At 69.2% G+C, this 461,373-nt stretch carries 414 protein-coding genes, 17 tRNA genes, 3 rRNA genes, 1 other RNA gene and 2 pseudogenes (2 of these 437 running past the window's edge); 183 read left to right on the forward strand and 254 right to left on the reverse strand.

What is annotated here, in order from left to right:
• Nucleotides 1–693 carry the beginning of a 4-hydroxyphenylacetate 3-hydroxylase family protein gene (locus FSW06_RS05620; protein WP_083827103.1) on the reverse strand. 831 nt of this gene lie to the left of the window's left edge, so 693 of the gene's 1,524 nt are visible here — the first part of the coding sequence; the start codon lies at nt 691–693; the stop codon falls past the left edge of the window.
• A gap of 122 nt (nt 694–815) precedes the next feature.
• Nucleotides 816–1,388 (reverse strand): flavin reductase family protein, encoded by a 573-nt coding sequence (locus tag FSW06_RS05625; protein WP_010121800.1) that lies wholly within the window; start codon nt 1,386–1,388, stop codon nt 816–818.
• Nucleotides 1,389–1,852: 464 nt separating this feature from the next.
• On the opposite strand from FSW06_RS05625, the pseudogene FSW06_RS14725 reads away from it, so the two are divergent.
• Nucleotides 1,853–2,269, forward strand: a pseudogene (locus FSW06_RS14725) (bifunctional riboflavin kinase/FAD synthetase); the annotation flags it as partial.
• A gap of 401 nt (nt 2,270–2,670) precedes the next feature.
• On the opposite strand, the gene FSW06_RS05635 reads toward FSW06_RS14725, so the two are convergent.
• Both FSW06_RS05635 and FSW06_RS05640 read right to left on the reverse strand, forming a co-directional pair.
• Nucleotides 2,671–3,318: a 3-oxoacid CoA-transferase subunit B gene (locus tag FSW06_RS05635; protein ID WP_010121803.1), complete on the reverse strand. Its 648-nt coding sequence runs from the start codon at nt 3,316–3,318 to the stop codon at nt 2,671–2,673.
• A complete protein-coding gene (locus tag FSW06_RS05640) occupies nt 3,315–4,091 on the reverse strand; it encodes a CoA transferase subunit A (RefSeq protein WP_050802023.1) in 777 nt (258 codons plus the stop codon). The genes FSW06_RS05635 and FSW06_RS05640 overlap by 4 nt, the downstream gene beginning before the upstream one ends.
• A gap of 86 nt (nt 4,092–4,177) precedes the next feature.
• Here FSW06_RS05640 and FSW06_RS05645 point away from each other — a divergent pair, with 86 nt between their 5' ends.
• From FSW06_RS05645 to pcaD, 3 genes are read left to right on the forward strand one after another with little or no spacing between them, the layout of a single operon-like run.
• The gene (locus tag FSW06_RS05645) at nt 4,178–4,954 is read left to right on the forward strand and encodes an IclR family transcriptional regulator domain-containing protein (protein WP_010121806.1); all 777 of its coding nucleotides are present in this window, start codon (nt 4,178–4,180) and stop codon (nt 4,952–4,954) included.
• Nucleotides 4,955–4,993: 39 nt separating this feature from the next.
• On the forward strand, nt 4,994–6,244 hold the full coding sequence (locus FSW06_RS05650) for an acetyl-CoA C-acetyltransferase (RefSeq protein WP_010121807.1): 1,251 nt from the start codon (nt 4,994–4,996) through the stop codon (nt 6,242–6,244).
• Between the two features lie 13 nt (nt 6,245–6,257).
• A complete protein-coding gene (pcaD, locus tag FSW06_RS05655; RefSeq protein ID WP_010121808.1) occupies nt 6,258–7,046 on the forward strand; it encodes a 3-oxoadipate enol-lactonase in 789 nt (262 codons plus the stop codon).
• 300 nt (nt 7,047–7,346) lie between these two features.
• Here the strand turns inward: pcaD and FSW06_RS05660 are convergent, their stop codons facing one another.
• The 12 genes from FSW06_RS05660 to FSW06_RS05715 all read right to left on the reverse strand — a co-directional run bounded on the left by FSW06_RS05660 (nt 7,347) and on the right by FSW06_RS05715 (nt 19,078).
• Nucleotides 7,347–8,699, reverse strand: coding sequence for an MFS transporter (locus FSW06_RS05660; RefSeq protein ID WP_010121809.1), 1,353 nt, complete (start codon nt 8,697–8,699; stop codon nt 7,347–7,349).
• Nucleotides 8,700–8,970: 271 nt separating this feature from the next.
• The gene (locus tag FSW06_RS05665; RefSeq protein ID WP_010121811.1) at nt 8,971–10,167 is read right to left on the reverse strand and encodes a 4-hydroxybenzoate 3-monooxygenase; all 1,197 of its coding nucleotides are present in this window, start codon (nt 10,165–10,167) and stop codon (nt 8,971–8,973) included.
• A complete protein-coding gene (pcaC, locus tag FSW06_RS05670) occupies nt 10,167–10,592 on the reverse strand; it encodes a 4-carboxymuconolactone decarboxylase (protein ID WP_010121812.1) in 426 nt (141 codons plus the stop codon). The genes FSW06_RS05665 and pcaC overlap by 1 nt, the downstream gene beginning before the upstream one ends.
• Nucleotides 10,585–11,880 carry a lyase family protein gene (locus FSW06_RS05675; RefSeq protein WP_010121813.1) on the reverse strand — a complete coding sequence of 432 codons (1,296 nt, stop codon included), beginning with the start codon at nt 11,878–11,880 and terminating at the stop codon, nt 10,585–10,587. The genes pcaC and FSW06_RS05675 overlap by 8 nt, the downstream gene beginning before the upstream one ends.
• A 48-nt stretch (nt 11,881–11,928) precedes the next feature.
• Complete coding sequence (gene pcaG / locus FSW06_RS05680; protein ID WP_010121814.1) at nt 11,929–12,573, reverse strand: protocatechuate 3,4-dioxygenase subunit alpha; 645 nt, start codon at nt 12,571–12,573, stop codon at nt 11,929–11,931.
• A gap of 12 nt (nt 12,574–12,585) precedes the next feature.
• Nucleotides 12,586–13,278, reverse strand: a complete 693-nt coding sequence (gene pcaH / locus FSW06_RS05685) for a protocatechuate 3,4-dioxygenase subunit beta (protein WP_010121815.1) — start codon at nt 13,276–13,278, stop codon at nt 12,586–12,588.
• 222 nt (nt 13,279–13,500) lie between these two features.
• Entirely contained in the window at nt 13,501–14,139 is a 639-nt protein-coding gene (locus tag FSW06_RS05690; RefSeq protein ID WP_083827104.1) for an ATP-dependent Clp protease proteolytic subunit, read from the reverse strand.
• 72 nt (nt 14,140–14,211) lie between these two features.
• Nucleotides 14,212–14,814, reverse strand: coding sequence for an ATP-dependent Clp protease proteolytic subunit (locus FSW06_RS05695; protein WP_010121817.1), 603 nt, complete (start codon nt 14,812–14,814; stop codon nt 14,212–14,214).
• A 245-nt stretch (nt 14,815–15,059) separates the two neighbouring features.
• Nucleotides 15,060–16,688, reverse strand: coding sequence for a trigger factor (tig, locus tag FSW06_RS05700; RefSeq protein WP_010121818.1), 1,629 nt, complete (start codon nt 16,686–16,688; stop codon nt 15,060–15,062).
• Between the two features lie 265 nt (nt 16,689–16,953).
• Nucleotides 16,954–17,027: transfer RNA gene (locus FSW06_RS05705), tRNA-Pro, on the reverse strand.
• A gap of 164 nt (nt 17,028–17,191) precedes the next feature.
• Nucleotides 17,192–17,266, reverse strand: a tRNA-Gly gene (locus tag FSW06_RS05710).
• 54 nt (nt 17,267–17,320) lie between these two features.
• Entirely contained in the window at nt 17,321–19,078 is a 1,758-nt protein-coding gene (locus FSW06_RS05715; RefSeq protein WP_010121820.1) for a pyruvate dehydrogenase, read from the reverse strand.
• A gap of 164 nt (nt 19,079–19,242) precedes the next feature.
• Here FSW06_RS05715 and FSW06_RS05720 point away from each other — a divergent pair, with 164 nt between their 5' ends.
• On the forward strand, nt 19,243–19,479 hold the full coding sequence (locus FSW06_RS05720; RefSeq protein WP_010121822.1) for a hypothetical protein: 237 nt from the start codon (nt 19,243–19,245) through the stop codon (nt 19,477–19,479).
• Between the two features lie 4 nt (nt 19,480–19,483).
• On the opposite strand, the gene FSW06_RS05725 is transcribed toward FSW06_RS05720, so the two are convergent.
• The 4 genes from FSW06_RS05725 to FSW06_RS05735 form a co-directional block, all read right to left on the reverse strand.
• A complete protein-coding gene (locus FSW06_RS05725; protein ID WP_010121823.1) occupies nt 19,484–19,960 on the reverse strand; it encodes a ribose-5-phosphate isomerase in 477 nt (158 codons plus the stop codon).
• 89 nt (nt 19,961–20,049) lie between these two features.
• Nucleotides 20,050–20,331 (reverse strand): hypothetical protein, encoded by a 282-nt coding sequence (locus tag FSW06_RS05730; protein WP_010121824.1) that lies wholly within the window; start codon nt 20,329–20,331, stop codon nt 20,050–20,052.
• A 4-nt stretch (nt 20,332–20,335) separates the two neighbouring features.
• Nucleotides 20,336–20,512, reverse strand: coding sequence for a hypothetical protein (locus FSW06_RS14475; protein ID WP_010121825.1), 177 nt, complete (start codon nt 20,510–20,512; stop codon nt 20,336–20,338).
• Between the two features lie 357 nt (nt 20,513–20,869).
• Complete coding sequence (locus FSW06_RS05735; RefSeq protein ID WP_010121826.1) at nt 20,870–21,508, reverse strand: DsbA family protein; 639 nt, start codon at nt 21,506–21,508, stop codon at nt 20,870–20,872.
• 93 nt (nt 21,509–21,601) lie between these two features.
• Between FSW06_RS05735 and pepN the strand changes: the two genes are divergently transcribed.
• From pepN to FSW06_RS05750, 3 genes are read left to right on the forward strand one after another with little or no spacing between them, the layout of a single operon-like run.
• The gene (pepN, locus tag FSW06_RS05740; RefSeq protein WP_010121827.1) at nt 21,602–24,304 is read left to right on the forward strand and encodes an aminopeptidase N; all 2,703 of its coding nucleotides are present in this window, start codon (nt 21,602–21,604) and stop codon (nt 24,302–24,304) included.
• Nucleotides 24,305–24,337: 33 nt separating this feature from the next.
• Nucleotides 24,338–24,772, forward strand: coding sequence for a globin (locus tag FSW06_RS05745; protein ID WP_010121829.1), 435 nt, complete (start codon nt 24,338–24,340; stop codon nt 24,770–24,772).
• A complete protein-coding gene (locus FSW06_RS05750) occupies nt 24,765–25,580 on the forward strand; it encodes a TSUP family transporter (protein WP_010121830.1) in 816 nt (271 codons plus the stop codon). Before FSW06_RS05745 ends, FSW06_RS05750 begins: the two co-directional genes overlap by 8 nt.
• A 16-nt stretch (nt 25,581–25,596) precedes the next feature.
• Here the strand turns inward: FSW06_RS05750 and FSW06_RS05755 are convergent, their stop codons facing one another.
• From FSW06_RS05755 to FSW06_RS05780, 6 genes are all read right to left on the reverse strand, one after another.
• Nucleotides 25,597–26,319 carry a DUF8185 domain-containing protein gene (locus FSW06_RS05755; protein ID WP_010121831.1) on the reverse strand — a complete coding sequence of 241 codons (723 nt, stop codon included), beginning with the start codon at nt 26,317–26,319 and terminating at the stop codon, nt 25,597–25,599.
• A gap of 6 nt (nt 26,320–26,325) precedes the next feature.
• Nucleotides 26,326–26,844 (reverse strand): acyl-CoA thioesterase, encoded by a 519-nt coding sequence (locus FSW06_RS05760; RefSeq protein WP_238526004.1) that lies wholly within the window; start codon nt 26,842–26,844, stop codon nt 26,326–26,328.
• Between the two features lie 53 nt (nt 26,845–26,897).
• A complete protein-coding gene (gene ettA, locus FSW06_RS05765) occupies nt 26,898–28,568 on the reverse strand; it encodes an energy-dependent translational throttle protein EttA (protein WP_010121833.1) in 1,671 nt (556 codons plus the stop codon).
• A gap of 245 nt (nt 28,569–28,813) precedes the next feature.
• On the reverse strand, nt 28,814–29,734 hold the full coding sequence (locus FSW06_RS05770) for a type IV toxin-antitoxin system AbiEi family antitoxin domain-containing protein (RefSeq protein ID WP_010121834.1): 921 nt from the start codon (nt 29,732–29,734) through the stop codon (nt 28,814–28,816).
• A gap of 84 nt (nt 29,735–29,818) precedes the next feature.
• Nucleotides 29,819–30,409: a single-stranded DNA-binding protein gene (locus FSW06_RS05775; RefSeq protein ID WP_029450022.1), complete on the reverse strand. Its 591-nt coding sequence runs from the start codon at nt 30,407–30,409 to the stop codon at nt 29,819–29,821.
• Between the two features lie 164 nt (nt 30,410–30,573).
• A complete protein-coding gene (locus FSW06_RS05780) occupies nt 30,574–32,820 on the reverse strand; it encodes a bifunctional copper resistance protein CopD/cytochrome c oxidase assembly protein (protein ID WP_010121836.1) in 2,247 nt (748 codons plus the stop codon).
• A gap of 92 nt (nt 32,821–32,912) precedes the next feature.
• Here FSW06_RS05780 and FSW06_RS05785 point away from each other — a divergent pair.
• Nucleotides 32,913–32,989: transfer RNA gene (locus FSW06_RS05785), tRNA-Arg, on the forward strand.
• 7 nt (nt 32,990–32,996) lie between these two features.
• On the opposite strand, the gene FSW06_RS05790 is transcribed toward FSW06_RS05785, so the two are convergent.
• The gene (locus FSW06_RS05790) at nt 32,997–33,599 is read right to left on the reverse strand and encodes a GNAT family N-acetyltransferase (protein ID WP_050802024.1); all 603 of its coding nucleotides are present in this window, start codon (nt 33,597–33,599) and stop codon (nt 32,997–32,999) included.
• 113 nt (nt 33,600–33,712) lie between these two features.
• Between FSW06_RS05790 and cmrA the strand changes: the two genes are divergently transcribed.
• The 5 genes from cmrA (at nt 33,713) to FSW06_RS05815 (ending at nt 37,899) form a co-directional block, all read left to right on the forward strand.
• Complete coding sequence (gene cmrA / locus FSW06_RS05795; RefSeq protein WP_010121839.1) at nt 33,713–34,540, forward strand: mycolate reductase; 828 nt, start codon at nt 33,713–33,715, stop codon at nt 34,538–34,540.
• A 15-nt stretch (nt 34,541–34,555) separates the two neighbouring features.
• Nucleotides 34,556–35,185, forward strand: a complete 630-nt coding sequence (gene orn / locus FSW06_RS05800; RefSeq protein WP_010121841.1) for an oligoribonuclease — start codon at nt 34,556–34,558, stop codon at nt 35,183–35,185.
• Nucleotides 35,186–35,261: 76 nt separating this feature from the next.
• Nucleotides 35,262–35,334: transfer RNA gene (locus FSW06_RS05805), tRNA-His, on the forward strand.
• 271 nt (nt 35,335–35,605) lie between these two features.
• Nucleotides 35,606–35,974 carry a Cd(II)/Pb(II)-sensing metalloregulatory transcriptional regulator CmtR gene (cmtR, locus tag FSW06_RS05810; RefSeq protein WP_010121842.1) on the forward strand — a complete coding sequence of 123 codons (369 nt, stop codon included), beginning with the start codon at nt 35,606–35,608 and terminating at the stop codon, nt 35,972–35,974.
• On the forward strand, nt 35,971–37,899 hold the full coding sequence (locus FSW06_RS05815) for a heavy metal translocating P-type ATPase (protein WP_040430722.1): 1,929 nt from the start codon (nt 35,971–35,973) through the stop codon (nt 37,897–37,899). The genes cmtR and FSW06_RS05815 overlap by 4 nt, the downstream gene beginning before the upstream one ends.
• Before the next feature lie 79 nt (nt 37,900–37,978).
• Here FSW06_RS05815 and FSW06_RS05820 read toward each other — a convergent pair whose 3' ends face one another.
• The 4 genes from FSW06_RS05820 to FSW06_RS05835 are packed head-to-tail and all read right to left on the reverse strand — an operon-like array spanning nt 37,979 to nt 43,177.
• Nucleotides 37,979–38,350, reverse strand: coding sequence for a CHY zinc finger protein (locus FSW06_RS05820; protein ID WP_244946815.1), 372 nt, complete (start codon nt 38,348–38,350; stop codon nt 37,979–37,981).
• Complete coding sequence (locus FSW06_RS05825) at nt 38,340–39,374, reverse strand: zinc-binding alcohol dehydrogenase family protein (RefSeq protein ID WP_029450028.1); 1,035 nt, start codon at nt 39,372–39,374, stop codon at nt 38,340–38,342. Before FSW06_RS05825 ends, FSW06_RS05820 begins: the two co-directional genes overlap by 11 nt.
• A gap of 39 nt (nt 39,375–39,413) precedes the next feature.
• Nucleotides 39,414–40,565, reverse strand: a complete 1,152-nt coding sequence (locus tag FSW06_RS05830; protein WP_010121849.1) for an NAD(P)/FAD-dependent oxidoreductase — start codon at nt 40,563–40,565, stop codon at nt 39,414–39,416.
• Complete coding sequence (locus tag FSW06_RS05835) at nt 40,511–43,177, reverse strand: cation-translocating P-type ATPase (protein ID WP_010121850.1); 2,667 nt, start codon at nt 43,175–43,177, stop codon at nt 40,511–40,513. Before FSW06_RS05835 ends, FSW06_RS05830 begins: the two co-directional genes overlap by 55 nt.
• 94 nt (nt 43,178–43,271) lie before the next feature.
• Here FSW06_RS05835 and FSW06_RS05840 point away from each other — a divergent pair, with 94 nt between their 5' ends.
• The 3 genes from FSW06_RS05840 to FSW06_RS05850 are packed head-to-tail and all read left to right on the forward strand — an operon-like array spanning nt 43,272 to nt 45,405.
• Nucleotides 43,272–44,225 carry an ornithine cyclodeaminase family protein gene (locus tag FSW06_RS05840; RefSeq protein WP_010121851.1) on the forward strand — a complete coding sequence of 318 codons (954 nt, stop codon included), beginning with the start codon at nt 43,272–43,274 and terminating at the stop codon, nt 44,223–44,225.
• 59 nt (nt 44,226–44,284) lie between these two features.
• Complete coding sequence (locus FSW06_RS05845) at nt 44,285–44,857, forward strand: hypothetical protein (protein ID WP_010121852.1); 573 nt, start codon at nt 44,285–44,287, stop codon at nt 44,855–44,857.
• Between the two features lie 17 nt (nt 44,858–44,874).
• A complete protein-coding gene (locus FSW06_RS05850) occupies nt 44,875–45,405 on the forward strand; it encodes a hypothetical protein (protein WP_010121854.1) in 531 nt (176 codons plus the stop codon).
• A gap of 10 nt (nt 45,406–45,415) precedes the next feature.
• On the opposite strand, the gene FSW06_RS05855 is transcribed toward FSW06_RS05850, so the two are convergent.
• The gene (locus FSW06_RS05855; protein ID WP_010121855.1) at nt 45,416–46,132 is read right to left on the reverse strand and encodes an O-methyltransferase; all 717 of its coding nucleotides are present in this window, start codon (nt 46,130–46,132) and stop codon (nt 45,416–45,418) included.
• 89 nt (nt 46,133–46,221) lie between these two features.
• Here FSW06_RS05855 and FSW06_RS05860 point away from each other — a divergent pair, with 89 nt between their 5' ends.
• Together FSW06_RS05860 and FSW06_RS05865 are read left to right on the forward strand one after the other, a co-directional pair.
• Complete coding sequence (locus tag FSW06_RS05860) at nt 46,222–48,336, forward strand: RecQ family ATP-dependent DNA helicase (RefSeq protein ID WP_010121857.1); 2,115 nt, start codon at nt 46,222–46,224, stop codon at nt 48,334–48,336.
• Nucleotides 48,337–48,379: 43 nt separating this feature from the next.
• Nucleotides 48,380–49,447, forward strand: a complete 1,068-nt coding sequence (locus FSW06_RS05865) for a lipoate-protein ligase small subunit (protein ID WP_010121858.1) — start codon at nt 48,380–48,382, stop codon at nt 49,445–49,447.
• Between the two features lie 280 nt (nt 49,448–49,727).
• Here FSW06_RS05865 and FSW06_RS05870 read toward each other — a convergent pair whose 3' ends face one another.
• The gene (locus tag FSW06_RS05870) at nt 49,728–51,170 is read right to left on the reverse strand and encodes a helix-turn-helix transcriptional regulator (protein ID WP_010121859.1); all 1,443 of its coding nucleotides are present in this window, start codon (nt 51,168–51,170) and stop codon (nt 49,728–49,730) included.
• Between the two features lie 86 nt (nt 51,171–51,256).
• On the opposite strand from FSW06_RS05870, the gene FSW06_RS05875 reads away from it, so the two are divergent.
• Complete coding sequence (locus FSW06_RS05875; RefSeq protein WP_010121860.1) at nt 51,257–52,225, forward strand: ABC transporter substrate-binding protein; 969 nt, start codon at nt 51,257–51,259, stop codon at nt 52,223–52,225.
• Nucleotides 52,226–52,316: 91 nt separating this feature from the next.
• On the opposite strand, the gene FSW06_RS05880 is transcribed toward FSW06_RS05875, so the two are convergent.
• Nucleotides 52,317–53,795 carry a plasmid pRiA4b ORF-3 family protein gene (locus FSW06_RS05880; protein ID WP_010121861.1) on the reverse strand — a complete coding sequence of 493 codons (1,479 nt, stop codon included), beginning with the start codon at nt 53,793–53,795 and terminating at the stop codon, nt 52,317–52,319.
• On the opposite strand from FSW06_RS05880, the gene FSW06_RS05885 reads away from it, so the two are divergent.
• Nucleotides 53,794–54,342: a nucleotidyltransferase family protein gene (locus FSW06_RS05885; RefSeq protein WP_010121863.1), complete on the forward strand. Its 549-nt coding sequence runs from the start codon at nt 53,794–53,796 to the stop codon at nt 54,340–54,342. The genes FSW06_RS05880 and FSW06_RS05885 overlap by 2 nt on opposite strands.
• Before the next feature lie 67 nt (nt 54,343–54,409).
• Here the strand turns inward: FSW06_RS05885 and FSW06_RS05890 are convergent, their stop codons facing one another.
• The 4 genes from FSW06_RS05890 to FSW06_RS05905 form a co-directional block, all read right to left on the reverse strand.
• A complete protein-coding gene (locus tag FSW06_RS05890; protein WP_010121864.1) occupies nt 54,410–55,186 on the reverse strand; it encodes an ABC transporter permease in 777 nt (258 codons plus the stop codon).
• Entirely contained in the window at nt 55,183–55,836 is a 654-nt protein-coding gene (locus FSW06_RS05895) for an ABC transporter ATP-binding protein (RefSeq protein WP_010121865.1), read from the reverse strand. Before FSW06_RS05895 ends, FSW06_RS05890 begins: the two co-directional genes overlap by 4 nt.
• Nucleotides 55,833–56,648, reverse strand: coding sequence for a MurR/RpiR family transcriptional regulator (locus FSW06_RS05900; protein ID WP_010121866.1), 816 nt, complete (start codon nt 56,646–56,648; stop codon nt 55,833–55,835). The genes FSW06_RS05895 and FSW06_RS05900 overlap by 4 nt, the downstream gene beginning before the upstream one ends.
• A 315-nt stretch (nt 56,649–56,963) precedes the next feature.
• The gene (locus FSW06_RS05905; RefSeq protein WP_010121868.1) at nt 56,964–58,283 is read right to left on the reverse strand and encodes a hypothetical protein; all 1,320 of its coding nucleotides are present in this window, start codon (nt 58,281–58,283) and stop codon (nt 56,964–56,966) included.
• A 529-nt stretch (nt 58,284–58,812) separates the two neighbouring features.
• Here FSW06_RS05905 and FSW06_RS05910 point away from each other — a divergent pair.
• From FSW06_RS05910 to FSW06_RS05940, 7 genes are all read left to right on the forward strand, one after another.
• Entirely contained in the window at nt 58,813–59,844 is a 1,032-nt protein-coding gene (locus tag FSW06_RS05910) for a siderophore ABC transporter substrate-binding protein (RefSeq protein ID WP_040430751.1), read from the forward strand.
• A 100-nt stretch (nt 59,845–59,944) separates the two neighbouring features.
• Nucleotides 59,945–60,940, forward strand: coding sequence for an ABC transporter permease (locus tag FSW06_RS05915; RefSeq protein ID WP_010121870.1), 996 nt, complete (start codon nt 59,945–59,947; stop codon nt 60,938–60,940).
• Entirely contained in the window at nt 60,933–61,943 is a 1,011-nt protein-coding gene (locus FSW06_RS05920) for an iron chelate uptake ABC transporter family permease subunit (RefSeq protein ID WP_010121872.1), read from the forward strand. The genes FSW06_RS05915 and FSW06_RS05920 overlap by 8 nt, the downstream gene beginning before the upstream one ends.
• Nucleotides 61,940–62,695 (forward strand): iron ABC transporter ATP-binding protein, encoded by a 756-nt coding sequence (locus tag FSW06_RS05925; protein ID WP_010121874.1) that lies wholly within the window; start codon nt 61,940–61,942, stop codon nt 62,693–62,695. Before FSW06_RS05920 ends, FSW06_RS05925 begins: the two co-directional genes overlap by 4 nt.
• A gap of 17 nt (nt 62,696–62,712) precedes the next feature.
• Nucleotides 62,713–63,294 carry an HdeD family acid-resistance protein gene (locus tag FSW06_RS05930; RefSeq protein ID WP_010121876.1) on the forward strand — a complete coding sequence of 194 codons (582 nt, stop codon included), beginning with the start codon at nt 62,713–62,715 and terminating at the stop codon, nt 63,292–63,294.
• Between the two features lie 42 nt (nt 63,295–63,336).
• Nucleotides 63,337–64,338 (forward strand): LLM class flavin-dependent oxidoreductase, encoded by a 1,002-nt coding sequence (locus tag FSW06_RS05935; RefSeq protein ID WP_010121878.1) that lies wholly within the window; start codon nt 63,337–63,339, stop codon nt 64,336–64,338.
• Between the two features lie 41 nt (nt 64,339–64,379).
• Complete coding sequence (locus tag FSW06_RS05940; RefSeq protein ID WP_010121880.1) at nt 64,380–64,892, forward strand: flavin reductase family protein; 513 nt, start codon at nt 64,380–64,382, stop codon at nt 64,890–64,892.
• On the opposite strand, the gene FSW06_RS05945 is transcribed toward FSW06_RS05940, so the two are convergent.
• On the reverse strand, nt 64,889–66,115 hold the full coding sequence (locus FSW06_RS05945; RefSeq protein WP_010121882.1) for a L,D-transpeptidase: 1,227 nt from the start codon (nt 66,113–66,115) through the stop codon (nt 64,889–64,891). The genes FSW06_RS05940 and FSW06_RS05945 overlap by 4 nt on opposite strands.
• Nucleotides 66,116–66,584: 469 nt before the next feature.
• On the opposite strand from FSW06_RS05945, the gene FSW06_RS05950 reads away from it, so the two are divergent.
• A tRNA-Lys gene (locus tag FSW06_RS05950) sits at nt 66,585–66,657 on the forward strand.
• Between the two features lie 321 nt (nt 66,658–66,978).
• Here FSW06_RS05950 and FSW06_RS05955 read toward each other — a convergent pair.
• The 3 genes from FSW06_RS05955 to FSW06_RS05965 are packed head-to-tail and all read right to left on the reverse strand — an operon-like array spanning nt 66,979 to nt 68,799.
• Nucleotides 66,979–67,392 (reverse strand): phage holin family protein, encoded by a 414-nt coding sequence (locus tag FSW06_RS05955; RefSeq protein WP_010121884.1) that lies wholly within the window; start codon nt 67,390–67,392, stop codon nt 66,979–66,981.
• 10 nt (nt 67,393–67,402) lie between these two features.
• Entirely contained in the window at nt 67,403–68,521 is a 1,119-nt protein-coding gene (locus FSW06_RS05960; protein ID WP_010121885.1) for an AbrB family transcriptional regulator, read from the reverse strand.
• Nucleotides 68,521–68,799, reverse strand: a complete 279-nt coding sequence (locus FSW06_RS05965) for a DUF3618 domain-containing protein (protein ID WP_010121886.1) — start codon at nt 68,797–68,799, stop codon at nt 68,521–68,523. The genes FSW06_RS05960 and FSW06_RS05965 overlap by 1 nt, the downstream gene beginning before the upstream one ends.
• Nucleotides 68,800–68,919: 120 nt before the next feature.
• On the opposite strand from FSW06_RS05965, the gene bcp reads away from it, so the two are divergent.
• Complete coding sequence (bcp, locus tag FSW06_RS05970; RefSeq protein WP_010121887.1) at nt 68,920–69,408, forward strand: thioredoxin-dependent thiol peroxidase; 489 nt, start codon at nt 68,920–68,922, stop codon at nt 69,406–69,408.
• Nucleotides 69,409–69,449: 41 nt separating this feature from the next.
• Here the strand turns inward: bcp and FSW06_RS05975 are convergent.
• Nucleotides 69,450–69,531, reverse strand: a tRNA-Leu gene (locus FSW06_RS05975).
• A gap of 77 nt (nt 69,532–69,608) precedes the next feature.
• On the opposite strand from FSW06_RS05975, the gene FSW06_RS05980 reads away from it, so the two are divergent.
• On the forward strand, nt 69,609–70,043 hold the full coding sequence (locus tag FSW06_RS05980) for a hypothetical protein (RefSeq protein ID WP_010121888.1): 435 nt from the start codon (nt 69,609–69,611) through the stop codon (nt 70,041–70,043).
• Between the two features lie 5 nt (nt 70,044–70,048).
• The gene (locus FSW06_RS05985; protein WP_010121889.1) at nt 70,049–70,441 is read left to right on the forward strand and encodes a DUF3817 domain-containing protein; all 393 of its coding nucleotides are present in this window, start codon (nt 70,049–70,051) and stop codon (nt 70,439–70,441) included.
• 18 nt (nt 70,442–70,459) lie between these two features.
• Here FSW06_RS05985 and FSW06_RS05990 read toward each other — a convergent pair whose 3' ends face one another.
• Genes FSW06_RS05990 through clpS form a run of 9 tightly spaced genes read right to left on the reverse strand, consistent with a single transcriptional unit; the run spans nt 70,460 to nt 77,663 of the window.
• Nucleotides 70,460–71,836 carry an amidohydrolase gene (locus tag FSW06_RS05990; RefSeq protein WP_010121891.1) on the reverse strand — a complete coding sequence of 459 codons (1,377 nt, stop codon included), beginning with the start codon at nt 71,834–71,836 and terminating at the stop codon, nt 70,460–70,462.
• Nucleotides 71,837–71,888: 52 nt separating this feature from the next.
• On the reverse strand, nt 71,889–72,554 hold the full coding sequence (locus FSW06_RS05995; protein ID WP_010121893.1) for a non-canonical purine NTP pyrophosphatase: 666 nt from the start codon (nt 72,552–72,554) through the stop codon (nt 71,889–71,891).
• A gap of 10 nt (nt 72,555–72,564) precedes the next feature.
• A complete protein-coding gene (rph, locus tag FSW06_RS06000; protein ID WP_010121895.1) occupies nt 72,565–73,347 on the reverse strand; it encodes a ribonuclease PH in 783 nt (260 codons plus the stop codon).
• Nucleotides 73,348–73,357: 10 nt separating this feature from the next.
• Entirely contained in the window at nt 73,358–74,185 is an 828-nt protein-coding gene (locus tag FSW06_RS06005; RefSeq protein WP_010121897.1) for an MBL fold metallo-hydrolase, read from the reverse strand.
• A gap of 17 nt (nt 74,186–74,202) precedes the next feature.
• Nucleotides 74,203–75,048: a glutamate racemase gene (murI, locus tag FSW06_RS06010; RefSeq protein WP_010121899.1), complete on the reverse strand. Its 846-nt coding sequence runs from the start codon at nt 75,046–75,048 to the stop codon at nt 74,203–74,205.
• The gene (locus FSW06_RS06015; RefSeq protein WP_010121900.1) at nt 75,026–75,616 is read right to left on the reverse strand and encodes a rhomboid family intramembrane serine protease; all 591 of its coding nucleotides are present in this window, start codon (nt 75,614–75,616) and stop codon (nt 75,026–75,028) included. The genes murI and FSW06_RS06015 overlap by 23 nt, the downstream gene beginning before the upstream one ends.
• Nucleotides 75,613–76,743 (reverse strand): P1 family peptidase, encoded by a 1,131-nt coding sequence (locus FSW06_RS06020; protein WP_010121902.1) that lies wholly within the window; start codon nt 76,741–76,743, stop codon nt 75,613–75,615. Before FSW06_RS06020 ends, FSW06_RS06015 begins: the two co-directional genes overlap by 4 nt.
• Nucleotides 76,730–77,353: a DUF2017 domain-containing protein gene (locus FSW06_RS06025; RefSeq protein WP_010121904.1), complete on the reverse strand. Its 624-nt coding sequence runs from the start codon at nt 77,351–77,353 to the stop codon at nt 76,730–76,732. Before FSW06_RS06025 ends, FSW06_RS06020 begins: the two co-directional genes overlap by 14 nt.
• 4 nt (nt 77,354–77,357) lie before the next feature.
• Nucleotides 77,358–77,663, reverse strand: a complete 306-nt coding sequence (gene clpS / locus FSW06_RS06030; RefSeq protein WP_029450043.1) for an ATP-dependent Clp protease adapter ClpS — start codon at nt 77,661–77,663, stop codon at nt 77,358–77,360.
• Between the two features lie 237 nt (nt 77,664–77,900).
• Between clpS and FSW06_RS06035 the strand changes: the two genes are divergently transcribed.
• From FSW06_RS06035 to FSW06_RS06045, 3 genes are read left to right on the forward strand one after another with little or no spacing between them, the layout of a single operon-like run.
• Entirely contained in the window at nt 77,901–79,172 is a 1,272-nt protein-coding gene (locus FSW06_RS06035; RefSeq protein WP_050802032.1) for a nicotinate phosphoribosyltransferase, read from the forward strand.
• The gene (locus tag FSW06_RS06040; RefSeq protein ID WP_238526005.1) at nt 79,169–81,226 is read left to right on the forward strand and encodes an ATP-dependent DNA helicase; all 2,058 of its coding nucleotides are present in this window, start codon (nt 79,169–79,171) and stop codon (nt 81,224–81,226) included. The genes FSW06_RS06035 and FSW06_RS06040 overlap by 4 nt, the downstream gene beginning before the upstream one ends.
• Before the next feature lie 54 nt (nt 81,227–81,280).
• Nucleotides 81,281–82,855 (forward strand): AMP-binding protein, encoded by a 1,575-nt coding sequence (locus FSW06_RS06045; protein ID WP_010121909.1) that lies wholly within the window; start codon nt 81,281–81,283, stop codon nt 82,853–82,855.
• A 48-nt stretch (nt 82,856–82,903) separates the two neighbouring features.
• Here the strand turns inward: FSW06_RS06045 and FSW06_RS06050 are convergent, their stop codons facing one another.
• The 4 genes from FSW06_RS06050 to nrdF all read right to left on the reverse strand — a co-directional run bounded on the left by FSW06_RS06050 (nt 82,904) and on the right by nrdF (nt 88,165).
• A complete protein-coding gene (locus tag FSW06_RS06050; protein ID WP_010121910.1) occupies nt 82,904–83,746 on the reverse strand; it encodes an aminoacyl-tRNA hydrolase in 843 nt (280 codons plus the stop codon).
• Between the two features lie 3 nt (nt 83,747–83,749).
• On the reverse strand, nt 83,750–85,018 hold the full coding sequence (serB, locus tag FSW06_RS06055) for a phosphoserine phosphatase SerB (protein WP_010121912.1): 1,269 nt from the start codon (nt 85,016–85,018) through the stop codon (nt 83,750–83,752).
• A 95-nt stretch (nt 85,019–85,113) separates the two neighbouring features.
• Complete coding sequence (gene ctaD, locus FSW06_RS06060) at nt 85,114–86,814, reverse strand: aa3-type cytochrome oxidase subunit I (protein ID WP_029450047.1); 1,701 nt, start codon at nt 86,812–86,814, stop codon at nt 85,114–85,116.
• A 352-nt stretch (nt 86,815–87,166) separates the two neighbouring features.
• Nucleotides 87,167–88,165 (reverse strand): class 1b ribonucleoside-diphosphate reductase subunit beta, encoded by a 999-nt coding sequence (nrdF, locus tag FSW06_RS06065; protein ID WP_010121916.1) that lies wholly within the window; start codon nt 88,163–88,165, stop codon nt 87,167–87,169.
• Between the two features lie 431 nt (nt 88,166–88,596).
• Between nrdF and FSW06_RS06070 the strand changes: the two genes are divergently transcribed.
• On the forward strand, nt 88,597–89,091 hold the full coding sequence (locus tag FSW06_RS06070; RefSeq protein ID WP_010121918.1) for a ferritin: 495 nt from the start codon (nt 88,597–88,599) through the stop codon (nt 89,089–89,091).
• A gap of 201 nt (nt 89,092–89,292) precedes the next feature.
• Here FSW06_RS06070 and nrdE read toward each other — a convergent pair whose 3' ends face one another.
• The 6 genes from nrdE to FSW06_RS06100 form a co-directional block, all read right to left on the reverse strand.
• The gene (nrdE, locus tag FSW06_RS06075) at nt 89,293–91,452 is read right to left on the reverse strand and encodes a class 1b ribonucleoside-diphosphate reductase subunit alpha (RefSeq protein ID WP_146881312.1); all 2,160 of its coding nucleotides are present in this window, start codon (nt 91,450–91,452) and stop codon (nt 89,293–89,295) included.
• 108 nt (nt 91,453–91,560) lie between these two features.
• Complete coding sequence (gene nrdI, locus FSW06_RS06080; RefSeq protein ID WP_010121922.1) at nt 91,561–92,007, reverse strand: class Ib ribonucleoside-diphosphate reductase assembly flavoprotein NrdI; 447 nt, start codon at nt 92,005–92,007, stop codon at nt 91,561–91,563.
• 3 nt (nt 92,008–92,010) lie between these two features.
• Nucleotides 92,011–93,360, reverse strand: a complete 1,350-nt coding sequence (locus FSW06_RS06085; protein WP_010121924.1) for an MFS transporter — start codon at nt 93,358–93,360, stop codon at nt 92,011–92,013.
• Nucleotides 93,361–93,492: 132 nt separating this feature from the next.
• Nucleotides 93,493–93,723: a glutaredoxin-like protein NrdH gene (gene nrdH / locus FSW06_RS06090; RefSeq protein ID WP_010121926.1), complete on the reverse strand. Its 231-nt coding sequence runs from the start codon at nt 93,721–93,723 to the stop codon at nt 93,493–93,495.
• A gap of 492 nt (nt 93,724–94,215) precedes the next feature.
• On the reverse strand, nt 94,216–94,338 hold the full coding sequence (gene ykgO / locus FSW06_RS06095) for a type B 50S ribosomal protein L36 (RefSeq protein WP_006839679.1): 123 nt from the start codon (nt 94,336–94,338) through the stop codon (nt 94,216–94,218).
• Between the two features lie 180 nt (nt 94,339–94,518).
• Nucleotides 94,519–95,178 carry a vitamin K epoxide reductase family protein gene (locus tag FSW06_RS06100; protein WP_238526006.1) on the reverse strand — a complete coding sequence of 220 codons (660 nt, stop codon included), beginning with the start codon at nt 95,176–95,178 and terminating at the stop codon, nt 94,519–94,521.
• 163 nt (nt 95,179–95,341) lie between these two features.
• On the opposite strand from FSW06_RS06100, the gene FSW06_RS06105 reads away from it, so the two are divergent.
• From FSW06_RS06105 to FSW06_RS06115, 3 genes are all read left to right on the forward strand, one after another.
• Nucleotides 95,342–95,818: a MarR family winged helix-turn-helix transcriptional regulator gene (locus FSW06_RS06105; protein ID WP_010121931.1), complete on the forward strand. Its 477-nt coding sequence runs from the start codon at nt 95,342–95,344 to the stop codon at nt 95,816–95,818.
• 71 nt (nt 95,819–95,889) lie between these two features.
• Entirely contained in the window at nt 95,890–96,750 is an 861-nt protein-coding gene (locus FSW06_RS06110; protein ID WP_139024572.1) for a hypothetical protein, read from the forward strand.
• Between the two features lie 315 nt (nt 96,751–97,065).
• Entirely contained in the window at nt 97,066–98,151 is a 1,086-nt protein-coding gene (locus FSW06_RS06115) for an FUSC family protein (RefSeq protein ID WP_010121936.1), read from the forward strand.
• A gap of 9 nt (nt 98,152–98,160) precedes the next feature.
• Here FSW06_RS06115 and FSW06_RS06120 read toward each other — a convergent pair whose 3' ends face one another.
• Complete coding sequence (locus FSW06_RS06120; RefSeq protein ID WP_010121937.1) at nt 98,161–98,592, reverse strand: hypothetical protein; 432 nt, start codon at nt 98,590–98,592, stop codon at nt 98,161–98,163.
• A gap of 212 nt (nt 98,593–98,804) precedes the next feature.
• Between FSW06_RS06120 and FSW06_RS06125 the strand changes: the two genes are divergently transcribed.
• Nucleotides 98,805–98,880 (forward strand) — tRNA-Ala (locus tag FSW06_RS06125).
• Between the two features lie 126 nt (nt 98,881–99,006).
• Here FSW06_RS06125 and FSW06_RS06130 read toward each other — a convergent pair.
• Nucleotides 99,007–100,578: a carboxylesterase/lipase family protein gene (locus FSW06_RS06130; RefSeq protein ID WP_010121939.1), complete on the reverse strand. Its 1,572-nt coding sequence runs from the start codon at nt 100,576–100,578 to the stop codon at nt 99,007–99,009.
• 203 nt (nt 100,579–100,781) lie between these two features.
• Between FSW06_RS06130 and FSW06_RS06135 the strand changes: the two genes are divergently transcribed.
• Nucleotides 100,782–100,857, forward strand: a tRNA-Ala gene (locus FSW06_RS06135).
• A 208-nt stretch (nt 100,858–101,065) separates the two neighbouring features.
• On the opposite strand, the gene FSW06_RS06140 is transcribed toward FSW06_RS06135, so the two are convergent.
• The 4 genes from FSW06_RS06140 to FSW06_RS06155 form a co-directional block, all read right to left on the reverse strand.
• Nucleotides 101,066–101,260: a CstA-like transporter-associated (seleno)protein gene (locus FSW06_RS06140; protein ID WP_010121941.1), complete on the reverse strand. Its 195-nt coding sequence runs from the start codon at nt 101,258–101,260 to the stop codon at nt 101,066–101,068.
• Between the two features lies 1 nt (nt 101,261).
• A complete protein-coding gene (locus FSW06_RS06145) occupies nt 101,262–103,517 on the reverse strand; it encodes a carbon starvation CstA family protein (protein ID WP_050802034.1) in 2,256 nt (751 codons plus the stop codon).
• Between the two features lie 541 nt (nt 103,518–104,058).
• Complete coding sequence (locus tag FSW06_RS06150; protein ID WP_139024573.1) at nt 104,059–104,283, reverse strand: hypothetical protein; 225 nt, start codon at nt 104,281–104,283, stop codon at nt 104,059–104,061.
• Between the two features lie 147 nt (nt 104,284–104,430).
• The gene (locus tag FSW06_RS06155) at nt 104,431–105,180 is read right to left on the reverse strand and encodes a DsbA family protein (RefSeq protein ID WP_010121945.1); all 750 of its coding nucleotides are present in this window, start codon (nt 105,178–105,180) and stop codon (nt 104,431–104,433) included.
• Between the two features lie 283 nt (nt 105,181–105,463).
• Between FSW06_RS06155 and paaA the strand changes: the two genes are divergently transcribed.
• From paaA to FSW06_RS06200, 9 genes are read left to right on the forward strand one after another with little or no spacing between them, the layout of a single operon-like run.
• Nucleotides 105,464–106,417: a 1,2-phenylacetyl-CoA epoxidase subunit PaaA gene (gene paaA, locus FSW06_RS06160; protein WP_010121946.1), complete on the forward strand. Its 954-nt coding sequence runs from the start codon at nt 105,464–105,466 to the stop codon at nt 106,415–106,417.
• Nucleotides 106,418–106,431: 14 nt separating this feature from the next.
• Entirely contained in the window at nt 106,432–106,716 is a 285-nt protein-coding gene (gene paaB / locus FSW06_RS06165) for a 1,2-phenylacetyl-CoA epoxidase subunit PaaB (RefSeq protein ID WP_010121948.1), read from the forward strand.
• On the forward strand, nt 106,713–107,573 hold the full coding sequence (gene paaC, locus FSW06_RS06170) for a 1,2-phenylacetyl-CoA epoxidase subunit PaaC (protein ID WP_010121950.1): 861 nt from the start codon (nt 106,713–106,715) through the stop codon (nt 107,571–107,573). Before paaB ends, paaC begins: the two co-directional genes overlap by 4 nt.
• 5 nt (nt 107,574–107,578) lie before the next feature.
• Nucleotides 107,579–108,130, forward strand: a complete 552-nt coding sequence (paaD, locus tag FSW06_RS06175) for a 1,2-phenylacetyl-CoA epoxidase subunit PaaD (RefSeq protein ID WP_050802039.1) — start codon at nt 107,579–107,581, stop codon at nt 108,128–108,130.
• Nucleotides 108,130–109,287, forward strand: a complete 1,158-nt coding sequence (gene paaE, locus FSW06_RS06180) for a 1,2-phenylacetyl-CoA epoxidase subunit PaaE (RefSeq protein ID WP_010121952.1) — start codon at nt 108,130–108,132, stop codon at nt 109,285–109,287. Before paaD ends, paaE begins: the two co-directional genes overlap by 1 nt.
• Nucleotides 109,280–110,077, forward strand: a complete 798-nt coding sequence (locus tag FSW06_RS06185; RefSeq protein WP_010121953.1) for an enoyl-CoA hydratase/isomerase family protein — start codon at nt 109,280–109,282, stop codon at nt 110,075–110,077. Before paaE ends, FSW06_RS06185 begins: the two co-directional genes overlap by 8 nt.
• On the forward strand, nt 110,074–111,303 hold the full coding sequence (locus FSW06_RS06190; protein WP_010121955.1) for a thiolase family protein: 1,230 nt from the start codon (nt 110,074–110,076) through the stop codon (nt 111,301–111,303). Before FSW06_RS06185 ends, FSW06_RS06190 begins: the two co-directional genes overlap by 4 nt.
• A 29-nt stretch (nt 111,304–111,332) precedes the next feature.
• A complete protein-coding gene (locus FSW06_RS06195) occupies nt 111,333–112,109 on the forward strand; it encodes an enoyl-CoA hydratase/isomerase family protein (RefSeq protein ID WP_010121956.1) in 777 nt (258 codons plus the stop codon).
• Between the two features lie 2 nt (nt 112,110–112,111).
• Nucleotides 112,112–112,993 (forward strand): 3-hydroxyacyl-CoA dehydrogenase family protein, encoded by an 882-nt coding sequence (locus FSW06_RS06200; protein ID WP_010121957.1) that lies wholly within the window; start codon nt 112,112–112,114, stop codon nt 112,991–112,993.
• Here the strand turns inward: FSW06_RS06200 and FSW06_RS06205 are convergent.
• The 4 genes from FSW06_RS06205 to FSW06_RS06220 form a co-directional block, all read right to left on the reverse strand.
• Entirely contained in the window at nt 112,984–113,724 is a 741-nt protein-coding gene (locus FSW06_RS06205; protein ID WP_010121958.1) for a phosphatase PAP2 family protein, read from the reverse strand. The genes FSW06_RS06200 and FSW06_RS06205 overlap by 10 nt on opposite strands.
• A 61-nt stretch (nt 113,725–113,785) precedes the next feature.
• Complete coding sequence (locus tag FSW06_RS06210) at nt 113,786–115,015, reverse strand: MFS transporter (RefSeq protein WP_010121960.1); 1,230 nt, start codon at nt 115,013–115,015, stop codon at nt 113,786–113,788.
• Nucleotides 115,012–115,677 (reverse strand): FadR/GntR family transcriptional regulator, encoded by a 666-nt coding sequence (locus FSW06_RS06215; RefSeq protein WP_029450066.1) that lies wholly within the window; start codon nt 115,675–115,677, stop codon nt 115,012–115,014. The genes FSW06_RS06210 and FSW06_RS06215 overlap by 4 nt, the downstream gene beginning before the upstream one ends.
• Before the next feature lie 278 nt (nt 115,678–115,955).
• Nucleotides 115,956–116,348, reverse strand: a complete 393-nt coding sequence (locus FSW06_RS06220) for a PaaI family thioesterase (RefSeq protein ID WP_029450068.1) — start codon at nt 116,346–116,348, stop codon at nt 115,956–115,958.
• A gap of 196 nt (nt 116,349–116,544) precedes the next feature.
• Here FSW06_RS06220 and paaZ point away from each other — a divergent pair, with 196 nt between their 5' ends.
• Both paaZ and paaI read left to right on the forward strand, forming a co-directional pair.
• The gene (gene paaZ / locus FSW06_RS06225) at nt 116,545–118,707 is read left to right on the forward strand and encodes a phenylacetic acid degradation bifunctional protein PaaZ (RefSeq protein ID WP_010121965.1); all 2,163 of its coding nucleotides are present in this window, start codon (nt 116,545–116,547) and stop codon (nt 118,705–118,707) included.
• Nucleotides 118,707–119,174 (forward strand): hydroxyphenylacetyl-CoA thioesterase PaaI, encoded by a 468-nt coding sequence (gene paaI, locus FSW06_RS06230; RefSeq protein ID WP_010121967.1) that lies wholly within the window; start codon nt 118,707–118,709, stop codon nt 119,172–119,174. Before paaZ ends, paaI begins: the two co-directional genes overlap by 1 nt.
• A 152-nt stretch (nt 119,175–119,326) precedes the next feature.
• Here the strand turns inward: paaI and FSW06_RS06235 are convergent, their stop codons facing one another.
• Together FSW06_RS06235 and FSW06_RS06240 are read right to left on the reverse strand one after the other, a co-directional pair.
• Entirely contained in the window at nt 119,327–120,640 is a 1,314-nt protein-coding gene (locus FSW06_RS06235; protein ID WP_010121969.1) for an AMP-binding protein, read from the reverse strand.
• A gap of 202 nt (nt 120,641–120,842) precedes the next feature.
• Entirely contained in the window at nt 120,843–121,481 is a 639-nt protein-coding gene (locus tag FSW06_RS06240) for a TetR/AcrR family transcriptional regulator (protein WP_202945438.1), read from the reverse strand.
• Between the two features lie 128 nt (nt 121,482–121,609).
• Between FSW06_RS06240 and FSW06_RS06245 the strand changes: the two genes are divergently transcribed.
• From FSW06_RS06245 to FSW06_RS06255, 3 genes are all read left to right on the forward strand, one after another.
• A complete protein-coding gene (locus FSW06_RS06245; protein ID WP_010121972.1) occupies nt 121,610–123,370 on the forward strand; it encodes an AMP-binding protein in 1,761 nt (586 codons plus the stop codon).
• Between the two features lie 214 nt (nt 123,371–123,584).
• The gene (locus FSW06_RS06250) at nt 123,585–125,084 is read left to right on the forward strand and encodes an MFS transporter (protein WP_010121973.1); all 1,500 of its coding nucleotides are present in this window, start codon (nt 123,585–123,587) and stop codon (nt 125,082–125,084) included.
• Nucleotides 125,085–125,382: 298 nt separating this feature from the next.
• Nucleotides 125,383–126,156, forward strand: a complete 774-nt coding sequence (locus FSW06_RS06255) for a MarR family winged helix-turn-helix transcriptional regulator (RefSeq protein WP_010121974.1) — start codon at nt 125,383–125,385, stop codon at nt 126,154–126,156.
• A 292-nt stretch (nt 126,157–126,448) separates the two neighbouring features.
• Here the strand turns inward: FSW06_RS06255 and ssrA are convergent.
• The 4 genes from ssrA to ftsE form a co-directional block, all read right to left on the reverse strand.
• Nucleotides 126,449–126,827, reverse strand: a transfer-messenger RNA (tmRNA) gene (gene ssrA / locus FSW06_RS06260).
• A gap of 127 nt (nt 126,828–126,954) precedes the next feature.
• Nucleotides 126,955–127,503: an SsrA-binding protein SmpB gene (gene smpB / locus FSW06_RS06265; protein WP_010121975.1), complete on the reverse strand. Its 549-nt coding sequence runs from the start codon at nt 127,501–127,503 to the stop codon at nt 126,955–126,957.
• Between the two features lie 21 nt (nt 127,504–127,524).
• The gene (gene ftsX / locus FSW06_RS06270; RefSeq protein ID WP_010121976.1) at nt 127,525–128,430 is read right to left on the reverse strand and encodes a permease-like cell division protein FtsX; all 906 of its coding nucleotides are present in this window, start codon (nt 128,428–128,430) and stop codon (nt 127,525–127,527) included.
• A 7-nt stretch (nt 128,431–128,437) separates the two neighbouring features.
• The gene (ftsE, locus tag FSW06_RS06275) at nt 128,438–129,127 is read right to left on the reverse strand and encodes a cell division ATP-binding protein FtsE (RefSeq protein ID WP_010121977.1); all 690 of its coding nucleotides are present in this window, start codon (nt 129,125–129,127) and stop codon (nt 128,438–128,440) included.
• Nucleotides 129,128–129,270: 143 nt separating this feature from the next.
• On the opposite strand from ftsE, the gene FSW06_RS06280 reads away from it, so the two are divergent.
• Nucleotides 129,271–130,929: an AbgT family transporter gene (locus FSW06_RS06280; RefSeq protein WP_010121978.1), complete on the forward strand. Its 1,659-nt coding sequence runs from the start codon at nt 129,271–129,273 to the stop codon at nt 130,927–130,929.
• A 31-nt stretch (nt 130,930–130,960) separates the two neighbouring features.
• Here FSW06_RS06280 and FSW06_RS06285 read toward each other — a convergent pair whose 3' ends face one another.
• From FSW06_RS06285 to prfB, 3 genes are all read right to left on the reverse strand, one after another.
• The gene (locus FSW06_RS06285) at nt 130,961–132,160 is read right to left on the reverse strand and encodes an RtcB family protein (RefSeq protein ID WP_010121980.1); all 1,200 of its coding nucleotides are present in this window, start codon (nt 132,158–132,160) and stop codon (nt 130,961–130,963) included.
• A 207-nt stretch (nt 132,161–132,367) separates the two neighbouring features.
• Nucleotides 132,368–132,508, reverse strand: a complete 141-nt coding sequence (locus tag FSW06_RS14480; RefSeq protein WP_010121981.1) for a hypothetical protein — start codon at nt 132,506–132,508, stop codon at nt 132,368–132,370.
• Nucleotides 132,509–132,871: 363 nt separating this feature from the next.
• Entirely contained in the window at nt 132,872–133,996 is a 1,125-nt protein-coding gene (gene prfB / locus FSW06_RS06290) for a peptide chain release factor 2 (protein WP_010121982.1), read from the reverse strand.
• A 63-nt stretch (nt 133,997–134,059) separates the two neighbouring features.
• On the opposite strand from prfB, the gene FSW06_RS06295 reads away from it, so the two are divergent.
• Entirely contained in the window at nt 134,060–134,917 is an 858-nt protein-coding gene (locus FSW06_RS06295; protein WP_010121983.1) for an inositol monophosphatase family protein, read from the forward strand.
• Between the two features lie 6 nt (nt 134,918–134,923).
• Here the strand turns inward: FSW06_RS06295 and FSW06_RS06300 are convergent, their stop codons facing one another.
• Nucleotides 134,924–137,455: a hypothetical protein gene (locus FSW06_RS06300; protein WP_146881314.1), complete on the reverse strand. Its 2,532-nt coding sequence runs from the start codon at nt 137,453–137,455 to the stop codon at nt 134,924–134,926.
• Nucleotides 137,456–137,519: 64 nt separating this feature from the next.
• Here FSW06_RS06300 and FSW06_RS06305 point away from each other — a divergent pair, with 64 nt between their 5' ends.
• The 3 genes from FSW06_RS06305 (at nt 137,520) to pgi (ending at nt 140,545) form a co-directional block, all read left to right on the forward strand.
• Nucleotides 137,520–137,909, forward strand: a complete 390-nt coding sequence (locus FSW06_RS06305; RefSeq protein ID WP_010121993.1) for a hypothetical protein — start codon at nt 137,520–137,522, stop codon at nt 137,907–137,909.
• 51 nt (nt 137,910–137,960) lie between these two features.
• A complete protein-coding gene (gene hisN, locus FSW06_RS06310; RefSeq protein ID WP_010121995.1) occupies nt 137,961–138,797 on the forward strand; it encodes a histidinol-phosphatase in 837 nt (278 codons plus the stop codon).
• Nucleotides 138,798–138,874: 77 nt separating this feature from the next.
• Nucleotides 138,875–140,545, forward strand: coding sequence for a glucose-6-phosphate isomerase (gene pgi, locus FSW06_RS06315; RefSeq protein WP_010121998.1), 1,671 nt, complete (start codon nt 138,875–138,877; stop codon nt 140,543–140,545).
• A gap of 97 nt (nt 140,546–140,642) precedes the next feature.
• Here the strand turns inward: pgi and FSW06_RS06320 are convergent, their stop codons facing one another.
• Nucleotides 140,643–141,719, reverse strand: coding sequence for a DUF559 domain-containing protein (locus FSW06_RS06320; protein WP_139024576.1), 1,077 nt, complete (start codon nt 141,717–141,719; stop codon nt 140,643–140,645).
• 273 nt (nt 141,720–141,992) lie between these two features.
• Here FSW06_RS06320 and FSW06_RS06325 point away from each other — a divergent pair, with 273 nt between their 5' ends.
• Nucleotides 141,993–143,216 (forward strand): IS110 family RNA-guided transposase, encoded by a 1,224-nt coding sequence (locus FSW06_RS06325; RefSeq protein ID WP_010122897.1) that lies wholly within the window; start codon nt 141,993–141,995, stop codon nt 143,214–143,216.
• Between the two features lie 390 nt (nt 143,217–143,606).
• On the opposite strand, the gene FSW06_RS06330 is transcribed toward FSW06_RS06325, so the two are convergent.
• A complete protein-coding gene (locus FSW06_RS06330; RefSeq protein WP_010122006.1) occupies nt 143,607–144,452 on the reverse strand; it encodes a DNA-formamidopyrimidine glycosylase family protein in 846 nt (281 codons plus the stop codon).
• A 176-nt stretch (nt 144,453–144,628) separates the two neighbouring features.
• Between FSW06_RS06330 and FSW06_RS06335 the strand changes: the two genes are divergently transcribed.
• The 3 genes from FSW06_RS06335 (at nt 144,629) to FSW06_RS06345 (ending at nt 147,117) form a co-directional block, all read left to right on the forward strand.
• Nucleotides 144,629–145,291, forward strand: a complete 663-nt coding sequence (locus tag FSW06_RS06335; RefSeq protein WP_010122007.1) for a TetR/AcrR family transcriptional regulator — start codon at nt 144,629–144,631, stop codon at nt 145,289–145,291.
• Nucleotides 145,292–145,363: 72 nt separating this feature from the next.
• Entirely contained in the window at nt 145,364–146,452 is a 1,089-nt protein-coding gene (locus FSW06_RS06340) for an ABC transporter permease (RefSeq protein WP_010122008.1), read from the forward strand.
• A complete protein-coding gene (locus FSW06_RS06345; RefSeq protein ID WP_010122009.1) occupies nt 146,449–147,117 on the forward strand; it encodes an ABC transporter ATP-binding protein in 669 nt (222 codons plus the stop codon). Before FSW06_RS06340 ends, FSW06_RS06345 begins: the two co-directional genes overlap by 4 nt.
• Nucleotides 147,118–147,239: 122 nt before the next feature.
• On the opposite strand, the gene FSW06_RS06350 is transcribed toward FSW06_RS06345, so the two are convergent.
• Nucleotides 147,240–152,309, reverse strand: coding sequence for a DEAD/DEAH box helicase (locus tag FSW06_RS06350; protein ID WP_010122010.1), 5,070 nt, complete (start codon nt 152,307–152,309; stop codon nt 147,240–147,242).
• Between the two features lie 138 nt (nt 152,310–152,447).
• Between FSW06_RS06350 and FSW06_RS06355 the strand changes: the two genes are divergently transcribed.
• Entirely contained in the window at nt 152,448–153,215 is a 768-nt protein-coding gene (locus tag FSW06_RS06355; RefSeq protein WP_010122012.1) for a 3'(2'),5'-bisphosphate nucleotidase CysQ, read from the forward strand.
• Between the two features lie 80 nt (nt 153,216–153,295).
• On the opposite strand, the gene FSW06_RS06360 is transcribed toward FSW06_RS06355, so the two are convergent.
• The 5 genes from FSW06_RS06360 to FSW06_RS06380 form a co-directional block, all read right to left on the reverse strand.
• Nucleotides 153,296–154,351 carry a hypothetical protein gene (locus tag FSW06_RS06360; RefSeq protein WP_010122014.1) on the reverse strand — a complete coding sequence of 352 codons (1,056 nt, stop codon included), beginning with the start codon at nt 154,349–154,351 and terminating at the stop codon, nt 153,296–153,298.
• 39 nt (nt 154,352–154,390) lie between these two features.
• On the reverse strand, nt 154,391–154,801 hold the full coding sequence (locus FSW06_RS06365) for a hypothetical protein (protein WP_010122017.1): 411 nt from the start codon (nt 154,799–154,801) through the stop codon (nt 154,391–154,393).
• 33 nt (nt 154,802–154,834) lie between these two features.
• Nucleotides 154,835–155,320 carry a hypothetical protein gene (locus FSW06_RS06370; protein WP_010122018.1) on the reverse strand — a complete coding sequence of 162 codons (486 nt, stop codon included), beginning with the start codon at nt 155,318–155,320 and terminating at the stop codon, nt 154,835–154,837.
• A 75-nt stretch (nt 155,321–155,395) separates the two neighbouring features.
• Nucleotides 155,396–157,585: a hypothetical protein gene (locus tag FSW06_RS14485; protein ID WP_010122019.1), complete on the reverse strand. Its 2,190-nt coding sequence runs from the start codon at nt 157,583–157,585 to the stop codon at nt 155,396–155,398.
• Between the two features lie 110 nt (nt 157,586–157,695).
• The gene (locus FSW06_RS06380; protein ID WP_010122020.1) at nt 157,696–158,367 is read right to left on the reverse strand and encodes a DUF3710 domain-containing protein; all 672 of its coding nucleotides are present in this window, start codon (nt 158,365–158,367) and stop codon (nt 157,696–157,698) included.
• Between the two features lie 919 nt (nt 158,368–159,286).
• On the opposite strand from FSW06_RS06380, the gene FSW06_RS06385 reads away from it, so the two are divergent.
• From FSW06_RS06385 to FSW06_RS06420, 8 genes are all read left to right on the forward strand, one after another.
• Complete coding sequence (locus FSW06_RS06385) at nt 159,287–159,985, forward strand: TetR/AcrR family transcriptional regulator (RefSeq protein ID WP_010122021.1); 699 nt, start codon at nt 159,287–159,289, stop codon at nt 159,983–159,985.
• A gap of 26 nt (nt 159,986–160,011) precedes the next feature.
• Nucleotides 160,012–160,815, forward strand: a complete 804-nt coding sequence (locus FSW06_RS06390; protein ID WP_010122022.1) for a thymidylate synthase — start codon at nt 160,012–160,014, stop codon at nt 160,813–160,815.
• Nucleotides 160,812–161,396 (forward strand): dihydrofolate reductase, encoded by a 585-nt coding sequence (locus FSW06_RS06395; RefSeq protein WP_010122023.1) that lies wholly within the window; start codon nt 160,812–160,814, stop codon nt 161,394–161,396. The genes FSW06_RS06390 and FSW06_RS06395 overlap by 4 nt, the downstream gene beginning before the upstream one ends.
• Nucleotides 161,389–161,652, forward strand: coding sequence for a mycoredoxin (locus tag FSW06_RS06400; RefSeq protein WP_010122025.1), 264 nt, complete (start codon nt 161,389–161,391; stop codon nt 161,650–161,652). Before FSW06_RS06395 ends, FSW06_RS06400 begins: the two co-directional genes overlap by 8 nt.
• Before the next feature lie 327 nt (nt 161,653–161,979).
• Complete coding sequence (locus FSW06_RS06405) at nt 161,980–162,351, forward strand: DUF485 domain-containing protein (RefSeq protein WP_010122026.1); 372 nt, start codon at nt 161,980–161,982, stop codon at nt 162,349–162,351.
• A 72-nt stretch (nt 162,352–162,423) separates the two neighbouring features.
• Nucleotides 162,424–164,073, forward strand: coding sequence for a solute symporter family protein (locus tag FSW06_RS06410; RefSeq protein ID WP_010122027.1), 1,650 nt, complete (start codon nt 162,424–162,426; stop codon nt 164,071–164,073).
• A gap of 210 nt (nt 164,074–164,283) precedes the next feature.
• Nucleotides 164,284–164,356, forward strand: a tRNA-Arg gene (locus FSW06_RS06415).
• Between the two features lie 534 nt (nt 164,357–164,890).
• Nucleotides 164,891–166,561, forward strand: coding sequence for an alkaline phosphatase D family protein (locus tag FSW06_RS06420; RefSeq protein WP_010122028.1), 1,671 nt, complete (start codon nt 164,891–164,893; stop codon nt 166,559–166,561).
• A gap of 62 nt (nt 166,562–166,623) precedes the next feature.
• Here FSW06_RS06420 and FSW06_RS06425 read toward each other — a convergent pair whose 3' ends face one another.
• From FSW06_RS06425 to FSW06_RS06445, 5 genes are all read right to left on the reverse strand, one after another.
• A complete protein-coding gene (locus FSW06_RS06425) occupies nt 166,624–167,295 on the reverse strand; it encodes a CE1759 family FMN reductase (RefSeq protein ID WP_010122029.1) in 672 nt (223 codons plus the stop codon).
• Nucleotides 167,295–168,398 carry an LLM class flavin-dependent oxidoreductase gene (locus FSW06_RS06430; RefSeq protein WP_010122030.1) on the reverse strand — a complete coding sequence of 368 codons (1,104 nt, stop codon included), beginning with the start codon at nt 168,396–168,398 and terminating at the stop codon, nt 167,295–167,297. The genes FSW06_RS06425 and FSW06_RS06430 overlap by 1 nt, the downstream gene beginning before the upstream one ends.
• 84 nt (nt 168,399–168,482) lie before the next feature.
• Entirely contained in the window at nt 168,483–170,957 is a 2,475-nt protein-coding gene (locus FSW06_RS06435; protein WP_010122032.1) for an HAD-IC family P-type ATPase, read from the reverse strand.
• 4 nt (nt 170,958–170,961) lie between these two features.
• Nucleotides 170,962–171,735, reverse strand: coding sequence for an enoyl-CoA hydratase (locus FSW06_RS06440; RefSeq protein WP_040430807.1), 774 nt, complete (start codon nt 171,733–171,735; stop codon nt 170,962–170,964).
• Between the two features lie 320 nt (nt 171,736–172,055).
• The gene (locus tag FSW06_RS06445) at nt 172,056–172,937 is read right to left on the reverse strand and encodes an aldo/keto reductase (RefSeq protein WP_010122034.1); all 882 of its coding nucleotides are present in this window, start codon (nt 172,935–172,937) and stop codon (nt 172,056–172,058) included.
• Nucleotides 172,938–173,237: 300 nt separating this feature from the next.
• Between FSW06_RS06445 and FSW06_RS14490 the strand changes: the two genes are divergently transcribed.
• The 7 genes from FSW06_RS14490 to FSW06_RS06475 all read left to right on the forward strand — a co-directional run bounded on the left by FSW06_RS14490 (nt 173,238) and on the right by FSW06_RS06475 (nt 177,952).
• Complete coding sequence (locus FSW06_RS14490; RefSeq protein ID WP_158005226.1) at nt 173,238–173,402, forward strand: hypothetical protein; 165 nt, start codon at nt 173,238–173,240, stop codon at nt 173,400–173,402.
• 36 nt (nt 173,403–173,438) lie between these two features.
• Nucleotides 173,439–174,146, forward strand: a complete 708-nt coding sequence (locus FSW06_RS06450; RefSeq protein ID WP_010122036.1) for a hypothetical protein — start codon at nt 173,439–173,441, stop codon at nt 174,144–174,146.
• 235 nt (nt 174,147–174,381) lie between these two features.
• The gene (locus FSW06_RS06455) at nt 174,382–174,663 is read left to right on the forward strand and encodes a helix-turn-helix transcriptional regulator (protein WP_010122037.1); all 282 of its coding nucleotides are present in this window, start codon (nt 174,382–174,384) and stop codon (nt 174,661–174,663) included.
• Nucleotides 174,660–175,151 carry a hypothetical protein gene (locus tag FSW06_RS06460; RefSeq protein WP_010122038.1) on the forward strand — a complete coding sequence of 164 codons (492 nt, stop codon included), beginning with the start codon at nt 174,660–174,662 and terminating at the stop codon, nt 175,149–175,151. The genes FSW06_RS06455 and FSW06_RS06460 overlap by 4 nt, the downstream gene beginning before the upstream one ends.
• A 92-nt stretch (nt 175,152–175,243) precedes the next feature.
• Nucleotides 175,244–176,134, forward strand: coding sequence for an ABC transporter ATP-binding protein (locus tag FSW06_RS06465; RefSeq protein WP_010122040.1), 891 nt, complete (start codon nt 175,244–175,246; stop codon nt 176,132–176,134).
• A complete protein-coding gene (locus tag FSW06_RS06470; RefSeq protein WP_010122041.1) occupies nt 176,131–177,309 on the forward strand; it encodes an ABC transporter permease in 1,179 nt (392 codons plus the stop codon). The genes FSW06_RS06465 and FSW06_RS06470 overlap by 4 nt, the downstream gene beginning before the upstream one ends.
• A gap of 106 nt (nt 177,310–177,415) precedes the next feature.
• Nucleotides 177,416–177,952 (forward strand): 2-oxo-4-hydroxy-4-carboxy-5-ureidoimidazoline decarboxylase, encoded by a 537-nt coding sequence (locus tag FSW06_RS06475; protein ID WP_010122042.1) that lies wholly within the window; start codon nt 177,416–177,418, stop codon nt 177,950–177,952.
• Nucleotides 177,953–177,977: 25 nt separating this feature from the next.
• On the opposite strand, the gene FSW06_RS06480 is transcribed toward FSW06_RS06475, so the two are convergent.
• Together FSW06_RS06480 and FSW06_RS06485 are read right to left on the reverse strand one after the other, a co-directional pair.
• Entirely contained in the window at nt 177,978–178,337 is a 360-nt protein-coding gene (locus FSW06_RS06480) for an FKBP-type peptidyl-prolyl cis-trans isomerase (RefSeq protein ID WP_010122043.1), read from the reverse strand.
• A 353-nt stretch (nt 178,338–178,690) separates the two neighbouring features.
• Entirely contained in the window at nt 178,691–179,986 is a 1,296-nt protein-coding gene (locus FSW06_RS06485) for a citrate synthase (RefSeq protein ID WP_010122044.1), read from the reverse strand.
• 284 nt (nt 179,987–180,270) lie between these two features.
• Here FSW06_RS06485 and serC point away from each other — a divergent pair.
• The 3 genes and pseudogenes from serC (at nt 180,271) to FSW06_RS06500 (ending at nt 183,543) form a co-directional block, all read left to right on the forward strand.
• Nucleotides 180,271–181,403: pseudogene (serC, locus tag FSW06_RS06490) on the forward strand (phosphoserine transaminase).
• Nucleotides 181,404–181,611: 208 nt separating this feature from the next.
• Nucleotides 181,612–182,631, forward strand: a complete 1,020-nt coding sequence (gene sepH, locus FSW06_RS06495; protein ID WP_010122046.1) for a septation protein SepH — start codon at nt 181,612–181,614, stop codon at nt 182,629–182,631.
• Between the two features lie 12 nt (nt 182,632–182,643).
• The gene (locus tag FSW06_RS06500) at nt 182,644–183,543 is read left to right on the forward strand and encodes a DUF6928 family protein (protein WP_010122047.1); all 900 of its coding nucleotides are present in this window, start codon (nt 182,644–182,646) and stop codon (nt 183,541–183,543) included.
• A gap of 303 nt (nt 183,544–183,846) precedes the next feature.
• Here FSW06_RS06500 and FSW06_RS06505 read toward each other — a convergent pair whose 3' ends face one another.
• Complete coding sequence (locus FSW06_RS06505) at nt 183,847–184,728, reverse strand: TrmH family RNA methyltransferase (protein WP_010122049.1); 882 nt, start codon at nt 184,726–184,728, stop codon at nt 183,847–183,849.
• Between the two features lie 14 nt (nt 184,729–184,742).
• Nucleotides 184,743–186,281, reverse strand: a complete 1,539-nt coding sequence (locus FSW06_RS06510) for an NCS2 family permease (protein WP_010122050.1) — start codon at nt 186,279–186,281, stop codon at nt 184,743–184,745.
• 139 nt (nt 186,282–186,420) lie between these two features.
• Here FSW06_RS06510 and FSW06_RS06515 point away from each other — a divergent pair, with 139 nt between their 5' ends.
• Genes FSW06_RS06515 through FSW06_RS06525 form a run of 3 tightly spaced genes read left to right on the forward strand, consistent with a single transcriptional unit; the run spans nt 186,421 to nt 189,424 of the window.
• Nucleotides 186,421–187,266: a glutaminyl-peptide cyclotransferase gene (locus FSW06_RS06515; RefSeq protein WP_010122052.1), complete on the forward strand. Its 846-nt coding sequence runs from the start codon at nt 186,421–186,423 to the stop codon at nt 187,264–187,266.
• Nucleotides 187,259–188,791, forward strand: coding sequence for an MFS transporter (locus FSW06_RS06520; protein ID WP_010122054.1), 1,533 nt, complete (start codon nt 187,259–187,261; stop codon nt 188,789–188,791). Before FSW06_RS06515 ends, FSW06_RS06520 begins: the two co-directional genes overlap by 8 nt.
• Nucleotides 188,792–188,848: 57 nt before the next feature.
• Nucleotides 188,849–189,424 carry a DUF2771 domain-containing protein gene (locus FSW06_RS06525; RefSeq protein WP_010122056.1) on the forward strand — a complete coding sequence of 192 codons (576 nt, stop codon included), beginning with the start codon at nt 188,849–188,851 and terminating at the stop codon, nt 189,422–189,424.
• Nucleotides 189,425–189,583: 159 nt separating this feature from the next.
• On the opposite strand, the gene FSW06_RS06530 is transcribed toward FSW06_RS06525, so the two are convergent.
• On the reverse strand, nt 189,584–189,967 hold the full coding sequence (locus FSW06_RS06530) for a cold-shock protein (RefSeq protein WP_010122059.1): 384 nt from the start codon (nt 189,965–189,967) through the stop codon (nt 189,584–189,586).
• A gap of 449 nt (nt 189,968–190,416) precedes the next feature.
• Between FSW06_RS06530 and FSW06_RS06535 the strand changes: the two genes are divergently transcribed.
• A complete protein-coding gene (locus FSW06_RS06535; protein ID WP_010122061.1) occupies nt 190,417–191,040 on the forward strand; it encodes a resuscitation-promoting factor Rpf1 domain-containing protein in 624 nt (207 codons plus the stop codon).
• 807 nt (nt 191,041–191,847) lie between these two features.
• Here FSW06_RS06535 and FSW06_RS06540 read toward each other — a convergent pair.
• A complete protein-coding gene (locus FSW06_RS06540; RefSeq protein ID WP_010122063.1) occupies nt 191,848–192,051 on the reverse strand; it encodes a hypothetical protein in 204 nt (67 codons plus the stop codon).
• Nucleotides 192,052–192,201: 150 nt separating this feature from the next.
• Here FSW06_RS06540 and FSW06_RS06545 point away from each other — a divergent pair, with 150 nt between their 5' ends.
• The 10 genes from FSW06_RS06545 to FSW06_RS14935 all read left to right on the forward strand — a co-directional run bounded on the left by FSW06_RS06545 (nt 192,202) and on the right by FSW06_RS14935 (nt 203,418).
• Complete coding sequence (locus FSW06_RS06545) at nt 192,202–194,574, forward strand: helicase-associated domain-containing protein (RefSeq protein ID WP_010122065.1); 2,373 nt, start codon at nt 192,202–192,204, stop codon at nt 194,572–194,574.
• A 37-nt stretch (nt 194,575–194,611) separates the two neighbouring features.
• On the forward strand, nt 194,612–196,258 hold the full coding sequence (locus tag FSW06_RS06550) for a DNA repair helicase XPB (protein WP_010122066.1): 1,647 nt from the start codon (nt 194,612–194,614) through the stop codon (nt 196,256–196,258).
• A gap of 12 nt (nt 196,259–196,270) precedes the next feature.
• Nucleotides 196,271–196,912 (forward strand): DUF3239 domain-containing protein, encoded by a 642-nt coding sequence (locus tag FSW06_RS06555; RefSeq protein WP_010122067.1) that lies wholly within the window; start codon nt 196,271–196,273, stop codon nt 196,910–196,912.
• 370 nt (nt 196,913–197,282) lie between these two features.
• On the forward strand, nt 197,283–198,041 hold the full coding sequence (locus tag FSW06_RS06560; protein ID WP_010122068.1) for a LamB/YcsF family protein: 759 nt from the start codon (nt 197,283–197,285) through the stop codon (nt 198,039–198,041).
• Nucleotides 198,038–199,618 (forward strand): 5-oxoprolinase subunit B/C family protein, encoded by a 1,581-nt coding sequence (locus FSW06_RS06565; protein ID WP_010122070.1) that lies wholly within the window; start codon nt 198,038–198,040, stop codon nt 199,616–199,618. Before FSW06_RS06560 ends, FSW06_RS06565 begins: the two co-directional genes overlap by 4 nt.
• On the forward strand, nt 199,615–201,471 hold the full coding sequence (locus tag FSW06_RS06570) for an acetyl/propionyl/methylcrotonyl-CoA carboxylase subunit alpha (protein WP_010122072.1): 1,857 nt from the start codon (nt 199,615–199,617) through the stop codon (nt 201,469–201,471). Before FSW06_RS06565 ends, FSW06_RS06570 begins: the two co-directional genes overlap by 4 nt.
• A gap of 313 nt (nt 201,472–201,784) precedes the next feature.
• Complete coding sequence (locus tag FSW06_RS06575; RefSeq protein WP_139024577.1) at nt 201,785–202,000, forward strand: hypothetical protein; 216 nt, start codon at nt 201,785–201,787, stop codon at nt 201,998–202,000.
• Between the two features lie 39 nt (nt 202,001–202,039).
• On the forward strand, nt 202,040–202,657 hold the full coding sequence (locus FSW06_RS06580; RefSeq protein WP_010122078.1) for a GntR family transcriptional regulator: 618 nt from the start codon (nt 202,040–202,042) through the stop codon (nt 202,655–202,657).
• 163 nt (nt 202,658–202,820) lie between these two features.
• A complete protein-coding gene (locus FSW06_RS14730) occupies nt 202,821–203,219 on the forward strand; it encodes a hypothetical protein (RefSeq protein WP_238526009.1) in 399 nt (132 codons plus the stop codon).
• Nucleotides 203,220–203,283: 64 nt separating this feature from the next.
• A complete protein-coding gene (locus FSW06_RS14935; RefSeq protein ID WP_274376971.1) occupies nt 203,284–203,418 on the forward strand; it encodes a hypothetical protein in 135 nt (44 codons plus the stop codon).
• A gap of 186 nt (nt 203,419–203,604) precedes the next feature.
• On the opposite strand, the gene FSW06_RS06590 is transcribed toward FSW06_RS14935, so the two are convergent.
• On the reverse strand, nt 203,605–204,657 hold the full coding sequence (locus FSW06_RS06590; RefSeq protein ID WP_010122084.1) for an alpha/beta hydrolase family protein: 1,053 nt from the start codon (nt 204,655–204,657) through the stop codon (nt 203,605–203,607).
• Nucleotides 204,658–204,676: 19 nt separating this feature from the next.
• Here FSW06_RS06590 and FSW06_RS06595 point away from each other — a divergent pair, with 19 nt between their 5' ends.
• The 3 genes from FSW06_RS06595 (at nt 204,677) to FSW06_RS06605 (ending at nt 208,310) form a co-directional block, all read left to right on the forward strand.
• The gene (locus FSW06_RS06595) at nt 204,677–205,939 is read left to right on the forward strand and encodes an aminotransferase class I/II-fold pyridoxal phosphate-dependent enzyme (RefSeq protein WP_010122086.1); all 1,263 of its coding nucleotides are present in this window, start codon (nt 204,677–204,679) and stop codon (nt 205,937–205,939) included.
• A gap of 38 nt (nt 205,940–205,977) precedes the next feature.
• On the forward strand, nt 205,978–207,189 hold the full coding sequence (locus FSW06_RS06600; RefSeq protein ID WP_010122087.1) for a cobalamin-independent methionine synthase II family protein: 1,212 nt from the start codon (nt 205,978–205,980) through the stop codon (nt 207,187–207,189).
• 83 nt (nt 207,190–207,272) lie between these two features.
• Nucleotides 207,273–208,310 carry an iron-siderophore ABC transporter substrate-binding protein gene (locus FSW06_RS06605; protein ID WP_010122088.1) on the forward strand — a complete coding sequence of 346 codons (1,038 nt, stop codon included), beginning with the start codon at nt 207,273–207,275 and terminating at the stop codon, nt 208,308–208,310.
• Nucleotides 208,311–208,380: 70 nt separating this feature from the next.
• Here the strand turns inward: FSW06_RS06605 and FSW06_RS06610 are convergent, their stop codons facing one another.
• The 8 genes from FSW06_RS06610 to FSW06_RS06645 all read right to left on the reverse strand — a co-directional run bounded on the left by FSW06_RS06610 (nt 208,381) and on the right by FSW06_RS06645 (nt 219,612).
• Entirely contained in the window at nt 208,381–209,787 is a 1,407-nt protein-coding gene (locus tag FSW06_RS06610) for an NAD-dependent succinate-semialdehyde dehydrogenase (RefSeq protein WP_010122090.1), read from the reverse strand.
• A 425-nt stretch (nt 209,788–210,212) separates the two neighbouring features.
• Nucleotides 210,213–210,329, reverse strand: a 5S ribosomal RNA gene (gene rrf, locus FSW06_RS06615).
• Between the two features lie 158 nt (nt 210,330–210,487).
• A 23S ribosomal RNA gene (locus tag FSW06_RS06620) occupies nt 210,488–213,561 on the reverse strand.
• 314 nt (nt 213,562–213,875) lie between these two features.
• Nucleotides 213,876–215,395 (reverse strand): 16S ribosomal RNA (locus FSW06_RS06625).
• Together the 16S, 23S and 5S rRNA genes form the textbook arrangement of a ribosomal RNA operon.
• 494 nt (nt 215,396–215,889) lie before the next feature.
• On the reverse strand, nt 215,890–217,149 hold the full coding sequence (gene murA / locus FSW06_RS06630) for a UDP-N-acetylglucosamine 1-carboxyvinyltransferase (protein WP_010122846.1): 1,260 nt from the start codon (nt 217,147–217,149) through the stop codon (nt 215,890–215,892).
• Nucleotides 217,150–217,203: 54 nt separating this feature from the next.
• Nucleotides 217,204–218,049 (reverse strand): acetate metabolism transcriptional regulator RamA, encoded by an 846-nt coding sequence (gene ramA, locus FSW06_RS06635; RefSeq protein WP_010122847.1) that lies wholly within the window; start codon nt 218,047–218,049, stop codon nt 217,204–217,206.
• A gap of 220 nt (nt 218,050–218,269) precedes the next feature.
• Complete coding sequence (locus FSW06_RS06640; protein ID WP_040431085.1) at nt 218,270–218,824, reverse strand: DUF2505 family protein; 555 nt, start codon at nt 218,822–218,824, stop codon at nt 218,270–218,272.
• A gap of 2 nt (nt 218,825–218,826) precedes the next feature.
• The gene (locus FSW06_RS06645) at nt 218,827–219,612 is read right to left on the reverse strand and encodes an enoyl-CoA hydratase-related protein (RefSeq protein ID WP_010122849.1); all 786 of its coding nucleotides are present in this window, start codon (nt 219,610–219,612) and stop codon (nt 218,827–218,829) included.
• A 125-nt stretch (nt 219,613–219,737) separates the two neighbouring features.
• Between FSW06_RS06645 and cysK the strand changes: the two genes are divergently transcribed.
• Both cysK and epsC read left to right on the forward strand, forming a co-directional pair.
• Entirely contained in the window at nt 219,738–220,673 is a 936-nt protein-coding gene (gene cysK, locus FSW06_RS06650) for a cysteine synthase A (protein ID WP_029450369.1), read from the forward strand.
• Nucleotides 220,674–220,855: 182 nt separating this feature from the next.
• Complete coding sequence (epsC, locus tag FSW06_RS06655) at nt 220,856–221,440, forward strand: serine O-acetyltransferase EpsC (RefSeq protein WP_010122852.1); 585 nt, start codon at nt 220,856–220,858, stop codon at nt 221,438–221,440.
• 541 nt (nt 221,441–221,981) lie between these two features.
• Here epsC and FSW06_RS06660 read toward each other — a convergent pair.
• The 6 genes from FSW06_RS06660 to moaC all read right to left on the reverse strand — a co-directional run bounded on the left by FSW06_RS06660 (nt 221,982) and on the right by moaC (nt 224,878).
• A tRNA-Phe gene (locus FSW06_RS06660) sits at nt 221,982–222,057 on the reverse strand.
• 20 nt (nt 222,058–222,077) lie between these two features.
• Nucleotides 222,078–222,151, reverse strand: a tRNA-Asp gene (locus FSW06_RS06665).
• Between the two features lie 157 nt (nt 222,152–222,308).
• Nucleotides 222,309–223,424, reverse strand: coding sequence for a ThiF family adenylyltransferase (locus FSW06_RS06670; RefSeq protein ID WP_010122854.1), 1,116 nt, complete (start codon nt 223,422–223,424; stop codon nt 222,309–222,311).
• Nucleotides 223,421–223,888, reverse strand: coding sequence for a molybdenum cofactor biosynthesis protein MoaE (locus tag FSW06_RS06675; RefSeq protein ID WP_010122856.1), 468 nt, complete (start codon nt 223,886–223,888; stop codon nt 223,421–223,423). The genes FSW06_RS06670 and FSW06_RS06675 overlap by 4 nt, the downstream gene beginning before the upstream one ends.
• Entirely contained in the window at nt 223,881–224,363 is a 483-nt protein-coding gene (locus FSW06_RS06680; RefSeq protein WP_010122858.1) for a MogA/MoaB family molybdenum cofactor biosynthesis protein, read from the reverse strand. Before FSW06_RS06680 ends, FSW06_RS06675 begins: the two co-directional genes overlap by 8 nt.
• A complete protein-coding gene (gene moaC / locus FSW06_RS06685; RefSeq protein ID WP_010122859.1) occupies nt 224,360–224,878 on the reverse strand; it encodes a cyclic pyranopterin monophosphate synthase MoaC in 519 nt (172 codons plus the stop codon). The genes FSW06_RS06680 and moaC overlap by 4 nt, the downstream gene beginning before the upstream one ends.
• Nucleotides 224,879–224,958: 80 nt before the next feature.
• Between moaC and FSW06_RS06690 the strand changes: the two genes are divergently transcribed.
• From FSW06_RS06690 to FSW06_RS06705, 4 genes are all read left to right on the forward strand, one after another.
• Nucleotides 224,959–225,237, forward strand: a complete 279-nt coding sequence (locus FSW06_RS06690; protein WP_010122860.1) for a MoaD/ThiS family protein — start codon at nt 224,959–224,961, stop codon at nt 225,235–225,237.
• Nucleotides 225,238–225,849, forward strand: a complete 612-nt coding sequence (locus FSW06_RS06695; protein WP_010122861.1) for an NTP transferase domain-containing protein — start codon at nt 225,238–225,240, stop codon at nt 225,847–225,849.
• Nucleotides 225,846–227,102: a molybdopterin molybdotransferase MoeA gene (locus FSW06_RS06700; protein ID WP_010122862.1), complete on the forward strand. Its 1,257-nt coding sequence runs from the start codon at nt 225,846–225,848 to the stop codon at nt 227,100–227,102. The genes FSW06_RS06695 and FSW06_RS06700 overlap by 4 nt, the downstream gene beginning before the upstream one ends.
• A 269-nt stretch (nt 227,103–227,371) precedes the next feature.
• A complete protein-coding gene (locus FSW06_RS06705; RefSeq protein WP_139024621.1) occupies nt 227,372–228,481 on the forward strand; it encodes an endonuclease domain-containing protein in 1,110 nt (369 codons plus the stop codon).
• Between the two features lie 240 nt (nt 228,482–228,721).
• Here FSW06_RS06705 and FSW06_RS06710 read toward each other — a convergent pair whose 3' ends face one another.
• The 6 genes from FSW06_RS06710 to modA form a co-directional block, all read right to left on the reverse strand.
• Complete coding sequence (locus FSW06_RS06710; protein ID WP_010122865.1) at nt 228,722–229,582, reverse strand: formate/nitrite transporter family protein; 861 nt, start codon at nt 229,580–229,582, stop codon at nt 228,722–228,724.
• A 266-nt stretch (nt 229,583–229,848) separates the two neighbouring features.
• On the reverse strand, nt 229,849–230,331 hold the full coding sequence (locus tag FSW06_RS06715) for an HPP family protein (RefSeq protein WP_010122867.1): 483 nt from the start codon (nt 230,329–230,331) through the stop codon (nt 229,849–229,851).
• Nucleotides 230,328–231,341, reverse strand: a complete 1,014-nt coding sequence (locus tag FSW06_RS06720) for a LysR family transcriptional regulator (RefSeq protein WP_010122869.1) — start codon at nt 231,339–231,341, stop codon at nt 230,328–230,330. Before FSW06_RS06720 ends, FSW06_RS06715 begins: the two co-directional genes overlap by 4 nt.
• A gap of 91 nt (nt 231,342–231,432) precedes the next feature.
• On the reverse strand, nt 231,433–232,662 hold the full coding sequence (locus FSW06_RS06725) for a molybdopterin molybdotransferase MoeA (RefSeq protein ID WP_010122871.1): 1,230 nt from the start codon (nt 232,660–232,662) through the stop codon (nt 231,433–231,435).
• A 15-nt stretch (nt 232,663–232,677) separates the two neighbouring features.
• Nucleotides 232,678–233,484 carry a molybdate ABC transporter permease subunit gene (locus FSW06_RS06730; protein WP_010122873.1) on the reverse strand — a complete coding sequence of 269 codons (807 nt, stop codon included), beginning with the start codon at nt 233,482–233,484 and terminating at the stop codon, nt 232,678–232,680.
• A 15-nt stretch (nt 233,485–233,499) separates the two neighbouring features.
• Nucleotides 233,500–234,306, reverse strand: a complete 807-nt coding sequence (gene modA, locus FSW06_RS06735) for a molybdate ABC transporter substrate-binding protein (protein WP_010122874.1) — start codon at nt 234,304–234,306, stop codon at nt 233,500–233,502.
• A gap of 183 nt (nt 234,307–234,489) precedes the next feature.
• Between modA and moaA the strand changes: the two genes are divergently transcribed.
• A complete protein-coding gene (gene moaA / locus FSW06_RS06740) occupies nt 234,490–235,545 on the forward strand; it encodes a GTP 3',8-cyclase MoaA (protein WP_010122881.1) in 1,056 nt (351 codons plus the stop codon).
• 190 nt (nt 235,546–235,735) lie between these two features.
• The gene (locus FSW06_RS06745) at nt 235,736–236,023 is read left to right on the forward strand and encodes a hypothetical protein (protein WP_010122884.1); all 288 of its coding nucleotides are present in this window, start codon (nt 235,736–235,738) and stop codon (nt 236,021–236,023) included.
• A 203-nt stretch (nt 236,024–236,226) separates the two neighbouring features.
• Here FSW06_RS06745 and FSW06_RS06750 read toward each other — a convergent pair whose 3' ends face one another.
• Nucleotides 236,227–236,433, reverse strand: coding sequence for a hypothetical protein (locus tag FSW06_RS06750; RefSeq protein ID WP_010122886.1), 207 nt, complete (start codon nt 236,431–236,433; stop codon nt 236,227–236,229).
• Nucleotides 236,434–237,021: 588 nt separating this feature from the next.
• Here FSW06_RS06750 and FSW06_RS06755 point away from each other — a divergent pair.
• The 3 genes from FSW06_RS06755 (at nt 237,022) to FSW06_RS06765 (ending at nt 239,540) form a co-directional block, all read left to right on the forward strand.
• Complete coding sequence (locus FSW06_RS06755) at nt 237,022–238,266, forward strand: IS256 family transposase (RefSeq protein ID WP_010122907.1); 1,245 nt, start codon at nt 237,022–237,024, stop codon at nt 238,264–238,266.
• Nucleotides 238,267–238,440: 174 nt separating this feature from the next.
• A complete protein-coding gene (locus tag FSW06_RS06760; protein WP_010122930.1) occupies nt 238,441–238,854 on the forward strand; it encodes a hypothetical protein in 414 nt (137 codons plus the stop codon).
• Between the two features lie 212 nt (nt 238,855–239,066).
• Complete coding sequence (locus FSW06_RS06765) at nt 239,067–239,540, forward strand: DDE-type integrase/transposase/recombinase (protein ID WP_146881316.1); 474 nt, start codon at nt 239,067–239,069, stop codon at nt 239,538–239,540.
• A 57-nt stretch (nt 239,541–239,597) separates the two neighbouring features.
• Here the strand turns inward: FSW06_RS06765 and FSW06_RS06770 are convergent, their stop codons facing one another.
• Nucleotides 239,598–240,842, reverse strand: coding sequence for an IS256 family transposase (locus FSW06_RS06770; protein WP_010122907.1), 1,245 nt, complete (start codon nt 240,840–240,842; stop codon nt 239,598–239,600).
• 148 nt (nt 240,843–240,990) lie between these two features.
• On the opposite strand from FSW06_RS06770, the gene FSW06_RS06775 reads away from it, so the two are divergent.
• Nucleotides 240,991–241,341, forward strand: coding sequence for an integrase core domain-containing protein (locus FSW06_RS06775; protein WP_146881318.1), 351 nt, complete (start codon nt 240,991–240,993; stop codon nt 241,339–241,341).
• Nucleotides 241,342–241,877: 536 nt separating this feature from the next.
• Here the strand turns inward: FSW06_RS06775 and rplE are convergent.
• From rplE to rplN, 3 genes are read right to left on the reverse strand one after another with little or no spacing between them, the layout of a single operon-like run.
• Nucleotides 241,878–242,447 (reverse strand): 50S ribosomal protein L5, encoded by a 570-nt coding sequence (gene rplE / locus FSW06_RS06780; protein WP_010120739.1) that lies wholly within the window; start codon nt 242,445–242,447, stop codon nt 241,878–241,880.
• Entirely contained in the window at nt 242,447–242,761 is a 315-nt protein-coding gene (gene rplX, locus FSW06_RS06785; RefSeq protein WP_010120741.1) for a 50S ribosomal protein L24, read from the reverse strand. The genes rplE and rplX overlap by 1 nt, the downstream gene beginning before the upstream one ends.
• Nucleotides 242,762–242,764: 3 nt before the next feature.
• Nucleotides 242,765–243,139: a 50S ribosomal protein L14 gene (gene rplN / locus FSW06_RS06790; RefSeq protein WP_010120742.1), complete on the reverse strand. Its 375-nt coding sequence runs from the start codon at nt 243,137–243,139 to the stop codon at nt 242,765–242,767.
• A gap of 324 nt (nt 243,140–243,463) precedes the next feature.
• On the opposite strand from rplN, the gene FSW06_RS06795 reads away from it, so the two are divergent.
• From FSW06_RS06795 to FSW06_RS06820, 6 genes are all read left to right on the forward strand, one after another.
• A complete protein-coding gene (locus FSW06_RS06795) occupies nt 243,464–243,865 on the forward strand; it encodes a hypothetical protein (RefSeq protein WP_010120743.1) in 402 nt (133 codons plus the stop codon).
• Between the two features lie 375 nt (nt 243,866–244,240).
• Nucleotides 244,241–244,609, forward strand: coding sequence for a hypothetical protein (locus FSW06_RS06800; protein WP_010120744.1), 369 nt, complete (start codon nt 244,241–244,243; stop codon nt 244,607–244,609).
• 164 nt (nt 244,610–244,773) lie between these two features.
• Nucleotides 244,774–245,934: a FecCD family ABC transporter permease gene (locus tag FSW06_RS06805; protein ID WP_010120745.1), complete on the forward strand. Its 1,161-nt coding sequence runs from the start codon at nt 244,774–244,776 to the stop codon at nt 245,932–245,934.
• Nucleotides 245,931–247,043 (forward strand): FecCD family ABC transporter permease, encoded by a 1,113-nt coding sequence (locus FSW06_RS06810; RefSeq protein ID WP_010120747.1) that lies wholly within the window; start codon nt 245,931–245,933, stop codon nt 247,041–247,043. Before FSW06_RS06805 ends, FSW06_RS06810 begins: the two co-directional genes overlap by 4 nt.
• A complete protein-coding gene (locus tag FSW06_RS06815) occupies nt 247,040–247,861 on the forward strand; it encodes an ABC transporter ATP-binding protein (RefSeq protein WP_010120750.1) in 822 nt (273 codons plus the stop codon). The genes FSW06_RS06810 and FSW06_RS06815 overlap by 4 nt, the downstream gene beginning before the upstream one ends.
• Complete coding sequence (locus FSW06_RS06820; RefSeq protein ID WP_010120751.1) at nt 247,858–248,763, forward strand: siderophore-interacting protein; 906 nt, start codon at nt 247,858–247,860, stop codon at nt 248,761–248,763. Before FSW06_RS06815 ends, FSW06_RS06820 begins: the two co-directional genes overlap by 4 nt.
• A 188-nt stretch (nt 248,764–248,951) precedes the next feature.
• On the opposite strand, the gene FSW06_RS06825 is transcribed toward FSW06_RS06820, so the two are convergent.
• The 5 genes from FSW06_RS06825 to FSW06_RS06845 form a co-directional block, all read right to left on the reverse strand.
• On the reverse strand, nt 248,952–250,151 hold the full coding sequence (locus FSW06_RS06825) for a lipase family protein (RefSeq protein WP_010120752.1): 1,200 nt from the start codon (nt 250,149–250,151) through the stop codon (nt 248,952–248,954).
• Nucleotides 250,152–250,386: 235 nt separating this feature from the next.
• Entirely contained in the window at nt 250,387–251,571 is a 1,185-nt protein-coding gene (locus FSW06_RS06830) for an LLM class flavin-dependent oxidoreductase (RefSeq protein ID WP_010120753.1), read from the reverse strand.
• Between the two features lie 75 nt (nt 251,572–251,646).
• Nucleotides 251,647–252,906 (reverse strand): MFS transporter, encoded by a 1,260-nt coding sequence (locus FSW06_RS06835; protein ID WP_010120754.1) that lies wholly within the window; start codon nt 252,904–252,906, stop codon nt 251,647–251,649.
• Between the two features lie 13 nt (nt 252,907–252,919).
• On the reverse strand, nt 252,920–254,122 hold the full coding sequence (locus FSW06_RS06840; protein ID WP_083827058.1) for an esterase-like activity of phytase family protein: 1,203 nt from the start codon (nt 254,120–254,122) through the stop codon (nt 252,920–252,922).
• Nucleotides 254,123–254,454: 332 nt separating this feature from the next.
• Nucleotides 254,455–255,642 carry a low temperature requirement protein A gene (locus tag FSW06_RS06845; protein ID WP_010120757.1) on the reverse strand — a complete coding sequence of 396 codons (1,188 nt, stop codon included), beginning with the start codon at nt 255,640–255,642 and terminating at the stop codon, nt 254,455–254,457.
• Between the two features lie 177 nt (nt 255,643–255,819).
• Between FSW06_RS06845 and FSW06_RS06850 the strand changes: the two genes are divergently transcribed.
• From FSW06_RS06850 to FSW06_RS06860, 3 genes are read left to right on the forward strand one after another with little or no spacing between them, the layout of a single operon-like run.
• Nucleotides 255,820–257,190 (forward strand): FAD-dependent oxidoreductase, encoded by a 1,371-nt coding sequence (locus FSW06_RS06850; RefSeq protein WP_010120758.1) that lies wholly within the window; start codon nt 255,820–255,822, stop codon nt 257,188–257,190.
• A complete protein-coding gene (locus FSW06_RS06855; RefSeq protein WP_010120759.1) occupies nt 257,187–258,581 on the forward strand; it encodes an LLM class flavin-dependent oxidoreductase in 1,395 nt (464 codons plus the stop codon). The genes FSW06_RS06850 and FSW06_RS06855 overlap by 4 nt, the downstream gene beginning before the upstream one ends.
• The gene (locus FSW06_RS06860) at nt 258,581–259,765 is read left to right on the forward strand and encodes an acyl-CoA dehydrogenase family protein (protein ID WP_010120760.1); all 1,185 of its coding nucleotides are present in this window, start codon (nt 258,581–258,583) and stop codon (nt 259,763–259,765) included. The genes FSW06_RS06855 and FSW06_RS06860 overlap by 1 nt, the downstream gene beginning before the upstream one ends.
• A 111-nt stretch (nt 259,766–259,876) precedes the next feature.
• Here the strand turns inward: FSW06_RS06860 and FSW06_RS06865 are convergent, their stop codons facing one another.
• Nucleotides 259,877–260,818, reverse strand: a complete 942-nt coding sequence (locus FSW06_RS06865; RefSeq protein ID WP_010120761.1) for a hypothetical protein — start codon at nt 260,816–260,818, stop codon at nt 259,877–259,879.
• A 263-nt stretch (nt 260,819–261,081) separates the two neighbouring features.
• Here FSW06_RS06865 and FSW06_RS06870 point away from each other — a divergent pair, with 263 nt between their 5' ends.
• From FSW06_RS06870 to FSW06_RS06885, 4 genes are all read left to right on the forward strand, one after another.
• A complete protein-coding gene (locus tag FSW06_RS06870; RefSeq protein ID WP_010120763.1) occupies nt 261,082–261,663 on the forward strand; it encodes a flavin reductase family protein in 582 nt (193 codons plus the stop codon).
• On the forward strand, nt 261,664–262,740 hold the full coding sequence (gene sfnG / locus FSW06_RS06875; protein WP_010120765.1) for a dimethylsulfone monooxygenase SfnG: 1,077 nt from the start codon (nt 261,664–261,666) through the stop codon (nt 262,738–262,740).
• A complete protein-coding gene (locus FSW06_RS06880; RefSeq protein ID WP_010120766.1) occupies nt 262,737–263,840 on the forward strand; it encodes an acyl-CoA dehydrogenase family protein in 1,104 nt (367 codons plus the stop codon). Before sfnG ends, FSW06_RS06880 begins: the two co-directional genes overlap by 4 nt.
• 105 nt (nt 263,841–263,945) lie before the next feature.
• On the forward strand, nt 263,946–265,472 hold the full coding sequence (locus FSW06_RS06885) for an FMN-binding glutamate synthase family protein (RefSeq protein ID WP_010120768.1): 1,527 nt from the start codon (nt 263,946–263,948) through the stop codon (nt 265,470–265,472).
• Nucleotides 265,473–265,853: 381 nt separating this feature from the next.
• Here the strand turns inward: FSW06_RS06885 and rpsQ are convergent, their stop codons facing one another.
• From rpsQ to rpsJ, 11 genes are all read right to left on the reverse strand, one after another.
• Nucleotides 265,854–266,135 carry a 30S ribosomal protein S17 gene (rpsQ, locus tag FSW06_RS06890; RefSeq protein WP_029449606.1) on the reverse strand — a complete coding sequence of 94 codons (282 nt, stop codon included), beginning with the start codon at nt 266,133–266,135 and terminating at the stop codon, nt 265,854–265,856.
• Nucleotides 266,132–266,365 (reverse strand): 50S ribosomal protein L29, encoded by a 234-nt coding sequence (gene rpmC / locus FSW06_RS06895; protein ID WP_010120772.1) that lies wholly within the window; start codon nt 266,363–266,365, stop codon nt 266,132–266,134. Before rpmC ends, rpsQ begins: the two co-directional genes overlap by 4 nt.
• A complete protein-coding gene (rplP, locus tag FSW06_RS06900; RefSeq protein WP_010120774.1) occupies nt 266,365–266,781 on the reverse strand; it encodes a 50S ribosomal protein L16 in 417 nt (138 codons plus the stop codon). Before rplP ends, rpmC begins: the two co-directional genes overlap by 1 nt.
• 3 nt (nt 266,782–266,784) lie before the next feature.
• Complete coding sequence (rpsC, locus tag FSW06_RS06905; protein ID WP_010120776.1) at nt 266,785–267,531, reverse strand: 30S ribosomal protein S3; 747 nt, start codon at nt 267,529–267,531, stop codon at nt 266,785–266,787.
• Nucleotides 267,531–267,905 (reverse strand): 50S ribosomal protein L22, encoded by a 375-nt coding sequence (gene rplV / locus FSW06_RS06910; RefSeq protein WP_010120779.1) that lies wholly within the window; start codon nt 267,903–267,905, stop codon nt 267,531–267,533. Before rplV ends, rpsC begins: the two co-directional genes overlap by 1 nt.
• 2 nt (nt 267,906–267,907) lie before the next feature.
• Entirely contained in the window at nt 267,908–268,186 is a 279-nt protein-coding gene (rpsS, locus tag FSW06_RS06915; protein WP_010120780.1) for a 30S ribosomal protein S19, read from the reverse strand.
• 15 nt (nt 268,187–268,201) lie between these two features.
• The gene (rplB, locus tag FSW06_RS06920) at nt 268,202–269,044 is read right to left on the reverse strand and encodes a 50S ribosomal protein L2 (RefSeq protein WP_010120781.1); all 843 of its coding nucleotides are present in this window, start codon (nt 269,042–269,044) and stop codon (nt 268,202–268,204) included.
• Between the two features lie 36 nt (nt 269,045–269,080).
• Nucleotides 269,081–269,383 (reverse strand): 50S ribosomal protein L23, encoded by a 303-nt coding sequence (rplW, locus tag FSW06_RS06925; RefSeq protein ID WP_010120782.1) that lies wholly within the window; start codon nt 269,381–269,383, stop codon nt 269,081–269,083.
• Nucleotides 269,380–270,033 carry a 50S ribosomal protein L4 gene (gene rplD / locus FSW06_RS06930; protein WP_010120783.1) on the reverse strand — a complete coding sequence of 218 codons (654 nt, stop codon included), beginning with the start codon at nt 270,031–270,033 and terminating at the stop codon, nt 269,380–269,382. The genes rplW and rplD overlap by 4 nt, the downstream gene beginning before the upstream one ends.
• Nucleotides 270,030–270,686, reverse strand: a complete 657-nt coding sequence (gene rplC / locus FSW06_RS06935) for a 50S ribosomal protein L3 (protein WP_010120784.1) — start codon at nt 270,684–270,686, stop codon at nt 270,030–270,032. The genes rplD and rplC overlap by 4 nt, the downstream gene beginning before the upstream one ends.
• Before the next feature lie 62 nt (nt 270,687–270,748).
• A complete protein-coding gene (rpsJ, locus tag FSW06_RS06940; protein WP_010120790.1) occupies nt 270,749–271,054 on the reverse strand; it encodes a 30S ribosomal protein S10 in 306 nt (101 codons plus the stop codon).
• 628 nt (nt 271,055–271,682) lie between these two features.
• Between rpsJ and FSW06_RS06945 the strand changes: the two genes are divergently transcribed.
• Genes FSW06_RS06945 through FSW06_RS06970 form a run of 6 tightly spaced genes read left to right on the forward strand, consistent with a single transcriptional unit; the run spans nt 271,683 to nt 275,200 of the window.
• Complete coding sequence (locus tag FSW06_RS06945) at nt 271,683–272,234, forward strand: Asp23/Gls24 family envelope stress response protein (RefSeq protein WP_010120791.1); 552 nt, start codon at nt 271,683–271,685, stop codon at nt 272,232–272,234.
• Nucleotides 272,235–272,261: 27 nt separating this feature from the next.
• On the forward strand, nt 272,262–272,666 hold the full coding sequence (locus FSW06_RS06950) for a hypothetical protein (RefSeq protein WP_010120792.1): 405 nt from the start codon (nt 272,262–272,264) through the stop codon (nt 272,664–272,666).
• Nucleotides 272,667–272,674: 8 nt separating this feature from the next.
• Nucleotides 272,675–272,863, forward strand: coding sequence for a hypothetical protein (locus tag FSW06_RS06955; RefSeq protein WP_010120793.1), 189 nt, complete (start codon nt 272,675–272,677; stop codon nt 272,861–272,863).
• Nucleotides 272,864–272,871: 8 nt separating this feature from the next.
• Nucleotides 272,872–273,981, forward strand: coding sequence for an Asp23/Gls24 family envelope stress response protein (locus FSW06_RS06960; RefSeq protein WP_010120795.1), 1,110 nt, complete (start codon nt 272,872–272,874; stop codon nt 273,979–273,981).
• Nucleotides 273,978–274,640 carry a hypothetical protein gene (locus FSW06_RS06965; RefSeq protein ID WP_010120797.1) on the forward strand — a complete coding sequence of 221 codons (663 nt, stop codon included), beginning with the start codon at nt 273,978–273,980 and terminating at the stop codon, nt 274,638–274,640. The genes FSW06_RS06960 and FSW06_RS06965 overlap by 4 nt, the downstream gene beginning before the upstream one ends.
• Nucleotides 274,637–275,200, forward strand: a complete 564-nt coding sequence (locus tag FSW06_RS06970; protein WP_010120798.1) for an Asp23/Gls24 family envelope stress response protein — start codon at nt 274,637–274,639, stop codon at nt 275,198–275,200. Before FSW06_RS06965 ends, FSW06_RS06970 begins: the two co-directional genes overlap by 4 nt.
• A 387-nt stretch (nt 275,201–275,587) precedes the next feature.
• On the opposite strand, the gene tuf is transcribed toward FSW06_RS06970, so the two are convergent.
• The 10 genes from tuf to rplJ all read right to left on the reverse strand — a co-directional run bounded on the left by tuf (nt 275,588) and on the right by rplJ (nt 290,956).
• Nucleotides 275,588–276,778, reverse strand: coding sequence for an elongation factor Tu (tuf, locus tag FSW06_RS06975; protein ID WP_010120799.1), 1,191 nt, complete (start codon nt 276,776–276,778; stop codon nt 275,588–275,590).
• 339 nt (nt 276,779–277,117) lie between these two features.
• Nucleotides 277,118–279,244 carry an elongation factor G gene (gene fusA, locus FSW06_RS06980; protein ID WP_010120800.1) on the reverse strand — a complete coding sequence of 709 codons (2,127 nt, stop codon included), beginning with the start codon at nt 279,242–279,244 and terminating at the stop codon, nt 277,118–277,120.
• A 23-nt stretch (nt 279,245–279,267) separates the two neighbouring features.
• Entirely contained in the window at nt 279,268–279,738 is a 471-nt protein-coding gene (rpsG, locus tag FSW06_RS06985) for a 30S ribosomal protein S7 (RefSeq protein ID WP_010120801.1), read from the reverse strand.
• A gap of 3 nt (nt 279,739–279,741) precedes the next feature.
• On the reverse strand, nt 279,742–280,113 hold the full coding sequence (gene rpsL, locus FSW06_RS06990; protein ID WP_010120802.1) for a 30S ribosomal protein S12: 372 nt from the start codon (nt 280,111–280,113) through the stop codon (nt 279,742–279,744).
• Between the two features lie 226 nt (nt 280,114–280,339).
• Nucleotides 280,340–280,672, reverse strand: a complete 333-nt coding sequence (locus tag FSW06_RS06995; protein WP_010120804.1) for a hypothetical protein — start codon at nt 280,670–280,672, stop codon at nt 280,340–280,342.
• 127 nt (nt 280,673–280,799) lie between these two features.
• Nucleotides 280,800–284,768, reverse strand: a complete 3,969-nt coding sequence (locus FSW06_RS07000) for a DNA-directed RNA polymerase subunit beta' (RefSeq protein WP_010120806.1) — start codon at nt 284,766–284,768, stop codon at nt 280,800–280,802.
• A gap of 90 nt (nt 284,769–284,858) precedes the next feature.
• Entirely contained in the window at nt 284,859–288,368 is a 3,510-nt protein-coding gene (gene rpoB / locus FSW06_RS07005) for a DNA-directed RNA polymerase subunit beta (protein ID WP_010120808.1), read from the reverse strand.
• A 329-nt stretch (nt 288,369–288,697) separates the two neighbouring features.
• Complete coding sequence (locus FSW06_RS07010) at nt 288,698–289,894, reverse strand: PorA family protein (RefSeq protein ID WP_158005219.1); 1,197 nt, start codon at nt 289,892–289,894, stop codon at nt 288,698–288,700.
• A gap of 117 nt (nt 289,895–290,011) precedes the next feature.
• The gene (gene rplL, locus FSW06_RS07015) at nt 290,012–290,392 is read right to left on the reverse strand and encodes a 50S ribosomal protein L7/L12 (RefSeq protein WP_010120811.1); all 381 of its coding nucleotides are present in this window, start codon (nt 290,390–290,392) and stop codon (nt 290,012–290,014) included.
• 45 nt (nt 290,393–290,437) lie between these two features.
• Complete coding sequence (rplJ, locus tag FSW06_RS07020; protein ID WP_010120813.1) at nt 290,438–290,956, reverse strand: 50S ribosomal protein L10; 519 nt, start codon at nt 290,954–290,956, stop codon at nt 290,438–290,440.
• 359 nt (nt 290,957–291,315) lie between these two features.
• Between rplJ and FSW06_RS07025 the strand changes: the two genes are divergently transcribed.
• Nucleotides 291,316–292,269 (forward strand): esterase/lipase family protein, encoded by a 954-nt coding sequence (locus FSW06_RS07025; protein WP_010120815.1) that lies wholly within the window; start codon nt 291,316–291,318, stop codon nt 292,267–292,269.
• 132 nt (nt 292,270–292,401) lie between these two features.
• Here the strand turns inward: FSW06_RS07025 and rplA are convergent, their stop codons facing one another.
• The 9 genes from rplA to FSW06_RS07070 all read right to left on the reverse strand — a co-directional run bounded on the left by rplA (nt 292,402) and on the right by FSW06_RS07070 (nt 297,806).
• A complete protein-coding gene (gene rplA, locus FSW06_RS07030) occupies nt 292,402–293,106 on the reverse strand; it encodes a 50S ribosomal protein L1 (protein WP_010120817.1) in 705 nt (234 codons plus the stop codon).
• Nucleotides 293,107–293,250: 144 nt separating this feature from the next.
• Nucleotides 293,251–293,691, reverse strand: a complete 441-nt coding sequence (gene rplK / locus FSW06_RS07035; RefSeq protein ID WP_010120819.1) for a 50S ribosomal protein L11 — start codon at nt 293,689–293,691, stop codon at nt 293,251–293,253.
• A gap of 173 nt (nt 293,692–293,864) precedes the next feature.
• Nucleotides 293,865–294,689 (reverse strand): transcription termination/antitermination protein NusG, encoded by an 825-nt coding sequence (nusG, locus tag FSW06_RS07040; RefSeq protein WP_010120820.1) that lies wholly within the window; start codon nt 294,687–294,689, stop codon nt 293,865–293,867.
• A gap of 106 nt (nt 294,690–294,795) precedes the next feature.
• Complete coding sequence (gene secE, locus FSW06_RS07045; RefSeq protein ID WP_010120822.1) at nt 294,796–295,122, reverse strand: preprotein translocase subunit SecE; 327 nt, start codon at nt 295,120–295,122, stop codon at nt 294,796–294,798.
• Between the two features lie 79 nt (nt 295,123–295,201).
• Nucleotides 295,202–295,274, reverse strand: a tRNA-Trp gene (locus FSW06_RS07050).
• A 414-nt stretch (nt 295,275–295,688) separates the two neighbouring features.
• Nucleotides 295,689–295,762 (reverse strand) — tRNA-Met (locus FSW06_RS07055).
• A 56-nt stretch (nt 295,763–295,818) separates the two neighbouring features.
• Nucleotides 295,819–295,891 (reverse strand) — tRNA-Thr (locus FSW06_RS07060).
• 612 nt (nt 295,892–296,503) lie between these two features.
• A tRNA-Tyr gene (locus FSW06_RS07065) sits at nt 296,504–296,588 on the reverse strand.
• A gap of 207 nt (nt 296,589–296,795) precedes the next feature.
• Nucleotides 296,796–297,806, reverse strand: coding sequence for a polyprenyl synthetase family protein (locus tag FSW06_RS07070; RefSeq protein WP_010120823.1), 1,011 nt, complete (start codon nt 297,804–297,806; stop codon nt 296,796–296,798).
• Between the two features lie 103 nt (nt 297,807–297,909).
• Here FSW06_RS07070 and FSW06_RS07075 point away from each other — a divergent pair, with 103 nt between their 5' ends.
• Nucleotides 297,910–299,253: a geranylgeranyl reductase family protein gene (locus tag FSW06_RS07075; protein ID WP_146881320.1), complete on the forward strand. Its 1,344-nt coding sequence runs from the start codon at nt 297,910–297,912 to the stop codon at nt 299,251–299,253.
• A gap of 34 nt (nt 299,254–299,287) precedes the next feature.
• On the opposite strand, the gene FSW06_RS07080 is transcribed toward FSW06_RS07075, so the two are convergent.
• The 8 genes from FSW06_RS07080 to FSW06_RS07115 form a co-directional block, all read right to left on the reverse strand.
• Nucleotides 299,288–299,980, reverse strand: coding sequence for a demethylmenaquinone methyltransferase (locus FSW06_RS07080; protein WP_010120824.1), 693 nt, complete (start codon nt 299,978–299,980; stop codon nt 299,288–299,290).
• Between the two features lies 1 nt (nt 299,981).
• Nucleotides 299,982–301,124, reverse strand: coding sequence for a glycosyltransferase family 4 protein (locus tag FSW06_RS07085; protein WP_010120825.1), 1,143 nt, complete (start codon nt 301,122–301,124; stop codon nt 299,982–299,984).
• 22 nt (nt 301,125–301,146) lie between these two features.
• The gene (locus FSW06_RS07090) at nt 301,147–301,647 is read right to left on the reverse strand and encodes a DUF3592 domain-containing protein (RefSeq protein WP_238525963.1); all 501 of its coding nucleotides are present in this window, start codon (nt 301,645–301,647) and stop codon (nt 301,147–301,149) included.
• A 6-nt stretch (nt 301,648–301,653) separates the two neighbouring features.
• Nucleotides 301,654–303,687 carry a 2-succinyl-5-enolpyruvyl-6-hydroxy-3-cyclohexene-1-carboxylic-acid synthase gene (gene menD, locus FSW06_RS07095; RefSeq protein ID WP_083827059.1) on the reverse strand — a complete coding sequence of 678 codons (2,034 nt, stop codon included), beginning with the start codon at nt 303,685–303,687 and terminating at the stop codon, nt 301,654–301,656.
• A 41-nt stretch (nt 303,688–303,728) separates the two neighbouring features.
• Nucleotides 303,729–303,965: a hypothetical protein gene (locus tag FSW06_RS07100; RefSeq protein ID WP_010120831.1), complete on the reverse strand. Its 237-nt coding sequence runs from the start codon at nt 303,963–303,965 to the stop codon at nt 303,729–303,731.
• 106 nt (nt 303,966–304,071) lie between these two features.
• Entirely contained in the window at nt 304,072–304,803 is a 732-nt protein-coding gene (locus FSW06_RS07105) for a hypothetical protein (protein ID WP_050801977.1), read from the reverse strand.
• Nucleotides 304,804–304,909: 106 nt separating this feature from the next.
• Entirely contained in the window at nt 304,910–306,154 is a 1,245-nt protein-coding gene (locus FSW06_RS07110) for an IS256 family transposase (RefSeq protein ID WP_010122907.1), read from the reverse strand.
• Between the two features lie 1,137 nt (nt 306,155–307,291).
• Entirely contained in the window at nt 307,292–308,356 is a 1,065-nt protein-coding gene (locus tag FSW06_RS07115) for an o-succinylbenzoate synthase (protein ID WP_010120843.1), read from the reverse strand.
• Nucleotides 308,357–308,378: 22 nt separating this feature from the next.
• On the opposite strand from FSW06_RS07115, the gene FSW06_RS07120 reads away from it, so the two are divergent.
• The 7 genes from FSW06_RS07120 (at nt 308,379) to FSW06_RS07145 (ending at nt 314,297) form a co-directional block, all read left to right on the forward strand.
• Nucleotides 308,379–309,332 carry a 1,4-dihydroxy-2-naphthoyl-CoA synthase gene (locus FSW06_RS07120; RefSeq protein WP_010120844.1) on the forward strand — a complete coding sequence of 318 codons (954 nt, stop codon included), beginning with the start codon at nt 308,379–308,381 and terminating at the stop codon, nt 309,330–309,332.
• A gap of 360 nt (nt 309,333–309,692) precedes the next feature.
• On the forward strand, nt 309,693–311,072 hold the full coding sequence (locus tag FSW06_RS07125) for an inorganic phosphate transporter (protein ID WP_029449629.1): 1,380 nt from the start codon (nt 309,693–309,695) through the stop codon (nt 311,070–311,072).
• 1 nt (nt 311,073) lies between these two features.
• A complete protein-coding gene (locus FSW06_RS07130) occupies nt 311,074–311,358 on the forward strand; it encodes a hypothetical protein (RefSeq protein WP_010120847.1) in 285 nt (94 codons plus the stop codon).
• Nucleotides 311,359–311,529: 171 nt separating this feature from the next.
• On the forward strand, nt 311,530–311,658 hold the full coding sequence (locus FSW06_RS14940) for a hypothetical protein (protein ID WP_010120849.1): 129 nt from the start codon (nt 311,530–311,532) through the stop codon (nt 311,656–311,658).
• Nucleotides 311,659–311,672: 14 nt separating this feature from the next.
• Complete coding sequence (locus FSW06_RS07135; protein ID WP_010120851.1) at nt 311,673–311,996, forward strand: hypothetical protein; 324 nt, start codon at nt 311,673–311,675, stop codon at nt 311,994–311,996.
• Between the two features lie 83 nt (nt 311,997–312,079).
• Complete coding sequence (locus tag FSW06_RS07140) at nt 312,080–313,333, forward strand: AMP-binding protein (protein ID WP_010120853.1); 1,254 nt, start codon at nt 312,080–312,082, stop codon at nt 313,331–313,333.
• Nucleotides 313,334–313,343: 10 nt separating this feature from the next.
• The gene (locus FSW06_RS07145) at nt 313,344–314,297 is read left to right on the forward strand and encodes a 1,4-dihydroxy-2-naphthoate polyprenyltransferase (protein ID WP_010120855.1); all 954 of its coding nucleotides are present in this window, start codon (nt 313,344–313,346) and stop codon (nt 314,295–314,297) included.
• A gap of 469 nt (nt 314,298–314,766) precedes the next feature.
• On the opposite strand, the gene FSW06_RS07150 is transcribed toward FSW06_RS07145, so the two are convergent.
• Nucleotides 314,767–315,162 carry a DUF4229 domain-containing protein gene (locus tag FSW06_RS07150; protein ID WP_238525964.1) on the reverse strand — a complete coding sequence of 132 codons (396 nt, stop codon included), beginning with the start codon at nt 315,160–315,162 and terminating at the stop codon, nt 314,767–314,769.
• Nucleotides 315,163–315,360: 198 nt separating this feature from the next.
• Here FSW06_RS07150 and FSW06_RS14630 point away from each other — a divergent pair, with 198 nt between their 5' ends.
• The gene (locus FSW06_RS14630; RefSeq protein ID WP_010120857.1) at nt 315,361–315,876 is read left to right on the forward strand and encodes a hypothetical protein; all 516 of its coding nucleotides are present in this window, start codon (nt 315,361–315,363) and stop codon (nt 315,874–315,876) included.
• Between the two features lie 115 nt (nt 315,877–315,991).
• On the opposite strand, the gene rfbA is transcribed toward FSW06_RS14630, so the two are convergent.
• The gene (rfbA, locus tag FSW06_RS07160) at nt 315,992–316,867 is read right to left on the reverse strand and encodes a glucose-1-phosphate thymidylyltransferase RfbA (RefSeq protein WP_010120858.1); all 876 of its coding nucleotides are present in this window, start codon (nt 316,865–316,867) and stop codon (nt 315,992–315,994) included.
• Nucleotides 316,867–317,550 (reverse strand): dTDP-4-dehydrorhamnose 3,5-epimerase family protein, encoded by a 684-nt coding sequence (locus FSW06_RS07165; RefSeq protein ID WP_010120859.1) that lies wholly within the window; start codon nt 317,548–317,550, stop codon nt 316,867–316,869. Before FSW06_RS07165 ends, rfbA begins: the two co-directional genes overlap by 1 nt.
• Before the next feature lie 96 nt (nt 317,551–317,646).
• On the opposite strand from FSW06_RS07165, the gene FSW06_RS07170 reads away from it, so the two are divergent.
• Entirely contained in the window at nt 317,647–318,771 is a 1,125-nt protein-coding gene (locus FSW06_RS07170; protein ID WP_029449633.1) for a flavin reductase family protein, read from the forward strand.
• A 14-nt stretch (nt 318,772–318,785) separates the two neighbouring features.
• A complete protein-coding gene (locus tag FSW06_RS07175) occupies nt 318,786–320,051 on the forward strand; it encodes a fatty acid desaturase family protein (protein ID WP_010120862.1) in 1,266 nt (421 codons plus the stop codon).
• A gap of 28 nt (nt 320,052–320,079) precedes the next feature.
• On the opposite strand, the gene FSW06_RS07180 is transcribed toward FSW06_RS07175, so the two are convergent.
• From FSW06_RS07180 to FSW06_RS07300, 25 genes are all read right to left on the reverse strand, one after another.
• A complete protein-coding gene (locus FSW06_RS07180; protein ID WP_010120864.1) occupies nt 320,080–320,553 on the reverse strand; it encodes a hypothetical protein in 474 nt (157 codons plus the stop codon).
• A gap of 234 nt (nt 320,554–320,787) precedes the next feature.
• Nucleotides 320,788–321,168, reverse strand: coding sequence for a hypothetical protein (locus FSW06_RS07185; protein ID WP_010120866.1), 381 nt, complete (start codon nt 321,166–321,168; stop codon nt 320,788–320,790).
• Nucleotides 321,169–321,538: 370 nt separating this feature from the next.
• Nucleotides 321,539–322,630, reverse strand: a complete 1,092-nt coding sequence (gene rfbB, locus FSW06_RS07190) for a dTDP-glucose 4,6-dehydratase (protein WP_010120868.1) — start codon at nt 322,628–322,630, stop codon at nt 321,539–321,541.
• Nucleotides 322,630–323,712: a c-type cytochrome biogenesis protein CcsB gene (ccsB, locus tag FSW06_RS07195; RefSeq protein WP_010120870.1), complete on the reverse strand. Its 1,083-nt coding sequence runs from the start codon at nt 323,710–323,712 to the stop codon at nt 322,630–322,632. The genes rfbB and ccsB overlap by 1 nt, the downstream gene beginning before the upstream one ends.
• A gap of 109 nt (nt 323,713–323,821) precedes the next feature.
• Nucleotides 323,822–325,627 (reverse strand): cytochrome c biogenesis protein ResB, encoded by a 1,806-nt coding sequence (gene resB, locus FSW06_RS07200; protein WP_083827061.1) that lies wholly within the window; start codon nt 325,625–325,627, stop codon nt 323,822–323,824.
• A gap of 96 nt (nt 325,628–325,723) precedes the next feature.
• Nucleotides 325,724–326,512: a cytochrome c biogenesis CcdA family protein gene (locus FSW06_RS07205; protein WP_029449638.1), complete on the reverse strand. Its 789-nt coding sequence runs from the start codon at nt 326,510–326,512 to the stop codon at nt 325,724–325,726.
• Nucleotides 326,513–326,514: 2 nt separating this feature from the next.
• Nucleotides 326,515–327,129, reverse strand: coding sequence for a TlpA family protein disulfide reductase (locus FSW06_RS07210; protein ID WP_010120873.1), 615 nt, complete (start codon nt 327,127–327,129; stop codon nt 326,515–326,517).
• A gap of 1 nt (nt 327,130) precedes the next feature.
• Entirely contained in the window at nt 327,131–327,760 is a 630-nt protein-coding gene (locus FSW06_RS07215; RefSeq protein WP_010120874.1) for a histidine phosphatase family protein, read from the reverse strand.
• Between the two features lie 478 nt (nt 327,761–328,238).
• On the reverse strand, nt 328,239–329,066 hold the full coding sequence (locus FSW06_RS07220; RefSeq protein ID WP_010120875.1) for an ABC transporter substrate-binding protein: 828 nt from the start codon (nt 329,064–329,066) through the stop codon (nt 328,239–328,241).
• 317 nt (nt 329,067–329,383) lie between these two features.
• Entirely contained in the window at nt 329,384–330,706 is a 1,323-nt protein-coding gene (gene hemL / locus FSW06_RS07225) for a glutamate-1-semialdehyde 2,1-aminomutase (RefSeq protein ID WP_010120876.1), read from the reverse strand.
• A 30-nt stretch (nt 330,707–330,736) separates the two neighbouring features.
• Nucleotides 330,737–333,580, reverse strand: a complete 2,844-nt coding sequence (locus FSW06_RS07230) for a heavy metal translocating P-type ATPase (protein WP_010120878.1) — start codon at nt 333,578–333,580, stop codon at nt 330,737–330,739.
• Nucleotides 333,577–334,065, reverse strand: a complete 489-nt coding sequence (locus FSW06_RS07235; protein WP_010120880.1) for a hypothetical protein — start codon at nt 334,063–334,065, stop codon at nt 333,577–333,579. Before FSW06_RS07235 ends, FSW06_RS07230 begins: the two co-directional genes overlap by 4 nt.
• 3 nt (nt 334,066–334,068) lie before the next feature.
• Nucleotides 334,069–334,755 carry a hypothetical protein gene (locus tag FSW06_RS07240; protein WP_139024498.1) on the reverse strand — a complete coding sequence of 229 codons (687 nt, stop codon included), beginning with the start codon at nt 334,753–334,755 and terminating at the stop codon, nt 334,069–334,071.
• Between the two features lie 39 nt (nt 334,756–334,794).
• Nucleotides 334,795–335,817, reverse strand: coding sequence for a porphobilinogen synthase (gene hemB / locus FSW06_RS07245; RefSeq protein WP_010120882.1), 1,023 nt, complete (start codon nt 335,815–335,817; stop codon nt 334,795–334,797).
• 22 nt (nt 335,818–335,839) lie between these two features.
• Nucleotides 335,840–337,882: a YhgE/Pip domain-containing protein gene (locus FSW06_RS07250; protein ID WP_010120883.1), complete on the reverse strand. Its 2,043-nt coding sequence runs from the start codon at nt 337,880–337,882 to the stop codon at nt 335,840–335,842.
• A gap of 4 nt (nt 337,883–337,886) precedes the next feature.
• Nucleotides 337,887–338,672 carry an ATP-binding cassette domain-containing protein gene (locus FSW06_RS07255; protein WP_010120884.1) on the reverse strand — a complete coding sequence of 262 codons (786 nt, stop codon included), beginning with the start codon at nt 338,670–338,672 and terminating at the stop codon, nt 337,887–337,889.
• A gap of 662 nt (nt 338,673–339,334) precedes the next feature.
• Nucleotides 339,335–341,167: a uroporphyrinogen-III synthase gene (locus tag FSW06_RS07260; protein WP_010120885.1), complete on the reverse strand. Its 1,833-nt coding sequence runs from the start codon at nt 341,165–341,167 to the stop codon at nt 339,335–339,337.
• A 97-nt stretch (nt 341,168–341,264) separates the two neighbouring features.
• On the reverse strand, nt 341,265–342,224 hold the full coding sequence (gene hemC, locus FSW06_RS07265) for a hydroxymethylbilane synthase (RefSeq protein ID WP_010120887.1): 960 nt from the start codon (nt 342,222–342,224) through the stop codon (nt 341,265–341,267).
• Nucleotides 342,224–343,627 carry a glutamyl-tRNA reductase gene (locus tag FSW06_RS07270; protein WP_010120889.1) on the reverse strand — a complete coding sequence of 468 codons (1,404 nt, stop codon included), beginning with the start codon at nt 343,625–343,627 and terminating at the stop codon, nt 342,224–342,226. The genes hemC and FSW06_RS07270 overlap by 1 nt, the downstream gene beginning before the upstream one ends.
• Before the next feature lie 156 nt (nt 343,628–343,783).
• On the reverse strand, nt 343,784–344,047 hold the full coding sequence (locus tag FSW06_RS07275) for a glutaredoxin family protein (RefSeq protein ID WP_010120890.1): 264 nt from the start codon (nt 344,045–344,047) through the stop codon (nt 343,784–343,786).
• A 167-nt stretch (nt 344,048–344,214) separates the two neighbouring features.
• On the reverse strand, nt 344,215–344,316 hold the full coding sequence (locus FSW06_RS07280) for a 30S ribosomal protein bS22 (RefSeq protein WP_003855542.1): 102 nt from the start codon (nt 344,314–344,316) through the stop codon (nt 344,215–344,217).
• A 192-nt stretch (nt 344,317–344,508) separates the two neighbouring features.
• Nucleotides 344,509–344,727: a helix-turn-helix domain-containing protein gene (locus FSW06_RS07285; RefSeq protein ID WP_010120926.1), complete on the reverse strand. Its 219-nt coding sequence runs from the start codon at nt 344,725–344,727 to the stop codon at nt 344,509–344,511.
• Nucleotides 344,728–344,947: 220 nt separating this feature from the next.
• Nucleotides 344,948–345,793: a pyrroline-5-carboxylate reductase gene (gene proC, locus FSW06_RS07290; protein ID WP_029449650.1), complete on the reverse strand. Its 846-nt coding sequence runs from the start codon at nt 345,791–345,793 to the stop codon at nt 344,948–344,950.
• 307 nt (nt 345,794–346,100) lie between these two features.
• Complete coding sequence (locus FSW06_RS07295; RefSeq protein WP_010120930.1) at nt 346,101–347,222, reverse strand: MerC domain-containing protein; 1,122 nt, start codon at nt 347,220–347,222, stop codon at nt 346,101–346,103.
• A 153-nt stretch (nt 347,223–347,375) separates the two neighbouring features.
• Nucleotides 347,376–348,326 carry a Ppx/GppA family phosphatase gene (locus tag FSW06_RS07300; RefSeq protein WP_029449653.1) on the reverse strand — a complete coding sequence of 317 codons (951 nt, stop codon included), beginning with the start codon at nt 348,324–348,326 and terminating at the stop codon, nt 347,376–347,378.
• Between the two features lie 32 nt (nt 348,327–348,358).
• Here FSW06_RS07300 and FSW06_RS07305 point away from each other — a divergent pair, with 32 nt between their 5' ends.
• Nucleotides 348,359–349,318: a DUF3109 family protein gene (locus tag FSW06_RS07305; RefSeq protein ID WP_010120934.1), complete on the forward strand. Its 960-nt coding sequence runs from the start codon at nt 348,359–348,361 to the stop codon at nt 349,316–349,318.
• A 98-nt stretch (nt 349,319–349,416) separates the two neighbouring features.
• On the opposite strand, the gene FSW06_RS07310 is transcribed toward FSW06_RS07305, so the two are convergent.
• The 7 genes from FSW06_RS07310 to FSW06_RS07340 form a co-directional block, all read right to left on the reverse strand.
• The gene (locus tag FSW06_RS07310; protein WP_010120936.1) at nt 349,417–350,613 is read right to left on the reverse strand and encodes an MFS transporter; all 1,197 of its coding nucleotides are present in this window, start codon (nt 350,611–350,613) and stop codon (nt 349,417–349,419) included.
• A gap of 209 nt (nt 350,614–350,822) precedes the next feature.
• On the reverse strand, nt 350,823–351,560 hold the full coding sequence (locus FSW06_RS07315) for a response regulator transcription factor (protein WP_010120937.1): 738 nt from the start codon (nt 351,558–351,560) through the stop codon (nt 350,823–350,825).
• A gap of 11 nt (nt 351,561–351,571) precedes the next feature.
• The gene (locus FSW06_RS07320) at nt 351,572–352,918 is read right to left on the reverse strand and encodes a sensor histidine kinase (protein ID WP_010120939.1); all 1,347 of its coding nucleotides are present in this window, start codon (nt 352,916–352,918) and stop codon (nt 351,572–351,574) included.
• Between the two features lie 14 nt (nt 352,919–352,932).
• Nucleotides 352,933–353,688 carry a phosphoglyceromutase gene (locus tag FSW06_RS07325; RefSeq protein ID WP_029449656.1) on the reverse strand — a complete coding sequence of 252 codons (756 nt, stop codon included), beginning with the start codon at nt 353,686–353,688 and terminating at the stop codon, nt 352,933–352,935.
• A 112-nt stretch (nt 353,689–353,800) separates the two neighbouring features.
• Nucleotides 353,801–354,340 (reverse strand): type III secretion system chaperone family protein, encoded by a 540-nt coding sequence (locus FSW06_RS07330; protein ID WP_010120943.1) that lies wholly within the window; start codon nt 354,338–354,340, stop codon nt 353,801–353,803.
• A gap of 22 nt (nt 354,341–354,362) precedes the next feature.
• On the reverse strand, nt 354,363–355,697 hold the full coding sequence (gene mshA / locus FSW06_RS07335) for a D-inositol-3-phosphate glycosyltransferase (RefSeq protein ID WP_010120945.1): 1,335 nt from the start codon (nt 355,695–355,697) through the stop codon (nt 354,363–354,365).
• Nucleotides 355,698–355,765: 68 nt separating this feature from the next.
• Complete coding sequence (locus FSW06_RS07340) at nt 355,766–356,905, reverse strand: UDP-N-acetylmuramate dehydrogenase (RefSeq protein ID WP_010120947.1); 1,140 nt, start codon at nt 356,903–356,905, stop codon at nt 355,766–355,768.
• Nucleotides 356,906–356,949: 44 nt separating this feature from the next.
• On the opposite strand from FSW06_RS07340, the gene FSW06_RS07345 reads away from it, so the two are divergent.
• Together FSW06_RS07345 and FSW06_RS07350 are read left to right on the forward strand one after the other, a co-directional pair.
• Nucleotides 356,950–357,453, forward strand: coding sequence for a DUF2505 domain-containing protein (locus FSW06_RS07345; RefSeq protein ID WP_010120948.1), 504 nt, complete (start codon nt 356,950–356,952; stop codon nt 357,451–357,453).
• Between the two features lie 148 nt (nt 357,454–357,601).
• Nucleotides 357,602–358,573: an LmeA family phospholipid-binding protein gene (locus FSW06_RS07350; protein WP_238525966.1), complete on the forward strand. Its 972-nt coding sequence runs from the start codon at nt 357,602–357,604 to the stop codon at nt 358,571–358,573.
• A gap of 234 nt (nt 358,574–358,807) precedes the next feature.
• Here the strand turns inward: FSW06_RS07350 and deoC are convergent, their stop codons facing one another.
• The 10 genes from deoC to FSW06_RS07400 form a co-directional block, all read right to left on the reverse strand.
• Nucleotides 358,808–359,485: a deoxyribose-phosphate aldolase gene (gene deoC, locus FSW06_RS07355; protein ID WP_050801980.1), complete on the reverse strand. Its 678-nt coding sequence runs from the start codon at nt 359,483–359,485 to the stop codon at nt 358,808–358,810.
• A gap of 41 nt (nt 359,486–359,526) precedes the next feature.
• On the reverse strand, nt 359,527–359,829 hold the full coding sequence (locus FSW06_RS07360; protein WP_010120953.1) for a DUF2516 family protein: 303 nt from the start codon (nt 359,827–359,829) through the stop codon (nt 359,527–359,529).
• Between the two features lie 25 nt (nt 359,830–359,854).
• Nucleotides 359,855–361,246, reverse strand: coding sequence for a DUF445 domain-containing protein (locus FSW06_RS07365; RefSeq protein ID WP_010120956.1), 1,392 nt, complete (start codon nt 361,244–361,246; stop codon nt 359,855–359,857).
• Between the two features lie 120 nt (nt 361,247–361,366).
• On the reverse strand, nt 361,367–361,708 hold the full coding sequence (locus tag FSW06_RS07370) for a hypothetical protein (protein WP_029449662.1): 342 nt from the start codon (nt 361,706–361,708) through the stop codon (nt 361,367–361,369).
• Between the two features lie 119 nt (nt 361,709–361,827).
• Nucleotides 361,828–362,580, reverse strand: coding sequence for a succinate dehydrogenase/fumarate reductase iron-sulfur subunit (locus FSW06_RS07375; protein ID WP_010120960.1), 753 nt, complete (start codon nt 362,578–362,580; stop codon nt 361,828–361,830).
• Nucleotides 362,580–364,613 carry a fumarate reductase/succinate dehydrogenase flavoprotein subunit gene (locus FSW06_RS07380; protein WP_010120961.1) on the reverse strand — a complete coding sequence of 678 codons (2,034 nt, stop codon included), beginning with the start codon at nt 364,611–364,613 and terminating at the stop codon, nt 362,580–362,582. Before FSW06_RS07380 ends, FSW06_RS07375 begins: the two co-directional genes overlap by 1 nt.
• A gap of 29 nt (nt 364,614–364,642) precedes the next feature.
• Complete coding sequence (locus FSW06_RS07385; RefSeq protein WP_029449665.1) at nt 364,643–365,383, reverse strand: succinate dehydrogenase cytochrome b subunit; 741 nt, start codon at nt 365,381–365,383, stop codon at nt 364,643–364,645.
• 175 nt (nt 365,384–365,558) lie between these two features.
• Nucleotides 365,559–368,303 carry a glycoside hydrolase family 65 protein gene (locus FSW06_RS07390; RefSeq protein WP_029449668.1) on the reverse strand — a complete coding sequence of 915 codons (2,745 nt, stop codon included), beginning with the start codon at nt 368,301–368,303 and terminating at the stop codon, nt 365,559–365,561.
• Between the two features lie 125 nt (nt 368,304–368,428).
• Nucleotides 368,429–369,205: an HAD family hydrolase gene (locus FSW06_RS07395; protein ID WP_010120964.1), complete on the reverse strand. Its 777-nt coding sequence runs from the start codon at nt 369,203–369,205 to the stop codon at nt 368,429–368,431.
• A gap of 200 nt (nt 369,206–369,405) precedes the next feature.
• Entirely contained in the window at nt 369,406–371,610 is a 2,205-nt protein-coding gene (locus tag FSW06_RS07400) for a malate synthase G (RefSeq protein ID WP_010120966.1), read from the reverse strand.
• A gap of 443 nt (nt 371,611–372,053) precedes the next feature.
• Between FSW06_RS07400 and aceA the strand changes: the two genes are divergently transcribed.
• Nucleotides 372,054–373,346 (forward strand): isocitrate lyase, encoded by a 1,293-nt coding sequence (aceA, locus tag FSW06_RS07405; protein WP_010120969.1) that lies wholly within the window; start codon nt 372,054–372,056, stop codon nt 373,344–373,346.
• 428 nt (nt 373,347–373,774) lie between these two features.
• Here aceA and FSW06_RS07410 read toward each other — a convergent pair whose 3' ends face one another.
• Together FSW06_RS07410 and lpdA are read right to left on the reverse strand one after the other, a co-directional pair.
• Nucleotides 373,775–374,995 (reverse strand): hypothetical protein, encoded by a 1,221-nt coding sequence (locus FSW06_RS07410; protein ID WP_238525968.1) that lies wholly within the window; start codon nt 374,993–374,995, stop codon nt 373,775–373,777.
• Between the two features lie 82 nt (nt 374,996–375,077).
• On the reverse strand, nt 375,078–376,502 hold the full coding sequence (gene lpdA / locus FSW06_RS07415; RefSeq protein WP_010120973.1) for a dihydrolipoyl dehydrogenase: 1,425 nt from the start codon (nt 376,500–376,502) through the stop codon (nt 375,078–375,080).
• 365 nt (nt 376,503–376,867) lie between these two features.
• Here lpdA and FSW06_RS07420 point away from each other — a divergent pair, with 365 nt between their 5' ends.
• A complete protein-coding gene (locus FSW06_RS07420) occupies nt 376,868–378,178 on the forward strand; it encodes an alpha/beta hydrolase (protein ID WP_010120975.1) in 1,311 nt (436 codons plus the stop codon).
• A gap of 161 nt (nt 378,179–378,339) precedes the next feature.
• Complete coding sequence (locus FSW06_RS14500) at nt 378,340–379,479, forward strand: hypothetical protein (protein WP_158005220.1); 1,140 nt, start codon at nt 378,340–378,342, stop codon at nt 379,477–379,479.
• Here FSW06_RS14500 and FSW06_RS07430 read toward each other — a convergent pair.
• Entirely contained in the window at nt 379,397–380,710 is a 1,314-nt protein-coding gene (locus tag FSW06_RS07430) for an MFS transporter (RefSeq protein WP_010120979.1), read from the reverse strand. The genes FSW06_RS14500 and FSW06_RS07430 overlap by 83 nt on opposite strands.
• Nucleotides 380,711–380,789: 79 nt before the next feature.
• Between FSW06_RS07430 and FSW06_RS07435 the strand changes: the two genes are divergently transcribed.
• Nucleotides 380,790–382,964 carry an acyl-CoA dehydrogenase family protein gene (locus tag FSW06_RS07435; RefSeq protein WP_010120982.1) on the forward strand — a complete coding sequence of 725 codons (2,175 nt, stop codon included), beginning with the start codon at nt 380,790–380,792 and terminating at the stop codon, nt 382,962–382,964.
• An 11-nt stretch (nt 382,965–382,975) separates the two neighbouring features.
• Nucleotides 382,976–383,383: a YccF domain-containing protein gene (locus FSW06_RS07440; RefSeq protein WP_010120983.1), complete on the forward strand. Its 408-nt coding sequence runs from the start codon at nt 382,976–382,978 to the stop codon at nt 383,381–383,383.
• A gap of 39 nt (nt 383,384–383,422) precedes the next feature.
• Here the strand turns inward: FSW06_RS07440 and FSW06_RS07445 are convergent, their stop codons facing one another.
• From FSW06_RS07445 to FSW06_RS07460, 4 genes are all read right to left on the reverse strand, one after another.
• The gene (locus FSW06_RS07445) at nt 383,423–383,998 is read right to left on the reverse strand and encodes a TIGR03086 family metal-binding protein (RefSeq protein ID WP_010120984.1); all 576 of its coding nucleotides are present in this window, start codon (nt 383,996–383,998) and stop codon (nt 383,423–383,425) included.
• Between the two features lie 64 nt (nt 383,999–384,062).
• Nucleotides 384,063–384,866: a metal-dependent hydrolase gene (locus FSW06_RS07450; RefSeq protein ID WP_146881322.1), complete on the reverse strand. Its 804-nt coding sequence runs from the start codon at nt 384,864–384,866 to the stop codon at nt 384,063–384,065.
• Nucleotides 384,867–385,243: 377 nt separating this feature from the next.
• Nucleotides 385,244–385,319, reverse strand: a tRNA-Thr gene (locus FSW06_RS07455).
• 169 nt (nt 385,320–385,488) lie between these two features.
• Nucleotides 385,489–386,883: a DNA polymerase III subunit delta' gene (locus FSW06_RS07460; RefSeq protein ID WP_010120987.1), complete on the reverse strand. Its 1,395-nt coding sequence runs from the start codon at nt 386,881–386,883 to the stop codon at nt 385,489–385,491.
• Between the two features lie 61 nt (nt 386,884–386,944).
• On the opposite strand from FSW06_RS07460, the gene FSW06_RS07465 reads away from it, so the two are divergent.
• Nucleotides 386,945–388,474 (forward strand): adenylate/guanylate cyclase domain-containing protein, encoded by a 1,530-nt coding sequence (locus FSW06_RS07465; RefSeq protein ID WP_010120989.1) that lies wholly within the window; start codon nt 386,945–386,947, stop codon nt 388,472–388,474.
• Between the two features lie 2 nt (nt 388,475–388,476).
• On the opposite strand, the gene FSW06_RS07470 is transcribed toward FSW06_RS07465, so the two are convergent.
• The 3 genes from FSW06_RS07470 to FSW06_RS07480 all read right to left on the reverse strand — a co-directional run bounded on the left by FSW06_RS07470 (nt 388,477) and on the right by FSW06_RS07480 (nt 393,936).
• Nucleotides 388,477–389,895: an Nramp family divalent metal transporter gene (locus tag FSW06_RS07470; protein ID WP_238525970.1), complete on the reverse strand. Its 1,419-nt coding sequence runs from the start codon at nt 389,893–389,895 to the stop codon at nt 388,477–388,479.
• Between the two features lie 246 nt (nt 389,896–390,141).
• A complete protein-coding gene (gene topA, locus FSW06_RS07475) occupies nt 390,142–393,162 on the reverse strand; it encodes a type I DNA topoisomerase (protein ID WP_029449676.1) in 3,021 nt (1,006 codons plus the stop codon).
• A 132-nt stretch (nt 393,163–393,294) separates the two neighbouring features.
• Nucleotides 393,295–393,936, reverse strand: coding sequence for an NAD(P)-dependent oxidoreductase (locus tag FSW06_RS07480; protein ID WP_010120995.1), 642 nt, complete (start codon nt 393,934–393,936; stop codon nt 393,295–393,297).
• A 110-nt stretch (nt 393,937–394,046) separates the two neighbouring features.
• Between FSW06_RS07480 and FSW06_RS07485 the strand changes: the two genes are divergently transcribed.
• Nucleotides 394,047–394,484, forward strand: coding sequence for a winged helix-turn-helix transcriptional regulator (locus FSW06_RS07485; RefSeq protein ID WP_010120997.1), 438 nt, complete (start codon nt 394,047–394,049; stop codon nt 394,482–394,484).
• 148 nt (nt 394,485–394,632) lie between these two features.
• Here the strand turns inward: FSW06_RS07485 and FSW06_RS07490 are convergent, their stop codons facing one another.
• On the reverse strand, nt 394,633–394,836 hold the full coding sequence (locus tag FSW06_RS07490) for a cold-shock protein (RefSeq protein WP_010120999.1): 204 nt from the start codon (nt 394,834–394,836) through the stop codon (nt 394,633–394,635).
• A gap of 259 nt (nt 394,837–395,095) precedes the next feature.
• Between FSW06_RS07490 and FSW06_RS07495 the strand changes: the two genes are divergently transcribed.
• On the forward strand, nt 395,096–397,441 hold the full coding sequence (locus FSW06_RS07495; protein WP_010121001.1) for a DEAD/DEAH box helicase: 2,346 nt from the start codon (nt 395,096–395,098) through the stop codon (nt 397,439–397,441).
• A gap of 68 nt (nt 397,442–397,509) precedes the next feature.
• On the opposite strand, the gene FSW06_RS07500 is transcribed toward FSW06_RS07495, so the two are convergent.
• From FSW06_RS07500 to FSW06_RS07525, 6 genes are all read right to left on the reverse strand, one after another.
• A complete protein-coding gene (locus FSW06_RS07500) occupies nt 397,510–397,890 on the reverse strand; it encodes an Rv3654c family TadE-like protein (protein ID WP_010121003.1) in 381 nt (126 codons plus the stop codon).
• Nucleotides 397,887–398,288 carry a hypothetical protein gene (locus tag FSW06_RS14505; RefSeq protein ID WP_010121004.1) on the reverse strand — a complete coding sequence of 134 codons (402 nt, stop codon included), beginning with the start codon at nt 398,286–398,288 and terminating at the stop codon, nt 397,887–397,889. The genes FSW06_RS07500 and FSW06_RS14505 overlap by 4 nt, the downstream gene beginning before the upstream one ends.
• 10 nt (nt 398,289–398,298) lie before the next feature.
• Nucleotides 398,299–398,433, reverse strand: a complete 135-nt coding sequence (locus FSW06_RS07510; protein ID WP_139024503.1) for a DUF4244 domain-containing protein — start codon at nt 398,431–398,433, stop codon at nt 398,299–398,301.
• A gap of 366 nt (nt 398,434–398,799) precedes the next feature.
• Entirely contained in the window at nt 398,800–399,936 is a 1,137-nt protein-coding gene (locus FSW06_RS07515) for a type II secretion system F family protein (protein ID WP_146881324.1), read from the reverse strand.
• The gene (locus FSW06_RS07520; protein WP_040430360.1) at nt 399,930–401,057 is read right to left on the reverse strand and encodes a TadA family conjugal transfer-associated ATPase; all 1,128 of its coding nucleotides are present in this window, start codon (nt 401,055–401,057) and stop codon (nt 399,930–399,932) included. The genes FSW06_RS07515 and FSW06_RS07520 overlap by 7 nt, the downstream gene beginning before the upstream one ends.
• Nucleotides 401,054–402,277 carry a CpaE-like family protein gene (locus FSW06_RS07525; RefSeq protein ID WP_010121021.1) on the reverse strand — a complete coding sequence of 408 codons (1,224 nt, stop codon included), beginning with the start codon at nt 402,275–402,277 and terminating at the stop codon, nt 401,054–401,056. The genes FSW06_RS07520 and FSW06_RS07525 overlap by 4 nt, the downstream gene beginning before the upstream one ends.
• A 377-nt stretch (nt 402,278–402,654) precedes the next feature.
• Between FSW06_RS07525 and FSW06_RS07530 the strand changes: the two genes are divergently transcribed.
• The 3 genes from FSW06_RS07530 (at nt 402,655) to FSW06_RS07540 (ending at nt 405,115) form a co-directional block, all read left to right on the forward strand.
• Complete coding sequence (locus FSW06_RS07530) at nt 402,655–403,518, forward strand: HAD family hydrolase (RefSeq protein WP_010121022.1); 864 nt, start codon at nt 402,655–402,657, stop codon at nt 403,516–403,518.
• A gap of 159 nt (nt 403,519–403,677) precedes the next feature.
• A complete protein-coding gene (locus tag FSW06_RS07535; protein ID WP_010121024.1) occupies nt 403,678–404,193 on the forward strand; it encodes a phage holin family protein in 516 nt (171 codons plus the stop codon).
• Between the two features lie 13 nt (nt 404,194–404,206).
• Nucleotides 404,207–405,115: an alpha/beta fold hydrolase gene (locus FSW06_RS07540; protein ID WP_010121026.1), complete on the forward strand. Its 909-nt coding sequence runs from the start codon at nt 404,207–404,209 to the stop codon at nt 405,113–405,115.
• An 86-nt stretch (nt 405,116–405,201) separates the two neighbouring features.
• On the opposite strand, the gene FSW06_RS15055 is transcribed toward FSW06_RS07540, so the two are convergent.
• The 5 genes from FSW06_RS15055 to nth form a co-directional block, all read right to left on the reverse strand.
• Nucleotides 405,202–407,226, reverse strand: coding sequence for an IS30 family transposase (locus FSW06_RS15055; RefSeq protein ID WP_420838747.1), 2,025 nt, complete (start codon nt 407,224–407,226; stop codon nt 405,202–405,204).
• Nucleotides 407,227–407,489: 263 nt separating this feature from the next.
• The gene (locus tag FSW06_RS07555; protein ID WP_010121033.1) at nt 407,490–408,695 is read right to left on the reverse strand and encodes a MarP family serine protease; all 1,206 of its coding nucleotides are present in this window, start codon (nt 408,693–408,695) and stop codon (nt 407,490–407,492) included.
• On the reverse strand, nt 408,692–409,519 hold the full coding sequence (locus FSW06_RS07560) for an NUDIX hydrolase (RefSeq protein ID WP_010121034.1): 828 nt from the start codon (nt 409,517–409,519) through the stop codon (nt 408,692–408,694). The genes FSW06_RS07555 and FSW06_RS07560 overlap by 4 nt, the downstream gene beginning before the upstream one ends.
• Nucleotides 409,520–409,531: 12 nt before the next feature.
• On the reverse strand, nt 409,532–410,236 hold the full coding sequence (locus tag FSW06_RS07565; protein ID WP_010121035.1) for a TlpA family protein disulfide reductase: 705 nt from the start codon (nt 410,234–410,236) through the stop codon (nt 409,532–409,534).
• Complete coding sequence (nth, locus tag FSW06_RS07570; RefSeq protein WP_139024504.1) at nt 410,233–410,976, reverse strand: endonuclease III; 744 nt, start codon at nt 410,974–410,976, stop codon at nt 410,233–410,235. The genes FSW06_RS07565 and nth overlap by 4 nt, the downstream gene beginning before the upstream one ends.
• Nucleotides 410,977–411,121: 145 nt before the next feature.
• Between nth and glxR the strand changes: the two genes are divergently transcribed.
• Nucleotides 411,122–411,805: a CRP-like cAMP-activated global transcriptional regulator GlxR gene (gene glxR, locus FSW06_RS07575; RefSeq protein WP_010121037.1), complete on the forward strand. Its 684-nt coding sequence runs from the start codon at nt 411,122–411,124 to the stop codon at nt 411,803–411,805.
• 247 nt (nt 411,806–412,052) lie between these two features.
• Here the strand turns inward: glxR and FSW06_RS07580 are convergent, their stop codons facing one another.
• The gene (locus FSW06_RS07580; protein ID WP_010121039.1) at nt 412,053–412,604 is read right to left on the reverse strand and encodes a MarR family winged helix-turn-helix transcriptional regulator; all 552 of its coding nucleotides are present in this window, start codon (nt 412,602–412,604) and stop codon (nt 412,053–412,055) included.
• A gap of 45 nt (nt 412,605–412,649) precedes the next feature.
• Between FSW06_RS07580 and FSW06_RS07585 the strand changes: the two genes are divergently transcribed.
• Nucleotides 412,650–413,933 (forward strand): multidrug effflux MFS transporter, encoded by a 1,284-nt coding sequence (locus tag FSW06_RS07585; protein WP_010121041.1) that lies wholly within the window; start codon nt 412,650–412,652, stop codon nt 413,931–413,933.
• Nucleotides 413,934–414,047: 114 nt separating this feature from the next.
• Here FSW06_RS07585 and FSW06_RS07590 read toward each other — a convergent pair whose 3' ends face one another.
• The 4 genes from FSW06_RS07590 to FSW06_RS07600 all read right to left on the reverse strand — a co-directional run bounded on the left by FSW06_RS07590 (nt 414,048) and on the right by FSW06_RS07600 (nt 416,046).
• Entirely contained in the window at nt 414,048–414,884 is an 837-nt protein-coding gene (locus FSW06_RS07590) for an MBL fold metallo-hydrolase (protein ID WP_010121042.1), read from the reverse strand.
• A 139-nt stretch (nt 414,885–415,023) separates the two neighbouring features.
• Entirely contained in the window at nt 415,024–415,497 is a 474-nt protein-coding gene (locus FSW06_RS07595; protein ID WP_010121043.1) for a RidA family protein, read from the reverse strand.
• 1 nt (nt 415,498) lies between these two features.
• A complete protein-coding gene (locus tag FSW06_RS14510; RefSeq protein WP_010121044.1) occupies nt 415,499–415,651 on the reverse strand; it encodes a Sp36 family protein in 153 nt (50 codons plus the stop codon).
• Nucleotides 415,652–415,668: 17 nt separating this feature from the next.
• Nucleotides 415,669–416,046, reverse strand: coding sequence for a WhiB family transcriptional regulator (locus FSW06_RS07600; RefSeq protein ID WP_010121045.1), 378 nt, complete (start codon nt 416,044–416,046; stop codon nt 415,669–415,671).
• 494 nt (nt 416,047–416,540) lie between these two features.
• Between FSW06_RS07600 and FSW06_RS07605 the strand changes: the two genes are divergently transcribed.
• The 3 genes from FSW06_RS07605 (at nt 416,541) to FSW06_RS07615 (ending at nt 420,012) form a co-directional block, all read left to right on the forward strand.
• A complete protein-coding gene (locus FSW06_RS07605) occupies nt 416,541–418,706 on the forward strand; it encodes a transglycosylase domain-containing protein (protein ID WP_010121046.1) in 2,166 nt (721 codons plus the stop codon).
• A 112-nt stretch (nt 418,707–418,818) separates the two neighbouring features.
• Nucleotides 418,819–419,832: a metallophosphoesterase gene (locus FSW06_RS07610; protein ID WP_010121048.1), complete on the forward strand. Its 1,014-nt coding sequence runs from the start codon at nt 418,819–418,821 to the stop codon at nt 419,830–419,832.
• A gap of 106 nt (nt 419,833–419,938) precedes the next feature.
• Nucleotides 419,939–420,012: transfer RNA gene (locus FSW06_RS07615), tRNA-Pro, on the forward strand.
• Nucleotides 420,013–420,267: 255 nt separating this feature from the next.
• On the opposite strand, the gene FSW06_RS07620 is transcribed toward FSW06_RS07615, so the two are convergent.
• Together FSW06_RS07620 and FSW06_RS07625 are read right to left on the reverse strand one after the other, a co-directional pair.
• Complete coding sequence (locus tag FSW06_RS07620) at nt 420,268–421,275, reverse strand: HtaA protein (protein WP_238525975.1); 1,008 nt, start codon at nt 421,273–421,275, stop codon at nt 420,268–420,270.
• 30 nt (nt 421,276–421,305) lie between these two features.
• Nucleotides 421,306–422,187 (reverse strand): aldo/keto reductase, encoded by an 882-nt coding sequence (locus FSW06_RS07625; protein WP_010121051.1) that lies wholly within the window; start codon nt 422,185–422,187, stop codon nt 421,306–421,308.
• Nucleotides 422,188–422,424: 237 nt separating this feature from the next.
• On the opposite strand from FSW06_RS07625, the gene FSW06_RS07630 reads away from it, so the two are divergent.
• The 7 genes from FSW06_RS07630 to FSW06_RS07660 all read left to right on the forward strand — a co-directional run bounded on the left by FSW06_RS07630 (nt 422,425) and on the right by FSW06_RS07660 (nt 430,610).
• A complete protein-coding gene (locus FSW06_RS07630) occupies nt 422,425–425,433 on the forward strand; it encodes a DUF4040 family protein (RefSeq protein ID WP_010121052.1) in 3,009 nt (1,002 codons plus the stop codon).
• Nucleotides 425,430–425,855, forward strand: a complete 426-nt coding sequence (locus FSW06_RS07635) for a cation:proton antiporter subunit C (RefSeq protein WP_010121053.1) — start codon at nt 425,430–425,432, stop codon at nt 425,853–425,855. Before FSW06_RS07630 ends, FSW06_RS07635 begins: the two co-directional genes overlap by 4 nt.
• Nucleotides 425,855–427,540 carry a monovalent cation/H+ antiporter subunit D family protein gene (locus FSW06_RS07640; protein ID WP_010121054.1) on the forward strand — a complete coding sequence of 562 codons (1,686 nt, stop codon included), beginning with the start codon at nt 425,855–425,857 and terminating at the stop codon, nt 427,538–427,540. Before FSW06_RS07635 ends, FSW06_RS07640 begins: the two co-directional genes overlap by 1 nt.
• Complete coding sequence (locus tag FSW06_RS07645; protein ID WP_010121056.1) at nt 427,537–428,637, forward strand: Na+/H+ antiporter subunit E; 1,101 nt, start codon at nt 427,537–427,539, stop codon at nt 428,635–428,637. Before FSW06_RS07640 ends, FSW06_RS07645 begins: the two co-directional genes overlap by 4 nt.
• Complete coding sequence (locus FSW06_RS07650; protein WP_010121058.1) at nt 428,634–428,912, forward strand: monovalent cation/H+ antiporter complex subunit F; 279 nt, start codon at nt 428,634–428,636, stop codon at nt 428,910–428,912. The genes FSW06_RS07645 and FSW06_RS07650 overlap by 4 nt, the downstream gene beginning before the upstream one ends.
• On the forward strand, nt 428,912–429,343 hold the full coding sequence (locus FSW06_RS07655; protein WP_010121060.1) for a Na+/H+ antiporter subunit G: 432 nt from the start codon (nt 428,912–428,914) through the stop codon (nt 429,341–429,343). The genes FSW06_RS07650 and FSW06_RS07655 overlap by 1 nt, the downstream gene beginning before the upstream one ends.
• 157 nt (nt 429,344–429,500) lie before the next feature.
• On the forward strand, nt 429,501–430,610 hold the full coding sequence (locus FSW06_RS07660; RefSeq protein ID WP_010121062.1) for a phosphatase PAP2 family protein: 1,110 nt from the start codon (nt 429,501–429,503) through the stop codon (nt 430,608–430,610).
• A 171-nt stretch (nt 430,611–430,781) separates the two neighbouring features.
• Here the strand turns inward: FSW06_RS07660 and glnA are convergent, their stop codons facing one another.
• The 3 genes from glnA to FSW06_RS07675 form a co-directional block, all read right to left on the reverse strand.
• Nucleotides 430,782–432,248 (reverse strand): type I glutamate--ammonia ligase, encoded by a 1,467-nt coding sequence (gene glnA, locus FSW06_RS07665; RefSeq protein ID WP_010121063.1) that lies wholly within the window; start codon nt 432,246–432,248, stop codon nt 430,782–430,784.
• An 86-nt stretch (nt 432,249–432,334) separates the two neighbouring features.
• Nucleotides 432,335–433,486 (reverse strand): ornithine cyclodeaminase family protein, encoded by a 1,152-nt coding sequence (locus FSW06_RS07670; protein ID WP_010121064.1) that lies wholly within the window; start codon nt 433,484–433,486, stop codon nt 432,335–432,337.
• A 296-nt stretch (nt 433,487–433,782) separates the two neighbouring features.
• Nucleotides 433,783–435,405: a catalase gene (locus FSW06_RS07675; protein WP_010121065.1), complete on the reverse strand. Its 1,623-nt coding sequence runs from the start codon at nt 435,403–435,405 to the stop codon at nt 433,783–433,785.
• 311 nt (nt 435,406–435,716) lie between these two features.
• Here FSW06_RS07675 and FSW06_RS07680 point away from each other — a divergent pair, with 311 nt between their 5' ends.
• Nucleotides 435,717–436,439 carry an RNA polymerase sigma factor gene (locus FSW06_RS07680; protein WP_010121066.1) on the forward strand — a complete coding sequence of 241 codons (723 nt, stop codon included), beginning with the start codon at nt 435,717–435,719 and terminating at the stop codon, nt 436,437–436,439.
• Between the two features lie 15 nt (nt 436,440–436,454).
• Here FSW06_RS07680 and FSW06_RS07685 read toward each other — a convergent pair whose 3' ends face one another.
• On the reverse strand, nt 436,455–436,820 hold the full coding sequence (locus tag FSW06_RS07685; protein ID WP_010121068.1) for a VOC family protein: 366 nt from the start codon (nt 436,818–436,820) through the stop codon (nt 436,455–436,457).
• A 111-nt stretch (nt 436,821–436,931) separates the two neighbouring features.
• On the opposite strand from FSW06_RS07685, the gene FSW06_RS07690 reads away from it, so the two are divergent.
• Entirely contained in the window at nt 436,932–437,927 is a 996-nt protein-coding gene (locus FSW06_RS07690; RefSeq protein ID WP_010121069.1) for a ferrochelatase, read from the forward strand.
• A gap of 153 nt (nt 437,928–438,080) precedes the next feature.
• Here the strand turns inward: FSW06_RS07690 and FSW06_RS07695 are convergent, their stop codons facing one another.
• From FSW06_RS07695 to FSW06_RS07705, 3 genes are all read right to left on the reverse strand, one after another.
• Nucleotides 438,081–439,112: an aspartate-semialdehyde dehydrogenase gene (locus FSW06_RS07695; protein ID WP_010121070.1), complete on the reverse strand. Its 1,032-nt coding sequence runs from the start codon at nt 439,110–439,112 to the stop codon at nt 438,081–438,083.
• A gap of 105 nt (nt 439,113–439,217) precedes the next feature.
• Nucleotides 439,218–440,492: an aspartate kinase gene (locus FSW06_RS07700; protein WP_010121071.1), complete on the reverse strand. Its 1,275-nt coding sequence runs from the start codon at nt 440,490–440,492 to the stop codon at nt 439,218–439,220.
• 54 nt (nt 440,493–440,546) lie between these two features.
• On the reverse strand, nt 440,547–442,556 hold the full coding sequence (locus FSW06_RS07705; RefSeq protein WP_010121072.1) for a siderophore-interacting protein: 2,010 nt from the start codon (nt 442,554–442,556) through the stop codon (nt 440,547–440,549).
• A 163-nt stretch (nt 442,557–442,719) separates the two neighbouring features.
• On the opposite strand from FSW06_RS07705, the gene fepB reads away from it, so the two are divergent.
• Entirely contained in the window at nt 442,720–443,823 is a 1,104-nt protein-coding gene (gene fepB / locus FSW06_RS07710; protein ID WP_010121074.1) for a Fe2+-enterobactin ABC transporter substrate-binding protein, read from the forward strand.
• Between the two features lie 65 nt (nt 443,824–443,888).
• The gene (locus tag FSW06_RS07715; RefSeq protein ID WP_040430414.1) at nt 443,889–444,743 is read left to right on the forward strand and encodes a DMT family transporter; all 855 of its coding nucleotides are present in this window, start codon (nt 443,889–443,891) and stop codon (nt 444,741–444,743) included.
• A gap of 24 nt (nt 444,744–444,767) precedes the next feature.
• Here FSW06_RS07715 and FSW06_RS07720 read toward each other — a convergent pair whose 3' ends face one another.
• A complete protein-coding gene (locus tag FSW06_RS07720; protein ID WP_139024505.1) occupies nt 444,768–446,045 on the reverse strand; it encodes a hypothetical protein in 1,278 nt (425 codons plus the stop codon).
• Between the two features lie 251 nt (nt 446,046–446,296).
• Between FSW06_RS07720 and leuA the strand changes: the two genes are divergently transcribed.
• The 4 genes from leuA (at nt 446,297) to FSW06_RS07740 (ending at nt 452,177) form a co-directional block, all read left to right on the forward strand.
• On the forward strand, nt 446,297–448,138 hold the full coding sequence (gene leuA / locus FSW06_RS07725) for a 2-isopropylmalate synthase (RefSeq protein WP_010121080.1): 1,842 nt from the start codon (nt 446,297–446,299) through the stop codon (nt 448,136–448,138).
• A 68-nt stretch (nt 448,139–448,206) separates the two neighbouring features.
• Nucleotides 448,207–450,069 (forward strand): DNA polymerase III subunit epsilon, encoded by a 1,863-nt coding sequence (locus tag FSW06_RS07730; RefSeq protein WP_010121081.1) that lies wholly within the window; start codon nt 448,207–448,209, stop codon nt 450,067–450,069.
• Between the two features lie 6 nt (nt 450,070–450,075).
• On the forward strand, nt 450,076–451,377 hold the full coding sequence (locus FSW06_RS07735; protein ID WP_010121082.1) for a DUF1727 domain-containing protein: 1,302 nt from the start codon (nt 450,076–450,078) through the stop codon (nt 451,375–451,377).
• Nucleotides 451,374–452,177 carry a type 1 glutamine amidotransferase gene (locus FSW06_RS07740; RefSeq protein ID WP_010121083.1) on the forward strand — a complete coding sequence of 268 codons (804 nt, stop codon included), beginning with the start codon at nt 451,374–451,376 and terminating at the stop codon, nt 452,175–452,177. Before FSW06_RS07735 ends, FSW06_RS07740 begins: the two co-directional genes overlap by 4 nt.
• A gap of 294 nt (nt 452,178–452,471) precedes the next feature.
• On the opposite strand, the gene FSW06_RS07745 is transcribed toward FSW06_RS07740, so the two are convergent.
• The gene (locus tag FSW06_RS07745; protein ID WP_010121085.1) at nt 452,472–453,527 is read right to left on the reverse strand and encodes an Ldh family oxidoreductase; all 1,056 of its coding nucleotides are present in this window, start codon (nt 453,525–453,527) and stop codon (nt 452,472–452,474) included.
• Between the two features lie 274 nt (nt 453,528–453,801).
• Between FSW06_RS07745 and FSW06_RS07750 the strand changes: the two genes are divergently transcribed.
• The 6 genes from FSW06_RS07750 to betT all read left to right on the forward strand — a co-directional run.
• On the forward strand, nt 453,802–455,343 hold the full coding sequence (locus FSW06_RS07750; protein ID WP_010121087.1) for an alanine/glycine:cation symporter family protein: 1,542 nt from the start codon (nt 453,802–453,804) through the stop codon (nt 455,341–455,343).
• Between the two features lie 59 nt (nt 455,344–455,402).
• Entirely contained in the window at nt 455,403–456,083 is a 681-nt protein-coding gene (locus tag FSW06_RS07755) for a GntR family transcriptional regulator (protein WP_029449706.1), read from the forward strand.
• A 202-nt stretch (nt 456,084–456,285) separates the two neighbouring features.
• On the forward strand, nt 456,286–457,800 hold the full coding sequence (locus FSW06_RS07760; protein ID WP_010121090.1) for a protoporphyrinogen/coproporphyrinogen oxidase: 1,515 nt from the start codon (nt 456,286–456,288) through the stop codon (nt 457,798–457,800).
• Nucleotides 457,801–457,811: 11 nt separating this feature from the next.
• Nucleotides 457,812–458,711 carry a dihydrodipicolinate synthase family protein gene (locus FSW06_RS07765; protein WP_010121092.1) on the forward strand — a complete coding sequence of 300 codons (900 nt, stop codon included), beginning with the start codon at nt 457,812–457,814 and terminating at the stop codon, nt 458,709–458,711.
• 9 nt (nt 458,712–458,720) lie between these two features.
• Nucleotides 458,721–460,205, forward strand: a complete 1,485-nt coding sequence (locus FSW06_RS07770) for an aldehyde dehydrogenase family protein (RefSeq protein ID WP_010121094.1) — start codon at nt 458,721–458,723, stop codon at nt 460,203–460,205.
• Nucleotides 460,206–460,442: 237 nt separating this feature from the next.
• Nucleotides 460,443–461,373, forward strand: partial view of a choline BCCT transporter BetT gene (gene betT, locus FSW06_RS07775; protein WP_010121095.1) — the beginning only. 1,274 nt of this gene lie beyond the right edge of the window; 931 of the gene's 2,205 nt are visible here — the first part of the coding sequence; the start codon lies at nt 460,443–460,445; its stop codon lies off the right edge, out of view.

The raw sequence follows: 461,373 nt of genomic DNA on the forward strand, positions 1-461,373 counted from the left end.
GTTCTGGGCGTAGGACGCCCGGGAGATGAGCTTCACACCCGGCTGGTCCATGGGGACGGTGCAGATGATCGCGTACTCGGACTTCTTGATCGGCAGTCCGTAGTGGGAGATGAAGTTGTAGTTGGTGATCGCGGAGCCGGTGGCGACGACCTTCGCGCCCGAGACGATCAGCCCGGCGTCGGTCTCCTTCTCCACCTTCATGAAGACGTCCTTGACCTGGTCCGGCAGGAGGTGCCGGTCGACCGGGGGGTTGATGATCGCGTGGTTCCAGTACAGGACGCGCTCCTGGGACTCCTTGTACCAGCGCCGGGCGTTCTCCTGGTACGGGGAGTAGAACTCCGGCATCGACCCGAGGGTCGCGAGGAAGGAGGCCTTGTAGTCCGGGGAGCGGCCGAACCAGCCGTAGCTCATGCGGGCCCACGTCTCGATCGCGCTGCGGGACTCGCGCAGGTCGTCGATGGACCTCGGCGCTTTGAAGAAGGCGTGGGTCTTGCCGCCGTTACCGGTGTCCGTGTCGGTGAGCAGCTTGTCGGCGTACGCCGGGTCGTGCATCCCGTCGTACATCCGGGCCACCATGCGCACCGAGTTGCGGAACGCGGGGTGGGTCGTCACGTCGTCGACCCGCTCGCCGTGGAGATAGATCTCCCGGCCGTCACGCAGCGACTCGATGTACTCGTCGCCGGTCATGGGCATCGTCGGGTTGGCGGGCTTCGTGAGCTCCTCGGTCTTGCTCACGTATTCCTTTACAGGCACAGAAACTCCTACAGTCGTCGTACGGGGTGGTGTGGATGGTGGTTACAGGTGGTTACAGGTGGTCACAGGGGCTGGAGCTCGGGGACGCCCTCGAACCAGCCGCAGGCCAGAGCGTCGGCGGAGCCTCCCCACGGCACGCCCTCACAGAACGGTCCGACCTCCCGGAACTTGCCCCGGGAGAACAGCAGCGGCGGCTTCTCGGTGAGGGTCACGTCGGTGACTTCGCCGATCACGATGAGGTGGTCGCCGCCGTCGTAGGTCCGCCAGGGGCGGCATTCGATCGTCGCGGCATTCCCGCACAGCACGGGGACGCCGTCGTCGGACCGCCACGCGGGCTCGTCCTTCATGGGTTTGCCCGCGAAGTTCAGGCAGACGTCGAGCTGGTCGGCGGCCATGATGTTGATGGCGAAGGGTTCGCCCTCCAGGTACTGCGAGGCCCGGTTGCCCCGGATGAGGGTGACCTGGGCCAGCGGCGGGTCGAGGGAGACGGCGGTGAAGGCGTTGACGGTGGCACCGTGCGGGATGCCCTCCGGTGTCCGCACGGTCACCACGGTCACTCCGGTGGCGAAGGTGCCGAAGGCATTCCGGAGTTCCCGGGGATCCACAGTCGTCACCTCAGAGTTTTCCTCGGTCATGGAATCATCGACCTCCTTTCTGTCCGTTCGGTTCCTACGGATTCATTGCAGTTGTGTCGTCGTCAATGATCGTCGTGATCGATTGACGTGACTTTTCCTACTGTGATGCCCGTCACCGGGAACGTCAACGGGTATCTTTCTGACGAATTCACATAATTTCGGCCGCCGAAACCCGCCATCACATTCTGTGCAGGTCACAGCACTGTGGCGTGCTGCAGATTTCAATAGACGAAGTGCTTTCCCCAGTGCAACCCTAGGTGTCCCCTAGGGGGTATGAGGCCCGTCCCGGGACTGTTCCGGTACCGCCCGTGCCGATCCCCGGAACCGTGTCCGAGCTGCGCCGGAATAACCGTTTCCCCACTCCGGGATACGTCGGGACACCCGGTGCAGAAACAGCCTGGAATTCTGCCGCCATTTCCCGTCTCAATAGACAGGAATGTGCCGGCATCGTAATGTCGGCGGTCATGGAGATCTGGAACGGAACAGACAGCGTCCCCGGGAATCTCACCGGAGCCTCGGTGACCGTCGGCGTCTTCGACGGCGTCCACCGGGGCCACCAGCAGCTCATCGCCACCACGGTGCGCAGGGCCCGGGAGCACGGCGTGCCGGCGGTCATGGTCACCTTCGCACCCCACCCCGTCGCACTCTTCCGGCCCGGGGCGGCCCCCGCCATGCTCGGCACCCTCGACCAGCGGGCGGCGACCGCGGCCCGGTACGGCATCGACGCGATGCTCGTCATCGACTTCGACCACGATGTCGCGGCGTGGAGCCCGGCGGACTACTTCCGGCGGATCCTCGTCGATCTCCTGCACGCCCGCGCGGTGACCATCGGCGAGAACTTCTTCTTCGGCCACCGTGCCGCCGGCACCTGCCGGACCATGCAGGAGCTCGGCGACCGGCACGGGGTCGACGTCACCGTCCACGGCCTGCTCGGCGACGAGCTGGACGGGATCCCCCACACCGTCTGCTCCACCTGGATCCGCGGCCGGATCGCCGCCGGCGACCTCCGCGCCGCGGAACGGGCGCTCGGCCACCCCTTCGAGATCCAGGGGGCGGTCCACGACGGCACCATCCTGTCGGTGCCGGCGCACCAGGCGCTGCCGCCGGCCGGTGACTATCCGGGGCTGCTCCGGTCGGCGGCGTCCGACCCGGCCGGGACGCACGCCCGTCCGGTGCAGGTCCGGATCACCCCGGCGGCGTCCGACGGCGACCGCCCCCGGCAGGTCGACGTCGTCCTCCCCGGGGGGCGACGACCTCTCCGGCCGCACCGTGGCCGTCAGCCTCAGTGGTCGGTGAGCCGGACCTCGAACGGCGCGCCGGTCAGCTCCCGCAGGTCGTCGACGGAGACACCCTCGGCGCACTCCACCAGGGTCAGACCCTTCTCCTTGTCGACCTCGAACACACCGTGGGAGGACACGATGAGGTCCACGCACTTCGCGCCGGTGAGCGGCAGCGAGCACTCCGCGACGATCTTCGGGGCGCCCTTCTTGGTGAGGTGGTCGGTCATGACGACGATGCGGCGCGCGCCGTGGACCAGGTCCATCGCCCCGCCCATCCCGCGGACCATCTTGCCGGGCACCATCCAGTTGGCGAGGTCACCGTACTGCGAGATCTCCATCGCGCCAAGCACGGCGACGTCGATGGACTTCGACCGGATCATGCCGAAGGACTCCGACGAGCTGAAGAAGCTCGCGCCCGGGCCGACGGTGATCGTCTCCTTGCCGGCGTTGATGAGTTCCGGGTCGACCTCGTCCTCGGTCGGGTACGGGCCGACCCCCAGGACGCCGTTCTCCGAGTGCAGCACCACGTCGACGCCCTCCGGCACGTAGCCGGGAACGAGGGTCGGCATACCGATGCCGAGGTTCACGTACTGGCCGGAGGACAGCTCGGCGGCGACGCGGGCCGCCATCTGGTTACGGTTCCATGTCATGACCGGGTCTCCTCCGTGGTCGTTGCGGTGACGGTCCGGGTGGTCCGGTTCTCGATGCCGGTCTCCTGCGGTCCGACGACGACCACCCGGTCGACGTAGATGCCGGGGAGGTGGACGTGTTCGGGGTCGAGTTCGTCGACGAGGTACTCGACCTGGGCGATGGAGACCTCGGCGCACTGCGCGGCCTCCGGGTTGAAGTTGCGGGCGGTCTCCCGGAAGTACAGGTTGCCCTGCCGGTCGGCGATGTGGGCGTGGACGAGGCCGAAGTCTGACCGCAGGGCGGTCTCGAGGATGTACTCGTCGCCGTCGAAGGTCCTGCTCTCTTTCGCCGGCGACATCTCCAGCGGCTGCCCGTCGGCGCCGTAGCGCACCGGCAGGCCACCGGTCTGGAGCTCAGTCCCGACCCCGGCGCGGGTGTAGAAGGCGGGGATTCCGGCGCCGCCGGCCCGCATCCGTTCCGCGAGTGTCCCCTGCGGGGTGAACTCGACCGAGATCTCGCCGGCCAGGTACTGGGCGGCGTAGATCCGGTTGGACCCGATGTAGGACCCGATGGTCCGGGAGATCAGGTGGTCCTCCAGGAGCGTGCCGAGGCCGAAGCCGTCGGTCCCGCAGTTGTTGGAGATCACCGTGAGATCCTTCGGGGCCTGCCGGCGCACCGCCTCGATGAGGACCGAGGGGATGCCGACGAGCCCGAAGCCACCGACGGACAGGGATGCCCCGTCCGCGATGTCCGACACCGCGTCATCTGCTGTTCCGATCGTTTTGTCAAGCATGGTGCGGACTGTACACTGAAGTTCACGAAACGCACAGTTGTTCATTCAGCGAACAACGGTGGCGGAGACACAGTGAGGATCGAGCCATGGCCCAACCGTCAGAAACCGGAGCCGTCCAGTCCTTCATCAGGGGCCTGGACGTCCTCCGCACCTTCTCGCCGGAACGACAACGCCAGACCCTGGCGGAGGTCGCCACCGCGTCCGGCCTCGCCCGGGCCACCGCCCGCCGGTTCCTCCACACCCTCGTCTCCATCGGCTACGCCGGCACCGACGGCCGCGAATTCTGGCTCACCCCGCGCGTCCTGGAACTCGGCTTCAGCTACCTGTCGTCCCAGCCGCTGACCTCGCTGGCCCAGCCCCGGCTCGAGGAACTGTCCCGGTCGGTCCACGAATCGAGCTCCATGTCGGTGCTCGACGGCCCCGACATCGTCTACGTCTGCCGCGTCCCGGTCCGGCGCATCATGCACGTCGACATCACCCTCGGCACCCGGTTCCCCGCCTACGCCACCTCCATGGGCCGCGTCCTGCTCGCCAGCCTCTCCCCCGCCGAACTCGCCGACTACTTCGAGCGCACCGACCTCCGCAAGATCGCCCCGGAGGGCACCGCCAGCGAGACCGAGATCCGCAGCCGGCTGGACAAGGTCCGGGAACAGGGCTGGTGCATCGTCGACCAGGAACTCGAACCCGGACTGCGGTCGGTGGCCGCACCGGTCCGCAAGGTCGACGGGACGGTCGTCGCCGCGATCAACATCTCGACCCAGACCGCGGTCCACGACACGGCCGAACTCCACAGCCAGTTCCTCCCCGCGGTCATCCGGACCGCCGACCAGATCTCCACCGACCTGGCACTCACCCTGCCCTGACGCCCTGACGCACCCGTAACCCACCCGAGAGGACCCACCATGACCACCTCAGCAGCCCTGCCCGCCGCCGCGGACACCGACATCGTCCTGTGCACCCCGCGCCGCACCCCGGTCGGTGCCTACGGCGGAGCCTTCGCCGGCGTCCCGGTGCAGGACCTCGCCAGCACCGTCGTCGCCGCCGTCGTCGCCGACGCCGGCCTGACCGCCGACGACGTCGACGACCTCATCCTCGGCCAGGCCTCCCCGGCCGGCGCCGCGCCCGCCCTCGGCCGCGTCGTCGCCCTGGACTGCGGCCTCGGCGACTCCGTCCCCGGCATGCAGCTCGACCGCCGGTGCGGCTCCGGCCTGCAGGCCATCGCCACCGCCGCCGCACACGTCGGCAGCGGTGCCGCCGACCTCATCATCGCCGGTGGCGCCGAGTCGATGAGCACCACCGAGTACACCGTCGACGGCGCGGTGCGCTGGGGTGTCAAGGGCGGCGACCTGGTCCTCCACGACCGGCTCGCCCAGGGCCGCGAGACCGCCGGCGGGAAGAACCACCCGATCCCCGGCGGCATGATCGAGACCGCCGAGAACCTGCGCCGCGAGTACGGGCTCACCCGCGAGGCGCAGGACGCCCTCGCCGCGACGTCCCAGCAGCGCGCCGTCGCCGCCCAGGAGCGCGGTGACTTCGACGCCGAGATCGTCCCGGTGACCGTCCCCGGCCGTCGGCGCAAGGATCCGGCGGTCACCGTGACCGCCGACGAGCACCCGCGCCCGGGCACCACCGCGGAGAAGCTCGCGGGACTGCGCACCGTCATGGGCCGCACCGACGACGCGGCCACGGTCACCGCCGGCAACGCCTCGGGCCAGAACGACGGTGCCGCCGCCGTCATCGTCACCACCCGGAAGAAGGCCGCCGAACTCGGCCTGGAGCCGGCGGCCCGGCTGCGCGGCTGGGCGGTGGCCGGCGTGCCGCCGGAGACGATGGGCACCGGTCCGGTGCCCGCCACCGCGAAGGTGCTCGACCGGCTCGGTCTCACCCTCGACGACCTCGACCTCATCGAACTCAACGAGGCCTTCGCCGCCCAGGTCCTCGCCGTCCTCACCGAGTGGGGTGTCGACCCCGCCGACCCGCGGCTCAACCAGTGGGGTTCCGGCATCTCGCTCGGCCACCCGGTGGGTGCCACCGGTGCCCGCATGGTCGTCACCCTCTGCCACGCCATGGCTCGCGCCGAGGCGTCCCTCGGCCTGGCCACCATGTGCATCGGCGGCGGCCAGGGCCTGGCCGCCGTCATCGACCGCCCCTGAAAGGAGCCCCACCATGACTGTCCTCCACCACGTTTCCGTCGGCCCGCGTGACGGCCGGGCCGATGCCCCGGTCATCGTCCTCACCGGGTCCATCGGCTCGACCACCGACATGTGGCTGCCCCAGCTGGACGCCCTGTCCCGCTCGGCACGGGTGATCGCCGTCGACCACCGCGGTCACGGCGGGTCCCCGCTGCCGGCGGGGTCCGCCACTGTCGCGGACCTCGCCCAGGATCTCCTCGACACCGTCGACGCGCTCGGCGTGGACACCTTCCACCTGGCGGGTCTGTCGCTGGGTGGCGCGGTCGCCCAGTACCTCGCCGCCGGGGCGGACACCCGGGACCGCGTCCTCACCCTGACCCTGCTGTGCACCGCCCCGAAGTTCGGGGAGCCGGCCGGCTGGACCGACCGGGCCGCCCTCGTGCGTGACCGCGGCACGGACGCCGTCGCCGACGGCACCGTGGAGAAGTGGTTCTCCGCCGGCTGGCGGGAGGAGCACCCGGCCAGTGCCGGCTTCTTCGCCGCCATGGTCCGGGGCATCTCCGACGAGGGCTACGCGGTGTGCTGCGAAGCGCTCGCACAGTGGGACTTCGCCGGTTCGCTCGGACAGATCCAGGCCCCGACCCTCACCATCGCGGGCTCGACCGACCCCTCCACTCCCCCGGATGTCCTGCAGTCGATCGCGGACGCCGTGCCGGGCGCCCGGGCCGTCGTGCTCGACCCGGGCGCCCATGTGCCGACCATCGAGCGGCCGGACGAGGTGACCCGCCTGCTGGCGGACCAGGTGGGTATCACCGTCGGTTGAGGGTCTTCCCGGGGCCTGCGGAACGAATCCGCAGGTCTGTTTTCGTGTCTCCGGCCGGCTCGTGAACCCGACCACAGGAGACGACCGGCCGGCAGATCCCCGCCGAGGCCGATTCTCGGATTGGGCCCCAGCCTGAGTCTCAGCCCGACCCTCCGATCATCAGCGCGATCATCTGCCCGCGCCCGGTCGGTTCCTGATGGTGCCTGTTTCACGAACCCAGGTGCGGTTTGAGGACAAGAAAAACAACCTGTCGGTTCGTTCCGCGGCCATCGGAGGCAGGCGCGCCCACGGGAGGGACGGCTAGGCGGCGTCCCGCTGGTGCGGGGCCAACGTCCGGCTGAAGGCGAAGATCACCGCGCCGATCGCGCCGACCGCCGCGAAGGCGAAGAAGCCCCAGGGGTAGGCCAGTCCGGCCGAGGCGAGCATGCCGCCCATGATCGGGCCGAAGATCGCGCCGAGGCGTCCGACGCCGGCGGAGAAGCCCATGGCGGTCGCACGGACCGACGACGGGTGGTTCTCCCCGGTGAAGGCGTAGACGAGCACCTGGGAGCTGAAGACGAAGACGCCGGTGAGGAAGATGGCGGCGTAGATCGCCAGCAGCGGCATCCGGATCGCGAGCAGCGCGAGGAAGACCGCGGAGGCCGCGAACCACAGCAGGGAGGTCCGGCGCGGCGACCACCGGTCGGAGAGCTGCCCGGCGATGACGAGGCCGACGACCGCGCCGATGTTGGCGACGAGCAGGAAGCTCAGCGAGCTGCCCAGGTCGTAGTCCGCCTGCCGCATGATCTCCGGCAGCCAGGTGTTCAGCCCGTAGACGAGCAGCAGGCCCATGAAGGACGTCCCCCAGATCGCCAGGGTGTTCCGGCGGTAGGTGGGGCCGAGCAGGGTCCGGACCGGGTTGGCGACCTCGGCGGCGGCCCCGGCAGCGTCCTCGACCGGCTCCGTCAGCGACAGCCCGTAGGACGCCGCGACGTCGGCGGCCTCGTCGGGCCGCCCGGCGGCCCGCAGGTACTGCGGGGATTCCGGCAGGAACAGCCAGAGCACCGCACCGAGCACCAGACCCGGGACCGCGCCGGCGACGAACATCCAGTGCCAGCCGGCGGCGTCGATGAGGAACATGGCCAGCAGTGCGGTGAGCACGGCGCCGACGTGGTAGCCAGTCATCACCGTGGTCGAGGCGGACCCGGCCTTGCCGGCCGGCCGGAACTCGGTGACCAGCGAGATGGCGGTCGGCAGGGCGCCACCCAGGGCGACACCGCCGAGGAAGCGGAGCAGGGCAAACACCGGCACGCTCACCGGGAGGCCGAGGCCGAGGGTGAACACCGAGAAGCCGAGCACCGAGAAGACCAGCACGCGGCGGCGGCCCAGACGGTCGGTCATCGCGCCGATCGCCACGGCGCCGATCGTCATCCCGACCAGGCCGATGGTCGAGATCATGGTGGCCTGCCCACCGGTCAACGACCAGCTGTCGTCATCGAGCATCGACGGGATCGAGGCGCCGAGGACGACCAGGTCGAAACCGTCCAGCAGCACGGCGATCCAGCACAGGACGACGACGCGCAGTGTGCTGTGGCGCCGGCCGCCGGGGCGCGCTCCTCCCGGCTGTGCGGTGGCGGGTTCCCGCCCTCCGGACCATTCGACGGTCTGGGTCATGGTTCTGCCCCTTCCTTCTCTCGCGGCGTCCCTGGTGATGTGTCACAGGACGACGGCGGACTGTGATGTGCAACTCGAAGCTTATGGGCGCGTTCGCATACTGAATAACCGTTCGCAATACGAACGTTCCCTGGGTGAACAGCGCGGTCTACCAGTGCTTTTGTGTGACAGACCTCACCGCTGACCGGCGACAGGGGTACGGGACAGGGGTAACGGAAAACCCCGCCGCCAGGGTCGACGGTGGGGGTCGGTTCCGGGGGGCTCAGGCAGCTCAGGCCATGTAGTCGGGCAGTTCCCGGCCGACGTACTGCTCGGCCAGGTAGCGGCGTCCCGCCTCCGAGCTCAGCACGGCGGACAGTTCGCCGCGGCGGCGGTGCAGCTCGAACGGGCTGGCGTCCGGCGCGACGTGGAGCATCGAGGACATCCAGTACGAGAAGTGCTGGGCCCGCCACACCCGGGGCACCGCGACCTGCGTGTAGGCCTGCAGGCGGGCGTCGTCACCCTGCAGGGCGTGCACCAGGCCCGGGACCAGGGCGCAGACGTCGGCGATGGCCAGGTTCAGGCCCTTCGCACCGGTCGGCGGGACGGTGTGGGCGGCGTCCCCGGCGAGGAACAGTCGGCCGCGCTGCATCGGGTCGGTGACCGCCGAGCGGAACCGCAGCACCGCCTTGTCGAAGATCTCACCCTCGGAGACCGTGAGGTCCTCGCTGTCGACCCGGGTGTGCAGCACCTCCCAGATCCGCTCGTCGGACCACTGGTCGACCGTGTCCTCCGGATCGCACTGCAGGTAGTAGCGCTGCACCGTCGCCGAGCGGGTGGAGATCAGCGCGAAGCCGTCCTCGTGGGTCGCGTAGATGAGTTCCTTCTGCGTCTGCGGGGCGTTCACGAGGATGCCGAACCAGGCGTAGGGGTACTCGAACTTGTAGCGCGCCCCGTTGTCCAGGGCCGTCACCGCCGCACGGTAGGGCGAGTTCGACCCGTCCGCGGCGACGACGTAGTCGGCGGTCAGCGTCGCGGACGCCCCGTTCTCGTCCGTGTAGTTGACGGTGACCATGTCCCCGTCGTAGCCGGAGACGTCGTCGACCCGGGTGTTGAACAGTACCGCGCCGTTGTCCGCCTGCCGCTGGGCGATGAGGTCGATGAGCACCTCGTGCTGCGGGTACACCGCCATGTTGTAGCCGGTGAGGTCGGTCAGCGCGATGCGGGTCCGCACCCCGTCGAGGGAGAACTCGATGCCCTCGTCGACATCGGCCTCCCGGTCCATGCGTCCGCCGATGCCGGTGTCCCGCATGAGCTTCATGGTGCCCTGCTCCAGCACACCGGCGCGCACGGTGTTCTCCACCTCCTCCTGCGACCGGGACTCGAAGACCACCGTCTCCACACCGCGCAGGTGCAGCAGGTGCGAGAGCATGAGCCCCGCCGGACCGGCCCCGATCACCGCGACCTGGGTGTGTTCTGCTGTGGCCATCAGAGTTCTCCTTCTTTCTGTTCTTCCGTTTCTTCCTGCACCGCGGCATCGAGCAGAGCGAATCCGTGGTTCGAATTCGGCACGCCCGCGTAGACCGCCGTGTGCAGCAGCACCTCACCGATCGTGTCGGCGTCCACACCGGCCCGCAGGGCGGCGCGGATGTGCATGTCCAGCTCACCGTGGTTGCCCACCGCCGTGAGGATCGCGATGGTCAGCAGGCGCCGCTGCCGGTGGTCGAGGCCGGGACGCTCCCAGATGTCCCCCCACGCGGTCCGCGTGATGAAGTCCTGGAACTTCTCGGTCGTCGGCGTCATCCGGGCCAGCGAGCGGTCGACGTGTGCGTCGCCGAGGACGGCCCGACGGTTCGCCATGCCCACCTCGTGGGCGGCACGGCGTCCCTGTCCGTAGGTGTTGTCGTCACCCATGTTCTTCTCCTTTGTGTTCTGCCACCAGGGCGTCCACCAGTTGCGGTGCCTGTCCGGTGTGGTCGGCGGGGTCGGGGCTGAAGCCCTGCTCCCGCTGTGCGTCGGCCATGAGCTCGCCGAGCCGGCCGGCGGCCACCGCCTCGTCGACGCGGGCCCGTCCGACGACGGCGGCGAGGGCCTCGGCGAGGACCGCACCGCCGGTCAGGGCGAGGTTGCGCGCCATCGCGGCCCGGTCGACGGTGATGCCGGTCAGGCTCGCCGCCAGCCGGGTGACCGCGTTGTCCGTGACGACGACGAGATCGCGCAGCGTCTGCCATTCCGCGTGCCAGGCACCGGCCGCGCGCTGCAGTTCGCCGTCCATCGCCTCGAGCAGGGTGACGGTGTAGCCGGTCGTCCGCCGCGCGTACCCCGCCGCCGCGACCGCAGCCGCCGGATTGGCCTTGTGCGGCATCGCCGATGAACCACCGGGGGCGGCCTCGCGCAGTTCGCCGACCTCGGTCGCCGAGAGCAGGACCACGTCGCCGGCGATCTTGCGGACCGCCCCGCCCACCAGGGCGAGGGACGCCGCCAGCCGGGCCACGGGGGTCCGGTCGGTGTGCCAGACCACCGGCTGCGCCTGCAGTCCGGTACGCTGCGCCAGCTCACGGTGGACCGCGGGTCCGGCCGGGCCGGCGGCCGCGAGGTTCCCCGCCGCCCCGGCGTACTGCACCGGCAGCAGGCCGACCGCCCGGTCGACCTCGGCCGCGGCGGCGTCCAGCTGCCGGAGCCAGCCGGCGGCGGTCAGCCCGAAGGTCGTCGGCACCGCCTGCTGGCCGAGGGTGCGCCCGATCACCGGGGTCTCCCGCTCGCGCACCGCCAGGTCCGCGAGGACGTCGGTCACCGTGCCCAGCGTGCCGGACATCGCGGCGGCTGCGCGGTGCACGCACCACATCAGCGCCGTGTCGATGATGTCCTGGCTGGTGGCCCCGACGTGGACGGCGGTGACCGGGTGACCGGCCGCCACGACCGCCTTCTTCAGGACCTTCACCAGCGGGATCGCCGGGTTGCCTCCGGCGACGGCAGCCTCGCTGAGGGCCACGACGTCCGGCTGCACGGCGCGGATGACCGCGGCGACCGCGGCACCGGTGGACGCGTCCACGGTCCCGGCCACGACCGCGCTCTCGGTGAGGCAGGCCTCCACCTCCACCATGGCGGCGAAGAAGGCCTCGTCGGACAGCAGCTCGGCGACGGTGGTGCTGCCGGCGGCGCGGTCGCCGTAGACGGACCGGCCGGTGTCGGTGGATTCCATGGTTCCTTCCGGGTCGTGTGTGTGGTTGTGCAGGTGGTCTTCAGCCGGTCAGAGACCGAAGAACGGGGTCTCCTGCCGGGGATCCTCGTGCTGCATGACGATGTCCATCCGGTAGGCGTCCGTACCGTCGGCCTCCGCGACGAGCAGTGCCCGCCGCTCCTCCGGCACCACGGCGAGGACCGGGTCGGCGCCGTTGGCCTCCTGCTGCTCCGGGAAGTACATCCGGGTGTACAGCCGCTCGAGCATGCCGCGGGCGAACACCCCGACCTTCAGGTGCGGGGCCTCGGTGCCGCCGTCGGGGGCGGGGACCGCACCCGGACGCACGGTCCGGAAGGTCACCTCGCCGGTCTCGCCGCACATGCCGCGGCCCAGGCCGCGGAAGCCTTCCCGGCCGGCGTCGTCACCGGCGCGGGGGTCGAGCGGTGAGGGGTACACGCCGTTCTCGTCGGCCTGCCAGATCTCCACCATGGCGTCCTTGATGAGGTGGCCGGCGCCGTCGGTGATCCGGAAGGTCACCTCGACGGCGCCGTCGGCGTCCTCCGCCACCATGTTCTCGGCACCGGGCCAGGTCAGGCCGATGTGGACGTAGGGGCCGACCGTCTGCGACGGCATGATGCCGGGCGCGGCCTCATCCTGGTCGCGGATGTCGGAGACCGGGTAGCGGTACGGGCCGTTGGGATCGCTGTCAATCACTGGTTTTCTCCTCTACTCGAAGGGGGTGGCGTTCTTGCCGCGCAGGACGATGTCGAACTTGAAGCCCATCGCGAAGTTCTCGCGGGTCTCGTCGTAGTCGAAGACGGCGATCATCCGCTCGCGGGCACCGGCGGGCACCGAGTTGTAGATCGGGTCCTGGAAGAACATCGGGTCGCCCGGGAAGTACATCTGGGTGACGAGCCGCTCGGTGAACTGCCGGCCGAACAGCGAGAAGTGGATGTGCGCCGGACGCCAGGCGTTGCGGTGGTTGCCCCACGGGTAGCAGCCGGGCTGGACGGTGTAGAAGCTGTAGTAGCCGTTCTTGTCGGTCAGCGTCCGGCCCACACCGTTGAAGTGGGGGTCCAGCGGGGCGGGCCACGAGTCGTTCTTGTGGCGGTAGCGGCCGGCCGAGTTGGCCTGCCAGACCTCGAGGAGGGTCTCGGGGACGGGGCGGCCGTCGGCACCGGTCACCCGGCCGTGCACGTAGATACGCTGGCCGATGGCCTCGCCACCGTTGACCTTGGTCAGGTCGTTGTCCTCCGACCGGAGGTCCGCGTTGCCGAAGACCGGTCCGGTGAGTTCGCCGAGGCGCTGCGGAACCATGAGCAGGTCATTGCTCGGGTTGCGCAGCACGGTCGTGCGGTACTCCGGGAAGTGGAGCGGGGCGAACGTCCCGTCGACTGTCGCGTTGGTGATAGGGATCATGCCGTAACCTTCTTCGCACCAGTAGTGGGTCAGTGATGTGACTCTCACCCTACGATTCCGTGCGCTGTACGCAAAGAGGTTCGCACAGTGAACTTCTGGTGACAGAGAAAACCCCGTACGCTGCCCGTTCCCGCCGACCGACAGGGTCAGATGGCGGAGAGGGGGTAGCGTCCGGGGTATGTGTTCCCGAAACCAACGGGAGCCGCGGGCGACCTGCCGGGGCTACTGCGCCGACAGCTTGCGGTACTCGAAGACCTGGTCGATGATGCCGTAGTCCTTGGCCTCCTCGGCCGTGAGGAACTTGTCGCGGTCCGTGTCCTCACGGACCTGCTCGGCGGTCTTGCCGGTGTGCCGCGACAGCGTCTCCTCCATGAGGCGGCGCATCCGCTCGATCTCCGCGGCCTGGATCTCCAGGTCGGAGACCTGGCCCTGGGTGCCCTGGGTGGCCGGCTGGTGGATCAGCACGCGGGCGTTGGGCAGCGCGGCGCGCTTGCCCTTGGTGCCGGCGGCGAGCAGCACCGCGGCGGCCGAGGCGGCCTGGCCGAGGCAGACGGTGACGACATCGGGGCGGACGTACTGCATCGTGTCGTAGATGGCCATCAGCGCGGTGAAGGAACCACCGGGCGAGTTGATGTACATCGTGATGTCACGGTCGGGGTCCAGCCCCTCCAGCACGAGCAGCTGGGCCATGATGTCGTTCGCCGAGGCATCGTCGACCTGGGTCCCCAGGAAGATGATGCGCTCCTCGAACAGCTTGTTGTACGGGTTCGATTCCTTCGCACCCCACGAGGAGTGCTCGACGAAGGACGGGAGGATGTAGCGCGAGGTCGGCAGCTGCAGTCCGGACGCCGTCCCCTCCATCCCGGTGCCGGTCGCGGCCGACAGCTCGGTGGCGTGGGTGAAACCTGTCATGTTCTCCATTCCCATCTTGTCCTACTTGTCCTTCAGCGAGCGGATCACGTGGTCGACCAGGCCGTACTCCTTGGCCTCCTCGGCCTTGAACCAGCGGTCGCGGTCCGAGTCCTTGCGGATGGTCTCGACGGGCTGGCCGGTGTGCTCGGCGATCAGCTCCGCCATCTCCTTCTTCACCTCACCGAACTGCTCCGCCTGGATGGCGATGTCCGCGGCCGTACCACCGACACCGGCGGACGGCTGGTGCATCATCACGCGGGCGTGCGGCAGTGCGTAGCGCTTGCCCTTGGCGCCGGCGGTGAGCAGGAACTGCCCCATCGAGGCGGCCAGGCCCATGCCGTAGGTGGCGACATCGCAGGGCGCGTACTGCATCGTGTCGTAGATCGCCATGCCGGCGGTGACCGAGCCACCCGGCGAATTGATGTACAGCGAGATGTCGCGGGTCGGGTCCTCGGCGCTCAGGAGCAGGATCTGCGCGCAGAGCTTGTTCGCGATCTCGTCGTCGACCTGGGTGCCGAGGAAGATGATCCTCTCACGCAGCAGCCGCTCGAACACCGAGTCATTGAGGTTCATCCCCGCGGCGGCGGTCATCTGCGCCTCGCGCAGTGCACCGCTGACAGGCATTCCATGTGTGCTCACTTATGCTCCTCGCTCATGGTGTGACTTCATGGGTTCTTTTTTCCGTTCCCAGCCTAGTCAACGCACGCGCACGCTGTTGTCGTCCACCTCGGTGTTCGCTGACAGCGCACGGTGGGCCGTCGGGTCACGGGTCCCGGCCGGATACGGACAGGACGCCGCCCCGCCGTGGCATCACTGCACACGGCGGGGCGGCGTCCCAGAAAACGACCCGGAAAACGGGGGCGGGAGAACTACTTCTCGTCGTCCTTCTTCGCGGCGGTCTTCTTGGCCGGGGCCTTCTTGGCCGGAGCCTTCTTCGCCGTGGTCTTCTTGGCGGTGGACTTCTTGGCCGGGGCCTTCTTCTTGGCCGGCTTGTCCTCGTCAGCGGCGGCGTCGTCCTTCTTGGCGGTGGACTTCTTCGCCGCCGCCTTCTTGGCCGGAGCCTTCTTCTTGGCGGGGGCCTTCTTGGCCGGCTTCTCCTCGGCCTTGTCGGCCTCGTCAGCCTTCTCGGCCGGAGCCTCGGTGGTCTCGGCGGCCTCCTCGGCCACCTCCTCGCCGGCCTCGTCACCGAAGAAGTCCTTCGGGTCGATTGTCGCACCCTCCGAGTCCTTGACGGAGACCTTGCAGATGTTCAGCGCGAGGGCCTTGCCGCGGCGGACGTCCGCGAACAGGTTGGCGATCTGGCCGGACTGCTGCAGCTGCATGATGAACTGGTTCGGGTCCATGCCGTAGCGCTGCGCGGTGAACAGGATGTGGTCGGTCAGCTCCTGCTGGGAGACCTCGGGCTGCTCGATGTCGGACAGCGTGTCGAGGAACAGCTGGGTGCGCACCGAATCCTCGGCGGCCTCGCGGGTGTCCTCCTCGAACTTCTCGCGGGTGATGTCCTGGGCGGCGAGGGCCTGGTTCAGGATCTCCTCGTTGCCGCCGAACTGGCTGAGCAGCTGCTGCAGCTGGGCGTCGACCTGCTCCTTGACGACCGACTCCGGCAGCGGCACCTCGGTCTTCTCGAGGGCGGCGGCGAGGACCTTGTCGCGGATCTCGGTGGCCTGCTGGCCCTTGGCCTGCTCCTCGACCTGACCCTTGACGGACTCGCGCAGCTCGTCGATCGTGTCGAACTCGCTGGCCAGCTGGGCGAAGTCGTCGTCGAGCGCCGGGAGCTCGCGCTCCTTGACGGACTTGACGGTGACGGTCACCTGGGCGTCCTCGTCGGCGTGCTCACCGGCGACGAGCTTGGTGGTGAACTCCTTGGACTCGCCCTCCTTGAGGCCGGTCAGCGCCTCGTCGAGGCCCTCGACCAGGGACTCGGAGCCGACCTCGTAGGACAGGCCCTCGGTGGTCGCCTCGTCGACGGTCTCGCCGTCGATGGTGGCCACCATGTCGATGGAGGTGAAGTCACCGTCCTGCACGGCACGGTCGACCGACTTCAGGGTGCCGAAGCGCTCCTGCAGGTGACCCAGCTCGTGGTCGACAGCGCCCTCGTCGGCGGAGACGGCCTCGACCTCGACCTCGATGGCGGAGAAGTCCGGCACCTCGATCTCGGGGCGGACGTCGACCTCGGCGGTGAAGGTGACGTGGTCGTTGTCCTCGAGCTCGGCGATGTCGATGTCGGGCTGACCCAGAACCTTCAGGTCGTGCTCCTGCACCGCGTCGCTGTAGCGGCTCGGCAGCATGTCATTGAGCACCTCGTTGAGGATCGTCGCGCGACCGAGGCGCGCCTCGAGGATCTTCGGCGGGACCTTGCCCTTGCGGAAACCGGGCAGGGTGACCTGCTGGGCGAGTGTCTTGAACGCGTTGTCGAACTCGGGCTTCAGCTCGTCGAAGGGGACCTCGACGGTGAGCTTGGCTCGGGTGGCGCTCAGCTGTTCAACGGAGCTCTTCACGGGTGCACACTCCTGTGTGTTGTTCTGGTACTTGTCGGCCGGCGGGGACGGGACACGGTAGTACTCCCGAACTCCCCTTCCCCCGACCTGCCGGACGCCGCGGGGCGCCGGACAGGCGGGGCGACCGGGCGCGGGCCCGATCTCTCCGGGAATGGTCGGTTGCGAGTTTATCGTGCGACCGATGTCGACTGTCGCCGGGGTCGGTCACCGGTCCGGCTGGACCGGTGGGTGCCGTTCACGCGGCGACGTGTCGCGACGGCGTCCGTCGGGATAGCGGGATTTGAACCCACGACCCCTCGCTCCCAAAGCGAGTGCGCTACCAAACTGCGCCATATCCCGGGGGCAGGGGGCGACCCGACCGTGCCGGTCCTCTGCTCGCAGCAGATGTTACGGGGTGACTGATCGACGCGGCAACGGCGGGTACCGGTTACGGGGCACCCCGGGCCGGATCGCGCGGCGACACGGCGGAACCCCCGTCGGCACCGGCCGGCGGGGGTTCCGTGTGGAGGGAATGACGGGAATCGAACCCGCGTCTTCAGCTTGGAAGGCTGAGGTATTAGCCACTATACGACATTCCCCTTGTTCCGCCGACGACGATACACGACCGTCCCCGGCGGCGGGAATCCGGCCCCCTACAGTTTGAAACCGGACGGCCGCGGAATGTTGCGCAGGTTCGACTTCGCCAGGTCGAACATCTTGCCCACACCACCTTCGAGCACCGTCTTCGTCGCGGCACGGGTGAACCCGGCGACCTGCTCCAGTGAGATCTCCGGCGGGATGGACAGGGCGTTGGGGTCGGTCACCACGTCGATCAGTGCCGGACCGTCGTAGGCCAGCGCCTCGGCGAGCACCGGGCGGACGTCCTTCGGGTCCTCGATGCGGAAGGCCTTGATGCCGCAGGCGGTGGCGATGTCGGCGTAGTTGACCTTCTCGTGGTCGGTGCCGAAGTCGGGCAGGCCCTTGACCAGCATCTCCAGCTTGACCATGCCGAGTGTGGAGTTGTTGTAGACCACGGCCTTCAGCGGCACCTGGTGCAGTTTGAGGGTCAGCAGTTCGCCCATGAGCATGCCGAGCCCGCCGTCGCCGCACATGGCGATCGTCTGGCGGCGGCTGCCGTTGGCCGCGGCGGCACCGATGCCCTGGGACAGGGCGTTGGCCATCGTGCCGTGGCGGAAGGACGCGAGCAGCTGCCGCTTCCCGTTCGGGTTGATGTAGCGCGCCTGCCAGACGTTGCACATCCCGGTGTCGGCGGTGAACACGGCGTCCTCGTCGGCGAGGTCGTCGAGGACGTAGCTCAGGTACTCCGGGTGGATCGGGACCTGCTTCTCGATGTTCTTCGTGTAGGCCTCGATGACGTGGTGGAGGTTGGACTCCTGCTTCCGCAGCATCTTCGCCAGGAACGTCGAGTCGGTCTTCTCCGAGATCAGCGGCAGCAGGTCGTCGATCGTCGCGGCGACGTCGCCGGTGACCGGGTACTTCACGGTGGTGCGGCGTCCGATGTTGCGGCCCTTGATGTCGATCTGGGCGGTGTCGGTGTGCCGCGGCAGGAACTCCGAGTAGGGGAAGTCGGTGCCCAGCAGGATGAGCAGGTCGGCCTCCTCGAAGGCCTCGGAGCAGGCCCCGTACCCGAGCAGGCCGGACATGCCGACGTCGTAGGGGTTGTCGTAGTGGAGGAATTCCTTGCCGCCGTAGGCGTGGCCGACCGGGGCCTTGATCTTCTCGGCGAGGGCGAAGACCTGGTCGCGGGCGTCCCGGCAGCCGGCGCCGCCGAAGATGGTGACCTTGCCGGCGTGGTTGATCGCTTCCGCCAGCGCCTTGAGCTCGGAGGTCTCCGGGTGGGCCGCCGGGCGGGACGCCGAGATCGCGGAGGCCAGCTGCGGGGAGTCCACCGCCGGGTCGGCGGCGATGTCGCCGGGGATGACGAGGACGGAGACGCCGTTGCCGGCCATCGTCGACTGGATGGCGTGGTGCAGGATGGTCGCGCCCTGGGTCGCGGAGTTCACCATCTCGCAGTAGCCGGAGCACTCCTGGAACAGGGCCTCGGGGTGGGTCTCCTGGAAGTAGTGGGAGCCGATGAACTGCGACGGGATGTGGCTGGCGATGGCCAGCACCTTCGCCCCGTTGCGGTGCGAGTCATAGAGTCCCTGCACCAGGTGGGTGTTGCCCGGGCCGCAGGAGCCGGCGCAGACGGCGAGGTTTCCGGTGACCAGTGATTCGGCACCGGCGGCGAAGGCCGCGGCCTCCTCGTTCCGGACGTGGAACCATTCGATGCTGCTGCGTTTGACGGCGTCCACGATCGGGTTGAGACTGTCGCCGACGAGCCCGAAGATGCGGCGGACGCCCTGGGCTTCCAGGGTGTTCACGATCTGTTCTGCATAGGTGCGTGCCATGCGCCCGACAATAGCCCCGAACGGGCGTGCCCGCACTGGTCCGACCACAAGCGCTGGTCAGCCCGGCCCCGACCGACCGGCCGGCGCGGGCAGGGGTGCCTTTGAGCCCGATACCACCCCCCGTTCACGGCCGAGCCGGAACAGCCAGACTATTATGTAACTCTATGCTTCCCATCATCATCGATTCCGACAGCGGCCACGAGCTGTGGACGGCCACCCAGTGTGCCGCAGCCTCCGGCACCGCCCGTGGCACCTTCACCAGCTACGCCACCCGGGGCCGCGCCCCCAGGCCGTCGACGAAACTCCACGGCCTCACCCTGTGGGACGCCGAGATCATCAAGGAATGGATCGACGGCCGCAGCGCCCGGAAATCGGACGCCACGGCCGTCGCGAACAACTAGGGGGTCAGTTGCCCTCGGGGAGGGCGGGGGCCACGCCGGTCTTCTCGTACTCGGCGAGAATGTCGATCCGGCGCTGGTGACGGGGCTCCTCCGACCAGGCCTGGCCGACGAAGGCATCGACGATGGCGAGGGCCTGCTCCGGAGTGTGCATCCGGCCACCGATGCCGATGAGCTGGGCGTTGTTGTGCTCGCGGGCCAGCTTCGCGGTCTCCTCCGACCAGGCGAGCGCGCAGCGGGCGCCGGGGACCTTGTTCGCGGCGATCTGCTCGCCGTTGCCGGAACCACCCAGCACGATGCCGAGGGAGCCCTCGTCGGCGACGGTGCGCCGGGCGGCCTCGATGCAGTAGGCGGGGTAGTCGTCCTGGGCGTCGTAGGTGTGGGCTCCGCAGTCCACGACCTCGATCCCCTTCTTCGTCAGATGATCGGCGATGAGGTTCTTGGTCTCGAAACCGGCATGGTCTGCACCGAGGTAGATTCGCATGTCACAGAGTCTATCGGAGGCGCCGTGCCGACGGGACGCCTCCCCGCATTCACGGTAGACGCCCCGTCCGACCCGACAGATTTCGAGCACTACATGTACTTGCCCACCGAGCCAATGATTCCCCACTCGTTCGTGGGGATCTGGTTGACCAAATCTTCGTCGATTCCGGCCGAACCCATCGCGGAGCCGAGAGCGCTGCCCGCAATGTCGCCGGCACCTGAACTGCCGGCCAACGACCCTTCAGAGCTGAGTTGGCCGTTCTGGCCCTGAACGACGCCGAGCAGAATTTCCTTCAGAGCCGCAAGCTCCTTACCCAGCTCACCCAGGGGCTTCAGGAGTTCCAGGAGTCCACCGATTTCATCCGATCCCATGCGTCTACTCCCCTGCCCCGGCGGCCGCGTCCGCAGTGGAGGAGCCGAGGCCCTCGCCGCCGAAGATGCCGTCGAAGGAGCCGGAGGTGCTCAGCACGGCGCCGTCGCCCTTGAGCAGACCGACGAGGATGTGGACGAGGTCGGTGAGGTCCGGCAGCAGTTCCTTGATGGTGTCGAGCATGTGTACTCCTTCGTCATGAGAATGGATGAGAGATGCAGCACCGCGCACTGTGAGTGAAACCGGACGCCGCTCAGGTTGAGCCTACGCAGGCCGCACTAATCCTGATACTGTTTCCGCAACAACCCCATCCCCCGTACCACCCCCACTCCCCCGACCCGACCGGCGTCGGTGCCCGCGCCGATGTCGGTTTTCCGTACCGAGAGGTCACCCGCCACCCGGGGATGCGGGGTTCACGAACCGAGGTGCGGTCCGTGAACGGAAAAATCGACCTGTCGGTTCGTTCCGCGCGCTTCGGGGTCAGTGCCGGTACCGGTGCCGGACCCCGGGGCGTCTCTCCGTACGCCCCGCGAACAGCGGCTAGACCGTGGCGTCCGGCGACTCGGTGCGGGAGCGCTTCAGCTCGAAGAAGTGGTCGTAGCTGCCGAGCGTGACGGCCGCGTCGAAGAGCTTCCCGGCCTCCTCACCACGCGGGATACGGGTGATGACCGGGCCGAAGAAGGCGTGCCCGCCGATCTCGACGACCGGGGTGCCGACGTCGTTGCCGACCTTCTCCATCGCGGTGGCCTGGAAGGCGCGCAGGTCAGCCTCCACCGAACCGTCCTCGTCGCCACGGTGGTGGGCGGCGTCCGCATAGGAGGCGTCCGCACCGGCGGCCTCGAGGGCGGCGGCGATCAGCGCGTCATAGGCGCCGTCGCCCTGCTTGCCGCCCTGGCCCTCGTTGTGGATCGCGGTGCCGATGGCCGTGTAGTACGCGTCGACCTTCTCCGGTTCCCGCAGCTGCAGGGCGGCGGCGACGAGGGCGGGACCCCACGCGGCGCTCATCGCCTTCCGGTAGTCCTCCGGCAGCTCGTCACGACCCTCGTTGAGCACCGCGAGGCTCATCGGCGAGTACCTGAGGTCGATGTCGCGGACCTTCTCGACCTCCTTGAGCCAGCGGCTGGTGACCCAGGCGAACGGGCAGGTGGCGTCGAAGTACATGGTCACAGGGGTGCTCATGGGTGGGATTCCTTTGTGTCAGGGAGCCGGTTACGCGACCCACGGTACGCCGGGGACGCGACGCTGTCCGGTGGGCTGACTAGGGTGGCCGGTATGACCTCAACCAACCTCACCCGCAGCGAGGCCGCTGACCGGTCCGCGCTCATCGACGGCGTCCACTACAGCATCGTCCTCGACCTCACCGCAGGCGGCGACCTGGCCCACCGCACCTTCCCCAGCACCACCACGGTCACCTTCACCGCCACGGACGGGGGATCCACCTTCATCGACCTGCGCGCTGCCACGGTCGACACGGTCACCCTCGACGGCACCGACATCACCGGCGCAGCCGTCCCGCTCACCGCGGACGGAACCTACGACGAGGAGCGCGGCATCCGACTCGCCGACCTCACCGCCGGGGAGCACACCCTCGTCGTCGCGGCGCAGGCCGTCTACTCCAGCACCGGCGAGGGCCTCCACCGCTTCCGGGACGCCGCGGACGGCGAGGTCTACATGTACACGCAGTTCGAGGCGGCGGACGCCAAGCGCGTCTTCGCCGGCTTCGACCAGCCCGACATCAAGGCCACCTACGACGTCGAGGTCCGCACCCCGCAGGCCTGGAGCATCGTCACCAACAACACCGTCGACGTCACCGTCGACGGGGACGCCGCCATCCACCGCGCCGTCGTCGACTACCCGCTGTCGACCTACCTCATCGCCTTCTGCGTGGGCCCCTGGGCCCACGTCGAGGACGCCTGGACCGGGACGGTCACCCCGCACCCGGAGACCGCCGGAGTCACCGACCCCCGGCTCGTGCCCGCCGGGGAGATCACCGTCCCGCTGGGCCTCTACGTCCGCAAGTCGCTGGCCGAGTACATGGACGCCGACGTCCTGTTCGCCACGACGAAGGCCGGCTTCGACTACTACGCGGCGAACTTCGGGGTGGCCTACCCGTTCCACAAGTACGACCAGGTCTTCTGCCCCGAATACAACATGGGGGCGATGGAGAACGCCGGCTGCGTGACCATCCGCGACGAGTACGTCTTCCGCTCCGCCGCCAGCCACTACGAGTACGAGCGCCGGGCGGACACGATCCTCCACGAACTCGCGCACATGTGGTTCGGCGACCTCGTCACCATGGAATGGTGGGACGACCTGTGGCTCAACGAGTCCTTCGCCACCTGGTCGAGTGCGATGGCCCAGACCCACGCCACCGAGTACACGACCGCCTGGGTGACCTTCAACAGCAAGGAGAAGGCCTGGGCCTACGGGCAGGACCAGCTGCCGAGCACCCACCCGATCTTCAGCGGCGCGAACGACCTGGTGGAGGTGGACGCCAACTTCGACGGCATCACCTACGCCAAGGGCGCCTCGGTGCTCAAGCAGCTCGCCGCCTACGTCGGCCTGGAACCGTTCTTCGCCGGACTGCGCGCCCACTTCGTCGCCCACGCCTGGGGCAACGCCACCTTCGCCGACCTGCTCGGCGCCCTGGAGGCCTCCTCCGGCCGCGACCTGTCCGACTGGGCGGACCAGTGGCTGCGCACCACCGGCATCAACACCCTCGGCGCCGAGTTCACGACCGAGGGCGAGGGCGGGCCCGGCTCCGTCTACACCTCCTTCGCCGTCACCCAGACCGGTGCGGAACCGGGGAAGGGCGAGACCCGCACCCACCGGCTCGCCGTCGGCCTCTACGACCTGGTCGGCGAACTCGACGATCCGGGCACCTCCCCCGCCGTCGACCTGCGCCGCCGCGTGGAGATCGACGTCGCCGGCCCCCGGACCGAGGTCCCCGACCTCGTCGGCGAGGACCCGGCCGACCTCGTCCTCGTCAACGACGACGACCTCACCTACGGCTTCACCTCCATCGACCCGGACTCGCTGGCCTTCGCGGTCGCCAACATAGCCCGCATCGCCGACCCGATGGCCCGGGTGCTGGTGTGGTCGGCCGCCTGGCAGATGACCCGCAACGCGCAGATGCGCGCCCGCGACTTCGTCTCCCTCGTGTCCCGCGGCGCCGCGACCGAGACCCAGCTGGGCGTCCTCGAGCAGATCCTGGCGCAGGCGATCAGCGCCGTGGAGAACTACGCCGACCCCGCATGGAAGGAGGAGGGACGCCGCCAGCTCACCGACGCCTTCCGCGACGGTGCCGAGCGCACCGACGGCCAGGCCCGCCTCGCCTTCGTCCGCGCCTACACCAACACCGCCCAGACCACCCGCTCCGTGGAGTGGGTCCGCGGCCTGCTCGGCCTCGGCGACGAGGAGACCACCCCCGACTCCCTGCTGCCCGGCTTCACCGTCGACCAGGACCTGCGGTGGCGGCTCATCACCGCGCTGGTGGGCACCCCGGGCGTCCTCACCCCGGAGGAGTCCGACGGGCTCATCGACATCGAGGCGGCCGGCGACCCGACCTCCTCCGGTGAGCTCCATGCCCTGCAGGCCCGCTCTGCCGTCCCCGACCCGCAGGTCAAGCGCGAGACCTGGGACGCCCTCACCCTGCACGGTGCGGAACTGTCCAACCTGGTGCTGCGGTTCCGGATGGGCGGGCTCACCCACGTCGGCCAGGACGACCTGCTGCAGCCCTTCGCCACCGAGTACGTCACCCGGGTGGTGGACATGTGGAACTCACTGTCCTCCGAGATGGCGCTGCGCAACTGTGAAGGCCTGTTCCCCAGCTGGTCCGACGACGACAACGTCACCGCCGACCTCACGGCCCTCGCCGAATCCGAGGACACCCCCGCCGGACTGCGCCGGGTGCTCTCCGAGGGCCTGTCCCGGGCCCGCCGCGCCGCCGCGGCCCGCGCCTTCGACGCCGCGTAGGTCGCGCCGCAGCCGGCGGATAGGCTGGGGAGCATGACGCTCCCCATCTCCCCGGTGCCGGGCGAACCGCGCCGCGAGCCCCAGAACCAGGCACAGAGCCTCTACGACCTGGTCGGCGAGGACACCTTCCGCTCGATCGTCCACGAGTTCTACCGACAGGTTCCCGACGACCCGGTGCTGGGACCCATGTACCCCGCCGACGACCTCGCCGGCGCCGAGGACCGGCTGCGCTGGTTCCTCGTGCAGTACTGGGGCGGGCCGCAGACCTTCAATGAGCAGCGCGGCCACCCGCGGCTGCGGATGCGGCACATGCACTTCCACATCGACGCCGATGCCCGGGAGCACTGGCTGACCATGATGTCCCGGGCCCTGTCCACCGTCGACGAGGACCGGCTGCCGGCCCCCGCCCGCGCCGCCGTCTGGGACCACATGGTGAGAGTCGCGGACATGCTGGTCAACCGTGAGTGAGGTGATCGACCTCCTCGCCCCCGGCTCCGACCTCTCCCCCACCGGACTGCTCGTCGTGCTGGTCGGGGCACTGCTCGCCGGCGGGGTGGACGCGGTCATCGGCGGTGGTGGGCTGGTGCTCATCCCGTTGATCCTCACCTGTGCTCCCGGGCTGCCCGCCCAGGTGTCGCTCGGGACCAACAAGTTCGCCGCCGTGTGGGGCACCGCCAGCGCCGGGCTGCGGATGATCAGGACCTTGCGGATCGACTGGCGCGCCGTGCGGCTCGCCGCACCTCTGGCCGGGGTGTGTTCGGCCGGCGGCGCACTCGCGGCGACCGCGGTGAACAGCGATGTCCTGCGTCCGGTGGTCATCGTGCTCATGCTGGCCGTCGGGGTGTTCGTGGCGCTGCGTCCCTCCTTCGGACGCGCCACCGGAACATCCGGGGACGCCGTGCCGCGGCCGTCGCGGGGGAAACTCGTCCTCGGACTGTGCCTCATCGCGGTGATCGGCGCCTACGACGGCTTCTTCGGACCCGGCACGGGCATGTTCCTGGTCATCGTCTTCACCGGACTGATGTCCCGCACACTCATCCAGTCGCTGGCCATGACGAAGCTCGTCAACACCGCCACGAACCTCGGCGGACTCGTCGTCTTCGCCGCCGGCGGACATGTCCTCTGGCTGCTGGGTATCGTCCTGGCGGTCTTCAACGTGCTCGGCGCCCAGATCGGGGCGAAGATCGTGCTGGACCGCGGCACCGGGTTCGTGCGGGTTGCCCTGCTGGTGCTGATCGTGATCATGTCGGTGAAGCTCATCGTCGACATGCTGTGACCGGCCGGCGGTCCGGCTACCGTGCGGTGGGGATCCGCGCCAGGCCACCGGGACGCGGCAGGTAGACGGACCCGTAGAGGGCGTCCAGCCGGATCCAGGACGCGGTGACGCTCACCCGCACCAGGTCGTACTCCTGCAGTGCGGCACGGGTCGGGGCCGTCACCAGTCCGAGTGCCCCGAGTGCGGCGATGACGCTGCCGGGGATCTCGATGATGCCGGTCTGCGTCGGGCTCGTCAGCCGCAGCAGCGGCTGGTCCAGCAGCGACGGCGGCAGACCCGCCGGCCCGCTGTGCAGGTCCGCCTCCCGCTCCATGCCGGCGAACAGGTCGCGGACGTCCCCGCCCGGCACCGTGTCGACGACCGTCCAGCCGGACGCCGGCGGTGTGGTCCCCGGCCACAGCATGTCCATCCGGGGGCCCGGCACCGGCAGGGCGGCGTCCCCCGCCACCCCGTCCGCCCCGGCGGCCGCGGTGAGCAGGCCCGGCAACGGGTCCGCGGAGACCACCGCGCCGTCGTCGGCGGGATCGGCAGGGACCGCGGGGATCCGCTCGGCGATGACGCACCCCAGCGGGGTGGAGACCAGCAGGTCCGTCTGATCCTCCCCCGCCACGGCGAGGCGCACCATCGCACCGGTGTCCATCCGCAGGGCGCGGGTGATCACCGTCGCGGTGCGTCGCAGTGCGGCGGACCGTGCGGCACCGGTGCCGGTGAGCGTGAGGGAGACAGTCGCGTCGGGCACGGCAGGTCAGAGCCCCGTGTCGGCGTCGTCGTCCTTCTTCGCCTCGGCCTCGGGGCTGCTGTCCTCGTCCTCGACGGGGATCATGAACATGTTGATGATCTTCAGGTCGCTCTCGCTCCACGGCCGGGTCTTGCCCGACATGATGTCGACCGCGACGTTGACCGTGTCGACCACCGCGACAACGCGGTGCTGGGCGTTGCGGATGATCTGCCGCATCTTGAACGACTTCTCGCCGACCTCGTACATGAAGGATTCGACGACGACCGCCACCTCACTGGAGGACAGTGACTTGCGGAAGTCGATCGACGCCCACCGGACGACGAACGCCGGGACGGCGATGTCGATCTCGGTGACGATCTCCCGGACGAACTCGATCCGCGCATCCTGGGAGAATTCCAGGTAGGCGGCGTTGTTGGCGTGCTGGAACTGGTCGAAGTCCGACCACCGCAGGTTGATCCGGGTGCTGTGGAACCGGGTCCCGGTCGCCTCGTTGTCCACCAGTGCCATGTGCGCGCTCTCCTCCATCCCGGCGACAGTCAGCCGCCGATCAACTGATTTTGTTCTACTAACACATCAGTCTATCGCGTGAGGCGACGGTGCGTTACGCGGGTCGGCCGTGCGGCGTCGGCACCGAGCCGCTCGACCTTGTTCTTCTCGTAGTCCTCGAAGTTGCCCTCGAACCAGAACCACTGCCCTTCGGCGATGTTGCCCTCCCACGCCAGGATGTGGGTACAGGTGCGGTCGAGGAACCAGCGGTCGTGCGAGATGACCACAGCGCAGCCCGGGAACTTCTGCAGCGCGTTCTCCAGGCTGGACAGCGTCTCGACGTCCAGGTCGTTGGTCGGCTCATCCAGCAGGATCAGGTTGCCGCCCTTCTTCAGGGTCAGCGCGAGGTTCAGGCGGTTGCGCTCACCGCCGGACAGCACCTTCGCCGGCTTCTGCTGGTCGCCGCCCTTGAACCCGAAGGCGGACAGGTAGGCACGCGACGGCATTTCATTCTGGCCGACGTGAATGTAGTCCAGCCCGTCGGAGACGACCTGCCACACCGTGGACTCCGGGTCGATGTTCTCGCGGTTCTGGTCGACGTAGCTGATGTCGACGGTCTTGCCGACGGTGACCTCACCGGAATCCGGCTCCTCGAGGCCGACGATGGTCTTGAACAGCGTCGACTTGCCGACACCGTTCGGGCCGATGACGCCCACGATGCCGTTGCGCGGCAGGGTGAACGACAGGTCCTTGATGAGGACGCGGCCGTCGAAGCCCTTGGTGAGGTTCTTCACCTCGACGACCTGGTTGCCCAGGCGCGGCGGGGTCGGGATCTGGATCTCCTCGAAGTCGAGCTTCTTGTACTGCTCGGCCTCCTCGACCATCTCCTCATAGCGCTGCAGGCGGGCCTTGTTCTTCGCCTGCCGGGCCTTCGCACCGGACCGGACCCACGCCAGCTCCTCCTTGAGGCGCTTCTGCAGCTTCTGGTCCTTCTTGCCGGCGACCTCGAGGCGCTCGGCCTTGGTCTCCAGGTAGGTGGAGTAGTTGCCCTCGTAGGGGTACAGCTTGCCGCGGTCGACCTCACAGATCCACTCGGCGACGTGGTCGAGGAAGTAGCGGTCGTGGGTGACGGCGAGGACGGCACCCGGGTAGTTCTTCAGGTGGTTCTCCAGCCACAGCACGCTCTCGGCGTCCAGGTGGTTGGTGGGCTCGTCGAGCAGCAGCAGGTCCGGCTCGCTGAGCAGCAGCTTGGCCATGGCCACGCGGCGACGCTCACCACCGGACAGGTGGGTGACCATCTCCTCGGACGGCGGGCAGCGCAGGGCGTCCATCGCCTGCTCGATCTTGGAGTCCAGCTCCCAGGCGTCGGCGGCGTCGATCTTCTCCTGGAGTTCGGTCATCTCCTCCATGAGCTCGTCGGTGTAGTTGGTCGCCATCTCCTCGGCGATCTCCTCGTACCGCTTCTTCACGTCCATGATCTCGCCGAGGCCTTCCTCGACGTTGCCGCGGACGGTCTTCTCCTCGTTGAGCGGCGGCTCCTGCAGCAGGATGCCGACGGTGGCACCCGGGTCGAGGAAGGCCTCACCGTTGGACGGCTGGTCGATGCCCGCCATGATCTTCAGCAGTGAGGACTTACCGGCGCCGTTGGGCCCGACGACACCGATCTTCGCCCCCGGGTAGAAGGCCATGGTGACGTTGTCGAGGACGACCTTCTCACCGTGTGCCTTGCGAACGTTCTTCATCGTGTAGATGAACTCGGCCAATGTGTTTCCTCCGGTTAGCGCGGCGCTCGTCAGCTGGTCAGCTGCGCCGGCGACGTTGACTGCGACCGGCTGTGCAATGGTCACAGCCCGTTCTGTGTACTTCTCGGTCCGGTTGACGAGCCTACCTCACCGGCGCGGTTCCGCGACCACGCAGCCGGACGCCACCACCCGGGGCCGCGCCGTACCCCGTCAACTCGAGCAGGAATCCCACGGACAGGGTGTCCCGGGACGGTCCCTGCTCGAGTTCACGGACGCCACGGCTCTTTCCGGTAGATCGGGTGCCAGGCGAAGACGGCGTCGCCTTGCGCGTCCGGCAGCGCCCCCGGGCTACGGCTGATCCGCGGCAGGACGCATCGGCGGAGGTCGGAGGTGACGTACTCCTCCGCCCGGTAGATGCAGAACTCGGTGTAGTGCCGCACCAGCCAGCCGAGATGGGTGGCCTCATTGTCCTTCCACACCTGCTTGACGAAACTCTGCGGCGTCGTCTCCGCACCACCGACGGCGTGGAAGGTGAAACTGTCGATCTCCACCGCCACCTTCGCCTCGGGGATCAGCAGGTCGTAACAGTAGTTGCCGAGCATCCTGTTGGTCAGCACGGTCACCGGAAGATCCGACAGGGCGTCCCGGACGAGGCGGAACGCCACCTGCTCAAGCCTGCTGGCGGTACCGGTCGGCGTCGACGCGAGCAGTTCCCGCGCCCGCTGCCGGCCCGTGACCAGTGCCGCCAGGTCACGTTCGAGCACATCGTGGGCTCCGATCCCGGCGTACGCCCCGGTGAGGAAGTCGCTGTGCCCGGCGGAGGACGCCGCGTCCATCACCGCCTGCAGCGGACTGACCACCGTCAGCCCGTCGCGGGCACGGAGACGCCCCGGGACGCCGGACCGGACGTGGGCCTCGGTGGTCCGCCGGCCGGGGCCGGGGTGCCGCGCCTCCACCGGCCACCCGACAGGCCGGTCCGCGTAGAGGTCCATCGCGGTCTGACCGGTGAAGACCAGGTCACGGACCTCATGCAGTGCCCGCAGTCTGAGCCGGTCGGTGGGTGCCACGGTGCTGTAGATCCCCCGCGCCACCCGGAACAGTTCGCCGCGGCGGACCGCGGTCTCCAACCGGCCGGGAGACATCCGGGCCAGAAGGTCGGCCCGCGTGAGGAACATGGGATCCGTCATGTCGCTCCGCCGTCAACTCGAGCAGGAATCCCACGGAGAGGGTGTCCCGGACCGATCCCTGCTCGAGTTCACGGACGCCACGGCTCAGAACGGTTGATCCGACCCGTCCCCGACCGAGGCGTACTCCCGCTCCGGCCCGGTACCCCCGGCAGCGTCCCCGGCCGTCTCCCGGGCCCCCTCCCCGGCGTCCCCGGTTGCCTCCCCACCACCGCTTTCGGCCACGGCGCGGAAACCGCCCAGGTTTTCCGCCTCTGCCGGCGGCTCCTCCCCGTCCGCCGTCGTGTCCTTCACCCGGCCGCGCAACGACCAGCTCGACGGTGAATGGCTCAGGTCCAGCCCGACGTTGCCGGCGGTGACCCGCCAGATCGTCTCCTTGAGCGGCTTGCCGTCCTGCCCGGTCCGCGCACCGTTCTCCGGCGTGTAGGTGTACGAGGTCATCCGACCGGCGATGACCAGCGGCGCCCCCTTCACCACCGACTGCATCACGTGGTCGCCCAGCTTCCCCCAGCACTGGACGTCGATGAACAGCGTGCCCCCGTCCCGCCATTCCCCGTTGTCGTTCCACCGCGGGGTGGACGCCATCCGGAACGTCACCAGTCTCGCGACGGACGGATGGCGGACGGGATGGGTCGCGGCGAATCCGGTCATCGTCACGGACATCTGTTGTGTGGCCATGGTCAGCCCCCTCCCCCGGGGACATCCCCGGGAATGCTCCCCCGGTGGCCGGTGAGGTCGGTCCCCACCTCGTGTCCCCGGAGTGCACACCATCGTCACCCGGTCATTTTCCCCGGTCAACAATCGCCGGGGACCCTGTGGACGACACGCCCGGAAACCGGCCGTCAGTTATCCACAGGCCCGTCGCCGCCCTGGTCACCGGGGGCATGGCGTTGGCGTCCGCGCGATTCGCGTTTCGCCTTATCGGTGTGGACATAGCCCTGCACGTCGTCGGCACGGTACTCCGAACCGTAGTAGGCCTCCGCCTGGTCGTCGTGCCCGTCGCGCAGACCGGCGAGCATGGCGTTGTAGGCGGCGAGTTCGGCGTCCCCGTCGCGCTCGGCCTTGCGGTCGAAGCGCCGCTGCTCCTTACGGTCCTGCCGGGCCCACTGGACGCCGTGCATGAGGCTGACGAGGATCAGCGGGATCTCCGACAGGCCCCAGGCGATCGCACCACCGGTGTGCTGCTGCTCCAGCAGGTCGATGTCGAACGGCAGGTGCAGCGACAGGTAGTAGTTCTCCGCCACCGGGGTGGCCATCTGCATCATCGCGATACCGAACCAGGCGTGGAAGGCCATCGCCGCCAACGTCATGAGAAGTTTCATGAACGGGCTGAGCTGGCGTGGGGCGGCGTCCACCCCGATCGCCACCCAGTAGAACAGGTAGCCGGAGATGAGGAAGTGGATGATCATGAACACGTGCCCGGCGTGCTCACTCGCCAGATCGTTGAACAGGTTGGACAGGTACAGCCCGTAGAACCCGATGACGAACTGCGCCGCGGCCACCACCGGGTTGGTGAGGAACCGGGAGACCGGGTTGTTGATGAACACCACCAGCCACTCGCGCGGCCCGGTCACCCCGTTCTTCCCCGCCGGGGGCAGTGCCCGCAGCAGCAGGGTCATCGGGCCACCGAGCACCCAGAACACCGGGATGACCATGGTCAACGCCATGTGCTGCAGCATGTGCGGGGCGAACATCGCCATCGAGTACATGCCCAGCCCGGAGCAGGTCACGAAGGCCAGGGTGAGGTTGCCCAGCGTCCACCAGATCACCCGGCTGACCGGCCACTCCACCCCACGGCGTCGCAGCACCTGCCACGCCCACAGGTACACGGCCTCGAGGAGGATCGCGCCGGTGCCGAAGATGAGGTCGAAGCGCCAGTTCGTCAGCACCGCCTTCGCCGAGAACGGTTCGGTGATGTCGAAGCCCATGATGAGTTCGGCGGGGGTGATGTCCGCGCTGAAGTTCACCGGCGGGGGGATGCGGGACAGGGAGACCGCCACGCCGACGGTCGCGGCCATGATGAGCAGTTCGACGATGGCCAGCCGCACGAACGGCCGCTTCCACCACACCGCCATCCCGGTCTCACCGTTCTCCTCCGCCTCGAGCTGGGGGATGGTGGCCCGGCGGTGGACCCAGCCGAAGGCGGCGAGCACGATCGTCAGCAGCGCCTTGAGCGCGACAATCCGGCCGTAGTCGGTGGTGAACCATTCGGAGAAGCTCAGCCGGATCGCCGCGTTGATCAGACCGGAGATCGCGACACCGGCGATGCAGATCAGGGCGAGCCACGAGTACCGGCGGACGATCTCCGCCAGGTGCGGACCGCGCCGGGCGGCGTGGGCGATGAGCGCGGCCAGTCCGCCGATCCACAGTGCGGCGAGGATGATGTGCCACAGCAGCGAGTTCACGCCGTAGTCGTGGTTGCCGCCGGACGCCGAGTGGCCTTCCAGGGCGATCGGCACCAGGGACGCGACGGCGAAAACGAGGAACACCGGCTGCCAGATCCACCGCCGGGTAAACAGGGACAGCAGGCCACCGATCCCCGCGATGATCGCCACCCACAGCACCGACTTGGCGGTGGAGACCTGGCTGATCGCGGTGCCCCACATGTCGGGGGCGAGCGTGTCCTTCAGCGGCGAGCCGGAGACGTCCGACAGGTACAGCGGGACGAGCAGCAGTGCGCACACCGCCCAGGCGAGCGTGCACCATGTGCCGGTGCGGGCGGCCCGGAACCCGTCGAGGTCGAGGTAGCCGTCCTTGCGCGCCGGAGTGCCGAAGGCGCTCATGAGGAACCCGCCGATGCCCAGACAGGCGAAGACGGTGCCCGCCGAGCGGACCAGCGGCACACCCCAGCTGGTGGCCGGCCCCGGATCGGGGATGCCGAGAGCGGCGAGGGACTTGCCCAGGAAGGAGACGCCGATGACCGAGCCGACGAGGGCGGCGACGACGGCGGCGAGGATCCAGAGGCCGACCGGATGACCGAGGGTGCGCGGGGCCGGCCGGCGGGACGCCGGATCGGGGGCGGGAGTCGGGGTCCCGTCGGGATGTGGTTGGGAATCAGATTCACCGGGTGCTGCAACAGCGTCGGACATACCCCGGACACTACTAGCGTCGTGCGCGGTCACCGATTCTCCGGACCGTCTGCGTGGCCGCTCTCACATGTGGGCTAATATGTCGCCCGTACGCCTCCGTAGCTCAGTGGATGAGAGCATCCGGTTTCTACCCGGCTGGTCGCGGGTTCGAATCCTGCCGGGGGCACCATCCGACCTCACCGTCCGGTGAGGTCCGCCAGGCGCACCGGCGGCGGCTGATGCCAGCGGTGCGCCTCGGCCACTGCCGCGCGCTGGGCCGCAGCCTTCGCTGCCGCCCTCCCGCCGGCCTCCCCGAGCTCTTTCTCGAAGGCGAGGTGGGCGATCGCCTCGGGGTCGGCGTCCAGATCGAACAATGCGGTGTACCCCAGCGACAGGTACAGCCCCACCGCCTCGGGCTGCCGCGGCCCGGTCGACAGGTAGATGCGCCGGTACCCGCGCGCGGCGGCGGCGTCCTCCAGGGCGGTCATCACCGTGCGGGACAGTCCCTGACGGCGGTGGTCCGGGGAGGTCCACACCCGCTTGATCTCGGCGGTCTCGTCGTCGAGGTACATGAAACCACCCCCGGCGATGGTCTCCCCGTCCCGCCTGACCAGCAGCAGCGTGCCGGTGGGCGCCTCGAAGACCAGGGGCGGGAACAGGTCGATCTCCTCGGGCTCCCCCTCCTGCTTCGGGAAGCCGTCATAGTCGGCGTAGCGGGTGGCGTACTCCCCGCCGAGTGCCGCGACGAGCGGCGCCGCCTCCGTGGAGTCCAGGGCGGCGACGATGATGCTGTCTGTCATGCCGGACACGATAGCGGGTACGGTCCGGCGCGCCCGGGAGGCGGTAGCCTTGGCGGATGCCGCCGGGCCGGGCCCGGTCCGCCACCCCTACCCCACCGACTCAGGAGTCCGTGTTGTTCCGACGTAAGTCCCCTGCCCTGCCCGCCCCCGGGCCCGACCGGGTCGCCGTGGTGACCGGGGCGTCCTCCGGGATCGGCCAGGCGGTCGCCCTCGAGCTGGGACGCCGCGGCCACAACCTCCTGCTCGTCGCCCGCACCACCGGGCCGATGGAGCAGCTGCGTGACCGGCTGGCGGCGGAAGGCCACCGGGTGACCGTGACGATCCGGTCGTGCGACCTCGCCGACGCGACCGCCCGCGCGGCTCTCATCGCCGAGCTGGAGACGCTGGACGTCAACATCCTCGTCAACTCCGCCGGGGTGGCGACCTTCGGCGAGTTCCGGAAGCTCGACCCGGCCTATGAGCGCACCCAGTTCGAGCTCAACGCCACCGCGGTCTTCGAGCTCACCGCCGCCGTCCTGCCCGGCATGGTCGACAGCGGGGACGCCGGGATCGTCAACGTCGGGTCCGTCGCCGGCAATGCGCCGATCCCGAACAACGCGACCTATGTCGGCACGAAGGCCATGGTGAACACCTTCACCGAGGCACTGCACTACGAGCTGAAGGGCACCGGGGTGCGCTGCACGCTGCTGGCGCCGGGTCCAGTGCGTGAGGAGGTCAAGGCGGACGCGGAGCGTACCATCGTGGACCGGGCCACCCCGGATTTCGTGTGGACGACCTATCCGGACTGCGCGACCGAGACGCTGGACGCCCTGGCGGCGAACCGGCTGCGGGTCGTCCCCGGCGGTCTGTCGAAGGTCGCCGATGTGCTGTCCACGTACCTGCCGCGACGGATCACCGCCCCGCTGATGGGGAAGGCGTACGCGCGGATGGCCGAAGACTAGAGAAAGCTGACTGCAATGACACCGAACCAGATCGCCAAGAATGACCGCCTCGTGTGGGCCGACTGTGAGATGACCGGGCTGGACACCTCCCGGCACGTCCTCGTGGAGATCGCCGTCGTCGTCACGGACGCCGACCTGAAGCCCCTCGACGAGGGCATCGACATCGTCATCCACGCCTCCGAGGCAGAGCTGGCGGAGATGGACGAGGTCGTGGTGAAGATGCACGGTTCCTCGGGGCTGACCGACGAGATCCGCGCCTCGTCGGTGACGGTCGCCGAGGCCGAGCGTCAGGTCGTGGACTACATCAAGCGGTTCGTCGAGGTCGCCGGGGCGGCGCCGCTGTGCGGCAACTCGATCGCCAGTGACCGCAAGTTCATCGCGAAGTACATGCCGGAGCTGGACAGCTACCTGCACTACCGGATGATCGACGTCTCCTCGATCAAGGAGCTGGCCCGCCGCTGGTACCCGCGGGTCTACAGCGGCCAGCCGCAGAAGGGTCTGGCGCACCGGGCGCTCGCCGACATCCGTGAGTCCATCCGGGAGCTCGACTACTACCGGCGTGCCGTGTTCGTGGCCGCCCCCGGCCCGGACGCCGACGAGGTGCAGACCGCCGCGGACGCCGCCACCGAGGCCACGCCGATTTAGCCCTGTTCAGACCGCTGTTTTGGCAGGAATGACAGGAGTGGTCTACAGTAAATCGCGCTGCATACGAGCGGCGATGGTGGCTGTAGTTCAGTTGGTAGAGCACCAGGTTGTGATCCTGGGTGTCGCGAGTTCGAGTCTCGTCAGCCACCCCGACTGAGAACCCCGGCTCCGATCTTCGATCGGCGCCGGGGTTCTCGCATGCGCGCACCGGGCACGACTGGGGGTTAATGGTCAAAATGTGTGTCTTCTACCGGCGTGTCACCGGCTGACCCGGCCGGAGTTGTCCCGAGCTGACCCGATTCTGCGTTTCCGGTCCGACGGAACTGACCGATCCGGGTCAACTCAGGGCAACTCGGGGCAACTCGGGGACATCGCGCCACGGCCCGCACAATTGGTCAGTATCTGATGTATAGTCATTGTATGCTGACCATTGAGTCCCGTCTCGACGTGATGCACCGGCTCGGCCGCGCCATGTCCGACCCCAGCCGGTCCCGCATCCTCCTCCACCTGCTCGACGGACCGGGCTACCCCGCCCAACTCGCCCGGGATCTGGACCTCTCCCGCACCAACGTCTCCAACCACCTCGCCTGCCTGCGCGGCTGCGGCATCGTCGTCGCCGTCCCGGAAGGCCGCCGCACCCGCTACGAGATCGCCGACCCGCACCTCACCAGGGCCCTGCACTCCCTGGTCGAGGTCGTCCTCGCCGTCGACGAAGGGGACGCCTGCACCAGTGAGGACTGCGACGTCCCGGGCTGCTGCGCGGACTGCGGATCGACGGACGCCTCATGAGCGACGCCTGCTGCGGCCCTGCCGTGGCGACCGACCGGTCCGACGATGACGCCGACCACGCCGACCCCACCCCCTGGTACCGCGACCGGTCCCTCGCCCTACCCGTGGCGTCCGGCGTGTTCTGGGTCGTCGGTCTCATCCTCGCCCTGACCGGCGCCGATCTCCCCGCCATCATCGTCTACGCCCTCGGCCTCGCCGCCGGTGGTGCGACCTTCGTCCCCGGGACACTGCGGCAACTCGTGCGGCAGAAAGGGCGCGACCGGCTCGGCGTCGGACTGCTGATGACGATCGCCGCCGTCGGTGCGGTCCTGCTCGGTCACGTCGGCGAAGCCGCCGCCCTGGCCTTCCTGTTCTCCATCGCCGAGGCCCTGGAGGACCGGGCGATGGACCGGGCGAGGAACAGCCTGCGCGCCCTGCTCGACCTCATGCCGGAGACCGCGCGCGTCCGCTGCCCGGACGGCTGTTTCGACCCGGTCCCCGCCGCCGACGTGCGCCGCGGCGATGTGCTGCAGCTCGGTGCCGGGGAACGTCTCGCCACCGACGGCACCGTCCTCACCGGCCACTCGTCGCTGGACACCTCGGCGGTCACCGGCGAATCCGTCCCGGTCGAGGTCGCCCCCGGCGACACGGCCCTCGCCGGATCGGTGAACACCTCCGGGACACTCACCGTCGAGGCCACCGCCGACGGCCGAGACAACTCCCTGACCCGCATCGTCAGCCTCGTCGAACAGGCGCAGGCCCGCAAGGGCGTCCGCGCCCGGCTGGCCGACCGGGTCGCCCGGCCCCTGGTCCCGGCCGTGCTCGTCGTCGCCGCACTCACCGCGGTGCTCGGCTGCCTGTTCGGCAACCCCGAGGTGTGGATCGACCGGGCACTCGTGGTCCTCGTCGCGGCGTCCCCGTGCGCGATGGCCATCGCCGTGCCGGTGACCGTGATCTCCGCGATCGGGGCGGCGAGCAGACTCGGCGTGGCGGTCACCTCCGGCGCGGCCTTCGAGGAACTGGGGACGATCCGCACCGTCTGCCTCGACAAGACCGGCACGCTGACCCGCAATGAACCCCGCGTGGTGGAAGTCCGCACAGCCCGCGGGGTCGACGGGGCGCAGGTGCTGGCGTCCGCCGCCGCACTGGAGATGTCCAGTACACACCCGCTGGCCGCCGCGGTCATCACGGCGGCCACCGACGTCCCGGACGCCACGGATGTCGCCGAAACCGCCGGTCGCGGTCTCACCGGCACCGTCGCCGGACGCCACGTCCGCGTCGGCGGTGACCGCTGGATCGACCCCGGCGACCTCGCGCAGGACGCCGCGGAGCTCGCCGGACTGGGCATGTCCCTTATCGTCGTCGAGGTCGACGGGGCGGTCACCGGGGTGATCGGGGTCCGTGACGAACTGCGTCCCGAAGCCGCCGAGGCGGTCGCTGACCTGCACGGTCAGGGTATCGCCACGGTCATGCTCACCGGGGACAACGGCCGTACCGCGGCGGCGTTGGCGGCACAGGCCGGCATCGACGAGGTGCACGCCGGGCTCAGGCCGGAGGACAAGGAACGCTACGTGCGCGACGCGGCGTCCCGCACCCCGACGGCGATGATCGGCGACGGTATCAACGACACCCCCGCCCTGGCCTCCGCCACCGTGGGTATCGCGATCGGCACGGGCGGCTCCGCGGCGGCGGTGGATTCCGCCGACGTCACCTTCACCGGAGCGGATCTGCGCCTGATCCCCGCCGCCCTGGCCCATGCCCGGCGTGGGCGCCGCATCATGACCGCCAACATGGCCCTGGCGCTGCTGATCATCGTGGTGCTGTGTCCGCTGGCGCTCACCGGAGTGCTCGGCCTGGCGGCGGTGGTGCTGGTCCATGAGTCCGCCGAGGTCGTGGTCATCGCCAACGGGCTGCGGGCCGCGCGCACCGCCGGGTTGACCGTCTGACGGTGGTTCGGACGGCGTGAACCACCCCTGGGCGGTCAACCCGGACAGGTGCCGGCGACGATGAAACCGACCGGACGCCTCACACCTGGAAGTAGACACCGGCATGCAGGGCACAGCCGGGGTTGAACGGCGCCGCACAGCGGGGACAGCACGGGCGCGCCGGGGACGCCGGGCTGGCGGACGCCGCGTAGACGTCGAGGTACTCCCCCACCGTCAGCCATACCCCGCAGGACCGGCACAGCACCGCGTCCTGCGCCCGGTCGACCACCGTCGCCGTCGGCCAGGGCGTCACGGAATGGTCCTCGGCCTCATCATGACAGTGCAGGCAGGGGTAGGTGCGTCCGCAGCAGTGGAACCGGACCACCACGACATCCAGCGGCGAATGCCAGTGCGCGCAGCCCACGCCGCCGACCAGCCCCGCGGCGTCCGGCGCGGACATGTCAGAAGTCATTGACCAGCACGGCGGCACCGTCGAAGCGTCCGGCCTTGAGGTCACGCAGGGCGTCCAGGCCCTTCGACATCGGGTAGCGGTGCGTCGTCGCGCGGACGCCGTGCTCCGCGACGAGGTCGAGGAACTCGCGGCCCTGCGCCCGCGTGTTCGAGGTGACCGAGCGGATCTCCTTCTCGTAGAACAGTTCCGTCTCGTAGTGGATCGGCGGGATGTCGGACAGGTGGATGCCGGCGATCGAGAGGATGCCGCCCCGGTCCAGGGCCCGCATCGCCGGCAGCACGATGTCGCCGACCGGGGCGAAGAGCACGGCGGCGTCCAGCGGCTCCGGCGGCATGTCGTACGCCCCGGCGGCCGAGGCGCAACCCAGCTTCAGGGCCAGCTCCTGGGCCGCCCTGTCCCTGGTCAGGACGTGGACCCGCGCGCCGTCGGCCAGGGCGAGCTGGGCGCACAGGTGCGCCGAACCGCCGAAACCGTAGAGGCCCAGGCGGGCGGGATGCTCCGGGGTGGATTCGGGCAGCCCGGCGCGCTGCAGGGCGTGGTAGCCGATGATCCCGGCGCACAGCAGCGGGGACAGGGCCACGTCGGAGGCCACGTCCTGTGCCGGCAGCCGGTAGGCGAAGTCGGCGGGGACGGTGGTGTACTCGGCGTAGCCGCCGTCGGCGTCCCAGCCGGTGTAGGTCGAGTCCGGGCAGAGGTTCTCCTTGCCCGAGCGGCACCAGCGGCACTGCCCGCAGGTCGAGCGCAGCCAGGCCACGCCGACGCGGGCGCCGGTCCAGTCGTCGGCGGGGACGCCCTCCCCGACCGCGACGACCTCGCCGACGATCTCATGGCCGGGGGTGACATGGTCGTGGTGGACGTCGAGGTCGCCTTCGGTGACGTGCAGGTCGGTGCGGCACACGCCGCAGGTGTGCACGTGGACGAGCAACTCCCCCGGCGCGGGGGCGGGGACGGGCTTCTCGACGAGTTCGACCGGCGCGGTCGCCCCGTCGACGGGGCCGGGGGTGGTGACCTGCCAGGCGTGCATGGTGGTGGGGATGGTGGAGGTGGTCATGCCCCCATTGTGCTACTGCCGGCCGATGAAGGGCGTGGCTGCCGCGGGGGTACCCCCGGCCGGGCGGTCCGGCCGGAACGGGGCGAGCAGGTCGGACGCCGTCCCGCCGATCTCTTCGGCGGCGAGCCGCCCCAGCAGGGCGGACAGGGTCATGCCGGAGTGGCTGACCAGGGCGTACACCCGGTGGGAGGCGTCGGTGAAGCCGACGAGCGGGAAGCCGTCCTCCGGCAGACTGCGGGCGGACAGGTACACGGTCGGCACGGGCACCGGGGTGCCGAACACCGTCGCCAGCTCCTCCTCCATGAGCTGCCGGACGTCGGGCAGTGCGGCCTCCCCCTCGGCGACGCGGTGCTCCACCGGGGGCAGCTGGACCCACAGTCGCCGGTCGTGGCGGGGCCGGATGTTGATGCGGTCGCTGATGATGACCCGCCCCAGGTCCACTTCGGTGGGGTCGGTGAGTCCGAGGAAACTGTGGGTCCGTGCGGTGGGGCCGCCCGGTGCCGCCGGGTCGGCGACGGGCAGTCCGAACCGGCGGGACGCCGCCCCCGCGGCGATGACCACCACGTCGGGCGTCAGGACCGTGCCGTCGTCGAGGATGACCTCGGCGGTCTCCTGCCCGGCGGCGATGTGGGTGACCCGGCCCTGCCGCACCGGCACCCCGCGGTCGGCGAGGTCGGCGACGAGGGCGGCGGCGAACAGGTCGACGTCGAGGTAGCCCTCCTCGGGGAGGTAGAGCGCCTCGCCGAGATCATCGGGCCACCGGACCGCCGGTTCCAGGTGCACCAGGTCGGCCCGGCCGACGGGTTCGGCGGGGTAGTCCTCGGCCCGCAGCCGGGCGAGGCGTCCGGCGGTGAACTCCGCACGCTGGTGCGGCGTCCCGTCGAAGGCTGCGAGGAGGCAGCCGGAGCGGTGGAACCAGTCGCCGCCGAGCTCGTCCTGCAGCCGGTCGTGCTCGGCCATGCCGGCGACGTTGAGCCGGTGGTAGGCGTGCGGCGGCTTGTTGTTCGCGTTGATCCACGCGAAGGAGCGGTGGCTCGCCCCGGCCAGGGCGCCGGCCGCATCCAGCAGGGTGACGTCGGCACCCCGCACCGCGAGTTCCCGCGCCGCGCTCAGGCCGAGCACACCCGCCCCGACGACGCAGACGTGCGCTTTTTCTTCCGCCATGTTCCGAACCTCACCACCAGTTTCTCGATTTCCACGATCACCAGCACTGTAACCCCGATGCCGGTGCACATCAGCCACTGAGACCACGTCAACGGTGCCAGACCGATGAGCTCGGCGGCGGGTGCCCAGGCGGTGCACACCCACTGCAGCAGCAGCGCCGCCAGCGCGGAGACGAGCAGAAACGGGTTTCCGAAGGGGTTGAGGGTGAACACGGAGACCCGCAGCGCACGGGCACTGAACACCTGGAAGAAGTTGAACATCACCATGGTGATCAGGGCGAGGGTGCGGCACTCCTCCACCGGCAGGCCCTGGTCGCTGGCGACCCGGTAGACCAGCAGTGTGCCGACGCCCATCCACAGGCCGGTGATGACGGTGCGCAGCCACAGCCGCGTGTCGAGCACCCCCTCGTCCCGGCGGCGGGGTTTCTGCGCGAGTTCGTCGCCCTCGCCCTTCTCGAAGGACAGGGCGATGTCCTGGATGCCGTTGGTGACGATGTTCATGAACAGCAGCATCACCGGCAGGAAGATCAGCGGCAGTTCGGTGAAGGTGTTGGCCACCACTGCGGTCATCAGGGCCAGGCCGTTGGAGATGAGGAAGAACACACCCTTGCGGATGGAGGAGAAGGTCACCCGGCCCAGGCGTACGGCGTCCACGATGGTGACGAAATTGTCGTCGGTGAGGACGATGTCGGCGGATTCGCGGGCGACGTCGGTGCCCGAGCCGCCCATCGCCACACCGATGGACGCCGCCTTGAGCGCGGGGGCGTCGTTCACCCCGTCGCCGGTGACGGCGACGGTCTCCCCGTCGGCCTTCAGCAGCTTGACGATCCGCAGTTTGTCCCGCGGACTCATCCGCGCGGCGACACTGGTGTGCTTCAGTCGTTCCTTGAGCTGTGCGTCGTCGAAGCCGGCCATGTCGCGGCCGGTCAGCGGCTCGTCGCCGGGGCGTCCCAGTCCGAGGCGCTTCCCGATCGCGACGGCGGTGACGGGGTGGTCGCCGGTGATCATCATGACGTGGATACCGGCGCTGCGGCAGTCGCGGATCGCCTCACGTACCCCGTCGCGCGGCGGGTCCATCATCCCCTGCAGCCCGGTGAACCGCAGGTCGTGTGGGGTCGGGAGGACACCGGTCTCCCCTGCCGGCGGTTCGTCGAGGACGCCGGACGCCGTGGCGATGACGCGCAGCCCGGCCTCGGCCATCGCCTGATTCGCCTCCGCCATCGCGGCGTGCCCGGCGGAGTTCTCCGCGGTCTCCGGGCAGAACGAGGCGACGACCTCGGGGGCGCCCTTGACGTGGAGGGTGAGCCGGCCGTCACCGCCACGCCGCAGGGTCTGCGAGTAGGCCATCTCGGGTTCGTAGGGCATGTCCGCGACCGGTGCCGCGGCGCGTTCCTCCGTGGTGACCGCGGACCGGTCGAGGGCGATGCGGGCCATCGCGGAATCGACCGCGTCGCCGAGCAGGTCGCCGGTCTCCGGGTGTTCCTCGGCGTCATTGGTCAGTGCCCCGTCGCGCAGGCAGGCGGTCCCGTCACCGTCGTCGGGTGTCCACACCTGCTCCACGGTCATCCGGTTGACGGTGAGGGTGCCGGTCTTGTCGGAGCCGATGACGGTGGTTGAGCCGAGGGTCTCCACGCTGGGCAGGTGCCGGACCACGGCGTTGCGCCCGGCCATGCGGGAGACACCCACCCCCATGGCGACGGAGAGCACGACCGGCAGGGCCTCCGGCATCGCCGAGACGATGAGGGCGACGGTGGAGCGGAAGGCGTCGCCCAGCCCGGTGCCGAGGATGAGGTTCACCCCGAACACGGCGACCCCGACGACGACGAGGATCACGGCGATGGTCCTCTCGAGACGGTCGGTGAGGATCTGCAGGGGCGTTTTCCCTGCGTCCTCCTGCACGAGGGAGGCGATAGCGCCGAGTTCGGTGTCGTGGCCGGTCGCCACGGCGATGCCGGTGGCCCGCCCGGAGACGACGAGGGTGCCGGAGTAGGCCATGGTCACGCGGTCTCCGACAGGGGCGTCCGCGGCGAGGTGGTCGGCCGCGTCGTCCGCCAGCGCCTTCTTCGCGGCGGGCAGGACCTCGCCGGTGAGCGTGGATTCGTCGACGCGTAGTCCGTTGGTGGAGGTGATCCGCAGGTCGGCGGGGACCATGTCGCCGGACTCCAGCCGGACCGTGTCCCCGGCGACGAGGTCGGGGGCGGGGATGTCGACGGTCACCCCGTCGCGCACGACGGTGGCGACGGGGGTGGCGAGGGTCGCCAGCGCGGCGACGTCCTGCTCCGCCCTGCGGGCCTGCCAGTAACCGATGGTGGAGTTGAGGACGACGACCAGGAAGATCACCGCCCCCTCGAACCATTCGCGCTGGATGAGGGTGACGATGCCGGCGATGAGCAGGAAGATGACCATCGGAGACGCCAGCTGACGGCCCAGCACCAGGTACCAGGGGTCGGAGGTGGTCTCCCGCAGTGCGTTGGGGCCGTCGTGCGCGAGCCGGTCGGCGGCCTCCCGGGTGGACAGGCCGTGTCCGGGGGCGTCCAGACGGTCCCGGACCTCCTCGACGGTCGCGGTGTGCCAGGCGGGATGTGTCACGGTCTGTGTCACGGTCTGTGTCACGGTCGGCTCGCTTCCCTCGGGTCCGGGTGCCGGTGCAGGTCCGGTGCGTATCCTCCGCCCAGCCTAAAGAATCCGCGGCACGTACGCTGGGACCATGAACACCGAGAAGTCCCCGACCGTCATCGACGCCCCCGCCGTCGCCGCCGCCCTGTCCCCGGTGGACGCCGTGGCCGCGGTCACCGCCGCGCTCACTGACCCACGGACCGCCTTCGACCCGGCGACGGACCTGCCACGGCGCACCGCCCACACCGACCACGGCCATTTCCTGCTCATGCCGTCGGAGGTCGGCGAGTTCGCCGGGGTGAAGGTCGCCACCGTCGCCCCGGAGAACCCGGCGCGGGGACTGCCCCGCATCCAGGGGACCTACCTGCTGCATGACGCGCGCACCCTGGCCCCGCTCGCCGTCATCGACGGTGGTGCCCTGACCACGCTGCGCACCCCGGCGGTTTCGGCGGCGGCGGTGCTGCCCACGCTGCGGCTGCTCAACCGGCCGCTGAACCTGGTGGTGTTCGGCGCGGGCCCGCAGGGGGTGGCCCATGTGGAGACGTTCGCCGCGGCCCTGGACAAGCCGTTCGCCTCGGTCCGGTTCGTGGTCCGTCACCCCGACCGGGCCGATGACTCGGCCCGGGCACTGGGCCCGGTGCTGGCCACCGATTCGCAGGAGACACTGGATGCCCTCGCCGCCGCCGACCTCATCATCTGTGCCACGACCGCGGACACGCCGCTGTTCCAGACCAACCAGGTCCGTGACGACGTGGTGGTCGTCGCCGTCGGTTCCCACGAGCCGAACACCCGCGAGCTCGACGCGGGTTTCCTCGCCGGGGCGGCGGTCATCGTGGAGGACGTGGAGACCGCCCTGGAGACCGCGGGCGACATCGTGCTGGCGAACTTCGAGGGGGCGGTCAACCGCGGCGATCTGATTGCGCTGCGTACGGCGTTGACCGGCCCGGCGGTCGCCCCGGGGCGGCGTCCTGTCGTGTTCAAGAGCGTGGGGATGTCCTGGGAGGACCTGGTCGTCGCCGAGGCGGTGTACCGCCGGTTCAGCTGAGCGGGCCGAGGTGTTGTCCCCGACTGCCGGATGGTTAACAGATCCGTACGGTGGGGACCATGAATGCTGATGCGCTTCTGGGAATCGTCACTGTCGTCCTCATGGGCGGTGGCCTCCCGATGATCGCCGCACTGGTGGGGATCATCGTGATCCACCGGCAGGAGCTGAAGGCCCCGGCGCGGGCCGGCGACCCGGCGCGCCGGACCGGGAACACCGCCACGGCCGTGGCGGGCGTCCTCGCCGGGGTCCTGCTGTGGGCGGTGTGGATCAGCTGGGGTCGTTTCGAGTACCCGACCTGGGCGATCGTGGGGTGCGTGATCACCTCGGTACTCGTCGTGGTGGCGCTCGGGCTGCTGGCACACTGGCGCTGGTCGGGCCCGTTCACGGCGGCGCTCGGCGGACTTTTCGGCTTCTCCACCGCCTGCGCGGTGCAGATGGGGCTCGACGACTACGAGGGCGGGGACGGCCTGTGGGGTGTGGGCTACATGATGATCGTCTTCTTCGGCGGCGTGGTGCTGGCGGCACTCGCACTCGGGGTGATGCTGGTGCGGACGCAGAAGCATCTACGAGACAGCACCCATGGACCGCACCACCCCGAGGACGGAACGCCCGGATCCAGGTCGATACTGTAATTCCGTACGGTGGAGCCATGGGCACCACCACGATTCTCCTGAACCTGCTCACGAGCATCGCTGTGTTCGGCATTCTTCCTCTATGTGTGGCCGCACTCTTTCTCCGTGCACTTCACCGCGCCGAATTGGCGAACCCCGATCGGTATCACGATCCGGCCGGAAGAACCGGCGATATCGTGACCGGGACATTGGGGGTCGCGGTGGGCATTGGACTCTGGTTGGTGTGGTTCAGTTGGGGGGATCCGGCCCATTACGCCTCGTGGTCAGTTACAGGGTGCGCCATCACAGCGTTCCTTGCGATTCTCCTCCTGGGTTTTGCAGCGCGTTGGCGGTACACAGGACCATTCTGCGGTGCATACGGAGGCCTGTTCGCCTTCTCAGCGAGTTATGCCGTCGACACGGCCTTCTACGACGAGTCGGGCCTGTGGGGCGTGGGGTATTTCAGCATCGTTCTCGGAGGCGGCGTTCTGGTGTCACTCATCGCACTCGGCATCATGCTGATTCGCACTCCGAAACTCCCTCACGGCACAAGGGCCGACCACCGCTGAGTGAACAGATCTACAGCTTCATCGAAATCTCAATCCCACCCTGCCCCGGGACAGTGACGGACAGGAAATCCCCGGACGACCGGACGCGCTCCAGGTAGTCGGCGTAGTCCGTCGCCCCGCTGATGACGTTGTCGCACACCACCAGTGCCCCGGGCCGCAGGTGCGGCGTGAGGATCTCCAGCGCCGGCAGGGCCATCGGGATCCAGATGTCCATGAGCACGAAATCGACCGGGCGGCCCTGCTGCTCCAGCTCCGTCAGCCGCGGCGGCAGTGTCTCCCGCAGATCGCCGGTGAGGATCTCGGCGTACTCCCCCACCCCGGCCTCCGCGAGGGTCCGCTCGGCCGCCGCGACCTTCCCCGCCTCATGTTCGGTGCCGATGACCAGGCCGCCGGTCTCCCGCACCGCGGCCGCCAGATAGATGGTGGAGACACCGTAGGAGGTGCCGATCTCCACGACGGTCCGGGCCGCGGCGCTGCGGCACAGCAGGTGGCACAGGGCCGCCTTCTCCGGGTCGATCGCGACCATCTTGTCCTGCAGCATCTCCTTTCCGGACGCCGTGGCGGTCCAGTCCCACTGCCCGGTGCCGACCTTCGCCTTCACCGCCTCCCGGAGTGCGGGGACCGCGCTGCCCAGCAGTTGGCGGCGGTTCTGCCGGTGCAGTCGGTCGGCGACCTCGCGGGCCCGGTCGTCGAGGGGTGAGGGTGCTGTCTTCTGAGTCCTCGGCATGGCAGGCAACCCTAACCAATCATGGTGCGGTGCGGTACCCCCTGCGGTGCCGGCCGTTGCTTTCCGACGGCTGTTCTAGGGTGGGGCCCATGACGGACACCAGCCCCCTGCACACCCGCGCCACCGGGATCCTCCGGGAACTCACCGGGCGGCCGGACGCCACCTTCCGCGACGGCCAGTTCGAGGCGATCGAGGCGCTGGTCAGCGACCGGAAACGCGTCCTGGTCGTGCAGCGCACCGGCTGGGGGAAGTCGGCGGTGTACTTCGTCGCCGCCCGCCTGCTGCGCGAACAGGGCGCCGGGCCGACCCTGATCATCTCCCCGCTGCTCGCCCTGATGCGCGACCAGGTCGCCGCCGCCGGCCGCGCCGGGGTGCACGCGGCGACGATCAACTCCTCCAACGTCACCGAATGGGACGAGGTGCTGGGCGCCCTGCGGCAGGGCTCCCTCGACGTCCTGCTCATCTCCCCGGAACGGCTGACCAACCCCCGGTTCCGGGAGCGCGTCCTCGACCCGCTGCTCGGCAGTGCGGCGTCCGGCGCCGGGGTGGGGATGATCGTCGTCGACGAGGCCCACTGCATCTCCGACTGGGGCCACGACTTCCGCCCGGACTACCGGCGGATCGGCGCGCTCCTGGCGTCCCTGCCCGGCGACCTGCCGGTGCTGGCCACCACGGCGACGGCCAACAGCCGGGTCGTCGAGGATGTCGCCGCCCAGCTGGGCGCGGACACGACGGTCATCCGCGGGCCGCTGTCGCGGGACTCGCTGCGGCTGGGGGTCGCCCCGACCGCCCCGCCCGGTCACCGGATCGGCTGGCTGGTCCAGCACCTCGGCGACTTCACCGGCTCCGGCATCATCTACTGCCTCACCGTCTCCGCCGCCGAGGACACGTCCCGGGCGCTGGCACAGGCCGGCTGGAACGTGGCGACCTACACCGGACGCACTGACCCGGAGGACCGCGCCCGGCTCGAACAGCAGCTCAAGGACAACGAGGTCAAGGCCCTGGTGGCGACGAGCGCGCTGGGCATGGGCTTCGACAAACCCGACCTGGGTTTCGTGGTGCACCTCGGCGCGCCGAGCTCCGCGGTCGCCTACTACCAGCAGGTCGGACGCGCCGGGCGTGCCACCGACTCGGCCGATGTGCTGCTGCTGCCCGGGCCGGAGGACCCGGACATCTGGGAGTACTTCGCGACCGCCTCCATGCCCGACGAGGCTGAGGCGGACGCCGTGCTCGCGGCGCTGGCGGGGGCGGAGGGACCACTGTCGGTCCCGGCCCTGGAGCCGATGGTCGGGGTGAAGCGCAACCGGCTGAACCTGCTGCTCAAGACCCTGCAGGTCGACGGGGCGGTCGACCGGGCCGGCTCCGGTTTCGTCACCACCGGGCAGGGGTGGACCTACGACGCGCCCCGCTACGCCGCCGTCGCCGAGGCGCGGAAACGCGAGGCGCAGGCGATGCTGGACTACGAGGCGGGCACCGAATGCCGGATGCGGTTCCTCGCCGAGGCCCTCGATGACCCGGACGCCCACGACTGCGGACGCTGCGACGTGTGCGCCGGGGTGTGGTGGGATGCCTCGGTCAGCGACACCAACGAGTCGGGCGCCCGGCAGATCCTCTCGGGCATCGGTCTGCCCGTCGACCCGCGCGGCCAGTGGCCGTCCGGGATGGACAAGGTCGGGGTGCCGCTGAAGGGGAAGATCCCGGCCGGCGAGAAGGTCGCGGAGGGTCGGGTCATCGCCCGCTACACCGATCTGGGGCCCGGCCAGGTGCTGCGCGGGTTCCTCGCCGCCGGTGCCGACGATGTCCCGGTGCCGACGAACATCGCCGACTGGTGCGTCCGGGTGCTCAGGGACTGGGACTGGGAGGAGCGTCCGACCACGGTGGTGGGGATGCCGAATGTCACGCGGCCGGTCACGGCGTCCGATCTGGCGTCCGGGCTGGCGCGCACCGGCCGGATGACGGATGCCGGGCAGCTCAGTTACCTGCACGATCCGGGGACACCGGACGTCAACAGCGCCTACCGGGTGAGGAACCTCCACGACGCGTTCGGGATCTCCCCGGAGACCGCCGCGGCCGTCGACGGGCAGGTGGTGCTGCTGGTGGACACCGAGATCGGGTCCCGCTGGGCGATGACCGTCGCAGGCCGGGAACTGCGCCGGGCCGGGGCGCGGGCCGTGCTGCCGTTCGCCCTCGCGCTGCGCGGGTAGACTCGGCCGATAAGGGTAACCACACCAGGAAAGGCCAGTTGAGGTGCACGGAGAGTACAAGGTCCCCGGAGGAAAGCTCATCGTCGTCGACCTGGAGGTCGAGACCGGAGGACCGGAGGATCCGGGCGTGCTGCGCAACGTCCAGATCGCCGGTGACTTCTTCCTCGAACCCGACGAGGTCCTCACCCGCATGACCCTCGCCCTGGAGGGTGCACCGGCGGACCTGACCGTCGACGAATTCTCGGAGCGGGTCCAGGATTCCCTGCTGCGCAGCGACGTGCTGTTCGGCATCACCGCCGACGGGGTGGGTGTCGCGGTGCGCCGCGCCCTGGGCCACGCCGTCGACTGGAGCGACATCGACTTCGACGTCATCTACGGTCCCGCCATCGACCCGATGCTCAACGTCGCGATGGACGAGACCCTCACCGCCGATGTCGCCGCCGGTCGGCGCAAGCCGTTCATGCGGCTGTGGGAGTGGAACTCCCCGCAGGTCGTCATCGGTTCGTTCCAGTCCTACGCCAACGAGATCAACCAGGCCGGCGTGGACAAGTACGGCATCACCGTCTCCCGGCGGGTCACCGGTGGTGGGGCGATGTTCATGGAGCCGGGCAACTGTGTGACCTACTCCCTGGTCGTGCCGCAGGCCCTCGTCGACGGGCTGAGTTTCGCCCAGTCCTACCCGTTCCTCGACGAGTGGACGATGGAGGCGCTGAAGAAGGTCGGCATCAACGCCCACTACATCCCGCTCAACGACATCTCCTCCGACGAGGGGAAGATCGGCGGCGCGGCGCAGAAGCGGTTCTCCAACGGCTGGATGGTGCACCACGTGACCATGTCCTACGACATCGACGCGGAGAAGATGCTCGAGGTGCTGCGCATCGGCAAGGAGAAGATGAAGGACAAGGGGCACCGGTCCGCGGTGAAGCGGGTCGACCCGATGCGGTCGCAGACGCAGCTGCCGCGCGAGGAGATCCTCAAGGTCTTCCACGACACGTTCCAGCAGAAGTACAACGCCACCGAGGGCGAGATCACCGAGCATGACCTGCAGGTCGCCCAGCAGCGGTGCGACGAGAAATTCTCCACCCCGGAGTGGACCTACCGGCTGCCCTGACCGGCCGGCCGCGCCGGAGTCTGCTCCGGCGCCCGCTCCGCCACAGCCGCCGCCGGTTCGTAGAGCAGCCACCGTTCGCCGCCTGGTACCAGGCGGCCCCGCCGACGAGTGCCGGAACGGACAGGAACAGCACGACGTAGGCGGGTGTCATCGGGATCGTCGTCGGCAGTTCCCCGCTCAGCTCCTCCGACAGGCCGAGATGCAGCACCGACGACAACCGGAAGTAGTCGAGCAGTCCGGTGGCGCCCCACCCGGTGACCGCGCCGGCGGCGAAGCGGAGTCACCTGCCGACGAACTCCCGTGGCGTTACCCCGTACCCCACAGCGAAGTCCCGGCTGAACTGCGACAGATGCCGGTAGCCGACCGCATGGGCGGACTCCGAGGGCGTCGCCCCGGCTGCGAGCAGCCGCCGGGCTGTCTGCAACCGGACCGTGGTGCGCCACTGCAGGAACGTCATCCCGGTGTCCGCCCGGAACCCGGCGTTGAGCTGTCGCGGCGTCCGCTCCACCGCCCCCGCCCACTGTGACAGGGTGCGCTGGTCACGCAGATCACCGAGCAGGGCGTCCGCCACCTGTGCCGCAGGCGAACGTTCCACCGTCGTCGCCCCATCGCGCCGGGCCACACCGGGCACCCACGGAGAGTCGACCACCGTCGTGCGCCCGTACCCCTCCGGCGCCACGCCGCACTGGTTGCCCATGACATGCTGCAGCAGTGCCCAGACCTCGTAGTCCGGCACATCGGCCGGCCCGGGATCCTCGCCGAGATCGACTTCGCCGACGGTGAACGTCAACGGCAGCACCACCGACCCCGGCTCCGTCCGCACGCCGTGACCGCGGTAGGCCGGCATCCACGCGATCTGCCCCTCACCGACACTCAGGACGCGTTCCCCGACAGTGAGCTCCATTGCCCCGCGCCAGACCCACAGCAGCAGGTGGAAACCGTGGTCCAGGTTCGGTGGGGCAGACAGCTCTCCCCAGGGCGGTGGCCCCGGGACACCGGCCGCCGGCGTCCCCGTGCCGTCCCACTCAGCCCGCCACACCTGTGGCGTCCTCCCGAACCGGTTCCGGAATGCCCGGATGAACCCCGTCGATGTACGGAACCCCACTGCCTCCGCGACCTGCGATACCGGGGTGCCGGGGGCACGCAGCAGATCCTGCGCGGCAGCGAGCCGGGTCTCCCGGCGCCACGCCGCGAAGGTCAACCCGGTCTCCGCCGGGAACACGCGGTGCAGTGTCCGCTCACCCACCCTCACCCGCGCCGCCCACTCCGCCGCCGTCAGCGACGACGCGGGATCGCGCAGCAGACCGTGGGCCACCGCCAGCGCCGCCGGCGTCCGCGGCAGCGCCGGACGCCCCTCCGGGCTACTCCCGGCCAGTGCCTCGACCAGCTCGGCCGACCGGTGGCCCGGCTCACGCAGCGGCGCGATGGACGCGGTGAAGTGGTGCAGCAGCCAGTCGTTCCACTCCTCACCGGGTGTGAACACCTGCAGGTCATCGTGCCCCTCCGGCACCTCTGCGGATGCGATGCGTACCGGTACGGGGACGGCACCCGGCGCGACGAGGAGCGTGGCGTCCTTCCCCGGTGGGACGAGGACGCCCTGCCCGGCCGCCAGTCGCACCACCTCACCACAGGTCACCGAGACTTTCCCGGTGTGGCACCACAGCAGCAGGTACCGGTCACCGGCGGTCAGGGTGATGCTGAACGGGGTCAGATCGTCAAGCACAGGGCAGTCCGGTACGACGTAAGGGCATGAAGTTAAGCATAGCCTGTCCTACTGAATATCTGACCCCCGGAACTTCAGGAGAACAAGTGAAGCTGTCCCGTACCCTCCCCGCCGCCCTGCTCGGTGCCGCCCTCGCCCTCGGCATGACCGCCTGTGGCGACGGCGATTCCTCCCGTGACGCGGCGACCGCGACCGAGGCCGAGGCCGAGGCCGCATCCTGGCCCGTCACCGTCGACCACGCCCGTGGCTCCTCCACCATCGAGGAGAAGCCCGAGCGGATTGTCGTGATGCACGAGGCCGGTGTCGACCCGGTGCTCTCCCTCGGCCTCGAACCCGTCGCCATGTTCGAGATCCAGGGCGGCGACGACAGCATGCCCTGGTTGAAGGGGAAGATCGACTGGCCGGAGGACGCTTCCCTGACCGCCGAGCGCACCGCGAACCCCGAGGCGGTGGCGAAATACGATCCCGACCTCATCATCGTCGGTGATGTCTACGCCGACAACGCGACGTGGCACGAGCTCGAGGACATCGCCCCCACGCTCGTCTACGACTGGCCGACCGACGGCCCGGCGTGGCGTCCGATCCTCGACGGCGTGGCGGAGGTGACCGGGCTGGAGGACAGGGCCGACGAAGTCACCGCCGCCTACGACGCCCGGATCTCCGGGATCCGGGCACAGTTCCCCGGCATCGACCAACTGACCTACAACTCGGCGATCCTCAACAAAGGGCAGCTGATGTACAGCACCAACTCCGTGTTCGAGGACCTCGGCATGGTGCAGACCGACCGGCAGAAGAAGGCCGGCGCCACCGGCACCGTGTCGATGGAGCGCCTCGACGAACTCGACGGTGACCTGCTGGTCATCTACGATCCCGCCGGGGAGAAGCAGAAGCTCGAGAGCAGTCGCCAGTTCCGGAGCCTGCCGTCAGTGACGAACGGGGCACTCGTCTGGCAGAACATGGCACTCGGTTACGCGGTGACGACCGCCGCCGGGCCGATGAGCCTGGACTGGGCGGTGGAGCAGATCACCCCGGAACTGACCGCCGCCGTGAGTTAGTCGCAGAACTTTTCCGCTGTCATGAGCTGACCCGATTCTGTCGATCCGACCGGACAGAATCCACAGATATGGGTCAGCTCGTGACAGACCCTCACCCACGGGACGCCAGCAACGCCTCCCGTGCCAGTGCTGCCGCGGCCGTGCTGTATATCGTCGGCTGCCAGTCCCGGGACTCCAACGGGGCGACGTATCCGAACAGGACCAGGGTGGGGGTCATCGAGATCGCGTCATATGATCTGAGGTCCTCGGTACCGTCAAGCCCGGTGCGCCACCCGGTGGCAGTGAGCAGGTCCGCCCGGGCACTGTCCGCCAGCTCCTGGTCCGGTGAAGTCGCCAGATCCAGCAGGGTCAGCGCCTCGATCTCCACGTCGATGTCCCGCTGAACTGCGGTGGTTGCAGTACTGCCCGTGGAACGCTGCTGCGCGCCCACCCGGGTCACCAGGTGTTCCCAGAGCTTCTCGGGATCCGCCATCACCCGCTTCCCCGTGGCGGTGAGCCCCAGGTAACCCCGGCACTTCCGCACCAGCCCGAGCTTGGTCAGCGCCGTGCGGATCACGGAGACCTGCGGAATATTCGACTCACTGCGGCTCTTGGTGAGACCGTCATAGCGGCTCGGGAACTCCGCCATGGCCGCCTCCACCACCTTCGGCGGAAGGTAGCCGGCGCCGGTGAGCTTCACACCGTCCGGCCCGGCGTCCGCAACGATCCGAAGGAATACGGTGATACCGCTGAGGGCTTCCGCCTTCGCCGTGGCGTCCGGCAGGTCAAAAGGCAGGTTCTCGACCTGCCCCTCGAGGATCTCAAGTTTCGTGCCGAGGAAGACCGTCCACGGCGACTGCTCCAACTGGTGGAAGATCTGCGCGAGGACCGGGAACCCCTCCAGCAGGGAGGGAATGTAGTCCGGCGACTCCGTCGTCCGCGCCCACCACTCCACGGGGAGCAGTTGACGGATGATCGCCTGGGCGTCCACGACCTCAGGATCGAAGTCGTCGAAAAGGTGCCCGGTCTCCGGGGCGGTCTTCATCGCGGCGAACTCCTCGGCGGTGCGCCGGCTGCCGCAGTCCTCCGGCGGAGCCGCACGCTCACCGGTGACGTACTCGGCGACCGGGGCATCCTCGCCACCACGGGCCAGAATCTCGACGAGCGTGACTGTCAGATCCCAGTCGTCGCCGAAGTCGTAGAGGTAGTGGAGCACCTCACCTGGCTGCTGCACCGTCTCATCGAGGCGGACCATCCGCGTCGGCGCCCCCTGCTGGTACGGGTCCGGCTCCTGCTCATCGAAGGGACACAGGAACAGTTCCACCGAGTCCTCGTACACTCCCCCACCGAGCGAGAAACGGTACAGGTGGTAGTCCCACCACAGGAAGCAGGCCTGGATCACCTGGTGCAGCACCGCCAGCTTCATGTCGGAGGGCACCAGCACCTCCCGCCAGATCTCCGGATCAGACTCGTTGAGCGAGATCCGCAGACGGAAGGTGTGCACCCCCGGCAACGGTTCCCGACGCAGATGCGGGCGCTTCGGCGGCTCCCCGAACACGGCGACGTCATCGAAAGAGGAGAAGTCGGTCATGGGCGCCAGGGTATACGAGGCCTCCCCCGCCCAGTTGACTGCTGATAGCATCTACTATATTACCACTACAGAAGCAGTTATTTCCCAGATCAGGTCCGAGGCACAGGCGGCCGATGAACTCCGCGCCCGAGCTTCCGACATGCTCGTCTCCGCGGTGCGGGCCGGATATGCGGCCGGACTCACCCAACGACAGATCGCGGACGCCATCGGACGGAGTCAACCGGAGGTCTCCAGGTTGCTCCGATTCCACGGCACGACACCACTGGGACGCCGGCTCCGGCGGTACCGACCACAGGTTCTGGAAATTCTCCGTAAAGCAGGGGTCACCAACCCCCGGGTGTTCGGCAGCGTCGCCCGCGGCGAGGACCGCGGGGATTCCGACATCGACCTGCTGGTCGATCTACCGGAAGGCTTCGGGCTCCTTTCGCTCTCCCGGCTTGAGGGGAGAGTCGCCGACACCCTCGGGACACCCGTCGATATCGTCCCCGCCAGTGCCCTGCGGGTGAATGTCAGTGAGTCCGCCCTCTCCGATGCGGTGCCGCTGTGAGCCGGACCCTCCGGGCCGAACTCGACAACCTGGGCTGAAGTCCCCCCACTAGCGCCCTATTCCCCGTTCACCCCTGCCGCGCCAGCTGCATGACGGTCTGCCGGTCCGTCGTCAACGCCCGCAGCGTCCCGAACCCGGTGACCACCGCGGCGATCACCACGCCGGCGAGGATCACGTACATCAGCGCCAGCTGGGTGGCCACCGCCTCCAACGGGTCCATGCCCGCCAGGATCAGGCCGGTCATCGCCCCGGGCAGGAACACGATCCCGAGCGCGGCGGTCTGCTCCACCTGCGGGGAGATCGCGGTGCGCAGCGCCGAGCGCATCAGCCGGGCGGCGGCCTGCCGCACACTCATCCCCAGCGCGAGGCCCGCCTCGATCTCCGCACGCTGGTCGGCGGTGAACTCGACGACCCGCGTCGCCGCGACGACCCCCACCTTCATCGAGTTGCCGATGACCATGCCGGCGACCGGCACCAGCGCCCGACTCGACAGGTCGAACATGCCGAACCCGAAGATGATCGCCAACGAGGACGCCGCCACGACCGTGTACGCCACCAGCGAGATCCCGAACAGTCCCGGGACCGCCGGAGCCCGACGTTTCACCGTCACCGACGCGAAGACGACGATGCCCACCGTCCACGCCCACGACCACCAGATCGACGTCCCCGGGTCGACCAGCAGCACCAGAGCGAAGCCGACGATGCCCATCTGCACCAGGGACCGCACCACCGCCACCACGATCGGACGGTTGAGTTTCAGGCGGAATCCGCTGGTCACCGCCATGGCTACCGCGATGAAGATCAGGGAGACCAGCAGTCCGAGCCAGCCGACGGAGCCGTTCATGCGACCACCTCCCCGGACTCGATGCGCAGTTCGTGATCGGCGATGCGGCGGACCTGCCCGGCATTGTGGGAGACCCACAGCACCGCCAGACCCCTGCCGGACGCCGGGTCCGCCAGGTGGCGTGCCAGATTCTCCAGCACCGTGGCGGCGTCCTCGTCGAGGGCGGAGGTGACCTCGTCGGCGAGCAGGACCTTCGGGCGGGTGGCCAGCGCGCGGGCGAGGCAGAGCCGCTGTGCCTCGCCGCCGGAGAAGGCGTCCGCCTCCCGGTGCAGGTAGTCGGTGGTGAGCCCGACTTCGTCGAGCAGGTCCGCGGCGGCGTCCTCGCCGAGGGTGCGGTCGGCGGCACGCAGGTTGTCGAGGGCGGTGCCGGGGAAGACCGTGGGACGCTGGAAGACCATGGCGACCTCCCGCCGCAGTCGTTGCGGGTCGACGCCGGTGAGATCCTCGCCCCGGTAGAGGATCCGCCCGGAGGTCGGCACCTCCAGCAGATTGCAGCAGCGCAGGAAGGTGGACTTTCCGGAGCCGGAGGGGCCGGTCACCGCGGTGATCCCGGACGCAGACACCTCGGCGGTGAGATGGTCGAGGATGGGGCGCCCGCCGCGCTCGACGGTGACGTCCTCGAAGCGGAACAGCGGTGCCGTACCGGTCATGACAGCATCTCCCGGAGTTCGGCGAGGTCGGCGGCGGCACGGGCGCTGCGGGCCGGATCGGTGGCGACGACCGCATCGGCGAGCGCCTCCAGGACGGCGAGCGTCGGCACATGGCTGGGACTGTAGGCCGGGTTGCCGCGCCCCACTCCGAGCGCGACCGCGGCACGGGGGTCGGCGACCAGCCTGCTTTCGGTGACCTGCACGACGGGGACGCCGAGCTGCCCGGCGCGGGTGTAGAGCGCCTCGACCTCCTCGGAGGGGTTGTCGTAGGACAGCAGGATGACGGCGTCCTCCGGGGCCAGCGCGATGACCTGGTCGGCGAAACCGCGGCCCGTCATCCCCATCGCCAGTGCCGGGACGCCGCCCCGGGCCAGGTACTGGGCGGTGTAGGACGCGATGTGGCGGGCCGGGCCGAAACCGACGATGACCACGCGCGCGGCGTGGGCCAGCACGTCGAGGGCGGCGGTGAGCCCGTCGTCGCTGAGCCGTTCGGGCAGACTGGTGAGGGCCCCGGTGCAGGCGGCGACGTGGCAGGAGACCACCCCGTCACCGAAGGCGCGCACGGTCGACTGCAGCCGGCCGGCCTGGGACAGTTCCGCGGCGAGGTGTTCCCGGAGCTCGTCGAGGCCGGCGAAGCCCAGCTTGTGGACCGTCCGGACGACGGTCGCGTCGCTGGTCCCGGATGCGGCGGCGAGTTTCAGTGCGGACAGGTGGCCGACACTGTGCGGGTTGGCCAGCAGGAAGTCCGCGACGCGGGTCTCGGCGGGTGAGAGCCCGCCGCGGTGGGCGGCGATCTGGTCCTCCAGTTTCATGGGTGCGGATACTACATGATCGGCTTGCTCCGTCGTGACTGCTACAGCGGGTCGGGGACGCCCGGTTGACCACGCCAGGGTGGTTCCGGACGCCCGGACCACCCTCACACGGTCAACGCGGGCCGACGGCACCTACCCTTCCCTCGCATACTCCCGCGGACTCATCCCCACCTGCTCCCGAAAGTCCCGGCCGGTGGAGAACGGCACCGTGTACTACGCCGACGCACAGAACCTCAACGCCATCAACGCCGCCGGCCCGCACTCGCTGCGCGGGTTTCTCGACCGGGTTATCCCACCATCGAGAAGCTGAAGTAGTCACACAAACTTCCGGAACACCGTCACTCCCCCAGCCTCCGAGAGCCACAGTTCACCGTCCACCCACTGGGCCGTGACCTCCGAGGACGCCACCGGCACCTCCAGCACCACATCGAGCTCCGCCCCGTCAGACTCCGGATCGAACAGCCGGAAGGTGCCGGGGCGGTTGTCTTCCTCCCACCACTCGTCGTCATCGGTCATCGGTCGATACTCGAACGCCCCGAACCAGGGCCCCACCACCGTCAACCAGAATCTCGACGCAGGTTCCCGGTACCTGCGTACGACCCCCAGATCAGCGTCCCGCAGCGTGAGTGTGTCATCGCTCAACGAGAAGATCCGGTCACCAATGACATACACGAACATCGGGTCCCAACTGGTCGCTTCCTCCACCCACCGGACATCGCTCTTCCCGGAGTCGTCGGCTACGTACCCCAGCCGGTACACCAGCACCCGGCGCTCATCGTCCTCTGACTCGTCGAGCACGATGTACCCGCCGTCGGGATGCCGCCACACACGGGCATGTCCCGGCAGCTCCACCGGTCCGGCCGCCTCGTCCGCCAGTTCTCCGGTCCGCCGGACCTCGTCGGCGGACGGTGTGCGCTCTGACCACGAAGGGGCCGCCGGTTCCGCGACGGGTTCCTCCTGCCTCTCCGTCGGCATGCCCGTACCTGCGTCCGTCTCCCCCTCATCAACCACGCCCGTCGGCCGCCACGGGTCCGGACGCCGCGGCGTCCCGAACCTGTCACTGTCCCACATGAATGCGTCCGCGGGCAGGACGTCCGGGTAAGAGACATCGACCAGTTCACCGCAGCCGTCACCGTTGTCGACGGCCAGCAGCACGCCGGTCCCGGCGTCCACCGTGATCCAGCGCGCCGCCGGCGACGCCTTCAGATGCTGCGCGGGAAGGCCCGGGATCCGCAGGCAGTCACGCCCGCCGCGGACAGTCTCCTCGACCGGTCCGGAAGGAAACAGCTGGTCGAGCTCCCGCAGCAGGCCCACCGGCGAGCGTAACCAGGTGGCCGACATGGTCACCGAGAGGTGCTCTGTCGCGTCCAACGGGTCACCGTCGGTCATGACGACCACCCGGTCACCGTCGTCGACCAGCCGCGGCGTGCCGTCGGCGTCCGTGATGCGGATCCGGTGCTCGTCCCCGACGATCCGGTACTCCCCTGGAGACAGGACGAGTCCGGCGATACGCTCGTTCCCCATGATCCAGCCGAACTGCGAGCCGTCCGGCTCACCCCACGGCCGCAGCGTGGCGGTGACAGGCACCGAAGCACCGTGAGTGATCAGGGAACGGATGTCGGACCAGTTGCGCATGCGGCCACGTTACCGACGGACCGGACCGCGGAGTATGCACCGACATATCCGAACTTCTCTGCCACACATTGCTCGATTTGTCGGCGCAACCTCCGGCGAGGTGACCCCGGTTGACCGCGTCACGGTGGCGGACCCCGTCACGACCACCCTCACACGGTCAACGCGCCGCCGCCGTGCCCCATATGCAGGGCTGGTCGCGACGCTGGGCCGCACAGGGGCGTCCGGTGGCCGCTACGCACGGTTGTGGCGCGCCTGGTCGGGCACCTGAGATTCTGAGTGGAACCTGTCGGAATCTCTGTAGTATCTGCACGTCACGGCACTACATTGAGCCCGATTCACCCCCTGAATCCACCCCCGTGGTGCGCTGCGACACTCCCGCCCCGGATCCGTGACGACCTGCACAGACCCACGCTGACAGGGTCAGCGACACCTGAGGTGCGTTTAGGCTGTGCTTTGTGTGGCTCGCCTCATCCTGGTTAGGCTCACTGAAGAGCAAGCCCAAACCTGACGTGAAGGAATGAACACCACCATGCGCTCCCTCTTCCGCGGCCGCCGCCGCCTCGCCCCGGTCGCCCTGGCCGCCACCGCCGTCCTGTCGATCGGCGCCGTGACCGCCTGCTCCAGCGACGACGACAGCAGCAGCTCCAGCGGAGACACCAAGACCGTCACCGACGCGCACGGTGAGGTCGAAATCCCGGCCCACCCGCAGCGGGTCGCCGCCTTCGACAACCGCATCTTCTCCATCCTCGAGGACTGGGACGTCGACCTGGTCTCCGCCCCGATCGAGATCATCCCGGACTCCATCACGAAGTACCACGACGACAAGGACATCAAGGACGTCGGAAACTTCAAGGACCCCGACCTGGAGCAGCTCGTCGCCGCGAAGCCCGACCTGGTCATCACCGGCTACCGCCTGTCCAGCTCCTACGAGAAGATGAAGGAACTGCTCCCCGACGTCCCGGTGCTGGACCTCAGCTTCGACAAGGACTTCAACAACAAGGACAAGGACGCCCCGAAGACCCAGGGCCTCGAGAAGACCCTCAAGGACATCACCTCCCTGATCGGTGAGGTCTTCGACAAGCAGGACGAGGCCGCCACCATCGAGAAGAACTTCGATGAGGCCAAGGACTCGGCCAAGGCGTCCTACAACAAGGACCAGAAGGTCATGGGTCTGGTCACCTCCGGCGGCAAGCTCGGCTACGCTGCCCCGTCGACCGGCCGCTCCGTGGGCCCGATCTTCGACATGCTGGACCTGACCCCGTCCTACAACCACGAGGGTTCCACCGACCACAAGGGCGACGACATCTCCGTCGAGGCCATCGCCGACTCCAAGCCGGACTGGATCCTCGTCCTCGACCGCGACGCCGCGATCAGCGCCGACGAGCCCGACTACAAGACCGCCACCGAGCTCATCAAGAGCTCCGAGGCCATGAAGAACGTCCCGGCCGTCCAGAAGGACAACATCATCGTCCTGCCGGCCGACTTCTACGAGACCGAGGACATCGTCGCCTACACTGATGCCCTGAAGCAGATCGGCACCGCCTTCGACGAAGCGAAGTAGTACAGCGCGTTACACACAGAATATCCCGCACCCGGCCCACTGACTGACCACCGTCATCAGCGGGTCGGGTTTCGGCACGGAAAAGGACCGCACAACCCCCATGACCGCCGCCTCCACCGCCCCACCCGGGCAGAAACCCGCCCGGAAGACCTGGCGGACAACCTGGCCGATAGCGCTCGGCATCCTGTTCACACTCGGGTTGTTCGTGCTGTCCCTGTTCACCGGTGTCTACGACATCACCGGCGGTGAGGACGGCTGGAGCATGTTCTTCATCACCCGCGTCCCCCGCACCATCGCCCTCGCCCTCGCCGGCGCCGCGATGGCCATGTGCGGGCTGGTCATGCAGCTGCTCACCCAGAACAAGTTCGTCGGCCCCACCACCACCGGCACCACCGAGTGGGCCGGGCTCGGCCTGATCACCACCATGATCATCATCCCGGGGGCCTCCCTCAACGTCCGGATGATCGGCGCGATCCTCTTCGCCTTCGTGGGCACCGGGATCTTCTTCCTCTTCCTGCAGCGGGTGAAACTGAAGTCCTCGCTCATCGTGCCCATCGTCGGCATGATGCTCGGGGCGGTCGTCAGCTCGGTCTCCACCTTCGTCGCACTGAAGACCGACATGCTCCAGCAGCTCACCGTCTGGTTCACCGGTTCCTTCACCGGCGTGGTCCGGGGACGCTACGAGCTGCTCTACATCGTCCTCGTCGTCTGCGTCCTCATCTTCATCGTCGCCGACCGGTTCACCGTCGCCGGCCTCGGCCGGGACATCGCCACCAACGTCGGACTGCACTACGGCCGGATCCAGCTGCTGGGCATCGCGATGGTCGCCGTGGCCACCGGTATCGTCACCGTCGTCGTCGGCAACCTGCCGTTCCTCGGGCTCATCGTGCCGAACATCGTCTCGATCTTCCGCGGCGACAACCTGCGCTCCAACCTGCCCTGGGTCGCCATGCTCGGCATGTGGATCCTCATCATCGCCGACATCTTCGCCCGCACCGTCATCGCCCCCTTCGAGGTGCCCGTGTCGCTCGTCCTCGGCGTCCTCGGTGCGGTGGTCTTCGTGTTCCTGCTCGTGAGAGGACGCCGCCATGCCTGATGTCCGCCGCTCCGGCCCCTTCGTCTCCACCGGCCAGCGCACCCGCTACATCGTCCTCGTCGCGGTCCTGGTCCTGGCGGCCGCGGGCCTCACCCTGACCTACATGACCTACGGCAACCCGGTCCCCTTCGGACAGTCCGGGTTCTGGGCGATCGTCAACCTGCGCAAGAACGTGCTCATCGTCGTCGCCCTCGTGGCGTGCTGCCAGGCCTTCGCCACCGTGTCCTTCCAGACCGCCACGAACAACCGCATCATCACCCCGTCGATCATGGGCTTCGAGTCCATCTACGTGGTCATGCAGACCTCGGTGATCTTCTTCTTCGGCGCCCACGGCCTCAACGCCTTCACCGGCACCAGCCAGTTCCTGGTGCAGTCGGCGCTCATGATCGTCTTCGCGGTCCTCCTGTTCACCTGGCTGCTCTCCGGCCGGTTGGGGAACATCCAGGTCATGCTGCTCGTCGGTGTGGTCCTCGGCGGTGGGCTGCAGGCGGTGTCCACCTTCATGCAGCGGCTGCTCGACCCCAACGAGTTCGATCTGCTCACCGCCCGGACCTTCGGCAACATCGGCAACGCGGAGACCGGGAACTTCCCGATCGTCATCCCCGTCGTCATCGTCGTCTGCACCGTGCTCTACCTGCGGTCCCGCCGGATGAACGTCGTCGCCCTCGGTGCTGACACGGCCAACAACCTCGGCCTCAACCACCGCCGCGAGCTCATGCTCATCCTGTTCCTCGTGTCCGTCCTCATGGCCATGACCACCTCACTGGTGGGGCCGATGACCTTCCTCGGGTTCCTCGTCGCCACCATCGCCTACCAGCTGACGGACACCTACGACCACCGGCTCATCCTGCCGGTCGCCGCCCTGGTCGGCTACGTGTTCCTCCTCGGCTCGTTCTTCATCATGCGGAACTTCTTCAACGCGGAAGGCTCTGTGACGGTCATCATCGAGCTCATCGGCGGGTCCGTGTTCCTCCTGTACATCCTGCGGAAAGGTCGCCTGTGATCATCCTCGACAACATCTCCCGGTCCTACAGCGACGAGGTCACCATCGGGCCGGTCAACCTCGAGATCCCGGCCGGCGGCATGACCGCCCTCGTGGGCCCCAACGGTGCCGGCAAGTCCACCCTGCTCACCATGATCGGACGCCTCCAGAAGCCCAACACCGGCACGATCACCGTCGGCGGTCTCGACGTCGATTCCGCCCCCTCCGGCGACGTCGCCAAGCGGCTGTCGATCCTGCGGCAGGAGAACCACTTCGTCACCCGCCTCACCGTCCGCCAGCTCGTCGGCTTCGGCCGCTACCCGTACTCCCACGGCCGGCTGACCGTCGAGGACGAGGCCTACATCACCGAGGCCATCGACTTCCTCAACCTCGCCGAACTGGAGAACCGCTTCCTCGACCAGCTCTCCGGCGGGCAGCGCCAGCGGGCCTACGTCGCCATGGTGCTCGCCCAGAACACCGAGTACGTGCTGCTCGACGAACCCCTGAACAACCTGGACATGAAGCACGCGGTCCAGATGATGAAGCAACTGCGGCGGGCCTGTGACGAACTGGGACGCACCGTCGTCATCGTGCTGCACGACGTCAACTTCGCCGCCCGCTACGCCGACCACATCTGCGCGATGAACGACGGCCGGGTGACCATCTTCGGTACGCCGCAGGAGGTCATCCGGGACGAGGTCCTCACCGACATCTTCGGCACTCCCGTGAAGGTCCTCCAGACCGAGGACGGTCCGCTCGCCAGCTATTTCTGAGGGGTAACCTGGCGGGCATGACCACTCCGGACACGTTCCCGTCCTCCCCGCTGTTCGACCAGCTGAAGAAGGACGGCTTCCAGTTCCTCCTCTGGCGCGGCATCGTCGCCGTCATCGCCGGAATCCTGTTCATCATCTGGCCGTTCGGCTCCGCGACCGTCTTCGGCATCTTCATCGGCGCCTGGCTCGTCATCGACGGGCTGGTCACCTCCGGTCTCTCCGTCGACCTCAGGCGGGCCGGCGCCCCGTGGGGCTGGACGCTCACCGACGGCATCATCGGCATCATCGCCGGTGTCCTCGTGATCCTGTTCCCCGCCTCCTTCGCGATCGTCAGCGCCTTCTTCATCCTCGGTTTCATGGCCCTCGGCCTGGTGTTCCAGGGCGTCCTGCAGCTCAGCGTCCCCGCCGGTCTGCGCAGCGGCTGGTCGGTCACCGCGGGCATCATCAACATCCTGCTGGGTGTCGTCCTCGGCGCCCTGGCCATCACCAACCCGGTGGACAACGTCTGGAGCCTCGCCTGGCTCGCCGGCATCGCCGCCCTGGTGATCGGCATCTTCCTCATCTGGCTGTCGGTCAAGGTCCGCAACGCCGGTAAGTGACCCCGGTGACCCCGCCGCACCGGGCGGGGTAGGTTCGGGGCCATGACCGATCAGCAGCTCCCTCTCTCCGTCCTCGACTTCGCGACCGTGTACCCCGGGGAATCCCCGCGGGAGGCCTTCCAGCGTTCCGATGAACTCGCACAGGAGGCGGAACGGCTCGGCTACCTGCGCATCTGGTACTCCGAGCATCACAACATGCCGTCGATCGCCTCCTCGTCCCCCGCAGTGCTCATCTCGCATGTTGCCGCGGTGACCTCCACCATCCGGCTGGGGTCCGGAGGTGTGATGCTGCCGAACCACTCCCCGCTCGTCGTCGCCGAACAGTTCGGCACCCTCGCCGAGCTCTACCCCGACCGCATCGACCTCGGTCTCGGTCGCGCCCCCGGCACCGACCAGCGCACCGTCCAGGCACTGCGCCGCAGCCCCCGCGCCGCCGAGAACTTCCCCGAGGACGTCCTCGAACTGCGCGGGTACCTGGCCGGCAGGTCCCGCGTCGCCGGTGTCCAGGCGGTTCCGGGGGCGGACACGGAAGTCCCGCTCTACATCCTCGGCTCGTCGCTGTTCGGGGCGAATCTCGCCGCACAGCTCGGACTGCCGTACTCCTTCGCCTCCCACTTCGCGCCGGACGCCCTCGTCCCGGCCGTCACCGCCTACCGGGAGAACTACCAGCCCTCCGAGGCTTTCCCGGAGCCCTACGTCATCGCCGCGGTGAACGTCACGGCGTCCGACACGGAGGAGGACGCCGCCCGGCAGAACGAGATCTGCCGACGCCGCCGGGTGGAGTCCATGGCGGTGCGGCGCAGTGCACCGCTGTCGGAGGAGGAGCTCGACCTGCTGATGTCCTCCCCGGCGGCGGACCAGGTGCTGTCGATGCTCCGGTACCACGCCGTCGGCACCGGTGAGCAGGTCGCAGACTACCTGCAGGGCTTCGCCCGCCACGCGCAGGCCGACGAGCTGATGGTCGCCCCGCAGAACACCTCCACCTCCGAGATGCTCCGTGGTCTGGAGATCACGGCGGCCGCGACGGGGCTCAGCCCGCAGTGAGGCCGCCTGGGTGATTATGAGGGCAGTGTAACCTGGCTGGCATGGCTTCACAGAGTGATGATTTCCGCACGGTATTCAGGCACCATCCGGCCGGGGTCGTCCTCATCACTGCGACGGTCGACGGGGAACCTGTCGGCCTGATCGTCTCCAGTCTGGCGTCCCTCGCCGTCGACCCCCTGGGCGTGTCCTTCTCCCTGGCCAAGCACACCGGACGGCCCGGAAAACTGCTGCGGGCGGACAGTTACCTCATCCACTTCCTCAGCGAGGACCTGATGGACACCGCCCGGGAGTTCGCCGCCACCGACGGCCGCCACTTCACCCCGGAGCAGGGCTGGACCACCGCCGAAACCGGGGAACCCCTGCTCCCGTCCGCCCCCGCCGTCTTCCGGGCGCGCACCGCGGGCACCGTCGCGCTCGGCGACGCCACCCTCATCGCCGCCGAGGTCCTCTCCGTCACCGCCTCCCCCGAGATGCTGGCCGGTACCCTCCCCCGGGTGTTCTACGTCAACCACACCTTCCGGGTCCGCCCGGCCGAAGACCCGGCCGGAAACTAGACCGCGTCGGCGTTCCCGGCGCTCCATTCGGACCACGGGATGTTCCAGTCACCGAGTCCGTCGTAGCCCTCGAGCCGCGGCGCACCGGTGTTGTCCACCGTCACGATGTCACCGCGCTTGAAGTTGTCATAGACCCACTTCGCATCCTCCATCGACAGGTTAAGGCAGCCGTGGGAGGTGTCGGTGTTGCCCTGGGCCCACACCGACCACGGCGCAGCGTGCAGGTAGATGCCGCTGTAGGACATCTGCGTGGCGTAGGAGACCCGGGTGTTGTACCCGCCGGCGTCCAGGGCGAGACCGAAGGTGGTGGAGTCCATCGTCATCGAGTCGTACTGGTCACCGATCTGGTAGATACCGGTCGGCGTCGCGTTGCCCGGCATGCCCATCGACGTGGGCATCGTGCGGATGGTCTGACCGTTCTTCGTGACGACGACCTGCTTGGTGTTGTCGTCGGCGTGGGCGCGGATGTCGTCGCCGATGGTGAACGTGGCGTCCCGGTCGTTCTGGCCGTAGGTGCCGTCACCGACATCCGTACCGACCAGGTCGGCCTTCACCGAGACCTTGGTGCCGGGCTTCCAGTAGTGCTCCGGACGCCAGCGCACCTCCTGGTCGGTGATCCAGTAGAACGCACCGTCGACGTGCGGCTCGGTGGTGATCTTGATGGCGTCCTGGACGGCCTTGCGGTCGGTGGGGACCTCATCGAAACGCAGCGCGATGGACTGGCCGACGCCCACCGTCGAGCCGTCGAGCGGAGCAAGGGAACCGTCGGTGAGTACGGCCGGGGAGAACGTCGTGAAGGTCTGCGAGAGCTTGTCCTCGCCGCCCTTCGCGGTCAGCGAGTAGGCGGAGGCGTAGTCCAGCTTCCCGTCGGAGGTCCACTCCGTCCGGTCGTCGTTGAACGACCCCTTGACCTCGGTGCCGGCCGCGTCCGTCAGGCTGACCGAGTCGATGCCGTCGGCGTCCCGGACCGTCACCGGCTTGTCGACCTTGATCCCGTCGGCATTGTCCTTGACACTGCTGGCGAGCTTCCCGGCGGTCTCTCCGTCGGTCGTGTCGGCCGCGGTGGTCTGGGACGGGTCGGCGGAATCGTCGTCGTTGTCGATCGTGCAGGCACCGACCGTCAGGAGCGATGCTGCCCCGGCGGTGGCGACGACGGCGCGCAGGGCGTGTGACGGTGAGGCCGCGGCCCACGATGAGCCGCGGCGGCCGAAAATATGGAGCATGGGTGTTGTCGATCGCTTTCCGTGACTGGTGCGCCCCCGACACCTCCAGGAGGACGCACCGGCCAGTCAGTTGTGGTGAGTCAGAAAACGGCTGTCACCCGGACCGGGTGCGCCGTACGACCATCACCCTACCCAGCAGTCGGACAGGGACGAACCGACAAGCGGGTGGCCCTCATAATTGTGTCCCAATCGTTACCGCGGTGACAGAAAACCACCGTGGTGCGACCGGGTCCGCCCGGTTCCGTCCGGAATCAGGCGGGCGCGGTCGAGTGCGCCCGGGTCCGCCCGAGCGCGACAGTGCCGTGTCGGTGGTGCGACGGTGGAGCGACAGCGGCGTGAACGGGTTCGGCAGCTTCCGGGACTGACCGGGAAGATATGAGGTCCTACCTGCGGGTTTGCGCGTATTCCGGTGACGGCCTATAGTTCTATCTCGTTGCAGGGAGCAGCCGAGAGGTTGCCGAGAGCACAAGCGCCATTAGCTCAATTGGCAGAGCAGCTGACTCTTAATCAGCGGGTTCGGGGTTCGAGTCCCTGATGGCGCACAATAACCCCGGCGGGTTCATCCCGCCGGGGTTTTTCGTGTCCCCGGCCGACCCGGTCAGAGTTGGGGGTTAATGGGGTTGTCCCGAGCTGACCCGATTCTGCGTTCCCGGCCTGACGGAATTGACCGATCCGGGTCAACTCGGGCCAACACGACGTCCCCGGGACGACCGACCGGCGGGTGGCAGCGCAACCGTCGGCACGGCAGACCAAGCACGGCCTGCGGGCAGTCCGACCCGCGGAGAATAGCCGGAGTGGCAGCGCGTCTGCCGGTCTGCCAGAACCGCTGCCGGCCGGACGCCCTACCAGGACTGCCGGGAAACCTAACGCCGCTGCAGCAGCCCGGTCAGCGGACCGATCACCCAGTTCACCACCGCCATGATGATCGCCGCCCAGAACGCCGCACCGAAGGTGTCCACCTGCAGGCCGAGACCGATCGCATCGGAGAGCGCCGCGGCGACGAGGAAGACCACCGCATTGATGACCAGGGCGAACAGCCCCAGCGTCAGGACCGTGACCGGCAGGCCGATGAGGTGCAGCACCGGGCGCACCGTCATGTTGAGCAGCAGGATCACCGCACCGCAGCCCAGGAAGACCAGCAGCCGGTCCGCCGACCCGTCACCGACGATCGGGGTCGTCGGGGTGAGCACGCGCACCCCGCTCAGCAGCCCGGTGACCACCCACAGGGCGACCGCCGTCCCGGCGGCACGGACAAGGAAGTTCCACAGTGTCGACACGCCCCCGACGCTACCGTCGGCGCCACCTGGCCACCAGCGGGGGCAGGATCCGCGGCAGGTACGACCCGACCACCACCATCACCAGGGTGCGCAGCACCTGGCCGACGGTGACGACCGGCGCGGACCCCGCGTCATGGGCGAAGGCGAGGACCGCGTAGATACCGCCGGGGACCGTGGCGAGATAGGCGTCCAGCAGGTCGACGGAGGTCGTCGACGCGATGATGACAGCGGCGGCCACCGCCCCCAGGATCATGACGCCCACCGCGGTGAGGATGAGCGGCAGACTCCGGGCGAAGGTCCGCAGCGCGGTGATCGTCAACGTGCCGCCGGCCTGCACCCCGATGACCGCGTAGCCGGCGACGAGGATGAGACCCTCCGGGCTGATCCAGGCGTCCGGCACCCCGGCAAGACCGGCGAGCCAGGTGACGAGCATCGAGATCAGCAGATACGGCGCCGGCACACTGAACCACCGGGAGGTGACCCGGATGAGCAGCCACGTGACGCCCCAGATCACCGCCGCCCCCACGACAGGACGCCACGCCGGTTCCCACCACGGCACACCCCCTCCCCCATGTCCGGCGCCACCGGAACCACCCATGAGCTGGACGAACAGCGGCAGTGTCAGCACCACCAGGGACAGCCGCAGGTACTGGGTGAGGGTGATGAAGCGGACGTCGGCGTGCAGCTCCCGGGCGAGGATGACCATCGCACTCGCCCCACCGGCCAGGGTGGACATCACCGCGGAGACGGCGTCCGTCGCCCCGACCCGCCACAGCAGCCACCCGGTGACCACGCAGACGGCGAGGGTGGCGACCACCGACAGGAGCGTCGGTACGAGGTAACCGAGGACCGTCGGCCCGTCGAGGCTGAACAGCGGGGCGGTGCACACCATCGCGATGAGCACCTGCGCCGGCTGCATCAGCCGCGTCGGCGGGGTGACCTGCCGGTTCCGCAGGATCGCGTAGCCGCCGAACACGACGAGGAAGGCGAAGATCCAGGACGCCGGGACCCCGGCGACGGTGCAGCCCCACCCGACAAGGACGGCGACAGCACAGACCCCGGCGACCTCGAGGGTCCGCCGGGGTCTGTCACCGGAGGTGCCGGGAGTCGCCCGTCGTCGGGCGGTCATCAGCGCGCGTTGGCGAGCAGGCGCTGGATCTCCTTGATCTGCTTCTTCTCGTTCCGCTTGCTGCGCACCGTCAGGCCGACGAGCAGCACGACACCCGCGGCCACGCCGCCGATGACCAGCTGGACCTTCGGGTCGGCGAGGAAGTTCTGCGCCTGGTTCCTGGCGTTGTCGGCGAGGACCTTCGGTGCGGTACGCGCGGTCAGCTCGTCGAGCGTGCCGGCGAGCTGGTTACGGGTGCGTTCAATGTCGCGCTGAATCGCGTCGATGGTGCGTGCCACGGATGATCTCCTGGTGTAGTGAGCTGCGTATCGCCACACATTGTACGACGTGCCGACCCCGGCGTGCAGGCGAACCCCGTCCGAGATCCGGCATCCGGTGTCGCGGGTACCCTGGCGGCCATGAGCGACGCAACGAACACCAGCACCGTCCGACTTGCCGAGGGCGACACGGCCCCGGCCTTCACCCTCACCGACGACACGGGCTCCCAGGTCAGCCTGTCGGACTATCAGGGCCGCAAGGTCATCGTCTACTTCTACCCGAAGGCAGACACCCCCGGCTGCACCACCGAGGCCTGCGACTTCCGGGACTCGCTGACCGAGCTCAACGACGCGGGCATCGACGTCCTCGGCATCTCCCCGGACAAGCCGGAGAAGCTCGCGAAGTTCCGGGCGAACCACGAGCTCACCTTCCCGCTGCTCTCCGACCCGTCGAAGGAGACGCTGACGGCCTACGGCGCCTTCGGCGAGAAGAAGAACTACGGGAAGGTCGTCCAGGGCGTGATCCGCTCGACCTTCCTCGTCGACGAGGAGGGGAAGATCGCCCTGGCGAAGTACAACGTCAAGGCCACCGGGCACGTCGCCCGCATCGCGAAGGACGTGCTGGCGTAACAGCTGTCCGCCGGTCCCTGTACCGGCACAGTCCCCACCGGTGCGCCCGGGGAGACTCGAACTCCCACGTCCGTAGACACCAGGACCTAAACCTGGCGCGTCTGCCAGTTCCGCCACGGGCGCGCGCAGGTCATCGTAGCAGGCACCCTGCCACCGCCGGGGATTCGAACCCGTGCTGCACCACGGGTACGCTGGGGGCCGTGTCCGAGGGCAAGAAGAACAACCCGTTTCCGCTGCGCGTCCGCATCGTGCAGCTGGTGTTCCTCGCCGCCGCCGTGATCGCCACACTCTGTCTGGCGTGGTGGCAGTGGGGCCGGTGGCAGGATTCCGACGGCAGCTTCCAGAACCTCGGCTACGCCATCCAGTGGCCGATCTTCGGCATCTTCTTCATCGTCGCGTACCGCAAGTACATGGAGTACGAGCGCGACCGACTCAACGGTGACGACGCACCCGCCGCCCCCTCATCCACGGACGAGGGGACGATGACCGAGATCCCCGAGGACTTCCTCTCCTCGGCGGTCGGCCACTCCGGCGACGGGACGCAGGACGCCGCGGCCGATCCGTTCGTCGACGACCGGCGGCGCCGCTCCCGCGCCGCACACACCACGCCCAGCACAGAGAACAGGAACCGCTGAAGTCCATGAGCACGTCCTCCCCGAAGAACCCCGCCGCCACGCCGGAACGGAAGCGTCGCGTCCGGGGCGCGCTGACGCGGTACTCGGTGATGGCCTACATCACCGGTGTCATGCTGCTCCTGCTGTGCGTGGAGATGATCATCAAGTACATCGGCTACCCGATCATCCTCGACCGGCCCGCGGCGGACGCCCCGAGCTGGTTCTTCGTCATCGCGGCCGTCCACGGCTGGATCTTCATCATCTACTGCCTCACCTGCCTCGACCTCGGCGTGAAGGCCCGCTGGGTCCCGGCAAAGTGGGTCACCACCATCCTCGCCGGTGTCATCCCGGTCCTCTCCTTCATCCTTGAACGCCGACGCCGCAACGAGGTCGTGAGGACCTTCGACCTCGACAACTGACCTGGGTCAGGCCGGGTCTCACTCCAGGCTGCGGTCCACCGCCGGCTCCCCGGCCCAGTCGGCCGCCGCCCACGGATCATCGTCCACCGGCCCCGCCGGATCCCAGTCGTGGTCCAGGCAGGCCAGCACCGCCACCGCCGCCGCGTCGGTGCACACCCCCAGGGCCGACAGGTCGGGCAGGAACCCCGGATTGTGGTTCGAGGGCACGTCGATGTCCAGCCGGCCCGCCTTCACCGCCCGGTTCCACTGCCGTCGCGGCGTGATCCCCACCGTCCAGAACAGGTAGGGGCACCCGAACGCCGTGGGGATCACCGGAAAATCCTCGGACGCCGTCCACGGCTGCATGTCCACCGAATCCGCCCCGAAGCACTCGTCGAAATGCGGCCGCACCACGGCATGCACCCCCGGATCGTTCTCCGTGGCGGCGAGCAGACCGACGAACCGGAACTCGGGTTCCCGCTCCGCCCCCATCGACGCGGCCTCCGCCCGGACGATCCGCTTGATCGCCTCCACGCACCGCACCCGCAGCGCCTCATCGTAGAACCGGCAGCTCAGCGCGATCTTCGCCGAGTCGGGGATGACATTGTTGGCCTTGCCCGCCTCCACCGAGGCGACGGTCACCACCGCGAACTCCCCCGGTGGCACCTCCCGGGAGACGACGGTCTGCAGCTTCATCACGACGGACGCCGCGAGCACCACCGGGTCCACCGACCGGTGCGGCATCGAGGCGTGCGCGCCCCGGCCGAACAGGGTGATCTCGATGGTGGTCGAACTCGTCGTCATCGGCCCCGGAGAGCAGTAGACGGTCCCCGCCGGCCCCGGCAGCACATGCTGGTCGAGGCACACGTCGGGCCGGGGGACGGCGTCCAGCAGCCCGTCGGTGACCATGCCGTGGGCGCCGATGCCGATCTCCTCGGCCGGCTGGAACAGGATGATGACCGTCCCCGACCACCGGTCACGGGTGGCGTCGAGGATCGCCAGCGCACCCAGCGCGGCGGTGGTGTGGAGGTCGTGGCCGCAGGCGTGCATCGTCGGGACGAGCTGCCCGTCGGCGTTGAGCTGGGAATGGGTGGACGCGTACGGCACCCCGGTGGCTTCGGCGACGGGCAGGCCGTCGAAGTCCGCCCGGTACAGCACGGTGGGGCCGTCACCGCCGTCGCCGCCGTCACCTCCGCCGCTGTTGCGGAGCACGGCGGTGATCCCGTGACCGCCGATCCCGGTCGTGACCTCCCAGTCGGGGTAGCGGCGCAGTTCGGCGGCGATCCGTGCGGCGGTCTCCCGCTCGGCCCCGGACAGTTCCGGGTAGCGGTGCAGGTCCCTGTAGAGCGGGTCCTGCCAGCTCAGATCCGCCCGCGATGCTCCGACGAGGGTGGTGGGGCTGCCGACGACGCTCACGGCGGTGATGCTCCTTATCTCCCGGTTCCCCGGGCGGGGCAGGTGGTGGTGGTCAGTCACCCACCCTACTGAGTGTCTGCAGCATCGGCACCAGCTGCGCGAGCGCCCGACCGCGGTGGGACAGCTCATCCTTGCGTTCCGGGGCGAGCTCGGCCGAGGACCGGCCCGGTTCCTCGGCGGGAGCGAACAGCGGGTCGTAACCGAAACCGTTGTCGCCCTGCGGCGCGGTGAGCAGTGTCCCGGCCCAGGTGCCGCGGACGGTGTTCTCGGCGTCCAGTCCGGTCCGTGCCGCCAGTTCGGCGGGCAGGACCAGGGCGCACGCGGAGACGAAGGCCGCCCCACGGCGGTCGGCGGGCACGTCGGCGGTCTGGGCGAGCAGCAGGGCGTTGTTCGCCGCGTCGACATCGTCGTGGTCGGAGAGCACCGGGGAGTTCTTCCCGCCCGACCAGCGGGCCGACAGCACCCCCGGCATGCCGTTGAGTGCGTCGACACACAGCCCGGAATCGTCGGCGACGGTCGGCAGTCCGGCGTACCGGACGCCGTCGCGGGCCTTGATCAGCGCGTTCTCCTCGAACGTGGCGCCGGTCTCCGGAGTCTCCGGATACTCCGCGACATCACGCAGGGTGAGCAGTTCGATACCCCGGACGCCGGCGGCGGCGAGGACACGTTCCAGCTCGCCGAGCTTCTTGCGGTTACGGGAGGCGACGAGAACCTGCACGGCAGACCCCCTAGTTCCAGTCGCCGAGCGTCACGGCCTCGCCGAGCTCCGCGGCGAGCGACCGGCGCTGCAGGTCCACCAGATCGTGGAGTCCACCCTCGGCGAGATCGAGCAGGTCGTTGAGCTCGGACCGGCTGAACTCGGCGTGCTCGCCGGTGCCCTGGATCTCCACGAACTTCCCCTCGGCGGTCATGACGACGTTCATGTCGACGTCCGCCCGGCTGTCCTCCGGGTACGGCAGGTCGAGGCAGGGCACCCCGTCGATGACACCGACCGACACGGCGGCGACCGGGTCGAGCAGCGGCCGGCCGGGGACCACACCGCGCTTCTGCAGTACCGCGAGGGCGTCCGCCAGGGCGACATAGGCGCCGGTGATCGAGGCGGTGCGGGTGCCGCCGTCGGCCTGGAGCACGTCGCAGTCGATGTTCACGGTGTTCTCACCGAGCCCCCGCAGGTCCACCGCGGCGCGCAGCGACCGGCCGACGAGCCGGGAGATCTCGTGGGTGCGGCCCTTGACCTTGCCCTTGAGGGACTCGCGCGGCATCCGCTCGGCGGTGGCCGACGGCAGCATCGCGTACTCGGCGGTGAGCCAGCCCTCGCCGGAGTCCCGCTTGAACCGGGGCACCCCCTCGGAGACGCTGGCGGTGCACATCACGCGCGTGTTGCCGAACTCGATGAGGACCGAGCCGGCGGGGTTGGTGGTGAATCCACGGGTGATGCGGACCGGCCGCATCTCGTCGACGGCACGGCCGTCGAAGCGGGTGAAGTCACGCTGCTGATCAGAGGAAGTCATGCGGGACAGCCTACCGGCCGACCCCCACCACCAGATCAGGGCGGGCCAGCTCCACCGGTCCGTCGAAGAACCGGCGGGCCCCGCGCAGCGCACCCTCCGGATCCCCCCACGGCGGAATGTGGGTGAGCATGAGGCGCCCCACACCGGCCTCGGCGGCAGCCCGGCCGGCCTCCTCCCCCGACAGGTGCATCTGCGGCGGATTCGAGCCGTTGTCCCGCTCCCCCCAGGTCGCCTCGCACAGCAGGACGTCCGCACCGGCGGCGATGGCCGCGAGATGCCCCGTCGCGGCCGTGTCCCCGGAGTAGACCAGGCTGGCGCCCGAGGCGTCCTCGATCCGCATGAGATAGGACTCGGTGGGGTGCACCGCCGGGGCGGCGTACAGCCGGGTCGAGCCGATGCGCAGTTCCGGGTAGACGGTGCCGGCCGAGTCCGCGGAGAACGGCACCGGGGTGGCGTCCGCCGCCGGCGCCTGCCACGAGGTCATGACGAAGATGTCGGAGAAGTCGTCCGGGATCTCGGGGACGTCGGCGGCGGCCCGGCCGAGGTGCAGCGGGGCGATCGTCGGGCCGATGAGGGTGTGGCGCCGGGTCGACGCCGCCGTGGGGTGGAACCGCTGCCAGACCGCCAGGGACGGGAAGTCCAGGCAGTGGTCGGGGTGCAGGTGGGAGAACACCATGTGCACGTCGCCGGGTCGGCCGTGGACCTCGAGGCGCGCGAGGACGCCCGGCCCGATGTCCAGGAGGATCTGTTCACCGTCGGAGGCCCGGAGGAGGTAGCCGGAGGCGGCATTGTCCGGTCCGGCCAGTGACCCTGAACACCCCAGAATCGTCATGTCCATGAGGGTATCCTCGCACATCACCGGAGGAGGTCCGGGATGTGGCTCACGCTCGTCACCGACGGACCCAGGAACCGGGAGGCCAGGTGCGCGAAACGCTGCGGGTCACCCGTGGCCTCGAAACTGTGCTCCGGGCGACGGTCCGGGTCGTCGTCGGCGAGCAGGTTGCGCTCGCTGAGTGTGCGGTACACCATCTTCGCGGTCTCCTCCGCCGAGTTCACCAGGGTGACGTCATCGCCCATCACCAGCTGGATCACACCGGTGAGCAGCGGGTAGTGGGTGCAGCCCAGCACGAGCGTGTCCACCCCCTGGTCCTTCAACGGTTCCAGGTAGCTCTCCGCCAGCCCGAGCATCTGGCGTCCCGAGGTGATGCCGCGCTCGACGAAGGGGACGAACAGCGGGCATTCCCGGGCGAAGACCTCGACGTTGGGGTTGGCCCGGAACAGGTCCTGGTAGGCCCCGGAGGTGATGGTCGCATGGGTGCCGATCACCCCGACCCGCCCGTTGCGGGTGGCGCTGACCGCGCGCCGCACCGCCGGCAGGATCACCTCGACCACCGGAACGGGGTAGCGCTCGCGGGCGTCGCGCAGGAAGGCGGCGGACGCGGTGTTGCAGGCCACGACGATCATCTTGCAGCCCCGGTCGACGATCTCGTCGGCGACGGCGGTGGCGAGCTGCCGGACCGTCGCCAGCGGCTTGTCCCCGTAGGGGGCGTTGGCCGTGTCGCCGATGTAGACCATCGACTCCCGCGGCAGCTGGTCGACGATGGCGCGGGCGACGGTCAGCCCGCCCACCCCGGAATCGAAGACTCCGATCGGGGAATTGTCGGAGGTCGCCGCCTGGTCAGCTGCCGTGTCGCCTGTCATGGGCACCGATCCTAGTCGTGCGTCCGGCCGCGACCGCGGCAAGTCCGCCGCCGACCGCGCCGAACAGGTGACCCTGCCAGCTCACCCCCGGTTCGCCGGGGAACAGGCCCCAGAACATCCCGGCGTACGCCACGGCGACGACGAGACCCAGCAGCATCTGCAGCAGCTTCCCGGCGACGAATCCGCGCAGGACGAGGAAGGCCGCCCAGCCGTAGATGAGGATGGACGCCCCGACGTGGACGGTTCCGTCCGGGGCGAACAGCCAGACCCCCAGCCCGCCGGTCACGGCGGTGACCACACTGCTCAGCCACACCGCCCGCTGCCCGGACAGGGCCACGAGGAACAGCAGGACCGCGCAGGCCGGGGTGTTCGACAGGAGGTGGTCGACGGAGACGTGGAGGAACGGGGCGGTGAGGATGCCCCACAGGCCCGCCACGTCATGCGGGCGGATGCCGTAGCCGGTCAACCGGTAGCCGGAGAGGACGTTGACGGCCATGACCGCCCAGACGACGGCGAGGAAGACCACCGTGGTGGTCAGGGCGGCGCCGATCCGGCCGGAGGTCTTCACCGCGCCACGGTCTCCCGCCAGGACGGCACCCCGAACGCACTGTCGGCGGCGAGCACGGCGTGCACCACGGCACGTTCCGCACAGGTCGCCGCTTCCGCGCTGAGGACCGCGAGTTCCGCGTCGGAGACCCCGGCGCGCGGCAGCGGCGCTCCCCCGCCGGCACCGTCGTCGGGGGTGACCGGGGAGAGTGCGAAGAACGTGTCGCCGTCCATCGGCAGGTGGGCGGGCCGCACCGCGCGGGCGAGCCCGTCGTGGGCGGCCATCGCCAACCGTTCCGCCTGGGCCTTGGTCACCGGGGCGTCCGTCGCGACGACGCCGATGGTGGTGTTCAGCCCGGTCGCCGGGCCGGGCGGGATCTTCGTCCCGCCGAGGCCGCGCGACAGCAGGGCGGACAGTCCGGCGGCCGGGGCCTGCTCCGGCACACCGTAGCGGTCGAATTCGTCGCCGAGGCCGGACCGGCGACCCCACAGTTCCCCGGTCGCGGGGTCCACGACCGAGCCGGCGGCGTTGACCACCAGGCCGACGGCCACGGTCCGGCCGGGGGCGACGACGGCGCTGGCCTCGCCGAACCCGCCCTTGAGGGCGCCGGCGGAGGCGCCGGTGCCGGCACCGACCGTGCCGGCTCTCCCGGACTGCTGTGCTGCCGGCATGTCCAGGGCGGCGTCGAGGGCGGCGTCGAGGGCGGCACGGCCGGTGGCGGCGTCCGGCCGGCTGGCGGGGTCACCGACCGGCAGGTCGAAGATGACCGCGGCGGGGACGATGGGCACGATCGGCCCGTCCTCACCGAGCACCGGCAGTCCGATGCCGCGGGCCTCGAGACCGGCCATGACCCCGCCGGCGGCGTCCAGTCCGTAGGCGGACCCGCCGCACAGGGCGACCGCATGGACCGTCTGCACCGAGTTCGAGGGTTTCAGCAGGTCGGTCTCCCGGGTTCCGGGACCGCCGCCGCGGACGTCGACGGCGCCGACCGCCCCCGCCGGGCAGGCGATGACCGTCACCCCCGAGGACACCGGGTCACCGGTCGTCGCCGACGCGTGGCCGACCGAGAGGCCGGGGACATCGGTGAGTCCGTTGTCCGGACCCGGCACGGCCCCGAACAGATCGCCGGACGGCTCAGCCCCGGCCATCGCCGGTACCGCTGTCGGGGCCGTTGTCTGAACCGTCGTCGGGGATGTCGAGCGGCCCCATCACGGCGGCCAGCAGGCTGTCCTGGTGGTAGCCGAGCCACTCCAGGTAGTCGGAGGCGGCGGCGACATCGGCGGAACCCTCCCCCGCCCGCTCCTCCATCTCCTCCAGCTGGGCGGCGTGGTAGGTCCGGATGTCGGTCAGCGCCGTGAGCCAGGGCCGGACCTCCTCGGCGGAGAGACTGACGTGGACCGAGCCGTCCGGGCCGAGGATCTCCCCGACGAGCCGGAGATTGCGCAGCTTCGCGGCGATGATGTCGGTCTCGGTGAACTGGCGGGTCACCGCGGCCTCACCCTCGACCTCCTCCGCCCCGTCCCGGAAGAACGAGGGCAGCAGGCGGGCCAGGGCCGGGTCCTCCGGCGGGGTGGAGTGGCCCGACGGCAGGCCGGTCATCTCGGCGAGCTCGTCCTTCGGTGCCGACCGGGCGCGGTCCATCAGGGCCTCGCTGACGGTGGCGGCGCTGTTCCCGAGCATCTCCCGCTCCAACGGTTCCAGCTGGGTGACGTAGCGGGTGCCCCGCATGATCCCCTTCTTCTTCGTCCACGGCTTCACGTCGCTACCCCTCACTCCGCTGCATCGTCGCCCACAGTCCGGCGGTCTGCAGCTTCTTCACGTCCGCCTCGACCTTGTCGCGGTCACCGGAGCTCACCACGGCCTTGCCCTCGGTGTGCACCTGCATCATCAGCTCCGTCGCCCGCTTGCGGGAGTAGCCGAGCACGGTCTGGAAGACATAGGTCACATAGCTCATGAGGTTGACCGGGTCATCCCAGCACAGACAGAGCCACGGGAGGTCGGGCTCCGTGAACGTGTCAGGGAGCTGCTCTTCCACGGGTTCTGCGACCGGAGCTGCGGGAGACGTCATGCCCCCACCATACCGACGCCGCCGGACGCCGTCAGCGGGGCTCCGGTGCACGACGGAACGCAGGGCACGGTACAGGGCAGCCGGCCGGGGCGGGGCGCCGGGGTTGGTCGCGGCGGTGTCCGGCCGGGCACTACACTGGCACGGGTGAGCGAAACCACACCACAGCCCCAGCCCGGACACGACGCCGAGCAGGACGTCCCCGCCACCCCCGGCCGGTCGACCGCCCTGCTCACGGACATGTACGAGTTGACCATGCTGCAGGCCGCACTGGCCGACGGCACCGCCGACCGCCGCAGCGCCTTCGAGGTCTTCACCCGGCGTCTGCCCAACGAGCGCCGCTACGGCGTCGTCGCCGGCATTCCCCGGGTCCTCGCCGCGGTCCGGGACTTCCGGTTCACCACCGAGCAGCTCGACGAGATGGACTTCCTCGACGACCGCACCCGCGAATACCTGCGTGAGTTCCGGTTCCGCGGGCAGATCGACGGGTACCGGGAGGGCGAACTCTACTTCCCCCACTCGCCGATCCTCACGGTGCGCGGCAGCTTCGCCGAGTGCGTCGTGCTGGAGACGGTGATCCTGTCGATCCTCAACGCGGATTCCGCGGTCGCCTCGGCCGCCGCCCGCATGGTCACCGCCGCCGAGGGGCGTCCCATCATCGAGATGGGGTCCCGGCGGACCCACGAGTACGCCGCGGTCACCGCCACCCGTGCCGCCTACCTGGCCGGTTTCGTCTCCACCTCGAACCTGGAGGCCGCCTACCGGTACGGCATCCCGGTCGGCGGGACCAGCGCCCACGCCTGGACGCTGCTGCACACCGACGCCGACGGCCGGCCCGACGAACAGGCCGCCTTCCGCTCGCAGATCCAGGCCCAGGGCACCGGTACCACGCTGCTGGTGGACACCTACGACATCACGCAGGGTGTCGCCAACGCCATCGAGGTCGCCGGCCCGCATCTCGGGGCGGTCCGCATCGACTCGGGTGATCTGGGCGTCCTCGCCCGCCAGGTCCGTTCCCAGCTCGACGCGCTCGGCGCCTACGACACGAAGATCGTCGTCTCCTCCGACCTCGACGAGTTCGCCATCGCCGCGCTGCGCAGTGAGCCGGTGGACACCTTCGGCGCCGGCACCTCCGTGGTCACCGGTTCCGGGGCCCCCACCGCCGGGCTGGTCTACAAGCTCACCGAGGTCGACGGGAACCACGTGCACAAGCGCAGCCGGGGCAAGGCCAGCCACGGGGGCGCCAAGCGGGCGCTGCGTGCCTGCCGCTCCACCGGCACCGCCGTCGAGGAGGTCGCCTACCCGATCGACGCCCCGGCACCCGACATGGGGATCCTCCACACCACCGACCTCACCGTCCCGCTCATCCGCGACGGTGAGATCGTCGCCGGTCAGCCGACCCTCGACGAATCCCGGGAGTACCTGGCCCGGCAGCTCGTCACCCTGCCCTGGGAGGGCCTCGCCCTGTCCCGGGACGAGCCCGCCCTCGCGGTCCGTTTCGTCGACCTGTGAGCCGCACGCCCGTGACCGACGCCCCCGCCCCCGGCGACCTCCTCGACCACGCCGTCACCGCCCTCGGCGGGGCGCGGCGGGAGAACCAGCACACCATGACGGACGCCGTCTCCCGCGCCATCAGCGAGAAGAAGCATCTCGCGGTGCAGGCGGGCACCGGCACCGGTAAATCCCTCGCCTACCTGGTCCCCTCGCTCGCCCATGCGGTGACCACCGGGGAGCGGGTGGTGGTCTCCACCGCGACGATCGCCCTGCAGCGTCAGCTCGTCGACCGGGACCTGCCCCGGCTCACCGAGGCGCTGGCGCCGCAGTTGGGGCGGCGTCCCAGTTTCGCCATCCTCAAGGGCCGCAACAACTACCTCTGCCTCAACCGGATCGGTGGTGGCGGGGCGGGTGAGGCCGCCGCCGCGGAAGAGGACGCCGCTCTGCTCGACGAGGCCGACCTCACCCGGACCGGGGCCCAGGTGCGGCGGATCCACGACTGGGCGCAGGACATCCTCAACGGCGACAGCGACGACAGCGGCGACGGGGAGCCGGTCGGGGACCGGGACAGTCTGCCCCGGGGTGTCAGTGACCAGGCCTGGCGGCAGGTCAGTGTGACCAGCCGGGAGTGCGTCGGGGCGTCCCGCTGCCCCTTCGGTGACCGGTGCTTCGCCGAAGCGGCGAAAGCCACCGCGGCCGAGGCCGATGTGGTGGTGACCAACCACGCCCTGCTCGCCATCGACGCCCTCGCCGACCAGCCGGTCCTGCCCGACCATGACGTGGTCGTCGTCGACGAGGCTCACGAGCTGGAGGGCCGGATCACCTCCGTGGCGACCGAGGAGGTCTCCGGCGCGGCGCTGGCGATCCTCGCCCGCCGCTGCAACAAGGCCGCCTCCTCCGCCGCCGACGGCTGCGCCGACGACCTGCTGGCCGCCGGTGACCGGTGGACCGCCGAGGTCGAGGCGGCCGTCACCGCCGGTACCGCAGCCGAGGGGCGGTGGGTGACCGTGCCGCCGACGCTCCACGAACCGCTCACCCAGGTCAAGGACGCCCTGTGGAAGACCCGGTCCCGGCTGCAGAAGGACACCCCGCCGGCCGGTGCGACGGGCAAGGACGCCGACCGCGGCGCCGAGGTGCACACCTGCGTCGCCGCGTGCGAGGAACTGCATGACGCGGTCGTCCGCGTGCTCGACGCCGAACCCGACGTCGATGTGGTGTGGCTCAGCGGTGACCGGTCGCACCGCAGTCTGCGGGTGGCCCCGCTGTCGGTCGGCGGGCTGCTGCACACCCGCCTGTTCGCCGACTCGACCGTCGTCCTCACCTCCGCCACCCTGGCGCTCGGCGGGAAGTTCGCCGCCATGCTGGCGGCCTGGGGCATGTCGGCGTCCCAGTGCCGCACACTCGATGTCGGGACGCCCTTCGACACCCGCACCCACGGCATCCTCTACACCGCGAAGCACCTGCCGGCCCCGGGCCGCGACGGGGCGTCCGCCGAGAGCATCGACGAACTCGCGCAGCTCATCAATGCCGCCGGCGGCCGGACCCTCGGCCTGTTCTCGTCCCGGCGGGCGGCGGAGAACGCTGCCCGCGAACTGCGGACCCTCGTGCCCTACGACATCCTGTGCCAGGGTGAGGACTCGCTCGGCACCCTCGTCGACCGGTTCCGGGCGGAGCCGGAGACGTGCCTGTTCGGCACCCTCAGCCTGTGGCAGGGGGTGGACGTGCCCGGGCCGTCGCTGTCGCTGGTGGTCATGGACCGCATCCCGTTCCCCCGACCGGACGACCCGCTGCTGCAGGCCCGGAAGGAGGCGGCGGACAAGGCGGGACGCAGCGGCTTCATGGAGGTCGCGGCCTCGCACGCCGCGCTGCTGATGGCGCAGGGAGCCGGCCGGCTGCTGCGCAGTGTCGACGACCGCGGTGTGGTGGCGGTCCTCGACCAGCGGTTCGTGACCCGCCGCTACGGCGGATTCCTCAGGGCGTCGATGCCCCCGTTCTGGACGACGACCGACGGGGGTACCACCCGAGGTGCCCTCCGACGCCTCCGGGACGCCCCCGCCCCCGGAGCCGCGTAAGATATTGTCATATGTTCTGTGAGGGAACCAGCGACCGTCGAGCAGGAGGAACAGATGCCCGTCACCAGTGAGCACAGCGAGGTCCGGGTTCCGGGGGTGGGGCTCTACGAGTACCTGTACGGCTCGCTCGCCCCGGCGGACGAGGACCGCACCGCGGTCATCGACCTGGCGGAGGGGACCGAGACCTCGTTCAGCACACTGCGGACCCACGTCGATTCCGCCGCCGGCTGGCTGGCCCGCCGCGGCATCCGCAAGGGTGACGTCATCGCCCTGCAGTGCCCCAATTCGGAGAGCTTCATCGTCGCCGCCCACGCCGTGTGGCGGCTGGGGGCCGTACTCACCCCCGTCGAACTGCTCGCCACCCCCCGGACCGTCGCCCACCAGATCACCGATTCCGGGGCGAAGCTCCTGCTCACCCTTGCGGGCCTCGGTGACGGCGGGGAGGAGGCCGCGGAGCTCGCCGGTCTCTCCGCCGACCAGGTCGTGCACCTGGACACCGGCCGTGGCCTCAATCAGATGTACGCCGAGCGCAACACCCCGCCCGTCGTCGACTTCGACCCGGCGACCCACCTCGCCGCCCTCCCCTACTCCGCCGGGACGACCGGGTTGCCGAAGGGCGTCCGTCTGACCCACCGGAACCTCGTCGCCAACATGGCGCAGATCGAGGGGACAGGCCTGGTGGGCCGCGACGACGTCATCTTCGGCGTCCTGCCGTTCTTCCACATCTACGGTCTCACCGTGCTGGCCAACCTGTCGGTCCGGTTGCGCGCCACCGTCATCGCCGCACCGCGGTTCCAGCTGCGGACGTTCCTGCGCAGCCACGAGGACTACAAGGTCACCTTCTCGTTCATCGCACCGCCGGTCGCCGTGTCGCTCGCCAAGGACGCCTCCGTCGCCGACTACGACCTCTCCGCCCTGCGCGCCGTCGTCTCCGGGGCGGCGCCGCTCGACGACCGGCTCGCCCGCGCCGTCGAAGACCGGCTGGGGATCCGCGTGTACCAGGGGTACGGGCTCACCGAGGCCAGCCCGGTCACCCACATGAACTTCGACGACGACCTCTCCCGCGGGTCCATCGGGCGCCCGGTGGCGGGCACCTCCCACCAGATCATCGACCCGGACACCCGGGCCGAGATCCTCCCGCCGACCGACGGCGGTCTCAGCGACGCCGGTGAACTCTGGGTCCGCGGCCCGCAGGTCATGGACGGCTACCTCGGTGACGACGAGGCCACGGCCGCCGCCCTGCCCGGGGACGGGTGGCTGCGCACCGGTGACATCGCCCGGCAGGACGCCGACGGTAACGCCTTCATCGTCGACCGGCTCAAGGACATCATCAAGTACAAGGGTCACCAGGTACCGCCGGCCGAACTCGAGGCCGTGCTCCTGTCCCACCCCGCGGTCGCCGATGTCGCCGTCGTCGGGGCACGCACCGGCACCGCCGACGAGATCCCCCGGGCCTTCATCGTCACCCAGCCCGACGTCACCGCCGACGATGCCCTGGCCACCGAACTCACCGACTATGTCGCCGCGCGGGTCGAGCCCTACAAGCGGATCCGGGACATCAGGTTCACCACGCAGATCCCGAAGTCCACCACCGGGAAGATTCTGCACCACGAGCTCCGCGAGGACTGACCGGCCGCGTCAGACCGGGTCAGGCCGGGTCGGGTCTGCCAGGTCGCGTCAGCGGGTGACCGCGACGACCGTCACCGACCCCGGGGCGACCTCCGTGTAGCCGGCGTCCTGCACCACCGCCGCCGTCCGACCGGACGACCGGCCGGAGCCGGCGCGCAACTGCCGCGCCCCGGCATGCACCGCGGCGAAGCGCGCGGCGTCCACCTCACAGACGTGCAGCGGGAAACCGTCGTCTGCCCAGGCGGCCGCCGCGTCGACGGTCATCGCCGCGGCGAGCAGCATCGAGCCGTGGCAGACCTGCGCCGCGGCCTTGCCCACACTCATCCCCAGTGAACCGTCGACGTAGATCACCGGATCGGCGGCACCGTCACGGTCGGCGCCGACGCCGACGCCGAGGAGTACCGCCTCCGGGTCCCCGGTCTCCACCGCATACGAGGGGTCCGGGGCCAGATCGACGCCGGAGATCTGCAGTTTGTTCACCGCGGTCGGCGTCCGGTGCACCGGGCAGGGCAGGAACGCGCGGGCGGAGGCCGTCCCCACGGACACCGTCACGCCGGGCACCTCCTGCACATCCCGCCACTTCTTGTTGCGGGCCCGGCGGGCCACCTTGCGGATCCTCGCCCCGTACCAGCGCACCAGCGCCCCGGCCCACGGGGACACGGCCGTGTCCTCGCCGGCCCGCGGGTCCAGGCAGACCGCGACGCACGCACGGGCCGCGGCCTCGAGCAGTGCACGACGGTCCGGCAACGGATCGTGCCGGATCTCCAGCACGAGCGGCATCGCCTGCACGGTCTCCGGGTCGGCGGGGTCCTCGGCGTCCTCACCGCCGCGGCCGGACCGGCCGTCGAGCACCGCGAGCCGGGCGTGCGCGGCCGCGAACAGCTCGTCCACCGGTCAGTTCTCCAGCGGGACGCGCCGGTAGGTGCCGTCCTCGAGGTCGGCGAGGTCGATCTCCTCCCGGGAGATACCGAGCATGAAGAGGACCTCATCGAGGAACGGGTGGTTCACCGTGGCATCGGCGACCTCGCGCAGTGCCGGCTTGGCGTTGAACGCGATACCGAGGCCGGCGACCGAGAGCATGGCGATGTCGTTGGCGCCGTCGCCGACGGCGACCGTCTGGTTCAGGGCGATACCGTTGGACCAGGCGAACTCCTTCAGGCTCTCCGCCTTGACCTCACGGTCGACGACCTGCCCGGTGACCCGGCCGGTGAGCACACCGTCGACGATCTCCAGGGTGTTCGCCCGGTAGAAGTCGAGCCCGAGTTCGCGTGCGAGCGGTTCGAGGACCTGGATGAAACCGCCGGAGACCGCACCGGTACGGTAGCCGAGACGCTTCAGCGTGCGGATCGTGGTCCGGGCACCGGGGGTGAGTTCGATGGCGGCGACGACCTCGTCGATGACGGAGGCATCCAGTCCGGCGAGTGCCTTGACCCGCTCGTGGAGGGACTCGGAGAAGTCCAGTTCGCCGCGCATCGCACGGGCGGTGACGGCGGCGACCTCCGCCTCGCGGCCGGCGTGGGCGGCGAGCAGCTCGATGACCTCCTGCTGGATCAGGGTCGAGTCGACGTCGAAACAGATGAGCCGCTTGGTCTTGTTGAGCAGCCCGGCACGTTGGATCGCGATGTCCACGCCGGACGAGTGCGCGACGGCAGCGAGTGCCTCGCGCAGGGCCGCGCTCCCGCCCGGGGCGGGGTTCTCCACCGTGACCTTGATCTCCAGGCCGGTGACCGGGTAGTCGGCGATTCCGCGGATCCGGTCGATGTTCGCCCCGTGCTCGGCGAGTGCCTGACCGATCGCGGAGATGTCGGCGGCCGTGACCGGGTCGCCGAGGACGACCACGGTGTGGGTCGACCGTTCGCGGCTGGACTGGACCTCCTCCGACAGGTCCATGGTCACCGACATCCCCAGGTCGGCGAGGACCCCGGTCATCTCCTTGCGGAGCGCGGCTGCGGTCTCCGGCCGGTAGCCGATGTAGGCGGCGAGGTTGAGGTTCCCGCGGAAGTTGGACTGCTCCACGTCGAGCAACTGGACGCCGTGGTCGGCGAGGATCCGGAAGACCTCCGCGGAGACGCCGGGATGGTCGGTCCCGGTGACGGTGACGACCGCCGGGCTGAGACCCGGGGTCAGGCTGACGGTGAGATGGCTGGTGTTCTGTGCATCCACACGCCCATTCTCGCACGTCGCCCGGATACGGCGACAGCCGCACCCCGCGTAGCCGGGGTGCGGCTGTCTGTCAGGCCGTGATCGTGGTGCCGGGTCTAGAAGTGGCGTCCCACGTGAGCTTCCTCGCGCATGGTCTTGACCATGTGCGGGTAGTGCAGCTCGAAGGCCGGACGCTCGGAGCGGATCTTCGGCATCGTGGTGAAGTTGTGCGCCGGCGGCGGGCAGCTGGTGGCCCACTCCAGGGAGTTTCCGTAACCCCACGGATCGTCGACGGTGACGACCTCGCCGTAGCGCCAGGAGCTGAAGATGTTCCAGAGGAACGGCAGGACCGAGACGCCCAGGATCAGGGCACCGATCGTGGAGACCTGGTTCAGCGTGGTGAAGCCGTCCGAGTCGAGGTAGTCGGCGTAGCGGCGCGGCATGCCCATGTTGCCCAGCCAGTGCTGCACCAGGAACGTGGTGTGGAAGCCGATGAAGGTCAGCCAGAAGTGGATCTTGCCCAGCTTCTCGTTGAGCATGCGGCCGGTCATCTTCGGGAACCAGAAGTACACGCCGGCGTAGGAGGCGAACACGATGGTGCCGAACAGCGTGTAGTGGAAGTGGGCGACCACGAAGTAGGTGTCCGACAGGTGGAAGTCCAGGGCCGGGGAGGCCAGCATGACGCCGGTCAGACCGCCGAACAGGAAGGTCGCGAAGAAGCCGATGGCGAAGACCATCGGGGTCTCGAAGGTGATGCGGCCCTTCCACATGGTGCCGAGCCAGTTGAAGAACTTCATGCCGGTCGGCACGGCGATGAGGAAGGTCATGAAGGAGAAGAACGGCAGCAGGACCGCACCGGTGACGAACATGTGGTGCGCCCAGACGGCCAGCGACAGGGCGGCGATCGACAGGGTCGCGAAGACCAGGCCGACGTAACCGAACATCGGCTTCCGGCTGAAGACCGGGAAGATCTCGGAGACGATGCCGAAGAACGGCAGCGCCAGGACGTAGACCTCGGGGTGGCCGAAGAACCAGAACAGGTGCTGCCAGAGGATGGCGCCACCGTTGGCCGGGTCGTAGATGTGGCCGCCGAGCAGGCGGTCGTAGAGGACGCCGAGGGCGGCGGAGGTCAGCAGCGGGAAGATCAGCAGGGCCAGCAGCGAGGTCACCAGGATGTTCCAGGTGAAGATCGGCATGCGGAACATCGTCATACCCGGGGCACGCAGGCACAGGATGGTGGTCATCATGTTGATGGCGGAGGCGATGGTACCGACACCACCGATACCGACACCGACGATCCAGAGGTTCGAGCCGACGCCCGGCGAGTGGATGGCGTCCGCCAGCGGCATGTACATCGTCCAGCCGAAGTCGGCGGCACCGCCCGGGGTGAGGAAGCCGGTGAGCATGATGATGCCGCCCCAGGTGGTCAGCCAGAAGCCGAGCGCGTTGAGGCGGGGGAAGGCGACGTCAGGCGCGCCGATCTGCAGCGGCATGACGTAGTTGGCGAAGCCCCAGACGACCGGGGTTCCGTAGAGCAGCAGCATGATGGTGCCGTGCATGGTGAACAGCTGATTGAACTGTTCGTTGGAGAGGAACTGCAGGCCCGGGTGGAACAGCTCCACGCGGATGAGCAGTGCCATGAGGCCGCCGATGAAGAAGAAGCAGAAGGCCATCACGATGTACATGATGCCGAGCTTCTTGTGGTCGGTGGTCGTCAGCATCTGCCATGCGTGACCACCCTTCTTCGACGTGCCGCCGTGGGGAGCAGGCCGTTCCGGGACGACCGTGTGGTCTTCCCTGGGCGCTACTGCGGTCATTCAATCCTCCTGACTACGCGGTACCGGTCGTCGGAGCGGTACCCAGTGAATGAGCTGCACAGTGGGAAATCCGGTGATCTTGATCGTCACTGACCACCGGACTTCCAGCACAGACTGTCACCCATAGTAATAGGTGTTGTTGTTGATTGATAGCTGGCACCCCCTCCCCTGGCCCGCCCCGCCGAATACGGGGGTGGTGCTCCGACAGCGACGCCGCTAGCACCTCAGATGTCCGTTCGGGTCACACCCGCCCCACGGGTGCGACCACCTGTCCCCCGCTCCCCCGCTGTGCCGGCCTCAGCCGGCCTCAGCCGGCCTCAGCCTGCACCACCGACCCTCCCCCAGCCGGCGACTAGAAGTCCCAGTCGTCGTCCGTGGTGTTCTCCGCCTTGCCGATGACGTAGCTGGAACCCGACCCGGAGAAGAAGTCGTGATTCTCGTCACCACCGGGGTTCAACGCGGAGATGATCGAGGGCGAGACCCGCGTCTCGTCGTCGGGGAACAGCCCCTCGTAGCCGAGGTTGTTGAGCGCCTTGTTCGCGTTGTACCGCAGGAAGCGCTTGACGTCCTCGGTCCAGCCGAGTTCGTCGTAGAGGTCCTCGGTGTACTGGCACTCGTTGTCGTAGAGCTCGAAGAGCAGGTCGAAGGTGTGCGCCTTGAGCTCCTCCTGCCGCTCCGCGGACTCGTTCTCCAGGGCCCGCTGGTACTTGTAGCCGATGTAGTAGCCGTGCACGGCCTCGTCCCGGATGATCAGCCGGATGACGTCGGCGGTGTTGGTCAGCTTGGCGTGGGAGGACCAGTACATGGGGAGGTAGAAGCCGGAGTAGAAGAGGAAGGACTCGAGGAGCGTCGAAGCGATCTTCTTCTTCAGCGGATCATCGCCCTGGTAGAAGTCGAGGACGATGTCGGCCTTGCTCTGCAGGTTCTGGTTCTCCTCCGACCAGCGGAAGGCGTCGTTGATCTGCGGGGTGGAGGCGAGCGTCATGAAGATCGACGAGTAGGACTTCGCGTGCACGGACTCCATGAAGGCGATGTTGGTGAACACCGCCTCCTCGTGAGGCGTGACCGAATCCTCGATGAGGCTGGTCGCACCGACGGTGCCCTGGATGGTGTCCAGCATCGTCAGACCGGTGAAGACCCGCATGGTGGTGGTCTTCTCCGCCTCGGTGAGAGTGCCCCAGCTCTTGATGTCGTTGGACAGCGGCACCTTCTCGGGCAGCCAGAAGTTTCCGGTCAGCCGGTCCCAGACCTCCAGGTCCTTCTCGTCCGGGATGGTGTTCCAGTTGATCGCGGACACCCGGTCACCGGAACTGTGGTGGACGGGGGTGAGCAACTGACGGGCTGTGGTCATGGACCGCTCCTGCGCGTGAAATGAGGATCTGCGTGCCTGCTCCTCCCCGGAGCCGGCACGCCGTACACCGGACAGTCTAGCCCGACTGCGGACGCCGGGCGCCATCCCCGGAAACCGTGCAGCGCCGCTTCTCCCCCGGCCCCGACGGGACGCCGTCCGCCAGTTGTCCTGACGGGAAATTACCCCCGTAATAGGGTATCTGCAGTAAGGGACGCCCACCCTCTGCTATAGAGCGGTCGGCGTCCAACACGGGCCGTGGCACCGTGAGTCTACCCTCGTAAGGCCCTCTGACCTGTGCATTACCCCCGAAAGGACACTGAGCGCAGCCAATCTACAGTAAGGGGAGACATGCCTATTGACCTGCCATTATAGGTGCTTGGTAAGCCTAACTGGTCTGGTGAAAGGAAAACTCGATCATTAGGGTTGCAGCCATGAGCATCAACGAGAAGTTCCAGGAAGCCGTCAACAAGCAGGTCGTCGCCGAGCACCAGGCGTCCCTCATCTACTCCCAGCTGTCCTACGAGATGGACCGCCTGTCCTTCCTCGGCATGCGGGACTGGTTCCGCGCCCAGGCCGACGAGGAGCGCACCCACGCCCAGAAGTTCGCCGACCACCTCCTCGACCGCGAGGCCCGCGTGGACCTCACCGACATCGAGATGCCGTCCCTGAAGATCGCCACCCCACTGGACGCCTTCGAGGCCGCCCTCGCCCACGAGGAGAAGATCTCCGAGATGATCCGCAACCTCGCCCGCACCGCGGACGAGACCGGTGATCTCGACTCCCGCCAGCTGATCAACTTCTTCCTCACCGAGCAGATCGAGGAGGAATCCACCGTCAACGACATCATCGACTGGATCAAGACCGTCGGCAACGACGGCTCCGGCCTGCTGCGCATCGACGCCAAGCTGGGTGGCCGCGCCGAGTAGCAGGGTCACCACGACCGGGTCGCCGACGGCTTCCCGGCCACCCGGACCGACAGTGAATGACAGGAAGGGCCCCGCGGGATCACATGATCCCGCGGGGCCCTTCCCGTGAACTCGAGCACCGACGGTGCCGGGCGGTGCTCTCCGCGACAGCCGTGCTCGAGTTCACGGATCAGCAGCGCACAACCGACTCCGGCCGGGGCGCTACAGCATGCAGGACACGCACCCCTCAACCTCGGTCCCGGCCAACGCCGTCTGCCGCAGGCGGATGTAGTACAGCGTCTTGATCCCCTTACGCCACGCATAGATCTGCGCCTTGTTGATGTCCCTCGTCGTCACATCCCCGGGGAAGAACAACGTCAACGACAACCCCTGATCCACATACCTCGTCGCCACCGCATACGTGTCGATGATCTTCTCGTACCCGATCTCATAGGCATCCTGGAAGTACTCCAGATTGTCGTTGTCCATGTGCGGCGCCGGGTAGTACACCCGGCCGATCTTGCCTTCCTTACGGATCTCGATCTTCGACGCGATCGGGTGGATCGACGACGTCGAATTGTTGATGTACGAAATCGACCCCGTCGGCGGCACCGCCTGCAGATTCCGGTTGTACAACCCGAACTCCATCACATCAGCGCGCAACCCCGCCCAGTCCGCGGCGGTCGGCACGTGGATCGTCGAGTTGTCGATGATCTGCCGCACCCGCGGCGTCGTCGGCGCGAAATCCGCCGGATCGTACCGGTCGAAGAACTCCCCCGACGCGTAGTCCGAGGACTCGAACCCGCCGAACCGGGTGCCCCGCTCCCGCGCGATCGCATTCGACGCCTTCAACGCCTCATACAGCACCGCGGCGAAGTACACGTTCGTGAAATCCAGGGCCTCCTGGCTGCCGTAGTAGATGTGCTCCCGGCCGAGGAAACCGTGCAGGTTCATCTGGCCCAGCCCGATCGCGTGGGAGGCGTCGTTGCCCTCCCGGATCGACGGGACCGAATCGATCTCCGTCTGATCCGACACGGCGGTCAACCCGCGGATCGCGGTCTCGATGGTCGTCGGGAAGTCCGGGGAATCCACCGCCGCCGCAATGTTCAACGAGCCCAGGTTGCAGGAGATGTCGTGGCCGACCTCCCGGTACGACAGATCATCGTTGAACGTGCTCGGCGTGGAGACCTGCAGGATCTCACTGCACAGGTTCGAGTGGGTGATCCGTCCCTCGATCGGGTTGGCACGGTTCACCGTGTCCTCGTACATGATGTACGGGTACCCGGACTCGAACTGGATCTCCGCGAGCGTCTGGAAGAACTGGCGGGCATTGATCTTCGACTTGCGGATCCGCGGGTCCTCGACCATCTCGTCATAGTGCTCGGTCACGCTCACGTCGGCGAACGGCCTGCCGTAGATCCGCTCCACATCGTAGGGGCTGAACAGGTACATGTCGTCGTTGCGCTTGGCCAGCTCGAAGGTGATGTCCGGGATCACCACACCCAGCGACAGGGTCTTGATGCGGATCTTCTCGTCGGCGTTCTCCCGCTTGGTGTCCAGGAACCGCAGGATGTCCGGGTGGTGGGCGTGCAGGTACACCGCACCCGCACCCTGCCGGGCACCGAGCTGGTTGGCGTACGAGAACGAGTCCTCCAGCAGCTTCATCACCGGGATCACCCCCGACGACTGGTTCTCGATGTGCTTGATCGGCGCACCGACCTCACGGATATTCGACAGCAGCAGGGCGACACCGCCGCCGCGCTTACTCAGCTGCAGGGCGGAGTTGATCGACCGGCCGATGGATTCCATGTTGTCCTCGATGCGCAGCAGGAAACACGACACGGGCTCACCGCGCTGCGCCTTGCCGATGTTCAAAAACGTCGGGGTGGCCGGCTGGAACCGGCCGCCGATGATCTCGTCGACCAGCCGCGACGCGATCTTCTCGTCGCCGTCGGCCAGACCGAGGGCGACCATGCACACCCGGTCCTCGTAGCGCTCGAGGTAGCGGCGTCCGTCGAAGGTCTTCAGCGTGTAGGAGGTGTAGTACTTGAACGCGCCGAGGAACGTCTTGAACCGGAACTTGTGGGCGTAGGCCTGCTTGAACAGGGCCTTGATGAACTCGAAGTCGTACTTGTCGAGCACGGCTTTGTCGTAGTACTCGTTGTCGACGAGGTAGCCGATCTTCTCTTCGAGGTCGTGGAAGTAGACCGTGTTCTGGTTGACGTGCTGCAGGAAGTACTGGTTGGCCGCTTCACGGTCCTTGTCGAACTGGATGTTGCCGTCGGCGTCGTACAGGTTCAGCATCGCATTGAGCGCATGGTAGTCCAGCTGGTCGGCCTGCTGGACCGGCTCCGCAACCGACTTACCGAGATCCGTGGTCATTGTCTCCCCTTGTACCTTCCTGGTCCCACAACCGTGGGGCCGCGTGAATCTTCATGTCTACCGTCATTCCGTGCCCGCTGCACAGTGCGCAGGTCACGCCGTCACCGTTCACGTCACAGGTTCCTCCCATGCGGCATCGGCGCGCAGGGCGTCCTCGAACTCGGCGAGGCCCTCCTGCACCCGGGCGACATCACCGGGGGTTCCCATCAGCTCGAACCGGTAGAGGTACGGCACACCGCACTTCGCGGAGATGACGTCGCCGGCCTTCCCGAAGTCCGCGCCGAAGTTGAGGTTCCCGGAGGCGATGACGCCCCGGATGAGCGACCGGTTGTGCCCGTTGTTGAGGAACCGGATCACCTGTTTCGGCACCGGCCGCGACAGGTCCCCGGAGATCGAGGCACCGCCGCCGTAGGTCGGGCAGATCAGGACGTAGGGTTCGTCGACGACGAGCGGCTCGTCGCGCCGGTGCAGCGGGATGCGGGCTGACCGCAGTCCCAGCTTGTCGACGAAACGACGGGTGTTCTGCGTTGCCGACGAGAAATAGACGACAAACACGGATCATTCCTCCTTCGCAGGAATATCGGTGGCAGCGGAGACGGTGGCGAACCGCGGCGGCTGGTACTTCAGGAATGCCGGTACGACCGCCACCGCGACCAGTGTCCCCACGATCACCAGGATGCCACCCAGGAGGGTGGCCGGGCCCGCTCCGAGCCAGGACCCCACCCATCCGTGCAGCATGTCCGCGAGCCGCGGACCGCCGGCCACGACGATGGTGAACACGCCCTGCAGCCGACCGCGCATCCGGTCGTCGGCCGCCTCCTGGAGCATCGCACCGCGCTGCACCGAGGAGAACATGTCGGCGGTGCCGCCGATGACGAAGCTGATGACCGCGATCCAGGCCCACAGGCCCGCCTTCCCGTCGGCGAGGGTCACCGCCAGACCCATGACGACGATCGCCAGGCCCCAGCAGAGCACGCTGACGACGATGCCCAGTCCCTGCCATCGGGCGCGGGTCACCGCACCGGAGAAGATGCCGCCGAGCACGGCACCGGCGGGGACGGCCGCCATGAGCAGTCCGTAGAACAGGCCGCCGTCGCCAGGCTCGCCGAGGTCGACGGTCGAGATCTCCGGGATCAGCACGCGGGGCATGCCGAAGGCCATGGCGATGATGTCGAAGAGGAAGCTCATGAGCAGCAGCGGCATCGCCCACAGGTAGACGAAGCCGTCGATGACGCTCCGGAACCCGCCCTGCGGTTTCTCCGCCACCGCCGCACCGGCCCCGGGCGCCGGTTCGAGCGGCGGCAGCGCCGGCAGGCGGACCACCGCCCACAGGGTGGTGAGCAGGCAGAGCGCGTCGATGAGGTACAGCCAGGCGTAGCCGGTGACCGGGACGAGCAGCCCGCCGAGCATCGGGCCGACGATCGCGCCGGCCTGGCTGACGGTCATGTTCAGCGAGGTGGCGGCCGCGATCGTGCCCTCCGGGACGATGCGGGCGGTCACTGCGGTGCGGGTCGGCTGGTTGACGGCGAAGAAGGCCTGTTGGACGGCGAAGACGCTGAGCAGCAGCCAGACGTTGTCCAGACCGGACGCCGCCTGGGCCCAGAAGGCCAGGGCGCTGGCGATCATGCCGATCGTGGTGATCAGCAGGAGTTTCCGCCGGTCCATCCGGTCGGACAGGGCACCGCCGTAGAGCCCGAAGATGACGAGCGGGACGAGGCCGAACGCGCCGGTGAGCCCGACATAGGCGGAGCTCCCGGTGATCGAGTAGATCTGCAGCGGGACGACGATGACGTTGAGTTGCGCCCCGATGACGGTGACGATGTTGGCCGTCCACAGTCGCCGGAAGTCCGGGGACTGCAGCGGCGCCGTGTCCGCGAGAACGGCCTTCAGGGCCGGGGGAACGCTCATGGTCCGGGGAGGTCACCACCTGTGGTCTGGATGTCGGGGTCCGGCGGTCCGGACGGCGTCAGGGAAGGTCACGCGGGCAACAGAAAAGGGAGAGGACGCAGTTGTCTGCGTCCTCCCCCTTCTGTCGCGGGATCAGGCAGCGGCGACGGCGAGCGCCTTGATCCGGTCGGGCCGGAAGCCGGACCAGTGGGAGTCACCGGCGATGACGACGGGCGCCTGGAGGTGACCGAGCGCCATGACGTAGTCACGGGCCTCGTCGTCCATGCTGATGTCCACGGTCTCGTAGCTCACGCCGGCCTTGTCGAGGGCCTTCTTCGTCGCGGTGCACTGGACGCAGGCGGGCTTGGTGTAGACGGTGATCATCGTGAGGACTCCTTGAGGGTCGTTCGTCTGAAGTGGACAGTGCGGGGGTGTTTTCCGACGGCCGTCAGCCTGTTCCGTGGCCCCCCGGACGCCGGGGCGGACACGGGGCGGACACTGGCTGACGTCGCCGTGCGATGGCGTCGACTCTACACACGCCGGCAGGGGACAGCAAGCAGGAAAACTACGAGATATTGGGGTAATGACAAAGGTTAAACACCATATCTGGGGGTTCATGAAAGTATAACCGCAGGTGGCCGATCACCCTCGGCACTACATCTAGGGGCATCACCACACGGTTGTAATTCCAGTCATGTCGAACCGGACCGCGGCCGTCCGCAGGTCGCCGACGGGGGTGACGGGGAGGAGGATGCTCCCGGGGCGGCAGGAGGGCGGCAGGAGGGCACCCGGACACAGAAAAGCACCCCGCCCCACTGCAGCAGCAGTGGGACGGGGCGCACTGGTCGCGGTACGGCGACCGGGGCCTCGCGGCGACTAGCCCTGGCGGGCCTTGAACCGGGGATCCCGCTTGTTGATCACGTAGACCTTACCGTGGCGACGAACGACCTGGGCGCCCGGCTTGTTCTTCAGCGACCGAAGGGACTTGCGGACCTTCATTCGGGCGCTCCTTTCCTCGTCAGAGTGTGTGATGATTTTCATCGACACGACCCCTGGCGGCGACGCAGGACGTCGCTGTCACAATCGGGAGGGTCGTGGCACATCGAGACAGTGTAGCGGTCCGCCGCAGCCGGAACAAAACCGGTGCCGGCGACAGCGCCGGCGACACCACCGGCACGGTCAGCTCCAGACGAACTGCTCGAAGATCAGGACCACGAAGGCGAGATACCAGACGACCAGCACGAGGACGGGCATGAGGCGGGCGGACGCCGCGACCTGAGCCTCCGGGGCCCCGTCATCCACCCCGGCGGCGGCCAGGGCGTCCCGCCGGCGTTCGCCGGTGATGTGCAGCAGCACCGTGAGGAACAGCGGGAGCGTGATCGCCCAGACCACCATGCAGTACGGGCACAGCGCCTGGATCGAGTAGACCGCCTCGTAGGCGAGCCAGTGGACGAACACCACGGCCAGCACCAGTCCGGCGAGGAAGCCGTACCAGAACCAGTTCCGGAAGGTCGCGCCGGCGAACAATGCGGCGCCGATGCACAGCACGATGCCGAAGCCGACCAGTCCGATGAACGGGTTGGGGAACCCGAAGACGGACGCCTGGTCGGAGTTCATGACATCGGTGCATGAGACGACGTCATTGATGGTGCAGGAGGGGACGAAACCCGAGTCCTGCATGAGCTGGATCTTGTCGTACATGATGAGGCCCGACATGAACAGCCCGATGACACCGGCCACCACGAACCAGCCGGCCAGGACCCGGGAACCTCCCCACTGTCCCGGCACACGTCGTCCCGCACGCCCGGTGCCGTGCGCTGATTCCTGTACTGTCTCCACGATCTCTCCTGCCTCGCTGGGTCCGGTCACTGTCGTCGATCCTGCGTGGATCCCGCGTGGATCCCGCACAGGTCCCGTGCGTCCGGTAGCTCCGATCGTCGCAGAACCGCGGCGTCCGCGCGAGAACCCGCTCCCCCTGGCACCCCCTCCTAGAATGCGGACCATGACCCCGACGACACCGTCCGCACCCCCGACCGACCCCGTCACGGCGGTCGCCCGGGCCCTCACCGACATCTCCCGCGGACGCACCTACCCGGCGCCGCGCCTGCTCAGCCCGACCGCGGCGACGGTGGTCTCCACTCTCCAGCTCACCGGACCCCGCCGAATCACGGATCTCGCGGAGATCGCGGGCGTCACCCAGCCCTCGATGACGAGTCTGGTCACCACCCTCGAAAAATCCGGCCTGGTCCGCCGCGACCACGACCCCTCCGACCGCCGGGCGGTGCTCGTCTCCGTCACCGACGAGGGTGCCGCCCGCTCCGAGGCGCACGTCGCCGGACGCACCGCCGCCCTCGCGGAGCTGGTCGCCGAACTGCCGGACACCGATCTGGGCGTCCTGCAGCGTGCCCTGCCGGCCCTGCAGCGGCTGGCGGAGCTCAACCACGGCCGGCTCAGAACCGCGGACTCCCCATCAACATAGACAGTTCTATATAAGATGCGTATTCTTCTCCGCGGCAGACACACCGGACCGGACGGAGGACAGGAACGCACGTGGGGACCAGGACAGTGCGCATCAGGCACCGGCTCATCGCCTTCGACCCCGGAATGAGCGGCGCCCTCACCGCCGTCCGCACCTTCGTCGGCATGGGGACAGCCGTCCTCGTCGCCTATGTCTGGCTGGAGATCTCCTACCGCATCTGGCCGGGGACCGCCGGCACCTCCCAGGCCCGCTACGGTCACAACGCCATGGTCATGGCCCTGGCCGGGGTATCCGGTCTCATGTGCGCCGTCCAGAACGCCGGGGAGAAGCGACGCTCCAGCTGCATCACGATGCTCTTCCAGCCCGCCCCGCTGCTCGTCGGCGTGGCCCTGTCCGTCCTCACCGTCCCCTACCACTGGCTCGGCGTGTTCGGCATGGTCTTCGCGGTCGTCCTGGGCGTCTACGCCCGCCGCCTCGTGCCGGTCATCGGGCCGCGGGCGAACATGTACGGCACCCTGTTCTTCGCCGGCTGGTTCACCGGCTTCCTGGGTCGGGGTGCCATCGCCGAGGACAGCCTGCCGGGGATCGCCCTCGCCCTCTGGATTGTCGCGGCCGCCGGCCTGGTTCTCAAGGTGACCCTGTACCCGTGGCTCGGCCGCGGGACCTTCCGCCGCACCGTCCGGACGGCCGTCGCCCGGGGACAGGACGTCCTCGCCTTCGCCGCCGACGCGGTCACCGGGGCGTCCGACCACCACGACGACGCCGACCGGGGCCGCGCGCTCGTCTCCGCCCTCAATGACGCGGCCCTCACCGTCGACGGCATGACCGCCACCGACGACGCCCCGCCGGGCTCGACGCCCACCGCATCCACCGGGGCCTGCTCGCCCTGGAGATCCCGGCACAGCACCTGGCCCGCACCGGCCTGCACATGACATGACCCCGGAGACCCTCCCGGGCCCCGTCCGGGTCCTCATCGAACAGGGGCTGCGCCTGCTCGCCACCGGCCGGGACGCCGAGGGCACCGCACTGCTCGACGATCTGCGCGACCATCCCCGCGTCACGGCCTGGGCGACTACCGGCGCCGGCTGGTCGACAACATCGCCGTCGAGGCCCACCTCTTCGCGGACGCCGCCTCCTCACTCACCGCCCTCTCCTCCCCCGGCGGCAGAGACGACAGGGACGACGGGGACGACAGCGGTAACGGGGACGACGCCTTCACCTCGCAGATCACCCTCGTCGCCGGGAAGGTGAAGGGGTCCGCGGCCGTCGCGGAGAACACCCCACGGTTCGGCGGCCACCGGCACTCCGCCACCGCCCGGCTCCGCCTCCACCCGGAGAACCAGGTCGCCACCCGGCTGGCGGCGGCCGCGGTCGTCGCCGCCGTCGTCGGCTCATTCATCAACGAATCACGGTTCTACTGGGCGCTCATCGGCGCCTTCACCGTCTTCAACTCGACGAACACCACCCGGGAACAGATCGTGAAGTCGGTGACCCGTGTGGTCGGGACCTTCGTCGGCATCATCATCGGCGCCGGTCTCGCCCACGCCATCGGCATGAGCGTGTGGGCGGTGCCCGTCATCTGCCTGGTGATGGCCGTCGGCATCAGTCTGGCGAAGGTCGACTACTTCTTCTGTGCCCTGGGCATCACGATCTCCGTGTCACTGATGTACGAGCAGCTCGGCACCTTCACGGACATGCTGCTGGTCACCCGGCTCGTCGAGACGTTGGTCGGCGTCCTGTGCGCGACCGCGGCGTCCCTGCTGATCTTCCCGGTCCGCACCGGCCGGGCGGTGACGGTCGGGTGGGACGCCTTCCTCGAATCCATGGACAACCTGCTGGACGCCACGGAACGTGCCCTGGCCGGCACCCCGGAGGAGCAGAAGGCTGCCCGGGGCGGGATCCCGCAGGAGATCCGGAACATGGAGAACGCCCGGTTCCAGGTGACCGCCGCCGCCAATGCGGTCCCCGGCTGGATGCCGGTCCCGGCGTCCCTGCGGTACCCGGCGACGACCTATGAACGCGCCTCGCAGGTGACGCGGCTCGTCGTCGTCGACATCCTCGGCCCCGGCGTGCAGCAGGACTACCGGGAGGAGGTGCTCGGTGAGCTCCGGGAGAGCCGTCACCGGCTGGAAGGGTACTTCTCCGGCCCCCGCGACGACGACGCTGCCGGCCCGGGCAGCACAGTCGGGCAGGCGTCGCCGACGGTGGACGGCTCCGCCCCCGAAGCACCCGCCGACGGCCGGACCCTCGCGACGTTCTCCCACCTCGGGATCCTGCGCACCGCCGTCGACGATCTCGGGCGCCCCCACCTCACCCCGACCCGGGCCGCCTGACCGGCGCTGCTACTCCCCCTTCGCGGCAGACTTCAGGCCGCGGCCCGCGAGCAGCGCGGTGACACCCACGCCGGCGGTGAGTCCGGACAGTCCGAAGGACAGCACGGAGGTCAGCAGCGAGGAGCGCACGTTCGCCGCCATCAGGGCGGTCTGCCGCTCCGGGGCGTCCATCGGAAGCTCTGCGAAGGGCTTGCCGCCGGTCATGGCCAGGGCGTGCTTGTTGACGATGTCCGCCTGGGCGTAGGCGGTGAACGGATCCGCGACCTTCTTCCCGGCGAGCTTCTTCACGTCGTCGTGGACGGTGATGTTCTCGGCGAGAAGCTCCTTGCGGATCAGCACCCAGCTGCCGGCGGCGGCGGTGAGGAAGCCGGCTCCGAGTGCGGAGACGGCGCGTCCGGCGCGGCGGGTGGTGCGGAGGTTACGGGTGCGGTTGGTGCTCATGGGTCCTGTCATTCCTTTACGGTCCGTTACTGTCTGTCGGTCTCCGGTGTACCACCGGCCGGGCAGATAGTCGACACGTCAACTACTTTTTGTGGTGCAACTCATAGCGGCCGGACACGACGCCCACCTGCAGGTTTGTGGAAAACATCCGGAACGGGTAGATTTTCGATCCGTTCGCAACGATGTCCGCGTGATGCGGTCGGACGGCGTACGGGGCTATGGCGCAGCTGGTAGCGCACCACACTGGCAGTGTGGGGGTCAGGGGTTCGAATCCCCTTAGCTCCACCACCCGGAAACCCCGGTCAGACGGACGTCTGGCCGGGGTTTCCTGCTGTCCCGGCGCGCAGATACTGCACTCCCTGTCACCGCCAACCGGGCGGCAGCGGTGACAGCCGGTGCAGTATCCGCCGGTCGCTACCCGCCGAAGACCGCGGCCCAGGCCGCCCGGCGCTCCCCCAGCGGATCCTGCTGCAGCACACACTCCTCATCGAGCACCTGCACGGTCCGGTCCGCCGCACGGTAGACCGGCCAGGCGGCGTCCGGAACCCCGTCCCGGGCGAAGGCGAGCCACCGGTCCATCACCTGCTCCGAGAAGGCGATGTCACGGTCGGCCTCCCCCGTGCCGCCGGCGCCTTCCGCCGCCAGCACCGCACGGATCCGGCCGAAGACGTACGGGATCTCCTGGCCGTGGGTCGCACCCAGCGCACCGAACCGCGGATCCTGCGACACATAGTCGAACCGGTAGGCCCAGGTGGGCGCCACCGCACCATGGGCGTCCGCCACGACGGTGGCCGGGTACCAGAACAACAGGTCACCACCGACGCGCGCGGCCTCCACCGGATCCGGGAAGCCCGGGTAGGTGGCCAGCAGGTCCGGCACCGCCGGCTTCTCCCCCAGGTGCCGGCGGACCGTGTCCGGATACACCGGCAGGATCTCCGCCCCGGACTTCTGCGCCCCGACGAGGAACAGCAGGCCCTCATGCTCATTCGTCCCGATGATGAGCGGCACCCGGGCCTGCCGTCCCGACGCGAAGGTCCGGAGAACCGGCTCCGGCAGGGACTCCCCGTCGATGCACGGGCCGTAGAGGACGGTCCCCGGCGCCTCGACGGCACCGACACCGGCCAGCTTCCCGACCGTGGCGAGCAGCTCGTCCTGCGTGGCCGACAGCAGTGCCCGGCCGAGATCGGCGTCGGTGGCGGCGTCCGGCGCGAGAAGTTCGGCGAACCGTCGCGCCCAGCGCTCCTGGGACGCCGCCCCGGTGCCCGCCACCGCCGGTGATTCGGCGATGACGCGGTGGAACAGTCCCCGCGCGTCAGGCATGCACATCAGCGCGAGCACCGACGAGCCGCCGGCCGACTCCCCGAACACGGTCACGTTGTCCGGATCCCCGCCGAAGGCCGCGATGTTGTCACGGATCCAGGTGAGCGCGGCGATCTGGTCGTGGAGCCCGGTGTTCGACTCGAACACCGGCCCGTCGGAGGTGGACAGCGCCGAGAAGTCGAGGAACCCCCACGGGCCGACACGGTAGTTCACCGTCACCACGACGACGTCGCCGCGCTCCGCCAGGTGGCGTCCGTCGTAGTTGCGGGACGCCCCGACCGTGAACGCCCCACCGTAGATCCACACCATGACAGGCAGACCGGACGCCGTCTCCCCGGCCTCGCCGGCCGGTCGGACAATGTTGAGGGTCAGGCAGTCCTCGTCGATGTCGGGAGTGCTCCCCGGACTGTCGCCGACCCCGCCCATGGCCTCCGACATCGGCTGCTGCATCGGCGAGTGACCCCACTGCGTGGCCGCCAGGGGTTCGCTCCGGGGCGACACGGGCTGTGGCCGACGGAACCGCAGCTCCCCGACCGGCGGGGCGGCGTAGGGCACCCCGTACCAGGCCTCCGTGCCCGTCTCGCCCGCCTGGCCTGGCGGGGCCGACTGGGCCGCGCCGGTCACCGGCCCTGCGGTCGTGCTGACGGTCAGTCGGTCATCCTGCATCCTGTGCTCCTCGAGGTCGACGGCGTACGGTAGCCGGAACCTTACTGACCCGAAACGACCTCCGCATGAATTCCGGTTCAGTTCTCGCCGGGCACCCATCGGACAGCCCACGCCACCTGCCCGTTTGTCGTCACAGCACCGGGTGTTGTACGTTATTCCCCGATCGCAGTGCGGTTCCGGAGTTCCGGGACAGTCGTGCTTTCGGGGCTATGGCGCAGCTGGTAGCGCACCACACTGGCAGTGTGGGGGTCAGGGGTTCGAATCCCCTTAGCTCCACCACTCGGAAACCCCGGTCGGACGAGAGTCCGGCCGGGGTTTTCCGCGTATACGACAAAATGTGTGTCTTTCACCGGCGCGTCACCGTGTCATCGGCCGACCCGGCCGGAGTTGTCCCGAGCCGACCCGATTCTGCACTTCCGGTCCGACGGAACTGACCGATCCGGGTCAACTCGGGTCACCACGACGTCCTCGGAATAACCGGCCGGTCTCAGCAGCAGCGGCCCTCCGGGTGGGCGTCCTCATGGGCGTAGCGGTGCCGCCAGTATTCGCGTTCGCTCATGGGGTCGCCCCCGGGCTGGGTACGCCGGTGCCAGGCGAGGTAGTTGCGGTACTGACCGCCGCCCAGCAGACCCTCGAGGTAATCGCGGACGCCGAGCAGCCGCCGCCCCGGTCCGGCGCCCATGTCAGACCCCCGCCTTCCGGGCGACGTCGGCCGTGGGACCGGATCCGCCTGCCTCGTAGTCCTCCCACTCCTTGACCAGTGCCTTCTCCGACGGGGTGGCGATGATGCCGGCCGGAGCATAGATCTTCGAGGGGACCTCGGGATCCTCGGTGGTGTCCGGACGGTGCGTGCGCACGTTCCTGATGGTCACCAGCACCGCGGCGACGACGACGATCAGCGTGAGCACCAGGAATACCACGGAGAGCGTGCCCTGCACCGCGGTGTTACGGATGACCGCCTCCATCTCGGAGACCGACTTCGATGTCCCGAAGGAGGTGGCGCCGGAGTCCAGTGCATCCCGGTAGGCACGGTTCTGCGCGAAGTACCCCACGGAGGGCACCGTGGAGAAGATCTTGTACAGCGAGGCCACGGTCGTGATGATCACGGTCGCCACGGTCGGCAGGATCACCACCCAGAGGTACCTGGGCGCGCGTTTGGCCACGATGGCCATGACCACGGACAACGCGATCGCCGCGAGCAACTGGTTAGAGATGCCGAACAGCGGGAAGAACGTGTTGATGCCGCCCAGGGGGTCAGTGACGCCGAGGACCAGGATGTATCCCCAGCCGGCCACCATGATCGCCGTCGCGATCCAGGAGCCGATCCGCCAGGAGTTGTCCTTGAACTTCGGGATGAAGTTGCCGATGGCGTCCTGGAGCATGAAGCGGGACACGCGGGTGCCGGCGTCCACGGCGGTCAGGATGAACAGTGCCTCGAACATGATGGCGAAGTGGTACCAGAAACCCATCATCGCGGTGCCGCCGAACCACTGATGCATGATGTGGGAGATGCCCACGGCCAGGGTCGGTGCGCCACCGGTACGGGAGACCACGGAATCCTCCCCCACGTTGTCGGCGATGTCGTTCAGCGTGCCCGCGTCCAGGTGGACACCGGTCAGACCCAGGGAGTTCACGAACTGGACGGCACCCTCCACGGTGCCGCCGGTCGCGCCGGCGCCGGAGTTCATGGCGAAGTACACGCCACGGTCGATGGACAGGGCGGCCACAAGTGCCATGATCGCCACGAAGGACTCCATCAGCATGCCGCCGTAGCCCAGGAAGCGGGTCTGGCGTTCCTTCTGCACCAGCTTCGGGGTGGTGCCGGAGGAGATCAGCGCGTGGAACCCGGACAAGGCGCCGCAGGCGATAGTGACGAAGAGGAACGGGAAGAGGGATCCGGCGACCACGGGGCCGTCGTCGCGCATCGCGAACTCGCCGAGCTTGGGTACCTCGAGGTCGGGGTGGACCACCAGGATCGCGATGGCCAGCAGGGCGATGACGCCGATCTTCATGAACGTGGAGAGGTAGTCACGCGGTGCCAGCAGGAACCACACCGGCAGGATCGCCGCGATGAAGCCGTAGATGATGATGCACCAGGCGAGGGTGGTCTTGTTCAGCGTGAAGAAATCGGCGCCCCAGGAGGTCTCGGCGACCCAGCGGCCGGAAATGATGGCGGCCATCAGCAGCACGAAGCCGATGATGGAGACCTCCAGGACGCGGCCCGGGCGGATGAAGCGCAGGTAAAGCCCCATCAGGATGGCGATCGGGATGGTCAGACCCACCGAGTACACTCCCCAGGCGGACTCGGCGAGGGAGTTCACGACGACCAGCGCCAGGATGGCGGTGATGATGACCATGATCAGCAGGGTCGCAATGATCGCTGCGGTGCCGCCGATCACGCCGAGCTCGTCACGGGCCATCTGCCCCAGGGAACGACCGCCGCGCCGCATGGAGAAGAACATGACCAGGTAGTCCTGGACGGCACCGGCGAGCACCACACCCGCCACGATCCAGATGGTTCCGGGCAGGTAGCCCATCTGCGCGGCGAGCACGGGACCGACCAGCGGGCCGGCTCCGGCGATGGCGGCGAAGTGGTGCCCGAAGAGCACGCGCCGGTCGGTGGGCATGTAGTCCTGGCCGTTGTCGTGGACCTCGGCCGGGGTGGCGCGCTTGTCGTCCGGCCTGGTGATGTGCCGCTCGATGTACTTCGAGTAGAACCGGTACGCGATCAGGTACGTGCACACCGAGGCGAACACGAACCAGACGGCGTTGATGCTCTCCCCTCGGGAGAGGGCCAGTACGCCCCAGGCGACGCCACCCAACAGGGCGATCAGCACCCAGATGATGATCTTGGTGGGAGTCCATTTCCTGGACTCCGCCTCAAGGACTTCCGGCTCGACGGCTGCCGGTGGGGTCCCCTCTGCGATTGCGTGAGACACGCTTCCTCCTAGGGATGCTGACTGAGAGATGATAACGCCACATGTACGGCCTGATACCGATACATATCGTTTCACCGTAACGCAGATCACTCTTGCATCGGAAACCTTTCCAGCCGGTGCAGATCACTGCGTCACAGAACCGTACCGAGATGCTGCCCCGGGTCGACGTACCCGTGCACCTGTCGGACCCCGGCCGGCGGGAAGACCCGGTCCATGTCACCGCGGGTCCACGCTCCGGGTGGCGGACGCCGTGGCAGCGCATCTGTCCGTCCGGCAGACCAAAAGTGCCCCGACAACCCAGGTGAACGACGTTTTGGTCTGCCGGACGGACAGATGCGCTGACAGCCGAGGCCCGGACCAGGAAGCCGGCGACCGGACCTGCCCCACACCCCGTCCCGGTCGCCGGATTCCCGGTCATCGACGAGGATGCGCCGACTTTTCCGCCGGACGCTGCCACGGAAGTCCGGATTTGTCGGCGCATCCTCCGGACCGCCACCCGCAGGGACCCTCCGGAGCTGCACCCGTCGGCATCCCCCGCTGCTCAGCTCTCCGGATCGTCGGGCAGGCGGACAGCAGGCCCCTCCGGCCGGCTGCGCTCCATCCACAGACGCCCGAGGCCGCGGAAGAACCGGCTGACGCGACCGGGGCGACCGGGAGCTCCGGACTGGACGGAGCCACGGCGCTGCGAGGCACCGCGGAACGGGGTGTTGGCGGAGCGTCCGGTGGATGTCGGGACGGAGGTGTCGGGAATCCAGTACTGACTCATACCCCCACGCAACCACAGGACCCGGCACGCCGCCACCGTGACAGACGACAGAGCCCCTCCCCGCGCCGGTCGTGCGGTGCGGGAAGGGGCCGGTCTCCAGGTCGCCGGTCAGTGCCGGTCAGTGCCGGTCAGCGCCGGTCAGGAACGCTAGTTCTTGACGACGTCCGGGATCCAGTTCTTGACCTTGGAAGCGTCGTTCGGGTCCTTCTGGATCGGCATCTCCTGGCCGTCGACGTAGATGGCCGGGGTGCCCTGGGCGCCCTTGTCGTTCATCGTCTTGACGTTGTCGGCGAACGTGTCGAGGTACTTGTCCTTGACCGATCCGTCGCGGATCGCGTCGACCGTGCCCTTGTCCACGCCGAGCTGGTCGGCGGCGTCGGCGTAGTCCGCGTAATCCCAGTTGCGGTAGACCTCGTTCTGGTTGCCGAAGACATAGTCGTGGATCGCCCAGAAGGCGGCGGCGTCGCCGGTCTCGGCGATGGCCAGCTGTGCCGCGCCACCCATGGTCGCCGGGCCGGGCTTGATGTTGCCCTTGCCGTCACCGTCGAGGATGTTGACGGTGTGGAGCTTGACGACGAGCTTGCCGTCGTCGAGGGCCGTCTTCATGTCCGCATGGTCGGCCTCGACGAGGTCGGCGCAGTGGGGGCACGCGTAGTCCTCGAAGATGTCGGCGACCGGGGTGCTGTCGGTGGCCTTGTCGTTCTTGAGGGTGACGACGCCGGCATCGTAGGAGATCCCGAAGTTCACGTCCTCCGAGGCGATGTCGATGCTGTCGCTGTCCTTGCGGTTGTTCACCACGATCACCGCGACCACCACGATCACGATGACGACGAGGGCGACAATGCCCCAGAGGAAGCCGTTGCCCTTCTGGTTCGGCGCCTTGATCTTCTGACTCACGTGCTTGCCCTGCCTTTTCCTCGCTGATGCACCGTGCCCGGCGCATATGCCGGATCCACTGTAACGGCAGCACCCGGGTAATTGCCAGATCATCTACCTGCCGTATCGCTGTCAGTTTCACCTCACGGCCCACACCTGTCGCTGCGTCCTGCCCCGCACGCCCCGGACCGCAGGACGCCGCGAGCGCGGGCTGCAGTTCGGTTGACAAACACTTCCCGGCGTCCCTACACTGACCGAACGATCGGTCGGTAGACGACGACCGGAACCACACACGGAGGTAACCATGGCTGCACCCACTCCGGAGCAGGACCACTTCGACCAGCTCATCGCGGAGGACGCCCGCGTCGAGCCCGCCGACTGGATGCCCGCGAAGTACCGGAAGACCCTCACCCGCCAGATCGCCCAGCACGCGCACTCCGAGATCATCGGCATGCAGCCCGAGGCGAACTGGATTTCCCGCGCCCCCAGCCTCAAGCGCAAGGCCATCCTCATGGCCAAGGTCCAGGACGAGGCCGGCCACGGCCTCTACCTCTACTCCGCCGCCGAGACCCTCGGCACCGACCGGGACACCCTCGTCGGCCAGCTGCTCGACGGCAGCGCGAAGTACTCCTCGATCTTCAACTACCCGGCGCGCACCTGGGCCGACATCGGCGCCATCGGCTGGCTCGTTGACGGCGCCGCCATCGTCAACCAGGTCCCGCTGTGCCGCTGCTCCTACGCTCCCTACGGCCGCGCCATGGTGCGGGTGTGCAAGGAGGAGTCCTTCCACCAGCGGCAGGGCTGGGAGATCCTCTACTCCCTGTCCCACGGCACGCCGGAGCAGAAGCAGATGGCGCAGGACGCGATCAACCGCTTCTACGGTCCCGCCCTGCAGATGTTCGGCCCGCCGGACGACGAGTCCCCGAACTCACAGCAGTCGATGGCGTGGAACATCAAGCGCTTCTCCAACGACGAACTGCGCCAGCGCTTCGTCGACATGCTCGTCCCCCAGGTCGAGGCGCTCGGCCTGAGCTTCGATGACCCGGACCTGCAGTGGAACGAGGAACGCGGCCACTACGACTACGGCGAGCTCGACTGGGACGAGTTCATGTCCGTCATCAAGGGCCACGGCCCCTGCAATTCCCAGCGGATGGAGCGGCGCCGTGCCGCCCACGACGACGGCACCTGGGTCCGCGAGGCCGCGGCCGCCTACGCCGCAAAGTACGAGTCCCACGATTCCGCGCTGATCAGCGCCTAGAAGGAGAAACCGACATGTCCACCAACTGGCCCCAGTGGGAAGTCTTCGTCCGGTCCAACCGCGGTCTCTCCCACGTCCACGCCGGCTCCCTGCACGCCCCCGACGAGACCATGGCGCTGCGCAACGCCCGCGACCTCTACACCCGCCGCAACGAGGGCACCTCGGTGTGGGTCGTCCCCTCCGCGGCGATCACCGCCTCCGACCCGGACTCCAAGGGCGGCTACTTCCAGTCCTCCTCCGGCAAGAACTACCGGCACGCCACCTACTACACGCAGTCCGAGGGGGTGAAGCACCTGTGAACGCCGTCAGCACCGAATCCGCCACCCACATGTCCGTCGGTGACGCGATCACCGCCGAACAGATCGCGGACGCCGTCACCGGGGCCGACGCCGCCCCGGCCTCCCCCGAGGTCGCCGAGTACGCCCTGCAGCTCGCCGACGATTCCCTCATGCTCTCCCAGCGGCTCGGCTGGTGGATCTCCCGGGCCCCGGAGATGGAGGAGGACATCGCCCTAGCGAACATCGCCCTCGACATCCTCGGCCACGCCCGGTTCCTCTACACCTACGCCGGCTCCGCCTGGGGGAAGACCGAGGACGACCTCGCCTACTTCCGCGACGAGGAGGACTTCCGCTCCGTCCGCCTCGTCGAGCAGCCCAACGGGGATTTCGGGCACACCATCGCCCGCCAGCTGATCTTCAGCTACTACGCCCACGAGCTGTACTCGCGACTGTCCGCCTCGTCGGACGCCATGCTCGCCGCCGTCGCGGACAAGGCCGTCAAGGAAGTCGACTACCACGTCGACCACGCCACCCAGTGGCTGCTGCGCCTGGGCCTGGGCACGGAGGAATCCGCCCGCCGGATGCAGGCGGGGCTCACCTCGATGTGGCCGTACGTCGAGGAACTGTTCACCGACACGGCCGTCATCGACCGGGTCGACCAGGCCGCCCCGGGTGCGGCCGTCCGGCCGTCGACGCTGCGCGACACGGTGCTGGAGAACCTCACCGCGGCGATCGGGCAGGCGGACCTGGAGGTTCCGCAGATCCCCGCCGCCGCCGATCTGGGCCACGCCCGCAGCGGCCGGTTCAGCGAGTACCGCGGCTACCTGCTCGCGGAGATGCAGTCCCTGGCCCGCCGGCACCCGGGTGCGACGTGGTGACCGCCGTGACCAGCGAACGGACCACCGACCGAGCCTCCGGGCAGACCACCCGGGACGCCGCCTGGGATGCCGCGGCAACCGTCAACGACCCGGAGATCCCGGTGCTCAGCATCGTCGACCTCGGGATCCTGCGGGACGTGACCGTCACCGGGGACGACCACCCCGCCGTCACCGTCACCATCACCCCGACCTACTCCGGCTGCCCCGCGATGTCGCAGATCGCCGCCGACGTCACCGCCGCACTCCGGCACGCCGGATTCGACGAGGTACAGGTGCTCACCAGCCTGAGCCCCGCCTGGACCACCGACTGGATGACCGACGAGGGCAAGCGGAAACTCGAGGCCTACGGCATCGCCCCGCCCACCCACCGCACCCGGCAGCGCGGGCCCGTGACACTGCAGCTCGGCGTCCGGACCACCGGGATCCCCGACGTGTCCTGCCCGCACTGCGGATCGCATCACACCCGCGAGCTCACCCGCTTCAGCTCGACCTCGTGCAAGGCGCTCTACATCTGCAACGACTGCCACGAACCATTCGACTACTTCAAGGTGCACTGATGACCGCTCAAGCTCCGGCGCGCCCCCGGGCACGCTTCAACCCGCTCACCGTCACGGCGGTGCGTCCCCTCACCGACAACGCCGTCGAGGTGACCTTCGCCGTCCCCGACGACCTCGTCGCCGACTACGACTACGTCCCCGGCCAGTACGTCGCCCTGCGCGCCACCGTCGACGGGAAGGAGGTGCGCCGCTCCTACTCCATCTGCGCCGCACCGGTGCCCGGCGAGATCCGCGTGGCGATCAAGAAGACCCTCGGCGGGGTGTTCTCCACCTGGGCCAACGAGGAACTCGCCGCCGGTGACGTCATCGAGGTCATGAACCCGCAGGGCGCGTTCACCGCCAAGGTGCGCACCACCGCGATGAACGATCCGCAGGGCATCGTCAACGACCAGCTGGAGGCCAACCCCCGCGCCCGCCTGGTCGCCTTCGCCGCCGGCTCCGGCATCACCCCGGTGATGGCCATCGCCACGACCACGCTGGCCTCCTCCCCCGACGCCACCTTCGAGCTGGTCTACTCCAACCGGTCGACCGTCGACGTGATGTTCGCCGAGGAGATCGGTGACCTGAAGGACCGCTACCCCGACCGGTTCACCGTCCACCACATCCTGTCGCGGGAGAACCGCACCAGCCCGCTGCACACCGGACGCATCGACGACGAGAAACTGTCGCTCATGCTCGACCGGATGCTCGGTGCCGGGGATGTCGAGGAATGGTTCCTCTGCGGCCCCTTCGACCTGGTGCAGACCGCCCGGGACGAGCTGAAGGACCGCGGCGTCCCGGAGGAGCGGGTGCGCTTCGAACTGTTCACCACCGGCAAACCGACCACGCCGGCCGGCCAGCAGGGCCGCGACATCGAGGTGAGGGCCGACGAGCCGACCTTCGACATCAACTTCACGCTCGACGGCTCCTCCGCCACCGTCGAGTCGCCGCGGTCGGCCCGCGAGACGGTCCTCAACGCCGCGCTGCGCAAGCGTCCGGACGTGCCCTTCGCCTGCGCCGGCGGGGTGTGCGGCACCTGCCGGGCGAAGCTCGTCAGCGGCTCCTGCGACATGGACGAGAACTTTGCCCTGGAACCCGACGAGGTCGAGGCCGGCTACATCCTGACCTGCCAGTCCCGGCCGACCAGCGATGCGGTGGAGGTCGACTTCGATGCCTGAGACCGTGCACCTCACCGTCGCCGACGGTCTCGCCGAGGTTGTGCTGGACGCCCCGGAAAAGCTCAACGCCCTCGACGCCGACGATCTGCAGCTGCTGCGGGTCCGGCTGGCGGACGCCGCGACCCGGGCGGCGTCCGGGGAGGTCCGCGCCCTGCTGCTGCGCGGTGAGGGCCGCGGTTTCTGTGCCGGTCGTGACGTCGCCGGCACCGACCCCGACCACGACGACGCCGCCGGGTACCTCGACATCCTCGGGGCCCTGCTCACCGAACTCGCCGACTTCCCCGCCCCGACCTTCGCCGCCGTCCAGGGCGCCTGCCTCGGAGTGGGGCTCGGGCTGGCGGTCGCCTGCGATGTCGTCTACCTCGCCGAGAAGGCGAAGATCGGTTCCCCGTTCGCCAACCTCGGCGCCACCCTCGACTCGGGCGGTCACGCGTTCTTCCTCGCCCGCCTCGGCCGGCACCGGACCCTCGACCTGATCTACTCCAGTGAACTCATCCGCGGCACGGAGGCCGTGGCCGCCGGACTGTTCTCCCGGGCCGTCGCCGACGATGACCTGCAGGACACGACCCGGGCCGCCGCACTCGCCGCGGCGTCCGGTCCGACGCAGGCGTTCCTGGAATCGAAGCGGCTGCTCGACCGGATCGAGAACGCGGGCCTGGGCACGCGTGAGGCCCTGACCCTCGAATCCGCCGCCCAGGTGCGGCTGTCCCACACCCCCGACTACGCCGAAGGCTTCCGGAGCTTCCAGGAGAAGCGCCGCCCCGTCTTCACCGGAAAGGCCAGTTCATGACCCTCGACCCCCGATCCGCGTACCTCGTCGCCGCCCGCCGTACCCCGGTCGGCCGCTACGGCGGGGCCCTGGCCGCGGTACGCCCCGACGATCTCGCCGCCCTCGTCATCTCCGACGTGCTGGCGGCGTCCGGTGTGGACGCCGGCACCGTCGACGAGGTCATCCTCGGCAACGCCAACGGCGCCGGTGAGGAGAACCGCAACGTCGCCCGCATGGCGTGGCTGCTCGCCGGCGGACCCGAGCACGTGCCCGGGATGACCCTGAACCGGCTGTGCGCCTCCGGCATGAGCGCGGTGGCGGACGCCTGGCACAAGATCGCCGCCGGGGTCGCCGACATCGTCGTCGCCGGCGGGGTGGAGTCCATGACCCGCGCCCCCTGGGTACAGGCCAAGCCCGACAGGGCGTGGGCGAAGCCCGGTGAGGCCTTCGACACCTCCATCGGCTGGCGCTTCACCAACCCGGCGCACCTCGCCGTCGACAAGCGGACCCTCTCCATGCCGGAGACCGCCGAGGAGGTCGCCGACGTCAAGGGGATCAACCGGGAGGATGCGGACGCCTTCGCCGTGCGCTCCCACACCCGGGCCCTCGCCGCCATCGACGCCGGCCGGTTCGCCGCCGAGATCACCCCGGTGACGGTGCGCACCGGCCGTGGCCGGAAGGCCACCGAGACCGTCGTGGACACCGACGAGGGGCCGCGACCGGGCACCACCGCCGAGGTGCTCGCGAAACTGCGCCCGGTGGTCCGCCCCGACGGGGTGGTCACCGCGGGTAACGCCTCGTCCCTCAACGACGGGGCCTCCGCGGTCATCGTCGCCTCCGGTGCGGCCTGCGAGAAGTACGGCCTCACCCCGCGTGCCCGGATCGTCACGGACGCCGCGGTCGGTCTCGCCCCCGAGATCATGGGGATGGGTCCGGTCCCCGCCACCCGCAAGGCCCTCGACCGGGCCGGCTGGACCGTCGACGACCTCGACGCCGTCGAGCTCAACGAGGCTTTCGCCACCCAGTCGCTGGCGTGCATGCGCGAGCTCGGGCTCACCGGGGAGAAGGCGGAGATCGTCAACGCCGACGGCGGCGCGATCGCCCTCGGCCACCCGCTGGGGTCCTCCGGTTCCCGGATCATCACCACCCTGCTCCACCGGCTGGAGCGCACCGGTGGCCGCCGTGGCCTGGCGACGATGTGCGTCGGCGTGGGCCAGGGCACCGCGATCCTGCTGGAAAGGGTGTGACACCGGTGACACTGCGCGATACTGGCGACATGAACCTCACCACCCTGACCTACGAGGTCCACGACACGGACGGACAGAACCACGCCCTCGTCCGGCTCAACCGGCCCGAGGTGCGCAACGCCATCGACCAGGCCATGGTCGACGATCTCCACACCGTCTGCGCCGAGCTGGAACGTGAACCCCGCACCCTCATCCTCACCGGCTGCGAGGTCGAGGGCCGTCACGGCCGGAAGGGCATCTTCGCCTCCGGGGCGGACATCACCCAGCTGCGCGAGCGGCGCCGGGACGATGCCCTCGCCGGCATCAACTCCGGCATCTTCGACCGCATCGCCCGGCTCCCCATGCCGGTCATCGCCGCGGTCGACGGTTTCGCCCTCGGCGGTGGCGCGGAGCTCGCGCTCGCCGCCGACTTCCGGCTGGGCACGCCCGCGGTGCGGTTCGGCCAGCCGGAGACGAACCTCGGCATCATCGCCGCCGCCGGTGGCTTGTGGCGGCTCAAGGAGATCACCGGCGAGCAGATCGCCAAGGAGATCCTGTTCGCCGGCCGGGTGCTCACCGGTGAGGAATGCCTCGACCACGGCGTCCTGCTCTCGGTGCACGATCCCGACCAGCTGCTGGAGGCCGCCGCCGACCTCGCCGCCCGGATCGGGGGCCAGGATCCGCTGGCGGTCCGGATCGCCAAGCGCGTCTTCGCCATGCCGCGGGCCGCGCACCCCGCCGTCGACGATCTCGCCCAGGCCGTCCTGTTCGAGTCCGAGGCGAAATTCGACCGCATGCAGGCCTTCATCGACAGAAAGAAGAAGTAGACATGACCGATTCCACTCTCCCGTCCGGCCTCCCCGCCACCGTCGGTGTGCTCGGCGGCGGCCGCATGGGCGCGGGCATCGCCCACGCCTTCCTCATCTCCGGCGCCGCCGTCACCGTCGTCGAGGCGGATCCGGACGCCGCCACCGCCGCCCGGCAGCGCGTCCTCGACCAGGTGCAGGCCTCCGCCGACCGCGGCAAGCTCGGCGGCACCGTCGACGAGGCCGCGGCCCGGCTCACGGTCTCCAGCGACAACGCCGATTTCGCCGACTGCGGCCTGGTCATCGAGGCCGTCCCCGAGGACATGGGCATCAAGACCGCCGCGCTCAAGGGCGTGGCCGAGGTCGTCGGAGACACCGCCTGGCTCGCCACGAACACCTCGTCGCTGTCGGTCGACGATCTCGCCGCGGCCGTCGGTGAGGTCACCGGCCACCCGGAGCGGCTGTGCGGCCTGCACTTCTTCAACCCGGTGCCCGCCTCGAAGCTCATCGAGGTGGTCATCGGGGCGCAGACCTCCGACGAACTGCGGGAGCTGGCCCCGGCCTGGGTGACCGCGCTGGGCAAGACGCCGGTCGTCGTCCAGAACCGTCCCGGTTTCGCCTCCTCCCGGCTGGGTGTGGCGATCGCCCTGGAGGCGATGCGGATGGTCGAGGAGGGTGTGGCCTCCGCCGAGGACATCGACAATGCGATGACCCTGGGCTACAAGCACCCGGTCGGTCCGCTCGCCCTCACCGACATCGTCGGGCTCGACGTGCGGCTGGGAATCGCCGAGTACCTGGCGGAAGAACTGGGTGAGCGCTTCGCCCCGCCGCAGATCCTGCGCGACAAGGTCGCCGCCGGGGATCTGGGACGCAAGTCCGGCCGCGGGTTCTACGACTACTCGTAGTACTGCGGCGACGTCTGTCTCCGCCGCGTCATCCGGTCCACCACCGGTGCCACACGCGGCACGAGGACGATCACCGTCAGGGTGACGACCACCAGCCCCAGCGCGAGCCCGGACAGTGCGTCATGCGCGTAGTGCACGCCCGCAGCGACCCGGCTGAACGCCTCCACCCCGGCGAGGGTGCACACCGTCGCGACGAACCACCGCTGCCACGGCAGCGCAAGGATGCAGACGGTCGCGATCGCCGCCGCGATGACCGAGTGGTTCGACGGCCACGACCAGTCGCCACCGGTCGGGCAGGCCAGCACGGTGGTCACGTCCCCGCCGGCACACGGCCGGTTCTCGGTGACCACCATCTTCACCAGTTCACTGGTCAGGTACGCGAGGACCACCCCGACCCCGCCGCAGAGCAGGCGGAGCAGTGCCGCCCGGTCCCGGCGGAACGTCCACACCGCGGTGACCGCCGCGACGGCGACGATGACGAGCAACCCCTTGTCCGCGATGAACCCGGCCGGCCCGGCCAGCGGTGAATCCGCGAAGCCTTCCGCGATCACGCGGTGCACGACGGTGCGGACCGGCCAGGCCAGCACCGCCAGGATGACGAGGATGACCGCCGTGCGCAGCAGCCGGCGGCCGAGCGCGGCCGGCGGCAGAACCGGTGTCACCGGCGTTGTCGGCAGCGCCGGGGCGGACGGCCGGACAGTCGGTGCGGCGGTACGAGTGTGATTCCCCATGACCGGACAACCTACGCCACCGGTCCCCGGGTCCGGCTCCGGCCCCGGTGTGAGGTCGCTGTCAGTCGACCGTCCGGTCGCGGCCGGCGAGGTACCCGGAGAGGACGAGCAGCACCTCGATGACCAGCAGGACGATGAGGGCAGGCGTCCAGGAGTCCGTGGCATCGTGCAGTGCGCCGACGGCGACCGGGCCCGCGGCGGCCAGCAGGTAGCCGACCGACTGGGCCATCCCGGACAGCGAGGCGGCACGGGTGTGGTCGGTGGTCCGCAGCCCGAACAGGGACAGGGCGAGCACGATGCCCGCACCGCCGCCGATCCCGGCGAAGATCGACCAGATCACGGTCACGCCCGGGGCGAGGAGGATGCCGAGCGTGGCGATCATCAGTGTCACACCGACCACCATCCCGAGGACACGCTGGTCACGGAGCCGGGCGATGAGTGCGGAACAGACGATGCTGCCCAGGATGCCGAAGCCGTTGAGGAGGAACTGGTGGGTTCCGGCGGCGGTCTCACTGATCCCGGCGTCCGTCTCGATCGTCGCGAGCCAGGTGACGAGGATGTAGAAGTTCGTCGACTGCAGACCCATGAATGCGGTGACCTGCCAGGCCAGCGCACTGCGCCACAGCGGGCGGGGCGCGGTCGGCCCGGTCGCCGGGGCAGAGACAGGGGCAGCGGCAGGGGCACTGCCGTCGGCCGGCGCCGCTCCCCGGCGCAGCTGCGGCAGCAGGACGCCCAGGGCGACCAGGGCCAGGCCCGCCCACATCCCCAGCGGCAGCCGCCAGTCCATGCCGGTCGCCCCGCCGACCGGGACGGCGATCCCGGCGGCGACGGCGGCGAAGGCGGACTGCACGGCGGAGTAGGCGCCGGTGATCTGGCCGATCTTCAGCGGAAAGTCGCGCTTCACCCACGACGGGAGCACCACATTGAGCACCGCGATCGACACACCGATGAGGACGGTGCCGACCCACAGCAGCGCCTGCGGCGGCACCGACCGCAGGACGAGACCTGCGGCGAGGATGACGAGTCCGCCGGCGATGATCCATTCGAGGCCGAGGCGTTGCGCCACCCGCGGGACGAACGGGGAGACGACGGCGAAGGTCAGCAGCGGGAGGCTGACGAGGAAGGACGCCGCCGAGGAGGTGATGCCGAGGTCGTCCTCGATGCCGGTGAGGACCGGGCCGACGGTGGTGATGGCGGCACGGAGGTTCGCCGCGACGAGCAGGATGCCGGCGACGACGAGTCCGGTGGGGACATGTCTGGTGGCCATGGCGCTGTAACCGGGGCGGGTCATGCGTCCTCCTCCGGCAGGTCGGCGCGGGCGGAGACCACGGCGACCAGGTCGGTCAGCCGGTCCGCGGCGGCGGCTGCGGCTGCTTCGTCACCGGCGGCGACCGCGGTGACGATATCGGCGTGGGCGGCAGCCATCTCGGGGCTTTCTCCGGCGGTGCCGCAGGTCTCCAGTGCCAGTTCATTGCCGCCGACACCCCGGTAGAGCTCCGCGAGCAGCGCATTGCCGGACGCCGCCATGAGTGTCCGGTGGAAGGTGATGTCCGCGGTGGCGTCGGTCCGGGCGGCCAGGGCTCCGCGCAGGGCGGTGATCTGGTCGGCGCCGGCGTGCCGGGCGGCGAGCCGGGCGCCTTCGCGTTCCAGGATCGCGCGGACCTCGGCGACATCCTGTTCCCGTTCCCGGTCGATGTGGCGGGCGAGGGTCGGGGCGAGGTCGCTGGTGTCGGTGACGTAGGTGCCGTAGCCGGCACGGGAGGCGAGCATGCCGGCGTGGACGAGGGCGTGCACCGCCTCGCGGACGCAGTTGCGGCTCACCCCGGTCTCCTCGGCGAGGTCCTTCTCGGTGGGGATGAGGGCGCCGACCGGGAATTCGCCGGCGGCGATCCGGTCTCGGAGCTGGTCGGCGACGCGTTCCGACCGGGACGGCGGGGGTTCGATCTTCGGCATGCCGGCCACCCTACGCGAGAGGTCCTAATGTCCTACATTTGGGTCGGCCGGCGCCGCTGTCCGGGGCGGACGCACCCGCCCCGTCCCTCCGCCTCACGTCCGGTCCGCCTCCGGTTCAAACATTATGCGCGCTGTAAAACAGACTACGGAACCGGAATACTTAATCTACCTGCATGTTTCGTGATGGTGGACAGCGTTGAGAACGCATAATGTTGACGCATAATGTTGCGGCGCCCCAGACCGCCGCACTAGCCGACCGGACTACCCGACCAACCGCACTACCCCGCTGACCACTCCACCACCATGTTCGTGATCCGTGCGGTGCAGAGGCGGCGTCCGGCATCGTCGGTGATGACGACCTCGTGGGAGCAGACGGTGCGTCCCAGCCGGATCGCGGACGCGGTGGCAGTGACCGACCCGGCGCGTCCGGAGGCGTGGTGGGTGGCGTTGATGTCCACCCCGACCACGGCCTTCCCCAGTGTGGAGGCGTGCTTCAGCGCCGCCCAGGACCCGACCGCCTCGGCCAGTGCGACCATCGCCCCGCCGTGGAGCAGCCCGAGTGACTGCCGGTTGCCGTCGACCGGCATCGTCGCCACGACCCGCTCCGGACTCTCCTCCAGGATCCTGACGCCCATCTTCTCGTCCAGTTCCCCCAGTTCGATCTGCCACATGGCGGTACCCTCTTCCTTTTCCTCGTTGCACACGTCGCTGTGCACGTCGCTGTGCACGTCGCCGCACACGTCGCTGTGCACGTCGTCGGGCCGCCGGATCCCCGGCAGCCTTGTCGCTGTTCTTTCTCGTGCGATACCATAGCGTAACCGACCGATCGTTCGGTCACTACAACGCAGAACCGCGAAAGGACGACCCGTGACTGCAACTGCCCCCGGGCACACCGCCCAGCACGCCGACCAGACCGACGTCACCATCCTCGCCAGCTACATCGCCGACCGGTGGACCACCCCGGACCCGACCGCCCCTGGCGCGACCGTCACCGACATCACCGACGCCTCCACCGGCGAGGTCACCGCACAGACCATCTCCGGCAGCCCCGCAGCCACCGGCTTCACCACCGCCGCCGCCGTCGACCACGCCCGCACCGTCGGCCACCGCTCCCTCGCCGCGATGACCACCCACGAGCGCGCCCTCATCCTCAAGAACCTCGCCCTGTTCCTCAACGACCACCGCGACGAACTCTACGACCTCTCCTACGCCACCGGCACCACCTCCCGCGACAACCTCATCGACATCGACGGCGGCATCGGCACCCTCTTCGCCTTCTCCTCCAAGGGACGCCGCGAGATGCCGAACGCCAACGTCATCCCCGACGGCCCCGTCGAAGTCCTCAGCAGGGACGGCAGCTTCGTCGCCCGTCATATCCGCACCGCCATCCCCGGCGTCGCCGCGCAGATCAACGCCTTCAACTTCCCCGTCTGGGGCATGCTCGAGAAGTTCGCCCCCGCCTTCGTCGCCGGCGTCCCCTCCATCGTCAAGCCCGCCACCCAGACCGCCCCGGTCGCCGTGGCCTGCGTCCGCCTCATGACCGAATCCGGCCTGCTGCCCGCCGGGTCACTGCAGATCATCGCCGGCGCCGGCCGTGACCTCATCGACCAGCTCGACGAACGCGACCACCTCGCCTTCACCGGCTCCGCCGACACCGCCCGCGGCCTGCGCGGATCCGACGCCGTCCAGGTCGAGGGCCTGCGGTTCTCCGCCGAGGCGGACTCCCTCAACGCCGCCCTCCTCGCACCGGACGCCGCCCCCGGCACCCCGGAGTTCGACGCCTACATCCGGATCCTGTTCACCGAGCTCACCGCCAAGGCCGGCCAGAAGTGCACCGCGGTCCGCCGCGCCATCGTCCCGGCGTCCCACGTCGAGGACGTGGTCGCGGCACTGACGGCGAAGATCACCGACAAGGTCACCGTCGGTGATCCCCGCACCGACGGCACCACCATGGGCCCGCTGGTCTCGAAGAACCAGCAGCGTGACGTCGCCGCCGCCGTGCAGACCCTCGTCGACGCCGGAGCGACCGTCCGGCTCGGCGGTGGTCCGCTCGACGATACCGAGCACAGCGCGGGCGCCTTCTTCGCCCCGACCGTCCTCACCGTCGACGACCCGCGCACCCCCGCCGTGCACGACACGGAGGCCTTCGGCCCGGTCGTCACCGTGCTCGGCTACGACGGCATCGACGAGGCGATCGAGCTGGCCAACCTGGGCCGCGGTTCCCTGGTGGCGTCCCTGGTCACCCACGACACGGACACGGCGTCCCGCGTGGCGACGGGCATCGCCGCCCTGCACGGTCGGCTGCACCTCGTCGACCGCGACGACGCGAAGACCTCCACCGGCCACGGCTCCCCGCTGCCCACCCTCGTCCACGGCGGACCGGGCCGCGCCGGCGGCGGGGAGGAGCTCGGCGGGGTGCGCGGCATCCACCACTACATGCAGCGCACCGCGGTCCAGGGATCCCCCGACCTGCTCACCGCCGTCACCGGCGAATGGGTCCGGGGTGCGGCGACCCGCACCGTCACCCGCGCCGATGTCGAGGCCGGCACCGGTGTGCACCCGTTCCGCAAGTCGCTGGCGGAGCTGCGCATCGGCGACCAGCTGGTCTCCGAACCGCGGGAGATCACCCTCGAGGAGATCCAGGCCTTCGCCGACTCGACCGGCGACACCTTCTACGCCCACACCGACGAGGAGGCCGCGACCGCCAACCCGTTCTTCCCGCGGCGCGTCGCCCACGGCTACCTGCTGGTCAGCTGGGCCGCCGGACTGTTCGTCGAGCCGGCGCCGGGTCCGGTGCTCGCCAACTACGGTCTGGAGAACCTGCGGTTCATCACCCCGGCGACCTACGGGGACACCATCCGGGTCACGCTCACCGCCAAGCGGATCACCCCGCGCGTCACCGACGACTACGGCGAGGTCTGCTGGGATGCGCTGATCACCAACCAGAACGACGAGACCGTGGCGTCCTACGACGTGCTCACCCTCGTCGAGAAGGAGAACACCACCTACGCGAACTGGGGTGACAGGTGATGACCGCCGCGACAGGCCTGCAGACCACCCCGGACACGATCCTGGCGCCCGGGGTGGCCATCGGTGAGGACTTCGCCTGGGTGCGCACCATGTTCCGGGAGGACGCCGCCTCCCAGTTCCTCGGAATCACCGTCACCCACGTGGAGGACGGGGTGTGCGAGGGTGAGTTCACGGTGCGTCCGGAGATGTGCAACGGACACGGCAACGCCCAGGGCGGGTTCCTCTACTCGTTCGCGGACTCCCTGTTCGCCGGTGCCTGCAACGCCGGCGGGCAGGCCGCGGTCGCCGCCTTCAACACGATGCACTACATCGCCCCCGGGCACGACGGCGACCGGGTCCACGGCCGGGCCGTGCAGTCGGACACCTGGGGCCGCAACGGCATCACCGACGTCGAGCTGAGTGTGGACGGTCAGGTCATCGCCCAGTTCCGTGGCACGTCGCGGGTCGTACGGATGCCGGAGAAGTAGGACCCGCACAGACGAAACTCTCACCTCACCGGGTACGCGCAGCTGCTCCGTGCGTACCTGGGGAGGTGAGAACTTTCGCTGTCCGGGCGCGGGAAAGCCCCCGGTCGCCTGCGCTGCAGGGCGTCCGGGGGCTGGTCCGTGGTTGCGGAGGCTCAGTCCTTCGGGCGGTTGTCGACCAGGCGCGTGGCCTTGCCGTCACCGGTGTCGAGGGTCTCGAGGACCTCGACCGCCGTGGAGATGCCGATGCGGTTCTTGATCTGCTGCGTCAGCCAGGCCGCGGCGTCCTCGCGGTGCGCGGCGGCGAGCCCCTCGACAGCCCCGACCTTCACGGTGAGGCTGTCCATGCGTCCCTTGCGGTCGAGGACGCACTGGTAGCGGGCGCGCAGGTCGTCGTGCTCGGTGATGATCTCCTCGAACTGGGAGGGGAAGCAGTTCACGCCGCGCAGGATGATCATGTCGTCGTTGCGGGCGAGGATCTTGTCGATCCGCCGCATCGACCGCGCCGTGCCCGGCAGCAGCCGGGTGAGGTCGTGGGTGCGGTACCGGATGACCGGGAACGCCTCCTTGGTCAGCGAGGTGATGACCAGTTCGCCGACCTCACCGTCGGGCATCAGGGCGCCGGTCACCGGGTCGACGATCTCCGGGTAGAAGTGGTCCTCCCAGATCGTCAGGCCGTCGCGTGTCTCCACGCACTCCTGTGCCACGCCCGGGCCCATGACCTCCGACAGTCCGTAGATGTCGGTGGCGGTGATGCCCATGGTGTTCTCGAGTTCGTCGCGCATGCCGTCGGTCCACGGCTCGGCGCCGAAGATGCCGGCCCGCAGCGAGGTCTCCCCCGGATCCATGCCCTCGGAGACCATGCGGTCGACGATGTTGAGCATGTAGGAGGGGGTGCACATGATGCCGTCCGGCCTGAAGTCCCGGATGATCTGCACCTGGCGTTCGGTCATGCCGCCGGAGGTCGGGATGGCGGTGGCGCCGAGCTTCTCCACGCCGTAGTGGACGCCGAGACCGCCGGTGAACAGGCCGTAGCCGAAGGCCACCTGGATCTTGTCGCCGGGGTGCATCCCGCCGGCGCGCAGCGAGCGGGCGACGAGTTCGGACCAGGTCTCGATGTCCCGGTGGGTGTAGCCGACGACGGTCGGCAGTCCGGTCGTGCCGGAGGAGGCGTGCACGCGGGCGACCTGCTCCTGCGGCACGGCGAACATGCCGAACGGGTAGTTGCGGCGCAGGTCCTCCTTCTCCGTCATGGGGAATTTCGCGAGGTCGGCCATCTCGTGGAAGTCGTCGGGGTGGACGCCGAGGTCGTCGAAGGCGTTCCGGTAGTGGGGCACGTTGTAGTAGACGTGCCGCAGCGTGTTCTTCGTGCGTTCGATCTGCAGTGCCGTGATCTCGTCGCGGGACGCGTACTCGATGCCGAGGGACGGGCCGCCGCCCGCTGCGCGGTTCGTCAGAAGGGCAGTCATGGAATTCACCTTCACCTTTTCTCTACTCAGTGCGCCGGTGGCGTAAAGGTCGTCGTCTCCGCCGTAACCGCCCGAACGGTCGGTCGGTTGGTGGGTAGTTTGCACTATACACACTATGTGGCTTGTGTCACGAAACTGCAGCACAGCAGGGCCACGGCCGGACACGGCAAGGCGGCCGGGGCAGCCCCCGGGCCGGCCGACGTTACCGCGCGCTGATCCCCCGGAACACCATCTCCACGACGTTGTCCTGCAGCTCCCCCACACCGACCTCGCCCTCGACGGTGAACCACTCGACCACCGAGTTCACCATGCCCAGCTGGAGGCGCGCCTGCAGCCGCGGATTGACGGCCGGGGAGAGTTCACCGGCCGCGGCGGCCTTCACCATGAGGTCCTCGGTGTAGCGGGTGAGCTCCCGGCGACGTTCCAGCGCCGCGGTCTCGACCGGCGAATTACCGCGCAGCCGCAGCAGCAGGGCGACATAGGGCCGCTCCTCGACCGCCAGCCGTACGGTCTCCCGCAGCAGGTGCTCGAGTACCGCCGACCAGACCACCTCCCCCGTGGCCTGCGCCGACATGGCCTCACACTCGGTACGGACCCCTTCGAGTGCGGCGAGGGCCCGGTCGGAGGCGACCTCGAGGATCTCCTCCTTGGAGCTGACATGGTGGTAGATCCCCGACTTCGAGATGCCGAGCACCTTCGACAGCATCCCCATGCTCGTCGCCTCGTAGCCGTGCTCGTTGAAGGCGTCCACGCACCTGCGCAGCACGGTCTCCCGGTCGTAGGCGCCACGGGCTGCCTGCCGGCCCTGCGTCGTCACCATGCGCATACTCCTCTCGGTCATCTCAGACCCTACAGGGCACGCCGGCTCCGGTAACTGAACGTCCGGTCGCGCCACCCCCGACAGTGGACGTGACGCACAGCACAGCTATGGTCACTGACATATCTTTTCCGCAACCAAGGAGATTCACGGTGCCCGACCTGTCCTCGTTCTCCCAGCCCTCCCAGCCCGCCCAGCCCGTCCAGCCCGTCCGTTCCGGTCTCGACGTCCCGCTCACCCCGCTCCGGTTCCTCGAACGCTCCGCCGACGTCCACCCCGGCCGGACCGCCTGTGTCGACGGTCCCCGGCGCGTGACCTTCGCCGCCATGCGGGCGGACGCCGTGCTCATGGCCCGTGCCCTGCGCCGGCGGGGACTGCGCCCCGGTGACCGCGTCGGGATGCTGGCCTCGAACAGCTACGAGGCCCTGCTCGCCCAGTTCGCGGTTCCGCTGGCCGGCGGCGTCCTCGTCGCGATCAACACCCGCCTCGCCCCCGCCGAGGTCCGCTACATCTGCGACCATGCCGGCATCCGCATCCTGTTCGGCGAACAGGACCTCATCCTCGCCTGCCGCCGCACCCTCGCCTCCGCAGGCCTGGTCGAGACCTTCGTGCTCATCCACGACGGTGACGGCAGCCAGCCGCAGCCCCGGCACCCCGACGGCGGTGTGGTCACCACCGTCGACGACTTCCTCGCCGAGGGCGTCCACCACGAAGGGGAGCCGGACGACGACACGACCTTCCCCTTCGCCGTCGACGACGAGACCTCCCCCATCGCCATCAACTACACCTCCGGCACCACCGGACGCCCCAAGGGCGTGGTCTACACCCACCGCGGCGCGTACCTCAACGCCCTCGGCGAGGTCACCACCCAGAACTTCAGCCGGGACACCGTCTACCTGTGGACCCTGCCGATGTTCCACTGCTCGGGCTGGTGCACCGGCTGGGCCTCGATGGCGGTCGCCGCAACCCAGATCGCGCTGCGTGCGGTACGCGGCCCGGAGATGTGGAAGCTCATCGACGACGAGGGCGTGACCTCGCTGTGCGGCGCCCCCGCCGTGCTCACCACACTCGTCGGCGACGACGCCGCCCACCGGGCCGAGGGACTGTCGGTCGTCACCGCCGGCGCCCCGCCGAGCCCGACCATCATCGAGCAGTGCGAGGAACTCGGGATCGTGGTCACGCACGTCTACGGGCTCACCGAGAGCTACGGCCCGTACACGCTGTGCGAACCGCAGCCGGAGTGGGCCGGGCTGCCGGTGGCGGCCCGGGCGAAACTCAAGGCCCGTCAGGGCGTCCCGATGATCACGAGCGCGGACGCCCGGGTCGTCGAGGCCGTCCCGGTCGGTGCGCCGGCGGACACCACCCTCGTCGACGTGCCGTCCGACGGCGAGACCATGGGCGAGATCGTGCTCGGCGGCAACGGCGTGATGAAGGAGTACTTCCATAACCCGGACGCCACGGCCGAAGCCTTCGTCGGCGGCTGGTTCCACACCGGCGACCTGGCGGTCAAGCACGCCGACGGCTACATCCAGATCCTCGACCGCTCCAAGGACGTCGTGATCTCCGGTGGCGAGAACATCTCCACCATCGAGGTCGAGCAGGCCGTCATCAGCCACCCGGCGATCGCCGATGTCGCCGTCGTCGGCGCCCCGGACGACAGGTGGGGTGAGCGGCTGCGCGCCTACGTCGTCCTCGACCCGTCGGTGGACGCCACGGCCGCCGTGCCCGGCGGCGAGGTCGAGCAGTCCGTCATCGACCACTGCCGCGGCCTCATCGCCGGATACAAGGTGCCCCGCGACTACCGCGTCATCGACGAGCTGCCCCGGACCTCGACAGGGAAGGTCCGGAAGAACGTGCTGCGCGACGAGGCCTGGGCCGAGCACGAGGAGGCGACCGGAAACCGGGTGAACTGACCCGGCCGCCACCTCGATAAACGCCGTTCACCAGCGCTGACCGGAAATTTTCCGGCTGGGACCGGGTTGGTTCTATTGATAAGTGCGTTATAATCTGGATGACGCATTTCATTATCAAGCGCCTCATCAAGGCGTACACGACCGAAAGGACCGCGGACAGGACCACCCACGCCCACCGCTCGCCCGGCACACCGGAAGGACTGCTGAACCGCACATGTTCGGATCACTGAAGAACAGCCACATCCCAGAAGGAAAGAAGTGGAAGGCCGAGGACGTCACCGTCACCGAGCCCGCCACCGTCAGAACCGCCATCAACGCCGCCGCCATCGGTAACGTCACCGAATGGTACGACTTCGGCGTCTACGGCTACCTCGCCCTCACCATCGAGGGGGTGTTCCTTCCCGAGGACTCGGGTGCCGCCGGAAAGATCATCGTGGCCGGCCTGTTCGCCGTCTCCTTCCTCGTCCGACCGATCGGCGGGCTGGTCTTCGGACCGCTCTCCGACCGCATCGGCCGTAACCGCGTCCTCGCGATCACCATGATCATGATGGCCACGGCCACCTTCCTCATCGGTGTCATCCCGGACTACGCGGCCATCGGCATGGCCGCCCCGTTCTGTCTGCTGCTCTGCCGACTGCTGCAGGGCTTCTCGACCGGCGGTGAGTACTCCAACGCGATGACCTTCATCTCCGAGTACGCCCCGGACCGCAAGCGCGGCTTCTTCGGCAGCCTGCTCGAGGTCGGCACCTTCGGCGGCTACGTCCTCGGTGCGACCGTCGCCGTGGTCATGGAGTCCCTCCTCAGCGCCGACCAGATGCAGTCCTGGGGCTGGCGTCTGCCGTTCTTCGTCGCCCTGCCGCTCGGCTTCATCGGCATCTACCTGCGGACCAAGCTGAAGGACACCCCGGCGTTCGAGGCCCAGGAGGCCGCGAAGAGCAAGCCGGAGAGCGAGACCCACGCGGCCCGCGACTTCGAGGGCAACGAGTTCAAGAAGATCCTGTCGCTCTGGCCGTCGATCCTGGTCTGCTGTGGCCTGGTCATCGCCTGGAACGTCGCCAACTACATGCTCACGTCCTACATGCCGACCTACTTCGATGAGGTCGGCGACCGGCAGAGCGGCTTCGAGATCACCAACCTCACCGCGAACGTCCTCGAGATCGTGGTCATGGCCGTCTGTCTGCTGCTCATCCCGGTCTTCGGCAAGCTGTCGGACCGGATCGGCCGCAAGCCGGTCCTGCTGGCCGGCTGCATCGGTCACATCGTCCTGTCCATCCCCGCGATCCTGCTGGTGCGGGTCGACAACATCGCCTGCGTCTTCATCGGACTGCTGATGATGGGCCTGTCGCTGATCTGCTTCAGCTCGATGGCGCCGTCCACGCTGCCGTCGCTGTTCCCGACCGTCGTCCGCGCCGGCGCCCTGGCGATCGCCTTCAACGTCTCCATCTCCCTGTTCTGCGGGACCACGTCGACGATCATGTCGGCGCTGATCTCCGCGACCGGCAACCTCATGTGGCCGGCCTACTGGCTGATGATCGCCGGCGTGATCGGCCTGATCTCGCTGCGGTTCCTGCCGGAATCCAACGGTCACCCGATGTGGGGTTCCAACCCCGCCGCCGAGAACGAGGAAGAGGCGATCGCGCACGCCGAGGAGCTCAACCGCGAGATCGAGGAGGTCGAGCGCGAGGCCAACGCCGTGAAGCTCGGGTCCCGGTAGCGTCCGGACCCCGGCCCGGTCCTCCCCGGTCATTTCCCCGGCCCTGCGCCGGGATCACCGCCCCGCCCGGCCACCGTCACCCGGTGGTCAGGCGGGGTTTTCTGCTGTCCGCTCCCCTGCCTGTTCCCTACCTGTTCCCTGTCCGTTCTCGTACGCTGCGCCTCTACCCGCTCCCGGTCGCCCGCTATCCGTACCGGATAATCTGAAGGTACCGCTTGACTTCTACAGGTACCTGCGTAGTATCTGCTTTCAACAGGTACCTGACAGACAGGTACCGTCACAGTACAGGGAGTACGACATGACCGACAACAACTTCGACAGCAGCTCCGACAGTGACTTCGACGGCAACCTGGGCGACGGCGCCACCCCGGCCCCGGACCTCACCGACCGCGTCACCCGGCTCGCCATGCTGCTGCGTCACGCCGACATGGCGTCCCACCCCGGGCACCCGTTCGGCGGCGTGCGGGCCGGCCAGGGACGCGTGCTGCACGTCCTGTCACTGCGCAGTCCCATGCCCCAGCGCGAACTGGCCTACATGCTCGGCGTCCGCCCCCAGTCCCTCAGCGAGGTACTGGGCAAGCTGGAGTCCGCCGGATTCATCACCCGTGAGCGGGACACCACCGACCGCCGTACCTTCCTCGTGGACCTCACCGACACCGGACGGGACGCCGCGGGTTCCTCCCCCGCCACCGAGGATCCCTTCGACGTCCTCGACGCCGACGAGCAGCAGGCACTGTCCGACATGCTCTCGCGGGTCACCACCGCCCTCCGTGAGAAGTTCCCCGACCTCCCCGAGCGCCCGCACGGCCGCGGACCTCACGGGCACGGCGGGCACGGCGGGCACGACCATGGCCCGCACGGCCACGGTGGGCCGGGGTTCGACGGTGCGCGCGGTGGTCACGGTGGTCGAGGCGGCCGTGGTGGGCACGGTGGGCACGGTGGCAGGGGCCACGGCCACGGTCCCGCCGGTACCGCCATGGACATGGCCGACGGGTGGGCCCGCAGGATGCGCGGCCGCGGCTTCGGTCGGGGCTTCGGGCAGGGCTTCGGTCGGGGTTTCGGCCTGGCCTGATCGGCTCCGCCGGCGTCCCCCGGTCGGCAGCGCATCCGTCCACCTGGCAGGCGAAAACGTCGTTCACCCGGGTTGTCGCGGCACTTCTGGCCTGCCGTTCCGACAGATGCGCTGCCGGACGGCGTCCCGACGCCGACGGGTGCGCTGCCGGCCGCCGGTGAACGGCAGATACTGCACTCCCCGTCACCGCTGGCGGGGTGGAAACGGTGCGGGCCGGTGCAGTATCTGCCGTTCACCGCCGTCCGCACAGCACAGAGCCCCGCTGGTCAGTGTGACCAGCGGGGCTCTGTCGCGGTGGAGCCGCCGGGAATTGAACCCGGGTCCGTCGCGACCTCGCCAGGGCTTCTCCGTGCGCAGTCCACGATCATCCCTGCTCGGCTCTCCGGATCACGCGGACACGTCCGGACGATGAGCCCAGTCACCCTTGGATGTCCCCGTCACCCCGGGTGACCCGGGTGGCGGGTGAAGTCCCCTGAACGATGCCAGTGACCGGACCGGGAACAGAATCCGGGCTGACAGACTCACTTCGCTGTATTAGGCAGCGAGAGCGAAGTCACGCTGAGAGTTCTTCTCGGCGCTTATCAGTGTGCTGCGACGCTCACGGTGGTCTCCAGCCTGCACCGGCACGCTTCCCCTGGCTCAATGCACGACGTCGAAACCTGATCGACCCCTTACATCCCCTGCCGCCGGAAAGCTCGGTCAACGGCAGGATCTACACCGTACAACGCGGCCGACCCGGGTTCAATTCCCGGGTTCAATTCCCGGGTCCGGTCCCCCGCCCCGGCCGGTGGTCCCCCGTCAGGCGTTGATGCCCTTGATGCGGCGTCCCAGTTCGCGGGTGACCTCGCGCTCCTCGGTGCGGCGCTTGATGTCCTGCCGCTTGTCGTAGTCCTGCTTACCCGTCGCCAGCGCGAGCTCGACCTTGGCCTTGCCGCCGACGAAGTAGATCTGGAGCGGCACGAGGGTGTTGTTGCCGTCGCGCACCTTACCCATGACCGAGTCGATCTCCCCGCGGTGCATGAGCAGCTTGCGGGTGCGGCGCGGCGCATGGTTGGTCCAGGTGCCGTGCGTGTACTCGGGGATGTGCAGGTTCCGCAGCCAGATCTCGCCGTCGTCGACGGTGGCGAAGGCGTCCACCAGGGAGGCCTTCCCCTCGCGCAGCGACTTCACCTCGGTACCGACCAGCGCGATCCCCGCTTCGTAGGTCTCGAGGATCCTGTAGTTGTGGCGGGCCTTGCGGTTGGTGGCGACGACGAGCGGGCCGCCCCCGGACTTCCCGCCACGGGCGCCGCCCTTCTTCTTCCCCTTTTTCAGTCCGGAATCCACCGGCGTGCTCTTCTTGGCCATAACCAGGTGAATTCTACCCGATCAGCGCTGGTCTTTCACATACCAGCGCAGCGTGACCTCGGCGGTCACCGCGGCGACGACCACGCCCGCGATGACGACGAACGGGGCGACCAGCCACACGTCCCCCACATTGATCCGGGCGATGAGGTGGGCGTCGTAGAGCGAGCGCAGGGCATGGTCGAGCAGGAACGACTTCCCGGCGAACAGTGCCCCGACAGCCACCACCGAGCCGATGAGCGCGGCGACGGCGGCCTCGAGGATGAACGGCAGCTGGGTATACCAGCGGCTCGCACCGACCATCCGCATGATGCCGACCTCCCTGCGCCGTTGGGACGCCGCGATCTGGACCATGTTCATGATGAGGAACACGGCGGCGACCGCCTGCACCGCGGCCAGGATGAAGCTGGCGTTGCGGATTCCGTCGAGGTTCTTCGTCGCGCCGCGCAGGTCATCGCCCTGGTCCACGACCGTCGCGACGCCGGGCATGTCCCGGATGTTGTCGATGGCCGAGGTGTCCAACGGGTCCGCCAGCCGGACGTGGAGGGCCGCGGGGAAGGCGTCCTGCGAGGTCTGCTGGACCAGCTGCGGGTCCGAGTCCCGGAACAGGTCCACGAAGCGCTGGTAGCTCTGGTCCTTGTTGCGGAAGGTGACGGACTCGACATTGTCGTCGTCGTCGAGCTTCTGCCTGATGGCGGAGCACTCGGCGCCGGAACAGTCGGTGTCCGTCGTCGAGGTCTGGTCGTCGAGCTGGACCATGACCTCGATGCGGTCGAGATAGATCTCCTTGGTCTCCGAGGTCATGGTGGTGATGAGCACACCGGTGGCCAGCAGTGCCAGGGAGATCGCGGTGGTGATGACCATCGCGACGGTCATGGTGAGGTTCCGGCGCAGGCCGCCGAAGGCCTCGCGGAGAACGAATCTGAGCATGACTCCCCTACCTTCCCACGCCGTAGACGCCGTGCGCGTCGTCCCGGACGAGTTTTCCGTTGGACAGTTCCAGGACGCGACGACGCATCGAGTCGACCGCGACATTGTCGTGGGTGGACATGACCACCGTCGTCCCGCCCCGGTTGATCCGGGCGAGCAGCGCCATGATCTCCGCGGACGTGTCCGGGTCGAGGTTGCCGGTCGGCTCGTCGGCCAGCAGCACCAGCGGACGGTTCACCACCGCGCGGGCGATGGCGACGCGCTGCTGCTCACCACCGGAGAGCTCGTCGGGGAGCCGGTGTTCCTTCCCCGACAGCCCGACGAGGTCGAGCGCCTCGGGGACGGCCTTGGCGATGGCGGCACGGTCCTTGCCGATGACCTCCAGGGCGAAGGCAACATTGTCGGAGACGGACTTCTTCGGCAGCAGCCGGAAGTCCTGGAAGACATAGCCGATACGTTGCCGGTACGGCGGGATCTGCCGGCTCTTCAGGGTGTTGACCTCCTGGTCGCCGACCGTGACGGTGCCACTGTCGGGTCGCTCCTCGGCCATGATGAGCTGCAGGAAGGTGGACTTGCCCGATCCCGAGGGGCCGATGAGGAAGACAAACTCCCCTTTGTCGATGTCCACCGAGATGTCCTTCAGCGCCGGGCGTCCGGCATTCCGGTACGTCTTGCTGACCTTCTCGAATGTGATCACGGCAGAACATTCTACCGGTACTGGTGTGACAGATGGAACCACTGTTACTCATGAAGTTGATGTGACTGGTGTGACTCGGCGCTGAGACAACGACAGGAACCGTCGTGCTGCGGACCGACCACTGCACTTGATAGCCTGCCGCAATGCCACAGAACATCACATCAGAACACGACGAGGTCCGACGCGGAACCACGACAGGCCTCACCCATGACGCAGGACCACCCGACGTCCCGCCCGGGACCGACGACCACGCGCATCCGCGCACCCCCGGCCTCCTCGGCGTCATCGAACGCGTCGGCAACCTCCTGCCCAACCCCTTCTGGCTCTTCGTCTGCCTCGGCGGCGTGGTCCTCCTCCTCAGCTGGCTCGGCTCCCTCATCGGCATGACGGCCACCGACCCGCAGACCGGGGACAAGGTCGAGGTCGTCAACCTGCTCAGTGCCGACGGACTCACGGAGATCGTCACCGGGGCCGTCGACAACTTCACCGGCTTCCCGCCGCTGGGCGTGATCATCACCGTCATGCTCGGCGTCGCCGTCGCCGAACACGCCGGCCTGATCTCCGCCGCCGTACGCGCCGTCGTCGCCCGCACCGGCCCGAAGACCCTCACCTTCCTCGTCGCCCTCACCGCCGTCACCGGCTCCGTCGCCTCGGACGCCATCTTCGTCATCATGATCCCGCTGGGGGCCATGGCCTTCAACGCCCTCGGCCGCTCCCCCGTCGTCGGTGCGATCGTCGCCTTCGCCGGTTCCGCCGCCGGCTTCGACGCCTCCCTCCTGCTCAACATCACCGACGTCCTGCTCTCCGGGATCTCGACCTCCGCCGCCCACATCGTGGATCCCGACTACGAGGTCAACCCGCTGTCGAACTACTACTTCGTCATCGCCTCGTCGATCGTGCTCGCACTGATCATCACCGTGGTCACCGAATTCTTCATGGACCGGAAGATCCACCAGATCGTCAACCACGCCGACGTCGACTACTCCTCCATCGCCTTCACCGACGAGGACGGCAACCAGATCGAGGACCTGTCACTCAGCACCACCGAACGGCGCGGTCTCCGGCTCGCCGGCGTCGCCTTCGCCGTCTGTCTGGCCGGCTACTTCTCGCTGCTGTTCATCTCCGGGTCCCCGCTGCAGGGCGAGGGCGGCTCCGTCATGGACAGCCCCCTGATCACCAGCATCGCGGTCCCCATCGCCGTGATCTTCTTCATCCTCGGCGTGGTCTACGGCCTGGCCGTCGGTTCCGTCCGGAAGTCCACCGACATCCCCGACTTCATGATCCGCGGCCTGGAGACCATGCTGCCGATCCTGGTGCTCTTCTTTGTCGTCTCCCAGTTCGTCGCCTGGTTCTCGGCGTCCAACATCGGTGTGTGGGTCTCCATCAAGGGCTCCGACATGCTGCAGAGCTGGAACCTGCCGACCGTCGTCCTGCTCGGCGGCTTCGTGGTGATGGTCGGCGTGCTCAACATGCTCATCACCTCCGGGTCGGCGCAGTGGGCGTTGATGGCACCGATCGTCGTGCCGATGATGATGTATCTCGGCCTCTCCCCCGAGGTCACCCAGATGCTGTACCGCATCGGCGACTCGACCACCTCGATCGTCACCCCGATGAACCCCTACTTCGCGATGGCCTTCGCCTTCGTGCTGCGCTACTACCGCAAGGCCGGACTCGGCACGGTCATGTCGATGACCATCCCCTACTGCCTCGCCCTGATGGTCGGCTGGTTCCTGTTCTTCGTCGCCTGGTGGGCGCTCGGGATCCCGCTGGGTCCGGGCGCACCGATGGAGTACCCGGGGTAGGACGCCGCGTCCCGGCCGGGCGGCGGACTGACTACGTCCCCTTGACGTTCATCACCTGCCGCAGCCGGTGCAGCACCTTCACCAGCGGCTCGGCGTCCGCCATGACGACGTCGATGTCCTTGTAGGCGTCCGGGATCTCGTCGACGAAAGCGACGCCGGGCCGGTGGACGATAGAACCCATCCGCTCCTCCAGGTCGTCGGCGGTGAATCGCTTACGGGCCTCCGTCCGGGAGAACCGGCGTCCTGCCCCGTGCGGGGCAGACCGCAGGCCGGGCGCGAAACCGCGCCCTTCCACGACGTAGGACGCCGTGCCCATCGACCCCGGGATCAGCGCTTTCACACCCTCGTCCGCCTTCACGGCACCCTTCCGGGTGAGCCACACCGTCTTACCGTAGTGCTCCTCCTTCACGGTGTAGTTGTGGTGGCAGTTGATCCGTTCGGTCTCAGTGACCGGCTCCCCGATCCACTCACCGAGCAGGGTCGAGAACCGGTCCATCATCTCCTCCCGGTTCAGCCATGCGAAACGCTGCGCCCAGGCGAGGTCCCGCAGGTAGGAGTCGAATTCCGGCGTCCCCTCCGGCAGGTACGCCAGATCCCGGTCCGGCAGCTCGATCCAGAACTTCCGCATCAGCTTCTGCGCGGTCCTGATGTGCTTCTGCGCGATCTTGTTGCCCACGCCCCGGGAGCCGGAGTGCAGGAACATCCACACGCGGTCCTCCTCGTCGAGGCTGAGCTCGATGAAGTGGTTGCCGCCGCCGAGGGAGCCCAGCTGCTGGCGCCACTTCGGCGAGTGCCCGAGGTCCACGCCGGTGCGTTCCGCCAGCTCGGAGAGCTCGCGGGTGTGTGCCTCCGCGGTACCGCCGAGGACCCGGCCGTTGTACCGGCCCGGGGACAGCGGGATGGTGCGCTCGATGGCGTCCCGCAGGTCGACGAGATCGTGGTCGACGAGGTCCGCCGCGGTGAACGACGTGCGGACGCCGATCATGCCGCAGCCGATGTCCACACCGACGGCGGCCGGGATGACGGCCTTCTCGGTGCCGAAGACGGTGCCGACGGAGGAACCCTTGCCGAAGTGGGCGTCCGGCATGAGCGCGACGTGCGGGAAGATGAACGGCAGGCCGGCGAGCTGCCGGGCCTGACCGAGGACATTGTCGTCGACCTCGGACGCGAAGCAGAGCAGGTTGTGCTCCTTGAGCGTCACGCCCGGAATGCCGACGTTGTCAGTGGCCATGATGGAACCTTTCTGCAGTTACCTGCAGTAAAGGGGCGGGTTCATCGGGGACGCCGCGGGTACCTGTCCCCTGCCCTCAGACTGACCTGTGCGCCCCGGTGTGCGGGACCGTGGTCGGGTCAGGGGTGGACCACAAGATGATCCGGAGAAGGCAGGAGATGTTCCCGGGTGCGGCACCGACGCCCCACCCGGAAACGGATTGGAGAGTCAGATGCGGTGTGCGGGGCGCTCAGGCTGATAGCCGGCGCACGGCAGATCGGCACACAGCGTGGTGCCGGCGCGACCGGTCGACAGCTGCCGCTGCTGCGCATGGCGTAGCTGGCGCTGGAACACATGGCTGGTGTTCATGCCGGTCTCCTTCCGGGAAACTCACTGTGCACACGCTGCGGACGTCATTGCCGCGGCACTGTGCCTGACTCTTCGATGAATGACTGCCCGGGTCCCCGGTCGTACACACGGGAAAACCTGAGCCGGATGATCATGGCACACGGCCCCGCCCCCTGACAAGGGCCCCGGTGCGGTCCCCGACTCACGTCCGGCCCACGCCTGTCGCCAGGTTGACCGCCCTGGGCCGGGCGCGCCGATGGAGGACCCGGGGTAGGACGCCCCTGTCCTGAGTTGACCCGGATCTGCGCGATCCGCCGGACAGAATCGTCAGATCCGGGTCAACTCGGAACACCGCCCCGGTGGTAGAGGTGCCCCGAGGGACCCCTACGCGCCCTCCCCCTGCTGCTGCGCCATACGCCAACGGATACCGGCCTCGAGGAACCCGTCGATGTCCCCGTCGAGCACCTTCTGCGGATCGTTGACCTCGTAGTTCGTCCGAAGGTCCTTGACCATCTGGTACGGATGCAGCACGTAGGACCGCATCTGGTTGCCCCAGGAGTTCGAGCCGTCGCCACGCAGGGCGTCCATCTCCGCGGCCTCCTCCTGGCGCTTGCGCTCCAGCAGCTTCGCGGCGAGGACGCGCATGGCGGACGCCTTGTTCTGGATCTGCGACTTCTCGTTCTGGCAGGTCACCACGATGCCGGTCGGGATGTGCGTCAGCCGCACCGCCGAGTCGGTCGTGTTCACCGACTGACCGCCGGGGCCGGAGGAACGGTAGACGTCCACCCGCACCTCGTTCTCGTCGATGTCGACATGGTCGGACTGCTCCACCACCGGCAGCACCTCGACCTCGGCGAAGGAGGTCTGGCGCCGGCCCTGGTTGTCGAACGGGCTGATGCGCACCAGCCGGTGCGTCCCCTGCTCCACCGAGAGGGTGCCGTACATGTAGTCGCCGTGGACGACGAAGGTCGCGGACTTGATGCCCGCCTCCTCCGCGTAGGAGATGTCGTAGACCTCGACCTTGTGGCCGTGCTTCTCCGCCCAGCGGGTGTACATGCGCATGAGCATCTCGGCCCAGTCCGCGGCGTCCACACCACCGGCGGCCGACCGGATGTTCACCACGGCCTCGCGGTCGTCGTACTCACCGGAGAGCATGGTGGTGACCTCCAGCGAGTCGACCGCCTCCTTCAGCTCCGCGAGTTCGGCGTCCGCCAGTTCCTTCGCCTCGGCGGCGTCCTCCCCCTCGGACTCCTCCGCCATCTCGTACATCACCGGCAGGTCGTCGAGCCGGGAGCGCAGCCCGCGCACCTTCTTCAGCCGGCCCTGCACATGGCTGAGCTTGCTGGTGACCTGCTGGGCGTGGTCCGGGTCGTCCCACAGGGACGGGTCGGAGGCCTGCGCCTCGAGCTCCCGGACCTGCGCGTCCAGTTCGTCCAGGTCGAGCACCTTCTCGATGGTGGTGAGGGTGCTGTCGATGTCGTCGATCGCTGCGGTCACGTCCGGTTGCATGGTCCCCGAGTCTACTCACCCCACTGCTGCGATCCGTCGGCACGGGCGGCACAATAGAAGACCATGAGTTCCCCGCTCCCCGCCGAAGCACTCCAGGCCATCACCAAGACCTTCATCATCGCCCACGACGGCGACAATGACGCCGCCCTCGCGCAGGCCCTCGTCTACAACGCCGGACGCCTCGCCTGGCGGATGCGGGAGGCGGGCCTGACCACCGAGTACAAGACCTCCGTCTCCGACGTCGTCACCGCCGCGGACACCGCCGCCGAGGAGTTCGTCGCCACCGCCCTGCGCACGCTGCGTCCCGATGACGGTCTGCTCGGCGAGGAGGGCACCGCCCACCCCTCCCTGTCCGGACGCACCTGGGTCATCGACCCGGTCGACGGCACCTACAACTTCACCACCGGCTCCGACTACTGGTGCTCGGCCCTCGCCCTCGTCGAGGGGGACCCGGACGCCCCGGATGTCCTCCACTTCGGCGCCGTGCACCGCCCGGCGATGGGCTACACCTGGTTCGGCGGGGCTGATCTGGCGACCAGCATCGACAACCGGGAGGTCGCCCGGCTCGACAGCCCGGACTACAACGTCACCCCGGAGCAGACCTGCCTTGCCGGCTACCTCCACCCCACCGACATCGCCGACCCCACCGTCGCCGCGGCCTACACCGCGGTCGTCCGGGAGTTCGCGACGGTGCGCTGGATGGGCTCCGCCTCCGTCGACCTCGGCACCGTCGCCCAGGGCAACATCGGCTGCTGGATGCAGCACAGTCTGCCCGCCTGGGACCTGCTGCCCGGCCGCGGTCTCGTCGAGGGGGCCGGCGGGAAGGTCGTGCAGGTCACGGCCACCGGGAAGCGGTGGACCATCGCCGGGGCACCGGCGAGCGTGGACCGCGCGGCGGAGATCCTCGGCGCGATCGACTGACCGGACTCAGCGCCGGAACAGTCCCCTCCCCCGGCGCGCCGCGTTCTTCGCCATCCGCCGGAACCCGGGCAGTGCCGCCCGGTCCCGGTCGTCGTCGAGCAGTGGTTCCAGCAGGCCGTACACCTCCCGGACCAGGTCGTGGTCGCGGCAGGTGAGGAAGCCGGCCGGCTCGGCGGCGAGGTCGACCAGGGCGCCGACCATGTCCGGACCACCCTCATCGACCTCGTACAACCGTGCCGCCAGGTACATCTCCGTGGCCGCGGTCGCCGCCGGCAGGTCCTCCGCCCGGAGCGTGTCACGGAGGAACAGGCGGACTTCCTCGGCGAGGATGCCGCCGCTGCCGGTGGTCAGGTCATCCTCGGACTCCGCGAGGGCGGGCAGGATGCCGGACGCCTCGGCGACGGCCTCCCGCGCCCCCGTCAGGTCATGGCCGTGGTCCGCGCGCCAGTGGTCGGCCTGTGCGGCGAACCGGTCCGCCGCCGCGGCGAAGGCACGGACCGGCGGCGTCGCGGCGTCCAGTACCGTGCCGGCGCGGGCGACGAGGGCGTCCCGTCGGGTGAGCAGCCGGCTGTCGGTCCCGGCGGGGATGACGGCGAGTTCGCGCCGCACCCGGTAGGTCAGCACGTGGAGCTGTCCGCCCGGTACCGGGTCGCTGAGCCAGGCGGCGAACACCGCGGCGGCGTGCACCATCGCCGCCGCGTCCCCGACCTGCCGGGCCTCGTCGATGACGTCGGGGGCGGTGGCGAGGATCAGCCGGCGCCAGTCGGTCTCCTCCCACTCCTCGAGCTGTTCGGCCTGCACGAGGAGGTCCAGCGCCCGGACCATCTCCGCGACCCGGTCGGGCCCCGGCGGCATGGTCGCGGCGCGTTCCCCGGTCAGGTGGGCGCGGTAGCAGACGGCGTAGTCGGCGTCGTTGCCGTCGAGGGCCGCGGCGAGGTCGGCCATCGCCCGGTCACATTCGGCCGGGTCAGGGGTGGTGTGGGCGAGTTCCCACAGTGCGATGACGCGCGCCCGCACGCAGCGTGGGGAGGTCAGCCCGGTGGTGTCGGTGAGCACCTGCCGGGTCCACCGGTCGGACTCCGCCTGCTCACCGCGGCGACTGAGGCCGCCGATCATCCGTCGGGCGAAGATCACCGACTGCTCCCGGACGATCTCCACCGGGTCGTGGACACCCCGGGTGTACATCTCGGCACAGGCGGTCAGCGCCGCGTGGAACTCCCGGTCGTCGGCGGCGAGGACGCCGGTGAACGCCCAGCCGCCGACCTCGCCGGCGAGCGCCTGCGCCCGGTCGCGGAAGTCTCCGCCGTACAGACCGGCCGGGACGCCGCGGGGTGCGCCGGGCAGCACCGACGGCGACGGCTGCGCCGGGGGTGCGGTGGCGGGGTCGGTGGGGTCGGTGGGGCCGGTGGGGTCGGTGGTCTGCTCAGCGAGGTTGCGCACCACGTCGTCGACCGAGGAGGCCACGGTGAGGTCGAGCATGTCCCGCTGCTGCGCCGCCGTGCCCCACTGACGCAGGGACTGCGACACCCGCTCCGGCGGCGTGCCGGTGGCGAGCAGCAGATTCCCGCACTCGGCGAGCGTGGCGTTCACCCCGTCGTAGCCGAGGCGGCCGACGAGGTCGAGGACCACGGTGTCGGCGACGTCGACCCAGCGGCCGGCCTCGTCATCGGTGCACAGGTCGTCGTTGCGGAGGTAGGCCAGGGCCAGCCGGAGGCGCACGGCATCAGTGGCGTCAGTGGCGTCAGTGGCGTCGGTGGCGTCGGTGGCGTCGGCGGCCTCACTGCCTGCCCCCTCGGCCGCGAGATCCAGGAGCATCTCGGCCTGCCGCCGGGTCCGGTCGGCACGCTCCCAACGGTGGTCCGCCCCGACGACGGCCGCCGCGAACCCTGCCACGAGCCGGGCGAGGTCCGCCGGGCAGTCCCCGCCGCCGACCGTGGTCCAGGTGATGAGGTGTCCGACCTCCTCCTGCCACACGTCGGGGCGTCCGGCCTCGGCGGTCCGGCGGGCCAGCGCGCCGAACGCCCACCCGGTCCACCGCCGCGGGGCGGCGTGCCGCATCCCGTCGACCGCGGCCCGCAACGACCGGCGGGACGCCGCGGAGAGCGGCTCCAGCGCGTGGGCGGCCCGCAGCGCGGCGGCTGCGGCGTCCAGTGCCCCGGTGAGCGCCGGCCCGGTACCGGACGGGACGGACGCGGTGAGTGTGGCGAGCTCGTCGGCCGCCGACACGACGTCGAGCGACGGCCGGGGCAGGGAGCCCTCCTGTGCACGGTTCCGGTTCCACGCCTCGTTGACGTGGTCGAGCAGCTGGATGTGGCCGAGGAGCAGGGCGACAGCCGTCCAGGCGTCCTCCGGGGCGGGGAACCGGACCTCGGAGACGGCGCGCTGGTCCTTGTCCGGGTCGGCGGTGTCGGCCAGCCAGTCGACGACGGAGTCGCCACCGGCCCCGGCAGCCCTGACGGCGGCGAGGGCGTCCGGCAGCCGCGCGGGGTCGACGGGGAGGGCGAGCCAGGCGAGAAGGGCTTCCGGGGTGACAGTCACACAATGATCTTATGCGGTTATACTCATCCCGTTTCTTTTTCCCGCACAGAAAGCGAGTCTCTCCATGAGCGATACCCCGGACAGTCCCGATCTGACCTTCGGCGAGGGTGCCGCAGCCCCGGCCGCCACCGGCTCCACCACCTCCACCACCACCTCCACCGCCGAGGAGGGCAAGCGCGGTGCCCGGATCCTCGCATCCGTCGGCGCCGTCCTCACCGTCATCAGCCTCATCGTCATGTTCACCGCCGGCAGTGACGCGACCGTCGGCTGGCGCCACTCCGAGTTCAGCACCTGGATCCTGCTCGTCCCCTCCCTGGTCGGCCTGTTCGGCGGCCTCTACGGCATGGTCTCCGCGCGCGCCCACGAGGAGAAGAACGCCTACAAGAGCTTCCTCACCGCATCGGTGGTCATCACCGTCGCCGTCGTCGTCATGGCCGTCAAGGCCTACTCCTGACAGCTGTACCCTCCGCTGCGCTGCCGGGACCGCCCGCCTATCCTGGGGACCATGACGACCCCGACCTCCCCCTACGCCGAGGACCTCACCCTGGCCCTCACTCTCGCCGACAGTGCGGACGCCCTCACCATGGACCGTTTCGAGGCCGCTGACCTGGAGGTCCATGCGAAACCGGACCTCTCCCCGGTCTCCGACGCGGACACCGCCACCGAACAGAAGATCCGCGATCTCCTCGCGGTGCAGCGCCCCGGCGACGCGGTCCTGGGCGAGGAGTTCGGCGGAGACGTCGAATTCAGCGGCCGGCAGTGGGTGGTCGACCCCATCGACGGCACGAAGAACTACGTCCGCGGCGTGCCGGTGTGGGCCACTCTCATCGCCCTGCTCGTCGACGGCGTCCCCGTCGTCGGTGTGGTCTCCGCGCCGGCGCTGGCACGGCGGTGGTGGGCCGCCGACGGCATGGGCGCGTGGCGCACCTTCGGGGCCGCCGGTGCCGCCGACGCCCGGCCGATGCACGTCTCCGGCGTCGCCGACATCGCGGACGCCTCGATCTCCCTGTCCTCCCTCGAAGGCTGGAAGGTCGTCGGACGCCGCGACGAACTCATCGCCCTCACCGACTCCGCCTGGCGGCTGCGCGGCTTCGGTGACTTCTGGTCCTACTGCATGGTCGCCGAGGGCGCCGTCGACGTCGCCGCCGAACCCGAGGTCAACCTGTGGGACCTCGCGGCGCTCGACATCATCGTCCGCGAGGCCGGCGGCACCTTCACCTCCCTCGACGGGACCGCCGGCCCGCACGGCGGCTCCGCGGTCGGCAGCAACGGCCGGCTGCAGGACGCGGTGCTCGCGGCCCTCCGCCCCGCCGCGCCCACTTCAGCTAGCGTGGACCAGTAGTTTCCCCGATAGTTTCAGCCTGACCCCCTCCGACTCACTCTGACTTCACCTGATCACCCGAAAGGCGGACAACCGACGTGGCGACACCCAGCATCACGACCACCCCGGAATGGGAGGCCCTGGTGACGCAGGCGCCCCGGTTCCGGGAGACCACTCTGCGGGACCTCTTCGCCGACGACCCCGGCCGGGCCGGTGACCTCACCTTCGACGTCGGCCCGCTCCACGTGGACCTCTCGAAGAACCTGGTGGACCCGGGACTGCTGCAGCGGCTCACCGCCGTCGCGCGGGCGGCCGGGGTGGAGGAGCGCCGCACCGCCATGTTCACCGGTGAGCACATCAACGTCACCGAGGACCGGGCGGTCCTGCACACCGCACTGCGTATCCCCGCCGAACAGGACCTCTCCGTCGACGGTCAGGATGTCGCCGCCGACGTCCACGAGGTTCTCGGCCGGATGCGGGACTTCGCCAGGGCACTGCGGTCGGGGACGTGGCGGGGCTCCACCGGCCACACCGTCAAAGAGGTCGTGAACATCGGCATCGGCGGTTCCGACCTGGGCCCCGATATGGCGGCACGGGCGCTGCGCCCCTACCAGACCGCCGGGATCCGGCCGCACTTCATCTCGAACGTGGATCCCAGCGATCTCCTCGAGACCCTCGAGGGGCTGGACCCGGAGTCCACCCTGTTCGTCATCTCCTCGAAGACCTTCACCACCTCGGAGACCCTGTCGAACGCGCACGCCGCCCGCCGGTGGCTGCTCCGGCAGCTCGGCACCGACACCTCCGACGAGGACGCGGTGCGTGCGGTCGTGGCGAAACACTTCGTGGCCGTGTCCACGAACGCCGACGAGGTCGCCGCGTTCGGCATCGACACCGCCAACATGTTCGGCTTCTGGGACTGGGTCGGCGGCCGCTACTCGGTGGACTCCGCCATCGGACTGTCCCTGATGGCCGCCATCGGTCCGCGGGACTTCATGGAGTTCGTCGCCGGTTTCCACGATGTCGACGACCACTTCTCCTCCGAGCCGCTCGAGATGAACGTGCCGGTCCTCATGGGTCTGCTGGGGGTCTGGTACACCGACGTCCTCGGCGCCCAGTCCCACGCGGTGCTGCCGTACGCGCAGGACCTCGGCCGGTTCCCCGCCTACCTGCAGCAGCTGACGATGGAGTCCAACGGCAAGTCCGTGCGGTTGGACGGGTCACTGGTCGACACGGAGACCGGGGAGATCTACTGGGGTGAGCCGGGCTGCAACGGACAGCACGCCTTCTTCCAGCTGCTGCACCAGGGCACCCACCTCATCCCCGCCGACTTCATCGGCTTCATCAACCCGCACGACGATCTGGTCGCCGCCGACGGGACGACGAGCATGCACGACATGCTGCTGGCGAACTTCCTCGCGCAGACGAAGGTCCTGGCCTTCGGCCGCACCGCCGAGGAGCTGCGGGAGGCCGGAGTCGACGAGGCGCTGATCCCCCACAAGGTCATGCCGGGCAACCGTCCGTCGACGACCATCCTCGCCGACAAGCTCACCCCCCGGGTGCTGGGTGCCCTCATCGCCCTCTACGAGCACATCGTGTTCGTGCAGGGTGTGGTGTGGGGCATCAACAGTTTCGACCAGTGGGGTGTCGAGCTGGGCAAGAAGAAGGCGACGGACCTGCTGCCCGTGCTCAGCGGCACCGGCCCGGTCGAGTCGGGGGACACCTCCACCGACGAGCTGGTGCAGTTCATCCGCTCCCGCCGCGTCCGGTAGTCGGCCGGGACTGGCCCCGGCGCCGGGTTGACCGCGTCCCCGCCGCCGGGCTGACCGCCTCAGGGTGGTTTCCGCACGCCAGACCACCGTGGGGCGGTCAAGCCGGGTGCCGGACGCCCGGTCGGGCCGTCCGGGCCTGCGCGCGGGCGATGGCCCTGGCGACCCGCGCACGCATGGCCTCCGGATCCCTCAGATGCTCCTTGTTGAACCGGATGACCTCCCATCCCAGGTCCCGCAGCGCATGGAACTGGTCGAAGTCCACTTCCGTCTGAGCACCCTCCGTGTGATGGCCTCCGTCGTAGTACAGTGCGATCTTCAGCTCGGGGCACCCCAGGTCAGGCAGGGTCCGCGATGTCCACCCGGTAGCTGCGTCCGGAAGAAGATCCACCCGGACCTGTGATGTCCACCGGTACGGATCCGGCAGCAGGTCCCGGACGATCAGCCGCATCGTGGTCTCCATCGGCGACTGCGCCCCGTCATCCGCCATCGCCAGCAGCCGTTCCAGGGTCGTCCGGTCCACCAGTCCCGCCGCCGCCGGACGGATCTCGTCACGCGAGACCCACGTGCACTGTGCGACAGCGTCGATGAGCTGCACCGCCATGACATCTGTCCTGGTCACACCGCGTATATCGTGGACCCACCAGCCGTAGCGTCCGGTCAGGACGGTCCAGAGACACTGCGCGAGAGCCACCGACGGGATGACCACCCGCATCTCCGGAAACTGTGGGCACGGTGTGCAGGTCTCCAGACCGTCGGGCAGCGGGCGGATGACCGGACGCAGCGGTGTGCGGACCGCCGACGACGTCCGGAGCCGACCCGAGTGTGTCGTTCCCCGGAGCAGGTGGACCGGTGCGGAATCGGCCCAGTCCTGCTTCAGCCTGTGCACCGCCAAGGCCGGCCATCCGGCGATCACGGCGTCCGGCCGGATGAGATGGTTCGCCCACGCCCTTGTCACGATGTCAGCGCCGAATCCGCCGAACGCCGACGGATCATGGTCCTTCCTGATCCCGGGGACGACGACTCCCGGCGCCACCGGAATGTACCGGGTCCGCAGCTCCCAGTCCGTCACGGTGCCGGACGCCGCCAGTTCTGCGCGGGTCACCGGCACTGTGCCCGGCATGGTCCGCCGGGTGTACGCCGGTCCCCTGCCGGTCGCGCGTCTGCTGATCCCCATGATGGGTCCCCCGTTACCTTGATCCAGTCCCCGTACCCTCGGGGACAGGTCACTGGCCTCGGTATGGCTTACTCGCCCTGTTGTTCGACATGATCCGGGGGGTGTTGCCACCGGGGAACCAGGACGCACGCCGACGGCTAATAGGGACGCGGCTCACGGCCACAGTTCCGTGAAGTCTCTTCGTAACGTGGGTGCCCGCGACGAGTGTCTGACCACCAGTGATCTTCCACCACAACCACACCGACCTCCCCAGGATCAAGGAGGGAAAACACCATGGAAGACACCACCGGCTACGACGTCTACCTCGGACTCGACGTCGGCAAGACCGCCCACCACGGCTGCGCCCTACTCGCCGACGGCACCAGGCTCTACGGCAAAGGCCTGCCGCAGGACGAAGCCCACCTCACCGCCCTGTTCAACGAGCTCAAAGAGCACGGCCGTGTGCTGCTGATCGTCGACCAGCCCAACACCATCGGCGCCCTCCCGGTCGCCGTGGCCCGTGCCACCGGGTGCGGTGTCGCCTATCTGCCAGGCCTGGCGATGCGCAAGGCAGCCGACCTGTACCCCGGTCAGGCCAAGACCGATCCCCGCGACGCGTTCATCATCGCCGACACCGCCCGCACCATGCCGCATACTCTGCGGGTCGTCGACCGCAACGACGAGGTCCTGTCAGCACTCAAGATGCTGTCCGGCCTGGACGACGACATCGCCCGCGACTGCACTCGCACCATCAACCGGCTGCGCAGCATCCTGGTGCAGATCTACCCGTCACTGGAGCGCGTGTTCGCCGGCGAAGTCCTGCAACGTGCATTCGTACTGGACCTGCTGATCCACTACGGCGGCCCCACCAAGCTGAAGAAGTCGGGTAAGGCCCGGGTTCTGGCCTGGGCACGAAATCACGCTAAGAAGGACCCGGAAGCCCTGGTCGACGACATCTTCCAGGCCCTCGGAGCCCAGACCGTCACCGTACCCGGCACCGGGGCCGCCGAAATCGCGATACCGATGCTGGCCACCAACATCAAGTCGTTGAAGGCTCAACGTGAGTCCATCGCAGGGCAGGTCGAGGAGATGCTGGACGACTTCCCTCTTGCCGAGGTCTTGATGTCGATGCCGGGAGTCGGCATCAAGACCGCCGCAAACATCCTCCTGGCCGTCGGCGACTGTTCCGACTTCCCCGATGCCGCCCACCTGGCTGCTTACGCCGGGATCGCCCCGGTGACGAGACGCTCCGGCACGTCAATCAGGGGTGAGTTCCCGGCCAGGTCAGGTAACAAGAGGCTCAAGAATGCCCTGTTCCGATCTGCGTGGGTCGCATCGAACTGCCATGAGGCGTCCAGGGCGTACTACGCGAAGAAACGGGCCGAGGGTAAGCGGCACAATGCGGCGGTGATGTGTCTGGCCCGGCGACGGTGCAACGTCATCTTCGCGATGCTGACCCGCGGTGAGTTCTTCCGTGAGCTGCCGGCCCGCACCCCGCAGGAGGTCCCGGCTGCCTAGATAGCTGAGCTGAACCACGCCGACCCCACGTCAGGCGTTCCACCGTCACGACGGGTGGAACGTCCACGTCAGCATGTTCGACAACCCTCGCCCCAGGAGGGCTACACGGGTCAGAGAAAAGACGGTTGCAGGGGTTGACAATCTACATAGGGACACCCCCCTGTTGTCTCCGGGACGCCCCGGACCCGGTACTGCGCTGATCGTTTGTCGGCGGAAGTACACCACTGGCGTGGCGATCTGTCCAGTGTCCGTCCGGAATCGTGGCAAAGCTGTGGATAAGTTGTCCACAGTGCGCAGGTCGGAGCATTGTCGCCGTCGTCGTCACGGGTTGACCGCGCCGGGGTGGATCCCGTCGGCGAAACCACCGTGGGACGGTCAACCGGCGCGGGCTCAGCACGTCTGGCAGACCGGACACCACCAGATGACGCGCTCCAGCTCCCCCGCGTCCCCGTCGGCGTCCACCCCTCCGAGGAACCCCTTCATGATCGGTGAGCCGCAGCGTCGGCAGGCCTTCTCCGCGCGGCCGAAGACGTAGTTTCCCATGCCCGGACGCCGGTCCCCCGTGAACAGCCGCCGCGGTTCCAGCCGGTTCTCCCACATCACCCGGCGCGACAGGTCCAGCAGGTGCGCCGCGGTCGCCGTGGCGTCCGCGCCCGATCCGACCGGACGCCGCGGGTCGACCCCGCCGAGGAAGCACACCTCCGCGCGGTACTCGTTACCGATCCCGGCGACATTGCGCTGGTCGAGCAGGGCGGCGCCGATACTTCGTTCCGGTCGCGCCAGGATGCGGCGCAGCGCTTCATCACGGCCGAACGCGGCGTCCAGGAAGTCGGGGGCGAGGATGTCGGGGCCGAGATGGGCGACCACCCCGCCGTAGTCCGGCCGGTCGAAGAGCCGCACGAACCCGAGACTGTGCCCGACGACCTCGATCTCCGGGCCGCCGGGATGCTGCGGGGCGAACCGGAGGACGACCCGTGCGGTGTGGCCGGGACGCCGCCACCGGGTGCCGGCGACATGGATCGACCACACGCCCTCCATCTTCAGGTGGGTGTGCAGGACGCGCCCGCCGATGTCCATGAACAGGTGCTTCCCGTAGGGCCAGACGGCGGTGACGGTCCGCCCCACGAGATTCTCGGTGGCGAAACGGGGGACGCGGATGTCGGAGCGGGTGAGGGTGCGGCCGGCCATCCACTGCATACGGTTCGACAGCTGCAGGACAGAATCGCCCTCGGGCACGGGTGGCTCCTCTCTGACATCCGTCGGCTCAGTCATCCGTCGGTTCATCCGGTGACCATGTCACCGGGGAGACTACTCCACGCAGCCGCCACCGGCGACGACTGCGGGTTATAGGCTTGACGTGGAGGAACGGTCCGGCGCATACAGCGCCGGAATGGCAGGGAAAGGCGGAGGCGATGCCGAAGATCAGCGCGGACACCCTCGAGGAGCACCGGTCGAAGGTGATGAAGGACCTGCTCGACGGCACGGAGCGGATCCTGCTCAGCCACGGCTCCCGCCGTCTCACCACCGCCGCGGTCGCCGCCGAGGCAGGCATCGCCCGCAACAGCATCTACCGCTACGTCCGCTCCATCGACGATCTCGTGGAGATGGTGCTCACCCGCGGATTCGAGGAATGGACCGCGCAGGTCCAGGCTGCCGCGGACGCCGCCCCGGACGCCCGGTCCGCGGTCATCGCCTATGTGCGCAGCAACCTGACGCAGGCGTTCTCCGGCCAGCACGAGCTCCAGCAGGCGCTGCCCGCCTCAGAGCTGACCCCTTCGGCGCGGGAACGGATCGGCATGATGCACCGGGGGATAGCGGCTGTCCTCCGCAACTCGGTCGCCGGACTGGACTCCCCCAACCCCGACCTCGTGGCGTCCGCCGTGGGTGCCCTCGTCGACCGTGCGGTGACGTCGTCGGACTCCGTGGACTCCCCGGAGGACGCCGCGCGCATCACCGCCTTCACCTGCGCAGCTGCCGCGGCAGTGGTGGACGCGGACCTGACCGGCGCCACCGCCGTCACCGACTCCTCCACCCCCGTCAGCGCTGCCCCCGACACCCCGGTCGACCCCGCCTGAGAATGGCGTACTCCGACCCGAGGGGCTACTGTGCCACACATAGCGACAGGGTGTCGCAAAAGTGAGGTGTCAATGTTCATCGCCCTACGGGAACTGCGCTCAGCCTGGGGCCGGTTCACCATGATCGGGGTCGTCGTCGCCCTCGTCGCGGCGCTGGTGGGAATGGTCTCCGGCTTCACCATCGGCCTCGGCAACGACACGGTCTCCGCCCTGAGATCCTTCAACGTACATTCCGTGGCCTTCGCCACCGGAACCTCCGACTTCAACCGGAGCACCGTGTCCGGACACGACGTGGACGCCTGGACCTCCCGTGACGACGTGACCGCCGAACCCCTCGGAGTCTCCATGGTCCGCGGTGAAGTCACCGACAGCGACAGCACCACCGTGGACATGGCCACCTTCGGCACGGACCCCTCCGGTGCCCTGACCCCGGACATCACCGACGGCGCTCCCGCCACCCGACCCGGCGAGATCGTCGTGTCCTCGAAGCTGCTCGACGAGGGACTGTCCGTCGGTGACGAGATCACGGTCGACAACACCGACCTCACGGTACGGGTGGTGGGCGTGACCGGTGTGAGCTCCTACGGTCATGTCCCCGCCGCCTACACGTCCCTCGACACGTGGCGTCAGCTGCGCTACGGCACCGTCGACCTCGACGCCCGGCAACAGGGCACTGCCTCCGCGGTGGTCATCACCGAGGGTGATGCCCCGGACACCCTCGGCGGCACGGAGGTCCTCGACAGTTCCGCAATGCTCGAGGCGGCCCCCGGCTATGCCGGTGAGAAACTGACGATGAACTCCATCCTCGCCTTCCTCTACGTCATCGCCCCGCTGATCGTCGCCGCCTTCTTCGCCGTCTGGATCCTGCAGCGTCAGAACGTCTACGCACTGCAGCGTGCCCTCGGTGTCTCCCGTCTCCGCCTGGTCGGGGCGACCCTGGCCCAGGCCGCGATCGTCGTCACCGCGTCCACCGTCGTCGGTTCGGCAGTCGCCTACGGTCTCGGCGTCCTCCTCGGAGACGCCGTGCCCTTCGATCTCACGGCGACGTCCCTCGTGGCCACCACCCTCGCCGTCACCGCCGCGTCCCTTGTCGGCGCCGCCGCTACCCTGCGCTGGGTGGTCGCCGCCGACCCCATGACCATGCTGGGAGAATCACGATGAGCACCGCAACACCCCTGACCCTGCGCGACATCACGGTGGAGTACCGCTCCGGCGGCGATCGTCTCACTGTCCTCGACCGGGTGAGCGCCACCTTCCCGCCCGGCGAGATGGCCGCTGTCGTCGGCCCGTCCGGCTCCGGCAAGTCCACCCTGCTCGGTGTCAGCGGACTGCTGCGGCAACCCACCTCCGGGACGGTCTCGCTCGGGGATGACGTCGTCTCCGACGCGCCGGTCCGTGAACGTGACAGGATCCGGCGCACCCGGCTGGGCTATGTCTTCCAGTCCGGCAACCTCTTCCCCGGACTGACCGTCACCGACCAGGTCGTCGCCATGGCGGTCATCGCCGGCGGGAAGGCCCGGCGCGCCCGACCGCTGGCTGAGGAGCTGCTCGCCGAGGTCGGCCTGGCCGATCAGCGGTCGCTGCGTCCTGACCAGCTCTCCGGTGGTCAGCGGCAACGCGTGGCCATCGCACGGGCACTGATCCACCGGCCGTCGGTGCTGCTCGTCGATGAGCCGACCGCCGCGGTGGACCGCAGCCGTGCCGGTCAGCTCGCCGACCTGCTGCACCGGGTCACCGCGGAATCAGGGTGCGTGACCGTGGTGGCCACGCACGACCCCGAGGTCGTCGCGGCCGCAGACCGGTCACTGGATCTCACCGAGCTGTAGGGGAACCGATCCGGTGGCCGGGGTTTCCGGATGCGCGGCCAGAGCCGGGTTGACCGTCTGACGGTGGTTCCCCCTCCCCCAGACCACCCCACGGCAGTCAACCTGGCGATGCTGTCGACGTCTCACCGCACCACGAGCCCCTTCGGGGTGAACCGGGCCCCCGCCTCGGTCCATGCCCGGCGGACCGCGGGCGGCAGGGACATGACGTCGGTGCCGTTGACCTTCTCCACGGCCACCGGGGACAGTCTGCCGTCCTGCACCAGGGACCGGAGCCGGCCGACCACCGCCGCGACATCCGCGGGGTCGGGGGTCCCCGGCTCCCCGGTCAGGTTCGGCCGGGAGAAAAGCTGGACCTGCCGCCCGCCCCGGGTCAGGTGTGCGAGCAGCACCCCGTCCCGGATGACGACGAGCGCCCCGGCGGCGCGGGTCGGTTGGGTCTGGCGGGTGGCGTGCCCCTGCTGATCCGGCCGATCCGGCTGCTCCGGGGAGCCGCCGTCCCCGGTCTCCGGCCACGGGACCGCCGCGCCGAACGGGTTCGCCGGGTCGGCGGCGGCGAGCACCACCGGGTCGCCCGCCTCCGCGGCGGGCGGTTCCTCCTCGAGCTGCCGCAACCGGTCGATGACCTCCCGGGACGCGAACTGTGCCCCGCCGAGTCCGTCGATGATGTAGCCGCGCAGCACGGTGCCGTTGTCCTCCCAGGCGGTGAGCATCCGGTACGCGGCGGCGAACCCGCCCTCGGTGTGCTCGGCCATCACCGACCCCCGGGTCACCACGGCGTACCGGTCGAGCCACGCTTCACCGCGGGCGATCGCCCGGTCGGTCACCGCCCCACCGGGTGCGGGGACCAGGGACCAGCGCCCGGGGACGCCGGCGTGGGCGTTCATCGCCGCCCGACGTGCCCGGACCTCCTCGGACTTCACCGTCTGGGCGAACGTGGTGCGCCCCATGCGCAGCCGCGCCGCGGACCCGCGGCCCCGGTTGCGCCGGGGTGCCTTGTGCGCCCCTTTCGCCGACGCCCCGGCACCGCCGCGGGACCCGACGGTGTCGGTGATGCCGGTGCCGGCCAGCCGAGCGCGGACGGCGGCGAAGGAATCCGGCATGAGGACGCCGGCGTCGAAGAGTTCCCGGACAGCGGCGTCCACCGCGTCATGGCTGACACCGGCTGCCGGGTCGGTACCGCCGGTACCGCCGGTGCCGCCACTGCCCTCCCCCAGCGCCCGGCCGATCTCGGCGGCGAGGAAGGCCCCGCCGCCGGCGACACGGTCGCGGACCAGCTGCGCGACCGGCCCCACCGCCGCACCGTCGACCTCCGGGCCCGTTCCGACGAGCAGCGGGGCGAGATCGGCGGGCAGCAGCATGACCAGCGGGTCGGTGGGCGAGACGGCGCCGGCGCCGACGACCACGACCTCCCCGGCGGCGATGAGGTCGTCGAGGTCGGCGGGCCGGTACGCCGGGATCCGGGCGGGCAGGACGACCGTCTCCCAGGCGCTCGCCGGCAGCGGGACCCCGGCCAGCTGCTCGATGACCGTGGTGAGGTCCTCGGGTTCCCCGTCGCCGAGGCCGTGCCAGGATTCCAGGAAGGCGGCGTAGGTCTGCCGGCTCACCGGTTCCAGGGAGCCCCTGGCCTTCGCCAGGGTGGCGGCGCGCAGTCGGCGCAGCACACCGGTGTCGACATACTGGGTGGGCCGGGCAGTGTCCGCCGTGTCCGCCGTGTCCGCCGTGTCCGCCGCGTCCGCCGTCTCAGCCAGGAATGTCCCGGACTCCAGGCGGTGTCCGCTGACCCAGCGCCGGGCCAGGGCGTCCGCGGTCGCCACCCCGAGCCCGAACTCCGTCGAGACTTCGGCGGCGGTGAACGGTCCGCGGGTCCGCGCCCAGCGCAGGACGAGCTGGTCCACGGCGTCCGGCACGGTCTCCAGCGGGGCCGCCACCCCGGGCGGGACGGGGATGCCGAGGCCGTCGCGCAGCAGCGGGGCGTCCTCCACGACAGCCCAGCGCACCGTGCCGCCGACCTTCACCTCGAAGACCCGGCGCGGCATCATCTCCCGCACCTGCGCCGTGACCGCAGGCACCCCGTCGGGCACCGCCGGGTCGATCCGGCGCGCCACCTCGTCCGGGGTGAGGGGGCCGAGCACCCGCAGCATGTCGACGACCTGCTCGGCGGAACGCGCGCGGCGACCGTCGGCGCACCACTGCAGCCCGGCGACGATGTCGGCGACCACCGCCGGGTCGAGCAGCAGGCCTTCACCCCGCTGCCCGAGCACCGCGGCGAGCAGGGCCGGGTCCACCGACAGGGCGGCGGCGCGCTCGGCCGAGTCCCCCTCGTAGAGGAACGCCCCGGTGTAGCTGAACAGCAGTGATTCGGCGAACGGCGAGGGGGCGTCCGTCGTGATCTCGGCGACGCGCAACCGCCGCGATCCGACGGCGGCGACGATCTTCTCCAACGCCGGCAGATCGTAGACGTCCCGGAGACACTCCCGCATGGTCTCGACCATGACCGGGAACTCCGGGTGCGGCCGGGCGACGTCGAGCAGCTGCGCGGCACGCTGCCGCTGCTGCCACAGCGGCTGGCGTTTGCCGGGGTTGCGCCGCGGCAGCAGCAGTGACCGGGCCGCGCACTCCCGGAACCGGCCGGCGAACAGTGCCGAGGACCCGACCGCATCCGTGACCTCGTTGACCACCGGTGCCGTACTACCGGCGTCCCCGCCAGCCCCGGGGCCGCCGTCGCCGGTGAGCAGTTCCACCCCGGGCGGATCCTCGGTGTACGGCAGGCGCAGCACCATCCCGTCGTCGCCGGCGACGGCCATCGCGTCGATACCGGACCGCCGTGACAGGGCGGTCCCGATCGCCAGTGCCCACGGGGCGTTCACCGACCGACCCCACGGTGAGTGGACGACGACCCGCCAGTCCCCGACCTCGTCGTGGAACCGTTCGACGAGGATGGTGCGCTCGTCGGGCAGCACCCCGGTCGCCTCCCGCTGGCCGGTGTAGAAGGCGTCGAGATTGGCCCGGGTGTTGTCGTCGAGGAAGGACGCCGCCCGCAGGTCACCGGTCCCGCCGGTGCCCCAGGCACGCCGTGCCGCGCCGAGGACCGGGCCGAGTTCCGCCGGACGCCCCTCCGCATCCCCCACCCAGAACGGCAGCCGCCCGGTGTGGCCGGCAGCGGGGGTGACGATGACCTGGTCGCGGGTGATCTCGGTGATGCGCCAGGAGGAGGCCCCGAGCGTGAACACGTCGCCGACCCGCGACTCGTAGACCATCTCCTCGTCGAGTTCACCGACGCGACGACCGCCCTCGTTGCCGCTGTCGGCGGGCAGGAAGACACCGAACAGTCCCCGGTCCGGGATCGTCCCGCCGCTGGTCACCGCGATCCGCTGGGCGCCGGGACGCGCCTCAAGGGTGCCGGCGGTCGCGTCGTAGACCACCCGGGGCCGCAGGTCGGCGAAGTCGGTGGAGGGGTACCGGCCGCTGACGAGTTCCACCACCCCGTCGAAGGCCTCCCGCGGCAGTGCGGCGTACGGGTGGGCGCGGCGGACGGTGCGGAACCACTCCTCCACCCCCAGCGGCTCCCCACCGGTCGCGGCGGCCTGGGCGGCGGCGGCCACGGTCTGCTGCGCCAGCACGTCGAGGGCGTTGGCGACGATGTGCAGCGGTTCGAGGTCACCGGCGAGCATCCGGTCGACGATGACGGTCGCGGCTTCGGCGTCCTGCCGGTGCAGCGGGTACACGGTCGCCCGGGAGACCGCACCGACCGAGTGCCCGGCGCGGCCGCAGCGCTGCACCGCCGAGGAGACGCTCGGTGGCGCGCCGACCTGCACCACATGGTCGACCAGGCCCATGTCGATGCCGAGTTCCAGCGAGGAGGTCGCGACCACGCACCGCAGCGAGCCCTCCTTGAGCTGCTGCTCGATGTCCGCCCGTTCGTCCTTGGACACCGACCCGTGGTGGGCCCGGGCGATGACCTGCGGGGCGGCGGCGACCGACCCGGACTGTGCCATGAGCTGTGCGGGATCGCGGCGGGTCGGGGCCGCCAGCGACTCCGGATCGTGCTCCTCGGCCCAGAGTTCGTTGAGGGCGCCGGTGAGCCGTTCGGCGGTCCGGCGGGCGTTGACGAAGACGAGCGTCGACCGGTTGTCCATGACCTGGTCGTAGATCGCCCGCTGCACGTGGGGCCAGACGGACTTCTGCTGCGGCAGGGCGGACTCGCGGTCCACCCCGGAGGCGACGCGGCGTCCCGATCCGGCGTCAGTGATCCCGCCGACGCCCTCGCCGATCAGGGAGGGGCCGACGAGCGCGTCATCGATCGGGACGCCACCGGTGCCGCCGTCCTCGTCAGCCTCCGGATCGGCGTCCGGACCGGTCACCGGCTCGATCTCGGGCGGCTCGCGGAAGTCCGGCACCACCGACCGCACGTGCACGTCCCACAGCTTGTGCGCCGGCGGGTTGACCACCGTCACCGGCCGGTCACCGCCCAGGAACGACGCCACCGTGTCCACCGGGTTCACCGTCGCCGACAGTCCGATGCGCTGCACCGACCCACCGGCGGCGGCGACCAGCGCGTCGAGCCGCTCCAGACTCAGCGCGAGGTGGGTGCCGCGCTTGGTCCCGGCGACCGCGTGGACCTCGTCGACGATGACGGTGCCGACGTTGCGCAGCGTCCCGGCGGCCTTCGAGGTGAGCATGAGGTACAGCGACTCGGGCGTGGTGATGAGCACGTCCGGCGGGGTGCGCCGGAGCTTCGCGCGCTCGGCGGGGGGTGTGTCCCCGCTGCGCACCCCGACGGTGACCGGGGCGATGTCGGTGCCGGTGGCCGCGGCGGTGCGTGCGATCCCGGCCAGGGGGACGCGCAGGTTGCGCTCCACGTCCACCCCCAGGGCCTTGAGCGGGGAGATGTAGAGGACACGGGTGCCGGACCTGTCATCGGTGCCGGCGGGGCCGTCGGCGCTGGTGCGCAGCAGCCCCTGGGCGGTCAGGGTCGACAGAGCCCACAGGAATGCGGCGAGCGTCTTGCCCGAGCCCGTCGGTGCGACGACCAGTGCGTGGTCACCCCGGCTGATGGCGTCCCACGCCTGCGACTGCACGACCGTCGGTTCCACGAACACCTCGCGGAACCACGCGGCGACCGGCGGGTAGAACCGGTCGAGCGGGTCTGCGGGGAGGTCGGTGCCACCGGGGTTGTCGGGTCGGTCGGTCATGGTCCCCAGTCAACCACGCCCACCGGACAGCAACCGGACCGCAACCGGACGCCACCCCGACACCCCGACCATGGCCCGCGCCACACACAGGGGCGCCGGAGGACGCAGCACACAGCCCGTCCGACTACACTGACCCCCATGTCATCCACTCTCGACGACGAGACCCTCGCCCGTCGGCTTGCCCAGGGCACCGGCGAGATCCTCAAGGGAGTCCGCAACGTCGGTCTGCTCCGCGACGGCGACCTCGGCGCCGCCGGCGACGCGATCGCCCAGGACTGGATCGCCCGTGCGCTGGCGATCCACCGCCCGGAGGACGCCGTCCTCTCCGAGGAGGCCGTCGACGACCTCGGCCGTCTCGACCACGAACGGGTGTGGGTCATCGACCCGCTCGACGGCACCCGCGAGTTCGCCGGTGTCCGGCAGGACTGGGCGGTGCACATCGCTCTGGCGGTCAACGGGACCGTCACCACCGCCGCGGTCGGGATGCCCGATCTCGGCCAGGTCTTCACCAGCGCCGAGTCGCGCGCGGTGATCGGCCGTCCGACGAACCGCATCGTCATCTCCCGGAGCAGCATCCCCGACGTCGCCCCGTTCATCGCCGAACGCACCGGTGCCGAGATGACCCGGATGGGGTCCTGCGGTGCGAAGGCCGTCAGTGTGCTGCTCGGCGACAACGACGCCTACGTCCACGCCGGCGGCCAGTACGAGTGGGACAACGCGGCCCCGGTCGGCGTCTGCCAGGCCGCCGGCCTGCACTGCAGCCGGCTCGACGGCTCCCCGCTGGTCTACAACCAGAAAGACACCTACCTGCCGGACGTGCTCATCTGCCGGCCGGACCGCGCCGAGGAGATCCTCACCGCGGCGGCGGAGTTCCACGCCGAACACGGCAGCTACCTGCTGGACTGACCGGCCCGGACGCCGCTGCGCCGGTCTCTGCGCCTGACCCCTGCGCCGACGCTCACGCCGACACCGGTTGTCGACTCCGGTCAGTCCCGCGCCGCCAGAGCGTCCGCCGTGGGGCGGTTCACCGCCGGCGCCGACCGCGGCAACCGGACCTGCAGTTTCGCCTCATCGTCGACCCAGCTCTGCGGATCGGCGTCCGCTGTCTCCGCTGTGTCCGCTGTCTCCGCGGTGTCCGCTGTGCCGGTCGCCTTCGCCGCGATCCCCCGGTAGACCGACACGGCGTCCCGTGCCGCCGCCGTGTCCGCGGTGACCGGGTCCGCCGGATTGTCGTCCACCCAGTGTTGCAGGATCGTCGCGGCCTCCGCGGCGGCGTCCCGCAGATCAGCGGTCATCCCACCGTGATCGGTACCGTCCTGTTCCGAGTACCGGTCGACCGTCTCCTCCCACCGCCGGTGAGCCCGGTCAGCCGCCGCGTACAGGTCCACCTGCGGCCGGTGCACCGTCGCCGGGTCGACCGGACTGTCCGCGAACAGTCCGTCGCACTCCGGTGCCGCCGCCACTGCGTCCACCGCCTTCCGGTTGGGTAGCGGGGCCGTCGTCGACAGGTCGTCGAGCACCCCGCCGGCGGCCGCCGCGGCGTCCCCGACCGTGTCGCGCAGCCGTTCGGCGGTCGACCCCTGACCGTCCGCGGCGGTGGTCCCGGCGGTGGTCCCGGCGCCGGCTGCGGCGAGTGTCCGGGACTGCCCGGCGAGCACGGTCCGGGTCGCGTCCAGCGCCGGGGTGTAGTCCACCGGGCGGACCTGCTCGACCGACGGGACCTGCGGTGCGGTCCGGGGCAGGGACGCAGCCCCCGTGCGGGCGTCCGCCGCGATCCCGTCGACGGCGGCGCGCAGGGCGTCGTCGACGGCGGAGGCGTCCTGCCCGATGCTGTCCTCCACCGCCCTGCTGTACACGTCGGGTGCGGACCGCAGGCCGAGCAGTGCCGGGCACACCTGCCGGTAGAACGTCACCGCCTCCCCGAATTCCTGCGCCGTGAACACCTGTGCGCCCTCGCTGGTCTGCATCGGCCGGCTGTCGTGCGCCGAGGTGACGACGACCGCGCCGACGAGCACCAGGCCCGCGGTGCCGAGGACCGCCACCGTGGTCCGCGGCCGGCGCCGTATCCCGGGGAACCGCACCTAGATCACGGCCCACACATAGAGCGCGGCGATGAGCATCCCGCCGACGAGCACCGCCGACAGCGTGACCGGGCCGGACACGGACCGGTGGCCCTCCTCGTCCCGACCCCCGAACAGGTGGATCGCCGTGGCGACCAGGGCGGTCAACGCGGCAAGTGCCATGGCCAGCGCCGGGGAGACCGAGACGGTCGCCCCCAGCCGCAGCACCACGGTCACCGCGCCGGCCAACGCCATCGCCCCGGCGGCGATGAGCAGCATCAGCCGTGCGACGCGGTGTCTGTCCCGGCCGGCGGCGGCGTGGGGGTGGCCGGTGGTGTTGAACGTGGCGGCGGTCTCCCGGGACGGTGCGCCGGGGACCGCCGGTGCCGGGGTCTCCTCCGGCCGGTGTCCGAAAATGGAGGGGGTACTCATCGGAATGCAGGCTCCCAGAGGTCAGGCGGGGTATCAGGCAGGGTCGGTGGCGAGGGCGGTGATCTTCTCCCACAGTTCGGCGGGCGTGGCCTCGGGGCCGACCGCCAGCGCCTTGCCGTAGAGCTGTGCCCGCACCTGGTGCTGCAGCGCGGTGGGCCCCGCGTGCTCCGCGGCGTCCCGCTCGCCGGCGGTGCCGCCGAACAGGTCCGCGAGCGTCGATCCGGCCGATGACCGGTGCCCGCCGAGCATCTCGGCGATCCTGCCGAGCTTCAGCCCGTCGGTGACGTCGGCGGGCGGGGCGATCTCCGCGACGATGTTCGCCGTCTGCCGGCGGATCTCCGCCGCCCGGGCGACGGTCACGTGTTCGTCGATGTAGGTGTCGACGGCGTCCGGCTCGCTGATCTCCGGCAGTTCGAGACCCCGGTCAGTGACCCGGGCCGCGATATCGAGGACCAGCTGCCATCGGGGGCCGAGGCGGCGGGCCGCATAGCTGACGGCATCGTTGGTGGTGGTGGGCATGGGGTTGTTCCTCCAGGACAGACAGATACGTTCAGATGGTTTCAGGGCCGGACGCCCCGGCGGGACGCCGTCCCGTCAGGCGGCGACCAGCGAGGTGACATCCACCAGGCTGCGGTCCCTGTTGTCGAGGGTTCCGGTGGCGAAGTCCGACCGGAACGCCGCGGGGACGGCCACCCGTTTGGTGGACCGGGTGGACACGACGGTCCCGGCGGCAACCGCGACGGCGGGGGCCAGCGCCACCATCGGGCCGATGTTGAGGATGCCCGCGGCCAGCACCGACACCAGCAGCTGCAGACCACCGGCCACCGGGACACCGGCACCGAGCAGGCCCAGCAGTCCGACCAGAGGCACCAGCGCACCGAGCCCCGTCAGTCCACCGGCCAGCGGCGGCAGCACCGCGAGCAGTGCGGTCAGCAGACCCGCCACCACCGGCAGCAGAGCTCCGACACCGACGACACCGACGACACCGAGTGCGGCGACGGCAGCGACGGTGATGACTGCCCCGACCGCGACGACGACGCCGGCGGCCCCCGCTGCACCGGCGGCGCCGATGACCCCGATGACGCCGACGGCGAGTGCGACCGCGATCACGGCGGTGGCGATCTCGACGGGCAGTGCGCCGATTCCCACGGCGGCGACGACGACCGACAGCACCGGGCACAGGGCGGCGGCGAGGCCGACGGCAGCCAGGCCACCGGCGAGCCCGGCCGTCAGCCCGACGCCCAGCGCAACGGCGAGACCGACGGAGAGGGCGAGACCGACAGCACCGAAGCCACCGAGATCGGGGACGGCGATGTCGATCCGGGGCAGGCCGGCCACCAGGGCGTCCCACAGCACCGCCAGGTCGGCGAGGGCGCTGCCGGTGTCCGTCCGGTTCCAGGCGGCCAGGGCGGTGCCGACGACGTCACTGAGTACGCTGTGCTCCCAGCCCGCCTGCAGGACCGCGCCGAGCCGGTCCGCCATCGACGACCACGCCGCACTGAGACGTTCCAGCGCTCCTCCGGCGGCGAGCACCGCGACGTACAGCAGAACCGGGATCACGGCGAGCGCGAGCACCGGCAGGACGCCGGCGATGCCGCTGACACCGCTGATCCCGACGACACCACCGATGCCGCCCAGCGCTGCGATGCCGGCAACCCCGGCGAGTCCCACCCCACCGGCCAGCAGCGGGACCACGCCCAGCAGTCCCGTCAGACCACCGGCCAGCGGCGGCAGCACCGCCGCACCCGCGGTCAGCAGCCCGGCCAGCACCGGCAGCAGCGCCAGCACCGGGGCGAACACCGACAGTCCCAGCCCCACCACCGGCAGCGCCGGCACCAGGTTCAACGCACCCGCCGCCAGCACGGACACCAGCAGCTGCAGACCACCGGCAATCCCTGCGACACCGGGGCCCCCGAGCACACCGAGAAGTCCGGCAGCACCGGCGATACCGGCAACCCCGACCGCGCCGGCGGCCCCGGAGAACGCCGCCGCGAGACCGCCGACCAGCAGCCCGGCCACCGGGACCGCGGCCACCGGCAGCACCGCGACAGCCAGGTCGAGCACGGCCGGCACGATCTCCGCCGAGAACCACCCGGAGACCTCGGCGACCATGTCCGCCCCCACGACCTTCGTGAGCACCTCGGTGGCCGCCCCCGCCGGATCGGTGAGGATCCGCACCGGGCCACCGGCCTCGGCGATGACCTGCTGGACCGTCTCGACCGGATGCACGCTGACCGCGTCGATGAACGCCCCGATCCCGGCGGCCGCACGGTCTGCACCCTGACCCTCACGCGGCGCGAAGGGGTTCGCGGTGGTGCCGACCCAGGCGGCGTACTCCGGGGACGAGACCGTCTCCTCGTAGGTCTGCTGCAGATCGGCGAGCGCCCGACCCGAGACGATGTCGTCCACGACGTGTCCCGCACCGGCAAGTCCCTGCTGCAGCTGGGCGGCCGTCACAGTGGTGTTCACGGCGTCCGGATCGGGACCGGCGGCGGGCGCCGGGGCGGTGGCGACCACCTGCGGGGCATCGTCGACGGCCTGCTTGCGCAGGAGGTTGGCGGGCAGGATGTCGCCGACCGGGATGACCGGGGCCGGCAGCGTCGGCAGCGTCGGCGGGGCCGGCACAGCGGGCAGGACATCGAGGCCGGCGGTGTCCACGGTGGCGTCCGGGGCGTCGTTCAGCGCGGCATCCGGTACGGATGCGGCGGCCTGCGGCGCCAGGAGCAGTGCGGCGGCCGGGGCCGCCAGACCACCGGTGGCCAGGAGAAGTCGTGAGATACGCATGATGTGGGTGGATGATCCTCTCTGGGAAACGGATGTCCGGGGATCCCGGACGGGGGGAAGGGCGGCTGCCACAGGTCACGGTGGACGCCGCCGACGGCATCGGTGCACGGTCAGTCCTCCTCCGGTGCGATGAGCTGCATGCTCAACGGGGCGTCCGGCGGCAGCGCGGCGCTGCCCCGGAAGACGGTCATCGTGGACAGCAACCGGTGCGCGGCATCCCGGTCCGCGGCGGTCACCGGATGTCCCGCGCAGGTCACCAGTGCGGTCCACCGGGGGCCGTCGGCACCGATCTTCACCAGCTGCAGCGTGCCCGCCGCATCCCGGACATGAAGTTCGGTACCGAACGGCCCGGGGTGCAGCGTCACCGTCCCCCGGGCGCCGACCGCCGGATCGGCCGGATCCACCAGTGATGTCCGCAGGGCCGCCGCGGTATCCGTCGCCAGGGAGCCCGCCCACCGCTGCGCGCCGACGGGCTCCGCCAGGACGCACACCGACAACTGCACCCCCGCGGCGGAGGCGAGGATCACGGTGTCCGGGACGCCCCCGTCGGCGACGGACAGGGCGACATCGGCGAGGAACCGGGGGTCGGTGCAGAACCGGGCGCCGACCAGCTCGATGCCGACCTCGACGGCGTGGCGGGTGGCGGTGGTCGCCGCCGGCACACTGCCGGAATCCCAGGGACCGTGACTGACCGGGCCACCGGGTTCCCAGCAGTGCCGCGCGGTCGGATTCTCCGGCCCGTCATTCTCCGGGCCGACCACAGGATTTTCCAGCGGCCGCATACCGTCCTCCTTTCTCTCGGCAATTCCCGGGACACCACGGGTGGGAATAATTCTGTTCCGGACGCCGCGGCTTTCCCCGTCAGAGTATCCGCGCTCCGCGACGGTCGGGAATCGCGACAAAGAAAAGGGGAATTTAGAAATCACCTGTAATATAGACAGCGGCGCGCGGTCAGAATCACGGGCGGCAGCATGACCGGCACCGCCGGTGACACATCCACAAGAAACCGCCCTGACCTGTGGTTCTTAGTGAAGTTCCCTTTATTTATCCGGCGCACCTCCGAATGGGGGAATCGCACCGGTGACCACGGTCACCCCACCGGACCCGGCCCCCGACCGGCACTCCCCACAACTTCATTTTCCACCGTGGCGCCACGCTCGACTTTCACGGTCCGGCAACACAGAAAAGCCCTCCGGACCGGATACTATTTCCGCCCGGCGGTAATTCGTCCGGCATTGTCCGGTTCCGGGAATTCTCCCTACACTGACAACCGCAGTCCGGCCCAGACGGCGGCACTGTGTGAATCAATCCCATCAAATGAAAGGATCTACCATGCTCGGTGGACTTCTCGTCGGCCTCGGCGGCACTCTCGGTTACCTCCTGACGGGCCTGCTCGGCCTGCTCGGCGGCGTCGTGGGCTCTGTCCTGTAGTTCTGCAGGACCAGCCTCCTCCGCAGTCCCCGCCGGACGGACCCTGAGTGACCATGGCGGGGGCTCCCCCGGGAGCTCCGGGCCCACCGTCAGTGACGGTCCGGGCCCGGTTTCCGCATATCCTGGACCTATCCGGCTCTCCGCGGTCGGGACTCTCCCGGCCGCGTACCCCGTGGCACCCCGTCAGAAAGCGAAGCCCCTGTGTCTACCGTGCCTGCAGCGTCACCGGCATCATCAGCGTCAGCACCGTCCGCACCGTCACCGTCAGCAGTGTCGGCGCCACCGACCGTCACCCCGGATCCGCCCCGACGGCGCCGCGGCCGCCCCTCCCGGTTCTCCCCCGCCGACGCCGTCGCCGCCGCCCTCGACATCGGGGTGTCCACCTTCACCATGTCCGCGGTCGCCCAGCGCCTGGAGGTCACGACCCCCGCGCTCTACCGGTGTTTCCCCTCCCGCGAGGCACTGCTCGAGGCGTCCCTCAGCGCGGTCTTCGCCGATGTCACCCTGCCGCCGGACGACGCCGACTGGCGGGTGTTCCTCGAACGGGTCACGGAGGGGAGCTGGCGACTGCTGACCCGCTACCCCGGACTCTCGGCCGTCACCGCCGAACGCGAGGATCTCCCTGCCGCGGCCGTGCACCTGCGCGACGAGGTCTACACCACGCTCGGCGGACACGGCTTCTCGCGGCGGCAGACCCGCTTCGCGATGGTCTGCATCGAACAGCTCACGACCTCGGCGGCCGACCTCCTCCACCACCAGCTGGAGGCCCTGACCAGGGCGGCGGACCCCACCGAGGCGCACCTGGTGAGGGCGTCCGACAACCGCACCATCACCGACGCCGACGAACTGACCGACTGTGCACACAGCCAGTGGCAGCAGAAGATCTCCTTCTTCCTCGACCACCTCGACAATCTCTCCCCCGACTGGCCGGAGTGGATCGGGCCGGCGGTGGATCCGCGGCAGCACTGAGCGCGCTCTGCGATACCCTGGGAACCATGATTTCTGTCCCCACCCCCTATGAGGATCTGCTGCGCGAGATCCTCGACGACGGCGTCCACAAGGACGACCGCACCGGCACCGGCACCCGCAGCCTCTTCGCCCGGCAGATGCGTTTCAACCTCGCCGAGGGATTCCCTCTCATCACCACGAAAAAGGTGCACCTGCACTCCATCGTCGGTGAACTGCTGTGGTTCCTGCGGGGCGACTCCAACGTCGCCTGGCTGCACGAGAACAAGGTGCGCATCTGGGACGAGTGGGCCGACGACAACGGTGACCTCGGGCCGATTTACGGGGTGCAGTGGCGCAGCTGGCCCACACCCGACGGCCGGCACATCGACCAGATCAGCCGCGCGCTGGAGACGCTGAAGACCGACCCGGACTCCCGGCGCAACATCGTCTCCGCATGGAACGTCTCCGAACTCGACAACATGGCGCTGCCCCCGTGCCACCTGCTGTTCCAGCTCTACGTCGCCGACGGGACGCTGTCCTGCCAGCTCTACCAGCGCAGCGCGGACATGTTCCTCGGCGTGCCGTTCAACATCGCCTCCTACGCACTGCTGACCCACATGTTCGCCCAGCAGGCGGGCCTGGCGGTCGGCGAGTTCGTGTGGACCGGCGGCGACTGCCACATCTACGACAACCACCTCGACCAGGTGCGGCTGCAGCTGAGCCGGGAGGCCCGCCCCGCCCCCACGCTGACACTGCACCGGGCACCGGGCATGTTCAGCTACGGCTTCGACGACATTGAGGTCACCGGCTATGACCCGCACCCCGGCATCAAGGCTCCGGTGGCGGTGTGATCGACGGCATCGAGATCGGGATGATCTGGGCGCAGACCACCGACGGAGTCATCGGCGACGGCGACGACATGCCCTGGCACCTGCCCGAGGATCTGAAACACTTCCAGGACACGACCCGCGGCACCGCGGTGGTCATGGGCCGGATCTCGTGGGAGGCCCTCGACCCGCGGTTCCGCCCCCTGCCGGGCCGCACGAACATCGTGCTCAGCCGGGACGCCGCCTACGACGCCCCCGGTGGGCTCGTGCGCACCTCGCTGGAGGACGCCGTCACGGAGGCCGCCGAACTGGCCGCCGGACGCGAACCGGACCGGCAGGGACGCCGGACGGTGTGGATCCTCGGCGGCGGTCAGGTCTACCGGGCCTGCCTGCCGCTCGCCGACCGGGTCGTGGTGACCGAGATCGACTGCGGCGCCCCGGAGCGGTTCACCGTCACCGCCCCCGACATGCGGGCCCAGCCGGACTTCACCGCCGTCGACGGGCCGTGGCTGGAGTCGGAGAAGGGCACCGCGCTGACCGGGGAGCAGCCGTTGCGCTACCGTATCTGTGAGTTCACCCGCGTGAGAGAAGGACATGATGACTGACCAGACCGCCGCCCCCGGCGTCACCCTCTACACCACCACCTGGTGCCCGTTCTGCCAGAAGCTGGTCGCCAACCTCGACCGGTCGGAGACCCCGTACACCAGGATCGATGTCGAGGAGCACCCGGACGCCGGCGAGTGGGTGAAGTCCGTCAACGACGGCAACCGGGTCGTGCCGACGGTGAAGTACTCCGACGGCACCTACGCCACCAATCCGCCCGCCGGTGACGTCCGCCGCAAGCTCGCCGAACTGGGCTGACCGGCACACCGCACCGCGGCCGACAGGGATCTCCCTGTCGGCCGTTTTTTTGTGCATATTTTCTGAAGCATCTATGCGTCAACACTCCGATTTTGGTCCGACCACATAAGAATGACCACCCCCTGTGCATAACCGGTAACCGCAGGTGAGGTACCCCGCGGGGGGTCTCGGACGCCCCCTGTGCCCTTGATATCTCTTCAATATTGAAAAGGTTTCCATCTGTTCTGTAACTTCTCCCGCAGTCGCGGACGAATGTGACAGATGTCACCGGAAGTTGTCCGCGGAGCTGACCGCCCGATCCTGGGCCACCGACAAGAAAGGGATCCTATGACGACCCCCGACCTACGGCACACACCGAGTGCCGAGGAGTTCATCGAGGCACAGCAGAGCCCGGACTTCCTGGAGCTCAAGCAGAAGCGCCGGGGATTCACCTTCCCCGTGTGCATCGTCTCGCTGCTCTGGTTCCTCGCCTACGTGCTGCTCGCGCTGTTCGCCCCCGGTTTCTACGGGACCTCGCTCGGCGGCAACTTCAACGTCGGCTTCCTCATGGGACTGCTGCAGTTCGTCACGACCTTCGCGATCACCTACGCCTACGTGAAGTACGCGGACCGGGTGCTCGAGCCGCTGACCGAGGAGGTCCGCGACCGCCTCGAGCACACCGGCAAGTACGCCGAGTCCGCTGATGCCCAGCCTGCCTGACAGCGCTCACATCGCTGACCGGGCCGACCGGGCTGACCGAGCTGACCTAGCTCACCACTGACAGGGAGAATCATGACAGTCAACTACCTCGCGGATTCCGACGCGGACTCCGGGAATCCGGTACTCAACATCATCATCTTCGCGGCGTTCATCATCATCACGATGACGATCGTCACACGCGTCGGTAAGGCGCAGGACAAGTCCTCCGCGAAGGACTTCTACACCGGTGGCGCAAGCTTCTCCGGTACCCAGAACGGCCTCGCCATCGCCGGCGACTACCTTTCGGCGGCGTCCTTCCTGGGCATCGTCGGCGCCATCGCCATGTACGGCTACGACGGATTCCTGTACTCCATCGGATTCTTCGTCGCCTGGCTCGTCGCCATGCTGCTCGTCGCCGAGCCGCTGCGCAACACCGGTAAGTTCACGATGGCCGACGTGCTGTCGTTCCGCCTGAAGCAGCGTCCGGTCCGCCTGGCCGCCGCCTTCGGCACCCTCTTCGTCACACTGTTCTACCTCATCGCCCAGATGGCCGGTGCCGGTTCACTGGTCTCCACCCTGCTGGACATCCACGAGAAGTCGGCCCAGGCCCTCATCATCGGCATCGTCGGTGTCATCATGGTCGCCTACGTCCTCGTCGGCGGCATGAAGGGCACCACCTACGTCCAGATGATCAAGGCCATCCTGCTGTGCACCGGCGTGGTCGTCATGGCGGTCATCATCATCATCGCCTACAAGGGCAACTTCTCCGAGCTGCTGCAGAAAGCGATGGACAACCACGCCGCCGACGACAAGGGCACCGCGAACCCCGAGTCACTGCTCACACCGGGCAACAAGTACTTCCCGGACGGCGCCCTGTCCGGCAAGCTCGACTTCCTGTCGCTGGCCATGGCCCTCTGCCTCGGTGTCGCCGGGCTGCCCCACGTCCTCATGCGCTTCTACACCGTCCCGACCGCGAAGGACGCCCGGAAGTCCGTCACCTGGGCCATCATCCTCATCGGTGGCTTCTACCTGCTGACCCTGATCCTGGGCTTCGCCGCCGCCGCGTACGTCGGCCCCGACCGGATCGCCGGTGCCGCCGGTGGTGAGAACGCCGCCGCACCGCTGCTCGCTCTCGAACTCGGCGGATCGATATTCATGGCGCTGATCGCCGCGGTCGCTTTCGCGACAGTGCTCGCGGTCGTCGCCGGCCTGTCCATCACCGCCTCCGCCTCGATCGCCCACGACTTCTACGACGCGGTCATCCGCAAGGGGAAGTCCACCGAGGCCGAGCAGGTCCGGGTCTCCAAGATCACCGTGGTCGTCATCGGCGTGGTCTCCATCGTCCTGGGCATCGGCGCCATGGACCTCAACGTGGCCTTCCTGGTCTCCCTGGCTTTCTGCATCGCCGCCTCGGCCAACCTGCCGACCATCCTGTTCTCCCTGTACTGGAAGCGCTTCAACACCACCGGCGCCCTCTGGTCCATCTACGGCGGTCTGATCTCCGCACTGTTCCTGATCATCTTCTCCCCGGCCGTGTCCGGTGGCCCGAAGGCGATCATCTCCGGCGCCGACTTCGCCTGGTTCCCGCTGCAGAACCCGGGTCTGATCTCGATCCCGGTCGGCTTCGTGTTCGCCATCATCGGCACCTACCTCGGCAAGTCCGACAACAAGCCGAAGGAGCAGGCCGAGATGGAGGTCCGTTCCCTCACCGGTGTCGGCGTCGAGGCCGCCGTCGAGCACTAGTCTCCAGCGACCCCGCACACCACAGTCACCACACACCACCAACCACCACGCCACGCACCACCGGACGCCTCGTCCGCCGCCGTTTCCGGCGGTGGCCGGGGCGTCCCGCGTTGCGTCTGTGCCGCGTCTGTGCCGCGCAGCCCCGGGCTCCGGACCGACCGGGGCGGGTTACCACCACCACGGTGCCGGCACGCTAGACTGTCCGGGTGCGCCCCAGTAGCTCAGGGGATAGAGCACCGCTCTCCTAAAGCGGGTGTCGGCAGTTCGAATCTGCCCTGGGGCACAACACGTCACGACCGTCGAGGGTTGATGGCCAATATCCGTGTCTTTTGTCGGCATGTCACCGGCTGTCCCGAGCTGACCCGATTCTGCGTTTCCTGTCCGACGGAACTGACCGATCCGGGTCAACTCGAGTCAACATAACTTCCTCGCGATGACCGGCCGGCCGCAGCGCAACCGTCGGCACGGCAGGCCAAAACGCCGTTCACCACCGTCTCCGGCGTAGTTTTGACCTGCCAGACGAACAGGTGCGCTGCCGGGTTAATAGTCACAATGCGTGTCCCCCGAGCCGGTTGTGCGGCACGTCGACGGTGTGCCGAGCTGACCCGATTCGGACGATTCAGTCCCCCGGAAACGGTGGAATCGGGTCAACTGGGGACATCGCGCCACGGCCCGGCGTCGCCGGGGCTCAGACCACCCTGCGGGCACGCACCCGGGACGCCGCGGCAGGTGCCGGGGTCCGGGGCCGGGCACCCCGCCGACGATGTTTCATCCGCAGTTCACCGCCGGTCCACCCGCACCCGTTAGACCGGACACCATGACAGACACCCGGATCTCCACCGCCCCCTCAGGGATAACCCTCACCCGTGGCACCACCCGCCGCCGCTTCCTCACCTGGTCCGCCGTCACCGCGGCCGCCGCCTTCGCCCCCGCCATGCTCGGCTCCGCCCACGCGCAGACCGGCGGATCGGGGCCCACAGGCTCATCAGGCTCATCAGGCTCAGCAGGCTCAGTGGGCGGCGGCGCCGACCTGTTCTCCCTGGGCATCGCCTCCGGCGACCCGCTGCCGGACTCGGTCATCCTCTGGACACGGCTCGCCCCGTCACCGCTGGAACCCGGCGGTGGCATGCCGCCGCTGCCGGTCCCGGTGGACTGGGAGGTCGCCACCGACCCGTCGTTCCGCCGCGTCGTCGCCCGGGGCACCGAGATCGCCCTGCCCGACAACGCCCACAGCGTGCACGTCACCGTCAACGGTCTGCAGCCGTGGACCGAATACCACTACCGGTTCCGGGCGCAGGGGCAGATCACGGAACCGGGACGCACGAAGACCACGCCCGCCGCCGGGCAGTCCCTGCCCGCCCTGTCCTTCGCGTGGGCGTCCTGCCAGAACTGGGTCAACGGTCTGTGGACCGCCTACACCGATCTGGCGGACACGACCTCCCACGAACCACTCGACGTCATCCTCCACCTCGGCGACTACATCTACGAGGGTGACCACCGGAAGTCCGATGCCCGCGACACCCGCGACATCGACTTCTCCGTGACGCGCGAGCCCTACACCCTCGACGAGTACCGACTGCGTTACTCGCTGTACAAGCGGGAGCCCGAGCTGCAGACCGCCCACCGTGCCGCCCCCTGGATCGTCACCATGGACGACCACGAGGTCGACAACAACTGGGCGGGTGAGATCTCCCAGGACGATGATGACCCGGCGGCATTCCTGCAGCGGCGGGCCCAGGCCTTCAAGGCCTGGTGGGAGCACACCCCCACCCGGGTGCAGGCGCCGACCGGACCGACGCTGACGATCTACCGGCAGGCCGTCTACGGCGACCTCGCGACGTTCAACGTGCTCGACACCCGCCAGTACCGTTCCGACCAGCTCTACGGGGACGGTTCCCACGTGCAGGACGCCGCGACCGCCGATCCCTCCCGCACCATGGTCGGTGCGCAGCAGGAGAACTGGCTCCTCGACAACCTCGCCTCCTCCACGACGCGCTGGAACATCCTCGCCCACCAGACCGTCATGACCGACCTGGCCCAGATGACCGACGGCGAACGCCAGGTCAGCATGGACGGGTGGAGCGGCTACGAGGCCTCCCGGCACCGGATCCTCGACGGTGCCGTCGACCGCGGGGTGGACAACCTCATGTCGATCGTCGGGGACATCCACCGCAACACCGTCTCCGAGCTCAAGCGGGACTACCGCGACAGCCGCTCCCCCGCGGTCGGTGTGGAGATCGCCGGTACCTCGATCAGTTCCGGCGGCGACGGGAAGGACCTGGACGACGCCGCGGAGAACATGCTGGCGACCACCCCCGAGATCAAGCTCTCCAGTGCGCAGCGCGGCTACGTGCGCACCACGGTCACCCCGGAGCAGTGGTCGTCCGATCTGCGGGTCGTCGACCAGGTCACCACACCGGGCGGCAGGATGCGGACGAGGGCGACGGTGACGGTTCCGGCGGGACGCCCGGAGATCTCACTGGACTGACGGCCGGCCCCCGCCGGCCCCGCCGGCACTGTCAGCGCTGCCGCCCCCTGCCGTCCCCGTCGTCACTGCCCGGTGTGCCCGGACAGCAGGGCGGCGAAACCTCCGGCGGGCAGCCGGAAGTCCGGGTCCGTCGTGTCCCCGGAGCCGGCCGCACCCGGCGCGGCGTCCGGCATGTCCGGTGCCGTGAACCCGGCGACGCCGCGGACCGCGGTCAACTGTGCGGTGAGCTCGCGGGCCGCGCGCGCCACGCGGGCGTCCAGCCCCGAATCGGCGCCGAACTCCGCGGTCGCGGCGAAGACGCCGGTCGGCAGGACCACCGCGTGGAGGAAGGACAGCAGTGGCCGCACCGCGTAGTCGAGCACCATCGAGTGCCGGGGCGTGCCGGCGGTGGCGACCATGGTCACCGGCATCCCGTCGAGCGACTTCATCTCCAGGGTGTCGAAGAACATCTTGAACAGGCCGGAGTAACTGCCCTGGAACACCGGGGTGGCGACGATGAGGGCGTCCGCCCCGGTGACGGTGCGGCGCGCGGCCTGCAGGGCGTCGGTCGGGATGAAGGTGGTCATGTAGGTCGCCAGATCGACGGCGAGGGTGCGCAGGTCGAGGATCTCGACGCCGAGTCCCTCCCCGGCGGCGGACACGCCCCGCACGGTCGCGTCGGCGATCTGTCCGGCGACCTGCCGGGTGGTCGACGGATCACCGAGGCCGGCATTGACGATGACGAGCTGCTTCATCACGCATTCTCCTTCCCCGCACCGGTGGCGGGTTCGACGGCCGGCAGCCCGGCGTGGGGCGGGTCGTCCGGCACCCCGGAGGGACGCCGCGCGGCGAACTCCCGGCGCAGGACCGGCACCACCTCGGTGCCGAGGATCTCGATCTGGTCGAGCACGACCTCCTTCGGCAGGCCGGCGTGGTCGATGAGGAACAGCTGGCGCTGGTAGTCGCCGACGGCGTCGGCGTAACCGAGGTAGCGGTCGATGACCTGGTCGACGGTGCCGACGGTCAGGGGCGTCATCTGCGTGAACTCCTCCATCGACGGCCCGTGTCCGTAGACCGGGGCGTTGTCGAAGTAGGGGCGGAAGAACTCCTTGGCCTTCGCCTCGGTCTCCCCGATGAAGACCTGTCCGCCGAGACCGACGATCGCCTGTTCGGCCCCGCCGTGGCCGTAGTGCTCGTAGCGCTGCCGGTAGAGCCGGACCATCCGCTGGGTGTGTTCGATGTTCCAGAAGATGTTGTTGTGGAAGAAGCCGTCGCCGTAGTACGCGGCCTGTTCGGCGATCTCCGGGGAGCGGATGGAGCCGTGCCAGACGAACGGCGGGGCGCCGTCGAGCGGACGCGGGACGGCGGTGAAGTGCTGCAGCGGGGTGCGGAACTCGCCTTTCCAGGTAACGTTCTCCTCGCGCCAGAGCCGGCGCAGCAGGTGGTACTTCTCGATCGCCAGCGGGATGCCCTGGCGGATATCCGCCCCGAACCACGGGTAGACCGGGCCGGTGTTGCCGCGGCCGAGCATGAGGTCGAGGCGCCCCTCGGCGAGGTGCTGGGCGTAGGCGTAGTCCTCGGCCAGCCGCACCGGGTCGTTGGTGGTGATCAGCGTGGTGGCCGTGGAGAACCGGAGTGTGGTGGTCTGTGCGGCGAGGTTGGCCAGCAGCACCGGCGGGTTCCCCGGCGCGGCGAAGGGCGGGTTGTGGTGTTCCCCGGTGGCGAAGACGTCGAGGCCGACCTCCTCGGCCTTCTTCGCGTACTCCACGGTGGCGGTGATGCGCTCGTGTTCGGTGGGGGTCCGACCGGTCGTCGGATCGGTGGTGACGTCCCCGATGGTGAAGATCCCGAACTCCATGGCGTACCTCTTCCGTGACATGTCTGTGGTGCGTGACCATTGTCGCGCCCTTTACATGACATGTCAACTATATTCGAGGCCCCCCTATTCCCCCGCGGAATCCCGGTCGCCGGCCACGGCGTCCTGCGACGCCCGCCGGGACCGGACCCCGGCCCGCCACCGGCCCAGGATCCGGTGCACCACCTCGATCACCGCCGCACCCGCCACGCCGACGACCGCGCCCGTCACCATCAGCCCGGCGTCCCCCGGCTCCAGCAGCACGATATGCCGGATGAACGGCACCGTGAAGATCACCACGTAGCCGACCACACAGGCCAGCAGCAGCAGGACCTTCCACCAGTTCCACGGCCGGGCGACGATCCCCAGCACCCACAGCCCCATGATGATCAGCGCCAGCAGGACCGCGGTCCCCGCCTGGTCACGGGCCAGCTCCGGGGCGTCGCTGCCCGGGTAGACCGCGATCCACATCGCCACGGAGATCCCGCCGACCAGCACACCCGAGGGCACCGCCAGGGACAGCACCCGCCGCACGAACCCCTCCCGCGGCCGCTCCGTGTTCGGCGCCTGCGACAGCACGAACGCCGGGATCCCGATGGTGAACCAGCCGGTGACGGTGACGTGGATCGGCTGGAACGGGAAGGACATGCCCAGCACCCCCACCACCAGTGCCAGAACCACCGAGTAGACGGTCTTCGTCAGGAAGAGATTCGCCACCCGCTCGATGTTCCCGATGACCCGCCGGCCCTCGGCCACGACCTGCGGCAGCGCCGAGAACCGGTTGGTGAGCAGCACCAGCTGCGCCACGCTCCGGGTCGCCGGGGCACCCGACCCCATCGCCACCCCGATGTCCGCCTTCTTCAGCGCGAGGACGTCATTGACCCCGTCGCCGGTCATCGCCACGGTCCGGCCGGCGCGGTGCAGGGACGCCACCATCTGCTGCTTCTGCTCCGGACTGACCCGGCCGAAGACGTTCGCCCGGGCGATCTCGGCGTCGAACTCCTCCTCCGGCAGACCGGTGAGCGTCCGGGCGTCCACCGCGACGAGCTCGCGGTCGGTCGCCCCGGCGGCGACGGCCTTCACCGAGTCCGGGTTGTCCCCGGAGATGATCTTCAGGTCGACGTTCTGTTCCTCGAAGAAGGCGAGGGTCTCCCGCGCGTCCGGACGCAGCTGCTGGCGCAGCACGACCAGGTACGGTTCCACCAGTTCCGGGGCGGACGCCATGTCCGTGTCCTCACCGGGCAGCGGGACCTCCCCGGTCGCCCGGCCGAACGCGAGGACGCGGAGACCGGAATCCCCGAGTTCCTTCGCGGACGCCGCGGCGGCGCCGCCGGTCGGCAGGAGCACATCGGGGGCGCCGAGGATCCACGTCTCACCGGCACTGTCGGCACTGTCAGCACTGTCAGCGCTGTCGCGCCGGAACCCGGAGAACTTGTACCGGGAGTTGAACGGGATCTCCGCCCCCTCCCAGCTGCCGGTCCAGCCGCCGAACTCCGCCGAGGCCAGCCCGGTGAGCACCGCCTCCGAGGTGTCGTTGCGGTCCTGCTGCGAGCCGACGAGGTGCGCCAGGGCGTCCCGGACCTCGTCAGGGGCGTCCTGTCCCCCAGGGGTGCGGACGCCGTCGAGCTCCATCTCGTTGGTCGTCAGCGTGCCCGTCTTGTCGGTGCAGACCGTGTCGACACGCGCCAGTCCCTCGATCGCGACGAGCTCGTTGACCAGCGCCCTGTACTTCCCCAGCCGGATCACCCCGGCCGCGAAGGCCACCGAGGTCATCAGCACCAGTCCCTCCGGGACCATCGGGACCAGCGCCGCCACCATCGACAGCAGGGACTCCTTCAGGTCCGTCCCGGAGCGCACCAGCTGCGTCCAGATCGTGAGGATGCCGGTCGGGACCAGCAGCCAGGTGATGACCTTCAGGATGCTGTTGATGCCGTCCATCAGCACCGACCCGGTCAGCGAGAACTCACTGGCCTCCCCCGCGAGCTTCGCCGCATAGGAGTCCGCCCCGACCCGCTCGGCCCGGAACAGGCCCGCCCCGCCGGTGACGAAGGACCCCGACAGCAGCTCATCGCCGACCTGCTTGCGCACCGGGTCCGCCTCGCCGGTGAGCTGGGACTCGTCGACGCTGAACCCCTCGTCGGGAGCCTCGACGACCGTGCCGTCGACGACGATCTCGTCGCCCGAGCGCAGCCGGATGAGGTCGTCGGCCACCACCTCGGACTGGTGCACCGTGACCGGTTCCCCGTCGCGGATGACCGTGGGTCGGCTCTCCCCGACGATCCGCAGGTCCGCCAGCGTCTTCTTCGCCCGCAGTTCCTGGATCACACCGACCGCCGAGTTCGCGATGATCAGCAGGGCGAAGGCCCCGTTGACCAGTGACCCGGTGACGAGCACGAAGATGAACAGCACCCCGAGCAGGGCGTTGACCCGGGTGAACACGTTCGCCCGGATGATCTCCCAGACACTGCGTCCGGTCCCGCGGCCCACTGTGTTGGCGCGGCCGTCGTGGATCCGCTCGTTGACCTCCGCGGCCGTCAGACCGCGCTGCTGTGTCACCGCCACCGCGCTACCTCCCCCCGAAGACCGGGGTCCGGCGCTCGGCGCGCGCCCTGCGTGCCTCCAGCACATCCTCACTGGCCCAGCAGGCGGCGGCCTGCGCCTCGAGGGAGGACGCCGTCAACTCGTCCGGGTCCTGGTTGTTCAACGCCCGTTTGAAGTACGCGGTGGGCAGCGGGGCCTGGCCGGCGACGGCACGGGCCGTCTCCAGGGCGTCGACGGAATCCCCGCCGAGCATCGCGAAACCGCTCGCGACCGCGGCCTGCTGCCCCACCTGCGCCCCGGCGATGAGGACGTTGCGGGCCACCGAGCCGCCGAGCAGCTCCACCGCGCGGGCGACCGTCCACGGGTCCAGGGCGAAACCGTGCTGCACCGCCGGCACCCACACCCGGGCCTTCGGGCCCATCACCCGCAGGTCGCAGGCCAGGGCGAGCTGGCAGCCCGCGCCGACCGCCGGGCCCTGGATGTCGGCGATGACCGGCAGCGGCAGGTCCGTCACCGTCGTCAGCATGGTTCCGAGTGCCTCGAAGAAGTCGTCGGCGTACACGCCGCCCTTCAGGTTCGCCCCCGCGCAGAACGCGGGTCCCTCCCCGCGGAGCAGGACCACGCGTGCCGCACCGGCGGCGCCGGCAGTCGCGGCGGCAGCGGCGTCCTGAAGTGCCGCGGTGAGCGCCCGGCACACGTCGGCGTCCAGCGCATTCCTGCGGTCGGGACGGGTCAGCGTGACGATCGCCACCTGTCCGTCGATCTCCAGGGACACCGGTGCTCCAGCGGTTTCAGCCATGCGCACCATTGTCCCCCATTTCCCCTCCCCGGTGCAGCGCAGGGTCGGTCCGGCGGGTCGGATGAGTTCGGGCCCGGCCCCCGATCGGGGCCGAGTCGGCGCCGGTCGTGGGCCGGTGTCGGTTTTCCGAACCGAGGGGTCGGCCAGCTCCTGCGCATGTGGGGTTCACGAACCCAGGTGCGGTCAGAGGACAGGAAAATCGACCTGTCGGTTCGTTCCGCGGGCACCGGGGTTTTCACACACCGTCCCGGCGGTCGGGTGTCCAGAACGTCCCCGGGCAACACACCTGACCCAGGCCGGTTCAGACCGGTTCAACCGACTCAGGCCAGCGGCGTCCCGAACACCGCGGTGCGCGGGTCGCCGCCGACCCGGCCCGCATACTTCGGGTCGTCGTCGATCGCGGTGATCGCGTCGATCTGCTCCCGGGTCAGTCGGAAACCGTCGACGTCCGCGTTCTGCGCGACCCGCTCCGGGTTCTTCGACCGCGGGAACACGATGAGCCCCTGGGCCAGGTGCCAGCGGATGATCACCTGGGCGGGAGAGACGCCGTGTTCCTCGGCGATGCCCGCGATCACCGGGTTGTCGAACAGACCGCGACCCAGCGGCGACCAGGATTCGGTCCGGATCCCCCGGTCCGCGTTGTCCCGGCGCTGCGCCTGCTGCGAGAAGCCGGGGTGGATCTCGATCTGGTTGACCGCGGGGGTCACGCCGGTGGCCGCGATGATGTCGTCGAGGACCTCCGGGAAGAAGTTCGAGACGCCGATCGACCGGGCCCTGCCCGCCTCACGGGCGGCGACGAAGGCCTTCCAGGTGTCCACGTAGCGACCCCAGGGCTGGACGGGCCAGTGGATCAGCCACAGGTCGACGTGGTCGAGGCCGAGATTCGACAGGGAGGTGTCGAGCGCGGCCAGGGCTTCGTCGTAGCCCTGGTCCGCATTCCACAGCTTGGTGGTGATGAACAGTTCGTCGCGGGTGACCTCGCCCTCGGCGACCGCGTCGGCGACGGCGCGGCCGACATTGGCCTCGTTGCCGTAGCCGGCGGCCGTGTCGATGTGGCGGACGCCGGCGGCGATCGCGGCGCGGGTGGAGGTGTACGCCTCCTCGGGGGTCAGTTCCCACACGCCGAGCCCGAGCTGCGGGATGGCATGGCCGTCGTTGAGGGTGATCAGATCGTTCGTCGCTGATGTCGCTGATTCAGTCATGCGCCCCGTTGTACGCCTGTCGGGCCGGACCTCGCAGGCCTCGGTTCGCGGCGGCGTCCCGGCGGCGTCCCGGTGGTGTCCCGGCGGCGTCCCGATTCTGCGCCGACTTTTTGGACGGTCCGTGGCACGGAACGACCGAAATGTCGGCGCAGAGTCAAAACCCAGCAACCGCTCCCTCATCGATGTCACTCCGGTAGCGTGATCACCGGAACACGGGGCGGGCAGCACAGAGGGGACATGATGGTGAAAAATCCGGCGGACAGGTGGATCTGGCGGACCGCGGAACTGAAATCCCGCGGTATGACCAGGTACGACATCGACCGCGCAGTGGAACAGGGGACGCTGTTCCACGCCCTCCACGGCATCTACACGACACGCGAAGCCACCGGGGAAGAAATCCTCGGCATCTTCGCCGGGCACCGCGACGGACTCGTCTACACCGGGTCGACCGCCGGAGCCGCCTAGGATCTCACCCCTCTCACCTGGCCGGCGACGGCGCAGGTGCCGCGGCGCAGCAGCCACGACGGCGGGACCCGCTTCCGACTGTCCGAAGGCACGTCCCACCGGACGCGGATCATCCGCGGCATTCCGGTGACCTCACCGCTGGAGACCGCGGTGACGCTGGACCTGCCGACTGACCGGCTCCGCGACTTCCTCGCGGAACAGTACCGGGGAGTGAAAGGTAACGACGTCCTGGCCGAGGACCTCGCCGGACTTCCGCCGCGGCGCCGGGCACGTGCGGGCGAACTGCTCAAGGACCTGGTCACCGGGACCGCGAGCAGCTATGAGCTGAAGGCCGCGACCGCCGTCATCGCCGCCCTGAAGGATCGCGACGTCGAGGTGAAGATCAACGCCATGGTTGCCGGCTACCGTTTCGACCTGGTCATCGAGGACGCCGGCGTGCTGATCGAGATCGACGGTTACGCCTTCCACGGTGGGCCGGCGATGACGCCGGACGACCAGATCAAGGAGTGCTGGAAACGGAACGCCGCCGCACGGGCCGGCATGATCCTGCTCTGCTACACGGGCCGGTGCGTGGACTACGCCATGGACCAGATCATCGAGCAGGTCCTGGACACCGTGGACTACAACAGGCGCTACCGGCGCAGCAGACGGGAGCGGACGGAGGCGGACCGGATCCCCACCGATGACCAGGTGTGGAAATGGCACCCTGCGATGGGCCCGTTCTGGGAGGAGGACCGGTTCTGACACCGACCGGCCGAAGATTCAGCCGGTGCTGACACCGGTCGGCCACGGCTCCGCCCGTCCCGGCACCGGCCCGCAGCGCCGGACGCCGCCGCAACCGGGCCGTCTCCCGATTCTGCACCGACATTCCGGCCGATCCGTGGCATGGAACTCCGTGAATGTCGGCGGAAAAGCAGTAGCCCCTCCCCCTATGCCGGAGACATTGACAGATCGTTGGGTTTATATAACACTCTGTCACATGTCCCCGAAGAAGAAGCCACGCCCGATCCACAACCGGATCCGGGTACTCCGCGCGGAGCGGGACATGTCGCGGGCACAACTGGCCGCCCGCATCGACGTCAACCCGCAGACGGTCGGCGCGCTCGAACGCGGCGACCACTCCCCCAGCCTCGACCTCGCCTTGCGCATCTGCGAGGTCTTCGATCTCCCCGTCGAGGCGGTCTTCAGCCGCGACGAGTTCGGGCCGATGTCCACCGAGATCTACCGGGGCGACAGCACCGACCGGAAGGACCCCTCATGAGCCTCACCACCCCACCGATCGCGCGTGGTCGCCGAAAGGCCGTCCTCGCCGCGGAAGTCGGTTTCGTCATCATCCTCGTCAGCGCCGTACTCTGCCTTGTCAACGAGGACATCGCCCTCATCGTGTGGGGAATCGGAGTGTGTTTCGCCTCCGGCTGTGTCCTCGGCCTCCGTCGCTCCGTCCATCGCGAGGACCTGCGCCCGGACGACGAGCTCGACGAGTACGAACTGCAGCGCAGGTACCGCGCGCAACAGGGGGCGCTGAAGCGGGCCGCGATTCTTCTCTTCATCGTCTGGATCGCATTCGCACTGCTCACCCTGTTCCGCGTCCCCGGCCCGGACAGTTTCGACACACTCATCCACACCCTCCACGCCTGCTACTGCGCCACCTCCGCGGCGATGCTGTACGTCCCCTTCATGGTCCTCCGCGACATCGCCGGCGGCATGAACCGCGACCTGGCCATGTCCGGACCGGACGCGGTCGACTGACGTCACCCCCGACCGGCACACCGGAACGCGACGATAATCGGACACAGTGACGCCACGGGAAAACCACCGACCGGGACGCGAAGGAGCACACCATGCCCACCCTCGAACTCGACCACCTGACGAAGACCTACGGCACCGGCGACGCGACCGTCCACGCACTGACCGACATGACCTTCACCGTCGCCCCCGGCGAGATCTACGGCTTCGTCGGCTCCAACGGCGCAGGGAAATCCACCGCCATGCGCATCACCCTCGGCGTCCTCGCCCCCGATTCCGGCGAGGCACGGGTCGACGGCGTCCGCATCAACGACGACATCCGCCGCACCATCGGCTACATGCCCGAGGAACGCGGCCTCTACGACAAGGAACGCATCACCGACCAGCTCATCTTCTTCGGACGCCTCCACGGCCTCACGAAACAGGCCGCGACCAGGAACACCGCCGACCTGCTCGACCAGCTCGGACTCGCCGGGCGGGCACAGTCGAAACTCCAGGAACTGTCGCTGGGCAACCAGCAGCGCGTACAGCTCGCCGCCTCCCTTATCCACGATCCGGAACTGCTCATCCTCGACGAACCGTTCAGCGGTCTCGACCCGGTCGCCGTCTCGGTGATGAGCGACCTGCTCGTCGCAAAGGCCGCCGAGGGCGTCCCGGTGCTGTTCTCGTCGCACCAGCTCGATCTGGTGCAGCGCCTGTGCCACCGCGTCGGCATCATCACCGCCGGCGAGATGCGCGCCCAGGGCACCGTCACCGACCTGCGCAACAGCGGCCCGGTGCGCTACGAGGTCCGCACCGCCGCCCGCGGCTGGCTGCCACCGGGCGCCGTCATCGTCGACGAGGACCAGGACGCCGTGGTGGTCGACCCGGGTGACAACGACGACCAGACGATCCTCACCGCGGCGCTGGCCGCCGGACCGGTCCACGGTTTCACCCGCCGCATCCCCGACCTCACCGACCTGTTCAAGGAGGTCGTCTCGTCATGAACCGCTACTCGCACCGGCAGGCCGTCCGCACCGTCACCGCCCGGGAGATCCAGGTCGCGGTCCACAGTAAGGGCCTGGTCATCACCGCCGCCCTCACCCTCGTCGCCGTCGTCGCCGGCATCCTCGGCGTGCACTTCTTCGGCGGCGACGATGACGAAGCCCCCGACCTCGTCGTCACCGGGATGGACACCACCGCCGTGTCCCGGGTGCTCGGCGACAGTGTCGACGTGACCGCCGCCCCCGACCGGGACGCCGCCGTCGCCGCGGTGAAGGATGACGGCAAAGACGGCGCCCTCATCCGCGGGGACGACGGATTCGAGCTGGTCACCGACGGTACCGCCGACCCGGTCGTGGCGTCCGCCGCGCAGATCGCCGCCTCGGCCGTGGCACAGGATGAGGCGTTGACCGCCGTCGGGGTGGCCCCGGAGGCCTTCGCCGCCGCTCTACCGGACGCCACCGTGCACGCCACCGACGTCTCCGACGCCGCCCGGGAGGACCGGCTGCCCGCCATCGTCACGACAATGGTCGGCACCATGGTCATCCTCATGTTCATCCTCACGTTCTCCGCGAACGTCGGTGGACGCGTCACCGAGGAGAAGTCGTCGCGCGTCGTGGAGATCATCCTCGCCACGATCCGGCCGCTGGAACTGCTGGCGGGCAAGGTGCTGGCCATGCTCGTCGTCGGCCTCGCCTGCACCGCCGTCATTCTCGCCGTCGCCCTGGCCACCATGTCGGCGATCGGGGTGCTCGCCGACGTCGACCTGTCCCCGGCCATCGTGCTGGTGCTGCTCGTCGCCTACATCCTCGGCATGCTGTTCTTCAGCGCGCTCTACGCCGCCGCCGGATCGCTCGTCAGCAAGGCCGAGGAGCTCAGCAGCACCCAGATGCCGGTCATGCTGGTGTTCTTCGCGGTGATGTACCCGCCGCTGCTCGGTTTCAACTCACTGGACTCGACATTCCTGCAGGTCCTGTCGTGGATTCCGCCGATGTCCCTCGGCCTGGCGCCGCTGCAGTTCGCGGCGGGGAACTTCTCGCTGTGGCAGCTCGGGGCGTCCTTCGTGGTCCTCGCCGCGGCGACAGTGCTCGTGCTGCTCCTGGTCGCGCGGATCTACCGCAGTGCGATCCTCAACAACGGTCGCCGCCTCAGCTGGTTCCGCGCACTGCGCACGGCGTGACCCCGCACGGCCCGGCCTGCGGTCCGGCCTGCGGGGTCCGGAGGTTAACGCACTGCGACACCGCCACGTAACAGCGACGAAATCACGCCACGGTTACCTGGGGACCATGAGCGAACAACCGATCACCGTCACCCCCACCCGGACCACCACCCCGTTCCACACCGACATCGCCGAACTCAACCAGCTGCCCTGCGAGCAGGTCGCCGCCCTCATCGGTGACCTGCTCTACAATCCGCCCCTCGGCGACGCGATCGCGGCGGACCAGCCCTTCCGCAGCCTCGAACACCTGCTGGACGCCGCCCACCGCGAACTCCTCCGGCTCCCCCGCGTCGAGGTACTCAGCAGCATCCAGGCACACCCGGTGCTCGGTGAGGAGACCACCGACATCTACTCCCGGGCGGAGCAGTCCTTCATCCTGGAATCCCCACCCGAGGTCCTCGCCGACATCGCCGACCTCTGCCGACGCTACGAGGACCGCTTCCACCACCTGTTCCTCGTCTGCGCCCAGGGCATCGGGGGTCACGAGGTCCTCCGCCTGCTCAGCAGGCGGCTCAACAATCCCACCGTCACCGAATGGGAGACCACCGTCCGGGAGCTCGGCCGGATCAACACACTGCGGCTGCGCAGTGTGATCAGGGGCTGAACGCCCTGTCGTGCGGGGCTGAACGCTACCGCGCGTCGATGAGGTCGATGATGAAGACCAGCGTCCGGCCGGCCAGCGGGTTACCGCTGCCGGCGGGCCCGTAGGCCAGCTCCGGAGGGATCGTCAGCTTCCGGCGTCCGCCGACACGCATCCCGGGGATGCCGTCCTGCCAGCCCTGGATCAGCCCGGACAGCGGGAACTCGATGGTCTGGCCGCGGTCCCAGGACGAGTCGAACTCCTCACCGGTCTCGTAGTCGACGCCCACGTAGTGGACCTCGACCATCCCGCCCGGGACCGCTTCAGCACCGTCACCGACCGCAATGTCCTCGATCACGAGGTCGGTCGGGGCGGGCCCGGCCTGCGCGTCGATCTCCGGCTTCACCATGGATCCTCCAAGAAACAGTCACAAGAAAATTCGGATGTCCACCTGCCATCGTCGGCGGTGGACCGACCCAGCTTAGCAGCCACCGCACCGCGTGGAGCAATACCGCGCAACCTCCTCCCGGCGTCCACCTCCGGTGCGTCACCCCCAGTCCTCCGCAGGTCAGGGCACCCTGCCACAGGGAACGACCGGGTCCCCGGCAGCCCCCGACCCGCCGGAACGCCCCACCGACGACAGCGACCCCGCCGGGTGGTCCTGACTGTCAGGACCATCCGACGGGGTCGGTGTCATCGATGAGGCGCAGCGTCCGGCGCGGTACACGGCGGGACGGCGCCACCGGGGCGTCCCCGGGTGTCCTAGCGCTGGCTGCGCGGGACGAACTCGCGGAAGCTCTGGCCGGTGTAGATCTGGCGCGGCCGGTTGATCTTCGCGGTCGGCTCGTTGACCTGCTCCAGGTAGTGGGCGATCCAGCCCGGCAGACGGCCCATGGCGAACAGGACGGTGAAGAAGTCCTCCGGGAAGCCCATGGCGCGGTAGATCAGGCCGGTGTAGAAGTCGACGTTCGGGTAGAGCTTGCGGGAGATGAAGTAGTCGTCGTTGAGGGCGATCTCCTCCAGGTTCATCGCGAGGTCCAGCAGGTTGTCGCCACCGAGGTGCTCGAGGATCTCGTGCGCGGACTCCTTGACGATCGCGGCGCGCGGATCGTAGTTGCGGTACACGCGGTGACCGAAGCCCATGAGCTTGACGCCCGGCTCCTTGTTCTTGACGCGGGTCATGAACTCGGTCGCGTCGTCGCCGTTGGCGTGGATGTCCTGCAGCATCTCCAGGACGGCCTGGTTGGCACCACCGTGCAGCGGGCCGGACAGGGCGTTCACACCGGCGGCGATGGACGAGTAGATGTTCGCCTGCGAGGAGGCGACCATGCGCACCGTGGAGGTGGAGCAGTTCTGCTCGTGGTCGGCGTGCAGGATGAGCAGCTTGTCGAGGGCCTTCGAGACGACCGGGTCGACCTGGTACTCCTCGGTCGGGTAGCCGAACATGTTGCGCAGGAAGTTCTCGCGCGCGTTCAGGTTGTTGTCCGGGTACATGTAGGGCTTGCCCTTGGACGCGCGGTACGCGTAGGCGGCCAGCATCGGAACCTTGGCCATGAGCCGGTAGGTGTTCTTGAGCTGGAAGTCCTTGTTCAGCGGGTCAAGCTGGTCCTCGTAGTAGGTGGCGAGGATGTTGACCGAGGAGGCCAGGACGTTCATGGGGTGCGCGTTGCGCGGGAAGATCTTGAACTGGCTCTTGAAGTCCTCATCCAGCAGCGTGTGCTTGCGGATGTTTTCGTTGAACTCGGTGAGCTGTGCGTCGTTCGGCAGCTCGCCGTTGATGAGGAGGTAGCTGACCTCGTTGAAGGTCGCGTTGTTGGCCAGGTCGGCGATGTCGTAGCCACGGTAGCGCAGGACGCCGTTCTCGCCGTCGATGTAGGTGATCTCCGACTTGGTTGAGCCGGTGCTGACGTAGCCCGGGTCGAACGTCGTCAGGCCGGTCTCGGCGAGCAGCTTGCCCAGCGCGAAACCGGAGTTGCCTTCAGTCGCCTTGACGATCGGCATCTCGTATTCGCCACCGGGGTAGTGGAGAACGGCCTTGTCCTGGTTATCGGAAGCCATTGACATCCCTTTCGATGTGTTCTGATGTGCTCGGTTGTCGGCCACAGTACGTACGTACGGTAAAACGGACCGTGGGATAGGACACAGTCTACAGAAATACAACTACACGCAACATCCCGGTACCCGGTTCCCACGGGGGAAGCCACCCCCGCCCCCGTTTCTCCCGATATATGGGACACCGATTCCACCTGACAGGCAGGCACGCTAGGGTTGTTCCCGGCAGACCCCGCGCGCTGACCGTGCGGGGCACGTCCCCACGACAAGAAAGCGGACAGCACCTCACTATGAGCGATCAGTTCCTGACCCTCCCCGAGAACCTCATCCCTTCTGACGGCCGGTTCGGCTGCGGCCCGTCCAAGGTCCGCCCGGCGCAGATCGACGCCATCGTCGCCGGCGGCCGGGACGTCATCGGCACCTCCCACCGCCAGGCCGCGGTGAAGGATGTCGTCGGCTCCGTGCGCGACGGACTCTCCACCCTGTTCAACCTCCCCGAGGGTTACGAGATCATCACCTCGCTCGGTGGCGCCACCGCATTCTGGGACGCCGCCTCCTTCGGCCTCATCCGGGAGAAGTCCGCCCACCTGACCTACGGTGAGTTCTCCGGCAAGTTCGCCACCGTCTCGAAGAAGGCCCCCTGGCTCGCCGAGCCCGAGATCCACGCCTTCGAGCCGGGCACCGCCCCCGCGACCTCCGAGCTCGACGGCACGGACGCCGACCTCGTCGGCTGGGCCCACAACGAGACCTCCACCGGCGCCATGGTCGCCGTCAAGCGTCCGAAGACCGACGGCCTCGTCGCCGTGGACGCCACCTCCGGCGCCGGCGGACTGCCCGTCGACATCGCCGAGACCGACGTCTACTACTTCTCCCCCAGAAGTGCTTCGCCTCCGACGGTGGCCTGTGGTTCGCCGCCTTCTCCCCCGCCGCCCTCGAGCGTGTCGAGGAGATCGCGGCGTCCGACCGCTACATCCCGGCCTTCCTCGACCTGAAGACCGCCGTGGACAACTCGCGGAAGAACCAGACCTACAACACCCCGGCCGTCGCCACCCTGCTGATGATGGACAACCAGGTGCAGTGGATGAACGCGAACGGTGGCCTGGACGGCATGGTCGCCCGCACCACCGAGTCCTCCTCCATCCTCTACGACTGGGCCGAGGGCCGCGCGGAGACCACCCCGTTCGTCACCGACCCGGCCAGCCGCTCGCTGGTCGTCGGCACCATCGACTTCGATGACTCGATCGACGCCACCGTGATCGCCAAGACGCTGCGCGCCAACGGCATCATCGACACCGAGCCGTACCGCAAGCTGGGCCGCAACCAGCTGCGCATCGGTATGTTCCCGGCCATCGAGCCGGAGGACATCCGCACCCTGACGAAGGCCATCGACCACATCCTCGAGGCCGGCGTCGCCACGAAGTAGCGGACGCCGCAGCTGTCACAGCTGTCACAGGCTGACACAGCTACGACACACTGCCGCAGGCACCGGAGAGGGGTGGTCGGCGGAGACGGTCCGACCGTCCCGCAGGCCACCCTCTCCGCACGTCGCTGCGGCGCGTCACGACCGTTCTGCGATACAGTCGGCCCTGAACACTCTGCGCAGAGTCACGACACATCAACGGAGGTCACCGATGCAGGAACTGCGGTTCGTTCCGGACGACAGCGACTCCGACAACCTGGTCCTGCGGGACAGGGACGGGGACGCCACCTACGTCCTCCCGGTCACCGCGGAACTGCGGGCGGCCCTCACCGGGACACCGGAGCCCGGTGACAGTTCCACACCGGAGACCACCGGCCGGGCCGGGGACACCCCGGACGCCGCCGCGGAGGCCGGCGACGGCGCCACACCGTCCCTGTCCGTCTCCCGGATCGACGCCCCCGCCGCGACGCCCAGGTCAGAACGGGTACACCTGCGCCCGAAGGACATCCAGGACCGGATCCGGCACGGTGCCTCCACCGCGGAGATCATCGACGAGACCGGCATGCCGGACCGTCGCGTCGAGGCCTTCGCCCGGCCGGTGCTCATGGAACGCGCCCGGCTCGCCGACCTCGCCCACCGCGCCCGGCCGGTGCTCTCCGACGGCCCCTCGCACGCCACCCTCTGGGAGGTGCTGGCCACCGCCTTCGCCGGCCGTGGTGAAGACCTGCGGCAGGCCGGGTGGGACGCCGCCCTCAACTCCTCCGACGAGTGGATCATCACCGTGACCTGGGAGAAGGGAAACAAGAAGGGTGCCGCGGAGTTCACCGCGGAATTCCGTTGGACGCAGCCCGTCGGCAGCGCCGCGACCGTCACCCCGGTGAACTCGGTGGCCATCGGTCTCGTCGATCCGCGGGTGAGCACCGCCGGCCGGTCGGACTCACCGTCGGCCGCCGAGACCACCCCGGACACCCCCGTCGTCCAGGACAGTGACATCACCGCCCTCGACGGACGGGGGCGCGACGACCACGGGAACTCCACCGCCGGTTCCGCCGGCACCGGGACTGACCGCGCCGCCGACGCCGCCGACGACGGCTCCGCGGAGGTGAGCTTCCTCCGGCAGCCCGACCCCGACGGCTCCGGCCATCCCGCGAAGCGCCGCCGCAAGGCCGCCACGCCCCACTGGGAGGATGTCCTGCTCGGCGTCCGCCCCAAGCCCGGCAAGAAGAAGTAGGGACCGGAGCCGATGACCGGACCCCAGCATGTCGTCACCCTCTGGTTCGTCACCGCTGCCGAACCGCGCAAGGTCCTCACCGCCGAGCCCCGTGCGGACCGTGGTTTCGCCCGGAAGTTCCTCTCCCAGCTCAATCCGTCGTGGCCGCTGACGCACATCGGTGACTTCGACATGAACCGGTCGGCGCCGCCGGGACCCGACGAGTTCTACATCGGCGGCTATCCGGGACTGTCGGTCGTGCAGACCGTCATCCCCGAGCTCGCTACCCTGTCACAGCTGCCGGAGCTCACCGGCGCCTGGCGCGGGCTCACGACCCTCATCCCGGCGGCGGACCTGTACGCCACCGTGCACACCCCCGGTGATCCGGACGGACTCGCCGGCGCCGCGCACTGGGCCGGTCGCCGGCTGAAGCGCAGTTTCTGCGCCACGCGGGACACCATCATCGAGGACGAGGGTCTGCCGGAGCCGTTCGAGGCGAGGTTCTGGGAGGGGACGACGGATGCCCGCGGCATCCAGCTGTCCTTCCTGCCCTCCGAGTTCGCCCTCGCCGCGGTGGAGTACTGGCTCGGCGTGAGCCTCACCGAGGGGTCCGACCTCGCCGTCGATGTCCCGGTCGCGGCCTTCGCCGTGGACGGTCGGCCTGCACCCCGGCAGGTGCCGACGGAGGACCGGACGTGGTTCACCACCGGCGCCGGATCGCCGACCGCCCCCGCCGACGGGGACGACGACTACGACGACTACGCGGCGGACGCCGGCACCCCCGCCCCCGACACGCGCACGACCCCGGAACTGCTCCGGGGGGCCGTCGTCTCGGTGGGCCGTGGTGTGCGCTCCGGGTTCCGGATGCTCCAGGACGGCGCCCACGCCATCGGCGACGAGGTCCGTCGCCGCGCCCGCAACACCGGCCGCTAGGTGTACTTCCCGGGGAGCCCCGGATCCGACCGGTGCCGTTGTCACGAACCCAGGGGTCGTTCAGCTCCGGCGGATGTCGGTTTCACGAACCCGGGGGCGGACTGAGGACAGGAAATTCAACCTGTCGGTTCGTTCCGCTGTCACCGGCTGCCGGAAGTCTCCGTCCCTGTCATCCCGACGGCAGTGTTGGCGGCCTCCCCGGGGAAGTCAGCGGGACGTGATTCCCCCGGAGGCTGCGTCCACGATGTTCCCGGGGGTACGGGGACCGGATCAAGGTGACGGGCCGCAGCCGGAACTGACCGCCTAGAACTGTGCCGCGTAGAACCCGATCGCGGCCGAGGTGGCGACATTGAGCGAATCCGTGCCGGGCGCCATCGGAATCTTCGCCCGCACGTCGGCGGCCCGCATCGCGTGCTCGGTGAGCCCCGGCCCCTCCGCCCCGACCATGACGGCGACCTTGTCCGCCCCCGCGACCGCCTCGGCGAGTGTCGTCTGCGTCGAAGGGGTCATCGCGACGACCCGGTACCCGCGGTCCTGCAGGTCCGCGAGCCCGCGCTGCCAGGTCGTCGGCTTCCCCGGCAGATGGGCGAACGGGACGCGCAGGACATGCCCCATCGAGACGCGGACGACCCGCCGGTACAGCGGATCCGCGCAGCCCGCCCCCAGCAGGACCGCACCCACGCCGAGGCCGGCGGCATTGCGGAACAGGGCGCCGATGTTCTCGTGGTCCCCCACCCCCTCCAGGACGCCGATGACACGACTGCCGGTGCCGTCAGCACCGTCAGCACCGTCTGCACCACCACCGGTCAGGCCGTCGAGCACCTCGGCGAGCGGCGGTTCGGGCACCCGGTCGGCGGCGGCGACGAGGCCCCGGTGCATGTCGAATCCGGCGACCTCGGCCAACGTCCCCCGGTCGACCGCGTAGAACGGGACCCCGTCGAGTCCGCGTGCCACCGCCTCATCGGCCGCCGCGGCGTCCTGCAGTTCGGCGAGCCGGTCGGCGAAGCCGACCACGCACCGCACCGGGAAGCGGGACGCCGCCAACCGGGGCACCACGAGCTTCCCCTCGGCGATGACGAGCCCCTTCCCGCCGGGCAGGTCAGGACGCCGGTCCGACGAGTTGAGGTCGCGGACGTCGTCGAGGCGGGGGTCGGCAGGGTCGGTGATGCTGATCGGGGTAGTCACCCCGGTCAGCCTACTCAGGCCAGGGCGTCCTTGATCGGGTCGATGGCGAAGTAGACGGCGAACAGGATCGCCACGAGGTACATCAGCGGGTGGATCATCCGCCACTTGCCGGTACCGAGCTGGAGCACGACGTAGGCCACGAAGCCGATGCCGATGCCGTTGGCGATGGAGTAGGTGAACGGCATCATCACGATGGTGAGGAACGCCGGCAGACCGATGGTGAGATCGCTGAAGTCGATCAGCTTGACCTGCGCCATCATCATCGCCCCGACGATGACGAGGACCGGGGCGGCGGCCTCGACCGGAACGACCTCGTAGAGCGGGGTGAGGAACATCGCGAGGAGGAAGATCACACCGGTGACGACGTTGGCCAGGCCGGTGCGCGCCCCGTCGCCGATGCCCGCGGCGGAATCCACGAAGACGGTGTTGGAGGACGCGGAAGCCGCACCGCCGACGACGGCACCGGCACCCTCGACGATGAGGGCGGTCCGCATGTCGGGCAGCACGCCGTCCTTGTCGGTGAGCCCGGCCTGGTTGCCGAGGCCGGTCATGGTGCCCATCGCGTCGAAGAAGTTGGACAGCACGAGGGTGAAGATGAGCAGGCACGCCGACAGGACGCCGACCCGGGTGAACGCGCCGACGAGGTCGACGTTGCCGATGAGGCTGAGGTCCGGGATGCCGCCGAAGGAGTCCGGCAGCTTCGGGACGGCCATGTGCCAGCCGGTGGAGGCCGAGTCATCGGCGTCCCCGGTGATCGCCTGGATGACCACGGCGATGACGGTCGTCCCGACGATGCCGAAGAACAGGCCACCGCGGATCCTGCGGGCTGCGAGCACGCCGCACAGGACGAGTCCGATGACGAAGACGACGCCGGACCAGCTGACGATCGAGCCGGAGACGCCGAAGCTCACCGGGACGGTGGTGTTCATGTCGTCGGTGTTGCGGGTGACGAAGCCGGAGTCCACCACGCCGACGAAGGCGATGAACAGTCCGATACCGACGGTGATCGCCGATTTCAGGGATGCCGGGATGGCCCGGAACACCGCCTCGCGGAAACCGGACACGGCGAGCAGCACGATGATGATGCCGTCGATGACGACCAGGCCCATCGCCTCCGGCCAGGTCAGTCCCTCGGTGGCGACGAAGGTCACGGCCACCAGGGTGTTGATGCCGAGGCCGGCGGCGATACCGAACGGGTACTTCGCGAAGATGCCGAAGGCGACGGTCATCACGCCCGCGGCGAAGGCGGTGACCGCGGCGACCGCGGCGACCCCCAGCTCGGCACCGGTGTGGTCGGCGACCGTACCGATGATCAGCGGGTTGAGCAGGATGATGTAGGCCATCGCGAAGAAGGTGACCACACCGCCGCGGACCTCGGTGCCCACGGTCGAGCCGCGTTCACTGATGTGGAAGTAGCGGTCGAGGAAGCCGGTCGGCTTCCCGGCGGGGGCTGTGCCGGTTGTGCTGTCTGTGCCCGCTGCGCCGGCGGCGTCCGCTGTGCCCGCTGCGGGGTCCGGGCGCGCCGGGGCCCCGGTGTTGTCTCTGTCTGCCATGGCGGCCTCTCTGGGGATCTTTCGCATTCTCTCTCCGACTCCCCCGGTGAATTCCCGGTGAACGTCAGCCTGTTCAGTGTTCCCCGTCCGGCCCGGCCCGGCAACTGGAACGCGGGAATCGGTGTGGCAGCATGGGACCATGCTGACATTTTCGGCAGGTCTGTCACCCCGGACACGCCGGGCAGCCCGGGCACGCCGGGCACCGTACGCCGCCCTCCTCACCGCGCTGCTGCTCGCCTGCACCGGACTCACCGCCTGTTCCGACGGCGACGACGGTGGCACGGCGACCGCCGACGTCGCCCAACTGCACGGCGAGGTCCTCGCCGAGCACCCGTGGGACGCCACCTCCTTCACCCAGGGCCTCGAGGTCATGCCGGAAGGTGACCTGCTGGTCTCCACCGGCCTCGAGGGCAGGTCGCGGGCCTACCGTGCCCCGGTCGACGGCGGACGGGCGACGACCGACGTCCAGTTGCCCGAGGACTGGTTCGGCGAGGGGATCACCCGCCACGGCGACACGGTCTGGCAGTTGACCTGGCACAACGGCGTCGCCGCGAAGCGGGACGCCGGCACCCTGGCCCAGACCGGTGAAGCCCGCTACGACGGGGAGGGCTGGGGACTGTGCTCCAACGGTGAGCGTCTGGTGATGTCCGACGGCTCCGACCGGCTCACCTTCCGTGACCCGTCGACCTTCGCCGAGACCGGGCATATCGATGTCACCCTCGACGGGAAACCGGTGGACCAGCTCAACGAGCTGGACTGTTCAGGTGGTGTGGTGTGGGCGAACCTGTGGCAGTCCGACCGGATCGTCCGGATCAACACCGCCACCGGGGCGGTGACCGGTGCACTCGACATCGACCTGCCCGCCGGCGACCGGCCCGGCGCCGATGTCCTCAACGGCATCGCCGCGGTGCCCGGCACCACGGACCGCTTCTACCTCACCGGCAAACTGTGGGACACATTGTACGAGGTCCGGATCAGTGGCTGACACCCCGGACGACATCACCGACGGCACCACCGGCAACACCGACGGCACCACGGCCGGGAACCCGGCGTCCGAAAATCCGACTCTGGAGGCACCGGCCGTGTCCCCGGCCGGGACGTCGGCGCCGGAGGGCCGGGGCGGTCCGGATGGTCCCGATAACGTGTCCCGGCCGCGCCGGCGGTTCGCCGTCCGCCTCGCCGAGAAGGTCTACGGCGTGCTCGGGGCCGACGGCGCGCGCGAATCCGGACTCACCGCGCTTATGTTCGCCACGGTCGCGAACTTCGCGGTGGACGCCGTCCTCGCCGTCGCGCTGGCCGGAACCCTGTTCTTCGCCGCGACCACCGGCGAGTCCCGGGGGTCCGTCGCCGCCTACCTGCTGGTGACCATCGCCCCGTTCGCCGTCCTGGCCCCGGTCATCGGACCGCTGCTCGACCGGATCCGGACCGGCCGCCGGTTCGCTATGTCCCTGACCTTCGCCGGACGCGTCGTGCTGGCCACTGTGCTGCTGCAGAACTTCGACAGCTGGCTGCTGTACCCGGCCGCCCTCGGCATGCTCGTCCTGTCCAAGGCCTTCGGGGTGCTCAAGTCCTCGGTCACCCCCCGTCTGGCGCCCGAACATCTCGATCTGGTCCGGGCGAACGCCCGCCTGACGATCACCGGGCACATCGGCGGCTCCGGCATCTTCGGCGGGCTCGCCGCAGCGGTCGCCTTCCTCGCTGACCCCCGGGCCGCCCTGTGGCTGCTGCTCATCGTCGCACTGGTCGGTATCTATCTCTGCGCCCTCATCCCGGACACCGCCGAACGCAGTGACGAGGAGGTCACCGCCGACCCCTTCGCACCGGACGCCCCCACGGTCCCGTTGCACCCCGCCGACGGACATCACCCGGGCCACGGCCACAGCATGCTGCAGACCTGGCGTGACTCACTGCGGGTCCGGTTCCCGAACACCTCCCGGACCTGTATGTGGGGGACTGCCCTGCAGCGGCTCGGCACCGGGTTCATGACGATCTACATTGCCTTCGTCGCCAAGTCCTCCAGCGATCTCAGCGCCACCGAACAGCTCACCATCCTCGGCATCGTGGGTGCGGCCGGCGGGGCGGGCACCATGCTGGGCAACGTCATCGGGTCCCGGGTGAAGTTCCCCCGCCCCCAGGCCACGGTCATCGTGCTGGGGGTCATCTCGCTGGCGGCCGTCATCGCCGCCGCGGTCTGGGACGGCACCTGGACCGCGGCGGGGGCGACACTGCTGCTGTCGCTGGGCAGCGCCATCTGCAAATCCTGTCTGGACGCCACCATCCAGTCCGGACTCGACCAGACCGCCCAGGCGTCCGCGTTCGGCCTGTCGGAGACCACCCTGCAGCTGTCCTGGGTCCTCGGCGGGACCATGGGCCTGCTGCTGCCCACCGACCTCACCGTCGGTATGGCGGTGCTGGCCGCCACCGGTACAGTGTTCTTCGTCAACGTGATCGCGGCCGTCCGCGGCGTGGGCTTCGGCTCCCTCATCGGCCGCATCCGGTCGAGGGTCTGAGGCCGCCCGCGGTCAGCGGCGGTGCGGGCCGAGACTTCTAAGGAGCAGCGGGACCAGATGGATGACCAGACGGACAACGGGGCAGCACGGCCGGCACAGCCGAAGCTGACGAAGAAGCAGCGCCGTAAGGCCCTGCAGCGCCGTCAGCTGCTGACCTTCCTCATCATCGTCATCCTCGTCGCGGTGGTGGCGTTCATCGTCTGGCGGGTGCAGAGCCGCCCGGACAAGCAGACCGCCCCGCAGGATCTGCGCATCACCGCCGTGGTGGACGGCAAGGAGCAGGAGATCGCCCCGTACTCGGTCTGCGCGATCGGCCAGCAGGACTGCAAGCCGGGCGAGCCGACGACGCTGTCCATCCCCGCCGACGGCGAAGTCACCCTCAAACTGCCCGGGAACGTCTCCGACGGCGAGTGGCAGCTGCTGCAGATCTACGACGATCCCGGGGCGAACGTGGACCACACGTACACCGCCAACGAGAAGTCCGAGGTGACGGTGAAGGGGTCCTCCGACCAGACCGCTGCCGACGGCACGCATCCGCGGCTCGCGGTGGCGGAGATCCACACCTGGGCGCTCGGCGAGCAGGACGGTGAGGAGCAGGGCTACACCGTCGTCTGGTCCGTCGCCGCGCAGTAGGCCGCACAGCCACACAGCCGCACCGCCCGTCCGCACCGCACCTCCCCGGCACACAGAAACTGCACTCCCTGTCACCGTATCCACGCAGTGGACGGTGACAGGGAGTGCAGTTTCTCCGGCGTCTGTGCCCCTTCGGCGCCGGCCATCCGCCCGCGCCCGTCAGGCGTCGAGTTCGCGCGCGATGGTGCGCAGGATCTCGGCGACCTGGTGACCCTCCTTGCGGTCGGGCCGCCGACCCGCTTCGAGCGCCGGCTGCACGCGGTCCTCGATCAGGGTGACAGTGTCCTGGACCAGGCCGAGAAGCTGCTCGGGGCTGTACCTGTGCGCCGCACGGCGCGGCCCCTTGTCCAGGACCTGCACCCGGAGCGCCTGCGGACCGCGGCGTCCTTCGGCCACATCGAACTCCACGCGCTGGCCGGGGACGAGTTCCCCGACGCCCGCCGGGAGCACCTGGGCCCCGACATACGTGTCCTCTATACCCGGGCTCGAGACGAACCCGAATCCCTTGTCCGCGTCGTACCACTTCACCTTGCCGGTCGGCATGATCCCTCCATCGATGACAGGTCGTGTCCCCTCGGCACCGGGTCCGGCGCCGACGAGCAGAACAGACAACCATAGCGTCCTGTACAACGCTTCCCAAACGCCACGTCATTCCCATGTGTCACAGGACGCCGCCACCCCGACACCGGTGTGACATAACTCACACCATAAAAATCACGGTTTGATAACGGTTGTGTCACGAACCGGCCACGCTCGCGCAAAATGCAGTACAGCCACGGTTTTCGCGAAACACACGCCCACCACGGCGCTCCGGTGGTCCCAGATCACACAACGACACCGAACCGTTATACGGGCACCAGCACCGTGACCGGAGCGTGACACTTCCGTGACAACCCGTTACGCTGTCCAACGACCCGAGCGGGAAGATGCCCGCCGTGAGAAGAAGAGACATCTACGGGCCGACACCGACCCGGAAGGAACGGAAGCACATCATGGGACAGCACTCCCCCAAGCGACTCATCACCACCAAGCGCCTCGCCGTCGCCGGCATCGCCGCCGCGAGCCTCGGCGCCATCGCCGCCCCGGCCGCCACCGCTGCCCCGGACTCCGACTGGGACAAGCTGGCCCAGTGCGAGTCCGGCGGCGACTGGCACATCAACACCGGTAACGGCTACCAGGGTGGCCTGCAGTTCAACGCCCAGACCTGGAACGCCAACGGCGGCGGCGAGTTCGCCGGCACCGCCGACCAGGCCTCCCGCGAGCAGCAGATCGTCGTCGCCGAGCGTGTCCTCGCCTCCCAGGGCTGGGGCGCCTGGCCCGCCTGCTCCTCCAGCCTGGGCCTGAGCGCCCCCGCCGAGCAGCGGGACGCCCCGGCTGCTCCGGCCGCCGCCCCGGCCGCCCCGGCCGAGGACAAGGTCGAGGTCCTCGCCATCGACGGTGTCTGGGACCAGATCACCAACGAGTTCGCGAACCGTGGCATCGCCGTGCCGCAGGAGCTGACCGACCTGTACAACGCCAACCGCGACCAGCTCAACGACAGCTACGCCGGCGCCCAGGCCCAGCTCGACGGTGCCAAGGTGCAGCTCGACGCCGCCGCCGCCCAGTACCTCGGCTAGTCGCACTCCGACTCCGCCCGCACAACGGTCCGGCCACCGCCGGCCCTGATGTGCAGCACAACGGCACGTCCCCTCCGGGACGTGCCGTTTCCGCATCTCCCGACGGCCCGGGTGGCGTGGGTCAATGGTCAGTATGTGTGTCTTTTACCGGCATGTCACCGGCCGACCCGGCCGGAGTTGTCCCGAGCTGACCCGATTCTGCGTTTCCGGTCCGACAGAACCGACCGATCCGGGTCAACTCGGGTCACCACGACGTTCTCGCGATGACCGGCCGGCCGGTGGCAGCGCAACCGTCGGCACGGCAGGCCAAAACGCCGTTCACCACCGTCTCCGGCGTAGTTTTGGCCTGCCGGCCGAACAGGTGGCCTGCCGGCCGAACAGATGCGCTGCCGAACCACCGGACGCCGCGGCCGGGTTAATAGTCACAATGCGTGTCCCCCGCGCCGGTTGTGCGTCATGTCGACGGTGCGCCGAGCTGACCCGGTTCGGACGGGTTCAGTCCCCCGGAAACGACGGAACCGGGTCAACCCGGGGCATCACGGGCTCCACTGCGGTGGAGGCTGAGTCCGCAAGGCGGCGTCCGCAGGGGCGTCCGGAGGATGCGCCGACATTCCGGCAGTCCGTTGCCACGGTCACGGCGAATTGTCGGCGCAGACTCGGGGACATCGCGCCACGGCCCGGTGGCGACTACCGGACATGCAGAAGCCGGCAGGCAGCTCTCCCACCCGGAGAGCTGCCTGCCGGCTCTGTCTGTACCGCCGTACGGTCTGCCCGGCGTGACCCCCGCGCCGGCGGCCCGAGCGACCCCTACTTCGGCTGGTTGATCACCGTGAACGGGTGCACGTACGGAATCTTGTCCACCGGAACCGGGAACTCGATGTCGCCGTACGGGCTCAGCGCGCCCGCGTCCTCGGCCACGATCTCCGTGACAGCGTGCTTGCCCTCGGGCAGATCCTGCGGCCAACCCGGGTCAACGTACTTCTTCTTCTCGACGTTCGTCTTCTCAGCCATGCTCCTATCATTCCACACCGGTGCGGTGAACCACACCCACGGCCTGCGGCGGGGACGCACCCCACCCCCGGTTTTCCGCCGTCGCACCGCTGTACTGCCACCACCGCATCGCCACCGGGACCCGGCAACCCGGGTAACATCGGATAAACGATGTCTGACCTGCCCACCGAACACCCCACCGGATACGCCGACTGGTTGACCCGCCACTCCGACGCGGACCTCATCGACCTGCTCTGGCGACTGCGGTCGTTCCACCCCGGGGCCGTCCCCGGAACCGGACGCCCCGCGGTGGTCACCGGCGCCAGCGGTGACGCCGCCGCGCTCCGCGAACTCACCGCCGCCCAGCTCGCCGTCCTCCACGGCCTCGTCGCCGCGGGCGCGGTCACCGCCCCGGTGGTCGCCGCCGACCTGGACGCCGCACTGACCGGGCTGTTCACCGCCGCAGGCACCCGCGACGACCGTCGCACCGGCCCCGCACAACAGGAGGCCGCCGTCGGCGACCTGGCCCACTGGGGTCTGGTGTTCGGCCCCGACCTCACCCTCCACGGCTGGGCGGATCCGGCGGCCGACCACGCGACCGCACCGCTGCAGGTCCCCGCACATCTCGGCGGCCTGTTCACCGCCACGACCGATCTGCCGTGGCTCCTCGTCGACGGCTACCGGTGCCCGGTCCCGACCGCGGACCTCCCGGGCGTCCTCGCCGAGCTCCCCGACCGGCAGCGTCGGCTGCTGGACACGCTGGCCACCGCCGGCGGCATCGGCCACTCCAACACCCTCGACGATCCGGAGCGGCCGCTGTCGCGGATGATCGGCGCGGGCCTGCTCGACCGGGTCGACGAGCACACCGCCCGACTCTCGCCGCGGGTCGGTGCGGCGGTGGAGGACCGTATCGTCCCACCGCCCGGCGGCGACTTCACCGTCCCGGCACCGGTCGAGCCCACCGCACATGCCGACGGTTCCGCGGTCGCCCGGGTCGTGGAGACCGTCCGGATCGTCGCCGAACTGCTCACCGCGGCCGGCACCGCACCACTGCATCCGCTCACCGCCGGCGGTGTGGGGGTCCGCGAGATCTCGCGGATCGCGAAACAGTCCGGCCTGACCACCGAGGAGACCACGGAGGCGCTGCTGCTGGCACGCCACGCCGACCTCGTGGCGTCCGGACTCCCGCTGCCCTCCCCCGGCAACGACACCGGCGGGGAACTGTGGTCGGTCACCGGGCGCGGCGCCCGGTTCCTCAGCGCGCCACTGGAGCGTCGCTGGGCGATGCTGCTGCTCGGCTGGGTCCTCTCGCCGCACACCCCGTGGGAGGCCGCCGGCACCGACGCCCACCTGCTGGAGCAGTCCCTCGACCATCCCCGGACCGCGGACCTGCGCTCGGTGGTCCCCGCCCTGCTCAGCGTGCGGGACACGCCGGACGCCGCGACCACCGCCGCACTGCTGTGGCGGCTGCGGCCTGCCGTCGCGGCGGCGACCGGGACCGCGGACCTGGCCGGCGTCCTCTCCGAGGCCACCGCCCTCGGGCTCACGGCGGAGGGGCTTCCCTCGCACGCCGCCCCCGCGCTGGCGCAGCTGCTGGACGGTGCAGACGGCGCTGACCTCACCGGCGCCGGGGACGCCCTCACCGACGTGCTCAACGGCATCCTCCCCCCGCCGACCCACCAGCTCATCGTCCAGGCCGACATGACGGTCCTCGCCCCCGGGCGGCTCACCCCCGACGACGAGGCCGAGCTGCGCGCCTTCGCCGACCTGGAGTCCACCGGGATGGCCAGTGTGTGGCGGGTCAGCGCCGCCAGTCTGCGCCGCGCCGCCGAGGCCGGGGAGAGTGCCGCGGGCGTGCTCGCATTCCTCCGGTCGATGGCCCCCGACCTGCCGCAGTCCCTCGAGTACCTCGTCACGGACTCGCTGCGGGACGTCCGCCGCCCCACCGCCGGCACCGCCGACTCCTGGATCACCACCCCGGACGAGGCGACGATGACCACACTGTTGACCGCCCCGGCCGCGGTGGCGGCGGGACTGCGCCGCATCGCCCCGACGGTGGCGGTGAGCAACCGTCAGCTGTCCCGCGTCATCGACCTGCTCGACGACGCCGGGATCACCGTCGGCATCGACGGTGACAACCCCGGCAGGTCCCGCGGTCCGCAGCTGTCCACGGTCCCGGATCCGGCGCATCCGCGGCCTGTCCGGGCCAACGTCGAGGAGCAGCTCGCCGGGTCGGTCGAGGCGTTCCGCCGGTCCCGGGAGGCGGCGTCCGACACGGACGCGGACCCCGACGGTACCGGGGAGACCGACACCGACATCGTCCGCGACCCGCACGCCATCATGGCCGCCCTGCGGGACGCCTACGACCACGGCACCCGGGTGGAGATCAGCTACGTCAACGCCGACGGCGGTGCCGTCCAGGAGTGGATCTCGGTGGTGACGATGAGCCCGGTGTCCATCGTCGGGGTCAGCGAACGGGACGGGACCTCGCTGCAGATCCGGCCGCACCGTGTGGCCTGGGTCGGGGTGCCGACAACGGCGTAGAATCGTGGGGTTGCACCACCGACGTCAAGGAGAACCCATGCCACTCGGCGACGGACCGCTGATCGTCCAGTCGGACAAGACGGTCCTGCTGGAGATCGACCACCCGAAGGCCCAGGAGGCGCGCGTCGCCCTGGCCCCCTTCGCCGAACTCGAACGCGCCCCCGAGCACGTCCACACCTACCGCATCACCCCGCTGGCGCTGTGGAACGCCCGCGCCGCCGGACACGACGCCGAGCAGGTCGTCCACGTCCTGGAGACGTACTCCCGCTTCCCGGTCCCCCAGCCGCTGCTCGTCGACATCGCCGAGACGATGGACCGCTACGGCCGGCTCACCCTGGCCACCAGCCCCGCCCACGGTCTCGTCCTCGAGTCGACGGACACTGCGGTGCTCGCCGAGATTGAACGGCACAAGAAGATCCGCCCGATGCTCGGTGAGCGGATCGACGACTCGACCATCGCGGTCCACCCCTCCGAACGCGGCCGGATCAAGCAGGAGCTCATCAAGGTCGGCTGGCCGGCCGAGGACCTCGCCGGCTACGTCGACGGCGAGGCGCACCCGATCGCCCTGTCCACCGAGAAGGAGGACTGGGAACTGCGCGACTACCAGGCCATGGCCGCGGACTCGTTCTGGGAGGGCGGTTCCGGTGTGGTCGTGCTGCCCTGCGGCGCCGGGAAGACGATGGTCGGCGCCGCCGCGATGGCGAAGTCGAAGACCACCACGCTCATCCTCGTCACCAACACCGTCGCCGGACGCCAGTGGCGTGACGAGTTGATCCGCCGCACCACCCTCACCGAGGACGAGATCGGCGAGTACTCCGGGGAGAAGAAGGAGATCCGCCCGGTCACCATCGCCACCTACCAGGTCGTCACCCGGAAGACGAAGGGCGAGTTCCGGGCCCTGGAACTGTTCGACTCCCGCGACTGGGGTCTCATCATCTACGACGAGGTCCACCTGCTGCCCGCCCCGGTGTTCCGGATGACCAGTGACCTGCAGTCCCGCCGGCGGCTGGGGCTGACCGCCACGCTGGTGCGCGAGGACGGCCGGGAGGACGACGTCTTCAGCCTCATCGGTCCGAAGCGGTACGACGCACCGTGGAAGGACATCGAGGCCCAGGGCTGGATCGCCCCCGCCGACTGCACCGAGGTGCGCGTCCAGCTCGGCGAGAACGAGCGGATGATCTACGCCACCGCGGAGCAGAACGAGAAGTACCGGCTGGCGGCCTGCTCACCGAAGAAGACCGCGGTCGTGCAGAAGATCCTCGACCAGCACCCGGATGATCCGACGCTGGTCATCGGCGCCTACATCGACCAGCTCGAGGAACTCGGCGAGGAGCTGGACGCCCCCGTCATCGACGGTAAGACCACCACCCACCGCCGCGAGGAACTCTACGATGCCTTCCGCGCCGGCGAACTGCGGGTGCTCATCGTGTCGAAGGTGGCGAACTTCTCCATCGACCTGCCGGGGGCCTCGGTCGCTGTGCAGGTGTCCGGCACGTTCGGGTCCCGCCAGGAGGAGGCGCAGCGGCTCGGCCGGATCCTGCGGCCGAAACCGGACGGGGGTCCCGCGTTTTTCTACTCGGTCGTCGCCCGTGACACACTGGACGCCGACTACGCGGCCCACCGGCAGCGGTTCCTCGCTGAGCAGGGCTACGGCTACCGCATCATCGATTCGACCGACCTCTAGAAGGCATCCACCGTGGCACAGTTCGAATTTTCCGTCGACGACCAGTTCACCCGCACCCACAACGAGTTCTTCCGAGACGCGAAGCGCTTCCAGTGGTCCGCCGGAATCCTCGGCGCCATCCTCGTGGTCGCCGCGGTGCTGCTGTTCATCTTCGGCGGCGCCGCGTGGAGCAGTATCGTCGCGATCGTCCTGCTGGTCATGGCGCTGCTGTGCCTGGTGATGGTCCCGGTGCTGCCCCGCCAGCTCGGCTCCCCGCAGTCCTACTACGACAACTACGACCTGGTGCCGGCGGTCGTCGCCCAGGTCAACCCGCGGGATGTCGTGCTGATGGCGCTGGTGGACACGGCGGTGCCGGGCACCGGGACGGCCGCCTCCCCCGCACTGGCACTGCGGACCGTCACCTCGGTCCCCGGCATCGTCCGCGAGGTCGGTGAACGGGTGCCGTCGATGGCGGTGACCGGGATGCGGACGCTGCGTAACCAGGGGCACTGGGAGGAGATCTCGCCGATGCCGGTGGCCTGGGGTACCCCGGACCGGTCGGTGGTGGAGGCCGCCGAGGCCGCGATCCCGGACCAGCAGTGGAAGAAGCTCGAGGGCCTGCTGGGACGCTTCGACGAGGTGAGCAGCACCCGACGTCGGCTGATGGAGCTGTAGCGCCACACCCGCCGATACGCCGCCCGCAAACATTATGCGCGCTGTAGTGGCTGATCCGGAACACGGATATTCCGTTGACCTGGACGTTTCTTCATGGTTGACGGTGTTGAGAACGCATAATGTGAACGCATAATCGTGCACCGCCCGGGTCGCGGAAAGTGTTACCGGCTTGCGCCGGTGGACTTTTCCACGACCTGGGCTTTTGTCGTCGACAGGACGATCGTCCTGGTAACACTTTGATGGCGGGGCGCCCCTCTACACGGGTTCCGCTGCCGCAGGTGTGGCGCAGGCCACGTCGACCCGCTACACTGTGGATTGTTCAACAATCCACCCTGGCGTGGATCCCCGTCAGACGCGAAGCGAGGCAGCCATGACAACCATCGACCTCAACGCCGATCTCGGTGAGACGACCAACGGTGCGGCCGTCGCCGATGACTCAGCCATGATCCAGCTGGTCACGAGCGCCAACGTCGCCACCGGCTTCCACGCCGGCGACCCCCACGACATCGCCGTGACCGTGCAGGCCGCCGCCGACCGGGGCGTGGCTGTCGGCGCCCACATCGGCTACCGGGACCCCGCCCACTTCGGCCGCACCTTCGTCGATGTCGACCCCGACCAGCTCGCCGACGAAGTCCTGTACCAGATCGGCGCCCTCGACGCGCTCGCCCGGCGCGCCGGCACGACCGTCAGCTACGTCAAACCCCACGGTGCGCTCTACAACACGATCGTCCACCACGAGGCCCACGCCCGGGCCGTGGTCGACGGCGTCCACGCCTTCTCCGCCACGCTCCCCCTCATGCTGCTGCCCGGCGGCGTGGCTGTCGACCTCGCCGAGAAGAAGGGACTGCGCGTCATCCGCGAGGCCTTCGCCGACCGCAACTACAACCCGGACGGCACCCTGGTCTCCCGGACCGAACCCAACGCCGTGGTCCCCGACCCCGACTTCGTCGCGAACCGCGTCCTCCAGGTCGCCACCACCGGCTCGGTCACCGCCTGGGACGGCACCGTCGTCCCGGTCGAGGCGGAGTCCGTGTGCGTGCACGGCGATTCGCCGGGTTCGGTGGCCCTGGCCCGCAGCGTCGTCGAACGCCTCGGCGCCGACGGTATCGACATCAGGTCGTTCCTGTGACACCGCCGACTGACCCTGCTGACCCTGCTGACCCTGCTGACACGACTGACCCGGCCGTCCCGGTCCGCCGCGTCGGCACCCGGGCACTGCTCGTCGAACTGCCGGACCTGGCCACCGCCATGTCCTGGCACGCCGCACTCACCGACGCCCCCCTGCCGGGCCAGACCGAGGTCGGCGCCGCAGCCCGCACCGTGCTCGTCCGGTTCGATTCCGCCTCCGCGACCACCGCCGCCCGCCCGGTGCTCGCCGGGTTCACACCGGACGCCACCACGGCGTCCGACCCCCACGAGGTCACCGTCGACGTCGTCTACGACGGTGCGGACCTCGACGACCTCGCCGCCCACCTGGGCATGAGCCGCGACGGGCTGATCGGCTGGCACACCGGAACCACCTGGTCGGCCGCGTTCGGCGGCTTCGCCCCCGGCTTCACCTACTGCGTACCGCAGGACCCCGGACACGCGTTGGACGTGCCCCGTCACGCCTCGCCGCGCACCGCCGTACCCACCGGCGCCGTCGCCCTGGCCGGCGACTTCTCCGCGGTCTACCCGCGCACCTCCCCGGGCGGCTGGCAGCTGCTCGGCACGACCACGCAGCCGTTCTGGGACGCCGCCGCCGAGTCCCCGGCCCTGCTCTCCCCCGGTGATGTCGTGCGCTACCGGGCGGTCACCGAAAGCATCGAGATCACTGCCGGGTCCGGTGTCCCGACCGCCACCGGGCCGCGGCGTCCGGTGCTGCGCGTCGACGACCCCGGCCTGCAGATCCTCGTCGAGGATGCCGGACGCCCCGGCTTCGGTGACCTCGGCGTCACCACGTCCGGCGCGGCCGACCGTGGCTCGGCGCAGGCGGCCAATGAGGCACTCGGCAATGACCGGGACGCCGCCGTGCTGGAGAACATCGGCGGGCTGACCCTCACCGCACTGTGTGAGACGGTCGTCGTCGTCACCGGCGCGGTCGCCGCGGTCCGCGTCGACGGGCGGGAGCGGGACCGGGGTGTCCCGCTGCTGCTGCGGGCCGGGGCACAGCTCACCGTCGGGGCCGCCACATGTGGCCTGCGATCCTATGTCGGGGTCCGCGGCGGGGTCGTCACCGGATCCGTGCTCGGCTCCCGCTCCACCGACCTGCTCTCCGGACTCGGCCCGGCACCGCTGGCCGCCGGCGATCTGGTCCACGCCGGGCCGGCGGCCGGCAGCGTGCGACCGGTCGAGGCCCCGGTCCGCACCGACGGCGTCCTGCGGGTCGTGCCCGGCCCCCGCGACGACTGGTTCACCGGCGGTGCCGATGCCCTGACCGGCGCGAGCTGGACGGTCTCGGGCACCTCGAACCGGGTCGGACTGCGGCTCACCGGTGAGGTGCCGGTGGCCCGGGAGCACGCCGGCGAGATCGCCAGCGAAGGCATGGTCGCCGGCTCCGTGCAGGTCCCGCCCGACGGTCAGCCCGTCATGTTCCTCCGCGACCATGCCGTCACCGGCGGCTACCCCGTCATCGCCACCGTCATCCCCGAGGATCTGGACGCCGCCGCCCAGCTGCCACCGGGCACCACCGTCACCTTCGTCGAAGCAACCGAGGAGTTCCCATGACCACCGTCCTCATCGCCAACCGCGGCGAAATCGCCGTCCGGATCGCCCGCGCCGCCCGTGACCTGGGGATCCGGTCGGTCGCGGTCTGTTCGGACGCCGACTCCGGCGCCCTGCACACCCGCATTGCCGACGAGGCGTACGTCCTGCCCGGGGAGACCGCCGGGGAAACCTACCTGAACATTCCCGCGCTGCTCGACATCGCCGCCCGCGTCGGCGCCGACTACGTCCACCCCGGCTACGGCTTCCTGTCCGAAAACTCCGACTTCGCCCGCGCCGTGGCGGATGCCGGGATGACCTGGATCGGGCCCGCCCCGGAGACCATCGACACCCTCGGCGACAAGATGGCCGCCCGCCAGCTCGCCGAATCCGTCGGCGCGCCGCTGGCCCCGGGGACTTCCGAACCGCTGGCCTCCTGGGAGGAGGCGCGTTCCTTCGCCGAGGAGCACGGCCTGCCGGTCGTCATCAAGGCCGCCTTCGGCGGCGGCGGCCGTGGCCTGAAGATCGTCACCCGCGACGACGGACTCGACGCGGTCGAGGACGCCTTCCTCTCCGCCGGACGCGAGGCCGGTGAGGCGTTCGGACGCACCGAGTGCTTCGTCGAGAAGTTCCTCGAGACGCCTCGCCACGTCGAGGCACAGGTCCTCGCGGACACCCACGGCCATGTCGCCGTGGTCGGGCTGCGCGACTGTTCGACACAGCGCCGGTTCCAGAAACTCGTCGAGGAGGCACCGGCGCCGTTCCTGACCGCGGCACAGACGGAGCAGATCACCGAGGGGGCACGGTCGATCTGTGCCGCGGCCGGGTACGTCGGGGCGGGCACCGTGGAGTTCATCGTCGCGGTGGACGGCACCGTGTCCTTCCTGGAGGTCAACACCCGGGTGCAGGTCGAGCACCCGGTCACCGAGGTGACCAGCGGGGTGGACATCGTCGCCGAGCAGTTCCGCATCGCCGCCGGGGAGGAGCTGAGCTGGGTGACCGACGGCGGGAATGGCGCACCGCTGGATCCGGTGGCCACCGGTCACGCCTTCGAGTTCCGCATCAACGCCGAGGACGTCGCCAACGGCTTCGTCCCCTGTCCCGGCACCGTCACCGCCTTCGAGGTACCTACCGGCCCGGGTATCCGGGTGGACGCCGGGGTGGTCGCCGGCTCCGAGGTGCCCCGGTTCTACGACTCAATGCTCGGCAAGCTCATCGTCTGGGGTCCGACGCGCGAGATCGCGCTGTCGCGGGCCCGGGCCGCTCTCGACGAGTTCCGGATCGAGGGGGTACGCACGGTGCTGCCGTTCCACCGGTCGATCGTGCGGGAACCCGCACTGACGGCGGTAGCCGCCGGTGCCCCTGCCGGGACGCCCGGGTCCGCGGACGCCTTCGGGATGTACACCGACTGGGTGGACACCCGCTGGTCGCCGGACGCCGCGGTCGACAACGGCACGATCGAGGACGCCTACCTGGAGCGCACCGAGCTGTCGGTGGAGATCGACGGGCGGCTGCACCGGGTCGGGCTGCCGACCGGGGTGCTGGGTGCCGTGGGTGGCGGTGCGGGCAACGGCGCCGGGCCTGGCGAGGCAGGAGGGGCAGGCGTCGGGTCTGCCGGGACAGGTGATGCCGGTGCTTCCGACGCGGTCGGCGCCGCGACCGCCTCCGGGACGGCCGTCACCGCACCGTTCGCCGGTACCGTCGTCGAATGGAAGGTCGCTGACGGCGCGCAGGTCAGCGAGGGCGACACGGTCGCCACCGTCGAGGCGATGAAGATGGAGCGGGCCGTCACCGCACCGGCCGGCGGCGTCCTGCACATCATCGCCGAGGCCGGGGCGTCCGTCAGCGGTGGCGACGTGCTCGGGACGGTGGAGTAACCGTCGCAGATCTTCGGCTACGGGATCCCGCTGCTCACCGCGGTGCTCGCGTTCCGTGGGGTGCGGGAGACGCTGCGGCAGAAACAGGTCGCCGACGACCACTCACACTGGTGGGACCAGACGAAGTGGGCTTTCGACCTGGTGATGAGCCCACATTCGACACAGGAGGACCTGCAGATGGCGGGTAGAACGCTGATCCGCCAGGCCCGCGCATCTGACCTTCCTGACAGCGATCTGGAGGTCGCGCTCGAGATGGTGGACAGAGCAATCGCGAAGGAAGCGGACCCTGGCGAAGCACCGACCGGACCGTACGATGAGCAGCAGGAAGGAGGCGGTACGCATGGCCAAGCTCGGTAGCTACCGGAACATCACCGTAGAGATGAACCCGGATGACACCCCGAAGGAGACCCTGGAGAAGGCGCGTCATGCACTCCAGCAGGCCAAGGCCCAGGTCGACGAGAAACAACGTCGCGAAGAGGCTGCGGCCGCACGCAAGCGTCAGAGTTTCTTCGGGCGCCTCTTCGGCTAGCGTCCCGAGGCCTTTCCCCGCCCCGCTACACTGACCACCATGCGTGCCCAGTCCGTCGCCGCCGCGCTGCGGCATGCCGTCTCCGCCGGTGAGTACTCCCCCGGCGAGAAACTCAACGAGGTCGCCGTCGCCGAGAAACTGGGGGTCTCGCGCAACACCCTGCGCGAAGGGTTCGCCGCCCTCGCCGCTGACGGCATCGTCGACCGGATCCCCAACCGGGGCGTCTTCATCGCGTCCCCCACCGCCGCGGAGATCCTCGACCTGTACCGGGCGCGTGCCGTGATCGAGCCCGGCGCGCTGCTGTGGGGGGACGCCCCGGATGTCGACGCCCTCGACCGGATCGTCGCGGACGCCGAAGTCTCGTCGGATTCCGGGGCTTCGTCCTCTGTGGCGCTGGCGAACCAGGCCTTTCACCGCACCATCGTGGCGGCGGCCGGATCCGCCCTGCTCAATGAGGAGATGGACCGGCTGCTGGCGAGGATGCGGCTGGTGTTCCTCACCGTGGAGCAGGTCCGCCCGGCTCTGCACAGCGACTTCGTCCCGGTGAACCGTCGGATCGTCGAACTGCTGCGCACCGGTGACCGGGCGGGGGCCGCCGAGGCACTGCGGGCGTCCCTGGTGGAGACCGGGGACTCCCTGGCGACGGCCGCGAGTTGACCTGCGACAAGCTAGCCGCAGCCGGTCACCTTCAGCCCGCCCCGGCACGACAGACGCATGCCGCCGGTCTTATCGTGCCGACGAGTCCGGTCGGCACACGGGATGTTCGATCACCTGGAATTGTGAGCCCGGAGCTGTCCGGCGCATCCGACATAATGACCGGGTGGACACGAGCAACCATGGGGACGGTCGATTAGTGGCCTACGCCGACGAGTCCTCCGCCCCGCGTGGCATGGACCGTCAGGAGTACCTGGTCTGTGCTGCGGTCATCGAGAAAACTGACGCTGACCCGATCCGGGAATTGCTGCGGCCTCTGCTGCTTCCCGGACAGCGCAAACTGCACTGGAGCGATGAGAGCGGCCGTCGCCGTCGCGAAATCGTCGGCGTAGTGGCCGGGCTGGAGGCGATGCAGGTCATCATCACCCACCGCAGTACGCCGAGTCGGAAGACCGAGCGCTACCGGCGTAAGTGTCTTGAACAGCTCTACTTCGAGCTGCCAGATGGAGGTCACGGACCTGACGTTGGAGAGCAGACAACAGACTCAGAACGCCATGGATCTTGAACATATCCGGATTCTGCAGGGACTCGGACAGGCCGCAGGTATCCGTCTCCGACACTCACCAGGGATGGATGACCCTCTGCTCTGGATACCTGACATGATTCTGGGGGCGCTGAACACCAGCCATCTCGGCGACAGCCGATACTGGGAAGCCCTTCTCGACCAGGTTGTTCTGCAGAAACAGACCCCTGATTCTCTGTGATCCACCTCGGACATGCGAAGACCCCGGGGCCAGTCGTCCGGCTGGCGATCCGGGGTCTTCTTCCTGACCCATCGTAACGGGCGGCAATGCCACCAGGATAACAGCAACTCAGAACGGCCGGCAACGGTCAGTCCACGAGTACTGCGGTGATCCTGGTCTCCAGGAACGTCAGGACGCCCCCGCCCCCTACTGCCGCGCCAGCCACTCCGCGTCGTCGGCGACCCGGCGCCGCCACACGTCCGGCACACCGATGAGGTGCTCGGAGAGGTACTCGCGGTACTCCAGGTCGTCGGTGCGCGGCAGGAAGAACTCGCGGACCGTCTCCGCGGCGGTCCCCCGTGAATCCTCCGAGGCCAACGACACCAGCGTCGGGACGCCGTGCAGGTCCGGGTCGAAACCACCGTCCGCCCCCGCACCGGCCGGGATCCGCGGCGTCATCGCCAGCAGGAACTTCTCCGCCCTGCTGTCCAGCACCTTCTTCGCGGCGGTGAACCCGGAGCCGAAGGTGATCAGCCCGACCCGCTCGGCGGTCGCGGGCTTCGCCGCACCCTCGCCGACCAGCTCGGCGGCACCCCCGGCGACCTCGGCGAACGCGGCGGCGACCGTGTCCTCCATCAGCTGTGTGCGCTCCTCGACCGTGCCCTCGCCGTAGCCGGGCAGCGGGTAGAGCAGGTCCACGACCGTCACACCGGACTTCTCCGCCAGGGCGGCGAACAGCGGCAGCCACAGCTGGTCGTGGCTTTCGGCGTCGCCGAACCAGCCGGGCCCGCCGTGCAGGCTGACCGCGACGGCCCCGGTCGGCTCCGAGGGCCGCAGCAGGGTTCCGGTCAGACCGCCGACGGTCACCGGGGAGGCGTCCGGCCCGGTCTTGAGGAACGCGACGCCCGGCATGGACTGGTCGAGTCCAGCGCCGAGGACCAGCAGGCTGCAGTGGGTGATGAGGTCGGGCACGCGGGCCCACATGCGCTCGGTGGCGTCCTTGAGCTCGGTGAGCTCGTCACCGGTGACCCCGGCGCCCTCGTCGGTGGTCAGCGAGCGGAAGATCTCGGGGTAGGAATCCTCGAAGTACTCCAGCAGCTGCGTCAGCTGCTGGCGCGGGCTGAGCTTGTCGTGGCCTGCCATCGCGTCGGCCGGGTGCCCTTTGGGCAGGTCGGCGGGGTCGGTGGCTTCCAGGTGCTCGACGTGGTCGGGGTCGATTCCGGTGGCGGTGATCGGGGTGGGACGCTGCTGCTCGGTCATACCTCCATAGTATGGCTGTATGGCAGAACAGTTTCACCGCGCCCACCGTGTCGCCGGGATCGGCCCCACCATCTTCGCGACGATGACCGCCGAGGCCGTGCGCACACAGGCCGCGAACCTCGGGCAGGGATTCCCTGACGAGGACGGCCCGGCCGAGATGCTGCGGATCGCCGCCGACGAGATCCTCGGCGGCAACAACCAGTACGGCCCCGGCCCCGGCGTCCAGGCTCTGCGGGAAGCGGTCGCCCGCGACCGGCGCCGGCGGTGGGGCCAGCAGGTCACCGCCGACGACGTGCTCATCACCGTCGGCGCGACGGAGGCCATCGCCGCCTCGGTCCTCGGCCTCGTCGACGCCGGACGCCAGGTCGTGGTCCTGGAACCCACCTATGACGCCTACTCCGCGGCGATCGGCCTGGCCGAGGCCACCGCCCGGCCGGTGCGGCTGCGGCTGGCACCCGACGCCGACGGCGTCCGGCGGTGGTCGCTGGACCGTGCGGCCTTCGCCGCGGCCTGTGCCGAGGACGCCACCGCCGCGGTGATCCTCAACAGTCCCCACAATCCGACCGGTACCGTGCTCGACCGCGATGACCTGGAGTTCATCGCCGACTGTGTGCGCGGCACCGGCATCACCGTCATCAGTGACGAGGTCTACGAACGGCTCGTCTACGACGACGACCTGCACCACACCGCCTTCGCCACGCTGCCGGGCATGGCGGGGCAGACGGTGACGATCTCCTCGGCGGCGAAGAGTTTCAACGTCACCGGCTGGAAGACCGGCTGGGCGATCGCCGCCCCGGAGCTGCTCGCCGCGGTCACCGCCGCCAAGCAGTTCCTGTCGTATGTGGGGGTCACCCCGCTGCAGCCGGCGGTCGCGTGGGCGCTCGACAACGCCGACGAGTGGAGTGAGAACTGGGACGCCACGCTGCGTGACCGCCGCGACCGGCTGGCCGGGGTGCTGCGCGCCACCGGCCAGGAGGTCCTCGGCAGCGACGGCACGTACTTCCTGGTCAGCGACATCGCCCCGCTCGGACTCGGCATCTCCGGCGAGGAGTTCTGCCGGCTGCTGCCGTCGGCGGTGGGAGTCGCCGCGATCCCGGTGAGCGCCTTCGTCGTCGCGGACGCCGCCGACGACCCGGCCGACCCGGTCCGTACCCTGGTGCGGTGGACGTTCTGCAAGAACGACACGACGCTGGCCACCGCGGCCGAGCGCTTGTCCGGGGACGCGGCCGACGGCACCCTGGCTGACCGGATCCGGACCGCTCGGTCTAGACTGCGTTCCTGAGACGATTCCCCGCCCCCGACCTGACACAAGGAGCACCGATGGTCAACAAGATCCGCACCACGCATGTGGGGTCCCTGCCCCGCACGCCCGAACTGCTGGACGCCAACAAGCGCTTCAGCGACGGTGACATCACCCGCGAGCAGTTCCTGGAGATCCTCCAGAACAGCGTCGACGAGGTCGTCCGCCGCCAGCACGAGCTCGGCCTCGACATCATCAACGAGGGCGAGTACGGCCACATCACCTCCGGTGCCGTCGACTACGGCGCCTGGTGGAACTACACCTTCACCCGGCTGGGCGGCCTCACCATGACCGACACCGACCGGTGGGCCAACGCCGAGGTCGTGCGCTCCACCCCGGGCAACATCAAGCTGACGAGCTTCCCGGACCGCCGGGACCGCGCCGCCTTCAACGAGGCCTACGAGGACCCGGAGTCCGGCATCTTCACCGGCCGCGCCAAGGTCGGCAACCCGGAGTTCACCGGCCCGGTCACCTACATCGGCCAGGACCAGGTGGACGCCGACGTCGACCTGCTCACCAAGGCGCTCGACAAGGTCGGCCACGACCGGAAGGACGCCTTCGTCGCCGCCATCTCCCCCGGCTCCGCCGCCCGACTGACGAACAAGTACTACGACACCGACGCGGAGCTCGTCCAGGCCTGTGGTGAGGCACTCTCCCACGAGTACAGGACCATCACCGACGCCGGCTTCACCGTGCAGTTCGACGCCCCCGATCTCGCCGAGGCCTGGGACCAGATCAACCCGGAGCCGACCGTCGCCGACTACCAGGCGTGGATCCGGATCCGTATCGACGCCCTCAACGACGCGATCAAGGACCTCCCCAAGGAGCAGACCCGGCTGCACATCTGCTGGGGTTCCTGGCACGGCCCGCACACCACCGACATCCCCTTCGAGGACATCGTCGACGAGTGCCTGCGCGCCAACGTCGGCGGCCTGACCTTCGAGGGTTCCAGCCCCCGCCACGCCCACGAGTGGCGCGTCTGGCGCGACCACAAGCTCCCCGCCGGTGAGCTGATCTACCCGGGCGTGGTCTGCCACTCCACCAACGTCGTGGAGCACCCGCGGCTGGTCGCCGACCGCATCCTGCAGTTCGCGGAGGTCGCCGGCCCGGAGAACGTCATCGCCTCCACCGACTGTGGTCTGGGCGGACGCCTCCACCCGCAGATCGCCTGGGCGAAGCTGGAGTCCCTCGTCAAGGGCGCCGAGATCGCCTCGAAGGAACTGTTCGGCTAGAACCCCGGCGTCCTCCTCCTGAACAGGTACCGTTAGGCTGTCCTACAGTAACTGACACCTTTTCAGGAAGAAGGACGCCACCCATGCGTTTGCGCACCACCCGCAGGACCCTCACCGGCGCCGCCCTCGCCGCCGGGCTCGCTTTCAGCCTCGCCGCCTGCTCCTCCGACGACGCTTCGGACGCCGGCTCCGCCGACAGCAGCGCCGGCAGCTCCGGCAGCTCCAGCAGCGCCACCGACCAGGACGCGTTCCCGACCACCGTCGCCACCAAGTTCGGTGACGTCGAGATCAAGGACCAGCCCAAGAAGGTCGTCGCCCTGGGCTGGGGGGATGCCGAGACCGCCATGGCCCTGGGCGTCCAGCCCGTCGCCGAATCCGACTGGCTCAACATGGGCGGCGAAGGCCTCGGCCCCTGGGTCGACAAGGGCTACGACAAGGCCCCCGAGGTCATCAGCACCAGCGAACCCGAGTACGAGAAGATCGCCGCCCTCGAGCCCGACCTCATCCTCGACGTCAAGAGCAAGGGTGACCAGGAGCGTTACGACAAGCTCTCCGAGATCGCCCCCACCGTCGGCGTCCCCGACGACAAGGCCGACAGCTTCCTCACCGGTCCCGACGACCAGGTGAAGATGATCGCCCAGGCCGTCGGCAAGACCACGGAGGGCGACAAGATCCTCCAGGACCGCCAGGACCGCGCCGCCAAGATCAAGGCCGAGCACCCGGAGTGGGACGGCAATACCCTCTCCGCCGTCGGCGCCTCCAAGACCTGGGGCGTCTTCCTCCCCGGTTCCGTCCGCGTCGACCCGCTGATGCAGCTCGGCTTCCGGCTCAACGACGACATCGCCTCCTCGGAGGCCGGCCAGAACGGCTTCTCCGTCTCACTGACCGACGAGACCCTCTCGCGTGCGGACGCCGACCTCGTCCTCGCCTACCCCATCAGCAGGACCGAGCAGGACATCGCCGGCGCCGACGCCTGGAAGCGCCTCAACGCGACGAAGGAGGGTCACAGCGTGATCCTGCCGAAGGAGGTCGCCCAGGCCTTCAGCGCGGGTACCCCGCAGGCCTACAACTTCGCGATGGACAAGATGGTCCCCCTCATCGCCGACCACGTCGCGAAGTAACGCCTCCCTGCGTACCGGGCCGGAGCGCAGGGTCAGCGCGCGGCGCCGACGCGTCCGGCGGTATGCCGGATCAGAACGCCGGTGACAGCCCGGGGCCGGACTGGTCGCTGACGCGGAACAGGTGGTCGTTGCAGAATTCGCCGACGCCCCACTCCGCCAATTCCCGGCCGTACCCGGAACGCCCCACCCCGCCGAACGGCAGGCCCGCCCCCGTCACCGAGGCTTCGTTGACGAAGGTCATCCCGTCGTTGAGGCGGGACGCCACCTGCGTGGCCTCAGCGATATCCGTCCCCCAGACCGAGCCCGAGAGGCCGTAGTCCGAGCTGTTGGCCAGCGCGACGGCCTCCTCGGCGTCCTTGACGGAGTAGACGATCGCCACCGGTCCGAAGACCTCGTTGCAGCCGACGTCCGACCGCGGGTCGACGTCGGTCACCAGCGCGGGCTCCATGAAGGCGCCCGGCCGGTCGACCGCACCGCCGCCGACGCGGACCGTGGCCTCCCCGGCGGCCGCGGCGTCCGACAGCCTCTTGACGATCCCGTCGCGGGCGTCGACCGAGGACAGCGGGCCGACGTCGGCCTCCGGATCGTCCCAGGCACCGACCTTCAGCGCGGAGATCCGCGCGGTGAGTCCCTCGACCACCCGGTCGTAGAACGAATCCAGGACGATCAGCCGCTTCGGGGCATTGCAGGCCTGGCCGGTGTTGTACATGCGGATCTTCACGAACTGGTCGAGGACCCAGTCGAGGTTTCCGTCGTCGAGGATGATGAACGGGTCATTGCCACCGAGTTCCAGCAGTGACTTCTTGTAGTTCTCGCCGGCGGTCTTCGCCACTGCGGCACCGGCGGCCTCCGAGCCGGTGAGGGAGACGCCGGCGATACGCGGGTCGGCGACGAACGCGTCCATCTGCGATCCCGCGGCGTAGATGTTCTGGAAGACGCCCTCGGGCAGGCCGGCTTCCACCAGAATGTCTTCGCAGGCCTGGGAGGACAGCGGGCAGATCGATGCGTGCTTGAGCACCAGGGTGTTGCCGAGCAGCAGGTTCGGCGCCGCCCAGCGGGCCACCTGGTAATAGGGGAAGTTCCAGGGCATGATCCCGAGCAGCGGTCCGACAGGATCCTTGCGGACCCAGGTCCGCGTGGCGCCCTGGGCCGTCAGTTCACGGTCGGCGAGCAGCTCGTGGGCGTGGTCGGCGTACCAGCGGTAGATGGCGGCCACGATGCCGATCTCCCCCTTCCCCCACCGTGCCAGTTTGCCCATCTCACGGCCGATGTGAGCCGAGAGCTTGTCTGCACGCTGCTTGTAGAGGTCCGCTGCGCGGCGCAGGACGGCCGCGCGTTCGTCGATGTCGGTTTCCCGCCACCGGGCGAAAGCCTCGGTCGCGCGGGTCAGCACGGCGTCCCGCTCCGAATCGTCGAGACGGGTGAAGGTCTGTTCGGTATCTCCGGTGGACGGATTGATCAGTGCGAAGGTGGACATGCCTCCATTCGTAACCGCTCTCCTCCCGGTCCGCCACCGTCGGCGCCGCCGGGGCCGGTGCCCTGGGGCGCAGATACCCGGCGCCAACACTCCGGATTTCCTGCTCGACTTCACGGACTACATCCCACACCCGCCGCCGGTCGCCTCCGCCGGAACCGGCACCCGCCCCACAAGTGCAGAAAAGCGCGCAGCAACGGGCCCGGCCTGCGGGTGTGCGTCGGCAGGGTGGATTCTCCCCACCGGGCCACCCTGCCGACGCACACCCGCCACCGCCGGGCCGGCCGGTGACACCCCGGCACAAGACATACCGTCCGACCACGGACCCGAAAACTGCGCGCACGCACAAAAAGAAGGAGGCCCCGCCCCCACCCCGACCGACCAGAAGTCGACCAGAGCAGGGGGCAGGACCTCCCACACACGTTTAATGCCGGCGGCGACCTACTCTCCCACACCCTCCCAGGTGCAGTACCATCGGCGCAGGTGGGCTTAGCTACCGGGTTCGGAAAGGGACCGGGCGTGACCCCACCGCCAAAACCACCGACAAATCTATCAACGAAACAACCACACACACCAGACAACCACCCCGAACCAACAGGGGGCCACGGTGTGCTGTGCCGTTCCAGACACTGCACAATGGACGCGAAAACTCTTCAACGCTGCAACACATGCCGCACACCAACAACCCGTAACACGAGTGTTTAAGTGTAATGCTCGGTCAATTAGTACCGGTCACCTCCACCACTCACATGGCTTCCAGATCCGGCCTATCAACCCCGTCGTCTACAGGGAACCTCACACGAAACCTCATCTCGAAACAGGCTTCCCGCTTAGATGCTTTCAGCGGTTATCCCTCCCGTACGTAGCCAACCAGCCATGCCACGGGCGTGACAACTGGCCCACCAGAGGTACGTCCAACCCGGTCCTCTCGTACTAGGGTCAGCCTTTCTCAAGTTTCAACGCGCACGGCGGATAGAGACCGAACTGTCTCACGACGTTCTAAACCCAGCTCGCGTGCCGCTTTAATGGGCGAACAGCCCAACCCTTGGGACCAACTCCAGCCCCAGGATGCGACGAGCCGACATCGAGGTGCCAAACCATCCCGTCGATATGGACTCTTGGGGAAGATCAGCCTGTTATCCCCGGGGTACCTTTTATCCGTTGAGCGACACCGCTTCCACAAGCCGGTGCCGGATCACTAGTCCCGACTTTCGTCCCTGCTCGACCTGTCAGTCTCACAGTCAAGCTCCCTTGTGCACTTACACTCAACACCTGATTACCAACCAGGCTGAGGGAACCTTTGGGCGCCTCCGTTACACTTTGGGAGGCAACCGCCCCAGTTAAACTACCCACCAGGCACTGTCCCTGACCCGGATCACGGGCCGAGGTTCAGACATCCAATACGATCAGAGTGGTATTTCAACAACGACTCCACAACCACTGGCGTAGCCGCTTCACAGTCTCCCACCTATCCTACACAAACCGAACCGAACACCAATACCAAGCTATAGTGAAGGTCCCGGGGTCTTTTCGTCCTGCCGCGCGTAACGAGCATCTTTACTCGTACTGCAATTTCGCCGGGCCTGTGGTTGAGACAGCAGGGAAGTCGTTACGCCATTCGTGCAGGTCGGAACTTACCCGACAAGGAATTTCGCTACCTTAGGATGGTTATAGTTACCACCGCCGTTTACTGGGGCTTAAATTCTCCGCTTCGGGCCAAAGCCCTAACAGGTCCTCTTAACCTTCCAGCACCGGGCAGGCGTCAGTCCGTATACATCGACTTACCGTCTTCGCACGGACCTGTGTTTTTAGTAAACAGTCGCTTCCCTCTATTCTCTGCGACCCACACCAGCCAACAGTCCGCAAAAGACCACGACCAGCACGGGCCCCCCTTCTCCCGAAGTTACGGGGGCATTTTGCCGAATTCCTTAACCACAGTTCACCCGAACGCCTCGGTATACTCTACCAGACCACCTGTGTCGGTTTAGGGTACGGGCCGAACACGCACTCGCTAGAGGCTTTTCTCGACAGCACAGGATCACCGACATCCCCACAAAAGGGTACGCATCACGCCTCACCCATAAAGCGCCCCGGATTTACCTGGGACACGGGCCACACGCTTACACCACAATCCAATAAGTGGCTCGGCTACCTCACTGCGTCACCCCATCACTAGACTACTACGGATCAGGTCCCACGCATCCACACCACCAGCACACCAAAGATGCACCGACAGTCCTTCAGGGTGGTTAGTCTCACCGCCTCATCTTCTTTCGCACATGCTCGGGTACGGGAATATCAACCCGTTAACCATCGACTACGCCTGTCGGCCTCGCCTTAGGCCCCGACTCACCCTGGGAAGACAAACTTGACCCAGGAACCCTTAGTCATTCGGCGGATGAGTTTCTCACTCATCAATCGCTACTCATGCCTGCATTCTCACTCGCATAGCCTCCAGCACTGGGTCACCCCGCACCTTCACCGGCCACACGACGCTCCCCTACCAACCCACACCAAACGATGTGAGTTCCGCGGCTTCGGCGGTGTACTTAAGCCCCACTACATTGTCGGCGCACGGCCACTCGACCAGTGAGCTATTACGCACTCTCTCAAGGATGGCTGCTTCTAAGCCAACCTCCTGGCTGTCTTCGCGACCGCACATCCTTTTCCACTTAGCACACCCTTAGGGGCCTTAGCCGGCGATCTGGGCTGTTTCCCTCTCGACCACGAAGCTTATCCCCCGCAGTCTCACTGCCGCACTCTCACTTACCGGCATTCGGAGTTTGGCTGACGTCGCTAAGATGATAGTCCCGCTCAACCAACCAGTAGCTCTACCTCCGGCAAGAAACACACGACGCTGCACCTAAATGCATTTCGGGGAGAACCAGCTATCACGGAGTTTGATTGGCCTTTCACCCCTACCCACAACTCATCCCCTCAGTTTTCAACCTAAGTGGGTTCGCGCCTCCACGACGTCTTACCATCGCTTCACACTGGCCATGGGTAGATCACCCCGCTTCGGGTCCAGGACACGCCACTACAACACACTCGTTAGTATTCGCTTTCGCTACGACTACCCCACACGGGTTAACCTCGCGACGTGCCGCTGACTCGCAGGCTCATTCTTCAAAAGGCACGCCATCACCCCAAAAGGCTCTGACGGATTGTAAGCACACGGTTTCAGGTACTATTTCACTCCCCTCCCGGGGTACTTTTCACCATTCCCTCACGGTACTATCCGCTATCGGTCACAATGAGTATTCAGGCTTACCGGGTGGTCCCGGCAGATTCACAGCAGATTCCACGAGCCCGCTGCTACTCGGGGACACTCACACACCCGCACACACATGCTTTCACGTACCGGACTCTCACCGTCTACGGCAGGCCATCCCAGACCACTTCCGCTAACACGCATGCCACAGGCGACCAGCTGTCAGACCAGTCCTGCAAGACCCCACAACACCGACACCGCAACCCCTGACAGGTATCACACAGCACCGGTTTAGCCATCATCCGCTGTCGTTCGCCACTACCCACGGAATCACAATTGTTTTCTTCTCCTGCGGGTACTGAGATGTTTCACTTCCCCGCGTCACTCCCACACCGACTATACATTCACCGGCAGGTGACCGCCCACAACGACGGCCGGGTTTCCCCATTCGGACACCCTCGGATCAACGCTTGGTTGACAACTCCCCGAGGCATTTCGCAGTCTCCCACGTCCTTCATCAGCTCATCATGCCAAGGCATCCACCGTGTGCCCTTCACACACAACACAAACAGACTCTCTAAAAGAGCCCGGGTGAACAACAAAAAAATTTGCAGTAATAAAGAAGATACTCGCGTCCACTATACAGTTCTCAAACAACACGAACCCCCGAGAACCGACAACCACCAACGGCCACCGGACAACCAGGAATCCCAGAATCAGGAGTAGGACACTCCAGACACCCAACAACGATGACGAACCAACAAGCTGCACCACAGCGCACAACAACCGGCCGACCCACATCACGCTCGTGGCATCCACCCGGATTAACAAAAAAGCACCCAAACGTCCGTGTTGACGCGGTGCACAAAAAACTCCTTAGAAAGGAGGTGATCCAGCCGCACCTTCCGGTACGGCTACCTTGTTACGACTTCGTCCCAATCGCCGATCCCACCTTCGACGGCTCCCTAACGAGTTTGGGCCACCGGCTTCGGGTGTTACCAACTTTCATGACGTGACGGGCGGTGTGTACAAGGCCCGGGAACGTATTCACCGCAGCATTGCTGATCTGCGATTACTAGCGACTCCGACTTCATGGAGTCGAGTTGCAGACTCCAATCCGAACTGAGACCGGCTTTAAGAGATTAGCACCACCTCACGGTGTAGCAACCCACTGTACCGACCATTGTAGCATGTGTGAAGCCCTGGACATAAGGGGCATGATGATTTGACGTCATCCCCACCTTCCTCCGAGTTAACCCCGGCAGTCTCCCGTGAGTCCCCACCACAACGTGCTGGCAACACAGGACAAGGGTTGCGCTCGTTGCGGGACTTAACCCAACATCTCACGACACGAGCTGACGACAACCATGCACCACCTGTATACCGACCACAAGGGAAGACACATCTCTGCGCCGATCCGGTACATGTCAAGCCCAGGTAAGGTTCTTCGCGTTGCATCGAATTAATCCACATGCTCCGCCGCTTGTGCGGGCCCCCGTCAATTCCTTTGAGTTTTAGCCTTGCGGCCGTACTCCCCAGGCGGGGCGCTTAATGCGTTAGCTACGGCACAGAAGTCGTGGAAGACCCCCACACCTAGCGCCCACCGTTTACGGCATGGACTACCAGGGTATCTAATCCTGTTCGCTACCCATGCTTTCGCTCCTCAGCGTCAGTTACTGCCCAGAGACCTGCCTTCGCCATCGGTGTTCCTCCTGATATCTGCGCATTTCACCGCTACACCAGGAATTCCAGTCTCCCCTACAGCACTCAAGTTATGCCCGTATCGCCTGCACGCCCGGAGTTGAGCCCCGGAATTTCACAGACGACGCGACAAACCACCTACGAGCTCTTTACGCCCAGTAATTCCGGACAACGCTCGCACCCTACGTATTACCGCGGCTGCTGGCACGTAGTTAGCCGGTGCTTCTTCTACCACTACCGTCACAAAAGCTTCGTCATGGTTGAAAGGAGTTTACAACCCGAAGGCCGTCATCCCCCACGCGGCGTCGCTGCATCAGGCTTGCGCCCATTGTGCAATATTCCCCACTGCTGCCTCCCGTAGGAGTCTGGGCCGTGTCTCAGTCCCAATGTGGCCGTCCACCCTCTCAGGCCGGCTACCCGTCGCCGCCTTGGTAGGCCATTACCCCACCAACAAGCTGATAGGCCGCGAGCTCATCCTGCACCGAAAAACTTTCCACCACCAGTACCAACCGGTAGTCCTATCCGGTATTAGACCCAGTTTCCCAGGCTTATCCCGAAGTGCAGGGCAGATCACCCACGTGTTACTCACCCGTTCGCCACTCGAGTACCGGGTGCAAGCACCCGGCCTTTCCGTTCGACTTGCATGTGTTAAGCACGCCGCCAGCGTTCGTCCTGAGCCAGGATCAAACTCTCCATAAAAGCAAAACCCTACAAAGAGCCCTCACTGGCAAACAAAAAACAAAATACTGAACTGCTGACAATCAAAAGATCATCACAATCCGACCCGGTCGGGGGACCAAGGTCGGACCAATCACCACAGTGACACAGCAACAGCAACAATCAGATATCAATGATTTAACGAACCCCCGATCATACAGGGCTCGCCGGCACCACCGACACAGACCAACCTGTCGTCATGCGCACACTGTCGTGCAACAAAAAACTTGGTTCATCACGCTATTGAGTTCTCAAACAACCTACGCACACCACAACCAACCACCCACAGGCGGCTGCTCGAAGCGACTCCCTGAACTGTAACCCCCCGTTCACACAATCGCAAACCGGAAGCGACACCGCCTACCAGGGTGCAGGACCCGGTGTCTGTTCGTCATAACCCGCGGCGACCGCCGCGCTGACCCGACATAATCTACACACCCACCCCAGGAAACACACATCCCCAGGTCAGAGCACGTTTACTCCACCGAGACCCGCTTCACGGTCGCCCCGAGGGCATTGAGACTCTCCACGAAACCGGGGTAACCGCGGTCGATGTGGAAGACATCGTTGACCTGTGTGACACCGTCGGCGTACAGCCCGGCCAGCACCAGGCCGGCCCCGGCGCGGATGTCCGACGACCACACCGGCGCAGAGCTCAACCGCTCCACACCGCGCACGACCACATGATGTCCGTCGATCGTGGCGTCCGCCCCCAGCCTGGTCATCTCGTCGACGAACCGGAACCGCGACTCGAAGATGTTCTCGGTGATCACGCTCATCCCCTCACTCACCGTGCACAGGGCGAGGGCCATCGGCTGCAGATCCGTCGGGAAACCGGGGAACGGCAGCGTCTGGTAGTCCACGGCCGTCGGCCGCTCCCGCTGCACGACCCGGAAACCGGTCGGGTACGTCTCAACCTCCGCCCCCACGAGCTTCAGCTTCTCGAGGACCAGGTGCAGGTGCGCCGGGTCGATGCCGCCGACGGTGATGTCGCCGCGCGTCATCGCCGCCGCATAGGCCCACGTCCCGGCGACGATGCGGTCCCCCACCACCGTGTGCTCGACCGGGTGCAGCCTCTCCACCCCGGTCACCGTGATGGTGTTCGACCCCTCCCCCGTGATCTGCGCACCCATCGCCTGCAGCATGTGGCACAGGTCGACGATCTCCGGTTCCCGCGCCGCATTGTCGAGCACGGTCGTCCCCTCCGCCAGCACGGAGGCGGTGAGGATGTTCTCGGTCGCACCGACCGAGGGGAAATCCAGCTTGACGGACGCCCCGCGCAGCCGGTCAGCCTGCGCGACCACACAGCCGTGCTCGATCCGGGTGTGCGCCCCGAGCTTCTCCAGCCCCGACTGGTGCATGTCCAGCGGGCGGCTGCCGATGGCGTCCCCGCCCGGCAGTGCGACCACCGCGCGGTGGCAGCGCGCGGTCAGCGGCCCCAGGACGCAGACCGAGGCGCGGAACTGCCGGACCGCGTCGATGTCGGCATCGCAGGAGATCTCCGCCGGCGTGTGGATGACGACGTCCGGGCCCTCGAGTTCCACCTCGCATCCCAGGCCGCGCAGGACGTCCGCCATGTAGGGCACATCCGCGATCTCCGGGCAGTTGTGCAGCACGGTCGTCCCCTCCGCGAGGAGGGACGCCGACATGAGTTTCAGGACGCTGTTCTTCGCACCGTCGACCTTGACAGCACCTTCGAGACGGGCGCCGCCGGTCACCAGGAAATGATCTTTCACGCCCCCCACCCTAGCGGTCGGCCCCCGGCCACCGCGGGCGGCGTCCGGCGCGGATCAGGGCAGGGCGCCGATGCGCCGCGCGGCGTTGACGGCCTCGTACCGGGTGTGCGCCCCCAGCTTGCGCATCACCGACCGCAGGTAGCTCTTCACGGTCTCCGCACCGATGCCCATTTCTTCGGCTGCCTCGACGTTGGTGTGGCCCAAGGCGACACACGAAAGCACGTCGAGTTCGCGGGCGGAGAGCTTGGTGGTCTGCTTGACGCGGACCGGGCTGACCATCTGGTCGCAGAGGACCTCGAGATCCCGTCGGATCTCGTCGTCCTCGACCCGGTTGGCCAGCATGCGCAGCCGGGAGTGCGTCGCACGGACCTGCTCCCACTCCGCGCCGGACAGCGACCGGACCGGCTTGTTGACCGGTTCGCGGGGCGCCTGGTCGGCGTGGCGCAGAGCACCGTTGACCGCGAGATCCTGTTCGAGGACGCGGGCGGTCATCGTGACTTCCTCAAGCACCTTGTCGCCCATCCGGACCGGGGAGTGCACACCCGCGTACAGGACGCCGCGCATGTCCCGCCCGACGATGACCGGTACCGCGACGATCGAGTGCAGCCCCTCGTCGCGGATCGGGCGGTCGAACTCGTGGGAGATCGACTTCGCCCGGATGTAGTCGGAGACCCCGACCGGCCGCTTCGTGGCCATGACCCGGCCACCGACACCCTGACCCTGTTCGATGGACAGGTTGTTGAGGGCGGGGGTCCGCAACCCCACCCACTGGTTGATCACCATACGTCCGTCCGTCTGGCACGTCGCGAACATCGTCACCGGGATGCCGGTGGCGTTCTTCAGCGAGGAGAGTGCCGAACGGATGGCGTCGTCGTCGTCGCGGTGGCGCTGCTGCTCCACGGCTCACCTTTCTGTTGACCCGCGGGGCACCCCCGTTCCGGGAGTTCCCCGATATCGGGGGGACCTGACTCTGCCACCCCCGAGTATAGGACCCCCGCCCACCACCCCCAAATCTGGGCGGAGACGGGCCATAACCGGCGGTGAACCACCGGCGGGCCGATTGCCACCCCCGCAGCGGAAACAGACATGGCGGCGTCCGTTCGTCCGCGCACGCCGCCCCCTAGTTGCGTCCGGCCGCGTCGCCGTCACCGGCACTGTCACCGGCACTGTCACCGGCACTGTCACCGACGAGGACCTCGATCCGGCGCAGCGTCCGGGCCGTCGATTCCTCGGAGCCGGCGACGAGCTGCTTGGCGATCTTCCCGCCGACCAGCGGAAGGTCGACCTCCGCCGTCACAGTCGTCACCACGAGCGTCCCGCCGTCGTCGGCCGGACCGAACCGCTGCAGCGTCCGCATCGTCCCCATGCTCTTCGGCAGCGGGACCGTGCTGTCCATGGTGAACGTGCCGTCGTCACCGGGCGCGGAGATCACGCTGACCTGCTCCATGACCACCGGCGGCGTCTCCGCCTCCGGATCCGCCTTGCCGGCGACCGCCCGGGCGTACACCGAACCGTCGTCGCGGCGCTCGATCTCCTGCTCGGAGACCACCATCGTGCCGGGGTCGGTCTCGCTGCCGTCGAGGGTGAACAGGTAGCGCTCCGAGGTGACCACCTCATGGGCGACCCGGACGGGGACGCCGAGCTCCTGCCGGAAATCCGCACTCTTCGTCGCCACGGTTACCGGTGCCTCCACTCGGGCTTCCGCTTCTCGACGAACGCGGCCATGCCCTCCTTCTGGTCCTCGGTGGCGAACAGGCCCCAGAACGCCTCGCGCTCCTGGCGCATGCCCTCGGCCAGCGGGGTGTTCAGGGCGGCGTCCACCGTCTCCGTCGCCGCGGCCAGCGCGACGCGGGAGTAGGACGCCACCTGCGCCGCGATCTCGGCGACGGCGTCCGCGAAGCCGTCGACCGGCAGGACCCGGGAGACGAGTCCGGACCGCTCCGCTTCCTCGGCACCCATCGTCCGGCCGGTGAGGATGAGGTCCATGGCCTTGTACTTGCCGACGGCGCGGGTGAGCCGCTGGGTTCCCCCCATCCCGGGGATCACCCCCAGGGTGATCTCCGGCTGGCCGAACTTCGCCTTCTCGCTGGCGAGGATGATGTCGCCCATCATCGCCAGTTCACAGCCGCCGCCGAGGGCGTAGCCGGTGACCGCGGAGATGATCGGAGTCTGGATCGTGTTGACCTGCTCCCAGAGGGCGTAGAACCGCTTGAGCTTGATGTCGGGCCAGGTCTGGTCCTTCATCTGGGTGATGTCCGCGCCGGCGGCGAAGGCCTTCTCGCTGCCGGTGACGACGACAGCCCCGATGCCGGCGTCCGCGTCGAAGCCGGCGAGGGCGTCCACCACCTCCTCCATGACGGTCTGGTTGAGGGCGTTGAGCGCCTTCGGCCGGTTGAGGGTGATGGTCGCGACCCGGCCGTCGACCGAGGTCAGAATCGTCTCGTAGTCAGTCATGGGGACCATTGTGACACGGCGGCCCCGGCGGACGGTGTCTCGACGGATCCCGCGGCGGAATGTATACTGGCGCCAGACCTAGACAGACAGATCGGTCTGTTTGAACGGCAAACCAGGAAGGCCTCTTCGGAACAATGGGAAAGATCTACGACAACGTCACCGACCTGATCGGCAACACTCCGCTGGTCAAGCTCAACAAGATCGGCGCTGACCTGCCGGGCAACATCGTCGTCAAGCTGGAGTCCGCCAACCCGGGTAACTCCGTCAAGGACCGCATCGGAGCCGCCATCATCGACGCCGCCGTCGCCTCCGGCGAGCTCAAGCCCGGCGGCACCATCGTCGAGGCCACCTCCGGCAACACCGGTATCGCCCTGGCCACCGTCGGCGCCGCCCGCGGCTACAAGGTCATCCTGACCATGCCGGAGTCCATGTCGCTGGAGCGTCGCATCATGCTGCGCGCCCTCGGTGCCGAGCTCGTCCTCACCCCGCCGCCGGCCGGCATGCAGGGTGCTGTCGACAAGGCCAACGAGATCGTCGAGAACACCGACAACGCCGTCCTCGCCCGCCAGTTCGCCAACCCGGCCAACCCGGAGGCCCACTACAAGACCACCGGCCCGGAGGTCTGGGCGGACACCGACGGCAAGGTCGGCGTCTTCATCGCCGGCATCGGCACCGGCGGCACCATCTCCGGTACCGGCAAGTACCTCAAGGAGCAGAACCCCGACGTCCAGATCGTCGGCGTCGAGCCGAAGGATTCCCCGCTGCTGACCGAGGGCAAGTTCGGCCCGCACAAGATCCAGGGCATCGGCACCAACTTCTTCCCGGACAACCTCGACCGCGACATCCTCGACGGCGTCTACGACGCGACCATCGAGGAGTCCGTGAAGTGGGCCCGTGAGATCGCCGCCCAGGAGGGCATCCTCGTCGGTATCTCCACCGGTGCGAACATCGCCGCCGCGGTCGCCGAGGCCGAGAAGCCGGAGAACAAGGACAAGCTCATCGTCGTCATCGTCGCCGACTTCGGCGAGCGCTACGTCTCCACCCTGCTGTTCGACGACCTGCGCGACTGATCGCGCCCGATCGCGACTGACCGTGTCCGCCCCGTCGGCGGCACACCACGCCCCGGCGTCCCCGGTCCCCACCACGGACCGGCGGCGTCGGGGTGTTCCTATACCATTACTGTCACAGACGTCACACTGTGAAGCACCGACAAGCACGGACAAGCACCGAAACCCCGAAGGAGGACGCGCCGGTGAGCCTACTGAGCACGTTGAAAGAGGACCTGGACAGCGCGCGGACGCATGACCCCGCCGCCCGCGGCAACGTCGAGAACGCCATCGTCTACTCCGGCCTCCACGCCATCTGGAGCCACCGGCTGGCCCACCGGCTGTGGACCTCCGGACTCAAGGGGCCGGCCCGCATCCTGAGTCAGTTCACCCGCTTCCTCACCGGCATCGAGATCCACCCCGGCGCCACCATCGGACGCCGCTTCTTCATCGACCACGGCATGGGTGTGGTGATCGGCGAGACCGCCGAGATCGGCGATGACGTGATGCTGTACCACGGCGTGACCCTCGGCGGCTCCGAACTCGTCCAGCGCAAGCGCCACCCCACCATCGGCGACGGCGTGATGGTCGGCGCCGGCGCCAAGGTGCTGGGTCCGATCACCATCGGCGCCGGGTCGGCGATCGGTGCGAACGCCGTGGTGACCAAGGACGCCCCGCCGGACTCGATCCTCATCGGCATCCCCGCGAAGATCCGGCACCGCCAGCCCGACGAGCACGTCCCGCTGGTTGAGCCGGCCTCCTACGTCGACGACCTGCAGAACAACATCTGAGGACGCCGGGGGCCTGTCGTTCCCGTACCGCCGCAGTGGAGCCGTGACGCGAGTTGACCCGATTCTGCCGCTTTCGGGGAACTGAATCGTCCGAACCGGGTCAGCTCGGGACACCGTCGACATGTCGCACCACCGGCTCGGGGGAGACGCATTGTGACCGTGAACCCGGCCGCGGCGTCCGGTCCGGCAGCGCACTTGTTCGGCCGGCAGCGCACCTGTTCGACCGGCAGGCCAAAACTACGCCGGAGACGGTGGTGAACGGCGTTTTGGCCTGCCGTGCCGACGGTTGCGCTGCCACCGACCGGCCAGCCATCCCCAGGACGTCGTGGTGACGCGAGTTGACCCGATTCTGCCGCTTTCGGGGAACTGAATCGTCCGAACCGGGTCAGCCGGGGGCAGGGGTTGACGAAGAAGGGCTGGGTCGGCCGATAACACGCCCACAACAGACACACATTCTGACCATTAACCCACGAACTACATAGGGACACCACCCGGGCACGGCGAAACCCCCGCGGAATCTCTTCCGCGGGGGTTTTCGCTGTGGTGCCCAGACCAGGGATCGAACCAGGGACCTTACACTTTTCAGGCGTACGCTCTACCAACTGAGCTATCTGGGCAAGAAGGGCGAACCCTTTTGCGACCCTGATGGGACTTGAACCCACGACCTCCGCCGTGACAGGGCGGCGCGCTAACCAACTGCGCCACAGGGCCGTGCAACGTCCACCCCGGTATGACCCGGAGTGTCTCGCACGAGACGATACTGTACACAGACTCCGACTGGGGCTGCAAACCAGCATGTCAGCGGCACTTTCGCTCTGCTGCCGGACACTGCCGGACGCCGCAGGCGGCTGTCGGGGGCTACCAGCCGCTACTGGGCGTCCAGCCAGGCGTTGATGCCGCCCGGGTAACTGGTCCCGTCGATTCCGGACGCCGCGAGGATGTCCACCGCCTCGGCCGACCGCACACCGGCGGCACAGTAGACGACGAGGGGGCGTCCGGCCGCGGTAGCCTCCCCGGCGAGCTCCCGGGCCACCGGAGGGACGGCCTCCCGCAGGGTGCTGAGGGGGACATTGACGGCGTCCGGCATGTGGAAGGCGTCGAACTCGTCGGGCTCGCGGACGTCCATGAGCACCGCACCGGTGAGATCGGGCAGGTCGACCGGGTCATCACCGGTGGAGTCGGCCGGCACCGGATCGCCGTGGGCGGCGTCCTCCGGCACCCCGGTGACCCGGTCCTTCACCCGCTGCGCCACCGTCGGATCCGCGGCGACCGGCAGATACTCCCACACCCCGGTCAGGCCCGTGTAGTAGCCGAGCTTCCCGGTCAGCGGTTCGCCGATCCCGGTCACCAGCTTCACCGCCTCCAGCGCCATCGCGGAGCCGACGACGCCCACCAGTGGGCCGAGCACCCCACCGACCGCGCAGGACGGCACCGATCCGGCCGGCGGGGCGACGGGGAAGACATCCTCGTACACCGGGCCGTGGCCGGCCCAGAACACCGACAGCTGCGCATCGAACCCCAGGATCGACCCCCACACGTGCGGCACGCCGAGCACCGCGCACGCATGGGAGGCGGCGTAGCGGGCGTCGAAATTGTCGGTGCCGTCGAGCACGACATCGGCACCGCGCAGCAGATCGACGGCACCGGACGCCGTCAGGCGCCGCTGCACGACCGTCACCTCGATCTCCGGGTTGCGTTCCAGCATCTCGCGTTTCGCCGACAGTGCCTTCGGCTCGCCGACGGCCGCGGTCTCGTGGATGACCTGACGGTGCAGGTTGGACAGTTCCACCACGTCATCGTCGATGACGGTCACGTGGCCGACTCCGGCGGCGGCGAGGTACAGCAGCGCCGGGGAGCCGAGCCCGCCGGCGCCGATGACGGCGATGTGGGCCTGTTTCAGCGCGGCCTGCCCGGGGCGTCCGAAACCGTCGAGGACGAGCTGGCGGCGGTACCGGGAGAGTTCGCGCGGACTGAAGTCGCTCACAATCCCACCCAGTCCGTCGAGCCGTCGGTGTGTTCCTGTTCCTTCCAGATCGGCACCTCGGACTTCACCCGGGTCGCGAACTCGGCGATCGCCTCGAAGGCGGGGCCGCGGTGTGCGGCGGCGACGACCACGAGGAAGGCCAGGTCGCCGATGTCCAGCGAGCCGGTGCGGTGCTCGGCCCACAGCCGGATCTCCGGGTGGGCGCGCACCGTCTCCTCGGCGATCGCCGCCAGGGCGGCGGGGGCGGTCGGATGGTGGGTGTAGTCGAGTTTCGTCACACCCGTGCCGTTGTCGTGGTCGCGGACGGTGCCCTCGAAGGTCACCAGGGCGCCCATCGCGCGGGTCTGCGTGGTGAGTTTCGCGGCGGCGAGATGGTCCTCCAACGGGTCGGCGGAGATGGCGGTGTGGACGACGGTGCCGGTCTGCTCGGCGACGTAGTCCGGGTCGGTGGCGGGATCACTCATGGTCACCGGCTCCTTCCAGTTGTGCGGTGATGTGGTCGAGGACGGGGTCGAGAACGGCGATGCCGTCCTTCACGCCGCCGCGGGAGCCGGGCAGCGTCATGATGAACGAGCGGCGGACCACCCCGGCGACCGCACCGGACAGCAGTGCGGTCGGTACCCCGTTGTCCGCGCCCCGCCGCCACACCGCCGCCGGCAGGCCCGGCAGTTCGTGGGTCAGGTGGGGACGCACCGAGGCGACCGTCCGGTCACCGGGGCTGATACCGGTGCCGCCGGTGGTGAGCACGATCCGCGGCAGGTCCGCCGACTGCAGCAGGTCATCAAGGTAGGCGGGGATGTCGCTGTCAGCGACGATGACCGGGTCGGGAGTGTCGTAGCCGCGGCCGCGCAGCCAGTCGACGAGCAGTGGGCCGGTCCGGTCGGTGTACTCCCCCGCGGCGGCCCGGGTCGAGGCGACGACGACGAGTGCGGTGGTCATCGGAGGTCCCCCGCCGCGTCGGCACGCACGTCCCACGAGCCGGACTTGCCGCCGGATTTCGCCAGGACGTGCACGTCCTCGATCACGCCGTGCTTGTCGACCGCCTTGATCATGTCGTAGACGGTGAGGGCGGCGCTGGTGACGGCGGTGAGCGCCTCCATCTCCACGCCGGTCACGCCGCGGGTCTTCACCGAGGCCTCGATACGCACGGCGTCCTCCTCGCGGACGAAGTCGACGGTGATCTTCCCCAGCGGCAGCGGATGGCACAGCGGGATGATCTCGGGTGTCTTCTTCGCGCCCATGATGCCGGCGACGCGGGCGACGGGCAGGGCGTCCCCCTTGGGCAGGCCCTCATTGCCGGGATCGAAGATCATGTCCAGGACATCGGGCCTGGTGCGCACCCGTCCGGTCGCCACCGCGGTGCGGCTCGTCTCGTTCTTTCCGGTGACGTCGACCATGTGCGCCGAGCCGTCCTCGCGGACGTGGGTGAGGTGGGTGGATTCCGTGCTGCTCATAGGTGTCCAGGTTACGCGGCGCACCGGACACTGCCACGCCCCGCCGCCACTGTCCCGGCACCGGCCTACACTGGGTCATCATGGTTGAGATCCACTATTTCGCGGCCGCACGCGCGGCGCGCGGTGTAGCAGAAGAACGACTCGGGGATGCGCAGGCCACCGGCACACTCGCCGCACTGCTCGACACCCTCGGCGCACGCCACACCGACGAGACCGCCGGCGGTATGACCCTCGCCCGGGTCTTCGACCGGTGCAGCTTCCTCGTCGACGGCCGCACCGTCACCCGGGCGGACGCCGCCACCGTCGACCTCGGCACCGTCACCCGTGTCGATGTCCTCCCCCCGTTCGCAGGCGGTTAGATGACTGTGCCGACCAACCCGACAAGCCCGACCAGCCACGCGATCATCGTCGCCGGAGGCGCCGGATCCCGGCTCCACGCCTCCGCCCCGGCCCGCACGCCCGACAAACCGCTGCTCACCGACTTCACCGGACGCCGCCTCATCGACACGGTCCTGGAGGCCTGCGCCGCTGCGGACTGCGCCACCCGGATCGTCGTCGGCCCGCCGATGGACCTGCCGGAGGATGTCCTGCGGACCCGGGAGGACCCGCCGCTCGCCGGCCCGGCCGCCGCTGTCGCAGCCGGGGTCCGGATGCTGGAGACCACCGGGGCGTCCGACGACGACCTGGTCCTGCTGCTCGCCGCCGACCTCGTCAACCCCGGCCGTGCGGTCACCGCACTGGCCGCCGGCGGCCCCGGGATCGGGGTGACCGGTGGTCGACTGCAGCCGCTGCTCTCCGCCGTGCGGCTGGCCGATCTGCGGAACGCCACCGCCGGCGACCTCACCGACCAGTCCGTCATGCGGATCCTCAAGCACCTCGACCTGCCGGAACTGCCGTTGCCCGGCGGCACCGCCACCGACATCGACACCTGGCAGGATGCCCTCACCCACGGCTACGGAAGGCCACAATGAGTCACGAGCACCACCAACCCGTCGCCTGGGACGAGGCGCGTCGCCGCATCTGCGCCGCTGCGTCCGCGACCGTGGCGGAGGTCCGGAAGCACCCGGCGCCCGGCGACGTGCTCGCCGCCGATGTGCCCGCGCCCATGGACGTCCCCCACTACACGTCGTCGGCCATGGACGGCTTCGCGGTGCGCGGTGACGGGCCGTGGCGGCTGCTCGCCGCACCGTTCACCGGGTCGCAGGGCCGCAACGTCCACCGCAGCGGCGGCTCCCTGGCCGACGGGGAGGCCCTGCCGGTCCTCACCGGATCACTGCTGCCCGAGGGGGCGGATTCCGTCATCCGCTCCGAGAACGCCGAGGTCACCGGCGAGGAACTGCATGCCGAGCATCCGGCGCCGGGGCGGGACATCCGCCCGTCCGGTCAGGAGTGGCACCTCGGCGACACCCTGCTGACCGCCCCGCGGCGGCTCTCCCCACGGCACGTCGCGATGCTGGGCGCGGCCGGCGTGGACGAGGTCACGGTCGCGCGGGCACCGAAGGTGGCGTGCGCGTTCACCGGCAACGAGGTCGTCGCCTCCGGGGTGCCCGGCCCCGGGGAGGTGCGGGACGCCTTCTCCGTCTCCTTTCCCGCACTGCTCACCGGCTGGGGTGCGGAGGTGGTGGCCGCCGAGCACCTGGCCGATGATCCGGTGGCCGTGGAGGACTGGCTGCGGCGGCCGGCGGTGCTGGACGCCGACATCGTGGTGATGACCGGCGGGTCGGGCCGCTCCGGTCAGGATTTCGCCCGCCGCTTCATCACCCGGGCCGCCCTGGCCAGTGGTGCCGGCGGCGAGATCCTCGCCGACGAGGTCGCCTGCCAGCCGGGGCACCCGACCCTGCTGGTCCGTCGCATCATTTCGGGACGCCCCCAGCTCATCGCGGGGGTTCCCGGTAACCCGTTCGCGGCCCATGTCGCGCTGCACTCGTTCGTCCAGCCTGCGGTGGCGACCGCTCTCGGGCTGGACGCCCCGGTGCTGTCCGGTGTGCTCGGCGCGGCTGTGGAGCCGATCCGCCGCGACCGGGTGCGCCTGATGCCTGCGGTGTCCGGGGTTGCGGGGGTCGGGTCGGGAACCCATGAGCCGGCGGATCCGGAGGCGGCACTGACGGTCCTGCCCGGCCGGCTGTCCCACATGCTCAGCGGCTACGCGGCAGCGGATGCACTGGTCATTGTCCCCCCGGAAGGTCTCGCGGCCGGCGACGGCGTCCGGTATCTCCCGCTGTAGCGCGCGGCTCCGGCCCAGGTCCGCGGAACGACCCGAGGTGCCGCCGTCCGTCGGCTCATGCCCGCGGAACGAACCCACAGGTCGAATTTTGGGCTTCAGAACCGCACCTGGGTTCGTGATCCCCGCATCGTGGATGCAGTGCCACAGCAACGCACATCCCTGCCCGCTCCACCACCCCCGACCTGCGATCTGTGGACAACCCGGTGTTGTCCACAATCCGGCGACACCCCGGTAGCGGCGTCCGCCACCATCGGCTTGACTGGTCCACCATGGAGAACACAGCGGGGGACAGCAGGTGGGACTGGTGGCGTCGGGCCGAACGGGAGGGCAGACTTCACCCGGGCAACGGCCCCGAATACACCCGACGGATACTGCCGAGCAGGCCACCGTTCCTCCGGAAGGCAGCCATCGCCGCAGGTCGCACCAGACATGCCCTGGAGCGGAAATTCATCACGGTGGCCCGGGGCGTCCTGTTCCGGCCACTGCCGGAAGACACCCCACAGCAGGTCCGCGGCGACGAGACCGGCGGATTCCCCGCCGATATCGTCACCCGCGCGCGGGCCCAGTATCTCCGCCACCCCGACCTGGTCATCGACGGATGGGGAGCCCTGGCCTTCCTCGGGCTGCTGTACTGGGCCGACTCGGCACCGGTCGTCCTGCTCACCGACGGCAGCGGAGCCGGATCCACCGACTGCGGTACCGCCGGCGACCGGTCACTGAAACCGGTGTACCGGCCGTGGCGGAAGGACCGGCCACGGACAACCTGCACCCCGGACCCGGTGTTCCCCGGACTCCGGTGTGTCACCGCACCATCGGCGACGGCCGAGGTACTCCAGTCGATCATCCGGCGGAAACACCGGCCGCCGGTCCCCGACATCCCCGGGCTCTCCGACATCGAGGTCCGGTGTGTCCAGCTCGTCGACGCCGTCCTGCAGTGCACGACCGCGACACTCGCCGAGATCCGGGACGCCTGTCGTGGGGTGGTGGGGCGTCGGCTGCTGCGCCGGGTGCTGGCCCTGGTCGACGATGGTGCACAGACCCCGCGGGAGACACTGCTCCGGCTCATCATCCGGGACGCCCTGCCGGCCGGTTTCCGCTGGACATCACAGGTGCCCGTCTCCTGGGGGTCCGGGCGCGGGATGAGCACGGTCCTTGACCTGGCCTGTGAAGAGTTGAAGATCGCGGTCTACTACGACGGCGCCGACCACCACGGCAGCGAGCGCAAGGACCGGGACATCGACCAGATCCAGGAGCTCAGGGACCGCGGCTGGGAGGTGCTCCGGGTCGATGCGGAACTGTTCCGGAACCGGGTGAAGTTGCACCGGCTCCTCGACAATATGGTGGTCCGGGCGCTGGCGCGGCATGGCGAGGCTGCGTGAGCACTCTCGCTGAGCCAGGTTGGAGTCCCGGCGCCTGAATTGTCGGGATCACGAACCCAGGTGCTGCTGGCCCACCTGCGATGTCGGGATCACGAATCGAGGTGCTGCTGCGCAACCTGCGATGTGGGGATCACGAACCCAGGTGCGGTTCTGGAGCCAAAAATTCGACCTGTGGGTTCGTTCCGCGGGCATGGGCCGACCGACGACAGCCCCTCGGTTCGTTCCGCGGGCATGCCCGACCTAGTCGCGGTAGAGCTGCGCGCCCTTCGACTTGCCCTGGTTCAGCCAGGCGTAGACCCCGCCGATGAGCAGGCCGCCGCCGATGAAGTTGCCGAGCAGTGCCATACCCCAGTTCTTCAGCACGTTGCCCCAGGTCAGGGCGTCCAGCACGGAGGGACCGTCGGCGAAACCGTCACCGAGGCAGAAGTAGGACAGCGTGAACAGGGAGAAGTTCGCGATGAGGTGCTCCAGGCCGAGGACGACGAAGGCACCGATGACGAACTGGGTGAACAGGAACTTCCCGGCGTAGTCCTTCATGATCAGACCACCGACGATGGCGACGTTGACCAGGAAGTTCGCGAGAATGCCCTCGAGCAGGATGCCCCACGGCCCCTTGGTCAGCTTGCCCTCCGACAGCGTGGCGATGAGGTGGTCGGCACCGAGGCCGCCGAGCTTGCCGGACTGCCCCAGGATGATCGCGACGATGATCGCGCCGACCAGGTTGAGGACCACGGTCCACAGGATGATGCCGATGGCCTTCGCCCAGCCCAGGTAGCCGCGGACGGCACCCCAGACCATGTACATCATGGTGCCGGTGGCCAGCTCCGCACCGATCTGGAGGATCATCGCCAGGCCGATGAAGAAGCACATGCCGAACACCACGGCGCCCAGTCCATGGGCCACCCCTTCGACGGCGTTGCCCGCGACGGCGGCGAAGGCGGTGCCGAGGGTGAGGTACACGCCGGCGAGGATCGCGCGGACCGAGTAGCGCAGCGGGTCGTCGCCGAACAGGGCGACCTTCTTGAGGATGGCCCCGTGCGTGGCGGTGTTCACCCCGCCGTCCAGCGCAGCGGGTGCGGATGTCTCTGATATCTCGGCCATGGTCAGGCCCTCCTCATCGGCGGTATGTCCTCGGAAAAACGTCAGTGCGTGGCACACGCGTCCGTGCGTGCCCACGCATCACGGGGAAGGACGCTACTCCGCTCTGACACGATCCACCGAACACCCCTTCGGCTGTTCCGGACAGTGTCGGTGCAGTTCACGGCGCCGTGAGCTGGGACACAGCGAACCATTGAGCGGCAAAACCGAATGAACGTGCGGAAATACCTGACACATCATTCACTAATTCGGGGGTGGGAACCCCGACATCACCGGTGCAGCCGCTCCCCCAGCAGCCGCCGGTACACCAGCCCCAGCACCACGATGATGACCGTCCCCACCAGGATCGGGGTGAGCAGGTACCACCAGTCCTGGGCGTCCTGCATGATGATCAACGGCAGCGACGCCGCCGGCGGATGCAGGATCCGCAGCCCCGTCATCGCCATGACCGCCACCCCGGTGGCCAGTGCGAACGCCCACCAGCTCCCCGGCAGCAGCGACAGGGCGACCAGCCCGCACACCGCCCCGGCCAGGTGCCCGCCGATGACGTTCACCGGCTGGGACACCGGGGCGACGGGCAGCACGAACTCCAGCACGCAGGACGCCGCGAAGCTGGTCATGAGGAACGGGTGGCCGACCACCTCGGTCAGCAGGCCGAGCAGCCCGATGACCAGCGTCACCGCCACCCCGGAGACCAGCACCGCCCACGGTGCGAACCTGTGCTGGGTACGCCGGAAGCCGGCGGGGATCACCGGGCCGCCCGGTCCACCGCCGCGGCGAGGGCGGGCACCGGGTCGACGTCGAGCCGGACGAGGGCGACCTCCATCGCCACCGTCGGATCCTGCAGCCGGCGGACCTCGAGGTCTGCGACACTGCCGGCCCGCGGTGCAGTGACCGAGGCCTCCGGGACGATGACGGCCCACTGGCCGGTACCCGCCAGGGCGAGCAGCGCCTCCGCGGAATCAGCCACCGCCGAGGGGGTGACCGTCACACCGGCGGCCGCCATGGCGTGGTCGAACTCCTCACGGGCACGCATCCCCGGGGCGAGCAGTGCCAGCGGCAGCCCGGCGAGGTCCTCCCCGGTCACGGCCTTCTGCCCGGCCTTCACGGCCTTGATCGCCTTCCCTGCCTCGATCGCCTTCCCTGCCTTCCCGGCAATCCCGGTCCTGTCGTCGTCGACCCCTCCGACCGTCGCGGTCGCGTCGATCCTGTCGAGTACCCCGGGGCGTCCGGCGAGCACGAACCGGGTGGTGCCGAGACGGGCGAGGTGGAGTCCCGCACGGCCGGCACCGTGGGCGTCCGCCCGGCCGGCACGCGGGTGGATGATCCCCGCGTCGAGATCGTGGGAGCGGATCCGCTCGGCGATCTCCTCACTGCGCAGTCCGGTGACCAGATCGACGGTCACCCCCGGGTTCGCGGCGGCGAGGCGGGCGAGGATGTCGGCGGCCCAGCCGGTCCCCGACGGGATGGTCCCGAAGCGCAGCGTGGCGGCGAGTGAACCGTGGGCGGCGGCGAGATCCTCACCGAGGTGCCGTTCATCGGCGAGCATCCGGCGGGCGTAGGCGAGCACGATCTCCCCGTCGGGCGTCAGTCCGTGGAAGGAGGTCCGCCCGCGGTCGACGAGCTGCACGCCGAGTTCCTTCTCCAGTTTCCGGACCGCCTCGGACAGGGTCGAGGTGGTGACGAAGCAGGCTGCGGCGGCGCGGCCGAAATGGCGTTCGCGGGCGAGGGCCTCGAAGTAGGTCAACTGGGACAGGAGCACGGTTCCCGACGCTACCCCACGACGAGGGGTCCGCCCGTTCTCCGGACGTGAGGTCGCGTCGGATTGTTCCGGAATACTGTCCGGCACGACCTCACAGCGGGTAGACGGTCGCGGTCTGCCCGGCGGACAGTTCCGCGCCGGCGGGCACCCGCAGCAGGGCGGACGCCGTCACCGACTGTGCCAGCAGATGCGACCCCGCCCCGCCGACCGGGGAGGCGGTGAGCCGTCCGGTGTCATCCACCGACAGGACCGCCCGGAGGAACTGGTCCTTGGCGGGCAGCCCGGTGAGATCCCGGTCGACCACCGCGGTCACCGGCGCCGGAGCCTCCCCCAGTGCCGGGGCGACGAACAGGCGGAAGCTCACGGCGGTGGAGACCGGGTTGCCGGGCAGGCACACCACCGGGACGCCGGCGAAGACCGCGCAGCCCTGCGGGCCGCCGGGCTGCTGGGCGACATGGCCGAACCAGGCTGTGCCGCCTGTGCCGCCTGTGCCGCTCGCGTCCCCGAGCACCTGGCGGACGACCTCGAAGCGGCCGTGGCTGATGCCGCCGCTGGTGATCACGGCGTCCGGCCGGTGGGTGGTGACCGCCCCGTGCAGCAGGGCGCGGAACACCGCCGGATCGTCGGAGGTGCGGACGTGGCCGGCGACGGTGATGCCGTGGCGGGCGCACAGGGCGGCGAGCAGCGGTCCGTTGGCGTCCCTGATCGTGGCGGAGTTCGGGGCAGAACCGGCACCGTCGGCCTCACTGATCTCGTCGCCGCCGGTGCACAGCAGCACCCGCGCGGGCCGTCGCACCGGCAGTCCCGTGATCCCCTGCGCCGCGGCGACGCCCACGGTGCGGGGGTTGACGACATGCCCGGCGGGCAGCAGCTCCGACCCGGCCGCGATGTCGGAGCCCTGCGGGCGGACGAACTGTCCGGCGGGCGCGGCGGGCACCGTCACCCGACCTGCCGTCTCCGCCGCGGCGAAGTCCGGCGGAGTGCAGGTCTCCACCTTGACGACAGCGGCAGTGCCGGCGGGCAGCCGCGCCCCGGTCATCACCGGCACGACCGCGTCGGCGATCCCCCCGGGCAGCAGCGTGTCCGGGTCATGGCCGGCGGCGACGGTCGGGCCGACCGGGAAACTGCCTCCGGCGAGGTGCCGCTCCCCCAGCGCGTAGCCGTCCATCTGCGAGTTGTCGAAGCGGGGCGAGTCCTCCACGGCCACGACCGCGCGGGCGAGGGTGTGCCCCACCGCCGCCGCGGGGGCCAGGTCGGTGATCTCCCGGGTTCCGACGAGGTCGCGGACCGCGGCGAGATGGTCCTCAGGGGTGCGTGTCATGGGTGTCCTTCCCGGTCAGCGGTGTATCAGGCGCACCGCGGCGATCCCACCGACGACCAGCACGTAGATGCCGATGAGCATGATGCAGGCGCCGAGCGCCTGGTCCATGTCGTTGGCGGACAGGCCGAGTTCGATGAGCAGCGGGATGGTGCGTGTCTCCCCGGCGACGTTACCCGCGAACGTCAGCGTGGCCCCGTACTCCGACAGGGCACGGGCGAACGACAGGACGGTGCCGGTGACGATGCCGGGCCAGGCCAGCGGCACGACGATCCGGGCGAGGGTCTGCCAGCGGGACGCCCCGTCGACCGCCGCGGCCTCCTGCAGCACCGACGGGATGCCGTGGAGGGCGGTGACCGTGGTGGAGACGAAGAACGGCAGCGTGACGAAGACCTGAACCACGATGACCGCCAGCGAGGTGAACGCGACGCGGATCCCGGCGGTCTCCAGCGGCTCGCCGATCAGCCCGTGGCGTCCCCAGAAGAACACGAGGGCGAGCCCGGAGACCACCGGGGAGAGCACCAGCGGCGCATACACGACCAGCTGGACGCCCTGGGCGGCCCCCGGGTGCCGGCGGGCGAACTCCGCGAGCCACAGGGACAGGGGCAGTCCCAGCACGATGACGATGACGGTGGCGGTCACCGCGGTGCCCAGCGAGAGGGTCAGCGACTGGACGGACTCGTGGGCGGTGACCAGCTCGACCGCACGGTTCCACGGGATGTTGAGCAGCAGCGCGACCAGCGGCCCGAGCAGGGCCAGTAACGCGACGAACCCGACGACGCTCAGCGTCGCCGGGACGGCGGTGGTGCGCGTGCGACGTGTCACCGGGTGCGGCACCTGCTACGCGGCGCCGAAGCCGTAGGAGGCGAGGATCTGCTGCGCCTTGTCGGACTGCAGGAACTTCAGGAACGCGGTGGCGTTGTCCTTGTTCGCGCCGGCGGTGGTGACGGCGGCCGGGTACCTGTTGGGCTCAGCCCCCTGGACCGGGATGGCGTTGAGCTTGCCGGCCTTGGCGTCGGTCGAGTAGATGAAGCCGGCGTCGACGGCACCGGTGCTGATCTTGGTGGTGACGTCGGCGACGTTGGCTTCCTCGGTCGGGTTCTTCAGCGTGATGCCCGCGGTGTCCAGGACCTTGTGGGCGATGGTGCCGCAGGGCACGCCGTCGGCGCAGACGGCGATGCGGGCGTCCTGCTTGTCCTTGAGGTCGTCGACGCTCTCCAGGTCCGCCGGGTTGCCCTCGGCGGTGGCGAGGACGAGCTGGTTGGTGGCGATGGTCACCGGCTCCGAGTCCTTGAACTTGAACTCCTTGAGGTCCTGCGCCTTGTCCATGTTCTCCTCGTCGGCGCTGATGAACAGGTCGGCGTCCCCGCCCTGGTCGATCTGCTGGACGAGCTTGGAGGAGCCGGCGTAGTTGTACTCGACCGTCACACCGTCATGCCCGTCATCGGCGAAGGCCTGCGCGAGCTCGTCGCCGACGTTCTTGAGGGACGCCGCCGCGTAGACCTTGACGGTGTTCTCCGGATTGTCGGAGCTGTCACCGTCACTGGAGCAGGCGGTGGCGAGCAGCAGCACGAGGGCCGCGAGAATCGCGAGCAGGCTGGCGTAACGGCCCCGTGCGGAGCCCAGGGATCGGGCGGTGGTGGTCATGGAAGTCCTCTCGGAAGCGGTCTCCGCTGTCGCCGTGGGCCGCAGCGGGTTACAGTGGGACACGTTAGTTGACACAGCCAACCTCCCCCCGCCCACCCTGCTGACCTGCATAAGGTTTCGCCGACCGGGTGTACGGTCCGACCGAACGATCCAGATTCTACGCACGAAAGGAGCCGCACGACGATGACCGCGCTCCTCCCCACCCCGACCCGCACCCTCGCCGACCGGTGGGGGCGTGTCGCCGACGATCTCCGCATCTCGCTGATCGACAAGTGCAACCTGCGCTGCACCTACTGCATGCCCGCCGAGGGCATGGTGTGGCTGAAGAAGAACGAACTGCTCACCGCCGAGGAGGCGGTGCGTATCGCCGATCTGGGCGTCCGGCTGTTCGGGGTGCGCGACGTGCGTTTCACCGGTGGCGAGCCGCTGGTCCGCCAGGATCTCGCCGACATCATCGCCGGGGTGCGGAAACTGCACCCGGAGGTGCCGATCTCCATCACGACCAACGGCATCAACCTCGACAAGCGGATCGACTCGCTCGTCGAGGCCGGGCTGACCCGCGTCAACGTCTCGCTGGACACCGTCGACCGGGAAACATTCAAGAAGCTGACCCGCCGCGACCGGCTGCCGCAGGTCATCCGTGGTCTGGAGGCGGCGAAGGCGTCCGGTCTGGAACCGGTGAAGGTCAACGCGGTGCTCATGCGCGGCATCAACGACACGGGTGCGGCCGATCTGCTGGAGTGGTGCATCACCCGCGGCTACCAGCTGCGCTTCATCGAACAGATGCCGCTGGACGCCGACCACAACTGGGCACGGCGCAACCTCGTCTCCGGTGCGGAGGTGCGGGAGCGGCTCTCGCAGCGCTACGACCTGTCGGTGGATCCGGTGCCGCGTGGGTCGGCCCCGGCGCAGCTGTGGGAGGTGCGGGCGAAGGATTCCGCGCCCGATTCCCCGGTGCTCGGCAAGGTCGGGGTGATCGCCTCGGTGACCGAGTCCTTCTGTGCGGCGTGCTCGCGTACCCGCATCACCGCCGACGGCAAGGTGCGCAGCTGCCTGTTCTCCCAGGAGGAGACCGACCTGCTGTCGGTGCTGCGCTCGGGTGCCTCCGACGACGAGGTGGCCGAGGTGTGGGCCGGGGCGATGTGGAACAAGCCGCGCGCCTACGGTTCCGACGAGGTCACGCTGAACGATCCGGAGTACGTGCAGCCGGACCGGACGATGAGCGCCATCGGCGGGTAGCCGGGGGTTGGCCGGGGTCGACTGCCGGTTGCCGGTTGCCGGTTGCGCGTGGCGCCGACCGCACGCCGCGTCACGACGGATACACAACTCCCGCTTTCCGTGCCACGGTCGGGCCGAAATGTGTACCGGTCGTCACCATCTTTTCCTGTTCCGGTTGCGCGCGCCCCACGGGATCACAACACTGGACGCCATGACCTCGTACCTCCCGACCCATCTCCGCGGCATCGTCACCGAGTACATCGACGCGACGACCACCGCCGCGGACACGAACCAGTCCGCCGCACTCACCCTCGACGATGACGCGCACCTCATCGACGCCCATCTGACGGGCAACTGGGACGACGACGACCGGGAGCACAGCCGCAACGCGCACCAGACGATCCGCACACTGCTGGAGACCACGTCGCCGGACGAGCTCGCCCCGGTGCGCGACGAACTGTCCCTCGCCGCCGAGCATCTGCTGGGCCACGCGGGGTAGGTGTCCTTCCCGGCGACCCCACGATCCCCACAGCGCCCCGACATCGTCACCGATTCCGGACGCCGTGGGCTGGCGGGAGTGAAAACGGTGACGATCTCGGGGCGCAGGCGGTCTCAGCGGCGGCCGGCCTCAGTCCCGACAGTCACCTGCCCCCGACGGATTCCGTCGGGGGGCAGGTGCTTTTCTGAGACAGCGGGGGGATGTCAGAGGTGGAGCCCGTCGGCCATCCCGGCGATGTCACCGCGGCGGTCGTGGAAGCCCGCGCTGCCGCCGTTGCTGTTCACGTAGTCCTGGAACATGTCGGTGGCCCCGCCGGAACCGGCGACGTCGAAGAGATCGAGCTCGAAATTCACGAGGTTGATCCAGGGCGGCACGATGAAGTCGATGAAGGCGTTGTACAGCTCGATCATGGGGTGGCATTCCTCTTTTCCGGGGGTGATGTCAGGTGAGAAGAGTAGCAGGGGACGCCCCACCCCCACCCGGGAATGCAGAAACCCCGCACAGAAAACCGCCCGTCCCCGCAGGTGGGACAGGCGGCGCGCCGGTTGAACCGTCCGCCCCAGTACTCGCCGGGCCCGACCGCCCCGCCCAGCTCTCCCGGCCGTCCAGCTCTCCCGGTCTGCCCTAGACGCCCAGGACGCCCGGGACACCCAGGACACCCGAGTCGCCCGGGACGCCCGAGACCATGCCCCGCCCCCGCCTGCCATCAGTTCGTGCAGCGTGCCTTCAGTCCGGGGCACCCCAGGCCGGGAAATCGACCCGGACCGAAGGCAGCGGACACAAAGTGAAGGCGCCCGGCCCAGACCGAAGGCACCGCAGCGTCCGAGTCCCCCGTTCAGGCCCCGAGTCCGGTCGAGTCCCCTGCCGGCAGCGCAACTGGGTTACGTCCTCTAGCGTGGTGTATCTGTAACTGCCGGTGACCGCCCGTCCACGACGACGGCGACCACCGCAGGTACCTTTCGACTCAACTCCTACATATCCTCGAAAGGGACTCCACGATGGTCACCAGCCCTCATCATATCGACCCGTCAACCTACCTCGACGAACTGCTCACCCAGGCCTCCCCGGACCTGATGCGCCAGATGCTGCAGAGCTTCATCAACCAGATCCTGTCCACCCAGGCCGATCAGGTCTGCGGCGCGGACTACGCCACCACCAGCGAGTCCCGCACCAACACCCGCAACGGTTACCGTCACCGCGACCTCGACACCCGTGTCGGCACCGTCGACGTCGCCGTTCCCAAGCTCCGCTCCGGGTCGTTCTTCCCCGACTGGCTGCTGGAACGACGAAGCCGGGCCGAGCGAGCTTTGAGCACCGTCATCGCGACCTGCTACCTCAAGGGTGTCTCCACCCGAAGAATGAACGACCTGGTCGCCAGCCTGGGGATCACCAACCTGTCGAAGTCCCAGGTGTCCGAAATGGCCAGGGACCTTGACTCCATGGTTGAGGATTTCCGCCACCGCCCACTCGACACTGGGCCGTACCTGTACGTGTCCTGCGATGCGCTGACGATGAAAGTCCGCGAAGGCGGTCGGGTCGTGAAGACGTCGGTGCTGCTGGCGACCGGGGTCAACGCGGAAGGTTACCGGGAGTTATTGGGCATGCAGGTCGCCACGGCAGAGTCCGTGGCCTCCTGGACCGGCTTCTTCCGCGACCTGAAGGCCCGCGGACTGGACCAGGTGTTCCTGGTCACCAGTGATGCGCACCTGGGTATCCAGCACGCGATCGGTGAGGTCCTGCCGAACGCGTCGTGGCAGCGCTGCCGGACGCATTTCGCCAAGAACCTGTCGTCCATGGTGTCCAAGACCCAGTGGCCGACGTTGTCGGCGATGTTCCAGACGATCTTCCAGCAGCCTGATGCTGCCGCGGTGTGGGACCAGGCCCGTGAGGTCGTCAGCTTCTGTCAGAGCAAGTTCCCGCATGTCGCCGACTACCTCGAGGAAGCTCTCGACGAGCTGTTGGCGTTCACCAACACGCCGAAGGCGGTGTGGACCAAGGTCTGGTCCAACAACCCCACCGAGCGGCTGAACCGGGAGATCCGCCGGCGTACCGATGTCGTGGGGATCTTCCCTAACCGCGATGCGGTGGTCCGTCTGGTCGGGGCAGTGCTCGCAGAGCAGCATGATGACTGGATCCAGCAGAAGCGGTACATGTCGCTGACGAGTCTGGAGCATACCCGGACGGTGATAGGCGCCAACGTCATCGACGTCGACGGCGACGACCGGGTGCAGGAGGCAGCATGAGCGGAGCCCGTTATCAGGCCCGTGATGGTCCTTGACCTGGTGTCACGCGCTTTTGTTTCAGCGGAAGGGAGATACACCACTTCCCCGGACTTGACCGCGCAACTGTCATTGCGCCCTCTTTGCCAGGCTGTGTGTGAGTCACTCCGACTCCCGCACAGAAAGGAGTCCCCGGCGATGAGCATCGCACCGGGCTACACCAACGACCAGATCCGCGAGTTCGTCTACGAATACGACCGGCAGCCCCACGGCACGAAGGCCACATGGCTGGCAGGAACGGAAGTGTCCCGCGGCGTTCTCCGCCGATGGCGCTCCGCGGTCTACGACGGGGACATCGACAAAGGACTGGTACCCAGGGACAGTGATGGGGTGAAATCCTCCAATTCCCAACGCCGGGCCGTCGCAAGTCGGCAGGACACCGAAGCTCGTCGTATCGCCGAGCTGGAAAAACAGGTCGCCGAACTGAAGTCGTCCAACTCCAAACTGGAGGCGACCAACGATGCACTGGGAAAAGCTATCGGGCTCTTGCACGACTTGAACGCGCACGGGCCCGACGACAACCCGGATCAGACCAGGCCCTCCGATTCCTGAGGATCGACAATGACCTGGTCAACGAGCTGAAACGCCCGGAATACCTCGGATCTCTGCGCAAGGCACTGAACCTGGTCGACCTGGCCCGGTCAACGTGGCACTACCGTCACCAGCCCCGTACCACGGTCGCTGATCCGGTCCACCAGGCCGACCGGGCCTACGAGTCACGCATCGACCTGGCAGACCGGGCGGTCATCGCCGCATTGATCCAGTTGGCCTGGGCGGCCGGCAATTCGGTGGACTACGCGTTCGCCACCGCGTGGGACGCCGGGATCATGATCGCGTCGAAGCGGTCCTGGTGGCGCATCGCCGGTGACCTGGACCAGGCCACCCGCCCGGTTGCCCCGACGAGGGGCACCGGCACGTCGAAGAAGCGGCCCACACCGGTGGTGGTCGCCACCGGCCCGAACCAGGTGTGGAGTTGGGACATCACGGATCTGAAGTCGCCGTACGCCCGGAAGACGTTCAAAGCGTACTCGGTGATCGACATCTACTCGCGGATGATCATCGCCTGGCGGGTCGCCGACCGCGAGGACAAGTCTCTGGTCAACGAGATGTTCTCCCAGGCGATCGAGGCCTACGGACCTCCCGGGGTCGTGCACGCTGACAACGGGACGGTGATGAAGTCCAACGACCTGAAGAACCTGGGTCAAGTCCGGGGAAGTGGTGTATCTCCCTTCCGCTGAAACAAAAGCGCGTGACACCAGGTCAAGGACCATCACGGGCCTGATAACGGGCTCCGCTCATGCTGCCTCCTGCACCCGGTCGTCGCCGTCGACGTCGATGACGTTGGCGCCTATCACCGTCCGGGTATGCTCCAGACTCGTCAGCGACATGTACCGCTTCTGCTGGATCCAGTCATCATGCTGCTCTGCGAGCACTGCCCCGACCAGACGGACCACCGCATCGCGGTTAGGGAAGATCCCCACGACATCGGTACGCCGGCGGATCTCCCGGTTCAGCCGCTCGGTGGGGTTGTTGGACCAGACCTTGGTCCACACCGCCTTCGGCGTGTTGGTGAACGCCAACAGCTCGTCGAGAGCTTCCTCGAGGTAGTCGGCGACATGCGGGAACTTGCTCTGACAGAAGCTGACGACCTCACGGGCCTGGTCCCACACCGCGGCAGCATCAGGCTGCTGGAAGATCGTCTGGAACATCGCCGACAACGTCGGCCACTGGGTCTTGGACACCATGGACGACAGGTTCTTGGCGAAATGCGTCCGGCAGCGCTGCCACGACGCGTTCGGCAGGACCTCACCGATCGCGTGCTGGATACCCAGGTGCGCATCACTGGTGACCAGGAACACCTGGTCCAGTCCGCGGGCCTTCAGGTCGCGGAAGAAGCCGGTCCAGGAGGCCACGGACTCTGCCGTGGCGACCTGCATGCCCAATAACTCCCGGTAACCTTCCGCGTTGACCCCGGTCGCCAGCAGCACCGACGTCTTCACGACCCGACCGCCTTCGCGGACTTTCATCGTCAGCGCATCGCAGGACACGTACAGGTACGGCCCAGTGTCGAGTGGGCGGTGGCGGAAATCCTCAACCATGGAGTCAAGGTCCCTGGCCATTTCGGACACCTGGGACTTCGACAGGTTGGTGATCCCCAGGCTGGCGACCAGGTCGTTCATTCTTCGGGTGGAGACACCCTTGAGGTAGCAGGTCGCGATGACGGTGCTCAAAGCTCGCTCGGCCCGGCTTCGTCGTTCCAGCAGCCAGTCGGGGAAGAACGACCCGGAGCGGAGCTTGGGAACGGCGACGTCGACGGTGCCGACACGGGTGTCGAGGTCGCGGTGACGGTAACCGTTGCGGGTGTTGGTGCGGGACTCGCTGGTGGTGGCGTAGTCCGCGCCGCAGACCTGATCGGCCTGGGTGGACAGGATCTGGTTGATGAAGCTCTGCAGCATCTGGCGCATCAGGTCCGGGGAGGCCTGGGTGAGCAGTTCGTCGAGGTAGGTTGACGGGTCGATATGATGAGGGCTGGTGACCATCGTGGAGTCCCTTTCGAGGATATGTAGGAGTTGAGTCGAAAGGTACCTGCGGTGGTCGCCGTCGTCGTGGACGGGCGGTCACCGGCAGTTACAGATACACCACGCTAGAGGACGTAACCAGAACCTGCTCAGTGACCATGGTGTGCAGATGAGTCACAACCGGCCGTACGTGTCCAACGACAATCCGTACTCCGAGTCAGAGTTCCGAACGATGAAGTACCGGCCGGACTACCCGGGCGTCTTCGACTCACTCGAGGATGCCCGGACGTTCCTGCGGTCGTATGTGCCCTGGTACAACACCTGCCACAAGCACTCGGGAGTTGCGTTGTTCAGCCCGCAGGATGTCTTCGACGGGACGTGGAAGACCAAACACCAGCGCCGGGATGATGCACTGCAACGCTACTTCGACCGGCATCCGGAGCGGTTCCGTGGCAGGCCGAGGACCCGGAAGCCGGCGGAGGTCGTCGGCATCAATCACAGGCAGGAAGCAACGGTTTAGGGTCGGGTGACTCCACACAGCTTGACAGCGAGCGGCGGCAGGCCAAAACAGCGTCTGAAACGGCCCAGGACGCTGTTTTGGCCTGCCAGCTGACTGTTTGGCCTGCCAGCCGGGTGCATGGCCTGCCATCTCGACGCTTGGTCTGCCGGCTGAACACATGGCCTGCCGCGTGAGCAGCTGGCCTGCCGGCTGACTGTCTGGACTGCAGCCGGGAGATACTGCACTCGCCAGCACCGCTCACGGGGCTCAGGCGGTGACAGAGAGGTAAGTATCCGGCGTTCACCGCCCGCCGATGCCCCATACACTGCCCCATACACTGCCCCTCACAGCGCCCCCTACTTCGCCACACAGTGCCCCCGGATACACCACTCCCCAGCACCGCGGGCGAACCCGGAACCGGTACTGGGGAGTGGTCGAACTGCTGGAACTGCCACACAGTCAGGCGCACGGCACCCCGGCGACCCGAAAGTCGAAGTGGGCACCGAAAGCACAGCCACCACACCGACCCGGAGGCCGGCGCAGTCGCCGCGAACTGACTAGTTGCTGCTCTCCGCCGTCTTGAACGGGAAGCCGAGCTGCTTGAGCAGGGCGCGGCCTTCGTCGTTGTTGGTGGCGGTGGTCACCACGGTGATGTTCATGCCGCGGGGACGGTCGATCGAGTCGACGTCGATCTCGTAGAACATGGACTGCTCGGAGAGACCGAAGGTGTAGTTGCCGTGGCCGTCGAACTGCTGGTCGGAGAGACCCCGGAAGTCGCGGATTCGCGGCAGGGCCACGGTCAGCAGACGGTCCAGGAACTCCCACATGCGGTCGCCACGCAGGGTGACGCGGGCGCCGATGGGCATGCCCTCACGCAGCTTGAAGTTCGAGATGGCCTTCTTGGCGGTGCGGATCTGCGGCTTCTGACCGGTGATGAGGGTCAGGTCCTTGATGGCACCGTTGATCAGCTTGGAGTCGCGGGCAGCCTCGCCGACACCCATGTTGACGACAACCTTGGTGACGCCGGGGATCTGCATGACGTTCTTGAACTCGAACTCGGCGTTCAGCGCGTCGCGGATCTCGGACTTGTAGCGGGCCTTGAGGCGCGGAGTGTAGTTGTCGCTCATTAGATGTCCTTCCCGTTACGACGCGAGACGCGGATCTTCTTGCCGTCCTCGTCGAAGCGGTAGCCGACGCGGGTCGGGTTACCGTCGGAGTCCAGGACCATCACGTTGGAGACGTGGATGGGGGCTTCCTGGGTGACGATGCCACCGGACTCGGCGCCACGCTCGGGGGCGGAGTTGGCGACGTGCTTCTTGATGCGGTTGACGCCTTCGACGAGAACCTTGTCGCGGGCCGGGTAGGCCTCGATGACGCGGCCCTTGGCACCCTTGTCGGGGCCGGAGATGACGAGGACGGTATCGCCCTTACGGATCTTCATGGACTAGATCACCTCCGGGGCGAGAGAAACGATGCGCATGAAGCGCTTGTCGCGCAGCTCGCGGGCGACCGGCCCGAAGATGCGGGTACCGCGGGGGTCGCGGTTGTCGGCGCCCTTGATCAGGACGGCGGCGTTCTCGTCGAACTTGATGTAGGAGCCGTCCGGACGACGGGTCTCCTTCTTGGTGCGCACGACGACGGCCTTGACGATGTCGCCGGCCTTGACGGTGCCACCGGGGGTGGCGTCCTTCACGGTGCCGACGACGATGTCACCGATACCGCCGGCCCGTCGCACGGATCCGCCGAGCACGCGGATGACCAGGATTTCCCGGGCACCGGTGTTGTCGGCGACCCGCAGACGCGATTCCTGCTGAATCACTGGAGTCTCCTTGTAGACCTAGTAGTTCTGCGTGCGTGGGATTACCGACCCTCACGCACATGGTCTGTGCCGTCGCGGCCGGCGTGCCGGGCACTCTGAGGTGCGCGGCGGCGCGTGACCGTACGGACAACCGCCCCAGTATCACACGGCAGGACGCCGTGCCCCAAATCCACGTGAACCGGGGTGGACAGCAGGTGTGACGCCGCGTTACACCGTGGTGTTTTTCACCCCCGAAAGTGGTAGTGATTCAGGTCACCCTTCCATTGTCTTGTTAGGCATTGTTAAGGTCGCTCAGGAAACATCATCTACCTGAGAGGGTCCCTCATGACCATCAAGAAGAGCCTCGTTGCCCTGGGCACCGCCGCCACTGTCGCCATCGCCGGTACCGGCATCGCCAACGCCGCCGAGACCCCGGGCGGCGGAAACGAGATGGGAGACGGCTCCACCGCCGGCTCCGCTTACCTCGAGCAGAACGCTGACATCTTCGGTTCCATGGCCCCGACCTCCGGCGTCGGCGACAAGGACCCGGCCCCGCTGGGCTCCTTCGACGGCGACGGCAAGTTCGACTACGGCAAGGCCACCGAAGCCCTCGTCGGCCTCGCCGTCGGTGCCGGCGCCATCACCACGATCGCCGGTGCCTACTCGGCCGTCGTCAAGGCCTCGGACACCTTCCAGGGCACCGTCGACGACACGATCGCCTTCCTGCAGAGCCAGGGCATCCTCTAACACAGGACCCCCGCCTGCGCAGCACTCGCGCTGCGCTATGCAGCACATCAGCTGCATGTAACCCCGGACTCAGTCCGGGGTTATTTTTATACCCATTTAGTGATTTCGGCACCCGCACCGCTGTTTCCCCAGGCCACAGTGCAGAAACCACCTCGAAACCCCCGATTTCGGCCGACAGCACCCGTCACCAGCACCGGGCGATACTCTCAGCAACCTCGGTCCCCCTCTCCCACCTGCGCAGACACCTCCAGAAATCGGCGAAAACCGGCTCTATTCAGGGGCGCGCTCTCTCAGAATCTATCTGTTGCGCGCTTCCGACCGGCGGATAGGTTGATGGATGTCCATTTCCCCTCACGACCCTCACGAGGAAAAGCCATGACCATGAAGAAGACCCTGCTCGCACTCGGTACCGCCGGAATCGTCACCATCGCCGGAACGGGTATCGCCAACGCCGAGACCCCGGAGACCGCCGACACCACCACCCCGCCGACCCAGGGCTCCGCCGATGCCTCCGCCGACCGCGATGTCTTCGGCTCCGTCACCGGTGCCGACGCCCTCGGTTCCTGGACCGACGGTCAGTTCGACTACGGCAAGGCCACCGACGCACTGGTGTCCCTCGCCGTCGGCGGCGCCGCCATCACCACGATCGCCGGTGCCTACAACGCCGTCGTCGGCGCCTCCGACACCTTCCAGGGCGTCGTCTCCGACACCCAGGCCTTCCTGGAGAGCCAGGGCATCCTGTAGGAACGCCGCACCGCAGGCACACTCGACCCCTGCACCTCCCCGTCCGCCCCGACCGGTCACCGGTCGGGGCGGACGTGTCGGTCCTGACGGCCGAGCATTGCACCATCCTCCCGGCGACCGTAAGGTAAACCTGTCCTGTTGCCGATGAGAAAGGGCGTCCGCCCATGAGCCCGGGGACCTCCTCCCCACCCGGAACACCCGGCCACCAGACCGGAACCTCCGGAACCCCGGCAGCGTCGGCGTCCCCGGCCACCCCGGCAACCTCAGCCGCCACGGCACCGTCAGCACCCTCAGCGACCAGGGCACTGCACCGCCGCCGACTCGGTGGCCTGGTCCTCCTCGCCGCCCTGCTCGTCATCGGCTTCATCCTCAGCCTCGCCTTCGGCTCCCGCGACATCCCCATGGACGTCCTCATCGACCGACTGAAGCAACTGCCCGGCGCCCTCGGAGACGACACAGTCACCGACCCCGACCTGCAGGTCATCGCCCAGCTGCGCTGGCCCCGCACCCTGCTCGCCATCGTCGTCGGCGCCGCCCTCGGCGTCGCCGGAGCCCTCATCCAGGGCCACACCCGCAACCCCCTGGCCGACCCCGGCATCCTCGGCATCACCTCCGGCGCCTCCCTCGCCGTCGTCATCAGCTTCGCCATCTTCGGCGTCACCGGCATCTTCGCCACCTCCGTCTGGGCCTTCGTCGGCGCGGTCCTGGCCACCGTCGCCGTCTTCGCCCTCGCCTCGGCGTCCGGCGGCACCGTCAACCCGATGACACTCATCCTCGGCGGCGCGGCGATGAACGCCGTCCTGCTGGCGATCATCTCCGGCTTCGTCCTCACCGACGACAACAACCTCGACCGGATGCGGTTCTGGACCGTCGGCTCCGTCGCCGGGCGCGACATGTCCATCTTCTGGGGCGTGATGCCCGTCATCGTCATCGGCCTGCTCCTCGCCTTCGCCACCGGACCCCAGCTCAACCTGCTGAACCTCGGCGACGACGTCGCCACCGGCCTCGGAGTGAACACCCGGCTCGCCCGGATGCTCGGCATGGCCGTCATCGCCCTGCTCGCCGCCGCAGCCACCGCCGCCGCCGGCCCCATCTCCTTCCTCGGACTGCTCATCCCCCACCTCGTGCGCTCCCTCACCGGCCCCGACTACCGCTGGATCCTGCCGTACTCCGCCCTCGCCGGCGCCGTCCTGCTCATCTACGCCGACGTCCTCGGCCGCGTCATCGCCCGCCCCGGTGAACTCGAGGTCGGCATCGTCCTCGCCTTCGTCGGCGCCCCACTGTTCATCTGGATGCTCGCCCGACGCAAGGTGGTGGAACTGTGACCGGCCTCTACCGACGGTTCACCGACGCCTACGTGACCGACAGCGGCGTCCCCGGGCGTCCCGCCTTCCGCATCGGACGCCTGTCCACGGTGTGGCGGCCCCGCCAGTTCCTCGTCACCGTCGGCCTCATCGTCCTCGGGGTGTTCCTGTTCGCCCTGTCCATCGGACTCGGCGACTACCCCCTCAGCCCCTGGCGCGTGCTCGAGATCGTCTTCACCAACGGCGGCACCCGCATCGAGCACCTCGTCGTCTTCGAGTGGCGCATGCCCCGCACCGTCACCGGCATCCTCGTCGGCTCCGCCCTGGGCGTCTCCGGCGCACTGACCCAGTCCGTCACCCGCAACGCCCTGGCCAGCCCCGACATCCTCGGCATCACCACCGGCGCCTCCGCCATGGCCGTCACCATCATCGTCCTCGGCGGCGGCGCCGGCGGATTCATGGGCTGGCTCGCCGGCGTCGGCATCCCGGTCGCCACCCTCATCGGCGGACTGCTCACCGGCGTGGTCATCTGGCTGCTCGCCTACCGGCGCGGCATGGACCCCTTCCGCCTGGTCCTCTCCGGCATCATCATCTCCGCCCTGCTGACCGCCTACATCAACTTCCTCATGACCCGCGCCGACCTGCAGGACGCCTCGCAGGCCCAGATGTGGCTCTCCGGCTCCCTCAACAACGCCGACTGGGGCAAGGCACTCCCGGTCATCGTCATCATCCTCGTGCTCACCCCGCTGTTCGTGTGGATCGCCTTCCAGCTCCTCGCCAACGCCCTCGGCGTGGACGTCGCCAAGGCCCTCGGCCAGAACGTCACCCTCGTCCAGGGACTGCTGCTGGTCATGTCCGTCGTCCTCGCCGCCGTCGCCGTCTCCGCCGCCGGCCCCATCGGCTTCGTCGCCTTCGTCTCACCCCAGGTCGCCCGCCTGCTGTGCGGACGCCCCACCCCGCCCCTCATCGCCTCCGGCCTGTTCGGTGCCTGCCTCCTGCTCGGCGCCGACATCGTCACCCAGTCCCTGCTGCCCGTCGAACTGCCCGTCGGACTGCTGACCTCCGCCGTCGGCGGCGTGTTCCTCATCTACCTCCTCGTCAAGGCCAACCGGAAGACCACCACCCCATGACCCACCCGCACGACATCACCGCCACCCACCTGAAAGTCGGGTACGTCCCCGGAACGCCGGTCATCCCCGACTTCACCGCCACCATCCCCGGCGGCAAGGTCACCACCATCATCGGCCCCAACGGCTGCGGCAAATCCACCCTGCTGCGCGCCCTCGGCCGCCTGATGCCCTCCGACGCCGGCGACGTCCACCTCGGCGACACCGACATCAGCGGAATGCGGCGCAAGGACCTCGCCAAGATCATCGGCGTCCTGCCCCAGTCCCCGGTCTCCCCGCCCGGCCTCATCGTCGCCGACCTCGTCGCCCGCGGACGCCACCCCCACCAGTCCTGGCTCAACCAGTGGTCCTCCACCGACGAGGAGGAGGTCATGGCCGCCCTCGCCATGACCGACGCCACCGACTTCGCCGACCGGTCCGTGGACTCCCTCTCCGGCGGCCAACGCCAGCGCGTGTGGATCTCCATGGTGCTCGCCCAGCACACCGACGTCCTCTTCCTCGACGAGCCCACCACCTACCTCGACCTCTCCCACTCCATCGAGGTCCTCGACCTGGTGAACCGGCTGCGCGAGGAACTCAACCGTACAGTGGTGATGGTGCTCCACGACCTCAACCTGGCGATCCAGTACTCCGACAACCTCATCGTCATGCACTCCGGCGAACTCGTCGCCACCGGCACGCCCGCCGAGGTCATCACCGAGGACCTGCTCAAGCAGGTCTTCGATCTGGACGCCGTCGTCGTCGACAATCCCGTCGACGGCGGACCCCTCATCGTCCCGCGCACGAAGCACGGCACCACCAGCCCGGAAGGAGCCGAGTGACCACCACACCACCCACCGCGGTCCGCGACCGCGACCTGCACACCCACCCGCAGCGGGAGGACGGTGAGATCGACCGGCTGCTCGGCAACGGCGGCTACCGCATGATCCCCGCCACCGTCACCGCCAACGACCTCATCGCCCCCAACCTGCGGCGGCTCACCCTCGCCTCCCCCGTGCTGCGCGGACTCACCCTCACCGGACCCGACGAGTACGTCGGACTGCTCATGCCCGTGCCCGGCGTCCCGCTGCCGACCCCCGCCAGCGTCGACGTCGACGGACTGAACATCCGCGCCGCCGTCGCCGACCTGCCCGAACAGGAACGGCCCGGCCTGCGCTGGTACACCATCCGCCACTTCCGGCAGGACGCCGGTGAGATCGACCTCGACGTCGTCATGCACGACGACCACTCCGGGCCCGGCTCACTGTGGTGCGCCGCGGCCGCCCCCGGCGACACCGCCGGCATCTGGCTGTGCAACGCCATCTGGATCCGCCACGCCGACCGGCCCCTCTTCGTCGCCGACCCCTCCGCCGTGCCCGCACTGCGCGCCATCCTGGAGTTCACCGCCGACCACCACCCCGACGACCTGGCGAAGTACCACGTCTACGTCGTCGCGCACTCCCCCGACGACCTGGAGGCCGGGCTCGCCGAGGAATGGGAGGAGAAGGTCGGCTCCCTGAAGATCATCTACGCCGCCCCCGGGATGGAGAAGGAGGCGGTCACCACGCAGCTGCGCCGGGCGGCGGCGTCCGACGATCCCGCGGCGGCACCGGAGTACGTGTGGGTGTCCGGGGAGGCCGGCCTGGCCAAGGAGGTCCGCAAGGTGGCCGTCGACGAGCTCGGTGTGGACCGCGACTTCGTCGACTGGGTGGCGTACTGGATCGAGGGGCGGCCGCGGCCGTAGGGGGCGGTGCTCACTCGCCGCGGCGCTCGCTCACTCCCCCTCCGCGACCGGCCACCTTCCCTGTCCCCGCCACGGGGGTCGTCGACAGGTCGGTGCGACTGACCCCTCGACCAGCCCCTTCGCCACCGGGGTCGTCGACAGGTCGGCGCCACCGACCCCTCGACCAGCCCCCTCGCCACGGCGGTCGGCTACCCCGCGAAGATCCGCGCCACGAACGGGTCCGAATCAGCCAGCGACGTGTTCACCGTCCCGCTGTGGTCCTGGTCCGGGTACAGGTGGAACTCCACCGGCTCGCCGTTGGCCTTCAGGTGACCGGCCAACGCGATCGCCCCCGGCCCCACATCGGTGTCCAGCGCCCCCTGGCCCATGAACACCGGGGCGTCATAGCCGGACTCCGGCACCCCCATGTAGTCGCGCAGGGCGTCCCGGAACCCGGGGATGTCCTCCAGCGGGCGGGAGAACAACTTCCCCACCTGCACATTCCCGTCCCGGATGACGTCAGTGATGCCACCGTCCCCGTCACACACCGGGCCCTCCGCGGTCGCCACCCAGTCATGCCCGTAGGGCGTCAGGTACGAATCCACGTCCCACTCCGGATGCGAGGTCCGCAGCCCGGAGACGATGTAGAGCAGGTAGGTCGTCAACGTCGGCGACGGATTCCGGTACTCCACCGGGAACGCCGGATCCTGCAGCGGACGCATCACCAGCGGCAGCAGCTCCTCGATGTACGCCGGCACACCCGTCGCCACCGCACCCCGGTACGACAGGCCGTCGGCACTGCCGCCGAACTCGTTGGCGTAGCGGGCGGTGATCATCGCCGCGCCACCACCCTGCGACTGACCGACCACACCCCACCGGTCGCCGAGCTCCGCGTAGGTTCCGGACGCCGCCTTCACCGCGTCCACCACATTGTGTGCCTCCACCTTCCCGTTGAGGTACGGGTGGTCGCCCGGTGTGCCCAGCCCCGCATAGTCGGTCGCCACGATGGCATAGCCCTGGTCCAGCCAGTGCCCGAGGTACGCCCAGTCGCGGTCCACCGCCCCGGGGCCGTTGGTGGAGTAGGCGCAGACGTCGTTGAGCCCGACAGTGCCGTGCGCCCAGGCCAGCACCGGCCAGCCGCCCTCCGGTGCCGGTCCGGTGGGCAGGTAGACCGCTGCGGAGGAGGTCGTCGGGGCGTCCTGCGCGCCGGTGGTGGTGTAGGTGAACCGGTGCGCATCACCCGCGGCCGGCGGGACCGCCTGCGCCGGGATGTCGAGCTGCTCCAGGAAGGACGCCGCCGCCGGGTCCGCCTGGGCCGGGGCGGCGAGGGTGGTCAGGCCCAGGCCCGCGGCGGTGAGCAGTCCGGCGACGAGGGTGCGGGGACGGTGTGTTGCGGTGGGAAACGTCATACCGGTCACCCTAGCGGTGGTGGCAGCGCGCGGCAGGGGATGCGGCCGGTGGCCCCTGCGGCAGGCCAACTGACGGTCCGGCAGGCCAAAACCCTGCCGGAAGGCCCTCCGGACGCTGTTTTGGCCTGCCAGGAGACCGGATGGCCTGCCGCAGCGGTGGCCCGATGGGGCTACTGGGGTTGATGTGCTGGTGGGAACAGTGGGGCTGGTGGAGCCGGGGTGAAGTGTCAGATGGTCAGGCGGTCACACCCGCACCCACGCCGGCACCCGCGAACGCCGGGCCGTGGTTCGTCACCCCGAACCCGCGCCGGCGCAGCGCCGGCACCAGCCCCTGCCCCACATGGAACGTCTCCTCCAGGTGCGGATAGCCCGACAGCACCAGCTCATCCACCCCCTGCGCCACATACTCGCCGATCAGCGCCGCGACCTCGTCATACGACCCGACCAACGCCGTACCCGCCCCACCGCGCACCAGCCCCACCCCGGTCCACAGTCCCGGATACACCTCCAGGTCATGCGGATCCCCGCCCTGCACATAGCCCGCGCCACGGCCGTGCAGCTCCGAGATCCGCCGCTGACTCTCCGACTCGGAGGCCGCCAACTTCTCCTGCGCCGCCGCCACAACCTCCGGCGACACCTTCTCCAGCAGCTCCCCGGCCACCCGCCACGCCTCCTCCCCGGTCGGCCGGGCGATGACATGCACCCGCAGCCCACCACTCACCGTCCGACCGTGGGACGCCGCCTCCGCCCGCACCGCCGACAACTTCTCCCCCACCGCCGCCGGAGGTTCGCCCCAGGTCAGATAGGTCTCGGCGCGGCGTCCCGACAACGCCACCGCGGCGGGTGACGTCCCCGCGAAGTAGATCGGCGGATCCGGCTCCGGACGCACCGGCAGCAGCGCCCCGTCAGCGTGCACGTACTCCCCGTCGAACGAGACCGGCTCCGCGTCATTCCACAACCGCTTCCACAGGTCCACGTACTCGCCGGTGCGGGCATAGCGCTGCGCCTTGCCCAGCCCGTCGCCGTAGGCCGCCAGCTCCGCCGGCTCCCCACCGGTGACCAGGTTGATCGCCAGGCGTCCACCCGACAGGTTCTGGAACGTCGCCGCCGACTGCGCCTCCTTCAACGCCGACGCCACACCCGGGCGCACCGCCACGAGGAACTTCAACTTCTCGGTGACACCCACCAGGGCCGAGGCCACCACCCACGGGTCCTCGCACCACAGGCCCACCGGCACGAGCACCGACTCGAAACCGTTGTGCTCGGCGGCCAGCGCGAGCTGCCGGAGGTAGTTCAGGTCGACGGTGCGGTCACCGTCCGCGGCGTCCGGCCCGGTGACCAGGCCCCCGGGGCCGCCGCCGGCGACATGCCGCGAATCGAGGAACGGGGGCAGGAACCAGTGCAGGGTGAGGCCGGTCATGGTGCCCGACCCAACCACCCGCCGGCAGGACGCCGCCACCGATCCGGTCGCCGCGAACCGAACCTCAGCGCCCGCTCAGTTCGCCGCGGTCAGCTCGTCCTCGATGACCGTGTTCTTCCCCGCGAGCACGCCCAGCACCCCCATCAGCACCGCGATGACCGTCAGCACGGCGATGATCCCGTCCCAGTTGCCGACCTTGTCGTAGACCACCCCGATGACGAACGGGCCCAGCCCGGCGATGAAGTACCCCACCGGCTGCACGAAACCCGACAGCCGCGCCGTCACCAGCGGCGACCGCGACCGGGCCGGGATCAGCGCAATGGCCGTGGGGAAACAGAAACCGCCCAGGCCCAGCAGCACCGACCACAGCAGCGGCACCATCGACGGCGCCAGCCACATCCCCAGCCACCCGGCCGCCGTCAACGCGGCGAACAGGGCCGGGAACGGCCGCAGGTCCTTCACCCGGTCGATGACCGTCGGCATCACCACACCGCCGGCGATATTGAACGCGCCGATGACCGCCAGCCCGATGCTCGCCGTCGAGGACGCCACCCCGCTGTCGGTGTACATCGTCGGCAGCCAACCCATCTGGATGTAGGCGTTCATCGCCTGCAGTCCGAAGAACAGCATGAGGAACCGCGCCGTCGGCGAGCGCCACAGGGACGTCGCCCGCAGCGTCTCCTCGGTCGACGATGCAGCGCCGTCAGTGCCGTCAGCTTCCGCAGCCTCCTCGGCGGCGTCCAGCGGCGAGGCGCCCGGCACATCCCGCCCGGCGCGCACCACCACCACGGCCCACGCCACGACCTGCAGCACCGCCAGCACCGCCCACACGAACAGTGCCCACTGCCAGGCCGAATCCCCGTCGAACCACAGTGCCGACAGCGGCCCCACCGCCCCCGAGACGCCCAGCATCGCACTGTAGATCGTCATCAGGGCGACGGCGTGGCGTCCCCCGTGCGTCTTCACCCACGCGGGCAGCAGCACATTGCCCAGCGCGATACCGCCGACGACACACGCGGTGAGCACGAGGAACACCGCGATATTCCCCACCCACGGGCGCACCGCCAGCCCGACGAGGGTGAAGAGCATGCCGAGGAACAGGGACCGGGACAGCCCCAGCCGGCCCGCCAACGGCACCGCCGCCAGGCCCATGATCCCGAAGAACACGCCGGGCATCGCCGTGATCGCCCCGGCCAGTGACCCGGACGCCCCGAAGGCGTCCAGCACGTCATCGAGCACCGGGCCGAGGGAGGCGATCCCGGCGCGGAGGTTCACCGCGGCCACCGCGACGACGATGACGGCCAGGGCGACGGGGATACTGCGGCGTTTCAACACCCCAGGGACCCTACTACTCCCCCACACCGGTCACCGTCACGGTGTGGACCAGTGAGCGTTGACCGGCACCGAAATTGTCGTCGGTGCCGATGAGCAGGGTGTCCCCCACCCACGCCAGCGACTCGGCATTGTCCACGTTCCTCGCGCCGACGACCGACCCGAGGTCCAGCAGCCGCTGCTTGTGGACCGGCCGGGCGGCGTCCGGGATGCGGTCGGCACCGAGCACGTCGGACGCCCCGTCGAGTGTGATCCGGTACAGGGTGACCACGTTGCCGACATCCTTGCGCCAGCCGCGTTCCAGGGTGAGCAGGCTGCCGTCGGGGGCGGCGATCATCTCGGAGGCGCCGGTGGTGACGCCTGCAGCCGGGTCGACGGCCTTGCTCAGCGGGTACGCGTACTCGGCGGTCGGGGTTCCGGTGGTCGCGTCGTAGACGGTGAGGCGGTTCAGGGCGTCCTGCTGCAGCGGCGCCTCGGTGAGGACGAAGGTCCGGTCGCCGCGGACGGCCAGGGCCTCGTAGCCGGCGTTGGGACGCAGCCGGTGATAGTCCGGCAGCCGGTAGGTGAACCTCGCACGGCCGGTGGAGTCGGCGGCGGTGACGGTGGCCGGGGCGCCCAGGGATTCGTCGCCCTCACTGCTCCACACCATGCCGTCGGGGGTCAGGCGGATGCTCTCCGGGTCGACGGTGCCGGGGCGGTACGGTGCGCCGCCGGTGTCGGTGAGTACCAGCGGCGCGCCTGCGGTCACGTTGGTGAGGGTGGTGGGGCTGGTGCTGGTGGGTGCGGTGGGTGCGGTTCCGAGGGTGACGTCGAGGGGATAGGCCCGTACCGGGCCGCGCTGACCACGGTCGTCACTGAGTGCGAGACACCGGACGGTGGGCATGGTGGCCGTGGTTGCGCCGGCCGTGATGCCGGGTTCACAGTCCATCCCCGAGAGTCCCCCGACCGGGACGCGGGCGAGCAGTCCACGTCGGGTGGCGGTGAGGTCGGTGTGCGCCGGGTCCGCCAGGTCGACGGTGCCGGTATAGGTCGCCCGGACCGGGGAGTCGACCGGGGATGTGGTCGCGGGGCCTGCGGCATCTGTGGCGGGCTGAGCCGGAAGAGTCGCCGGATGCAGGGCCGACACCGCCCCGGCACCCAGCCGGGCAAGTGCCGAGAGCGGGGTGACGAGCAGCGCACATGTGGCCACAACCGACACCACCGCCGCTCTACTCTTCATGACCTTTCGTCACCCTCCGTCATCCTTCGTCTTTCCTCGTGATCGTTCGTCACCATTCTCGCCCCTCATGCCCCGTCAATGGCCGGTCATGCCCTGTCAACACGCGGCACCGTACACGGCGCGACACGGTACGGCTCTGTCCCACCCACAGTCCGCCCACGGTCCGCCGCCCGGGTCCGGCCGGTGTCGACGGAACGAACCGAGAGGCGGAAAATCTGCCCGCTCAGCAGCACCTGGGTTCGTTCCATCGACCTCGAGGGGCAACCACCGACCTGTGGGTTCGTTCCGCCGACATCACGGGGCGCGGAGTCAGGTGGCCGACCTGTCGGGTTCTATCCGTCGACATGGTCGGCCGCCGCTGGCCCCGACCCCGGCGCGCGCACCACCACCGCCGCCACCATCACCGCGACGACAACCGCGGTGAGCACCACCGGGACCGGCACCAGCGGATCCAGCAGCACCAGCACCGCCCCCACCGGCAGCACCGTGTTCAACACCCGGTCCCCGGCAGGCAGCACCGAGATCCACCACACCACCAGCACGAACACCGCCACCGGTACCGTCACCGCGAAGTCCGAGGCCACCTCCCCCAGCCTCGACTCCCCGGACAACGAACTGATCTGCGTCTCCACCCCCGCGGAGAACGCACCCGCCGCCGCGAAGACGATGTAGTGCACGTAGCCGAAACGCAGGGAGCGGGGCAGCGTCGTGACCTGTTCGGCGTGCGGGGCGCTGAAGTAGATCCACCACAACCCGGCGGTGACGACGAAGGCGAGGATCCCCAGTCCGACAAGGCGGACCGTCGGAACCCCGGCACCCGCGGCGTCCCCACCCTCGCCCGAGCCGGCGTGCAGCGCCTCGATGACCGCATTCGCCGAGGCCAGCAGCGATTCACCGAGCAGGATGAGGGTGAATCCGCCGTAGCGGTCCGCGATGTGCTCGGGGTGCCAGGGGGTGCGTCCGGACCGCTCCGCGAGAACGGGGACCGACAACTCCGCCAGGATCAGGACGATGAACCCGGGCATGTGCAGAGCCCCGGGGATCCACAGCCAGGCGATCCACAGCACCTGGACGATGACGATGCCCACGGCGTAGCGGGTCGCGGCGCGGCCCGCGGCACCACCGGCACGGGAGGCCCGGATCCACTGCCCCACCATCGCCAGGCGCATCACCACGTACCCGGCGACCGCGACGGTGAAGTTGCCGTCGTCGAACACCGGGGAAATCCCGGCGGCCAGCACCAGGACGCCACCCATCTGCAGGAAGGTCATCACCCGGTACAGCCAGTCGTCGTTGTCGAAGCTGGTGGCGAACCAGGTGAAGTTCATCCACGCCCACCACACCGCGAAGAAGACGCACAGGTACGAACCGAGAGCCTGCAGGGTGCTCTCCGACCCGGCCACGAGATGTTCGTGCAGGGTGGAGGCGGCGATGCTCACCGCGATGACGAAGACGAGGTCGAAGAACAGTTCCAGACTGCTGGCGGCGCGGGAGGGTTCCGTGGCGTCCCGCGGACGCATCGGGGACAGCAGAAGCCGTGGTCGACGGACGGTACGGGCACCGTGGGGTGATGGCGGGGCGGTATCCATGCCGGGGAGACTACGCCGACCCGGGCGCACCGGTGGGCCGAATGTCGTTCCATTCATGCCGCGCCGATCCGTGGCCGCACCGGTAGACCGAATGGTCTACTCGGCCCCATGACCACAGCAACCCACCCCACCACCCGCTCAGTCGCCGTCATCGGCGCCGGACTCGCGGGAACCGGCGCCGCCCTGGCACTCACCCGCGCCGGATTCCGCGTCGACCTCTACTCCGACCGCACCCGCGAGGCCCTGCGCGACGACGTCCCCGCCACCGGCACCGCCATCCTCTTCGGCGCCTCCCGCACCGCGGACGCCGAGATCATCGCCGACCGCTACGCCGACAACCCCGCCGCCCACTTCAGCGCCGGCGCCGCCGGACTCGCCAGCGACAGCAGCAACAGCAGCGACAGCACCGGCGTGGCCTCCTTCCCCGCCTCCTACACCTACGAAGCCCAGTCCGTGGACGCCCGGCTGCGCGCCGACGACCGCCTCGCCGCCTTCCTCGACCTCGCCGGCACCACCGGCAACCGTTTCCTCGTCGACCCGGTCACCCCCGACAGCCTCGACACGATCGCCGGCACCCACGACCTCACCCTCGTCGCCACCGGCAAGGCCGGCCTGGCGGACGCCTTCGCCACCGACACCGACCGCACCCCCTACACCGGACCGCAGCGCCACCTGCTCACCGTCACCGCCACCGGCCTGCCCTCCGACCACGTCTTCACCGGCCGCACCGGGGGAACACAGTCCGACCGGCTGACCGACACCGACGGGAACCCCGCCAACAACTCCCTGCTCTCCCTCCATGAGGAAGGCGAAGTCTTCGCCGGCCCGTACCTGCACAAGGACGGCCTCGCCTCCTGGGTGCTGCTCGCCTGGGCGAAGCCCGGCACCGCCACCGAACAGGCCTTCCACTCCACCTCGGACGCCGCCTCGGCCCTGCAGACGCTCAAGGACCTCCACCACCGCGAGTTCCCCGACATCGCCGACGACATCGACCGGCTGCAGCCCGTCGAATCCGACCCCCACTCGTGGTTGAAAGGTGCCGTCACCCCGCGGGTACGGCGTCCGGTCGGTGAGACGGCCTCCGGGCATCTCGTCGCCGCCCTGGGGGACACGGCCATCGCCGTCGACCCGATCGCCGGGCAGGGTGCGCAGCTCGGCGACCGGCAGGTCGCCGCGTTGACCGCCGGGCTCACCGCCGCGGCGTCCGACGGGAAGGAGTGGGACGCCACCCTGCTCACCGACCTGTTCGAGCGGCACTGGGAGGACCACGGCCGCGCCGGGGTGGCGGTCACGTCCCTGTTCCTCGGCGACCCGCTGTATGCCGAGGTCGCCGGCGCGTTCTTCGGCAACGCCGGCGCGGACCCCGCCTACGCCACCGGCCTGTTCAACCTGTTCTCCGAGCCCGCGCCGGCGATCACGCTGCGTACCGCGGCGGATGTCGCCCGCTACGTCGACGCGTTCCGGAAGGTCACCGCATGACCACCCGCCACATCCGTCTCAACGCCTTCGACATGACCTGCGTGGTCCACCAGTCCCCCGGACTGTGGCGCCACCCCGACGACGAAGCGCACCGCTACAACGACCTGACCTACTGGACCGAACTGGCGCAGCTGCTCGAATCCGGTTACATCGACAGCCTGTTCATCGCCGACGTCCTCGGCCTCTACGACCTCTACGGCGCCTCGCCGGACGCCGCCCTGAAAGCCGGCGCGCAGGTACCCGTCAACGACCCGCTGCCGCTGATCAGCGCCATGGCCGCGGTGACCGACCACCTCGGCTTCGGGCTGACCACCGGCACCGCCTTCGAGCACCCCTTCCCGTTCGCCCGGCGCATCACCACCCTCGACCACCTCACCGGCGGACGCCTCGGCTGGAACGTCGTGACCGGCTACCTGCCCTCGGCGGCGGAGAACACGCAGTCCCACAGCCAGCTCGACACCTTCGACCACGACGCCCGCTACGACCACGCCGACGAGTACCTCGAGGTGCTCTACAAACTCTGGGAAGGCTCCTGGGAGGATGACGCGGTCCTCGCCGACCCGCTGACCGGCGTGTACACCGACCCGACGAAGGTCCGCCCGATCAACCACCACGGGCCGCACTACACGGTGCCCGGCATCCACGTCTCCGAACCCTCACCGCAGCGCACCCCCGTCATCTTCCAGGCCGGGGCCTCCGACCGGGGCAGCACCTTCGCCGCCACCCACGCCGAAGCCGTCTTCGTCGCCGCCCCGACACAGGAGAAGCTCGCGGAGGTGGTGCGCACGCTGACCGCCAAGCTGGAGGAGGCCGGCCGCTCCCGCGAGGACGTCGTCATCTACGCCCTGTTCACCGTCATCACCGACGCCACCGAGGACGAGGCGCAGGCCAAGCTCGCCGAATACCGCCGCTACGTCGACCCGGAGGGCGCCCTGGTGCTGATGTCCGGCTGGATGGGCGTGGACTTCGCCGGGTTCGACCTCGACGACCCGGTGGCGGGCATCGAATCCAACGCCATCCAGTCCGCCGTCGCCGCCTTCCAACGCTCCGCCGGCGAGGAGGGCCGGGAGTGGACCGTCCGCGAACTCGCCGAGTTCGGCGGCATCGGCGGTACGGGACCCGTCGTCGTCGGCTCCGGCGAGTCTGTCGCCGACCAGCTGGAGGACTGGGTCGCGGCGACCGGCGTCGACGGGTTTAACCTGGCCTACGCCGTCACCCCGGGCACGTTCCGCGACGTCATCGAGCATGTCGTGCCGGTGCTGCAGGCCCGCGGCGAATACCCCACCTCCTACGCCGACGGGACGCTGCGCCACCGGCTGTTCGGCAGCGACCGGGTCCGCCCCGGCCACCCCGCCGCCACCCACTCGTTCACCCCGACAGGAGCCCAGTGATGACCACCGCACTTCCCACCGACGCCGACCTCACCGACCGGTTCCGCCCCGTCCTCGACGCGATCGCCGTCGGGGCCGCCGACCGCGACCGCAACCGCGAACTCGCCACCGAACAGATCCGCCGGCTGCGGGACGCCGGGTTCACCGCCCTGCGCGTCCCCGTCGAGCACGGCGGCCTGGGCGCCACCGTCCGGCAGACCTTCGGCCTGCTCACCGACCTCGCCGCGGCGGACTCCAACATCACCCAGGCGTTGCGTGTCCACTTCTTCACCGTCGAGGGGTTCGTGGCGTCCGGAAACGAGGACGCCCTGCGGCGCGTCGCCGACGGCGTGATCTACGGCAACGCGATCTCCGAGAAGGGCGTCGGATCCGTCGACCGGTACCAGACCGCACTGACCCCCGACCCCGCCTCGCCCGGGGACTACCTGCTCAACGGCACGAAGTACTACTCGACCGGCACGCTGTACGCCGACATCATCAGCGTCGCCGTCGACCTCGACGGTGCGCGCGCCACCGCCGACGTCCCGGCCCACGCCGAGGGAGTCCACCAGTTCGACGACTGGGACGGCTTCGGGCAGCGGCTCACCGGCTCCGGCACGACCCTGTTCGAGAACGTGAAGGTGCCGGGTGCCGCCGTCGTCGAGGGCGGCTACGGGGACGCCGGGCACGTCATCGACACCTCCTACCTGCAGCTGTTCCAGCTCGCCGGGTTGGCCGGCATCGCCCGGCGCGCCGCCGACGACGCATGCGACCGGGTGGCGACGCGCGAGCGCACCTTCTCCCACGCGCCGGCGGACCTGCCGCGTGAGGATCCGCTGGTGCAGGCGACGCTCGGGAAGGTGTACTCGGCGGCGTGGCTGGCCCGCACCGCGGTCCTGGCCGTGGCGGACGCCATCGCCGCGTCCTTCGCCGACCCCTCCTCCGTCGCCGCGGTCGACCACGCCGAACTGCTGGCCGCCGAAGCGCAGGTCACGCTGATCCCGCTGGTCCTCGGGGCGGTCGACGAGGTCTTCGAGACCGGTGGGGCGTCCATCGTCTCGGAGAAGCTGGACCTGGACCGGCACTGGCGCAACGCCCGCACGCTGGCCGTGCACAACCCGGCGGTCTACAAGCAGCAGGCGGTCGGGAGGTTCGCGCTGACCGGCGAGGGGCTGCCCTTCGCGTGGAGTGCCGGGGTGCGGTAGCCCCGTGCGGTGTGTCCCTGCCGGCGCGTCCCTCCCCTCCTTCCCCGATATCGTCACCGAACTCACCGGGACCGGCCCGTGGCGTCCGGAATCGGTGACGAATTCGGGGACTCACCGGAACGCCGGGAACAACGGATGCCACCACCAGAACGGATGGTCGGTGCGCAGCAGCCCGTCCCGCCGCCACCGGGGCCGGTGGGCAAGGTTGTACCGGACCGTGTCCGCCACCTGCTCGCCGACCAGGTCCGGAACCGCATCGACGCACACGTCCGCGTACCGCAGCACGGTCCACCCCCGGCGCGTGGCGGCATTCGCCTTCCACCGGTCGCCGGCGAACGTCCGACTGTCCCGCCGTTCCCCGTCCGCCGCGTGGTAGGCGTAGCTGTCGATCTCCACCAGCACCCGCGCCTCCGGGATCACCACGTCGAACCGGTAACCACCGACCTTCGCGTTCACCAGCACGGTCACCTCCGTCCCGCCGAGCTCGGCGAGGATCGCCCGGACCGCGCGCAGTTCCAGCTTGCTCGCCGTCCCGGTGACCACCCCGTCCAACAGGCGGGACGCCGCTGCCCGGCGCCGCGGTGGCATCGCCGCCATATCCTCGGCGAGGATGTCGTTGCCCTTCGCGCCGGTGTAACTGCGGGTGAGGAAGTCCACCAGCTCCGCCCGGTTGTGGCCGAGCTCGGCGAGGTCGACGGCGGTCTCGACCGGGGTGGTGACGTACAGTCCGTGGATCTTCCGGTGGCGCCGCACCCGCCCGGTGCCCAACTCCAGCTGCGGACCGCCGTGATGGCTCCCCCGCCGCCAGGTCCGCCCCGTCGCCGGCCAGGTCATCGGACCGAGACCGTAGATGAAGGCGGCGGTCTCCCCGGTGTATGTCAGGTTCCGTTGCCGGATGCGCATCGCCTCGAGCCGCACCAGGTCGGTGGGCGGTTCGCGGGTGTACATGCCCCAGGCCACCCGGTGGAGTTCGCCGCGTGCGACGGCGGCGGTGATCGCCTTGCCCGAGCCGTAGCGGCGCAGCAGTTCCCGTCGACGCAGAAATCTGGCCATTGTTCCCCCCTTTGCGACGGCGCCCCTCGCTGTCGTCGGGGTCGACCGTAACCGACGGGGAGCCGGCCTGTCCGGCGTTCCGGTGATCTGCCATGCCCGTTCCCCGAATTCGTCACCGATTCCGGACGCCACGGGCCGGTCGCGGTGAATTCGGTGACGATCTCGGGGAGGAGTGGCGGGCAGGGTGGGGAGGGCGGGGAGTTCCATTCAGGGGTTCACCGAACCGTGGCGTCCGGAACAGACCGCATGGTCTACTCGGTGCCATGACTTCCGCCATCCGACGCACCACCGAACCAACCACCCTGTCTGAGCCCCTGTCCGAGACCCGGTCCGACCGTCAGCCCGTCGACCTGCCCGCCGTGCCCACCGCCCTGTCCGCCACCGAACTCCGCGCCGCCTGGGCGTCCATCCCCACCCCGATCACCACCGTCGCCGCCGTCGTCGACGGCCGCCCCACCGGACTGATCGTCGGCTCCTACGTCGGCCTCTCCCTCGAACCCGCCCTCGTCGCCGTCAGCATCCAGAAGACCTCCCGGTCCTGGCCGCTGCTGCGCGACGCCGACCACCTCGGCATCTCCGTCCTCACCCGCAACCACCAGCACCTCGTCCGCCAGCTCGCCGGCCCGCAGGACCACCGCTTCGACGACATCACCTGGCAGGACGACCGCGGCGCCGTGCTCCTCGAGGACGCCGCCGTCCACCTCACCGGCCACATCGTCAACGAACTCGAGACCGGCGACCACGTCACCGCCGTCCTCGAGGTCGACCGGGTGGCCGGCCAGGCCCCCTCCGAAACCCCGCTGGTGTTCCACGGGTCCCAGGTCGCGACGGTGGGTGAGCTGTAGATGTCCACCGCACGCGTCACCGACGACCTGCAGTTCGCCTACTGGGTGCCGAACGTCTCCGGCGGTCTCGTCGTCTCCGACATCGAGCAGACCACCGACTGGGGCATCGGGTACAACCGCCGCCTGGCGCAGACCGCCGAGCAGGTCGGCTTCGACTACGCCCTGACCCAGGTCCGCTACCTCGGCTCCTACGGGGCCGAGTCCCAGCATGAGTCGGTGAGTTTCTCCCTGGCCCTGCTGGAGGCCACCGAACGACTGAAGGTCATCGCCGCCGTCCACCCCGGATTCTGGCAGCCCGCCGTCCTGGCCAACCTCGCCACCACCGCCAGCGAGCTCTACGGCGGCCGGTTCGCCCTCAATGTCGTCTCCGGCTGGCTGAAGGACGAGTTCGTGAAGTTCGGCGAACCGTGGCTGGAACACGACGAACGCTACCGCCGCTCCGGGGAGTTCCTGCAGGTCCTCCGCGCGATCTTCGCCGGTGACCACGCCGAGTTCGACGGCGACTTCTACCGGCTCCACGACTACTCGATCAGCCCGCACCCGCAGACCGCCCCGGAACTGTTCCAGGGCGGCAACTCCACCGCCGCCCAGGTCAACGGCGGCCGCTACGCCGACTGGTACTTCATCAACGGCAAGCCGCTCGACGAACTGGAAGTCCAGATCAACGAGGTCCGCCACCACGCCGAGGCCGCCGACCGGGAGACGAAGATCGGCGTGAACGCCTTCGTCATCCTCGAGGACACCGAGAAGGAGGCCCACGACAAACTCCGCGCCATCGTCGACCAGGCCAGCCGTGGCGCGGTCGAGGGCTTCCGCGAGTCGGTGAAACAGGCCGGGAAGTCCACCGCCGACGGCAAGGGCATGTGGGCGGACTCGTCCTTCGAGGACCTGGTGCAGTACAACGACGGTTTCCGCACCGGCCTGATCGGCACGAGGGAGCAGATCCAGGAGAGGATCGACCAGTTGCGCGGCATCGGGGTGGACCTGGTGCTCACCGGCTACCTCAACTTTCAGGAGGAGGTCGAGCGCTTCGGCCGCGACATCATCGCGCCGCTGCGTCCGGGCGTTCCCGCGTGACCGCCGTACTCACCGACCCACTCGCCGCTGCCGGAGAGGTCGCCGCCGTGGCCCGCAGTGTGGCCCGCGGTGGCGGCGCTCCGCGTGCCACCCGGATCCGGGACGCCGTCGCCGCACTGCGCACCTCAGGCCTGCTCGCCGCCACCGTGCCCGCCCGGCTGGGTGGCCCGGAGCTGCCGCCGTCCTCGATTGCCGCAGCGGTGGGGCTGCTGGCGCAGGCCGACGGGTCGCTGGCGCAGATCCCGCAGTCGCATTTCACGTTCAGCCGGTGGCTGTTCGACGGTGAGCACCCGGATGCGGAGCAGGTCTGGGCGGACCGGCTGCTCACCGGCACCCTCATCGCCAATGCACAGGCCGAGCGGGAGCCGGTGATCGTCGACCGCACGGTGAACGGCACGAAGATCTTCTGCACCGGGTCGCCGTTCGCCGATGTCCTGGCGGTCACGGGGCGGTGTCCCGGCGAGAGCGCGCAGACCGTCGCCACCTTCGTGGCGTCGGATGCCCCCGGCACCGACATCGTCGGCGACTGGGACGCCCTGGGCCAGCGCTTCACCGGCTCCGGCACGGTCCGGTTCCACGACGTCCCGGTCGGCCGGGTGTACTCCTTCGACCGGGCGCTCGCGCTGCCCGGCTACGGGGCCTTCGCCCAGCTGCTGCACGCCGCCGTCGATGTGGGCATCGCCACCGCCGCGCTGGACGCCGCGCTCAGTCTCGCGGCGACCGCCGCACCCGACCCGCTGACCGCCCACCTGGCCGGGGAGCTGACGGCACAGCGGTTCGCCGCACAGGCCGTGGTGGAGAAGGCGGGCCGGGCGCTGGACGCCCTGTGGGCCGGCGATCCCACCACCCGCCCCGCAGAGGTCGCACTGCAGGTCGCGGCGGCGAAGGTGACGACCGGGGCGCTGACGGTCGACCTCGCCTCGCGGGTCTACGAACTGACCGGGCCCCGTGCGACCGCAGACCCCGGGGATGAGGGACTCGACCGGCACTGGCGTGACCTGCGGACCCACACTCTGCACGAGCGGCGTCGCGAGAAGTTGGCGGTCCTGGGGCGGGCGGCGCTGACCGGGGAAGACCCGGTGACCGGGCCGCAGCTGTGAACGGTCGTCCGCAACTACCCCGTCGCCGGCGGGGCTGACTGCGGGGGCATGGGGAGGCGCAACCTTACTTTCCGTTACCGCAGCGCACAGCGTAGACACGGGGACATGACGAAGAAGACCACCCGGGCCCTGGCGGCCCTCGCCGGCGCCGTGACCTCCGTCGCCGTCGCGGACCTCGTCCAGCCCCGGCACTCGATCCTGCGCAACTACCCCGTCGCCGGCTACGCCCGGTTCCTCATGGAGAAGATCCGCCCCGAGATCCAGCAGTACTTCATCGAGCGGAACTTCGACGGCGAACCCTTCGACCGGAACACCCGCACGATGATCTACCGCCGCGCCAAGGGAAAGGATGACCACGTCGCCTTCGGCACCGAACGGGACCTCGGCGCCGTCGGCTACGAGACCCTCGTCCAGTCCCTCGCACCGGTCCAGCCCGCCGACACCGACCTGCGGGTCACCGTCGGCGGCCCGGACTGCACCCGTCCCTACAGCGCCTCCCGGTTCAACATCTCCGCCATGAGCTTCGGCGCCCTGTCCGCCAACGCGGTCCTCGCCATGAACCGGGGCGCGGCCGAGGGCCACTTCCTCCACGACACCGGCGAAGGCGGACTGACCCGCTACCACCTGCGGTACGGGGCGGACCTCATCTGGGAACTGGGGTCCGGCTACTTCTCCGCCCGCACCGACGACGGCCGGCTCGACCGGGACAAGTTCGTGGCCAACGCCACCCGCGGCCAGGTCAAGATGATCGAGATCAAGCTCTCCCAGGGTGCCAAGCCCGGGATCGGCGGCGTGCTGCCCAAGGAGAAGATCACCGCGGAGGTCAGCGGCATCCGGGGCGTCCCGCGCGACCGGGACTGCATCTCCCCGTCCGCCCACCCCGAGTTCTCCACCCCGCGCGAACTGGTCCGGTTCGTCGCGGAGCTGCGCGGACTGTCCGGCGGCAAGCCGGTCGGCATCAAACTGTGCGTCGGTGACCGCACCCAGTTCCTCGCCATCTGCCGCGCCATGGTCGAGGAGGGCACCGGCCCCGACTTCATCACCGTCGACGGTGCCGAGGGCGGTACCGGGTCCGCACCCCTGGAATTCCAGGACCGGCTCGGCATGCGGCTGACCGAAGGCCTGATGACCGTCGAGAACGCGCTCGTCGCCACCGGGTTGCGTGACCGGGTGACCGTCGGGGCGTCCGGAAAGATCGCCGGCGGGGCCGACATCGTCCGCCGGCTGCTCCAGGGGGCGGACATGATGTTCGCCGCCCGGCCGATGATGATGGCGGTGGGCTGCATCCAGGCGCAGAAGTGCAACACCGGCCGCTGCCCGGTGGGTGTGGCGACGCAGGACCCGGTGCGGCAGCGCGCCGTCGACGTCGACGACAAGGGCCCCCGGGTCCGCCGCTACCATGACGCGACCGTGAAGGAGGCGGTCGCGCTCATGGCGGCGATGGGGGCGTCCTCCCCCGCCGAACTGACCCACGATATGGGCCGGATCGTCCTCGGCGCCGACGAGACACGCAGCTACGCGGACGCCTACCGGTGGCTCACCCCCGGCGAGCTGCTCGAGCCGTCGACGGACACCCCGGCCGACTGGGTCCGGGACTGGGAGCGGGCGGACGCGGACAGTTTCCGCGTCTGACCCGGCCGACTGTCCGGGCCGCCGCCGGGGCGCGGCGCGATGTCCCCGGGTCTGCGCCGACAATTCGCCGCGACCGTCGCAACGGACTGCCGGAATGTCGGCGCATCTTCCGGACGCCCCACCGGACGCCCCGCTGGACGCGCCGAGTTGACCTGAGTTGACCCGGTTCCGCCGTTTCCGGGGGACTGAACCGTCCGAATCGGGTCAGCCCGGGACAACTCCGGCCGGGTCAGTCGGTGACACGCCGGCAAAAGACACACATATTGACCATCAACCCCTGCCGGTTCCGGACAGACGGAAAACCCCCGCCGCCGGGACATGCCCGGGGCGGGGGTTTTCAGTGATCGGTGTGATCAGGCGCGAGCTCTGCCGGGGCAGAGACTACTTGGCCTTCTCCACAATCTCGACGAGCCGGAAGTGCTTGTCCTTGGACAGCGGCCGGGTCTCCTCGATGCGGACGAGGTCGCCGATGCCGGCGGTCTCGTTCTCGTCGTGCGCCTTCACCCTGGAGTTGGTGCGCATGATCTTGCCGTAGAGGGCGTGCTGCTTGCGGTCCTCGAGCCGGACGACGATCGTCTTCGACATCTTGTCGGAGACGACGTAGCCCTGACGGACCTTGCGGCTGCCCTTGGTGTTCTCGTTGGTCACGTTAGCCTCACTCATGCTGCGTCACCGTCCGGGGCGGTGGACAGGCCGAGCTCGCGCTCGTGCAGGACGGTGTTGATCCGGGCGATGTCGCGCTTGACGGTGCCCAGTCGACGGTTGTTGGTCAGCTGACCGGTGGCGTTCTGGAAGCGCAGGTTGAACAGCTCCTCCTTCGCCTCCTTCAGCTTGGTGGCCAGTTCGTCGTTGCTGAGGTCACGGAGCTCGTGAGCCGGGGTACCGGTAGCCATCAGAACTGATCCTCCTTCTTCACGATGCGCACCTTGCAGGGGAGCTTGTTGCCCGCACGGCGGAGGGCCTCGAGGGCGACTTCCTCGGTCGGGTAGCTCATCTCGAACAGGATACGGCCGGGCTTGACGTTCGCGACCCACTTCTCCACCGGGCCCTTACCGGAACCCATGCGCACGCCGAGCGGCTTCTGGGTCAGGGGACGGTCCGGGAAGATGTTGATCCACACCTTGCCACCACGCTTGACGTGGCGGTTGATGGCGATACGAGCAGCCTCGATCTGACGGTTGGTGATGTAGGTCGGCTCCAGGGCCTGCAGGCCGTAGTCACCGAAGGTCACGCGGTTGCCGCCCTTGGAGATGCCCGACCGGTGCGGACGGTGCTGGCGGCGGAACTTGACGCGCTTGGGGATAAGCATGGATTAGCCCTCCTGCTTCTGGTCCGCACGCTGCCGGCGACCACCGTTGCGGCGCGGACGGTCGCGACGGTTGCCGCGGGCCGGACGCTCGTCGCGTGCGTTGAGCAGCGACTCGCGACGGCCACCGACGACGTCGCCCTTGTAGATCCAGACCTTCACGCCGATGCGGCCGAAGGTGGTGTGGGCCTCGAAGGTACCGTAGTCGATCTCGGCGCGCAGGGTGTGCAGCGGGACGCGACCCTCGTGGTAACGCTCGGTGCGGCCCATCTCGGCACCGCCCAGACGACCGGAGCACACGACCTTGATGCCCTTGACCTGCGGCTGGCGCATCGCGGACTGGATGGCCTTACGCATCGCGCGGCGGAAGGCCACACGGTTGGTCAGCTGCTCGGCGATGGACTGGGCCACCAGCTGAGCGTTGGCGTCGATGTTCTTGACCTCGAGGATGTTCAGCTGCACCTGCTTACCGGTGAGCTTCTCGAGCTTGCCGCGGATGCGGTCGGCCTCGGAGCCGCGGCGTCCGATGACGATGCCCGGACGGGCGGTGTGGATGTCGACCCGGACCCGGTCACGGGTGCGCTCGATGACGACGTCGGCGATGCCGGCGCGGTCGAGGCCCGTGGACAGGAACTCACGGATCTTGATGTCCTCGGCGAGGTAGTCCGCGTACTGCTTGTCAGCGTACCAGCGCGAGCGCCACTCGGAGGTGATGCCCAGCCGGAGGCCGTGGGGTTGAATCTTCTGGCCCACTACTGAGCACTTCCCTTCTTGCTCTCGACAACCACGGTGATGTGGCTGGTGCGCTTGCGGATCTGGAAGGCCCGGCCCTGGGCACGGGGCTGGAAGCGCTTGAGCGTCGGTCCCTCGTCGGCCCAGGCCTCGGAGATCACCAGCGTGCGCGGATCCAGGCCGAAGTTGTTCTCGGCGTTGGCTGCAGCGGAGGCGACGACCTTCGCGACCGGCTCGGACGCGCCCTGCGGAGCCCAGCGGAGGAGCGCCAGGGCGTCCTCGACGGACTTGCCGCGGATCGTGTCGATCGTGCGGCGGGCCTTCATCGGCGTAACCCGGACGAACTTGGCCGTCGCGCGGGCGGTGTTCACAGCGGTGTCAGTGGAATCGGCCATGACTATCGCCGTCCCTTCTTGTCATCCTTGAGGTGTCCCTTGAAGGTCTTGGTCGGGGCGAACTCGCCCAGCTTGTGACCGACCATCGACTCATCGACGAACACCGGGACGTGCTTCCGACCGTCGTGGACGGCGAAAGTGTGACCGATGAAATCGGGCAGGATGGTGGAACGGCGCGACCAGGTCTTGATGACCTTCTTGGTACCGGCATCGTTCTGGGCGTCCACCTTCGCGAGGAGGTGTTCGTCGACGAACGGGCCCTTTTTCAGGCTGCGTGGCATTCTCAACTACCTCCTTTAGCGCTTCTTGTTCTTGTTGGCACGGCGACGACGGACGATCATGTTGTCGCTCGGACGGTTGGGCTTGCGGGTGCGGCCCTCAGGCTGACCCCACGGGGAGACCGGGTGGCGACCACCGGAGGTCTTACCCTCACCACCACCGTGCGGGTGGTCCACGGGGTTCATGACGACACCGCGGACGGTCGGGCGGACGCCCTTCCAGCGCATACGGCCGGCCTTGCCCCAGCGGATGTTGATCTGGTCCTGGTTACCGACCTCACCGATGGTGGCGCGGCACCGCACGTCGACGCGGCGGATCTCGGAGGACGGCATACGCAGCACGGCGTACTTGCCCTCCTTACCGAGCAGCTGGATGGACGCACCGGCGGAGCGGGCCAGCTTGGCGCCGCCACCGGGCTTCAGCTCCACGGCGTGGATCGTGGTACCGGTCGGGATGTTGCGCAGCGGCAGGTTGTTGCCCGCCTTGATGTCGGCCTGCGGACCGGTCTCGACGACGGTGCCCTGCTTCAGGCCCTTCGGGGCGATGATGTAACGCTTCTCACCGTCCGCGAAGTGCAGCAGCGCGATGTTCGCCGTGCGGTTCGGGTCGTACTCGATGTGCGCGACCTTGGCGGGCACGCCGTCCTTGTCGACACGACGGAAGTCGATGACACGGTAACGGCGCTTGTGGCCGCCACCGATGTGACGCGTCGTGATGTGGCCGTGGACGTTGCGGCCGCCGGTCTTCGACAGCGGGCGCAGCAGAGACTTCTCCGGGGTCGAGCGAGTGATCTCGTCGAACTCGGACACGGAACTCTGGCGGCGACCCGGCGTAGTCGGCTTGTACTTGCGAATAGCCATACTTCTGCTCTCTCTTTACCTTTCGGTGTGTGACCGCTAGGCGGTCGCACCGCCGAAGATGTCGATGGGATCGCTGCCGGCGGCGAGGGTGACCATGGCACGCTTGGTGTCCTTGCGCCGACCGTAACCGGTCCGGGAGCGCTTCCGCTTGCCCGGGCGGTTGAGGGTGTTCACGCTGGCGACCTTCACGCCGAAGATCTGCTCGACGGCAATCTTGATCTGGGTCTTGTTGGTGCCGGGTGCGACCAGGAACGTGTAGACGTTCTGCTCCATCAGTCCGTAGGACTTCTCGGAGACGACGGGCGCGACGATGATGTCCCGGGGATCTGAGTAGCTCACTTAGCTTCCTCCTTGGCAACCGGTGCCGTGGCGATCAGCGCGTTGAGAGCCTCGACCGAGAAGACCACGTCGTCCGCGTTGAGGACGTCGTAGGTGTTCAGCTGGTCGGTGGCCAGCGCGTGAACACCCGGAAGGTTGTTCACGGACTTCCATGCGGTGACGTCCTCGCGGCCCAGGACCACCAGCACCGACGTGCGGTCCGTGAGGCGCTCGATGAACGTCCGGGCCGACTTGGTCGACGGGGTCTGGCCGGCGACGAGCTCCTCCACGACGTGGATGCGCTCGTTGCGGACGCGGTCGGTGAGGGCACCGCGCAGGGCGGCGGCCTTCATCTTCTTCGGGGTCCGCTGGTCGTAGTCACGCGGCTGCGGACCGTGGACGGTGCCACCACCGGTGAAGTGCGGCGCACGGGTCGAACCCTGGCGGGCGCGACCGGTGCCCTTCTGGCGGAACGGCTTCTTGCCGCCGCCGGAGACCATGCCGCGGGTCTTGGTGGCGTGGGTGCCCTGCCGCTTGGCGGCGAGCTGGGCCACGACGACCTGGTGCATCAGGGCGACCGAGGGCTCCACGTCGAAGATGGACGCGGGGAGCTCCACGGTGCCGTTGGTGGACCCGTCGGCGGTGTTGACGTTCAGTGTGAGGTTGCTCATGCGTGTGCACCGCCCTTCACTGCGGTCTTGACGGTGACGACACCGCCGTTGTTTCCGGGGATGGCACCCTTGATCAGCAGCAGGTCGGACTCGGCGTCCACCCGTGCGATCTTCAGGTTCTGCAGGGTGACGCGCTCGTTACCCATGCGGCCTGCCATCCGGGTGCCCTTGAAGACACGACCCGGGGTGGCGCAGGCGCCGATGCCGCCGACGCGGCGGTGGGCGGCCTGGTTACCGTGGGCGGCGCCCTGGCCGGCGAAGCCGTGGCGCTTCATGGCGCCGGCGTAGCCCTTGCCCTTGGAGGTGCCGGTGACGTCGACGAATGCGGCGTCCGCGAAGGTCTCGGCGGTGATCTCCTGGCCGACCTCGTAGGCGGAGGCGTCCTCGACGCGGATCTCCGTCACGTGGCGGCGCGGCGTCACGCCGGCCTTCTTGAAGTGTCCGGCCTGCGGCTTCTTGACCTTGCGCGGGTCAATGTCGCCGAAGGCGATCTGGACGGCCTCGTAGCCGTCGATGTCCTTGGTGCGCACCTGGGTGACCACGCACGGCCCAGCCTTGACGACGGTGACCGGGACGACCCGGTTCTCCTCGTCAAAGATCTGGGTCATGCCGAGCTTCTTGCCCAGGATGCCCTTGATCTCGTTATCACTCATAATTCTGCTCCGCTGCCAAAACCTGGCTCAGTAAAGACTCGAATCCGACGTAGTACGGGGGACTACTGGATGTTCACGTCGACGCTGGCCGGCAGATCGATGCGCATGAGAGCGTCAACGGTCTTCGGCGTCGGGTCGAGAATGTCGATCAGGCGCTTGTGGGTGCGCATCTCGAAGTGCTCGCGCGAGTCCTTGTACTTGTGCGGCGAGCGGATGACGCAGTACACGTTCTTCTCGGTGGGCAGAGGCACAGGGCCGACCACGCGGGCACCGGTACGGGTGACCGTCTCGACGATCTTCTTGGCAGAAGCGTCGATTGCCTCGTGATCGTAGGCCTTGAGCCTGATGCGGATCTTCTGTCCCGCCACGCTAGTCCTCTTCCTCGCTCCCCGTCCCGCCGGGTGCAGACCACTCCAGGTGGTGCTGTCTCGACGGCTTGGGAACTTTTCAATGTCTTGGTTAACGCTGTCCGGCCCTCGTGGGCTGGCGCAGTCGCCAGTTCGTATGACCTGTGGTTGTCCCTGCGAGGTTCCGTGAGATCCGGGGGCGGGGCGACAAACGCACCGACACCGCTGAACCTCGTGACCGGAACCCGGGGGACACCCGAGCCGTCCGTGGGAAGAGCCCCCTTAGCGTGGGGACCTTCGCTTACTGCCGCTGTTTATTTGCCATGCCCCGTCATCCGGACCCCGCAGCCCGGATACGGATCCGGGCCACGCAGGTACCGTCCCGGTGAGCCGGAGCCCACCCAAGATGGTTCATGCTCGCTTCACCACCGGCGTCATCTTGCGTCCACCGGGGTGGGCGCGCAGATGCCGTGTCAAAGCAACGGGAGTTATTTAACCACGTCGGACGCCGTCCCGCAAAACCCGGCGGGACGCCGCGAAGCCGGGGTGACGGTGTTTTCCGTCACACCCGTCAGCCGCGCCGTTCGCGTCCGGCTGTTCGTCTACCATGGGGCCCACCACCTGCCCGTCCCAGTAAGGAGACACAGACATGAGCGACAGCCAGAACTCCGGCTCCGGCAGCGACGCCGGCACCGACGCCGGGAACCGGGACACCGTCCGGGCCTCCACCGGCACCCCGGCGGTCCCTGAGTCCGCCACCGGCGCTGCGACCGGTTCCACGACCGACTCCGAACTCTTCACCGACCACGGCCGGACCTCCGTCGCCGATGTCGTCGTCTCCAAGATCGCGGGCATGGCGGCCCGTGAGGTCACCGGCGTCCACGGGCTCGGCGGTTCCACCGCCCGCGCGATCGGCGCGCTGCGGGAGCGGATCCCGGGTGGCCGGGTCAACGTCCAGCAGGGCATCTCCGTCGAGGTCGGCGACCGGCAGGCCGCCGTCGACATCTCGATCGTCGCCGAGTACGGCGTCGCCATCCACGAGCTCGCCGAGGCCATCCGCCGCAACATCATCATCTCCGTCGAGGAGATGACCGGGCTGGAGGTCACCGAGGTCAACGTGACCGTCCACGACGTGCACCTGCCGGAGGACGACGAGGCGGAGGAGGACGCGGAGCCGGCGAAGGCCCCGCGCGTCCAGTAACCCGGTGACAGGGACAGGTAACCGATCATGACCGACTTCCGCTCCGACCCGGAGTACGTCCGGCTCCGCCGGCAGATCATCCGGGAGAACCATCCCGACCGGGGAGGTTCGGACGAACAGCTCATCGCCGCACTCGCGGACCTCGACGCCCGGTGGTCCCGGCGCTCGCGGACCCGGGAGGGCATCCGTGCCGGTTTCGACGACGTGAAGCTGCCCGGGTTCGTCCCCGACGATGTCGCCCGACAGGCCACCGACCTCGCCGAGCACTACGCCGAGGAGTTCATCCGTCGCACCGAGACGTTCCAGCCGACGCTGCGCCGGGCCCGCCGGATGGCGGAGAAGGTCGTCGGTTCCGCCACCCGCAGCGTCCGGGAGCATCTCCCCAAGCACTTCCCCGGCGCCCGCCGGTACACAGACACCACCAGGAAATGAGGGACACCATGAAGTACGCGACAATCCTCGGGGTGCTCGCCGGCTTCCTGCTCGCTGTCGGGGCCCTCTGGCAGGGACTGACCGGCTTCCTCGTCGTCCTCGTCCTCTGCGGCGTCGGCGGCGTGGTCGGCGCACACGTCGAGGGCCTCATCGACCTGCGGTCGGTGGTCCGGTCCGGTAAGCGCGGACGGGGCTGACGGCGACGATGAACGGGACCCCTGTACCGGACGCCGCGGGCACCACCGGCGGCACCGACGGCACCGACGTCGCGGCCGAGCTGCCGCGCGCCGCGGCCTACGAGAACCAGCGGAAGCACGTCCGGATCGAGACACGCGTGCTCGAGAAGACCGGCGTCCGTGCCGCACTGTCGGTACCGGGCGTCATCGTGCACTCCAGCGGAATCGGGAAACTCACGGGTCGACGGCTGCCGAGGATCGCCGTCCGGATGGACAGTCAGGGCCGCTCCGCCACGGTGGACGCCCAGCTCGCGGTGGCCTGGCCCGGACCTGTCGTCGCTGTCGCCCAGGTGGCGCGCGAGACGGTGGCCGAGTGGATCGAGCACTCCACCGGAGTGCCGGTCCTCGCCGTCAACGTCGAGGTCGCCGCCGTCGTCCCCACCGACGACCCGGCGTCCGGACGGGTGACGATCCAGGACCTGCGCGAGGCACCGCGCACCCCGCTGCTCACACCGGTCACCGCCACCCCCCTGGCCGTGTCTCCCGTGACCGCACCTGCCGGCCGCATCGCCGACCGGCTCCGCCACCCGGGCGTCCCGCCGCACCCCGACGTCGTCCACCCCCGGGCGGTCCGACGGCCCGCCCCGGTCTCCGTCAGTGCACCGCCACCGCCGCCGGTGCGCCACGTCCACCCGCCGGTCCCGGCGCCCGTCGCCCATGTCGCACCGCCGGTCACCCCGCCTGTCGTGCACGTCCAGCCGCCCGTCGCACCGAAGGTCGTCCACATCGGCCCTCCGCCGCCGCCGGTGATCGAGGGAATACAGGTCGTCGGTCACCCGCACGTCGCCCGGCCGGTCGCGCCCCCGCCGGTGCCGCTGGCCCCGGTCGAGGTGTGGCGCACCCCGGTGACGGCACCGCCGCCCCCGGTGGCGCCGACCCTCACCCCGGTGCCCACTCCCCCGCCGCCGCCGCTGCGTAACATCCCGACGCCCCGTGGCCTCCCGGTCGAGAACATCCCCACTCCGCGCGGCCTGCCGTTGACGGTCTTCCCGCAGGTCCGGCGGCGCGGACTGCGTCCCGTCACGGTCCGTCGACACCCGCGGATCCCCGTCACCGTCAGGAAGGAGCAGGACTCGTGAGCACCCCGGTACGTCCCCCGTCCTCCGGCCGCTTCGCCGCCGATCTCTCCGTGACCTCCGACGTCGCCGTCAACGCCGGTGACGGCAGCACCGTCACCGCCCCGGAACCCGCCCGGTCCCCGCTGGCCCGCTGGTGGACGCTGCTGCTCGCCCTCGGCTTCCTCGCCGCCGGCGCCGTGGTCGTCCGGGAGATTCTCGTTGACAACGGGACCGTCGACAGTGGACGCTGGCTCACGCCCGCCCTGAACTGGCTCGCCGATCTGAGCTACCGCGACTGGATGCTGCCCGCCGCGATCGGCTGCGCGGTCGTCGCACTCATCTTCCTCATCGTCACCGTCCGGCCCCGGGCGAAAACGCACATGGCCCTCACCGGTGCCGGAGACGACGCCCCACAGGTCTTCGCCCGCCCGGTCGACCTCGCGCGCCTCACCACAGCGACGGTCGAGCGGGTGCCCGGCGTCCTGCGCGCAACGACCGTCACCACCCGCAAGCGGATCACCGTCACGGTCGTCACCGCGGCTGCCGCCGACGAGCACGCCCAGCTCATCGACCGGGTCACCGCGGCCGCCCGGTCCATAGCCGAACTGGTCGACGAGTCCCCGGACGTCGCCGTCAAACTGACCCACGGTGATCCCGCCTCGACAGGAGGCCGGTCATGAACCGAGGCAAAGCGGCCTTCGACCGCATCATCACCTTCCTGCTGTTCCTCATCTTCGCCGCCCTGGCGACCTGGGGGATCTGCCTGGCACTGGACCTGCCCGCCGCGCACACCGTCGGTGACTACGCCGACCGGTCCTTCTGGCGGGGCCTCCCCGACCGGGACAACTACCGGACGATCCTCACCGGGACGGCGGTGGTGCTCTTCCTCATCGGCATCGTCCTGCTGGCGGTGAACATCGAGCGGAAGCGGCTGCACCGGATCGTCTCCCCGACCTCCGGCACCACGGGCGTCATCACGGTCCATCCGGCCGATGTCGCCTCGGCCGTCGCCCAGACCATCGAAACCGTGCCCGATGTCCGGTCCACCAGCTACCGGGCGGTGGAGGACCGCAGCACCCAGGTCATCGAGATCCGGGTGCGTATCCCCGCAGAATCCGATATCCGTCGGATCCATGCGGCCTGTAACCGGGCCGCCCAGGACATCGCCGAGTCCCTGCCCGGCTCGCCGGTCCGCCCCCGGTTCATCCTCCAGGTCGAGCAGGTCCAGCGCGGGCGCTGACCCGCTCCCCTCTCGCCCTCGCTTCTCCTTCTCTCCCCCTCTCCCCCGCCCCCGACGGCGGCGGACTCCGGTCCGCCACCGTCGTCGAGTGTCCGGGGCTGACTGGCGCACGGAGGCCCGGGTGGTGCTGCCGCGACGGCGACCGCGCTGGTTCCTCCCCTGCCACGTCGCCGCAGTCGACTTTGCGCCGACAATCCGGCGTCCCCCTGCCGGCGTCCGGCCGGAATGTCGGCGCATAGTCCGGCTGGCCCGGACGACGGCACCGGGGACGTGCCTGCCTCGCCGCCGCCCCGCCGCATACGACGAAAACACCGCCCCTCCCCCGGGACGGACCCGGGGAAGAGGCGGTGCGGTCGGTGCCGTAGGACGGCGACCGGGGTCACATCATTACTTGATGATCTTGGTGACCCGGCCGGCGCCGACAGTGCGGCCACCCTCGCGGATAGCGAAGCGCAGGCCCTCGTCCATGGCGACGGGCTGGATCAGCTCGACGTGCATGTCGACGTTGTCGCCCGGCATGACCATCTCGGTGCCCTCCGGCAGCGTGACGACGCCGGTGACGTCGGTGGTGCGGAAGTAGAACTGCGGACGGTAGTTGTTGAAGAACGGGGTGTGACGGCCGCCCTCGTCCTTGGACAGGACGTAGACGGAACCCTCGAACTCGGAGTGAGGCGTGTAGGCGCCGGGCTTGGCGACGACCTGGCCGCGCTCGACGTCCTCGCGCTTCAGACCACGCAGCAGCAGAGCGGCGTTGTCGCCGGCCTCAGCGGAGTCCAGCAGCTTGTTGAACATCTCGATGGAGGTGACGGTGGTCTTGGTGGACTTCTCGCGGATACCGATGATCTCGACCTCGTCGTTGACGGCGAGGGAGCCGCGCTCCACACGACCGGTCACGACGGTGCCGCGGCCGGTGATGGTGAAGATGTCCTCGATCGGCATGAGGAACGGCTTGTCGGTCTCGCGCACCGGGTCCGGGATGGACTCGTCGCAGGCCTTCATGAGGTCCAGGATCGACTGGACCCACTTCGGGTCGCCCTCGAGGGCCTTCAGAGCGGAGATGCGGACGATCGGGGCGTCCTCATCGTAGTCCTGCTCGGCGAGGAGCTCGCGGACCTCCATCTCGACGAGCTCGATGAGCTCCTCGTCCTCGACCATGTCGCACTTGTTCAGGGCGCAGAGGATGTAGGGGACGCCGACCTGGCGGGCCAGGAGGACGTGCTCACGGGTCTGCGGCATCGGGCCGTCGGTGGCGGCCACGACGAGGATCGCACCGTCCATCTGGGCGGCACCGGTGATCATGTTCTTGATGTAGTCGGCGTGACCCGGGGCGTCCACGTGGGCGTAGTGGCGCTTCTCGGTCTGGTACTCCACGTGGGAGATGTTGATCGTGATGCCGCGCTCCCGCTCCTCCGGCGCCTTGTCGATGGCGTCGAAGGCGAAGGCCTTGTTGAGCTCCGGGTAGGTGTCAGCCAGAACCTTGGTGATGGCGGCGGTCGTCGTGGTCTTGCCGTGGTCGACGTGACCGAGGGTGCCGATGTTAACGTGGGGCTTCGTGCGCTCGAACTTAGCCTTCGCCACTGTGTGTCCTCCTGGACTTCTCGGTGGCCACGACTCTCGCGACCACGTTATTTAACCCCCGGGACCGGGTTCGCCGCCGGATGCGGCGGCCGGTTCCGGGTCTTTCTTGCGCCGATTACAGCATCGGTCAGCGTGTGTGTCGGCCGGTGGTACCCGAACCTGCCAGGTCGACCGAGGTCGGTCACTCTGGACACGCTGCTGCTGGGTAACGGCCAGCACCCAGCATCCTAACGCACTTTGCCTGCCGGTGAAAAACCGGGGCATGCTGTCACGATACCGAGAACTGGCCCCTACCCCGCGGGGCGCCGGAGGCGCCCCGCGAAGTCGGGTGCGGGGACGCTAGGCGGTGCCGTTGCGCTCCGCGATGATCTCCTGGGCGACGCTCGAGGGAACCTCGCCGTAGGAGTCGAAGATCATGGTGTAGTTCGCGCGACCCTGGGTCTTCGACCGCAGGTCACCGACGTAACCGAACATCTCCGACAGCGGGACCTTGCCCTTGACGACCTTGGCGCCCGAACGGTCCTCCATGGAGGAGATCTGACCGCGGCGGGAGTTGATGTCGCCGATGACCTCGCCCATGAACTCCTCGGGCGTGGTGACCTCGACGGCCATCAGCGGCTCGAGCAGGACCGGCTTGGCCTTGCCGACGGCCTCCTTGAGGGCCTGCGAGCCGGCGATCTTGAACGCCATCTCGGAGGAGTCGACCTCGTGGTAGGCACCGTCGATCAGGGTGGCCTTGATGTTCACCAGCGGGTAGCCGGCGAGGTAGCCGTACTGCATGGCGTCCTGGATACCGGCGTCCACCGAGGGAATGTACTCGCGGGGGATGCGGCCACCGGTGACGGCGTTGACGAACTTGTAGCTCGGGTCCTCGCCCTCCTCGAGCTCGGCCGGGTCCGGCGCGTAGGGCTCGATGCCGATGATGACCTTCGCGAACTGGCCGGAGCCACCCGTCTGCTTCTTGTGGGTGAACTCGACCTTCTCGACGGGCTTGCGGATCGTCTCGCGGTACGCGACCTGCGGGTTACCGACGTTGGCCTCGACCTTGAACTCGCGCTTCATACGGTCGACGAACACGTCGAGGTGCAGCTCACCCATACCACCGATGATGGTCTGGCCGGTCTCCTCGTCGAGGTTCACCGTGAAGGTCGGGTCCTCTTCGGTCAGGCGCTGGATGGCGACACCCAGCTTCTCCTGGTCGGCCTTCGACTTCGGCTCGATGGACACCTTGATGACCGGCTCCGGGAAGTCCATGGACTCCAGCAGGATCGGGTCCTGGATGTCACAGAGCGTGTCACCCGTGGTGGTCTCCTTGAGACCGATGAAGGCGTAGATGTTGCCGGCGTGCGCCTTCTCGACCGGGTTCTCCTTGTTGGCGTGCATCTGGAAGAGCTTGCCGATGCGCTCCTTCTTGCCGGTGACGGCGTTGAGGACCTGGTCACCGGGCTCCGCCGTGCCGGAGTAGACACGGACGAAGGTGAGCTTGCCGAAGAACGGGTGCGCGGCGATCTTGAACGCCAGGGCCGAGAACGGCTCCTTGTCGCTGGGCTTGCGGGACAGTTCGACGTCCTCGTGGCCGGGCTTGTGGCCCTCGATGGCCTCGACGTCGAGCGGGCTCGGCAGGTAGGCGACGACCGCGTCGATCAGCGGCTGGATGCCCTTGTTGTGGTAGGCGGTACCACAGAAGACCGGGTAGATCTCGGAGGCGACCGTCATCTTGCGGATCGCGGCGTTGATCTCGTCGACGGAGAGTTCCTCACCGGAGAAGTACTTCTCCATGAGGGCCTCGTCGGACTCGGCGACGGTCTCGAGCAGCTTCTCGCGGTACTCGGCGGCCTTGTCGGCCAGGTCCGCGGGGATCTCCTCGATGGTCGGCTCGGCGCCGACCTCGACCTTGCCGCGCCAGGTGATGGCGTTCATGTTGACGAGGTCGACGACACCGTCGAAGTCATCCTCGGCACCGATCGGGAGCTGCATGACGAGCGGCTTCGCACCGAGACGGTCGATGATCGTCTGGACCGTGAAGTAGAAGTCGGCGCCCAGCTTGTCCATCTTGTTGACGAAGCAGATGCGCGGGACGTCGTACTTGTCGGCCTGGCGCCAGACCTGCTCGGACTGGGGCTCGACGCCCTCCTTGCCGTCGAAGACGGCGACAGCGCCGTCGAGGACACGCAGGGAGCGCTCGACCTCGACGGTGAAGTCGACGTGGCCGGGGGTGTCGATGATGTTGATCTGGTTTTCGTGCCAGAAACAGGTGACGGCGGCGGAGGTGATGGTGATACCACGCTCCTTCTCCTGCTCCATCCAGTCGGTGGTGGAGGCGCCGTCGTGGGTTTCGCCGACCTTCCGGTTGATACCGGTGTAGTAGAGGAAACGCTCGGTCGTCGTGGTCTTACCGGCATCGATGTGCGCCATGATGCCGATGTTGCGGACCTTGTGGAGGTCCTTCTGGACTTCTTGTGCCACTGTGATTCCTTAAGGTCGGTGTGTTACCAGCGGTAGTGGGCGAAGGCGCGGTTGGCCTCGGCCATCTTGTGGGTGTCCTCACGGCGCTTCACGGAGGCACCGAGACCGTTGGAGGCATCCAGGATCTCGTTGGCGAGCCGCTCGGTCATGGTGTTCTCACGACGCTGGCGGGTGAAGGTGACGAGCCAACGCAGGGCCAGGGTCGTGGCACGGCCCGGGCGGACCTCGATCGGCACCTGGTAGGTGGCGCCACCGACGCGGCGGGAGCGGACCTCGAGGGCCGGCTTGACGTTGTCGAGACCCTTCTTCAGGGTGAGGACCGGGTCGGTGCCGGTCTTCTCGCGGCAGATCTCCAGGGCGCCGTAGACGATGCGCTCGGCGGTGGACTTCTTGCCGTCCAGCAGAACCTTGTTCACGAGCTGGGAGACGATGACGTCGTCGTAGACCGGATCCTTGACGACGGGACGTGCGGGTGCGGGACCTTTACGCGGCATTGTTTACTTCTCCTTCTTCACGCCGTAGCGGGAACGGGCCTGCTTACGATCCTTGACACCCTGGGTATCGAGGGCGCCGCGGATGATCTTGTACCGGACACCCGGGAGGTCCTTCACGCCGCCACCGCGGACGAGGACCATGGAGTGCTCCTGGAGGTTGTGACCCTCACCGGGGATGTAGGCCGAGACCTCGATGCCGGAGGTCAGACGCACACGCGCGACCTTACGCAGGGCGGAGTTCGGCTTCTTCGGGGTCGTGGTGTACACGCGGGTGCACACGCCACGACGCTGCGGGGAGCCCTTCAGGGCGGCCGCGGAGACCTTGCGGGTCTTGTCGTGGCGGCCCTGGCGGACCAGCTGCTGGATAGTAGGCATAAACCGACTTTCTGTTCGTTGCGATGGGTACTGCTCGCCACCCGGCACCGGCGACCACCGGGCGGCTGACCTCTCCCTGCGTTCGGGCGAATCTGCTTTGAACGTGCGTAAACCCGTCAGCCGCTCTCGCTGGCTTACGGGGTAAAGTTCATCCTGCGCACTTTCGTTGGCGACCCAGGGGTCGCATGGTCTCTCGACCACCGGATGCGTCCTGATACGGGGACTGTTACCGGACACTACCCGACACGCCGCCCGGAACCAAATCCTTGACGTGCCGTTCCAGGGCCCTGACGAGCGCGGCGATCTGCGCGGACGTGTGCCCCGCCATGACCGTCACCCGCAGGATCGCGGCACCGCGCGGCACCGTCGCACAGCCCCGCCCGTCCGCACCGACGGTGCCGATACCGTAGGCGTCGTCGATGACGAGCAGCGCACCGGCACGGTCACCGAGTTCCCGGAGCCGGGCCGATGCCGTCGATGATGCCGGCGTGGTTGCCCGGGTCCGAGAAAACGGTGAGCCGTCCTGCGAGGTGGTCCCGGAACGTCGGAACCTGAACACTGTTCGTGTCTGCGCCGTACCGGACCGTCGCAGACACGACGACGCCCGGCGTGCGCGGGAAACCGGGCCGGACGTTCACACATCCGGGCCGGTCCCTGCGCACGCCGGGCGTGCGGGGCAGTGGACCTTACAGGTCCATGTCGTCGAGCGGCACGGCCGCGCCGGTGAACTCGCCGTACGAGTCGTCCCCGTAGAAGCCGTCACCGAAGCTGCTGGGCAGCTGGTAGGCGGCGGCGCGGGCCTCCTCGGTGGGCTCCACCGAGATGTTGCGGTACCGCGAGATACCGGTGCCGGCCGGGATCAGCTTACCGATGATCACGTTCTCCTTGAGGCCGATGAGCTTGTCGGAGCGCTTGTTGATCGCGGCGTCCGTCAGCACACGGGTCGTCTCCTGGAAGGAGGCGGCCGACAGCCAGGAATCCGTGGCCAGCGAGGCCTTGGTGATACCCATGATCTCGGCACGCACCTCCACCGGACGACCACCGTTGCGCACGGCCTCCTTGGAGGCGGCTACCGCATCGGCGTGGTCGACGAGGGAACCCGGCAGGTACTCGGTCGACCCGGAGTCGATGACGGTCACGCGGCGCAGCATCTGGCGCACGATGATCTCGATGTGCTTGTCGTGGATGGCCACACCCTGGTCGCGGTAGACCTTCTGCACCTCGTTGATGAGGTGGATCTGGACGCCACGACGACCCAGGACGCGGAGCACCTCGTGCGGGTCCGCAGCGCCCTTGAGCAGCTGCTGGCCGGTCGAGACGTGATCGCCGTCGCGCAGCTGACGCTCGAAGCCGTCGGTGGTGACCAGTGCGAGACCCTGCCGCTTCGACAGCTTCTCGTACACGACCTCGTCGGAGCCGTCGTCGGGGATGATGTACAGCGTGTAGAACGCGTCATCGTCCTCGATACGGATCTTGCCCTCGACGGAGGCGATCGGGGCCTTCGCCTTCGGGACGCGGGCCTCGAACAGCTCCTGGACACGCGGCAGACCACCGGTGATGTCGCCACCGACACCACCCTGGTGGAACGTACGCATGGTCAGCTGGGTACCGGGCTCACCGATCGACTGGGCGGCGACGATGCCGACGGCCTCGCCGATGTCCACCTTCTTGCCGGTGGCCATGGAACGGCCGTAGCAGGTGGCGCACACGCCGGTGGCGGTGGTGCAGGTCATCACGGAGCGGACCTTCACCTCCGGGACGCCGGCGGCGACGAGACGGTCGATCTCCGGGTCACCGAGGTCGATACCGGCCTCGATGAGCACGTTGCCCTCCGGGTCCACGGCGTCCGCGGCCAGGAAGCGGCCCTGGACGGCGGTCTCGACGAACTCCGCACGGCGGAACTTGCCGGTCGGCGCGCCGGCCGCGTCGAGGACGGGCTCGGACAGCGGCATGACGACACCGGCGCGGGTACCGCAGTCGTCCTCGCGGACGATGACGTCCTGGGCGACGTCGACCAGACGACGGGTCAGGTAACCCGAGTCGGCGGTACGCAGGGCCGTGTCGGCCAGACCCTTACGGGAACCGTGGGAGTTGTTGAAGTACTCCAGCACGGACAGGCCCTCACGGAAGGAGGTCTTGATCGGGCGGGTGATGTAGTCACCACGCGAGTTCGTGACCATGCCCTTCATACCGGCCAGCGTCCAGATCTGACGCATGTTGCCGGCCGCGCCCGATTTCACGATCATCGGGATCGGGTTGTCGTCCGGGTACAGCTTCTCGACGGACTCACCGACGAAGTCGGTGGCTTCCTTCCACAGGTCCACCAGGGAGTTGTAGCGCTCCGTGGCGTTGATCTTGCCGCGGGCCATCTTCTTCTCGATGACGCGGGCACGCTGCTCGTACCGGTCCAGGATCTCCTTCTTGTTCGGGAGAACGAGGACGTCGTCCATCGTGATCGTCACGCCCGAGCGGGTCGCCCAGTAGAAGCCGGCTTCCTTCAGCTTGTCCACCGTCTGCGCGACGGTGATCATCGGGTAGTTCGCGGCCAGGTCGTTGATGATCTTGGCCTGCGGCTTCTTCGCCATCACGCCGTCGACGAAGTGGTAGTTCCACGGCAGCAGCTCGTTGAAGAGCACGCGGCCCAGCGTGGTGTGCGCCAGCCAGGTCTGGCCCTTCTGCCAGCCGTCGGGGAACTGCTCGGCCTCGATCTCGGCGGTCGGCCGCAGGTGGTTGATCCGCACCTTGATCGGGGCCTGCAGACCCAGGACGCCGCGGTCGCGGGCCATGATGGCCTCGGCCAGCGACGAGTACACGCCCTTCTCCGGACCGTTCTCGTCGGCCGGGGTGTAGCGGCCCTGACCACCGATCTCGTCGGGGCCCTTCGGCATGGTCAGGAAGTACAGACCGGTCACCATGTCCAGACGCGGCATGGCCAGCGGCTTACCGGAGGCCGGGGACAGGATGTTGTTCGAGGCGAGCATGAGGATGCGGGCCTCGGCCTGCGCCTCGTCCGACAGCGGCAGGTGGACGGCCATCTGGTCACCGTCGAAGTCGGCGTTGAAGGCCTCACACGCCAGCGGGTGCAGCTGGATGGCCTTGCCCTCGACGAGGATCGGCTCGAAGGCCTGGATGCCGAGGCGGTGCAGGGTAGGTGCACGGTTCAGCATCACGGGGTGCTCGGAGATCGCGTCCTCGAGCACGTCCCACACCTCGGGGCGCTGGCGCTCCACCATCCGCTTGGCGGACTTGATGTTCTGGGCGTACTGCTTGTCGACCAGACGCTTCATGACGAACGGCTTGAACAGCTCGAGCGCCATCTGCTTCGGCAGACCGCACTGGTGCAGCTTCAGCTGCGGGCCGACGATGATCACGGAACGACCGGAGTAGTCCACGCGCTTACCGAGCAGGTTCTGGCGGAAGCGGCCCTGCTTGCCCTTGAGCAGGTCGGACAGGGACTTCAGCGGGCGGTTGCCCGGACCGGTGACCGGACGGCCACGGCGACCGTTGTCGAACAGCGCGTCCACCGACTCCTGCAGCATGCGCTTCTCGTTGTTCACGATGATCTCGGGGGCGCCGAGGTCGAGCATGCGCTTGAGGCGGTTGTTGCGGTTGATCACACGACGGTAGAGGTCGTTGAGGTCGGAGGTCGCGAAACGGCCACCGTCGAGCTGCACCATCGGACGCAGCTCCGGCGGGATCACCGGGACGGCGTCCAGCACCATGCCGGCCGGGTCGTTGCCCGAGCGGAGGAACGCGGCGACGACCTTCAGGCGCTTGAGGGCGCGCAGCTTCTTCTGGCCCTTGCCGTCGCGGATGGTCTCGCGCAGGGACTCGGCCTCGGCCTCGAGGTCGAAGGAGCGGATGAGCGTCTGGATGGCCTCCGCGCCCATGCCGCCGGTGAAGTAGTCCTCGTAGCGGTCGACGAGCTCGTTGTAGATGCCCTCGTCGGCGATCATCTGCTTCGGGGCGAGCTTGACGAAGGTGTTCCAGATCTCGTCGAGGCGCTCGACCTCGCGCTCGGCGCGCTCGCGGATGTGGCGCATCTCGCGCTCCGCGGAGGTCTGCACCTTGCGCTTGGCGTCGGCCTTGGCGCCGGCGGCCTCGAGCTCGGCGAGATCGCCCTCGAGCTTCTCGGAGCGCTCCTGCAGCTCCGCGTCGCGGTCGTTCTCCACCTCCTTCTTCTCCAGCAGCATCTCGGCCTCGAGGGTGGACTGGTCGTTGTGACGACCCTCCTCATCCACCGAGGTGATGATGTTCGCGGCGAAGTAGATGATCTTCTCGAGATCCTTCGGCGCCAGATCCAGCAGGTAGCCGAGGCGCGACGGGACGCCCTTGAAGTACCAGATGTGGGTGACCGGGGCGGCCAGCTCGATGTGGCCCATCCGCTCACGGCGGACCTTCGACTTGGTCACCTCGACGCCGCAGCGCTCACAGATGATGCCCTTGTAGCGGACCCGCTTGTACTTGCCGCAGGCACACTCCCAGTCCCGGGTCGGGCCGAAGATGCGCTCGCAGAACAGGCCGTCCTTCTCGGGCTTCAGGGTGCGGTAGTTGATGGTCTCAGGCTTCTTGACCTCGCCGTGGGACCACCGACGGATGTCGTCGGCGGTGGCGAGACCGATGCGGAGCTCGTCAAAGAAGTTGACGTCCAGCACGTGGACTCCCTTTCCCCTCCGCCAGTGCGGAGGGTGGTAGTGCGGTGAAATTGGGTCAGTGTCGTCAGTGTCTGGGTGGTTCTACCGTGCCTAGACCACGTCGCTGTCTGCGTCCGGACGCTCGTCGCGGGACAGGTTGATGCCCAGGGCGGCGTTGGCGTGGTCGAGCTCGTCGTCGTCCGTCGAGCTCAGTTCCATCGGCGTGCCGTCGGCGGCGAGGACCTCGACGTTGAGGCAGAGCGACTGCAGCTCCTTGAGGAGAACCTTGAAGGACTCGGGGATGCCCGGGTCCGGGATGTTCTCGCCCTTCACGATGGCCTCGTACACCTTCACACGGCCGACCACGTCGTCCGACTTGATGGTGAGCAGCTCCTGCAGGGTGTAGGCGGCGCCGTAGGCCTGCATGGCCCACACCTCCATCTCACCGAAGCGCTGGCCACCGAACTGTGCCTTACCACCGAGCGGCTGCTGGGTGATCATGGAGTACGGACCGGTGGACCGGGCGTGGATCTTCTCGTCGACGAGGTGGTGCAGCTTCAGCATGTACTTGTAGCCGACCGAGACCGGGTACGGGAAGGGCTCGCCGGAACGACCGTCGATGAGCACCGCCTTGCCGTGCTCGTCGATCATCTGCTCACCGTCGGCGTTCGCGTTGACCGACTGGATGAGACCCGAGATCTCCTCGTTCTCGGCACCGTCGAACACCGGGGTGGCGACCAGGGACTCGGCGGGGACGTCGTAGAGGTCCTCCGGCAGGGTCTCCAGCATGGCCTTGACCTTCGGGTCGTCGGAGTCCGTGTCGACGTGCCAGCCGTACTTGGCGAGCCAGCCGAGGTGGGTCTCGAGGACCTGACCGATGTTCATACGGCGCGGGACGCCGTGGGTGTTCAGGATGAAGTCGACCGGGGTGCCGTCCGGCAGGAAGGGCATGTCCTCCTGCGGCAGGATCTTGCCCACGACACCCTTGTTGCCGTGGCGGCCGGCCATCTTGTCGCCGTCCTGGATCTTGCGCTTCTGGGCGACGTAGACGCGGACCATCTGGTTGACGCCGGGCGCCAGGTCGTCATCGTCCTCGCGGGAGAACACGCGGACGCCGATGACCTTGCCGGTCTCACCGTGGGGCACCTTCATGGAGGTGTCGCGGACCTCGCGGGCCTTCTCGCCGAAGATGGCGCGCAGCAGTCGCTCCTCCGGGGTCAGCTCGGTCTCGCCCTTCGGGGTGACCTTGCCGACCAGGACGTCGCCGTCGCGGACGTCGGCGCCGATGCGGATGATGCCGCGGTCGTCCAGGTCGGCGAGCACGTCGTCACCGACGTTCGGGATGTCCCGGGTGATCTCCTCCGGGCCGAGCTTGGTGTCGCGCGCGTCGATCTCGTGCTCCTCGATGTGGATCGAGGTGAGGAGGTCCTCCTCGACGACGCGCTGGTTGAGGATGATCGCGTCCTCGTAGTTGTGGCCCTCCCACGGCATGAAGGCGACCAGCAGGTTGCGGCCGAGCGACATCTCGCCGTTGTGGGTACCGGGACCGTCGGCGATGGCCTGGCCGGCCTCGACACGCTGTCCCTGGTCGACCAGCGGGGTCTGGTTGTAGCAGGTGCCCTGGTTCGTGCGCTCGAACTTGCGCAGGACGTAGGTGTCACGGACACCGTCGTCGTCCATGACCGTGATGTAGTCCGCGGACACGGACTCGATCACACCGGCCTTCGGGGTGATGATGACGTCGCCGGCGTCGTAGGCGGAGCGCAGCTCCATACCGGTGCCGACGTACGGGGCCTCGGCGCGCAGCAGCGGCACAGCCTGCTTCTGCATGTTCGCACCCATGAGGGCACGGTTCGCGTCGTCGTGCTCGAGGAACGGGATCATGGCGGTACCCACGGAGACCATCTGCCGGGGGGACACGTCCATGTAGTCGACCTGGGCGGCCGGGACCATCTCGACGTCGCCGCCACCCAGCCGGACCTCGATCTGGTCGTCGGTGAACAGACCGTCCTCGCCGACCTCGGTCTTCGCCTGGGCGATGATGTGGCGGTCCTCCTCGTCCGCGGTGAGGTAGTCCACCTGGTCGGTGGGCCGGCAGTCCTCGACACGGCGGTACGGGGTCTCGATGAAACCGAACGGGTTGACCCGTGCGTAGGTCGAGAGGTTACCGATCAGGCCGATGTTCGGGCCCTCAGGAGTCTCGATCGGGCACATGCGGCCGTAGTGGGAGGCGTGGACGTCGCGGACCTCGAGGCCGGCGCGCTCACGGGACAGACCACCCGGGCCCAGGGCGGACAGACGACGCTTGTGGGTCAGACCCGACAGCGAGTTGTTCTGGTCCATGAACTGGGACAGCTGGGAGGTGCCGAAGAACTCGCGGATGGCCGCGGAGACCGGGCGGACGTTGATCAGCGAGGTCGGGGTGATCGACTCGGCGTCCTGCGTGGTCATGCGCTCACGCACGACACGCTCCATACGGGACAGGCCGACCCGGATCTGGTTCTGGATCAGCTCGCCGACCGTACGCAGGCGACGGTTGCCGAAGTGGTCGATGTCGTCGGTGCCCAGCGGGATCTCGGTGCCGTCCGGGGACGTCATCGTCCGCTCGTTGGCGTGGAGGCGCACCAGGTACTCGATGGTGGTGAGCATGTCCTGCTCGGTCAGCGTCATCGTCGTCGAGGCCTCGTCGAGGCCGAGCTTGCGGTTGACCTTGTACCGGCCGACCTTCGCCAGATCGTAACGCTTCGGCTTGAAGAAGCTGTTCTCCAGCAGTGCCTGCGCCGAGTCGCGGGTCGGCGACTCGCCCGGCCGCTGCTTGCGGTAGATCTCGAGGAGGGCCTCGTCGGTGTTGGCGACGCCGTCCTTCTCCAGCGTGCTCATCATGATCTCGGAGAAGCCGAAGCGCTCCGTGATCTCCTCGCTGGTCAGACCGAGGGCCTTGAGCAGCACGGTGACCGGCTGACGCCGCTTGCGGTCGATGCGGACACCGACCGTGTCCCGCTTGTCGACGTCGAACTCCAGCCACGCACCGCGCGACGGGATCACCTTGACGGCGTGGAGCGGACGCTCGGTGGAGGCGTCGATGGACTCCTCGAAGTACACGCCCGGGGAGCGGACCAGCTGAGACACCACGACACGCTCGGTGCCGTTGATGATGAACGTGCCCTTGTCGGTCATCATCGGGAAATCACCGATGAAGACGGTCTGGCTCTTGATCTCGCCGGACAGGGCGTTGGTGAACTCCGCGGTCACGTAGAGCGGCGCGGAGTAGTTGATGTCCTTGTCCTTGCACTCGTCGATCGTGTTCTTCACGTCGTCGAAGCGCGGCTCGGACAGGGTCAGGGACATGTTCTCGGAGTAGTCCTCGACAGGGGACAGCTCCTCGAGGATCTCTTCGAGACCGGAGGTGATACGTACACCTTCCCCGGCCTCCGCCTGCTGGCGGGCACGCCACTCCGGCGTGCCGACGAGCCAGGCGAAAGAGTCTCGCTGAACGTCGAGAAGACCGGGAATATCCATCGGCGCATCGATCTTCGCGAACGAATAACGATGCGATGCACCGGGGATTCCGGCCGTGGAACTGGTCTGGCGGGAGACTGCCAAGATGGGTCCTTCCAGCACCTCACGTGTCTGTCCGGCGGGACAGTCACGGTTGCTTGAGCGTACGGTCTGTGATGGTCTGTGACGGATGACGTGTCCGGTGGGTGGCGACGGCCCAGGGCCCGGACTCCGGGCCCAGGAAACAGTTAATAGACCTTGTCAAGTGGTGTTTTCATCGAGCATCACCTGTCAAGGTCGTCGTGTTCGCCGCAGCGCCACCAGATAGTCATCCAGCGCAAAAGACGATCGTATATCACTTGCCCCCCGATGTCCACCCCGGAGCACACTCCTCCCCCGGACGCGGTGAACGGCGACGACGGGGACCTCCCCGGCCCTGTCCTGCCCGGTACTCAGTCCCGGTGACGGGCCTTCCGGCCCCGCCCCGTTCTCCGGGACGCCTTCGCGGGCCGGCCGCCACCGGACGCCGCCGGCTTCAGCGCGATCACCGCGGAACCGAGTGCCACGATAGCACCCGCGACCGCCAGCGCAACTCCCCAGGTCCGGGAGGGCCGGTCCTTCCCCTGGTCCGCCGCCGTCGTCAGCAGCCCGGCGACCTCGTCGTCCGGGGTCTGGCCGTGGAAGTCCTGCAGCAGTGCGCTCTCGGCCCCGTCGGGACCCGCGTAGTAGTCGTGCAGGTCCTCCCGCAGGCCCACGATGAGACCGCTCGAGGGCTCCACGGTGATCTCCCGGGAGCCGCTGCGCTGCAGCGTCGCCTGGCGTCCGTCCGGCAGCGGACTGGTCAGGCGGTAGAAGTACGGGTTGGCCTGCAGCACCGGCTCGGCCTCGAAGTTCTGCCGGTAGACGTTCACCCGGTGACCGTCGATCTCGGCGGTCCGGTCGAAGTCGGCGGGGAGGTCCCGGCGCAGCAGACTGTCGAAGAACGGGTAGGTCCGTTCACCGGCGTTCCGCGGGAAGGCCACCCACTGCCCCGGCACCTCCGCCCCGGTGGCGGGGCTGCCGAGCCGGTCGCTGACCTTGACGTCACCGGTCGCCACCGCATCGTGGCGGTCCAGCTGCATCGACCAGACCGCGGCGTCCAGCAGGGCACCCTGGTCGTCGGTGGGGGCATTGTCGCCCTCGCCGGTCGTCACCCGGTCGTTGCGGACCGAGGTCACCCCGACCGTGGCGGCGACCCCGTCGTCGTCGACCGGCTCCCCGAGGGTGAGCGCCCAGGTCTTCGTCACCGGTGCCTTCACCGGCTCCGGCGGCGGCGGAGGGTCGTTCCGGTGCTCATCGCCGTGCTCGTCGGCGGGCTCGTCACCGTGCTCGTCGGCGGGCTTGTCACCGTCTCCCTCCGGCGGTTCCCCGTGGTCCTCCCCCTCCGGCGCCGGGGCGTCCCCGGGAGCAGGCGCGGGTGCAGGAGCCGGCGGCTCATATGCGGCGCCGAGCGTCGACTCCGGATCGGTGACCGTCAGCTGGGTCCCCGACAACGACATCGGCAGGGGGCGTTCCGGGTCCACGACCCGTGGCAGCAGGAGACCCGCCACCAGCAGGATGCACCCCACCCCCAGGGCGAACACGGCGGACACACGGGACTTCGGGAGCATGGGGAACATCGTAGCTGCTACGGTCCCCCGCACACAGAAAACCCCCGGTCCCGCAGCATGCTGCAGGGATCCGAGGGTTCCGGGCACTCCGGCGACCTGACGGTCGCGGGGTCGGTCCTACTTGAGGGTGACCTTGGCGCCGGCCTCTTCGAGCTTGGCCTTGGCAGCCTCGGCGTCGTCCTTGGACGCACCCTCGAGGATCGCCTTCGGGGCGGACTCGACGAGGTCCTTGGCCTCCTTGAGGCCCAGGCCGGAGACGATCTCGCGGACAACCTTGATCACGCCGATCTTCTTGGCGCCGGCGTCGTCGAGCACGACGTCGAACTCGTCCTTCTCCTCGGCGGCCTCAGCGGCGGGGCCGGCGGCGACGGCGACGGCGGCCGGGGCGGCGGCGGTGACGTCGAAGGTGTCCTCGAACAGCTTCACGAACTCGGAGAGCTCGAGAAGAGTCATCTCCTTGAAGGCCTCGATGAGCTCATCGTTGGTGTACTTAGCCATGGTGGCGTCCTTTCGGTAGAAAGTGTGTGTTGTGGGACCCGCGGATTACGCGGCGTCCTTCTTCTCCTGCAGCGCAGCCAAGAGGCGCGCCACCTGGGATGCCGGTGCGTTGAACAGCTGAGCGGCCTTGGTGAGGGAGCCCTGCAGGGCGCCCGCCAGCTTGGCCAGCGTGGTCTCGCGGTTGTCCAGCTCGGCAATTGCCTCAACCTCGGCGGCGGACAGCACAGTGCCGTCCATGTTGCCGCCCTTGATCACGAGATTCTGGTGATCGCCGGCGAACTTCTTGAGCGCCTTGGCGGCGTCCACGGCCTCTCCGCGCACGAAGGCGACGGCGGTCGGTCCGGTCAGCAGGTCATCCGCGATCTCGACGCCGGCCTGCTTGGCGGCCAGCTTGATCATGGTGTTCTTGGCGACGGAGTAGGTCACGTCGGAACCCAGTGCGGTACGCAGCTCGGTGGTCTCGGCGACGGTCAGACCGCGGTACTCGGTGAGCAGCGCGGTACCGGCCTGCTCGAAACGGCTGGTGAGCTCCGCCACAGCGGCGGTGTTCTTCGGGTTTGCCATACTCTCGCCTCCTTCCTGGTGTCTGTCAGTGGTACGACAGCCGGTCCCGGAAGATCCCCCACATGCGGGACGCCCCGTGCGGCAAGGCACGGGGCGTCTCGGGGCGCTCTGCGGCCCCTCCCTCGGGAGGACGCCGTGGCGCTCGTGAGCTTTACCCTGTTCCCCTGCGCGGGTCGCCACCACAGCAGTGGTGGTCCTTCGACACCCCGGGGATCTCTCCCCGGCGGTGATGACCGACGGTCTACGGTGAAACTTGAAAAGCAATCAAACTTCGGTGGGTACTGTAACCCGCCGGGGTGCCGGCAGCCAAATCGCGGTTTCGGACCCCGCACCGGGGACCGTGGTTTACGGTGATTTCCGTGACTGCACAACATCCCGAGCACAACCATTTCCTCACCGCGTTCCTGTCGTCGCAGCGCCACCCCCGGCGCATGCCCGCCGGGGTGAACGACTGGGAGACCCCGCTGCCCGACAGCGGTCCCGGCTCCGTTCCCGTCGTGCTCGTCCACGGCACCTGGATGAACAGCTACTGCACCTGGTCACTGCTCGCCCCCACGCTCGCCGCCGCGGGCTACCGGGTGTTCGCCTTCAACTACGGGCAGGACCGCTCCTGCTTCCTCGGCCGCCGCCCCGCCTGCTACGGCAACGCCGCCCTCGTCGACGCCCAGCCCGAGGTCGCCGCCTTCATCGACCGGGTCCTCGCCACCACCGGCGCGGACCGGGTGGACCTGGTCGGACACTCCCAGGGTGTGGCGCAGGCCCGCCTCTACCTCACCGACTCGGGCGGCGCCGGCGACCCGGCGACCGGGACACCGCCCCGGGTCCGCCGTCTCATCGGCATCGCCGGCTCGAACCACGGCACCACGGCCTCCGGTATCGGGACGCTCGGCAGGTGGATGAAGAAGAAGGGCTGGTACGGGCCGACCCGCGCGCTGCTCGGCCGGGCCGCCGAGGACCAGATGGTCGGCTCCGAGGCCATGGCGCACGTCAACCGCGACGGGGACACCGTCCCCGGGGTGGACTACACCATGATCTGCTCGCGCTACGACGAGATCGTCACCCCGTGGCGTACCCAGGAGCTCACCGCCGGGGAGGGTGCCACCGTCGCCAACATCCTGGTCCAGGAGCACGGCAACCGCTACGACTTCAGCGAGCACCTCGCCCTGCTCTACTCCCCGCGCGCCGTCGATCTCGTCCTCGAGGCCCTGCACCACGGCGCCGCCGGCGACTACCGTGCCGCGACGCCGCATGTCCGCGGTACCGTCCTGCCACTGTGGGGCGGCGTCCGGACGCCGCGGCGGGTGGGTGCCTGACACCGGCCCCGGGCCGCTGTACGCAGAACGCGACGTGGGGTCGGTCCGGACAGTGCCGGACCGACCCCACGTCGCGTGATGCCGACGGTCGGGACCGTCGGTCAGCATGAACTCGGTGAGTTCACCGGGGAACTACTCCGCGAAGTTCTTCTCCACGGACGGGTCGACCTGGATGCCCGGGCCGGTGGTCGTGGAGACGGTGGCCTTCTTGATGTAGATGCCCTTGGACGCGGACGGCTTCAGGCGCAGGAGCTCCTCGACGAGCGCGCCGTAGTTCTCGGCGAGCTGCTTGTCGGTGAAGGAGGCCTTGCCGATGATGGCGTGCAGGTTCGCAGCCTTGTCGACGCGGAAGGAGATCTTGCCGCCCTTGATCTCCTGCACAGCCTTGGCCACGTCGGTGGTGACGGTGCCGGTCTTCGGGTTCGGCATGAGACCGCGCGGGCCCAGGACGCGGGCGACGCGGCCGACCTTGGCCATCTGGTCCGGGGTGGCGATCGCGGCGTCGAAGTCGGTCCAGCCGCCCTGGATCTTCTCGATCAGCTCGGCGGTACCGACGGCGTCGGCCCCGGCCTCCTCGGCGGCGGTGGCGTTCGGGCCCTCGGCGAAGACGATGACGCGCACGGTCTTACCGGTGCCGTTCGGCAGGGAGACGGTGCCGCGGACCAGCTGGTCAGCCTTGCGCGGGTCGACACCCAGGCGCAGGACGACGTCGACGGTCGCGTCGAAGTTCTTGGAGGAGGTCTCCTTGGCCAGCTTGACTGCCTCGAGGGGCGAGTACTGGTGGTCGGCGACGATCTTCTCGGCCGCGGCGCGGTAGGCCTTGGACTTGGTGCTCATTGGTGTTCCTATCTCAATGTGACGGAATGTGGTCGACGGGCCGGAGCGGGCCCTGCCACAGTAGAAACCCGGGACCCGGTGCGGGTCCCGGCGTCCCCCCGGTCAGTCAGCACCGGCCGGGCGGTGCAGATCAGGACGGGCTGATCAGGCGGGGGCGCCGGTGACGGTGATGCCCATGGAGCGGGCGGTGCCGGCGATGATGCGGGCGCCGTTCTCCAGGTCGCGGGCGTTGATGTCCTCGAACTTGGTCTGGGCGATCTCCTTGCACTGCGCCCAGGTGACCTCGCCGACCTTCTCGGTGTGCGGGGTGCCGGAGCCCTTCTGGATCCCGGCGGCCTTGAGCAGCAGCTTGGCGGCCGGCGGGGTCTTCAGCTTGAAGTCGAAGCTGCGGTCCTCGTAGACGGTGATCTCGACCGGCACGACGTTGCCGCGCTGGGACTCGGTCGCCGCGTTGTAGGCCTTGCAGAACTCCATGATGTTGACGCCGTGCGCACCGAGCGCCGGGCCGACCGGCGGGGCCGGGTTCGCGGCGCCAGCCTCGATCTGGAGCTTGATGAGGCCGGTGACCTTCTTCTTCTTTGCCATGGGTGTACCTCTTCACGTGATATCAGGCCGGTTGCCCCGCTGGCACGGGGCAGGCCTGACCGGATGCCGGGATCAGTGACCGGCGACCGGGTGGGGAAATGTTCATGTGCTCCGCGGTAGGGCCACTGACCTGCGAAAGTCCGGGTCGGACCGTGCAGAGCACCGGAGAAATCCTAGTTGAGCTTCTCGACCTGGTCAAACTCGAGCTCGACCGGGGTCTCGCGACCGAAGATCGAGACCAGGGCCTTGAGCTTGCTGTTCGCCGCATCGATCTCGGAGATCGTCGCGGAGACCGAGGCAAACGGACCCGACAGGACGGTGACGGACTCGCCGACCTCGTAGTCGACCTCGACCTGGTTCGCGGACGCCGACGGCGCCATCGCGACACCGGTGTCGCTGACATCGACACCCGCGGCCGAATCGGCGGCCTCCGGGTTCTCCGGGGCGGACGCGCTCTCCGGCGGCAGCAGGAACTTCGCGACCTCACGGATCTTCACCGGGGTCGGCTCGCCGGCGTTGCCGACGAACGAGGTGACGCCCGGCGTATCGCGGATGACCGACCAGGACGGGTCGTCGAGCTCGACACGCACCAGGACATAGCCCGGCAGCAGCTTCTGCTTGACGATCTTGCGCTTGCCGTCCTTGAGCTGGGTGACCTCCTCGATCGGGACGACCACCTCGTGGATCTGCTGGTCCACGCCGAGGGTCTGGGCGCGCATCTCCAGGTTGGTCTTCACCTTGTTCTCGTAACCCGAGTAGCACTGGATGATGTACCACTTGCCGGGCAGCTTCTTCAGTGCCCGCATGAACTCGCGCAGCCGGGTCTTGTAGGCCTCGAGCGCGATCTCCTCCGGCGTCTTCTGCGCCTCGGCGGCGTCCGCGTCGAGCGATCCGGCGGCGTGCAGCTCGCTGACGGTCTGCTGGACATCCTCCTGCGCGGCGGCCGCCAGGCCCTCCGCCGTGGTCGCGGCGACGTCGGTCGTGTTCTCGTCACTCATCGTTGTTCCTCTCCCGGGTCGCGGGCGGGACCGGCAGATCCCGCATTAAAAATCCGCCTCGCCGTGAGGCGGAGGCGGAAACGTTATACCCGGGATGCTACCACGGTCAGACGCCGAAGATGAACTCCACGCCCTTGCCGGTCAGGACATCCACACCGGCGCACAGCGCGGTGACGATGATGAGGAACACCAGCGTGACGGCGGTGTAGGTCACCATCTCGCGACCGGTCGGCCAGATGACCTTCTTCACCTCGGTGCCGACGGACTTCGGGTACGCGAGGACGCCGCCACGGTGCTCCTTGCCGTCCGGCCCGTTCACACGGGTGGCGGCGGAGACCCTGGCGGTCTTGGTGGTGGTGCCGTCAACATCCCCCAGCTGACGCTTACCCGACGGCTGCAGCCGGCCGTTCTCGGTGCTCTTGCGCTCACTCACGTGTCGAATGCTCCTCGGGTCGCTTCTCCCCCGGGTTCGGGGACCGTGTGACACGGTACCCGCAACCGGGAGGGTGTTGCAGGGGCGACAGGACTTGAACCTGCAACCTGCGGTTTTGGAGACCGCTGCTCTGCCAATTGAGCCACGCCCCTTCGCGCTGCACCTGGTGTCCGGAACAGTTTCCGGACGGTACTCCGCGGGTGCGCCCACATCCGTGGACAGCACGCGAAACTCTAGCAGCCTCGGACCCCGGCGGCAAAACCGTATGGTCAGCGGCTGGGCGACGGGGCGTCCTGACGGCGGTGCCGGGCGGTGCCGAACCATGATTCCTCGCTGAGCATCACACCGGTCCCCTCCGCGGGCGCAGGCTGATCCGTGAACTCGAGCACGGACGGCCCCACGACAGTCCCGGCCCGGAATCCCTGCTCGACTTCACGGATCAGAGCGGGCCGTCAGCCCACGGACCGCAGCGGCCCGTCGTCGCCGTTGCGGACCGTACCCCGTCCCGCGACCCCCGGACAGCAGAAGACCCCGCGACCGGAAGCCGGTCGCGGGGTCTGTTTCTGTAGCGATGCGGAGGATCGAACTCCGGACCTCACGATTATGAGTCGTGCGCTCTAACCATCTGAGCTACACCGCCAGAGTCACTCCGACGACTGGTGCCGGTATCCCCGAACTGCGCCAGAAAATGACGTGAGCCCCCTAACAGAATCGAACTGTTGACCTTTTCCTTACCATGGAAACGCTCTACCGACTGAGCTAAGGGGGCGTGCTCGTTACATCAGGCCGGATAAACCTCTCGGTATCTCCGTGCCGTTCGCTCGAAGCCTCGGATAGCATAACCAGGACGCCGCGCATTTCACAACTCTGCAGGTCATGGCACATTTACTGGACTGACGGACACTCCCCTGCGGGCCGGCACCGTCGACGTGCCGGACCCGGGACCCGCCCGGGCAGTGGCGGCCGTATCCCCGACTCTGCGCCGACAATTCGCCGTGGCCGTGGCAACGGAATGGCGGAATGTCGGCGCATCCTCCGGACGCCCCTCTCCGGACGCCGCTTTGCAGACTCCACCTTGCGGACGCAGCATCCCGCCACTGCAGTGGAGCCGTGGTGCCCCGGGTTGACACGAGTTGACCCGGTTCCGTCGTTTCCGGGGGACTGAATCGTCCGATTCGGGTCAGCTCGGGACACCGAGGACGTGCCGCACAACCGGCGTGGGATGTTGGGGCGCGGGGTGTGGGGCGCGGGGTGTGGGGTGTGGGACGTTGGGGCGCGGGGTGTGGGGACGCGCGGACAAGCGGCGAACCCCGGGAGACAGCCCCCGCACAGACGAAAACACCCGGCGAGTGTCTCCACTCTCCGGGTGTTCCGCACCTCATGGTGCCAGGTAAAGGATTCGAACCTTTGAAGGCAATGCCGGCGGATTTACAGTCCGCTCCCTTTGGCCGCTCGGGCAACCTGGCGTGCGCCTCAGGCGCGACCGAAACTCTACTACGCACCCCACCTGACAGTACAAATCGCCAGGTCACAGCCGTGGAATTCGCCGACGGCGGGCGGGGTGGGCGACTGCCCCGGGCTGCCCGAGCCGACGGCGGGCGGGGTGTGCGACTGCCCCGGGGCTGCCCCGGTCGACGGTGTGGGACGGCGGGTCGGAGAACCCGGCCCGGCCGCTACCCCAGCCGGGCGAGCGCGTAGTTCATGAGACCACGCAGCGCCTCGGTCGCCTCCCCGGCGGGGAGCGTCGCCAACTCATCCTCGGCGAGGGTGCGGTAGTGGTCGACGTCCTGCAGCGCGGCGTCCCGACCGCCGGAGGCACGCACCAGACCGAGAACCTCGTCGACCAGGGCGTCCTCCGTGACCGGCCCGGTGAGGACCTCACGCAGGCGTGCACCGCCCTCGGTCTCCTCCTGCATCGCGCGCAGCACCGGCAGGGTGAACACGCCCTCGCGCAGGTCGGTGCCGGGCGTCTTGCCGGACTCCTCCGGGTCCGACCAGATGTCGATGATGTCGTCGACGATCTGGAAGACCTGGCCGAGGTGGCGTCCGAACCGGAACAGGGCACCCCGCTGCGCCTCGGTGGCCCCGCCGTGCAGGGCGCCGAGGAAGCCGGCGGAGGCGATGAGCACACCGGTCTTCTCCTGGATGACCTTCATGTAGTACTCGACGGGGTCCTCGTCCGGCCCGCAGCCGATGGTCTCCCGCATCTGTCCGGTGACGAGTTCACCGAAGGTGTCGGCGAAGTGGCGGACCGTGTCGGTCCCCAGGTCGGCCATGAGGCGGGAGGCGACGGCGAAGATGTAGTCGCCGGCGAGAATGGCGACCGAATTGTCCCACCGGGCGTTCGCACTCTCGGCGCCGCGACGGCGGTCCGCCTCATCCATGACATCGTCGTGGTAGAGGGTGGCGAGGTGGGTCAGTTCGACGACGACGGCGCCGCTGATGACGTCATCGGACATGGCACGGTCGCCGTACTGGGAGGCGATGAGGGCGAACATCGGGCGGAACCGCTTGCCGCCGGCCTTCGCCAGGTGGCTGACCTTGTCGGTGAGGAAACTCTCCCCGACAGACAGTGAGCTCCGCAGTTCGGCCTCGACACGCTCCATACCGTCCTGGATCATGCCGGTGAACTCGGCACTTCCCAGATCCAGCCCTGTGCGCTCCCCGGAGTTAGTGCTTGCCATGTATGTCCCGTAGCCTCTGTCCGTCGTCAAGTTCCTCGTCTACGCCCGATACCTTAGACCAGCATTCCCGCGCCCACCTAGCCCGTGGGACAATGGCCGGGCGATGAACAACTCCTCCCCCGCCCCGTCACAGTCACCGTCGCCGGCCCCGCTGCCCGACCGGTGCGAGGTTCTGGTGGTCGGCGCCGGTCCCGCCGGGGCCGCCACCGCCCGGGCCGCCGCCCTCGCCGGCCACGATGTGCTGCTGGTCGACATGCAGGATTTCCCCCGTGACAAGACCTGCGGCGACGGCCTCACCCCCCGCGCGGTCCACGCCCTGTCCCGGGCGGGCGCCCTCGACCTGCTCGACGGCCGGCCGACCCTCGGCGGGCTGGCGCTCCACGGGTTCGGTGGCTCGGTCCACGCCCCGTGGCCTGACCACGGTGCCTTCCCCACCCGCGGCACCGCGATCCCCCGCACCACGCTGGACGCCGCCCTGCGCGACCGGGCCCTGGCCGCCGGGGCCCGTGGCGCCACCGGGTGGAAGGCCGTCAGCGTGCAGCTGGGGGACGCCGCGGCGTCCGGCACCCCGGTGGAGTCCGTGACCTTCCGGGCCGGCCACGGCGCACGGCAGACCACGCGGACCGTGGCGTGCCGGTTCCTCGTCCTCGCCGAGGGGGTGCGCAGCGGTATCGCCCGGCAGCTCGGTGTGCAGTGGCTGCGCGGGCTGGTCCACGGGGTGGCCGCCCGGTCCTACTGCACCACTCCGTTCGGTGCCGACCCGTGGATCCACTCCCACCTGGAACTGCGGGACGCCGACGGGGTGGCCCAGCCCGGCTACGGCTGGATCTTCCCGCTCGGCGACGGGGTGAACCTGGGCTGCGGGGCACTGTCCACCACCCGCCACCCGGCGAAGGTCAACGTGAAGAAACTGCTGGTCTCCTACGCCGACGACCAGCGCGACAGCTGGCAGCTCGGCACCCCGGAGCGGGTCACCTCCGCACTGCTGCCGATGGGCGGGGCGGTCAGCCGGGTCGCCGGGGTGAACTGGGCCGCGGTCGGCGACACGGCCGCGCTGGTCAACCCGCTCAACGGTGAGGGCATCGACTATGCGCTGGAATCCGGCCTCGATCTCGCCGCCCTGCTGCCGGACGCCGCCCGGTCCCCCCGGGGTCTCGCGGACGTCTGGCCGGCGCACCTGCGGGAACGCTACGGGGACGCCTTCTCCCTCGCCCGCCGGCTGGCCACCCTGCTGACGATGCCGGGGCTGCTCGCAGCGGTCGGGCCGCTGGGGTTGCGTGGTCCGCTGGCCCCGCAGGTGATGGGGGCTGCGGCCCGGCTGATGGGCAATCTCGTCACCCCGGAGGACCGCGATCTCACGGCACGGGTGTGGCTGGGGGCGGGGAAGCTGTCGGTGGGCCATGACAGGTTCTGGCATCCGGAGAGCCGCCCGCTGTTCGGCCGGTAGCGCGGCCCGGCCGGCCCCGGCCTGCCCCGGCCCGCTAGGCCAGCGGCTTGGTGGCGCTGTGCAGCGCGGTGATGCCGAAGGTGAGGTTCTGCCAGCCGGCACCCTCCCACCCGTTGGCCTCGATGATCCCGGCGAGTTCCTCCTGGTCGGGCCAGGCGCGGATCGACTCGGCGAGGTAGACGTAGGCCTCCGCGTTGGAGGACACCACCTTCGCCACCGCGGGCAGCGCCCGCATGAGGTACTCCTTGTAGACCGTGGCGAACACCGGCACGACCGGCGTGGAGAACTCGCAGACGGCGAGCTTGCCGCCCGGCTTCGTCACCCGGGCCATCTCCCGCAGGCCGGCGGCCGGGTCGACGATGTTGCGCAGTCCGAAGCTGATGGTCACCGCGTCGAAGGTGTTGTCCGGGAACGGCAGCTGCATGCCGTCGCCGCAGACCATCGGCAGGTTGCGGTCCCGGCCCGCGGCGAGCATGCCCTGTGAGAAGTCGCAGGCGACGCACCAGGCACCGGACTCGGCGAGCTGCTCGGTGGAGACCCCCGTCCCTGCGGCGAGGTCGAGGACGACATCGCCGGGGGCGAGGTCGAGTCGACGGCGGGTGCGTTTCCGCCACAGGGCGTCCTGCCCGAAGGAGAGGACCGTGTTGGTCAGGTCGTAGTTCTTGCCGACGGCGTCGAACATCCGCGCGACGTCGTGGGGATCCTTGTCCAGGCTGGCTCGTGACACATCAGGTCATCCTAGCCGCTTCCCGGTAATACCCCACCAGCTGGGCGCACAGCGCCGGCCAGGTGCGTGCCAGCACACTCTCGCGGGCCCGCCGCCGCAGTTCCGCGTGGGACGCCGGGTCCCCGGTGCACAGCAGCTCGTCGACCGCCGCCGGCAGGTCACGGCCGAAGGACGCCACGGGCAGCAGCCGGCCGGTGACGTGGTCGGTGACCAGGTCCAGCGGCCCGCCGGCCGCCGGGGCCACGGCCGGTACCCCGGAGGCCAGCGCCTCCTGCAGCGCCTGGCAGAAGGTCTCGAACTCCCCGGTGTGGACGAACACGTCCAGGCTCGCCACCGCCGCGGCGAGATCGTCGCCGTGGAGTTCGCCGGTGAACACCGCGTCCGGCAGCAGTCGTTCGAGGCGTCCCCGCTGTGGACCGTCACCGACGACCACGACCTGCAGGTCGCGGCGGTCGGCGAGGGCGGCGAGGCGGTGCACGGACTTCTCCGCCGCGAGCCGGCCGACATAGCCGACGACCGGGCGGCCGGTGCCACCGGTCCAGCGGGCCCGCAGTGCGGCGTCCCGCCGGGCCGGACTGAAGTGTTCCGCGCGCACCCCGCGCGCCCACCGGCGTACATTGCGCACCCCGTGCCGCTCCAGTTCCGCCGCCGTCGCCGACGAGGGGGCCAGGGTCATCGCCGCCGGATTGTGGATCGAGCGCACCACCTGCCACGCCGCACCGGTCAGCGGGGCGAGGTGGTAGCCGGCGGCGAAGCCCGGCACGTCGGTCTGGTACACCGCGACGTACGGGACGCCGGCCCGGCGCGCCGCCGCCGCACCACCACCGCCGAGGACGAAGGGGCTGGCGAGATGCACGACATCGGGCCGGTAGGCGCGCACCACCCGGAACAGTCGCCGGGTCGGCAGCCCCAGCGGCAGTGAGTTCACCACCGGGATCTCCACGGCGGGCACCCGGACCACCGGGAAGCCGGCGTAGCTACGGCATTCCGGCAGGCCGCGGCGACGGTCCGACCGGCTGCGCGCCGGTGCGACGACCAGGGCCTCGTGACCGTTCTCCCGCAGGTGTTCGAGCACCCGGAGCACCGAGTTGACCACACCGTTGACCACCGGGAGGAAACTCTCCGCGACGATCAGGACGCGCATGCCGGAACCCCCGTCACCGACATCACCGGCGCCACCGCCACCACAGGACGCCGGCGGGCACGGCCGCGACCGCGGTGACCACCAGCCAGCTGGACAGGGCGGGCAGGAGGGCGAGCGTCCAGCCGCGCCCGGCGACCTTCACGTTGTCCGGTTCGCTGCGCTGGTACTCGACCCGCACCCGCTGGCCGGCCTGCAGGCCGGTGGGGTACTTCAGTCCCCGCTGCGGGGTCTGCACCCGGCCCTGTTCGTCGGTGTAGCGCACCACTGTGTTCCCCCCGGTCGACACGACCTCGGCGATCGCGCTGCCGCGGTCCCGGGCGATGCCGAGGTCGCTGACGGCCGCGTTGACGACGAGGGATGCGCAGACCAGGGAGGCCACGAGATACAGTCCCGCGAGGAACTGCACGACCCGGCGGCGCCACCGCCGCGGGGTCGGGCGGGCCGCCGGGACAGCCGGGTTTTCAGGGGTCGCCGGGGCCGCAGGGGGCGCAGGGGGCGCAGGGGGCGGCGGGATGTCAGTCACGCGGACTCACCCCACCGTGGTCCGGCGGGTCAGCGCCCCGTGCAGGCCGGCACGCACCTGCCGGTCAACGGCGGCCTCGATGACCAGGAAGCCCTCGGTCGCCCCCTCCGCATGCTCGTCGAGGGCGGTCGACAGGTCCGCGAGCGACCCGACCTGCCGGTGGGCCACCCCGTAGGCCTCGCAGAGGGCCCCCAGGTCCGCGCCCGTCGGCGTCCCGAAGACCCGGTCGAAGACCGGACGCCCGTCGTCGAAGGTGCGCAGGGCGGGGCGTCCCGCCTCGAGGGTCTCGAAGATGGCGCCGCCGTCGTCGTTGGAGACGACGATGACCAGGTTCTCCGGCCGCGGTTCGCCCGGGCCGATGTTCAGACCGCCCGCATCGTGCAGGAAGGTGAGGTCACCCATCAGGGCCACCGTCCGCGGGGCGCGGACCGCCGTCGGATCCGTCGACGCATGGGCCAGGGCCACCCCCACCGCCGTGGAGACTGTCCCGTCGATACCTGCGGCACCGCGGTTCGACACGGTCCACACCCCGGGGAAGGGCAGGCCGCACAACGAGGCGTCCCGCACCGCCGACGAGGCGCCGAGGACCAGCGCATCCCCGTCACGCAGGGCGTCCGTCACCGCGGCTGCCGTGTGCAGCCCGGTGAAGTCGTCGGAGGCGACCGTGTCCCGCACTGCCTCGACCGCGACCTCACTGGCCGCCGCACAGATCTTCAGCCAGTCCGCCGGCAGTTCCCCGGTCACCCGCACCCCCCGGCCGCGGCGACGCACCGTGTGCGCCACATCGGTGACCGGGTCCCGGTCGGTCAACGCCACAATGTCGACCGCCGGGTCGGCGAGCAGCCGGGAGATGCTGCGGTGCAGCGTCGGCCGGCCGACCAGGACGATCTGCTCCGGGCGGGTGCGGACCACCGTGGCGGCCGTCCCGTCCTCACCACCGCCGGTGACCTCGCCGGTGAGCAGCCCGGCGGCCGCCGGGTGGACCGGGGTCGCCGGGGCGGGGGCCGTCGGCTCGGCGATGGTGGGCACATCGGCGAGGACGTCGAGGACCCGCCGGGCCCACGGCCGGTCCCGCACGTCACCGACGATGACGAGTGTGCGGCGCGACAGATCCACCGTCACCGTCGGGGTGTCCGGGGTCGACGGCGCCGCCGGGCCGACGAGCGGCCAGCCGGTCGACCAGGCCACCGGGGTCCCGTCCCCGTCTGTCCCGCCGGACGCCGCCGCGACCTCCGCAGCCAGCGACACCTCCGCGGCGGTGCCCGGCACCATCGGCTCGGTGAAGGGGATGTCGAGCTGCACTCCCCCGGCGCGCACTCCGGCGCCGTTGCGGTCCAGGGCCGCATCGACCACCCGGTCGACGGTCGCCCGGACCTCGCGGTGGTCGGGGTCTGCACTGCGTACCGCCGCATCCAGGGTGGCGGCGACGACGGCGTGGACGCCGAAGATGCCGGCCTGTGCGATGGTCTGGTTCGCGCCGGTGCCCTGGTAGCTCCACGGCCGGTCGGCGGAGAAGATCATCAGGGGCACACCGGACGCCGTGGCCTCCACCATCGCCGGCAGGCAGTTCGCCACGGCGGTGCCTGAGGTCATGACGACCGGGACGGGGCGTCCGGACCGGCGGGCGAGGCCGAGGGCGAGGAAGGATGCGGTGCGTTCGTCGGTCCGCACATGCAGCCGGAGGCGGCCGGTGCGGTCCGCTTCGGCGAGGGCGAGGGCCAGGGCGGCGGACCGGGAGCCGGGGCAGACGACGGCGTCGGTCACTCCGGCGCGGCACAGTTCGTCGACGACGACTGCGGCGACCAGGGTGGCCGGGGCAAGGTCCGCCGCCTGGCCGGCGGGGTCCGCTCCGGCGAGGTCCGGGGTGTCGGCCTGGTCTTCTGCCTGGTCGGCAGCGTCCTGACCGGCGGCCGCACCTGCGACCCTTTCTGTGGCCCTGCCTGCGTCGCCCCCGGTCGCCCGGTCGGCATCCCTGCCAGCATCCCGGTCGGCACTCAGGCTCTGCGCTGCGTCGATGTCCACTGCATCAGTCTCGTCCATCACCCCTCTGACGCTACCCGGCGCGGCGGGTGTGGTGGACATCAGCGACGCCTCACCGGCACCACTGCCGTCACCTGCACCGGCGCCCACATCCGCACCCGCGCCAGCAGCTGCACCAGCGGCTGCACCAGCGGCTGCACCATCGCCTCGACCCCGGCCCGGCAGCGCAACTGATCATCCGGCAGGCCAAAACGACGTTCACCCGGGGTCCCGTGGCACTTTTGGCCTGCCAGCCCACCGTCTGGCCTGCCGGCGCGCAGGTTGGCCTGCCAGCCCACCGTTTGACCTGCCAGCGCGCAGGTTGGCCTGCCCAACCGCCGTTTGGCCTGCCGGCGCACCAGTTGTTCTGCCGGCCCACCACCCGGCCTGCCGGGCGGCGTCCGGTCAGACCCCCAGTAATCGCCGGACCCGCGCACGCAGCGTCCGGACGCCCTCGAGGTCACGCAGCTGACCCGCCGTGACCCGCAGCAGCCTGCCGCCACTGTGCTGGATCGCCGCAGCGACCTCCGAGTCATGGTCCCGCTGGCCCCGCTCCAGATGATGCTCCCCGTCATAGAAGAGGAACACACCGGCCTCCTCCCACCCCAGGTCCGCCGACGTGAGCAGATCACCGTCAGGCGTCCAGACCGGGATCTGACTGCACAGGCCCGGCGCGAGATCCTCGACGACCAGCCGCAGCAACGTCTCCGGAGGGGACTCCGCCCCGACATCCGTCTCCCCGATGACCGCGGCAGCCAGATCGACGGGAATGTCCCGCAACCGGGCCGGGTCACCCGGCTCCGTCAGGTGAAGCGTCTGATGCAGGGAATCACTGACCTGGACAGACCGGATGAAGTCCGGGGTCAGTCGGGGAATCAGACTGCTCAGGTCCGGCACCGGCCACCGGGCGTCCCGGGCGGCGTCCTCCCGCCCGAGATCCCGGATCATGTGCCCGAGTGCCGTCCCCGCCGGAACGCACCGCAACAGCGGGAACGCCTTGTCCGGGACAACGGATTCCTCACGGTAGTCGACGAGGAACCTCGTCCGGGTCAGACGCAGATGTGCGGCGCTGTTGCTGCAGCGCGCACCCCGGGTGACGAGAAACTCGAGCGGTTCTTCCCCGGTGAACGTCCGCATGCCCGACACCGGTCAAGTCCGGGGAAGTGGTGTATCTCCCTTCCGCTGAAACAAAAGCGCGTGACACCAGGTCAAGGACCATCACGGGCCTGATAACGGGCTCCGCTCATGCTGCCTCCTGCACCCGGTCGTCGCCGTCGACGTCGATGACGTTGGCGCCTATCACCGTCCGGGTATGCTCCAGACTCGTCAGCGACATGTACCGCTTCTGCTGGATCCAGTCATCATGCTGCTCTGCGAGCACTGCCCCGACCAGACGGACCACCGCATCGCGGTTAGGGAAGATCCCCACGACATCGGTACGCCGGCGGATCTCCCGGTTCAGCCGCTCGGTGGGGTTGTTGGACCAGACCTTGGTCCACACCGCCTTCGGCGTGTTGGTGAACGCCAACAGCTCGTCGAGAGCTTCCTCGAGGTAGTCGGCGACATGCGGGAACTTGCTCTGACAGAAGCTGACGACCTCACGGGCCTGGTCCCACACCGCGGCAGCATCAGGCTGCTGGAAGATCGTCTGGAACATCGCCGACAACGTCGGCCACTGGGTCTTGGACACCATGGACGACAGGTTCTTGGCGAAATGCGTCCGGCAGCGCTGCCACGACGCGTTCGGCAGGACCTCACCGATCGCGTGCTGGATACCCAGGTGCGCATCACTGGTGACCAGGAACACCTGGTCCAGTCCGCGGGCCTTCAGGTCGCGGAAGAAGCCGGTCCAGGAGGCCACGGACTCTGCCGTGGCGACCTGCATGCCCAATAACTCCCGGTAACCTTCCGCGTTGACCCCGGTCGCCAGCAGCACCGACGTCTTCACGACCCGACCGCCTTCGCGGACTTTCATCGTCAGCGCATCGCAGGACACGTACAGGTACGGCCCAGTGTCGAGTGGGCGGTGGCGGAAATCCTCAACCATGGAGTCAAGGTCCCTGGCCATTTCGGACACCTGGGACTTCGACAGGTTGGTGATCCCCAGGCTGGCGACCAGGTCGTTCATTCTTCGGGTGGAGACACCCTTGAGGTAGCAGGTCGCGATGACGGTGCTCAAAGCTCGCTCGGCCCGGCTTCGTCGTTCCAGCAGCCAGTCGGGGAAGAACGACCCGGAGCGGAGCTTGGGAACGGCGACGTCGACGGTGCCGACACGGGTGTCGAGGTCGCGGTGACGGTAACCGTTGCGGGTGTTGGTGCGGGACTCGCTGGTGGTGGCGTAGTCCGCGCCGCAGACCTGATCGGCCTGGGTGGACAGGATCTGGTTGATGAAGCTCTGCAGCATCTGGCGCATCAGGTCCGGGGAGGCCTGGGTGAGCAGTTCGTCGAGGTAGGTTGACGGGTCGATATGATGAGGGCTGGTGACCATCGTGGAGTCCCTTTCGAGGATATGTAGGAGTTGAGTCGAAAGGTACCTGCGGTGGTCGCCGTCGTCGTGGACGGGCGGTCACCGGCAGTTACAGATACACCACGCTAGAGGACGTAACCCCGACACCCCGGCGGCGGTGAACCCGGTCGCGACATGTCCGGGGTTGCGCAGAGCATGGGCGCGGGCCAGCACCTCCACCGGAATGCGCCGGGCCCGGGTGAAGCCGCCCGAGGTCTTCTCGGGCAAAAGGGCGTCCCGGTGGACATACACGCCGTGCTCGATGCGGACCCAGTGGTCACGGACATTGACCGCCGAAACCCCCGCGCGTGTCAGCTCTGCCCGGGTCATCGGGCGGTACCGGGAAAGACCTGCAGTGCTCTGCACCCGTTGCCGGGCACGGATACGCCGGAGGTACCAGTCCGTCGGACCGACCTGACCGGACAGGGGAAGTAGTGTCCCCGTCGGTGCCGGTTGCGGTGAATTTGATGGCTGTGTCGGCTGTGCCGGCTGTGCTGGCTGTGCTCGTTGTGTCGGCTGTGGCACTGCGGAACCTGTTCCCCCGGTCGTCATGCCGACGAGTGAAGCAGCCGGGATCCGCGGTGTCGACCACGGCTCCCGGGGTCGAGTCCGGCTGTGGAAAAGTTGTCCACAGCACCAGCTGTCACCTGCGGAGACGCAGAATGACAAGAATGCCGGCGGGTACCGCTCTTCCCGTCGGTGTCGTCAGCGTCGTCATCCCGCCGGCAGCGCAACCGGTCATCCGGCAGCGCAACTGATCGTGTGGCAGGCCAAAACGACGTTCACCCGGGGTGTCGCGGCACTTTTGGCCTGCCGCACCGACAGATGGCCTGCCGCGCGGCGAGGTGATCTCCAGCTTGAGTGGCCAGTGGGACTGATGAGTCTGGTGGGCCTGGTGGGATTGCGGTACCTGTGCAGTGGTCGGGACCGCGCCGTCTGTGAGGCTGATGGAACCGGTGAAGCCAGCGAGACCGCGCCGTCTGTGAGGCTGGTGAGGCTGGTGGGGCTGGTGGTAGTGGGACTGATGGTGGTGGGGCCAGCAGGGTCAGTGTGTCCGGTGGGGACGGTGGTGTCGGTGATGGGGCTGGTGGGGCCGACCGAGGGAGATGGCGCGGCGGCCTACTGCGCCGCGAGCACCGCGTAGGACGCCGCCAACCGGTCGAACCACCAGTCCCGCCGCTCCGGCGCCGACGCCAGCGCATCCAGCCGCGCCTCCTCGGGCACACACTGCTCGACCGCCAGCCGCCCGTCGACGATCTGACGGGGCGCGCACACCTCCTCCAGATACAGCGACCCGGTCGCCAGGCCCGCAGCCTGCGGCGCGACCACCATGTCCTCGTCATCGGAGTAACCGGGCAGAGTCGCCACCGCCAGCAGCCCGGCGTACATCCCCACCGCCGATTCCAGGGCCGAGGAGACGGTGACGGCCACCCCGTACTCCCCCACCTCGCGCGCGATCTGCCGGACATGGTCCACCCCGCCCAGCGGCGCCGCCTTGAGCACCGCGACATCGCACGCCCCGGCCTGCACCACCGTCATCGGGTCGGACGCCTTCCTGATCAGCTCATCGGCCGCGACCCGCACCATCATGCCGCGCGAACCCAGCCGCCGGCGCAGTTCCGCCAGTTCCGCAACCGTCGCGCACGGCTGCTCCATGTAGTCCAGGGGGCCACCGCCCTGCGCCGGATCGGTCAACGCCACCGCCGCCGCGAAGGCCTCGTCGACACTCCAGCCGGTATTGGCGTCCACCCGCACCGCGACACCGGGCCGCGCCTCCCGCACCGCACGCACCCGCGCCACGTCGTCGGCGAGGGTCTGCCCCTGCTGGGCGACCTTCACCTTCACGGTCCGGCAGCCCGGATAGCGGTCCAGCAGGGCCGGGACCAGCTCCGGATCGGACGCCACGTCGACCGCCGGCACTGTCGCGTTGACCTCCACGGAGGTCAACGCGGGCTCGGCGACCGAGGCGGCGTCCCACCCCAGGAGCAGGGCCGAACGCAGCCAGCGGGACGCCTCCTCCGGGCCGTACTCCAGGAACGGCGACCACTCGACCCAGCCGTCGGGCCCCTCGAGCAGCATGATCTCGCGCTCGGTGACGCCCCGGAACGGCACCCGCAGCGGGCAGGTCACCACGCGGGCCCGGTCGGTGAGGTCGTCGAGTGAAGGCAGGGAGGGAAGAGTCATGCCCACAGCCTACGATGGCCGCATGGCTGACAAGACAGACAATCCCTTCAACCCGGACCTGTGGCGCGAGGTCCCCGGATTCGACTTCGACGACATCACCTACCACCGGCACGTCGGTGAGGGGCGGGCGAACGGCATCGTGCGCATCGCCTTCGACCGTCCGGAGGTACGCAACGCGTTCCGGCCGCACACCGTCGACGAGCTGTACCGCGCCCTCGACCACGCGCGCCGTTCCCCCGATGTCGGCACCATCCTGCTCACCGGCAACGGTCCGAGCCCGAAGGACGGCGGCTGGGCGTTCTGCTCCGGCGGCGACCAGCGGATCCGCGGCCGGTCCGGCTACCAGTACGCCACCGAGCACGATTCCGACGTCGAGCACGCGGACGCCTCCTCGGTCGACGCCGCCCGGGCGAAGGCCGAGGGGGGCCGGCTGCACATCCTCGAGGTGCAGCGGCTGATCCGCACCATGCCGAAGGTCGTCATCTGCCTGGTCAGTGGCTGGGCGGCCGGTGGCGGGCACAGCCTGCACGTGGTCTGTGACCTCACCCTCGCCTCGCGCCAGTACGCGAAGTTCAAGCAGACCGACGCCGACGTGGGGTCCTTCGACGCCGGCTACGGTTCGGCCTACCTGGCCAAGCAGGTCGGCCAGAAGTACGCCCGGGAGATCTTCTTCCTCGGCCGGACCTACGACGCCGAGCGGATGATGCAGATGGGTGCGGTCAACGAGGTCGTGGACCACGCCGACCTGGAGGACACGGCCATCGAGTGGGCGCGGGCGGTCAACGGCAAGTCGCCGACAGCGCAGCGGATGCTGAAGTTCGCCTTCAACCTCACCGACGACGGGCTCATGGGCCAGCAGGTCTTCGCCGGCGAGGCGACCCGCCTGGCGTACATGACCGATGAGGCGGTGGAGGGCAAGAACGCCTTCCTGGAGAAGCGCGACCCGCAGTGGGACGAGTTCCCCTACTACTACTGAGTGCCACCGGGTGCGCGCCGGTGCGCCGGGATGCCTGCCGGGCGCGTGCCGGCGCAGCCACGTCCCGGCAACGTGAACTCCAGGTGAACGCGGCCTGTCCCACGGTGTAATTCTGGACACCACAAAAGTTATCGTGACCTGCGGATATTACGTGGGTCACGCCAACAATCACAGCGTCCTGCCACCGTCGGGACAGTCGGTTCCCGTGCTGACCTGCAGTTCCGCCGGGGCGCCGGGGAGGGCGTCCGGCACCACCCGGGCACCCCTGGGGCTGACCCACTAATTGACGCCACCCCCGCAGTCACCCCCGTTCGGGGAGAGGCGGTGGAAAACGGCCGCGTGGCGAGGGATATTCCTGGGGTGACTACAGAGGTACTGATACTGATTCTCGTGATCGGGACAGCGTTGGCGTTCGACTTCACCAACGGTTTCCACGACACCGCAAACGCCATGGCGACGTCCATCGCCACCGGCGCCCTCAAGCCGAAGATCGCAGTACTCCTCGCCGGCGGACTCAACCTCGTCGGCGCATTCATCTCCGTGGCCGTCGCCAAGACCGTGGCGAAGGGGATCGTCGACCTCGACGCCTTCGACCTCTCCGTCACCCAGGACGCCGACAAACTCCTCCTCGTCGTCTTCTCCGGACTCATCGGCGGCATCATCTGGAACCTGCTGACCTGGTTGTTCGGTCTCCCCTCCAGCTCCTCCCACGCCCTGTTCGGCGGCCTCATCGGTGCCGCGATCGGGGCGCTCGGTGTCTCCGGGGTCGTGTGGGACGGCGTCCTGCAGAAGATCATCGTGCCGGCACTGGCCGCCCCGCTGATCGCCGGCATCATCGCCGCGCTCGGCACCGCGGGCGTCTACTGGCTGACCAACAACACCCGTGAGGAGGAGCGCGACAACCTCTTCCGCGCCGGCCAGATCGGCTCCGCCTCCCTCGTCGCCCTCGCCCACGGCACCTCGGACGCCCAGAAGACCATGGGCGTCATCTTCCTCGCCCTCGTCGCCAGCGGTCACCTGGACGAGGCCGCGAACATGCCGCTGTGGGTCACCGCGGCCTGCGCCTTCGCCATCGCGGCGGGCACCTACGCCGGCGGCTGGCGCGTCATCCGCACCCTGGGCAAGGGCCTGGTGGAGATCGAGTCCCCGCAGGGCATGGCCGCCGAGACCTCGTCGGCGGCGATCATCCTCACCTCCGCCCACTTCGGCATGGCCCTGTCCACCACCCACGTCGCCACCGGCTCCATCCTCGGGACCGGGGTGGGACGCCCCGGCGCCGCGGTGCGCTGGGGTGTGGCCGGCCGCATGGCCATCGCCTGGGTGACCACGCTGCCGATCGCCGCACTTGTCTCGCTGCTGGTCTGGTGGGTCTCCCACGGCGTCGCCGGGCAGACCAACACGGCGACCGGGGCGGTCACCGCCTTCGTCATCCTCGCGATCGTCGTCGCCGCGATCACCTGGCAGGCCCGCAAGGCCCCGGTGCACGCCGACAACGTCAACGAGGACTGGGACGGCAACGGCCTCGCCCCCGAGGACGCCGCGGCCGCCGCTGCTGCCGCGGGCACCGACACTGCCGCCACCGGCACCGCCACCGGGTCCCTGCCCAATGCCGGGCAGGCGGACCCCGCCGGCGGACTGGCCACCGCGATGGCCGGCCACACCGAGCTGCACGACCCGGCACACTTCGTCGACACCACCGCCGGTCACGACCTGACCGACACCACCGGAAAGGGTGAGTGACATGGACCTGTTCGGAAACCTCGCGGAGGTGCTCATCGCCGGGATCATCCTCGGCGCGGGCCTGCCCGTCCTGTTCGCCCTCGGGATCCGCCTCTCCGTCCCCGCCGCGGACGCCGAGGGGCCCGCCGCACACCACGTCAGCCCGCTGCGCCGCACCGGTGCGTACCTGTGCTTCGCCGTCATCGCCGTCGCCGTCATCGTCGGTCTCCTGTGGATCACCCAGGGCCGGCTGTACGACACCTTCGGCTGGGACATCTTCGGCACCGGCGGCTCCTCGGAGGGGTGACGCACCTCACTTCCCGCAAAAACCGGGCCGTAACAGTCCCGTAAAATACCGGTCACGCAGGCTTTTTCCCGATAATGCTTGACGCCACCCACGATTGTGGACTACCTTCAATCAGGTCGCATCAACTAATGGGCTCCGACGGCCCCCGCATCATCGAAAGAGGTGACCCCCGTGTCCGGAGCAATCCACCGCATCATCAGCTGGTACCGCGATCCCGCCAGGGGCGTGGCCACCGCCACCGACCGCACCGTCCTCGGCGTCCTCGCCGCCCCCGCCGCAGGAACCACCGACCCGAAGTGAAAGGAGACACCCCCGTGAGCAATCCGCTGCACCGCATCCTCGACTGGTACCGCGACCCCGAGCGGGGTCTGTACTCCAGCACCGACCGCACCGTCCTGGGCACCCTCGCCCCGGTCCGCCCGGAGACCGCGGAAGCCGACCGCACCGTCTTCCACGCCGACCGGGCCGACGGCCCCGCCCACCTGGACGTGCTCGCCGCCCTCATCGACGAGGGCCGCACCCCGGCCACCCCGCAGGAGGTCCGTGCCGCCTTCCGGACCCTGCACCACCGGTTCCCCACCCCGCTCGAGGCCGCCCGGGCCTGCAGCCTCGTCGAGAGCTTCGGCCTCCTCGCCTGACCGGGGTTGCCTGACCGGGCTGTCCGGCGGGCTCCCCGGCCGGACCGCCGGGCCGCACCCGGTCCGGCGTATCGTCCGGGGACGTGACCACAACGCGTACGTCCTCCCCGACATTTCTGGAACCTCTCCCCCTCGCACCGACCCAGGACAGCGTCCACGGTGCACTCCCGGTCCTGTCGGACCTCCTCACCGGGCACGGCGCCGTGCTGCCCGTGCCCCCCGGTGACCCGGTCGGACTCGCCGGCATCATGGCCGCCGGACCCGACGGACGTCGCGCCCGCGCCGGCACCCTCGTCGCCTGCACCTCCGGCTCGACCGGGACGCCGAAGGGGGCCAGACTGCGCTCCGAGAATCTCGCCGCCTCCGCCGAGGCCACCGCCGGGTACATCCACGCCACCACCGGTGCGGACCCCGGCCCGTGGCTTCTCGTCCTGCCGCCGCACCACATCGCCGGGCTGCAGGTCATCCTCCGCAGCATCGCCGCCGGCCACGCCCCCGCCGTCCCCGGCGACGACCACTTCACCGCCGCCGGTTTCGCCGCCGCCACCCGGTCGCTGCGGCACGCCCGCCCCGGCGCCGACCTGCACACCTCGCTGGTCCCCACCCAGCTCGCGCGGCTGCTCGACGACGCCGACGGCACCGCCGCGCTCGCCGACTACGCCGCCGTCCTCGTCGGCGGGGCCGCCACCCGACCCGACCTGGTGGCCCGGGCGCGGGAGGCCGGACTGCGGATCATGCTCACCTACGGCTCCTCGGAGACCGCCGGCGGCATGGTCTACGACGGTACGGCACTGCCCGGCACGACCGTGGAGATCGAGGATCCGGACGCCACCGGGCTGGGCCGGATCCTGCTCAGCGGCCCCACCGTCGCCGACGGCTACCGGAACGTCTCCGGCGACGCCGAACAGGACGCCTTCCCCCGGCGCGGCGTGTTCCGCACCTCCGACCTGGGCCGCACCGACCCCGCCACCGGCCGCCTCACCGTCGTCGGGCGCAGCGACGGCGCCGTCAACAGCGGCGGGCTCAAGATCCTCCCCGAGCAGGTCGAGGCCGCACTCGGGGCGTCCGATCTCACCGGCTGCGCCGCCGGCGTCCCCGATGCGGACTGGGGTGAGGTCGTCGCCGTCGCCGTCGAAGATGCCCGACAGGACGCCGGGACCGAGGTCACCGGGGAGATCCGGTCCACCCTGCACGCCGCGGGAGTGGCCGCCGAGCTGCTGCCCCGGCGCGCATTCACCATGCCCGACCTGCCGCGCACCGGGCCCGGGAAGCTGGACCGGATGACGATCCGGACAGCACTGCTGGAGTGGTGCGGAGCTGTCCACCGGGCCGACTAGAGTGGCAGGCATGTCCGACACCCCTGCTGACTCCTCAGCGTCCCCCGCCGGCGGCCCGACCGCGTCCTCCGGCGCGTCCCCGGCACCGTCGTCGACCGCCACCTGGCGGGAGTGGCTCGAAGGCGCCCGCCCCCACACCTGGGCGAACGCCGTCTCCCCGGTGCTCGCCGGTACCGCGGCCGCCATCTACGACGGCGGGGCGTCCTGGTGGCGTGCCGTGCTCGCCCTCATCGTGGCGATGGCCCTGATCATCGGGGTGAACTTCGCCAACGACTACTCCGACGGGATCCGGGGCACCGACGACGACCGGACCGGCCCGCTGCGCCTCACCGGGTCCGGGCTCGTCCCGCCGAAGACGGTGAAGTACGCCGCGTTCGGCTGCTTCACGGTCGCCGGGGTCGTGGGGATCATCCTGTCCCTGGCATCGTCGTGGTGGCTGATCATCGTCGGTGCCGTGTGCATTCTCGGCGCCTGGTTCTACACCGGCGGGAAGCACCCCTACGGTTACCGTGGGCTCGGTGAGGTCGCCGTGTTCCTGTTCTTCGGCCTCGTCGCGGTCCTGGGCACCGAGTTCACGCAGTCGGGCGCGGTCAGCTGGGTCGGTATCCTGCTGGCGGTCGGTATCGGCGGGCTGTCCGCCTCCGTCAACCTCGTCAACAACCTGCGCGACATCCCGACCGACTCGGTCGCCGGCAAGACCACCCTGGCGGTCATCCTCGGCGACCGGAACAGCCGGCTGCTCTACCTCGGGCTGCTCGTTCTCTCGGTCATCATCACCGTCGCCCTCGCCGGGGCCGGGGTGGCCGCGCTGATCGGCCTGGTGGCGGTACCGCTGCTCATCATCGCCGCCTTCCCCGTCCTGCACGGTGCGACGGGCCGTGACCTCATCCCGGTGCTCGGGCTCACCGGCCGGGGGATGCTCGTGTGGGCGGTGGCTCTGTTCATCGCCATGCTGCTGGTCTAGCTGTCCTTTCCCGGGGTGCCCCGGGAAGACTGTGGACACGACCAGCGGGGAGGCGTGGGAAGACCCCCCGGTGACCCCGACGCTGACCCGGTGCTGGCCCCCATGTTGACCCGGTGCCGACCCCGACGCTGGCCCCCGTGTTGACCCGGTGCTGACCCCGACGCTGACCCCCGCGTTGAGCCGGTACCGACCCCCATGTCCGCGGAACGAACCGACAGGTCGACGGCCCGGCCCCCACGTCGACATTGCGAACCGACAGGTCGACGGCCCGGCCCCCACGTTGAGATGACGAACCGACAGGTCGAAAAATCCGCCCCGGAACAGCACCTGGGCTCGTGATCCCGACATCCGCAGGAGCCGAGCGACCCCTCGATTCGGAAAACCGACGCGCAAACCGACACCGCCGCCGGCGTCCACGCTCTCCCCCGAAAGTACGGTGGGCGGGCCCCCGGCTGTGGGGAAGGAACGGTCAGTCGAGCCGGTCCTCGAGCTGACGACGCATCTGCTCCTTGTGCCGCTGCCGACCGGCGTCCCACACCGCGATCTCCTCGTTCACCCGGCCGCGCAGACCCTTGAAGACGAACATCGACAGCGGGAACGCGATGATCAGCGCCAGCAGGGCACTGATGGCCAGCGGGAAGGACTTCCCCATCCCCAGCGCCACCGCGATGAACTGGATGATGACGGTGAGCACGATGAACAGGATCAGGCGTGCCAGACCGTACAGGAAGATGTCCCGCCACGCTCTGCCACCCAGCTTCGCCGGTGCCACATCAGAGCCGCCTGCGGTCTCCGTGCGGGCATCCGTCGTGTCGTCCGCCCTGGCTGTGCTGTCGCTGCTGTCGGTCCTGTCCACACTGTCCACGCGGTCCACTGTACGTTCGTCCGCAATCCCCTCCCAACTTCCGCGCCGCAGATCACATCGGCGCCGGCGCCCCGGTCCTCCGTCCGGCGGGTTCCCCGCCCACCTCCCCGGAACAGGGTGAACTGGCAGCCCGGACAGGTATGCTCGGTGGTCCACGCAGTGTCCGCAGTTCACCCTCGTTTCCCCCGGAGGTCCGTCATGGGTCGCCTGATCATCCTGCTGCTCGTGATCGTCACGGTCATCGTGCTGTGGAAGGGGTTCGGCCCCGGTTCCGGCAACCGCGCCCTGCCGAGCGGAAAGCGCCGTCAGCTGGACCGCCGCTCCCCCGCACCCGCCGTCGAGCAGAAGGCCCCCGACGACGACCCGGAGTTTCTCTGGCAGTTGAAGAAGGAACGGTTCAAACAGCAGCGGGAGAAGGAGAAGGCGGCCGAGGAGAAACTGCGGCGCACCGAACAGCGGGCGCAGGACGCCGAACGGCGTGCCGCGGAGGCGGAGGCACGCGCTGCCAGGGCCGACCGGGGTCACCGCGGCAACCAGGCGGAGCAGGAGAAGACCACCGGCAGCAACAGTGACGGCAGCAACGGTGGCCAGGGGACTCAGGGCAGCCGGGACGGTCAGGACAGTCACGACGACCGGACAGACCGGGAGGACCGTGGCGATTCCCGGGACAGCCGCGGCGATCAGGCTTCCGGGGCGGGTTCCGCCGGGGCCTGACACCGCACTGCCTCCCCGCCCGAAATGTGCACCGGCAGGAGCACACCGGCGGCCCGGAAGTGTGCCCCTGACGGTGCACATTTCGACAGGGTGGCCGCGGGTCGCAGGCGGCCCGCTACTGGTCCTTGCCGCGGGCCAGCAGCATCCGCAGGTAGTCGGCGTAGGCCGACTTCCCGTGGAACTCCGCCCGGTCGGCGAGATCGGCGTCCGACAGCAGCCCCATCCGCCAGGCGACCTCCTCCGGGCACCCGATCTTCAGGCCCTGCCGCTGCTCGATGGTACGGACGAAGTCGCCCGCCGCCATGAGATTGTCGACCGTGCCGGTGTCCAGCCAGGCCGTCCCCCGCGGCAGCTTCTCCACCTGCAGGTCGCCCCGCTCCAGATAGGCCCGGTTGATGTCGGTGATCTCGAGCTCGCCGCGCGCCGAGGGCGTCAGCGACCGGGCGATGTCGACCACGTCAGGGGCGTAGAAGTACAGGCCGGGGACGGCGAAGTTCGACCGCGGATGGGTCGGCTTCTCCGCCAGCGACAGGGCCCGGCCCGACTCGTCGAAGTCGACCACCCCGTAGGCGGTCGGATCGGCGACCCAGTAGGCGAAGATCGCCCCACCGGTCACGTCGTGGAACCGACGCAGGTGGGTGCCGAGCCCCGCACCGTAGAAGATGTTGTCACCCAGGACCAGCGCCACCGGCTCATCGCCGATGAAGTCCGCCCCGAGGATGAACGCCTCCGCCAGCCCGTTGGGCTCCTCCTGCACCGCGTACTGCAGGGAGACGCCGAACTGCGAGCCGTCGCCGAGGAGACGGCGGAACTGGGCGTTGTCCTCCGGGGTGGTGATGACGAGAATCTCCCGCACCCCGGCGAGCAGCAGCGTGGACAGCGGATAGTAGATCATCGGCTTGTCGTAGACCGGGACGAGTTGCTTGGAGACCCCCAGTGTGATGGGGCGCAGCCGGGAGCCGGTTCCCCCGGCCAGGATGATGCCGCGCACTAGTCCGGCTCCCCGGCCCATTCCTCGGCTTCGCGGGTGGCGTAGCCCCACGTGTCACGCAGTTCCTGCTCCCAGCCCAGGCACTCGTCGTAGCCGGGGAGGGTCGCCTCGACCTCGGCGACGCCCGGGGCGTCCCGGTCCTTGTCGGAGAGCACGAACGCCTCCTCGGTGAGTCCGGACGCCGACCAGTCGATCCCCAGGGCGGGGTCCAGAGGATTCACCCCGTGTTCGGCGGCCGGGTTGTACCCCTCGGAGACGAGGTAGCAGACCGTCGCCTGCTGCGTGCCCGCCGGGACGATGAACCCGTGGCCGACCCCGACCGGCAGGAACAGGCCCCGACGGTCGGCGGCGGACAGGTCGACGATGGCGTGACGGCCGTAGGTCGGTGAGCCGCGCCGCAGGTCGACCACGACATCGAGGATGCGGCCGGCGACACAGGTGACGTACTTGGCCTGTCCCGGGGGGACGTCGGCGTAGTGGATGCCGCGGACCACGCCTTCCCGGGAGGTGGAGAGGTTGGCCTGGGGGATGTCGAGCGGGTAGCCGAGTTTGTCGGCGACGGTCTCCGCCTTGAACCACTCGAGGAATTCCCCGCGGTCGTCGGGGAAGACCCGGGGGGTGTGCACCCACACCCCGGGGATCTGGAGGTCCTCGATACCCTGCGTGTCCTGAGACTCTGTCATGGCCATGATCCTACCGCCGGCGACCCGGGATGCCGACCGCCGCCGGATACTTTAAATCTTGGAATACATATCTTTTCGGGACTAGAATCCCATGCCATGCGAGTACCCCGACGGCTCACCGGACTCACCCGCGCCGTGGCACGCACGGCGCCCCGACTACTCACCACCTTCACCACCCCACTGCTCCCCGACGACTACGCGGGCCTGTTCGACCCGCTGCGGGGCCGCGAGATCCGTGGCCGCATCACCGACATCGCCCACCACCCCGACTTCACCACCCTGACCATCGAACCCGGCCCCGGGCTGCCCCACCGCTTCGAGGCCGGCCAGTTCATCGGCCTGGGCCTGCAGGTCGACGGCGTGTGGCGCTGGCGCTGCTACTCGCTGACCAACCCACCGGCCCCCAGCCCCTCGCGCGGCACCGACGGGCACACCCGGCGCGAACTGACCGTCAGCGTCAAACCCGTGCCCGACGGCCGCATCTCCACCCGGCTCGCCGACCACGCCCGGCCCGGCGGGATCATCCGGCTCAGCGCACCGGGCGGGGACTTCCACCTGCCCTCCCCGGTCCCCGGGAAGCTGCTGTTCGTCACCGCCGGCGCCGGCATCACCCCCGTCATGTCGATGCTGCGCTGGCTGCGCCAGGAGTACGGCACCAGCGACGGGTGGCCGGATGTCGTCCACGTGCACAGTGAGCGCGGTGCGGAACCCGCCCGTCCCTTCGGCCGGGAACTCCGCGAGCTCAGCGAGGCCGTGCCCGCCTACCGGCTCATCCACCGGGACACGACCGCCGACGGCCGGCTCACCCCGTCCGATGTCGGCGCACTGGTCCCCGACCACGCCGACCGGACCGCCTTCGCCTGCGGCCCCGCCCCGCTGCTCGACTCACTGCGGGACCTGCTGCCCGGGCTGCGCACCGAGTCCTTCCACACCGCGGACACCGTCGACATCGACGCCACCGACCTCGGCGGGGAGATCGTGCTCGGCAGCACCGGGGTGACGGCGTCCTCCACCGGCACGACGACCATCCTCGAGGCCGCGGAGGACGCCGGCGTGCCGCTGGTCCACGGCTGCCGGATGGGGATCTGCCGCACCTGCGTCACCCCGGTCGTCGACGGTACCGCCGTCGACCTGCGGGACGGCACCAGCTACGGGCCCGGCGAACAGATCCGCACCTGCTGCTGCGTCCCCGCCGGACGCCTCGAACTCGACCCCCACTGATTCAGGAGCACCTCATGGCCATCCAGGACATCACCGCCTACGCACACCTCACCGACGAGGACGTCGAGGAGATCGGACGCCGCCTCACCGCACTGGAGAAGAAGCACCGCGACGCACTGGGGGACGCGGACTCCCGCTACATCCGCGGCCTGATCCGCACCCAGCGGGGCATGGATCTGGCCGCCCGGGCCGGGACCATCGCCGCCCCCGCCATCGCCGTGCCGGCCGCCGCGGTGCTGGGGGTCGCGAAGATCCTCGAGAACCTCGAGATCGGCCACAACGTCATGCACGGCCAGTGGGACTGGATGAACGACCCGGAGATCCACTCGTCCACCTGGGAGTGGGACAACACCGGCCCGTCGTCGGGCTGGAAGCACTCCCACAATGTCGTCCACCACACGTACACGAACATCCTCGGCATGGACAACGACATCGGCTACGGCGTCCTTCGTGTGACCCGTGACCGGAAGTGGAAGCCGTCGACGCTCCTGCAGCCGGTGACCAACGTGGTGCTGGCGTCCCTGTTCGAGCTGGCCGTGGGCTTCTACGATGTCGACCTCGGCCGGTTCTTCGCCGGGCGGCAGACCTGGGAGGAGACGAAACCCCGCCTGTTCGACACGTTCCGGAAGGTCGGGAAGCAGTGGGGCAAGGACTACGTCGCCTTCCCGGCGGTCGCCGCCGCCCTCGGCGCCCTACTGCCGGGAAAGGCCGGACGCCGCACCTCGGCGAAACGCAGGGCGTCCGCCGCAGGCAAGGCCGCGCTGGTGGCGAACCTGATGCGCAACGTGTGGGCCTACGCGGTGATCTTCTGCGGGCACTTCCCCGATGACGTGGAGACCTTCACCAAGCGCACCCTCGACGAGGAGAGCCGGTCGGAGTGGTACCTGCGGCAGATGCTGGGGTCGGCGAACTTCGAGGGCGGTAAGGCACTGACGATCATGTCCGGGAACCTGAACTACCAGATCGAGCACCACCTGTTCCCCGACATGCCCTCCAACCACCTCGCCGAGGTCGGCCGTGAGGTGCAGGCCATCGCCGAGGAGTTCGGCCTGCCGTACAACACGGACAGTTTCCCGAAGCAGTTCCTGCAGGTGCAGAAGACACTGATGAAGCTGTCCCTGCCGAACTCGATGCTGCGGGCGGACGCCTCCAACGCCCCCGAGGTCCGCTCCGACGAGGCCTTCACCGGGAACGCGGAGATCGCCGCCCAGACCGGGCACAAGCAGCTGCGCAAGGGCCTGGCCCTGCTGAAGAAGGCGCGGCCGAAGTTCCTGGCCTGAGGGCGGGAGTCCGGTCCGGCGGTCGGACTCAGTTCCAGGTGATGTCCTCGGGGTCCTCGAGCCCGGGGATGTCCCCGCTGAAGGAGAACCTGATGCCCGTCGGGTCGACGCCCTTGCCGTCCTTGCCCACATAGCTGAGCTTGGTGGCCTTGTAGGTGTGGTCGACCTCCAGGTCGTCCGAGATGTCCGGGAGCTCGTCATCCCGGGATCCGCAGGTGTCCGACAGATCCATCATCACGGAGTTGGCGGGCTGCCCCTGCTCCCCCACGGCGGTGACCTGGGGATCGGCGACAGGACGTTCATCGTCCGGGTTCGTGCCGTTGCCCGCGTCCCCGCGGTAGGTGACGTCCCACCCGACGCACACGAAGTGGTCGACGTCGTCATTGCCGCCGTTCAGTTCTGCAGCATCGGCCGGGAGGTCGCGGAACGTGACCGGGCCGAGGTCGAAGAACCGGGTCGACCCGTCGCCGTGCTTGGTGACGACATGGGCGGTGTCATCCACGGAGAGTTCACTGCCCGGCTCGGTGACGCTGAAGCCGTCCGGTGCACCGTCGATGTCAATGCCCGAGTCATCATCGGACGAGCAGGCGGTGAGGGCGATGGTGAGGGTCGGAACCGCGATTCCGGCGAGGAGGGTGGTCTTTTATGTCATCTCTCGAGTTAACGTCATGAGATGAATATAACAAGATACGCTTACGTATCTTTCACGACCCCCTTCCCCGGGAAGGGCTCCTGCTCAGCGGATCTCGGTGGTGTTGGCCACGGCGCCGCCGTCCGGGGAGATCTGCCAGTTCACGTCCACACCGGAGCCGGGGATGCCCGCCGCCTGGCGTACCGGGCCGTCGACGACGTGCTGCACGGTGGAGAGCACCGCGACCGTGGTGGAGGGCCCGGCGACGGTGAGCAGACCGTCCTTCGCCGCACCGGCGGCACCGGCGACCGGGAGTGCCGAGAGGACCTGGGTCGAGACGGGGTCCACCCACACGTGGCCGGACTGCGGGTAGATGGCCCGGTCCGGGGTGTCGGCGGACGCTGCAGGGGCTGCCACCCCTGCTGCCAGGGCAAGTGTCGAGGCGGTGAGGGCGGTACGGGTGAGGGTCCGGTTCAGTCTCGTCATGGTCCCCGACCCTACCGTCCGGACCGCCCGATCCGGCCGAGGTCGACAGCGCCGTGTCGTGGGGTCGGTCCTGTGTCGTGGGGTCGCCCCTGTGTCGTGGGGGTCGGTCCTCGCCGACCGTCGTCCGCCATCGCGATGTCCGCAGAACAATGTCGACGGAACGAACCCGCAGGATGCTCCCGGGCCGATTTTTCAGCACCTCGGTTCGTTCGGCCGACATGCCTCGCCGGGGAACGACCTGTCGGTTCGTTCGGCCGACCTACCTCGCCGGGGAACGACCTGTCGGTTCGTTCGGCCGACATCCCCTGTCGTGGCGCGACCTGTCGGTTCGTCGGCGGACATGTCGGCGGGGGCCCGACGGACCACGCGCCTAGAGGATCTCCTCGGACTGCCGGTAGACCAGCTCGGCGTCCTTCCTGGCGGTCTCCCACCAGTCCCGGTGGTCGCGGTACCACTGCACTGTCGCCGCCAGACCGGCCGCAAAGTCGGTGTAGCGCGGCCACCACCCCAGCTCCCGGACCGACGACGGGTCGATGGCGTACCGCCGGTCATGGCCCGGCCGGTCCGTGACGTGGACGAAATCCTGCGGATCCCGGCCGAACAACCGGTTCAGATCCTGCACACACTCCAGGTTGGACCGCTCGCCGTCGGCGCCGATGAGATACGTCCCGCCGTCCACGCCGCGCTCCAGGACCGCCCACACCGCGTCATTGTGGTCGTCGACGTGGATCCAGTCGCGCACGTTGTCACCGGTGCCGTACAGGCGCGGCGTCTCCCCGTCGAGCAGTCCGGTGATCTGCCGGGGCAGGAACTTCTCCGGGTGCTGCCGCGGCCCGTAGTTGTTCGAGCAGTTCGAGATCGTGGCCCGCAGCCCGTGACTGCGGACGAACGCGCGCACCAGGTGGTCCGCCGAAGCCTTCGAGGCCGAGTACACCGACGACGGCCGGTACGGCGTGTCGACGGTGAAGCGGTCCTCCGCCCCCGGCTCCCCCGACCCACGCAACGGCAGGTCGCCGAAGACCTCGTCGGTGGAGATGTGGTGCAGCCGCACGCCGTGGCGCACGCACGCCTCGGCCACGACCGCCGTCCCGTCGGTGTTCGACCGCACGAACCGCAGCGGGTCGCGCAGCGCATTGTCGTTGTGGCTCTCGGCCGCGAAGTGCACGACCGCGGCCTCACCGGCGGAGGCGGCGTCCTGTCCCGCGGGGACCTCGGCGAGGGCGCCGACGAGACGGTCCACCAGGACGCCGTCGCAGACGTCCCCCTCGACCAGCTCCACCCCGGTCAGGCCGGCGAGGTTCGCCGGATTCGCGGCATAGGTCATCGCGTCCAGCACCGTGACCGTCACATCCGGATGCGTCGCGCGGGTGCGGTGGATGAAGTTGGAACCGATGAAACCGGCCCCGCCGGTCACCAGCAGGCGGGTGATCCGGCGGGGCCGGTCGGTGGTCGGGACCGACATCAGTTCAGTCCGGCGTAGGAGTGCAGGCCGGAGACCACCATGTTGATGAAGAAGAGGTTGAAGACCATGGTGGCGAAGGCCAGGACGTTGATCCACGCCGCCGGCTTGCCGCGCATCCCCGGCGTCGCACGGGCGTGCAGGTAGGCGGCGTACAGCAGCCAGGTGATCAGCGAGACGGTCTCCTTGGGGTCCCAGCCCCAGAACCGGCCCCAGGCGGAGTGGGCCCAGATCGCGCCGAAGATCACGCCGAGGCCGAAGACCGGCAGCGTCCAGATCGCGGACCGGTAGGCCAGGGCGTCCAGCTTCGAGGCGTCCGGCAGCGGCGACACGATCTTGCCGAGGATGCCGTGCTCCTCACCCTTCGGCTGGGCGCGGCGCAGCAGGTACAGCAGCGACGCCATACCGGACACCAGGCCGATGCCGCCACCGAAGGAGACGGTGGTGACGTGGATCCAGAACCAGTTCGACTTCAGCGAGGGCACGACCGGCGCGACGTCGGCGTAGAGCTCGGTGCCCGCGTAGAACAGCAGGACGATGATCGGGGTGAGCAGCCACGGCCACAGCACCCGCATGGACTTGCGGCGCAGGACCACGCAGGCGATGACCATCGCCATGCCGGAGACGACCGAGACGTACTCGAACAGGTTGCCCCACGGGAACCGGTGGGCGGACCAGCCGCGGGTGACGAGGAAGAGCAGGTGGACGGCGACGGTCAGCCAGATGATGGTCTGGGTCATCCCGCCCCACATGTCGGCGCGCCGGTGCTTCGCCCGGATCGCGTCGATCTGGAAGGTCTTCGGCAGGTCCGCCTCGGACAGTGACCCGCTGGCGATGCCGGAGACATCGGAGCGGTCGTCCTTGCCGGCGTCGGCACCGGAACCGGCGCCGACCGGAACGGCGACCTTCTCGGCCGCCGCCGCCTTCGCCTCCCCGAGGATCCGCGACCGCTCGCGGCGGGCCTCGGTGGCCGACCGCAGCATCCCGTAGTAGACGAGCGACACCGCGAGGCTCACGAGATACAGCGCCACCGCCGTCTTATAGGCGAGGTCCGAAAACTCCGCCAGGTCCTGATTGACGTACATCCGTCATATCCTCCATCGGCAAGGCATATGTGCACACCCACGCTACCGCCGGGGAACCTCCCCGGCCAACATCCCGGACGCCGACTGTGGCGCAGGACACGGCCCGCGGTCAGTTCCCGGCGTCCGGCCGGTCGGTGCTCCCGCCGTTCTTCTCGTCCGTACTGTTCGTGTCGTTCGTGCTGTTCGTGTCGTTCGTGCTGTTCGTGTCGTTCTTCGTGTCGTTCGTGTCCGGACCGCGCAGCTCACCCGAGGCGATCTGCTGGTGCACCTCGCGCTCCAGCTCGTCCTCCCAGTCGTCCCACTCACTGTCGGTCTGGTCGAACTCCTCGTCGAGTTCCTCCTCGTCGAGGTGCAGCAGCTCCTCGGACACCCGGTTGAACTCCCGGCCCCAGCCGGCGGAGTCCGTCCGGGCGAGTCCGGCGATCTGCAGCGAGGTGGTGCCGTCACCGTTGTCGGCGACACGCACCCAGAACCGGCGCCGCTTCACGGTCAGCGAGCCCACCAGGCTGACGAGCATCAGCAGGGCGAAGAAGAGCACCCACACCTCGGTCGGGTCCTTGCTCACCTGGAGGTTGACGAACTGCTTGGCCCCGTCGAACCGCACCTTCGTGCCGTTGTCGAGGGTGACGTCCTCACCGGTCTTCAGGTTCACCCGGTCGAGCTTCTGCAGGGCACCGGAGTGCAGCTGGGTGGAGTCGAGACTGAAGATGTCCTGGCCGGTACCGGAATCCAGGCCGACGTCACCGCGGTAGATGTCCACCGCGACCGCCGGATCCTTCATCGACGGGAAGCTCGACTGCAGCAGCGAATTGTTCTCCCCGGAGAACTGCGCCGTCGGGGCGAAGAGCCCCTGGATCGCCAGCTGGTTCTTCCGGCGGTCCTGCAGGTCGGGGTACATGCCCGCCGGCGGGTCCATCTTCAGGGCACCCGAGGACAGGAAGTTGGTCATGTCGTCCGGGCGGAACTGGACCGTGTCGGTCCGGGTCTCGCCGTTGGGCCAGGTGACCGTGAACGTCGGCGCGTAGCCGTGGCCCTGCAGGTACACCCGGTTGCCGGCGATCGTCAGCGGGTGGTTGACCTTCAGCTCGTGCTGCTTCCACTGGTCGACCGGCTTGAGGGCATCGTCGCCCTCGGCGTAGTCGATGTCGGACTTGAAGCTGACGGCCTGCCCGCTGGGCAGGAATTCGGCGTCGAAGTTCTTCACGTTCACGCAGAACGGGGACAGTGTGGTGCCGTCGAACGTCGGCCCGTAGCGCAGCGAGTCGAAGTTCGCGACGGCGGTGTTGCAGAACTGCGAGTTGTCGGTGCCGGCGACGACGATGACCTGGCCTTCGTAGTAGACCAGGCGGCCGACCAGCACGGTGACCAGGATGCCGACGAGCGACAGGTGGAACACCAGGTTCGCGAACTCGCGGAAGTAGCCGCGCTCGGCCGAGTACGACCATTTGCCGGCACGGTCCTTGTCCGCCTCGGTCGCACCGCCCTGCCACTTGCGGAAGCGGCGGCCGATCTCCTTCTTGACCTGCTCGGGGGACGCCTCGACAGTGCCGGAGATGTAGTTCGGCATCCGGTCGAGGCGGCGCGGGGCGGCCGGCGGCTTGTTACGCAGCGCCCTGATGTGGTCGACGGTGCGCGGCAGGATGCAGCCGATCAGCGAGATGAAGAGCAGGACGTAGATCGCGGCGAACCAGCCGGAGCTGAAGACGTCGAACAGTCCCAGCTTGTCGTAGATCTCCGCGATCTTCCCGTTGGCCTGCAGGTACTGCTCGACGTTGCCCTCGTTGAGGGAACGCTGCGGGAGCAGTGCCCCCGGGACGGCCGCCAGGGCGAGGAGGAAGAGCAGGACCAGGGCGGTCCGCATCTTCGTCAACCACTGCCAGGCTTTTCTCGGCCACCGGAGGATACTGCGCATCATGGGGACCTTTCTACAACACGATTCTGGGAGGACGGGACGGGCGGGAACGGGCTGGACGGGACGGGGTGGGGATGGCCCGGGACGGGTCGGCCCCGGCTAGATGGGCAGGGTCGTGTCCGAGATCAGCCACTGGCGGATCCAGTCCACGAACACCGCCCACTGACCGGTGACCAGGAGAATACCGACGATGACCAGCAGCGCCCCGCCGATGAGCTGGATGGTGCGGGAGTGCCGCCGCAGCCAGCCCACCCCGCGCAGGGCCTTCGACGAGCCGAGGGCCACGAGGATGAACGGGATGCCCAGGCCGAGGCAGTAGGCGATGATCAGTGCCACGCCGCGGGCGGCGGTGGTGCCTTCGGTACCGGCGGACACGGAGATGATCGCCGCGAGGGTCGGGCCCAGGCAGGGCGTCCAGCCGAGGGCGAAGACCGCTCCGAGCAGCGGGGCGCCGACCACCGTCGACCAGCGACGGGGCGCCATGCGGGTGTCGGTCTGCAGCGGCCGGATGAAGCCCATGAAGACCACGCCCATGATGATCGTCACCGCGCCACCGATGCGCATCAGCAGTTCCTGGTTGACCTGGATCGCGCTGATCGCGCCGAACACCGTGGCGGTGGCGAGGACGAAGACCACCGTGAAACCGAGGACGAACAGCAGCGCCGCGCCACCGGCCCGGCCGCGCTTCTTCGTCACGACGGTGCCCTCGGCGGTGTACTCGGCGTCCGCACCGACCACGCCGGCGAGATAGGAGACGTATCCGGGGACCAGCGGGATCACACAGGGGGACGCGAACGAGACCAGCCCGGCCACGGCCGCGGCCAGCAGGCCGAGCAGCAGCGGACCGGTGGTCACCGCATCGGAGAACGTCGAACCGAGGTCGGACATGCTCACTCGCCCAGCAGCGGTTCGACGGCACCCCAGAGGTCGTCCTCGGTGATCTCACGGAGGAAGACCTTGGCGGGGCGGTGCTGCTTGTCGAGGACGACGGTCGTCGGGATGACGGACGCCGGGATGCCGCCGAGGGCGAGCGCCGACTTGAACGGCGGATCGTACAGCGACGGGTAGGTGATGCCGTTGTCGGTGACGAAGTCCTGCGCCTTGTCCCGGGAGGGGTCGCGCACGTTGATGCCCAGGACCGTGCCCCGGCCGTCCTTGTCGAGCCGCTCCTGGACGCGTTCCAGGTCGTCGGACTCGCTCCGGCACGGTCCGCACCACTGGCCCCAGGCGTTCAGGACGACGACCTTGCCGTCGAAGTCGTCGAGGCCGACGGTCTTGCCCGGATCCATGAGGGAATCACCCTGCAGGTCGCCGACCTGCTTACGGTCCGCCTGATCGTAGGTGATCTCCGTCTGGCCGCCGGGTGAGACGAATTCGAAGGTGCCGCCGATGGCGACGGCGTCCTGTCCGGCGGTGCTGTCGCTGCCGCAGGCGGCGATGCCGAAGGACAGGGATGCCGCGGCGGTGGCGGCGAGGACCGTGCGGAGGACGGGGCGGGTGCGCATGTCAGATCTCCTGCGCGGGTTCCGAGTAGATCATGTCGGTGAGTTCGGTGTCCCCCGGCCCGTCGAAGACGAGGGAGGTCACCGAGGCGAGGTTGCAGCGGCGGTTGGCGGGGTTGTGCTGCAGCGGCAGTCCCTGCACGTCGCGCTGGACGCAGACGACGGGCAGCTGGTGGCTGACGCACACCGCTTCGTGGCTGAGGGCGGCGACGCGGGCGCGGTCGATGGCGAGCCACATCCGGTCGACGATCTCGGTGTAGGGCTCACCCCAGCTCGGCACGCTGGGCTGCCGCAGCATCGGCCAGCGCTTCGGGTTCCACAGTGCGGACCGGACGCCCTTGATGTGCAGTCCCTGCAGGTCGTTGCCTGCCTCGAGCAGGTCCTCGTCGGTGACGAGGTCGAGGCCGGCGCCGGCGGCGTTGAGACCGTCGAGGATCGGCGCGGCGGTCTCCTGCGCGCGCTGCAGCGGGGACGCGACGAGCGCACGGATGTCGTGGTCGGCGAAGTCCTGTGCGACGGCGGCGGCCATCTGCCGTCCGCGGACGCTCAGGTGCCAGCCGGGAAGCCGCCCGTAGAGGATGCGGTCCGGGTTGTGTACCTCGCCGTGACGGACGAGATGGACGATCGTGCTCATGACCTCCGAGCGTACCGCCAGTGGTGCTGAGGTCATAAGTGGCGTGACCGGCTTCACGGACGCCGGACCCCGCCCGGCATACGTTCCGGTCCCGCTCGGGACGCCGCCGGGGACGCACCCCCGACACCGCAGGTGAAAGACTGTCATGATTCTGCCATGCGGCAGCCATGAATCTGGCATCCCGCTGCCACCCGATCGACAGGTCGCCGACAGGTATCCCCACCGCCGGTCGGTCGCCGGCGGGCGGATCGACGACCCCCGGGCTCCCGGGCCGACAGCCCGAAATCTTACCACCTGAAGCCGGTATTTTTTTCGGTGACCTGGGGTTTTGCGGCTTTCCGGGTGCCGGAGGTGGTAAAACTTCCGACGGCTGCGGGCGAGCAGCGCCGGAGCGCGCCGAAAATCCTTTGACTGCCGGAAACGCAGGGATGCGACGGCCCGACGCAACGGGCGGACACAGCGCAGCGCTGACCCGGTCTCATCCCACGTGGCGCAGGGCGTCCCCGATCATCGGTACATACCGGTCGATCGACCACGGAACCGTCAGCGGATTGATGATGGAGGACGCCGTGACGAACGCGTTGTCCGTCGGTGCGACCACTGAGCCGCGTCTGATCGCCGCAATGTCGCCGTACACCGGCTGTGCCTCCATCTCCCGACGGTTGCCTTCGTCGGAATAGAAGGTGAACAGCATGTCAACGTCGTTGAGCCGGGAGGCCTGCTCCATACTGAACTCCGCCGAGTCGGTTCCCTCTTTTTCGTTGCCCTTCATCTGCTCGACGAACGGCGCGACGCGGAAACCGAGGTTCTCCACCATCGCGGACCGCTGCTCGGTGGGCAGGAACACTCCGAGGTTCCCGCCGGCCCCCTGGTTGTAGATGAAGGCGAAATCGTGGTCACCGAACTCCGGGTGTTCGTCCCTGACGGCGGCGAAGCGGTCGTTGATTCCACCGATGAGGTTGTCCGCCCGGTCCTTCTGCCCCAGCGCCGTGGCGACGGTGCTGATCTGGTCCTTCCAGTCGATCGTCCACGGCTTCTCCGGGTAAGCGACGGTCGGGGCGAGGGCGGAGAGGTCGTCGTACTGGTCCTGGGTGATACCTGACCAGGGTGCGAGGATCACGTCGGGGTCCAGTTTCGCGATCTGTTCGACGTTGACCCCACCGTCGCCTGCGTCGATGAGCTCTGGGTAGTCGTCCGCGGCGACGTGCTCCTTCTCGAGTTCCTCGCGGATCCACGGCAGGTAGCCCGAGTCGTCCGCCGCCCACGGGTACTCCTCCATACCGACGGGAACCACACCGAGGGACATCGCTGTCTCAGCAGACCCCTGCCCCAGGGTAACGACGCGTTCTGGGATCTCAGGGATCACCGCGGTACCGAGAGCATGGGTGATGCTGACCCCGGAACTGTCGGCACCGTCGTTTCCCCCGTCATCGGAACCGCAGGCGGTGAGACCTACGGTGGCCAGGACCGCAGAGAGAACGGCGGCCAGTGCCGTCAGCGGCGCCCCGGAAGCACGGCGTGACGGTGAGTGTCGGCAGAGAAGCGTCATAGTAGGTCACCCTACCCTACTTATCCTGCTGTCCTGACGTGTCCTCTGCCGCAGATATCACCGGCCCGTGTCGGTCAGGCCGTCGCCGCCGCGGCAGCCTTGGCCGCCGGCACCAGGGCCGCCTCGATCCGGGCGAAGTCGTCGTCGGTGAGCGCCGTCGAGACGAACCAGGTCTCGAAGACACTCGGCGGACCGTAGACCCCGGCGTCCAGCAGCGCGTGGAAGAACGGTGCGTACCGGAAGGTGTCCGCCGCCTGCATGTCGTCGAAGTTGCGGCCCTGCCCCTCGGCGAACCGGATCGACAGCATCGACTCGGCCCGCTGGATGTGGTGCGCCACGCCCTCGGCCGACAGCGCCGCGGAGATCAGCGAGTCCAGCCGGTCGGCGTTGGCGTTCAGCGTGGCGTAGACGGACTCGTCCGCCAGCTGCAGTGACGTCAGTCCCGAGGCCATCGCCACCGGGTTCCCGGACAGGGTGCCCGCCTGGTAGACCGGCCCGACCGGGGCCAGCATCTCCATGATGTCCGCCCGTCCGCCGAAGGCCGCCGCCGGCATACCGCCGGAGACGACCTTGCCGAAGGTGGTGAGGTCGCCGGCCACCCCGTCGACCCCGAACCAGCCCTTGCGGGAGGTGCGGAAACCGGTCATGACCTCGTCGAGGATCAGCAGGGCACCGTCGGCGTGGGCGATCTCCTTGAGCGCGGCGTTGAAGCCCTCGTCCGGGTGGACCGAGCCCATGTTGCCGGCAGAAGCCTCCGCGATGACCGCGGCGATCTCGCCGGGGTGGGCGGCGAAGGCCTCCCGGACGGCGTCCAGGTCGTTGTAGGGCACGGTGATGGTCTCGGCCGCGGCGGCGGCGGTGATGCCGGGTGAGTCCGGCAGACCCAGCGTCGCGACACCGGAGCCGGCGGCGACGAGCAGCGAATCCACGTGGCCGTGGTAGCAGCCGATGAACTTGAGGATCTTGTCGCGGCCGGTGAAACCGCGCGCCAGCCGGACCGCCGACATCGTCGCCTCGGTCCCGGAGTTGACCATCCGGATCTCCTCGACGCTGGTGCGTCCGATGATCTCCTCGGCCAGCGCGATCTCGCCGAGCGTCGGCGCCCCGTAGGACACGCCCTTGGCGACCGCCTGCTGCACCGCCTCGACGACGGCCGGGTGGGAGTGCCCGTGGATCATCGGACCCCAGGAGCAGACCAGGTCGACGTAGTCGTTGCCGTCGATGTCGGTGAGCCTGGACCCCTTCGCCGAAGCGATGAACGGGGCGGTGCCGCCGACGGAGCCGAAGGCACGGACCGGGGAGTTCACCCCGCCGGGGATCACCCGGCGGGCCTCCGCCATCGCCGCCGCACTGCTGGTCAGGTTCTTCTCGGTGTGCTCTTCGCGCTGTTCACTCATCACCTGTCCAGCATAGCCATTCGGCGTCCGCTAGTCGGACTGCCAGGGCAGGAGGTTCTCCCCGGCCCAGGACCGCAGCTTCACCCACCGGCTCCGCAGGCCGCCCCTGTTCCGGGCGGAACTGCCGTCGGTCGCTGCCGTGTAGTCACGGGTGCCGATCCGCGCGGACCGCCACTCGATCAGCAGTGAGGAGGCCAGCATCGGGACGGTCGCCACCAACGGGTTCAGCACTCCGATCACACTGAGTACCAGGGCGAGGATGTTGTAACCCCAGGCCAGCCACAGGTTCCAGTCCACGGTGGCGCGGACGTGGCGGACGAGATTGACGGCCTGCGGGATGACGGAGATGTCCTCCCGGATGAGCACGACGTCGCTCTCGGCGTTGTCGATGCGGTCGGCGGAACCCATGAGGATGCCGACGTCGGCGACCCGCAGGCAGTCGAGGATGTCCTTGTCCCCGACCATGGCGACGGTCGCGCCGCGGGCGTGGACGCTGCGCACCGTCGCGGCCTTGCGCCCCGGGGCGATGCCGGCGAGCACGGTCGAGATGCCGAGGGAGTTCGCCATCCGCCGGGCGACCGGGTAGGTGTCCCGGGCGAGCATCGTGGTCTCGATGTCCATGTCCTCGAGCTCACTGACCGCCTTCTCGGCGTCCGGCTTGACCGTGTCGGCGACGTTGATCACGCCACGGGCCCGGCCCTTCCAGCTCACGACGAGCGGGACGCCGCCCCCGACCGCGGCATTGGCCAGCGCCGGATCGCTGAGCTCGGAGAGGTCCCGGGGACGCCACAGCGTGGCCTGGACGTGGCGGACGGTCCGCCCCCGGCCCTCCGGGGCCGCGGAGTCCTCCTTCTCCACGGTGGGCAGTTCGATGTTGGCGCGGAATGTCCCGGCGGCGTCCACCTCGACGGGCCCGGTCTCGAGCCAGTGCGGGACCGAGGAACCGCCGGAGCCGGTGTCGCGGGCCTCCCGGTCGGCACGGACGATGGCGCGGGAGACGGCGTGGCGGCTCTCCAGGGCCAGTGCCCCGGCGACGCGCAGCACCATCTCGGGGTTCTCCCCCTTCGCCGCGGTGACCCCGACGACCTGCATCTGGCCGGTGGTGAGCGTGCCCGCCCGGTTGAAGATGATCGTGTCGACCGCGGCGAGCTGGTGGATGGTGTTGGCGTTGCGCAGCAGGGTGCCGCCGGCGGCCGCGCGGGCCAGGCCGACACGCAGCGCGAGGGTCGTGGAGACCGCCAGGGTCACCGGGGCGACGGCGACGAGGACCGCCAGGCCCACGGCCATGCCCACTTCGGGACTGCCGGCGATGAGCACCCAGGTGCAGAAGGCGATGACGGCGAGGACGAGTGCCCACGGCACCAGCAGTGAGGCCGAGCGGGTGGCGACCTGGTCCAGCCGGTTCTCGTCGCGTTCGGCGGCCCGGATCCACCGCTCCATGGCGGCGAGCCGGGTGCGGGACCCGGTGCGCTGCGCCCGGATCTTCAACGGGCCGCCCAGGTTGCGGGCGCCGGCGTAGATCCGCGAGTTGACCGTCACCCCGACCAGGGCGGCGTCCCCGCTCCCGGCGCCGCGTCCGAACGGCCCCATGTCGACCTGGGCCTTGCCGCCGACGACCTCGCCGTCGACGGGCACGGTCGCACCGTTGGGGACGAGGATGTCGTCGCCGACCCGGATCTCCGCAGTGCTGATCTGGAATTTCAGCGGTTTGCCCCGCCGGTCGTTGCGCACGACGGTGACCGGGGCGGCCCCGTCGGTCGACAGGGCGTCGAGCAGCAGGGCCGAGCGGATGCGGGTCCGGCGGGACGCCAGCCGGCCGAGCAGCAGCAGGATCGTCACCCCGCAGGCCACGTCGAGGAAGATCGCACTGTGTTCGTCGTAGGCGAAGGCGGTCCACGCCGGCCCGGACCGCCACTGCGGATCGCCGACGGTCCCGCCGAACAGCATGACCCCCAGCGAATACAGGAAGGCGGCGACCACCGCGAGGGAGGACGCCGTGTCCAGCGCACTCATCCCCCGCCGCAGTCCGGACAGCAGGGCGCGGTGGAACGGCCACGCACTCCACACCACCACCGGCAGGGACAGTCCGAGGCTGACCCACTGCCAGTAGTCGAACTGCCAGGCCTCCACGTTCTGCAGCAGGACGACGGGCAGTCCGAGCACGACGGCGATGAGCAGCCGGCTGTTGGTGATCAGGTCACGGGCGGTGTAGAGCACCTCGGTCCCGGCGTTGCCGCCCGCGGCCGCGGACCCCGCACCGCGGCGTCCGACCGCGCTGAGGCGTGCCCGGGTCTGCTCACGCTGCTGCTCGCGGGCCTGCCGGTGGGACCGCTGGCGCTGGCGGACGGCCGCGCGGCTGCGGCGCAGCCGGCGCGACCGTTCATCGCTGCCGAGACGTTCGGACCGGCGGCGCAGGGACGCCGTGGTGAGCCAGGAATCGACCCCGAGTTCGGCCATGAGGGCGCGCAGGACGTCGGGCGAGAGGGTGTCCGGGGCGGTCACCCAGGCCATGGCGGTGGAGAAGATGACCCGGGCCTGCACGCCGGGGACCTCGTTGAGGGCGTCCTCGACCTGGCGGGCGCGGACCGCCGAGGTCAGGCCGGAGAGGTGGAAGGTGAAGGAGGTGAGGGTGCCGCGGCCGGCTGTGCCGTCGGTGTCGTCGGTGTCCGGGGTGCCGTCGGTGCCCAGTGTGCTGTCGCCGGCCGCGTCATCCTCGGAGATCAGCAGCCCGGCGGACCGCGCCGCCGCCTTCGCCTCCGCGATGGCGCGGGCGGCACGCTCCTCCGGCACCGTGTCGGCACCGTCGGCGGCCCCTTCAGTGTCGGGCCCGCGGGGCGTCCTGTCCCGGTCGGCGTCCGGTTGCGGCGTGGTCACTGTCCCTGCTCCCGGTGGTAGTAGGTACGCACCGCCGGCCGGTACATCGCCAGGCAGGCGATCGCGAGGACCAGGGCGAGGACCGCCTGGCCGAGGCCGCCGTTGACGAAGACCCAGCACACAAGGGTGACGAGGATCCCCGCCCCGGCGATACCGCCGGCCCAGGTGCGGCGGCGGGCATCACCGCGGACCACCCCGGGGACGACGACGGCGAGGGCGAGCGCGATGACGATCTCCACCGCACCCAGCCAGGTCAGGGCCGTGGCGATGGTGTCCCACCGGTCGGCCAGGTCGGCGTCCGAGGTCTCCGGCGGGGTCGCCAGGACCATCACCACGCCAGAGACGGCGAGGAGTACGGCACACAGTGCGAGCAGTATCCCGGCGGCGGTCACCACCCCCGGCCGACGGTCCCCGGGACGCCACGGCGCCGCCGCCCGGTTCCGGTCGCTCCCCGGACCGGTCGGGGTGGGGAACATCGAGGGCATCGCTCAGCGCCCCTTCCCGCCGGACGTCGGGTTCTGGTTGTCCCTCTTCCTCTGTTCCTTCTGCTGCTTCTTCGCCTTCTTCTCCCGGTCCAGTTCCGCACTGCGCTTGGCGAGCTGGTCGGCGTACTCCTCCATCTGCTTGCGGGAGGGCATCCCGAACCACTCGGCGTTGTCCGGACGCAGCACCAGCCACATGCCGACGACGGCGACCACCCCGGACAGGATCGTCCCGATCCCGATGAGCAGCACCAGCAGCGTGCCGTCAGTGTCCGGCCCCGAGGAGAAGGTCTGCAGCAGCGCCATCAGCGCCAGGTAGACCGACCCGATGCACAGGAACATGCGGGAGCGCACCGCACCCCGGCCGACCCGGTTGGTCAGCCACACGCACAACCCGACGGCGATGAGTGTCACGAGCAGACCGGTGATGATGGTGCCGGTGACGAGCATGTCCTGCGTGATGCCGGACGGCAGGTCGACCCCCTCGGTCTGCTTCTTGACCTGCTGGACCACGGCACTGCGGTCGTGGAAGTTCAGGATCATCTGGAGCACGGCGGTGAGGGCCTGCAGGACGGCGACCGTGTACCAGGCCCGGACGCCGAGGCGGACGTTCTCCGGGGCGCCCTTGACCGACGGCGCGAGTCCGTTCTGGCGTCCCATCCGGGGCGGCTGCGGCATATTCTGCTGAGTCATATCGCCTGCAACTCTAGCCAACCACCGTCGCCGGCGGGGCTACCGGGCGAGCAGCCCGGCCGCCTCGACGGCCCAGTAGGTGAGGATGATGTCCGCACCGGCACGGCGGATACCGTACAGCGAGTCCATGATCGCCTTCTCCCGGTCGATCCAGCCGTTCTGCGCGGCGGCGCTGATCATCGAGTACTCGCCGGAGACCTGGTAGGCGGCGACGGGCACACTCGACATGTCGGCGACCTCACGGAGGATGTCGAGGTGCGGCATGGCCGGCTTGACCATCACCATGTCCGCCCCCTCCTCGATGTCGAGCTCGACCTCCAGCAGGGACTCCCGGGCGTTGCGCGGGTCCTGCTGGTAGGTCTTGCGGTCGCCCTGCAGCGACGATCCGACGGCCTCACGGAACGGGCCGTAGAAGGCACCGGCGTACTTCGCGGAGTACGCGAGGATGCTGACGTCCTGGAAGCCGGCGGCGTCCAGCGCCTCGCGGATGACCCGGATCTGGCCGTCCATCATCCCGGACGGGCTGACGATGTGGGCGCCCGCCTCCGCCTGGCTGACCGCCATCTGCGCGTACAGCGGCAGCGTCGCGTCATTGTCGACGACGGTCTTTCCGAACCGGTCGGTGGTCAGCACACCGCAGTGGCCGTGGTCGGTGAACTCGTCCAGGCAGGTGTCCGCCATGACGAGCAGGTCGTCGCCGAACTCGCGGCGCAGCGCGGCGACCCCCTTGTTGAGGATGCCGTCGGCGGCCCAGGCCTGCGACCCGGTGGCGTCCTTGTCCTCCGGGGTCGGGACGCCGAACACGTCGATGCTGCCGACGCCGGCCTTCACGGCGTCCTCGGCGAGACGCAGCAGGGAATCCTCGGTGTGCTGCTGCACACCGGGCATCGCGCTGATGTCGCGGGGCGCGTCGATGCCGTCGGCGATGAAGACGGGCAGCACGAACTGGGCGGGGTCCAGGTGGGTCTCCGCCACGAAATCGCGCATGGTGGCTGAGGTACGCAGCCGCCGCGGACGGCGGAACGGGGTTGCGATGTCGGGGTGTGTGCCGGGGTTGGTCATACCTCCGACGCTACACGCGCAGCTACACCGGCAGCACCGGGTGCAGCCGCTTCATCGACCACGTCCGCTGCGTCCGCGCGGAGAACGCGGTGACCGCCAGGGAAACGACGACCGTTGCGACGAGCACGGCGATGCCGGTCCACAGTCGGGCGTCGTGGAAGCCGTAGAGCGTCTGCCGCAGCGCGTTGACCGCGTAGGTCATCGGGTTGAACGGGTGGATCGCCTGAATGAGCGGATTCTGGGTCTCCACCGGGTAGATACCGCCGGAGGAGACCGCGGTGACCATCAGCAGTGCCAGCGAGGTCACCCGGCCCGGCCCCGGGCCGAGCAGGGCGTTGAGCGCCTGGTTCACCGCCATGAACGCCAGGGCGACGAGGATCGCCACGGCGGTGTAGCCCGGCAGGTTCGCCACGTCCAGGCCCACGGCGAGCACGCTGACCGCGACCATGACGACCGCCTGTCCGGCGGCCATCAGTGCCGGCGGCACGAAACCGTCGATCGCCGCCCGGACCGTGCCGACACCGGCGGCGACAGCCCGCTGCTGCAGCGGCTTGAGGATCTGGAAGACGACGATGCCGCCGATGAACAGGGCGAGCGAGAAGAAGAAGGGGGCCAGGCCCTTGCCGAAGGAACTGCCCTGGGCGTCGTCACCCTGGTCGAGGGAGACCGGACCGCCGATGGTGCTGGCCGCCTGGACCCGCTGGCCGTCGTTCCAGGTCGGGACCTGCTTCGCCCCGTCGGTGAGGCGCTGGTGGAGTTCATTCGCCCCGTTCTTGAGCTGCCCCACCCCGTCGGTGAGCTGCGGCAGCTGGCCGGCGGCCTGGCCGAGACCGTCGTTGAGCCGGTGGGCGCCGTCCTTCGCGGTGGCGAGGTTGGCGTCCAGTTGATGGGCGCCGTCGTTGAGCTGGGAGACGCCGTCGATCAGCCGGGTGAGCTGCCCGGTGGATCCGGTCAGCTGGTCGATGCCGCCGCGGAATTCGGCGTCCGGGTCGGCGAGCTGGTGGGCGAGCTGGGCGGCGCCGTCGTTGAGCCGGCCCATGTCCTGCGCGTTCTGGGACTGCGGGCCGAGACCCTCGGTCTCCAGGCGACCGGCGGTGGCGTCGATCCGGTTGGCGGCGTCCGTCGCCGCCGGGAGGTTCAACGCCCGCAGGTCGTCGGCGACGCCCCGCAACGAGGACGCCCCGGAGCCCTGCATGTCGGTCACCGCACCCAGTTGGCCGGTCAGCTGGCCGATCCCGTCGCGCAGTTGGGTGGCACCGTCACCCAGCTGGTCGATGCCGGAGGCCAGCCGCGGCGACTGGTCGATGAGCTGGTTGAGCTGACCGACCTGGTCGTGGAGTTCCTGGGTGCCGCCGGCGAGAGTCGATGAGCCGTCCTTGAGCTGGCCGAGTCCGCTGTCGAGCGTGCCGGCGCCGTCCTTGAGCTGGTTGATCCCGCCGGTGAGGGTGGGGATCTTGTCGGAGAGCTGGTTGATGCCGTCGGAGAGCGTCCCGGACCCTTCGGCGGCCTCACCCAGGCCTGAGCCGGCGTCGAGGACGCCGATGAGGACCTTGTCCACGGCCTGGCCGCTGATCTTCGTGCCGACGGTGTTGAGCACCTCGCGCATGACGTTCTGCCCGATGACGGTCGACAGGTAGCTGTTGGCGTCGTTGTAGGTCGCGATGAGCCGCGCCTTCTCGGCGTTCTGCCCCGCCGCCGAGGAGACCGCCTCAGAGAAGTTCTCCGGCAGCTCCAGGGAGAAGTAGTACCGGCCGTCGCGTACGCCCTCCTCGGCCTCCTGGTGGCTGACCTCGGTCCAGTTGATGCGGTCGTTGTCGCGCAGACCGTCGACGACCTCGTCACCGGCGTTGAGCTTCTGGCCCTGCAGTTCGGCTCCCCGGTCACTGTTGACCAGTGCGACGGGGAGGTCCTCGGTCTTGTCGAGCGGGTTCCAGAAGGCCCACAGGTACAGCGCCGAGTACAGCAGCGGGATGAAGATCATGGCGATCACGGCGAGGCGGGCGAGACGGGACCGTTTGAAGCGGCGCATCTCGTTGGCGACGTGCAGTCCGGCGAGGTTCGGCATCGGCTCAGTTCTCCCTGTTCTCGGACTCGGTGGTGGGCAGGACGGCGGTCGGCGGATCATCCCAGCCGCTGTGGACGGGCTGCAGGTGGGAGGGGTCCTCGCCGAGCTGCACGACCGTGTGCGCCGGGGCGTCCGGCGGCAGCGGGTTCACCGTGTTGACGATGACCGGCATGTCCCCGGCCATCCGGGCGAGCAGATGGACCAGCACCGCGCGGTCGTGGTGTTCCCGCACCTGCTCCAGGTCATCCATGACGAGCATGCGGATGTCCCGCCCGTCGGCGGAGCGGCCCGGGTGGGACGGACGCAGCGACAGGCTGATCCGCAGCAGCAGCCGGTCCAGGGAGGTGAGGTCGGAGACCCAGGCGTCCAGCGGGGGCAGGTCGCGGTCGCCGAAGACCGGGGCGCACACCGCGGCGAGTTCCTCCCGGGTCGCCCGGGAGGTGAGCCGGTACCAGGGGCGGGACCAGGCCTTGTTCTCGGTGAGGATGTCGCGGACCCGGACCGAGCGGGGCAGTTGGTCGAGCTGGTCCACACCGGCGAGTGCGACATGCCGGCGGATCTGTGCGGGTGCAGTCATGCCGAGGACCTCGACGGTGCCGCCGCTGGGCTTCATCCGGCCGGAGATGACGAGGGAGAGTGCGGTGCGTCCGGACTCGCCGGGGCCGGTGATGGCGGTGAGACCGGTCGCCCCGAGTGTGAAGCTGACGGGACCGAAGACGCTCCCCTCCTCCGCCGTGAGTTCCAGCTCGGTGGCCGTCACGGACGGTGCGGCGTGTGGTTCTCCGGTCATGGGGTCTCCCTGGGGTGCGGCGGTTATCCAGTTAACAGACATATAAATATAGCTGAACCCGCTTCTCCGGCACCGGCCCGGGGCGCAGCTACCCCGGGGATGCTACGGGACAGCCCTGTCCGCCGTACCCCGTTCGCCGATGCGATCGGGGTGGTGTCAGGCACCGCCGGACGCCGCAGCGGGCACTGTCAGGGGCTGCCGGGGACTGCCGCGGACTGCCGCGGACTGCCGAGCATTTTCGGGCGTTGTCAGCCGCCGTCAAGCACCACAGGACGCCACGGCCAGCAGGCCACCTGTCCGCGCGGCAGACCACCTGTCCGCGCGGCAGACCACCTGTCCGCGTGGCAGGCCACCTGTGCGGGCGGCAGGCCATCTGTCCGCGTGGCAGGCCACCTGTGCGGGCGGCAGGCCAAAAGTGCCCCCATACCCATGGTGAACGGTGTTTATGCCTGCCAGACGGACAGATGGTCTGCCACCGGCCAGGATCCACCGCCGGACCCGGAGTCCGAAGCCGACAGACACTGACCTGCTCCCCACGGCGCGGATCAGCGTCTGTCAGTGCCTGTCAGTGCCTGTTAGCGCCTGTCAGTGCCCGTCGTCAGCGCCTGCCGGTGCCCGTCAGGATCCGTCAGGGTCTGTCACTGTCCCCCGAACCGGCCGACTCAGCTCTCCGGCTGCGTGCGCCGCCGACGACGACGCTTGCGCGGCGGCGGCAGCTCGCCACTCGCCCGCAGCTTCGCCACATGTGCCGCCAGTGCGTCCACCAGCTCCGGCACACCGGCGACCTCCGGCATGACGTCGACCCGCAGGCCGTGCTCCCGGGCGGTCTGCGCGGCCATCGGCCCGATGCAGGCGATGATCGTGCGGGTGTGGGGCTTGCCGGCGATGCCCACCAGGTTCTTCACCGTCGACGAGGAGGTGAAGCACACCGCGTCGAAACCGCCGGACTTGATCATGTCGCGGATCTCCTGGCTCGGCGGCGCCGCGCGCACCGTCCGGTACGCGACGACATCCTCCACCGACCAGCCGAGGTCGATGAGCCCGGCGACGAGCGTGTCCGTGGCGATGTCGGCCCTCGGCAGCAGGACCCGGTCCACCGGGTCGAGGTCCTCGTCGTACGGCGGGAACACCTCGACGAGACCGGCGGCGTTGCGGGCGTTGTCCCGCGGCAGCAGCTCCGGGGTGATGCCCAGGTCGCGGACCGCCTGCGCGGTCTTCTGACCGACCGCGGCGACCCGGACGCCGGCGAGCGCACGGGCGTCCAGACCGAAGTCGGCGAACTTCTCCCACACCGCCTTCACCGCGTTGACGGAGGTGAAGACGATCCACTGATACCGGCCGTCGACCAGACCCTTGATCGCCCGCTCCATCTGCGCCGGGTTCCGCGGCGGCTCGGTGGAGATCGTCGGCACCTCGATGGGGATGGCGCCGTGCGCGGTCAGCCGGGCGCTCATCGGCCCCGCCTGCGACTTCGCCCGGGGCACGAGGACGTTCCAGCCGTACAGGGCCCGGTTCTCCCACCAGGAGTACTTGCTGCGCCGCGAGGCCTGCGCTCCGACGGTCACGACGAGCTCCGCCGGCATCTCGGTCTCCTTGGCCAGCGGGCCGGAGGACGCGACGACGGACTTCAGCGTGTCGAGGGTGACATCGTAGGAGCGCTGCAGCCGGGTGGTGGCGTGCGTCGTCACCGTGGCCGGCGTGGACCCCGCCACGCCACGGCTCTTGAGCTCGCGGGCGATGGTCGCCAGGTCCGCCGGGGTGGTCGTGATGATCAACGGCTGGGGCGCCGCAGCGACGCGGTCCCAGTCGGGCACCGCACAGGTCTGGGCCCCGTCGGCACCGGCAGCCCCAGTTGCACTGTCGCTTCCGGCGACCGCGGACGCCGCGCTGGCCGCAGCCACGCCACGCAGGTCGAGGGCGGTGTAGCCCTCACCGGTGGGGATACCGGTGAACGCGGGCAGCGCCCCGGCCCCGGTCATCCCCGGGATGACCTCGAACTCGGCACCGAGGGCCTGGACCTCCCGCAGTTCCTCGAGCACGGTCGGGTCGTCGACCGGGTTACCGGCGACGAGCCGGACGACGCGACCGGATTCCCGGGTCTGGTCGACGAGCTGGCGGGCGAGTTCCGCCGGCGGCAGCGGGACGCCACCGTGGTCGACATCGCCGGTGACGACGATCTCGGCGGCGCTCAGCCCGGTCGGACGCGGCGGACGGCGGCGCGACCCGGCCTCCTTCGCGGCGGCGACCTCGGCCTGCCAGGCCCGGTCGGCGGCTTCCCGCTTCGACTCGGGAACGGGCAGTTCGGCGGCGATCAGGTCGCGCACGGGGGCGGCGACGTCGCTGGCGACCCAGGCGTAGGTCGTGTTCTCCAGGATCTCCCGGGCCCGGACGGTCAGCAACTCCGGGTTACCTGGTCCGGCGCCGACGAACAGAACACGTCCGTCACCGGTCGACGGACCGGCGGTTCCGGGCAGGGTGTTTCCGGCAGTGGTCATCAAGAAGCTTTCTCGGTTCTCGTGGGCGGGGCGGGGGCGACGGAGAGTCTGGCGGCGGTCGGACGGGGTTCCGGCCGGACGACAGGTGGGGCGGTGGTCAGAGCGGGCCCGACGGGGCGGCCGCGGCCATGATCTCGGCGGCACCCTCCTCGAGCAGTTCGCGGCCTATCCGGGCACCGAGTTCTGCCGCGGCCGCATGGTCATGGTCGGCGCCGTCGAAGGCACCGGTGGTCTCGCGGACCAGTCGTCGGGAACCGTCCAGGGCGAACACGCCGCCGCGCAGCAGCATCCTGCCGTTGGACACCTCGGACCACGCGCCGACCGGGGCGGTGCACCCGGCCTGCAGTGTGGCGAGGATCTGCCGTTCCGCGACAGCCCGGGCGTGGGACACGTGGTCGTCGAGTGCCCGGACCGCGGCGACGGCCTCGGCGTCGTCCGCACGGACCTCCACGCACAGGGCACCCTGGGCGGGTGCGGGCATGATGTCCGCCGGGTCGACGGTCTCGGCGGCGCGGGCGAGTCCCCCGACCCGTTCGAGACCGGCACGGGCGAGGACCACGGCGGCGAGGTCGCCTTCACCCGAGCCGTCACCGACGCGACCCATCCGGGTGTCGATGTTGCCGCGGATCGGGACGCACCCCAGGTCCGGGCGCAGTCCGCGGATCTGGGCGACCCGGCGGGGTGCACCGGTCCCGATCTGAGCGCCCTGCGGCAGGTCCCGCAGCCGGATGTTGTCCAGGCTGACGAGGACCTCACGGGCGTCCGCGCGCAGCGGCACGACCTGGATGAAGCGGGGATCGGGGGCGGTGGGCAGATCCTTGAAGGAGTGCACGGCGACATCGCACTCGCCGGCGGCGAGGGCGTTGCGCAGGGTCTCGGTGAACACCCCCACACCGATCCGGTTCACGGGGGTCTGCGCCTTCTGCGAGGCGTCCCCGGGAGTGTGGACGAAGTGCAGTTCGGCGGGGTCACCACCGGCGGTGAGGGCGTCGCTGACGGTGCCGGCCTGGGTCCGGGCCAGCACGCTGGCGCGGGTACCGACGAGAAGAGTGCGCATCAGGAAGCCTCCCCGCTCATGAGGTTGCCGATCCTGGCCTTGCCGGCCTCACCGACGTCCAGCGAGCGGGAGACCGCGGCCGAGGAGCCGGAGGGCAGGTTGAACAGCACGGCGAGGGCCTCGGCGTAGTTCACCGCGCCACCCTCCGAGCTCAACTTCTTCACCTGCACGGTCGGGGTGTGCAGCAGTTTGTCGACCACGCGCCGGACCGTTCGGGTCACCTCGGCACGGTCGGCGTCCGACATCCCGGGGGTCCGGCGGATCAGCTGGCCGAGCTCGTCGTCGACGACCTCGGAGGCCCGCTGCCGCAGTGCCTTCACCGTGGGGACCACGGACTGCACCCGGACCTGGTCCAGGTACTCGGCAAGTTCGGACGCCACGATGTCGTGGGCCGCGTGCTCGTCACTGCCGCCGTCACCGGCCAGGGCGCTGAGCTCCTCGATGTTGAGGAGGCGGACATCGGCCCCGGTGGCGGCGTCCGACGCGTCCACGACGGCATCCTCGATGTCCCGGGGCATCGACAGGTCGACGAGCACCATCCGGTGCGGACGCTCCTGCTCGGCCGCGGCGACCTCGGCGGCACCGAGGACGGTGCCGACGGCGCCGGTCGCGGAGACCACCAGGTCGATGTCGGTGAGGACCGCGGGCATGCAGTCGAGGTCCACCGCATCGGCGGCGGTGCCGGCCTGCCGGGCGTGGTCGGCGAGGTTCTCGGCGCGGCTGAGCGTGCGGTTGGCCACCGTCACGTGGTCGACGCCGGCCCGGCCGAGGTAGGTCGAGGCGAGCGAGGCCATCGCGCCGGCGCCGATGACCAGCGCCCGGTGGCCCGCCATCGTCGTCACGCCGAGTTCGGCGAGCGCGTGGTCGAGGGAGAAACTCACCATCGAGGATCCGGCGCCGTCGACGTCGGTCTCGGAGTGGACCCGCTTGCCGGTACGCAGTGCGCGCTGGGTGAGGTCGTGGAGGGTCGTGCCGACCGTGCCGGTGTCCGACGCGGACTGGTAGGCGGCGCGGAGCTGGCCGATGACCTGCTGCTCGCCGATGACCATCGAGTCCAGCCCGGCGGCGACGGTGAGCATGTGCTCCGCGGCGGCGTCGGCGTACCGGACGTAGAGGTAGGGTTCCAGCTCGGCTGCGGCCATGCCGGAGTGGGCGGCCACGGTCTCCACGACGTGGTCGAGGGCCGGGTGGAACGCCGTGGTCGCGACGTAGAACTCCATCCGGTTGCATGTCGAGAGCACCAGGGCCTCGGTGACGCACTGCCCGTCGAGCAGATCGCGTTCCAGGTCGGCGAGCTCCCCGGGCGCGACCGCGGTCTTCTCCAGCACCCGCACGGGTGCCGACCGGAAGGACAGTCCGACCAGAAGGACGGCCGCGGGTCCCGTCATACCGAGTACTGCCATGGACGCACAGCCTCCTGCATTGTCAATGTTCGTCAATCCGCCGGACGTCCGGCGGGGCCTCTCCCCCGCATCCGTCAGCGGTACCGGTTACCTACGGTATCCGTTGAGACCCCCCGATGACAAAAGGCGCGGAGGCGGCTGTTATAAGGACCCCGGTCAGGACGCCGTGAGTGCGGCCTCGAGTTCCTCGTCGTCGATCTCCCAGCACGCGATCTCCTCGTCGTCGACGAGGACCACCGGGACCCGGTCCCCGAACTCCACCGCGAGCGGTCCCGACGAGTCGACGTCGACGACCTCCAGCGGGGCCCCGTGTCCGGCGCAGACCGGTTCGATCTGGGCCCGGACGCGGGCACAGGAGCCGCAGGTGCTGCGGACCATGAGGGTGACCGTGTGGATGCCGGTCGGCTGCGTGCTGTCCATGCCGGTGACCCTACCGCTGTGGCCGGCACCGCCCCAAGGTGCCCCAAGATGCCCCGGACACACCACAGGCCCAGACACAGGGTCGACCCCACCGTACGGTGGTGCCGTGCCTGTCTCTGGGCCTGTCTCTGCCGGCGCAGAGGGTTCCGGTCGGAACGACCTTCCCTCTACTTTCCGAGCTTCCGCCGCTGAACCCGGGTACGGCGCAGCATCTTGCGGTGCTTCTTCTTCGACATACGCTTGCGGCGCTTCTTGATGACGGAACCCATGGGTCCTCCTCGTCACTCGACTTCGGTTACGGACTGGTCGGCTCCCGCGCACCGGAAAACCCCGGTGACGACGGTAACGGCCTCGACCGAACCGACACGAATGGTCAACATTGTATCGTCCGGGACCCGTCACCCAAAAATGACCCTCCCTGTCGGCGCACAGCCGACGGGGAGGGTCAGGAACAGACCGGGTCAGCCGACCTGGTCGTTGCGGCCCGCATCGTAGACGGAGGCGCCCAGGTACTCGGAGACCGCCTGCTCGTGAACGCGGAAAGACCTTCCGACGCGCACAGCGGGCAGCTCACCGGAGTGGACGAGCCGGTAGACGGTCATCTTCGACACCCGCATGAGGTCTGCAACCTCTGCGACCGTGAGGAATGTTCCGTTGTCGTTCTTTCCTGCGTTTGCCATATTCTCATCCTTTACGACGCGGCCACGCGCTGCAGGCTTCCCCTCCTGCAGGACTGTCACACGTAGAGCGCTGCGACCATCCTAGCGGGATTCCTGTGACTGGTGCGACAGAGAGACATAAATGACACCAGTGCAATCCGACGTGACGGGTTTCTACTCGTGGTCACAGTTGAAACCAGAAGTAACCAACGGGATAACTAACTACCCCCGCACGGGGGTATCAGTCGTCCTTGCCGGCGGGCCGGCCGAGCTCCTTCGACCGGTCCGCACAGGCCTCGAGGCCACGGAAGAACGCCTTCCGCAGACCGTTCTCCTCCAGTGAGCGCAGCGCCGCCGCCGTCGTCCCACCCGGGCTCGTGACATTCGCCCGGAGCTCCGACGGCGAGTTCTCCCCGGCCGCGAGCATCGTCGCCGCACCCTCGATGGTGCCGATGGCGAGCTTCTCCGCGGTCGCCCGGGTCAGACCCAGCTGCACGCCCGCATCCGTCATCGCCTCGGCGACGAGGAAGATGTAGGCCGGGCCGGAGCCGGAGACCGCGGTGACTGCGTCCATGTCCTTCTCCGCCACGACGATGGCGGTCCCGACGGACTCCATCAGCGCCCGGACCGCCTCCACCTGTCCCTCGCCCGCGAACCGGCCACCGGCGACGGCACTGGTGCCCTTCCCGACGAGCATCGGGGTGTTCGGCATGACACGCACCACCGGCACCCCCGCGGCCAGCGCACCCTCCAGGGTGTTCAGGCCCACACCCGCCGCCACGGAGACGACGACCGTCTCCGTGTCGTTCGCGTCGACAGTGTCCGCGATCTGTTCGAGGACCACCGGGATGATGTGCGGCTTGACCGACAGGACGACGTAGTCGGCCTCTGCGGCGGCCTCCTCAGGGTCCTCCGTCGTCGTGATGCCGTAACGCTCCCGCAGGACGTTGAGCCGCTCCGAGCTCGGGTCGACGACGACGACATCTTTCGCCGTGATGTCGGACGCCGCCCCCGTCTCGTCCGCGACAAGGCCCGACAACAGGGCCTCGCCGATGTTTCCTCCACCGATGATTGCGATTCGAGTCATGGCGTCCAGCGTGCCAGGCATCCCCCTCCCCCGCCACCGGCGCCCCCACCGGACGGGGCCCGGGCCGACGTTCCGGGGCGGTTGCGGACGCCGCCGTCGGTGTCGGGTTCACGAACCGAGGTGCCGGTCGACGCCCACGGATGCCGGGTTCACGAACCGAGGCGCTGTCCCGGGACAGGAAAATCGACCTGCCGGTTCGTTCCATGAGCACCGGGGTCAGCGTCAGTCCCCGGGTCTCCCTCCGCGTCTCCCCGGGTCTCCCCGGGTCTCCCCGGGGTCTTGTCCGCCGCGTCCCCCGGGACGGGGACTAGATAGACATGATCAGCCGTGGCCCCAGCGTCAGAGCCAGGCCCACGATGAACGCCAGCGCGAGGATCAACGTGTCCCGGTGGCGCAGCAGGGCATGCACCAGACCGACAACGACCAGCGTGACGATCAGGGCCATCACCAGCACCAGGACCGTCGCCAGGTGGTTCCACAGCACGGTGAAACCGAAGAAGATGAGGACGCCCAGGACGACCGCCCCCAGCGCCTGGCCGATCAGTGCACCCCACGAGATCGTGTCGTCCTCGTACTCGACAATCTCGTCGTCGCCGTGCACGGTCTCCGCCGCAGCGGCGGCCGCGGGGGCAGCCGCCGTCTCTCCGGCCGTCGCCCCGGCAGCTTCTGCAGTCCCGGCAGCCCCGGCAGCCTTGGCAGTCTCGTCGGGCTGGGCCGCGAGGCTGGTCGTCACCGTGGGATCGCCGGCGTCTCCGTCACGGTCGGTCGCCGCAACGTCCTGCACCTCGGCGTCTCTGTCAACGCTGTCAACGTTGTCGTCGTACTCCGAGGCCGCCAGCACGGCGTCCGGGGTCACCAGCGGTGCCACGGCGGTCGCCGCATCCGCCTGCTCCCTGTCAACACTGTCAGCACTCTCGGCACTCTCGGCACTCTCGGCGCTGTCAGCAGTGTCGGCAGTCTCAGCAACGTCATCGCTGTCAGCGGCCCAGTCGTCGCCGCCGGCCACCGGACGGTTGGGCACGAGCGTGCTGTCGGAGGCGACGAAGGTGCCGGTGGTCGCCGACGCGGCGCGCGGAGCCGGCTCCTGCGCCGGAGCCTGCGTCCGGTCCGTGGTACCGGTGGCGTCGGCGGCAGCAGCCGCGCCAGCACCGCCGGCATTGTCAGTGCTGTCAGCACCGTCGGTGGTCTCCGCGGCACCCGGTCCGCCGTGGCGGGCGTCGTGTTCGCGGTACTCGGGATCAGCGCCGGTGGGCCGCCCGTCCTCGTCGACGACGACGACCGGGATGTCACCGGTCAGCTCCGACACGGAGATGCCGCCCTGGTCCAGGTCGCGGTGGCGGCGCGGCCGCTCGGCACTGCGCCGACTACGACCGCCACCTTCCTTCGCGTTGCGGGCCAGCAGCTCCGCAACAGTCAGCTTCTCACTCATCCTTGCATTCCCATCGTCATTCATCGGAGGCGGAGACGGATATCAGCGGCAAGTCTACAGTCGCCGGGCGTCTACCCCTACTCTCCCCGCCGTTACCGCGTCGTGATGTTACCGGGAGTGTCCCCGGCCCGTCCGACCGTCCCGGCCGTCACATCAGTCAATATCGAACCCGTCAGCCCCATCGGCGGCGTCCGCCCGGCGCAGGATCACACCCTCCCGCAACGCCCACGGACACAGCTGCAACCGCTCGATCCCGAGGTGGCGCATGGTCGCCTCGGCGACCAACGCACCGGCCACGATCTGGTGCGACCGGTCCGCACTGACGCCCTCCAGCTCCGCCCGGTCCGCCGCCGTCATCCGGGAGATGAACGCCGTCAGCTGCCGCAGACCCGGTTGGGTGAGCTCACGGCGCACCCGCGGACCCGCCGACGACGGCGCCGAACCGGTCAGCCGGGCCAGCATCCGGAACGTCTTCGACGTCCCGACCGCCAGATCGACCGGGCCGGCGTCCTTCAGCTGCTTCACCGGCTCGGCGAGCGTCTCGTCGATGTACCCGGCAAGCGCCCGCACCTCCTTCTTCTTCGGCGGGTCAGTCTCGAACCACTCGTGGGTCAACCGCCCCGCGCCCAGGTTCACCGACAGGGCGACGTCCGGCATCTCGTTGACGCCCACCGACATCTCCAGCGAGCCGCCGCCGATGTCGAGGTCACAGATGCGTCCGGCCGACCAGCCGAACCAGCGCCGCACCGCCAGGAACGTCAGCTTCGCCTCCGCCGGCCCCGACAGGATGTTGAGGCGGACCCGGGCCTCCTTCTCCACATGGTCGAGGACCTTCTCGCCGTTCGTCGCCGAACGCAGCGCCGACGTCGCGAAGGGCAGCATCTCGTCGCAGTGGAACTGCTCGGCCATCTCCCGGGCGAGCCCCACCCCCTTCGTGAGCTTCTTGACACCTTTGTCGGTGATCGCCCCGTCGCCGTCGAGGTACTCGACGAGCCGCATGGGCGTCTTCCAGTTGCTCATGGGGGTGGGCGGCCCGCCGGGGGCCATGTCCACCACCACGAGATGGACCGTGTTACTTCCTACATCCAGGACGCCTAGTCGCACGGGCCCCAGAGTATCGGGTCTACGGTGGTGGCGTGAATCAACAGGCCGAAACCGTCACCCCGGCGTCCGGCTACCCGGACGGCACACCCGCCGATCTCGCGGTCCGTACCGGCCGGGAGGTCGCCGCCGACTATCCCCGCGAATGGCTGGAGTTCGTCGACCCCGCCGACCCCGACCACCTCGTCTCCGTCGACCTGACCTGGTTGTTGTCGACCTACCGCTGCCGGTTCGGCACCGCGGCCTGCCAGGGCATCGACCCGGCGAACCCGGACGCCGGCTGCTGCGTCCACGGCGCGTTCCTCACCGACGAGGACGACCGCGGCGCACTGCGCGAGATCGCGTCGAAACTCACCGACGACGACTGGCAGCTGCGCGGCGAGGTCCTCGCCGGCGCGTCCGGCACCTCCGGGGAGGACGCCGACCCCGAACCTTGGCTGGAATGGGACGAACTCGACGGCGACGACGGCGAGCCGGAGCCGGCGTTGAAGACCCGCACCCTGCGCGGCGCCTGCGTCTTCGCCAACCGGCGCGGCTTCCACGGCGGGGAAGGCTGCGCGCTGCACGGCTGGGCGCTGCGCCACGATGTGCCGATCACGGTGGCGAAGCCGGAGGTGTGCTGGCAGCTGCCGCTGCGCCGCCTGGAGGACAACATCACCCGGCCCGACGGGGTGGAGATGGTCCGCACCACCGTCACCGAGTACACCCGGCGCGGCTGGGGCGAGGGCGGGGAGGACTTCGACTGGTACTGCACCACCGACCCGGCCTGCCATGCCGGCACCACTCCCCTGTGGCGCAGCTGCACCGAGGAACTCACCGCGCTGATCGGCGAGGAGGCCTACGAGGTCGTCGCCGAGCACTGCCGGCAGCGTGAGGACATGGCCGCCGCCGCGCCGGACGCCGGCCTGGCACCCTCGGGTTTCCCCCTGCTCTCCATCCACCCGGCCACCGCGGTCGCGGCCGCCCGGTACACCCCGGCCGACCACCCGCACTGACGCCCCCGCTGACGCCCGGATGTCCGCATCGCGCGACGTGAGGTCGGTGGCGACCGTGCCCGACCATCCTGGCGTCGCGCGATGCTGACGGGCCCGGCTCATCGCGTCGTCAGGGTCCAGGGTCTCCCCACCGCCAGTGCGACCACGGTCAGCACCACACCGGTCAGGAGCACCGGCACAGCCCCGACTCCTTCTGCCCCGAAGCCGGCAGCCACCGCCCCCACCGGCGCCACGCCGACACCGACCATCTGGAATGTGCCGTTGACTCGTCCGATCCTGGAACGGTCGACTCTCCGTTGCCGCTCACTGATGAGGCTCACCCCGAAACACGGGACAAACAGTCCGGCGGACACCAGGATCAGCGCGATCACCGTCATCGACGTTCCCGCCAACGGGGCTGCCGTCGTCATGAGCAGTCCGGCAGCGCCGACCATCACCGTGCCGCGGAACCCGATTCGACGGGCCACCCTCGGAGCCGCGACACCTCCGACCGCGGCGGCCACGCCCACCATCGAAAACACCAGTCCCACCGTGCGGGCGTCCACCCCTGTGTCCTGCACGTAGTAGACGAGAGCGACGGCGGAACTCCCGGCGGCCAGGATATTGAGCGCGCCCACCGTACACATGGTGCGGAGAAGCCAGTTGTCAGCGAGAATCGTGCGTAACCCGACGCGGAGCTCACTCCGGAAACCGGCGGGGCCCCGGGCATCCGTGGCCGGCACCGGAACAGCAGACTCCTCGGGGCGTCCTGTCCGGGGCAACCTGATCAGCAGTGTCACGGCAGCTCCCACCGCCAGGATGCCGAGCACGTCGGTGACCGGGATCCCGACCGCCAGTCCGGCGAGACCCGGTGCCGCGAGCGAACCGCACACCGTCTGGACCGTCGACACTCCGCCGTAGACATCGGCGACGCGCTCCGGAGGGACCAACCGGGACGCCGCACTCTGGGACGACACATCTGTGACAACCTCCACCGCCGCCGAACAGAATGCGAAGACCATGAGCAGTCCGAGTGCACCGGCGTCCGCACCGTTCCACCATGCCAGGATGGTTGCCGGTACCAGGACCGCGGGTCTCGCCCAGGTCGACGCGGTGAGCGCGCCGACTGCTCCATGCCGGTCGACCGCCACCCCGACGACCGGCGCGGCGAGCCACGGCAGTAGCGCGGCGAAGCTGATGAGGCCGACCGCACCCGGACCGGCCCCTGCGTCGGCGGCAGCCAACGGAAGGTAGGCGCCGAACACACTGTCAATGAGATGTGCGCCGATGAGCAGCGCGAAGAATCTGCGGATCATGGTCCTGCCCGTGTGATGTGAGAATGTCGCACGCCGCAATCGGCCGCGGCGACCCGGTACCCCCTGTGGTGCTCACATCTCTACATGGCCGTGATGCTACCAGTCGCGCCGCGGACCGGCAGGTCATTCAATGTCCGCATCGCGCGACGTGAGGTCGGTGGCGACCGTGCCCGACCATCCTGGCGTCGCGCGATGCTGACGGGCCCGGCTCAGGCGAACTTGTAGCCCAGCCCCCGGACCGTCAGCAGCTGCACCGGATGCGACGGCTCCTCCTCCACCTTCGAGCGCAGCCGCTTGACGTGCACGTCCAGCGTCTTGGTGTCCCCCACGTAGTCCGACCCCCACACCCGGTCGATGAGCTGGGCCCGGGTCAGCACACGGCCCCGGTTGCGCAGCAGGTACTCCAGCAGGTCGAACTCCTTGAGCGGCAGCGGGACATCCTCACCGTCGACGGTGACGGTGTGCCGGTCGACGTCCATCGTCACCCGGCCACCGCGCAGCACCGTCTCCGCGCCCTCACCGGCAGAACCGGCTTCACCGCCCGGTGCGTCCCGGCCCCGCCGCAGCACCGCACGGATCCGGGCGATCAGTTCGCGGGCCGAGTACGGCTTGGTGACGTAGTCGTCGGCGCCGAGTTCCAGGCCCACCACCTTGTCGATCTCACTGTCGCGGGCGGTCACCATGATCACCGGGACGGCGGAACCGGTGCGCAGCTGCCGGCAGACCTCCGTGCCCGACATCCCCGGGAGCATGAGGTCGAGCAGGACGATGTCGACCGGTCCGGTGGAGGTCGTCGGCGCGGTGCGGAAGGCGTCCAGTCCGGATGGTCCGTCGACCGCCGCCGTGACGGCGAACCCCTCCTTCCGCAGCAGGAAGGTCAGGGGTTCAGCGAGGGATTCCTCGTCCTCGACGATCAGGACATGCGCCTCGTGGGTAACGTCAGTCACGTCCCCCAACCTTAGCCACGGTCCCGGATGTCCGGACCCTGATCACCGTCTTTTCGCCCGCTGTTCACCTTCGCTTCACCCTGCGCGTCACCCGGCGCTGCACCCGCGGCGCCGCCCGGCGCGACGAAGTCGGGTGCGGTGAGCCGCTCCTGGTCCGGGACCTGCCCGGGCGTCCCGTCCCCCTCGCCCCGGTACAGCGGCAGCTCCAGGGAGAAGGTGGACCCGGTCCCCGGCCGCGACCACAGCGAGATGTTCCCGTTGTGGTTGATGGCGGTGTGCTTCACCAGCGCCAGACCCAGTCCGGTACCACCCGTCCCCCGCGAGCGGGCCTTGTCCACCCGGTAGAACCGCTCGAAGACGCGCTTCTGGTCCTCCGGGGCGATGCCGATACCGTGGTCGGTGACCCGGACGACGACCGACCCGCCCTTGACGGCACGGGTCACCGAGACCGGCGTCTGCTCCGGCGAGTAGTTGACCGCGTTGGTGATGAGGTTCGCCACGGCGGTGACGAGCAGCTGGTGGTCACCGAGGATGCGGGCACCGCAGGCCGCGTTGGTGCGCAGGACGGTGCCCCGGACCTCGGCGGCGGTGCGGCAGCGTGCGACGGCATCGTCGACGACCTCGTCGATGTCGACGGGCACCGGGTCCGGCAGTGCCTCGGCCCCCTGCAGTTTCGACAGGGCGATGAGTTCGGAGATCATCTCCGCCATCCGGTGGGACTCGCCGGACAGTTTCTCCCCGAAGTAGGCGACCGCATCCGGATCCTCGGACGCCTCGAGCATGGTCTCCACCAGCAGCGAGATCGCCCCGACCGGAGTCTTGAGTTCGTGGGAGACGTTCGCCACGAAATCGCGGCGGGCCGCTTCCATCCGGACGTTCTCCGAGTTGTCCTCGGCGAAGACGACCACGAACCGGTCATCGAGGCTGGTCAGCACGGAGACCGAGACCGCCACCGAGAACACCGGCCGGTCGCCGCGGCGTTCCGCCCGGGGCCGGTAGACGGCGTCCCGGTGCTCCCCGTCGTCGAAGACGAGTGCGGCGAGCCGCCACACCTCGGGGATGAGGACACGGTCCCGGATGAGCCCGAGGTCACGGGCCCGCTGGTTCTCCACCACCACGTCCTGCCGCCGGTCGACGACCGCGATCCCCAGTGGTGAGGCCTCCAGCACGAAGTGCATCACCTGGGCGACCGTGGCGACCTGATGGGAGGGGTCGGTCGTCTCCACCACCTGCCGGGACGCCGCCTCCCGACGTCGCCGTCGGACAACCGTCACGACCAGAACCGTGACGGCCACGAGGACCAGGACGACGACAACGCCGCCCGCCCCCAGAACCGCCCCCCATGCGCGTTCGGTCATCGGTCCGGGCGGGTCTACTTGCCGCCCTGGGCGGCGACGGCGGCCGCGCCGGCCTCCGCAGCCTCCGGGTCGAGGTACTCGCCCCCGGGGTTGAGGACGCTGCCGGTGCCGTCGAAGCGGTAGACCAGCGGGATACCCGTGGGGATGTTCAGACCGGCGATGTCGTCGTCGGAGATGCCGTCGAGGTGCTTGACCAGGGCGCGCAGCGAGTTGCCGTGCGCGGCGACGAGGACGGTCTCGCCCTTCTCCAGCCGGGGCAGCAGCTCGGTGCGGAAGTAGGGCACGAGGCGCTTGACGACGTCGAGCAGGCACTCGGTGCGCGGGACCTGCGGCAGGCCCGCGTACCGCGGGTCGCCGGCCTGGGAGTACTCCGAGTCGTCGTCGAGCTCGGGCGGCGGGGTGTCGTAGCTGCGGCGCCACGCCATGAACTGGTCGTTGCCGTACTTCTCCTTGGTCTCCGCCTTGTTGAGACCCTGCAGGGCACCGTAGTGGCGCTCGTTGAGGCGCCAGTCGCGCTTCACGGGGATCCAGAGCCGGTCGGCGGTGTCCAGCGCGATGTGCGCGGTGGTGATCGCCCGGCGCAGCAGCGAGGTGTAGAGGATCTCCGGTCGCAGGCCGTTGTCGGCGATGAGGCGGCCGGCGTTGCGGGCCTCCTCGCGGCCCTGGTCGGTGAGGTCGACGTCGACCCACCCGGTGAACTGGTTGGAGGCGTTCCACTCGCTCTGCCCGTGACGCAGCAGGATGAGGGTGCCGTTGCTCGAATCACTCATGGGGTTCATTGTGCCACGCGTCCCTCCGCGTCACCGGGTGGGGTTCCATCGGCCGGACCCCCGTATCCCACCCCCTGGGACGGCACAGGACGCCCCGGGCTACTGCCCCGGACTACTGCCCCGGCGCCGGCGGCAGCGTGCCCTCACCCGGCGCGACCGGGGATTCGGGGCGTCCCTCCTCGTAGTCCGGACGCAGCCGCTGGAACGCCGCCAGGTTGAATGTCGGCTCCCCGCGCTTGAGACGCCACTTCCACTCCCGCCGGATCGAACTCTCGAAACCGAGCTCGAGGATGTGGTTGAAGTCGCCGTCGGCCAGTTCCAGGATCTGCCCGAGGACCCGCTGGATGTCCTCGGCGGTGACCGAGTCCGGCAGTTGTCCGGCCAGGTAGATGTCGTTGTTGTTGTCGAGGGTGTAGTGCACCCCGAAAGCCCTGCGGTTGTGCTGCAGCAGCAGCCGGTACACCTCGGTGTGCGCCTCCTCGACCGCGCGGCAGACGAACGCCTCCACCCGGAACATGCCGTCCTGCGGGATGAACAGAGCGTTGGTCTTCAACCGTTTCTCCCCCGGCAACACCACCACCGCCACACCGTTGGAGATCTGGTAGTCGACCTCCGCCTCGTCCAGGAGTCCGGTCAGTGCGTCAAGTCTCATGGTCCCCGAAGATACCCCGCAACTAGTCGGTCCGGGCGCCGGCCGGCGAACGTCGCGGCGTTCCGTCGACCCCCGAGCACGTCGGGTCGCCGGCGCAGCGGTACTCGGTGAGCATGCGCTCCACCGTGGCGTCCCACGAATACCGGGCGGCGTGGGCGGGCGCGGCCTGCCCCATGGCGATCCGCAGGTCGTCGTCGATGACCAGCCGGCCGAGCGCGTCCGCCCACCGGGACGGGTCGTGGCCGTCGACGAGCAGGCCGGTCTCCCCCTCGGTGACGGTCATCGGCAGGCCGCCGACCCGGGCGGCGACGACGGGGGTGCCGGAGGCCTGTGCCTCCAGCGCCACGAGTCCGAAGGACTCGTTGTAGCTCGGCACCGCGATCATGTCGGCGGCCTGGTAGACGGTCACCAGTTCCTCGGGGGGACGCGGCGACAGGAACCGCACGTACCCCGAGACCCCCAGTTCGGCGGCGAGGTCGTGCAGTTCGTCGGGGCGTTCCAGTCCGGTACCGGAGGGGCCGCCGCACACCACGACCCGGATGTTCTGCTCCGGGTGCTGCCGGATGAGTTCCGCGGCGGCCCGCAGCAGGATGTGCGGACCCTTGAGCCGCTGGAGGCGTCCGATGAAGGCGATGACCTTGGCGCGCAACGGGATGCCGAGTTCCCGGCGGGCACGTTCGGTCGCCCGGTCGGACCCCGGGGTGAACCGGTCGATGTCCACGCCCGGCGGGACGACGGCGATCCGGGCCGGGTCCGCGTCGTAGGCGGCGGTCAGCGCGGCCTCCTCCTCGGCGGTGTTGACGATGAGCCGGTCGGCGTTGTCGACGATCTGCTGCTCACAGATCCGGCGGGACTCGGGTTCGGGCGTGTCCCCGTCGGCCAGACCGAGGTTCTTCACCGCCGCCCAGGTGTGCGCGGTGTGCACCATCGGCACACCCCACAGGTCGCGCAGCAGCCAGCCGACCTGGCCGGACAGCCAGTAGTGGCTGTGGATCAGGTCGTAGACGCCCGCCCCGGTGCGGGTGCAGGCGTCCTCCGGCACGTCGGAGCGCCGCGTGGCCTCCTCCCGGGCGAACTCCAGCACCGAGCCGGTGAAGGCGGTCAGCTGGGTGGGCAGGGATTCCTTCGCCAGCCCCTCGAACGGGCCGGCCACACAGTTGATGACCCGGAACCCGGGTTCGACCTCCACGATCTCGCCCTGCGAGGCGCGGGTGGCGCGGGTGAACACGTCGACCTCCACCCCGTGGGACGCCAGGTGCGAGGCGACGTTGCGGACATAGACGTTCATTCCCCCGGCGTCCCCGATCCCCGGCTGCTCGAGGGGCGAGGTGTGCATGGAGATCATGGCGACGCGCATGAGCTCCGAGTGTAGTCACGGCGGGATCCTCCGCGCCGGATCAGTCGCGCCGGACCAGTCCGGCACGTTCACTCCGGCAGGCTGACGCCCACCCACACCGGCTCCGGCACCAGCGTGACCCCGAAGGCCGCCCGCACCCCGTCGCGGACCGCGGTCGCCAGGGCGACGATGTCGGCGGTCGTCGCCCCACCCCGGTTGGTCAGCGCCAGGGTGTGCTTGGTCGAGAGCCCCGCACGCCCGGTACCGCCGTCGTCGGCCGGCACCTGCCAACCGCGGGTGAAGCCGGCCCGGTCGATCAGCCAGGCGGCGGAGAGTTTGAACCCCTCGCCGGCCGGATAGCAGGGCATCGTCGCGGCGACATCCGCACCGCAGCGGGCGGTGACCGCGGCGATCACGGCGTCACGGGCGGCGGCGTCCGGCACGACCGGGTTGGTGAAGAAGGAGCCCGCGGACCAGGTGTCGTGGTCGTCGACGTCGAGCACCATGCCCTTGCCACGGCGCAGCGCGAGCACCGCCTCCCGCACGTCGGCGACCGGACGCCGCGGCCGGTCCTCGTCCGCCCCGACACCCAGCCGCCGGGCCAGTTCCCCGAACCGCAGCGGTGCGGAGAGTCCGTCGGTGGTCAGCCGGAATTCCACCGCGGTGACGACCGCGCGGCCGGTGAACTTCAGGTTCGAGTACCGGTAGGCCAGCTCGAGGGACGCCGGATCGACCCAGTCCAGGGTGCCGGTGGTGCGGTCGTAGAGTTCGACCCGCGACAGGGTGCGGGAGACCTCCGCACCGTAGGCACCGACGTTCTGCACCGGGGTGGCGCCGACCGACCCCGGGATCCCCGACAGGCACTCCAGTCCGCCGAGGCCGGCCGCGACGGTCACGGCGACGAGATCGTCCCAGACCTCACCGGCGAAGGCCGTCACGGTTCCGGTGGTGGTGTCGACCACCGGGGCGGCGTCCTCCCCCCGGCCGGGGGCGAGTACCACGGCGACGAGCCCGGCGACGTCCTCCCCCACGACAAGATTCGAGCCGCCGCCGACGACGAGCAGCGGCACCGCCGCCCGGTCGAGGGTGCCGACCACCGTGGCCACCGCTGCAGGGCTGCTGCAGACGAGGGTGGCGGCCGGTGTGCCGCCGATGCGGAGGGTCGTGAGATCGGCGAAGGAGCGGTCGGTGCGCGCCACGCCGTCGGTCCGGGCGAGAGCGTCGATCATTTCGGAAGAGGGATAACTCACCCCGCTAACGGTAGTCTGTCCGCATGACTACTCACATCGAAACCTCCGCGTCGGTCACGTCCGGCATCGACAAGGTCTGGTCGACCCTCTCCGACAAGGCCTACTGGGAGTACGACGCGGCCAATCTCTCCGACGAGCCGGGCGAGGTCAACGAGTTCTCCGCCGGCGACAACGGCCTGGACGTCACCCTCTTCGAGGTGCTGCCGACCGAGGCCCTCCCCGAGGCCGTGCGCTCCATGGTCTCCCAGAACCTCAAGCTCAAGCGGGTCATCCACTTCGACACGCCGGCCGACGGTGTCGCCCCCGGTGAGATGAGCGCCGAGATCAAGGGCGCGCCGGTGAAGTTCACCGCCGAGCTCACCCTCACCGGTGACGACGCCTCCACCACCCTCGAGGCCGAGGCCGACATCGACGTGACCATCCCGATGATCGGTGCGGTCATCGAGCCGAAGGTCGCGGACGCCGTCCGGGACATCATCGTCAACGAGGTCTCCCTCGTCGAGAAGTACATCAGCGACAACGCCTGACCGCAGCGTCGGTGAGGTGCTGGTGATGTGCCGGTGAGATGCCGGCAGCGCACAACCGCCTGCCCGCCCACTGGGAATCCGGTACCAGATCGGGTGGCACGCCCCTCCCCGCTGGCGGGACGCCACCCCCGTGGGCCACACTGTTGCGGTGACTACCTCTGAACAACCCCGACAGCGCTCCGGCCGGTGGATCAAGATCCTGGTGGCCGTGGTCATCGTCATCCTCCTGCTCATCGCCGCCGCCGAGTTCGGTCTGCGGGCCTACCTCAAGGGCACCGTCGCCGACGAGATGCGCAGCTCCGCCCAGGACAAGGGCGTGGAGCTCAGCGACGATCCGGAGGTCAGCTTCGGCTCCGCCCCACTGATCGGCGGACTCGTCCGGGGGAAGATCCCGGAACTCACGATGTCACTGCCGTCGAGTCTCTCGGTGAACTACCAGGACTCCGACCGGTCGAAACCCGTCGTGAGCGGCCAGCCCGCCGTGAAGGCGACGATGAAGAACGTCGAGACCGGTGGCGACAACGGCACCATCGGGTCGCTGACGGTCGACACGACCCTGCCGCCCGAGTACCTCCTCGCCGAGGTACAGAAGGCCATGTCGGAGGGTGACGGTGCCGGCGGTTCCGGCAGCGGGTCTGCCGGGCAGTCCGGTCGCCCGGCGCAGGACGCCGCCCCGAACCCGCTCGCCGGGCTCATGAAGATCGACGGGGTGGAGCCGAACACCGCCGACCAGACCCTCGACGTCCGGATCGCGGGCGGACTGGCGACCGTGGCGATGAAACCTTCGGTCACCGACCAGGGATTCATCATGGAGGTCGCGGACGTGAAGCTGCTCGGTTTCAGTCTCCCGGACTCCCTGACCGATTCGTTGAAGGACTCCCTCCAGCAGTCCGTCGACCAGTCGGACAACCTGCAGATCACCGACGCCGAGATCACCGACGACGGCCTGAAGGTCCGGTTGACCGGGCACGATGTCACCATGGACGATCTCGCCGAGGACGCCTCCGGCTTCTCGGAGGGCAGCGGGTCCGGTAACGGATCGGGTCAGGGCCCGAGCCAGAGTCCGAGTCAGGGCCCGAATCAGGGAACCGGAGCAACCACGGGATCCGCCGCCGCCTGATGCACGGGCAGGCCCCGACGGAACGCCCCCTGAGCCCGGCGCTGAACCCGATGTCCGCGGAACGAACCGACAGGCGGATTTTCCGGTCTCTGAGCGGCACCTCGGTTCGTGAACTCGACCTACGCAGGAGCAACCGACCCCTCGGTTCGTGAACCCGACACCGGCGGCGAATCCACCACCTCCCCGATTGGTGCGTCCGGCACTCAGCCAGCACACCGGTCGGTACAGCCGGAACTAGGCCGGCGCTCCGGCGAGGATCGCCGCGGGTGCCGAGACACCGAGCCGCGTCGCCCCCGCCGTGATCATCGCCACCGCCGTGTCCCAGTCCCGGATCCCCCCGGAAGCCTTCACACCCAGGCCACCGGAACCGGAACGGCCGGGCTGACCGGGCTGGCCGGGTCGACCGGCCCGGCCGCCGACCTCGTCGGCCATGATCTCCACCGCCGCGACACTCGCCCCACCGGCCGGGTGGAACCCCGTCGAGGTCTTCACGTAGTCGGCCCCCGCGGTCTGCGCCGCCCGGCAGGCGGTGCGCAACTGCTGTTCGTCGAGCAGCGCCGACTCCAGGATGACCTTGAGGACCACCGGGTGCGGCACCGCCTCACGGACCGCCACGATCTCACTGATCAGTGCATTGGCGTCGCCGGCCAGGGCATTGGCGATGTCGATGACCATGTCGATCTCCACGGCGCCGGCACTCACCGCCAGGCGCGCCTCCGCCGCCTTCACCAGCGGATGATGCTTACCCGAGGGGAAGCCCACCACCGTCGCGGTGCGCAGCGTGTCGGGCACGTCGAGCGGCAGCATCGACGGGGACACACAGACCGCCCCGCAGCCCAGGTCGGCGGCCGTGGCGACCAGCGCCGCCGCGTCGGCACGTGAGGCCTCCGGCTTGAGCAGCGTGGCGTCCATGACCGCGGCGACCTGCGCCCGCGTCGGTACCCCGGTCGCGGTCACTGGGCGTTCCCCAGGACCTCGCGCACCGCGGGCCGGACATCCTGCCAGTACACGCCGACGACGACCGCCCCGATGATCCAGATGAACCCGACCCCCGCCGGGATGAAGATGAGGATCGCCAGCGCACTGCCGCCGAGGGCGAGGATCCAGTTCATCTTGCCGCGGTCGATGACGGTGAAGGCGTCCTCCCTCGTCATCGCGACCTGGATGGCACCGACGACCGCGAGGACGACAATGACCAGCTCGATGATGATCTGGAGGCTCCAGAGAAGATTGTTGGCGGTGATGAGGGCGTCCATGATCCCCGAGTCTAGAACACGTCGGTCAGAACACGGCGAAGGCGAGCTCGGACAACGAGTAGATCGCCAGTCCCGCCAGTGCGCCCACCACCGTGCCGTTGACGCGGATGAACTGGAGGTCCTTGCCGACCATCAGCTCGATCCGGTCGCTGGCCTCCGCGGCGTCCCACCGCTCGACGGTCTCGCCGATGATCGCGGTCACCGACCCGGCGTAGTTCTCCGCGAGGTAGGACGCCGCCCCGACGATCCGGGTCTCCAGCTCGTCCCGCAGGTCCGGCTCATCGCGGACGCGGGCCGCGAAGTCGGTGACCCACCCGACGATCTTGCGCCGCAGCAGCGACTCGGGGTCCCGGGCCATCTCCGTCACCGTCGAGCGCACCGACTCCCACACCGTGGCCGGCAGTGCCTGCGCCGCGCCGGACGAGAGGATGTCCTGTTTGAAGCCCTCCACCCGGGTGATGGTCTGCGGGTCGTGCTGCAGATCCTGGGCGAGGTCCCGGAGGAAGCGACGCAGTGAATGGCGGGCGTCATGGTCGGGGTTCGCCCGGACCTCGGCGGTGAACGCCTCCAGTTCCCGGCGGACCTTGTCCCCCACCATCTCCCGGATGAATTTCGGGGCCCAGGACGGCGTCCGCTCGTCGATGAGCCGGGCGATCGTGTCCCCGTTGGCCCGGACCTTCTCGTCCACCCAGATGATGACGGTGTTCTCCGCCTTGGCGGTGCGGCCCTCGGTGATGAGCTGTTCCAGTGCGCGGCCCAGCGGCGGTCCCCAGGCCGGTTCGGCGGCGCGGTCGACGACGAGGGTCCGCAGCACCTGCTCGGCCTCCGCCGGGTCGATCCCGTTGACGACGAGGTCGAGGAGGCGTCCGGCCTCGGCCCCGACCTTCCCGGCGCCGCCGCCGTCGAGGACCCAGGTGGCCGCGCGCTGCGGGATCTCCGCCTCGGAGAGCTTCCGGGTGATCAGTGTGGCGTTGAGGAAGTTCTCGCCGACAAAGGTGCTCAGCGCATGGCCGACCTGGTCCTTCTTCTCCTTGATGATCGCGGTGTGCGGGATGGGGATACCCAGCGGATGGCGGAACAGTGCGGTGACGGCGAACCAGTCGGCCAGGGCACCCACCATGCCGGCCTCGGCGGCGGCGCGGACGTACCCGGTCCAGCCGCCGTCCCGCCCGGTGGCCTCGAGCCAGCGGCACACGAGGTAGATGACCGTCGCGAGGACGAGCAGTCCGGTCGCGACCGTCTTGTGGCGGCGCAGGTCCGCCCGCCGTGCCGCCTCGTCCTCCGGGGAGGGGCCGGGGACGGGCAGGGGCGCCGGGGCGCCGGGTTGCCCGGTGTCTGGGGTGTGGTCGGCAGGAGTGGTCACGGCGTCCAGTATCCCACCGTCGTGCCGGACGCGGCGGCGCGGGCGGCCGCCCATGACAGAGCGGCGGGCCCGCACATCCCGGGGAGGGAGGTGCGGGCCCGCCGCTGTGGAGGTGCCCCGCTGTGGTCAGCGTGGGCGGCCCGGGCAGTCAGCACTGCCCGGCCCGGCTACCGGTTACTGGACGCGGCCGGTGGCCTTCTTGTAGGCGCGGTAGTCGCCGCGCGCGGCGTGCACCGAGAAGAAACCGGCGAACAGGACGACGACACCGACGATCAGGCCGATGATGCCGATCATGTTGCCCTGGTCCGCCATCGGGGACGTCGTGTCCGAGCCTGCGGCGAAGCCGTAGACGAAGGTGCCGAAGCCCGCCAGGGAGACGAGGATCAGGCCGACGCCGATCCACAGTGAGCTCTTCGTCAGCGAGGTGTGCGGCGAGTCCCAGCTCGACGGCACGTAGCCGTCCAGGTAGGCCGGTTCACCGGCGAACATGACCTCACGGTCTCCATGGGAAGACATTGATTCCTCTTTCATCGGTCCGGGTGTGGAACGTCCAACAGTCAGGTGCCAGCTTAATCCACGGTCGGCCGGGGAACCGAGCGGACCGGGCCGTCGGCTCCCCTGCACGGGTGTGGTGGCTAGTCGTCCTTGCTGCCCTTGAAGGCGGCGCGGGCGCGCTCCTTCGTGATGGCGGCGACGGCGGTCAGCGGGATACCCGCCGGGCACACGTCGGCGCACTCGCCGTACAGCGAGCACGGACCGAAGGTGCCCTCGACCTCGTCGACCATGTTGCGGGCACGGCGGCCACGCTCCATGCGACCCATCGGGGACAGCGTCATGTGGACCAGCTTCGCGCCGGTGAACAGGTGCGCGGCACCGTTCGGGCAGGCGGCGACGCAGGCGCCGCAGCCGATGCAGGCGGCGTGGTCGAGCGCGAGCTCGGCGTCGTGGTGGTTGACCAGGAGGCTGTCGGCGTCCGGAGCGGTACCGGCGACGATCGAGACGAAGCCGCCCTTCTCCATGACGCGGTCCAGCGCGGACCGGTCGACGACCATGTCCTTGATCACCGGGTACGCGGCGGAACGCAGCGGCTCCAGCTTGATGGTGTCACCGTCGTTGAAACCGAAGAGTCGCTGCTGACAGGCCGGCTTGTTCTGGTCCGGGCCGTGGGGCCGGCCGTTGACCATGAGGCCGCAGGTACCGCAGATGCCCTCGCGGCAGTCGGAGGCGAAGGCGAAGGGCTCCTTGCCCGCCTCGACGTAGCCGGTGTTCACGTGGTCGAGCAGCTCCAGGATGGACATGGACTCGACAGCGTCAGGAACGGACACGGACTCGAAGTGACCCTCCGAGTTGCGGTCCGCCTGCCGCCAGATCTGAAGATTCAGTTTCATTACTTGTAGTTCCTTGTCATCAGCGGAATGCGATCGAAGTACAGCGGCTCAGAGTGCCGGATGAACTTCTCGTCGCCGTTCGGCTCCCAGGCGGAGATGAAGCACCAGTTGTCGTCGTCGCGCTTCGCCTCGCCCTCGTCATCGAGGTGGTCCTCGCGGTAGTGGGCGCCACAGGACTCGTCGCGGTCGAGCGCGTCGACGCACATGAGCTCGCCGAGGTCCAGGTAGTCGGCGACGCGGATGGCGTACTCCAGCTCCTGGTTCATCTCGTCCTTGCCGCCGGGCACGAAGACGTTCTCCCAGAAGTCCTTGCGGACCGCGCGGATCTCGTCGATGCCCTCCTGCATGTCCTTGACGTTACGGGCCACACCACAGCAGCGGTAGAGGATCTCACCGAGCTGGCGGTGGTAGTGCTGCGCACCGTGCGGGTTCGGGCCACGGATGTTGAGGATGTGGTCGATCCGGTCCTCGGAGCGCTTCAGGGCGTCCTGCGCGGCCTTGGAGTGGTCGTCCGGGGCGTCCTTGCCCAGCAGCGGGGCCAGGTAGTTCGGGATCGTGAACGGCAGGGTGAACCAGCCCTCCACCGAGGAGGAGAGCAGCGAGTTCGCGCCCAGCCGGTTCGCGCCGTGGTACATCCAGGAGGACTCGCCCGAGCAGAAGAGGCCCGGGATCGAGGTCATCTCGTGGAAGTCCGTCCACAGCCCGCCCATGGTGTAGTGGCAGGTCGGGGCGATGCGCATCGGGGTCTTGTACGCGTCGTCGCCGATGGCCTCCTCGTACATCTGGATGAGGTTGGAGTACCGCTCCCGGATGACATCCTCGCCGAGGTTGGCGATGGCGTGCGTGAGGTCGAGGTACACCGAGTTCTTCTTCGGACCCACACCGTAGCCGGCGTTGATCTGCTGGGCGTTGGCGCGCGAGGCGATGTCGCGGGGCACCAGGTTGCCGAACGCGGGGTAGCGGCGCTCGAGGAAGTAGTCGCGCTCGTCCTCGGGGATCGTCATCGGGTCGCGGTCGTCGCCCTTGGCCTTCGGGGTCCAGATGCGGCCGTCGTTGCGCAGCGACTCGGACATCAGGATGGTCTTCGACTGCCAGTCCGAGTTGACCGGCAGGCCGGTCGGGTGGAACTGCACGAAGGACGGGGACGCCATGTAGGCACCCTGCTCGTAGGCACGCATGATCGCGCTGGCGTTGGAGTTCTTGGCCAGCGTGGACATGTGGTACACGTTGCCGTACCCGCCGGTGGCGAGAACGGTGACGTGGCCGGTGTGGGCCTTGAGCTCACCGGTGATGATGTTGCGGGCGATGATGCCCTTGCACACGCCGTCCTCGACGATGATGTCCTGGACGTCGTTGTGGGTGTAGATCTCGACGTTGCCGGCACCGATCTGCCGGTACAGCGCGGAGGTCGTCGCCAGCTGCAGCTGCTGACCGGTCTGACCGCGGGTGTAGAAGGTGCGGGAGACCTGCACGCCACCGAAGGAACGGTTGGCGAGGGTTCCGCCGTACTCGCGGGAGAACGGGGCGCCGATGGCGTTCATGTGGTCGATGACCTTCGGCGATTCCATCGCCAGGCGCCAGCAGTCGTTCTCGCGGCAACGGTAGTCGCCGCCCTTGACCGTGTCCTTGGTGTGGTTGTACGTCGAGTCGTTGTCCAGGCGCTTGGAGCGCGAGGAGTTCACGCCGCCCTGGGCGGCGATCGAGTGCGCACGGCGGGGGCTGTCGTGGTAGGTGAAGACCTTCACGTCGTAGCCCAGCTCGCCGAGGGCGGCTGCGGCGGCACCGCCGGCGAGGCCGGTACCGACGATGAGGACCTTGAACTTCGCGCGGTTCAGCGGCGACACGAGCTTGAAGTGCTCCTTGTCGAACTGCCACTGCTGCTGCTGACCGACCTCGTGCGGGGCATTGTCCTTGAGGACCTTGCCGACCGAGACGCCGGGCACGGCGGATTCCGGGGCGGTGAAGGCCGCCACGGCCTCGTCGTAGTTGAAGTCCGCGGTCTGGTTGTGCGGGTGGGGCTTGCTCATACCCATAAGTGTTCTCTTCTCCTTGTCCAGATCCGCTAGCTACCGAGTCCGCAGAGGACGGCCACCGGAATGGAGATGTTCCCGATCATGATGATCGCCGGCACGATGTAGGAGATCCACAGGATCACCTGACGCCAGCGGTGCCCGGTGATGCCCAGGTCCGAGGACGCGAGCCAGATACCGTGGCTCAGGTGCAGGAACAGCACGAGCATGCACAGGATGTAGATGATCGCGACCCACGGGCGGTCGAACGACGAGACGAGGTTGTTGTACGCCTGGTTGTGCTCGAAGGAGCTGCTGGCGACGCCCTTGCCGATGGTCAGGTCGAGGATGTGGAAGATGATGAACAGCAGCAGCACGGCACCGGTGCCCAGCATGGAGCTGGCGGTGAACACGTTGAAGCTCTTCACCTTGCCGGTCCGCTTGAAGCGGCCGCGGGACTGGTGGCTGCGGCCCTTCAGCGCGAAGGCGCACCACACGTGGAGCACGAGCGCGATGATCAGGATCACACGCAGGGCCCACAGGATGCCCTCGCGGGGCACCAGCGGCTCACCCATGCGGCGCAGGAAGTCCGCGTAATCGTTGAAGTGGTCGGCACCCATGTAAATCTTCAGGTTGCCGATCATGTGGAACAGGACAAAAAGGGCGAAGATGAGGCCGGTCACGGCCATCGTCAGCTTCATCGCCCAGGAGGGGAATCCCGGCTTCTCCCTCAGGGGTTTGATGTTCACTTTCCCGTGCGCCAGTGCAACGGGATCATCGTATTTAACAGTCATGGCACCTCCAGTGTCCTTGCCACCATACGACTGGGATAGTGGCTGACACTAACCGGACCCCCCTCGAGTGAAAAACATCACGTTTACCCCCGGGCGACCACGGCCGATCCCCCATAACACGAGGTAAGGCTAACTTTTTAGGGCGCCGCGACCCCCGGCGCGGCGTCCCTGACAGTTATCTTGACATCACTGTCTGCCCGGTGACCGTCACCGGAGTGGTACCGACCTCGATCTCCTGACCGCACACCCGCAGCGGGCCGACGAGCCCCTCCCCGCCGTCGATGATCTGCAGGGTCACCTCCCCGTCAGTCACCGTCACGGCCACGACATAGCCCAGCAGACTCAGATGGAACTGCAGCTTCTCCCACCCGTCCGGGAGGCGCGGGTCGATACTGAACCGGCCACCGTCGTCCCGGAAACCGCCGAAACCGTACACCAGCGAACTCCACACCCCGCCGCAGGACGCGATATGCACCCCGTCGGTCGTGTTGCCGTGCAGATCGGTGAGGTCCAGGAGCAGACCGCGACGGAAGAAGTCCATCGCCTTGTCGCCGTCGCCCAGTTCCGCGGCCATGATGGACTGCACCACCGCCGACAACGACGAATCCCCCGTCGTCAACCGGTCGTAGTAGAGGTAGTCGCGCCGCTTGACCTCCTCGGGGAAGATCGACCCGCGCAGGAACAGCGCGAGGACGACATCCGCCTGCTTGAGGATCTGGTACCGGTAGATCGTCAGCGGGTGGTAGTAGAGGAGCAGCGGACGCTTGGGCCCGGTCTCCGGGTCGTCGAGGTTCCACAGCTGCCGGTTCATGAACTGGTCGTCCTGCGGATTGACCTGCATCCGCTCATTGAACGGGATGTACATCACCTCCGCGGCATGGGCCCACAACGCCACCTCATCCTGTGACAGTGCCGCCCGGGCCACGAGATCGCCGAAGGCGTCCGGCCGGTCCGTCGCCATCTGCCGCAGCACCTCGGAGGCCGCCCGCAGCGTGAACTGGGCCATGACATTGGTGTACAGGTTGTTGTTCACCACGGTCGTGTACTCGTCCGGGCCCGTGACCGAATGGATCTCGAACCGGTCGCCGGACGCACTGAAGAAGCCCAGCGACATGAAGAACCGCGCCGTGCCGACCAGGATGTGGATCCCCTCCCGGAGCAGGAAGTCCGTGTCCCCGGTCGCGTAGACGTACTTCATCAGGGCATAGGAGATGTCCGCGTCGATGTGGTACTGCGCGGTCCCCGCGGCGTAGTAGGCGCTGGACTCGTGACCGTTGATCGTCCGCCACGGGAACAGGACGCCGTCGTGCGAGAGCTCCCGGGCCCGCTCCGCCGCCGCGGGCAGCATCTGGTAGCGGAACCGCAGGGCGTTCCGGGCGAACTGCGGACTCGTGTAGGTGAGGAACGGGTTGACGTAGATCTCCGTGTCCCAGAAATAGTGCCCGCCGTAGCCGGAGCCGGTCAGCCCCTTCGCCGGCACCCCCTGGGTCTCCGCCCGCGCGGACGCCTGCACCAGCTGGAACAGGTTCCACCGGATCGCCTGCTGCAGCGCCGGATGGCCCGGCACCCGGACATCCGAGCGCCGCCAGAACCGGCCCAGCCAGTCCGCCTGGTTCGACTGCAGCGTGTGGTAGCCGACCGCCTTGGCCCGGTTGATCGTCCGGGCACAGCGGAACGCCAGTTCCTCGGCGTTGACGTGCCGGGAGGAATGGTAGGAGACGAACTTCTCCAGCCGTAGCCGCATCCCCCGCCGCCCGTTGAGGTGGTAGACCACCCGGGCGACGTCCTCGCGCAGTTCGGTGTGCATCTCCACACCCTCGGCGCGGGTGTCCCCGGGCTCACCGCCCAGATCGAGGACATGGTCCATGCTCACCGCCACGGTCATCCCCGAATTGGCGATGCGGTAGCCGAGGGTGACCCGCTGGTCCTCCGGGTGCGCCTGGTAGGTCGGTTCGAAGACCCGGCCGCTGAACTGCTCGTTCTTCCGCGGGTCGAAACCGGCGGACGCCGCACCGGACGCTGTGCCGGCTGTGCCGGCTGTGCCGGCTATGCCAGCTGTGCCCGCTGCCCCGGCTGCACCTGTGGCCCCGTCGGGACCGGATTCCGTCGACGTCGCGTGGTGGCCGAGGATCGTCGAGAACTCGTCCTCCCCGTCCTGCCGGTTGAGGATCTGGGAGGAGACGACCACGGCGGCGTCCGCGTCGAGCAGTTCGACCTCCAGACTCATGATCGCCAGATGGCGTTCCTGGAACGAGACCATCCGGTCGGTGATGACCCGCACCCGCTTGCCTGCGGAGGTACGCCAGATGAAACTGCGGCGCTCCACCCCCTCGCGAAAGTCGATGCCCCGCCCGTAGTCCTCGACCTCCACCGCGCCGAGACGCAGTGGCTCATCGTCGATGTACAGCCGCATCGCCTTGGCGTCCGGCACCTGCACGATGGCCTGACCCTCGCGGGCGAGCCCGTAGGCGTTCTCGGCGTGCTCGATGTCCCACGTCTCGTGCACACCGTTGATGAAGGTCCCGTGTTCGGCGGAGTCCCGCCCCTCGGCCGGGTTGCCGCGCATCCCCAGATAGCCGTTGCTCAGGGCGAACAGGCTCTCGGAGACGCCCAGCGGCGTCCGCTCCGGGATCCGCTCGTGCCAGCCCCACTCGTCGACCGGATTGTTCTCCCGGTCGAGCAGGTCCGCCGGGTCCACCCCGCTGTGATGCATGTCGGTCCGGTAGCCGGGAGGGAAGAACAGGTCCTCCCCGGCCGCATCAGCACCGGGCCCGCCGGGCCCGCCGAGCCCACCGGGACCACCGAGGTCATCGAGCAGGTCGCTGTCGATGGGCCGGTTGATCACCGACGCCACCCGCCGACGCTGTGCGAGGAACTCCTCGAGCCGGGCATTGTCGTCGGCGTTGCCGTCACCGCTCATGAATGTGACCTTTCCCATGGTTGCTGTGTTCTGACAGTTCTGACGGTTCTGACAGTCCTGAAAGTCCCGGCAGTTCCCGTGCTGTTCCCGTGCTGTTCCCTGTTCCGGGGTCGTGCGCGCCCACCCTAGAACGTCCCGACGAAATCGCCGGGATCGGCGACGACGACATCGGCGCCGGCGTCCAGCAGTGCCTGCCGCCCCGCGCCGCGGTCGACCCCGACCACCAGGCCGAAGCTGCCCGCCCGACCCGCCGCGACGCCCGAGGTGGCGTCCTCGACGACGACCGCCCGGTCCCGCGGGACGCCCAGCACCGCCGCCGCGTAGGCGTACGTGTCCGGCCGCGGCTTGCCCGGCAGGCCGTGCTCGGCGGCGGTCCCGCCGTCCACGACGAGACCGAACCGGTCGAGCAGCCCCGCGGCGGTGAGGACCCGACGGGCATTGCGCGACGAGCTGACCACGGCGACCTGCACCGGAGTCGGCTCCAGCGCATCGAGCAGCGCCACCGTCCCGGGGTAGGGGTCGATGCCCCGGTCGAGCAGCCGGAGGAACTCCGCGTTCTTCCGCAGGCCCAGTCCGGTGACCGTGTCGTCCGCCGGATCGTCCGCCCCGGCCCGGCCGGCGGCCGCCCGGTCCTCCGGAAGCCCGATGCCGCGGGACTCCAGCAGGCTGCGGACGCCCTCGAAGCGGTTGCGGCCGTCGAGGTGGTCGAAATAGTCCTGCCCGGTGTAGGGGGCGACGTCCTCGCCCGTCCGCGCGGTCCAGCCGGCGAAGAAGTCGGTGAACATCGCGGACCAGGCCGCCCGGTGCAGATCCGCGGTCGGGGTGATCACACCGTCCAGGTCGAACAGCACCGCGTCGTAGGCGGTCAGGTCGTATCCCGTCAGATCGGTGGTGTCACTCATCGCATCAGCCTCCTCGCGGCATCGGTGTGGCACCGGTGTGGTGACGTCCCCATCCTAGGTGGCCCGGCGGACGCCCGCGCGGTGTACAGCTGCGCAGTGACGCAGAAAGGTCCGGGGAGCGGTCACGATGACCACTCCCCGGACCTTCCCGGACCTTCCCGGACAATCCCGGACGTTCACGTCCGGCGCGTCACACGGTGCTACGCGATGCCGTGGAGCTCCTTGAACTCCAGACGACGGGCGTGCAGGATCGGCTCGGTGTAGCCGGAGGGCTGCGAGGTGCCCAGCAGGATGAGATCGCGGGCAGCCTTCCAGGCCACGGAGTTGTCGTAGTCCGGCGCCATGTCGCGGTAGGCCTCGTCACCGGCGTTCTGACGGTCGACGACCTGGGCCATCCGCTGCAGCGCCTCGATGACCTGGTCCTCGGTGACCACACCGTGCTTCAGCCAGTTGGCGAGCAGCTGCGAGTTGATGCGGCAGGTCGCGCGGTCCTCCATGAGGTCGATGTCGTGGATGTCCGGCACCTTGGAGCAGCCGACACCCTGCTCGACCCAGCGGACCACGTAGCCCAGGATCGACTGGCAGTTGTCGTCAAGCTCCTCCTGGATCTCCTCGGGGGTCCAGACCGCCTCGTCCTCGCCGACCTTCGCGGCCGCCACAGGCACGGTCAGGATGCCCGGGAGCGAGTCACGGCGTCCGTCCGTCATGAGCTTCTCCTGGACGGCGAAGACGTCCACCAGGTGGTAGTGGGTGGCGTGCAGCGTCGCACCGGTCGGCGAGGGGACCCACGCGGTGGAGGCACCCTGCTGCGGCTGGCCGATCTTCTGCTCCAGCATCTCGGCCATCAGGTCGGTCTTGGCCCACATGCCCTTACCGATCTGCGCCTTGCCGGACAGGCCGTGGGCCAGACCCGCGTCGACGTTGTTGTTCTCGTAGGAGTCCATGAACAGGGACGCCTTGAGCTTCGGCTTGCGGTACATCGGGCCGGCCAGCAGCGAGGTGTGGATCTCGTCGCCGGTGCGGTCCATGAAGCCGGTGTTGATGAAGGCCACGCGGTCGGCGATCGCCTCGATGCAGGCGTCGAGGTTGACGGAGGTGCGGCGCTCCTCGTCCATCAGACCGATCTTCAGGGTGAAGCGCGGCAGGCCGAGGAGATCCTCGACGGAGGCGAACAGGTCGTTGGTGAAGGCGGACTCCTCCGGACCGTGCTGCTTCGGCTTGACGATGTAGATCGAGCCCTCGCGGGAGTTCCGGCGCGGGTTGTCGACGTCCATGCCGGGGATACCGCAGGCGGCAGTCAGGACGGCGTCCATGATGCCCTCGAAGATCTCCTCGCCCTCGGCATCGAGGATCGCGGGGTTCTGCATGAGGTGGCCGACGTTGCGGCACAGCATGGAGGACCGGCCGTGCAGCCGGATCTCGCCGCCGTCGCGGCCGGTGAAGTAGCGGTCGTCGTTCTGCTGGCGGGTGAAGGTGCGGCCGTTCTTCGTGATCTCCTCGGCCAGGTCACCCTCGTTGAGGTGCAGCCAGTTGTGGTAGCCGAGGACCTTGTCGGTCGCGTCGACGGCGGCGATCGAATCCTCGAAGTCCATGATCGCGGTGACCGCGGCCTCGATGACGATGTCCTTGACGCCGGCCTTGTCGGTCTTGCCGATCGGGGACTCCGGGTCGATCTGGATCTCGATGTGCAGGCCGTTGTGCTTCAGCAGGATGCCGGTCGGCGCGGTCTTGTCGCCGGCGTAGCCGATGTAGACCTCGGGCTGCTGCAGGTGGACCTCGGCACCGTCGATGACGGCGGTGAAGCGGTCACCGGAGATGTCGTACTTCTCGACGTCGGCGTGGGAGCCGGACTCCAGCGGGACGGCTTCGTCGAGGAAGTTGCGGCCCCACTCGATGACCTTGTCGCCGCGGACCTTGTTGTAGCCCTTGCCCTTCTCCTGGCCGTTCTCCTCGGAGATGGCGTCGGTGCCGTAGAGCGCGTCGTAGAGGGAACCCCAGCGCGCGTTGGCGGCGTTGATGGCGAAGCGGGCGTTGAGGATCGGGACGACCAGCTGCGGGCCGGCGGTCGTGGCGAACTCGGCGTCCACGTTCTGCGTCCGGATCTCGAAGTCCGCCGGCTGCTCGACGAGGTAGCCGATCTCCTTGAGGAACGCGGTGTACGGCTCCGCGTCCTGCTTGCCCGGGTGGTCGGCGTACCACTGGTCGAGCTTGGCCTGCAGGTGGTCACGCTTGGCGAGCAGCTCGCGGTTGCGCGGGGTGTACTCGGCGACGATGTGTCCGAAACCGTTCCAGAACTTCTCCTGGTCCACCCCGGTGCGAGGCAGAACCTCACCGTTGACGAAGTCGAACAGGGTCTTCGCGACCTGGAGGCCTCCGGCGGTGACGCGTTCCGTCTGCTGTGTCATGGAAACTCCTTCGTTTCACGTACTCGACTGTGGCGCAATACGGCTCCCAGCGTAGGTGAGTCAGGTCACCGGGACAGCAAAGCGTGGCTTCCGCCTCCGGCCGCCACCCCCGCGTTCCACCCCGTTCCGGACAGTCCGCCGGGCCGGGTTGATCACAGTATGGTATGGGAAACCGTCGGGAACATCGCACGTCACACCACCCAGCGAACGCATGTGCCACCTGTTGGGACACAAAAATTCACAATGTGGAATACCGTACGATCGTCCCGTTTGCTGGGCGACAAATCACCCCCGCGGTGGCCCGGATCACCAACCACCTTTGACGTGGCCTTTCCCATCGGTATCCTCGTACCTGCTGCTGCGGACGGTGTGATCCGTCCCACCGTCCGCGGCCCGCGTTGTTACCGCCAATCTCTCACCACTTCAAGGGAGTGAGTCTTTACATGTCGAACGTCGGACAGGCACGTACCGCCGCCGAAATCCAGAAGGACTGGGACGAGAACCCCCGCTGGACGAACGTCAAGCGCGACTACACCGCTGAGCAGGTCGCGGAGCTCCAGGGCACCGTCGTCGAGGAGCACACCCTCGCCCGCCGCGGTTCCGAGATCCTGTGGGACGCCGTCAACCAGGAGGGCGACGGCTACATCAACGCCCTCGGTGCCCTCACCGGTAACCAGGCCGTCCAGCAGGTCCGTGCCGGCCTGAAGGCCGTCTACCTCTCCGGTTGGCAGGTCGCCGGCGACGCGAACCTCGCCGGCCAGACCTACCCGGACCAGTCGCTCTACCCGGCCAACTCCGTGCCGAACGTGGTCCAGCGCATCAACAACGCCCTCTCCCGCGCCGACGAGATCTCCCGCGTCGAGGGCGACGACTCCGTCGACAACTGGCTCGTCCCGATCGTCGCCGACGGTGAGGCCGGCTTCGGTGGCGCCCTCAACGTCTACGAGCTGCAGAAGGCCATGATCAACGCCGGCGCCGCCGGTACCCACTGGGAGGACCAGCTGGCCTCCGAGAAGAAGTGCGGCCACCTCGGTGGCAAGGTGCTCATCCCGACCCAGCAGCACATCCGCACCCTGAACTCCGCCCGCCTCGCCGCGGACGTGGCAAACACCCCGACCGTCGTCGTCGCCCGTACCGACGCCGAGGCCGCCACCCTGATCACCTCCGACGTCGACGAGCGCGACCACGAGTTCCTCACCGGTGAGCGTTCCGCCGAGGGCTACTACTACACCAAGAACGGCCTCGAGCCCTGCATCGCGCGTGCGAAGTCCTTCGCTCCGTACGCCGACCTGATCTGGATGGAGACCGGTACCCCGGACCTGGAGCTCGCCAAGAAGTTCGCCGAGGGCGTCCGCTCCGAGCACCCGGACCAGCTGCTGGCCTACAACTGCTCCCCGTCCTTCAAGTGGTCCGCCCACCTGGACGACGACGAGATCGCCAAGTTCCAGAACGAGCTGGGTGCCATGGGCTTCAAGTTCCAGTTCATCACCCTGGCCGGCTTCCACGCCCTGAACTACTCCATGTTCGATCTGGCCTACGGCTACGCCCGCAACCAGATGAGCGCCTTCGTCGACCTGCAGAACCGCGAGTTCAAGGCCGCCGAGGAGCGTGGCTTCACCGCCGTCAAGCACCAGCGCGAGGTCGGCGCCGGCTACTTCGACCGGATTGCCACCACCGTGGACCCGAACTCCTCCACCACCGCCCTGAAGGGCTCCACCGAGGAGAAGCAGTTCTAGTTCTCCCCACCGGGACAACTGAACCGCCTCTGACCGGGGCGACGGTCACTGCACAACGGTGACAACGCACAGGAACACCGCCTGTCCTGCGACAACACGCAGGACAGGCGGTGTTTTGCGATGTCGCGCCCCCCGCGCGCCCCTGTCATCTGCCCGGCAGACCAACCGTCCGCCCGGCAGGCCAACCGTCCGCCCGGCAGGCCACCTGATCGGCTGGCAGGCCACTTGTCCATCCGGCAGGCCAACCGTTCGGCTGGCAGGCCAAAAGTACGGCGACACCCCAGGTGAACGTCGTTTTCGCCTGCCAGTCGGACAGATGCGCTGCCACGTCGGCGCCACCGCCCTCTCACACCACAGCACGTCGGCGCCACCGCCCTCCCACACCACAGCACGCCGGCGCTGTATCCCCTTCCCCCGAAGCCCCTCCCCTAGCGCGGCCGCCGACGCTGCCTGCGGAACCGTGACGGCGGCTTGTCCTCGTAGAGCCCGGTGATCTGGCGCCGCTGGTGCTCACGCCGGTTGTACGTCGCCTCACGGATCGCGTCGTCCCGGTCGAAGCTCGACCCGATCGCCCCCGCCAGCGTCCCGAGAGACGCGGTCAGCCACGCCAGCTTGCCGTAGCCCCACGGGAACGCCTCGTCGCCGACCTGCTGCCGGAAGAAGTTGGTGTCCACGATGACGACCGACACGACGAGCAACGCCACGAACACCGTCGTGTAGATCATCACCGCGGCGATGAGCACCGTCCCCAGCGTCGCACGGTTGTCCATCCGGGCACGCCACTGCGCGACACTGTCATTGTCGCGGTCGGGCCACCGGTTCCACAGTCCGTTGTGGTAGATCAGCCAGAACGACAGGGCACCGACGGCGAAGACGCTGATACCGGCCATCCGCAGGACCGAGATTGTGTGGGACATCTGCCACATCGACCCGTAGAAGATGCCGTAGGCGCCGGTGGCCACCGCGATCGCCAGACATCCGGTGAGCACCCGGTACAGCTGTTCGGGCCGGTTGCCGGAGATCATGCCGAGCAGCAGCCGCAGGCCACGGCCCCGGCCGTCGATGACGCGGGTGACGTCGGCGTCGGCGTCACCACCTTCGATGTCGGCACCGGCGTGGACGCTCTCCCGCACCCCGGCCCCCGCCGGCTTGCCGCGCAGCAGCCGGCTGATCTCCTGGCGCAGGCCTTCCTCGGCGCGCAGCACCCCGAAGGCCGGCAGGCACAGCATGGTCACCGTGCCGTGGTGGACGGTCTGGCTGATGACGGGACGCCGCGTGGTGAGCGGCAGATCCGTGACGTAGATCATCCGGTCCCAGCCCTGCGCGGTGAGGATCCCGGGGGCACTGTCGGACAGCCGGACACTGCCGTCGAGCCGCATGGGCAGTGTCGAGGTACGCACCTGGACGCGCGGGTGGCCGCTGGCGCGGAGCTCGTCGTCGGTGATGTCGGAATCGTCGGGTCGGATCCCGAGGGTGCCGAGGACGCGGATGACCCGTTTCTCGGGCAGGCCGGGGTCCACCATGACCCCGATGACGGTGACGTGGCGGGACGCCATGAAAGCGTCGGTGTCGGCCTCGGGATCCGGACCGGTCCCGGTGTCAGGCTCGTCCCCGGGTTCGTATCCACCCGTGTGTGCTGGCTCGGACATGGCCAGCATGATACCCGACACAACAGGAGGGTCCCGGCACCGTGACGGTGCCGGGACCCGGTTGCTGCGGGGAGCTCACAACCTACAGGTTGATCATGTGCCCTTCGATCCCCTCGACGGCCTCCTTGATGGCCTCGGAGAGGGTCGGGTGGGTGTGGACGTTGCGTCCGATCTCCTCGGCGGTGAGGTCGTAGCGCTGCGCCAGGGTCAGTTCCGGCAGCAGTTCGGAGACGTCCGGGCCGACCAGGTGGGCGCCGATGAGCTCGCCGTACTCGGCGTCCGCGATGACCTTGACGAAACCGACGGCCTCGCCCAGGCCCTGGGCCTTGCCGTTGGCGGAGTAGGGGAAGGTCGCGACCTTGATGTCGCGGCCGGCCTCCTCGGCGCGCTTGCGGGCGGCGTCCTCGGTGTAGCCGAAGGACGCGACCTGCGGGTTGCAGAAGGTGGCGCGCGGCATGTTCATGTAGTCGCCGAGTTCCTGGGTCTCGGCACCGGCGATCGTCTCGGCGGCGACGACACCCTGTGCCTCGGCGACGTGGGCGAGCTGGAGCTTCGCGGTGACGTCACCGATGGAGTAGATGTGCGGCACGTTGGTGCGCATCCGCTCGTCGATGTCGATGGCGCCGCGTTCGGTGAGCTTCACGCCGGTCTTCTCCAGGCCGAAGCCCTCGACGCGGGGGGCGAAGCCGATGGAGACCATGACCCGGTCGGCCTTGATCGTCTCGGACTTCGAGCCGTCGGCGGACTCGATGTCCACCTCGACACCCTTGTCGCCGCCGAGGTCGCGGACGGCGGTGGTCTTGTGCCCGGTCTTGAGGGTCACGCCGAGCTTCTTGTACTGCTTGGCGATCTCCTTGGAGACGTCCTTGTCCTCGTTGGGCAGGACGCGGTCCATGAACTCGACGATGGTGATGTCCACGCCGAAGTTGGAGAGCACGTAGGCGAACTCCATGCCGATCGCGCCGGCGCCGATGATGACCATGGACTTCGGGGCGTCCGGGTCGAGGATCTGCTCCTCGTAGGAGACGATGTTGCCGCCGATGGTCACACCGGGCAGGGACTTGACGACCGAGCCGGTGGCGATGATCGCGTTGTCGAAGGTCACCGTCTTGCCGGCGTCGTCACCCTCGGTCACCTCGACGGTGTGGTCGTCGGTGAAGGTGCCCAGACCGTTGATCTCGGTGATCTTGTTCTTCTTCATGAGGAAGTGGACACCCTTGACGATGCCCGCCGAGACCTTGCGGGAGCGCTTGTGCGCCACCCCGTAGTCCATGGAGATGTTGTCACCGGTGATGCCGAAGGTCTTGGCTTCCTTGGTGAGGATGTGCGAGATCTCGGCGTTACGGATGAGCGCCTTCGACGGGATGCAGCCCACGTTGAGGCACACCCCGCCCCAGTACTGCTTCTCGATCACAGCGGTCTTCAGACCCAGCTGTGCCGCTCGGATGGCGGCGACGTACCCGCCGGGGCCCGCGCCGATTACTACTACGTCATAATGTTCAGCCACGGAAGCTATGATACGTCGTTTCCGGCGTGGCGCACCTCACCGGGTGCGGCGGACGTGATGCAGGAGCGCCCAGGGAAACAGAACGCCTGTCAGAGGGACGCTCAGAAGAACCGGGCCCAGAGTGCGTAGGCCCCGTCGAGGAAGCCGTTGGCGGCGTCGCCGAGGAACGTGTTGACGGTGACGATGAGCTGGTCGAGCGGGGCGAGGTTCACAGGGGTGGCCTTTCGGTCTGCGGGGTCGTCTCAGGAAGAGATGTTTCGCCGCACATGTTACTGTGACCTCATTGACTGTGCTGTCCGGAGGTACCCGGAGCACGGCACCGACGCCCCCGCCGGCACCCCAGACGTTTCTACCGTGAGGATCCGATGAGCTCGACCCGCCGCCACGCCACCACCGGGATGTTCCGCTCCCGCCGCATCGCCGCCGCCGCCCTGGCTGCGGCGCTTCCGCTGTCCGTCGCCACCGCGGTCGGGACCGCCGGCACCGCCGCCGCCGAGGACGCCCCGGCTGCCGCGACCGTCCCCGAGGCCTTCCCCACCCAGGCCGAGGCCGAGAAAGCCGGCTACGTCCCGGCGAAGGAGGCGGGCTGGCGCAAGTGGGTCTACCTGCAGGAGGACAAGACCGACGACAACGGCCAGGTCAGCAAGGCCGGCGACCGGTACACGCGGATGGAGGAGCTGCAGGTCCACTCCCCGTCGATGGGCCGGGACATCCCGATCGTCACCATCCGCGCGAAGGAGGACGCCGCGAACGCCCCGACGCTCTACCTGCTCAACGGCGCGGACGGCGGATCGGGCCGGGCGAACTGGCTGGAGCAGTCCAGCGCGATCGACTTCTACGCCAACAAGGTCCAGAACGTGAACGTCGTCATCCCGATGGCCGGCGCCTTCTCCTACTACACCGACTGGCAGCAGCCCAGCGTGTTCGACAAGGACGGCAACGAGAAGGGTGGCGTCCAGAAGTGGGAGACCTTCCTGACCAGCGAGCTGCCCGGGGTCATGGAGAAGAACCACCTGAAGACCACGAACGAAAAGCGCGCCATCGTCGGCATGTCGATGTCCGCCTCCACCACCCTGGTCTACGCCGAGCAGCACCCGGGCCTCTACGACGCGATCGGGTCCTTCTCCGGCTGCCCCGCCACCAGCGGTGGTCCGGCCAACAGTGTGGACGCCGTCTTCGGCGCCAAGGGCGGCCAGGTCTCCTACGAGCAGATGTGGGGTGACCGCGACGGTGACATCGCGCACCGCAACGACGCCCAGCTCAACGTCGACAAACTGCGCGACCAGCACAACATCTACGTCAGCAGCGGCACCGGCCTGATGGGTGAGCACGACGTGCCCAGCGGTGACATCCTGCGCGGCAACGCCCTCGGCTCCGTCACCCCGGCGGTCGAGGGTGGCGTGATCGAGGCCGCGACGAACAACTGCACCCACGCCTTCAAGGCGAAGGCCGATCAGGCGGGGATCAACCAGGCGAACAACAACCTGGTCTTCGACTTCCACCCGACCGGGACCCACCAGTGGGGCTACTGGCAGGACGACATGATCAACTCCTGGCCGACCATCGCCGCCGGTCTCGGCCTCGGCGAGGGTGCGCAGCAGCTCTCCGACGAGTACGCCACCGAGTACCGGGCGGACCACCAGGGCGTCGGCTCCGCCGTTCCGCCGCTCGGCTGACCCCGACCGGACTGATCCGTACCACCCGCATCCTGACCGCGGCGACCTGTGTCGTCGCGGTCTCGGGCTATGCGGTCATCGTCGTCGCCGGGCACGCCCTGACTCCGGCGGACTACCAGCGTTTCACCGTCTACTGGGGGCTGTTCTTCGCGCTCACCGGGGTGCTCGACGGGCTGCTGCACGAGACGACCCGGTCGGTCGCCGCGGCACAGTCGGCCCAGCCGGCACACTCGGCACACTCCGCCGCCCACCCACCGCGTCCTGCACGACCAGCGGTGGTCGCCGCGTGGACCGGGCTGGCGGCCGCCGCCCTCACCCTGCTCAGCTCCCCCTGGTGGGCCGACCGGCTGGTCCCCGGGTCAGGTCCGGTCGCCGCGGTGCTGCTCGCCGCGGGCCTGGCGAGCTACGCGGTACAGGCCGCGGTGTGCGGACTGCTCAGCGCCACCCGGCAGTGGCCCCGCTACGCCGCCCTCATCGCCGTCGACAGTGCGGTGCGTGTCGTCCTCGCACTCCTCGCCTGGGCGGCGGGCCTGGATCTGACGGCGTTCCTGCTGGTGACGGTCGTCGGAGCGGTGACCTGGGGCGGCGTCCTGCTGCTGCCCGGTGCCCGCGGCGACCTGGCACGGCGGGCGGACGCCCCGACGCCGGTGTTCCTGCGCCGCACCGGGGCGGCGATGGCGGCCTCCGGGGCATCCGCACTGCTCATCACCGGATTTCCGGTGCTGTTCACCGTGACCGCACCGGCCGGTACGGCCCCCGGGGCCCTGGCCGGTGTGATCACCGCGGTGACCGTGACCCGGGCCCCGCTGCTCGTCCCGCTGCAGCGGTTCCTCCCCGCCCTCATCGTCCGCTCCGGGTCCCGGGGGCCGCGCGCCCTGCTCCGGCCGGTGGCCGCCCTCGCCGCCGGGACGGTCGTGGTGGCATACGGACTGTGGTGGCTGGGTCAGCCGGTGCTGCGCTGGTTCTTCCCCCCGGAACTCGTCGCCGGGCCCGGGACCCTCGCCGGCCTCGGTGCGGCGTCCGGCGCCGTCGCCCTGCTCATGCTCACCGGCGCCCACGTCCTCGGCGCCGGACACCACGCCCGCTATCTGGCGGGCTGGGTCACCGCCACCGTCGTCGCCGCGGCGCTGCTGACCCTCGGGACGGACCCCGCCCCCCGGGCCGTCCTCGCACTCGGTGCCGCCCCGCTCGCCGGGGTGGCGGTCCATCTGCTGCCGGTTACGCGGCGGCGTCCTGTGCCGGAGCCGCTGCCCGACGCTCCCCCGGAATGTTCCGCCGGGAGAACACGGCGACCACGATGACCGCGAGCACCGCCATGACCACACCGAAGCCGAGCATCGACGGGTAGGTGAAGGTCGAGGACAGCTTGGTCAGGATCATCGGGAAGAAGAAGCCGATGTAGGTCAGGGTGTAGAAGATCGCGGTGAGTCCGCCGAGGTCGTCCGGGCCGGCGATGCGCTGCACCTCGGTCAGGCCGGAGACCATGCACACGCCGTAGCCCAGACCGAGCACGACCGCGACGACGATAGTGTTCCACACCGCGATGTGGTGTGCGGAGAACGTGGCGATGACCATGCCGATGATGACGAGGACCATGCCCACCAGCGGGCCGCGGGCGTTGTGCTCGGAGTTGATCTTCGGACCGAACTGCTGGATGCCGAAGCCGAAGCCGAGGCAGACGACGGTGAGCAGGGCGGAGAAGGCGATCGGCGAGGAGACCTGGTCCTGGACCAGCCGCGGCATGATGGCGTAGGACACGCCGGCAGCGCCGAAGACCCAGGGGGCGATCGGGGTGACGATGGTGAGGAACCGCGGGTGGTGGGCGGACGGGGTGAACAGGTCGGCCCAGAACGAGCCCTTGACCTTGAGGTGGGCGGACTGGCGGGTCTCCGGGACGGTGAGGAGGCCGACGACGGCGATCAGCGAGATGACGATGTGGACGATGTACGGCAGCTGGCCGGGCGCCGGGCCCCACTGGGCGAGGATGCCGGCGACACCGGCGCCGAGGCCGAAACCGGCGGTGTTGGACATCGCGGCACGCTGTGCGCCGGAGGCCGGGCCGGCCTTCGGGTCGAAGTCGGGGGTGGACAGCTCCTTGATCCACGAGCCGCCGGCGGACATGGCGATGCCCACGCCCACGCCGGCGAGGATGCGGCCGACGAAGATGAGCCACTCGGTGGTCTCACCGCTGGCGATGAGGATGCTGCCGAGCAGGGCGATCAGCGGGGCGGGCAGGACGACGGGTTTGCGGCCGTAGCGGTCCGACAGGGGCCCGCAGATCAGCAGGCCGGCGACGATACCGACCGCGTAGGAGACGAGCAGCGAGTCGACGAAGACGTCACTGAAGACGCTCTCGCCGCGGTAGAACACGAGCATCGGGGTGGCCTCGTTGCCGCCCCAGGCGACGCTGAACACGGCGAAGGCGACGAAGAGCCAGGCCCGGGCGTCCCGGGAACGGCGACCGGAACCCGTCGCGGGGACGGGTTCCGGGTATAGAGAGGGGATCGGTTCGTTCGGCTGCCCTGTGGTCATGCCACACATCTTAGGCCCGCCGTCAAATCCGTGACCTGGCAGGGGCCGCTTTGCGGGGCTTTTCCGTATCCTGTGGAGTATGTCCAACTCCACACAGGAAGACGCCGCCACCGGCGCCGCCGCCTCCGCTGCCGCCGCCTCCGTCCCGGCCGGGCTGCCCCGCCGCACCACGGACGGCCCGGCGAAACTCCGCATGAAGGCGGACGCCGCCCAACGTGCCGCCATCGCCGCCGAGCTGCAGGCCGCCCTCGACGGCCCCTACGCCGCCTCCCGCGCCGCCGCCCGCGACCTCATCACCGACCGGGACCTGCGGCCCGATGACACGCTCCCCCTCGACGAGGCCCGCGAACGCACCCTGTCCCAGCTGTTCGACCTGCTGGCCACCGGTGCCCCGCGCGGCGCCTTCCGCACCGACCACGGCGGCACCGGCGACATCGGCGCCACCCTCTCCGCCATCGAGACCGTCGGCGGTGCGGACCTGTCGCTCATGGTCAAGGCCGGCGTCCAGTGGGGCCTGTGGGGCGGTGCTGTGGAGAACCTCGGCACCGACCGCCACGTGCCGCTGATCAGGGACATCATGGAGCTGCGCGTCCCCGGGTCCTTCGGGATGACCGAGCGCGGCCACGGCTCCGACGTCCAGGCCCTGGAGACCACCGCCGTCTACGACCGGGCGACCCACGAGTTCGTCATCCACACCCCCACCCCCATGGCGGAGAAGTGGTACATCGGCAATGCCGCCAAGCACGCGACGATGGCCGCGGTCTTCTGCCAGCTCTACACCCCGGCCGGGGACTACGAGGAGCAGGCCGCCGGAGCGGACGCCACGTCGGTGCCGGAATCCTGGGGAGATTCCCACGGCGTGCACTGTCTCGTCGTCCCGCTGCGCGACGCCGACGGGAACGCCCTGCCCGGGGTGGGAATCGGCGACCACGGCTACAAGGGCGGGCTGAAGGGCGTGGACAACGGCACGCTGCGCTTCGACCACGTCCGCGTCCCGCGGGAGAACCTGCTCAACCGCTTCGCCGACGTCTCGGAGGACGGGGCGTACTCCTCCCCCATCGAGTCCGACGGCGCCCGGTTCTTCACCATGCTCGGCGCCCTGATCCGCGGCCGGATCACCGTCGGCGCCTCCGCCGGCTCCGCCGCCCGTACCTCGCTGACCATCGCCACGAAGTACGCCACGAAGCGCCGCCAGTTCGCCCCGGACGACTCGATGCCGGAATCGCGCCTCATCGAGCACCGCAAGCACCGGCTGCGCCTCATCCCGCTCATCGCGAAGTCCTATGCCATGCAGCTGGCGTCCAACAAGCTGATCTCCCGGCTCGCCGAGCTGGAGACCACCGTGCCCGACCGCACGGCCATGACGAAGGAACAGTCCGCCAACCAGCGCGAACTCGAGGCACACGCCGCCGCGCTGAAGGCCGCCGGCACCGCGCACGCCACCCGCACCATCCAGGAGTGCCGGGAGGCCTGCGGCGGCGCCGGCTACATGGCCGAGAACCTGCTCACCACCTTCAAGGGCGACTCGGACGTCTTCACCACCTTCGAGGGCGACAATGTCGTCATGATGCAGCTCGCCGCCAAGGAACTGCTCACCGGCTTCTCCCGGGAGATGGGCAACCTCGGCCCGCTGGAGGTCGTCCGCTTCGGCCTCGACAGTTTCGGGACGCTGCTCAAGCGCCGCACCGCCGCGGAGAAGATCATCCAGTCCCTCGTCGACTCGGTCACCGACCGGGAGACCACCTCCCTGTTCGACCCCGCCTACCAGGTCGAACTGCTCACCGAGCGGGAGAACCGGCTGCTCATGAGCCTCATCCGCCGCATCCGGCCCGCCCAGAAGATGGACACCGCCGATGCCGCCGCCCTCGTCGACAGCACCCAGGACCACATGCTCAGCTGCGCCTGGGCACACGTCGACCGGATCGTGCTGGAGGCCCTCCTCGAAGCCGAGGCCGGGCTGCCCGACGGGCAGGCCAAGCAGATCATGGAGCAGATCCGCGACGTCTACCTGCTCAGCCTCATCAACGACAACAGCGGCTGGTACCAGGAACAGAACATCCTCAACGGGGCGCGCACCAAGGCCGCCCGGGCCGCGCTCAACGACCTCGTCGATTCGCTCGGCCCCTGGGCCGAAACGCTCGTGGACGCCTTCGCCGTGCCGGAATCCGTCCTCGACATCCCGCTGCTCGCCGACGTCAGCGATCCGACCGCACTGACCTTCCGGTGTGACACGGACCCCGCGGCGGGGATGTAGGGGCGGTCACCGTGCGGCTGCTGCTCAACATCATCTGGCTGGTGCTGTCCGGCTTCTGGCTGTTCTGCGCCTATGTCCTCGCCGGACTCATCGCCTGCGTGCTCATCGTGACGATCCCGTTCGGGATCGCCTCGTTCCGCATCGCCGGCTACGTCCTCTGGCCCTTCGGGCGCCAGGTCGTCGACGCCCCGGGCGCGGGTGTGGCGTCCGGCATCGGCAACGTGATCTGGTTCCTCGTCGCCGGACTGTGGCTGGCGATCGGGCATATCGCCACGGCGCTGGCACTGGCGGTCACCGTCATCGGCCTGCCGCTGGCCTGGGCGAACCTCAAACTCATCCCGGTGACGTGCTTCCCCTTCGGCAAGCGGGTCGTGAAGTCCCGCGACCTGGCGCACGCGCCGGTACCGGTGCAGTACTGACCGGTGCCGGTCGGTGCCGGCCGGCGCCCGCCGGCCCCCTCAGTCCAGCCCGAACCGCGGATCCCGGCCGATGTAGGCCATCAGCCGCACGGTCGAGGTGGCGTCCGCCGGAGCCTCGACCGGGGCGCCGAAGGAGCCGCCGACGCGCAGCTTGTCGCCCAGGGCGATGAAGCCGGCGAGGTTCTTCTCCGCGAAGTCCGGGTCGAGCTCCACGTCGCGGCCCTGCGACCGGGCGAGATCCCAGGTGTGCATGAAGATGTCGGGGATGAGGAAACCGGCGACGTTCCGGGCCAGCGACTGGCCGGGGATCGGACCACGGGTCACCGGGGCGTCCGCCGTCGCCGGATCGTCGACCGCCGCCTGGGCGACGGCGGTGAACTCCCGCCACGCCCCCGCCGGATCCGAGTTCTTGTCCCCGCTGAGTTCCACCGTCACGCCGACGTCCTCGAGCGCCGGGGTCGCCCAGCTGATGATGTGACCGACGAGGTCGCGGGCCCGCCACTCCGTGCACGGGGTCTGCGCGTCCCAGCCGTCACCGGTGATGCCGGCGACCTGTGCCGTGAATCCCTCCGCGACCGCGCGGAACCTGTCGGCCGTGCCCTGCGGCAACGCCATGGTGGACCTCCCGTTCATGGTGAATACTTCTCCCCGACGATGGTACGCGGGGCCACCCCGGCGCTCACACGACGATCAGTCCCGACCGCCAGCCCTGCGCCACCACCACGGCGAGCAGCAGGGTGCACAGTCCCATCACGGCCGAATCGCCCGGGCCCGAGGCACGGATCTGCAGCGGGCCCGGCAGCAGGTGCAGGCGCCCCCACCGGTCGCCGTGGACCGGAGCGAACGGGGCGAACAGCGGGACACCGGACTTCGTCACCGCGTCCCCCACGCAGTGCACCAGGCACCCCGCACCCACCGCGGTCGCCATCACCGGTGCGGTGAGCATGTCCGGCAGACTCTGCGAGACCAGCACCGTCAGCACCACCGCGACGACGACCGACCCGACGGCACCCCAGGCGCGCGCCCAGGGCCGGGCCAGCGAGTGCAGGGCGAGGAGGACCAGGGCGGCGAAGATCCCGACCGTCACCCCGTGACTCCACCGGTCGACCGCGAACCACGTCACCGCCGCCGCCAGGCACGCGAACAGCAGTGTGTGGGTGGTGGTCCGGTGGCCGGACGCCCTGCCGCGCGCCCCGGTCAGCTCGGCGACCATCGCCGCGGCCCGGTTCACCTGGACCGACAGCAGCCAGGTCAGCGGTCCCAGGGTGCGGGCCGCGGTGCCGGAGGGGTGGTCGAGGTCGGGCAGGACCGCGGCCCCGGCCGTCACTCCGGCAAGGACTCCGGTGGCGGCGACCGTTGCCGGGGCGCCGGTGAGCTGTGCGGTCACCACGGCGACGGCGGCACCGGCGGCGGCACCGGACATCGCGTGGGTGGGCCCCATGACCATGTGTGCTGTCGCCTCCTGAGTCTGTGCCGGTGTCACTGTGGCTTACTGTGCTGCGCTGTACCGCACCCGTCACCACGCGCGTGACAGAAGTGACCTATGTGTCTTACGTGATTGTAGTTCACTTCTGTGGGTGCCGACGCCAGGTACCTGTGCTCACCGTGTCTCCGGGCATCAGCGCGGGCGGCAGCGGACCTGTCCAGGTGGCAGCGGAACTGACTGCATGGCAGCGCACCTGTCCTCGTGGCAGGCCACCCGTCCTCGTGGCAGGCCAAAACCACGCCGAAGACGGTGGTGAACGACGTTTTGGCCTGCCAGCAGAACAGTTGGCCTGCCAGCCCCCCTGTCCGCCGGCCCGGACATGACGGAGCCCCCGGGGACACCATGGTGACCATGGTCTCCCCGGGGGTTCCGGGTGGAGCCGCCTATCGGAATCGAACCGATGACCTTCTCATTACGAGTGAGACGCTCTACCGACTGAGCTAAGGCGGCACGATGGCATATCGTAGCCGACCGTCCCGCCGCGCCACAAAACGCGTCGCCGGGCGGGGGTTCCGGGCCTGTCACGCCCACCCCGGCGACCGCCTGACCCCGCCAGTCGGCTGACCCCACCGATCGACCGGGCCACGGCCCGCCGGACGTGAACCGGAGCCCACCGGGGTCACACCTGCCCGCAGCACTCCATGAGCCGACCGACCATGGCATTGAGCGCCACCTCCGGCTTCACGTTGTATCCGAGGGTCTCCCGGCACGTCGAGACCGCATCGATACACCGCACCAGGGCCGCCGGCGAATTCCGGCGGGCCAGTTCCGCGGCGATCTTCCGCATGTCCGGGTGCACGAAACCACCGACCGGCACCGGCGACTCCGACTGTCCTGACGATCCTGCCGACCCCGCCTGCCCGGCCGACTCAGCTGACCCCGCCCCGTCGGACGCCCCGCCGGACGCCCCGACCGCGAGCATCATCGCGTCCCGGTACAGCCCGGCGATGTCGATGAGCGCCAGATCCAGCGAATCGCGCAGTAGCCGGGTCCGCCGGTTCTTCTGCTCCTTCTCCAGCTCCTTGATCCGGCCCGCCGCACCGATCTGCGCCTTCGCCGCACCACGGCCCTTCGCACCGATGCCCAGCGAACTCTCCAGGTCGGCGCGCTCGCGTTCCTCCCGCTCCGCCACGGAGGACGCCGCCTCCTCGGTCGCCGTCTTCACCAGTTCCGCCGTGAAGCGGTACGCCGCCGAAGACTGGTAGATCAACCCGGGCAGCTTCAACGCGGTGGCCCGCTTCGTCCGGGCCACCTCGTCCACCGCCAGTCGGCGAGCCCTGCCGATGTGCCCGCCGGAGACCTCGGCCGCCCAGTGTGCCTGTTCCGCCGTGAGCCCCAGTGCGGCGTCCTGCCGGAGCACCGCCTCCACCTCGGGGCGCGACGGGGTGGGGATGTAGAGGTGACGGCACCGGGAGCGGATCGTCACCGCGATGTCCTCCGGATCGGTGCTCGGCGCACACAGGATGAACACGGTGTGGTCCGGCGGTTCCTCCACGCTCTTGAGCAGGGCGTTCGCCCCTGAATCGCCGAGCCGGTCGGCGTCCTCGATGACGACGATCCGCCACGGGGCGACGGTCGGCATGTCCGCGCTCGACCGGATGATGGTGCGGATCTCGTCGACGGGGATGCTCACCCCGTCGGTGCGGACCCAGCTGATGTCGGGGTGGGTGTGGGCGGCAGCCGACCGGCACTGGGCGCACTCCCCGCAGCCCGGTACATTCGGGTTCTCGCAGACCAGTGCGGTGGCGAAGGCCTTCGCCGCCACCGACCGCCCCGACCCTGGCGGGCCGGTGAACAGCCAGGAGTGGGTCATCGCCGCGTCCTCGCCGCCGCGCCCGGCGTCGCCGGCGGTGCGTCCCCCGGCGACACGGCGCCGGGCCGACTGCACCGCCGCGACCAACGGCCCGCTGACATGGGGGCTGAGCCCGGCGGCATCGAAGACCGGGGAGACACCGGCGGCGGCGACGGATGAATCTGCCGGGGAATCGACCGGGGAGGCTGCAGAGGAAGTCACGGTGCCCGATTCTAGTGGGACCCGGGGACACCCGCGCACCCGCTTGGATAGGCTGTAGCCCATGGGACAACTGGCCAGATACCTGCGGTGGGCGTGGAGCACCTCCTGGCCCGTCTACGCGATCGTGGTGCTGGCCGTCAACGTTATCGGCGCGGTGGCGGTCGCGACCTTCCTGCGCTTCCTCGTGCCGCTGGCCGGCGCCCGGGAACTGCTGTCGGTCAACGGCCTGTCACTGTCGCTCTACCTGGGCTACTTCATCGTCGCCATCGTCGTCGGTGTGTCGCTGACGCTCTACGTCTTCTCCCCGGTGCTGCGCTGGCAGCGGGCCCCCGATTTCTACGACGCGAACATGGCACGCCGCCTCGTGCTGCGCATCCCCGCGCTGCAGGCCGCCCTCGGCGGGGCACTGTGGGCGGTGGGTGTCGTCATCTTCACCGTCGTCGCCGCCGTCCAGGTCTCCAGTAAATGGGCGCTGACCGTCGCGGTGACCGCCGTCCTCGGCGGCGCACTCGTGGTGCTGATGACGTACATGGCCGCCGAGCGGCTCATCCGGCCGGTCTCCGCCACGGCGCTGAAACGCTCCTCCTCGATGCCGGAGAACATTTCGCCGCTGTCCCGGCAGATCACCGTGGTGTGGGTGATGACCTCGGCCGTGCCGGTCATCGGCATCGTGCTCATGGTCACCGCGCAGGCGACGGACTTCTTCGGCGGCAACGCCACCGAGATCCTCCCCGGCGTGTTCGCCCTCAGCCTCACTGCCCTGTTCACCGGATTCTCCGGCACCCGGCTGCTGACGATGACGATCGTCGACCCCATCCGGGAACTTCAGCACGCGATGAACCGGGTCCGCCGCGGCGACACCCGCGCCCGGGTGCGCATCTACGATGCGACCGAGGTCGGCGTCCTGCAGTCCGGTTTCAACGAGATGATCAACGGTCTGCAGGAGCGCGAGCAGGTCCGGGAACTGTTCGGCCGCTATGTCGGTGACGAGGTCGCGCGCCGCGCCCTGGAGAAGAAGCCCGAGCTCGGCGGGGAGAACCGCCAGGTGGGGGTCATCTTCGTCGACGTCATCGGGTCGACCGGGTTCGCGGTCTCCCGCTCGCCGCAGGAGGTGGTCAAGGCGTTGAACACCTTCTTCGACGTCGTCGTCGACGTGGTCCACCGCAACCGGGGCATCATCAACAAATTCGAGGGGGACGCCGCCCTCGCGGTCTTCGGTGCCCCGCTCCCCCTCGACGACATCGCCGGGCACTGTCTCGCCGCGGCCCGCGAGCTCAAACAGGAGCTCGACGGTCAGGAACTGCCCGCGGGGATCGGCGTCTCGGTGGGCAATGTCGTCGCCGGACACATCGGTGCGAAGGACCGGTTCGAGTACACCGTCATCGGGGACGCCGTGAACTCGGCCGCCCGTCTCACCGAACTCGCCAAGGACACGCCGGGCCGGGTGCTGACCTCCGCGGCGACGGTGCGGCAGGCCAACGAACCCGAGCAGGCGCGTTGGACGATGATGAAGTCGGTGGAGCTGCGGGGCCGCCGGGAGATGACCCAGCTGGCCCGGCCGGTGCGTCCGACGCTCGCCGAGCGGGCCTGAGATCAGGCCTGGCCGGTGACGGTCAGGTAGACGAGCACGATGTTCAGCACGACGATGATCGCACAGAACACCCAGCCGATGACGGTGAGGGCCCGGGCGTTGACCCACTTGCCCATCACCTGCGGCAGCGACGTCAACCGCACCAGCGGGATGAGGGCGAAGGGGATGCCCAGGCTCAGCACCACCTGGCTGAGCACCAGTGCCCAGGTCGGTTCCACGCCGAGGGCGAGGATCGCCAGCGCCGGGAGGATGGTGATGAACCGGCGCAGCAGGATCGGGATGTGGACCTTCAGCAGGTCACGCATCACCATGTCGCCGGCGTAGCAGCCCACCGAGGTCGAGGCGAGGCCGGAGGCGAGCAGGCCGACGGCGAACAGGCCGCCGATGACCGGGCCGAGAGCGTTCTGGACGGCGGCGTGGGCGCCTTCGATGGAGTCCGTGCCCTCCACACCGCGCAGTGCTTCGGCGGCGAGGCAGAGCATGGCGATGTTGACGGTCCCGGCGAGCACCAGTGCGGCGCCGACGTCCCAGCGGGTGGCGGTGAGGTGGTGGCGCATGCCGGCGTCGTTACCGGGGGTGAAGTTGCGGTCGCGGACCAGACCGGAGTGCAGGTAGACGGCGTGCGGCATGACCGTCGCGCCGAGCATCGAGGCGGCGAGGATGACGGTGTGGGTGCCCTGGAACCGGGGGACGATGCCCTCGACCATCTCGTTGACGGTCAGGCCGGTGACGAAGAGGCCGGAGAGGAAGCCGACGGTGATGACGACGAGGAAGGCGACGATGACGGCCTCGAAGCTGCGCTGGGTGCGCTGTCCCTGCAGGAGCAGCAGGCCGATGGAGACGATGCCCACGATCACACCGCCGAGGACCAGCGGTGTGCCGAACAGCAGGTTCAGGGCGACGGCACCGCCGATGACCTCGGCGATGTCGGTGGCGGCGGTGACGATCTCGGCCTGTCCCCAGTAGAGCAGCCGGACCGTACGCCGTGCCCCGCCGAGGCGGTCCGATCCTTCGATGCGGTCGTGGATGGTGGCGGTGAGGCTGCGCCGGGTGACGAGGCCGAGTTTGGCGGAGAGGTACTGGACGACCATCGCCATGACGTTCGCGAGGACGAGGACCCAGAGGAGCAGGTAGCCGTACTCGGCGCCGGCGGAGAGGTTCGCGGCGACGTTGCCGGGGTCGACATAGGCGATGGCGGCGACGAAGGCGGGGCCGAGCAGCCCGATGAGCCGGGGTTTGCGGCGGACGACGTCGCCTCCGCCGGACGCCCCGCCCGTTGCCCTTGTCGTTGTCGTTTTCGTTGTCGGTGCGGGTGCCACGGTCGCCGTCGCCTCTCCCCCGGCCGTGCCCTCATCTGTCACAGGCACCGGCTCCGGCGTCGTCATCACTGTTCGCTCCTCATTGCCGCGAAGTTCAATCATTTGAACTTCAGTGTAGGACGCTTGAAACCGCGCAGCAACTGCGCGACCCGGCCGTATCGTGCCGTCACAGCCCGACGGCCTGGTATCAGTGCGATTTTCCGTTATGCCATGCGGCATAACATAGCGAAATGTTCCCGGACACAACAACTCCCCGGGGTCGCGTCATGCGCAACCCCGGGGAGCAGTTCAGGTGGACCCGGTGGACCCGGTGGACCCGGTGGCGACCACCGGACCCGACCGCGGCGGTCAGCTCTTGTTCGCCGTGGACTTCTTGGCGGTCGACTTCTTCGTCGTCTTCTTGGTTGTCTTCTTCGCGGTCTTCTTCGCCGTCGTCTTCTTCGCGGCGGCCTTCTTCGTGGTCCGCTTGCGGGTCGACTTCGCCGGGGCGCCGCCGTTCGCCGCCTCCTTGGCACGGCGCTCACTGAGCAGCTCGTTGCCACGGGCGTCGGTCATCGTCTCCGGGGAATCACCGCGGCGCAGCGAGGCATTCGTCGTCCCGTCGGTGACGTACGGGCCGAACCGGCCCTCCTTCACCGTCATCGGTTTACCCGAGACGTCGTTGTCACCGAGCTGCTTCAGCGGCGGCTTCGCCGCGGCCCGGCCCCGACGCTTCGGCTCGGCGTAGATCCGCCGTGCCTCGTCGAGCGTGACCGTGAAGATCTGGTCCTCACTGGCCAGCGACCGCGAATCGGAGGCCTTCTTCAGGTACGGCCCGAACCGGCCGTTCTGCGCGGTGATCGTCTCCCCGTCGCTCGGGTCCACCCCGACCACCCGGGGCAGCGACATGAGCTTGAGGGCGTCCTCGAGAGTGACCGTCGCCGGATCCATCGAGGACAGCAGGGATGCGGTCTTCGGCTTCAGCGTCTCCTCGAGGATCTCCTTGATCCGCTTGGCCTTCTTGTTCGCCGCGGTCTTCGTCTCCCGGCTCAGCGGCTTCTTGCCTTCGGCCGCCCGCGCGGCGTCCTCGGCGTCCCGCTCCGCATCGACGGTCTTCTCCGCCTCGGCGGTGACCCGCGCCTCCTCGTCGTCCTTCACCTTCTCGGTGACATAGGGGCCGTAACGCCCCTCCTTCGCGACGATCATCCGCCCGTTCGCCGGGTTCACCCCGAGTTCACGGCCACCCTGCGGCGTGGCGAAGAGCTTTTCGGCGGCGTCCCGCGTCAGCTCGTCCGGGGTCATGGACTCCGGCAGGTTGGCGCGCTGCACCTCCGGTTCCGTCCCCTCGGGGGCGCCCGCCGGCACCGGCTTCACGCGCTCGAGGTAGGCACCGTACCGCCCGACGCGCACGTACACCGGCACGCCGTCGTCATCGTCGTACAGCTTGATCGAGTTCACCTTGCGGGCGTCGATCTGTTCGAGGTTGTCGCCGACCAGGTGCTGCAGGCCACCGAGACGTGCCACGGTTTCCGCGGTCGCGTCGGAGGCGTGGTCGTCGCCGAAGTAGAAGCCCTTGAGCCAGTGGGAGCGGTTCTCCTCGCCACGGGCGATCTCGTCGAGCTCGTCCTCCATCGACGAGGTGAAGTCGTAGTCGACCAGCGAGCCGAAGTTCTGCTCGAGCAGGCCGACGACCGCGAACGCGGTCCAGCTCGGCACCAGCGCCGACCCGCGGGGGACGACATAGCCGCGGTCCTGGATGGTCTTGATGATCGAGGCGTAGGTCGACGGGCGTCCGATGCCCATCTCCTCCATCGCCTTGACCAGCGAAGCCTCGGTGTAGCGGGCCGGCGGGTGGGTGGTGTGCCCGTCCGCGGTGATCTTCTCGGCGTCCAGCGTGTCACCGGTGGTGAGCACCGGCAGCGCCTTCTCCGCGTTGTCGGCGACGTCCCGGCCGGACGCCGTGCGGGTGGTCTCCACGTACGCCTTGAGGAAGCCGGGGAAGGTGATGGTGCGGCCGGTCGCCTGGAAGTCGACGTCCTCACCGCCGGTGGCGGTGCCGGAGACCGTGACCTTCATGGAGGTGCCGCGGGCGTCCGACATCTGGGAGGCGACGGTGCGCTGCCAGATCAGTTCGTAGAGGCGGAACTCCTCGGCGTCCAGCCGGCCGGCCAGGGCGCCGGGGGTCATGAAGGACTCGCCGGCGGGGCGGATGGCCTCGTGTGCCTCCTGACTGTTCTTGACCTTGCGGGTGTACTGGCGCGGCGAATCGGCGACATAGGCGGCGCCGTAGAGCTCCTTCGCCTGGCGGCGGGCCGCGTCGATACCGGACGCCGACAGCGTGGTCGAGTCGGTACGCATGTAGGTGATGTGCCCGTTCTCGTAGAGCCGCTGCGCGATACGCATCGTGCGCTCCGAGGTGAAGTGCAGTTTCCGGCCGGCCTCCTGCTGCAGGGTGGAGGTCATGAACGGCGCGTAGGGACGCCGCGTGTACGGCTTCTCCTCGACGTCGGAGACCGCCAGGACCTTGCCGGTCAGCCCGTCGGACAGGGCCTCGGCACGGGCCTTGTCGAGCACCGTGACGTTCTTCTGGGCCTTGCCGGACTTCAGTTTCCCGTCGTCGCCGAAGTCCCTGCCCTGGGCGACGCGCGCCCCGTCGACCGCGACAAGGGTCGCCTCGAAGGATGCGGGGTCGGTGCTGTCGGCGTCCGCGGGTGCACCGGTGGCCAGCGTCGCGGTGAGGTCCCAGTAGTCCGCGGCGACGAAGGCCATCCGCTCGCGCTCCCGCTCGACGATGACGCGGGTGGCGACGGACTGCACACGGCCGGCGGACAGCCGCGGCATGACCTTCTTCCACAGCACCGGGGAGACCTCGTAGCCGTAGAGCCGGTCGAGGACGCGACGGGTCTCCTGTGCGTCGACGAGGTCGAGGTCCAGTTCACGGGTGTTCGCCGCGGCCTCCCGGATCGCCTCCGGGGTGATCTCGTGGAAGACCATGCGGCGGACCGGCACCTTGGGCTTGAGGACCTGGAGGAGGTGCCAGGCGATGGCCTCCCCCTCACGGTCGGGGTCGGTGGCCAGGTAGAGTTCGTCGGCCTGCTTGAGCTTGGCCTTGAGGTCGGCGACCTTCTTCTTCTTGTCCGGGCTGACGACGTAGAGCGGCTGGAAGTCGTCGTCGACGTTCACGCCGAGACGGGCCCACCGCTCCTTCTTGTACTTCGCGGGAACGTCCGCCGCACCGCGCGGGAGGTCACGGATGTGACCGACCGAGGCCTCGACGATGTAGCCGTCGCCGAGGTACTTCTGGATCTTCTTGGCCTTCGTGGCGGACTCCACGATCACCAGTTTTTTCCCGCCACCGTGTGTTCCCGCTGCCGCCGACTCTGTCGCCATCCGGTTCGCCCACCTTTCTTTCAGTGTCGTGGTGCGACCATACACGGCGCACCGGACAGCATGATCTCAGGTGGGGTCTGCCGGGGGTGTCGCACCGGTCCTTATATATATCCGGGGATCGGTGGGCGGTTATCAGGCGTTGGACACGATGAAGCGGGCCCGGCGGTGTGCCGGGGTGTCCAGCTCGTCGAGCGCGGCCTTGGCGAAGGTGCCGGCGGTCACGAAGCCGCCGGCGGCGACATCGTCACCGAGCGCATAGGACGCCGTGGCCGCACCCGGGGCGATCTCCGGCGACGGTGCGAGCATGGTCCAGTCGAGGCTCTTCGCCGAGCCGCGCCAGAGGTCGAGGATCTGTGCGAAGCTCTCGGCCTCGGGCTTGTAGGCGGCGGGGAAGTCGGGCGTGTCCTTGAGCAGGGTGCCGTCCGGGGTCTGGGTGGCGCCGGCCCCGCCGACGATGAAGATGCGTGCGGTGACACCGGCACCGGCGAAGGCCGCGACGATGCGGGCGTGGGCGTCGATGATCGGCTGGACGGAGCTGCCGTCGCGGGCGCCGGGGACGGAGAAGACGATGATGTCGGTGCCCTTGGCCTTCTCGACGACGTCACCGGTGTCCGTGATGTCCCCGGTGACGTAGGAGACGCCCGCGACCGGGTTCTTCACGTGGTCGGGGTTGCCGTGGGTCACGCCGGTGACCTGGTAGCCGCGGGCGACGGCCTCGGTGACGATCTCGCTGCCGACCATGCCGGTGGCGCCGTAGACGGTGATGGTGCTCATGTGGTGCTCCTCAGGTGCTGTTCTCGGAAGTCTTTCTCGGGTACAGAACCACTGTAACCCCTATACTTTCCTTTGTATAGTAGCGGTGGAAAAGTGTTAGCCTGGTGGTCATGAGCACCACCGCACCACACCCCGCCGACCACCCCACCGAGTCCGGTGCCACCACCGCCGGGACCGACGGCGGGAACGTCACCGGCGCCGGCTGGAACCCCGCCGCCGCCGACTGCCCCAGCCGCCGCCTGTTCACCACCCTCGGCGACCGCTGGAACATGCTCATCCTCCTGTCGCTCGAGGCCGGCCCCCTGCGCTACCGCGACCTGCGCGGACACGTCGACGGCATCTCCGAGAAGGTGCTGTCGGGCCGCCTCGCCACGCTCGTCGACGACGGTCTGCTCACCCGCACCGCCTACCCGGAGATCCCGCCGCGGGTGGTTTACGAGCTCAGCGCCCTCGGCCGCTCCGCCCTCCTGCCGGTCCACGAACTGTTCGACTGGACCGTGGCGCACATGTCCGAGGTGGCGGCGCACCAGGTGCACCCCGCCGTCTGACCCGTGAACCGGCCCGGACCCCGCCGGGTGCGCGTCGACAGGGTGGGTTTTCCCTGCCGGGCCACCCTGTCGACGGACACCCCGCACGCAAAGAGGCGCCGTACCCCCGTTAAGGGGTACGGCGCCTCAACGCCTGTGCAGTCGGAGACTACAGCGCGGTGACCTGCTGGGCCTGCGGACCCTTGGCACCCTCGCCGATCTCGAACTCGACCTGCTGGTTCTCCTCGAGGGTACGGAAGCCGTTGCCCTGGATCTCGGAGTAGTGGACGAAGACGTCAGCGCCACCGTCGTTCGGGGCGATGAAGCCGTAGCCCTTTTCGGCGTTGAACCACTTGACGGTTCCCTGTGCCATGTTCTTTCCTTCTAACTTCTCGGTGATCGGCGCCCCGCCAACTCTTCACGGGAACGCCGGGCCGATGCTGAGACAAGCCGGATCGGCTGGTCCGTTCGCATGCAAACAATTCCGCGAACGTTTCACCTACTGACTGCCGTACGACCGGTTGACCAGAGAGCAAAGCGACGCACAGAAACTGCGACCGGGGTCCAGTGTTCCACGTTTCCCGCCGGAGCACCACATGTCACCGTTCCCGACCCCCCTTACACTGATCCCCATGAGTGGATACGGGGCACAACTGCTGGACTGCCTGCACGCCGGCGACCCGGTCCTCACCCACGTGCGCACCGAGGCCGCCCGGCCGTCCGAACCGGTCGACTGGCCCGACTGGGTCGACCCTGACCTGCGACGACACCTCGAGGACGCCGGCATCGACCGGCCCTGGTCCCACCAGGTCGCCACCGCTCAGGCCGCCCACGACGGCCGGGACGTCGTCGTCGCGACCGGCACGGCCTCCGGAAAATCCCTCGGCTACCAGCTGCCGGTGCTGTCGACACTGGCGGCCGACGGGACGGCGTCCTGCCTGTATCTCTCCCCCACCAAGGCCCTCGCCCAGGACCAGCGCGGCGCCCTCGCCCGACTGTGCGCGGCGGTGCCCGGCCTGCATGACGTCATGGTCGCCACCTACGACGGCGACACCGCCCCCGAGGCCCGCCGCACCATCCGGGACCGGGCGCGCATCGTCGTCTCCAACCCCGACATGGTGCACGCCTCGGTCCTCGGACAGTCCGAGCGCTGGTCCCGGCTGCTGCGCACCCTGCGCTATCTCGTCATCGACGAATGCCACGTCTACCGCGGTGTGTTCGGGGCCCACGTGTCCCTGGTGCTGCGTCGGCTGCTGCGACTGGCCGCCCGCGCCGGCGCGCACCCGACCGTCATCCTCGCCAGTGCGACGACCGCCGACCCCGCCGGCCACGCCCGCCGACTCACCGGCCGGGAACCGCTCGCGGTCACCCGGGACGGATCCCCGCAGGGTGAGCGCACCATCGCCCTGTGGGAACCGGACTTCCTGCCGGAGAAGACCGGCGAGCACGGTGCCCCGGTCCGCCGTGCCGCGACGACCGAGTCGGCCGGGATCATGGCACGCCTCATCGCCGAAGGCGCCCGCACGCTGGCGTTCGTCCGCTCCCGTCGCGGCGCGGAGATCACCGCGCTCGCCGCCGCCGAGGACCTGTCACTGCTCGGCCGCCCCGGCGACGCCCGGCGGATCGCCGCCTACCGCGCCGGCTACACCCCGGAGGCCCGTCGGGAGCTGGAACACCGGCTCGACGACGGGGACCTGCTGGGCATGGCCGCGACCAGCGCACTGGAGCTCGGCATCGACGTCGGCGGACTCGACGCGGTGGTGAGCTGCGGATTCCCCGGGACCGTCGCAAGTTTCCGGCAGCAGGCCGGGCGGGCCGGGCGCCGCGGCCAGGGCTGTCTCGTCGTCCTCGTCGCCGGCGACAATCCGCTGGACACCTACCTGGTGCACCACCCCGCCGCACTGCTCGACCGCCCGGTCGAGGCCAGTGTGTTCGACCCGGTCAACCCCTACATCCTCGCCGACCACGTGCTGTGCGCGGCGGCGGAATCCCCGCTGACCGACGCGGAGGTGACCGCCTTCGGCGGCGACCTGGACGCCACCCCGGTCGTCGCCCGGCTGCTGGACCAGGGGCTGCTGCGGCGTCGGCCGCGCGGCATCTTCTGTGATGTCGGGGCGGCCGCCACCGTCCACGGCCGGGTGAACATCCGTGGCGGCTCCGGCGACCAGGTGCTCATCGTCGACCGGACGTCCGGGCAGGTCCTCGGCTCGGTCGATGCCGCCCGCGCCGTCGGCGAGGTCCACGACGGTGCCGTCTACGTCCACCAGGGTGAGTCCTACGTCGTCGACCAGCTCGATCTCGACGGGTCGGTGGCCGCCGTCCACCCCGAGTCGCCGGAGTGGTTCACCCGCGCGCAGGAGACCACCGACATCCGGATCCTGGGGGTCCGCGGGACCCGCGGGATCGGCGGCACGGCGTCCGCCCCCTCGGGGGTGTGGCTCGCCGACGTCGACGTAGAGGTCTCCCACCAGGTCACCGGCTACCAGCGGCGCACCACCGACGGTGAGGTCCTCGAGACCGTGCCGCTGGATGTGCCCGCCCAACGGTTGACGACCCGGGCGGCCGCCTACTCCGTGGATCCCGGGGTGCTGTTCGACCTGGGACTGGAGGAGCCGCTGTGGCCCGGCGCGCTGCACGCCGCCGAGCATGCGGCGATCGGCATGCTGCCGCTGTTGGCGACGTGCGACCGGTGGGACATCGGCGGGGTCTCGACGGTGCTGCACCCGGACACCGGCCTGCCGACCGTCTTCGTCTACGACGGTTACGCCGGGGGCGCGGGGTTCGCCGAGGCCGGGGCGCGCCGGTTCGCCGAGTGGATGCGGATGACCGCGGACGCCGTGGAGGCGTGCGGGTGTGAGTCGGGCTGCCCGTCATGTGTGCAGTCGCCGAAGTGCGGCAACGGCAATGATCCGCTGTTCAAGCAGGGGGCGGCGGTACTGCTGCGGGCCCTGGCGGACATGGCGGCACAGGCGGGGTGACGCCGCACCCGGCGGTGCCGGGCCGGGCGTCACGGTGCGGCGTCACGGTCGGATGCCACGGGCCCGTGTCACGGTCCGGCAGCGGCGGTCGCCTGCCGGTCACCGACCGTGACCGTCACGGTGATCCCCTCCTCGCCCTGTGATGATGCCGGTGCGTCCGGGGCCTCCGGACCGCCGGCGACGACGGTCCGGCAGTCGGTGACCGTCGCACCGTAGTTGTCCGCCGCCACCGTCACCGCGGTCGCACATGCCGGTCCGGCACCGTCGGTGAGCAGCACGGTGGCGGCGGACAGGGCGGTGAGGTCGGCGGCGGCCGTTGCCCGGTGCTGCTGGACCAGCCCGGTCGCCCCGTAACCGAAGGCGGTGGCCAGGGCGACGAGGCCGAGGGTCACGGCGACACCGGTGACGGTGGCCGACCCCTCGTCGCGTGCCCTGTACGGCGTGGTCATGACGCCTCCCCCGTCGACGTCGACGGCTCGACGACGATGACGGCGCCGGCGGAGATGTCGAACAGTCGCCCCGGTCGGGTGACCTCCACGGTGAGGGTCTGCACCGTCCCCGCGCTCCCCGGGGCCGCCGCCCCGCCACCGGTGACGGTCACCCCGGCGTCGGCATCGGCTGCGGCGACGACCTGCCGTGCCGCCGCGTCCGCCGCGGCGGGGTCGAGGGCGGCGGCGCGGGCGGCGTCCCGCGCGAGGTCGACGGCCCCGAGGTAGGTCACGACGGTGACGATGCCGGCGACGATGATCCCGACAACCGCGGTCAACGCCGTGGCGACGATCGCCGCCTCGACGGTGACGTAGCCGGCATCGTGCCCGGTACTGTGCCCGGTGCTGTCGTCGACCACGGCGCTGCGCCTACTTCTCGTTGAGGGCGCGCTCGAAGATGGCGGTGAGGGCGCTCTCCACCGTGTCCGAGGTGACGACCATGTAGAGCAGCGCCCCCAACGCGGCGGCGGCGACGCAACCAAGGGCGTACTCGATAGTTGACATCCCTGCGTCGCCCGGCTCGTCAGCCTCGTCAGTCTCGTCAGGGATGTCGACGTCCCCGTCGAGTTGGGCGGCGGGAAGCGGATCACCCCAGTCGTCCCCGTCGTCCCTGTCGTCCCAGTCATCGTCTCCGGTGTCGTCCTCCCCGTCCCAGTCGCCGAAGGGATCCGGGTCGACCCCGGCGGCGCAGGGGGACGTCACCTCCGGCCCGGTGGTCGGGCCGGTCCGGTCGCCGGTCAGGCGCGTCTTCGTTCCCGGTGCCGCTTCCTGCGTCATTTCCTGCCTCATTCGCTGTGGCATTTCCTGCGTCATTTCCTGTCCCGTTTCCAGTGTCGTTGTCATGTCGGTTCCTTCCGTGATGTTGTCCAGTCAGATTCCGGCGAAGCCCACCACCAGCGGTACGAGCCCGACCAGGATGAACGCCGGAAGAAAACAGAGGGTCAGGGGTGCGGCCACGACGACCAGCACCCGTTCGGAGGCGGCGAGGGACCGGTCGGCGGCCTCGCGCCGCAGTCGGGCGGCCTGCGCCCGGACGCCGCCGGCGAGCCGGGCACCGCTACGGGTCTGCCCGGCGGCCTGCCGGGCCACCGGCCCGTACGCCGGGTCGCGGCGCAGCGGCTCCCAGGCCGCCGGCCCGGCCCCCAGGGAGAGCAGGGCCGCCACTCTGGCGAGGTCCCTGTCGCCGTCCCCGTCACCGCCCCTGTCGCGGTCACGGTCGCCGGTCTCCGTGGCGGCCGCCCAGGCGTCCGCGACCGGCAGTCCGGCGACGAGCGACTCCGCGAAGGTGTCGAGGACCCGCGCCGCCGCCAGTCCCGCCGGCCCGGCACGCCGGCCCACCCCGCCGAGCACGGTGACGGTCAGCGACTCGGCCCACAGCACCCCGGCGCAGGCGAGGACCACCCCGACGAGCAGCAGGAGGACGCCGAGTGGATTACCGGTGAGGAACCCGAACGGTGACAGGCCCATCGACTGGCCGAGACCGAGTGCGCCGACGGGGAGGAGAAGCAGGATGGTCTCGGTGAGCCGGGCGCCGGCCAGCGCGCTGGAGGTGTGTCCCAGGTGGGTCAGCCGGGCGTCGAGGTCCTCGATCATCCGGTCGCTGAGCCGTCCGAGTGCCAGGCCGTGCCGGTCGGCGACGGCCCAGAGCCGGAACCACTGGTCCGTGACATCCGGCGCATCGGCCCCGTCAGCCCTGTGGCCCCTGTCGGTGGCGGCGGGGTCCGCGCCGAGCCGGACGAGCCCGACCCGGAACCGGAGCCGGTCGACGACCGCGCCACCGGTCCTCCCTTCCCCTTCAGGGGCCTCTGCCAGGGCGGCGACACCGTGCCCGGCGGCCTCCACCGGACGGGCCCCGACCGACAGGTCCCGGCCGACCGCGTCGGTGAACACCCGGAGTGCCCGGGCTGCGGCGCGGACCTCCGCCAGCTCGCGGATCCGGCCCGTCACCCGGCGCGCCGTGAACGCCACGACGGCGAGGGCACAGGTCAGTGCGGTGAAGGTCAGCACGGCACACCACCGGTGACCGGTTCCACGGTGAGTTCGCCGCGGCGGAGCACGAATCGCCCGATGCCGGTGAGCCGGCGGCGTCCACCGGACCGGTCGACGTGCAGGACGACGTCCACACCGTCGACGACCTGCCGGGCGACCGCTGCGTCGGGGATGCCGGCGAGGGCACCGAGTGCGGTCAGCCGGCCGGGGACGGCGTCCGGCCGGTTGGCGTGGACGGTTCCGGCACTGCCGGCGTGCCCGGTGTTGAAGGCGAGCAGCAGTTCGGCGATCTCCGCACCGCGGATCTCGCCGACGACGATCCGGTCGGGCCGCATCCGCAGCGCCTGCCGCACCAGCGTCCGCATGTCGACGGTCCCCGCGCCGTCCCCGGTGGCCTCCCTGGTGCGCAGGCCCACGACGTGCGGGTGGTCGGGAAACAGTTCGGGAGTGTCCTCGACCAGGAGTATCCGCTGGTCGGCGGGAACCTCGGCGAGCAGTGCGGCGAGCAGGGTGGTCTTGCCCGCCCCGGTCCCGCCGGTGACGAGGAACGACTGCCGCCGGGCCACGAGATCGCGCAGTTGCGCGGCGGTGTCGGCGTCGAACAGGCCGGCGGTCTGCAGGGACCGCAGACTGCGGTGGGACGCAGAGAGGGCGCGCAGGCTGATGCATGCCCCACCGGTCCCGGTGCCGGCGGGCGGGTCGAGGACCGCGTGGACGCGGACCGCCCGGGCCGCGACGCCGGGCGGGAGGTCGGTGAGCACCCCGTCGGCGAACGGCCGGGCATCGTCGAGACGGACCCCGCAGGCGGTGGCGAGGCGGACGGCGAGGTCGCGGCAGCGGTGTGCGTCGCGCATCCGCAGCCCGGTGGTCTCCAGGCCCCGTCCCCGGTCGATCCAGACGGGTCCGGGCCCGTTGACGAGGACGTCGGTGACCGTCGGATCCGCCAACGGGACCGCGAGATCACCGAGGCCGGAGAACTCCCGGCTGAGGTCCCGGACCGACTCGACCATGTCGGCGACACCTGAGTGATCGCCCCGGTCATGGAGCACCGCGGCGATGTCGGCGGGGGTCGGTTGCAGGACGCCCCGGTCGACGAGGCCTTCCCGCACCGTGGCGGCGAGTCCTGTCAGCCCCGTCATGCCGTCCACCTCGTCAGCGGTCCGGTCGGACGCGTTGTCCGGCCGGTCAGGTGTTCCCACAGCTCCGCAGCGGCGGTGGTGGCGGTCCCGGCGCGGGACGGGGCGAACTCGCCGGTGTCCACTTCACCGGCGAGGAACGGGTCGTGTTCCCACCAGATGTCCGGTGCCCGACCGAGGAGGGTGGCGGCGTGGTCCCGGCTGAGCTGGCCGTCAGGTATCCCGCGCAGGACGGTGTACAGGGCCGGGTCCCGGCCGAGCGCTGCGGCGGCGGCGACCGCCCCGGGGACGCTCGCCGGGAGGACGAGGACGCGCCAGAGGGTCCCGGGGAGGGCAGACCCGGTAGACCCGGAAGCCACGGAAGACCCGGTGGTCCCGGTGGTCCCGGTGGTCCCGGTCATCAGGGCCGGTGGGGCCACGCGTCCGGCGTCCACCACCACCGGGCACGGCACCAGGCCGGCCGTCGGGGCAGGAAGTCCCTGCCGGTCGCGGTTGAGCACGGCCACCTCGCCGGCGTGGGGGAGCCGACGCAGCAGCTCCGTCCCCGTCAGCGCCCCGTCTCCGGCACCGTCCCACCGGTGTCCGTCGATCCGGTCCATCCCCAGTACCGCGGGCAGGCCGACCGCACCGCCGGTGTCCGGGTCCGCGTCGATGAGCAGGGCGGTGCCGCAGCCGCCCGCCGCCGGGTCCGCGGCGACTCCCGCCAGCGCCGCGGCGAAGACGCTCGTCCCTGCTCCCCCCACCGCACCGTGGACGGTGACGGTGGGGTGGTCTTCCCGGCCGAGTGTCTCGGCGAGGTCGGCGGCCTGCTCCGGAAGCTGCAGCACCGTGCCTCCGGCGCTGTCCCCGGTACTGTCCCCTCCGCCGGTCCCCGATCCCACCCGCAGCAGCCGCACCGCGGTCCCCTCCTGTTCCAGTGCCCGGCACAGGGCACGGCACCGCTCGGCGTCCGCGTCGCTGATGAGGACCACGGCCCGGCCGGGTTCCCCGGCGGCCACCCGTGCGGCGAACCTCGCATCCTCACCGGAGATCGCCCCGGTACCGGCAGCACCGGCAGAACCCACGGCACCGACGGCACCGGCGGCACCCTCGGTACCGGAGTGGAGTCCGCGCAGTAACCGGCGCCCGGTCGCGGCGACGACCATCGCGACCTCGTCGACCAGACCGGGATCGGTGAGGACCTCCACGACGGTGGCGGCGCGCCGGGTCGTCCCCGCTGTCATTCCCGCCACCGGCGCCGCGTCCGCATCCGGTCGCGGACCTCTCAATCTCGTCAGGACGGTCTGTATCATCCCGGTGGTCTGCACGGTCTGAGCCGACTGTGCCGGTGCTGTCTGTGCTGTGTGCGTCATGTCTTCCCCTCTCCCCGGACGCCGGTCCCGACGTCATGTCCCCGCAGCGTGCCAGCACACCCGGCGTCCGTAAAGCACGGGACACCGGACGGCCCGGTTCTGTGGACAACGTCCGTCGGATTTACGTCCCGGACGCCGCGGACGACCGCCCTCCTGTGGACAACTCCGTCCCACCAGTCACATAAATCCCGACCGCCCCATACGTCCCGGGAGTAACGCACGGTGCTGTGCCGTCGTATGGTGGGGACGTGACCTCCAGCCAGGGCCCGACCACCGACGTCGGCACCGCTCCCGGTCCCGACGTCGCCACCGACCCCGGGGCCGCGCCGTCGAGCGTGCTCGCCGTCTTCGACCTCGACAAGACGGTCATCGACACCTCCGCGACGATGGCCTACCGCAAACCCCTGGCCGACCGCGGCCTCATCTCCACCGGCGAGATGCTCCGCATGCTCGCCATGCTGGCGAGCTACATGTTCACCGGGCACGACGACGAGTCCATGGACGCCACCCGCGACACACTCGTCGAGATGGTGAAGGGACGCCGCGCCGCCGACCTCGCCCGGGTCGCCGACGAAGCCCTGTCCGAGGTGATCATCCCCGTCGTCTACGCCGAGGCCCGCGAACTCATCGACCGGCACCGTGCCCTCGGCCACCGTATCGCCATCATCACGGCGTCCCCCCGCGAGATGGTCACCCCGATCGCCGAGGAACTCGGCGCCGACCACCTCATCGCCACCGAACTCGGCGTCGCCGAGGACGGCACGTACACCGGCGAGGTCCTGTTCTTCGCGAAGGGGACCGCGAAGGTCGGCGGACTGCGGCGGCTGGCGTCCCGGCACGGGTACCTGCTCACCGCCAGCTACGCCTACTCCGACTCGGCCACCGACCTGCCGCTGCTCGAAGCCGTCGGCCACCCGACCGCGGTCAACCCGGACAAGCAGCTGCGGCGGACCGCCGAGGCACGACACTGGCCGGTCCTCGAGTTCCGGCGCCGGGAACCGTTGTTCCACCGCCCGGAGCGCAGCGGGGTCATCGCCGGGGCGTCCGCCGGCCTCGCCGTCCTCGCCGCGCTCGCCACCGGGCTGCTGGTCCGCCACCGCGGCAGAGACTGACGGCGCCGGAAGGAACGGCAGCACCGACGTCTGCATCGGCAACGGAAACAAAGGACTGACTTCCCGCACGGCGGCAGAAACCCTCTGGCACAATGGTGACACGAACAGCGGCGTGTAACCTCTACCCCGCCACGGATTCACGACACAGGAGCATGCGCAGTGAGCGACAAGGACAACAGCCAGGACCACGGCCTGTTCACCGACCCGTCGACCTTCCACCCGGAAGTGTCGTCGATTCCGTTGACGGGTGCGGACACCGCCGAGGGACGGAAGAAGGCCGGTATCGGTGACCTCGTCAAGGACGCCACCGACCAGGTCTCCACCCTCATCCGGTCCGAGGTCGAGCTCGCCAAGACCGAGATCTCGGGGTCCGCGAAGAAGGCGGGTATCGCCACCGGACTGTTCGGCGGCGCCGGCGTCATCCTCGCCTACAGCTCATTCTTCTTTTTCTTCTTCCTCGCTGAGCTGCTCGACAACTGGATGCCCCGCTGGGTCGCCTTCCTCGTCGTCTTCCTCATCATGTTCGTCCTCGTCGCAGCGCTCGCACTCGTCGGCATCAAGTTCATCAAGGGTGTGAAGAAGCCCGCGGCGACGATCCAGTCGGTCTCCGACCTCAAGCAGGTCGTGCCCGGCTCCGGCGCCTCCGCCGGCCCGGACAACGGCCTGTACACCTAGTTCCGGTGACGCGATGACCGAGACCACTGCCCCGGAGCACCTTTTCGTGCACACCCGGGGCATTCGTCTGCATGCCGCCGTGCAGGGTCCCCGCACCGCCCCGCTCGTCCTGCTCATCCACGGCTTCGGCGGCGGCTGGTTCGACTGGGACGAGCTGCTCACCGCCTTCGAGGGCGAGGATCTGCGCCTTGCCGCCGTGGACCTGCGCGGCTACGGCAAATCCGACAAGACCCCGCGCGGCTACGACCTCACCACGGCGGCGTCCGACATGTCCGGCATGATCCGCGCCCTCGGCCACACCGACGCCCTCGTCGTCGGCCACGGCGAAGGCGGGATGATCGGCTGGACGATGGCCGCACACGAGCCGGGCCGCGTCCGCGGTCTGGTCACCCTGTCGTCCGGGCATCCGGTGGTGCTGGCACGCACCATGCTGCTGCACCCGTTCTCCCAGTGGACCAGGCTGCGCCCGTCACTGTTCGCGCAGCTGCCCCGGCTGCCGGAACGGCGGCTGCGGAAGAACAACTCCGCCGCCGTGGTGAAGGACTTCCGTGCCCAGGTCGCCCCGGGCTTCCGGGATACCGAGCAGTTCGCCACCGAGGCGGAACTGCGCCGGGAGGCGATGCAGGTCGACAAGGTCGCCCACCTGTCCTGCGAGTACCGGCGCTGGACCGTGCGCAGCCGGTTCCGGCCGGAGGGTTTCCGCTTCAACAGCAGCTTCCCGCCCCACACTCTCGCCCGGGCGGTCGGTGTCGACGGGTCGATGGATCCCGCCTACGACCGCCGCATCGCCCGACGGTCGGTGCGTCGCGGTGCCGACGGCTCCGACACGGTCGTCCTCTACGGCGTCGGCCACTTCCCCCACATCGAGGACGCCCCGGCCGTCGCCGACGTCATCCGGAACTTCCCGCCCGCCGCCGGCTAGCCGTACTTCCCGGGGAAGTCGGTGGAACGAACCCAGGTGGCGGATTCTAGCGATCGACGCAACACCCTCACGGGTAGCGGATCTGCTTAAGCCTCACCGAGGATACCGTCCAGTTCCGCCCACATCGCCTCAGCGGGGGTAGCCCAGTTCAGTGCCTTCCGCGGCCGGTTGTTCATCAGCATCTCCACCTCCCGCAACCGGTCACGCCCATGGACCGACAGGTCCGTGGACTTCGGGAAGTACTGCCGCAGCAACCCGTTGGTGTTCTCGTTGGTGCCCCGCTGCCACGGGGAATGCGGATCACAGAAGTACACGTCCAGATCCGCGGCCACACTGATCTCCCTGTGCAACGACATCTCCGACCCCTGGTCCCAGGTCACCGACAACCCCATCTGGGCGGGCATGCCGGTGAACCGTTCGATCATCGCGTCGCGGACACTGAGTGCATCATGGGCACCGGGCAGGTGCAGCAGCATCACGTACCGGGTCTTACGGTCGACCAGCGTGCCGATCGCGGACTTGTTGTACGCCCCACAGATCAGATCCCCTTCCCAGTCACCGGGTACCGCCCGGTCCTCGATCTCAGCGGGCCGCTCGGCGATGCTGACCCGGTCATGGTCGCGGGGGATCCTCACCGCTGACTCCCTGGGTTTACGGGTTGTCCGACCGGTACGCAGGGCCTTTTTCACCTCACTGCGCAGGCTGCCCTTCGGGTAGACGTACAACGCCTGGTAAATCGTCTCAGTACACACATGCCACTCCGGATGCTCGGGGAAGTCCAACCGTAACCGGTGGGCGATCTGCTCGGGTGACCAGTGCTCCAGTCGTTGGGTGATCAGCGCCCGCAGCATCGGGTCGGCGTACACCTTCGACAACCTCGGTCGGGCCCGGCGGGCTGCGGCATGCCGGGTCGCGGTGAACGGGTTGTACACCAGGTCACCGGCCCCGCCGGTACTGCCGGTGTCGCCGGGATCGGCAGGATCAGCAGGATCAGCAGGATCAGCAGGATCACTGTTGCGGGCGAGTTCCCGGCTGATCGTGGACCGGTGCCTGCCCAGCTTCCGGGCGATCGCCGCCTTCGTCGCTCCCTCACGCAGCATCACCGCGATGGTGTCCCGTTCTGCCGCGGTCAGGTACCGGTCGGATATCACCCGGTCAGGGTCACGGTGGTGGACCGGGGCGGCCGGTGGCATCCGGGGATCGGGTGCCGGGGTGTCAAAGACCATCGGGGCGGGGATACTGTGCCGGCCACTGTGCCGACCACGTCGGCGGGTGGGTTTGGCCGTGGGACTGTGCCGGGCACGGTTCCCCCGGTGGGCACCACGATCGGCACTGTCGGCGGTGAACCCGGCTTTCCGGTCCACGGCGTCGGTGGCGTCGGTGGCGTCGGTGGCGTCGGTGGTGTCGGTGGCGCGGCCCAGTTTGCGGTCCCTGCGGGCAGATGGTCGACGCACCGGTGCCGCCGGTGTCGCCGATGCCGCCTCAGACTCCACGGGGCCGCCGGCAGGCGGGTTCTTCCGGGCCCGGACTGCCGGTGCAGCAACCGGCGCGGGACTCGGTGCGGGACTCGGTGCGACCGGGCGCAGTGCGGCGCCGGGTTTACGCCGGAGCTGTCTGCGGCCGGCCCGTCCGGCATCACGCTGACGCTGATCAGCGGCGTGTTGGCGCCGAACCCGTTTCGGGGTGTCGACGGTGATCTGGTCGGCCACGGCGGTGTTCACATCTGATGAGTACACCCCGTCGGGATCCAGTTGCGACAGTGGCCTGCCGGTACTGGCCGCCGCTGTCGCCGGGGTCGCCCCGGACAGCAGTGCCCGGTAGAAACTGATGGTCGCCTCGTCGTAGGCATCCTCCGGCCGGGCGGGGGTCGGGAACCGGTTGGCCCAACCGCAGACGGTCTGACGGGTCACGTTGATCAGTGCGGCGACGTCAGCCTGGGTCATACCCGCGCTGACCAGGATCAGTGCGAGTTGCCGGACAAGGTGGTTGGGGCGGCGCCGTGGGGTGTGGAGCCCGTGCCGGGTCAACCAGTCGTTGACCGTGGTAGCCGGGCGGCCCAGTGCCGTGGATATCTGTCGGACGGTGGAGCCGGCGGCGTGCTCGGTGATCATCAACTCGCGCTCGGCGGGGGTGAAGGCGGTGAAGGCGAGGAGTCTCTGCGCGGGGGTGGATCGCGGTCCGGCGGTGGGCCGGTGCGAGGGGTTCGGTGTGGGCCCTGTTCACTCCTGAACATGTCAGGGGTGTTGCAACGACCACTGGAACCCAAGGGTGCCGCTCCAGGTCGGATTTTTCGACCTGTGGGTTCGTTCCGTCGACCTGCGGTCCTGGATGTCGACCTGTCGGTTCGTTCCACCGACCTCCCCGGGAACTGCAGTCAGCCCACCACGCACTGCTGCGTGTCGGCCGGGTCCCGGTAGCGGTCGTCGTAGGTGCCGGCCTCCCCCACGTGGTCAAGCACCTCCTGCTTGGTCAGCGCGTACCCGGTCTCCGAGTCGCCGACGGCGGCACCGAAGACGAGTCCGAGGACGTGCCCGTCGGCGTCCACCACCGGCCCGCCCGAGTTGCCCTGCACCACGGTGCCCCGCAGCGTGTAGGCCTCCCGGTCCACCCGTGCGTCGGCGTAGATGTCCGGTCCCGAGACCGTGAACATGTCACGGACCCGCGCAGGCTGGGCCTTGAACGGACCACCCATCGGGTAGCCCATGACGATGGCGTCCTGGTTCGGCTCCCCGACCTCGTCGGCCCACTCCAGCGGGGTCAGACCCAGATCGTCGCTGACGCGCAGCAGCGCGATGTCCTCACTGGGGTTGTAGTAGACGACCTGTGCGTCGGACTCCCCGTTGACCGTCGCCAGGCCGACCGTGTCGGTGCCCGCGACGACATGCGCGTTCGTCATCACCGTGTCCGGGGTGACGAGGAATCCGCTGCCCTGCAGGATGCGGCTGCACTGGGACGCCTGGCCGACGACCCGCACCACCGAATCGCGGGTGGAGGCGACCGCGGACCCGCCGGCCAGCGTCCCGTCGGGTTCGCCGACCTCGGCGACCGGGACCTTGTCGAACGGGTCGGTGACGACCGGGAATCCCGAGTCGTTGAAGAGGGTCGCGGTGCGCTGCGGCAGCGCCTCCAGCCACCCCGGCGCGACGGTGCTCACCCCGCCGAGGACCGACGAGGCCCGCACCGCCTTCCCGAAGTCACCGGAACTGTTCGAGGCCACCGGCACCACCACCAGCCACAGCACAACCAGGGTGGTGATGACCTGGGCGAGCGCCCCGACACCGGACTCGACCCGCATCAGCGACCGGGTCCGGATCCGGTCACGCAACCGGACGCCGATCACCGATCCCAGCGTGTAGCCGATGATCACCGCACCGGCGACGACGCCGACCGCGGCGAGCAGCCGGGCGGCGTCCCCGTCGACGTGGTCGAGCACCGTCGGCAGGAATTCCAGGCCCAGATAGCCGCCGCCGAGCACCCCGGCCAGGGACAGGACCGCGGAGAACCCGCCCTGCCGCCATCCCGAGAGCATGGCCAGGAGGGCAAGGATGAGGATGACGATATCGACGGTGGTTCCGGTCACGGCGTCTCCTCCACTCCGATACCCCGCATGTCAGCCGGGGTCATGGTCTCCCCGTTGCGGGACCGCTCCAGGGCCGCGAAGAGGTTCTCCGGCTCCCGGTCGGCGTCCCACCAGGGGCGCTCCCAGCCGCCGAACCGGAGCAGGGCGTCCACCAGACCGCCGGTGAACCCCCACAGCAGGTAGCCGTCGACGTCGAACGCCGGGCCCTCCCAACCGCCGAAACCGACCCGGGTCCGCACGGCGGGGTCCGCGAGGTCGCGGACCGGCACACTGCGCACCCAGTCGTTCTCGTCGGTGGCGGGGCTGACCGCACTCGGTGAGCGCCACCAGCCCAGCACCGGGACGACCGCGTGGTTCGTCCGGTCGATGTACAGCGGTTCGAGCACCGCCAGCGGGTCCACGCCGTCCGGACGCAGCCCCGTCTCCTCGGTCGCCTCCCGCAGCGCCGTGGCCACCGGCGACGGGTCCGTGGGCTCCCGGTGCCCGCCCGGGAAGGCGATCTGTCCGGAGTGGGACCGCAGCGACGGATTGCGGTGGGTCAGCAGCAGCGACGGATCTCCGGCACCGGCCGACGGGGAACCGTCATCGGCGCCGGTTGACCCGTCGGCCCCGTCTGACCCGTCGGCGAGCAGCATGAGCACCGCTGACGGCCGGGGCGGTGTGCCGTCGGGACCGTTCGCCGGAACATGGCGCGACGGATCCGACAGCACCCGCGAGGCGTCGCGCGACGCGGCGGTCAGCGGGTCGATCCAGGTGGGCAGGCCGGACGGCAGGTCCGGCTGGGACCTGCCCGCGTCCAGCCAGGCGTCGAGGGAGAAAGTCATGGGAGCCCCACCCTACCCGGCGGCACCGCCCAGGACCGCCTCAACATCCGCGACGGAGTGCAGCTCACCGGGGTGCAGCGTGACGCGTGAACCGTCCGCCCGGTAGATCACCGAGACCGGGACGACCGCGGGCAGTGCGGCGGCCGCGGCGACGGCCCCGTCGGAATCCTGGTAGCTCGGCAGCCGGACCCCCAGATCCGCCAGCATGTCCGCACCGGCCTGCCCCCGCTCCGCGGCGTGGACACCGACGATGTTCCACTCCGGGTGCTTCGCCGCGGCCTCCGCCAGGACGGGCAGTTCGGCCCGGCACGGCTGGCACCACCACGCCCACACGTTGACAAGGGTCGGGCGCCCGGCCAGTGCCGCGCCGAGATCGACACTGCCGTGGCCGCCGCCGTCGGTGAGACAGGACAGTGAGACCCCGCCCAGTTCACCGGTGCCGGACGCCGCCCCGGGTGCCGGTGCGGGACAGTCCGCCCGGCTGCCCGCCGCCACCGTGTACGTCGTCCCCGACGGATCGGGGGACGACCCCGCGTCCGGGGCCTCGGTCACCGGGACACCCTGTCCCGCCAGCCCGCCGGAGACGGCACCCGAGGTGGCCGGGGCTGCGTGATCATCACCGGAGCCGGCCAGTGAGATGACCATCGGCACCGCCGCCACCGCCAGTCCGATGACGACCGCGAGGACCAGAACAACGGTCCGCACCCTGCTGCTCACGCCTGCTCCTTCACGAGATCGGCGGCCGCAGCCGGATCCATCGGCCCCACTGTGCCCGCCGACGGGCACAGCCGGACGAGGACGCAGGCCCCGCAGGCGGCCCGGCGTGCATGGCACACCGCGCGGCCGTGGAAGATCAGCCGGTGGGAGAACATGGTCCACTCCTTCTTCTCGACCATCGCCGTGATCTCCCGCTCCACGGCCACCGGATCGGTCTGTTCGGTGAGCCCGAGCCGGCGCACGACGCGGCCGACGTGGGTGTCCACCGGGAACCCGGGGACGCCGAAGGCGTTGCCCAGCACCACATTCGCCGTCTTACGCCCCACCCCGGGCAGGGCGACGAGTTCGGCCATCGTGTCCGGCACCTCGCCGCCGTGGTCGGCGGTGAGCGCGGCCCCGAGCCGGATGAGGTTGCCGGCCTTGTTCCGGAAGAAGCCGGTCGGCCGGATGTACTCCTCCAGTGTCGCCCGGTCGGCCGCCGCATAGGAGGCGGCGTCCGGGTAGGCGGCGAACAGCGCCGGGGTGACCTGGTTGACCCGGACATCCGTGCACTGGGCGGACAGGATCGTCGCGACCAGCAGCTCCAACGGGGTGGTGTGGTCGAGGGCGCACCGGGCGTGCGGGTATTCTTTGGCCAGGAGACGGTTGATCCGGCGGGTGCGCCGGGTCCGCGCGAGCGGGGTCTCCCCGCGTCGGGACGCGACGGCGGTGGTCGATGCCGTATGAGGCAGAGTGGACATGTCCACCACCATAACCGTCGGCGGAATCCCCCCTGGTACCACATGAACGCTCCGCAGGTTGTAGTCTGTGCGGTGAACCATTTTCCGCGGCCGTTGTGACTAACCTGTCACGGGCCGAAGAGCTTTCACAGGAGTTATACGCGCAATGGGCGAAGCAGAAGAGATCCTCTCCCGCGCCGGGATCTTCCAGGGTGTCGATCCGGCGGCGGTCAACGCCCTCATCGAACAGCTCGATTCCGTCACGTTCCCTCGCGGCACCACCATCTTCGACGAGGGTGAACCGGGCGACCGGCTGTACGTCATCATCAGCGGCAAGGTGAAGCTCGCCCGCCACGCACCCGACGGCCGGGAGAACCTGCTGACGATCATGGGCCCCTCCGACATGTTCGGTGAGCTGTCGATCTTCGATCCGGGTCCCCGGACCTCCGCGGCGGTGTGCGTCACCGAGGTCAAGGCCGCCTCGATGGACTCCCACATGCTGCACGACTGGATCCACGCCCACCCGGAGATCGCCGATCAGCTGCTCCGGGTCCTGGCCCGCCGCCTGCGGCGCACCAACAACTCGCTGGCCGACCTCATCTTCACCGATGTGCCGGGCCGGGTGGCCAAGGCCCTGCTGCAGCTGGCGAACCGGTTCGGTGTGCAGGAGGGTGGTGCCCTGCGCGTCCACCACGACCTCACGCAGGAGGAGATCGCCCAGCTCGTCGGCGCCTCCCGCGAGACGGTGAACAAGGCACTGGCCGAGTTCGCGCACCGTGGCTGGATCCGGCTGGAGGGCAAGTCGGTGCTCATCTCCGACACCGAACGCCTGGCCAAGCGCGCCCGGTAGCGCAGCGGCCTGCAGCAATCTGCAGCCATCCGGAACATCCGGCCTGACCGCGTCAGGGTGACACACCTGCCCACCCTGGCGCGGTCAGTGTCGTCTCCGGCCCCGGTCGGGCACTGCGGGATCCGAACTTTTCCGGTGGCCGGACGCGACGGCCTGTCCGGCGACGCCGGGACAGGCGCCGGACTCCTCGGACAGCAGGTGGATGTATCTGACGGCGCCTGACCAGGTGCAGGGCCACGACCCCCGCTCAGCCGAGTTCCCCGCTGATCCGCTGCAGCACCCGCATGGCGGCGGCGACGTCCCCGGCCATATCTGTGGCCACGTTCCCGGCAACACCCCCGGCTCCATCCCCGACCCGGACCCCGGCTCCGTCGCCGTCAGGTCCGTCACCGAGCGCCGGGGCCAGTGCACGGCGCCAGACCTGACGGACCTGGGAAAGGTTCTCCGCGGCGAGGGTGGTGGGGTGGATCCTCGTCACCCGCCCGTCCGCGGCGTCCGGAATCCGGGTGATCAGACCCTTGCCCTCCAGTGACCGCAGGGCAGCGCTGGTGTTGCTGCTGCGCAGGCCGAGTTCGGTGCCGAGCGTCTTGGGGGTCACACCCGGCTCGTCGTCGATGCGCGACATGACCATGGCCTCGAGATGGGTGAGGGCGACGCCGCCGGACTCCCGGACCTCGAGCGCCTGGATTCGCCGCGCGACCCGCAGGATGAGGTCAGCGAGGTCGGCGGAGTCTGCAGGGCCGACAGAGTCAGCAGGCTCAGCAGGGTCGGTTGTCCCCGGGTTGACATCTGCACACATTCTTCTACGCTAACATAGCTACTAAATCATAGATAGGAATTGTGCATGACTTCCGCTGCCCGCGACAGCACACCGACGACCCCGCCCGGCACTCCGTCCGGCACTCCGTCCAACTCCGGGACGATCTCCACCCCGCTGCTGCTCACCCTGGCGCTCCTCTCCGCCGTCGCCCCCTTCGCGACCGACCTGTACCTGCCCGGACTCCCCCAGATCGTCGGCGACCTCGACACGACGACCTCCGGCGCCGAGCTCTCCCTCACCGCATTCCTCATCGGCGCCGCCGTCGGCCAGGTCATCTTCGGCCCACTGTCCGACCGGCTGGGACGCCGCGGCCCGCTCCTCCTCGGCACCCTGATCTACCTGCTGTGCAGTATCGGTACTGCACTCGCCCCCTCACTCTGGCTGCTCATCACCCTCCGCCTCATCCAGGGCATCACCGGCGCGGCGGGCATGGTCATCGGCCGCGCGGTCATCTCCGACCGCTACCACGGTTCCGAGGCGGCACGGGCACTCAGCCTGATGATGATCGTCGGCGGGGTGGCCCCGGTCATCGCCCCGTTCCTCGGCAGTACCCTCGCCGACCCGATCGGCTGGCGCGGTCTGCTGTGGATCGTCGCCGGCCTCGGCCTGCTCGCCCTGGTGTGCTCGCTGACCTTCGTCCCGGAGACGCACGGTCCCGCCGAGCGGACGCGGCAGGACGCTGCCACTGCCGCCGCTGACCAGGATCCGTCAGCGACAACAGCGACGGCACAGCCCGGCACGCTGCGCCGGCTGTTCTCCCGCCCCTACCTCACCGCCACCCTGGCCTTCGCCTTCGGTTTCACCACGATGATGGCCTACATCTCGGCGTCCCCGTTCCTCTACCAGAACCTCATGGGCCTCGGCACCGTGCAGTACGGCCTCCTGTTCGGTCTCAACGCCCTGGTGCTGATGCTGGTCAGCATGGTCGCGGCGAACCTCACCCGGCGGTTCCGCATCCGGTCGGCGGCGCGCGCCGGACTCGGCATCAACCTGCTCGGCGTCCTCGTCTTCGGCCTGCTCGTCCTCGTCGACGCCCCGCCGCTGTCGCTGGCGGTCCCCCTCGTCTTCGTCGTCGGTTCCCTGGGCCTCGTCCTGGGCAACGCCACCGCGCTGGCGATGGACGCCGTCCCCGGGGCCGCCGGTTCCGCCTCCGCCCTGCTGGGCTTCCTCCAGTTCGGACTGGCCGGTATCGCCTCACCCCTGGTGGGCCTGGGCGGAGACATGGACGCCGCCCCGCTGGCGGTGACCATGCTCGTCGCCTCGGTGATCGGCAACCTCGCGATCGCCGCGTGTCCGACGAAGATCTGACGACGGCGGAACGAACCGACAGGTCGAATTTCCCGACTCCAAACCGCACGTCGGTTCGCGAACCCGACAGGGCCGCACCCCGGTTCGCGAACCCGACCGCCGCGGAGGATTCGGCTAATCGGCGTTGTAGCCCAGGTACCTCAGGGTCACGCGGGTGGACTGCTTCGCGGCGTCCCGCAGGACCGGGTCGACGTCGGTGTAGATCTCGTCGACGATCTGCCCCACCGTGGCGTCCGCACCGAGTTTGTCGACGGCGGCGGTGACCTGGCGGATCCGCTGTTCGCGACGGTTGATGTACTTCTCGACGACCTCGGCGGCGTCCGCCCGGTCCGGACCGTGCCCGGGCAGCAGGTGCACGCCGTGACTGCGCGCGTCCAGCTTCTTCAGCGAGGCGATGTACTGCCCGAGGTCACCGGTGGTCTCCGAGATCATGGTGGTGTGCCGCCCGGCGAGCGTGTCCCCGCTGACGATGCCTTCGACGTCGGCATCGGTGCCGGCCGCCCCACCATCGGTGTGGATGAAGAAACACACCGAGTCGTCGGTGTGGCCGGGGGTCGCCACGACCTCGATCGTCGGCGTCAGCCCGTCGAACCCGATGAGTTCGCCGTCGACGAGCGGCTCAGCACCGTGACAGAACCGCGGCGAGACCGCACGGACCGGGGCACCGGTGAGCTGCCGGAACCGCTCGGCCCCGTCGGCGTGGTCCCCGTGGTGGTGGGTGAGCAGGATCAGCCTGATCTCCGCACCCCCCTCGGTCGCCCGGCTGCGCAGGACATTGAGGTGCCCCTCATCCTGCGGACCCGGATCGATGACGACGGAGACCGTGTCGCCGGGCGCCCGGACGATCCAGGAATTGGTCCCCTCCAGAGCGGAGTAGCTGGGGTTGTCACACAGGACGACGCCGGTGGAGGGGGTGACGGGACGCAGCTGGCTGTACGCGGGATGCTCCATGCCCGCGAGTCTAGTGCCACCGTCGGAGGACGGGCAGCGGAACTCACCACCCCCGGGGGAGCGCGCCGCCCCCTGACCGGCACCGTCCGGCACCGTCCGGCACTGTCCGGCACCGTCCGGGACTGCCGGGACGCCGCGGTCAGCGCACGCGGACGATGAGCTCGACCTCGACCGGGCTGTCGAGCGGCAGTTCGGCGACCCCCACCGCGCTGCGGGCGTGGGCGCCGGCCTCCCCGAAGACCTCGCCGAGGAGTTCCGAGGCGCCGTTGACGACACCGGGCTGGCCGCCGAAACCGGCGGCGGAGGAGACGAATCCGACGACCTTGACCACCTGGACGACCTCGTCGAGTCCCACGAGGTCGTCGATCGCGGCGAGCGCGTTGAGGGTCGCGGTGCGGGCGAGATCCTTCGCCTGCTCCGCGGTGACGGCGGCACTGTCCCCGTCGCCGACCTTGCCGGTGGCGGGCAGCTCACCGTCGATGAAGGGCAGCTGGCCCGAGGTGAACACGAGGTCCCCGCTGCGCAGTGCCGGCACGTAGGCGGCGACCGGGGCGGCGACCGGGGGGAGGGTGAGGCCCAGCTCGGTGAGGCGGGCGGACGCGGTGGTGGTCACGCTACTTCTCCCTCTTCAGGTAGGCGATGTGCTGTTCTCCGGTGGGCCCGGGCAGCACGGTCACCAGGTCCCAGCCGTCCTCACCCCAGGTGTCCAGGATCTGCTTGGTGGCGTGGGTGAGCAGTGGCACGGTGGCGTATTCCCATTGAGTCATGGGCGCCAGTATAAGGGTCAGTGCGCCGACTCGAGCTGGCCCGCGAAGAAGTCGGCCCAGCTGTCGACCTCGGGGTGCTTGCGCAGCAGCGCACGGCGCTGACGTTCAGTCATCCCGCCCCAGACGCCGAATTCGACGTTGTTGTCGAGGGCGTCCGCCCGGCACTGCAGCACCACCGGGCAGTGCCGGCAGATGGCCACGGCCTTGCGCTGCGCGGCGCCCCGGACGAACAGCTCCTCCGGATCGACGTTGCGGCAGTGCGCCTGCGTGATCCACTCCCCGCGGTGGGTGAAGGACTCCCGCGTGGTGAGCTGGTCGGCGGTGCGCCGGACCACCCCGTCCGCGGCGCCGCCGGGCGCGGTCAGGAGTTGGTCGTGGTCGAGCGATGCAGTCATGGCAGGCCTCCCGCTGTGTTGTCGTCACCGTGGGAACCGGTGATCGGAGAGTGCCCCGGACGGGGCGTTCGGAAATTGTGTGTAAGTCTATTCACTTAGATTTAGAAGTGTCGAATGGCTCACAGGGCTGCGCAGTGTGGGACACGTCACCGACCGGGCGGTCCGCCCCTACCCCCGAATTGTGATTCCCACCACAGAATTGCGGAATTTCCCGTGATCGGCGCAGTTCGATCTGTGCGAACCGGCAGGTCACTCGCCCCCGTTCCCGGATCCGCCCACCCTCGACCCGGACTCCCCGACATCCTCCGCCGACGCGTTCGGACCCCGAACATCACGCGCGTCACAACCGCTCCGCGGACCGTTACCTGAATACCCCCGTAAGTCACCCCCGGTCCGGTGTCGGCGTCCCCGCAGACTCCGGACGCCCACCCGGACACCACAGCCGGGCGGGCGCATCCGGACGCTCCTGTCCGCCCGTCCGATAGGGTTGGCGTGTGGGATATCACAGCGCCGCACCGGAACGCCGGTCGCCGACAGCGACCGGGTCGCCCCGCGCGCGTGCCGCGGCCACCCTGGCCGCCGCCGTCCTGATCGGTGGAATTCTCGCCGCAGCAGCCCTGATTCCCCTGCTCAGCGGTGCCGGATGGACCGTCAACACGGCCGCCGGCACGGTCAACACGAACCTCTCCGACATCGACGAGAACCGCTCCCTGCCCCTGGCCACCACCGTGACCGACCGGAACGGCACCCCGATCGCCCATCTCTACGACCAGCGCCGTTACCAGGCGGACTCCGCCGACATCGCCGATTCAGCCAAAGCCGCCATCGTCGCGATCGAGGACCGTCGCTTCTACGACCACGACGGGGTGGACCTGCGCGGCACCGCCCGCGCCCTGACCGCCAACCTCTCCAGCGGCGGCGTGGCCCAGGGCGCCTCCACACTCGACCAGCAGTACATCAAGAACTACCTCCTGCTCATCGAGGCCGACGACGATGACGAGCGCACCGCCGCCACCGAAACCTCCTTCGCCCGCAAGCTCCGCGAGATGAAGATGGCCATCGATCTCGACCGGAACTACTCCAAGGACGAGATCCTCACCCGGTACCTCAACCTCGTCGAGTTCGGCCACGGCGCCTACGGGATCGAGGCCGCGGCGCGGACCTACTTCGACACCACCGCCGCCCAACTCACGGTCCCCCAGTCCGCACTGCTCGCCGGGATCGTCCAGTCCGCGTCCCTGCACGACCCCTACTCCCGTCCCGACGATGCGCTCGCCCGGCGCAACGCCGTCCTCGACGCCATGGTCACCGCCGGCACACTCTCCCCGGCCGACCGGGACACCTACGCCGGACAGTCGCTCGCCGACACCGGACTCACCGACTCCCCCACCGTCGAACCCCAGGGCTGCATCAGCGCCGGCGACGCCGGGTTCTTCTGCGACTACGCGCTCTCCTGGCTCGACAAGCACGGACTCGATTCCGCCGCCCTCGCCGGCGGCGGGTACACCGTCCGGACCTCGCTCGACCCCGCCGCCCAGCAGTCGGCGGTGGACGCCGCCCGGCGCCAGGCGGACCCCGCGACCCCCGGCGTCGCCCTCACCACCGACCTCATCGCACCGCGGGAGAACTCGCACGAGGTCGTGGCCATGGCCTCCTCCCGGGTCTACGGACTCGACGAGGACGCCGGCCAGACCGTCCTGCCGCTCACCCACGCCACCGAAGGCAACGGTGCAGGCAGTATCTTCAAGCTCTTCGCCGCGGCGTCCGGAATGGAACGGGGCATGGTCGGACTCGACGACGTCCTCGACGTCCCCCGCCGGATCGAGGTCTCCGGAATGGGCAGCGGCGGCGCCGACTACTGTCCGGCCGAGAAGTACTGCGTCGAGAACACCGGCAACTTCGCCCCCCGCATGACCCTCCGGGAGGCACTCGCCACCAGCCCCAACACACCGTTCGTCGGCCTCGCCCAGCGGATCGGAGTGGGGCCGGTGGCCGACCTCGCCGCCCGGCTCGGACTGCGCTCCCTGGCGGAACCCGGCAGCGCCGGCCTCAGCGGCGACGAGGCGGACCTCAGCATGGTCGAGTCCGCCACGAACACGAACATGGGGTCCTTCGTCCTCGGGCCGGTGTCCGTGAACCCCGTGGAACTGGCGAACGTCTCCGCCAGCCTCGCCGACCACGGCCGCTGGTGCGAACCCGACCCCGTCCTGTCCGTCACCGACTCCGCCGGCCACGACGTCGACCTGGACCGGACCCCCTGCGAGCAGGTCCTCGACCCGAAAGTCGCCGACTCGCTCGCCGCCGGCATGACCGGGGACGCCGGCACCGGCACCGCCGGCGGTGCCGCGAAGGCGACCGGGTGGAACCGCCCGGTCGCCGCCAAGACCGGCACCACCGAGACCAACCTCTCCGCGGCGTTCCTCGGGTTCACCCCGGGGCTCGCCGGGGCGTCCTACGCCTTCAACGACGGCTGGCAGGTCCAGCAGCTGTGCACCGACCCGCTGCGGCAGTGCGCATCAGGGAACCTGTTCGGCGGCGGCGAACCCGCCCGGGCCTTCTTCACCGCCGCCAACTCCGTCATCGACCGGTACGGTGGCGCCGCCCCGCTGCCCGCCGCCGACCCCCGCTTCCTCCACGGGACCGGACGCCCCGTCAGGTAGCCGACGACCGGCCCGTCACGCCCTGTCACGCCCCGCCTCACGCTGACTCACCCGGTCCGGCCCGTGCCCGACCCCGGTCCCGCCCCGGCCGCGCGCAGGTAGACTCAGCCGGGTGATCACCCGTCGAGAACACCGCCCGACCGACCGATCCGCGCGTACCGCCGGCCGGAGCCCCGTCCACACCCTCGCCACGACCGCCGCCGTGGCCGGTGGCGCCGGCCTCGCCACCCTGGCCGGCGGCATCCTCGGCACCAGGGACTTCATCCTGCGCGAGGTCACCGTCCCCGCACTGGCGCCGGAGACCTTCGCCCGCCGCCGCGACCGGGCAGAGACCCAGGGGGTCCACGGCCAGCCGGGATCCGCCGGCGACGCCTTCCGCATCCTCCATGTCTCCGACCTCCACATGCTCGCCCACCAGCGACTCAAGCAGCGCTGGGTGGCCTCCCTCGCCGCCCTGCAGCCGGACCTCGTGGTCGACACCGGCGACAACCTCGGCGAGAAGGAGGCGGTTCCCGCGGTGCTGCGCGCCCTCGGCCCGCTGCTGTCCTTCCCCGGCGTCTTCGTCTTCGGCAGCAACGACTACTACGCCCCGCACCCGGTGAACCCGGTGAACTACCTGCTGGGGAAGAAGAATCCGCCGAGCGACATCGACCTGCCGTGGCAGGGCATGCGCGCGGCGTTCATCGAACACGGCTGGCAGGACGCCACCCACCGCCGCACCGACTTCACCGCCGGCGGACTGCGCCTGGCCGTCGGCGGGGTGGACGATCCGCACCTCGACCGGGACGACTACGCCTCCCTGGCCGGTGGCCCGAATCCGGACGCCGACCTCGCCCTCGGCCTCACCCACGCCCCCGAGCCACGGGTCCTCGACGACTTCGCCGCCGACGGCTACCAGCTGGTGCTCGCCGGCCACACCCACGGCGGTCAGCTGTGCCTGCCCGGCGGGCGGGCGGTCGTCACCAACTGCGGCATCGACCGCTCCCGGGTCGCGGGCGCCTCCCGGTGGTCCGAGCGGATGTGGCTGCACGTCTCCAACGGGCTGGGCACCTCGAAGTATGTCCCGGTCCGGCTCTTCTGCCGACCGTCGGCGACCCTGATCAACGTCGTGGAACGTTCCGCCTGACAATATCGCTGATGACCTGGTGTTTTGCCTGTCTTCGGCGGGACGTCTATAGTTCTAAGTCGTTGCGACAACGGATGTCCGCGAGACAGCCGCTGCCGTTCCAGACCGGGGTATGGCGCAGCTTGGCAGCGCGCTTCGTTCGGGACGAAGAGGTCGTGGGTTCAAATCCCGCTACCCCGACAGCCAGAGAAACACCCTCTGACCTGCACAGCAGGTCAGAGGGTGTTTTTCGTTGTGCATGGTCGGAGTCGGGTCAGGGTCACGCCGTGACGTCGTTTTGACTACCCGCCGCTGACGCGCGACGCACCGACTCAGCCGGAGTTGTCCCGAGCTGACCCGATTCTGCGGTTCTGGCCCGACGGAACTGACCGATCCGGGTCAGCTCGGGTCACCACGACGTCCTCGGGACGACCGGCCGACCGGTGCCAGCCCGGGTCAGATCAGGGCGCCCGCCGGCCCCAGGTCCACCCGGCGCATCGCGTCGGTGGAGGAATTCCAGGAGTCCGAGACCTCCGCCGTGAGCACCCGGGTGCCGTCGGCGCGGGTCTCGATCCACGGGTCGCGCAGGGCCACGTCCACCAGAGAGAACCGGGCGGTCGCATGGACGGTCCCCCGGTAGCGCTCCGTACTCCCCACCGAGCCGTCCGCGGTGAACCCGACCCGACCGTCATCGAGCACCACCGCACCGTCCCGACCCTTCAGCCCGCCCTGGGCGGCCTCGGCGGCACGGGCGACCAGGTCGGCGTCCAGCACGAGATCGGGACTGGCGGGGGCGGGCGTATTCGGTCCTGGTCCGGTGGAGAACGGCACCGGGACGTAGATCTCCTCGGCGGCGTTGACCGAGCCGGCGGCCGGGTAGACGTAGACGCCGAACCGGTCCCCCGGCGTCTCCGCGGGCGGGTCGACGGTCAGGCGTGCGGTGAAGGTTCCGTCGTCCTCCATCCGCTGCGCCTCGCGGGCGATGGGCGTACGCATGTCGACCGGTGCGGTGGGCAGGGCGGCGAGACTGTCGTCCGGGAGAACCCAGGCGAGCTGGTCGTGGGGGTGGGTGCGGGCCTCCCCCGGCGCACCCTCGGACGGCCGCCAGGTCTCCCCGAATCCGCTGTAGAGGACATAGACACCGTTCGCGGTCCCGGGCGGGACCGGCATGACGAACCCGCCCCGGTTGGCCTCCGGTGAGAAGCCGTTGCCGTGGACGAGGAGCACATCGCCGCGGTGCACCGGGGTTTCCCCGGTGACCGGGGTGCCGTCTTCACGGGTGACGGTGATCTGCGGGTTCTCGGTGACCTCGGGGAAGAGCGGGAGGGAGTCGGGGACGGTGGGCATCGCCGCCGATGCCGCGGGGGCGGCGACGACAGCGGGGACAGTGAGTGCGGACAGGAGCAGGCCGGACGCCACAACGGCTGTAGCGGAGACGGCCCCGGTGCGGGGTAGGAACGTCATACCCCACATTCTAACCTGGTGAGGCTAACCTCAGAACTCTTCGTAGATGGCGGGGTCCTGACCCTTCAGCCGCCCGTCGGGGCGTCCGAGCGCGGTGATCGCCGCGACCTCCTCGTCCGAGAGCGTCACCGACAGCGACGCCAGGTTCTCCCGCTGCCGGTCCCGGTGGGCCGCCTTCGGGATGGCGGTCACCCCGCGCGCCCGGTGCCAGGCGAGGACCACCTGACCGGCGGTCACCCCGTGGGCCTCGGCCGCGGCGGTGACCGGCGCGGCGTCCAGCGCGGCCCCGCGGCCGAGCGGGCTCCATGCCTCAACGGTGATGCCGTGGTCGAGGTTCCAGTCGAGCGTGCCGCCGACGGCCGCGGTCTGCGGGTACGCCGGGTGCAGTTCGATCTGGTTGACCTCGGGCAGTTCCCCGGTTTCGCGCTGCAGTGCCTCAAGGTGCTCCGGCAGGAAGTTGCACACCCCGACGTGGCGGACCAGCCCCTGTTCGCGGGCGTCGAGCAGCGCCTTCCACGCCTCGACGTAGTGCCCCTGGGCGGGGTTCGGCCAGTGGATGAGGTAGAGGTCGACCGGGCCGATGCCGCTGCGCCAGACGCTCTCGGCGACGGTGTCCAGGGCGTCCGACCGCTCCTGGTACCGGCCGGGCAGTTTACTGGTGTAGATCACCTCGTCGCGGGTGACGGTACCCGCCTCGACGGCGGCCCGGATGCCGGCGCCGACCGTCCCCTCGTTCTCGTAGTTGTAGGCCGAGTCGACGAGCCGGTAACCGAGCTCCAGTGCTCCGGTGACGGCCGCCGCCCCGGCTTCGCCGCGGAGTTTGTAGGTCCCGAAGCCGATCTCGGGGAGCGTGAGCCGGGCAGGCGCCGTGCCGCCCTCTGTCGTCTGTGTCGTTTCTGTGGTCTGTGCCATAGCGCCCCAGGGTAGGCCCGCGCCGCGGCGACCTGCCACGACCGCACCACAAGGTGCCTGTTAGAGTGGGAAACACGCATACGGCTCCACTGGTGTACGTCATTCACTCGAGTGGGCCGCTCCGCGGGACCGGAGTCGTGGGCGGATGTCACGGTCGTCGCATATGCCATGCCGTATCCGGCACCGGACCGCGACGGACCATCCCAGCCACAGATTTCCGGAGGTGCTGCAGCAGACGTGAGCGTCCTCGCCGTCCCCCTTGTCCTCCTGGCCCTCCTGGCCGTCACACCGCTGCTGGTGAAGACCCTCGACCGGAACGCCGGGTGGGTCCTCGCCGCGGCGTTCCTCGGCACGGCCGGCTACATCCTGACCACCGGGGCGGCCGACATCATCGACGGCCGACCGGCGACCTTCTCCGTGACCTGGCTGCCGGACGCCCTGCCCGGCGGCGGCGACATCGACGCCGCCCTGTCCATGGACGCCACAGGACTGTTCTTCACCCTCCTCGCCCTGCTCATCGGCACCGCGGTGTTCAGTTACTCGACGCGGTACCTGCACCGCACCGCCGAGGGCGAGGGTGTGATGAGTTTCTACGTCCTCATGACGGCCTTCATGGCCTCCGTCGTCCTGCTCTTCCTCGCCGATGACGTCACCCTGCTGTTCGTCGGCTGGGAACTGGTCTCCCTCGCCTCGTTCTTCCTCATCGCCCGGTCGGGCCACAGCGGTGAGCACGGCGCGGTCCGGACCCTGCTGCTCACCTTCACCGGCGGACTCGCCCTGCTCGTCGCCCTCGGCATCGCCGTCGCCGCGACCGGTACCACGAGCCTGTCCGGCATCCTCGCCAGCGACGTGTGGGGCACCGACGACGTGCGCACCGGCATCGTCGCCGTCCTCGTCGCGGTCGCCGGGTTCTCGAAGGCCGCCCAGTTCCCCTTCCACGTGTGGCTGCCCGAGGCGATGGCCGCCGCCACCCCGGTCTCCGCGTTCCTGCACGCCGCCGCCGTGGTGAAGGCCGGCATCTACCTGCTGCTCCGCTTCTCCACGGTCTTCGCCGATGTCGCGGTGTGGAACTGGCTGCTCATCATCACCGGCATGTCGACCGCGGTCATGGCGGCGGTCTTCGCCTGCCAGAAGACGGACCTGAAGAAGCTCACCGCCTACTCCACCGTCTCGCAGCTGGGCTGGATCGTCGCCACGATCGGCGTGGGCACCCCGGTCGCGCTGGCCGCCGCGGTGGTGCACACCGCGGCCCACGCGATGTTCAAGTCCTCCCTGTTCATGGTCATCGGTGTGGTCGACCACCAGACCGGGACCCGGGACATCCGCTACCTCGGTGCGCTGTGGCGCCGGATGCCGTGGACCTTCACCGGTGCCCTGCTGGCCGTGGCATCCATGGCGGGCATCCCGCCGCTGCTCGGGTTCGTGTCGAAGGAGGGCATGCTCGCCGCCTTCGGGGACGCCCCGGTCGGGGACGCCGGTCAGGTCATCCTGCTCGTCGCCGCCGGTCTCGGTGCCCTGGCGACCTTCCTCTATTCGGGCCGCTACCTGTTCGGCGCCTTCATCGACGGGCCCACCGCCCCTGCCGTCTCACCGTCGATCACCCCGACCGACCGGGTCCGGGAGGCCTCACCGGTGTTCTGGCTGCCGGCGGTGCTGCCCGGCGTCCTGTCACTGCCCGCCGTCCTCGTCCTCTCCGCCGCCGACCGGCCGCTGGACACCCTCGTGGCGTCCCTGCTGCCCGGCGACGCCGACGCCCACCACAGCCACCTCGCCCTCTGGCACGGCTGGGGCGTCCCGTTGGCGGTGACGCTGGCCGTGATCGTCGTCGGCGCCGTGCTGCTGGCCTACCGGTCGCGCTGGTCCGCCCGACTGGCGGCCCGCAAGCTGTTCCCCTTCACCGGAACCGAGTTCATCGGCGCCACGGTCGAGGGCGCGACCCGCTGGGGACGCCTCGCCAATCTCCCCGGCAGGTCCCTGAGCCCCAACGGGCACGTGCTGTGGATCCTCGCGATGGTGCTCGGTCTCACCGCCGCCGCCTTCTTCGGCGCCGGCGGTCTCGAGGAGATGGGCGACCTGCCGCCGCGGACCCCCGGCATCGACCAGGTCAGCGATCTCCCGGGACTCATCATCATCGTCCTGGTGGTCATGGCGGTCATCTCCACCCGCTCGCGGCTGGGCTCGGTCATCCTCGTGGGTGTCGCCGGTGCCGGTGTCTCGTGGATCATGCTGACTCTCGGCGCCCCCGATGTCGCGCTGACGAACCTCATGGTGGAGTTCATCGTCACCGTGTTCCTCATGCTCGTCGTCCGTCACCAGCCGCGCCTCTACCTGCGCGAGGGCGAGAACCGCACCAAGTTCTCGGTGATGATCGCCACCCTCGTCGGCCTCGTCGTCTTCGTCGGGTCCTGGCTGCTGGTCGGCCGGCACGGCAAGCCGGAACTGTCGCAGTGGTACCTCGACAACGGGCCGGAGGTGTCCGGTGCGCACAATGTCGTCGCCTCGATCATCGTGGAGTTCCGTGGCTTCGACACGCTCGGCGAACTGTGCGTGCTGGGGATGGCGGGCATCGTCATCGCCTCGGTCGTCGGCTCGGTGCCCCGTTCCCGGCTCCCCGGTTACGGTCCGGGCTCCAGCGCGGAGCAGTTCCGCAAGAAGGGGTCCACGAAGTTCCCCGACGTGCACAAGGTGCCCGAACTCGCTCCGTTCTACTCCCGCTACCTGCGCAGTACGTACCTGAACTCGATCCTGGGCCGCACGGTCGTCTGGCCGCTGCTCGGTGTGCTGGCGGTGTACTCCGCCGTGACGTTCTGGCGGGGCCACCAGGCTCCCGGCGGCGGTTTCCTCGCCGCCCTGATGCTCTCGCTGGGCATCGTGTTCTGGTACCTGATCCAGCCGACCGCACGGCAGATCGGCGGCCGGGACCTCGGGTACCGCATCATCGGTGCCGGGATGCTCCTCGCGCTGGTCACCGGTCTCATCGGCTACTTCCACGGTGGTTTCCTCACCCCGATCTACGCCGATGTCCTCGGCGAACACCTCACGACCTCGCTGCTCTTCGACGCGGGCGTGTACCTCGCCGTCATCGGCACCGTCATCGTCGTCGTCAACACCCTCGGTGGGCGGGAACGCCCGGGGGCCGCACCGGACGCCGCCCAGAAGGCCAGCCCGGTGGAACCGGTCCCGGCCACCGGGCGGACAACGAAGAAAGAGAAGGCAGCGAAGGAGAAGGAGGCGGAGGTCCAGTGATCATCTCAGCGATCATCGCGGTACTCGTCGCCGGCGGCGTGTACCTGATCATGCAGCGCGGCATGGTGCGCATCATCATCGGCACCACACTGATCAGCCACGGCGTGAACCTCCTGCTGCTGGCCACCGGCGTCGGCGCCTGGCGCTCCGACCCGATCAGCGACCTCAGTTCCCCGGCGGACGCCTCCGACCCGCTCCCCCAGGCCTTCGTCCTCACCGCCATCGTCATCTCCATGGCCACGACCGCGGTCATGCTGGCCATGGCCGCACTGAGCAAGGACGACGACACCCGCTCCGCCGAGGACACCGACCGCGCCCAGCGCGACGCCCGCAATCTCGACACCCGTGGCCGGTCCGCGGTGCGCATCAAGGCTGATTCCGCCCGCGCTGCCCGCCGCCGGTCCCGCGAGGAGGAGCACTGATGGATATCGTCCCCGCGACACTGCTCCCGCTCTTCATCGTCGTCCCGCTCATGTCCGCGGCCGTCGCCGCGGTCCTGCCCTGGTCGGTCCCCCGCCGGATCCTCGCCCTGGGCGTCCCGGTGGTCGGACTCGTCGGCGGCGTCCTGCTGCTGCTCACCGTCAGCGGCGGTGAGGGCGACGGGCCGACCGTGCTCGCCGACCCGATCGGGAACTTCATCGGCGGGGTGTCCATCCCGCTGGCCGCGGACACGCTCTCCGCCCTGATGATCACCACCACCTCCGTCGTCGCACTCGCGGCGAACTGGTTCGGGGAGGTCGTCGCGGAGACCCGGACCCGGTTCTACCCGGCGATGACCCTCATGCTGCTCGGCGGCGCGTGGGGTGCACTGCTCACCGCCGACCTGTTCAACCTCTTCGTGTTCATCGAGATCATGCTGATGCCGTCCTTCGGACTGCTGGCGATGACCGGCACCTGGGCACGGCTCGCGGCGGGCCGCATGTTCGTCCTGGTCAACCTGGTCACCTCGATGGTGCTGCTGGCCGGGGTCGGCCTGGTCTACGGCGTGGTGGGCACCACCAACCTCGCCGCGCTCGCCGGTGCGGCCGGGCCGCGGGGCGCCGGCGGCTTCGCCGAGGGCATCAACGGCACGCGGTGGCAGCTGTGGCTCGCCCTCGGCATGGTGCTCATCGCACTGTGCGTGAAGTCCGGCGCGACCCCGGTGCACACCTGGCTGCCCCGCTCCTACGGCGCCACCTCGCCGTCGGTGATGGCCCTGTTCTCCGGCCTGCACACCAAGGTCGGCGTGTACGCGGTACTGCGGGTCTACATGACCGTCTTCGAGGGGGACGGCCGGTGGTCGGTCGCGATCCTGGTCTTCGCCGTGGCCGGTATGCTCATCGGCGGGTACGCGGCTCTGGCGGAGACCTCGCTGCGCGGGGTCATCGCCTACCAGATGGTCAACGGCATCCCGTTCATCCTCGTCGCCCTCGCGTTCCTCGGCGGGGATCCGCAGTTCATGCTCTCCGCCGGGGTGTTCTACATGCTGCACCACATGATCAGTGCGGCGGCGATGATCCTGTCGGCCGGCGCGATCGAGGAGACCTACGGGACCGGCCGGCTGCGCCGCCTGTCCGGCCTGATGCGGCGGGACCCGCTGGTCTCGACCGTGTTCGCCGCCGCGGCCCTGTCCATCGCCGGGTTCCCGCCGTTCTCCGGAATGTGGGGCAAGCTGCTGCTGTTGTTCGGCATCGAGTCGGACACCGGCTGGACGGTGTGGGTCGGTGCCGGTGCGGTCGTCGTGGCGTCCCTCGGTGCGCTGCTCAGCCTCGTCTACGCCTGGCGGAAGGCGTTCTGGGGGCGTCCGATGGACAAGCGCGACATGGATCCGGAGCTGGCGGTCGGCACGTCCCTGACGTTGCCGTCGGCGACGCTCATGGTGGTCAGCGTGGCCATGTTCCTCGCTGCGGGTCCGGTGACCGGACTGACGAAGGACGCCGCCTCGTCCCTCACCGACACGACCGCCTATGTCGGTGCGGTGCTCGGTGGCGACGACGGTGACGGCAGCAGTGCCGTCGGCGTGGTCCTCCCCGACGACGGGGGCGGCAGCGGCATGCTGCGGCCCGGACCTGAGCACGGCACCGGCCACGGCCCCGGAGACAGCACCGAAGGAGATGATGCACGGTGAAGTGGCTGAGAACGACCGGGCACGTCATCCGGTACATCGTCTGGCTGCTCGGCCAGATCATCAAGGAATCCGTCGTCATGGCCTCGGACACGTTCACCACGGGCCGCAACATCGCCCCGGTGATCGTCTACTACCCGCTGCGGGTGACGAAGGAGCGTGACGTCGCGTTCCTCATCTCCTCGGTCACCATGACGCCGGGCACGCTGGCCCTCGGTGTCACCGGCCCGAGGGAGGTCGACGAGGACGCCGCGGCGGGCAAACGCTCGACCGACAATGTCGCCGCCACCGGGTCGGCGGAGTTCCGCACCCACGGTCTCCCCCGCGTCCAGCGGTTCCTCGCCGTCCACGCCATGTACGGTTCCGACCCGCACGAACTGCTGCACTCCCTGGCCGTGATGGAGGGGAAGCTGGTCCCGTCCGTGCGGAAGAAGAAGCCGGAGTTCGACGTCGAGCACCTCACCGAGCGCGGCGTCCCCGGTCCCCGTGGGTACCGCGGTACCCACGGTGGCCGTGCCAGTGAGGACGGCACCTTCGACATCGACAAGGTGGACTCCACCCCGCACGCCACCGCGTTCGTCGCGGCGATCATGCGGCAGGAGGACGAACTCGATGAGGCGGACCTGCCCGACCTCACCCGGGAGGAGCGGGAGCGCATCGCCCGGGAACACGCCCGCAAGGCCGGCGAGCACCGGGCCGCCGAGACCAAGCGGAAGCGGGAGGCCCGTGCCGCGAAGGCCGCGCAGCAGGCCGAGGAGGTCGACTCCAGCGTCTACGAACGCGCGGCGGAGGGACTGCTCACCGGCCCGTTCGGCGTGGTGCGCCGGCCCGATGACGTCGGAACCGCCGGAGACGGCGGTGACGGCGGTGACGGGGCCGGGAAGGCCACCGGTGCTGACGCCGAGCGTCCCGGCACCGCCGCCGCGGCGGAGGCCGGACGCCGGCACCCGGGCCGGCACTCCACCTCCGCCGGGATCGGCCCGCTGGTCAACGCCTACGAGCTCCGCTCGAAGTTCCCCCAGCCGCCGTTGTATCTCAGCTCCAGGAAGAACCGCAAGGATCCCCGGGATCCGCGCAACCGGAAGAAAGGGAAGCGATGACACCCACCCATCTGCTGTGGATTTTCGCCGGCGCGGCCGGGCTGATTGTCCTGGTCTCCATGATGATGATCCTGTGGCGCGCGGTCTCCACCCGGAACGACGCCCGCCGTGCGGTCCTCGCCGACATGATCTTCGTGACCGTCATCGCGGGGTTCCTCGTGTACTGCCTGTTCCAGCGGTCGTCGATCGTCTACGACGCCGTCCTCATCGCCGGGCTCGGTGGCGCCCTGAGCACCATCGCCTACGCCCGCATCATCACGAGGGGGCGCCGGTGATGCTCCCGACCGTCTCCTCCGCCACCGTCCTGCTCGCGGCCGACGGGGCCGGACACGGCCCGCAGGACGTGCCCGAACTCGGCTGGGTCGGCGCCGTTCTCGTGGGTGTTCTCGCCCTGGCCGGCGCCGTGTTCATCCTCGTCTCCGCCGTCGCCATGTACCTTGCGCCGGACGCCCTGAGCCAGGTCAACATGCTCGGCCCCGCCATGGGTGTCGGTGTGCCGCTGCTCATCATCTCCCACCTGGTGTATTCGTGGGCGACGGTCGGTTTCGTCGCCGGTGAGTTCCTGCGCGCCGTCGTCGCGGTGGCGGCCCTGCTCGTCGTGCAGTCCGTCGGTTCCTATGTCATGGGGCGGGCGTTGCATGCCGTGCACTGGGACCACACCGTCCCGCTGTCCGGTGGTGAGAAGAACACCGCGGAGCGACCCTGACGTATCAGCTCCGGAACCTACCGGTTAACCTGAGGAGACAATCGCACTGACAGAAGGGTTTCCGGAGGTTCCTACGGTGAGTATCAGTGGGTCACCGGGCGCCCCCGGCGGTCGGTCGGCGAGCACCGGACCAGACATCGGTACCGGAACCGGCCCCGTGACCGGCACAGTGCCCGCCGCTCCGTCACCCGCTCCTGCCGACACTCCCCGGACGGCACACGATCTCACCAGGATCCGCCGGTGGGCGATCATCGCCTGGGCGGTTCTCATGGTCGTCGAGCTCTCCGTCCACGGCCTCGCCTTCGACCGCACCCGTCTGATCATCCTGCTCTGTCTCGGACTCATCGCCGCATGCATCGGACGCCACCGGACCATGTCGGTCATCCTCGACTGGGCACCGTTCGCCGTCATCCTCCTGCTCTACGACTGGACCCGCAACGCGGCCCAGACCATCAACTTCCCGGTGCAGTGGACACTCGCCCCCGAGGTGGACAAGGCCATCTTCGGGGTGGTCCCCACCGCCTGGCTGCAGGAACACCTCAAACATCCCGAGGCCGCCTGGTGGGAGGTCATCGTCGGCCTGGTGTACATGTCCTACTTCATCGCCCCTTACGCGGTGGCAGCCTGGCTGTGGCTGAAGAACCGCATGGTCTGGCGGCGGTTCGCCGCCTGTTTCATCGCGGTCTCCTTCCTCGGTCTCATCGGCTACACCTTCGTCCCCGCCGCCCCGCCGTGGGCCGCCGCCCGGTGCACCGCCGAGGAGGTCGTCGACCAACCGCACGAGGACGCCTGCATGGTCGAGCCGGAGGCCACCGAACCCGGCGGCATCCTCGGCCCCATCGACCCGGTCGATGACGGGGCGGAACCCTATGTCGAGCGGATCTCGTCGCGTGGCTGGGACGTGCTGAACATCCACGTCGCCGCCAGTCTGATCGAGATCGGCCAGGGCAAGTCGAACCTGGTCGCGGCGATCCCCTCCCTGCATGCCGCACTGACGATGCTGCTGGCCATGTTCCTGTGGCCCCGCACCGACCGACGGTGGCGGCCGTTGCTGCTGCTCTACCCGTTCGCGATGGCCTTCTCACTGGTCTTCACCGCCGAGCACTATGTCTTCGACATCCTGCTGGGGTGGGCCCTGTCGGCCGTCGTGGTGTGGGCGGTGAACCTCATCGACCGGAAGGTTGTCCAGCCGCGCAACGCCCGGCGGGCGGCCCGGGTCGAGCCGTTCCCGGCCACCGGTGAGGTCGTGAACGTCACCGAGGGCTGACCGGGCCCGGGGTGGGATAACCGACGCCGACAGCGACGTTCACGACCTCCCCGGGACGTACGCCCAGCTGTACTTCCCGGGGTGGTCGGTGGAACGAACCCAGGTGCTGCTCCCGGGCGGATTTTTCGACCTACCGGTTCGCAATGTCGACATGAGGGCCGTGCCGTACGCCTAGCAGTCGTAGTACAACTCGAAGTCCAGCGTGGTGGGACGCAGCCGCGCCGGAGTGATCTCGTGGTCGACCTTCTCGGCGATGTAGCTCTCGATGAGGTCGGGTGTGAACACACCGCCCATGGTGAGGAAGTCGTGGTCCTCCTGCAGCGCCGCCAGCGACTCGTCCAACGAGGTCGGGGTGGTCGGCATCCGCTCGGCCTCCTCCGGCGGCAACTCGTAGAGGTCCTTGTCGACCGGGGCAGGCGGCTCGATGCGGTTGAGCACCCCGTCGAGTCCGGCCATCATCACCGCGGCGAAGGCGAGATAGGGGTTGCCCGACGGATCGGGCGCACGGAATTCGATCCGCTTCGCCTTCGGACTGTTGCCCGTGGCCGGAATACGGATGGCCGCCGACCGGTTCTCCGCGGAGTACACCAGGTTCGTGGGGGCCTCAAAGCCGGGGACCAGACGGTGGTACGAGTTCATTGTCGGGTTGGTGAAGGCCAGCACGGCCGGAGCGTGGGCGAGGATGCCGCCGATGTAGTAGCGGGCCATGTCCGACAGACCGCCGTAGCCGGACTCGTCGTAGAACAGCGGCCGACCGTTCTTCCACAGCGACTGGTGGATGTGCATCCCGGAGCCGCCGTCGCCCGCCAACGGCTTGGGCATGAACGTCGCCGACTTGTTGTTCGCCTTGGCGGTGTTCTTCACCACGTACTTGAAGGTCTGCAGGGCGTCCGCCGAATGCAGCAGGGTGCTGAACCGGTAGTTGATCTCCTGCTGGCCACCACTGCCCATCTCATGATGGGCCCGCTCGACGTCGAAACCGAGGTCGATGAGGTTGTCGGCGATCTCGTTCCGGAGATTCTGCAGGTGGTCGTACGGTGCCGTCGGGAAGTAGCCGCGCTTCTGGCGCACCTTGTGGCCCAGGTTGACGGTGCCGTCCGGGTCGGTGCGGGCGCCGGTGTTCCACCAGCCCTCCTCGGAATCGACCTCATGGAAGGCGGTGTTGGACCGCGAGTCGAAGCGGACCGAGTCGAAGAGGTAGAACTCGGCCTCGGCACCGAAGTAGCAGGTGTCCGCCAGCCCGGTGGACCGCAGGTATTCCTCGGCGTTGCGGGCGACATTGCGCGGATCGCGGGAGAACGGCTGCCGGGTGCGCGGATCGTGGACGAAGAACTGGACGTTGAGTGTCCGGGATTCGACGAAGGGGTCGACGTAGGCGGTGGTGAGGTCCGGCAGCAGCAGCATGTCGGACTTGTCGACGCTGGTGAAACCGCTGATGGAGGAGCCGTCGAAGGCGAGGCCCTCGGTCATGGCGTCCTCGTCGAAGGAGGCGGCGGGGACGGACAGGTGCTGTTCGGTACCGGGGACGTCGGTGAACCGGACGTCGATCCAGCGGATACCGCGCTCCCTGATGAAGCGGGACAGTCCCCCGGGGGTGGCGTCCTCGGGGGAGACGGGCAGGTCGGCTGTGGCAGCCATGGAAAAAATCGCTCCTAGCGGATTGTTCGGCGATGTCAGTGGTGTTCTGTGGTGTTCAGGGGTGTTTCAGCGGTGTTTCAGCGGTGTCAGCGCAGTTCGGGGGTCTCCCAGAGATTGAGGGTGGTGCCGATGTCGTCGGCGACCGCCCGGTCGTAGAGGTCGCAGGCCCAGGCGACGTCCTCGACGGGCATGCCGCCGATCGAGTAGCAGAAGATCTGCCCGTCATCGGTGCGTCCGGGCGCGCGGCCGGCGGCGATGTCGCCGATGTTGACGAGTTTCTCCCGCGGCAGTGACCCTTCCTTGTACATGTCCCACCAGCGGTTCCCCGGAATACCGAGGAGCTGCTCATAGGTGACGTCCGGACCGTTCTCCTCGTACCATTCCGAGTACAGCCCGGTGTAGTCGACGACGAGGTTGGCGCGGTCGCTGCGGACGAAGTCGTCGTCGAGCCGCGCGGCGGCGGGCATGAGCAGCAGGGCACCGGGTTTGAGCCAGTCGGACCGGAAGTAGGGGAAGCCCGAGGGGCCGTCCGGTGAGGTGGAGGTGCCGGCGATGAGGATGTCGGATCCCTCGACGGCCTCCTGCTCCGAGTCGACGATGCGGACCTCGGTGAGCTGCGGGTGATGGTCCCGGATCCACTGTGAGGCGCGACCGGTGGAGCCGGCGGACCGGCCCTTGATCTTCACGGTACGGATCCCGGGCCGCTGGCTGATCGCCGCGGACAGGATCGTCCTGCTCATCACACCGGGACCGATGATGCCGACGGTGGTGGCGTCCTGCACCGCGAGGTGCTTCACGCCGACGCCGGGGACGGCACCGGTGCGGTAGGCGGACAACAGGTTGGCGGACATGACCGCCTTCGGGGCGCCGGTGTCCGCGTCGTTGAGGATGAACAGGTGGATCGACCGGGGCAGTTCGTGCTTCCGGTTCTCCGTGTTCGACCCGTACCACTTCACTCCGGCCGCGCGGAAACGACCCCCGAGGTAGGCCGGCATCGCCATGAAGCGGCGGTCCGGCCCGTCGGCGGGCATGCCCTCGTGGTCGGGGTGGGCGGGGAAGTTGATCTGTGCGCCGTGGGAGTTCCCGGACGCCCCGGCCATCCGGTAGTCGCCGTCGGCGAGGAGGACGAGCGCCTCCTCCATGGTGCCGACACAGGCGGCGATATCGGTGACACCGGCCCGGATCATGTCAGGTTCGCTGAGATACCGGAAGTCGATACGGGTGGATTCTGCTGTCATGCAGGCCTTCCTGCGCCCCGCGGTCACCCGCAGGCACGTGCTGTCGGGGAAGTGGGGCACACCCCGCTTCCTGGTGAACTCGTGTCATCCACCGTAGCGGGATCCGCTCAGAAATGTTTCAGACATGTTACGTCGCAGGTCATGCGCGTTTTCCGGCGGGGGTGGTGGCCTGTCGCGGCGTCGGGGACGCCGATCGCGGGGCACGGAAAAACCGGCCCACCCCGGTAGCCACCACTGTGTGGCGGCGTCCGGGACGGACCGGCGTTCCCCGTGGGACCGGGTCAGGTCAGCTCAGGTCAGGCGTTCTTGATCTCGGTGTAGATCTCCTTCACACGGTCACGCAGGTTCTCGTCCACGTGACCCCAGTAGACCCAGCACTGCCCCTCGACCTGCTCGGACACGCCCTGCATCGCGCGGGCGATGTTGCCGGCGAGGCGCTCGCGGGCGGCATCGTCCAGCACGTCGCGCACCAGCTGACGGGGCTGGATGAAGTCGTCGTCCTCCGGGTGGCGGACGTAGGCGCCACGGGTCAGGTCGCCGCCGTAGTTCTCGTCGAACAGACCCAGGTCATCGGCCGGGCCGGTCGCGGACTCGGCACCGCGGCCGAAGCCGTACTTCGACTGGCCGGCGGCCACACCCTGCTCGACCACACCGGAGCCGTCGTCGACGTCCGCCGTACCCTCGGCACGGTCGAAGCGGTTCGGCGAGTAGGTCGGCGTCCCGGCGGCCGGGAACTCGTAGGCCGCGGCACCGTCCTTGGCGGTGTAGAAGTTGCGGTCCTTGACGATCGGCCGGTTGACCGGCAGCTGGGTGTAGTTCACACCGAGGCGGTAGCGCTGCGTGTCGGCGTAGGCGAACGTCCGGGCCATGAGCATCTTGTCCGGGGAGAAACCGATGCCGGGCACGATGTTCGACGGCGCGAACGCGGCCTGCTCGATCTGGGCGAAGAAGTTCTCCGGGTTCCGGTTCAGCGTGAAGTGGCCGACCGGGATCAGCGGGTAGTCCTTCTGCGACCAGGTCTTCGTCAGGTCGAAGGGGTTCCAGCGGTAACCCGCGGCCTCGTCGAGCGGCATGATCTGCACCTTGACGTCCCAGGTCGGGAAGTCGCCGCGCTCGATCGCGTTGTAGAGGTCCGCGCGGGAGTGGTCGAAGTCGCCGGAACCGACGACCTTGCCGGCCTCCTCATCGGTGAAGAACTCCCAGCCCTGACGGGTCTTGAAGTGGTACTTCACCCAGAACCGCTCACCGGAGGCGTTGATCCACTGGTAGGTGTGCGAGCTGAAACCGTCCATGTGCCGCAGGTCCTTCGGGATCCCGCGGTCGCCCATGAGGTAGGTGACCTGGTGGGCGGACTCCGGGCTGCGGGTCCAGAAGTCCCACTGCATGTCGGCGCTGCGCAGCCCGTTGGTGAGCCGCTTCTGGGAGCGGATGAAGTCCGGGAACTTCATGCCGTCGCGCATGAAGAACACCGGGGTGTTGTTGCCGACGATGTCGTAGTTGCCCTCCTGCGTGTAGAACTTCAGCGAGAAGCCGCGGACGTCGCGGACCGTGTCGGGGAAGCCCTGCTCACCGGCGACGGTGGAGATGCGGGCGAGCATCGGGGTGACCCGGCCGGGCTGGAACAGGTCGGCCTTCGTGTACTTCGAGACGTCCTCGGTGACGATCAGTTCACCGAAGGCGCCGGTGCCCTTGGCGTGCACGTTGCGCTCCGGGATGCGCTCCCGGTTGAAGTGGGCGTGCTTCTCGATGAGGTGCGTGTCGGTCAGGGAGATGGGTCCCTGCTCCCCGACTGTCACCGAGTGCTCCTCGGTGCGGACGGGGGCGCCGTTGACGTTGGTGGAGTGTCCGGCGTACGGACAGACGCCACGGGTCGCGATATCCTCGCTGGTGTAGCCGTTGGTGGTGTTGTCGTCAGTCATGTTTTCCTCCGGGCCTGCAGTTGTCCCAGGTTGTTCCTGGTCGTCGCTGAAAGTCACTGTCAGTCACTGTCAGTCACTGTCAGCTGCTGCGAGTCACTGTTAGTCGTTGTCGGCCGCTGTCGACCGCCGTCTTCTGTCATGCGGGCCGGCGCAGGGTGGGCACGAGGTGGCGGAAGTCATCCGACGTCCTCTCCGGGCCGCTGGGGTCAATAATACGCGGTTCCAATGGGCCCGCAACATCTAATTGGTTTATACCTATCTTGGGTGTGCGGACCGATAAGTACTGTCCTCCCCGGTGTTAGACTTTTCCCGTGCGAGACATCTTCCCCCGCCGCAGCCGGCAGCGCCGCGGTACGGCCACCCCCGACACCACCGGGGCCACCACCGGCGTCAGCCGCGCCACCGACCCGGAACCGCGGCAGAGTGCGCGGGACGCCGCCGTCACCGACCTCGCCCTCCGCGCCGCCCGCGGCGACCGACGCGCCCTCACCGACTTCATCGAGGCCACCCACGGCGACGTCTGGCGGCTCCTCGCCCACCTCGCGGACGCCGACCGTGCCGACGACCTCACCCAGGAGACCTACCTCCGCGTGATGGGTGCGCTCCCCCGCTTCGCCGCCCGGTCCAGTGCACGGACCTGGCTGCTCTCCCTCGCCCACCGGGTGTGGGTCGACAGCGTCCGCCATGATCTCGCCCGGCCGCGCAAATCCGTCGAACAGTGGGAGGATGCCGCCGCGCGCACCGCGTCCCCTGACACGGCCGGCGGCCAGGCCTGGGCCGAACTCGCGGACGCCCGTGCCATGCTCGACGGACTCTCGTCTGAACGGCGCGAGGCGCTCATCCTCACCCAGGTACTCGGCTACACGTACGCCGAGGCCGCGGAAATCTGTGATGTCCGGGTCGGGACCATCCGGTCCCGCGTCGCCCGGGCCCGTGCCGACATGGCCGACATGGCAGACACGACCGGCACAACCGGCAGGACCGGTACAGCCTCGGAGACCCGCCGACCCGGCGGCCATCTGCGCGAGGCCTGATCCCCCGGGGCCGACCTAGCGGTGCAGCGACCGGTAGAACACCAGGCCGTTGCCCTCGGTGTCGTAGACGACCGCGCGGCGCTCGTGGGCGTCGTCGTGCGCGGCCTGGACGACCGCACCCCCGTTGTCGTCGACCAGTGCGGCGTCCCGGTCCGGGTCATCGGTCTTGATGCCCACGACGACCTTGCCCGGGATCGGGTGGTCGTCCTTCGTCGCCAGCGCCAGGGTGACCTGGCCGGCATCGAGGGCGGCGAAGTGGGAACCGTCGCGGAACTTCAGCGGGAAGCCGAGGACCTCGGTGTAGAAGGTGACGGACTCGTCGATGTTCTCGGTGGACAGGAAGATGAACTTCACGTCGCGGGTGGCGGCATCATCGGCCATGGGATTCTCCTTTACAGGTGCGGTTTCAGTGACGTCCCCCGACTGTAGTCCCGGTCACTCCCACCCTGACGGATTCCGTTCCCCCCGAACGGGAGAGCTACATTGGACCTCATGGTCGACAACAGGGCACTGCTCTTCCTCTCCTTCGGTGGACCCGACAGGGAGGAGGACGTCATCCCCTTCCTGCAGAACGTCACGCACGGTCGGGGCATCCCACCGGAACGGCTCGCCGAGGTGGGGAAACACTACTTCACGATGGGTGGGAAGAGCCCGATCAACGGGCAGAACCTCCACATGATCGACGATCTGCGGGCGCTGATCGCCGAGCGCGGTCTGGATCTCCCCGTCTACTTCGGCAACCGTAACTGGCACCCCTTCATCGAGGACGCCGTGCAGCAGATGGCCCGCGACGGTATCACCGACGTCGTCGTCTTCGCGACGTCGGCCTGGGGCGGTTACTCGGGGCACACCCAGTACCTCGAGGACATCGACCGGGCCGCGCAGGCCTGCCGGGATGCCGGGCTCACTCCGCCGACGATGACGAAGATCCCGCCGTTCCACGACCACCCCCTGCTGCTGTCCGCGTTCGCCCGGCTGCTCGACGAGGCCCGCGCGGCCATGCCCGCCGACGAGCAGGACGCCGCCCGGCTGATCTTCTGCGCCCACTCCATCCCCGTCAGCGCCGATGAGACGTCCTCGGCGGACAACACCCACCGGTATTCCGGCCAGGTGCTCACCGCCTCCCGCGAGATCCGTGAGCTGTCGAGCTTCGCGGTGGACGGTGCCGACGGCACCGATGTCGAGCAGGTGTGGCAGTCCCGGTCGGGTCCGCCGCACATCCCGTGGCTCGAGCCCGACATCTGTGACTATCTGCGGGAGACCGTCACCGCCGGCGACCGGCGACCGGTCCTGCTGTGCCCGGTGGGCTTCGTCTCCGACCACATGGAGGTGGTCTGGGACCTGGACACCGAGGCGAAGGAGACCGCGGAGGAGCTCGGGATTCCGCTGTACCGCTCCGAGACCCCCGGTTTCGCCCCGGAGTTCCCCCGGATGATCCTCGATCTGGTGCACCGGCAGTGGGAGGACATCCCCGGCGAGGACGCCTGAGCGACGGCGCACCGCTCCCCGGGCCTCCCCTGCTCCCCCGGGTGCGCGTCGAGGGGGTGGTCTGACGGGCTCAGACCACCCCCTCGACGTACACCCGGCCCGTGCCGTCGCAGCACCCGGCCGGGTGGTTTCCGTCGGGACGCCTCCCCGGAGCTAGACCAGCAGCTCCGCGATCTGGATCGTGTTGAGGGCGGCACCCTTGCGCAGGTTGTCACCGGCGACGACGAAGACCAGGCCCTTACCGTCGTCGACGGACTGGTCCTGCCGGATCCGTCCGACCAGCGACTCGTCGATCCCGGCGGCGGCGAGCGGCGTCGGCACGTCGACGACCTTCACCCCCGGCGTCCCCTCGAGCAGTGCCGTCGCCTCCGCCGGGGTGATCGCCTCGGCGAACTCGGCGTGGACGGTCATGGTGTGGCCGGTGAAGACCGGGACGCGCACACAGGTCCCGGCGACCCGCAGGTCCGGGATGTGCAGGATCTTGCGCGACTCGTTGCGCAGCTTCTGCTCCTCGTCGGTCTCCAGCGACCCGTCGTCGACGAGGTTGCCGGCGAACGGCAGCGCGTTGAAGGCGATGGGGGCGACGTACGGCCCGAAATCGTCGGCGACCAGCGCGGAACCGTCGGTGGTGAGGTCCTCGAGGTGGTCGACGTTGCCGCGGACCTGGTCGGCCAGGGCCTTCACCCCGGCGAGACCGGACCCGGAGACCGCCTGGTAGCTGGAGACATGCAGGCGGGTCAGGCCGGCCTTCGCGTGCAGCGCCCCGAGGACCGGCATGGCGGCCATGGTCGTGCAGTTCGGGTTGGCGATGATGCCCCTGGGCACGTCGTTGACGTCACCCGGGTTGACCTCCGAGACGATGAGCGGGACCTCGGGATCCTTGCGCCAGGCGCTGGAGTTGTCGACCACGGTCGCCCCGGCCTCGGCGAAGCGGGGCGCGTGCTCACGGGAGGTTCCGCCACCGGCGGAGAACAGGGCGATGTCGATGCCCTTGAGGTCCTCGGTGGGGGTCGCGGCGACGTCCTCGACGACGACCGTCGAGCCGCGGAACTCGATCTCGGTGCCGGCGGACCGGGCGGAGGCGAAGAACCGGACGGTGTCCGCCGGGAAGTTGCGCTCGGCGAGGATGGTGCGCATGACGCGGCCGACCTGGCCGGTCGCGCCGACGACGGCGAGTGTGGTCATGGTGCAGTCCTTTCTGGGGTGCGGGTTGACCGTCCGAGGGTGGTCCGGCGGGACAGAACCACCCTCGGACGGTCAACCGGGCGACGGTGTGGTGGGTGTGGCAGGTTACCGGCCGGTACCGGCGTAGACGGTGGCCTCGGTGTCGCCGCCGAGCTGGAACCGCTCGTGCAGGGCCTTGACGGCGGCGTCGAGATCGGTGTCCCGGATGAGCACGGAGATGCGGATCTCCGAGGTGGAGATGAGTTCGATGTTGATGCCGACGTCGCGCAGCGCCTCACAGAAATCGGCGGTCACACCGGGGTGCGACTTCATTCCGGCGCCGACCAGCGAAACCTTGCCGATGTGGTCGTCGAAGAGGATGGACCCGAACTTCTGGTCCTCCGACTCACCCTGCAGACCCTTGAGCAGTTCGACGGCCCGGGGGGCGTCCTCCCGCGGGCAGGTGAAGGTGATGTCGGTGAGGTTGTCGTTCACGGTCGAGATGTTCTGCAGGACCATGTCGATGTTGATCTCGGCATCCGCCAGGGTGCGGAAGACGCGGGCCGCCTCACCGGGCTTGTCGGGGATGCCGAGGACGGTGACCTTGGCCTCGGAACGGTCGTGGGCGACGCCGGTCAGGACTGCTTCTTCCACAGGAATATCCTCCACAGAGCCGGACACCAGGGTGCCGGGCTCGTTGCTGAATGACGAACGGACATGGATCGGGACGTTGAACGCGCGGGCGTACTCGACGCAGCGCAGCATCAGGATCTTGGCGCCGACGGCGGCCATCTCCAGCATCTCCTCGAAGGAGATGTGGTCGAGTTTCTGCGCGTCGTGCACGATGCGCGGGTCGGCGGTGTACACCCCGTCGACGTCGGAGTAGATCTCGCAGACGTCGGCCTTGAGCGCGGCCGCCAGGGCGACGGCGGTCGTGTCCGACCCGCCGCGGCCCAGGGTGGTGATGTCCCGGGTCTCCCGGTTCACACCCTGGAAGCCGGCGACGAGGCAGATCTTGCCCTCGTCGAGGGCGTCCTGCACCCGGCCCGGGGTGACATCGACGATGCGGGCGTTACCGTGCCGCTCCGTGGTGATCACGCCGGCCTGCGACCCGGTGAAGGACTGCGCCTCCGCCCCGAGCGAGGCGATGGCCATCGCCACCAGTGCGTTCGAGATCCGCTCGCCGGCGGTGAGGAGCATGTCCATCTCACGGCCCGGGGGGACGGGGTTGACCTGGTTGGCGAGGTCGAGGAGTTCATCGGTCGTGTCACCCATCGCCGAGCACACGACGACGACGTCGTTGCCCGCCTTCCTGGTGTCGACGATGCGCTGGGCGACCCGGCGGATACGCTCGGCGCTCTCCAGGGACGAGCCACCGTACTTCTGGACGATCAGGGCCACTGTTTGCTGCTCCACTCTCTCACGGATCGGGCCTGCACAGACCCTCCGATGGTATCAGTTGGCCGGGACGGCGACGACCGCGTGGTGCCCCCAGCCGACCGGGATGTCCGCCGTACCCCGCAGTCCCGCCGCCGCGACGGCCCGCGACAGGTCCCGTCGCGTGGGGACGGCCGTGCCGTCGAGCAGCAGCCGGGTGAGGTCCTCGCCGTAGTCGTGGTCCTCGTCCCCGGATTCGGCGAGCAGCCGCGTGACCACCACCACCGGGCAGGACGCCCCGCCGACCGTCGCCGCGGCGGTGAGCACCGACGGGACCCGGTCCGGGCCGGCCAGGGCGAACGGGTCGACGACGACGGTCACCCCGACCTGTGCGGCGTCCACGACCGCGGTGAAGGGTACGACGGTGAGCCGGTCGCGGCGTCCCTCCCCGACCTCGGCGGTGAGCCGGTCGGTCCCGGCACCCGTGTCGAGCACGGTGACCCGCAGTCCGGGGTCGTGGCGGAGCAGCTCGTCGGCGTAGACCGCCGCGGCCGTCCCTTCACCGGCACCGGCCACGGCGACGGCCGTCACGGGCGCTCCCGCGGGGCCGGCGAGTTTCCCGGCCAGGTCGGCGAAGCCGGTCGCCAGGGCGGGCGCCACCCACTGGGCGCGGGTCGCCTCGGCGTCCGCCAGGGCGTCCACCACCGCCGGATCCGCGGCGCGCAGTTCCGCCCAGGTCTGCCCCGTCGCGCCGACCGGCACCGGACGCCCGGAGCGCAGTCCCCTGTCCAGGTGCAGCCACGTCAGGTCGCGCAGCGCCTCAGGTCCGGTCAGCCGGGAGACGGGGCCGTCAGGGTCGGCGAGTTCGCGGCCCAGCGACGCCAGGCCGACCGTCGCGGTGCCGGCTGTGCCGGCTGTGCCGGCTGCGCTGTCCTCGCCGGGGTGGAGGACGACGAGGTTGAGGGTCCCGAGGTAGCGCAGGAAGCGCAGCAGGTGGCCGGGGTCCACACCGAGTGCGTCGCCGAGTGCGCTGACGGGGACGGTGCCGGCGGTGCCGGAGTTTCCCGACGCCCCCGGCATCTCAGATGCCACCGTCTCGACGGCCTCGAACAGGCCCAGTCGCGCCGCCGCGCGCAGGGCGAGTCCCGGGGTGATGTCGGCCATCTCGTGGAGCGCCATGAGCGGCGCGATGCTGGAGCCGCCGTCCCGGGCGCCGGCCGCGGCGGCACCGTCGCCGGTCGTACCGGCCGGGCTGTCGTTGACCCGCCAGTACCCGGTGATCTCGGTGTGTTCACGCGGCACCCCGGCCGCCTTCGCGAACCGGCGGATCCCCTTGAGCCGTCCCGCCTCCCCGGCGGCCCACACGAACGGGACGCCGTCCGGCAGTGCTGCCCCGGCTGCCCCGGCTGCCGTGTCACCTGCGAGGGACAGGACGTCGGCGAAGGCGTCCTGTCCTTCGGCACGGACCGACCACCGCAGGTCCAGGTCTCCGGCGCAGTCGATCTGCTGGATGTCGGCGCGCTCGGCGACCTCCACGAAGGCGCGGACGGGGTGGCCGACGGGCACCTCCTCCAGGCACCGGCCGATCGCCGGCAGTGCGGTCTCGTCCCCCACCAGCAGCAGCCATCCGGTGTGCACCGGCAGCGACCCGCAGTTCTTGGGCCCCGCGATGTACACCCTGTCGCCGGGCACCGCCGCGGCCGACCAGTCCTCCGCCAGCCCGGCGCCGTGCCGGGCGAAGTCCACGGTCAGTTCACCGTATTCGCCGGATTCAGGACGCCAGGACCGCACAGTGTAGGTCCGGAACAGGTCGTTGACCTCGGCGTTCCAGTCCAGCCGGCCGTCCGCCAACGGGGCCGGGTACGGCCGCGCACCGGTCACCGGGTCGGGGAAGATGATGCGGATGTCGTCGTCGAAGCCGTCACTGACGAGGGCGGGCACGGCCACGCCGTCCCGGGTGTGGGCGTGCAGCCCCGGCCCGCCGAAGGTGACGCGGCGCATCCCGGGGGTCACGTCCTCGACCCGGACCACCTCCAGTTCGCGCAACGAGATGGGGTAGATGTCGGTGTCTCGGCTGATACGGGGCACAGCGTCGTCCTTTCGGGGGTTTTCCGGCGGATTTCCTCGAGGGGCGGCGCCGAGCTGTAGTGACTTACCCGTCACTCACTTCCATTGAGGACAGTCTACCTTTAGTGTTGTCTGGCAGTGCTCCACGTCGGAGCCACCCTTCCGCTGACAAGGAGAATGCCCCATGACCTCCCGTTCCCTGCTCCGACCGGCCAGGGCTATCGCGGCCCTCGCCGCGACAGCCACGCTGGCGCTCGGCGTCGTCGCCTGTTCCGACGATGACTCCGATTCCGCCTCCACCTCGGGCGCCGCCGCGTCGGACGCCTCAGGTTCCTCAGGTTCCTCGGATTCCTCGGATGACAAGGGCACCTGGCCCCGCGAGGTCGACTCGGTCGTCGTCACCGACGGCAAAGCCGGCAAGGAGACCGAGAAGGTCGAGATCTCCGCCAAGCCGGAGAAGATCGTCTCCACCTCCGTGACCCTCACCGGTTCACTGCTCGCCGTGGACGCCCCCGTCGTCGCCTCCGGCGGCGCCAAGGCCGGCGCCACCTCCGACGACAAGGGCTTCTTCACCCAGTGGGCCGACAAGGCCGACCAGAAGGGTGTGAAGGCGCTCTGGCAGCTCGAACCCGACCTGCAGAAGGTCGCGGCCGAGGATCCCGACCTCATCATCGTCTCCGCCAAGGGCGCGGACGCGGCCACCGCACAGATCGCCGAGCTGAAGAAGATCGGTGCCCCGGTCGTCGTCCTCGACTACTCGGACAAGACCTGGAGCGACATCACCACCGAGCTCGGTGAAGCCACCGGCCACGAGAAGGACGCCGAGAAGGCGATCACGTCCTACAAGGACCGCGTCGCGGAGGTCAAGGACAAGATCGAGAAGCCGGAGCAGCCGGTCAATGTCGTGCTGCCCGCCCAGGACGGCAGCGGCGTGAACTACATGACCGCCGAATCCGCCCAGGGCCGCATCGTCGAAGACCTCGGCTGGGACCTCAACGTTCCCGGCGACGGCGTCGCCCGCACCGACGGCAGCTACGCCGGCCGCACCGACGTCCGCCAGGTCACCAACGAGAACGCGGACAAGGGTCTGGTCGGCAGGACCGTGCTCGGTGTGAACGCCGACGGTAAGGAGCCGGTCATCGACAAGCTCAAGGCCAACCCGCTGCTCGCCTCGACCTACGCGGTCGAGAACAACCGGGTCTTCGACCTCGACCCCAGTGCGTTCCGCGTCGACTACTTCAGTGCTCTGGAGATCCTCGACAAGATCGAGGAGTATTTCTCGAAGTGACCGCGCGTCACCGTCGTACCCACCGCACCGGCGGTGAGCGCGTCCTATAGCCTGAGTGGACGATGATGCACAGCAACGCTCTCGCTGTCGTCTTCGCCCTGCTCTCCGCGCTCACCATCGCGTGGGGGACGGTCCTGCGGCACCAGACCGCGGAACAGACCTCGGGCGACCCCGACGACGCACACGGCTCCCCCGTGCTGGCCTCACTCATGCGGCCACGCTGGTGGGGTGGTGTGCTGTGCGCACTCGCCGGCTACGGCCTGCAGATCGTCGCCCTCGGTTTCGGCACCCTGCTCGTCGTCCAGCCGGTCCTCGTCCTGTCGCTGATGTTCACCCTGCCGCTGTCCGCCCGGTTCGACGGACGCCGTGTCACCCGGGCCGAGATGTTCTGGGCCGGACTGCTGACCGTCGCCGTCGGCGTCCTCGTCATCTGGGGCAGACCCCTGCCCGGCATCTCCGTGCCACCGCTGTCCCGCTGGTTCATCGCCGTGGGCGTCGGCGTGGCCGTCATGATCGCCCTGTCCTGGTACGCGACCCGGCTGGTACCACGGGAACAGGCACTGATCCTGGGGCTCATCACCGGAGCGATCATGGGCTATGTCGCGGTCCTGTCGAAGTCCGTCGTCGACGTGTTCGTCACCGACGGAGTGGCCGGCCTCCTCGTGTGCTGGGAGTTCTACTCACTGATCGCGGCCGCCATCATCGGCACACTGGTCCAGCAGGCGAGCTTCAACGCCGGCGACCTCAAGAACTCACTGCCGGCGATGACCATCGCCGAACCCATCGTGGCCTTCGTGCTCGGCTACACCATCCTCGGCGAGAAGTTCCAGGTGGCGGGTCTCGGCTGGCTGCTGATGGGCACCGCCCTGGTGATCATGGTCTATTCGACGGTCGTTCTGTCCCGCAAGGGCGTGGACTGACAGGAACTGACAGTGCCTGACCGGTCAGATCGCGTACTCGAAGTCGATGAGCATCGCCCCGGAGACCCAGAACCCCAGGACGATCCACCCGACCACCAGCGGCACCAGCAGCCACACCCACCGGGGCCGGCGCAGCAGCACCGCGGTGAGCCGCACCACGAACGGCAGCAGGAGCAGCAGCACCGGGATCAGCAGGAGCCGCGGCCGGGAGTGCATCACCCCGTCCGACCCCAGCGTGATCGCCACGGTCACCACCGCGGGGAGCCACACCTGCCAGGGCAGCCACCGGCCCAGCAGCGGCCACAGCGACGCGACGACCAGCACCGCCACCAGGATCATCACCCAACTGGAGATGACGTAGCCGGTCATGCCGGTGACTGTCCACTGCCGCAGCCAGTCGAGGGTGGCGGCGCCGGCGTCGAAGCCCGAGTGCCAGCCCTCCTCCTGGGCGGCGAAGTAGCCGCCGACCCCGGCGGCCTGACTGTCGGCCCACAGGATGTAGCCCGCGGTCCCCACCGCCCCGAGCACCGGGGCGGCACAGGCACGCACCACCGTCCCGAGCCCGGCGCGGCGGCGTCCCGACCGGACCCAGCGCCACAGCTCCACCACCGCGCACAGGCACAGGGTGAGGATCAGCGCCGCGGCGGTGAGCCGGGTCAGCCCGGCCGCCAGGGTGAGGAGGCCGGCGGCGAGATAGCGGCGCCGCAGCATCATGATCACCGCCCACACCGTCAGCGCGGTGTACAGGGACTCGGAGTAGGGCATCCAGTAGACGACGCCCATCGGTGCGGCGGTGGCCAGGACGGTCACCACCACCGGTGTCACCAGGAGGGCGATATCGCCTGCGGGGCGTCCGGTCACCGCCGGCCACAGGTGGTCGAGGGCGAGCCGGGACACGCCCCACGCCATCACCACCGCCGCGACGACGGAGACGGTGAGGGCGGCGACCCAGGTGGCGTCCGCCCCGGACAGGCCGCCGACCGCGCCGAGGGGGGCGGCCACCCAGCGGACGAGGACTGGGTAGCCGGGGAAGAACGCGACCGACTGCCACTGGATCGGATCGCCGCCGGGTGTGCCCGCCTCCCCCACCGCGAAGCCGCCGTAGCCGAAGCGGGAGATCAGGGTCATCCACTGGGCGTCCCACTGCATGAGGATGCCGCGCAGCGACGCCCCGCGGGACGCCCCCCACGTCTGCAGGGTCACCATCTGGAGCCCCCAGACCAGCAGCGCGGTCACTCCGGACGTCACCGGGACCGCCCAGCGGGGCAGGATGCGTGGGGTCGTGGATCGGGGCTCGTTCATCTCGGCCACACAGCGTACCCGGGACCGCAGGGACGCCCCCGGATCCGGGGAACGGTGCGATGCCGGTCACAGTCGCGACTCGCACCGGTGCCGTGTCATGCGTTACACTGTGCGACGTGATCAAGAACCGCGCGCAGCTTCTCCTTCTCTGCCGCGGCGGGGTCAGGTAAAACCGACCGGCTCCCCGTCGCGGAGTTGAGTCGTGCCGGTCGGTGCAGACAACAGTTTCCACCGAACGCAAGGAGCACACCATGACCCCCACCGATTCCTTCATCTCCGCCCCGGCCCGCATCGACACGCCCGCCGGAGAGATCCCCGCCGACCAGCCCGCCTGGAACCGGCAGCGGCCCTCGCAGATGCCCGTGGCCCGCTACCAGGCGCACTTCGACGAGGTCGAGAAGTTCCAGCTGCCGGACCGCACCTGGCCGGACAAGACCATCACGAAGGCTCCGCAGTGGTGCGCCGTCGACCTGCGCGACGGCAACCAGGCCCTGATCGACCCGATGAGCCCCGAGCGCAAGCGGCGCATGTTCGAGCTGCTGGTGAAGATGGGATACAAGGAGATCGAGGTCGGTTTCCCGTCGGCGTCCCAGACCGACTTCGACTTCGTCCGCGAGATCATCGAGAAGAACATGATCCCCGACGACGTCACCATCCAGGTCCTGGTCCAGGCGCGTGAGCACCTGATCCGCCGCACCTTCGAGGCCTGCGAGGGCGCGAAGAACGTCATCGTGCACTTCTACAACTCCACGTCGATCCTGCAGCGCCGTGTGGTGTTCCGGAAGGACAAGCCGGCGATCAAGAAGCTGGCGACGGACGCCGCCGAGCTGATCAAGTCCATCGCCGTGGACTACCCGGACACGAACTGGCGCTGGGAGTACTCCCCCGAGTCCTACACCGGCACCGAGGTCGCCTACGCCAAGGAAGTATGCGACGAGGTCATCGAGATCATGGATCCGACACCGGACAACCCGATGATCATCAACCTGCCCTCCACGGTGGAGATGACCACCCCGAACGTCTACGCCGACACGATCGAGTGGATGGACCGCAACATCGCCCGCCGCGACTCGGTCCTGCTGTCCCTGCACCCGCACAACGACCGGGGCACCGGCGTGGCCACCGCCGAGCTGGGCTACATGGCCGGCGCCGACCGCATCGAGGGCTGCCTGTTCGGCAACGGTGAGCGCACCGGCAACGTCGACCTGGTCACCCTGGGACTGAACATGTTCACCCAGGGCGTGGACCCGCAGATCGACTTCTCCGACATCGAGGAGATCCGTCGCACGGTGGAGTACTGCAACCAGCTGGCCGTCCCGGAGCGTCAGCCCTACGGCGGCGACCTGGTGTTCACCGCCTTCTCCGGTTCGCACCAGGACGCCATCAACAAGGGGCTGGACGCCATGGCGGAGTCCGCCTGGCCCGGTCACCGTGCCAACGAGATCTCCGACGAGCAGTTCGCGAAGATCCTGTGGGAGGTCCCCTACCTGCCGATCGACCCGAAGGACATCGGCCGCAGCTACGAGGCCGTCATCCGCGTGAACTCGCAGTCCGGCAAGGGCGGCGTGGCCTACATCATGAAGACCGACCACGGGCTGGACCTGCCGCGCCCGATGCAGGTCGAGTTCTCCGCCGTCGTCCAGGCCGTGACCGACGCCGAGGGTGGCGAGGTCAACTCGAAGGCGATGTGGGACATCTTCTCCGGGGAGTACCTGGACCGCACCGCCCCGCTGGAGCAGATCTCCGTGACCGTCGACGGGCCGCAGACCGAGGGGTCGGAGACCAAGGTCACCGCCGACATCGAGTGGAAGGGCGAGAAGAAGACCATCCAGGGCCGCGGCAACGGTCCGCTGGCCGCCTACGCCAACGCGCTGGAGCCGCTGGGCATCGACTTCGAGGTCCAGGAGTACTCGCAGCACGCCCGGACCGCCGGTGACGACGCCGAAGCCGCCGCCTACGTCCTGGCCGAGGTCAACGGGCAGAAGATGTGGGGTGTCGGCATCGCCGGCTCCATCACCTACGCCTCCCTGAAGGCGATGACCTCCGCGGTGAACCGCAGCTACACCGAGGAGAAGGCGCCGATCGGGGTGTAGCGCTCCCCGGGTGGCCCCGGGGTCCGGTTACTTAGGCAGGGCGTCCGCCGGAACGTATGATGTCCCCTATGACTTCCTCCGGCTCCGGTGATTCCCCCGACACGTCGGGACCGGACATCCCCACCGGCAGCGGAAACCGGTCGCGGCGCCGTCGGCGCCGCCAGGTGCACCGTCGTGCCGCGCCACCGTCCCAGCAGACCGTCGAACGGTACAGCCGGTCCGGGCAGTCCGGGCAGGACACAGCTGAGACAGCCGGCCCTGCCGGTGCCGACCACAGTGCCGACCACAGCGGCGACGTCGGCACAACAGACACCGGCACGGCGCAGTCTGCGCAGCAGACCCCGGCCCAGCAGGCGAAGACACAGCAGGCGAAGGCGCAGCGCCGTAATCTGCCGCGCACCTTCCACGGCACACTGCCGTCGGTCGAGGAGGCGCCGTTCGTCGAACTGCGGCTCGCGGTCTCCGGAATCCACCCGACGACTTCGCGGATGGTGGCCTTCGCCGCCACCCTGCACGCCGCCGACGGCGACCGCGCCGTATTCACCGGCAACCGTCCGGCCTGTGCCGGCGACCCCGCCGATGACACGGGCACCTACACCGGCCTCACCGGAGTGGTGCAGCAGATCAACCCGGGTGAGGACCCCGGCCCGTGGCACCTCCACGGCTACACCGAGGCGGATCTCGGGCAGGCCCCCGGCTTCGCCACCGTCGCCCCGCTGCTCCACGAGCTGCTCGACGGCCGCACCCTGATCTGCCACGGCCGGGCGCACACCTGGGGTTTCGTCCTGCAGGAGTTCCGCCGCGCCCAGCGGGCCGCGAACCGTAACGCCCCGCGTGGCGGGAACCGGGGCCGACGGCGGGCCCCGCGGCGTCCGCGCAAGATCGCCGTGCCGGTCCCCGCCCGGATCATCGACACCCGGGCGACCGCACACCGGCAGGGCGTCCCGGTGCCTGACGTGCGGCTGCGCAGTATCAGCGCGTACTACGCCACCGCCCACGACCTCAGCGTCCCCGCCGACGCCCTGCCGGACATCGGTCCGACGGCGAGCCTCGAGCGCGCCGACATTCCGGCGGACACACTGCTGCTCGCCGACACCCGTCTCCTCTTCCCGCTGTACCGGGAACAGGAGCGGCTCGCCGACGAGGGGCTGGGCATCCTCGCCGCGGCCGATCCGGGCATCCTCACCGCCGACAAGTTCGGCCTGCAGCGCAGCACCGTCCGGGTCGAGGCGACCACCTCGCCCCGGCCGTACGGCAACCCCGGCGTCCCCGTGAGTGGTGACGACGGTGACGGCGGTGACGGCAGCGCTGACCGCCGGCTGGTCCAGGGCATGGAGTTCGTCGTCAGCCCGGACGTCGCCGAAGATCCTGACGTCCTCATCAGCGCCGGTATGCGGGCCGGGCTCGCCTACAGCGAGAAACTGAACCGGACGTCCAGCCTGGTGGTGTGCAACCGCAACCAGCCGCTGCGCGGCAAGGCGATGCACGGTCACCGCAAGAACATCCCGCTGTTCACCGACGCGGAATTCCTCGCCGCCCTCGATGACGTGGCGGCCGGTGCCCCTCCGGGGGACGAACCCGATCCACGTCCCGCCACCCCGCGCATCCCGGCGCCCCAGAAGAGCCGGGGCCGGTCCGGTGGGTCGAACCGTTCCGACGGTTCCGGCCGGGGCAACCGGGGTGGCCGGGGCTCCGGCCACGGCTCCGGCGGCAACCGCAACCGGCGGCGCCAGGGTGCCGGGAAGTCAGGGAAGTCCGGTAATTCCGGTAGTTCCGGGCCGACCGGGACATCGGGCGGCGGAAACGCCACCGGTGGCGACGATGCGGGAACCCGGAACTCCTCCCGCAGAAGTGGTGGCAGGCGCCGCCGCCGGTCCGGCGGCAACCGCCGCCCCCGACAGAACCGATCCGACAACCAGAAGAAGGGGTGATCCGTCGTGGGTCTGCTCACCTCCGTCGCGGTCCGCGCCGCAGCCGCCGCCACCTGGGCCTCCCGTAAGGCCGGGCGTGGCAACGGCGGGATGATCGGCGGCCTGGTCGCCCAGGTCATCGATCCGAAACTCATGGAGCGGCTCGGCGACGGTCGGCCGTGCGTCGTCGTCACCGGCACCAACGGCAAGTCGACGACCACCCGGATGCTCGCCGAGGCGGTCCGCACCCTCGGCACCGTCGCCACCAACGACGGCGGCGACAACATGGACGCCGGTGTGATCTCCGCCCTGCTGGCCGGCCGCTCCGCCGACCGGCTGGTCCTGGAGGTCGACGAACTGCACGTCCCCGGCATCGCCGCGAAGCTCGACTGCAACGTCCTGGTGCTGCTCAACCTCTCCCGCGACCAGCTCGACCGGGTCGGTGAGATCAACAAGATCGAGCGGGTCCTCCGCGAGTACGTGCAGGCGCACCCGGACCTCACCGTCATCGCGAACTGCGACGACGTCCAGGTCACCTCGGCCGCCTGGGACTGCCCGAATGTGGTGTGGGTCGCCGCCGGCGTCGGTTTCACCGGCGATTCGACGAGCTGTCCCCGCACCGGTGGGCCGGTCGTCCGCACGGAGAAGGCCGACGGCAGCCCCGACTGGTACGCGGTCAAGCCGCTGCCGGACGGTTCCGAGTTCCGCCGGCCCACCCCCACCTGGACCATCGGACCCGAGGGCATCACCGACCCGGCCGGGGAGGTCCTCCCGCTGGACCTGAAGATCCCCGGCAACGCCAACCGCGGCAACGCCACCCAGGCCGTCGCGGCCGCCGTGGCGCTCGGCGTCCCGGAGAAGGACGCCGTCGCCGCCGCCGAGCGGGTCGACAATGTCGCCGGCCGGTATTCCACCGTCGAGTTCGAGGGCCGGGAGGTCCACCTGCTGCTGGCGAAGAACCCGGCGGGCTGGCAGGAGGCGTTGTCGATGGTCGACCGGTCCGCCGACGGGCTCGTCATCGCCGTCAACGGCCAGGTCGCCGACGGTCAGGACCTGTCCTGGCTGTGGGACGTGCGTTTCGAGAACTTCGAGGGCATCAAGGTCGTCGCCGCCGGGGAGCGCTCCGCCGATCTCGCGGTGCGCATCGGCTACGCCGGCGTGGAGCACGAGACGGTGCCCGATGCCCTCGCCGCGCTGCGGGCCTGCCCGCGCGGGCGGGTGGAGGTCCTCGCCAACTACACGGCCTTCCGCGACCTGAAGAAGGCCCTCGACCGGGCCGGCGACAGAACAACCGGCACGGCAACCGACACGGACGGAGCTGCATCATGACTGACCTGCACATCGGCCTGGTCCTCCCCGATGTCCTCGGGACCTACGGCGACGACGGCAACGCCCTGGTGCTGCGGCAGCGCGCCCGGATGCGCGGCATCTCCGCCGAGATCCACCGCATCACGCTCGCCGACGCGGTGCCCGAGTTCCTCGACGTCTACACCGTCGGTGGTGGTGAGGACGTCGCCCAGATCCTCGCCGCCGACCACCTCCGTACCGACGGCGGCATCATCCGTGCGGCGGACGCGGGGCGTCCGGTCCTCGCCATCTGTGCCGGACTGCAGGTCTTCGGCCGTTCCTTCCACGCCGACGGCCGGGTCATCGAGGGGCTCGGTCTCATCGATGCGACGACCTCGCAGCTGCAGCACCGCATGATCGGCGAACTCCGGTCCGCACCGTCCGCCCCCGGCTTCGGCATCCCCGGCGACGACACGGCGCTGGTGGAGCCGCTGACCGGGTTCGCCAACCACCAGGGTGCGACAATTCTCGGGCAGGACGCCACCCCGCTGGGGTATGTCCTCGAGGGGACCGGCAACACCGATCCGCATGCGGCGCTGACCGCCGGGCTGGACTACGACGAATGCAAGAAGCAGGTCTATTACGAGGGTGCGGTGCAGGGGTCGGTCATCGCCACCTACATGCACGGTCCGGTGCTGGCGCGGAACCCGCAGCTCGCGGATCTGCTGCTGGCCCGGGCGACCGGACAGTCGGTGGCGGAACTGCCGCCGCTGGACGGGGACTTCGCCATCCAGCTGGACGCCGAGGTCGAGCAGCTGCGCGCGGAGCGACTCAAGGCGTAGGGGTATTTTCCGGGGAGGTTGAGGCTCCGTTGGGCCCGATTCCCGGTCCGGGTCTCAGCGCGGTCGGCGCCGGTGCCGGGTTCACGAACCGAGAGGTCACGCGCCGCCCGGGCGGTCGGGTTCACGAACCGAGGGGTCGGTCATAACCCGGGGCGGTCGGGTTCACGAACCGAGGTGATGCCTGAGGACCCGAAAAACCGCCTGTCGGTTCGTTCCGCGGACATCGGGGTCAGCGCCGGGGTCAGTGTCACCCCACGGGTGGGGTATCAGAGGCGTACCGGTACCCGCAGTCGGTCAGCTTGGCGTGGCCGGCTGTGCAGTGGCCGGTTGTGCAGTGGCCGGTTGTGTGGTGACCGGCGACGGGAACAGCCGGGCGTAGAGGTCGTCGTCGACGTGGATGAGATCTCCCCGGTCACTGTCCCGGTCGCTGTCCCGGTCACCGGCCCGACGGGATGTCCGACCCGGTACGTGGACGCCGTACCCCGCGTCCAGCCGGTCGAGATGGGCTGCCAGCCGCGCGGGAAACCCTGCGTCACCGAAGGCTGCGGGATCCAGGGCCAGGATGAACAGGCCGATGGCCGGGCTCCGCCCACCGTCGAGGAACGACGGGGCGTCCAGTGACCAGAGTCCGCCGGCGAGTCCGGCGAGCACCTCCACCAGCAGCCCGAGGTTGCCCATCCGGTGCCCGCCGTCGGGGAGCAGGGCGCCGTCGAGTGCCGCTGCGGGATCCGTCGTCGGCCGGCCGGCGGCGTCCACCGCCCATTGTCCAGGGATGTCCCGGCCGTGCCTGGCGTAGTCCCGCACCGTGACATAGGCGGTGGGGCTCACCGCCTGGTCGATGAGCAGGGGGCGGTCCCCGGTGGGGGCAGCGAAGGACAACGGGTTGGTGCCGATGACCGGCCTGCCCGACGGCCCCAGGGCGACCGAGGCATTGGCGTTGGCGACGGCGAGTGCGACGTAGCCGCGGTCGGCGAGCCGGGCCGTGTAGTCCCCGAGTTCGCCGGCGGTGTACGCATTACCGACGGTCAGGACGCCGGTGCCGGCACTCTGCACCGCGGCGACGAGGTCGGGGACCGCGGCGTCGAAGGCCCGTTGGGTGGTGCCGCCGCGGGCGTTGACCCGGACCACCGCGCCGCGGACCGTGATGTCGGGGGCCGCGGTGCCGTCGATGGCACCGGCGTGCAGGGCATCGAGGTAGTCGGGCAGATGTGCCACCCCGACAGCGGACCGGCCCCGTTGTTCAGCACGGACGGTGGCTTCCGCGAGCGAACGGGATGTGGCGCGGTCCGCCCCGGCCTGGAGCGCTGCTGTCGTGCAGAGTGTGAGCAGCTCCCCGGTGGTGAGTTCCACGGGTCACCTCCTTCGTACGAGGACGCCGGTGCGGTGCACCTTCCCCACGGCGGGTGTCAGAAGTCTGGGGTGGTCCACCACATCGGCATTCTGTGATGTGTGATCACACATCACACTAGCGGGTCTGTGACCGACGACACAAGGGTGCGGAACCAGTTTTTCCGGACAACCAGTCTGACCTGGGAACATAAGACTCTTCTTGACAGACGGTTCCCCTCCTGAAACCATGACTGGCAACTCCACGGCGGGTGTCACCCAAACCGATGGAGCTTTCATGGACCTCATCACGAAGATCAGCGACTGGATCTGGAATCCGCTGGCCTACTTCGCCCTCGCAGTCGGCCTCCTGTTCACATTCATCACCCGGGGCGTCCAGTTCCGCCGGCTCCCGGACATGATCCGCCAGCTCAGGCAGTCGGATTCCGGTGACGGTGGACTCTCCTCGTTCCAGACTCTCGCACTGACCCTGTCCAGCCGCGTCGGCGTGGGCAGTATCGCCGGCGTCGCGACCGCCATCACCATGGGCGGACCCGGCGCGATGCTCTGGCTCGCCGTCACCGGTCTGCTCGGTTCAACCTGCGCCTACGCGGAAGCCGTTCTCGCGCAGACCTTCAAACGCCGGATCCACGGCGAGGACCGCGGCGGCATGCCCTACTACATCCGCCACGGCCTCAAGGCGCCCGGCCTCGCCGCGACAATCGCCTTCACCGCCATGATCGGCTACGGCTTCGTCTTCCCCGGTATCCAGGCCAACAACATCGCCTCGTCGATGAACCAGGCGTTCAGCATGCCGTCCTGGCTCACGGGCCTGATCATCACGGCCGTTCTCGGCATCGTCGTCGTCGGCGGAACGAAGCGGATCGTCAACGTCGCCCAGACCGTGGTCCCGTTCATGGCGATCGGTTACCTGCTGGTCGCGGCCGTCATCATCTGCGCCAACATCTCGCAGGTCCCCGACGCCCTCCGCATGATCGTCATGGCCGGCATGGGCACCGACCAGCTCTTCGGCGGCCTGGTCGGGTTCGCCGTGGCCTGGGGTGTGCGGCGCGCGGTCTTCGCCTCCGCCACCGGTTTCGGTGAAGGGACGTTCTCCGCCGCGGCAGCGAACACCACCCACCCCGGCAAGCAGGGCATCATCCAGGCCTTCAGCATCTACATCGACCTGTTCATGATCTGCACCGCCACCGGTCTGATGATCATGGTGACCGGCAGCTACAACGTCCAGGACCCCGCCGGCGGATTCCTCGTCGAGGGTGCCCCGGGGATGATCCCCGGACCCAACTTCGTCCAGCAGGCCATCGACTCGACCTTCAACGGGTTCGGCAGCATCTTCGTCGCCTTCGCCGTCCTGCTCTTCGCGTTCACCTCGCAGGTGTTCTTCTACTACGTCGCCACGACGAACCTCATCTTCCTGCTCGGCGAGAAGCGCAACCGCGTCCTCGAGGGTGCGGTGAAGATCGGGGCCCTGGCCATCGCCTTCATCGGGTCCGTCATCAGCGCGGACGCCATCTGGGCCATCGGCGACATCGGTTACGCACTGCTGGCCTGGATGAACATGATCGCCGTCGTCCTGCTCACCCCGGTCGTCCGGAGGATCGTCCGGGACTACGACGCCCAGCGGAAGGCCGGGGTGGACCCGGTGTTCACCCCGGGTGACCTCGGGATCACGGGTGCCACCTGGTGGGAGAACGAGTTCCTCGAACGACGGACGTCCGGCGCCGACCCGGCTGCCACGGCGACTGCGGCGACAGCGGCGACAGACGACACCCCGGATGACCCGTCCCCTGAACTGACCCTGGAAAGGGAGGCACAGTGACCCGTCAGCTCACGGACAACTCCTCCGGCACCTCCGCTGGCACGGCTATACTCAGCCGTATGCCGCTGACACGACTCGATACCGCGACCCGTGTGGGAGACCAGGCATTCGAGGCGTTGCAGAACGCGATCACCACCGGGGAGTACGCCGCCGGTGACCGGCTGCAGATCCGCGCACTGGCGGACCAGCTCGGCATCAGTGTGATGCCGGTCCGGGAGGCCATCAAGCGGCTCGAGGAGATCGGGCTGGTCGAGACAGCTCCCTACCGCGGCGCGGTGGTCAAGGAATTCACCCCGCAGGAGCTGCTCGACATCTACAGTGTCCGACGGCTGCTCGAACCGGAGGCCGCGCGCCTCGGAGCGGCCGCCGCCACGGCTGCGGTGGTCACGGACCTCGACGAGCTGCTGGCCACGATGGAGGAGGCACTCACCGACGGTGATGTGCTGCGCTACCTCGACGTGGACGAGGAGATCCTCATGACCCTGTACCAGGCCGCGGGCAATCCCGTCCTGGAGGAGACCATCCAGTCGTTGTGGATCCGGTGCCGCCACTACAAGATCCTCGGTGCCCGGAAGACGGTCCTCCCCGCCCGTGGGGCGGTCCCGCCCGAGCTCGTGTCCCGGCAGCGCGAGCTGGTCGCCGCCGCCCGCAACGGTGACGGAGACGCCGCCGCCACCGTTTCAACGGCCTCGCTCGATGAGGCGATGGAACGGATCCGGACGTCCTTCAGCACCGACTGACGATCACCTGACCGTCTCCCCGTCCCGACGGTCCTGAAATACCCGCAGGTCACAGTACCTGCGGGTATTTTTCATTCCCAAGGCTTGTGTGATCTGTGATCACATATTACTGTGGCGGACACAACAGCAGGCAGTGTCCGGTGTCACAGCACACCGCACGGTCCACTGGCCCCCTATCCCCGCTCCACGAAGGAGAAGTCCCATGACGGACACGACGGACATGAAGGACGCAGTCATCATCGGAGGAGGTCTCGCCGGTCTCTCGGCGGCCTGGCGCCTCCGGAACTGGGACACTCTCGTCCTCGAATCATCCCCCCGCATCGGCGGACGCATCCGCTCCGAGAAGCGGGGCCCGTTCTTCCTCAACTGGGGCGGGCACGTCTTCAGCGGCCCCGGCAGCTCCACCGACGAACTGCTCCGCGAATCCGGCACCCGCTTCGTCGACGTGCCCGGCAACCTCGCCGCCCTGCAGATGAACGGCAAACTGCTGCTCGACGGACCCGCCCAGACCTACCCGCTGCGCGTCCCGCTGAAGCTCAAGGACCGGATCGGCATGTTCACCTCCGGCGCACGGGTGAGCCTGGACGTCATGCGGTACGCCGCCGCCACCCGCCGGCGTCCCGGCGAGAGCGGCGAATCCCGCCAGCAGCGCATCTACGACTTCGAGAACGACCGCTCCTTCGCCGACTACCTCGGGAACATCTCCCCGGAGGCCGAGGCACTGTTCACCCCGACCGTCACCCGGTCCGCCGGTGACCCCGAGCAGATCTCCGCCGGCGCCGGCATCGGCTACTTCAGCCTCGTCTGGAACATCGGCCAGGGTCTCAACCGGTCCATCGCCGGTGGCCCCTCCACCCTCACCGAGAACCTCGCCGCCGCCCAGCAGGGCCGCATCATCACCGAGGCCGACGTGCAGGAACTCACCCAGCACGGGGACCACGTCGTGGTCCGTTACCGCAAGGACGGGGTCGATCACGAGGTCAAGGCACGCACCGCCGTCATGGCCACCCCGGCACCGATCTCCCACCGCATCGGCGTCGACCTGCGCCCCTCCCTGCGGGACGCCCTGTCCAAGGTGCAGTACGGCGCCTACGTCTCCGCCGCCTTCCTCACCAACGAGACCACCCCGAAGGTCTGGGACTCCGCCTACGGCATCGCCACCCCGAAGCGCTCCTTCAACATCGTGCTCAACCAGGGCAACGTCGTCCACGGCCTGTCCGACCGGCGCGGCCCCGGCGGATCCATCATGGTCTTCTCCCCCGCCAGCCTGGCCGACCGGCTGCTGCCGCTCAGCGACGAGGAGATCACCGAGATCTACCACCGCGACCTCGACGAGGTGCTCCCCGGCTTCTCCGACATCGTCACCGAGAGCCACATCCAGCGCTGGCCGCTGGGCGCCCCCTACTGCTTCCCCGGCCGGGCGAAGATCCAGAACGAACTGATGACCCCGGAGGACCGCGTCTTCCTCGCCGGCGACTACCTGGGCAGCCTCTACACCGAGACCGCCATCACCTCCGCCTTCACCGCCGCCCAGCGTGCGGCGAGCATCCTGGCCACCGAATCCCAGTACCGCAACACCGGCGCCGTGGGCGTCACCGACGGCGTCCCGTTCGGTGCCGACGGCTGGCTGCAGCCCGGCACCGCCGCACCCGACACCGCCGGAGCCGCCGACTCCGCCGGTGCAGCCACCGAGGCCCCCGCCCCCGCAACCAACTGAGGAGACCCGACATGACCCTGAAGAACCCCGCCGACCTGCACGGCGTCCTCACCGCCCTGTCCACCCCGTTCGACGCCGACGAGAACATCGACGTCAACCTGCTCAAGACCGTCATCGACCGGTCCGTCGACAACGGCGTGGACGGTGTCGTCGCGGGCGGCTCCACCGGCGAATTCGCCATGATGACCGACGATGAGCGACTGCTGCTCGTCGACACGGTCACCGGACACGTCGGCGGCCGCGTCCCGGTCATCGCCCAGACCGGCGCCACGACCACCGCCCAGGCCATCCGTTTCTCGAAGGCCGCCGAGAAGTCCGGCGCCGACGTCCTCATGCTCGTCACCCCCTACTACGAGCCGCTGACCCTCGCCGAGACCCTCGACTACATCCGCGAGGTCACCTCCCACGTCGAGCTGCCCGTCATGCTCTACAACATCCCCGGCGCGACCGGCGTGAACCTCTCCGCCGACGTCGCCGGTTCCCTCGCCGACGAGTTCGAGAACATCCGCTACATCAAGGACTCGAGCGCCGACTGGGAGCAGGCCCTCCAGCTCATCCACCACCACGGTGACAGGCTCGGCACCTTCATCGGCTGGGACTCCTACATCTACAGTGCCCTCGCCGAGGGTGCGGCCGGCGTCATGGCCGGCGCGGCCAACGTCGTCCCCGCCGAGATCGTCGAGGTCGCCCGCCTCATCGGCGAAGGAAAGCTCGTCGAGGCCCTCGATCCGTGGAACCGGGTCTACCCGGTCATCGACACGATGATCACCCAGCCGTCCTTCATCTCCGCGGTGAAGTCCGGTCTCCGCCACCAGGGTGTGCCCGCAGGCGTCCCGCGCCGGCCGATGGCCGACGTCTCCGCCGAAGCGGACGCCGCCATCGGTGCCGCCATCGCCCGACTCGCAGAATAGGAGAATCCCGTGAACCAGATCCGTCGCACCGACGAGACCCTGCTCCCCGCCGGTGAGCTGCCCACCCTGCAGCACTACATCGACGGCGCCTTCCGCGCCCCGGCCTCCGACGAGACCGTCGCCGTGGTCAACCCCGCCACCGGCGACGAACTCGCCCGCGTGGCGCGCGGCACCGTCGACGAGGTGGACACCGCGGTCGCCGCCGCGTCCGCCGCCCTGCCCGCCTGGCGCGAGACCACACCGAAGGACCGCGCCGACCTGCTGTTCCACATCGCCGAGCGGGTGGAGAAGCACGCCGCCGAGCTGTCCCGCATCGAGTCCGCGAACGGCGGCAAGCCGGCGATGGTCGCCGACGACGATGTCGCCGGTACCGCCGACATCTTCCGGTTCTCCGCCGGCGCCGCCCGCGCCTTCACCGAGCAGGGCGCCGGTGACTACGTCGCCGACCACACCTCGATCATCCTGCGGGAGCCGCTGGGCGTCATCGGTGCGATCGTGCCGTGGAACTACCCGCTGCTCATGGCGGCATGGAAGATCGCCCCGATCCTTGCCGCCGGCAACACGCTGGTCCTCAAGCCGTCCGAGCAGACGCCGCTGAGCATGCTGAAGTTCATGGAGATCGTCGGGGACCTGCTGCCCGCCGGTGTGATGAACGTCGTCACCGGACGCGGTTCCGTGGTCGGCAACCGGCTCTCCGAACACCCCGACGTCGCGATGGTCGCACTGACCGGCAGTGTCGGCAGCGGCCAGGCCGTCGCCACCGCCGCCGGGGACTCCCTCAAGCGCGTCCACCTGGAGCTCGGCGGCAAGGCGCCCGTCGTCATCTTCTCCGACGCCGACCTCGCCGCCGCCGCGGAGGGCGTCCGTGAGGCGGGCTACTGGAACTCCGGCCAGGAGTGCGGCGCCGGCACCCGGGTGCTCGTCCACGAATCCGTCGCCGAGGAGTTCACGAAGCTCCTGGTGGAGCAGGTCTCCAGCTTCATCGTCGGGGACCCCGCCGCCGGTGAGGACGTCGAGATCGGTCCGCTGGTCTCCCAGGGCCACTTCGACCGGGTCGTCGCCGCGATCGACACGGCAGTCGCCGAGGGTGCCACCGTCGCCGTCGGTGGCGGGGCCGTCGAGGGCGCCGGCTACTTCGTGGCACCCACCGTCCTGTCCGGTGTGCAGCCGGGGACGGCCGCCGCGTCCGAGGAGATCTTCGGGCCGGTCGTCACCGTCGAGACCTTCAGCACCGAGGACGAGGCGGTCCGGCGGGCCAATGAGACCCCCTACGGCCTCTCCGCCTCAATCTGGACGACGGACGCCGCCCGGGCCATCGACCTGCCCCGGAAGATCGACGCCGGCACCGTGTGGGTCAACTGCCACCTCGTGCTGGCCAACGATGTCCCGTGGGGCGGGTTCAAGGGTTCCGGCTACGGTCGTGACCTCTCCCTCTACGCGCTGCAGGACTACTCGCGCACCAAGCACGTGCAGATCAACCACGCACGGAAGTAGGGGACACACCAGCCCCCGCCGCACCCGCAGGGCGACCCGGCCTCACCGGCCCGGGTCGCCCTGCAGTCGTTCCCGCACCATCCCGGCGGCATCCCGCGGCGTCCGGAAGCGACTGTGACGCCCGACTCCGACTGACGGCAGATTGATAAACGTCACATATTTTCCTACAGTCAAAAGGTTCGCTTATCGCGAAGCACCTTATCTGGTTATTCAACTGAACAGACGCAGGGAGAGTGTGTGAGCAGACACGACGACACAGACGACATCATCAGCGCCGCCGGAACACCCGACCGCGCCGAACTCGGCGGCAGCACCCGGACCCCACGGGAACAGCGGCAGCACGACAACCGCCCACCCGTCTCCTCCGAGGAACTCTCCCGCGGCGCCGACGAACTCGCCGACCACAAGGTCAACTGGATCGTCCTGGTCATCAGTGCGGCGGTGATCCTCGCCTTCTCACTGTGGGCGATCATCACCCCGGACAACGCCTCCGACGTCATGGCCTCGATCGTCGACTTCATCGCCTCCGGATTCGGCTGGTACTACGTCCTGACCGTCGCAGTCGTCATCGTCTTCGTGCTGTGGGTCGCCCTGTCCCGCACCGGCCGCGTCCGGCTCGGCCCGGACCACTCCCGCCCCTCCTACAGCCTGTTCACCTGGGTCTCGATGCTCTTCGCCGCCGGGGTGGGCATCGACATGCTCTTCTACTCGGTCACCGGACCGATCACCCAGTACATGACCCCGGCGGACGCCGACCCCGAATCCGCGGAAGCCACCCGCGACGCCGTCGTCTGGACCATGTTCCACTACGGCATCAGCGGCTGGGCGATGTACTCGCTGCTCGGCGCGGCGATGGGCTACTTCGCCTTCCGCTGGGGCATGCCGCTGTCGATCCGCGCCGCCCTGTACCCGCTGCTGGGCAGGCGGGTCCGCGGCCGCACCGGCCACACCATCGACATCGTCACCCTCGTCGGCACCGTCATGGGTGTCGCCACCTCGATGGGTATCGGCGTGGTGCTGCTGTCCGTCGGCTTCTCGAAACTGTTCGGCCTGCCCGACGGCCTCGGCCTGCAGATCGCGCTCGTCGCCGTCGCCGTGGTCATCACCGTCGCCGCCTGCACCTCCGGGGTGGACAAGGGCATCCGCCTCATCTCCGAGATGAACCTGT

Source organism: Corynebacterium nuruki S6-4 (assembly GCF_007970465.1).
Classification (GTDB): Bacteria; Actinomycetota; Actinomycetes; order Mycobacteriales; family Mycobacteriaceae; genus Corynebacterium; species Corynebacterium nuruki.

Bases quoted from the DNA above. Each gene is read 5' to 3' on its own strand.
- FSW06_RS05625 (WP_010121800.1), bottom strand. From the start codon at position 1,388: ATGACCGAGGAAAACTCTGAGGTGACGACTGTGGATCCCCGGGAACTC.
- FSW06_RS05635 (WP_010121803.1), bottom strand. From the start codon at position 3,318: ATGACATGGAACCGTAACCAGATGGCGGCCCGCGTCGCCGCCGAGCTG.
- FSW06_RS05640 (WP_050802023.1), bottom strand. From the start codon at position 4,091: ATGCTTGACAAAACGATCGGAACAGCAGATGACGCGGTGTCGGACATC.
- FSW06_RS05645 (WP_010121806.1), top strand. From the start codon at position 4,178: ATGGCCCAACCGTCAGAAACCGGAGCCGTCCAGTCCTTCATCAGGGGC.
- FSW06_RS05650 (WP_010121807.1), top strand. From the start codon at position 4,994: ATGACCACCTCAGCAGCCCTGCCCGCCGCCGCGGACACCGACATCGTC.
- pcaD (WP_010121808.1), top strand. From the start codon at position 6,258: ATGACTGTCCTCCACCACGTTTCCGTCGGCCCGCGTGACGGCCGGGCC.
- FSW06_RS05660 (WP_010121809.1), bottom strand. From the start codon at position 8,699: ATGACCCAGACCGTCGAATGGTCCGGAGGGCGGGAACCCGCCACCGCA.
- FSW06_RS05665 (WP_010121811.1), bottom strand. From the start codon at position 10,167: ATGGCCACAGCAGAACACACCCAGGTCGCGGTGATCGGGGCCGGTCCG.
- pcaC (WP_010121812.1), bottom strand. From the start codon at position 10,592: ATGGGTGACGACAACACCTACGGACAGGGACGCCGTGCCGCCCACGAG.
- FSW06_RS05675 (WP_010121813.1), bottom strand. From the start codon at position 11,880: ATGGAATCCACCGACACCGGCCGGTCCGTCTACGGCGACCGCGCCGCC.
- pcaH (WP_010121815.1), bottom strand. From the start codon at position 13,278: ATGATCCCTATCACCAACGCGACAGTCGACGGGACGTTCGCCCCGCTC.
- FSW06_RS05690 (WP_083827104.1), bottom strand. From the start codon at position 14,139: ATGGAGGGGACGGCGTCCGGACTGCAGCTGCCGACCTCGCGCTACATC.
- FSW06_RS05695 (WP_010121817.1), bottom strand. From the start codon at position 14,814: ATGCCTGTCAGCGGTGCACTGCGCGAGGCGCAGATGACCGCCGCCGCG.
- FSW06_RS05715 (WP_010121820.1), bottom strand. From the start codon at position 19,078: ATGGCACGCACCTATGCAGAACAGATCGTGAACACCCTGGAAGCCCAG.
- FSW06_RS05720 (WP_010121822.1), top strand. From the start codon at position 19,243: ATGCTTCCCATCATCATCGATTCCGACAGCGGCCACGAGCTGTGGACG.
- FSW06_RS05725 (WP_010121823.1), bottom strand. From the start codon at position 19,960: ATGCGAATCTACCTCGGTGCAGACCATGCCGGTTTCGAGACCAAGAAC.
- FSW06_RS05730 (WP_010121824.1), bottom strand. From the start codon at position 20,331: ATGGGATCGGATGAAATCGGTGGACTCCTGGAACTCCTGAAGCCCCTG.
- FSW06_RS14475 (WP_010121825.1), bottom strand. From the start codon at position 20,512: ATGCTCGACACCATCAAGGAACTGCTGCCGGACCTCACCGACCTCGTC.
- FSW06_RS05735 (WP_010121826.1), bottom strand. From the start codon at position 21,508: ATGAGCACCCCTGTGACCATGTACTTCGACGCCACCTGCCCGTTCGCC.
- pepN (WP_010121827.1), top strand. From the start codon at position 21,602: ATGACCTCAACCAACCTCACCCGCAGCGAGGCCGCTGACCGGTCCGCG.
- FSW06_RS05745 (WP_010121829.1), top strand. From the start codon at position 24,338: ATGACGCTCCCCATCTCCCCGGTGCCGGGCGAACCGCGCCGCGAGCCC.
- FSW06_RS05760 (WP_238526004.1), bottom strand. From the start codon at position 26,844: ATGGAGGAGAGCGCGCACATGGCACTGGTGGACAACGAGGCGACCGGG.
- FSW06_RS05770 (WP_010121834.1), bottom strand. From the start codon at position 29,734: ATGACGGATCCCATGTTCCTCACGCGGGCCGACCTTCTGGCCCGGATG.
- FSW06_RS05775 (WP_029450022.1), bottom strand. From the start codon at position 30,409: ATGGCCACACAACAGATGTCCGTGACGATGACCGGATTCGCCGCGACC.
- FSW06_RS05780 (WP_010121836.1), bottom strand. From the start codon at position 32,820: ATGTCCGACGCTGTTGCAGCACCCGGTGAATCTGATTCCCAACCACAT.
- FSW06_RS05790 (WP_050802024.1), bottom strand. From the start codon at position 33,599: ATGACAGACAGCATCATCGTCGCCGCCCTGGACTCCACGGAGGCGGCG.
- orn (WP_010121841.1), top strand. From the start codon at position 34,556: ATGACACCGAACCAGATCGCCAAGAATGACCGCCTCGTGTGGGCCGAC.
- cmtR (WP_010121842.1), top strand. From the start codon at position 35,606: ATGCTGACCATTGAGTCCCGTCTCGACGTGATGCACCGGCTCGGCCGC.
- FSW06_RS05815 (WP_040430722.1), top strand. From the start codon at position 35,971: ATGAGCGACGCCTGCTGCGGCCCTGCCGTGGCGACCGACCGGTCCGAC.
- FSW06_RS05820 (WP_244946815.1), bottom strand. From the start codon at position 38,350: ATGACTTCTGACATGTCCGCGCCGGACGCCGCGGGGCTGGTCGGCGGC.
- FSW06_RS05825 (WP_029450028.1), bottom strand. From the start codon at position 39,374: ATGCACGCCTGGCAGGTCACCACCCCCGGCCCCGTCGACGGGGCGACC.
- FSW06_RS05830 (WP_010121849.1), bottom strand. From the start codon at position 40,565: ATGGCGGAAGAAAAAGCGCACGTCTGCGTCGTCGGGGCGGGTGTGCTC.
- FSW06_RS05840 (WP_010121851.1), top strand. From the start codon at position 43,272: ATGAACACCGAGAAGTCCCCGACCGTCATCGACGCCCCCGCCGTCGCC.
- FSW06_RS05845 (WP_010121852.1), top strand. From the start codon at position 44,285: ATGAATGCTGATGCGCTTCTGGGAATCGTCACTGTCGTCCTCATGGGC.
- FSW06_RS05850 (WP_010121854.1), top strand. From the start codon at position 44,875: ATGGGCACCACCACGATTCTCCTGAACCTGCTCACGAGCATCGCTGTG.
- FSW06_RS05855 (WP_010121855.1), bottom strand. From the start codon at position 46,132: ATGCCGAGGACTCAGAAGACAGCACCCTCACCCCTCGACGACCGGGCC.
- FSW06_RS05860 (WP_010121857.1), top strand. From the start codon at position 46,222: ATGACGGACACCAGCCCCCTGCACACCCGCGCCACCGGGATCCTCCGG.
- FSW06_RS05885 (WP_010121863.1), top strand. From the start codon at position 53,794: ATGGGCGCCAGGGTATACGAGGCCTCCCCCGCCCAGTTGACTGCTGAT.
- FSW06_RS05880 (WP_010121861.1), bottom strand. From the start codon at position 53,795: ATGACCGACTTCTCCTCTTTCGATGACGTCGCCGTGTTCGGGGAGCCG.
- FSW06_RS05890 (WP_010121864.1), bottom strand. From the start codon at position 55,186: ATGAACGGCTCCGTCGGCTGGCTCGGACTGCTGGTCTCCCTGATCTTC.
- FSW06_RS05895 (WP_010121865.1), bottom strand. From the start codon at position 55,836: ATGACCGGTACGGCACCGCTGTTCCGCTTCGAGGACGTCACCGTCGAG.
- FSW06_RS05900 (WP_010121866.1), bottom strand. From the start codon at position 56,648: ATGAAACTGGAGGACCAGATCGCCGCCCACCGCGGCGGGCTCTCACCC.
- FSW06_RS05905 (WP_010121868.1), bottom strand. From the start codon at position 58,283: ATGCGCAACTGGTCCGACATCCGTTCCCTGATCACTCACGGTGCTTCG.
- FSW06_RS05910 (WP_040430751.1), top strand. From the start codon at position 58,813: ATGCGCTCCCTCTTCCGCGGCCGCCGCCGCCTCGCCCCGGTCGCCCTG.
- FSW06_RS05915 (WP_010121870.1), top strand. From the start codon at position 59,945: ATGACCGCCGCCTCCACCGCCCCACCCGGGCAGAAACCCGCCCGGAAG.
- FSW06_RS05920 (WP_010121872.1), top strand. From the start codon at position 60,933: ATGCCTGATGTCCGCCGCTCCGGCCCCTTCGTCTCCACCGGCCAGCGC.
- FSW06_RS05930 (WP_010121876.1), top strand. From the start codon at position 62,713: ATGACCACTCCGGACACGTTCCCGTCCTCCCCGCTGTTCGACCAGCTG.
- FSW06_RS05935 (WP_010121878.1), top strand. From the start codon at position 63,337: ATGACCGATCAGCAGCTCCCTCTCTCCGTCCTCGACTTCGCGACCGTG.
- FSW06_RS05940 (WP_010121880.1), top strand. From the start codon at position 64,380: ATGGCTTCACAGAGTGATGATTTCCGCACGGTATTCAGGCACCATCCG.
- FSW06_RS05945 (WP_010121882.1), bottom strand. From the start codon at position 66,115: ATGCTCCATATTTTCGGCCGCCGCGGCTCATCGTGGGCCGCGGCCTCA.
- FSW06_RS05960 (WP_010121885.1), bottom strand. From the start codon at position 68,521: ATGACCGCCCGACGACGGGCGACTCCCGGCACCTCCGGTGACAGACCC.
- bcp (WP_010121887.1), top strand. From the start codon at position 68,920: ATGAGCGACGCAACGAACACCAGCACCGTCCGACTTGCCGAGGGCGAC.
- FSW06_RS05985 (WP_010121889.1), top strand. From the start codon at position 70,049: ATGAGCACGTCCTCCCCGAAGAACCCCGCCGCCACGCCGGAACGGAAG.
- rph (WP_010121895.1), bottom strand. From the start codon at position 73,347: ATGACTTCCTCTGATCAGCAGCGTGACTTCACCCGCTTCGACGGCCGT.
- FSW06_RS06005 (WP_010121897.1), bottom strand. From the start codon at position 74,185: ATGGACATGACGATTCTGGGGTGTTCAGGGTCACTGGCCGGACCGGAC.
- murI (WP_010121899.1), bottom strand. From the start codon at position 75,048: ATGACAGGCGACACGGCAGCTGACCAGGCGGCGACCTCCGACAATTCC.
- FSW06_RS06020 (WP_010121902.1), bottom strand. From the start codon at position 76,743: ATGGCCGGGGCTGAGCCGTCCGGCGATCTGTTCGGGGCCGTGCCGGGT.
- clpS (WP_029450043.1), bottom strand. From the start codon at position 77,663: ATGACGTCTCCCGCAGCTCCGGTCGCAGAACCCGTGGAAGAGCAGCTC.
- FSW06_RS06035 (WP_050802032.1), top strand. From the start codon at position 77,901: ATGTACGAGTTGACCATGCTGCAGGCCGCACTGGCCGACGGCACCGCC.
- FSW06_RS06045 (WP_010121909.1), top strand. From the start codon at position 81,281: ATGCCCGTCACCAGTGAGCACAGCGAGGTCCGGGTTCCGGGGGTGGGG.
- ctaD (WP_029450047.1), bottom strand. From the start codon at position 86,814: ATGACCGCAGTAGCGCCCAGGGAAGACCACACGGTCGTCCCGGAACGG.
- nrdF (WP_010121916.1), bottom strand. From the start codon at position 88,165: ATGACCACAGCCCGTCAGTTGCTCACCCCCGTCCACCACAGTTCCGGT.
- FSW06_RS06070 (WP_010121918.1), top strand. From the start codon at position 88,597: ATGAGCATCAACGAGAAGTTCCAGGAAGCCGTCAACAAGCAGGTCGTC.
- nrdE (WP_146881312.1), bottom strand. From the start codon at position 91,452: ATGACCACGGATCTCGGTAAGTCGGTTGCGGAGCCGGTCCAGCAGGCC.
- FSW06_RS06085 (WP_010121924.1), bottom strand. From the start codon at position 93,360: ATGAGCGTTCCCCCGGCCCTGAAGGCCGTTCTCGCGGACACGGCGCCG.
- nrdH (WP_010121926.1), bottom strand. From the start codon at position 93,723: ATGATCACCGTCTACACCAAGCCCGCCTGCGTCCAGTGCACCGCGACG.
- ykgO (WP_006839679.1), bottom strand. From the start codon at position 94,338: ATGAAGGTCCGCAAGTCCCTTCGGTCGCTGAAGAACAAGCCGGGCGCC.
- FSW06_RS06105 (WP_010121931.1), top strand. From the start codon at position 95,342: ATGACCCCGACGACACCGTCCGCACCCCCGACCGACCCCGTCACGGCG.
- FSW06_RS06120 (WP_010121937.1), bottom strand. From the start codon at position 98,592: ATGAGCACCAACCGCACCCGTAACCTCCGCACCACCCGCCGCGCCGGA.
- FSW06_RS06130 (WP_010121939.1), bottom strand. From the start codon at position 100,578: ATGCAGGATGACCGACTGACCGTCAGCACGACCGCAGGGCCGGTGACC.
- FSW06_RS06140 (WP_010121941.1), bottom strand. From the start codon at position 101,260: ATGGGCGCCGGACCGGGGCGGCGGCTGCTCGGCGTCCGCGATTACCTC.
- FSW06_RS06150 (WP_139024573.1), bottom strand. From the start codon at position 104,283: ATGAGTCAGTACTGGATTCCCGACACCTCCGTCCCGACATCCACCGGA.
- paaA (WP_010121946.1), top strand. From the start codon at position 105,464: ATGGCTGCACCCACTCCGGAGCAGGACCACTTCGACCAGCTCATCGCG.
- paaB (WP_010121948.1), top strand. From the start codon at position 106,432: ATGTCCACCAACTGGCCCCAGTGGGAAGTCTTCGTCCGGTCCAACCGC.
- paaE (WP_010121952.1), top strand. From the start codon at position 108,130: ATGACCGCTCAAGCTCCGGCGCGCCCCCGGGCACGCTTCAACCCGCTC.
- FSW06_RS06185 (WP_010121953.1), top strand. From the start codon at position 109,280: ATGCCTGAGACCGTGCACCTCACCGTCGCCGACGGTCTCGCCGAGGTT.
- FSW06_RS06190 (WP_010121955.1), top strand. From the start codon at position 110,074: ATGACCCTCGACCCCCGATCCGCGTACCTCGTCGCCGCCCGCCGTACC.
- FSW06_RS06195 (WP_010121956.1), top strand. From the start codon at position 111,333: ATGAACCTCACCACCCTGACCTACGAGGTCCACGACACGGACGGACAG.
- FSW06_RS06200 (WP_010121957.1), top strand. From the start codon at position 112,112: ATGACCGATTCCACTCTCCCGTCCGGCCTCCCCGCCACCGTCGGTGTG.
- FSW06_RS06205 (WP_010121958.1), bottom strand. From the start codon at position 113,724: ATGGGGAATCACACTCGTACCGCCGCACCGACTGTCCGGCCGTCCGCC.
- FSW06_RS06210 (WP_010121960.1), bottom strand. From the start codon at position 115,015: ATGACCCGCCCCGGTTACAGCGCCATGGCCACCAGACATGTCCCCACC.
- FSW06_RS06215 (WP_029450066.1), bottom strand. From the start codon at position 115,677: ATGCCGAAGATCGAACCCCCGCCGTCCCGGTCGGAACGCGTCGCCGAC.
- FSW06_RS06220 (WP_029450068.1), bottom strand. From the start codon at position 116,348: ATGTGGCAGATCGAACTGGGGGAACTGGACGAGAAGATGGGCGTCAGG.
- paaI (WP_010121967.1), top strand. From the start codon at position 118,707: ATGACCGCCGCGACAGGCCTGCAGACCACCCCGGACACGATCCTGGCG.
- FSW06_RS06235 (WP_010121969.1), bottom strand. From the start codon at position 120,640: ATGACTGCCCTTCTGACGAACCGCGCAGCGGGCGGCGGCCCGTCCCTC.
- FSW06_RS06240 (WP_202945438.1), bottom strand. From the start codon at position 121,481: ATGACCGAGAGGAGTATGCGCATGGTGACGACGCAGGGCCGGCAGGCA.
- FSW06_RS06250 (WP_010121973.1), top strand. From the start codon at position 123,585: ATGTTCGGATCACTGAAGAACAGCCACATCCCAGAAGGAAAGAAGTGG.
- FSW06_RS06255 (WP_010121974.1), top strand. From the start codon at position 125,383: ATGACCGACAACAACTTCGACAGCAGCTCCGACAGTGACTTCGACGGC.
- smpB (WP_010121975.1), bottom strand. From the start codon at position 127,503: ATGGCCAAGAAGAGCACGCCGGTGGATTCCGGACTGAAAAAGGGGAAG.
- ftsX (WP_010121976.1), bottom strand. From the start codon at position 128,430: ATGCTCAGATTCGTTCTCCGCGAGGCCTTCGGCGGCCTGCGCCGGAAC.
- FSW06_RS06280 (WP_010121978.1), top strand. From the start codon at position 129,271: ATGCCACAGAACATCACATCAGAACACGACGAGGTCCGACGCGGAACC.
- FSW06_RS06285 (WP_010121980.1), bottom strand. From the start codon at position 132,160: ATGGCCACTGACAACGTCGGCATTCCGGGCGTGACGCTCAAGGAGCAC.
- FSW06_RS14480 (WP_010121981.1), bottom strand. From the start codon at position 132,508: ATGAACACCAGCCATGTGTTCCAGCGCCAGCTACGCCATGCGCAGCAG.
- prfB (WP_010121982.1), bottom strand. From the start codon at position 133,996: ATGCAACCGGACGTGACCGCAGCGATCGACGACATCGACAGCACCCTC.
- FSW06_RS06295 (WP_010121983.1), top strand. From the start codon at position 134,060: ATGAGTTCCCCGCTCCCCGCCGAAGCACTCCAGGCCATCACCAAGACC.
- FSW06_RS06305 (WP_010121993.1), top strand. From the start codon at position 137,520: ATGAGCGATACCCCGGACAGTCCCGATCTGACCTTCGGCGAGGGTGCC.
- hisN (WP_010121995.1), top strand. From the start codon at position 137,961: ATGACGACCCCGACCTCCCCCTACGCCGAGGACCTCACCCTGGCCCTC.
- FSW06_RS06320 (WP_139024576.1), bottom strand. From the start codon at position 141,719: ATGGGGATCAGCAGACGCGCGACCGGCAGGGGACCGGCGTACACCCGG.
- FSW06_RS06325 (WP_010122897.1), top strand. From the start codon at position 141,993: ATGGAAGACACCACCGGCTACGACGTCTACCTCGGACTCGACGTCGGC.
- FSW06_RS06335 (WP_010122007.1), top strand. From the start codon at position 144,629: ATGCCGAAGATCAGCGCGGACACCCTCGAGGAGCACCGGTCGAAGGTG.
- FSW06_RS06340 (WP_010122008.1), top strand. From the start codon at position 145,364: ATGTTCATCGCCCTACGGGAACTGCGCTCAGCCTGGGGCCGGTTCACC.
- FSW06_RS06345 (WP_010122009.1), top strand. From the start codon at position 146,449: ATGAGCACCGCAACACCCCTGACCCTGCGCGACATCACGGTGGAGTAC.
- FSW06_RS06350 (WP_010122010.1), bottom strand. From the start codon at position 152,309: ATGACCGACCGACCCGACAACCCCGGTGGCACCGACCTCCCCGCAGAC.
- FSW06_RS06355 (WP_010122012.1), top strand. From the start codon at position 152,448: ATGTCATCCACTCTCGACGACGAGACCCTCGCCCGTCGGCTTGCCCAG.
- FSW06_RS06365 (WP_010122017.1), bottom strand. From the start codon at position 154,801: ATGAGTACCCCCTCCATTTTCGGACACCGGCCGGAGGAGACCCCGGCA.
- FSW06_RS06370 (WP_010122018.1), bottom strand. From the start codon at position 155,320: ATGCCCACCACCACCAACGATGCCGTCAGCTATGCGGCCCGCCGCCTC.
- FSW06_RS14485 (WP_010122019.1), bottom strand. From the start codon at position 157,585: ATGCGTATCTCACGACTTCTCCTGGCCACCGGTGGTCTGGCGGCCCCG.
- FSW06_RS06380 (WP_010122020.1), bottom strand. From the start codon at position 158,367: ATGCGGCCGCTGGAAAATCCTGTGGTCGGCCCGGAGAATGACGGGCCG.
- FSW06_RS06390 (WP_010122022.1), top strand. From the start codon at position 160,012: ATGATTTCTGTCCCCACCCCCTATGAGGATCTGCTGCGCGAGATCCTC.
- FSW06_RS06400 (WP_010122025.1), top strand. From the start codon at position 161,389: ATGACTGACCAGACCGCCGCCCCCGGCGTCACCCTCTACACCACCACC.
- FSW06_RS06405 (WP_010122026.1), top strand. From the start codon at position 161,980: ATGACGACCCCCGACCTACGGCACACACCGAGTGCCGAGGAGTTCATC.
- FSW06_RS06410 (WP_010122027.1), top strand. From the start codon at position 162,424: ATGACAGTCAACTACCTCGCGGATTCCGACGCGGACTCCGGGAATCCG.
- FSW06_RS06420 (WP_010122028.1), top strand. From the start codon at position 164,891: ATGACAGACACCCGGATCTCCACCGCCCCCTCAGGGATAACCCTCACC.
- FSW06_RS06425 (WP_010122029.1), bottom strand. From the start codon at position 167,295: ATGAAGCAGCTCGTCATCGTCAATGCCGGCCTCGGTGATCCGTCGACC.
- FSW06_RS06430 (WP_010122030.1), bottom strand. From the start codon at position 168,398: ATGGAGTTCGGGATCTTCACCATCGGGGACGTCACCACCGATCCGACG.
- FSW06_RS06440 (WP_040430807.1), bottom strand. From the start codon at position 171,735: ATGGCTGAAACCGCTGGAGCACCGGTGTCCCTGGAGATCGACGGACAG.
- FSW06_RS06445 (WP_010122034.1), bottom strand. From the start codon at position 172,937: ATGACTGAATCAGCGACATCAGCGACGAACGATCTGATCACCCTCAAC.
- FSW06_RS14490 (WP_158005226.1), top strand. From the start codon at position 173,238: ATGACCAGGTACGACATCGACCGCGCAGTGGAACAGGGGACGCTGTTC.
- FSW06_RS06455 (WP_010122037.1), top strand. From the start codon at position 174,382: ATGTCCCCGAAGAAGAAGCCACGCCCGATCCACAACCGGATCCGGGTA.
- FSW06_RS06460 (WP_010122038.1), top strand. From the start codon at position 174,660: ATGAGCCTCACCACCCCACCGATCGCGCGTGGTCGCCGAAAGGCCGTC.
- FSW06_RS06465 (WP_010122040.1), top strand. From the start codon at position 175,244: ATGCCCACCCTCGAACTCGACCACCTGACGAAGACCTACGGCACCGGC.
- FSW06_RS06470 (WP_010122041.1), top strand. From the start codon at position 176,131: ATGAACCGCTACTCGCACCGGCAGGCCGTCCGCACCGTCACCGCCCGG.
- FSW06_RS06475 (WP_010122042.1), top strand. From the start codon at position 177,416: ATGAGCGAACAACCGATCACCGTCACCCCCACCCGGACCACCACCCCG.
- FSW06_RS06480 (WP_010122043.1), bottom strand. From the start codon at position 178,337: ATGGTGAAGCCGGAGATCGACGCGCAGGCCGGGCCCGCCCCGACCGAC.
- FSW06_RS06485 (WP_010122044.1), bottom strand. From the start codon at position 179,986: ATGGCTTCCGATAACCAGGACAAGGCCGTTCTCCACTACCCCGGTGGC.
- sepH (WP_010122046.1), top strand. From the start codon at position 181,612: ATGCAGGAACTGCGGTTCGTTCCGGACGACAGCGACTCCGACAACCTG.
- FSW06_RS06500 (WP_010122047.1), top strand. From the start codon at position 182,644: ATGACCGGACCCCAGCATGTCGTCACCCTCTGGTTCGTCACCGCTGCC.
- FSW06_RS06510 (WP_010122050.1), bottom strand. From the start codon at position 186,281: ATGGCAGACAGAGACAACACCGGGGCCCCGGCGCGCCCGGACCCCGCA.
- FSW06_RS06515 (WP_010122052.1), top strand. From the start codon at position 186,421: ATGCTGACATTTTCGGCAGGTCTGTCACCCCGGACACGCCGGGCAGCC.
- FSW06_RS06525 (WP_010122056.1), top strand. From the start codon at position 188,849: ATGGATGACCAGACGGACAACGGGGCAGCACGGCCGGCACAGCCGAAG.
- FSW06_RS06530 (WP_010122059.1), bottom strand. From the start codon at position 189,967: ATGCCGACCGGCAAGGTGAAGTGGTACGACGCGGACAAGGGATTCGGG.
- FSW06_RS06535 (WP_010122061.1), top strand. From the start codon at position 190,417: ATGGGACAGCACTCCCCCAAGCGACTCATCACCACCAAGCGCCTCGCC.
- FSW06_RS06540 (WP_010122063.1), bottom strand. From the start codon at position 192,051: ATGGCTGAGAAGACGAACGTCGAGAAGAAGAAGTACGTTGACCCGGGT.
- FSW06_RS06545 (WP_010122065.1), top strand. From the start codon at position 192,202: ATGTCTGACCTGCCCACCGAACACCCCACCGGATACGCCGACTGGTTG.
- FSW06_RS06550 (WP_010122066.1), top strand. From the start codon at position 194,612: ATGCCACTCGGCGACGGACCGCTGATCGTCCAGTCGGACAAGACGGTC.
- FSW06_RS06560 (WP_010122068.1), top strand. From the start codon at position 197,283: ATGACAACCATCGACCTCAACGCCGATCTCGGTGAGACGACCAACGGT.
- FSW06_RS06570 (WP_010122072.1), top strand. From the start codon at position 199,615: ATGACCACCGTCCTCATCGCCAACCGCGGCGAAATCGCCGTCCGGATC.
- FSW06_RS06575 (WP_139024577.1), top strand. From the start codon at position 201,785: ATGAGCAGCAGGAAGGAGGCGGTACGCATGGCCAAGCTCGGTAGCTAC.
- FSW06_RS06580 (WP_010122078.1), top strand. From the start codon at position 202,040: ATGCGTGCCCAGTCCGTCGCCGCCGCGCTGCGGCATGCCGTCTCCGCC.
- FSW06_RS14935 (WP_274376971.1), top strand. From the start codon at position 203,284: ATGGATGACCCTCTGCTCTGGATACCTGACATGATTCTGGGGGCGCTG.
- FSW06_RS06590 (WP_010122084.1), bottom strand. From the start codon at position 204,657: ATGACCGAGCAGCAGCGTCCCACCCCGATCACCGCCACCGGAATCGAC.
- FSW06_RS06595 (WP_010122086.1), top strand. From the start codon at position 204,677: ATGGCAGAACAGTTTCACCGCGCCCACCGTGTCGCCGGGATCGGCCCC.
- FSW06_RS06600 (WP_010122087.1), top strand. From the start codon at position 205,978: ATGGTCAACAAGATCCGCACCACGCATGTGGGGTCCCTGCCCCGCACG.
- FSW06_RS06605 (WP_010122088.1), top strand. From the start codon at position 207,273: ATGCGTTTGCGCACCACCCGCAGGACCCTCACCGGCGCCGCCCTCGCC.
- FSW06_RS06610 (WP_010122090.1), bottom strand. From the start codon at position 209,787: ATGTCCACCTTCGCACTGATCAATCCGTCCACCGGAGATACCGAACAG.
- FSW06_RS06645 (WP_010122849.1), bottom strand. From the start codon at position 219,612: ATGGTCCCCATGACTGACTACGAGACGATTCTGACCTCGGTCGACGGC.
- cysK (WP_029450369.1), top strand. From the start codon at position 219,738: ATGGGAAAGATCTACGACAACGTCACCGACCTGATCGGCAACACTCCG.
- FSW06_RS06675 (WP_010122856.1), bottom strand. From the start codon at position 223,888: ATGAGTGATCCCGCCACCGACCCGGACTACGTCGCCGAGCAGACCGGC.
- FSW06_RS06680 (WP_010122858.1), bottom strand. From the start codon at position 224,363: ATGACCACCGCACTCGTCGTCGTCGCCTCGACCCGGGCCGCCGCGGGG.
- moaC (WP_010122859.1), bottom strand. From the start codon at position 224,878: ATGAGCAGCACGGAATCCACCCACCTCACCCACGTCCGCGAGGACGGC.
- FSW06_RS06690 (WP_010122860.1), top strand. From the start codon at position 224,959: ATGGTTGAGATCCACTATTTCGCGGCCGCACGCGCGGCGCGCGGTGTA.
- FSW06_RS06695 (WP_010122861.1), top strand. From the start codon at position 225,238: ATGACTGTGCCGACCAACCCGACAAGCCCGACCAGCCACGCGATCATC.
- FSW06_RS06700 (WP_010122862.1), top strand. From the start codon at position 225,846: ATGAGTCACGAGCACCACCAACCCGTCGCCTGGGACGAGGCGCGTCGC.
- FSW06_RS06705 (WP_139024621.1), top strand. From the start codon at position 227,372: ATGGAGAACACAGCGGGGGACAGCAGGTGGGACTGGTGGCGTCGGGCC.
- FSW06_RS06710 (WP_010122865.1), bottom strand. From the start codon at position 229,582: ATGGCCGAGATATCAGAGACATCCGCACCCGCTGCGCTGGACGGCGGG.
- FSW06_RS06725 (WP_010122871.1), bottom strand. From the start codon at position 232,662: ATGACACGCACCCCTGAGGACCATCTCGCCGCGGTCCGCGACCTCGTC.
- modA (WP_010122874.1), bottom strand. From the start codon at position 234,306: ATGACCACCACCGCCCGATCCCTGGGCTCCGCACGGGGCCGTTACGCC.
- moaA (WP_010122881.1), top strand. From the start codon at position 234,490: ATGACCGCGCTCCTCCCCACCCCGACCCGCACCCTCGCCGACCGGTGG.
- FSW06_RS06745 (WP_010122884.1), top strand. From the start codon at position 235,736: ATGACCTCGTACCTCCCGACCCATCTCCGCGGCATCGTCACCGAGTAC.
- FSW06_RS06750 (WP_010122886.1), bottom strand. From the start codon at position 236,433: ATGATCGAGCTGTACAACGCCTTCATCGACTTCATCGTGCCGCCCTGG.
- FSW06_RS06755 (WP_010122907.1), top strand. From the start codon at position 237,022: ATGGTCACCAGCCCTCATCATATCGACCCGTCAACCTACCTCGACGAA.
- FSW06_RS06760 (WP_010122930.1), top strand. From the start codon at position 238,441: ATGAGCATCGCACCGGGCTACACCAACGACCAGATCCGCGAGTTCGTC.
- FSW06_RS06770 (WP_010122907.1), bottom strand. From the start codon at position 240,842: ATGGTCACCAGCCCTCATCATATCGACCCGTCAACCTACCTCGACGAA.
- FSW06_RS06775 (WP_146881318.1), top strand. From the start codon at position 240,991: ATGAGTCACAACCGGCCGTACGTGTCCAACGACAATCCGTACTCCGAG.
- rplE (WP_010120739.1), bottom strand. From the start codon at position 242,447: ATGAGCGACAACTACACTCCGCGCCTCAAGGCCCGCTACAAGTCCGAG.
- rplX (WP_010120741.1), bottom strand. From the start codon at position 242,761: ATGAAGATCCGTAAGGGCGATACCGTCCTCGTCATCTCCGGCCCCGAC.
- FSW06_RS06795 (WP_010120743.1), top strand. From the start codon at position 243,464: ATGACCATCAAGAAGAGCCTCGTTGCCCTGGGCACCGCCGCCACTGTC.
- FSW06_RS06800 (WP_010120744.1), top strand. From the start codon at position 244,241: ATGACCATGAAGAAGACCCTGCTCGCACTCGGTACCGCCGGAATCGTC.
- FSW06_RS06805 (WP_010120745.1), top strand. From the start codon at position 244,774: ATGAGCCCGGGGACCTCCTCCCCACCCGGAACACCCGGCCACCAGACC.
- FSW06_RS06815 (WP_010120750.1), top strand. From the start codon at position 247,040: ATGACCCACCCGCACGACATCACCGCCACCCACCTGAAAGTCGGGTAC.
- FSW06_RS06825 (WP_010120752.1), bottom strand. From the start codon at position 250,151: ATGACGTTTCCCACCGCAACACACCGTCCCCGCACCCTCGTCGCCGGA.
- FSW06_RS06830 (WP_010120753.1), bottom strand. From the start codon at position 251,571: ATGACCGGCCTCACCCTGCACTGGTTCCTGCCCCCGTTCCTCGATTCG.
- FSW06_RS06840 (WP_083827058.1), bottom strand. From the start codon at position 254,122: ATGAAGAGTAGAGCGGCGGTGGTGTCGGTTGTGGCCACATGTGCGCTG.
- FSW06_RS06845 (WP_010120757.1), bottom strand. From the start codon at position 255,642: ATGCGTCCGCGGGACGCCACGGAACCCTCCCGCGCCGCCAGCAGTCTG.
- FSW06_RS06850 (WP_010120758.1), top strand. From the start codon at position 255,820: ATGACCACAGCAACCCACCCCACCACCCGCTCAGTCGCCGTCATCGGC.
- FSW06_RS06855 (WP_010120759.1), top strand. From the start codon at position 257,187: ATGACCACCCGCCACATCCGTCTCAACGCCTTCGACATGACCTGCGTG.
- FSW06_RS06860 (WP_010120760.1), top strand. From the start codon at position 258,581: ATGACCACCGCACTTCCCACCGACGCCGACCTCACCGACCGGTTCCGC.
- FSW06_RS06865 (WP_010120761.1), bottom strand. From the start codon at position 260,818: ATGGCCAGATTTCTGCGTCGACGGGAACTGCTGCGCCGCTACGGCTCG.
- FSW06_RS06870 (WP_010120763.1), top strand. From the start codon at position 261,082: ATGACTTCCGCCATCCGACGCACCACCGAACCAACCACCCTGTCTGAG.
- sfnG (WP_010120765.1), top strand. From the start codon at position 261,664: ATGTCCACCGCACGCGTCACCGACGACCTGCAGTTCGCCTACTGGGTG.
- FSW06_RS06885 (WP_010120768.1), top strand. From the start codon at position 263,946: ATGACGAAGAAGACCACCCGGGCCCTGGCGGCCCTCGCCGGCGCCGTG.
- rpsQ (WP_029449606.1), bottom strand. From the start codon at position 266,135: ATGAGTGAGGCTAACGTGACCAACGAGAACACCAAGGGCAGCCGCAAG.
- rpmC (WP_010120772.1), bottom strand. From the start codon at position 266,365: ATGGCTACCGGTACCCCGGCTCACGAGCTCCGTGACCTCAGCAACGAC.
- rplP (WP_010120774.1), bottom strand. From the start codon at position 266,781: ATGCTTATCCCCAAGCGCGTCAAGTTCCGCCGCCAGCACCGTCCGCAC.
- rplV (WP_010120779.1), bottom strand. From the start codon at position 267,905: ATGGCCGATTCCACTGACACCGCTGTGAACACCGCCCGCGCGACGGCC.
- rpsS (WP_010120780.1), bottom strand. From the start codon at position 268,186: ATGCCACGCAGCCTGAAAAAGGGCCCGTTCGTCGACGAACACCTCCTC.
- rplB (WP_010120781.1), bottom strand. From the start codon at position 269,044: ATGGCTATTCGCAAGTACAAGCCGACTACGCCGGGTCGCCGCCAGAGT.
- rplD (WP_010120783.1), bottom strand. From the start codon at position 270,033: ATGAGCAACCTCACACTGAACGTCAACACCGCCGACGGGTCCACCAAC.
- rplC (WP_010120784.1), bottom strand. From the start codon at position 270,686: ATGAGTGATAACGAGATCAAGGGCATCCTGGGCAAGAAGCTCGGCATG.
- FSW06_RS06945 (WP_010120791.1), top strand. From the start codon at position 271,683: ATGAGCGACAGCCAGAACTCCGGCTCCGGCAGCGACGCCGGCACCGAC.
- FSW06_RS06950 (WP_010120792.1), top strand. From the start codon at position 272,262: ATGACCGACTTCCGCTCCGACCCGGAGTACGTCCGGCTCCGCCGGCAG.
- FSW06_RS06955 (WP_010120793.1), top strand. From the start codon at position 272,675: ATGAAGTACGCGACAATCCTCGGGGTGCTCGCCGGCTTCCTGCTCGCT.
- FSW06_RS06960 (WP_010120795.1), top strand. From the start codon at position 272,872: ATGAACGGGACCCCTGTACCGGACGCCGCGGGCACCACCGGCGGCACC.
- FSW06_RS06970 (WP_010120798.1), top strand. From the start codon at position 274,637: ATGAACCGAGGCAAAGCGGCCTTCGACCGCATCATCACCTTCCTGCTG.
- rpsG (WP_010120801.1), bottom strand. From the start codon at position 279,738: ATGCCGCGTAAAGGTCCCGCACCCGCACGTCCCGTCGTCAAGGATCCG.
- rpsL (WP_010120802.1), bottom strand. From the start codon at position 280,113: ATGCCTACTATCCAGCAGCTGGTCCGCCAGGGCCGCCACGACAAGACC.
- FSW06_RS07010 (WP_158005219.1), bottom strand. From the start codon at position 289,894: ATGCTCCCGAAGTCCCGTGTGTCCGCCGTGTTCGCCCTGGGGGTGGGG.
- rplL (WP_010120811.1), bottom strand. From the start codon at position 290,392: ATGGCTAAGTACACCAACGATGAGCTCATCGAGGCCTTCAAGGAGATG.
- rplJ (WP_010120813.1), bottom strand. From the start codon at position 290,956: ATGGCAAACCCGAAGAACACCGCCGCTGTGGCGGAGCTCACCAGCCGT.
- rplA (WP_010120817.1), bottom strand. From the start codon at position 293,106: ATGAGCACCAAGTCCAAGGCCTACCGCGCCGCGGCCGAGAAGATCGTC.
- rplK (WP_010120819.1), bottom strand. From the start codon at position 293,691: ATGGCAAAGAAGAAGAAGGTCACCGGCCTCATCAAGCTCCAGATCGAG.
- nusG (WP_010120820.1), bottom strand. From the start codon at position 294,689: ATGAGTGACGAGAACACGACCGACGTCGCCGCGACCACGGCGGAGGGC.
- FSW06_RS07070 (WP_010120823.1), bottom strand. From the start codon at position 297,806: ATGGCAAGCACTAACTCCGGGGAGCGCACAGGGCTGGATCTGGGAAGT.
- FSW06_RS07075 (WP_146881320.1), top strand. From the start codon at position 297,910: ATGAACAACTCCTCCCCCGCCCCGTCACAGTCACCGTCGCCGGCCCCG.
- FSW06_RS07085 (WP_010120825.1), bottom strand. From the start codon at position 301,124: ATGCGCGTCCTGATCGTCGCGGAGAGTTTCCTCCCGGTGGTCAACGGT.
- menD (WP_083827059.1), bottom strand. From the start codon at position 303,687: ATGGACGAGACTGATGCAGTGGACATCGACGCAGCGCAGAGCCTGAGT.
- FSW06_RS07105 (WP_050801977.1), bottom strand. From the start codon at position 304,803: ATGCGGACGTTCACCGGGGAAGAACCGCTCGAGTTTCTCGTCACCCGG.
- FSW06_RS07110 (WP_010122907.1), bottom strand. From the start codon at position 306,154: ATGGTCACCAGCCCTCATCATATCGACCCGTCAACCTACCTCGACGAA.
- FSW06_RS07115 (WP_010120843.1), bottom strand. From the start codon at position 308,356: ATGACTCTTCCCTCCCTGCCTTCACTCGACGACCTCACCGACCGGGCC.
- FSW06_RS07120 (WP_010120844.1), top strand. From the start codon at position 308,379: ATGGCTGACAAGACAGACAATCCCTTCAACCCGGACCTGTGGCGCGAG.
- FSW06_RS07130 (WP_010120847.1), top strand. From the start codon at position 311,074: ATGGACCTGTTCGGAAACCTCGCGGAGGTGCTCATCGCCGGGATCATC.
- FSW06_RS07145 (WP_010120855.1), top strand. From the start codon at position 313,344: ATGTCCGACACCCCTGCTGACTCCTCAGCGTCCCCCGCCGGCGGCCCG.
- FSW06_RS14630 (WP_010120857.1), top strand. From the start codon at position 315,361: ATGGGTCGCCTGATCATCCTGCTGCTCGTGATCGTCACGGTCATCGTG.
- FSW06_RS07165 (WP_010120859.1), bottom strand. From the start codon at position 317,550: ATGACAGAGTCTCAGGACACGCAGGGTATCGAGGACCTCCAGATCCCC.
- FSW06_RS07170 (WP_029449633.1), top strand. From the start codon at position 317,647: ATGCGAGTACCCCGACGGCTCACCGGACTCACCCGCGCCGTGGCACGC.
- FSW06_RS07175 (WP_010120862.1), top strand. From the start codon at position 318,786: ATGGCCATCCAGGACATCACCGCCTACGCACACCTCACCGACGAGGAC.
- FSW06_RS07185 (WP_010120866.1), bottom strand. From the start codon at position 321,168: ATGACGAGACTGAACCGGACCCTCACCCGTACCGCCCTCACCGCCTCG.
- rfbB (WP_010120868.1), bottom strand. From the start codon at position 322,630: ATGTCGGTCCCGACCACCGACCGGCCCCGCCGGATCACCCGCCTGCTG.
- ccsB (WP_010120870.1), bottom strand. From the start codon at position 323,712: ATGTACGTCAATCAGGACCTGGCGGAGTTTTCGGACCTCGCCTATAAG.
- resB (WP_083827061.1), bottom strand. From the start codon at position 325,627: ATGATGCGCAGTATCCTCCGGTGGCCGAGAAAAGCCTGGCAGTGGTTG.
- FSW06_RS07205 (WP_029449638.1), bottom strand. From the start codon at position 326,512: ATGTCCGACCTCGGTTCGACGTTCTCCGATGCGGTGACCACCGGTCCG.
- FSW06_RS07210 (WP_010120873.1), bottom strand. From the start codon at position 327,129: ATGCGCACCCGCCCCGTCCTCCGCACGGTCCTCGCCGCCACCGCCGCG.
- FSW06_RS07215 (WP_010120874.1), bottom strand. From the start codon at position 327,760: ATGAGCACGATCGTCCATCTCGTCCGTCACGGCGAGGTACACAACCCG.
- FSW06_RS07220 (WP_010120875.1), bottom strand. From the start codon at position 329,066: ATGTCCCTCGGTGTGGTTCCCGTCGGTATGGAGGAGTACCCGTGGGCG.
- hemL (WP_010120876.1), bottom strand. From the start codon at position 330,706: ATGAGTGAACAGCGCGAAGAGCACACCGAGAAGAACCTGACCAGCAGT.
- FSW06_RS07235 (WP_010120880.1), bottom strand. From the start codon at position 334,065: ATGCCCTCGATGTTCCCCACCCCGACCGGTCCGGGGAGCGACCGGAAC.
- FSW06_RS07240 (WP_139024498.1), bottom strand. From the start codon at position 334,755: ATGACTCAGCAGAATATGCCGCAGCCGCCCCGGATGGGACGCCAGAAC.
- hemB (WP_010120882.1), bottom strand. From the start codon at position 335,817: ATGACCAACCCCGGCACACACCCCGACATCGCAACCCCGTTCCGCCGT.
- FSW06_RS07250 (WP_010120883.1), bottom strand. From the start codon at position 337,882: ATGCCGAACCTCGCCGGACTGCACGTCGCCAACGAGATGCGCCGCTTC.
- FSW06_RS07255 (WP_010120884.1), bottom strand. From the start codon at position 338,672: ATGACCGGAGAACCACACGCCGCACCGTCCGTGACGGCCACCGAGCTG.
- FSW06_RS07260 (WP_010120885.1), bottom strand. From the start codon at position 341,167: ATGACCACTGCCGGAAACACCCTGCCCGGAACCGCCGGTCCGTCGACC.
- hemC (WP_010120887.1), bottom strand. From the start codon at position 342,224: ATGCGCACTCTTCTCGTCGGTACCCGCGCCAGCGTGCTGGCCCGGACC.
- FSW06_RS07270 (WP_010120889.1), bottom strand. From the start codon at position 343,627: ATGGCAGTACTCGGTATGACGGGACCCGCGGCCGTCCTTCTGGTCGGA.
- FSW06_RS07275 (WP_010120890.1), bottom strand. From the start codon at position 344,047: ATGGACAGCACGCAGCCGACCGGCATCCACACGGTCACCCTCATGGTC.
- FSW06_RS07280 (WP_003855542.1), bottom strand. From the start codon at position 344,316: ATGGGTTCCGTCATCAAGAAGCGCCGCAAGCGTATGTCGAAGAAGAAG.
- FSW06_RS07285 (WP_010120926.1), bottom strand. From the start codon at position 344,727: ATGGCAAACGCAGGAAAGAACGACAACGGAACATTCCTCACGGTCGCA.
- proC (WP_029449650.1), bottom strand. From the start codon at position 345,793: ATGACTCGAATCGCAATCATCGGTGGAGGAAACATCGGCGAGGCCCTG.
- FSW06_RS07295 (WP_010120930.1), bottom strand. From the start codon at position 347,222: ATGAGTGAGAAGCTGACTGTTGCGGAGCTGCTGGCCCGCAACGCGAAG.
- FSW06_RS07310 (WP_010120936.1), bottom strand. From the start codon at position 350,613: ATGATCCGCAGATTCTTCGCGCTGCTCATCGGCGCACATCTCATTGAC.
- FSW06_RS07320 (WP_010120939.1), bottom strand. From the start codon at position 352,918: ATGACCGAACGCGCATGGGGGGCGGTTCTGGGGGCGGGCGGCGTTGTC.
- FSW06_RS07325 (WP_029449656.1), bottom strand. From the start codon at position 353,688: ATGAGTGATTCGAGCAACGGCACCCTCATCCTGCTGCGTCACGGGCAG.
- FSW06_RS07330 (WP_010120943.1), bottom strand. From the start codon at position 354,340: ATGAGACTTGACGCACTGACCGGACTCCTGGACGAGGCGGAGGTCGAC.
- mshA (WP_010120945.1), bottom strand. From the start codon at position 355,697: ATGCGCGTCGCCATGATCTCCATGCACACCTCGCCCCTCGAGCAGCCG.
- FSW06_RS07340 (WP_010120947.1), bottom strand. From the start codon at position 356,905: ATGATCGACGCTCTCGCCCGGACCGACGGCGTGGCGCGCACCGACCGC.
- FSW06_RS07345 (WP_010120948.1), top strand. From the start codon at position 356,950: ATGACTACTCACATCGAAACCTCCGCGTCGGTCACGTCCGGCATCGAC.
- deoC (WP_050801980.1), bottom strand. From the start codon at position 359,485: ATGGACGCCACGCTGCTCAAGCCGGAGGCCTCACGTGCCGACGCGGCG.
- FSW06_RS07360 (WP_010120953.1), bottom strand. From the start codon at position 359,829: ATGGACGCCCTCATCACCGCCAACAATCTTCTCTGGAGCCTCCAGATC.
- FSW06_RS07365 (WP_010120956.1), bottom strand. From the start codon at position 361,246: ATGGGCGGCCGCCCGCGCCGCCGCGTCCGGCACGACGGTGGGATACTG.
- FSW06_RS07370 (WP_029449662.1), bottom strand. From the start codon at position 361,708: ATGTCTTCCCATGGAGACCGTGAGGTCATGTTCGCCGGTGAACCGGCC.
- FSW06_RS07375 (WP_010120960.1), bottom strand. From the start codon at position 362,580: ATGAAACTGAATCTTCAGATCTGGCGGCAGGCGGACCGCAACTCGGAG.
- FSW06_RS07380 (WP_010120961.1), bottom strand. From the start codon at position 364,613: ATGGGTATGAGCAAGCCCCACCCGCACAACCAGACCGCGGACTTCAAC.
- FSW06_RS07385 (WP_029449665.1), bottom strand. From the start codon at position 365,383: ATGACTGTTAAATACGATGATCCCGTTGCACTGGCGCACGGGAAAGTG.
- FSW06_RS07390 (WP_029449668.1), bottom strand. From the start codon at position 368,303: ATGAGCGGTGACGGCAACGCCGACGACAATGCCCGGCTCGAGGAGTTC.
- FSW06_RS07395 (WP_010120964.1), bottom strand. From the start codon at position 369,205: ATGAGTGACACCACCGATCTGACGGGATACGACCTGACCGCCTACGAC.
- FSW06_RS07400 (WP_010120966.1), bottom strand. From the start codon at position 371,610: ATGACACAGCAGACGGAACGCGTCACCGCCGGAGGCCTCCAGGTCGCG.
- aceA (WP_010120969.1), top strand. From the start codon at position 372,054: ATGTCGAACGTCGGACAGGCACGTACCGCCGCCGAAATCCAGAAGGAC.
- FSW06_RS07410 (WP_238525968.1), bottom strand. From the start codon at position 374,995: ATGTCCGAGCCAGCACACACGGGTGGATACGAACCCGGGGACGAGCCT.
- FSW06_RS07420 (WP_010120975.1), top strand. From the start codon at position 376,868: ATGAGCTCGACCCGCCGCCACGCCACCACCGGGATGTTCCGCTCCCGC.
- FSW06_RS07430 (WP_010120979.1), bottom strand. From the start codon at position 380,710: ATGACCACAGGGCAGCCGAACGAACCGATCCCCTCTCTATACCCGGAA.
- FSW06_RS07435 (WP_010120982.1), top strand. From the start codon at position 380,790: ATGTCCAACTCCACACAGGAAGACGCCGCCACCGGCGCCGCCGCCTCC.
- FSW06_RS07445 (WP_010120984.1), bottom strand. From the start codon at position 383,998: ATGGCGTTGCCGCAGGGCACGGCCGACAGGTTCCGCGCGGTCGCGGAG.
- FSW06_RS07465 (WP_010120989.1), top strand. From the start codon at position 386,945: ATGGGACAACTGGCCAGATACCTGCGGTGGGCGTGGAGCACCTCCTGG.
- FSW06_RS07470 (WP_238525970.1), bottom strand. From the start codon at position 389,895: ATGATTGAACTTCGCGGCAATGAGGAGCGAACAGTGATGACGACGCCG.
- topA (WP_029449676.1), bottom strand. From the start codon at position 393,162: ATGGCGACAGAGTCGGCGGCAGCGGGAACACACGGTGGCGGGAAAAAA.
- FSW06_RS07480 (WP_010120995.1), bottom strand. From the start codon at position 393,936: ATGAGCACCATCACCGTCTACGGCGCCACCGGCATGGTCGGCAGCGAG.
- FSW06_RS07485 (WP_010120997.1), top strand. From the start codon at position 394,047: ATGAGCACCACCGCACCACACCCCGCCGACCACCCCACCGAGTCCGGT.
- FSW06_RS07490 (WP_010120999.1), bottom strand. From the start codon at position 394,836: ATGGCACAGGGAACCGTCAAGTGGTTCAACGCCGAAAAGGGCTACGGC.
- FSW06_RS07495 (WP_010121001.1), top strand. From the start codon at position 395,096: ATGAGTGGATACGGGGCACAACTGCTGGACTGCCTGCACGCCGGCGAC.
- FSW06_RS07500 (WP_010121003.1), bottom strand. From the start codon at position 397,890: ATGACCACGCCGTACAGGGCACGCGACGAGGGGTCGGCCACCGTCACC.
- FSW06_RS07510 (WP_139024503.1), bottom strand. From the start codon at position 398,433: ATGTCAACTATCGAGTACGCCCTTGGTTGCGTCGCCGCCGCCGCGTTG.
- FSW06_RS07520 (WP_040430360.1), bottom strand. From the start codon at position 401,057: ATGACGGGGCTGACAGGACTCGCCGCCACGGTGCGGGAAGGCCTCGTC.
- FSW06_RS07525 (WP_010121021.1), bottom strand. From the start codon at position 402,277: ATGACAGCGGGGACGACCCGGCGCGCCGCCACCGTCGTGGAGGTCCTC.
- FSW06_RS07540 (WP_010121026.1), top strand. From the start codon at position 404,207: ATGACCGAGACCACTGCCCCGGAGCACCTTTTCGTGCACACCCGGGGC.
- FSW06_RS15055 (WP_420838747.1), bottom strand. From the start codon at position 407,226: ATGATCACCGAGCACGCCGCCGGCTCCACCGTCCGACAGATATCCACG.
- FSW06_RS07560 (WP_010121034.1), bottom strand. From the start codon at position 409,519: ATGACTTTCTCCCTCGACGCCTGGCTGGACGCGGGCAGGTCCCAGCCG.
- nth (WP_139024504.1), bottom strand. From the start codon at position 410,976: ATGTCCACTCTGCCTCATACGGCATCGACCACCGCCGTCGCGTCCCGA.
- glxR (WP_010121037.1), top strand. From the start codon at position 411,122: ATGGGCGAAGCAGAAGAGATCCTCTCCCGCGCCGGGATCTTCCAGGGT.
- FSW06_RS07580 (WP_010121039.1), bottom strand. From the start codon at position 412,604: ATGTGTGCAGATGTCAACCCGGGGACAACCGACCCTGCTGAGCCTGCT.
- FSW06_RS07585 (WP_010121041.1), top strand. From the start codon at position 412,650: ATGACTTCCGCTGCCCGCGACAGCACACCGACGACCCCGCCCGGCACT.
- FSW06_RS07590 (WP_010121042.1), bottom strand. From the start codon at position 414,884: ATGGAGCATCCCGCGTACAGCCAGCTGCGTCCCGTCACCCCCTCCACC.
- FSW06_RS14510 (WP_010121044.1), bottom strand. From the start codon at position 415,651: ATGACTCAATGGGAATACGCCACCGTGCCACTGCTCACCCACGCCACC.
- FSW06_RS07600 (WP_010121045.1), bottom strand. From the start codon at position 416,046: ATGACTGCATCGCTCGACCACGACCAACTCCTGACCGCGCCCGGCGGC.
- FSW06_RS07620 (WP_238525975.1), bottom strand. From the start codon at position 421,275: ATGACGTTCCTACCCCGCACCGGGGCCGTCTCCGCTACAGCCGTTGTG.
- FSW06_RS07625 (WP_010121051.1), bottom strand. From the start codon at position 422,187: ATGGCACAGACCACAGAAACGACACAGACGACAGAGGGCGGCACGGCG.
- FSW06_RS07640 (WP_010121054.1), top strand. From the start codon at position 425,855: ATGGATATCGTCCCCGCGACACTGCTCCCGCTCTTCATCGTCGTCCCG.
- FSW06_RS07650 (WP_010121058.1), top strand. From the start codon at position 428,634: ATGACACCCACCCATCTGCTGTGGATTTTCGCCGGCGCGGCCGGGCTG.
- FSW06_RS07655 (WP_010121060.1), top strand. From the start codon at position 428,912: ATGCTCCCGACCGTCTCCTCCGCCACCGTCCTGCTCGCGGCCGACGGG.
- glnA (WP_010121063.1), bottom strand. From the start codon at position 432,248: ATGGCTGCCACAGCCGACCTGCCCGTCTCCCCCGAGGACGCCACCCCC.
- FSW06_RS07670 (WP_010121064.1), bottom strand. From the start codon at position 433,486: ATGACAGCAGAATCCACCCGTATCGACTTCCGGTATCTCAGCGAACCT.
- FSW06_RS07675 (WP_010121065.1), bottom strand. From the start codon at position 435,405: ATGACTGACGACAACACCACCAACGGCTACACCAGCGAGGATATCGCG.
- FSW06_RS07685 (WP_010121068.1), bottom strand. From the start codon at position 436,820: ATGGCCGATGATGCCGCCACCCGCGACGTGAAGTTCATCTTCCTGTCC.
- FSW06_RS07690 (WP_010121069.1), top strand. From the start codon at position 436,932: ATGGTCGACAACAGGGCACTGCTCTTCCTCTCCTTCGGTGGACCCGAC.
- FSW06_RS07695 (WP_010121070.1), bottom strand. From the start codon at position 439,112: ATGACCACACTCGCCGTCGTCGGCGCGACCGGCCAGGTCGGCCGCGTC.
- fepB (WP_010121074.1), top strand. From the start codon at position 442,720: ATGACCTCCCGTTCCCTGCTCCGACCGGCCAGGGCTATCGCGGCCCTC.
- FSW06_RS07715 (WP_040430414.1), top strand. From the start codon at position 443,889: ATGCACAGCAACGCTCTCGCTGTCGTCTTCGCCCTGCTCTCCGCGCTC.
- FSW06_RS07720 (WP_139024505.1), bottom strand. From the start codon at position 446,045: ATGAACGAGCCCCGATCCACGACCCCACGCATCCTGCCCCGCTGGGCG.
- leuA (WP_010121080.1), top strand. From the start codon at position 446,297: ATGACCCCCACCGATTCCTTCATCTCCGCCCCGGCCCGCATCGACACG.
- FSW06_RS07730 (WP_010121081.1), top strand. From the start codon at position 448,207: ATGACTTCCTCCGGCTCCGGTGATTCCCCCGACACGTCGGGACCGGAC.
- FSW06_RS07740 (WP_010121083.1), top strand. From the start codon at position 451,374: ATGACTGACCTGCACATCGGCCTGGTCCTCCCCGATGTCCTCGGGACC.
- FSW06_RS07750 (WP_010121087.1), top strand. From the start codon at position 453,802: ATGGACCTCATCACGAAGATCAGCGACTGGATCTGGAATCCGCTGGCC.
- FSW06_RS07755 (WP_029449706.1), top strand. From the start codon at position 455,403: ATGCCGCTGACACGACTCGATACCGCGACCCGTGTGGGAGACCAGGCA.
- FSW06_RS07760 (WP_010121090.1), top strand. From the start codon at position 456,286: ATGACGGACACGACGGACATGAAGGACGCAGTCATCATCGGAGGAGGT.
- FSW06_RS07765 (WP_010121092.1), top strand. From the start codon at position 457,812: ATGACCCTGAAGAACCCCGCCGACCTGCACGGCGTCCTCACCGCCCTG.